383 protein-coding genes and 2 pseudogenes (1 of these 385 only partly in view) are annotated in these 461,373 nt (G+C 46.6%); 113 read left to right on the plus strand and 272 right to left on the minus strand.

All coding sequences use genetic code 11. The annotated features are described in order from the left end of the window. The 4 genes from tsaB to MHH93_RS09085 form a co-directional block, all read right to left on the minus strand. Window positions 1-590: tRNA (adenosine(37)-N6)-threonylcarbamoyltransferase complex dimerization subunit type 1 TsaB (gene tsaB, locus MHH93_RS09070; RefSeq protein ID WP_500053772.1), on the minus strand; the 590-nt coding region annotated here is incomplete at its 3' end. Then, window positions 587-1,069, minus strand: a complete 483-nt coding sequence (gene tsaE / locus MHH93_RS09075) for a tRNA (adenosine(37)-N6)-threonylcarbamoyltransferase complex ATPase subunit type 1 TsaE (protein ID WP_339303617.1) — start codon at window positions 1,067-1,069, stop codon at window positions 587-589. The genes tsaB and tsaE, both read right to left, overlap by 4 nt. 188 nt (window positions 1,070-1,257) lie before the next feature. Continuing rightward, the gene (locus tag MHH93_RS09080; RefSeq protein ID WP_026081228.1) at window positions 1,258-1,434 is read right to left on the minus strand and encodes an H-type small acid-soluble spore protein; all 177 of its coding nucleotides are present in this window, start codon (window positions 1,432-1,434) and stop codon (window positions 1,258-1,260) included. A 4-nt stretch (window positions 1,435-1,438) separates the two neighbouring features. Beyond that, window positions 1,439-1,735, minus strand: a complete 297-nt coding sequence (locus MHH93_RS09085) for a hypothetical protein (protein WP_500053773.1) — start codon at window positions 1,733-1,735, stop codon at window positions 1,439-1,441. 207 nt (window positions 1,736-1,942) lie between these two features. Here MHH93_RS09085 and ku point away from each other — a divergent pair, with 207 nt between their 5' ends. The 5 genes from ku (at window position 1,943) to ligD (ending at window position 7,256) form a co-directional block, all read left to right on the plus strand. Further along, window positions 1,943-2,854, plus strand: a complete 912-nt coding sequence (gene ku, locus MHH93_RS09090; RefSeq protein WP_500053774.1) for a non-homologous end joining protein Ku — start codon at window positions 1,943-1,945, stop codon at window positions 2,852-2,854. Between the two features lie 321 nt (window positions 2,855-3,175). Next, window positions 3,176-4,045: a VOC family protein gene (locus tag MHH93_RS09095; protein ID WP_500053775.1), complete on the plus strand. Its 870-nt coding sequence runs from the start codon at window positions 3,176-3,178 to the stop codon at window positions 4,043-4,045. Between the two features lie 178 nt (window positions 4,046-4,223). Continuing rightward, complete coding sequence (locus MHH93_RS09100; protein WP_500053776.1) at window positions 4,224-5,321, plus strand: GerAB/ArcD/ProY family transporter; 1,098 nt, start codon at window positions 4,224-4,226, stop codon at window positions 5,319-5,321. Window positions 5,322-5,376: 55 nt separating this feature from the next. Beyond that, window positions 5,377-6,327, plus strand: coding sequence for an ATP-dependent DNA ligase (locus MHH93_RS09105; protein WP_500053777.1), 951 nt, complete (start codon window positions 5,377-5,379; stop codon window positions 6,325-6,327). A gap of 38 nt (window positions 6,328-6,365) precedes the next feature. After that, window positions 6,366-7,256: a non-homologous end-joining DNA ligase gene (gene ligD, locus MHH93_RS09110; protein ID WP_500053778.1), complete on the plus strand. Its 891-nt coding sequence runs from the start codon at window positions 6,366-6,368 to the stop codon at window positions 7,254-7,256. A gap of 55 nt (window positions 7,257-7,311) precedes the next feature. Here the strand turns inward: ligD and MHH93_RS09115 are convergent, their stop codons facing one another. Both MHH93_RS09115 and cls read right to left on the minus strand, forming a co-directional pair. After that, window positions 7,312-8,223 (minus strand): YitT family protein, encoded by a 912-nt coding sequence (locus MHH93_RS09115; RefSeq protein WP_278296378.1) that lies wholly within the window; start codon window positions 8,221-8,223, stop codon window positions 7,312-7,314. Window positions 8,224-8,570: 347 nt separating this feature from the next. Then, window positions 8,571-10,010: a cardiolipin synthase gene (cls, locus tag MHH93_RS09120; protein WP_500053779.1), complete on the minus strand. Its 1,440-nt coding sequence runs from the start codon at window positions 10,008-10,010 to the stop codon at window positions 8,571-8,573. A 367-nt stretch (window positions 10,011-10,377) separates the two neighbouring features. Between cls and MHH93_RS09125 the strand changes: the two genes are divergently transcribed. Beyond that, the gene (locus MHH93_RS09125; RefSeq protein WP_500053780.1) at window positions 10,378-11,736 is read left to right on the plus strand and encodes a hemolysin family protein; all 1,359 of its coding nucleotides are present in this window, start codon (window positions 10,378-10,380) and stop codon (window positions 11,734-11,736) included. Between the two features lie 92 nt (window positions 11,737-11,828). Here the strand turns inward: MHH93_RS09125 and MHH93_RS09130 are convergent, their stop codons facing one another. The 28 genes from MHH93_RS09130 to MHH93_RS09265 all read right to left on the minus strand — a co-directional run bounded on the left by MHH93_RS09130 (window position 11,829) and on the right by MHH93_RS09265 (window position 39,055). Continuing rightward, window positions 11,829-13,412 carry an alpha/beta hydrolase family protein gene (locus MHH93_RS09130; protein ID WP_500053781.1) on the minus strand — a complete coding sequence of 528 codons (1,584 nt, stop codon included), beginning with the start codon at window positions 13,410-13,412 and terminating at the stop codon, window positions 11,829-11,831. A 50-nt stretch (window positions 13,413-13,462) separates the two neighbouring features. Further along, on the minus strand, window positions 13,463-14,563 hold the full coding sequence (locus tag MHH93_RS09135) for a DUF1648 domain-containing protein (RefSeq protein ID WP_500053782.1): 1,101 nt from the start codon (window positions 14,561-14,563) through the stop codon (window positions 13,463-13,465). Between the two features lie 23 nt (window positions 14,564-14,586). Next, window positions 14,587-14,982 (minus strand): GntR family transcriptional regulator, encoded by a 396-nt coding sequence (locus MHH93_RS09140; protein WP_500053783.1) that lies wholly within the window; start codon window positions 14,980-14,982, stop codon window positions 14,587-14,589. Window positions 14,983-15,190: 208 nt separating this feature from the next. Beyond that, window positions 15,191-16,264 (minus strand): AI-2E family transporter, encoded by a 1,074-nt coding sequence (locus MHH93_RS09145; RefSeq protein ID WP_500053784.1) that lies wholly within the window; start codon window positions 16,262-16,264, stop codon window positions 15,191-15,193. A gap of 175 nt (window positions 16,265-16,439) precedes the next feature. Then, the gene (locus tag MHH93_RS09150) at window positions 16,440-17,219 is read right to left on the minus strand and encodes an ABC transporter permease (protein WP_500053786.1); all 780 of its coding nucleotides are present in this window, start codon (window positions 17,217-17,219) and stop codon (window positions 16,440-16,442) included. After that, window positions 17,212-18,120, minus strand: coding sequence for an ABC transporter ATP-binding protein (locus MHH93_RS09155; protein ID WP_500053787.1), 909 nt, complete (start codon window positions 18,118-18,120; stop codon window positions 17,212-17,214). Before MHH93_RS09155 ends, MHH93_RS09150 begins: the two co-directional genes overlap by 8 nt. 32 nt (window positions 18,121-18,152) lie before the next feature. Continuing rightward, complete coding sequence (locus MHH93_RS09160) at window positions 18,153-18,404, minus strand: hypothetical protein (protein WP_143023589.1); 252 nt, start codon at window positions 18,402-18,404, stop codon at window positions 18,153-18,155. Window positions 18,405-18,695: 291 nt separating this feature from the next. Next, the gene (locus tag MHH93_RS09165) at window positions 18,696-19,217 is read right to left on the minus strand and encodes a hypothetical protein (protein WP_500053788.1); all 522 of its coding nucleotides are present in this window, start codon (window positions 19,215-19,217) and stop codon (window positions 18,696-18,698) included. Between the two features lie 86 nt (window positions 19,218-19,303). After that, window positions 19,304-19,888: a VanZ family protein gene (locus tag MHH93_RS09170; protein WP_500053789.1), complete on the minus strand. Its 585-nt coding sequence runs from the start codon at window positions 19,886-19,888 to the stop codon at window positions 19,304-19,306. 10 nt (window positions 19,889-19,898) lie between these two features. Then, window positions 19,899-22,058, minus strand: a complete 2,160-nt coding sequence (locus MHH93_RS09175; protein WP_500053790.1) for a WD40/YVTN/BNR-like repeat-containing protein — start codon at window positions 22,056-22,058, stop codon at window positions 19,899-19,901. 22 nt (window positions 22,059-22,080) lie between these two features. After that, entirely contained in the window at window positions 22,081-23,001 is a 921-nt protein-coding gene (locus MHH93_RS09180) for an LCP family glycopolymer transferase (RefSeq protein WP_500053791.1), read from the minus strand. Window positions 23,002-23,015: 14 nt separating this feature from the next. After that, the gene (locus MHH93_RS09185) at window positions 23,016-24,347 is read right to left on the minus strand and encodes a UDP-glucose dehydrogenase family protein (protein ID WP_500053792.1); all 1,332 of its coding nucleotides are present in this window, start codon (window positions 24,345-24,347) and stop codon (window positions 23,016-23,018) included. Window positions 24,348-24,379: 32 nt separating this feature from the next. After that, window positions 24,380-25,762: a sugar phosphate nucleotidyltransferase gene (locus MHH93_RS09190; protein ID WP_500053793.1), complete on the minus strand. Its 1,383-nt coding sequence runs from the start codon at window positions 25,760-25,762 to the stop codon at window positions 24,380-24,382. Beyond that, window positions 25,759-26,787, minus strand: coding sequence for a polysaccharide pyruvyl transferase family protein (locus tag MHH93_RS09195; protein WP_500053794.1), 1,029 nt, complete (start codon window positions 26,785-26,787; stop codon window positions 25,759-25,761). Before MHH93_RS09195 ends, MHH93_RS09190 begins: the two co-directional genes overlap by 4 nt. After that, entirely contained in the window at window positions 26,774-28,150 is a 1,377-nt protein-coding gene (locus MHH93_RS09200) for a lipopolysaccharide biosynthesis protein (RefSeq protein WP_500053795.1), read from the minus strand. Before MHH93_RS09200 ends, MHH93_RS09195 begins: the two co-directional genes overlap by 14 nt. 8 nt (window positions 28,151-28,158) lie before the next feature. Beyond that, window positions 28,159-29,061, minus strand: a complete 903-nt coding sequence (locus MHH93_RS09205) for a glycosyltransferase (protein WP_500053796.1) — start codon at window positions 29,059-29,061, stop codon at window positions 28,159-28,161. Between the two features lie 44 nt (window positions 29,062-29,105). Continuing rightward, entirely contained in the window at window positions 29,106-30,128 is a 1,023-nt protein-coding gene (locus MHH93_RS09210) for a glycosyltransferase (protein ID WP_500053797.1), read from the minus strand. 11 nt (window positions 30,129-30,139) lie between these two features. Then, window positions 30,140-31,084, minus strand: coding sequence for a glycosyltransferase family 2 protein (locus tag MHH93_RS09215; protein ID WP_500053798.1), 945 nt, complete (start codon window positions 31,082-31,084; stop codon window positions 30,140-30,142). Between the two features lie 21 nt (window positions 31,085-31,105). Continuing rightward, entirely contained in the window at window positions 31,106-32,173 is a 1,068-nt protein-coding gene (locus tag MHH93_RS09220; RefSeq protein WP_500053799.1) for a glycosyltransferase family 4 protein, read from the minus strand. Window positions 32,174-32,210: 37 nt separating this feature from the next. Then, window positions 32,211-32,690: a PssE/Cps14G family polysaccharide biosynthesis glycosyltransferase gene (gene pssE, locus MHH93_RS09225; protein ID WP_500053800.1), complete on the minus strand. Its 480-nt coding sequence runs from the start codon at window positions 32,688-32,690 to the stop codon at window positions 32,211-32,213. Then, a complete protein-coding gene (pssD, locus tag MHH93_RS09230; RefSeq protein WP_500053801.1) occupies window positions 32,687-33,145 on the minus strand; it encodes a PssD/Cps14F family polysaccharide biosynthesis glycosyltransferase in 459 nt (152 codons plus the stop codon). Before pssD ends, pssE begins: the two co-directional genes overlap by 4 nt. Then, complete coding sequence (locus MHH93_RS09235; protein ID WP_500053802.1) at window positions 33,142-34,518, minus strand: O-antigen ligase family protein; 1,377 nt, start codon at window positions 34,516-34,518, stop codon at window positions 33,142-33,144. The genes pssD and MHH93_RS09235 overlap by 4 nt, the downstream gene beginning before the upstream one ends. Before the next feature lie 34 nt (window positions 34,519-34,552). Next, window positions 34,553-35,251 (minus strand): sugar transferase, encoded by a 699-nt coding sequence (locus MHH93_RS09240; protein WP_500053803.1) that lies wholly within the window; start codon window positions 35,249-35,251, stop codon window positions 34,553-34,555. Then, window positions 35,248-36,150: a UTP--glucose-1-phosphate uridylyltransferase GalU gene (gene galU, locus MHH93_RS09245; protein WP_440387376.1), complete on the minus strand. Its 903-nt coding sequence runs from the start codon at window positions 36,148-36,150 to the stop codon at window positions 35,248-35,250. The genes MHH93_RS09240 and galU overlap by 4 nt, the downstream gene beginning before the upstream one ends. Window positions 36,151-36,335: 185 nt before the next feature. Next, complete coding sequence (locus MHH93_RS09250; RefSeq protein WP_500053804.1) at window positions 36,336-37,013, minus strand: CpsD/CapB family tyrosine-protein kinase; 678 nt, start codon at window positions 37,011-37,013, stop codon at window positions 36,336-36,338. Then, window positions 36,994-37,743: a YveK family protein gene (locus tag MHH93_RS09255; protein ID WP_500053805.1), complete on the minus strand. Its 750-nt coding sequence runs from the start codon at window positions 37,741-37,743 to the stop codon at window positions 36,994-36,996. The genes MHH93_RS09250 and MHH93_RS09255 overlap by 20 nt, the downstream gene beginning before the upstream one ends. Window positions 37,744-37,781: 38 nt before the next feature. Continuing rightward, window positions 37,782-38,540 carry a tyrosine-protein phosphatase gene (locus tag MHH93_RS09260; protein WP_500053806.1) on the minus strand — a complete coding sequence of 253 codons (759 nt, stop codon included), beginning with the start codon at window positions 38,538-38,540 and terminating at the stop codon, window positions 37,782-37,784. Window positions 38,541-38,695: 155 nt separating this feature from the next. Next, window positions 38,696-39,055, minus strand: coding sequence for a hypothetical protein (locus MHH93_RS09265; protein ID WP_500053807.1), 360 nt, complete (start codon window positions 39,053-39,055; stop codon window positions 38,696-38,698). Window positions 39,056-39,479: 424 nt separating this feature from the next. Between MHH93_RS09265 and MHH93_RS09270 the strand changes: the two genes are divergently transcribed. Further along, entirely contained in the window at window positions 39,480-39,848 is a 369-nt protein-coding gene (locus MHH93_RS09270) for a helix-turn-helix domain-containing protein (protein ID WP_047841965.1), read from the plus strand. A 97-nt stretch (window positions 39,849-39,945) separates the two neighbouring features. Here MHH93_RS09270 and MHH93_RS09275 read toward each other — a convergent pair whose 3' ends face one another. The 4 genes from MHH93_RS09275 to MHH93_RS09290 all read right to left on the minus strand — a co-directional run bounded on the left by MHH93_RS09275 (window position 39,946) and on the right by MHH93_RS09290 (window position 48,673). Then, the gene (locus MHH93_RS09275) at window positions 39,946-40,101 is read right to left on the minus strand and encodes a hypothetical protein (RefSeq protein ID WP_500053808.1); all 156 of its coding nucleotides are present in this window, start codon (window positions 40,099-40,101) and stop codon (window positions 39,946-39,948) included. A gap of 230 nt (window positions 40,102-40,331) precedes the next feature. After that, window positions 40,332-44,930 (minus strand): glutamate synthase large subunit, encoded by a 4,599-nt coding sequence (gene gltB / locus MHH93_RS09280; protein ID WP_500053809.1) that lies wholly within the window; start codon window positions 44,928-44,930, stop codon window positions 40,332-40,334. 672 nt (window positions 44,931-45,602) lie between these two features. Continuing rightward, a complete protein-coding gene (locus MHH93_RS09285; protein ID WP_500053810.1) occupies window positions 45,603-47,885 on the minus strand; it encodes a YhgE/Pip family protein in 2,283 nt (760 codons plus the stop codon). Between the two features lie 206 nt (window positions 47,886-48,091). Next, on the minus strand, window positions 48,092-48,673 hold the full coding sequence (locus MHH93_RS09290; protein ID WP_340016048.1) for a TetR/AcrR family transcriptional regulator: 582 nt from the start codon (window positions 48,671-48,673) through the stop codon (window positions 48,092-48,094). Between the two features lie 388 nt (window positions 48,674-49,061). Here MHH93_RS09290 and MHH93_RS09295 point away from each other — a divergent pair, with 388 nt between their 5' ends. Further along, on the plus strand, window positions 49,062-50,276 hold the full coding sequence (locus MHH93_RS09295) for an MGDG synthase family glycosyltransferase (RefSeq protein ID WP_500053811.1): 1,215 nt from the start codon (window positions 49,062-49,064) through the stop codon (window positions 50,274-50,276). A gap of 274 nt (window positions 50,277-50,550) precedes the next feature. Here the strand turns inward: MHH93_RS09295 and MHH93_RS09300 are convergent, their stop codons facing one another. Both MHH93_RS09300 and thpR read right to left on the minus strand, forming a co-directional pair. Further along, window positions 50,551-51,408 carry a cell wall hydrolase gene (locus tag MHH93_RS09300; RefSeq protein ID WP_500053812.1) on the minus strand — a complete coding sequence of 286 codons (858 nt, stop codon included), beginning with the start codon at window positions 51,406-51,408 and terminating at the stop codon, window positions 50,551-50,553. Between the two features lie 131 nt (window positions 51,409-51,539). Next, window positions 51,540-52,142 carry an RNA 2',3'-cyclic phosphodiesterase gene (gene thpR / locus MHH93_RS09305; protein ID WP_500053813.1) on the minus strand — a complete coding sequence of 201 codons (603 nt, stop codon included), beginning with the start codon at window positions 52,140-52,142 and terminating at the stop codon, window positions 51,540-51,542. Between the two features lie 206 nt (window positions 52,143-52,348). On the opposite strand from thpR, the gene MHH93_RS09310 reads away from it, so the two are divergent. Further along, window positions 52,349-53,305, plus strand: coding sequence for a D-2-hydroxyacid dehydrogenase (locus MHH93_RS09310; protein WP_500053814.1), 957 nt, complete (start codon window positions 52,349-52,351; stop codon window positions 53,303-53,305). 167 nt (window positions 53,306-53,472) lie between these two features. On the opposite strand, the gene MHH93_RS09315 is transcribed toward MHH93_RS09310, so the two are convergent. From MHH93_RS09315 to MHH93_RS09435, 25 genes are all read right to left on the minus strand, one after another. Further along, a complete protein-coding gene (locus MHH93_RS09315; RefSeq protein ID WP_500053816.1) occupies window positions 53,473-54,450 on the minus strand; it encodes a TRM11 family SAM-dependent methyltransferase in 978 nt (325 codons plus the stop codon). A 267-nt stretch (window positions 54,451-54,717) separates the two neighbouring features. Then, window positions 54,718-56,430, minus strand: coding sequence for a methyl-accepting chemotaxis protein (locus tag MHH93_RS09320; RefSeq protein ID WP_500053817.1), 1,713 nt, complete (start codon window positions 56,428-56,430; stop codon window positions 54,718-54,720). 285 nt (window positions 56,431-56,715) lie between these two features. Then, on the minus strand, window positions 56,716-57,741 hold the full coding sequence (locus tag MHH93_RS09325; RefSeq protein ID WP_500053818.1) for an MsnO8 family LLM class oxidoreductase: 1,026 nt from the start codon (window positions 57,739-57,741) through the stop codon (window positions 56,716-56,718). 21 nt (window positions 57,742-57,762) lie between these two features. Next, window positions 57,763-59,178: a deoxyguanosinetriphosphate triphosphohydrolase family protein gene (locus MHH93_RS09330; protein WP_440387359.1), complete on the minus strand. Its 1,416-nt coding sequence runs from the start codon at window positions 59,176-59,178 to the stop codon at window positions 57,763-57,765. Window positions 59,179-59,869: 691 nt separating this feature from the next. Further along, the gene (gene htpG / locus MHH93_RS09335; RefSeq protein WP_500053819.1) at window positions 59,870-61,750 is read right to left on the minus strand and encodes a molecular chaperone HtpG; all 1,881 of its coding nucleotides are present in this window, start codon (window positions 61,748-61,750) and stop codon (window positions 59,870-59,872) included. 730 nt (window positions 61,751-62,480) lie between these two features. Then, a complete protein-coding gene (gene nikC, locus MHH93_RS09340) occupies window positions 62,481-63,380 on the minus strand; it encodes a nickel transporter permease (RefSeq protein ID WP_339240247.1) in 900 nt (299 codons plus the stop codon). Between the two features lie 41 nt (window positions 63,381-63,421). Next, a complete protein-coding gene (locus MHH93_RS09345; RefSeq protein ID WP_339240246.1) occupies window positions 63,422-64,426 on the minus strand; it encodes an ABC transporter permease in 1,005 nt (334 codons plus the stop codon). 222 nt (window positions 64,427-64,648) lie between these two features. Next, a complete protein-coding gene (locus tag MHH93_RS09350; RefSeq protein ID WP_500054093.1) occupies window positions 64,649-66,295 on the minus strand; it encodes an ABC transporter substrate-binding protein in 1,647 nt (548 codons plus the stop codon). Window positions 66,296-67,239: 944 nt separating this feature from the next. Further along, window positions 67,240-68,187 (minus strand): glycoside hydrolase family 25 protein, encoded by a 948-nt coding sequence (locus tag MHH93_RS09355; protein ID WP_500053820.1) that lies wholly within the window; start codon window positions 68,185-68,187, stop codon window positions 67,240-67,242. 425 nt (window positions 68,188-68,612) lie between these two features. Continuing rightward, window positions 68,613-69,116 (minus strand): phage holin family protein, encoded by a 504-nt coding sequence (locus MHH93_RS09360; protein ID WP_500053821.1) that lies wholly within the window; start codon window positions 69,114-69,116, stop codon window positions 68,613-68,615. A gap of 50 nt (window positions 69,117-69,166) precedes the next feature. Next, window positions 69,167-69,733 (minus strand): hypothetical protein, encoded by a 567-nt coding sequence (locus tag MHH93_RS09365; protein WP_500053822.1) that lies wholly within the window; start codon window positions 69,731-69,733, stop codon window positions 69,167-69,169. Then, on the minus strand, window positions 69,733-70,047 hold the full coding sequence (locus MHH93_RS09370; protein WP_500053823.1) for a hypothetical protein: 315 nt from the start codon (window positions 70,045-70,047) through the stop codon (window positions 69,733-69,735). The genes MHH93_RS09365 and MHH93_RS09370 overlap by 1 nt, the downstream gene beginning before the upstream one ends. After that, on the minus strand, window positions 70,048-70,620 hold the full coding sequence (locus MHH93_RS09375) for a tail fiber protein (protein WP_500053824.1): 573 nt from the start codon (window positions 70,618-70,620) through the stop codon (window positions 70,048-70,050). It lies immediately after the preceding gene. Beyond that, a complete protein-coding gene (locus MHH93_RS09380) occupies window positions 70,620-71,210 on the minus strand; it encodes a YmfQ family protein (RefSeq protein WP_500053825.1) in 591 nt (196 codons plus the stop codon). Before MHH93_RS09380 ends, MHH93_RS09375 begins: the two co-directional genes overlap by 1 nt. A gap of 137 nt (window positions 71,211-71,347) precedes the next feature. Then, on the minus strand, window positions 71,348-72,487 hold the full coding sequence (locus MHH93_RS09385) for a baseplate J/gp47 family protein (protein WP_500053826.1): 1,140 nt from the start codon (window positions 72,485-72,487) through the stop codon (window positions 71,348-71,350). Window positions 72,488-72,491: 4 nt separating this feature from the next. After that, window positions 72,492-72,947: a DUF2634 domain-containing protein gene (locus MHH93_RS09390; protein WP_500053827.1), complete on the minus strand. Its 456-nt coding sequence runs from the start codon at window positions 72,945-72,947 to the stop codon at window positions 72,492-72,494. Beyond that, complete coding sequence (locus MHH93_RS09395) at window positions 72,940-73,350, minus strand: hypothetical protein (protein ID WP_500053828.1); 411 nt, start codon at window positions 73,348-73,350, stop codon at window positions 72,940-72,942. The genes MHH93_RS09390 and MHH93_RS09395 overlap by 8 nt, the downstream gene beginning before the upstream one ends. Continuing rightward, on the minus strand, window positions 73,343-74,329 hold the full coding sequence (locus tag MHH93_RS09400) for an XkdQ/YqbQ family protein (RefSeq protein WP_500053829.1): 987 nt from the start codon (window positions 74,327-74,329) through the stop codon (window positions 73,343-73,345). The genes MHH93_RS09395 and MHH93_RS09400 overlap by 8 nt, the downstream gene beginning before the upstream one ends. Then, a complete protein-coding gene (locus MHH93_RS09405) occupies window positions 74,326-74,958 on the minus strand; it encodes a LysM peptidoglycan-binding domain-containing protein (protein ID WP_500054094.1) in 633 nt (210 codons plus the stop codon). Before MHH93_RS09405 ends, MHH93_RS09400 begins: the two co-directional genes overlap by 4 nt. 54 nt (window positions 74,959-75,012) lie before the next feature. After that, complete coding sequence (locus tag MHH93_RS09410) at window positions 75,013-76,746, minus strand: hypothetical protein (protein ID WP_500053830.1); 1,734 nt, start codon at window positions 76,744-76,746, stop codon at window positions 75,013-75,015. A 182-nt stretch (window positions 76,747-76,928) separates the two neighbouring features. Then, entirely contained in the window at window positions 76,929-77,363 is a 435-nt protein-coding gene (locus tag MHH93_RS09415) for a phage tail assembly chaperone (protein ID WP_017690174.1), read from the minus strand. Window positions 77,364-77,537: 174 nt separating this feature from the next. Next, window positions 77,538-77,945: a phage tail tube protein gene (locus MHH93_RS09420; RefSeq protein WP_124117078.1), complete on the minus strand. Its 408-nt coding sequence runs from the start codon at window positions 77,943-77,945 to the stop codon at window positions 77,538-77,540. A 95-nt stretch (window positions 77,946-78,040) separates the two neighbouring features. Further along, window positions 78,041-79,504, minus strand: coding sequence for a phage tail sheath subtilisin-like domain-containing protein (locus MHH93_RS09425; protein WP_500053831.1), 1,464 nt, complete (start codon window positions 79,502-79,504; stop codon window positions 78,041-78,043). Next, window positions 79,504-79,704 (minus strand): YqzN/YkzM domain-containing protein, encoded by a 201-nt coding sequence (locus tag MHH93_RS09430; protein ID WP_500053832.1) that lies wholly within the window; start codon window positions 79,702-79,704, stop codon window positions 79,504-79,506. The genes MHH93_RS09425 and MHH93_RS09430 overlap by 1 nt, the downstream gene beginning before the upstream one ends. A gap of 222 nt (window positions 79,705-79,926) precedes the next feature. Beyond that, a complete protein-coding gene (locus MHH93_RS09435; protein ID WP_500053833.1) occupies window positions 79,927-80,850 on the minus strand; it encodes a hypothetical protein in 924 nt (307 codons plus the stop codon). A 434-nt stretch (window positions 80,851-81,284) separates the two neighbouring features. Here MHH93_RS09435 and MHH93_RS09440 point away from each other — a divergent pair, with 434 nt between their 5' ends. Next, complete coding sequence (locus tag MHH93_RS09440; protein WP_500053834.1) at window positions 81,285-81,629, plus strand: DUF3139 domain-containing protein; 345 nt, start codon at window positions 81,285-81,287, stop codon at window positions 81,627-81,629. Between the two features lie 4 nt (window positions 81,630-81,633). Here MHH93_RS09440 and MHH93_RS09445 read toward each other — a convergent pair whose 3' ends face one another. The 9 genes from MHH93_RS09445 to MHH93_RS09485 form a co-directional block, all read right to left on the minus strand. After that, window positions 81,634-83,484 (minus strand): DUF4127 family protein, encoded by a 1,851-nt coding sequence (locus MHH93_RS09445; RefSeq protein ID WP_500053835.1) that lies wholly within the window; start codon window positions 83,482-83,484, stop codon window positions 81,634-81,636. An 826-nt stretch (window positions 83,485-84,310) separates the two neighbouring features. Then, window positions 84,311-85,270, minus strand: a complete 960-nt coding sequence (locus MHH93_RS09450) for a hypothetical protein (RefSeq protein WP_500053836.1) — start codon at window positions 85,268-85,270, stop codon at window positions 84,311-84,313. Between the two features lie 121 nt (window positions 85,271-85,391). Then, complete coding sequence (locus MHH93_RS09455) at window positions 85,392-85,607, minus strand: hypothetical protein (RefSeq protein WP_500053837.1); 216 nt, start codon at window positions 85,605-85,607, stop codon at window positions 85,392-85,394. A gap of 43 nt (window positions 85,608-85,650) precedes the next feature. Next, window positions 85,651-86,025, minus strand: a complete 375-nt coding sequence (locus tag MHH93_RS09460) for a VOC family protein (RefSeq protein ID WP_500053838.1) — start codon at window positions 86,023-86,025, stop codon at window positions 85,651-85,653. Further along, window positions 86,022-86,480, minus strand: coding sequence for a VOC family protein (locus tag MHH93_RS09465; RefSeq protein WP_500053839.1), 459 nt, complete (start codon window positions 86,478-86,480; stop codon window positions 86,022-86,024). The genes MHH93_RS09460 and MHH93_RS09465 overlap by 4 nt, the downstream gene beginning before the upstream one ends. Window positions 86,481-86,530: 50 nt before the next feature. After that, window positions 86,531-87,106 (minus strand): NADPH-dependent FMN reductase, encoded by a 576-nt coding sequence (locus tag MHH93_RS09470; RefSeq protein WP_500053840.1) that lies wholly within the window; start codon window positions 87,104-87,106, stop codon window positions 86,531-86,533. A 189-nt stretch (window positions 87,107-87,295) separates the two neighbouring features. Beyond that, the gene (locus MHH93_RS09475; protein WP_500053841.1) at window positions 87,296-88,030 is read right to left on the minus strand and encodes a response regulator; all 735 of its coding nucleotides are present in this window, start codon (window positions 88,028-88,030) and stop codon (window positions 87,296-87,298) included. 18 nt (window positions 88,031-88,048) lie between these two features. Continuing rightward, window positions 88,049-89,716 (minus strand): GAF domain-containing sensor histidine kinase, encoded by a 1,668-nt coding sequence (locus tag MHH93_RS09480; protein ID WP_500053842.1) that lies wholly within the window; start codon window positions 89,714-89,716, stop codon window positions 88,049-88,051. A gap of 104 nt (window positions 89,717-89,820) precedes the next feature. After that, on the minus strand, window positions 89,821-90,303 hold the full coding sequence (locus tag MHH93_RS09485) for an ArpU family phage packaging/lysis transcriptional regulator (protein WP_076209562.1): 483 nt from the start codon (window positions 90,301-90,303) through the stop codon (window positions 89,821-89,823). A gap of 831 nt (window positions 90,304-91,134) precedes the next feature. Here MHH93_RS09485 and MHH93_RS09490 point away from each other — a divergent pair. From MHH93_RS09490 to MHH93_RS09500, 3 genes are all read left to right on the plus strand, one after another. Then, entirely contained in the window at window positions 91,135-91,578 is a 444-nt protein-coding gene (locus MHH93_RS09490; RefSeq protein ID WP_500054095.1) for a helix-turn-helix domain-containing protein, read from the plus strand. Window positions 91,579-91,620: 42 nt separating this feature from the next. Next, window positions 91,621-92,037, plus strand: a complete 417-nt coding sequence (locus MHH93_RS09495; RefSeq protein WP_440387329.1) for an ImmA/IrrE family metallo-endopeptidase — start codon at window positions 91,621-91,623, stop codon at window positions 92,035-92,037. A 180-nt stretch (window positions 92,038-92,217) separates the two neighbouring features. Beyond that, complete coding sequence (locus tag MHH93_RS09500) at window positions 92,218-94,017, plus strand: 5'-nucleotidase C-terminal domain-containing protein (protein WP_500053843.1); 1,800 nt, start codon at window positions 92,218-92,220, stop codon at window positions 94,015-94,017. Window positions 94,018-94,603: 586 nt separating this feature from the next. Here the strand turns inward: MHH93_RS09500 and MHH93_RS09505 are convergent. After that, entirely contained in the window at window positions 94,604-96,388 is a 1,785-nt protein-coding gene (locus MHH93_RS09505) for a proline--tRNA ligase (RefSeq protein ID WP_500053844.1), read from the minus strand. Between the two features lie 368 nt (window positions 96,389-96,756). Beyond that, window positions 96,757-98,703, minus strand: a complete 1,947-nt coding sequence (locus tag MHH93_RS09510) for an FAD-dependent oxidoreductase (protein WP_500053845.1) — start codon at window positions 98,701-98,703, stop codon at window positions 96,757-96,759. 377 nt (window positions 98,704-99,080) lie between these two features. Between MHH93_RS09510 and MHH93_RS09515 the strand changes: the two genes are divergently transcribed. Next, window positions 99,081-99,752: a 3'-5' exonuclease gene (locus tag MHH93_RS09515; RefSeq protein ID WP_500053846.1), complete on the plus strand. Its 672-nt coding sequence runs from the start codon at window positions 99,081-99,083 to the stop codon at window positions 99,750-99,752. 63 nt (window positions 99,753-99,815) lie between these two features. Here MHH93_RS09515 and MHH93_RS09520 read toward each other — a convergent pair whose 3' ends face one another. The 3 genes from MHH93_RS09520 to MHH93_RS09530 form a co-directional block, all read right to left on the minus strand. Next, a complete protein-coding gene (locus tag MHH93_RS09520; protein WP_500053847.1) occupies window positions 99,816-100,781 on the minus strand; it encodes a helix-turn-helix transcriptional regulator in 966 nt (321 codons plus the stop codon). 157 nt (window positions 100,782-100,938) lie between these two features. Continuing rightward, window positions 100,939-101,643 (minus strand): hypothetical protein, encoded by a 705-nt coding sequence (locus MHH93_RS09525; protein WP_500053848.1) that lies wholly within the window; start codon window positions 101,641-101,643, stop codon window positions 100,939-100,941. Between the two features lie 207 nt (window positions 101,644-101,850). Next, window positions 101,851-102,018: a hypothetical protein gene (locus MHH93_RS09530; protein ID WP_500053849.1), complete on the minus strand. Its 168-nt coding sequence runs from the start codon at window positions 102,016-102,018 to the stop codon at window positions 101,851-101,853. 331 nt (window positions 102,019-102,349) lie between these two features. Here MHH93_RS09530 and MHH93_RS09535 point away from each other — a divergent pair, with 331 nt between their 5' ends. From MHH93_RS09535 to queF, 6 genes are all read left to right on the plus strand, one after another. Beyond that, window positions 102,350-102,805, plus strand: a complete 456-nt coding sequence (locus MHH93_RS09535; protein ID WP_253431362.1) for a hypothetical protein — start codon at window positions 102,350-102,352, stop codon at window positions 102,803-102,805. An 18-nt stretch (window positions 102,806-102,823) separates the two neighbouring features. Then, window positions 102,824-103,528, plus strand: a complete 705-nt coding sequence (locus MHH93_RS09540; RefSeq protein ID WP_105600752.1) for an AIM24 family protein — start codon at window positions 102,824-102,826, stop codon at window positions 103,526-103,528. 387 nt (window positions 103,529-103,915) lie between these two features. Beyond that, complete coding sequence (gene queC / locus MHH93_RS09545) at window positions 103,916-104,596, plus strand: 7-cyano-7-deazaguanine synthase QueC (protein WP_500054096.1); 681 nt, start codon at window positions 103,916-103,918, stop codon at window positions 104,594-104,596. Continuing rightward, a complete protein-coding gene (gene queD / locus MHH93_RS09550; protein WP_036611465.1) occupies window positions 104,593-105,084 on the plus strand; it encodes a 6-carboxytetrahydropterin synthase QueD in 492 nt (163 codons plus the stop codon). Before queC ends, queD begins: the two co-directional genes overlap by 4 nt. Before the next feature lie 127 nt (window positions 105,085-105,211). Then, window positions 105,212-105,922 (plus strand): 7-carboxy-7-deazaguanine synthase QueE, encoded by a 711-nt coding sequence (queE, locus tag MHH93_RS09555; RefSeq protein ID WP_500054097.1) that lies wholly within the window; start codon window positions 105,212-105,214, stop codon window positions 105,920-105,922. Window positions 105,923-106,075: 153 nt separating this feature from the next. Next, a complete protein-coding gene (gene queF / locus MHH93_RS09560; protein WP_017690202.1) occupies window positions 106,076-106,567 on the plus strand; it encodes a preQ(1) synthase in 492 nt (163 codons plus the stop codon). Window positions 106,568-106,710: 143 nt separating this feature from the next. On the opposite strand, the gene MHH93_RS09565 is transcribed toward queF, so the two are convergent. The 3 genes from MHH93_RS09565 to MHH93_RS09575 all read right to left on the minus strand — a co-directional run bounded on the left by MHH93_RS09565 (window position 106,711) and on the right by MHH93_RS09575 (window position 108,987). Continuing rightward, entirely contained in the window at window positions 106,711-106,923 is a 213-nt protein-coding gene (locus MHH93_RS09565) for a hypothetical protein (RefSeq protein WP_076209553.1), read from the minus strand. Between the two features lie 13 nt (window positions 106,924-106,936). Then, window positions 106,937-107,821: a hypothetical protein gene (locus MHH93_RS09570; RefSeq protein WP_500053850.1), complete on the minus strand. Its 885-nt coding sequence runs from the start codon at window positions 107,819-107,821 to the stop codon at window positions 106,937-106,939. A 986-nt stretch (window positions 107,822-108,807) separates the two neighbouring features. Beyond that, window positions 108,808-108,987 (minus strand): hypothetical protein, encoded by a 180-nt coding sequence (locus MHH93_RS09575; RefSeq protein ID WP_500053851.1) that lies wholly within the window; start codon window positions 108,985-108,987, stop codon window positions 108,808-108,810. Window positions 108,988-109,424: 437 nt separating this feature from the next. On the opposite strand from MHH93_RS09575, the gene MHH93_RS09580 reads away from it, so the two are divergent. Continuing rightward, window positions 109,425-110,699: an MFS transporter gene (locus tag MHH93_RS09580; RefSeq protein ID WP_500053852.1), complete on the plus strand. Its 1,275-nt coding sequence runs from the start codon at window positions 109,425-109,427 to the stop codon at window positions 110,697-110,699. A 245-nt stretch (window positions 110,700-110,944) separates the two neighbouring features. Here MHH93_RS09580 and MHH93_RS09585 read toward each other — a convergent pair whose 3' ends face one another. The 8 genes from MHH93_RS09585 to abnA all read right to left on the minus strand — a co-directional run bounded on the left by MHH93_RS09585 (window position 110,945) and on the right by abnA (window position 120,072). Continuing rightward, on the minus strand, window positions 110,945-111,433 hold the full coding sequence (locus MHH93_RS09585) for a prolyl-tRNA synthetase associated domain-containing protein (RefSeq protein ID WP_500053853.1): 489 nt from the start codon (window positions 111,431-111,433) through the stop codon (window positions 110,945-110,947). Between the two features lie 77 nt (window positions 111,434-111,510). Continuing rightward, on the minus strand, window positions 111,511-112,356 hold the full coding sequence (locus MHH93_RS09590; protein WP_500053854.1) for an EcsC family protein: 846 nt from the start codon (window positions 112,354-112,356) through the stop codon (window positions 111,511-111,513). A gap of 196 nt (window positions 112,357-112,552) precedes the next feature. Continuing rightward, complete coding sequence (locus MHH93_RS09595) at window positions 112,553-113,533, minus strand: glycoside hydrolase family 43 protein (RefSeq protein ID WP_500053855.1); 981 nt, start codon at window positions 113,531-113,533, stop codon at window positions 112,553-112,555. A gap of 756 nt (window positions 113,534-114,289) precedes the next feature. Beyond that, the gene (locus tag MHH93_RS09600; protein WP_500054098.1) at window positions 114,290-115,711 is read right to left on the minus strand and encodes an arabinan endo-1,5-alpha-L-arabinosidase; all 1,422 of its coding nucleotides are present in this window, start codon (window positions 115,709-115,711) and stop codon (window positions 114,290-114,292) included. A 56-nt stretch (window positions 115,712-115,767) separates the two neighbouring features. After that, entirely contained in the window at window positions 115,768-116,610 is an 843-nt protein-coding gene (locus tag MHH93_RS09605; protein ID WP_278296469.1) for a carbohydrate ABC transporter permease, read from the minus strand. A gap of 26 nt (window positions 116,611-116,636) precedes the next feature. Next, a complete protein-coding gene (locus MHH93_RS09610) occupies window positions 116,637-117,527 on the minus strand; it encodes a carbohydrate ABC transporter permease (RefSeq protein ID WP_339303686.1) in 891 nt (296 codons plus the stop codon). Between the two features lie 157 nt (window positions 117,528-117,684). Then, on the minus strand, window positions 117,685-119,028 hold the full coding sequence (locus tag MHH93_RS09615; RefSeq protein ID WP_500053856.1) for an ABC transporter substrate-binding protein: 1,344 nt from the start codon (window positions 119,026-119,028) through the stop codon (window positions 117,685-117,687). 132 nt (window positions 119,029-119,160) lie between these two features. Beyond that, a complete protein-coding gene (gene abnA, locus MHH93_RS09620) occupies window positions 119,161-120,072 on the minus strand; it encodes an arabinan endo-1,5-alpha-L-arabinosidase AbnA (RefSeq protein WP_500054099.1) in 912 nt (303 codons plus the stop codon). A gap of 399 nt (window positions 120,073-120,471) precedes the next feature. Between abnA and MHH93_RS09625 the strand changes: the two genes are divergently transcribed. From MHH93_RS09625 to MHH93_RS09640, 4 genes are all read left to right on the plus strand, one after another. Continuing rightward, window positions 120,472-121,389, plus strand: coding sequence for an ArsR/SmtB family transcription factor (locus tag MHH93_RS09625; RefSeq protein WP_500053857.1), 918 nt, complete (start codon window positions 120,472-120,474; stop codon window positions 121,387-121,389). Window positions 121,390-121,605: 216 nt separating this feature from the next. Continuing rightward, window positions 121,606-122,523 (plus strand): helix-turn-helix transcriptional regulator, encoded by a 918-nt coding sequence (locus MHH93_RS09630; RefSeq protein WP_500053858.1) that lies wholly within the window; start codon window positions 121,606-121,608, stop codon window positions 122,521-122,523. Window positions 122,524-122,605: 82 nt separating this feature from the next. After that, window positions 122,606-123,115, plus strand: coding sequence for a DinB family protein (locus tag MHH93_RS09635; protein WP_500053859.1), 510 nt, complete (start codon window positions 122,606-122,608; stop codon window positions 123,113-123,115). An 11-nt stretch (window positions 123,116-123,126) separates the two neighbouring features. After that, window positions 123,127-123,696 carry a YdeI/OmpD-associated family protein gene (locus MHH93_RS09640; RefSeq protein WP_500053860.1) on the plus strand — a complete coding sequence of 190 codons (570 nt, stop codon included), beginning with the start codon at window positions 123,127-123,129 and terminating at the stop codon, window positions 123,694-123,696. Window positions 123,697-123,833: 137 nt separating this feature from the next. Here the strand turns inward: MHH93_RS09640 and MHH93_RS09645 are convergent, their stop codons facing one another. After that, window positions 123,834-124,700 (minus strand): helix-turn-helix domain-containing protein, encoded by an 867-nt coding sequence (locus MHH93_RS09645; protein WP_500053861.1) that lies wholly within the window; start codon window positions 124,698-124,700, stop codon window positions 123,834-123,836. A 173-nt stretch (window positions 124,701-124,873) separates the two neighbouring features. On the opposite strand from MHH93_RS09645, the gene MHH93_RS09650 reads away from it, so the two are divergent. Together MHH93_RS09650 and MHH93_RS09655 are read left to right on the plus strand one after the other, a co-directional pair. Then, window positions 124,874-126,388 (plus strand): glycoside hydrolase family 43 protein, encoded by a 1,515-nt coding sequence (locus tag MHH93_RS09650; RefSeq protein WP_500054100.1) that lies wholly within the window; start codon window positions 124,874-124,876, stop codon window positions 126,386-126,388. Between the two features lie 314 nt (window positions 126,389-126,702). Next, entirely contained in the window at window positions 126,703-129,003 is a 2,301-nt protein-coding gene (locus MHH93_RS09655) for an AraC family transcriptional regulator (protein ID WP_500053862.1), read from the plus strand. Between the two features lie 161 nt (window positions 129,004-129,164). Here MHH93_RS09655 and MHH93_RS09660 read toward each other — a convergent pair whose 3' ends face one another. The 8 genes from MHH93_RS09660 to MHH93_RS09695 all read right to left on the minus strand — a co-directional run bounded on the left by MHH93_RS09660 (window position 129,165) and on the right by MHH93_RS09695 (window position 140,588). Further along, window positions 129,165-130,211 (minus strand): glycoside hydrolase family 18 protein, encoded by a 1,047-nt coding sequence (locus tag MHH93_RS09660; RefSeq protein WP_500053863.1) that lies wholly within the window; start codon window positions 130,209-130,211, stop codon window positions 129,165-129,167. A 5-nt stretch (window positions 130,212-130,216) separates the two neighbouring features. Then, entirely contained in the window at window positions 130,217-132,850 is a 2,634-nt protein-coding gene (locus MHH93_RS09665; protein WP_500053864.1) for a transglutaminase family protein, read from the minus strand. 7 nt (window positions 132,851-132,857) lie between these two features. Beyond that, the gene (locus MHH93_RS09670) at window positions 132,858-133,880 is read right to left on the minus strand and encodes a carbohydrate-binding family 9-like protein (protein WP_500053865.1); all 1,023 of its coding nucleotides are present in this window, start codon (window positions 133,878-133,880) and stop codon (window positions 132,858-132,860) included. A gap of 63 nt (window positions 133,881-133,943) precedes the next feature. Next, window positions 133,944-135,230, minus strand: coding sequence for an alpha-L-fucosidase (locus MHH93_RS09675; RefSeq protein ID WP_500053866.1), 1,287 nt, complete (start codon window positions 135,228-135,230; stop codon window positions 133,944-133,946). A gap of 112 nt (window positions 135,231-135,342) precedes the next feature. Continuing rightward, complete coding sequence (locus MHH93_RS09680; RefSeq protein ID WP_253431291.1) at window positions 135,343-136,938, minus strand: extracellular solute-binding protein; 1,596 nt, start codon at window positions 136,936-136,938, stop codon at window positions 135,343-135,345. Window positions 136,939-136,979: 41 nt separating this feature from the next. Continuing rightward, window positions 136,980-137,888, minus strand: a complete 909-nt coding sequence (locus MHH93_RS09685; RefSeq protein ID WP_442031458.1) for a carbohydrate ABC transporter permease — start codon at window positions 137,886-137,888, stop codon at window positions 136,980-136,982. Between the two features lie 15 nt (window positions 137,889-137,903). Beyond that, window positions 137,904-138,875, minus strand: coding sequence for an ABC transporter permease (locus MHH93_RS09690; protein ID WP_500053867.1), 972 nt, complete (start codon window positions 138,873-138,875; stop codon window positions 137,904-137,906). Between the two features lie 789 nt (window positions 138,876-139,664). Continuing rightward, the gene (locus MHH93_RS09695; RefSeq protein ID WP_500053868.1) at window positions 139,665-140,588 is read right to left on the minus strand and encodes an S-layer homology domain-containing protein; all 924 of its coding nucleotides are present in this window, start codon (window positions 140,586-140,588) and stop codon (window positions 139,665-139,667) included. Between the two features lie 361 nt (window positions 140,589-140,949). On the opposite strand from MHH93_RS09695, the gene MHH93_RS09700 reads away from it, so the two are divergent. The 3 genes from MHH93_RS09700 to MHH93_RS09710 all read left to right on the plus strand — a co-directional run bounded on the left by MHH93_RS09700 (window position 140,950) and on the right by MHH93_RS09710 (window position 145,155). Continuing rightward, window positions 140,950-142,692: an ABC transporter ATP-binding protein gene (locus tag MHH93_RS09700; protein ID WP_500053869.1), complete on the plus strand. Its 1,743-nt coding sequence runs from the start codon at window positions 140,950-140,952 to the stop codon at window positions 142,690-142,692. Then, on the plus strand, window positions 142,685-144,496 hold the full coding sequence (locus MHH93_RS09705; RefSeq protein WP_500053870.1) for an ABC transporter ATP-binding protein: 1,812 nt from the start codon (window positions 142,685-142,687) through the stop codon (window positions 144,494-144,496). The genes MHH93_RS09700 and MHH93_RS09705 overlap by 8 nt, the downstream gene beginning before the upstream one ends. Window positions 144,497-144,654: 158 nt before the next feature. Next, entirely contained in the window at window positions 144,655-145,155 is a 501-nt protein-coding gene (locus MHH93_RS09710; protein ID WP_500053871.1) for a DUF5381 family protein, read from the plus strand. A gap of 33 nt (window positions 145,156-145,188) precedes the next feature. On the opposite strand, the gene MHH93_RS09715 is transcribed toward MHH93_RS09710, so the two are convergent. Next, a complete protein-coding gene (locus MHH93_RS09715; RefSeq protein ID WP_339240158.1) occupies window positions 145,189-145,620 on the minus strand; it encodes an Lrp/AsnC family transcriptional regulator in 432 nt (143 codons plus the stop codon). Window positions 145,621-145,751: 131 nt separating this feature from the next. On the opposite strand from MHH93_RS09715, the gene MHH93_RS09720 reads away from it, so the two are divergent. Beyond that, entirely contained in the window at window positions 145,752-146,504 is a 753-nt protein-coding gene (locus MHH93_RS09720) for an MBL fold metallo-hydrolase (RefSeq protein WP_500053872.1), read from the plus strand. A 114-nt stretch (window positions 146,505-146,618) separates the two neighbouring features. On the opposite strand, the gene arfA is transcribed toward MHH93_RS09720, so the two are convergent. Beyond that, window positions 146,619-148,124 carry an arabinosylfuranosidase ArfA gene (gene arfA / locus MHH93_RS09725; RefSeq protein WP_421887544.1) on the minus strand — a complete coding sequence of 502 codons (1,506 nt, stop codon included), beginning with the start codon at window positions 148,122-148,124 and terminating at the stop codon, window positions 146,619-146,621. Between the two features lie 178 nt (window positions 148,125-148,302). Between arfA and MHH93_RS09730 the strand changes: the two genes are divergently transcribed. Beyond that, complete coding sequence (locus MHH93_RS09730) at window positions 148,303-149,211, plus strand: ArsR/SmtB family transcription factor (RefSeq protein ID WP_500053873.1); 909 nt, start codon at window positions 148,303-148,305, stop codon at window positions 149,209-149,211. A 129-nt stretch (window positions 149,212-149,340) separates the two neighbouring features. Here the strand turns inward: MHH93_RS09730 and MHH93_RS09735 are convergent, their stop codons facing one another. From MHH93_RS09735 to MHH93_RS09755, 5 genes are all read right to left on the minus strand, one after another. After that, window positions 149,341-150,135 (minus strand): C40 family peptidase, encoded by a 795-nt coding sequence (locus tag MHH93_RS09735; protein WP_500053874.1) that lies wholly within the window; start codon window positions 150,133-150,135, stop codon window positions 149,341-149,343. A 471-nt stretch (window positions 150,136-150,606) separates the two neighbouring features. Beyond that, the gene (locus MHH93_RS09740) at window positions 150,607-153,882 is read right to left on the minus strand and encodes a glycoside hydrolase family 48 protein (protein ID WP_500053875.1); all 3,276 of its coding nucleotides are present in this window, start codon (window positions 153,880-153,882) and stop codon (window positions 150,607-150,609) included. 255 nt (window positions 153,883-154,137) lie between these two features. Continuing rightward, complete coding sequence (locus MHH93_RS09745) at window positions 154,138-157,059, minus strand: glycoside hydrolase family 9 protein (RefSeq protein WP_500054101.1); 2,922 nt, start codon at window positions 157,057-157,059, stop codon at window positions 154,138-154,140. A gap of 411 nt (window positions 157,060-157,470) precedes the next feature. Continuing rightward, window positions 157,471-159,207 (minus strand): methyl-accepting chemotaxis protein, encoded by a 1,737-nt coding sequence (locus tag MHH93_RS09750; protein ID WP_500053876.1) that lies wholly within the window; start codon window positions 159,205-159,207, stop codon window positions 157,471-157,473. A 206-nt stretch (window positions 159,208-159,413) separates the two neighbouring features. Then, the gene (locus tag MHH93_RS09755) at window positions 159,414-159,965 is read right to left on the minus strand and encodes an undecaprenyl-diphosphatase (protein WP_500053877.1); all 552 of its coding nucleotides are present in this window, start codon (window positions 159,963-159,965) and stop codon (window positions 159,414-159,416) included. Window positions 159,966-160,149: 184 nt separating this feature from the next. On the opposite strand from MHH93_RS09755, the gene MHH93_RS09760 reads away from it, so the two are divergent. Further along, window positions 160,150-161,151, plus strand: a complete 1,002-nt coding sequence (locus tag MHH93_RS09760; protein WP_500053878.1) for an LCP family protein — start codon at window positions 160,150-160,152, stop codon at window positions 161,149-161,151. Between the two features lie 170 nt (window positions 161,152-161,321). Then, window positions 161,322-162,575: an acyltransferase gene (locus MHH93_RS09765; RefSeq protein WP_500053879.1), complete on the plus strand. Its 1,254-nt coding sequence runs from the start codon at window positions 161,322-161,324 to the stop codon at window positions 162,573-162,575. Window positions 162,576-162,611: 36 nt separating this feature from the next. Here the strand turns inward: MHH93_RS09765 and MHH93_RS09770 are convergent, their stop codons facing one another. Further along, on the minus strand, window positions 162,612-163,349 hold the full coding sequence (locus tag MHH93_RS09770; RefSeq protein ID WP_500053880.1) for a hypothetical protein: 738 nt from the start codon (window positions 163,347-163,349) through the stop codon (window positions 162,612-162,614). Between the two features lie 219 nt (window positions 163,350-163,568). On the opposite strand from MHH93_RS09770, the gene MHH93_RS09775 reads away from it, so the two are divergent. Continuing rightward, entirely contained in the window at window positions 163,569-164,516 is a 948-nt protein-coding gene (locus MHH93_RS09775) for a hypothetical protein (protein WP_500053881.1), read from the plus strand. Between the two features lie 54 nt (window positions 164,517-164,570). Beyond that, window positions 164,571-164,813, plus strand: coding sequence for an NHLP leader peptide family RiPP precursor (locus MHH93_RS09780; RefSeq protein ID WP_017690236.1), 243 nt, complete (start codon window positions 164,571-164,573; stop codon window positions 164,811-164,813). A 76-nt stretch (window positions 164,814-164,889) separates the two neighbouring features. Here MHH93_RS09780 and MHH93_RS09785 read toward each other — a convergent pair whose 3' ends face one another. Then, entirely contained in the window at window positions 164,890-166,788 is a 1,899-nt protein-coding gene (locus MHH93_RS09785) for an ATP-binding protein (protein WP_500053882.1), read from the minus strand. A gap of 153 nt (window positions 166,789-166,941) precedes the next feature. Further along, window positions 166,942-167,223 (minus strand): hypothetical protein, encoded by a 282-nt coding sequence (locus tag MHH93_RS09790; RefSeq protein WP_017690238.1) that lies wholly within the window; start codon window positions 167,221-167,223, stop codon window positions 166,942-166,944. A 146-nt stretch (window positions 167,224-167,369) separates the two neighbouring features. Here MHH93_RS09790 and MHH93_RS09795 point away from each other — a divergent pair, with 146 nt between their 5' ends. From MHH93_RS09795 to MHH93_RS09805, 3 genes are all read left to right on the plus strand, one after another. Continuing rightward, the gene (locus tag MHH93_RS09795; RefSeq protein ID WP_500053883.1) at window positions 167,370-167,531 is read left to right on the plus strand and encodes a hypothetical protein; all 162 of its coding nucleotides are present in this window, start codon (window positions 167,370-167,372) and stop codon (window positions 167,529-167,531) included. 121 nt (window positions 167,532-167,652) lie between these two features. Continuing rightward, window positions 167,653-168,024, plus strand: coding sequence for a hypothetical protein (locus MHH93_RS09800; RefSeq protein ID WP_500053884.1), 372 nt, complete (start codon window positions 167,653-167,655; stop codon window positions 168,022-168,024). 39 nt (window positions 168,025-168,063) lie between these two features. Then, a complete protein-coding gene (locus MHH93_RS09805; protein WP_500053885.1) occupies window positions 168,064-168,258 on the plus strand; it encodes a hypothetical protein in 195 nt (64 codons plus the stop codon). Window positions 168,259-168,559: 301 nt separating this feature from the next. On the opposite strand, the gene MHH93_RS09810 is transcribed toward MHH93_RS09805, so the two are convergent. Continuing rightward, complete coding sequence (locus MHH93_RS09810) at window positions 168,560-169,774, minus strand: MFS transporter (RefSeq protein ID WP_500054102.1); 1,215 nt, start codon at window positions 169,772-169,774, stop codon at window positions 168,560-168,562. Between the two features lie 256 nt (window positions 169,775-170,030). Here MHH93_RS09810 and MHH93_RS09815 point away from each other — a divergent pair, with 256 nt between their 5' ends. The 3 genes from MHH93_RS09815 to MHH93_RS09825 all read left to right on the plus strand — a co-directional run bounded on the left by MHH93_RS09815 (window position 170,031) and on the right by MHH93_RS09825 (window position 172,384). Continuing rightward, window positions 170,031-170,681, plus strand: a complete 651-nt coding sequence (locus MHH93_RS09815) for a peptidylprolyl isomerase (RefSeq protein WP_500053886.1) — start codon at window positions 170,031-170,033, stop codon at window positions 170,679-170,681. A gap of 435 nt (window positions 170,682-171,116) precedes the next feature. Continuing rightward, on the plus strand, window positions 171,117-171,380 hold the full coding sequence (locus MHH93_RS09820; protein ID WP_500053887.1) for a YqkE family protein: 264 nt from the start codon (window positions 171,117-171,119) through the stop codon (window positions 171,378-171,380). A 209-nt stretch (window positions 171,381-171,589) separates the two neighbouring features. Further along, on the plus strand, window positions 171,590-172,384 hold the full coding sequence (locus MHH93_RS09825) for an SDR family oxidoreductase (RefSeq protein ID WP_500053888.1): 795 nt from the start codon (window positions 171,590-171,592) through the stop codon (window positions 172,382-172,384). Between the two features lie 140 nt (window positions 172,385-172,524). On the opposite strand, the gene MHH93_RS09830 is transcribed toward MHH93_RS09825, so the two are convergent. After that, window positions 172,525-173,286, minus strand: a complete 762-nt coding sequence (locus MHH93_RS09830) for a YwaF family protein (RefSeq protein WP_500053889.1) — start codon at window positions 173,284-173,286, stop codon at window positions 172,525-172,527. A 235-nt stretch (window positions 173,287-173,521) separates the two neighbouring features. Between MHH93_RS09830 and MHH93_RS09835 the strand changes: the two genes are divergently transcribed. Continuing rightward, window positions 173,522-174,496, plus strand: a complete 975-nt coding sequence (locus tag MHH93_RS09835; protein ID WP_500053890.1) for a ring-cleaving dioxygenase — start codon at window positions 173,522-173,524, stop codon at window positions 174,494-174,496. A gap of 83 nt (window positions 174,497-174,579) precedes the next feature. Here the strand turns inward: MHH93_RS09835 and MHH93_RS09840 are convergent, their stop codons facing one another. The 3 genes from MHH93_RS09840 to MHH93_RS09850 form a co-directional block, all read right to left on the minus strand. Beyond that, a complete protein-coding gene (locus MHH93_RS09840; protein WP_500053891.1) occupies window positions 174,580-175,287 on the minus strand; it encodes a stalk domain-containing protein in 708 nt (235 codons plus the stop codon). Window positions 175,288-175,561: 274 nt separating this feature from the next. Continuing rightward, window positions 175,562-176,407 carry a hypothetical protein gene (locus tag MHH93_RS09845; protein WP_500053892.1) on the minus strand — a complete coding sequence of 282 codons (846 nt, stop codon included), beginning with the start codon at window positions 176,405-176,407 and terminating at the stop codon, window positions 175,562-175,564. 199 nt (window positions 176,408-176,606) lie between these two features. Further along, complete coding sequence (locus MHH93_RS09850) at window positions 176,607-177,884, minus strand: methyl-accepting chemotaxis protein (RefSeq protein WP_500053893.1); 1,278 nt, start codon at window positions 177,882-177,884, stop codon at window positions 176,607-176,609. A gap of 335 nt (window positions 177,885-178,219) precedes the next feature. Between MHH93_RS09850 and MHH93_RS09855 the strand changes: the two genes are divergently transcribed. Continuing rightward, entirely contained in the window at window positions 178,220-179,653 is a 1,434-nt protein-coding gene (locus MHH93_RS09855; protein WP_500053894.1) for an aspartate ammonia-lyase, read from the plus strand. Between the two features lie 121 nt (window positions 179,654-179,774). Here MHH93_RS09855 and rpoN read toward each other — a convergent pair whose 3' ends face one another. Then, the gene (gene rpoN, locus MHH93_RS09860; RefSeq protein ID WP_500053895.1) at window positions 179,775-181,079 is read right to left on the minus strand and encodes an RNA polymerase factor sigma-54; all 1,305 of its coding nucleotides are present in this window, start codon (window positions 181,077-181,079) and stop codon (window positions 179,775-179,777) included. 86 nt (window positions 181,080-181,165) lie between these two features. Next, window positions 181,166-182,713, minus strand: a complete 1,548-nt coding sequence (gene pruA / locus MHH93_RS09865; protein WP_500053896.1) for an L-glutamate gamma-semialdehyde dehydrogenase — start codon at window positions 182,711-182,713, stop codon at window positions 181,166-181,168. Between the two features lie 448 nt (window positions 182,714-183,161). Here pruA and MHH93_RS09870 point away from each other — a divergent pair, with 448 nt between their 5' ends. Further along, window positions 183,162-184,085, plus strand: a complete 924-nt coding sequence (locus tag MHH93_RS09870) for a proline dehydrogenase family protein (RefSeq protein WP_500053897.1) — start codon at window positions 183,162-183,164, stop codon at window positions 184,083-184,085. Between the two features lie 470 nt (window positions 184,086-184,555). After that, window positions 184,556-186,355 carry a sigma-54 interaction domain-containing protein gene (locus tag MHH93_RS09875; protein WP_500053898.1) on the plus strand — a complete coding sequence of 600 codons (1,800 nt, stop codon included), beginning with the start codon at window positions 184,556-184,558 and terminating at the stop codon, window positions 186,353-186,355. Window positions 186,356-186,402: 47 nt separating this feature from the next. On the opposite strand, the gene MHH93_RS09880 is transcribed toward MHH93_RS09875, so the two are convergent. Beyond that, on the minus strand, window positions 186,403-188,472 hold the full coding sequence (locus MHH93_RS09880) for an nSTAND1 domain-containing NTPase (RefSeq protein WP_500053899.1): 2,070 nt from the start codon (window positions 188,470-188,472) through the stop codon (window positions 186,403-186,405). Window positions 188,473-188,784: 312 nt separating this feature from the next. On the opposite strand from MHH93_RS09880, the gene MHH93_RS09885 reads away from it, so the two are divergent. Continuing rightward, the gene (locus MHH93_RS09885; RefSeq protein ID WP_500053900.1) at window positions 188,785-189,075 is read left to right on the plus strand and encodes a hypothetical protein; all 291 of its coding nucleotides are present in this window, start codon (window positions 188,785-188,787) and stop codon (window positions 189,073-189,075) included. 56 nt (window positions 189,076-189,131) lie between these two features. Here the strand turns inward: MHH93_RS09885 and MHH93_RS09890 are convergent, their stop codons facing one another. Then, window positions 189,132-190,805, minus strand: a complete 1,674-nt coding sequence (locus MHH93_RS09890) for a PucR family transcriptional regulator (RefSeq protein WP_500053901.1) — start codon at window positions 190,803-190,805, stop codon at window positions 189,132-189,134. Window positions 190,806-190,994: 189 nt separating this feature from the next. Between MHH93_RS09890 and ald the strand changes: the two genes are divergently transcribed. Next, window positions 190,995-192,128, plus strand: coding sequence for an alanine dehydrogenase (gene ald, locus MHH93_RS09895; protein WP_500053902.1), 1,134 nt, complete (start codon window positions 190,995-190,997; stop codon window positions 192,126-192,128). 167 nt (window positions 192,129-192,295) lie between these two features. On the opposite strand, the gene MHH93_RS09900 is transcribed toward ald, so the two are convergent. Continuing rightward, complete coding sequence (locus MHH93_RS09900; RefSeq protein ID WP_339240108.1) at window positions 192,296-193,213, minus strand: PD-(D/E)XK nuclease family protein; 918 nt, start codon at window positions 193,211-193,213, stop codon at window positions 192,296-192,298. A gap of 703 nt (window positions 193,214-193,916) precedes the next feature. Here MHH93_RS09900 and MHH93_RS09905 point away from each other — a divergent pair. Continuing rightward, the gene (locus MHH93_RS09905; RefSeq protein ID WP_192132923.1) at window positions 193,917-194,600 is read left to right on the plus strand and encodes a serine/threonine protein kinase; all 684 of its coding nucleotides are present in this window, start codon (window positions 193,917-193,919) and stop codon (window positions 194,598-194,600) included. Window positions 194,601-194,875: 275 nt separating this feature from the next. Here the strand turns inward: MHH93_RS09905 and MHH93_RS09910 are convergent, their stop codons facing one another. Beyond that, window positions 194,876-195,772 (minus strand): helix-turn-helix transcriptional regulator, encoded by an 897-nt coding sequence (locus MHH93_RS09910; protein WP_500053903.1) that lies wholly within the window; start codon window positions 195,770-195,772, stop codon window positions 194,876-194,878. Window positions 195,773-195,901: 129 nt separating this feature from the next. Here MHH93_RS09910 and MHH93_RS09915 point away from each other — a divergent pair, with 129 nt between their 5' ends. Both MHH93_RS09915 and MHH93_RS09920 read left to right on the plus strand, forming a co-directional pair. After that, window positions 195,902-196,789 carry a sugar phosphate isomerase/epimerase family protein gene (locus MHH93_RS09915; protein ID WP_076214488.1) on the plus strand — a complete coding sequence of 296 codons (888 nt, stop codon included), beginning with the start codon at window positions 195,902-195,904 and terminating at the stop codon, window positions 196,787-196,789. Between the two features lie 134 nt (window positions 196,790-196,923). Then, window positions 196,924-197,979 carry a Gfo/Idh/MocA family protein gene (locus tag MHH93_RS09920; protein ID WP_500053904.1) on the plus strand — a complete coding sequence of 352 codons (1,056 nt, stop codon included), beginning with the start codon at window positions 196,924-196,926 and terminating at the stop codon, window positions 197,977-197,979. 339 nt (window positions 197,980-198,318) lie between these two features. Here the strand turns inward: MHH93_RS09920 and MHH93_RS09925 are convergent, their stop codons facing one another. Continuing rightward, a complete protein-coding gene (locus tag MHH93_RS09925) occupies window positions 198,319-199,638 on the minus strand; it encodes a glycoside hydrolase family 125 protein (RefSeq protein ID WP_500053905.1) in 1,320 nt (439 codons plus the stop codon). 229 nt (window positions 199,639-199,867) lie between these two features. Here MHH93_RS09925 and MHH93_RS09930 point away from each other — a divergent pair, with 229 nt between their 5' ends. Beyond that, complete coding sequence (locus MHH93_RS09930) at window positions 199,868-200,929, plus strand: LacI family DNA-binding transcriptional regulator (protein ID WP_500053906.1); 1,062 nt, start codon at window positions 199,868-199,870, stop codon at window positions 200,927-200,929. Window positions 200,930-201,163: 234 nt separating this feature from the next. Here MHH93_RS09930 and MHH93_RS09935 read toward each other — a convergent pair whose 3' ends face one another. From MHH93_RS09935 to MHH93_RS09945, 3 genes are all read right to left on the minus strand, one after another. Further along, window positions 201,164-202,762 (minus strand): hypothetical protein, encoded by a 1,599-nt coding sequence (locus MHH93_RS09935; protein WP_500053907.1) that lies wholly within the window; start codon window positions 202,760-202,762, stop codon window positions 201,164-201,166. Then, the gene (locus tag MHH93_RS09940; protein ID WP_500053908.1) at window positions 202,740-203,315 is read right to left on the minus strand and encodes an RNA polymerase sigma factor; all 576 of its coding nucleotides are present in this window, start codon (window positions 203,313-203,315) and stop codon (window positions 202,740-202,742) included. The genes MHH93_RS09935 and MHH93_RS09940 overlap by 23 nt, the downstream gene beginning before the upstream one ends. 223 nt (window positions 203,316-203,538) lie before the next feature. Then, a complete protein-coding gene (locus MHH93_RS09945) occupies window positions 203,539-204,057 on the minus strand; it encodes a mismatch-specific DNA-glycosylase (RefSeq protein WP_500053909.1) in 519 nt (172 codons plus the stop codon). A 119-nt stretch (window positions 204,058-204,176) separates the two neighbouring features. On the opposite strand from MHH93_RS09945, the gene MHH93_RS09950 reads away from it, so the two are divergent. The 4 genes from MHH93_RS09950 to MHH93_RS09965 all read left to right on the plus strand — a co-directional run bounded on the left by MHH93_RS09950 (window position 204,177) and on the right by MHH93_RS09965 (window position 207,848). Continuing rightward, on the plus strand, window positions 204,177-205,097 hold the full coding sequence (locus MHH93_RS09950) for an AEC family transporter (protein ID WP_315938154.1): 921 nt from the start codon (window positions 204,177-204,179) through the stop codon (window positions 205,095-205,097). 312 nt (window positions 205,098-205,409) lie between these two features. Beyond that, complete coding sequence (locus MHH93_RS09955; RefSeq protein WP_500053910.1) at window positions 205,410-206,477, plus strand: WXG100 family type VII secretion target; 1,068 nt, start codon at window positions 205,410-205,412, stop codon at window positions 206,475-206,477. A 16-nt stretch (window positions 206,478-206,493) separates the two neighbouring features. Then, window positions 206,494-206,952: a hypothetical protein gene (locus MHH93_RS09960; RefSeq protein ID WP_500053911.1), complete on the plus strand. Its 459-nt coding sequence runs from the start codon at window positions 206,494-206,496 to the stop codon at window positions 206,950-206,952. Between the two features lie 59 nt (window positions 206,953-207,011). After that, complete coding sequence (locus tag MHH93_RS09965) at window positions 207,012-207,848, plus strand: YfjC family protein (RefSeq protein WP_500053912.1); 837 nt, start codon at window positions 207,012-207,014, stop codon at window positions 207,846-207,848. A 125-nt stretch (window positions 207,849-207,973) separates the two neighbouring features. Here the strand turns inward: MHH93_RS09965 and MHH93_RS09970 are convergent, their stop codons facing one another. Further along, window positions 207,974-208,225, minus strand: coding sequence for an RNA-binding protein (locus tag MHH93_RS09970; protein WP_442031498.1), 252 nt, complete (start codon window positions 208,223-208,225; stop codon window positions 207,974-207,976). Between the two features lie 275 nt (window positions 208,226-208,500). On the opposite strand from MHH93_RS09970, the gene MHH93_RS09975 reads away from it, so the two are divergent. Continuing rightward, entirely contained in the window at window positions 208,501-208,893 is a 393-nt protein-coding gene (locus MHH93_RS09975; protein WP_500053913.1) for a RidA family protein, read from the plus strand. Between the two features lie 134 nt (window positions 208,894-209,027). Here MHH93_RS09975 and MHH93_RS09980 read toward each other — a convergent pair whose 3' ends face one another. The 3 genes from MHH93_RS09980 to MHH93_RS09990 all read right to left on the minus strand — a co-directional run bounded on the left by MHH93_RS09980 (window position 209,028) and on the right by MHH93_RS09990 (window position 212,146). Then, a complete protein-coding gene (locus MHH93_RS09980; RefSeq protein WP_500053914.1) occupies window positions 209,028-209,657 on the minus strand; it encodes a copper amine oxidase N-terminal domain-containing protein in 630 nt (209 codons plus the stop codon). 165 nt (window positions 209,658-209,822) lie between these two features. After that, window positions 209,823-210,626, minus strand: coding sequence for a nucleotidyltransferase domain-containing protein (locus tag MHH93_RS09985; protein WP_500053915.1), 804 nt, complete (start codon window positions 210,624-210,626; stop codon window positions 209,823-209,825). A 26-nt stretch (window positions 210,627-210,652) separates the two neighbouring features. Beyond that, window positions 210,653-212,146, minus strand: coding sequence for a TROVE domain-containing protein (locus MHH93_RS09990; protein ID WP_500053916.1), 1,494 nt, complete (start codon window positions 212,144-212,146; stop codon window positions 210,653-210,655). 459 nt (window positions 212,147-212,605) lie between these two features. Here MHH93_RS09990 and MHH93_RS09995 point away from each other — a divergent pair, with 459 nt between their 5' ends. Then, complete coding sequence (locus tag MHH93_RS09995) at window positions 212,606-213,961, plus strand: helix-turn-helix transcriptional regulator (protein WP_500053917.1); 1,356 nt, start codon at window positions 212,606-212,608, stop codon at window positions 213,959-213,961. Next, entirely contained in the window at window positions 213,909-214,793 is an 885-nt protein-coding gene (locus MHH93_RS10000) for a WYL domain-containing protein (protein WP_500053918.1), read from the plus strand. Before MHH93_RS09995 ends, MHH93_RS10000 begins: the two co-directional genes overlap by 53 nt. Window positions 214,794-214,898: 105 nt before the next feature. On the opposite strand, the gene MHH93_RS10005 is transcribed toward MHH93_RS10000, so the two are convergent. The 6 genes from MHH93_RS10005 to MHH93_RS10030 all read right to left on the minus strand — a co-directional run bounded on the left by MHH93_RS10005 (window position 214,899) and on the right by MHH93_RS10030 (window position 219,084). Further along, complete coding sequence (locus MHH93_RS10005; RefSeq protein WP_500053919.1) at window positions 214,899-215,399, minus strand: LURP-one-related/scramblase family protein; 501 nt, start codon at window positions 215,397-215,399, stop codon at window positions 214,899-214,901. Between the two features lie 180 nt (window positions 215,400-215,579). Continuing rightward, window positions 215,580-216,320, minus strand: a complete 741-nt coding sequence (locus MHH93_RS10010; protein ID WP_500053920.1) for a hypothetical protein — start codon at window positions 216,318-216,320, stop codon at window positions 215,580-215,582. Further along, a complete protein-coding gene (locus tag MHH93_RS10015) occupies window positions 216,317-217,015 on the minus strand; it encodes an ABC transporter ATP-binding protein (protein WP_500053921.1) in 699 nt (232 codons plus the stop codon). Before MHH93_RS10015 ends, MHH93_RS10010 begins: the two co-directional genes overlap by 4 nt. Beyond that, window positions 217,008-217,394 (minus strand): GntR family transcriptional regulator, encoded by a 387-nt coding sequence (locus tag MHH93_RS10020; protein WP_026081254.1) that lies wholly within the window; start codon window positions 217,392-217,394, stop codon window positions 217,008-217,010. Before MHH93_RS10020 ends, MHH93_RS10015 begins: the two co-directional genes overlap by 8 nt. Before the next feature lie 222 nt (window positions 217,395-217,616). Further along, window positions 217,617-218,483, minus strand: a complete 867-nt coding sequence (locus MHH93_RS10025; RefSeq protein ID WP_500053922.1) for an aldo/keto reductase — start codon at window positions 218,481-218,483, stop codon at window positions 217,617-217,619. A gap of 43 nt (window positions 218,484-218,526) precedes the next feature. Then, window positions 218,527-219,084, minus strand: a complete 558-nt coding sequence (locus MHH93_RS10030; RefSeq protein WP_500053923.1) for an STM3941 family protein — start codon at window positions 219,082-219,084, stop codon at window positions 218,527-218,529. A gap of 362 nt (window positions 219,085-219,446) precedes the next feature. Between MHH93_RS10030 and MHH93_RS10035 the strand changes: the two genes are divergently transcribed. Further along, a complete protein-coding gene (locus MHH93_RS10035) occupies window positions 219,447-221,456 on the plus strand; it encodes a S9 family peptidase (protein ID WP_500053924.1) in 2,010 nt (669 codons plus the stop codon). Between the two features lie 188 nt (window positions 221,457-221,644). On the opposite strand, the gene MHH93_RS10040 is transcribed toward MHH93_RS10035, so the two are convergent. Continuing rightward, window positions 221,645-222,334, minus strand: coding sequence for a stalk domain-containing protein (locus MHH93_RS10040; RefSeq protein ID WP_150366171.1), 690 nt, complete (start codon window positions 222,332-222,334; stop codon window positions 221,645-221,647). 408 nt (window positions 222,335-222,742) lie between these two features. On the opposite strand from MHH93_RS10040, the gene MHH93_RS10045 reads away from it, so the two are divergent. Further along, a complete protein-coding gene (locus MHH93_RS10045) occupies window positions 222,743-223,933 on the plus strand; it encodes a MalY/PatB family protein (protein WP_500053925.1) in 1,191 nt (396 codons plus the stop codon). 210 nt (window positions 223,934-224,143) lie between these two features. On the opposite strand, the gene MHH93_RS10050 is transcribed toward MHH93_RS10045, so the two are convergent. From MHH93_RS10050 to MHH93_RS10100, 11 genes are all read right to left on the minus strand, one after another. Continuing rightward, window positions 224,144-224,749 (minus strand): ABC transporter ATP-binding protein, encoded by a 606-nt coding sequence (locus MHH93_RS10050; protein ID WP_500053926.1) that lies wholly within the window; start codon window positions 224,747-224,749, stop codon window positions 224,144-224,146. Then, a complete protein-coding gene (locus MHH93_RS10055) occupies window positions 224,739-225,695 on the minus strand; it encodes an ABC transporter ATP-binding protein (RefSeq protein ID WP_500053927.1) in 957 nt (318 codons plus the stop codon). The genes MHH93_RS10050 and MHH93_RS10055 overlap by 11 nt, the downstream gene beginning before the upstream one ends. 2 nt (window positions 225,696-225,697) lie before the next feature. Then, the gene (locus tag MHH93_RS10060; RefSeq protein ID WP_500053928.1) at window positions 225,698-226,696 is read right to left on the minus strand and encodes an ABC transporter permease; all 999 of its coding nucleotides are present in this window, start codon (window positions 226,694-226,696) and stop codon (window positions 225,698-225,700) included. After that, on the minus strand, window positions 226,693-227,688 hold the full coding sequence (locus MHH93_RS10065) for an ABC transporter permease (RefSeq protein WP_500053929.1): 996 nt from the start codon (window positions 227,686-227,688) through the stop codon (window positions 226,693-226,695). Before MHH93_RS10065 ends, MHH93_RS10060 begins: the two co-directional genes overlap by 4 nt. A 42-nt stretch (window positions 227,689-227,730) precedes the next feature. Further along, on the minus strand, window positions 227,731-229,389 hold the full coding sequence (locus tag MHH93_RS10070) for an ABC transporter substrate-binding protein (protein WP_500053930.1): 1,659 nt from the start codon (window positions 229,387-229,389) through the stop codon (window positions 227,731-227,733). A 289-nt stretch (window positions 229,390-229,678) separates the two neighbouring features. Then, on the minus strand, window positions 229,679-230,215 hold the full coding sequence (nikR, locus tag MHH93_RS10075; RefSeq protein ID WP_500053932.1) for a nickel-responsive transcriptional regulator NikR: 537 nt from the start codon (window positions 230,213-230,215) through the stop codon (window positions 229,679-229,681). Between the two features lie 52 nt (window positions 230,216-230,267). Beyond that, window positions 230,268-231,293: an alpha/beta hydrolase gene (locus tag MHH93_RS10080; RefSeq protein ID WP_500053933.1), complete on the minus strand. Its 1,026-nt coding sequence runs from the start codon at window positions 231,291-231,293 to the stop codon at window positions 230,268-230,270. A gap of 80 nt (window positions 231,294-231,373) precedes the next feature. After that, window positions 231,374-232,255 carry a hypothetical protein gene (locus MHH93_RS10085; protein WP_500053934.1) on the minus strand — a complete coding sequence of 294 codons (882 nt, stop codon included), beginning with the start codon at window positions 232,253-232,255 and terminating at the stop codon, window positions 231,374-231,376. A gap of 524 nt (window positions 232,256-232,779) precedes the next feature. Next, entirely contained in the window at window positions 232,780-234,807 is a 2,028-nt protein-coding gene (locus MHH93_RS10090) for a hypothetical protein (RefSeq protein ID WP_500053935.1), read from the minus strand. Beyond that, window positions 234,782-235,684, minus strand: coding sequence for an ABC transporter ATP-binding protein (locus tag MHH93_RS10095; protein ID WP_500053936.1), 903 nt, complete (start codon window positions 235,682-235,684; stop codon window positions 234,782-234,784). The genes MHH93_RS10090 and MHH93_RS10095 overlap by 26 nt, the downstream gene beginning before the upstream one ends. After that, the gene (locus tag MHH93_RS10100; RefSeq protein WP_105600873.1) at window positions 235,677-236,066 is read right to left on the minus strand and encodes a GntR family transcriptional regulator; all 390 of its coding nucleotides are present in this window, start codon (window positions 236,064-236,066) and stop codon (window positions 235,677-235,679) included. The genes MHH93_RS10095 and MHH93_RS10100 overlap by 8 nt, the downstream gene beginning before the upstream one ends. A 965-nt stretch (window positions 236,067-237,031) precedes the next feature. On the opposite strand from MHH93_RS10100, the gene MHH93_RS10105 reads away from it, so the two are divergent. Both MHH93_RS10105 and MHH93_RS10110 read left to right on the plus strand, forming a co-directional pair. Beyond that, window positions 237,032-237,937: a futalosine hydrolase gene (locus MHH93_RS10105; protein ID WP_500053937.1), complete on the plus strand. Its 906-nt coding sequence runs from the start codon at window positions 237,032-237,034 to the stop codon at window positions 237,935-237,937. Further along, window positions 237,934-238,776 (plus strand): 1,4-dihydroxy-6-naphtoate synthase, encoded by an 843-nt coding sequence (locus MHH93_RS10110; protein WP_062837375.1) that lies wholly within the window; start codon window positions 237,934-237,936, stop codon window positions 238,774-238,776. Before MHH93_RS10105 ends, MHH93_RS10110 begins: the two co-directional genes overlap by 4 nt. A 453-nt stretch (window positions 238,777-239,229) precedes the next feature. On the opposite strand, the gene pcp is transcribed toward MHH93_RS10110, so the two are convergent. Continuing rightward, window positions 239,230-239,853, minus strand: a complete 624-nt coding sequence (gene pcp / locus MHH93_RS10115; RefSeq protein WP_500053938.1) for a pyroglutamyl-peptidase I — start codon at window positions 239,851-239,853, stop codon at window positions 239,230-239,232. A gap of 21 nt (window positions 239,854-239,874) precedes the next feature. Continuing rightward, a complete protein-coding gene (locus MHH93_RS10120) occupies window positions 239,875-240,876 on the minus strand; it encodes a Gfo/Idh/MocA family protein (protein ID WP_500053939.1) in 1,002 nt (333 codons plus the stop codon). A 362-nt stretch (window positions 240,877-241,238) separates the two neighbouring features. On the opposite strand from MHH93_RS10120, the gene MHH93_RS10125 reads away from it, so the two are divergent. The 4 genes from MHH93_RS10125 to MHH93_RS10140 all read left to right on the plus strand — a co-directional run bounded on the left by MHH93_RS10125 (window position 241,239) and on the right by MHH93_RS10140 (window position 246,181). After that, window positions 241,239-242,969 (plus strand): helix-turn-helix domain-containing protein, encoded by a 1,731-nt coding sequence (locus tag MHH93_RS10125; RefSeq protein ID WP_500053940.1) that lies wholly within the window; start codon window positions 241,239-241,241, stop codon window positions 242,967-242,969. A 99-nt stretch (window positions 242,970-243,068) separates the two neighbouring features. After that, entirely contained in the window at window positions 243,069-244,142 is a 1,074-nt protein-coding gene (locus tag MHH93_RS10130; protein ID WP_500053941.1) for a FecCD family ABC transporter permease, read from the plus strand. A 2-nt stretch (window positions 244,143-244,144) separates the two neighbouring features. Beyond that, window positions 244,145-245,167: a FecCD family ABC transporter permease gene (locus MHH93_RS10135; protein WP_500053942.1), complete on the plus strand. Its 1,023-nt coding sequence runs from the start codon at window positions 244,145-244,147 to the stop codon at window positions 245,165-245,167. 66 nt (window positions 245,168-245,233) lie between these two features. Further along, window positions 245,234-246,181, plus strand: coding sequence for an iron-hydroxamate ABC transporter substrate-binding protein (locus tag MHH93_RS10140; RefSeq protein ID WP_500053943.1), 948 nt, complete (start codon window positions 245,234-245,236; stop codon window positions 246,179-246,181). A gap of 134 nt (window positions 246,182-246,315) precedes the next feature. Here MHH93_RS10140 and MHH93_RS10145 read toward each other — a convergent pair whose 3' ends face one another. The 4 genes from MHH93_RS10145 to MHH93_RS10160 form a co-directional block, all read right to left on the minus strand. Next, window positions 246,316-246,738, minus strand: a complete 423-nt coding sequence (locus MHH93_RS10145; RefSeq protein WP_500053944.1) for a macro domain-containing protein — start codon at window positions 246,736-246,738, stop codon at window positions 246,316-246,318. Window positions 246,739-246,797: 59 nt separating this feature from the next. Continuing rightward, complete coding sequence (locus tag MHH93_RS10150) at window positions 246,798-247,721, minus strand: TIGR02452 family protein (RefSeq protein WP_500053945.1); 924 nt, start codon at window positions 247,719-247,721, stop codon at window positions 246,798-246,800. After that, the gene (gene ybiA / locus MHH93_RS10155; protein ID WP_500053946.1) at window positions 247,714-248,199 is read right to left on the minus strand and encodes a riboflavin biosynthesis intermediates N-glycosidase; all 486 of its coding nucleotides are present in this window, start codon (window positions 248,197-248,199) and stop codon (window positions 247,714-247,716) included. The genes MHH93_RS10150 and ybiA overlap by 8 nt, the downstream gene beginning before the upstream one ends. A 91-nt stretch (window positions 248,200-248,290) precedes the next feature. Continuing rightward, window positions 248,291-249,229, minus strand: coding sequence for an NUDIX domain-containing protein (locus MHH93_RS10160; RefSeq protein WP_500053947.1), 939 nt, complete (start codon window positions 249,227-249,229; stop codon window positions 248,291-248,293). A gap of 239 nt (window positions 249,230-249,468) precedes the next feature. On the opposite strand from MHH93_RS10160, the gene MHH93_RS10165 reads away from it, so the two are divergent. The 3 genes from MHH93_RS10165 to MHH93_RS10175 all read left to right on the plus strand — a co-directional run bounded on the left by MHH93_RS10165 (window position 249,469) and on the right by MHH93_RS10175 (window position 253,616). After that, the gene (locus tag MHH93_RS10165; RefSeq protein ID WP_500053948.1) at window positions 249,469-249,903 is read left to right on the plus strand and encodes a MarR family winged helix-turn-helix transcriptional regulator; all 435 of its coding nucleotides are present in this window, start codon (window positions 249,469-249,471) and stop codon (window positions 249,901-249,903) included. 103 nt (window positions 249,904-250,006) lie between these two features. Next, window positions 250,007-251,791, plus strand: coding sequence for an ABC transporter ATP-binding protein (locus MHH93_RS10170; RefSeq protein WP_500053949.1), 1,785 nt, complete (start codon window positions 250,007-250,009; stop codon window positions 251,789-251,791). Continuing rightward, window positions 251,775-253,616 carry an ABC transporter ATP-binding protein gene (locus tag MHH93_RS10175; RefSeq protein WP_500053950.1) on the plus strand — a complete coding sequence of 614 codons (1,842 nt, stop codon included), beginning with the start codon at window positions 251,775-251,777 and terminating at the stop codon, window positions 253,614-253,616. The genes MHH93_RS10170 and MHH93_RS10175 overlap by 17 nt, the downstream gene beginning before the upstream one ends. A 321-nt stretch (window positions 253,617-253,937) precedes the next feature. Here MHH93_RS10175 and MHH93_RS10180 read toward each other — a convergent pair whose 3' ends face one another. Beyond that, window positions 253,938-255,509 (minus strand): ATP-binding protein, encoded by a 1,572-nt coding sequence (locus tag MHH93_RS10180; RefSeq protein WP_500053951.1) that lies wholly within the window; start codon window positions 255,507-255,509, stop codon window positions 253,938-253,940. A gap of 257 nt (window positions 255,510-255,766) precedes the next feature. Between MHH93_RS10180 and MHH93_RS10185 the strand changes: the two genes are divergently transcribed. Next, the gene (locus MHH93_RS10185) at window positions 255,767-256,102 is read left to right on the plus strand and encodes a hypothetical protein (protein ID WP_500053952.1); all 336 of its coding nucleotides are present in this window, start codon (window positions 255,767-255,769) and stop codon (window positions 256,100-256,102) included. Between the two features lie 239 nt (window positions 256,103-256,341). Here the strand turns inward: MHH93_RS10185 and mglC are convergent, their stop codons facing one another. From mglC to MHH93_RS10220, 7 genes are all read right to left on the minus strand, one after another. Next, window positions 256,342-257,361 carry a galactose/methyl galactoside ABC transporter permease MglC gene (mglC, locus tag MHH93_RS10190; RefSeq protein ID WP_500053953.1) on the minus strand — a complete coding sequence of 340 codons (1,020 nt, stop codon included), beginning with the start codon at window positions 257,359-257,361 and terminating at the stop codon, window positions 256,342-256,344. 15 nt (window positions 257,362-257,376) lie between these two features. After that, a complete protein-coding gene (locus MHH93_RS10195) occupies window positions 257,377-258,882 on the minus strand; it encodes a sugar ABC transporter ATP-binding protein (RefSeq protein WP_500053954.1) in 1,506 nt (501 codons plus the stop codon). A 73-nt stretch (window positions 258,883-258,955) separates the two neighbouring features. Continuing rightward, the gene (locus MHH93_RS10200) at window positions 258,956-260,017 is read right to left on the minus strand and encodes a galactose ABC transporter substrate-binding protein (RefSeq protein WP_036606548.1); all 1,062 of its coding nucleotides are present in this window, start codon (window positions 260,015-260,017) and stop codon (window positions 258,956-258,958) included. A gap of 164 nt (window positions 260,018-260,181) precedes the next feature. Next, window positions 260,182-261,360, minus strand: a complete 1,179-nt coding sequence (locus MHH93_RS10205) for a substrate-binding domain-containing protein (protein WP_500053955.1) — start codon at window positions 261,358-261,360, stop codon at window positions 260,182-260,184. Next, on the minus strand, window positions 261,338-263,164 hold the full coding sequence (locus MHH93_RS10210) for a cache domain-containing sensor histidine kinase (protein WP_500053956.1): 1,827 nt from the start codon (window positions 263,162-263,164) through the stop codon (window positions 261,338-261,340). Before MHH93_RS10210 ends, MHH93_RS10205 begins: the two co-directional genes overlap by 23 nt. Further along, window positions 263,161-264,900, minus strand: coding sequence for a response regulator (locus MHH93_RS10215; protein ID WP_500053957.1), 1,740 nt, complete (start codon window positions 264,898-264,900; stop codon window positions 263,161-263,163). The genes MHH93_RS10210 and MHH93_RS10215 overlap by 4 nt, the downstream gene beginning before the upstream one ends. 317 nt (window positions 264,901-265,217) lie before the next feature. Continuing rightward, window positions 265,218-266,108 carry a tyrosine-type recombinase/integrase gene (locus MHH93_RS10220; protein WP_500053958.1) on the minus strand — a complete coding sequence of 297 codons (891 nt, stop codon included), beginning with the start codon at window positions 266,106-266,108 and terminating at the stop codon, window positions 265,218-265,220. Window positions 266,109-266,277: 169 nt separating this feature from the next. Here MHH93_RS10220 and MHH93_RS10225 point away from each other — a divergent pair, with 169 nt between their 5' ends. Both MHH93_RS10225 and MHH93_RS10230 read left to right on the plus strand, forming a co-directional pair. Continuing rightward, window positions 266,278-266,478, plus strand: coding sequence for a cold-shock protein (locus MHH93_RS10225; RefSeq protein WP_017690333.1), 201 nt, complete (start codon window positions 266,278-266,280; stop codon window positions 266,476-266,478). Between the two features lie 98 nt (window positions 266,479-266,576). Further along, complete coding sequence (locus MHH93_RS10230; RefSeq protein WP_036606368.1) at window positions 266,577-266,849, plus strand: HU family DNA-binding protein; 273 nt, start codon at window positions 266,577-266,579, stop codon at window positions 266,847-266,849. A gap of 336 nt (window positions 266,850-267,185) precedes the next feature. On the opposite strand, the pseudogene MHH93_RS10235 reads toward MHH93_RS10230, so the two are convergent. The 3 genes and pseudogenes from MHH93_RS10235 to MHH93_RS10245 all read right to left on the minus strand — a co-directional run. Beyond that, window positions 267,186-267,380: pseudogene (locus MHH93_RS10235) on the minus strand (acetyltransferase); the annotation flags it as partial. Between the two features lie 105 nt (window positions 267,381-267,485). Next, window positions 267,486-269,174, minus strand: coding sequence for a methyl-accepting chemotaxis protein (locus MHH93_RS10240; RefSeq protein ID WP_500053959.1), 1,689 nt, complete (start codon window positions 269,172-269,174; stop codon window positions 267,486-267,488). A 349-nt stretch (window positions 269,175-269,523) separates the two neighbouring features. Further along, entirely contained in the window at window positions 269,524-271,506 is a 1,983-nt protein-coding gene (locus tag MHH93_RS10245; RefSeq protein ID WP_500053960.1) for a CotH kinase family protein, read from the minus strand. 435 nt (window positions 271,507-271,941) lie between these two features. On the opposite strand from MHH93_RS10245, the gene MHH93_RS10250 reads away from it, so the two are divergent. Further along, complete coding sequence (locus MHH93_RS10250) at window positions 271,942-273,678, plus strand: methyl-accepting chemotaxis protein (protein ID WP_500054103.1); 1,737 nt, start codon at window positions 271,942-271,944, stop codon at window positions 273,676-273,678. A 130-nt stretch (window positions 273,679-273,808) separates the two neighbouring features. On the opposite strand, the gene MHH93_RS10255 is transcribed toward MHH93_RS10250, so the two are convergent. Then, window positions 273,809-274,171 carry a hypothetical protein gene (locus MHH93_RS10255; protein WP_500053961.1) on the minus strand — a complete coding sequence of 121 codons (363 nt, stop codon included), beginning with the start codon at window positions 274,169-274,171 and terminating at the stop codon, window positions 273,809-273,811. A gap of 307 nt (window positions 274,172-274,478) precedes the next feature. Here MHH93_RS10255 and MHH93_RS10260 point away from each other — a divergent pair, with 307 nt between their 5' ends. Together MHH93_RS10260 and MHH93_RS10265 are read left to right on the plus strand one after the other, a co-directional pair. Continuing rightward, window positions 274,479-275,057: a TetR/AcrR family transcriptional regulator gene (locus MHH93_RS10260; protein ID WP_500053962.1), complete on the plus strand. Its 579-nt coding sequence runs from the start codon at window positions 274,479-274,481 to the stop codon at window positions 275,055-275,057. A gap of 77 nt (window positions 275,058-275,134) precedes the next feature. Then, window positions 275,135-277,321 (plus strand): YhgE/Pip family protein, encoded by a 2,187-nt coding sequence (locus MHH93_RS10265; RefSeq protein WP_500054104.1) that lies wholly within the window; start codon window positions 275,135-275,137, stop codon window positions 277,319-277,321. 102 nt (window positions 277,322-277,423) lie between these two features. Here the strand turns inward: MHH93_RS10265 and MHH93_RS10270 are convergent, their stop codons facing one another. The 10 genes from MHH93_RS10270 to MHH93_RS10315 all read right to left on the minus strand — a co-directional run bounded on the left by MHH93_RS10270 (window position 277,424) and on the right by MHH93_RS10315 (window position 285,921). Then, window positions 277,424-277,819 (minus strand): hypothetical protein, encoded by a 396-nt coding sequence (locus MHH93_RS10270; RefSeq protein WP_500053963.1) that lies wholly within the window; start codon window positions 277,817-277,819, stop codon window positions 277,424-277,426. A 29-nt stretch (window positions 277,820-277,848) separates the two neighbouring features. Beyond that, the gene (locus MHH93_RS10275; protein WP_500053964.1) at window positions 277,849-278,184 is read right to left on the minus strand and encodes a DUF4190 domain-containing protein; all 336 of its coding nucleotides are present in this window, start codon (window positions 278,182-278,184) and stop codon (window positions 277,849-277,851) included. Between the two features lie 561 nt (window positions 278,185-278,745). Then, the gene (locus MHH93_RS10280) at window positions 278,746-279,501 is read right to left on the minus strand and encodes an amino acid ABC transporter ATP-binding protein (RefSeq protein WP_500053965.1); all 756 of its coding nucleotides are present in this window, start codon (window positions 279,499-279,501) and stop codon (window positions 278,746-278,748) included. A 33-nt stretch (window positions 279,502-279,534) separates the two neighbouring features. Next, the gene (locus tag MHH93_RS10285) at window positions 279,535-280,194 is read right to left on the minus strand and encodes an amino acid ABC transporter permease (protein WP_253430947.1); all 660 of its coding nucleotides are present in this window, start codon (window positions 280,192-280,194) and stop codon (window positions 279,535-279,537) included. A gap of 112 nt (window positions 280,195-280,306) precedes the next feature. Beyond that, window positions 280,307-281,077: an amino acid ABC transporter substrate-binding protein gene (locus MHH93_RS10290; RefSeq protein WP_036672520.1), complete on the minus strand. Its 771-nt coding sequence runs from the start codon at window positions 281,075-281,077 to the stop codon at window positions 280,307-280,309. A 132-nt stretch (window positions 281,078-281,209) separates the two neighbouring features. Beyond that, window positions 281,210-281,767 (minus strand): DUF4825 domain-containing protein, encoded by a 558-nt coding sequence (locus MHH93_RS10295; RefSeq protein WP_500053966.1) that lies wholly within the window; start codon window positions 281,765-281,767, stop codon window positions 281,210-281,212. Next, window positions 281,764-282,459: a permease prefix domain 1-containing protein gene (locus MHH93_RS10300; RefSeq protein WP_500053967.1), complete on the minus strand. Its 696-nt coding sequence runs from the start codon at window positions 282,457-282,459 to the stop codon at window positions 281,764-281,766. The genes MHH93_RS10295 and MHH93_RS10300 overlap by 4 nt, the downstream gene beginning before the upstream one ends. Then, window positions 282,456-282,815: a PadR family transcriptional regulator gene (locus tag MHH93_RS10305; RefSeq protein WP_149846329.1), complete on the minus strand. Its 360-nt coding sequence runs from the start codon at window positions 282,813-282,815 to the stop codon at window positions 282,456-282,458. The genes MHH93_RS10300 and MHH93_RS10305 overlap by 4 nt, the downstream gene beginning before the upstream one ends. Window positions 282,816-283,213: 398 nt before the next feature. Beyond that, window positions 283,214-284,719, minus strand: a complete 1,506-nt coding sequence (locus tag MHH93_RS10310) for an alpha-glucosidase/alpha-galactosidase (protein WP_500053968.1) — start codon at window positions 284,717-284,719, stop codon at window positions 283,214-283,216. A 188-nt stretch (window positions 284,720-284,907) separates the two neighbouring features. Further along, the gene (locus MHH93_RS10315) at window positions 284,908-285,921 is read right to left on the minus strand and encodes an AraC family transcriptional regulator (protein WP_500053969.1); all 1,014 of its coding nucleotides are present in this window, start codon (window positions 285,919-285,921) and stop codon (window positions 284,908-284,910) included. Window positions 285,922-286,102: 181 nt separating this feature from the next. Between MHH93_RS10315 and MHH93_RS10320 the strand changes: the two genes are divergently transcribed. After that, a complete protein-coding gene (locus MHH93_RS10320; RefSeq protein WP_500053970.1) occupies window positions 286,103-286,729 on the plus strand; it encodes a histidine phosphatase family protein in 627 nt (208 codons plus the stop codon). 221 nt (window positions 286,730-286,950) lie between these two features. On the opposite strand, the gene MHH93_RS10325 is transcribed toward MHH93_RS10320, so the two are convergent. From MHH93_RS10325 to MHH93_RS10360, 8 genes are all read right to left on the minus strand, one after another. Further along, window positions 286,951-289,287 (minus strand): rhamnogalacturonan lyase, encoded by a 2,337-nt coding sequence (locus MHH93_RS10325; RefSeq protein WP_500054105.1) that lies wholly within the window; start codon window positions 289,285-289,287, stop codon window positions 286,951-286,953. Between the two features lie 695 nt (window positions 289,288-289,982). After that, window positions 289,983-292,424: a glycoside hydrolase family 6 protein gene (locus MHH93_RS10330; protein ID WP_500053971.1), complete on the minus strand. Its 2,442-nt coding sequence runs from the start codon at window positions 292,422-292,424 to the stop codon at window positions 289,983-289,985. A 514-nt stretch (window positions 292,425-292,938) separates the two neighbouring features. Beyond that, entirely contained in the window at window positions 292,939-294,015 is a 1,077-nt protein-coding gene (locus MHH93_RS10335; RefSeq protein ID WP_500053972.1) for an efflux RND transporter periplasmic adaptor subunit, read from the minus strand. A gap of 28 nt (window positions 294,016-294,043) precedes the next feature. Beyond that, complete coding sequence (locus MHH93_RS10340; protein ID WP_500053973.1) at window positions 294,044-295,414, minus strand: ABC transporter permease; 1,371 nt, start codon at window positions 295,412-295,414, stop codon at window positions 294,044-294,046. A gap of 18 nt (window positions 295,415-295,432) precedes the next feature. Continuing rightward, a complete protein-coding gene (locus tag MHH93_RS10345; protein ID WP_500053974.1) occupies window positions 295,433-296,119 on the minus strand; it encodes an ABC transporter ATP-binding protein in 687 nt (228 codons plus the stop codon). Between the two features lie 229 nt (window positions 296,120-296,348). Then, complete coding sequence (locus tag MHH93_RS10350; RefSeq protein WP_500053975.1) at window positions 296,349-297,512, minus strand: hypothetical protein; 1,164 nt, start codon at window positions 297,510-297,512, stop codon at window positions 296,349-296,351. Then, on the minus strand, window positions 297,509-298,975 hold the full coding sequence (locus MHH93_RS10355) for a sensor histidine kinase (RefSeq protein ID WP_500053976.1): 1,467 nt from the start codon (window positions 298,973-298,975) through the stop codon (window positions 297,509-297,511). The genes MHH93_RS10350 and MHH93_RS10355 overlap by 4 nt, the downstream gene beginning before the upstream one ends. Beyond that, window positions 298,972-299,685, minus strand: a complete 714-nt coding sequence (locus MHH93_RS10360; RefSeq protein ID WP_500053977.1) for a response regulator transcription factor — start codon at window positions 299,683-299,685, stop codon at window positions 298,972-298,974. The genes MHH93_RS10355 and MHH93_RS10360 overlap by 4 nt, the downstream gene beginning before the upstream one ends. A 211-nt stretch (window positions 299,686-299,896) precedes the next feature. Between MHH93_RS10360 and MHH93_RS10365 the strand changes: the two genes are divergently transcribed. Both MHH93_RS10365 and MHH93_RS10370 read left to right on the plus strand, forming a co-directional pair. Further along, window positions 299,897-300,373 (plus strand): RNA polymerase sigma factor, encoded by a 477-nt coding sequence (locus tag MHH93_RS10365; protein WP_500053978.1) that lies wholly within the window; start codon window positions 299,897-299,899, stop codon window positions 300,371-300,373. A 219-nt stretch (window positions 300,374-300,592) separates the two neighbouring features. Then, the gene (locus MHH93_RS10370; protein WP_500054106.1) at window positions 300,593-303,379 is read left to right on the plus strand and encodes a DUF5689 domain-containing protein; all 2,787 of its coding nucleotides are present in this window, start codon (window positions 300,593-300,595) and stop codon (window positions 303,377-303,379) included. Between the two features lie 920 nt (window positions 303,380-304,299). Here MHH93_RS10370 and phnE (MHH93_RS10375) read toward each other — a convergent pair. The 4 genes from phnE (MHH93_RS10375) to MHH93_RS10390 all read right to left on the minus strand — a co-directional run bounded on the left by phnE (MHH93_RS10375) (window position 304,300) and on the right by MHH93_RS10390 (window position 307,925). Continuing rightward, entirely contained in the window at window positions 304,300-305,106 is an 807-nt protein-coding gene (gene phnE, locus MHH93_RS10375) for a phosphonate ABC transporter, permease protein PhnE (protein WP_500053979.1), read from the minus strand. After that, on the minus strand, window positions 305,103-305,954 hold the full coding sequence (gene phnE, locus MHH93_RS10380; protein ID WP_419891247.1) for a phosphonate ABC transporter, permease protein PhnE: 852 nt from the start codon (window positions 305,952-305,954) through the stop codon (window positions 305,103-305,105). Before phnE (MHH93_RS10380) ends, phnE (MHH93_RS10375) begins: the two co-directional genes overlap by 4 nt. Continuing rightward, on the minus strand, window positions 305,951-306,748 hold the full coding sequence (phnC, locus tag MHH93_RS10385; protein WP_062837418.1) for a phosphonate ABC transporter ATP-binding protein: 798 nt from the start codon (window positions 306,746-306,748) through the stop codon (window positions 305,951-305,953). Before phnC ends, phnE (MHH93_RS10380) begins: the two co-directional genes overlap by 4 nt. Before the next feature lie 178 nt (window positions 306,749-306,926). Continuing rightward, window positions 306,927-307,925, minus strand: coding sequence for a phosphate/phosphite/phosphonate ABC transporter substrate-binding protein (locus MHH93_RS10390; protein WP_500053980.1), 999 nt, complete (start codon window positions 307,923-307,925; stop codon window positions 306,927-306,929). A 258-nt stretch (window positions 307,926-308,183) separates the two neighbouring features. Between MHH93_RS10390 and MHH93_RS10395 the strand changes: the two genes are divergently transcribed. Further along, window positions 308,184-309,836, plus strand: a complete 1,653-nt coding sequence (locus MHH93_RS10395; protein ID WP_500053981.1) for a bifunctional metallophosphatase/5'-nucleotidase — start codon at window positions 308,184-308,186, stop codon at window positions 309,834-309,836. Between the two features lie 97 nt (window positions 309,837-309,933). Here MHH93_RS10395 and MHH93_RS10400 read toward each other — a convergent pair whose 3' ends face one another. From MHH93_RS10400 to MHH93_RS10425, 6 genes are all read right to left on the minus strand, one after another. Then, the gene (locus MHH93_RS10400) at window positions 309,934-310,269 is read right to left on the minus strand and encodes a hypothetical protein (protein WP_500053982.1); all 336 of its coding nucleotides are present in this window, start codon (window positions 310,267-310,269) and stop codon (window positions 309,934-309,936) included. Window positions 310,270-310,513: 244 nt separating this feature from the next. Beyond that, window positions 310,514-312,352: an ABC transporter ATP-binding protein gene (locus MHH93_RS10405; protein ID WP_500053983.1), complete on the minus strand. Its 1,839-nt coding sequence runs from the start codon at window positions 312,350-312,352 to the stop codon at window positions 310,514-310,516. Beyond that, on the minus strand, window positions 312,333-314,141 hold the full coding sequence (locus tag MHH93_RS10410; protein WP_500053984.1) for an ABC transporter ATP-binding protein: 1,809 nt from the start codon (window positions 314,139-314,141) through the stop codon (window positions 312,333-312,335). The genes MHH93_RS10405 and MHH93_RS10410 overlap by 20 nt, the downstream gene beginning before the upstream one ends. A gap of 325 nt (window positions 314,142-314,466) precedes the next feature. Next, on the minus strand, window positions 314,467-315,366 hold the full coding sequence (locus tag MHH93_RS10415) for a hypothetical protein (RefSeq protein ID WP_500053985.1): 900 nt from the start codon (window positions 315,364-315,366) through the stop codon (window positions 314,467-314,469). 261 nt (window positions 315,367-315,627) lie between these two features. After that, a complete protein-coding gene (locus MHH93_RS10420; protein ID WP_278296611.1) occupies window positions 315,628-316,359 on the minus strand; it encodes a nuclease-related domain-containing protein in 732 nt (243 codons plus the stop codon). 276 nt (window positions 316,360-316,635) lie between these two features. Further along, window positions 316,636-317,529 (minus strand): NAD(P)-dependent oxidoreductase, encoded by an 894-nt coding sequence (locus tag MHH93_RS10425; RefSeq protein WP_500053986.1) that lies wholly within the window; start codon window positions 317,527-317,529, stop codon window positions 316,636-316,638. Window positions 317,530-317,733: 204 nt separating this feature from the next. Between MHH93_RS10425 and MHH93_RS10430 the strand changes: the two genes are divergently transcribed. From MHH93_RS10430 to MHH93_RS10440, 3 genes are read left to right on the plus strand one after another with little or no spacing between them, the layout of a single operon-like run. After that, on the plus strand, window positions 317,734-318,855 hold the full coding sequence (locus tag MHH93_RS10430; protein ID WP_500053987.1) for a GerAB/ArcD/ProY family transporter: 1,122 nt from the start codon (window positions 317,734-317,736) through the stop codon (window positions 318,853-318,855). Continuing rightward, window positions 318,827-320,329 (plus strand): spore germination protein, encoded by a 1,503-nt coding sequence (locus tag MHH93_RS10435; RefSeq protein WP_500053988.1) that lies wholly within the window; start codon window positions 318,827-318,829, stop codon window positions 320,327-320,329. The genes MHH93_RS10430 and MHH93_RS10435 overlap by 29 nt, the downstream gene beginning before the upstream one ends. Next, window positions 320,326-321,489, plus strand: a complete 1,164-nt coding sequence (locus MHH93_RS10440; protein ID WP_440387140.1) for a Ger(x)C family spore germination protein — start codon at window positions 320,326-320,328, stop codon at window positions 321,487-321,489. Before MHH93_RS10435 ends, MHH93_RS10440 begins: the two co-directional genes overlap by 4 nt. A 91-nt stretch (window positions 321,490-321,580) precedes the next feature. On the opposite strand, the gene MHH93_RS10445 is transcribed toward MHH93_RS10440, so the two are convergent. From MHH93_RS10445 to MHH93_RS10465, 5 genes are all read right to left on the minus strand, one after another. Beyond that, window positions 321,581-322,087 (minus strand): hypothetical protein, encoded by a 507-nt coding sequence (locus MHH93_RS10445; protein ID WP_278296624.1) that lies wholly within the window; start codon window positions 322,085-322,087, stop codon window positions 321,581-321,583. 10 nt (window positions 322,088-322,097) lie between these two features. Beyond that, on the minus strand, window positions 322,098-322,640 hold the full coding sequence (locus MHH93_RS10450; RefSeq protein WP_440387138.1) for a hypothetical protein: 543 nt from the start codon (window positions 322,638-322,640) through the stop codon (window positions 322,098-322,100). 111 nt (window positions 322,641-322,751) lie between these two features. After that, window positions 322,752-323,117 carry a hypothetical protein gene (locus MHH93_RS10455; RefSeq protein WP_500053989.1) on the minus strand — a complete coding sequence of 122 codons (366 nt, stop codon included), beginning with the start codon at window positions 323,115-323,117 and terminating at the stop codon, window positions 322,752-322,754. A gap of 27 nt (window positions 323,118-323,144) precedes the next feature. Continuing rightward, window positions 323,145-323,438, minus strand: a complete 294-nt coding sequence (locus MHH93_RS10460; protein ID WP_124117265.1) for a hypothetical protein — start codon at window positions 323,436-323,438, stop codon at window positions 323,145-323,147. A gap of 32 nt (window positions 323,439-323,470) precedes the next feature. Further along, window positions 323,471-324,916 carry a lipase family protein gene (locus MHH93_RS10465; protein WP_500053990.1) on the minus strand — a complete coding sequence of 482 codons (1,446 nt, stop codon included), beginning with the start codon at window positions 324,914-324,916 and terminating at the stop codon, window positions 323,471-323,473. A gap of 146 nt (window positions 324,917-325,062) precedes the next feature. Between MHH93_RS10465 and MHH93_RS10470 the strand changes: the two genes are divergently transcribed. Both MHH93_RS10470 and MHH93_RS10475 read left to right on the plus strand, forming a co-directional pair. Further along, complete coding sequence (locus tag MHH93_RS10470) at window positions 325,063-325,341, plus strand: hypothetical protein (RefSeq protein WP_240662205.1); 279 nt, start codon at window positions 325,063-325,065, stop codon at window positions 325,339-325,341. A 357-nt stretch (window positions 325,342-325,698) separates the two neighbouring features. Then, window positions 325,699-326,232, plus strand: a complete 534-nt coding sequence (locus MHH93_RS10475; protein WP_124117268.1) for a hypothetical protein — start codon at window positions 325,699-325,701, stop codon at window positions 326,230-326,232. A 149-nt stretch (window positions 326,233-326,381) separates the two neighbouring features. On the opposite strand, the gene MHH93_RS10480 is transcribed toward MHH93_RS10475, so the two are convergent. From MHH93_RS10480 to MHH93_RS10490, 3 genes are all read right to left on the minus strand, one after another. Next, window positions 326,382-326,660: a hypothetical protein gene (locus MHH93_RS10480; RefSeq protein WP_500053991.1), complete on the minus strand. Its 279-nt coding sequence runs from the start codon at window positions 326,658-326,660 to the stop codon at window positions 326,382-326,384. A 104-nt stretch (window positions 326,661-326,764) separates the two neighbouring features. Continuing rightward, entirely contained in the window at window positions 326,765-326,977 is a 213-nt protein-coding gene (locus tag MHH93_RS10485) for a hypothetical protein (RefSeq protein ID WP_500053992.1), read from the minus strand. Window positions 326,978-327,155: 178 nt separating this feature from the next. Continuing rightward, window positions 327,156-328,445 carry a galactokinase gene (locus tag MHH93_RS10490; RefSeq protein WP_500053993.1) on the minus strand — a complete coding sequence of 430 codons (1,290 nt, stop codon included), beginning with the start codon at window positions 328,443-328,445 and terminating at the stop codon, window positions 327,156-327,158. A gap of 276 nt (window positions 328,446-328,721) precedes the next feature. Between MHH93_RS10490 and MHH93_RS10495 the strand changes: the two genes are divergently transcribed. The 5 genes from MHH93_RS10495 (at window position 328,722) to MHH93_RS10515 (ending at window position 333,247) form a co-directional block, all read left to right on the plus strand. Further along, window positions 328,722-329,978 (plus strand): MFS transporter, encoded by a 1,257-nt coding sequence (locus tag MHH93_RS10495; protein WP_339239930.1) that lies wholly within the window; start codon window positions 328,722-328,724, stop codon window positions 329,976-329,978. A 59-nt stretch (window positions 329,979-330,037) separates the two neighbouring features. Then, complete coding sequence (locus MHH93_RS10500; protein WP_500053994.1) at window positions 330,038-330,964, plus strand: DUF2268 domain-containing putative Zn-dependent protease; 927 nt, start codon at window positions 330,038-330,040, stop codon at window positions 330,962-330,964. Continuing rightward, the gene (locus MHH93_RS10505) at window positions 330,939-331,709 is read left to right on the plus strand and encodes a MerR family transcriptional regulator (RefSeq protein ID WP_500053995.1); all 771 of its coding nucleotides are present in this window, start codon (window positions 330,939-330,941) and stop codon (window positions 331,707-331,709) included. The genes MHH93_RS10500 and MHH93_RS10505 overlap by 26 nt, the downstream gene beginning before the upstream one ends. Before the next feature lie 329 nt (window positions 331,710-332,038). Next, window positions 332,039-332,764: a hypothetical protein gene (locus MHH93_RS10510; protein ID WP_124117275.1), complete on the plus strand. Its 726-nt coding sequence runs from the start codon at window positions 332,039-332,041 to the stop codon at window positions 332,762-332,764. 39 nt (window positions 332,765-332,803) lie between these two features. Continuing rightward, on the plus strand, window positions 332,804-333,247 hold the full coding sequence (locus MHH93_RS10515) for a hypothetical protein (protein WP_494352802.1): 444 nt from the start codon (window positions 332,804-332,806) through the stop codon (window positions 333,245-333,247). Between the two features lie 46 nt (window positions 333,248-333,293). Here MHH93_RS10515 and MHH93_RS10520 read toward each other — a convergent pair whose 3' ends face one another. The 8 genes from MHH93_RS10520 to MHH93_RS10555 form a co-directional block, all read right to left on the minus strand. Next, window positions 333,294-335,738, minus strand: coding sequence for a DEAD/DEAH box helicase family protein (locus tag MHH93_RS10520; RefSeq protein ID WP_500053996.1), 2,445 nt, complete (start codon window positions 335,736-335,738; stop codon window positions 333,294-333,296). Continuing rightward, a complete protein-coding gene (locus MHH93_RS10525) occupies window positions 335,722-336,048 on the minus strand; it encodes a nucleoside triphosphate pyrophosphohydrolase (RefSeq protein ID WP_342571971.1) in 327 nt (108 codons plus the stop codon). Before MHH93_RS10525 ends, MHH93_RS10520 begins: the two co-directional genes overlap by 17 nt. A 264-nt stretch (window positions 336,049-336,312) precedes the next feature. Then, on the minus strand, window positions 336,313-339,468 hold the full coding sequence (locus tag MHH93_RS10530) for a type I restriction endonuclease subunit R (RefSeq protein ID WP_500053997.1): 3,156 nt from the start codon (window positions 339,466-339,468) through the stop codon (window positions 336,313-336,315). 23 nt (window positions 339,469-339,491) lie between these two features. Continuing rightward, window positions 339,492-340,742 (minus strand): restriction endonuclease subunit S, encoded by a 1,251-nt coding sequence (locus MHH93_RS10535; RefSeq protein ID WP_500053998.1) that lies wholly within the window; start codon window positions 340,740-340,742, stop codon window positions 339,492-339,494. Next, window positions 340,732-342,324 (minus strand): type I restriction-modification system subunit M, encoded by a 1,593-nt coding sequence (locus MHH93_RS10540; protein WP_500053999.1) that lies wholly within the window; start codon window positions 342,322-342,324, stop codon window positions 340,732-340,734. Before MHH93_RS10540 ends, MHH93_RS10535 begins: the two co-directional genes overlap by 11 nt. Window positions 342,325-342,342: 18 nt before the next feature. Then, window positions 342,343-342,906, minus strand: coding sequence for a restriction endonuclease subunit S (locus MHH93_RS10545; RefSeq protein WP_500054000.1), 564 nt, complete (start codon window positions 342,904-342,906; stop codon window positions 342,343-342,345). Between the two features lie 1,333 nt (window positions 342,907-344,239). After that, a complete protein-coding gene (locus MHH93_RS10550; protein ID WP_500054001.1) occupies window positions 344,240-344,827 on the minus strand; it encodes a DUF4062 domain-containing protein in 588 nt (195 codons plus the stop codon). A gap of 1,333 nt (window positions 344,828-346,160) precedes the next feature. Beyond that, window positions 346,161-346,655, minus strand: a complete 495-nt coding sequence (locus tag MHH93_RS10555) for a hypothetical protein (protein ID WP_500054002.1) — start codon at window positions 346,653-346,655, stop codon at window positions 346,161-346,163. 141 nt (window positions 346,656-346,796) lie between these two features. Between MHH93_RS10555 and MHH93_RS10560 the strand changes: the two genes are divergently transcribed. Further along, entirely contained in the window at window positions 346,797-347,138 is a 342-nt protein-coding gene (locus MHH93_RS10560) for a helix-turn-helix domain-containing protein (protein WP_500054003.1), read from the plus strand. 83 nt (window positions 347,139-347,221) lie between these two features. Here MHH93_RS10560 and MHH93_RS10565 read toward each other — a convergent pair whose 3' ends face one another. The 4 genes and pseudogenes from MHH93_RS10565 to MHH93_RS10580 form a co-directional block, all read right to left on the minus strand. Next, window positions 347,222-347,956, minus strand: coding sequence for a restriction endonuclease (locus MHH93_RS10565; protein WP_500054004.1), 735 nt, complete (start codon window positions 347,954-347,956; stop codon window positions 347,222-347,224). An 11-nt stretch (window positions 347,957-347,967) separates the two neighbouring features. Continuing rightward, window positions 347,968-348,438, minus strand: coding sequence for a hypothetical protein (locus MHH93_RS10570; RefSeq protein ID WP_430213748.1), 471 nt, complete (start codon window positions 348,436-348,438; stop codon window positions 347,968-347,970). A gap of 19 nt (window positions 348,439-348,457) precedes the next feature. Next, on the minus strand, window positions 348,458-351,025 hold the full coding sequence (locus MHH93_RS10575; RefSeq protein ID WP_500054005.1) for a hypothetical protein: 2,568 nt from the start codon (window positions 351,023-351,025) through the stop codon (window positions 348,458-348,460). Window positions 351,026-351,187: 162 nt separating this feature from the next. Continuing rightward, window positions 351,188-351,657: pseudogene (locus MHH93_RS10580) on the minus strand (DUF3427 domain-containing protein); the annotation flags it as partial. Between the two features lie 226 nt (window positions 351,658-351,883). On the opposite strand from MHH93_RS10580, the gene MHH93_RS10585 reads away from it, so the two are divergent. Then, window positions 351,884-352,882: a hypothetical protein gene (locus MHH93_RS10585; protein ID WP_500054006.1), complete on the plus strand. Its 999-nt coding sequence runs from the start codon at window positions 351,884-351,886 to the stop codon at window positions 352,880-352,882. 299 nt (window positions 352,883-353,181) lie between these two features. Here the strand turns inward: MHH93_RS10585 and MHH93_RS10590 are convergent, their stop codons facing one another. The 21 genes from MHH93_RS10590 to MHH93_RS10690 all read right to left on the minus strand — a co-directional run bounded on the left by MHH93_RS10590 (window position 353,182) and on the right by MHH93_RS10690 (window position 381,756). Next, the gene (locus MHH93_RS10590) at window positions 353,182-356,319 is read right to left on the minus strand and encodes a DUF3427 domain-containing protein (protein ID WP_500054007.1); all 3,138 of its coding nucleotides are present in this window, start codon (window positions 356,317-356,319) and stop codon (window positions 353,182-353,184) included. A gap of 405 nt (window positions 356,320-356,724) precedes the next feature. After that, entirely contained in the window at window positions 356,725-357,195 is a 471-nt protein-coding gene (locus MHH93_RS10595; protein ID WP_342573274.1) for a hypothetical protein, read from the minus strand. Between the two features lie 172 nt (window positions 357,196-357,367). Further along, window positions 357,368-357,850 carry a hypothetical protein gene (locus MHH93_RS10600; RefSeq protein ID WP_500054008.1) on the minus strand — a complete coding sequence of 161 codons (483 nt, stop codon included), beginning with the start codon at window positions 357,848-357,850 and terminating at the stop codon, window positions 357,368-357,370. Beyond that, window positions 357,847-358,323, minus strand: coding sequence for a hypothetical protein (locus MHH93_RS10605; protein WP_500054009.1), 477 nt, complete (start codon window positions 358,321-358,323; stop codon window positions 357,847-357,849). The genes MHH93_RS10600 and MHH93_RS10605 overlap by 4 nt, the downstream gene beginning before the upstream one ends. Before the next feature lie 20 nt (window positions 358,324-358,343). Next, on the minus strand, window positions 358,344-359,030 hold the full coding sequence (locus MHH93_RS10610) for a WXG100 family type VII secretion target (protein WP_500054010.1): 687 nt from the start codon (window positions 359,028-359,030) through the stop codon (window positions 358,344-358,346). A 170-nt stretch (window positions 359,031-359,200) separates the two neighbouring features. Further along, on the minus strand, window positions 359,201-359,584 hold the full coding sequence (locus MHH93_RS10615) for a hypothetical protein (RefSeq protein WP_500054011.1): 384 nt from the start codon (window positions 359,582-359,584) through the stop codon (window positions 359,201-359,203). A gap of 129 nt (window positions 359,585-359,713) precedes the next feature. Beyond that, window positions 359,714-361,195: a DUF2207 domain-containing protein gene (locus tag MHH93_RS10620; protein WP_500054012.1), complete on the minus strand. Its 1,482-nt coding sequence runs from the start codon at window positions 361,193-361,195 to the stop codon at window positions 359,714-359,716. 77 nt (window positions 361,196-361,272) lie between these two features. Beyond that, window positions 361,273-361,587 carry a DUF4362 domain-containing protein gene (locus tag MHH93_RS10625; protein ID WP_500054013.1) on the minus strand — a complete coding sequence of 105 codons (315 nt, stop codon included), beginning with the start codon at window positions 361,585-361,587 and terminating at the stop codon, window positions 361,273-361,275. Window positions 361,588-361,942: 355 nt separating this feature from the next. Next, window positions 361,943-365,431 carry a glycoside hydrolase family 2 TIM barrel-domain containing protein gene (locus MHH93_RS10630; protein WP_500054014.1) on the minus strand — a complete coding sequence of 1,163 codons (3,489 nt, stop codon included), beginning with the start codon at window positions 365,429-365,431 and terminating at the stop codon, window positions 361,943-361,945. Between the two features lie 264 nt (window positions 365,432-365,695). Further along, window positions 365,696-367,543: an IucA/IucC family protein gene (locus tag MHH93_RS10635; protein ID WP_500054015.1), complete on the minus strand. Its 1,848-nt coding sequence runs from the start codon at window positions 367,541-367,543 to the stop codon at window positions 365,696-365,698. Further along, window positions 367,503-368,906 (minus strand): type III PLP-dependent enzyme, encoded by a 1,404-nt coding sequence (locus MHH93_RS10640; RefSeq protein WP_500054016.1) that lies wholly within the window; start codon window positions 368,904-368,906, stop codon window positions 367,503-367,505. The genes MHH93_RS10635 and MHH93_RS10640 overlap by 41 nt, the downstream gene beginning before the upstream one ends. Next, complete coding sequence (locus tag MHH93_RS10645; RefSeq protein ID WP_500054017.1) at window positions 368,903-369,679, minus strand: HpcH/HpaI aldolase family protein; 777 nt, start codon at window positions 369,677-369,679, stop codon at window positions 368,903-368,905. Before MHH93_RS10645 ends, MHH93_RS10640 begins: the two co-directional genes overlap by 4 nt. Further along, window positions 369,676-371,511: an IucA/IucC family protein gene (locus MHH93_RS10650; RefSeq protein ID WP_500054018.1), complete on the minus strand. Its 1,836-nt coding sequence runs from the start codon at window positions 371,509-371,511 to the stop codon at window positions 369,676-369,678. Before MHH93_RS10650 ends, MHH93_RS10645 begins: the two co-directional genes overlap by 4 nt. Then, on the minus strand, window positions 371,486-373,273 hold the full coding sequence (locus MHH93_RS10655; RefSeq protein WP_500054107.1) for an IucA/IucC family protein: 1,788 nt from the start codon (window positions 373,271-373,273) through the stop codon (window positions 371,486-371,488). The genes MHH93_RS10650 and MHH93_RS10655 overlap by 26 nt, the downstream gene beginning before the upstream one ends. Then, the gene (locus tag MHH93_RS10660; protein WP_500054019.1) at window positions 373,251-374,684 is read right to left on the minus strand and encodes an MFS transporter; all 1,434 of its coding nucleotides are present in this window, start codon (window positions 374,682-374,684) and stop codon (window positions 373,251-373,253) included. The genes MHH93_RS10655 and MHH93_RS10660 overlap by 23 nt, the downstream gene beginning before the upstream one ends. Beyond that, window positions 374,678-376,033 carry a diaminobutyrate--2-oxoglutarate transaminase gene (locus MHH93_RS10665; RefSeq protein WP_500054020.1) on the minus strand — a complete coding sequence of 452 codons (1,356 nt, stop codon included), beginning with the start codon at window positions 376,031-376,033 and terminating at the stop codon, window positions 374,678-374,680. The genes MHH93_RS10660 and MHH93_RS10665 overlap by 7 nt, the downstream gene beginning before the upstream one ends. Before the next feature lie 168 nt (window positions 376,034-376,201). Then, window positions 376,202-377,224 (minus strand): ATP-grasp domain-containing protein, encoded by a 1,023-nt coding sequence (locus MHH93_RS10670; protein ID WP_500054021.1) that lies wholly within the window; start codon window positions 377,222-377,224, stop codon window positions 376,202-376,204. A gap of 525 nt (window positions 377,225-377,749) precedes the next feature. After that, window positions 377,750-378,577, minus strand: a complete 828-nt coding sequence (locus tag MHH93_RS10675; protein ID WP_500054022.1) for an ABC transporter ATP-binding protein — start codon at window positions 378,575-378,577, stop codon at window positions 377,750-377,752. 13 nt (window positions 378,578-378,590) lie between these two features. Then, window positions 378,591-379,634, minus strand: coding sequence for a FecCD family ABC transporter permease (locus MHH93_RS10680; RefSeq protein ID WP_500054023.1), 1,044 nt, complete (start codon window positions 379,632-379,634; stop codon window positions 378,591-378,593). Beyond that, window positions 379,631-380,644: a FecCD family ABC transporter permease gene (locus tag MHH93_RS10685; RefSeq protein ID WP_500054024.1), complete on the minus strand. Its 1,014-nt coding sequence runs from the start codon at window positions 380,642-380,644 to the stop codon at window positions 379,631-379,633. The genes MHH93_RS10680 and MHH93_RS10685 overlap by 4 nt, the downstream gene beginning before the upstream one ends. A gap of 98 nt (window positions 380,645-380,742) precedes the next feature. After that, the gene (locus MHH93_RS10690) at window positions 380,743-381,756 is read right to left on the minus strand and encodes an ABC transporter substrate-binding protein (protein ID WP_500054025.1); all 1,014 of its coding nucleotides are present in this window, start codon (window positions 381,754-381,756) and stop codon (window positions 380,743-380,745) included. 426 nt (window positions 381,757-382,182) lie between these two features. Between MHH93_RS10690 and MHH93_RS10695 the strand changes: the two genes are divergently transcribed. After that, complete coding sequence (locus tag MHH93_RS10695) at window positions 382,183-382,761, plus strand: hypothetical protein (RefSeq protein ID WP_500054026.1); 579 nt, start codon at window positions 382,183-382,185, stop codon at window positions 382,759-382,761. A 184-nt stretch (window positions 382,762-382,945) separates the two neighbouring features. Continuing rightward, a complete protein-coding gene (locus tag MHH93_RS10700; RefSeq protein WP_500054027.1) occupies window positions 382,946-384,718 on the plus strand; it encodes an alpha-glycosidase in 1,773 nt (590 codons plus the stop codon). 470 nt (window positions 384,719-385,188) lie between these two features. Here the strand turns inward: MHH93_RS10700 and MHH93_RS10705 are convergent, their stop codons facing one another. From MHH93_RS10705 to MHH93_RS10715, 3 genes are read right to left on the minus strand one after another with little or no spacing between them, the layout of a single operon-like run. Next, on the minus strand, window positions 385,189-386,568 hold the full coding sequence (locus tag MHH93_RS10705; protein WP_500054028.1) for an ANL family adenylate-forming protein: 1,380 nt from the start codon (window positions 386,566-386,568) through the stop codon (window positions 385,189-385,191). Next, complete coding sequence (locus MHH93_RS10710; RefSeq protein ID WP_500054029.1) at window positions 386,562-387,980, minus strand: cysteine peptidase family C39 domain-containing protein; 1,419 nt, start codon at window positions 387,978-387,980, stop codon at window positions 386,562-386,564. The genes MHH93_RS10705 and MHH93_RS10710 overlap by 7 nt, the downstream gene beginning before the upstream one ends. Then, window positions 387,977-389,356 (minus strand): alpha/beta hydrolase, encoded by a 1,380-nt coding sequence (locus MHH93_RS10715; protein ID WP_500054030.1) that lies wholly within the window; start codon window positions 389,354-389,356, stop codon window positions 387,977-387,979. The genes MHH93_RS10710 and MHH93_RS10715 overlap by 4 nt, the downstream gene beginning before the upstream one ends. 445 nt (window positions 389,357-389,801) lie before the next feature. On the opposite strand from MHH93_RS10715, the gene MHH93_RS10720 reads away from it, so the two are divergent. After that, on the plus strand, window positions 389,802-391,958 hold the full coding sequence (locus MHH93_RS10720; protein WP_500054031.1) for an alpha-amylase family glycosyl hydrolase: 2,157 nt from the start codon (window positions 389,802-389,804) through the stop codon (window positions 391,956-391,958). Between the two features lie 194 nt (window positions 391,959-392,152). Here the strand turns inward: MHH93_RS10720 and MHH93_RS10725 are convergent, their stop codons facing one another. The 4 genes from MHH93_RS10725 to MHH93_RS10740 form a co-directional block, all read right to left on the minus strand. Next, entirely contained in the window at window positions 392,153-393,439 is a 1,287-nt protein-coding gene (locus MHH93_RS10725) for an MFS transporter (protein WP_500054032.1), read from the minus strand. Window positions 393,440-393,638: 199 nt separating this feature from the next. After that, window positions 393,639-394,475, minus strand: coding sequence for a sugar ABC transporter permease (locus MHH93_RS10730; protein ID WP_339259029.1), 837 nt, complete (start codon window positions 394,473-394,475; stop codon window positions 393,639-393,641). Beyond that, window positions 394,472-395,827, minus strand: coding sequence for a sugar ABC transporter permease (locus MHH93_RS10735; RefSeq protein ID WP_210109698.1), 1,356 nt, complete (start codon window positions 395,825-395,827; stop codon window positions 394,472-394,474). The genes MHH93_RS10730 and MHH93_RS10735 overlap by 4 nt, the downstream gene beginning before the upstream one ends. A 43-nt stretch (window positions 395,828-395,870) precedes the next feature. Next, window positions 395,871-397,157 (minus strand): sugar ABC transporter substrate-binding protein, encoded by a 1,287-nt coding sequence (locus MHH93_RS10740; RefSeq protein ID WP_500054033.1) that lies wholly within the window; start codon window positions 397,155-397,157, stop codon window positions 395,871-395,873. Window positions 397,158-397,601: 444 nt separating this feature from the next. Here MHH93_RS10740 and MHH93_RS10745 point away from each other — a divergent pair, with 444 nt between their 5' ends. Continuing rightward, window positions 397,602-398,636, plus strand: a complete 1,035-nt coding sequence (locus MHH93_RS10745; protein WP_500054034.1) for a LacI family DNA-binding transcriptional regulator — start codon at window positions 397,602-397,604, stop codon at window positions 398,634-398,636. A gap of 168 nt (window positions 398,637-398,804) precedes the next feature. Here MHH93_RS10745 and MHH93_RS10750 read toward each other — a convergent pair whose 3' ends face one another. After that, window positions 398,805-399,563 carry an SDR family oxidoreductase gene (locus MHH93_RS10750; protein WP_500054035.1) on the minus strand — a complete coding sequence of 253 codons (759 nt, stop codon included), beginning with the start codon at window positions 399,561-399,563 and terminating at the stop codon, window positions 398,805-398,807. A 192-nt stretch (window positions 399,564-399,755) separates the two neighbouring features. Between MHH93_RS10750 and MHH93_RS10755 the strand changes: the two genes are divergently transcribed. Together MHH93_RS10755 and MHH93_RS10760 are read left to right on the plus strand one after the other, a co-directional pair. Then, window positions 399,756-400,355: a TetR/AcrR family transcriptional regulator gene (locus MHH93_RS10755; RefSeq protein ID WP_500054036.1), complete on the plus strand. Its 600-nt coding sequence runs from the start codon at window positions 399,756-399,758 to the stop codon at window positions 400,353-400,355. Window positions 400,356-400,985: 630 nt separating this feature from the next. After that, complete coding sequence (locus tag MHH93_RS10760; protein WP_500054037.1) at window positions 400,986-401,738, plus strand: SDR family oxidoreductase; 753 nt, start codon at window positions 400,986-400,988, stop codon at window positions 401,736-401,738. Between the two features lie 336 nt (window positions 401,739-402,074). Here MHH93_RS10760 and MHH93_RS10765 read toward each other — a convergent pair whose 3' ends face one another. From MHH93_RS10765 to MHH93_RS10790, 6 genes are all read right to left on the minus strand, one after another. After that, window positions 402,075-402,464, minus strand: a complete 390-nt coding sequence (locus tag MHH93_RS10765; protein ID WP_500054038.1) for a hypothetical protein — start codon at window positions 402,462-402,464, stop codon at window positions 402,075-402,077. A gap of 643 nt (window positions 402,465-403,107) precedes the next feature. Then, the gene (locus MHH93_RS10770; protein WP_105405611.1) at window positions 403,108-404,247 is read right to left on the minus strand and encodes a toxic anion resistance protein; all 1,140 of its coding nucleotides are present in this window, start codon (window positions 404,245-404,247) and stop codon (window positions 403,108-403,110) included. 19 nt (window positions 404,248-404,266) lie between these two features. Continuing rightward, window positions 404,267-405,955, minus strand: a complete 1,689-nt coding sequence (locus MHH93_RS10775) for a vWA domain-containing protein (protein ID WP_500054039.1) — start codon at window positions 405,953-405,955, stop codon at window positions 404,267-404,269. A 12-nt stretch (window positions 405,956-405,967) separates the two neighbouring features. Continuing rightward, the gene (locus MHH93_RS10780) at window positions 405,968-406,699 is read right to left on the minus strand and encodes a hypothetical protein (protein ID WP_500054108.1); all 732 of its coding nucleotides are present in this window, start codon (window positions 406,697-406,699) and stop codon (window positions 405,968-405,970) included. 397 nt (window positions 406,700-407,096) lie between these two features. Beyond that, window positions 407,097-407,663 carry a Uma2 family endonuclease gene (locus tag MHH93_RS10785; RefSeq protein ID WP_500054040.1) on the minus strand — a complete coding sequence of 189 codons (567 nt, stop codon included), beginning with the start codon at window positions 407,661-407,663 and terminating at the stop codon, window positions 407,097-407,099. Between the two features lie 82 nt (window positions 407,664-407,745). Further along, entirely contained in the window at window positions 407,746-410,067 is a 2,322-nt protein-coding gene (locus MHH93_RS10790; protein WP_500054041.1) for a beta-L-arabinofuranosidase domain-containing protein, read from the minus strand. Between the two features lie 201 nt (window positions 410,068-410,268). Between MHH93_RS10790 and MHH93_RS10795 the strand changes: the two genes are divergently transcribed. Both MHH93_RS10795 and MHH93_RS10800 read left to right on the plus strand, forming a co-directional pair. Further along, window positions 410,269-411,033 (plus strand): helix-turn-helix transcriptional regulator, encoded by a 765-nt coding sequence (locus MHH93_RS10795; RefSeq protein WP_500054042.1) that lies wholly within the window; start codon window positions 410,269-410,271, stop codon window positions 411,031-411,033. Between the two features lie 129 nt (window positions 411,034-411,162). After that, complete coding sequence (locus tag MHH93_RS10800) at window positions 411,163-411,675, plus strand: GNAT family N-acetyltransferase (RefSeq protein ID WP_421888160.1); 513 nt, start codon at window positions 411,163-411,165, stop codon at window positions 411,673-411,675. A gap of 190 nt (window positions 411,676-411,865) precedes the next feature. On the opposite strand, the gene MHH93_RS10805 is transcribed toward MHH93_RS10800, so the two are convergent. Next, complete coding sequence (locus MHH93_RS10805; protein WP_500054043.1) at window positions 411,866-412,909, minus strand: 2,3-butanediol dehydrogenase; 1,044 nt, start codon at window positions 412,907-412,909, stop codon at window positions 411,866-411,868. 116 nt (window positions 412,910-413,025) lie between these two features. On the opposite strand from MHH93_RS10805, the gene MHH93_RS10810 reads away from it, so the two are divergent. Beyond that, a complete protein-coding gene (locus MHH93_RS10810; RefSeq protein ID WP_500054044.1) occupies window positions 413,026-413,931 on the plus strand; it encodes a LysR family transcriptional regulator in 906 nt (301 codons plus the stop codon). A gap of 178 nt (window positions 413,932-414,109) precedes the next feature. Here the strand turns inward: MHH93_RS10810 and MHH93_RS10815 are convergent, their stop codons facing one another. The 3 genes from MHH93_RS10815 to MHH93_RS10825 form a co-directional block, all read right to left on the minus strand. Then, the gene (locus MHH93_RS10815; protein WP_500054045.1) at window positions 414,110-415,864 is read right to left on the minus strand and encodes a methyl-accepting chemotaxis protein; all 1,755 of its coding nucleotides are present in this window, start codon (window positions 415,862-415,864) and stop codon (window positions 414,110-414,112) included. Between the two features lie 300 nt (window positions 415,865-416,164). Then, window positions 416,165-417,517, minus strand: a complete 1,353-nt coding sequence (locus MHH93_RS10820) for an amino acid permease (protein WP_440387049.1) — start codon at window positions 417,515-417,517, stop codon at window positions 416,165-416,167. A gap of 421 nt (window positions 417,518-417,938) precedes the next feature. Then, window positions 417,939-418,394 carry a GNAT family N-acetyltransferase gene (locus tag MHH93_RS10825; RefSeq protein WP_500054046.1) on the minus strand — a complete coding sequence of 152 codons (456 nt, stop codon included), beginning with the start codon at window positions 418,392-418,394 and terminating at the stop codon, window positions 417,939-417,941. Between the two features lie 181 nt (window positions 418,395-418,575). Here MHH93_RS10825 and MHH93_RS10830 point away from each other — a divergent pair, with 181 nt between their 5' ends. Together MHH93_RS10830 and MHH93_RS10835 are read left to right on the plus strand one after the other, a co-directional pair. Then, window positions 418,576-419,151: a GNAT family N-acetyltransferase gene (locus MHH93_RS10830; RefSeq protein WP_500054047.1), complete on the plus strand. Its 576-nt coding sequence runs from the start codon at window positions 418,576-418,578 to the stop codon at window positions 419,149-419,151. Beyond that, on the plus strand, window positions 419,148-419,495 hold the full coding sequence (locus MHH93_RS10835; protein WP_500054048.1) for a DUF1801 domain-containing protein: 348 nt from the start codon (window positions 419,148-419,150) through the stop codon (window positions 419,493-419,495). The genes MHH93_RS10830 and MHH93_RS10835 overlap by 4 nt, the downstream gene beginning before the upstream one ends. 191 nt (window positions 419,496-419,686) lie before the next feature. Here the strand turns inward: MHH93_RS10835 and MHH93_RS10840 are convergent, their stop codons facing one another. The 6 genes from MHH93_RS10840 to MHH93_RS10865 form a co-directional block, all read right to left on the minus strand. After that, the gene (locus MHH93_RS10840) at window positions 419,687-420,991 is read right to left on the minus strand and encodes a DUF1963 domain-containing protein (RefSeq protein ID WP_500054049.1); all 1,305 of its coding nucleotides are present in this window, start codon (window positions 420,989-420,991) and stop codon (window positions 419,687-419,689) included. A 112-nt stretch (window positions 420,992-421,103) separates the two neighbouring features. Continuing rightward, a complete protein-coding gene (locus MHH93_RS10845; RefSeq protein ID WP_500054050.1) occupies window positions 421,104-422,282 on the minus strand; it encodes an alanyl-tRNA editing protein in 1,179 nt (392 codons plus the stop codon). 259 nt (window positions 422,283-422,541) lie between these two features. Then, window positions 422,542-423,294 carry an iron ABC transporter ATP-binding protein gene (locus MHH93_RS10850; protein ID WP_500054051.1) on the minus strand — a complete coding sequence of 251 codons (753 nt, stop codon included), beginning with the start codon at window positions 423,292-423,294 and terminating at the stop codon, window positions 422,542-422,544. Then, complete coding sequence (locus MHH93_RS10855) at window positions 423,291-424,355, minus strand: iron chelate uptake ABC transporter family permease subunit (protein ID WP_500054052.1); 1,065 nt, start codon at window positions 424,353-424,355, stop codon at window positions 423,291-423,293. The genes MHH93_RS10850 and MHH93_RS10855 overlap by 4 nt, the downstream gene beginning before the upstream one ends. Beyond that, window positions 424,352-425,362 carry an ABC transporter permease gene (locus MHH93_RS10860; protein ID WP_500054109.1) on the minus strand — a complete coding sequence of 337 codons (1,011 nt, stop codon included), beginning with the start codon at window positions 425,360-425,362 and terminating at the stop codon, window positions 424,352-424,354. The genes MHH93_RS10855 and MHH93_RS10860 overlap by 4 nt, the downstream gene beginning before the upstream one ends. A 31-nt stretch (window positions 425,363-425,393) precedes the next feature. Further along, a complete protein-coding gene (locus MHH93_RS10865; RefSeq protein WP_500054053.1) occupies window positions 425,394-426,431 on the minus strand; it encodes a siderophore ABC transporter substrate-binding protein in 1,038 nt (345 codons plus the stop codon). Window positions 426,432-426,871: 440 nt separating this feature from the next. On the opposite strand from MHH93_RS10865, the gene MHH93_RS10870 reads away from it, so the two are divergent. After that, a complete protein-coding gene (locus MHH93_RS10870; protein WP_500054054.1) occupies window positions 426,872-427,504 on the plus strand; it encodes a LysE family transporter in 633 nt (210 codons plus the stop codon). 115 nt (window positions 427,505-427,619) lie between these two features. On the opposite strand, the gene MHH93_RS10875 is transcribed toward MHH93_RS10870, so the two are convergent. From MHH93_RS10875 to MHH93_RS10890, 4 genes are all read right to left on the minus strand, one after another. Next, entirely contained in the window at window positions 427,620-428,258 is a 639-nt protein-coding gene (locus tag MHH93_RS10875) for a DsbA family protein (protein WP_500054055.1), read from the minus strand. 92 nt (window positions 428,259-428,350) lie between these two features. Beyond that, a complete protein-coding gene (locus tag MHH93_RS10880; RefSeq protein WP_500054056.1) occupies window positions 428,351-428,989 on the minus strand; it encodes an FMN-dependent NADH-azoreductase in 639 nt (212 codons plus the stop codon). 254 nt (window positions 428,990-429,243) lie between these two features. Next, window positions 429,244-431,010: a dihydroxyacetone kinase subunit DhaK gene (gene dhaK / locus MHH93_RS10885; protein ID WP_500054057.1), complete on the minus strand. Its 1,767-nt coding sequence runs from the start codon at window positions 431,008-431,010 to the stop codon at window positions 429,244-429,246. After that, window positions 431,010-432,152 (minus strand): glycerol dehydrogenase, encoded by a 1,143-nt coding sequence (locus MHH93_RS10890; RefSeq protein WP_500054058.1) that lies wholly within the window; start codon window positions 432,150-432,152, stop codon window positions 431,010-431,012. The genes dhaK and MHH93_RS10890 overlap by 1 nt, the downstream gene beginning before the upstream one ends. A gap of 305 nt (window positions 432,153-432,457) precedes the next feature. Between MHH93_RS10890 and MHH93_RS10895 the strand changes: the two genes are divergently transcribed. Both MHH93_RS10895 and MHH93_RS10900 read left to right on the plus strand, forming a co-directional pair. Continuing rightward, the gene (locus MHH93_RS10895) at window positions 432,458-433,495 is read left to right on the plus strand and encodes a PocR ligand-binding domain-containing protein (RefSeq protein ID WP_500054059.1); all 1,038 of its coding nucleotides are present in this window, start codon (window positions 432,458-432,460) and stop codon (window positions 433,493-433,495) included. A 96-nt stretch (window positions 433,496-433,591) separates the two neighbouring features. After that, window positions 433,592-434,581, plus strand: coding sequence for an aldo/keto reductase family protein (locus tag MHH93_RS10900; RefSeq protein ID WP_500054060.1), 990 nt, complete (start codon window positions 433,592-433,594; stop codon window positions 434,579-434,581). 236 nt (window positions 434,582-434,817) lie between these two features. Here MHH93_RS10900 and MHH93_RS10905 read toward each other — a convergent pair whose 3' ends face one another. Genes MHH93_RS10905 through MHH93_RS10920 form a run of 4 tightly spaced genes read right to left on the minus strand, consistent with a single transcriptional unit; the run spans window position 434,818 to window position 438,255 of the window. After that, entirely contained in the window at window positions 434,818-435,705 is an 888-nt protein-coding gene (locus tag MHH93_RS10905) for a LysR substrate-binding domain-containing protein (protein ID WP_500054061.1), read from the minus strand. 30 nt (window positions 435,706-435,735) lie between these two features. Further along, window positions 435,736-436,206: an SMI1/KNR4 family protein gene (locus MHH93_RS10910; RefSeq protein ID WP_500054062.1), complete on the minus strand. Its 471-nt coding sequence runs from the start codon at window positions 436,204-436,206 to the stop codon at window positions 435,736-435,738. 33 nt (window positions 436,207-436,239) lie between these two features. Next, window positions 436,240-437,340: a threonine aldolase family protein gene (locus tag MHH93_RS10915; protein ID WP_500054063.1), complete on the minus strand. Its 1,101-nt coding sequence runs from the start codon at window positions 437,338-437,340 to the stop codon at window positions 436,240-436,242. 54 nt (window positions 437,341-437,394) lie between these two features. After that, on the minus strand, window positions 437,395-438,255 hold the full coding sequence (locus MHH93_RS10920; RefSeq protein WP_500054064.1) for a LysR family transcriptional regulator: 861 nt from the start codon (window positions 438,253-438,255) through the stop codon (window positions 437,395-437,397). Window positions 438,256-438,436: 181 nt separating this feature from the next. On the opposite strand from MHH93_RS10920, the gene MHH93_RS10925 reads away from it, so the two are divergent. The 5 genes from MHH93_RS10925 (at window position 438,437) to MHH93_RS10945 (ending at window position 441,952) form a co-directional block, all read left to right on the plus strand. Continuing rightward, complete coding sequence (locus tag MHH93_RS10925) at window positions 438,437-439,426, plus strand: quinone oxidoreductase family protein (protein WP_500054065.1); 990 nt, start codon at window positions 438,437-438,439, stop codon at window positions 439,424-439,426. Between the two features lie 487 nt (window positions 439,427-439,913). Further along, the gene (locus MHH93_RS10930) at window positions 439,914-440,153 is read left to right on the plus strand and encodes a bacteriocin immunity protein (protein ID WP_500054066.1); all 240 of its coding nucleotides are present in this window, start codon (window positions 439,914-439,916) and stop codon (window positions 440,151-440,153) included. Between the two features lie 6 nt (window positions 440,154-440,159). Next, window positions 440,160-440,684: a hypothetical protein gene (locus tag MHH93_RS10935; RefSeq protein ID WP_500054067.1), complete on the plus strand. Its 525-nt coding sequence runs from the start codon at window positions 440,160-440,162 to the stop codon at window positions 440,682-440,684. After that, complete coding sequence (locus MHH93_RS10940) at window positions 440,681-441,082, plus strand: hypothetical protein (protein ID WP_500054068.1); 402 nt, start codon at window positions 440,681-440,683, stop codon at window positions 441,080-441,082. The genes MHH93_RS10935 and MHH93_RS10940 overlap by 4 nt, the downstream gene beginning before the upstream one ends. A gap of 81 nt (window positions 441,083-441,163) precedes the next feature. Then, window positions 441,164-441,952 (plus strand): formate/nitrite transporter family protein, encoded by a 789-nt coding sequence (locus MHH93_RS10945; RefSeq protein WP_017690511.1) that lies wholly within the window; start codon window positions 441,164-441,166, stop codon window positions 441,950-441,952. A 245-nt stretch (window positions 441,953-442,197) separates the two neighbouring features. Here the strand turns inward: MHH93_RS10945 and MHH93_RS10950 are convergent, their stop codons facing one another. From MHH93_RS10950 to nirB, 6 genes are all read right to left on the minus strand, one after another. After that, window positions 442,198-443,766 (minus strand): glycoside hydrolase family 30 protein, encoded by a 1,569-nt coding sequence (locus tag MHH93_RS10950; RefSeq protein WP_500054069.1) that lies wholly within the window; start codon window positions 443,764-443,766, stop codon window positions 442,198-442,200. 145 nt (window positions 443,767-443,911) lie between these two features. Then, window positions 443,912-446,623, minus strand: a complete 2,712-nt coding sequence (locus tag MHH93_RS10955; RefSeq protein ID WP_500054070.1) for a glycoside hydrolase family 3 C-terminal domain-containing protein — start codon at window positions 446,621-446,623, stop codon at window positions 443,912-443,914. Between the two features lie 548 nt (window positions 446,624-447,171). Then, on the minus strand, window positions 447,172-452,142 hold the full coding sequence (locus tag MHH93_RS10960; RefSeq protein ID WP_500054071.1) for a DUF4132 domain-containing protein: 4,971 nt from the start codon (window positions 452,140-452,142) through the stop codon (window positions 447,172-447,174). Window positions 452,143-452,166: 24 nt separating this feature from the next. Further along, window positions 452,167-452,586, minus strand: a complete 420-nt coding sequence (locus MHH93_RS10965; protein WP_500054072.1) for a hypothetical protein — start codon at window positions 452,584-452,586, stop codon at window positions 452,167-452,169. Window positions 452,587-452,927: 341 nt separating this feature from the next. Next, entirely contained in the window at window positions 452,928-455,066 is a 2,139-nt protein-coding gene (gene nasC / locus MHH93_RS10970) for an assimilatory nitrate reductase catalytic subunit NasC (RefSeq protein ID WP_500054073.1), read from the minus strand. Between the two features lie 33 nt (window positions 455,067-455,099). Continuing rightward, window positions 455,100-457,337, minus strand: coding sequence for a nitrite reductase large subunit NirB (nirB, locus tag MHH93_RS10975; protein WP_500054074.1), 2,238 nt, complete (start codon window positions 457,335-457,337; stop codon window positions 455,100-455,102). A gap of 427 nt (window positions 457,338-457,764) precedes the next feature. Here nirB and MHH93_RS10980 point away from each other — a divergent pair, with 427 nt between their 5' ends. Further along, complete coding sequence (locus MHH93_RS10980; protein WP_500054110.1) at window positions 457,765-458,994, plus strand: nitrate/nitrite transporter; 1,230 nt, start codon at window positions 457,765-457,767, stop codon at window positions 458,992-458,994. 144 nt (window positions 458,995-459,138) lie between these two features. Here the strand turns inward: MHH93_RS10980 and fabF are convergent, their stop codons facing one another. Then, window positions 459,139-460,377 carry a beta-ketoacyl-ACP synthase II gene (fabF, locus tag MHH93_RS10985; protein WP_500054075.1) on the minus strand — a complete coding sequence of 413 codons (1,239 nt, stop codon included), beginning with the start codon at window positions 460,375-460,377 and terminating at the stop codon, window positions 459,139-459,141. 138 nt (window positions 460,378-460,515) lie between these two features. Between fabF and MHH93_RS10990 the strand changes: the two genes are divergently transcribed. After that, window positions 460,516-461,373 carry the 5' portion of a helix-turn-helix transcriptional regulator gene (locus MHH93_RS10990; RefSeq protein ID WP_500054111.1) on the plus strand. Its footprint extends 6 nt past the window's final position, so only the first 858 of its 864 coding nucleotides appear in the window; it begins with the start codon at window positions 460,516-460,518; its stop codon lies off the right edge, out of view.

A 461,373-nucleotide genomic window follows, 5' to 3' on the forward strand; every position in this document is an offset into this window, starting at 1 on the left:
GCGGCGAGGGCTTCCAGCCATCCGTCCATCTTGCGGATGGCATCAGGCGCCAGACGCCGGGGCGCATCGCTCCCGGCGGAGGCAAACAGCGCGGTGCACGCTTGACCGCGCCGTGCATCCACAAGCGGAACGATCCAGTGGACAGGGGCAGCACCTGTGCTGCCCTGGTCCGCGGATGGCGTTCCGCCAGCCCCTGCTGCGGCATCCTCTGCCGCAGCTTCCGCCTTGGCGGCAAGGCCGCTGTGCCAGCCGCCCCAGGCGAGGGCCTGAAGGCTGGACACCCCGGCTACGGGGATGTCCCACGCCCAGGCCAGTGTCTTCGCCGCGGTCACCGCAATGCGGATGCCCGTGTACGAGCCTGGGCCAACGCCCACGGCGATGCCGTCCAGTTGTCCAGGCTGTGTGTTGCTGGCGGCCAGCAACTGCTCCATCACCGGTACGACGTGTACCGAATGGTTGCGCTCAGCCCGTTCATTGCGTTCTTCCAGAAGCGCATGACCTTCCATCATCGCCGCTGCCATTACTGCGGTGGATGTATCCAACGCCAAAAACCGCTGACGCGGCTCCTTTTGTAAATCTTCCATCATCATTTGACCCCATTCTGTCTGAACTGTCGGCACAGGGCTGCATAAGTCTCGCCGTACCCATCCAGTGTAATCGTTCGATCCTCCAGGCCCGTTGTTTCAATCTGCACATGCAAGTGCTCTTGCGGCAGTAATTCGGGAATGATACTCGACCACTCCACCAGACTGACTCCGGCTCCATAGAAATATTCATCAAGTCCAAGCTCATCCGCTTCTTCCAGCGATATGCGATATACATCCATGTGATATAAGGGCAGGCGCCCTTCGTACTCCTTGATTAGCGTGAATGTGGGACTGCTCACCACATCACGTACACCCAAATGCCAGGCAAATTTCTGTGAAAATGCCGTTTTTCCCGCGCCCAGATCACCATCCAGAGCAATCACCATGCCGGCGTTTGCCTGTCTGGCGAGTGCGGAAGCGAGTGCTTCTGTATCTGCAATGCCATGGGATTGATACACCCACTGCTCGTGCGTCTGATTCAATATTCGCCCCACCTTTGGCGGTCCAGCCGCCTGAGTTCACTTTGAACCTTATTATATCGGTCCCTTTCTTCCCCCGCAACAACCCTAGCAAAAACAAAAACCGGCACCTCTCGGTACCGGCCGTGCCATGCATATATTTCATCTTGTATTCATTCTCGAATTCCTCAATAACGATATGCTGCCTGGATCTACTCCTCCAAGCGATCCACACGTACCGTCTGGGTATTTCCCGGTCTGCTGCCAACCTGAACCGTTGCCATACCATTGGCTTCATCCACATTCTCGATCCAGACCGGATCTCCTTCCAGCGTGACAGCAATGGTATCCTTGGAATCATATATCGCTTTGGCGCGCTTCGCATCCATCATCTTATTCATACTCCCCTTCCGGATCATCATGTGATTCTCGAACCATGCTATCTGTTGTACTTTCACCAATATAACCGTTATCTTCCGTAACCTGTCCCCCGCCTAACCCTTCATTCACCATCCGATCAATGTCAAGCATGAACGACTCCCGATCAAGGGGCAACTCTTCAGAAGTGACTGCTTCCCAATTCACCGCAGTAGCGGGTGTATAGAATTCTTCAGCGCTTTCGGCTTGTGCCAGAGGATACGGAGAAAATGCATGCTTGTGTGCTTCTTCCTCATCACGTCTATTCTTCAATATTGCACCTCCCGGATATGTGCTGCGAGAATAACCACCTATCCATGCCCATCTTCCTGTCGGAATTCAAGCATGTTTCTGTTATCATCCCCGAGTCTCGCCGAACCATACGAATTCGTTCGTGCATAAGACGATTATCCCTTGCGGCAGATGCCCATACTAATCAAAAGCGGAATTTTTGAAAAACCTTCCGAAAGGAGCCAACCTATGCATACCGTCTGGAAAGGTGCAATCAGTTTTGGCCTTGTGCATGTCCCTGTCAAAATGTTCTCGGCTACCGAAGACAAAGACATCTCCATGCGCTATATCCACAAAGTCTGCGGCAGCCCGCTCGCTTATGTTCGTCAATGTCCCTCCTGTGAAGTGGACGTGAAGTGGGAAGAGATCACCAAAGGCTACGAATATGAAAAGGGAAAGTTCGTACTCTTTGAGAAAGATGAATTGGAAGCGTTAAATGATTCCACCGGCAAAACCATTACCATACTGGATTTTGTCGACTTGACTGAGATTGACCCGATTTATTTTCAAAAAACGTATTACCTCTCGCCCGATCAGGCTGGGGGAAATGCCTACCAATTGTTGATGAACGCGATGCGGGATACCGGCAAAATTGGCATCGCCAAAATCTCCATCCGCTCCAAGAGCAGCCTGGCTGCCATTCGCGTGCTGGAAGATTGCCTCTCCATGGAGACTATTTTCTATCCGGACGAGATTCGTCCTGTCTCCCAGGTGCCCAACTTGCCGGAAGTGCAGAACGTGAATGAGAAGGAACTCACGATGGCAAAACTGCTGATCGATCAATTGTCCACGCCTTTTGAACCGGGTAAATACACTGATGACTATCGCAGCAAACTATTGGATTTGATCCAGCACAAAGTGGCAGGCGAAGAAATCAAGATTGCTCCAGCCAAACCTGAAGCCAATGTCATGGATTTGATGGCTGCCTTGCAGGCAAGCATCGAGGCCGTGAAGCCTATTCCGGCTGACCCTGGGACAACAACGGCCAAGCCTAAGAAACGTGCACCGCGTAAAGTGCCCGCTCAAGCGGTTGCCGGAGGCGAATCCGATACACCTGCACCAGCCAAAAGAAAAAAGGCAACGCCCAAAACAAAAGCTTGAATGCGCTAAGGCTACGGCAAGACCGTTCCATTATATCCCCATGTTACGATGGGTACTCCGAATCCGGCTTCACAGTCGGATTTTTTGTTTTACAGAACTTTGGGAACAGTTCTTCTCAACAAAACTCCATCTATAATTGCAAAATGAGATTGACGAAAGTTGATTTATATTTTATATTCACTTATGAAAAGTAACTTATTTATGAATATACAGTCACTCTGTAATTCTGCTTCAACAGCATGCCATTTAATAATCCGTTTTCATTGCATATACACAATCAAACGAGAACCCCTATTATCTATAATCAAGGAGGAAACAATCATGAATACGACCTATCAGATCCCTGCCACAACCCATCTGGGTGAAGTGAGTCTCCGAATTATGAACCTTGACCGTTCGATTAAGTTTTATACCGAAGTGGTAGGATTGAAATTACTGGAGCGGAGTGGCAAAGTAGCTACGTTGACAGCTGACGGGAAACAGTCCCTGCTGCGATTGGAAGAACTGACGAATGGGATTACCCTACCGGAACGCTCACACGCTGGCTTGTACCATTTTGCAATCCTGCTGCCTGACCGTAAGTCTCTGGGTCTTGCTCTTCGTAATCTGGCTGCCTCCGGTATTGATATCGGCCAAGGCGATCACTTGGTCAGCGAAGCCTTCTATATCTCCGATCCCGATCAGAACGGAATTGAGATCTATGCCGACCGTGCACGTGATACCTGGAAACGCGATAGCGACAATAACTACGTGATGGCAAGCGATCCGGTTGATGTGGAAAGCCTGTTCGCCATATCGGAGAATGAATCTTGGCAGGGTCTGCCTGCTGGCACCGTTATTGGTCACGTACATTTACACGTACGCAGCTTGGAAGAAGCTCGCAACTTCTACACCGGCATACTCGGTTTTGATATTGTGGGTAACTTCGCCAACATGTCCGCACTATTTGTATCGGCAGGCGGCTATCATCACCATCTGGGACTCAATATCTGGGCAGGAGTGAATGCACCAGTCAATCCGGAGAACGCTACAGGAATTGATTACTTCACCATTGTGTACGCCACAAAGGAACAATTGGAGCAGGCACTTGAACAATTGCGTCAATCCGGCGCAGTCGTTACACAAGTCGAGGGTACCTGGTTTACGGTAGACCCACAAAATATTCGTATACGTCTGACAACTGCGAACTGATTTGGTTTAGGCGTTACAATATGTTTGCTTAGCCTTATTTTATTAAGCCCGGGTAACTGATTTCTCTACATCACAGAGAGATCGGTTGCACGGGCTTTTTGAGTTGGCTTTTATAAAACTGGAACAATTGGTGCATTCTAACCAATACATAGACAAGATACGTTTAAGGAGATAATTCATGATCGAAAAGGGACGTTTGACCGTTAGACAGCTCGCTTCACTCATGTTCCTATGCACAATCGGGGAGCAGATTCTGGTCTTCCCTTCCATGATTACATCTTACGCTCATCAGGATGCCTGGTTATCAGCCTTATTGGGAGTCGCAGGGGGCCTCGGCATACTTTTCATTATGCTTGTTGCCTACAAACTGCATCCACGGTTGAATCTAATTCAGAATGCCCTTCGCATATTGGGACCCTGGATCGGGACCTTGTTTGGTTCTTTTTATATTTTTTATTTCCTAATCAGCACCTCAACGTTCATTAGGGAAATTGGCGATTTTATGTCTACCCAGATCTTGCCGGAATCTCCATTAATGCTTCTGCATCTGGCTTTTGTGTGTGCACTTGTCTGGGGGCTTCTGTCGGGTCTGGAGAGCATTGGTAAAAGTGCTGAGGTTTTTCTTCCTTTGATCGTGTTGTTTCTGTTAATCCTGACGGTGTGTTTACTCCCTCATGCACGTTTGACCAACATCCAACCTGTGCTTGCACAAGGCTTTCTTGATCCACTCAAAGGTTTTGTCGCCGTACTCACGTATCCTTATTGCGAGCTGTGCATTTTCATGATGCTCTTTCCCTACACAAAAAAGGAACCTCATCTGGAGAAGGACATCCTACTATCAGGGATGATTGGTGGATTGTTACTTACACTGACGCTGAGTATGTGTCTGCTAGTCATGGGAACATTTATGACGGAGCATCACTGGTTCGCCTCCTTCACCCTTTCACAGAAGATCAATATCGGGAACTTTTTGCAACGGATTGAAGCGTTTATGGCATCCGTCTGGATTATTGCCGTTTTCTTCAAAGCCGCGCTGTTTTTCTATAGTTTTGTCCTTGGCGTCGCTCACCTGTGCCGCTTGTCCAGTTATCGTCCATTAATCCTGCCCGGTGCCATGCTGATTATCGCCATGTCCATTCTGATCTCTCCAAACGAGAATTTTTATCTCAAAGTTATTATTCCCTATTGGATCGATTGGGATCTGACCTGTGGTATAGCACTTCCGTTACTGCTCATCCTGGTGCATCATATGAAGTCCCGCTTTCAGAAAATATAACAAAATTCCGAATGAACCTGCGCAGACTGGTTGGTTACGAGAAAGGAGTTCCCCCATGTTCAAACCGCTGATTCCGTTCGAACCTATCTCCAGAGATACCTTGCCCACAGGACCGCAATGGATTGCCCAGGTCAAGTGGGATGGAGTTCGTATGCTTGCCTATGAGGATGGGCATGAGCTGCGCCTGGTGAATCGCAGATTACATGATCGAACCGCCCAGTATCCCGAGTTGGTGACACCACGCAATTTATGTTCAGGCTCCTCCTATATCTTGGATGGAGAAGTTATTGCGCTGGACCCCGACACCGGAAAACCTTCGTTTTATCATGTTCTGCGGCGGGATCGCATGAGCAGACCCGAAGGCATCGCCCAAGCCATACATCAGATTCCGGTCACGTATATGGTATTTGATATCCTTTTCTATGAGGGACAATGGGTGACGGATCAGCGTTTGGCAGATCGACAGCGCCTGTTACACGAGGTTCTTAACACCGCTCCCCATGTTCAGGAGGTCACCAATACACTTGATGCCGCATCCCTGCTTACCGTGATGAGACAGCATCAGATGGAAGGCATCGTCTGCAAGGATCTCACCAGCACTTATGGCATACAGGGTAAGGACCCGCGCTGGCAGAAGGTCAAGATCATGCATGATGTATATGCCATGATCGGGGGAGTCACATACCGGAGCGGTATTGTGAATGCTGTTGCGATTGGTGTATATGATGGACCCAACTTTGTCTATATTGGTCATGTCGGGACTGGCAGGCTGAACTCCGATACTTGGCGTGAACTCACCCATCAAGTTGAGCCTCTGATTAGGCAGGACAGACCGTTCCATAATGTACCCGAACGAAGTGCAGAGACCACCTGGGTGGAACCACGAATAGGTGTCAAAGTGCAATATATGGAATTGACACATCATCGCACACTACGCCATCCCAGTATTCAGACCTTTGCGGATGTAACCCGTGAGGATTGCCCGGCGAACCAGCTTCTTCAATAGGTCAGTACATTATTAATTACGTATAGGAGGTGATCTGTATGGCCCCCAAGATCCAGGGAACCATCGTAATAGAAGGCATAGAGCTCACGGTCACGAACCCGGACAAGCTGTTATGGCCGGATGCGGGTGTCACCAAAGCCATCTATCTGCAAAAACTGGCTGCCCTGGCACCATATCTGCTCACATATACAAACAATCGATTGCTAACCACCATCAGATATCCCCACGGCGCTGGTGGAGCATTTTTCTATCAAAAAAATGCCCCTGAGCCTGTACCAGATTATGTGCGAACTGAAGTCCACGACGGCATTCGCTATGTAATCATGAATGGACTTCCCGAATTGTTGTGGCTTGGCAATCTGGCTGCACTTGAATTTCACCCTTCTCTTCACGCCGTGGGAAGCCATCTGCCCTGTGAATGGATGATCGATCTGGACCCCTCTCAGGAACATGAACCCCGGATTATGCAAGCTGCGCTCATCGTTGGCGAAACCTTGACTTCGCTTGGTTTGAGGTCCATTCCCAAAACTTCAGGGGCAACAGGAGTACAGATCATCGTTCCGATTATTCAAGGTGTAACCTTTGATGAACTGCGAGATATTGGCTATTTTGTTGGCAAGTATGTCACTCAGAATCACCCGGATCTATTCACACTGGAACGACTTAAAAAGGATCGTGGAGACCGCATTTATTTTGACTATCTCCAGCATTATGGAGGCAAAACCCTGGCCGCACCCTATACACCACGTGCCAAATCAGGGGCCACTGTCTCGACTCCACTTACCTGGGATGAGGTTAGAAGCAACGTTTCCATTCAGGATTACCATCTGATGAACATTATTGAACGCTTGAACCAAACCGGTGATTTAATTGCAACTGTTGAACCCCAACCGGTAGAGCTCATTCTCAAGCATTTGAAGAAAAAATAGCCGACTCCCTCATCACAAGGGTGTCGGCTATTTTCATTCGTGCTTATATACATCGCTAATGGATACCTTTTTTCTTGAAACGTCCGCCCTTCACGTCATGGATGTTACCGATCGCTACAAAGGCTTGCGGGTCCCAATCTTCAACGATGGACTTAAGTTTGGCTTCTTCCAAGCGAGTGATGACAACAAAGATGATCTTTTTCTCGTCCCCGCTGAATCCGCCCTCTCCATCCAGAAAAGTTACACCACGACCAAGACGGTCTGTCAGGGCTGAACCGATATCACGATACTTTTCACTAATGATCCATACCGATTTGGACTGATCCAGTCCTTCATTCACGATATCAATCATCTTCATCGCAATATAGTATGCAATCATGGAATACAGGGCATTCGGCCAGCCGAATACAAATCCTGCACCTGCGAAAATAAATACGTTAATGAACAATACAATCTGTCCTACAGACAATGGTGACTTCTCACTAAGCAGGATAGCCACAATCTCCGTACCGTCCAGTGAACCGCCAGACCGAATGACGAGTCCAACACCCACACCCAGGATCAACCCGCCAAATACAGCTCCGAGCAAAGGCTCCCCTGGTGTTAATGCAGGAACATGGTGCAATAACGAAGTCCCGATGGACATGACCACGATCCCCAGCAACGTGGATAACGCAAATGTTTTACCAATCTGCTTGTAACCCAGAATCAGGAAAGGCAAGTTGAGCAAGGTCAGGAATACACCGAGTGGCAGATGTGTAAGTTCCGACACCATAATTGAAATCCCCGTAATCCCACCATCAATAACACCATTCGGTACGAGAAACACTTCAAGCGATACAGCCATTAGTGCAGCACCGATCAGGATCATCACAATACGTTGCAGCAGCTTTAATGTAAACACCGAGCTTTTGACCCCGCGGTCAGCTTGCTTGGCTGTTAGTTCTTTCACCGTTACATTGGACATGGTATCCCCCCCGTTAAATCAGTGTGTGAATCCATTTTATAAATCATTTAAATACTCAGGGTGAATCTACATATGAAAACAGCAAACTGCGTTCGATATGTACCCTGGCTATACAGCGCAAGCATCTAAAGGCGATATAAAATGGATTCAAAATGTTATTCATCCCGGTTTGTACTTTCAAAAGAGAGCAAAAGGGAGCCTGTTTTCCCGCAGACTCCCCTCCTTCGCCAAGACATGATTTATATATCTATTATATCATAAAAGATCAAATTTGCACAAAATACTTAGCAAAAAGAAGATAAATTCACAAAAAGTGAACTTATCTTCAGAAATCTGCCCTAAATCGGCTAAAGAAGCGGAGAAAGCATCCGAGAAAGCATTTCTGCGCCTTTTTGCCATCGTGAACGCATCTGAAATACCTTCCCATCGATCTGACTACATTCCCCGAGATCACGTTCAAAGTCATTGATTAAACGCTGGATCGCAGAGGATTCGAACAGAACAGCCGTCAACTCAAAATTGCAGAAAAAACTGCGCATATCCATGTTCGCTGTTCCAACTGTAGCGAGCAACTCATCTACAATCATCACTTTGGCATGTACAAAACCTTTGCGATATTGAAAGAACTTCACACCCGCTCGCAACAGTTCCTCTACATATGAGAGTGACGCCAGGTGCACGAGTTTTGAATCGGATTGATACGGAATGATAATTCTCACATCCACGCCACTGACAGCCGCTGTTTTGAGTGCCTCATACAGTGCAGGATCAGGAATAAAATAAGGTGTGGTAATGTAGATCCGTTCACAAGCTACCGAAATGGCCCCAAAACACATCTCCTGAATGGCATCCCAGTCCTGATCCGGTCCACTAGCCAATATCTGAATTCGCTCTTCCCCGCTACAGATATGCGGAGGAAATAACTCTGCAAGCTGGGGTTCAGTAATTCGCTCACCAGCAGCCAGTTTCCAGTCGTTTAGGAACGTACTTTGCAGAAAGTACACAGCGTCTCCCTCAATCTGCACATGTGTATCCCGCCAGAAACCCACCTCTGGATATTGACCAAGATAATCATCACCTACATTGATGCCACCCACAAAACCAACCTGTCCATCTACAACAACAATTTTGCGGTGATTCCGGTAGTTTACTCTGCGGTCAATCGTAGCGATCAGCGGTGGGAGAAAATAATGGAATTCCACACCTGCATCCTGAAGTTTGCGGATAAAGCTTCCGCTCATCTTGTGGCTGCCGAGACCGTCGCAGATAAACCGAACCTTCACACCCTCTTGCGCTTTACGAATCATAACATCCTGAAACATGGTGCTGATGACATCATCTCGGAAAATGTAAAATTCCACATGAAGATGGTGCTTTGCTTTTTTCATTTCTCTCAGCATTGCTGCAAATGCCTCTTCCCCATTGGTGAGTACCGTACTGTGGTTACAACCCGTGATCGGGCTCTCCGACAGATGGGTTAACAGGTTAAACAATCGATGCTGATGGCTAAAACGATCGCCAGGCATCTGTTCGACATCTCCAATGATGTGGGCTTGTTCCCAGATCGTTTCCTTCATTTCACGGAAGATGCGCGATCCACCCTTGCGGAGTTTTTTTCGTTTGTTATAATCCTGGGCCACGAAATAATACACGACAAAACCGATCAAAGGTACGCAGAACAAAATAAACAGCCAAGCCACCGCTTTAGCCGGATTCCGAAATTCCAGCAAAAGAATTGTGGCTGCCTGAAAAATAAATACAATTAATATAATGACCAGCCAGAACATTCGGCTTCCTCCTCAGGCGGCAAGCTTCATGACCTTGCCGTTCTCTAGCTTTGACGTTTATGTATACAGCTAATCATAGATACCCAATAAAGGCCCCGTTCGTAACGTTCGCTTAGATAAAACTTTACATAAGCAGACGGAATAGTTGATTCTGGTAATTGAGATCTCTACTTCAATTACTGTATATTCTGACTGTGTACCCTTCTACATATCCGTTTAATCATGAAGCAGAACCGCATTGTGACGCCAATCTGCTTCATCCACCTTCCAGACTCTTCCTCTTTTCTTCATGATAAGGTGGTCTTCTTACGTAAAATTAGATATAATACTCGTTAAAAACTTATTACTTAAAGGAGAACAGTAGTGAATGGACAGTGAGAGGTATGCGTTAAATTTAATATTGGTTGCGTTTTTGATAGGACTTTCGGCGTTTTTTGTTGCAGTGGAGTTCGCTCTGGTACGGGTTCGTCCGAGCCGAATTGACCAAATGATTGCAGAAGGAAACAAGCGTGCGCTGGCTGTGAAACAAGCCGTTGCCAATCTGGATGGATATTTGTCCGCCTGCCAGCTTGGGATCACGATCACATCTCTGGGACTAGGTTGGCTGGGGGAACCGACGGTAGAGAAGATTCTCCACCCTGTGTTCGAAAGCTTGCAAATTCCTGAGGCGGTTTCTTCATTCTTATCGTTTGTCATTGCGTTTGCTTCCATCACGTATCTGCATGTTGTGGTTGGTGAACTTGCTCCCAAAACGATTGCAATCCGCAAAGCGGAGACTGTTGCGCTGCTGACGTCTACACCTATCATCTGGTTTAACCGAATTATGTATCCTTTTATCTGGCTGTTAAACGGCTCAGCGAACCAACTGGTGAAACTGTTCGGAATCAAACCTGCTTCCGAGCACGAAGATGCGCACTCTGAAGAAGAGCTGCAGATCATTATTAATGAGAGTTTTGAAAATGGTAAAATCAACCAAGCCGAGTTCGGTTATGTTAGCCGGATCTTTGCTTTTGATGAGATGTTAGCGAAAGAAATCATGGTACCCCGGACCGATATGGTCTGCCTTTATGTGAATAGAACAAACGAGGAAAACCTGGAGATTATTCGGGAAGAGCAATATACCCGTTTTCCAGTAGTTAATGAGAGTAAAGACGATATTATCGGTATTATTAATACGAAACAATTCTTCCTGGAACTATACGGAAATGACGAGCCTGTCGATCTGTCTTCTCTGATTCAGCCTGTATCCGCTGTTCACGAAACAACTCCTGTGAAGGACTTGCTCAAGAAAATGCAGAAGGATGGCGTACACATCGCCGTGCTGGTGGATGAATATGGAGGAACATCCGGAATTGTAACCATCGAGGATGTGCTTGAACAGATTGTCGGCGAGATCCGCGACGAGTTCGACGCAGACGAAGTGGAGGATATTCAGGTCATCAATGAGAACTATGTCATTATGGATGGCAAGGTTTCCTTATCGAAGGTAAACGACATGTTTATGTCCAGCCTGGATGCGGATGAGTGGGACACCATTGGTGGATGGCTCTATAGCCATCGCCCCGAGATGAACGAACAGGAAGAATATGAGTTCGAGAATCTAACCTTTGTTCTGCTGGAAAAAGACAAAAATCGGTTCTACAAAGTGGCCGTTGTTCCCAAGGAACCACTGACCATGTCTGATTATACCGATGAAGACGAGAAAGAGTCCAATTGGTCTAAATAAAGCAAATTTATTAATAAAAAGAGGAGCTCTTGCCTATTGGTAAGTGCTCCTTTTCTGATTATTGCTGGCTCAATGTGTTACTCTTCTCCATGTTATTTTAATACCCACTCCGCAATATCATCGATAATGGCTTTGGAGACATTGGATGGCTCAGCGTACTCTTGACCAATTGAAAGTCCATCATAACTGGATAAAAGATGATTTACCTTTGGATAGCTATTGTACGTTACATTGGAATGACCTTGAAGAGACGATTTCCAGGTTTGGAATTGATTCATAGATACTTGCACATCATTTTCGCCTTGTATAATGAGCATAGGGGTATTTTGTGATTTTGCCAGTTCCGCAGGCACATAATCTCTCTGCTCAAACCACCAATAAGCAGGTTGAAGCGGAAACGCCTCAGGAAGATGATCTGCAGAATAGTTAGGATCTTTGACGATCTTAGCAACATTTTTATAAAAATCAGCCTGTCCTTGAATGATCTCCGTGTCCAAACCAAGCTGCTTCATCCGATCGACCAATTCGTCCTGCTGCTCGGTAAGCACATCCACAAAGCTGCTACTTGGTGCAGCCAGCAGAATACTTCCTGCAATATCATGTTGATCATCCTCAGCCATGATTAAAGGCATTGCAAACCCGCCTTGACTATGTCCAGCTACAAAAATGGCTGTAGGATCAATATTTGGATTCTTTTTAAGCACATCTACTGCATCGGCTACCTGATCTACACTTTCTTGTTTTAACGTGAATTTAGGCTGTGAAGCGACCTTATAGGTATGCTCATACGTGACCTTATCGTATCTTAATACAGCAACGCCTTGTGAAGCTAAACCTACCGCAAGATCACGGAATGGCTTCGCCCCACCAATGGCAGCATCTCGATTGCTAGGCCCAGAACCGTGTACCAGAATGACAACCGGAAAAGGTCCCTCTCCTTTGGGCAATGTTAATGTTCCTGGTAAAGCTAAATCGCCCTGACCAACGGTAATGTCTTGTTCTGTATAAGCAGATGGATCGTCATAGCTTGGTTTTTGATACACATCTGGCGTAGCGGCGGCAATATGCAAGTCATCCACAAGTCGATTATCATTCATTCTGACCGTAATATTAATACGAGTAAGCTCTGTCTTAAAAGTATAGGTAACATTGCGATGCACGGTGTTATTTTCTTCATGTTTAGCTATGGCTTCACTTGTAATTTTGCCATTTTGTCCTTCTAAAGCTCCCCATAGCTGACTCAACAACGTCGGTGACAATACTCCACTTACCGAGGTATGAACATACTTGGCAGCTTCTTTGCCGTCACCCTCACTTAAAAGTGAAATGAACCTATCCTCAGGTGCTGCCTTCAGTATCTCGGTAAGAAATCCTTCATCCATATAGGTAACCCCTTTCGTTAACTGAACAGGATTGTCTAAGGGGATGACTTGCCCATTCACCATCGCCTGTTTCTCTCCTACCTTAACTACAATTGTAAGCTCGCTTTTTCGTATTGTGATTTGTCCTGTTTGTTGTTGCCAAGATACCTCTGCCCCATTCTTTGCTGCAATCTCACGAACAGGAACCAGATTTTCATGACCAGAAGGTTTCTCAGCAGCTGCTAAGATGGATGTTACCGGCAGGATAAGACATACGACAGTAAGAGAACATAATAGCTTTTTCCAATTGTTCATCGTCATAACTCCTCCAAATCATTTTTATAATATGCATAGTCTATGAGCTTTTATTGGCTCAGAACTCTGCTTAAAACAAGAATAGCAATAATGAATAATACTAGGACCCAAGATAATGGACGAGCGAAGTTAATCGTCCAACCTATTCCATGACGTTTTTCTACGGTAAAAGAAGGATCATTGGCATTGAAGTAAATAAAACCAAGTTTCCAATAAACATCGTCATTCACAGGCTGCTCCTTGGACCGTTCGCGATCTTCCAGATGATGCCTAATTTTTCCACCGCCTTGTCTGCCTGTGAGAGACAGCACTATAGCGCCTAATAAGATCGCCACTGAGGTGATCAGACTAATTGCTGTTAACAAGACCTGATTAGGAACGAACATATTTATCTGAATGAAGGCAAATAAGATGGTAAGAAGCAAGCCTGTAATGATCGTAAATAAGGACCACTTACGGCGAAATCGGATATGTTCAGCAGCAAATTGGGCAGTATTAGACGGTGTAAGCTGTTGTTTGCTTGTTTTAATACTCCAGTTCACCAGAATCATAAGTGCAATGATTCCTAGCTGTACAAGGTTAATAGCCAGTACCGAGAGATAGGTTTTGGGCGCACTGGAAGTGACATTGCCCTGAAAATCATATTTCATTGGAATGACGTTAGGCAGGTCGTTATAATTCAAAATCGAAATAATGGCAATAGCTACATTAATAGCAATATGAATGAGAAACCAATAGTTGGAATAGGTGAGTTTATTTTGGCGGAAGGTGGTATCAATCTTAACCCTTGGAGGTGATTCTACAGTTGTAAGTGTCACTTTTATCTTTTTCATCTTGAAATGAAATAATATGTGTAGTGCTGACCAATACACAATGAATATCACTGTGCACACACCAGTTGTCATTGCGGTAGACTCTTCATTAGCAGATCGGGATACATACAGACAGGCAAGAATAATCAACCCGTTTCCGATCAGACTTACTGTAGCAAACTTACGGCGTAGCTTACGTAAGATGGGTGCGTGGTAATTATATTCACTTACCGTGACTCCAAAGCTGATTGTTTCTCTTGTCACATAGGGTGCAAAGGATAGAAGTAGGGCTAATGGAGCAAAGATTAAAATGATAGGCAATATACTAAATAGTTGCATACATAACACACTCCCTTGATTCTTTATTCTTTGTTGTGACCCATCTTCACATCATCATACATCTGGTCTATCACCGCAGATAGTTCCTCTTTGGTCATTCCGCGACAGATCGCTTCGGCAATAATCGGTCTTAATTCGCTTCTCTGCTTTTCCAAGAAATCATCTGTTAAATCTGGCATTCCATCAGGGTTTACTACAACTCCCTTTTGTCTATGAACCAGAATGTACCCGTCTTGCTTGAGTATTGTATAAGCCTTGTTGACTGTATGAAGATTGACACCAATATCTGCTGCCAAATTCCGAACCGAAGGTAGCGCTTCACCTAGCTGTAACTCACCACTAGCAATGCCCTCGATAATTTGATAAACAAGTTGCGAATAGATGGGGAGTTCGGATTGCATATCCAATTGAATAATCAAATGTTCACCTTCTTGTTTGTTGTCTGTTATATATCAAGTATAACAGCTATAACATGCGTGAGCAATAAGGTTGAAAATAAAAAAAAGCCGCATATCCATCGCGAGGGCAAATTCACCTAGACCCTTCACCATTGATATGCAGCTTAACTATGCGATTCGAGAAAACGTTAGTGGAATCATTTTAACAAAGTGGTATTTCAATTGAGATTCAAAGTTCAGCCTTATCTTCGACAATCCGATAATGGATTTTGCGAACGATAATTTTAAGAATCATGTACAGTGGAATAACGATAATCATCCCCAAGATATTTCCCAGGTCAGCGCCCACCAGCAACAAGATAACAGTAGTGAGTGGATGTATATCAAGCTGCTTGCCATAAACGTAAGGTGATATCAGGTTATCCTGAATTTGCTGTGCGATCACAATGATCACCAGTGACCAGATCGCCATCGAAGGAGATTCGATAAACGCGACAATGACCACCGGAATAGCTGCCAGCAAAGCACCCACATAAGGGATGAAGTTCAGAATAATGGATACGACAGTCAGCAGCAATGCATAAGGCAAACCTAAGATAAGAAAACCGATGTACATCAGAATCCCCAGAGCAACATTAACAATGACTCGGCCAACAATATAGCTGCTCAGTGCTTCATCGATCTCATGGACGGTTTCTTCCCCGTCCTTTCGATAACGCCTTGGCAACAACAAGGTCAGATTTGTTCCAAACTTGCTGCCTTCCTTGAGCATGTAATACAGCATGATTGGGAACGTCGCCAGAATAATAACCAGATTCGATACCACGGAGAATAACCCGGAGACATAATCGGTTACCTGCGTGATCCCTTGGCTGAGAACATCGGATAATCGTGAGAAAAGATTGGAATCGTCAGGCAGGTATCTGGATACAAAATTGCTCTTTTCAAGTGCACTCAACTGATCACTGAGCGAAGTAACCAACGCTGGAGCATTCTCCACAAAATTCAACAATTGTTCTCTCAATGAAGGCCATACCAGTACACTGAAACCTGCAATCATTAATGCAGTCACGACATAAATAATCAGAACTGACAATGCACGCTTGATCTTATGTCTTTCCATATAATCGACGAGCGGTCGCAGCAGATAATAGAAGAAACCAGCAATAAGCAGCGGAATGATGATGATGTGAATGAGTGAGGTCAGGGGACTGAAAATAAAGTTTACTTTATCCCCCAGATACACAATGAGCAGCAACAGAATAATTGCTGTACATATGCGGTAGAACTTGTTGTTAATCAAGAAACGTGATCCCTCCATGCGCTGCTCTGCCAAAGTGACTGCGGCGTTCATATGTATATCTAGTCATTACCTATGATACTAATTACCCTTAAATGACAGTCATGCCACAGGTGATGCTGAATATACACTGTTTTCTTCCCAAAACAGCATTGGAGCAAAAAAAAAGAAGCAGGCGTTAGCCTGCCACATCTCTTTTACTGAATACAACCCAGGAAATCACCATGAAAATAACGTAATACACCGCCAGGACTGCAATGGAGAAACCTAGTGTCATTCCTGCACTTGGACCACCCATGAGCGCAAAGTCCGCTCCTGAGTTCATGTATTTGCTAAGGTCCATGTTGTTGAATAGAACATACTTGGCCCATTCATAACGGACCGGATTGAATATGAGGGAGAAAATACTTTGCGAGAACATAATGAACAGGGATAATCCAATTGCAAGTGCGCCTGAACGGAATACGGACGATACCATGAAGGCAATCGCAAGCGTAATGAACAGATCAACGTATAAATATCCCCATAACGTTAGTGCACGACCACTCCCCGAAGGACCATCATGCGAGAACAGCAGATAGGACATTCCTGTTGCCATGATAATGACAACCAGAGTACTCAAAATGCTGAAGATGATCACGGTGAGGTACTTGGAAGCCAGAATTTTGCTTCGTGACCATGGACGAATAAGCAGCAGTTTGATTGTTCCCCAAGTAAATTCTCCAGCTACCGCTTCCGCTGCAATTACAACACAGAAGATTGTATTCAGAAAGAATACAATTTGCACCGTTGTTACCGCCGCTTCCCAGAATGGAACACCATCGGACCCCATTCCTTCTCGCAGTAAAACTGGCATTAACAGTGAGATCAGAACCAGAATCGATAACATGATCCAGGTACGTGGACGACGGAATATTTTCATATTTTCATTCAATATCAGATTACCGAAACTACCCAATGCCTCCACCCCCAGTGACTTGCAAGAATTGTTCTTCCAGGGTATGAGTCACGTTACGAATACCATATACCTGAACCCCTTCGCTAACCAGCTTGGCGTTGATATCCGGAATCTGCTCACGAGACACCCGTGCCACCAGGACATTGCCTTGTACAGTAGCACCCTGAATCAGATCCGCAGCGCGCCCTGCATCATTCACTTCAAAAGCTACTTCAATTAATGCGTCCGCACCCGTTTCCGCTCGAAGATTCCTTACATCAATCAACTTGCCGTTCTGGATTATAGCCACCGTATCACACATCAGTTCCATCTCCGACAGCAAATGGCTGGAGACGAAGACCGTAATGCCTTCCTCTTGCGTGAGCTCACGCAAATAGTCTCGCAGTTCCCGTATACCCTGTGGATCCAGTCCATTGGTTGGCTCATCCAGTACAAGCAGCTTCGGTTTATGTAATATCGCCTGTGCGACACCCAGACGCTGGCGCATACCCAGTGAGTAGGTTTTGACCTTATCGTGTATACGGGCAGTAAGTCCCACACGCTCAATCGTTTCCGCAATTCGTTCTTTGGTAACTCCAGGTGACATGCGAGCAAAGTGTACGAGATTCTGGTACCCGGTCAGAAACTTGTACATTTCCGGATTCTCCACAATGGCTCCTACCTGCGCTACCGCCTGTTCAAACTCATTCTTCACACTGTGTCCCGAGATCAAAATGTCACCTTTACTGATCGACATCAGTCCAACCATCATTCGAATTGTCGTTGTTTTCCCCGCGCCATTAGGTCCTAAAAAACCAAAAACCTGCCCCGGAGAAATATCCAGAGTCAGGTCGCTGACCAATGATCGGGAGGATATGATTTTGCTGACGCCCTGAATCCGGACGACCGGCTCCTGCTGCATTCAATCCCATCCTTCATGGACGAGCATATACCTCATGCCCGTTTCTCATATGCACATAGTGTATCATAATCTTTAGTATATTGTCCCGCAAACTGGGATTTCCCCTGACGTTTCGCTTCAACTACACACGCTTCACAGCATCCAAGCGGCATTTCACTCCGATAGAATCCGGTGCGAAATACGTGATTGCCTCCATTGCCCTCTTCCTTCATTTCGACAGAGCTTCTAGCGACCGACACAATCATCCCACAACTGACACAGTAAAAGCGGCCCGTTTCGATCAATGATATTCCTTCCCCTCACAAGGAGCTTAGAAGTCCTTGTTATTTGTCGTTAGACGCTGAAAATTGATACATTTTGTATCTATCTCGTAATTTACTTGACACCGCGCCTAATGTCAAGGCTTTAGAGCCATAAAAACAAGTGAAATACAAAAAAAGCTCCATAAATGCGACAAAAGTCTCGCATTTATGAAGCTTCATGTTAGGTAAATGATACAATCCGGTGCAAAGTATGGGTAAATATCATCATGACGGAGTCCCAGTCTCTTTAACAACGATGCCCACGATGTCTGATCATTCACTGTCGTTTTCCCTTGAGGTATCCTCATGCTTCGAGTCTGGATAATACCACAGTAAGGTCCAGTCATCGCCATCCTCTACCAGATAACAGTTCTGCACAATATCGAACTGCCCAAACGTACCTGAGTACGTTTGAGTAACCCGAATCTTGTAGGCTTCCGAGAATGGCTTCACGCCATCGATCACCGTTACATCGAATTCGCGTTCCGGCTCTTCCATCTCCAGTTCAAAGCTCTCCACTCCGAAATGCTGCATGAATATATGTGCTCGATTCTGTACATATGCGCTCTTCGGAAACCGCTCTTTCATCAGGGGATGAAAGAGTTCCCACGAACTGCCGAAGTCACCTGTCTGTTCATATTTGTAAAACTCTTCGGCAACAGCTGCAGCTTCATCCGGTGTGTCTGCACGAAATAAATACGGAATGGTTCTGACGATTAACCATAGTAATATTAGAATGATCGCAATGAGGCCAATCTTCTTGAGCATAACATTCCTGTTCCTTCTTCGCAGCATGTCTCCGCCCTCCTTGTCCTACTCCATACTTATGATGGTTCGAAGACAAGTAGAAGCAGGTTCTGAAGACAGCATTTCCTGGGAAATCACTTATCGTGAATTGAAGCACGCCTTTTCTTTATAATCCTGCGGATAATGGAATGACATCCTGCATATATGGCAATTCCACAACAACCGCCAAGCAAGTCCACACCAACATCACGTATCGTGCTTGTCCGGTTCGGGCTGAACTGCTGAATATACTCATCTATGGATGCGATGATAAGTACCACAGCCAGAGCAGCAACAATACAAGTCATGAAGCGAATTCTCCTGTATCGCAGCCCGCCATACACAAGCATGGCGAGCACAGCGTATACAAATAAGTGCGCACTCTTGCGAAAGATGAACTCTGCAAAATCATACGGTCGCTGCTTCAGAGAATACTCGTACTCCCCATATGTGAATTGAATATCAGGTAGTACGAAGCCAATCTGCACTCTTTGGGACCATTTATGAAGCCAAGGCTGAATGTCCTGCTGCTGAGAAGATTGGGTAGACATCGACCAGATGACGATAATCCAGATCACAATCAGCAACAGAGCTATAAGAAATCCGTACGTTCTTCGTACATGCTTTTGTCTCGTGCGCCCGGAGCCCTCCTCCATCATTTTGATCTTCACCACTTTCATATCTCTCTCGTTATTCTATTGAACCTACATACATGCCTCTGCCATTCGTACCTACATATACCTGACCATAGTTTTGGCGGTCCGCCGCCATAATTTGCGGTTCATTACCTAGCCCGATTCCAGCACCTAAAGGACCTATATTGTTCCAGGTTGCCCCCATATCATCTGAACGGAAGAATCCATTCACGTTATTTACGGTTCCATATACATAGACAGCTGGAACAAAATTACCAGGCTTAGCTTTTCCAAAAGCAAATAATTTGGAATTCTGCACACCTTGGACCTTGGAAAATGTATTTCCCGAGTTCGTCGATGCATATAATCCATCGGTCCCCAAACTTACCCATACGGCATTTGCTACGCCAGGAGCAGCCTCCACTTTAATGAAGCTCGTATTGATATCCGTATTAAATGGAAGGCGAACCGCATTCGCTTTGAACCAGTTAGCCCCTGCATCGGTTGAGCGATATAGATAACCGGCAGCATACATATAAAACTTATATCCATTGATGCGATCGGCAGCCAGTGGATGATTATAAGAAAAGACCATATTTCCCCCAATAGCCTGAAAAGGGGCACCATTCATATTTTGCCAAGTCGCACCACGATTCGTGCTTCTGACCGGATTACCAGTCTGAGGGTAATAGACAATTACATTCGGATTAATGGCCGAGTATGCGACCCTTCCCAGGATGGAGCCTGCCGGAACATTCATTGGAGTTACGGTAACTCCGTTATTGGAAGAGACAAATAAGCGTGTGGTCGTACCATACCAGTCACTGCTTCCGAGAAATATCATATAATTCGGATTTGCCTCATGATAGTCAATACTCACAATTTCTCGCATACCTGCGAGCGGAATTTTATTAAGAGGAACATTATTTACATTGTCATGTCTAAATCCGACCTGATCCGTTAAACCACTAAAGAATGAAACACCCTGAGGTGGTGTGGACGCTGTAAGTGCGACAACTTCTTCATGACCATCGGTAATGGCTTCCCAAGTACTCGCCGTATTGCCAGTCAATCCATTGGTACCATTGATATTTTCCGTCTTGTACACGCCAAACCAGTCTGTAGCGTATACGGTGCCCGGGTTATGTGGATCGAACTTGATACTGGATGTTGCTGAGAAAAACATGTTGGGTGTCCACCATGACGGTTTGGATACCAGCGTTTTGTTCACTGTTGTCCAACTCTGTCCGCCATTAACGGAACGATACAGTGGCAGATTATCTCCGCCTGTTCGAACGGCTGCAAGGATGTGATTATCATTAGTGGGATCGATAGTGATCCCATAATAAGAAGAGTAACTGGAACTTGGGGTGATATTCGTCCACTGCACACCATTGAACTTGTAGACACCCTGATTATCAGTGGTGACATATAACGTTCCGTTCTTCGCGACAGTCATACGGGCAGGATATTCGGGACTTCTCCCGGTAAGCTGCCAAGTGGTCTGCCCATTACTTCTTGGCGCTTTGCTATAGACACCAATCCCACGAACCCCAGCATAGACAACCTGACCTTGCTTTGTGACGGGATTCAACCCATAGGCTACACTCCGTATACCCTCACCGGACAAACCGTTCGGCACATCCCACACCTTGCTCCACGTGGCTGCACCGTCACTGGAGGTGTACAATCCATCATATCGTGTACCGACATGCAGATAATTAGAGTTCGTTGGATTAACGGCGATGCTCTCTCCCATGGCTCGATGGATATTTCCATTCGATTCATTCCGAAGATTCAGTCCGGTTCGAATCCAGGTTTCTCCCCGGTCTGTGGATTTCAGAATATCGCTTGGCCCCACATTCCCATACTTCCCTGCCGCGATATACACGACATTGGGATTTTGCTGATCCAGCGCAATGCCATCCACACCGTACAGATTACTGTCCTCATCTCCAAAATGATCAAGTAGTGGGATCCAATCTCCCGAGGCTACATCCAACCGGTAGGCTCCTCCAACGTCAGTTCGAGCGTAAACCAGATCAGGCTCAGTCGGATGAATGACCACACCTGTAACGTACCCCCCACCACCAATAGGCATATTTTTCCATTGATAGTTCTGGGCTGATTGAACAACGTTTGTACTTGCGGGTATCATGAGCATATACATTAGTAGCACAATCAGGGATAATTTCAATAGCCTGGAGATACGCATCTGGTTCACCGCCCTATCTTAATCATTTTAAATGTTCTTCAATCAACTGATGTATCCTGTCTCGTTCCGATTGTTCCACGATATAGTAATACACTCCGTCTATTTTCTTGCCGGTGCCCTTGATCTCAACCGACTCAATATGATCCAGTACCGAGCGGTAATTAGAAAACATCTGCTTCATTTCATCAAAGGTAACGTCGGTTCTCACATGTGCACTGACTTCATCCAGCAATGTCTCCAGCTGCAACACGTTGGATACTTGAACCGTATTCTTGAGCACTTGTTTGATAATCTCCCGCTGACGGTCATTACGCCCGAGATCTCCCTTCGGATCATCATAACGCATTCGCGAAAATCCCAAAGCTGCTGCACCATCCAGATGAATATTCCCTTGCTCAAACTGATACCCCTCATAATCAAATGCGAACGGATTATTCACATCCACTCCACCCACCATGTCGATGACCTGTGCAAAGCCCTCCATATTCACTTTCATGTAGTAGTGTATGGGAACTCCAAGCAATTGTTCCACGGTTTGCACAGACATGTTAACGCCACCAAAAGCATAAGCGTGATTGATCTTATCCTCCGTACCATGCCCTACAATACTTGTTCTGGTATCCCGGGGGATGTTAAACATGAGGACAGCATGTTTCGCAGGGTTAACACTCAATACAATCATGGTGTCGGAGCGCCCCCGATCATTCGAACGCTCATCCACACCCAGAATCAAAGCATTGAAAGGTTCCTCATTCTCCATGTCCACAGGGAAATCTCCTCCGCCCCTCTGGTCAATAATAGATACCTGCTTGATGGGCTCCCGGGGTTCATACATTTGATCTGCCGCTGATTTAACATGCAGATACAGATACACAGAATATCCAATCATGACGACTGCAACAAGGGAAATGGCACCTAATGTTATTTTGATTCCGCGTCTCATGGTATAGGCCTCCGTCAGATGACTGCCGTTTTTCTTCCATCGATATTGGTTAAACCCGGACGACCAACAGAGTAGTATTGGAAGGACGTAGCTCGGATCTGATCTTCTCCGTAGATGTTTCTTCCATCAATCAGGATGGGTTGATTCATATGTGCTGCCAACTCAGTCAGATTAACCTCCATGAACTCTTTCCATTCGGTCAGAACACAGAGTGCATCTGCGCCTTCCGCCGCGTTCAAGGCACGCTCTTCCCACGTAATGGAAGGGGAATCCACCTCTTTGCGGAAGTTCTCGGTAGCGATGGGATCATACGCACGAATCACTGCCCCCTGCTCAAGCAAACGCTGAATGATCTCAATCGCCGGCGCATCACGAACATCATCGGTATCCGGCTTGAAGGCGAGCCCCCAGATCGCAATCTCCTTCCCTTCGAGTGAGCCCAACGCGTCTTCCAGTTTGCGAATGACGTTGAAGCGTTGATCCTTGTTCACTTCCACTACGGACTTCAACAGTTTGAAGTCATAATCCACATTACCTGCAATTTGAATCAGAGCTTGTGTATCCTTAGGGAAACAGGACCCTCCGTAACCAATGCCTGCCTTGAGGAAGGAAGCACCGATTCGTCTGTCATATCCCATCCCCTCAGCAACGCGGCTGACATCTGCGCCTACTTTTTCACAGATGTTAGAGATTTCGTTGATAAATGAGATCTTGGTTGCCAGGAACGCGTTGGATGCATATTTAATCATTTCTGCCGAGCGGATATCCGTAACGATAATCTGATCGGTTAATGGCTGGTGCAGCTCCTTCAGTGTGGCAACCGCCCGTTCGCTATGTGTACCAATGACTATCCGGTCAGGATACAGTGTGTCCTGCACAGCGGTACCTTCCCGCAGGAACTCAGGTACCGATGCCATATCGAACGGATGATTCGTCAAACTGCTGATCCATTCCTGAATGCGATCGTTGGTTCCGACAGGAACAGTGCTTTTAGTCATTATTATTTTATAATTATCCATATAAGAACCGATTTCTCGCGCGACAAGCTCAATATAGCTCAGATTCGCTTCGCCATTCGGCAGGGACGGCGTTCCGACCGCGATGATAATGATATCCGAACGGCTGATGGCATCCTGAATGTTGGTCGTAAAGGTTAGCCTTCCTGCCTTCATATTGGCATTCATAATGTCCTTCAGACCCGGTTCATAGATCGGAACATGACCGTCCGTCAGCATATTCACTTTTTCCACATTATTGTCGACACAGATCACGTTATTTCCCAGTTCCGAAAAACATACGCCTGAAACCAATCCTACATACCCTGTGCCAATCACCGTAATATTCATTCCATAATCTCCCCCATGTCCTAATGTGTTGGTTACGCGTGCTTCACATATGTCTGAACAATGTCCTGCCATTCGGTAGACACTCTAACGATGTCTTCCTCGATCAACTGGCTGCCGATCTGTACTTCAATGATGTCCAGTTCCGTAACGGCTCTGACGGAATGAAGCATACTCCGGTCAATGACCACCGTATCGCCCTGCCCGATCATTCGGCTCTGCCCATCCAGAATCAATTCCCCTGTTCCCGATACAACCGTCCATACCTCATTGCGGAGCAAATGATATTGATAACTCAGGTTTTTCCCGGCACTGATGCAGATTCGTTTGGTGAGCACCTCGCCGCCAGTTTCATTTCTTGTATAATCCAGAACTCGGTAGCAACCCCACCTCCGCTCCTCATACATGGGACGTTGATCCTCATTCTTCAAAATTTCCTTGATGCGTGGACTAGCCTCTTTGTCACTGACCAGAATGCCATCCGGACTTACAGCCACCACGACATCCGACAGGCCCAATATCGCGACCGGAATGTTCAATTCATTGACCAGGTGAGTATTCAGAGAATCTCCTGTGATCCACCCTTTTCCCACAACCGAGGTTCCCATCTCTTCCGTGAGTGTGTTCCATGTGCCCAGATCCTTCCAAAATCCATCATAAGGGATGGCAATAATCTGATTCGCCTTCTCGACGACCTGGTAATCAAAGCTGATCTTGTTCAATCTTCCATATTGCTTCAGCATCTCGTCATACTGGATCGGCAGTTCCATCTCAATCAGCAGATTGATCAAGTAACCCAGCTTAAAAGCAAAAACCCCGCAATTCCATAATGCGGCCTGCTTCATCATGAGGACCGCATCGGATTCGCAGGGTTTCTCCTGGAACTTCGCTACATTCACGTATTCATTGTTATTTTCACTGGAAGATAGGGATTGTGGAATGATGTATCCGTACTTCTCTGACGGATACGTCGGCACAACTCCCATTAGGGCCAGATCGGCACCTGACTTATCGAGCATCTCCGGCAAGGTTGCCAGAACCTCAAAGAATTCTTTTTCAACAAAAGGATCTACTGGCAACACTGCAATCGTCTCATTCAAACTCACACTCTCTACGGAATACAGATAGGAAGCTGCGAGTGCAATGGCAGGAAATGTGTCTCTGCGCTCAGGCTCCACGACCAGTCTCACATCGTCTCCCAGCTGAGAAGTCAGAATCTCGACCTGTGGCAAACTGGTTGCAATCAGCGCCTCTGATGCCAGGCCCGCATGATTCAGCTGTCGCCATACCCGCTGTACCATGGATTCGGGACTTCCTTCTGGTCCATGAAGCACTTTAAGAAACTGCTTGGATCTGGAATCATTGGATAACGGCCAGAGACGCTTGCCAGAACCACCGGATAACAGAATACTTCTCATAGGGCTGCACCATCCGACAATACAACCTTGCTTGCAGCCTTGCCGGTCTCCGTTTGCTTGTTATATGTGCTGGTCTGATTGGATTCAAGTCTGCCCACTGGATTGCTCTTGGTCCAGGCTGCATAATAATTCGAGTTCTTGCCATATGAATTATCCAGCAGGATGTTCGGTTGATCCAGGAGACAGGCCAGAATATGTCCATGCAGACGGGATGTCGTGATGGTTTGGTATTTATTGAATTCCTTAATGGCCGTATGTACCATCCGATCAGAGTATTTGTACCACAACCAGCGGGCGAAAGTGCTGCCTTTCCCTGACTTCAACCGGGATGTAATCATGCGAATGATCTTCCGGTCTACCCGGTTGTACAATGTCTCCCAGTCTTTAAACGTAGCCTTGGGTCCACTGACGGATTCGTAATGCACCTGATTCTGAGTCTTCTCAATGTCTTTACGGAAGAAATATAACATCTCTGCAGTAGGCTTGCTTTTGGACTTCAGTGGCCACAATTGATGCGCCATATCCGGGGATAGATACACATTGGTTTGTTGAAATTCTTTACTGGCTATTTCATAAGATAAGGTATCCCGGACAAAAAAGTGCACATCCTTATGACGGCTAAACACCTGGGCTGTCTTTTTCAATTCAATATCACTTTTATAGAACATCGTCTGAGGCAGAATCACAATCCGGTGATTTGGATGCTGGGCAATCATACGTTCTCTCAGTTTCTGATGGGCAGGGTACAGATCACCAAAGTTACCTCCCCCGTGCAACACAATTGTGATGCCATCCGGAACCTTGAGAGACAAAGGGCAATCCAGAATGCTGTATCTGGCACGTACTTGAATATCATTGTCCCGGAAGAAAGCCTCAGTACCTTTCATAATCAACAAGTCGCCACCATTGCTATGCACCGGGTAATCCAGATAATAGATCTCGGTACGCGGTGGAATGACCTTCAAAATCTGACGTAAATGTCCCTTCAACTCTTCCATTGGATGAATATTGTTAGTGCCCAGCATCTCCATCTCCTCCTTGGGTGACTCTTCTTCTTTTTTTGTTTAACCGTTCATAGAGGAACGGCAGATCTTCCTTGTCATAGAACATGGCTGCAAATTTCACCTTGAATACAATCTTCATCGCGGCCACAGTGACTACCATGCGTACAATGGAACCAATCAATAAGGCAATTGCAATTCCGTTGAGGCCCCACAACGGGGTAAATACAAAGAACAAAGCCACCGTCACTGATAAAGCAATCAACTGTCTGATCATCACAAGCCCTGGTCGACCAAGTGCATTGAATGCGGATGCCAGAATCCAAGATCCCCCACCGATGATGCATTCCACAGCCAAAATATAAAATGCAACACTCGCTTCCAGGAATTCGGAGCCAAACAGAAGACCCATCAGGTAGTTCCCCACAAACATGGTTGGTATCACAATGATCATCATGACCATGAGCGAGATACGGAAGGCTCTGCCAACTGTTCGAATAATCTGCTCTTGGGGCAATCCGGTCACTTTTGGAAAAACAACATTGCTAATCGCCGTCTGAACGGCATTGTAGATTCGGGATAACGCAAATACGACGGAATACAGTCCAAAATCACGCGGGGTGAGCAAAGCCAAAATAATGATTTTATCGAACTGGGTATACAGCGTTCCTAACAATTCAACGCCATACACCTTGCTGCCATAACCAAAAAGCTTCTTGGCTGAGCTCCGGTCCACCCGATCCTTGAACCATCTCAGTCTCAATTCATTACGGTTGGCATAGATGGCCCACGCCACCACGGAGAAGCTGGTTACAAAATAGATCGCAGCCGCGAGCTGAATGCTCAGCATGCCCAGGCCCCACAACACAAAAAGCCCGCCTACATTAAACAGGGGGATCATTAATCGAATGCCATTATAGACAGCGAATTTCTCCCGACTCTGCGAGAGGGCTGATATGAGATTGATGACGATAAGTACCGGAACGGTAGAAATCGTATACCATCTGGAGATCTGCACAACCTCTGGCGGAAAGCTGGAGAGCCAGAAGGGTAATCCAAACCAGGCCACAATACCAATGATGATGCACACTGGAACCTGAAATAGAAAGCTTAACCGAACATACTGCGCACTCTTCTCGGTTGCGCTCTGTTTGATGTTATAAATGATAGACGTGGGTAGTCCGAATCCCACCAATCCGGTTAATAGCGCAGGCCAGAACAGGATGGCCGAGAATGCGCCCTTTCCCTCTACACCGAACATGCGTGACGTCAAAATGGAAGACAGCATCGTCAGTGTCATGACCAGCAGATTGGTTCCACTTGTCTGAAATATGGCACTCATTAAGCCGTTTCCTCTGAATACTTTGCGAAGTGCAACTTGCGCCATAGCGATCCTCATCCCTTACTGTTTTGACGAAGCGACCCGACGATCATGCCGTTTCGGTAACATACTTTGGCAAGCTGACGTGTGAACCGATCTGCATTATAGATGTAGATCAGCGCCGTAGTGATCCCTTGCGCCAGCTTGATACCATGTTTGGCTGTACGCACAGCACCACGATCCTGATCACGAATGGCATCACTCACACCCTGCCAATAGATTCGGCGCAGAAACCAGTTCTTCGTCGTTCGCTCTTTGGCTACTTTGTGTTGTACCGCACCATACGGCGTGTAATATACCTTGAACTTTGTTCGGATTCTTGCAATTAACTCACTCTCTTCACTGGAGAGAAGATTGTTGCCCACTCGTCCAAGGTCTTCACGGAAGGGGGCCAATTGATCAAAGACGGACAAACGAAAAGCCACATTCGCACCAAATGGAATATAGGGACTTTTCATTTCAGTGACTTCATCTGCAAAATCCAGAATGGTGAACAGTGACCTGTTCTCGGGTGGAATCCACATCGGTTCCGGTACTTCCCAGATCGGATCAATCTTGCCACCGACACACCCGATATTTTCATTCATCTCAAATACGCTAACGATCTGGCGAATCCAGTCCCTGCAAGCAAAGGCATCATCGTCAAGAAACAGGATATACTCGCCGCGCGCCTCGTGAATGGCCCGGTTACGGGCTACAGACAAGCCTTGCTTTTCTTCCAGCACATACCTAATCGAATGATTCTCATGCTGCAAGATGGTTTGCAGTACAATTTCCCGTGTGTTGTCCTTCGAATTGTTATCAATGAGTATGATCTCATAGTCGCTGCTTGCATAATTCTGTTGTATTGCACTTCGTATGGCCTCAACCGCATCATGTGCACGGTTATACGTACAGATCGCCACGGTTACCTTCATTATTTCATCCCCATATTGTTCAATTAGGCCCACCCTAATCTGCACTAACTGGAGTACAGGGTAAGTGTCCTTTGGGCAATCACTGGCCAATCCAACCGCTCTAACGCTTTGACAAAACCACTGCCTTCCTGAAACTCCGATTGTTTTAAACGGATCATATTCATCGCTTTAAGCAATCCATCCGGGTCCGAAGGTTCATAGAGTACTGCACAATCTTCGGGCAGGTATTCCTCCAACAAGCCAATCCGTGGTGCCACCACCGGTTTGTTGAAGGTCAATGCCAGAATCGCACTGCCAGAAGTTGCAATCTGCTTGTATGGAAGAATGATCGAATCGACCGCATCAAAATAGTCCGAATATTCATCATCTTCAATAAAATGAAAATGGGTATGAATATGTCCGCTCTCGAGAAATTCTTCACCGAGATCGTAGTCCTTCACTTTCTTACCGGCAATCAACAGATGGGCCTGATCCGAATCCAGCTCCTTGAATGCCTCCAGCAAATCATCCACACCCTTGTACGGTGACACCTGACCAAAGAACGCATACACATAACTATCCTCCGGGATGCCAAACCGGGAACGGATATTCACGCCTTTTCCCTGATACACACCCTTGTAATGTCCATGCGGAATAACCTCGATCCGGCTGGAATCAACCCCAAACGTCGAACAGATCTCAGAGATCAGGGGTTTGCCCATAACAATCAGCTTGGAGCAGTTTCGGACCAGTATTTTTCTCATCCAATAATCGAAGCGCGTCTTGCCACTGTTGTGAGGCCAGATGTTGTGCACCGTCCAGAACAATTTGACACCGCGCAAACGTGCAAAACAAATCATCAATACATATAGAATGGATTTGATCACGGTTGACAGCACCGATGAACCTCTGTAATAGAAGCTGGGCCAGTGAAAATGCAGCACATCATTTTTTTTCAGTTTGATTAGATCTTTTTTGGTAAACTGCTTTACTTCCCATCCCTTGTTCTCAATGGAATCGGATAACAGCTCATTGAATTTATTGTTCTCAATCATCTTGGGCAGCATATACACCGTCGGATTTTCCATCCAGGCACCTCTTACTTTAGTTTCATTCGCACAGGTTCCTCTGTATATGTTCCAACTGCGCGTCTTGCATGAAATCTCATTAGAAATCCTTGCATCATAATTTTGGTATTCCGCTTGAGCAGCACCCAATCTTTCCACCAGGGATACAGCGACAGTGCTTTTTTCAGATAAACATTATTGCGCAGCGTATTTCTCGACCATTCGAGCATTCGATAATGATGTAATTGGCGGCGCTTCTGTTCCTTGGACATGTCGTTGTAGTATTTCAAAATAATCTTGCGTTGGCCTTTGTACTTGGCTGTTGTAGAGGTTGAAATGCGCGGTCCACTATGGATGTTGATATCCACCAGCGGTTCTTTCACATTCACGGCGATGTAGCCTCGTTTCAATATGCGCAGATAAAAGTCATAATCCTGGGCGGATGTCAGATTTTCATCAAATCGAACTTCACGGGCAAGAGAAGTAAGCACCATGATTTTGGACGTTTCCCCGATCCAGTTGAATGTAAGCAGATCCTCATACCGCACAACATCACGAGGCTCCACCGACAATTTCCGTTTGACCACTTGATGCTGCTCATTCGTATATGCGAGATACTTGCTGCAAAAGGTGAATGATTCCTTTGTTCTTTCCAGCACTTCCGCCTGGGTTTTGATTTTGTCGGCCATCCATTCATCGTCATCATCCAGGAATGCAATGTACTTGCCATTGGCATGGGATATCCCCACATTCCGTGCATGATTGGCTCCTTTCGGATATGGAACCCGGATGTACCTAATTCGCGAATCTTCCCGTGTCCAGGCCTGACAGATTTCTGGCGTCTGGTCTTCTGAACCATCATCCACAATGAAAATCTCCAGGTACGGATGTGTTTGCTCCCGTACACTTCTCAACGCATTTTTCAATAACTCGGCCCGGTTATGGGTCGTAATGATGCAAGATACCAAGGGGTTCATTTCATCACCTTTTCCTGTTCACTAGGATACCTTCACTTGAAGTGCATCATATATTCCTGATAATCTGCCCACGAGAAGATTCATATCGAATTTATCCGATATAATCGCTCTGTTATATGAACCCATTCTTGCTCTAACCTCTTCATCCATGATGAGATATTCCAGTGCTGATGTTAACCCGTGCACATCTCCCGGCTCGATTAACAGCCCATTATGACCGGATGTAATCACTTCGGGGATGCCTCCGACGGTGGTCGATATAATGGGCAAGCCACAATTCATTGCTTCAAGTATGGCCATAGGTAATCCCTCATGATAAGAAGGCAGGACCAATAGATCCGCTTCCCGCATCAGCTTTTCCTTTTGCTCTCCGTTAATCCAGCCGAGTACGTTGACACAATTCTCAATTCCATACTGCTGTACAAGTGCTTTGACTTCTTCGACTTCGCCATCCCCGGCCAGATTGAAGTTGGCTGTAACGCCCAGCGCCTTCAATTGCTGAATGGATTGAAGCAGATCGTAGACTCCTTTTCGCTCACCCAGTCTGCCCATAAAGAGAGCATTCACGGATGCCTGTTGTTCTCTGGCAAACGGTTCTTTGACAAAGACTCCGTTATAGAGCACCTCAATGGCTGTCTCCGGCACAATAGTAGCAAAGTATTCTTTCCACGTCTGGGATAAGACAATCAACTTGTCTGCCTGATTCAGAATGTAGTGACAATACTTGCGCTGCAGCGTGAATTGATTGTAGAACTCATCAAAGCTGGCCGCATGAATATGCAGAATAACTGACTTTCGAAACAACTTTCGTGCCGTTAGCAGAAATAGAGACTTCCGATAAAAGCTCCCGTTGTTCGCCATATGAATATGCACGATATCCGGCTTGAACGTGTACAGCTTCATCCAGAATTGAATGAATCCCCGTATAAAAATAAGCAGCCGTGAGAACACGCTGCCCGTAATATACGTTTCCACCCGTTGCATGGCATACATATCAGAGATGGAAGAATCCTCAATGTTTTTGATGACACTCACAATTCCGCCCATATCCTTCAAGGATGATCCAACAACCAATACTTTTGGTTTCATGATAGACTCCTTTTTTCATGGTTAATCTTCAGACCACTTACAGACTATTCACGTAATTTTTAATGGATGAGATCAGATCAGACTGTTTTCTCACATAAGGCTGGAACGTTAGCTCCTCTATGCAAGGAACCAGTTTTTGCAATTCAGCCTGACTCTCCGCAACAGCCACATAACCGTTGTCCTGAAATACCTTGGAAATTTCAAGCTGATGGTCGTCCACATGCTCGCCCCATTCTTGTCGGCGTGGAATGACGATCACCGGCTTGCCTCGTTCAAGACAGTTCGTGATGGAGCCGACACCCGCATGGGAGATAATGCATCTGCTGCGCTCCACATATTCATTCATCTCTTCCTGGGTAAGGAAAGGGATCGCAGTGAAATTTCGTGGCTGATAATCGGTATATCCGGATTGGGCGACAACCTCTTCTTCAATGATTCCCGCCTCAATCGCCTCATCAATCAGCTCAAACATTCGATTAAAGGGAAAACGCTGGGTTCCAACAATAGCAAATATCAAAATAAAGCCCCCCTATACTTCGCATTGGGATAGCTATCCTGCAACGTTTCCCATTGAATGAAGAACTCATCCGAGATCTTGTACATCAATCTCCCGGTTGCGCTGGAGGAATAGATTTTGGCATAACTTTCGATATAAATCAGCTTGGCACCGAAGATTTTACCGATGAGGCAAAATGGATATGTGGCCCCTGCCCCTGTCGTAATGATCACCTTTGGACGCTCGCGCAGATATAAAAAGAATGATTTGATAATGTTAGCCATAAAAATCAGCAAAAACATCGCATTCTTACGCTCTTGCTGCATTAAGAAGTATATTTTGCCTTGAGATGAATCTACTTTTCTGCTTTTGTTCGTCTCGGTAATCAGGAAATAATCATGCTCTTCAACCGCCGGAATAATCTTGGTCAATTCATCAAAGTGACCGCCTGTAGAACTGATCAAACAGACCTTCATGTTCTAATCTCCTTTGAAAAGGATGCGTCCTTGGCTCGCTGCACTTGTATATCCACTTCTGCTTCAGCCCTTGACTTGGAGTGTGCTCCTTTTCCCGTAGCATATAATGCGTTCAGGAAGATACAGAATGGAGCAATCAGATGAACGGTGGACAGGGTATTGTCAAAAAAGGAGTAGGTCAGGAAGCCGATAATCATACCGGCAAAATACAATCGGATCATGCCGCCCAATCGGAAGTACACAGACCGGAACACCAGAAGCAGCGATAGAAACAACAGGATAGCTCCAACTAATCCGCCATCGTAATAAAAACGAATGTATTCATTATGCGGAACGACGAATCCAGAAAAGATACTTCCATCATTAGCCACGAGAGTTGAGCCGAGCCCACGTCCAAATATCGGATACTCATTCGCTTTGCCAATGAAATAATTCCAGGCTACATCCCTTCCCGACAAGCCTTTGCTCTCTGACCTCATCTCATAATTGTCCCACTGCGCAATCACCATGTAGGCCACAGCCACAACGAACAGAATGAGAGGAATAACAGCACTGACTCTGCCTTTGACAAAGGCTTTCAGTTGATCAAACAGATAGACCAAAATAATCGGAATAAGCGCAATCAATGGTCCCCTTGTTCCTGTCTGGACCAGAATGACCAGATGTGTCAAGGTAAGCATGTAATACAGAACAACCTGATGGCCTTGCTTGATCTGAATCAGACAGACGCAGATCGAAATAAAACACAACATGGCCAGATGCGCGGCGATGTTGGCTCCCTGTAACCGGGTTACGCCCGACATCTCCAGGTTAGTAATGGACAATATGCCGGCCAGCTGAAAGATATAACCACCAGCAAGACTGAATAGCGGCAACCATGCAAGTACACGTATAATTCGTTGACTGATCTCTCTTGAAAAATGCGGCATCAGCAACAAAAAAGGAACAATGACTCCCAGAAAGGCCTTGAATGGATCCAGTGGACTAACCTTACTGGGCAGATCAGATAGAAAATAACTCTCTACAAATAAAAAAACAATCGCCAGAGCAGGATATATCAGATCTTTTCGAATACCAAAGCGTAAAAATAGAGAAATGACAAAACCCAGGATCGCCAGCTTGTAGAAAGACAGCGAATCCAGTCCTGCCAGATGAATGCTAAATATCTTATCAATCGACAATGAAAAACTTACAATGAGAATCATAAAGATCCAGCTGGGCTGTTTAATATAAACGCCCAGCAGAATCACAGCCATGAGTGCAACAACCGAAACTAGCGGAAGATAGATTGCTGCGAAGATAATTACCAGCGAAAAAAGTATGATATTAAACGACTTCATATTCCATGCAGCAAGTATACCGGTCTTTTGCATATCTGCTATGCCACCTCAAAGCCAGAATCGTGTTTCAAAACGCATCCTTGGAACCCACCAGCACCTTGAACGTTCTGAAGATAATTTTGATATCCACCATCATGCTGCGTTCACGGGCATACGTCAGATCCAGCTCTACCATTTCTTCAAACCCAACACTGTTTCGACCGCTCACTTGCCATAATCCCGTACATCCCGGGATCATCTGAAGACGTTGTCTGTCATAGGAAGTGTAGTTCTTCACTTCTCTGGGCAGAGCCGGTCTGGGTCCAACAAGACTCATCTCTCCTCTGAACACGTTCCACAACTGCGGCAGCTCATCCAGACTGGTTTTCCGAATGAACTTGCCTATGCGGGTAATGCGGGGATCGTTTTTCATTTTGAACATATTCCCATTCACTTCATTCTGATCAATCAGCTGTTCCAGCAGATCTTCAGCATTCGCAACCATGGACCTGAATTTGTACATATGAAACTCTTTCCCATTCTGACCGACCCGGACCTGACGAAAAAAAACAGACCCCTTCGGGGCCTCGATTTTGATCAATAATCCAATGACCGCAAACAAGGGGCACAAAATGATCAAACCTATGAAAGAACCCAGCAAATCGAGCATTCTTTTCATAAATAGATACACTTTATCCGCATTTTGCCCTGACATGGTTGATGCATTGTACCCCAGACTTGGGTCCATAACAATCTCCGCTTCCTTCGTTTGGGGAGATGGACTCATTCAAACTCCCCCCCGGCTGCATGTTCTACCGACTCTTTTTCCAGGATATGTTGCAGAGCTTGCAGCATTGGAATTCTAAGTTCCTGTTTTTGCAGAGCGAAGTCGATGGTTGTCAAAATGAATCCCAGTTTCTCGCCCACATCATACCGTACTCCCTCAAAATCGTAAGCATACACTCCTTGTGTCTCATTTAAACGCTGAATCGCATCTGTTAATTGAATCTCTCCCCCTTGACCAATCTCTTGTTGCTCCAGATGTTCGAAAATCTCTGGACTCAGTACGTATCTCCCCATAATCGCCAGGTTGGAAGGCGCTGTGCCTTGGGCAGGTTTCTCTACGAACCTGAGAACCTCTGTTAAACGGCCATCCGATTGAAGCGGGTCCACAATACCGTATCTGTCTGTTTGTTCAGCAAGTACGGTCTGTACGCCAACAATGGAATGTTGAACCTGATCATATTGATCAATCAATTGTTTGGTGCATGGCACTTCCGATACGACGATATCATCTCCGAGCAACACGGCAAAAGGTTCGTCACCGATAAAGTTACGTGCACACCAGACAGCATGACCAAGTCCTTTGGCCTCTTTTTGTCTTATGTAGTGGATATCCACGTTAGAGGATTTGCGAACCTCTTCAAGAAGGCCCAGCTTCCCTTTTTCCAGCAAGTTGTGTTCCAGTTCAAAAGCATTGTCGAAATGATCTTCAATCGCACGCTTCCCTTTACCGGTTACGATGATAATGTCTTCAATTCCAGAGGCAATGGCTTCCTCAACGATATACTGTATAGTTGGTTTGTCCACAATAGGGAGCATTTCTTTGGGCATCGCTTTCGTGGCTGGCAAAAAACGTGTACCCAGTCCAGCTGCAGGAATGATCGCTTTTCTCACTTTTTTCATAAATACCACCCTATCCTCTTTTTTTAGTTTGATAAAAGTTGAACCAGGGCATCTAACCCGTCCTCACGTCATACCTTCGACGATTAACGTCTAAGGTTCACAGAACCCACAGCATGACCGAGTGCCTACAGTGATAAAGGTGCAGTAGACATTACCTGTTAATCTGGGAACATTAGATGAAAGTTTTACTTCTCTCCGTAGCCCACCGGAACTGCAACGTTTTTGATATTGTTCAGGATGGCGCCCAAGACTCGTGCATTTACATGCTCCAGAGCTGCCTTGGTCTTCTTCACCAATTCCTTCTTGACCTTGCCTGAGTTCACGACGAGCAGGACACCATCACACAGCGAACTCACAATGAGCGCATCCGTTACTGCGAGCACCGGTGGTGTATCAAACATGATGACATCATATTGATCCTCTAATTTCTCAATCAGCCTTTTCATCCGATTGGAACCGATCATCTCGGAAGGGTTCGGCGGAATCGGGCCAGAAGTGAACAGTTGGAGATTATCGATATAACTCTCTCTGAGCACTTCTTCCACACTGTACTGATTAGAGAGCACACTGCTAAGACCGATATGATTGGGTACGGAAAACACCTTGTGCAAGGAAGGGTTACGCAGATCGGCATCAATCAGCAGAACTTTTTTGCCTTCCTGGGCATAGGTTACCGCCAGGTTGCTAATCGTGGTGGTCTTGCCTTCGCCAGCTTCGGCCGAAGCCACCATGATCTTTTTAATATGACTGTCGATCGAGGAGAACTGAATGTTCGTTCGTAATTTACGGTATCCCTCCGAAATTTGAGATTTGGAGTTAAAATAGGTCACCAGACTGTTATTTTCATTGGTTAGCCGTGACATATGTGCCATCCCCCACTTTCTGTTGAGATACATAATTTTTCGTATTTTTCAGATCATCTTTTTTCATTTTGGATATCACGGTAAGCACAGGCAGGCCCAGCTCTTTTTCAAGTTCGGTTTCGGATTTGAATGTGTCATCCAGGTAATCCAGCAGGAATACGAGTGCAATCGCGAGCACCAGACCTGCAAACAGGCTGACAATGATGCTTAATGTAGTTTTCATATTGATTGGAGATGCGTTACTATCCACTTTGGCTTCACTCAGGATAGCCACATTATCGATTTTCATGATTAGGGGGATTTGAGATTGGAACACATTGGAGATGGCATTGACCGTTTTTGCGGCTTTTTCGTAGGTAGTCCCTTGTACAGTTATGCTCATCACTTGGGATTCGCTGGCTGTAGAGACGGAGGTGCTATTCATGAGCTGAGCAGAGGTTAAGCCCAAGTCCGGATACGTGGTAGCGACTTTATCCATAATGGCGGAAGATTTAATAATCTCTCTGTACGAGTTAATGAGTTTGATGTTGGTTTGAATCATGCTGAAATCCATCATCGCCTGACCTTGAACGGTAGAAGTCTGGTTCACGATCAGTTTGGAACTTGCCTCATAGATGGGCTGGGTGAAAAATATGCTCTTAACCCCTGCACCTACACCCGCTATCAAAGCAATTGCAACAATCAACCACAGTTTCTTTTGTAAAAGTCGAATATATCCTTTCAGTTCCACTTTCATTCCTCCTATACGTTGTGATCTATCCTATGTAACTACCAGATGGACAGTAGCCATTTGCGAGGTTTCCAGCGTTCAGTGACCAGACACGAATTCGATAGGATGTGCGACGCGTTCTCAGCCAGCCTCTTCACGGCTTCAGCTCCAAAACGACGCTCAATGACCCGCTCTCCTTCACTTATGGCAAAAGTCCTTTTGCACGTATCATGTGCATCTGATGAAATGAAATGAAACCCGTTTTCTTTACAAAAATGAAAACACCACTGCCGAACTTTCCGTCCGAAAAGCCCAGTGAAAGATTGAGCAGTGAGCTGACATAGTCCGCCCTGACTCAAGTAATCAGCCAACAACTTTGGCTTCTTCAAAATGATACGATTGCGTTCCGGATGAGCAATAATAGGGGTAATTCCCGCTATTCGTAATTCATGCAGTATCCTGGGGAACTGTGAGGGAATATGACCAAAGGGCAGTTCCAGCAACATGTAACGACTTCCGGCGAGTGTGCAGCACTTTCCTGCATATAAGTCTCCAATCAGGTTGTCATGCACCCTGATCTCCTGTCCGGGACGGATCTCCAAGCGAATGTTACGTTTGCGAAGTTCTGCATGAAGCAGATTCACGGCTTGATTGACCACCATCGGTTCATTGTTGTATTGCCCGTTCAGGTGATGCGGAGTAGCAATAATGGAGGTAATTCCAGAGGCTGCCGCCTTCTCAGCCATCGCAACGGACTGCTCCATTCGAACAGGACCATCATCCAGACCGGATAATATGTGGCAGTGCATTTCAACCATATCCAAACTTCCTGAAATAGTATGAGCCCCCTCGCCCCTTTATTCATTGCGCAAATGCTTTTGGTGTTAAAGAACTAATGCATAACGCTATGAAATATAGTAAAATGGCGTTAAGTACATGTTTTGTTCAGAAAATGTTAAGAATCAACTTGGAATTATATGGTGAAATCAATGTAATGATAGGGTTCCTGCAGAGCCTTCTGTTCTGTTGCCTTTTCATACTGAAAACGGGAAACCGTGGGAAACTGAACTTCAGTAAGCATTGTGTTTAACTGTCCAGTTATATATAGTTTCTGTTCGTGCTGAATATGCAAGTTTGAATGATACATTGTGAGCTCTCCGAAGGGCTGTTTCCATTGCAACCTTGCTTGAAGTCTTACACATACATGATGATCTTCAACATCTAAACCAATCAGCATCTCTGATGATACTGGCAAGTTCAGGTCGCTCAGGAAGGTGATTGCTTGAGTGTCCATTCCAAGTAACAGAACAGGGCGTCTTTTGCGGTCTACCATTTTCCCATGAAACTCCTGAATGTACATATGGACATTTAATTTCATATCAGCCCATTCCTGAATTATTGAATACATGGTTTCATTCCTTTAGAATGGATTAGCCTACATGGACTGCATCTTCTTCCTTCTCACAGGTATATGGTCCAGGCAACAAGGAGATACTTAAAATATTCCAAATGATACATTTTGTAACTCCATACGTCCAATTTACGATACAATACGTATCATGTCAAGCGGTATTTGGACATGGTTCTTTTGATTTACGACAATATGAGATGTCCTTAGACAGACCTATTTACAAAATGGAATTGGAATAAAAGAAACGCATGAGGGGTTACTCATTTGCAGGAAAGCTGCCCTGATCAAAAACTTGGCTCAGGATTGTTTCAATATATATTTGATGTCGTTCAGGGGGAAATAGCTTATGAGCTACGGAAATCGCATTGCTGAATTACGGGAACAGCGGGGACTTACTCAAGAAGAACTTGCGAGCTCCATTCATATTACCAGAGCTGCTCTATCCCACTACGAGAAGAACCGACGTAAACCGGATTTCGAAGTGTTAACAAGACTTGCTGACATCTTTGATGTGTCTATTGATTATCTTATAGGACGTACGAAGCAAAGCGATGTCGTGATGGATGAAGACGTACGGGAGTTCGTTGATACATTGGAGTTATCGGACAAAGAAGTGTTGGAACGCTTCGATCTGATGATTGATGGAAAGTCCTTGACGGAAGAAGAGGCACGTCGTTTTATTGCATTTGTCCGCATGGAACGCAGCATGGACTAAACCCGAAAAAAGGACCCAGTTCCCGAGAGATGCTATCTCTGGCTTCTGGGCTTTTTTTTGTGACCTAATTCCCTCCATTCCATAGTTATCTATTGTGTCAAGGACGCTTGTTGTTGACGGAGGATATGAAATGGTTCCAACGCTCCGGGTCGATTCCGCATTGCAGTAAAACTTTCATGATGTCTATCTGGGTTGCTTCGACTTGTTTACCTGTCGGCCTACGATCGTCCCTGTTTGGATGCTTCATATTCATTCCGCTAACCTCTCTTATCTATATACTTTCCCTGCCCTCCAAAACTAGCCTTATTATACTTGAGAACGTTCCGTGATGTTGTCGTCTCATGACGATAACGTTTTTTGAAGGGGTTCTAATTTTGTCGAAAGCCAAATAGGAGCTATATGGTGCCAAAATGGCAACCATATAGCTCCTATTATTCTTCATACAACCTGTTCATGCACTTTCATCTTAGAACAAGGACGTTATTAGCCCCCAGCACGTGCAAGTTCACGCATATTCGCTTCAAACGCTGCAAGCAGTGCTGCTTCTCCAGTCAAGCCTGTCGCCTGAACGCGTTCAATCTGCTCTGTCATACGCTTGAAGTCTTTCGGAATAACCCGAACGAACTGGTTCACTGCATCTTGCCAGTTATCCAGAATACGCTGACCAACAGCACTTCCCGTATTGGCAACATGACGTTGAATCATGCCACGCAGATCTGCACTTTCGGACACATCTTCGATACGCTCCAAAAGAACCATTTCCAGATTACAACGTTGCAAGAATGTGCCTTCTGGATCATACACATAGGCAATACCTCCGGACATCCCTGCTGCAAAGTTACGACCTGTATCGCCCAGTACAACGACACGTCCACCTGTCATATACTCACAACCATGGTCGCCTACACCTTCAACGACGACTTTGGCGCCGGAGTTACGTACAGCAAATCGCTCACCCGCAATACCACGGATATACGCTTCACCACTTGTTGCGCCGTAGAGAGCCGTGTTACCGATAATGATGTTATCTTCGGCCTCAAACGTTGCTTTCGGAGAAGGCATCACGATCAGCTTACCTCCGGACAGTCCTTTACCTACGTAGTCATTGGAATCCCCTTCAACGGTCAAGGTCATGCCTTTAGGTACAAAGGCCCCAAAGCTTTGTCCGGCAGAGCCGACAAATTTGAATTTAACTGTATCTTCAGGCAATCCTGCGAGTCCGTATTTACGTGTGATCTCACTACCCAGAATGGTACCTACTGCACGGTTAACGTTCGTAATTGGAAGCACCGCTTCAACCGGTTGACCGGATTCAATAGCAGACTGTGCCAGTGGCAGCAATTGCTGCATATCCAGCGTTTCTTCCAATTGGTGGTTCTGATGCTGTGTACGGTAACGTGCAGAGCCTTCCGGCATTTCAGGCACGTGCAGCAATACAGACAGATCCACACCTTTTTTCTTCCAGTGATCTACGGCTTCTACCGTTTCGAGGCAATCTGTACGTCCGACCATCTCCTGAATCGTACGGAAACCAAGATCAGCCATGATCTCACGCACATCTTCTGCGACAAATCGCATGAAGTTAACCACATGAGCCGGATCACCCATATAATTTTTACGCAACTCCGGATTCTGTGTTGCTACACCAACCGGACAGGTATCCATTTGGCAAACACGCATCATGATACAGCCAAGTGCAACGAGTGGTGCTGTAGAGAAACCATACTCTTCAGCTCCAAGCAATGCTGCAATCACCAAGTCACGGCCGTTCAACATTTTGCCATCTGTTTCGAGTACGACGCGATCACGCAGATTGTTCAGCATCAACGTTTGATGTGTCTCAGCAAGCCCCAGTTCCCACGGCATACCCGCATGTCGGATCGAACCTTGCGGAGATGCACCTGTACCACCGTCATAACCGCTGACGAGGATAATATCGGCACGTCCTTTGGCTACACCTGCCGCAATGGTACCCACGCCCACTTCCGATACCAGCTTCACGTTGATCTCAGCACGCGGATTGGCATTTTTCAAGTCATAGATCAGCTCTGCCAGATCCTCGATCGAGTAGATATCGTGATGCGGCGGTGGCGAGATCAGACCTACACCTGGTGTTGAACCCCGGACTTCAGCAACCCAAGGATATACTTTGCGTCCTGGCAGTTGTCCGCCTTCACCCGGTTTTGCTCCCTGTGCCATTTTGATCTGAATCTCGTCGGCATTAACCAGGTAGTTCGAAGTAACACCGAAACGTCCGGATGCGACCTGTTTGATCGCACTGCGACGGGAATCCCCGTTACTATCTTTAATGAAGCGAGCCGGATCTTCCCCACCTTCACCCGTATTGGATTTACCTCCAACACGGTTCATTGCGATGGCAAGATCTTCATGCGCTTCTTTACTAATCGAACCGAAGGACATTGCACCCGTTTTGAAACGACGCATGATATCTTCTACGGATTCAACTTCTTCAAGTGGAATGGAAGCTCCAACCGGTTTCAGTTTCAGCATGGAGCGAATGGTCAACAGTTGATCATTCTCACCTTGCACAAGTTTGGAATATTTTTTATACAGCTTGTAATCCCCGGTACGAACTGCGTGTTGCAACGTATGAATGGTTTGCGGATTGAACAGATGCTCTTCTCCGTCGTTACGCCATTGATAATCGCCACCGGAATCCAATACTTTGTCGTTACCGTCTTTTTCCGTAAAGGCACGGTTATGATGTGTCAGCGCTTCGGCTGCCACTTCTTCCAACCCAATTCCACCGATACGGGAAGGTGTCCAGGTAAAGTAACGGTCAACGAAGTCTGATTTCAGACCCACCGCTTCGAAGATTTGAGCGCCACGATACGATTGAATCGTAGAAATCCCCATTTTGGACAAGACTTTAGTAACGCCTTTGGTAGCTGCTTTAATGTAGTTTTTCACTGCTTTCTCATGCGAGATACCACGCAGCAACCCTTGCTGAATCATGTCATCCAGCGTTTCAAAAGCCAGATAAGGATTCACGGCACTTACACCGTAACCCAGCAGCAACGCGTAGTGGTGAATATCACGCGGCTCTGCGGATTCGAGCATAATGCTGACTTTTGTTCTGGTTCCCTGACGAATCAGATGGTGATGCAGACCTGCTACTGCAAGCAATGCAGGAATCGCAGCATTCTCTGCGTCCACACCGCGGTCAGACAGGATCAGAATGTTATGACCTTTGTCGATGACACGGTCCGCAGCTTCGAAGAGCAAATCCATTGCTTTGCGAAGTCCTTCTGCTCCTTCCGCAGCGGTGAAGAAGATCGGAATCGTCATGGAGCGGAAGCCCGGGCGACGCACATGACGAATCTTCGCAAAGTCTTCATTGGACAATACCGGTGTATCCAGACGAATCTGGCGACAGCTCTCCGGTTCAGGGTTGAGCAAGTTACGCTCAGGACCAATCGTTGTTGCCGTAGACGTTACAATCTCTTCACGGATTGCATCGATTGGCGGGTTGGTTACCTGCGCAAACATCTGTTTAAAGTAGTTGTACAGACGCTGTGGACGATCCGACAGGACAGCCAGTGGTGCATCGTAACCCATCGAACCGGTAGCTTCCATACCTGTTGTTGCCATAGGCTCCAGGATTTTGCGCAGTTCTTCAAATGTATAACCATATGCCAGCTGAAGCTGGGTTACGTTATCATGTTTTGGATCAGGCAGTTCCGGTGCTTCCGGCAGCTCGCTCAGATCCATCAAATGCTCATCAAGCCAATCCTGATACGGATTCTCGGCTGCAATGATTGCTTTTACTTCCTCATCCGCAATGATGCGGCCTTGTTGTGTATCCACAAGCAACATCCGACCTGGACGCAGACGATCTTTGTACAGGATCTCTTCCGGTGCGATATCAAGTACCCCAACTTCTGAGGAGAGGATAATACGGTCATCTTTGGTTACATAATAACGAGCTGGACGCAATCCGTTACGGTCAAGTGTTGCACCAATTTGCAAACCATCTGTGAAAGCCATTGCTGCAGGTCCATCCCAAGGCTCCATCATCGTGCTGTGATATTCATAAAATGCTTTTTTGGCAGGGTCCATGCCCTCATCTGTGCTCCAAGGTTCAGGAACCATCATCATCGCCACGTGTGGCAAGGAACGACCGCTCAGATACAGGAACTCCAGCGTGTTATCGAACATCGCTGTATCGGAACCATCCGGGTTAATGACCGGTTTCACTTTGGCGATGTCGTCACCAAACAATTCACTCTCGAACAAAGATTGGCGTGCATGCATCCAGTTCACGTTACCACGCATCGTGTTGATCTCACCGTTGTGGATCATGAAGCGATACGGGTGGGCACGTTCCCAGCTTGGGAAGGTGTTCGTACTGAAACGGGAATGCACGAGTGCAATCGCAGATTCCACGAGATCTTGCTGTAGATCCAGATAGAATTCTCCCACCTGTTCCGTTGTCAGCATGCCTTTGTAAACAATTTTGCGACAAGACAAGCTTGACAGGTAGAATGAACCGCCTTCTGCTTCATCTGCCGAATATCGAATAGCCAGCTCAGCGCGTCTGCGAATAACATACAGTTTACGTTCGAATCCAAGCTCATCCTTCACTTCTGCTGATCTTCCAATGAACACCTGACGTACATAAGGTTTCGCTGCAAGTGCAGAACGGCCAAGCATTTCATCAAAAGTCGGAACATCCCGGAAACCAAGGAACGTCTGTCCTTCTTCTTCAATAATCTTCTTGAGGCTCTCTTCGTGCGCACTACGGATGGCAGGGTCTTGGGACATGAACAACATTCCTACACCATAGAAGCCCTGTTCAGGTAATGCAAAACCAAGACGTTCCGCTTCCTGTGCAAAATAACGATGTGGGATCTGAATCAGGATACCTGCTCCGTCACCGGAGTTCGGCTCACTTCCCTGTCCTCCACGGTGTTCCATGTTACTGAGCATGGTCAGTGCCTGACTAACGATATCGTGTGAAGGCACTCCTTTGATGTTGGCAACAAAACCCATTCCGCATGCGTCTTTTTCGAACTGCGGGTCATATAGACCCTGTTTTGGAGGTAATCCGATGTGTCTCATGGAACGCAACCTTTCTATAATGAAGTATTTCGGAAAGATCAAGAACATAGGCAACAGGCAACAATGAAACGGGAGGAGCTGGCCTTTCGCTTGCGATAGAGCCTGCTAGATAGAAGAGGTGACAGCATGAGACTGTCAAAAATAATGCCTGCTATTGGGCAGAAGCCATTAAATGAGATGAGCTGATCCGGACGATCCGGCAAACAGCATGTATAAATCAACACGCAGCCGCTGGCACGGCTACTGAAATGGAGCGACGTTTTTTTGATATAGTTCTATTATTTTAACACCGACCTAACATCCGCGCAATTTAAACTTTTTAATACCTCTGATAAGAAATGTTTTGCAGTACAGCTTTACAGCAGTGACGTTTAATTTCATCTCTTTTTCGAATAATTATACACTTTTTAAGGCAGAGTACAACTGAATTAAATTGCTGACGGAAGAAAATCGTTCCATATACAGCCTACGTTTATCCATAATCCCACCAAATTATCACTGCTAAAGCCAGCGAATCTTCACTTCTTTATGCACTTGTATACAAAATAGCCTGCAACCCTATTTTGGGGCTACAGGCTATTTGCACTATTTGACTACTATATTGCATAATTTCACTACAAGAAAATAAAGTTTTTATTCAAAAATATGATCCTGCTGAAGATCAGGTTCGACTTATGCCGTCACCACTTGACCGGAATCAGCCTGTTCGACTTCTTTTTTCGGACGTCTGCCTTTCCAAAGGAAGTAAGCAAGCGTCAGCAGAATGGATGCACCTGCATAGATACTAAGAATTCCTGCCTGATGCCACATCACATCCAGATTACCACTGGATACTACGGCTTTGAAGCCCATAATGCTGTGTGTCATTGGCAACCAAGGGCTAAATGCCTGAAGCCACGAAGGAATCAGTTCTACCGGGAAGGTACCTGCACTAGCCGCAAGTTGGAAGACCAGCAGCAGAATGACAACGTAACGTCCAGGCAGATCCAGCCAGGTTACAAGCGCCTGAACGATCAACATGAAGGTCAGCCCTGTAATAATGGTAAACAGATAGAACAACCCTACACTGTGCGTCTCCAGTCCAAGACCATATAACATGAAGCTTGCCACGATAACCGATTGGAAAATACTCACGGAGCCAAATACCAGTGTCCGGCTGACAAAACGATTCCAGCCTGTTGCACCAGGTACGGACGTTTCCCGCATTTTCAATACAATCGTGGAAATCAGCGATCCCACAAACAGACCGATCGACAGGAAGAACGGTGTCAAACCTGTACCATAATTGCTTACGTTCTCTGCTGTGTTCTCCGAGGAGTTCACCGGTTCAGCGAACATGTTCACCACATCATCCGTTTTCTTCACTTCGGATGTTTTCTGCGCAGCATCATTCAGCTTGGTTGCCAGTTCACTTGAGCCATCTTTCAACTCGGTAAGACCGTCAGCCAGTTTGCCCGCGCCATCACCCAGTTGCTTGGAACCATCGGTGAGGGAACTAACGCCACCACTGAGTTTACCTACACCCGTTTGCAACGCTGTCGTACCTGTACCCAGCTGCTTGGCACCATCTGCAAGCAATGTACCGCCACTTGCAGCATCGCCCAGTTTGCCACTGAACTGCTTCAGACCATCGGAAAGCTGTGCTCCCCCTTGACTGAGTTGCCCTGCACCAGCAAGCAATTGCTTCTGACCATCCACCAGCTGGTTCGCACCAGCAAGAAGTTGCTTCTGGCCTCCATGAAGTTCAGCTGCACCCGCAGCTAACTGCTGGTTGCCCTGATGAAGTTGATCTGCACCTTGTGCCAGCTTCTGTTCGCTGTCATGCAATTGCGCACTGCCATCGGCAACCGCTTCGCTTGCGGCAAGCAGTTTCTGTACATCCGCATTTTCAGCCAATTCCGGGTTCGATGCAGCAAGCTGCTTCAATCCGGCAGCTACGCCTTGTGCACCATCAGCTACCTTGCCACTGCCGTCTACGGCCGATTGCAATCCTGTTGCCAAAGTGCCGCTGCCCTGAACGGCACTTTGCAGACCATCAGACAGCTTCGCACTGCCCTGTTCTGACGATTTCAGACCAGCCTGCAACTTGCTTGTGCCATCCAGTGAAGACTGGAGTCCAGTTTCCAACTTGGCGCTACCATCCTTCAACTGATCTGCTCCGCTCTGAAGCTGACTTGAAGCCGCTGCCTGAAGCTGTTGCAGACCGGACACAAGATTCGTTGTTCCACTTTCAAGCTTGGTCGCGCCCGTATGCAACGCGTTAACGCCATCACTTAATGGAGAAAGTCCTTCTTGAAGTTCAAGCGTACCGGATGCGAGCTTGGCCAGGTTATCCTTGAGCTTCACCGCACCATCATCCAGTTTGCCTGCGCCCGTATTCAGTTCACCTGCTCCATCGCCTGCCTCAGCCAAGCCATCCGCTACCTCGGAGAACTTGTCGAGCAAAGTCTCTGCATAGGATTCTGTTACTTTGGCTGATACTTTTGCTTTCAGATCCTTAATCGCGGTCTTACCGATCTGTGCCCCGACAAAGCTGTAATTGCCATTCGGTTCGTAGATCAGGTCAGCCGGTGCCGGCTTGTCATCGAGCAACGTTGTTGCTTGAGATGAGAAGTTCTCCGGAATCGTAATTTGCATATAATATTTGTCATTACTCATGCCTTCTTTGGCTTGACTAGCACTGACAAAGTCCCATTTGAAATCTGCATTTTTCTTCAGCTCATCCACCAGATCATTACCTACATGAAGTGATTTCCCCTCCAGCTCAGCGCCTTTATCCAGATTGACAACGGCAACCGGCATCTCATCCACATGACCATACGGGTCCCAATAAGCTGCCAGGTAGATGCCACTATACAGGATCGGTATAAACATAATTGCAATAACAGGGATCAACACCTTCGGGTTTCTCACGGCCGATCCCACATCCTTGAAAAACACGGATAAAGATTTCATGTCATTTTCTCCCCTTAATCTCTCTGCTCTGTGAGCAGGAATAACCATAATGAAACACAATGTCACGTTCCAGAAAACATACTGAAACACGAAGTGACCACTTTCCTCAAACGGTCACTTTAGAGCAAAAAAACAACCTGTCTTCCGACAAGCCTCACTGCTTGATACGCGTAAAAACCCTTATATTATAGTAGAATAAATTCGGATTACGTTACAGCAGCAATTCCTTCCATTAAGAAAAGGCGAAAGTAAGTCTTAATTTCCTCTTTGCTCAGCGGTTGATGTTGTTTGCTCCAGTCTGAGGTGAGCGCAATGTACAGGCGAATCATCATAAAAGCGACAACTTGTGGATCACAATCCCGAATCTCTCCATGTTCTTTCGCTTTCTCAAGCTCCCGAGCCAGAAAATCGGAGATCACTTTCTCCACTTTGTCCAAACCTTCCTTGGCCTGCAGTGTACCAAAGTCCTTCAGTTCCTGAGATAGCTTAACAAGCAGATCGTGATCACGACGAAACTCCAACAATGCATCCAGTACACGAAACAGATTATCGAAAAATGCACTTTCCTGATGTACTTCACGATGCGCAATGTTCTTCATTTCCTGGATCACTTCTACCAAAATCTGATCAAACAATTGTTCCTTATTGGTAAAAAACGTATAGATCGTTCCTTTGCCAACATTCGCAATTTTGGCGACCTGATCCATCGTGGTTGCTTTGTATCCAAACATGGCAAACGACTGGGCTGCTGCATGAATAACCTGCTGTCTCCTGTCAATCGGAGCCATCTGATCCCTCCTTTAATCTCATTCAATGTTCATTCGTCCTATATAAATGACCAAAAATACAATTCAGTCATTCGGTCAAAATATACATTACCACCTTAGAAAACAGATTGCAACCCTAACAGTTTAAAAATTGTGTTAATTTTTTTTAACCGAAATGCAGTGGAAACTCCTTCTGTCGTCGTCTATAGTGTAAGATGACTCAGATAATACGTGTATATAATGAAGTTTAAGTTGTCTCATTGTAAGATATATGGTGTAAATATTCATAGAAGAAACATGATTCTGCACTTCAATGTATATTCATATTCATGTAGTAATGTAATCCATAGCTAGAATAAATGGTAACTATCTTAATCTTAAATTTAAACTTATGAATAAAGGTGAACTCATGCGAAAACCAAGAGTGCTCTTATTATCGGAAGGATTCGGTACCGGTCACACTCAGGCCGCTCATGCGCTGGCACATGGCATCAAAAAAGTCAGTCCACATGTTCACAGTCGTGTCATTGAACTAGGCAAATTTTTAAACCCGACGGTAGCTCCGCTAATCTTTTCTGCATATCGAAAGACATTGTCGGTTCAACCCAAACTGGTCAGCCTGTTGTACCGTACCCAGTACAACAAATCATTAAACGGCTTTACCAAACTGGCGTTACACCGAATTTTCTATACACAGACGGCGCAGGTTGTATCCCAGCTGAAACCGGATGCGGTGATCTGTACCCATCCTTTTCCAAATGCAGTGATCTCCCGGCTCAAGCGCCAGGGTCTGAATATTCCACTCTATACCGTCGTGACGGATTATGATGTGCATGGAACATGGATTAATCCGGAAGTAAACAAATATCTGGTCTCTACCCCTCAGGTCAAAGCATTGCTTGAGATCCGGGGTGTCGATCCCTCTCACATTCAGATCACAGGAATTCCTGTGCATCCAGACTTCTGGGAAGCAGAAGACAAGGTGAAGCTACGGGAAGAGATGGGGCTTCAGAACATGCCTACCGCCTTACTTATGGGTGGTGGATGGGGACTTTCTTTTGATGAGGATCATATGAAAGCTCTCACGTCTTGGGCAGATCGTGTTCAATTGATATTCTGTCTGGGAAGCAATGAAAAAATGATTGCTAAGATGAAAGAAATGCCTTGCTTCCAGCATCCTAATATTCGTATTCTCGGATATACACGTGAAGTCAGCAAACTGATGGATGTCTCCGATGTGCTGATCACAAAGCCTGGTGGCATGACATGCACCGAAGCGTTGGCTAAACGGTTACCCATGCTGTTCATACCACCGCTGGCGGGCCAAGAGGAAGAGAACTGTGAATACTTTGTACAAGCCGGATACGGCGAGGTCATTTACTCTGCCGACGTAATCACCAAACGTTTCAGACAATTATGTGATCAGACATCTACTCAAGCTGAAAGTTCGCTGAACGTAGACCTTAATTCAGGTAACCATTCGGTCTATGATCCGACGTGCTGTGCTCAAGCTGTTCATGACTTATTGTTCCCAACTACACCCGAAGTCACAACAACCTCCCTGGAACGCTTCTCAGCCGGAATTGCTGCCACGTCCTTGTCAGGTACCAGAATACCATTCTGACGTCTCTATGGGCCTATAGAATAGCTCTCACGAGGTGTTATAGAGGACAAGACAAGTTCTCTTTATATACAAAGAAGGTTCCCTTCCGAATTTTTGGAAGGGAACCTTCTTTTATTTTCATGGATTGCACCGTATGATTTGGCAGAAAAAAGGGTAATTTAAAGTATAACGATATTTTAAATACCGAAATAAAACTACGATTCAGGCTTTTTAAAGGGCTAAGTGATGCTCACATAGTTAACTACCCTGCCTGTTTGCAGAATTTACAGGTCGATTACTTGTAAAAAGTATGATGACCGATCGTTTTTACTTTTTTCTGCGAGCGGGCAACTGTCAGATCGTCGGCAAGTGTCAATGATAAAAAATAATACGTATCATCGGCAACTTCCTTCTTCCCGTTCAGTGCAGCATTCACTGCTTTGATACTGTCCTCGTTGGGAACCACACGTTTCAAACGTCCGTTCGCTACAGGACTGAACTGGGATTTCTGATAGATGACCTTGTAAATGGTATCGGGAAAATTGGCTGACCGCAGCCGGTTTAAGACAACATTGGCAACTGCCACTTTGCCTTCGTACGGTTCACCTTCCGCCTCTGCCATGACGATTTTTTGCAGCAGATGCAGTTCTTTATCGGACACACTGTATGACCAGGTTGCGAGTTTCGATTCATCCTGGCTCAAAAGTTTGGTCCGCGTAAAGTATAGTTTTTTGGGGGGAGTTGTTACAGCAGCGACTTCTTTGGCACGTTTCACTTTGGCCAATTTCAGTGCAGCTTCTTTTTTGGCTTTGGCCGCAGCTATTGCTCTAGCTTTGTTCTTGGCCTTGGCTTCTTGCAATTGCTGCTTTTCTTGAGCAGTCGTCAGCCAGTTCTTGGCTGGCAGAGATTCAGTCCACGCTACAGTATGGGCAGACAGATTAGAAGACAGACTTGTCCCATCTTCCATCATGCGCCTCTCATCTTGCGCAGATGTTTGTTTATTTTGCACAGAAGCCGCAAGCTCGGTCATCTGTTTACTATCACTAGCTTCATTCCACTTCCCCGTCGCCTGAACGACATTTACCCCCACTATACATACAAGCAGCACTGATAACATCGGTGCTACCCAACGATTCTTGCTTATAATGTTCATTCGAAGATTCCTCCTGTCGAAACAATTCCCTTATCTAAGTAACCCAAAAAAAAAGAATTTGAATAACGATGGCTAATATTACATAGGGATAAACGTAATGTCAATGTGATTTTATGGCATAAAAATGATTATCAGGAAAAAGAAAACGTATCCACTACCTCATACATTGGCGATTGTCCCAGCCTTGTCACATAAAGTACAATCTCCTCCACCATCCATGAATTAACTCCTGTGGAATGTTCCGGAAGGACCCCTGATATCCCTTTATTTTCATTACCTGGAATCTGTCCCAGATATTTTCTGGCAATGGTAATGTGGGGAGCATAAGGTCTTAGTTCAGCTTCAAATCCAAGGGTAGATGTAGCCTGTACGATTTTTTTTTGCAATGATATCAAACGATCTACCTCTCCGCTAACACCTTTCCATAGCACTTTTGGCGCTTCTTCAAGTCCAAACGTACCCCAATCTGAAAGCTGGAGTTCGAAAGCCTGACATTCAACAGCTACCGCGCGTAAGGCTTTACGAAGATGTCCAATGTCACTAACGAATGTATCCCCAAGAAATTGCAAGGTTATATGATAATCTCTATGATCTGTCCATTTACGAAAATCAAGCTTGTTCTGTACAAGCCTCGCATCCATCTGAAGAGACTGCTGTACAGCAACAGGAAGACGAATGGCTACAAACAATCTTTCCCGCCGGGATGCATGATCCTGATGCGATTGGTTATTCATTGCATACACCTCTCTAAAGTTCGCTCTATTATTTCATAACTATACATATCGTTTCAAGTTGGGTAAGTATAGAGTGACACAAAGTTAACCATTTGCAAATAAGGCTAGATTCCTGCATTTCCCACCTTATGCACATCCAACATCAAATCTGATACACTTTAATTATCAATTTGATCAAACTATTTATCTCAGGAGGACCACACATTATGGGTAAAATTGTATGTTTTCCATCTCTATCTGAAGCACAGCAACAACGCATTCAGAATGCTGCACCGGGATACACCCTAAAACTCGGAAAAGCCAAGGAATTGGACCCCGCAGCGTTGAAAGAGGCTGAAATTATTCTCGGCTGGTCCCCCCTTGTCACTGAACATGCTTTGAAACAGGACAGTCTGTTGAAGTGGGTTCAGGTCTGGTCCGCAGGTGTGGACAATCTTCCCTTCGGAGATTTGCAGCACAAAAACATTCAGGTCACCAGTGCAAATGGAGTTCACGCGATTCCGATCACCGAGATTATTCTTGGCATGATGTTGTCTCACAGTCGCTGGCTGAGACAAGCCATGTTGCATCAACAACAGTCCGAATGGAAAGCTCCCGCCAAACCACTGCCAGAACTGCACGGCAAAACAGCGGTCATCGTTGGTGTAGGTGAGATCGGAACCGAAACAGCCCGCATTCTCAAAGCACTCGGCATGCGTACGATCGGAGTTCGTCGCTCAGGTAAAGATGTCCCTAACGTGGATCAGATGTACGACATGACCGGGTTGCATGATGCCTTGAGCCAAGGTGATTATGTGATTAACATTTTACCGTTGACCGATGAAACCAAACATATATATGATCAAACTGCATTTGAGCATTTCAAATCAGGTGCCTGCTTCGTCAATGTAGGCCGGGGCCCAAGTGTGAAAACGGAAGCCTTGCTAGATGCACTCCAGAACGGCCAGATTGCATTCGCTGCACTGGACGTGTTCGAAGAAGAACCACTTCCGGCAGACCATCCGTTATGGGGCATGGATAACGTCTTAATGACGCCACATATTGCAGGAAGTACAGAGCAATACACGGATCGTGCCCTCGATATTTTCGTCAAAAATCTGGAAGCTTATGTAGCTGGCCAGACACTTCCGCTTAATCTGGTGGATTATAGTCATAAATATTAACACAAACATCCGTTCCCATGCAATATTGTGCAAATCAACTTTCTTCTTCAGGTTATTTCTGTCCTCTACGTTTCTCGTGTAAATCGTTAGTTCAATTAAAATGTACACAGTAAAAAAACTCTACCTCTGGAAATTTCCTTAGAGGTAGAGTTTTTGTTTTTTTACGCTTACATACAAAGCCAAATATGACGTATAAACGTTCCTTTGTTTACTGTTCGGTACTCTTTTACCATCCATCCTGCTTCCAACAAATGATCTTCTACCCACTCTGTGGAAACAACCACGGCCCGTTTGACCAATCTGCGCAAGCTCTCCAGCATGGCTCGTTGCTCAGCATCTGGAAGTACAGAACAGAGATTATAGGGCATGTCCAGAATTGCAGCATCATACCAATCTTGCAATGCATTCATATCCCCCAATGTGATTCGATCCGGATCATATCCATAATGCGGAAGATTGATACGTGCACCTCGGACAGCCAGCGGATTCAGATCGTTACCTTTCGTATCGATCCCCATGGATAAAGCCTCAATAACAACCGTACCCATACCGCAGCAAGGATCAAGCAACCGATGGTTTTCCACGTCTGGAACAGCAATATTAACCAGGGCTCTGGCAAGCGTGATGCCAAATCCAGTTGAGTAATTTTGTGGTTTCTGGCGATGAATCTGCCATGATCGGTCCGCTTCTGTCCACTGGCCCAAGATCCATTTTTGTCCTGTTCGAATTAGGCCGAAAGTCACCTTAGGTTGCTTCATCTGCGCTTTTCCTTTAATGCACATGCCGACTTCTTTTTCCAGTTGACGAGATTGTGCATAATCAGGAGCATGATCCCCTTCTTTCAGGCAAACTACCTTAAATGTCTCTTCTGGCAGCAGCAGGATCTCTTTGGCAAGAGGAAGCAGATCAGTCACCGTGTCCCCTTCACCGATCACATCTAATCTGCCATGGATAAAAGGACTGCGTCCAGGTGGTATACGTCGTTCAGAACGCACATACGCCCCCGTATCCATACGAATCTCCGAAGCCGGTTCAAGCAGCGTTTTCAGCTCCAGCATGCACAATTCGCGCTCGTTCTCGTGACAAGCAAAGGTATAGAGGTATTTCCTGGAAGTAGTATAAATGTCAAGTGTTTCATCAGGCAAAATTCCCCTCTCCTTCCTTCATTAATCATGTTCCTTCTATATAAATAGTAGCTCATTGTAGATCCATCCAATATCGGCTGTTACGTAAGCTTCAGGTAGTCATTGTATACAATGTTAGACCACTAGACAACTCTCCTTTTTTTGCACGGTTCTATTGAAAAGATAAAAATAAGACGTTCCCCTTATTGAGGAACGCCTTACTTTATTTTGAGATTCTCACCAATAGCCGCTTGTGTGATTCCAGCTTCTTCTATTATAAGAAGAAGGTTAGATTTTTAATTTTTCAATGGATGTAAGCAAATCTTCCGATAATTCTTTCAGACTTTGAATGTTGCCACTAATGGTCTCCATGGAACTTACCTGCTCTTCCGCCGATGCAGAAACTTCTTCCACACTCGCTGCCGATTCTTCCGAAACAGCAGAAATCTGCTGACTGAAATCATTCATTCGTCCGCTTGCTTCCTGCATACCTGCGAGACCATCTGTCATCGTACTGATGACACCAACCATGCCTTCCACCGATTCATTAATTGTACGGAAGAGTTGACCTGAAGCAAGTACATGTTCCTGACCCAGTTCGGTCTCCTGAACGCCAGTACGCAATTCCGCAACTACCCCTTGTGATTCCTGCTGAATATCCTCGGTAATCGCCGTGATCTCTTCGACCGAAGTCTGCACAGCTTCAGATAACTTCCGCACTTCGGATGCCACTACGGCGAATCCGCGTCCACTCTCTCCTGCACGGGCTGCCTCAATGGAGGCATTCAATGCCAGCAGATTGGTTTGGCGTGCAATGTCATGAATGACTTGAACCAGCTTGGAAATATCTTCATTTTTACGATTTAACCGTTCCATTTTGTCCATGGAAGCCGAGACCGAGCCGGAAATCTGTTGCATCTGCTGCACGGACTGTTCCATCGCTTTGCGACCATTCAGTCCTTGCTCCAGTACAAGATCCGACATAACGCGCAGCTGGCTGCCCTGCTCCGTATGATTCTGAATGTGATCATTCAATGCTTCAACCGTACGGGCTGATTCCACAGCTGTCTCTGCCTGGCTCTCCGCAGCCTTGGCTGACTCTTCCATGGTCACAGCAATTTGGCGACTACCAATCTTAACCTCTTCGGAGGAGATTGCCAATTCCCCACTCTGCTGATTGACAGCTTCCGCAATTCGTCTGACGCTTAGTACCATGGAAGTCAGGTTACCTTTCATATCATTCACTGCTTTGGCTAGAACGCCGACTTCATCCTCATGTTTAGTATGTATATCCTGAACATTCAATTGGCCTTCTGCAATCAGTTTCACCGCGCTAATCACACGTAGCAGTGGTTTCACAACCTGTGAACGAATAATCGGAATGCTGATCGCTGTAATGACAATCATGACCAGAACACCGATAATAATGATTAGTCTACCATCCTGCACCGATCTGATCGTTTGGGACGCCGCAATGTCAGACTGTTTCTGATTGTATTCCACGAGATAATCGAGATCGACTTGCATGGTGTCAAAGGAATCCGCACCCTTATCAGCAACTTCCTTCGCCAGCTGTGTCTGACCCTCATCACTCAGCTTGATCGCTTGCGTATTAATCTTGAGATACGCTTCCCATTTGTTCTTAAACGCATTCCAATGTTCGAGCTCTTCCGAAGACTTCTCCTGCTGATCATAGATTTTAATCGCCTGCGTCGTTTCACGAATATACTTGGTACGCTCTTCTGACAAGGATGCCTTGTCTGTTTCATCCGCGTCAAAATGACGATAACTTAATGACAGGACATGCTCTGTGGTATAGTTTAACCGATTAATTTGTTGAATAGAGGGCATCCAATTGTTCGTGATTTCATTTGTGTTGGATTCAATTGAATTCATCCGGGTGACAATCGTGACACTTAAAACAATCAAACAGAGGATTAACAAGTAAAACGCGATGCTGATACGCAGACCGATACTCTTGATCTTGAATCTGCTGAACATATGATCTCCCCCTTGACCCCTTCGGTCATCCCGAATTCAGGTGCTTTTGTCATTGTTTTTCCCCTTCTTTTGACCTCTTGTCAAAAGAACATATCTATATTATATAGATAGGAAAATAGACGTAAAGTAGTATAACATTATTTTGTTATTAAGATGCTTGATATTGTAAATAATTGTCGAAATTCTACAAAGTAAAACCGAAGAACTGCAGCATTCGGAATTTTCCTGATCTGTAGTTCTTCGGTTTATCCAAATTTCAACGGCTTGTATCTTAAACTAATCGGCCTACTTCAGGATGGCGGTCTTATGATCAGCCAGCAATCGATAAGAGTCCAGCCTGCGCTCATAATCTGGTCCTGCCGTAACCAGAAGCAACTTCTCCGTACCCAGCTTGCGACTTACCTGTTGCAATCGAGCCCATACCTGCTCGGCAGTACCTGCATAGTGACGCACCGACTCATTATGATCAGTACTGGTTGTATCATTCGTGTGGGAGACTCCGATACCACTCGAATTCAGCTCGCTTAAACGTTCTTTCCCATCTACCTTACGTCTCTCCGCCATGTCACGACTCCAGGCCAAGGCATCCTTTTCTGACTCCGCACACAATACGCTGACTGCCACCATAACCTCAGGCTCCTTCATCGTTGCACTGGGAATAAATCCTTCTCGGTATCGTCTGACAGCCTCTGTACCATCTGCATCACTCATGAATTGACCAAAGACATATCCCATACCAAACCGTGCCGCAAATTCTGCGCTCTTCACGTTAGTTCCCAGCATCCAGAGCGATAACGGGAGCTTGGGAATTGGCCTGGCCGTCACGGGATGATCTTCGTAGGAATATCGATCTTCCAGCAGTTCCGTCAGTGCTGTGAGTGATTCGGGCAGCTTGGACACATGTTGCAAGTAATTGCCACTAAGTGCCATCGTCGCATGAGGTCCACCGCCAGGAGCACGTCCGAGCCCAAGCTCGACGCGCCCAGGATAGAGCGTCGCCAGCAGACGGAATGACTCTGCAACTTTGAGCGGGCTGTAATGGGGCAACAGGACCGCGCCAGAGCCAAGTTGGATCGTTGACGTTCTTGCTCCGATGTGGGATAGCAGTACTTCGGGAGAGGCCGATGCCAGTTCAGCCATATCATGATGCTCGGATGTCCAGTATCGGGCGTATCCCCAAGCCTCGGCATGTTGCGCAAGTGTCACCGATTGTTGAAGTGCCTGTTCCGCTGAGGCATCGTTTAACCTTGGAACAAGGTCAAGTACGCCCAGACTGAACGTCTCACTCATTCTTGTAGCCAAGCGTCTCATCTCCCTATATATCGGTTAACTCTAATCCAAATCGTAGATGGAACCCACCTTCAGACCGTAGAGTTCATTATATATTTTCTCGGCAAATGCATCCGTCATTCCTGCAATATAATCAATCACCATGTGTTCCCAGGTCCAGATGGGTTGGGCTTTGGCTTGATCCTTCTCATAACGTTGCAGCCAGTCGGATGGAATAATGGATTTGGACGTTTCCGGATCGAGGAATGCATCCCATAACCGCTTAATCATCCACTCACTGCGCTTCTGCAGCCGCTGCACACGCAGATCGCGGATCATCGTCACCCAGGCAAAACTCTTGAGTACACTCACCGTACGCAGCATATCAAGATCTTCAGCCCCTTCACGGACAAAGGTTACCTTCTTCCAGTCACCGTCGTCAATAACGCCCAGGCTGCCCACAAAAAAGCTCACCCAGTACGCTTTCACTTCCCGGCGGGTACGCGAGTAATCATGCTCGCAGAATGGCATCTTCTCATTCCAGATGCGCAGGAACGAAGCAAGCACCTCTTCTACCTTTTGCCCAATGGCTTCTCGGGTCCATCCGTTCCAGAACAGATCCTCCAGCGTTGTAATCTTATCCACAATCAGTCGATTCACATGCGGATCTTGCAGGAAATGCTCATGTACTTCAATTTTGCCTGCTTTGATACCATCCTCCAGGTCATGTGAGGAGTACGCAATATCGTCGCAAAGGTCCATCAGCTGCGCTTCCAGTGTCTTCTTGCCTGTCGGCACGTTCCAGCGATCGCGAATTTCACGGATATATTGCCATTCATGATGGTACATGCCTTTCTTGCTCTCCGTGCCAGGGTACGGATACTTGTTGATTCCAAGCAATACCGCATCAGACAGATTCAGTCCGTCGATATCTTCACGCTTCTCCAAATGCATAATAAGGCGGAAATTATGTGCATTTCCTTCAAAATGCTCGTATTTCCGTTTTAACTCGGCACGGACTTCAGACTCTACCTTGGGAACTTTGGCACTGCGGCTTTTTTTCATGATTTTCTTAGCCTCGGTGTTAATGAGGTCATCCAGAATGCCGTCCAACACTTCTTCACCTTTATGTCCAAACGGCGGGTGGCCGAAATCATGTGCGATTGCAGCGCACTCCACCACTTCTGAATCAATAATAAGACCGGGGTTCTCGGCCCGATCCCAGTCCACTTCGGGGAAACGACGAATTAGGCTTCGGGCAGCCTCACGTGCAATCTGTGCCACCTCCAGGGAATGGGTCAACCGAGTACGATAATAATCACCCGTTCCTGCGCCAAACACCTGCGATTTGCCTTGTAACCGACGGAAGGTCGGTGAATGAATGAGTCTGGAATAGTCCCGTTCATATGCTGCACGAGATCCATCCAATTTGGTTAGTTCAGGATATTGTCTATGTTCTCTCAGATCGTTCCATTGCATGGGGATCACTCCTAGCCGACTGTCTCTATTTTGAGTGATTATACACAACATCTGTGGTTTCGAAAAGTAAAACCTGTCTGCGATTGTCATCTCTTCTTACATCATTTTGTAATAAACAGTCCTATTCTTTTATTATACCCTGTCAGACTATCATCCGTGCACCTAAATGATCATGATTCTATATTGAAATCCACTATCGTGACTAATGATGAAAAAAGTGACCTATGCCGTTTGCGTGGCCGTTTCGGTTACGGATCGTTCTTATGATCGCTGTTATTCCCAAATTTCTTTGATTCCCTTTAGAAAGGGAGAAATTCGGGAATAAAGGCGAACGCTTCGCTTCTTCAGAATCGATTCCGTCCCCTTCACTACTTTTGGCGGTTTGATTCACACCTGATCTAAATGACATTGCATTCCCTATAAAGGGGGAATTATTCAAAACTTTGAACGGCTAAGGAATCCATTAAGATGTTCATTCATCGCTGCAATGATAGTCTGCCTCCCCTGCACCCTCCCCGGTGTGGGTAAAAAAACAAAAACCGACAGGACGGAAATGCCCTGTCGGTTGATTATGGTGCATGCATCGAAGTAATTTAACTTCTAGCCTTAATGCTCACGCCGCCATTTAACTTCTTGAAGCGGTGTGAATGTTTGCATCAAGGATGTTATTACACCCTTGTAGGCCGGATTGTTACACCATAACTTTGCAGATATCGTTGGTGAACTCTACTGGGTCCTGAATTGGCAATCCCTCGATCAGCAATGCTTGATGGTACAGCAGACTTGTGTAGAGGTTCAGTTTCTCCTGATCCTGTGCGAAAGCGTCTTTCAGCGATTTGAATACATCGTGATTCACGTTGATTTCAAGCACTTTGTCGGCTTGTACGTTTTCACTGTTCGGCATAGCTTTCAGGATTTTCTCCATCTCAATCGTCAGCTCACCTTCAGTAGACAAACATACCGGGTGGCTTCTGAGACGTTTCGAAGCTTTAACGGCTTTGACTTTACCCGCCAATTGAGCTTGCATTGCTTCAAACAGCTCTTTGTTGTCGTTGTCCTGAGCGTCCGTTTCTTCTTGGTCCGCGCTATCTTCGATACCCAGGTCACCACTGGAGATGGATTTGAATTCTTTCTCCTTGTAGTTCATGATCATCTTGATTGCGAACTCGTCGATGTCATCGGTAAAGTACAGTACTTCGTACCCTTTCTCAAGGACACCCTCGATCTGTGGCAGCTTCTCAATACGGCTAATGGACTCACCGGATGCATAATAGATGTACTTCTGATCTTCCGGCATTCTGGAGACGTATTCGTCCAGGCTCACGAGTTTGCCCTCTTTGGAAGACGTGAATAACAGCAGATCCTGCAATGTATCCTTGTTCACACCATAGTCACTGTATACACCATATTTCAATTGACGACCAAACGCTTGGTAGAACTTCTCGTAGTTCTCACGCTCGTCTTTCAACAGGCTTTGCAATTGGCTCTTGATTTTGTTCTTAATGTTCTTCGCGATCAGGCTAAGCTGACGGTCATGTTGCAACATCTCACGGGAGATGTTCAGGGACAGGTCTTCCGAATCCACCATACCTTTGACAAATCCGAAGTAATCTGGCAACAGATCCCCGCATTTATCCATGATCAATACACCGTTAGAGTAGAGCTCAAGGCCTTTTTCATACTCTTTAGTATAGTAATCAAACGGCGTGTTCTCCGGGATAAACAGGATGGCATTGTACACCACTGCGCCATCTGCGCTGATGTGCAGGTGTTTGAGCGGTTTGTCAAAACCGTAGCGTTTTTCCATATAGAAGTTATTGTAATCTTCTTCGGTCAACTCGCTTTTATTTTTACGCCAGATCGGCACCATGCTGTTCACGGTTTGTTCTTCTTGGTATTCTTCGAACTCGTTCTCCGTGCCCTCTTTCGGACGTTGACCCGTTACATCCATCTTGATCGGATAGCGAATGAAGTCAGAGTATTTCTTAATGATGGATCTCAGGCGGTACTCTTCCAAAAATTCGTCATACGAATCTTCTTCGGTATTTTCTTTGATCGTCAGGACGATCTCTGTACCTACGGAATCTTTCTCAGCCGGTGTAATGGTGTATCCATCTGCGCCTTCGGACTCCCATTTCCAAGCCTCGTCGCTGCCCAGCGTTTTACTCGTTACGGTCAGCTTGTCCGCCACCATAAATGCCGAGTAGAAACCAACCCCGAATTGTCCGATGATGTTGTGGCCGTCTTTGGCTTCATTTTCCTTCTTGAACGCCAGGGAACCACTCTTCGCGATAACGCCCAGATTGTTCTCCAGCTCTTCCTGCGTCATCCCGATTCCGGTATCCGTCAGTGTGAGCGTGCGGTTTTCTTTGTCAATGGTGAGCTTGATGAAGTAGTCCTCTTTGTTGAAAACGAGTGAATCATCAGTAAGTGCTCTGTAATAAATTTTATCGATAGCGTCACTGGAGTTGGAGATCAATTCTCTCAAAAAGATTTCTCTTTGGGTGTAAATGGAGTTGATCATCATATCCAGCAAACGTTTGGATTCTGCCTGGAATTCTTTTTTAGCCATGAATGGTTGGACTCCTTTCAGATTGGATATCGAATGATTGGATTGAAAATAGAAAGCAAACCTTGAGTTTCTCATACAAAACTTACGAGTGACAGAAAATCATTCGAAGCTCAACACTTGATCATCAGATCCACTAGAATAGCCAATCTTCAAAATGCATGACGTTCAGCAATGTAGCCGTTCCGGTTACGAATCGTTTTTCGGATCGCTGTTATCCCCGAATTTCTTTGATTCCCTTTTGAAAAGGGAGAAACTCGGTGATAAAGGCGAACGCTTCGCTTCCTCCAAATCGATTTCGTCCCCTGCACTACTTCGCATTTGATCAGGAACTTGTTTGAGGATTAGAGCCTTCTATTAAATGGATTCTGTTGATAAGCAAACATTTTGCTTCTTCAGGTCTGTAGCGCCCGTTGGCTCTGCATGACCTCCTCAGGTTCAATATTTATTTTCAAAAACAGAATCATTCCATATGTAGGCGTGTAGTAAAAACTTCATTTGTTAGCACTCTAATGATCGGAGTGCTAAACCCTTCCTTTTATATAACATATGGGAAAATTGGGTGTCAATACGCAGGGGGTTATTTTAACAAAAAGATCGACTAACCCTTCACTTTTGCACATCACTAATCATTTTAACGTAATCCCGTAGGTAAAACAAAAGCCGCTCCGAACCAAAGTTCGAACCGGCAAGGTGAAAGATTGTAATGTGTCTGTTGGTATGGTAGAAAATTCTACTTTTTCGCCATTTTCGGATCAAGGGTATCGCGCAGTCCATCACCCATAAGGTTGAAGCCGAGAACGGTCAACATGATGGAAACGCCGGGGAAGATGAGTGTCCACGGTGCTTTTTGTATAAACTGACGGGAGTCTGACAGCATTTTACCCCATTCCGGGTCGGGTGGTTGCGCGCCCATGCCCAGAAATCCGAGTGCAGCAGCTTCGATAATCGCCGTTCCAATCCCTAGTGTACCCTGCACGATCAGTGGAGTAAGACTATTGGGCAAGATATGGCGAAACAAGATTCGCCCGTTGCCTGCTCCCAGTGTCCGCGCCGACGTAATGAATTCCTCCTGTCTCAAGCTGAGTACACGTGAACGCACCAACCTTCCGTAAGTCGGGATGTTCACGATAGCGATGGCGAGCAGCGCATTTTGCAATGACGGGCCCAGTATCGCCACAATGGCGATGGCGAGCAATATCCCCGGAAAGGCGAGCAAGATATCAAATAGACGCGAGATGAGCATGTCCGCCCATTTTCCATAAAATCCGGCAATCAGACCAAGCAGCGTGCCCGCGATAATGGAACCAATGACAGAGAAAAATCCCACCCACAATGAAATGCGCGCTCCATGCAGCACTCTGGAAAACACGTCGCGCCCCAGATCATCCGTACCAAACCAATGCTCTGCCGAAGGAGCCTGAAGCCGATCCACCAGCACCTGTTCCTTGTAATCGTAAGGTGCGATATATGGTGCGAGGAAGGCCAACAGGATAAAAAACACGATAATAATCAAGCCCGCAAGCGCAAGCCGATTCTTCCGAAACGTTCTCCACGCTTCCCGCCATGGACCGGCTGTGCTCGCCGATGCAGCTTCAATGGATGGTCCGGTATTGGTCGATAATTTGGCCATGCGGCGTCTCCTTTCTGGGATATGAATGATTAATGAATTCCCTATTTATAACTAATCCGAGGATCGAACACGGCGTAGAGTAAGTCCACAATCAGATTGATCACCACGAAAAAGAATGCCACGATCAGAATGCCACTCTGGATCACCGGGTAGTCCCGCGAACTAATCGCTTCATATATATAACGTCCCACGCCCGGCCAAGCAAAGATCGTTTCGGTCAACACCGCACCCCCGAGCAACGATCCGGTCTGGATGCCGATAACCGTAAGCACGGGAATAAACGCATTTTTAAGGGCATGTCCATATACGACAAAAAACGGACCCAGTCCCTTGGCTTTTGCAGTACGAATGTAATCGGAACTCATCACTTCCAGCATGCTGGAACGGGTCATCCGGGCAATAACGGCCATTGGAATGGTGCCCAGCGCTATACTCGGAAGCAACAAATGTTTCGTTACGGTCCACAACTGATTCCATTGTCCAGCGATCATCGTGTCCAGCACATACAAGCCCGTAATGGCTTCCACCGGATCACGTGCATTCATGCGCCCAATGGATGGCAGCCACTGCAATTTGTTTGCAAACAGCCATTGTTCCATCAAACCGAGCCAGAAGATCGGCATCGATACACCCACTAGAGCAATAACCATGCAGCAATAATCAAACCAGGAGTTGTGCTTCCATGCACTGATAATCCCGGCATTCACTCCGATAATGACAGCAAACAACATACTTGCCATCGTTAATTCAAGGGTTGCTGTCAGATAAGGCACAATTTCCTGGGCAATAGGCACCTTGGTGCGGATGGATGTTCCGAGGTCGCCTTTGATCAAATCGCCCAAGTAGGCGAAATATTGCTGGAACCAGGGTTTATCCAGACCGAGCTGGTCACGGAGGGCCTGCTTGGATTGTTCGGTTGCCTTTTGCCCAAGTATGGTCTCGGCCGGATCACCCGGAATGGCGTGGATGATGGAAAAGACAATCAGGGTCATGCCCAGCAGCACGGGCAGCAACACAAGCACACGTTTGACAATATAGCTGTTCAATCCTGTTCACCTGCCTTCGACATATCATGCAAAATAAAAAGCGCTGGCAGATACGCATGCTTTGGATAGTTACGTCCGGATGTGGGTTCTGCCAAGCATTGCGTCTCACCAGCGCTTTGATAGAAAGAAGTTACACTTCATTACTCTGAGTCCAGCGCCATCTTCAGAGTGATTCTGTACACTACGTTATCCTGAAATGGATAAGCTCAGTTTACGTCTGTATTATTCGAAGTAGGCACCAGCATAGGATTCACTGCCCAGCGGAGATGGTACAAAACCTTTCAGGTTCGATTTACCCGCCAGAATTGGCGTGGTGTGCACGAGTGGAATCCACGGTGCGTCTTCCTTGATAATCACCTGTGCTTGTTTGTACAGCTCGGCACGTTTCTCCTGATCCGTTTCTTTCTGCGCATCCGTCAGCAATACATGCAACTCCTCTTTGACATAGAAGCTGCGGTTGTTACCTGGAATGGCGTCTTTGTCCAGCAAGGTGTACAGGAAGTTATCCGGGTCCCCGTTGTCCCCCGTCCAGCCGAGCATGTAGATATCGTCTTTCTCCCCGGCTTTGGCATCATCCAGATACGTCGCCCATTCTGGGGATTCGATGTTGGTGGTCACACCAATTTTCTCAAAATCAGCCTGGATCGCTTCCGCTACTTTCTTGCCATCAGGCATATACGGGCGGGATACCGGCATGGCATAGAAGGTTACTGGTTCAGGCAATCCGTCTGGGAAGCCAGCTTCGGCCAGTAAAGCTTTTGCTTTTTCCAGATCATATGGGTAATCCTCAATGGTATCGTTGTATCCCCACAGTGTTGGCGGCATCGGGTTGACAGCAGGCTCAGCTTGTCCAGCAAAGAATGCATCAATAAGGGCCTGCTTGTTCACCGCATGGTTGAGGGCTTGTCTGACTTTGACATTATCAAATGGTTCCTTCTTGAAGTTGAAGCCGATATAAGCCACGTTAAACGGTGGACGCTCAATCTTCTGCAACTCGCTATTGCCTTCAAGGATGGACAGATCGTCCGGGTTCAAGTCTTCCATGACATCAATCTCACCGTTTTGCAAGGCATTGAAGCGAGCCGTATTGTCCGGAATCGAACGCACGATAACTTTATTCAGCTTCGGCAGTCCTTCTTTCCAATAATCCGCGTTTTTCTCCAGGGTGATGGAGTCGTTACGCTTCCACTCTTTGAATACAAATGGGCCCGTGCCCACAGGTTCGCTCTTAAAGTTTTCTTTTTTCTCCTGAACCGCGGTTGGACTGGCAATGCCAAATGGTGTCATCGCAATATTTTGCAGGAAAGGCGCTTGTGGCTGGTTCAATGTGAACTCCACCGTAGTCTCGTCCGTCGCCTTCACTTCCTTGATCACACGTCCGTCCTCTGGACCAAACATGGAGTCGTAATAATCGAAGGAATCTCCTTCGAATTTATATTCACTCGCCGGATCGCCCCAACGGTTGAAGTTGAACACAACAGCCTCCGCATTGAAGTCAGTTCCATCATGGAATTTCACACCGGACTTCAGCTTAAACACATACTTGAGTCCATCCGCCGAAATCTCCCAGCTCTCTGCCAGTCCAGGAACGACTTCTGTTCCGCCTTCCTTGTAATCCAGCAATGAATCAAACACCTGATGTCCAATCTTCAGCGACTCTCCATCGGTTACAATCGCCGGGTCGAGTGCAACGGAATCCCCACCACGGCCCATGATCATCGTATCCTGCGCTACCGCTTCGGTTGGAGGGTCGGTGCCTTCTGCCGGAGCAGGCGTATTCTCTCCACTCTCGTTACTGGAGCAACCGGACAACACCAATACGGTACTTAAGGCCATCGTTAGAACACCGGACATCCATTTTTTTCTCATTCGCATACGTACAACACCCTTCCCTGTCTCATAATGTGTGTGATGCTGGCATGAAAGATCTCCAATGTTGGCTATCGGTTTGGTGCTATGTATCATATAAAAGGCTTTAGATGCCTCTGATACCTGAATTAAGGTTCCGGGAAAAGTAAGGCATGTATATGAAACGTAAAAAAAGTATGGGAGAAATATGGATAATGGATATAAGTAAAGGTCAGTTCATCATGCACATGGATTACGGATATGGACGATGACTTTTATAGAAAAAGAAGACGTACAACAAAACAAAGTGCCTTGTGAGATGACTCTATGCAATAAAATGAATGAGATTGTTGCGATTTATTTGAACTAAGGTCAATAAGAAACAGCAAATGCTTACGGACCGGTAAGACCAAGTTCAAGTCACTAGATTAGAAATACAGATGGGCATATGGATACTACGCTGCTGGGTACCAATAATGTCTGTTCCTTGAGCGGGTCGCGGGTCGTCTTGAGTGTGCAGTGCGGGAGCTGGATTAGGTATCGTTTGCAATACGGACGAAAGAAACTCAACATAGGCTAGGATGTTTAGATCGTGTAAGTTTTTTAAAACAGTGGTTTTCTCTTGCAGATTGGATGTGTATAACGTATGAACGAGTCATCTTGAGATGTTGGATTGTACAACAGGGAGACATTACAATAACTTCATATGTTATGGTTTTGTCATGATGAGGAGGATTGTGTAAATAAACTGTGGTGAAAAACAATTTCGTGTAACTTACTTTACATCACATTAATCAATTAGACAAGAGATTTACAGACATAAGTCTTCAACTTTATTATATGCGTTAATATTACTTACACAAAGCACAAAAAAGGAACACAGTTCGACAAAAAGCGTCTCGTGTTCCTTCTCCACTTAATCCACATTTATATAAAATCAACATTTTAATTTGTTAAGAATCAGCTCACTTTTTAAACAAACCTCTGCGATGCATCACGGTAATAAAACGGTAAAAATCATAACTCGCCCCATTATCGATGCTGAACAATGGATTTTTGGTGTCATATGCCAGTGCTGCATCCACAGCTGCCTTTGCCCACACTGGAACTTCCATTTGCTGACGTGCCTGCAGTTTGTCGACCTGGGATTTAAGCGCGTCAAACGCTGCTTTCTCTTCAGCTGTCATCGGTTCGCCCCCTTTCGGTGGTTCAGTTGGTGGATTCGGATGACTTGGATTCGTTGGATTGGATGGCTCCGGAGGTTTCGGAGTGGCTGCTGCGTATCTTGCTCTGAGTTGTGCCGCTGTGCCCTCGAACTCATTCATATCCACGTTGCCACTAATGCCATTCACCTTGCCTGAATCCGTATACTGCCAGAACGTCCAACGTTTCCATGCCGCCTGGTCGTCCGGTACACGGGTGTTGCTGTAACGTGCGATCCACAGATCGTATGAGCTGAGTGATGTGTCAAAATTCCCGGCAAATGAATTGCCCGTGTATATGATCGGTTTTACACCTGTAAGACGTTGTAGTTCGGTTAAAAAAGCTTTGGCAACCGTATTCATCTGCGCTTTGCTCAGGTTGCCAGGATTGTTCTCGTAGTCCATGACAGGCGGAAGTTGTAAAGCTTTGGCGCCTCCAACTTTGTTAAGTGTATTAGCATAATGTGTTGCTTCTGCTTTGGCACCATCGGTAGATGTCGCGCGGAAGAAGTGATATGTTCCGACCAGCATACCCGCCGCCAGTGCGCCTGTTACATTTTTCTGGTAATTGGGATCGGTATACGTCTGTCCTTCGGTTGCCTTGATGAATACAAATGTCATGCCACTTGCCTTCACCTTGGCCCAGTCAATATTGCCCTGGTATCGGGAGACGTCAATGCCCTGTGTGTTGCCCGAACTTCTCGTTTGCATGTTTCTCACACCCTTTATGCGGCAAAATTGCCGTTTGTATATAGTTAATGCCGTTGGACCAGGAGTTGCTTGTGTGCGTGTCCCTTGATGTGTTGGAAATGAACTGAGCCTTGTTCACACGGACACTCCGATGACAGAATAACCTTCCAATCGCTGTTATCCCCGGATTTTTTTGATTCTCTTTATAAAGGGGAAAATCCGGGGGATAAAGGCGAGATTATGCTTACGAAGTAGCTTTCTTTCAGAAAGCTTTTAGCTTCGCTTTTTCAGTTTTTTTCTGTCCTCTCCGTTATTGTGTGAAAATGTTAAGTTCAATCTGTATAGATGTATAATATCTCATGAATTATTCAGATTAGTTTTGATTAATTTGCATTATTACTAATCAACAAATGTTTAACACAACTATACACTCGCAATATTAATCGCTACTTATCGTTATCTTTGGTTGTTCGTGATTCTGTGTCGTCGTCCGGATCAGCCTGTGAAAAAGAATCTTTGGCACTTGGGGAGAAGGTACCGGGGAGTTCCCCGGTTCCCCCTTTGCCCTTGAGCACTTCAATGGCCTGTCTAATCACAGGCGGAATCGGAGCGCCCAACTTACCCCCGTTTTCAATAATGGACAACAACTCATTTGCGATATAAAAAAAGGCGACCGCATCCCTGAACAAATGTCCGTCTCCCAGAACACCGTCCACCAGATGAGCCACCGATACCATTGCAAATATAAATACCTTTCTCGCGATGCCGAACATGCCGACATTACTTTCTAACTTGCCACTCATACCCGCCGCCGCGATGCCGGTTAGGTAATCAAGGATGACGAACACTAGTAATACGCCGAGAACACCTGACCAACCTCCGAAGAAGTAGGTTACTGAGCTACTCATGAGAGCAACTCCCCATTTCCATAGGGTATCCCATCGTTCCATGGTTTCACCTCCTTTAGTTTTTTCTCATCAACTACTATGCCTCTTCATAATTACACTGAAATAATCCTCCCATTTTGCATAAAATAATTAACCTGACCAGAAGATGAAGAATTAGCACGTAGAGCAACAACCAATGATAATGATCCACTTATATTAAATGTCGTTGGCTTATTAGTTTGGATTATATTCCAACTCACTGCAGAATTAGCATAGTACATGGAGTTAGATGTTAAACAAGAACAGATATTTTGGCCACTGACTAAATCAATTTGAAAATGTAAAAAATTCGTAATACCCTCGTTAGTTGTTGTACCATAGACCCTACTTCCAATTTGCCATAAAACACCGTTAGAGTCTCTTAAAGCAAGAATTGCGTCAATACTGTTTCCAGAGTTAAGTCGAATTCGGGATACGTAATCGTTACTTGATGTCGTCACCATGGATATTAATTTTGTTCCTGTGGGAAATGTAGCAAAAGTATGGTAGACTGTGCCAGCTAAACTTCCTGTATTCACCACGCTTCCTCCATTGATAATAGGTGTGACAAATTGATATTTTGCTAGACTAGGCGCGTCTAACTCATAGTTATCCAAAGTGAAACTATCTAGAGAGGGCATTAAGAGGTCACCTCTTTACCACTAATATAAAAATTAATTGATGATCCAGATGAATTAGAGGATACTTGGATGGTTTCTCCAGAATGTAATATTTGATCTATATATGGGATTGTTACTGTACTAGAACTTTTCAAAATGTAATTGCTAATTATCTTAGTACCGGCAAGTATCATATTGAATTCAGCCTCAGAAGCATTGGTATTACATAGAGTTAACGATTTAACAAAAGTTGTAGTCCCTGCGGGGACTGTATATATTACAATAGATGATGCAATAGTAAACCCTTTCGCTAATCTCTTGTTGATTTCTGCCACTTAAAAGGCCCCCCATCTATTATTTTGATCTGCATAGATTTTCATTTGTTCATATACTGCCCTAACCGCCTTCTCCGTAGCAGCTAAATCTTCACGGGTGCCATCAACTGCGTTGGACAGTTGGACGATACCCTTATCTGTTAAGGATGCATCATTAATAACGATTTCCTCGACTTTCTTATCGGTATATACCTTTACCTCTTCAATATCATCCCTTGTTGGTGCTTTTTCCCACGGACCCCATCCGACATAGTAGTTCCTCTGAAAAACTTGTAGGTTACTCGGTTCAAAGGTTGTTAGCGTTTGGACCACACCAGCATGTTTTTCTATTGTCAAATGAAAGGCTACTCCTACTGGGGAATTAGCTAAAGTTCCTACTGTGGCATTCGTTGGGCAATAATATTCCCCTTCTGTAATATAGCTATTAAGATCCGATTCCGCAGGTATAAGTATGGATTCACGTGTTGCAACGCCTGCGTCAATCTGCTCAAAAATCCTGTTAATACTCTCTCGGGTCACATTCTCGTTCCCCAAGGGAAGAGGCAATTTCAGTCGATCTGTTTCTTTTGGCATTACGCCCACACCTCCAGTTCATTCCACGTCAAAGACGCGGCATCAAGTTCGTCCCATGTCATCTGTTTGTCGTCCAGATCGTCCCAGACCATATAACGATACTCATACTCCACGGCCATATGGGCCGGTTTTAATTCCTCAATCGCCCGCTTCAGATCATCGATATTGGGCGGGGTGCCCATCGTATCCACAAAGCTCACCGTAAAACTCCACACTTCCGGCTGAAACGTTACATCCACCTTGCCCCCGGCATACGCCTCAGCCACATTCGCAACCAGCCTGCCTGAGAATTTACCGGCACCACGCAGCTTCGACTCCACCACGGCACGCCTTTGTTCCAAAGGTTTGAGACGATCCGTCTCAATGCCAAGCTCCTGCTCCCAGAAGTCCAGCCCCCACGTCGCCGTGCGGACAAAAAACTGCTCCAGCGTCTCATCCAGCGCCTGGTACAGCAGATCCATCTCGGTGCCTTTGGCCTGCATATCGGCCTGCATTACACGAGAAGTCTCATAGTAGCTTGGCAAATACGAGAACAATTCCCGCCCTTTCTCACTCGTCAGTCCAACATCTACAATAGAAGGAGCACTCATGCCCTGTCCCCTCCCTTCCTTGCATATCATCGTGGAGCGTCTCGCTCACCAGATCCAAACCAGATCGGCGTATTTCTCCCAATCTCCCTTGGTCTCCGCACTCCCTAACTACTTCCTCATCCACCATCTGCCCTACACTACTCATACACATCCACCGCCCCCAGCACAGCCACCTGACTCGCGGTCATCTCGATATTCTGGTCACTCACACCGTTCACGGTAAGCTCCGAGTAGTCGATAATCGGTGGAATGTCCAATAGAATCGCGGCAATACGGGTGTAACGAACGAGCGGATCGGCAAAAGCGAGCTGCTTCAGATAAGCGGTCACCCCACCCTCAATCAACGCCCTCACATCTGCCAGTGTCGCATCACTGGCCAGCGTCAGCTTCACCTGAATGTTCATCGGTACTTCCTCGGCTGGCATCACGGACACCACTGGCCCCGCGGGCGCAACACCTTCACCTTGTCCATCCTGCGTAGGATCGATGTACTTCTGCACCGTTGCCACAAGATCGGTACCCGCAGCACGTTTGTCCGTGTCCAGCAGATACAATCCCACCGTGCCTGGCCCCTGCCATAACGGAATAACACGCGTTGCACCAACACCTGGCACTTCACTGGCCCATTGCACATATTGCGACTTGTTGCCGCTTGTCCCTTGGTTGCGGACTTTGGCATAAAAGCGTGCCAGCAGCGCCGTATCGGCCTCAATATCTGCACCGCCTTTGATCACCTCAAGGTTCGTGACAGAGGTCACGCCACTTACAGGTGTAGACAGCACAGTTACCGTGCTAGCAGGCACATTGCTTTCTTTTCCGGCAACAAGCGCTCGCACACCTACCACCCCGGAGCCCTCTTGATCCAGTTCCAATCGTCCCACTGTCTCATATTCGAGCGAAGCTTCAGCAGATACTTCATCCGCGAGCGTAGCCACGACCGTTCCCGCAGGCACCACTTTCCCCGGCGTACCCATGAACCTCACTGCACCTTGTGCCGCCACCGCAGCTCGCCGCGTGATGCCGTGCTCTCCTGCCCGCAGATCCAGCTCTTCCGAACGAAAATTCGGATCACTGCTCGCCGCAGTACTTGCAAACCCCCGCCGTAGTAATTCCTGCGCCCACAAAGCCGCTTCAGACAACATAAACGCAACCGGAGCCTCCGCATCCCACAGGAACGAACCCTCCGACTTATCCAGATCCGCGGGCAGACGATCCAGCATACGCTGCATAATCTGTTCCTCTGTCTGGTCCTCCAAATAACGCGGAATCTCAGCCATCCCGTCAGATCACCTCACTTTCCAGAATAAACATTTCTTCCTGCACACTCGCCACCCGGCACGAGAACATGCACTGCTCCCGATTCCAATCAAACGTAAACTGGTCTACCGAATCCGTGCGTGGATCGGCCAGCAACGTCTCCGTCACCATCCGGGTAATCTCACTTTCCATCACACCACGACTGTCACCCTGACCCACCAGATCCTCAAGCTCCGAACCGTAGTTCCGGGAATAGATCACATGTCTGTAACGTGGCGTTTTCACAGCCTTAATGCACCACTGTACCCAGGCTTCGTGTGCACCCGCCGCAGCAACTTTGCCACTTGGGGTCAGCACAAAATCCCCTGCATCGTAATCGAATCGCCAGCTCCGTCCAAAGCGTACCTCTTCCGAAGTCGCCCCCGACAGGTCCTCCTCATCTCCCCAGACCACACCCGTTTCCGGGAACAAACTAGGCATGCGCACTCACCACCTTACACAGCACCACAATGTCGTTACCGCCATTCACCCGCATCGCCAGCACGCGATCTCCCGCTTTTAACCCCTTACCAAGAGACCACACCGCTTCTTCCACTTCCTCTTCTTGCAAAAGAAATCGTCCCGTGCCTGTCGTTCCGCCGTTTGCCACGTCAGGTATACCGGAAATCGCGCCAGCAGCCTCGCGCTCCGGCAATCCAAGCGTGCCCGGCAACTCGGCCACGAGATAATCCTGCACTTCGTGCTTGAAATCATCCAGCTTCACACCCGAAGAGGTCATCGTCCCCAATACCGCGCCCATGCCGCTCACGGCCTGACGGGAATGTGTGCTCATCGCGCCCCGCATGACATCGGCAAAATGCCCATATGGATCATCTTTATTCAAGGTAATACCTCCTTTTCACCAGCTCGGCTGTCCCCAGTTCCAACGTCATCGTTCCAGGTCCGGCAGACAGATCACGGCTAACCGACATGACGATCAGTTTCAGACCTTTGAGCAGCACGGCGTCTCCAGCGCGGATCGTATTCACATCCGGTGCGGAGATCGTAAAGGTCTCCTGAATCCCCGTCAGATGACTTTTCGCCAGTTTTTTCGCGGCAGTTGCCGTTTTAACCTGATCGTCCTCTACCAGCTTTTGTAATGTGCCGAGTTCTTCCACACCATTCTGCTCAATCGCGAGCACTTTGGAAGGAACTTCTTTGCCACTCGTAGACTCGGAAGCTGCCATCACTTTCACCTTGGTGACCGCCCCTTCGAGCGTACGCATCTGGGTCAGATCAATCAATCGATCCAGTTCGTGCACCTTCGCATTACTTCCGATCTGGAAGAGTTGCAACCCGCCGGGTGTCATCCGTGGATGATACATCTCCCCACCAGACTTGGCCGTTTCCTTCAGATCAGCAAACATCATCGAAAAGATCGTCTGTGACCGATACACGGCTTTGCCCAGCTTGGTCTTCGTATCCGGCAGCGTGCCGTATGGAATCTTCCACTCTTTGGCGTAGGTTTTGAGTCGTTGCGTAGCAGTCTGATCCTTCGGCAACAGGAACTCGTCCTCTGATTTTTCCAGATAGATCATCCGGTCGTACACCGTGAGAGATAGCCGCTTAGTGCCGCTGTTGGAACTCTCCACCTCCCAGATGACCGCAGGATGCAGCAAATGAACCATGGATTTTTCTCCAAAAGGAACCCCGCTAATCCGCACCGCCATGCCCGGTGAGATCGAAGGCAGACCCGAAGATGCAGATACGGCCAACCGAATGTTGGCCTGATACGCAATCTGGTCCAGCGAGTCCTTCAGCGTAATCGTCTCTACCAGCTTGGTGATGTCATATTTGTCGTCGACAATGACCTTGTAGGTCATGGCATCACCAGCTTTTGCCCGGGCTTGATTCGGTTCGGGTCACTGCCGATGATCTTCGCGTTGAGCTTGTAAATCTCGTTCCATTTAGAACTGCTGCCCAGCTCAAGCTTTGCTATTTTGGACAGGGAGTCGCCAGATTTGACGGTGTAGGTCTTGCTAGACTTTTTCAAATCGGTACGAGAACCTGACTTGCTACCTGATGCCGCAGAGCCCACCTTCTCCACCTTGGAATCCCGCCATGTGCGCAGGGTCAGGTCGAAGTAAATATCCCCTGTCTCCCCCCCACGAAAGCTCGAATTCAGCGAAACAATAAAAACAGGCACGTTCACTCCAGTTTCAGAGATGATGAAACGCAGCGGCTTTTTGGAGATCAGAAAGGTGTTCAGCACATTCATCGCCACACGTGGATCTAGAAAAGATTTTTCATCCATACAATAGGACGAATCAAATCTTTTGGGAAAAAAAGAAGAGAAGGTGATCTCCTTCACCTTCTCCCCCTGCGCAAAATCAAACTCGCCATGCTCCAACATATTGATCGTTTCATATCCCTTAGACCTGGAAATATTAACTTCTTCAGGGTTCACTGGGAATTGAAATGGAGTGTTGCCGTCCTTCAACGTAAATGACATTTTGTTAGGACCAACTTTATCTTCAAGTACAGACATACACGGCCTCCTTTCTGCTTAGGCCATAATCGTTTTTCGGTTTTCCATCGCACGGCGCACTTCCCCTACAATACGTTGTCCAACTTGACGTGACAGCCCATCGTAGTCAATGGCATTTTCACGAACGGTCACCTGCACCGCACCTGGTGGAACATTCACGGAGATCTGATTGGTAGTTTCGGTTTTGAAATCCTTCAAGTAACCGGACAGACTGCTCATCTGGTCTTCGGATATTTGTACCGTCATCGTGGACGATTTTCCATTCGTCTGCGCAGCACCGTTACCCAGCGCCATCGCTTGATTCTGCATCATGCTAGTTCCCATGAACCCAGCAGATGTAGGCTGACCGACCTTGCTGTTCATATATGCAATTGGGCCTGTCATGGTCAGTGCTGGTGGAATATAAGCAGGTGCCATCTGCGGCCCTGTTGGTACTTGCGACGGTGCAGCTACCGTTGCTGCCGAGACCGTCTTTTCTTCTTTTTTGGAACCAAAGCCGAAGAAGCTGGATATACCATCGGTGATTTTTTTGGTTTTCTCAGAGACATAGTCCGCTGCACCCGACAAAGCATCCCCCACACCCTCGGTAGCACTAGACATAAAGTTTCCAATATCCTTTGCTTTGTCTCCAATCCAGCCGCCTGCTGCACTTCCGGCCCAACCACCTACTGCACCACCAACCCATGTACCGATACCAGGCAAAAGAACACTACCGATGGCGCTACCAATCGCAGTACCTGCTGTGCCGCCAATCATGGAACCCACTGCTCGGCCACGTTCTTCCGGTGGTGCAGTTGCAACATTCGCTACATCAGCGAGCATGCTAATTGGACCAAGCAACCTTTTGGCTCCTTTGGCAAAGCCGCCACCCAATTTACCAAACATGCCATCACCTGAAAATAGATTCGACATTGCCATTGGTGAACTGGACATCAAACCTGATACTATATTCGACTTTTTGCCGCCACCAATTCTTCGATTTCTGTCCATTTTTTTAGCTTCCTGAAAAGAACGTTCAGATGTGTCTGTCTCAATTCGGGACATACTCGGCTTTGGTGCAGGAGCTGGAGTAGCCGCTCTGGAAGCATACCTTCCTCTTCCTCGTCCACCAGATACTTTCCGCACAGGCGGTTTGCTTGGAGAGTCGCTTCCCGCTCTAGAACTGGTTCGTGTCTGGCTCTTACCTTTTGATTTCTTATCCTTTTTAAAGATTTTATCCCAAGCGCCCTTACCTTTTTCAAATAAATCAGTTACATTATTCGCTGCATCCATAATGTCGTTAGCTATCTGAAGATATTCGAGCCACTTATTTTTGGACTCTTCTTTAGCTGTATTATTAATCGTCGTATTATTACTCCCGATCACAACGGACATGGAAGACCCACTTGCCGGATTCATCTTACCCATCGCCACTTCGATCTTCTGTCGAACCTCAAAAGATACTGTTCCCGAAGCCGTAACCATCTGGTCCCTGAAACTGTTCAGTTTAGCCAATGCGCGATCCAGTGCCGGACTCAGCTTATCAATCAACCCAATCGTCGGCGTAATACGCAGCCTGCTGATTCGCACAGCCATACTATAAATATGTTCCAACCTGCGTCCTGTCGTTCTCAGTTCATTGTTCAACTTAATCAGACTCTGATAACGAACTCTGCCCAGACGTTCCGTCGAGCGTTGGATCTGATCCAGGTATCGAAGGGTCGTCCGCATTTCCGCATTGGATTTGGATAAACCTACAATCATTTCTGCCATTTTTTCACCTCCTGCCCTATTTCGTTATCGATTCATTTGCGAAGTTATCGCTGACATTTCCTCTTCCGAGAACGCAATCAACAGCGAGCGCTCCCCGCGTGGCAAAGACCAGAACTCTCCGGGCCGGAGATGATGACGCACCCACATATGATACAGGAACGTGGTCATCCCGCCGGAGTGAATCAGTTTTTTAGGTCTTCAATCTCCACACCGAAGCCGGACAGCTCCAGCACTTTATCGCCTACAGCATCCAATTCACCCGCGAGTAGCATACGGCGAACCGCCTGTTCTCCACCAGACAGCTTCATGCGACCGGTAATACGGGTGTCTCCCCAGCCGGACAATTCCAGGCTACGGACTTTCAATTTCACCGTTGCTTCAGAAATAAGCAGCGCGTTAAACGTTTCGGTATCCACCTTTTCCTCGGTGCGGCCTTTGGTCGTTTTACGAATCGTACAGCGTTCGCGAATGTGATCCACTTTGGAAGACGTCAGTCCACGCAAGGTCAACAACAGATCCAGACGCTGAATGCGCACATTCTCCTCTGGCAAACGTTCTGCTGCTTCAAACAACTGATCCAAAATCTGTTCTTCGGACATATTTTCATTCATACTCATCTGGGGTTATCTCCTTCTTGTTTCACGAATGGGTTCATCTATGCCATCTTCCAAGCCTCGTAGAGACAACAAAGAGACCGAGATCATCTCGGCCCGCAATGTGTTCATACTATATGAAGTAACTATGCAATCATGATTGAGCAAACTAGCTCAATCACTCGCCTACTTCAAAGTTTAGTTCGCCACAATCGGATTCAACAATTCAAATCCTTCAAACGTAAAGCCCGTTTCCTCTGGTACTTCCTCACCCGCTGTCCAGTTGGCAAGCTGAATTTTGTCCACCATGCAACCTTTCAGCAGTACACTCTCATGTCCATATGATTCAGGGTCGTTCAGCTTCGAAATAATCTCGAATTTGGTAAATCCGCGCTGAATCATATCCGAAGTGACCTTGTAACCCGTCATCGTGCCCGTTCCTTTTTTTGCGCCGTTTTTGTGTACTTTCCAGTCGTTACCGACCAGGTTCAGCTCCCGCTTTTCGATCTCCACACTCGCTTCCAGCTTGTTAATGTTCGTCTGCCACACACCATCGATATGCAGCTGACCATGGGTACCGAGAATCACTCTTGACGCATCCAACATATATTTTCCTCCTTGAGATTAAAAAATATCGTGTAAACCATCAGCTCAACGTGTAGTAATTATTCTAGAACACGGTTCTTTCCTTCCATACAACCTTATTGCACGTAAAATGTACCAAACAACTGCTCCATCACATCCGTCAGCTTCACATTCCATTGCAGGAATACTTGATCTGCTTCCGGTTTGAGAACTGGTGCTGCGCCGTAATATGCCGGGTCGAGAATGACATCATAACCGTCAGCTTCAATCACATTGCTCTGTGCGAGCAACGCCAAATAGGCCTTCATGGCACTAATCAGTGCTTGACGACCCTCTTCGGTATTGTTTACTTTACCGATATACGTATCTTCCGCGGAGCGTTGCAGATCCGTGTTGATGGCGTCCAACACACGAATGGATCGGATTTTTTTCCACGCATTATTCTGGCCAGCGGCTGGAGTTACGAGTGTGTTTACACCGCGAAGTGCCTTCACCTGACGTCCATCATGGAAGAAAATAAATACGCCGTTCTGTACCGCCTGCTCCTGTTCTGCGCGCGTCCAGCGACGTGTCACATCATCGAACGGCGTAGCTGCATAAGTGGTAGATTGGTTCAGACGTTGTCCGGCGATCAGTCCTGCAACATAAGCGGACGTTTCTGCCGAGCTGTAGATTGCATCCCCAAGGCGCACGCCTGTACCAACGTTAATCACACCTTCATGGTTGAGCGCAAGCGAACGTGCTGCCGCTTTTTGTGCTGCTGTAGCAGAGGTATCATCCGCTGCGGAACCGCCAAATACAGCCACCACCGGTTTACCTTCACCACGCACACGTTTCACCCATGCTGCAAAACTCGCAAGCAGAGGTGCATCCGCCGCCTGATCCAAAGCCAAAACGTCGAATTGCTCCCCTTCCAGCGCACCCTGCACAGCAATGTACTCTGCATTGGTCAGGTCATCATTGCCACTTACGCCACCTTTGAATGCCGCACCCGCAACGGTAGCAACTACACCCGCGCCATCACCAATCGCCTGCGCCGTGACCCAGACATTTCGTTCATCCGCATTAATCTCTTTGGCCAAAGAAGCTGCTGAAATATCCGCTGTCAGGAGCGCATACAACATCCGGTTACCTTCAAAAATGCGCACTTCATGCTTCGTATTATCAATTACGCCCGGCTGGATGGTGACGTAGAATCCGTTCGCACGATCCCCCGGATACTTTGCATCCAGTTGCAGCACATTTACATCACCGGAGTCCTTCAGAGTAAGTGTGGCTGCTTTGGCAGCAGCACTTGCTACCCGATAAGCGAGCAACTTCTTCGGCCCACCCAACAGGGCGAGCTTCAGGGACGTATAAGCTGTACCGTTGTCCAGCACATTCGCCGCATACATGCGTTCAATCGCCGCTTCGCTTCCTACTTCAACAAAAGTTCCTACAGGACCCCAGTTGGCCTTGATCGGCACAACAACCGTTCCTCGCGTACCCGCTTGAATGGCCGAGGATGCTGCCGCCTGAAAATTCATATATAAGCCCGGAAGGACCGGACGATTCGTTTGTTCCCAAGTTCCACCTGCCATTATACCTTCACCTTCGCTTTCATAAATTGGTTAATTCGTTCCTGCGTTTCTTCAATGGAAAACGTCTCTTGCGCCGCTTCGTACAGCGCACCGTACAGCACCTCTGCCTTAACGGTAAAGAGGGCTTCTGCATGATTCATCAGTTCTGCCCTTGTATACCGCGGGGCTGTCTGTTTGCCTTTTTTCACTGAGCTTGCCATGGCCATCTCACCTCATTTGTTGGACTACTAATTTCGTGAAACCTTGATCTTATCGCTATGAATTACGAACTACGAGCTACAAACTTGAAGCTTTAAGTTTGACCTATGAATTTTTGATCCTATAAATCTATGAATTTGAAACTACAATGTTGAAGCTATATCAATCTACTCCAAGCTATAATCTGGAACCACTCTTAATAGAAGGTTCCTCTCGACTAACGTTTACTCCATACCTTTGCTATGGTGAATCTCACGAATGAAAGGTACATTCGTACCCGGACGACGAATCCGCTGTTGCAACGTCAGGCGAATCTGACCATTCAGATAAGCATCCGTCTGCAGATCTGCCGTGACCTCATCCACCGTCACATACCGTGTGTTACCTTCGTGCTCTGCGCTCCCCGTTTCAGTGACGGCAAGACGAGATTGCACTGCAAGTTGCGCCACCAACCGAGTAACGGTCTGGCGTGTTAGCACCGAATGATCGGTTAGCACATGCCCAATCCACTGTTGTCGAACCTCCAATGCCGAAGTGCCCGCCACAGACGTGCTGCATCCGGCCAATCGCCATAACACAGACGGCATCTCATATCCACCAGGCCAGGCATCACCATATACCGACCAGTTCGAGCCAAGTTCCTGCTGTGTCCAGCCTTGAAGCGTAGCTAACCATGCGTCCTCTGTTTCAACGAGAGCATTTCCCAAGTCTTCGGGAACATACACTCCGAATCGCAGACTACGCGTAAGCATGCCAGATCCTGCATCCACCCGGTCACAATCTGAAGAACCCAGATAGATGCAAGTGAATGCCCCACCTGCTTCATCCACCAGCCTTACCTGGTGCAACCCTTCGATTAGATGGGCTGACCAAGCTTCCACTTGTTCAGCACCACCATCTTCTGGACGAGTGTATGGTGAAATTTTAATAATCCTTCGATATCCCGCCCAAGCAGACTTCGGCACTTCTTCGGCAAACGCAACCACGGCACAAGGCCCAGCCAACACTTCGCCTGACGCAGGTACATCCAGCACACGACCATCCCAATCTGGAACAAGTACCGCGAGCTTCTGTTTCAGCGTTTTTTTAATGAGCGTACTCACTTTACTAGTACTCACGGCACTGCTAATTTCATTTCTCATAGACACATTCATTTCGCCCCCTTTGGCTGCAAGTTTGAGATCTGCCCACACGATGCAGCGACAGTGCAGCAGCAGTAGACTCCCCCTTTTAACTCAGAGTCTGTATGCTATCGAACCATTACAGGGACTACATTCACCGCATCAAAAAGACCGGCCATTTGGCCGGTCTGTACATTAGCGTATGTGCTTTCGGTGCGTCCCTTGCTAATTGATCCGATAATACAATCTTACTCCCTTTCATCCCTAGCGCGGATGGTGTTCCGTACGACTTCGGTGCGATTAAGGGAGTCGTTCGGGTGGAAAAAAGACGATTCTGGAATCATCCGTTTAACTAATACCTAAGTAAGCTTTAAGATCAAATAATTGATAAATTTATCCAAATACATTAATATTTCATTATCAAATTCGTTGTCGCTTACTTAAAACAGAGAGGAATGCCAATGAGTAAAACATTCAAGATCACTTCACTTGTCGTCTTATCATTTATACTCGAGATATCCTGCTGGGCTTATTTCGGACTGCTTGGTAATCCGCTCAAGAAAAATGATGCTGAACAACAGGTAACCACTTACCTGATCGAACAGAAAGGTTACTCCCCCGAACAGCTTATCGAAGTAAAAGGGACTTACTCCTCAAAAAGTTCTGAAGCACCTTACGGTGCCTCCGTAACATTCGCGGATGAACTCAAAGCGAAGTATCAATATATCATTTTTAACAACGGCGAGATTAAGCAGTACAGTCATACCAGTGATCACCCTAAACATGAGGAGCCCATGATGAGATAACAGTTTAGTTCAGCTTAACCTGCGGGTTCAACGTAATCTCAAACGCACGGCCCCAGATGAAATCGGGATTCGCATATTCCAGCAGCGCACTGCCATACGTGGCATAGGACAATTCGTCATTACAAATCTGCTTAATCGCCACATTGCCTGTCTGGAAGGCTGTTTTATTCGCAAGCGCCGTGGTATACGTCTGCATCAGATCACGGAGCAATGTTTGCAGCTGGGCATAGTCTTCCTCGGAGTTGAACAGCAACATATTTTGATCCGAAAGGGTAGCCACGTTGGTATACAGCGCATGGGCTCGGGAATATGTGCGGATCTCTGCAATCGCTACCGCTTTATAGTAGTAATCCTTCAGAAAACGTTTAAACAACAGGGAGCCATGTGCATTCATTGCATCACGCAACTTATGTTCATGCTTCTCTGTGGTGATCAACGCGTATCTGGACTGTCCCATACCTACGGCAATACCGATCTTGTTGCCCGGTGTATTCCACGCACTGTATCCCAACACCCGTCCGGTATATGGACTGCTCAGCAACGCTTCAGCAACATCAACATTCGCTGGACCTTTCCCCACAAAATCAATCAACACCGAAGGCAGGCCTTGCTCCCCATTCAGCGTCAATTGTTCCAACGCAGCCTGCACCTGATCCAGAGCGGTAATCGCAATAATCTCGATGTCGACGGCTGTGTTCTCTCCGGAATTTCCCGGGTGACCTTTCGTCATACGATCCAGTTCGGAAGCCATATCAAATGGAACAACTTGCTCGACTGATACAGCCACCAGCTGTTCATTATCCACACTAGTCATCGGATCCGTCACCACCTCCGGTTCAGGATATGCCGAATCCACCACAAGCACACCGCCCACAATATCCACGTGACGAACCACATTCTCGTGTACATCCATGTACTCATATGTGTTAATGATGGAGTTTCCGTGAGGACCAAAATATTTCACGCCGTAACGTGTCTTCGCCCCACCTCGGAACAACTGGTTAGCCATGCGAGCAACCAAAGCGTGCCCCAGACCATCCGCATCCGGCAGAATGATAGCACGATCCGGATTTTGCCCATTGGTTCCACCCAGCCATTCATTGATCCGCGCTTCTACATATTTGATTTCATTGATCTGAACCCCCTGGGTGTTAGCATCGTCGACGCCAACCGCGAGGAAATCGATATAACCTGTGCGAGCCAGCTGATCCAAAATGTACAGATTTGTTTTGAATTTATGCTGTCTTGTGTTGTAATACTGTTCTTTATCAAAATAGGTTGTTGTCCCATATTCCACTCCATCCGGAGACAGGTTATATCCTTGAATAATATCTTCAAATTCGGTGTATGTCTGACGCGGCTGCTGCATCAACGCACGGGATTCATTATATGCATCAAGCGCCAAGCCATCTGCAAACGAGGTTGTAGCCAAACGCATGATGGTATCCATTACGAAGACAGGTTTGCGTGGATATTTCTGCTTGATTACGCGGATCACATCCAGCAAACGCGTGGTTTCCTCATCGTATTCAGGATAGGTGCCGCCCCCATCTTCGCGGAGCTGACGACTACCAATCAGACCGCCATAAGCGAGCATATCGGATGAGATAATAAATCCGTCGACTTTGGCAGCATGTTTCAGAATAAAGTCATGAATCTTGGACGGTCTGCCATACACCGGTGTGGAGGTGCCGAGCAGCGTTGTGCCATCTACGGTTTTCTCCGAGTCCAGACGATTCTTAAGATCACTCAGGTTCGGTGTAACGATATGGATACCGGCTGCTTTCCCTTGCACAATCACATCATCCAGATTCGCTGGACGATCATCCAGTGGAACATACAATACTGTTTTCATATCACGTAGCCTCCTGTTATCTATATAAGTTGAACTACAGAATATTTACACTTGCCACTTCGATGACAGAACAACCTTCCGATCGCTGTTATCCCCGGATTTTCTTGATCCACATATAAAGGTAGAAATCCGTGGATAAAGGCGCACGCTCCGCTTCTTCAGGTTATTTCTGTCCTCTTCGTTCTCGTGTAAATCGTTAGTTCAACTTATATATCTAGTCTTTAATACCCGATCAGGGCAAGGATGCAATCACCGAATTCAAAAACCGGCCCCAAGGCCGGTCTGTACGTTAGCGTATGAACTGTCGGCGTGTCTTCCTTGCTGCTGATCCGATAATATCATTTTACTGCCTTTGCCCACTTATGCTGATGGTAATCGGGATGAATTACGCCTGAATGTGGTCGTCTCTATGGCGGCTAATTGTCGGTGATTTTCTAAGGAACACAGGACGTCTTATTTGGCATTCAAGTCCTCTTTTCAAAATGTAAGGAACATCAGACACTCTATTTTCTAAAAAAACCTGACATTAACGCTGAAAATGGCTAATTATTCGTATATAACGTGTCTGAGATTCCTTAGATTTGTATAGATGCTTCAAAACGGTGAATAAGACGTCTCAGATTCGTTAATGCCTCCATACATCTGCTTCGTCTTCCAGTAGCTTTAATGACACGCTCTCTCTCCAGAACCTTCAATATAAAAAAAGCACCTGCCAGCGTTGGCAAGTGCTCTTCATTTCAGTTACTTATGGTTAGTTCGGTAACATTGGTTCCATATGGTTCGGATCGTTAGCTTCATAGTGTTAGTTCCATCCCCTTAGTTCCATCTATGCGATGATATAACGAAAGTTCTCCCATGTTTCCGGTACAGGCTCTCCGTTCTTCGCATGATGATAGAAGCTGAACGGGAATTTGAATACATGACCTCCATTCCAGTCACGGGAACGTCTGTCTGTGAGCCAATACTCCAGCTCATGAGGAAGCGCCACCGACCTTTCCGCTCGTGCTAGTGGCAGTAGATCTACAGGGGATTGCAATGTCGGTATCGCCTGTTCAATATCCACATCTCGGCTTAAGCGCAGTGCCTTCACCATGGTAAGGAAAGGCGGGATACCTTTGTGGAATAATGCCGGATAACCCAGTTCATATAATATGTTAAGCGCATGTCCGTAAGTCAGCATATGACCAATCAGATCATGATGCGCTTCTGCGTGATAGATCGTCTGGAACGCACCAAGTTCATCCAGAATCAGGCGTGACAACTGAACGGGATCTTCAATCTCGGGGAAACCATCACTTTTCTCTGGCTTCAGACTGCGAATTTCTTTCATCGTTGTATTCATCCAGGATCTTCCCGGGATGGTTCGATCGAATGAATCGATCAGTTCAACCAGCCGACCAATCTCATCCGCAGTGCCCCATCCATCCAGTTCGCGAATGGCTTTCAGACTGATTGCCCCGTAGATGGCCTGATGTCCCACCCAGTGCAGCTCTCCAATCGTTCGATCCAACGCGTCCGTAATAAGCGCTTCGGCATCTTCCCTGGGCATCATTTCACCAATCGGAGAGGTCTGACCAGGGCCGATTCCATGCTGGCGAAGCATGGCTTTTGCTTCGGCGGTAACACTGCCGGCGGCAAGGGCAGTGAGACGATTTTCCCGTACCCAAAAATATGCCGCAATCGCACCCGCCCCATAATGGGCGTGCCACAGATCTCCTGTACGCTCCCGACTGGAAACGATAATCGATAGTCCCTCTTCCAACAAACGTCGATCCAAGCTTGCCACCACCCTTCATCATCTGTACACCCATCTGAGAAACAATCCTGGTTAATATAAATAAAGCGTTTACTTCTATAACATGATGGAAATGCTCCACATATGCCCGTTTTGCCCCGGAATGCAAAGTTTAGCCCATTCGAAGCTTGCCTACGTCACGAATGGATATTTCCAGCGGATAAATCTGTGCTTTTTGTTTAGAGAAAAACCATGTCCGATCCTTCTTCACCACAATAAATAAACCATGTACATCTCCTACAGGAGCAAAGGTCTCACTAACCTCATCCCAACGCGTGAGTCCAATCTGCTGAAGCTCATTCACCGTAGACAGAACATCATCCGACACTAATCCAACCTCACATACCTGTACAATGTCTTTAGTGGAGAAGTTATGATCTCTCGTTCTGAATACGATGATGAGCAATCAGCTCGATAATATTACCTCCCGGATCCTCGAAATAGAGAGAATGAGAGTTCCAATTCGTAGAGTACGTCTCATCCCGCTCCCCTTCCTTGCTTAAAACAACACGGGATGCAGCCCACTGTTTCGCTTCTTTGAATCGATTCGTCGGAATCATCCAGGCCACATGATAGAAGGGCTCATGATCCGTCTCACACTGTTTGAATATCATCCTAGTCGATCCAACCTGCAGGTGGAAGGCCTGATCCGTCGCGTTGGACACCTCCATGCCTAACGTAACACTATAAAAATGCTTGAGCTCCTCCAGCCGAGTTGTGTATAACTGTAATTCTTCGATCATCATACGCTTCGCCCCTGCATCTTCTCCCACTCACTCCATGGCACCATGCCAAGTTCAGGCTTCGCTTCATCCGGGAGCATGGCTATGAATTCAAGTGAATGACCATCCGGGTCGGTAAAATATACAGATACCGCAGGCATCCAGCCAAAGACGTACAGTTCACCGATATCATCATTCAGGAAGTTGTGTGTCTCAATCCCTTTGTTCTCCAAGTGAGCCACCGCATGTTTCATATCCTCGAGAGATACATGAAAAGCAAAGTGCTGACGCTGCACCTCGGAAGGTTCCCTTTGCCACAATCCCAGCATGGCATTGCCTTTCCCGCCTATCCAGTAGAAAGAGTTTCCGCGTTCTTTCTGCCCATAGGCATGAGGTAAACCTAGGACTGTTTCATAGAAATGATGGGATCTCTCCAGATCCGTCACGTTTAGATGTGTTTCAAATATACCTGTAATCATGATACTCAACCTCTTTTCCTTCTCCCATTTTCATCTTCGTTCGTTTGTTCTCAACTCATGGTTGAATTTCGCGCATTCGTTAACGTCTGGGCCAGATTCAAAAACGATCCAAGGACCCGCTGCACCCTGTCCTCTATATCCTGACTGCCTTCGTACTCTTCGTATCCGTCAAATGTCGCTTCGAATCGTCTACGCTGTGCACCCCCAATGGAGATCCATTCTTGGGCATTGATTCCATGCAGATTGCGAACAATCGCTTGCAGTTGTAAAAGCGAACTTACCCCTACGGCTCCGCCAGAGGAGCTGATGGACAGGACGGGCTTGCCACTGAAATGAGCCTGGCTCAGGTGATCCAGTGCATTTTTGAGCACACCGCTAATACTGCCGTGATACTCCGGTGTAGACAGGATGATCGCATCCGCAGCGAGCATACGTGTGTTCAGGTCTGCCAGATGTTCGTGATCCGCTTGTTTCTCATCTGGTGCATAGAATGGAAGGGGAGTCTGATACAGATCAAACAGGCTGGCCTGATGTCCCTGACCCCGAATAATCTCCACCGCATATTCCCCCAGACGTGTACTGGTTGCATTATTCCGATTGCTGCCTGCCAAAATAATGATATTCATTCATGTCACTCTCCTTGGTTTTATTGTTTCAAACGCTAACGTTCCTTCAACCGATCCGTCTTTGACTATCCTTATCTTACCTTTGTTCCGCGGCGAATTCGTCAGCAGATAGACTTAACTTGAAATGCAAAAAACTCAACCTTTAGGTTGAGTTTATACGACTTAAGTCTGAATATATGTCGGAATTGGTCAGACGACCCAACCGTTTCTCACGGCATGAAGAGCCGCTTGCGTCCGATCCGCCAGACCCAGTTTGTCGAGCAGATGACTGACATGGGTTTTGACCGTTTTTTCGGTGATGACCAATTGTACTGCAATTTCCTTGTTGCTCAGCCCTTGAGCAATCAGCCCCAAAACCTCTTGTTCACGGCGAGTAAGCACATCCAGACCACCAAGGGCTACTTCAGAGGATTTCACCACCTGCTTCAGCTCTTGAACTTGACTATCTGCTGACTGATCTGCCGTTATATGCGTTGATATCTGTCCGTTCATCGACCATTCGGATGAAGCCATCACATGCATCAATTGACCCGCTGCCGCAGGATGTAATTCCACTTGACCTGCATGCACATTGCGAATAGCGACGGCCAGATCCTCCGGTTCAATATCCTTAAGCAGATATCCTTTCACCCCGGCGCGCACAGCAGGAACCACATGATCCTGATCGGAAAACGAGGTGAGTACAATGATTCGTGTTGCTGGCATTAACGTACGTAGCCGTCTGGCTGTTTCAATTCCGTCCATGACTGGCATATGCAAATCCATTAATACCACGTCAGGTTTTAATGCTTCCGCCTGCGCCAGTGCTTCCTGCCCGTTCGATGCTTCACCCACAACCTGCATGTCTTTCTGTGTGGTCAAAAAAACGTGCAGCCCTCGTCTCACCATCGCATGATCATCTGCTAGCAAAATCGTAATCGGCATCTCTTCTTCCCCCTGACTTTATACAGATTCGAACGGAAGTGGAATGACTGCCGTTACTGTTGTTCCCTTGCGGGAAGAACTAACTATTTCTAACCTGCCTCCAAGCGATTCAGCCCGTTCCTTCATAATGGACAGGCCAAGTGAACTTCCAGACGATACTTTTGGCCTTTTGGCACCGCCTATTCCCTGATCTGTGACGGTGAACACCACTTCTTGATCACTTAACTTGAGAGTGACCTCAGCAGAAGGAACATCAGCATGTTTCCGTATATTATTCAGTGCTTCCTGCCCGATTCGCCACAAGGCTTCTTCTATATTACGGGGCAAAGATTGCATTCCAGTACGATCCACCACGACTTGAAGACCCTGGCTGAGCCCATATTCCTGTAGCGCATGGAGCAGCCCTGCTTCCAGTCCAGCGGGACGGAGCTGCATAATCAATGCGCGCATTTCCTTGAGAGCTTCCTGAGACAAAGCCCGAATATCCTTCATCGCTTCCGCTGCCGGGTGCAACTGTTCGGATGAGGACAACATACTTTCCGCACCTTTAGCAGTTAACGAGAGTGAAAATAGAATCTGATTAACCGAATCATGCAGATCGCGAGCCAACCGGTTTCTCTCTTCTAGTCGTGCCAGTTCACGGCGATTCTCCGCCAGCTTCAGACTCTCCCAGGAGGCCGCAATATGCTCGGCCACTGCCTCCAGCACTTCAAGGTCTGCCTGTACAGGATCTGCTGCTCCTATTCCGATCACCAGGATTCCCGCTTCACCTGGCGTAGGGTACGGAAGGCGAGCAGCAATCGCCGAGGCAATGGAATTTATAGTCTGGTCAGGCTCACACAGAGTAAATATCTCAGCAATCTCTACATTAGATAGAGATGTAGCACGGTGACTATGGATTACTCGATTCATGTGGTTTGCCCCTTCTGAAGATACCAGCGCACTGGATAACGTTCGAACCTTATCATCTGCGTAGACTGCCTGCAAAACGAATATTCCGTTTCTCTGCTGAATCATGGCGGCAAAAGGCCAATCATAATGCTGCCCAAGCAGCTGTACAACTTGTAACGAAAAGGCATCAGAATTGCTGCATTCGTTCACCGCAATACCCAAGGTCGTGCTGAAATCCCCCAACTTGGCATACAGATCAGCTCGTTGCTGCTCCGCACGATACAATCTCATCCGTTCCATCGCACTACCAATCTGGTACGCCACGCCCTGTAACAGTGCCAGTTCACTATCGCTAAAATGTTCCTTGGCTGGCGCAGCCACGTTGAGCAAGCCCAGCATTTTATCACCTGACCGCAGCGGAACGGTCGCATGGTGGGTAATATCGTGGGTATCTCCCCATTGGAATTCCACGGCATCCTCCAACCGTTTACAGTTAATGATGTTGACCGCATGATTCAGACGACCATCCCTGAAGCGGTTCACACACCAGCAGGTACCTGTGCGCATGGGCTCTTTTTCTTTACGTAGTAATGCCGGGGGCAGATTGTAATCCGAAACACAGGTATAGTCTCCACGCTCATTAATCAGAAACATCCAGCCTGCGGTTAATCCGGTCAACTCCAGCAATTTGCCGATCACGGTATCCAGCATGAAGTTCAGATCATTGGACGTATTGAGCGTTTCTGCGATTGTCTTGAGCGTGACCATTTCCTGCATTCCGACTTCTTCTGACATGGTGGACTTCTCTCCTTTGGCTAATGCCAACTGTGGTTTGTTCAACTATTGTAACCAATCCACCCTGGATATTAAAGGATCAACTTCTTCATTCGCTTACTCACTCAGCCCAGCTTCTGCCGCTCTTTGCGAGACACAGACAAAGGCTCCATATTAATCAGACCACGATCTGACAGAGCCAGCGCCATTTTGTAGAAAGCACGCGTACGAATCTTCGTATACGTATCCTTGCTGACAGGTGGATCAAACACATGGTTATACACTTTATAGTCAAACACATCATCGTCTTTCAGATATCGCTCACAGACGAGTACACGCTCCTTCTCACTCAGCCGGGACACAATAAAATCGATCGTATCGCAGTAGGCCTGACGCGCACGCTGCACGTCCACATTATAGATCGCCGTTCTGGCCGTGGAATCCCCCGTCACATTGGTTGCACCATGGAAGCGCTCGGCATAACTTGCCGTCACCATAACCTCTCGTTCTTCAAATGCAATCGTTTTATAGATTCGATATTTCTCCAGCGCAGCTTCGACAGCCGTTTGCGTTTTGCGTCGATCCAATTCGGGCAGCATCAATTCCATTTTTATCTTCCTCCTTCAGTATTCTCTATCAACTACATTTCTAATAGTTTCATATGATCACTGCGATGACAGAACAACTTAGTCAAACATCTAACGGTCTCATCTCCAGCATTTCTTCTCATCATTCAAATCCATCGATCGTTCACATCATATTGTTTTGCCATCGTTCTTTGCACGATCGCAAAATGCTCTTATTCATAGAGTTGTTCAATTTCCAAAAATAATAACGACATTTCATTAATTTCTTTCTGTTGCCTTTTGGAATAACTTCAAACCGCTATAATCCTGGGAATTTCATTATTCAGAAGGTCATCCCAACAATTCCACTGTATCTAAACGTTACATTTTGTTCGTATAGTGTTCGTATTTATATTTGAGGATACCACTTTCTGGAGATCGGAGTAAACCTTCATTTTGGTTCATTTTGACGATAAAATAAAACCTTCGCTCTCATTTCCTATGCCTTTTGGCATAATTGTTTCATATCTCTTTACCTAATGGTATATATACGTTATAGTACTGTTTAATTAATGAACTTCCGTATAAGTCATTTGATTTTTATAAAGAAGCCACCGAGATTTTTCGGGGACTTAGGTATGTATCACGCGCAAACATAGTGAAGGAGACGGAATCGATTCTGAAGAAGCAAAGCGTTCGCCTTTATCAACGGATTTCACCCTTTAGGAAAGGGAAACAGGAAATCCGGGGATAACAGCGATCAAAAGAACGATCCGAATCCGGAACGGCGCATAGAACGCACATCTACCTCCCCACATCCAACTATCTTCTTTATAATTCAAGCACTTGTACGAATCGAAGGAGTTGGCATACATTGTGGAGCACGCTTTTGGTCCTTATATGAAACAACTGCGCGAGCAACAAGGATACAGCATCAACCAGCTCGCCGAAGCAGCCGGAATAAGCAACTCACAGATCTCACGTATTGAAAATGGGGTCCGGGGTGTGCCCAAACCAGCGACCATCCGCAAGATTTCAGATGCACTCTCAGTGCCCTATACAGAGATGATGAAACATGCCGGTTATATTGAACCCGGGAGTGCCCCTGAACTTCAGGACGTACCGGAATGGGCTACATACAAAGACCGTCGCGATTTCAAAAAGATGCTGGAAGACGATGATGATCTGATGTTTGACGGCATTCCACTCGATGAAGATGACAAAAAACGAATTAAGGATGTGCTGACAGGTCTGTTCTGGGAAGCCAAACAGATGAATAAACGCAAAAAGACGGACGACTCGGACAATCGCCCATGAGGCATGACCAACTGAATTTAATGAGGCAGCAGGTGAGATCATATGGATGACATCGTAACAAAACTGATTCGAAAACACCGGACCAACTGCCCGTTCAGCATTGCCCGTGCGGTTGGCATACAGATTCGATTTACCAATTTGGGAAAATCCACCAAAGGACTGTACTTTCGGAAACTCCGGCGCAGGTTTATTGTCATACACAATGATTTGCCGCCGGAATGGCAGCGGTTCGTGTGCGCCCATGAGCTTGGCCATGATCGGCTTCATAAAGGAATCAATCGATTCTTTCTGGAGGAGCATTCCTATTTTGCACCAGGCAAGCTCGAACGACAGGCTAACCGTTTTGCCATTCAATTGCTAACCTCCGGCGTGATGCCCGAACCGGAAGAATCTTTGGAGAAATTTTGTTTACGTACCGGACTGCCGCGTGAAGCGCAGCATTTTTTTTACACCTTTTGAGAACATATGTTCCTTCATGGTGTTATTGCTTCTCTATTTTCCATTAGTAGATTTACATGTCACTTTCAGGTTACTTATTTTTACGTAATTCGCGAGATTTCCACATAATAGTCTGTTAAAATACTACATGAGCTATGTAAACGCTCAATTAGATTATGATTTGGGGAGGTTTCGGATGATATGAAAATCTGGAAGAATTACGTTTCACTTCTGCTAACGGTCTGTTTGCTGTTTGGCAGTGTAGGTATTGCCGCGGCTGCAACGGACACCACTCCGGGCACAGGCAAACACATTACCATTCTACATACGAATGATACGCATGCCCGTGCAGTTGAATCTTCACCTGCGATGGGTTTTGCCAAAGTAGCTGGAATCGCTGATAAATATCGTAGCGAAAATCCGAACACAATCCTGCTTGATGCTGGAGATGCTGTACACGGTACAACATTTGCCACCCTTGTGAATGGCGAGAGCATCGTGAAAGTCATGAATGAAATGGGATACCAAGCGATCGTACCGGGTAACCACGAATTCAACTATGGTTCAGATCGCCTGATTGAACTGGCAGACATGATGAATTTCCCCATGCTGAGTGCCAACGTGAAGAAAAAAGACGGAACACGTCTCTTCGATCCTTACCTCATTAAAGAGGTGGATGGTGTGAAGATTGGTATTATCGCTTTGACTACACCGGAAACGTTGTACAAAACGAATCCGAAAAACGTAGAAGGTCTTGATATTACAGATCCATCTGCGGAAGCCAAAGTTCTGGTAAACGAAATTCGCAGCAAAGTCGATGTTGTTGTTGTCTTGGGACACCTTGGACAAGACGCATCCAGCACGGATACTAGTTTCAAAGTCGTTAAAGAAGTTCCTGGCATCGATGTATTCATTGATGGTCACAGTCACACAGTACTGCAAGATGGCCTTGTATCTGACAATGGAACATTGATCGCAAGCGCAGGAGAATACACGAACTATGTAGGGGTTATCGATCTGTGGGTAGACGGTGGCAAAGTCACGAAGAAACAAGCAACATTAATTGATGAAACGGAAGCAAAAGACATCAAACCAAATGAAAAAGTTGCGACTCTTGTAAACTCCATTCAAAAAGAACAAGAGCCTATCTTGAAAGAAGAAGTAGCCAATACAGCTATTCTGCTGGATGGTAAACGTGAACAGGTACGTGCAGGTGAAACTAACCTGGGTGACCTGCTTGCAGATGCCATTCGTGATATCAGCAACGCTGATATCGCACTGACTAATGGTGGAGGTATCCGTGCTTCCATCGAAAAAGGGATCGTAACTAAAGGTGATGTTATCACCGTGCTTCCTTTTGGTAATCAAGTGGTAACCCTTGAAGTGAAAGGGTCCGATATTCTGGCAGCCCTTGAAGTCGGTGTAGCTTCCTACCCGGAGCCAAGCGGTGGATTCCCGCAAGTATCCGGAATCAAGTTCAAAATTGATGCTTCGGCTGCAGAAGGTAGTCGCGTACATTCCGTAACGGTCGGCGATAAAGCGATTGATCCGGAAGCAACCTATACACTTGCAACAAATGATTTCACAGCTGTTGGTGGTGACGAATACACCATGTTTGCCAAATACCCAACAACAGGTATGTATGGCGCGCTGGACGAAGCATTGATCAATTACATGCAGAAGCTTGGAGCTGTAGACATCAAAACAGATGGTCGAATCAGTGAAGCAAAAAAACCTGCAGTAGAGCCGGAAACTCCAGCAGTAGAAACACCAGCTCCAACTAAGCCACAACCAGAAACACCAAAACCGGAAAAGCCGATTAAACCAACACCAAGCAAACCAGCTCCAGCCAAACTGCATGTTGTGAAATCCGGTGATTCCCTGTACTCTATCTCCAAACAATACGGCACAACTTGGCAGACATTGCAAAAGCTGAACAATATCAAAAATCCACACTGGATCTATCCAGGTCAACAATTGAAATTGCCTGCTGCTTCTTAAGTTCAACAACATAACAAACCTATCTTGTTATAACCAAAAAGGTGTCCCCCAAGCCAGATTACTGGTTAACGGGGGACACCCTTTTTATGATCTCATTTCTTTTATTAACCTTCATACACGTTAGATACATGATCATTCCATATGGACATATCCTGCTAAAATTGACAATCATCTGAGGCAAAAATAAATCCCTGCCCAGCCTTTACGGACCAACTTTCTCATCTATCTTCGATACCGAACTATATAAAAACGCTCCGGAATCACCCTGTTCATGCGGTTCGTGTACAATTCATTTCGACATCTCTGTCTTCTCAAAATTGCATACTTGCACATTAATCCGCCCTGAGCATGATGATCTTGAAATCCTTAATCATAAAATCATTTGTATACTGAATACAGCGATCCCCATTTAGTTATTTCGTCTGATACAACAACTAAAATCTCGCCGATTTGTATGCCTATAGCCCTCTTTTTCAGGGTCGATTTGGAATTTCAGCAATCAAAATCATCTACCGCATCATATTCGGTACTACAATATGAACTTATATCATTAACGAATCCCCTTGAAATGATTAGCCAACTAGATCTAGGAAGTGAGCTGTTCCTTCACGTAAAGCACAGCTTCCTCAGCCGTTAACCCGATTCGTTTCGATTCACCTGATGCTGCAAGTGCATGTGATCCAAGTTCAACCTGCCCTTCTGCTGCCCCTCGGCCAATTACGATCTGCACAGGCAATCCGATCAGCTCCGCATCCTTAAATTTCACACCAGGACGTTCATCCCGTTCATCAACCAAAACCGTGTAACCACCATCGATTAATTGCTGTTCCAGGTCCAGGGTGAGTTGACGCTGCTGCTCATCCTTCCAGCTTACGGGAATCAGATGCACATCATATGGCGCCACAGCGGCAGGCCATCTTATGCCTTCATCTCCTGCATACTGCTCAGCTATAGCGGCCATCAGGCGAGATACGCCAATACCGTAACATCCCATGACTGGTGCGCACTGGCGACCATTACGATCCAGGAATGAAGCGCCCATGGCATCACTATATTTGGTTCCCAATTTGAAGATGTGTCCAACCTCAATGCCTTTGGTAAAACCAAGTGGTGATCCACATGACGGACAAGCATCCCCTTCAGCAGCAAAGCGAATTCGTTCTACTCGCTCCAATGCAAAATCAATGCCTGGGCGTACGCCGGAAACATGCATATCCACTTCATTGGCTCCTGTGATTGCACTCTTCATCACTGCCACGTCAGCGTCCACCACCATCGGCAGATTCAGTCCAATCGGACCCAGAAAACCGACCTTCAGACTCGGATGTGCCGCAATGGCTGCATCGTCTGCAAGGATCAGTTCCTCAGCACCCAACACCTGCTTCAATGCGATGTCATTCAATTCATGATCTCCACGTACAAGGGCAGCAACGAGCTGACCGTCTGCCAGATAAAGCAGTGTTTTGATCATATGATTAGCAGCTTCGCCCACAAAGGCGCTTAACTCTGCGATCGTACGAACGCCTGGTGTCGAGATACGTACTACGCTTTCCACCCCAGATTGCTCATCCGTTTGAACTGCGGAGTCTGCTTTCGAAGAGACATCAGGAACTTCCGATTTCCCTTTTAGTTCACCACTATCTCCTGAAGTCTGATAGTCAGCTTTCTCCAGATTCGCAGCATATCCGCAATGTTTGCAGGTGACAATCGTATCCTCACCCACATCAGCAAGAGCCATGAACTCGTGTGTTTCCCCTTGACCGCCAATCGTTCCTGCGTCCGCCTCGACCCGGATATAGTCCAGACCACAACGTTCCAAAATGCGACTGTAAGCTGTATTCATCGCCTGATAGGTACGATCAAGTTCTTCCCAATCGGAAGCAAAAGAGTACGCATCTTTCATGATAAATTCACGGCCGCGCAGCAATCCAAATCGAGGACGGCGTTCATCCCGGAATTTGGTTCCGATCTGGTACAGCGTGAATGGCAGCTTACGATATGAGTTCACCTCATCCCGCGCTAACGCAGTTACAACTTCCTCATGTGTTGGTCCAAGAGCAAATTCCCGTGCATGACGATCCTTCAGACGCATTAATTCAGGACCATATTGTGTGTACCTTCCGGACTCTTCCCACAGTTCGGCGGGCTGCATAATTGGCAGCAATACTTCCTGACACCCAGCACGATCCATCTCTTCTCGAACGATTCGTTCAACGTTCAACAATATACGGCGTCCAAGAGGCAGGTAACTGTAGATCCCTGCTGCCAGTTGGCGAATCATACCGGAACGCAGTAACCAGCGATGTCCCGCAGCATCTGCCTCCGCTGGCGCTTCACGTAATGTTGGAACAAGCATTTCACTTTGACGCATTTGGACCCACTCCCCATCTTCCTTTTTGTTATCAAAATACGGCGCATAAACAGCAAAAAGACACATCCGTCAAGGGACGAATGTGTCGTGGTACCACCCTTGTTTAACTGCACATTAATCCGTTCGCAACCTGTGCGACCTGTAGAATGCAGTCCTACGGGGCATAACGGGCCCTGCCGGCGGATGTTGCAACCCTGAATGGGTATTCTCTTCCGCAGCTCGCGAGGTAGGAATCATGAAGCAGCTACAGGAACCTTGCACCACACTGTCCCCTCTCTGTTGAAGCTGGCTTGCACAATCATGTCCTCGTTATAACGCTGTTCTCATTTTTGATCACATTAGTGCATTTACAAGTAATTGTCAACCGATTAGTTGAATACAACCCCAGAATAATATTCCACTACATCACGAATGAGCATAAAGGCATCCCCATTCGTAAGGCTGTTTTTGTCAGCGATGCCAGCAAGCGTATCCTCACTTATCCAGTTTTGCTTTTGCAATTGAGCGAGTGCCTGTTCAAGTGATGTCTCAGTTTCTGAAGATCCCATTACAAGACATAACATATACGCAGCTTGGTCCAACGTTAAAGGTAAGGTTGAGGCATTCTTCATACCAACTACATACGGGTCGGCACTGCCTGTGTAGGCTTCTGGAAACATGGCTTGCATTCTTTTCAATTTACTTAAAAATCGTTCTGGATTCATCACTTTATCCAGTTCCCAACCATCATTATTATAATTGCCTGAAGTCATGTACATACTCGCGGCAGCCAGCAATCCCTTATAATCCTTATGTTCCATATACTTAGGCTGTTCGAAGTGATGTACCTTTAGATCCATACCCTGTTTTTCAAGCATTTTGCGTAATTCAGATGCTCGCTCTTCAGAAGCTGAGATTTCTCGAAAGGACTCCTTATGGATGTAGGCCAGTTTGACCGCTGCTCCTGCTGCTTCTCCCTCTGCCATTCCCAGCGGCACAACTCTCGCACTGCCATGTGGGATTGTATCATAACTTGCTGCTCGTCCGACGACAAGCAGACCATCCACCTTTAGCGGAACAAGCGAACGAAAAGGTACACCATATTGAATCGGACTTAACATAATCGTACCGGCATTTCCAACACTCGTGCTCTGAATATCAATATCGTACGAACCGTACCCAATGGCATCCCAATGATCACGATTTTCCATGACATCCGCTAAAGTTAATCGATACTCGCCATAGATGTGACGTGACTCCCTCACATAAAGCTCATTCGCTGTTCCGGCATATTCCAGCCCTGCGAATTCATCATAGTTTTTCTTCAGAAAATCAACAATTCGTGGGGCTTCTTTATTCCCGATCTCCAAACCTTCTTTCACAGATATGGGATCTAACGGGTCTACCCCAAAGATCTGCATCGTGTTAACCAAGATTGTATCATCATTTTGTCTTCCAATATTCAGACTGCGAATCTTAATATGTTGTGGATTGGAGGATTCATATTTTCGAGCATCACCGTACCCCCAAGCACTCATCTTATCAACCCCGGTTCCCTCTCTTTCCCTAAACTTTTGCCATATCTCATCTGTAACACCGCTTAGCTTGAATACGAGCGTAGAGACCATTTTGGATTTACCATCTCCAATATCTTGCCTGCCTATGGAATATGGAACTCCTGCAGCGGCTGCAATATCCGCATCTTGGGTCGCATCAATGATGGAGCGGGTTGATATCTGAACCGTTGTTCCGTCTTGTTTCGTTATACTCATCCCCGTTATTGTCGTGTGATTTCCCGTAGATTGTTCAGTAAGGGGAACTAATTCCTTCGCGTTCATCAACAGGTCAATATTAGGTTCAGAACGAACCATCCGATAGAAAACGTTAGCTGCTGTATGGGTATCAAATGAACTGCCCTCGATCTGGTCAAACCATTCCTGGAAAATGCCCTTGTTCAAAAAGTCCGGCTGACGCAAACTACTCAATAACTGCGGTTGTTCAGGGGAATAGTTTAGATCCAGCGTATTAAGGCCTCCCTCGGTTAACAATCCGCCCAACATGTTGCGATCCCTTGCTTCCACAAGCAATACACGCATTCCATTACGAGCAGCTGATAAAGCAGCGGTGATACCCTCAGGATCTGTTCCAGCTACAATTACGTCATAGGAATCTTTCAAGGTTATTGCAGATTCTACGTTCTCCAAGGGCTGCCATACATAATTATTATTAAATTTATAATTCTTGTTCCAAATATAGAATGCACCATAGGCAGCGCTCATTAAAACAATAAACACACTGGCTGTAATCGCTGTTATTTTCAATTTTCTACTAATCAAAGAAACAAACCTCCATATGTATTTTAAATTCGAAAATATAATACATGAGTAAGCTATAAATAATAAAAAACTTCCCAACACTTCAAACGGTGTTAGGAAGTTTTGATTATTAAACGAAAACTCTACTTGTATGTTGTCATAGATACAGAAAAAAACATGGGACAGTTCCTAACTTTCCTCATTATAACGACCACTTTTTAAGAAGTAAAGACTTACCAAAACCGGAAATACATCAGAAAGATAATCAAACACTTAGACTGTTCATTCATCCAGATTACCATGAATTCGATAACGATGGCTGACATGACAGCACGTTCCCTGTAATATAGAGAAATAGAAATCTACCACAGGTATTAATCGATAAAGGAGCATGTCCTATGCCATATATCATATATGATCTTGAATTCACGGTAAGCCGCAATACTCGCTATTCTTCTGAAATTATTGATATCGGTGCTGTTAAAGTTACGGAAAATGCAGAGGGATTGACCGTTACGGATACGTTCCATACGTATGTTCGTCCTTCCAACAAGTCCGTTCTGTCCACTGACACGATTCAGTTTACAGGTATCACACAGAAAGATATTGATGCAGCCCCGCTTTTCCCAGAAGCATTGAACCAATTCATTGCCTGGATGGGAACTGATCCCTATTACATGTGTTCCTGGGGACCCGATGACCGCAGCAAACTGATCTCTCATTGTCGCACCCATCAACTGGATGTGGCCTGGATCACCAATCATAACGATCTCCAGCAACAATGGTCGCGCACCATGCGCAAAGAAGGCAAGTTCCGTCAACTCGGTCTCGCTCAGGCTCTTGAAATCTGCGGAATCGAATTCGATGGTACCCAACACCGTGCATTGGATGATGCCATCAATACAGTCAAGGTGTTCATGCATCAATTTGACCAATTCACGCTGGAAAACAACTGTGCAGCCGATGATGAGGGCATTACATCCAAGGTCGTTTATTCCAGCTCCACAGAAGATGAAGAGAAAGAATCTCCATTTGGCAATCTGGCAAGCCTTTTCAAAAGCAAAGAGTAACCGTCCACAGCACGGTACACTATCATGTCTTGCCTCAGCATAGATGGCCTTCTAATTTCAACTTCAATTGTACATTTGTTGCCAGTAGCTCAGGCGCTCTTTCATCTTGATGCGGCAGATCTCAGGTTCAAGGATTTCCGCATCAGGTCCATATTTGGATATCCATACGAGAAACTCCTCATCATCACTTAATATGGCTTCAAATAACAGGCTACCTTCCGGTTCTATAGTTAAAATGGGGCGTATATAGAATTGCTCCTGCATTACACGCTCTACAGCATGGGGTGCAAATCGAATTTTGAACGCAGTCCACTCCGTACTTCCCTCATATGCCCAAGGAATGCGAAAGTGTGATTGGATCAGATAATCCTCTTTGCGAAACGTGCGTGGCAATATTCGTATCTTTTGCAGCCGGCTCACCTGATATATTTGAAGTTTCTCCGACAGGTGGCAATACCCCAACAGCTCAAATCTGTATTCACGAGGGATAAGACAGTAAGGATCTATGCGTACGATCCCTTTTTTACCTTGAGACAGATACTCTCCTTCAATGGTGTTCTGTGAAATGCCAGCCTGAAGCAGGCTAATCAGGGATTGATTCTGTGAATCGTTGTTTTCATATTGCCATACAGGCAATCCCAATTTGAATAATCCACTAATTTGCTCAGACCATTCCACGCGTTCTGTTTTGTTTTTCTGACTCGAAGCAACCACTTTCTCATAGGCGCTCTCAAAAGCAGGTCTCAGCAAAGGACGAATATTCTCCATAACTTCAGCAAGATGCATGAAAGCTTGGGCTTCTTCATCAGACCAATTAAGCGGATACATCGCAAAATGGCTGATAAACATGTACCCTTGTCCGTGTCCCATATTGGCGATCGGGATATGCATTGCACTGAGGGCCTCCATGTCGCGGTATATCGTCCTTTCCGTCGTCTCGCATCGCTGGGCAAGCTCACGTGCCAGAATACCCGGCTTGGCTTGTACTAGCGTGATAATGCGCATTAATCGGATTAGTCGGTCTGTCATTTTGCCGGACCCTCCACGTTGTTGTTTCAATAAATTTGATACAACTCCATCCATAGTTTAATATGATATTGATACATACATTCGACCTTCTCCCAAACTTCACCTTCAAAACTATGTAGACTCGTTCTCTCTATACCGTTACCATCTCAAATCAACCCTATTCGCCTAATATCTTTTGTTCACGGTCATGATATCCGGTTGTAAACGTGATCTCATAGTGATAACGCAGCTTTTCAACAATCTCAGCTTCTGCGTAATAATCCAGATCCTGCTTACGTGCAGCTTCGATTAACAGCGCATCTGCATGACGACGCAACATATGACTTCCCTCTTGAACCCGGCCTCTTTCATAAGCACGTAAGGCTTGCTTGATCAGCGGTACGGTTTCATTTAACTTAATGGTCTTCTCTACCTTCGGATCTTCCGGTTGCCGCAGCATGCCCAGGTGACTGGTGTACTGAATATACAGCTGCTCTCTTCGTAACAGTACACGTTGACTTTGCTTTAATTTTCTGGTGCTCCAGTAGGCCGAACATACGGCTGCTTTTCCTGATACATGGGGTCCCATAACGAATTCAAGCAAAATTTGCTTACTCTCTCCCTTGTATACATCTCCAAGCCTTAGTAACCAACCAATATCCGTTTCTTTGGAACGACATCCATAAATCCCTTTAAGTTGTACTCCGAATTCCGGTTTGAGCAAAAGTTCCAAATCTCTTGATACAATTTTGGGTGCTATTTTCCTAAGTCTTTTGGCAGGGGCACCATTACGCCACTCTACCATCATATATACGGGGTCGGCTCCCCCTGTCGGTATGGCCTCTTTATTCCACGAATAAGATACTTCAAAGACTGAGTTCACTGGTAGTCTCTCCCCCGATTTATGTGTATTATCTTCTAAGTTATCAGGGTGAATGGACACTATATTGTCACGGAACACATGTTCCCATAAAATTTTTCCAATATATTAGTTTTCTATCCCTTAATCCGTCTCAATACGACAATAAACGACGAAAAAGCCTGGCGCTATGCCAAGCTTTTCAATCACTTATCTATGACAAGTCCCAAATTAAACAGTAGGATGATTCATTCCCATTTTGTGTAAAACTTGTGTGCCATCTGCTTCGATAACGGGAGCATAGGTTACACTGTCAATGACCAGCTTACGCCCTACTGGCTCTCCGTTAACAGTGATCATAATCGTTTTGGTTGAGGTGTTCTGATTGGCTGTATACATATGTTTCTACTCCTTCGTGTTCACGATCTTCTATTCAATCGGATATATTGGTATCGTTCATTAAATTGCGCATTTGTGAATAGCATGCACCCGGAACTGAAGTAAAAGATCTGTTAAAACGGTCCGGTGTGCTTGCCTATCGTTCTATTACCCAACAAACTTATAAGCTAAACAGCCCTTTTTCTAAATATTTTTGAAGATTTCGGGTAATAAAACGATATCATCTTGAACCCATTGTCCCGGTTTTGACGTATAATGTAAGAGCCGTGTTTCAACAATAGACGACGAATTCGGCGATCGACATACCTAACCGAAGAAAGAGGTGTTAACGATGCCAAAATCCATTCAGGGTTATTTCATTCGGGTGTTATTCACTACATGCATTCTATTTACCGTTTCCATAGCATCCACAGTAAGTGCAGCCAGTGCCAATATTTTTACGGATATATACAGCGGATGGGAGCGAGTCTCCGAACTGCCTGGAGAAGTGAACGCCTTGCAGGAAAGTTATAAGCAAACGATGGAGCAATTAAATCAAACGTCCGCTCAATTGGGACAAGCCCAGGCCAATGTCGAAGCATTTAAGACCCAGAACGAACAACTACTGGCTCAGAACCAGAAACTTACTGAAATGGTAAGTAAACTGCAAGATGATCAGAATGCCAAAGCGGCTGCCAGCAAACGAATTCAGACGATGATCATCACTGTCGTTTCTCTCATATTAGGTTATTTTGTTTTGATTCGTGTGATGCGCTGGGGAATGCGTCGCCGTTCGGGTCGAGTATAAAAGAACAGGAGCAACTGCATGAACATACACCTGAACAATGCTGAAGCCAGCGGAGCTGGACAAGTTGTTACGTTCTCGTTGATTAAAGATGACCGCCTTCATATCTTGCATCCACAGCAAATTGTGGCCTTCCGTGGTCCAAGTGGGAGCCGTAATGATAAATTCATGAATATCACGGGCATATATCGCAAAAAAAAGCTGATCAAGTCCGAAATTACAGGACCGTGTCAATTTGTGGCTGCCCTGCCTCCCGGATTCACCATGAAGGAAGTGGAGCTCACAGAGGACAGTGATCTGCTCTATGACTTCCGCCACCTGTTCTTCTACTCTGATGGTGTAACGATGCATACCAAAATTCAGAAAATCAAAAATATGCTGATCACCCGTGATGCAGTAAAAATGAAATTTTCCGGCAAAGGCAAAATCGGATTGCTCACTCAAGGCCAGGTCTGTCAACAGGAACTGCACCCGACAGCACCATTGTATGTGGATGCCGGCAGCATCATTGCCTATCCCGAGAATGCACATCTGGAACTCACGGTATACGGTAACAACCTTGCCAGTCAGCATATGAACTATCATTGGAAGATGACAGGACATGGCTCGGTACTCTTTCAGGCCGGACGTGAGAATCGTCGCTTGGAACAGGATCTCAACGATGAGGGACTGTTCAAACGAATTCTGAAAGAAGTGATCCCTTTCGGCAATGTATTGATCAAATAAACTGATTCAATGGGCTGTTAGTTGACGAAGCCGACCGATTAGCTTCCACTATGCTCCAGTGGGGTGGTCACCACGCCCTTTCATTGTTATAATGGTTCAGACAATTGAAGAAGAAAATCCATGCCGACGGCATGGGAGAGGTTCGCGAACTCCCTCTATAAGACTTGACCCTATGATGGTCAGTATAAGTCTTGCGTACACGTTGCAGTCATATGCAATCATGTACGTAAAAAACTAAGGACACTTACTCATCGTTGCTTTTTTTGAAGCAGTTATTGAGAAGGTGTGTTTTTTGATGGATGCCAGTTCATGAACTTCTCTGTTCTTCCGACACTCTATGCCTAGGTGCATGGTTTGATCTCAAGAAGATGGAGAGGTTTTTTTATGTTGAACGAAGAAAAAGCAGTCGTTGTATTCAGCGGTGGTCAGGATAGTACCACGTGTCTGTTCTGGGCCAAACAACAGTTTGCCGAAGTCGAGGTCGTTACGTTTGATTACGGTCAGCGCCACAAGTTGGAGATTGAATGTGCAGCCCAGATCGCTCGTGATCTGGGCGTGCAGCAAACGGTACTGGATATGAGCCTGTTAAACCAGCTTGCACCCAATGCACTCACTCGCACGGATGTGGAAATTACACATGAAGAAGGCGAACTACCCAGTACATTTGTAGATGGACGAAATCTGCTGTTCCTCAGTTTTGCAGCCATTATGGCAAAGCAAAAAGGAGCTCGTCACCTGGTTACAGGTGTATGCGAGACGGATTTCAGCGGATATCCGGATTGCCGGGATTCCTTTGTGAAATCGATGAATGTGACACTAAATCTGTCGATGGATTATCCATTTGTCATTCATACCCCACTCATGTGGCTGGACAAAGCGCAAACGTGGAAAATGGCGGATGATCTCGGTGCTTTTGATTATGTACGCGAGCGTACCCTGACTTGTTATAACGGCGTGATCGGCGATGGATGCGGAGAATGCCCTGCCTGCAAACTGCGCAAAGCCGGACTGGATCGCTATGTGGAGCAGCGTACTGCTGCTGAATCAGTGGGAGTGGATGTGCGATGAGAGAACCTGGAACATTCCGTATTGTGGAGCATCTGCAACGCATCGGAGAAGATATCCTCCCCACTCAGCTACGCTATCACCGCAAACGTGTGCTGGTCAGCAAAGAGTTTACCTTTGACGCGGCACATCATCTGCATTGTTATGAAGGCAAGTGTAAGAACCTTCACGGTCATACGTATAAAGTGATATTTGGCATCAGCGGTTATCCGGGGGAAACCGGGCTGACGGTTGATTTTGGACATATCAAAGATATATGGAAAACTCAGATTGAAGGTTATCTGGATCATCAGTACCTCAACGAAACACTGCCTTTAATGAATACAACGGCTGAAAATATGGTCGTTTGGCTGTTCGAGCAGATGGAACATGCGCTCCAGACGGAGCCCTATGCCGGGCTGACCGATGGCGGGCGGACGGAGTTTGTAAGGCTCTTCGAGACACCAACCAGTTACGCGGAAGCGAGACGGGAGTGGATGATTGATGAGTAGTGTGGAAAAGCAGGAGCTTACCTCCTCAAGCAGAGACGTCGGCATACTTTACCCCTCATCCGATGCATCCGTTGAGGAGCATGCGGTGAATGAGACGGAACCTCGCAAAGAATCTCGCATCCCTGTGATGGAGATTTTTGGTCCAACGGTTCAAGGCGAAGGCATGGTGATCGGGCAAAAAACGATGTTTGTTCGCACCGCGGGCTGCGATTATCGCTGCTCCTGGTGCGACTCGGCCTTTACCTGGGACGGCAGTGGCAAGGACCAGATTCGAATGATTACGCCGGAGGATGTATGGGAAGAATTGCGCCGCGTTGGCGGCACGCGTTTCTCCCATGTCACCATCTCTGGCGGTAATCCCGCCCTGCTCGCTTCGCTGGGCGGATTGGTTGCCCTGCTGCGGGAGAACGGCATCCGCACCGCGGTGGAGACGCAAGGCTCCCGCTGGCAGCCTTGGCTGGCGGACATTGACGAAGTCACGGTCTCGCCTAAGCCACCCAGCTCCGGCATGGACACGGATTGGTCCGTGCTGGATGATCTGATCGGACGGCTGGCCGCTGGCCCGGCAGAACGAAGCCATAGTCTGAAAATCGTGATCTTCGATGAGACAGACCTGGACTATGCCCGCCGTGTGCATGAACGGTATCCAGGCACGGATTTATTTTTACAAACCGGGAACCCGGATGTGACTTCCGCCGATACGCCAGATCTGGCGTCCTCGCTGCTTGCTCGTTATGAGTGGCTGATCGACCAAGTCAGTGCATCCGATGACCTGAATGATGTTCGTGTGCTTCCACAGCTTCATACGTTGGTATGGGGGAACAAACGCGGCGTTTGATGGGCAGTATGGGTGGAATGGGCGGCATGATGTACGGATGAGGATGAAAGATGAAACACCAAGATAATAAAGAGAATTAAACAGGCAAATCGCCTATTCATATATACCGCAAGGCTTCGGCCTTTAGCGGAAACAAGGAGCGTTTACGAACCGATGAGACAACCTGATGAGATGCAAGATGTGACGTTGCTGGGCAACCAGAATGTGAAATATACGTTTGAATATGATCCGGGAATTCTGGAGAGCTTCGATAACAAACATCCGTACCGTGATTATTTTGTGAAATTCAACTGCCCGGAGTTCACCAGCCTGTGCCCGATTACGGGTCAGCCGGACTTTGCGACGATCTATATCAGCTACATTCCGGATATCAAAATGGTGGAGAGCAAATCACTCAAGCTGTACCTGTTCAGCTTCCGTAACCATGGTGATTTCCACGAGGATTGTGTGAACATCATTATGAACGACCTAATTAAGCTGATGGACCCCCGCTACATCGAAGTATGGGGTAAATTCACACCGCGCGGCGGTATCTCCATTGACCCGTATACGAACTATGGTAAGCCGGGAACAAAGTACGAGCAGATGGCCGACCACCGCATGATGAATCATGATATGTACCCGGAGACGATTGATAATCGTTAAACTGGCGGGTAAATCAACTCTGCTATAACTAAAATAAATTATAGGACACAGAAAAGCCGAACTCTTCAAATCTGAAGGAGTTCGGCTTTTTAGTATAAAACTTTAGAACCTCAGTCTCTCAATACAATGGGATCGCAATGCGTTCAAGTAGACTGTTCTTCCTTTAGTTCTCTGACTTTTTTGACGTAATGTCTCAACATCAGCACACCAATCGATTGAACAACTACAAAAAATCCAATAGCAAAGTACACAGATGTAGATGCAACATAAATAGCCAGGAAAGTCATGACTGCCATGAATAAAATGGTCATCGCCAAGTTACGTTTGGCAAGAACATAGGGTGATAGCGATTTCATCTTCATCATTCCTTTATAATTTCTGAAGTACCACATTATATACGCCAATGTCAATTAACTCATCATAGGTTCTTTCGTCCCCAGTATCAATAATCTGCGCTGTTCTACCGTTAATATTCGCAGTGACAATGTATCTTTCTGATCTTAAACCAAGCAATCCTTGTGAATACACTTCAACTTGTGTCAAATGCTTTTTAGCATCCATTTGGCCAACAATTGTATCAACAATTACACCAGACGTCGAATAAAGTAATGTTCTAAACAGAGCTGTCACCTTACCTTTTGTTGCAAAAATGTCTATAATCGAAGCAATAGTAGATACGACGGTCCCAGCTGATATATTCAATCGGTAAACTTTTGTATCCACAAGTGACTGCTTTTGATAAATTGAACCATATTGATTCCAAGCTGTATTATATTTTGTCCTCACGAAATTATAGCCTGGGGATGCATTTAAAGCAAATTCCGTCATAGAATCAATTGCATTTTTTCCCATATCAGAATCAGATTCGGATTTTTCTTCCGAGAGAATTTCATGCTCAGGTAATTCCATAACAAGGTCACTAGCCTTTTGTATAATTTCATCACCATTAGCCAGCTTAGTTACCACTTGATCTTCAGCTTTATTATAAGTCGCTTCAGAAAAAAACTTATTGTCAACATAATGCTCTACTTTACGAATGTCACCCTCTTCAGTAATTTTAAGTTCCACATTTAGCCCCGTATCTTTTTCTTCATAAGATGTACTATATTCTAGCCTAGCACCATCTTTTGAAACATTATATTGAATTCCTTCATCTTGAGAACCCATAACTTTTTCGGCATAAATATTTGTAGAAAAGGATGATAATGTGGACAGCAACATTACAGCAGAAATAGTAACCGCTAATTTTTTCATAAACCCTCCTGATTTTCCCGTTATTTTACGCCACATATTAATCCGAGCGCATATACAATGTTACACGAACTATTCAATAAAATGGGCAATAAAAGGATAAAAGGTACTATTTACCTATAATTATTTATTAAAGAGGAAGTATTATAATTATCTTCAAGACCTTTGTCTCTGTAACTATTCATATAAGGTAAATTTAAATACATCAAACCTAAAAAGCATCCCAGAAATAGATGAAGAATCATCACGATTGGTGATCCACACTATTCTGTAGGTGTTTTCTCTTTTTTATTGATGTGTTATATAGTTAATTCCACTACTAAATTATTTAGTTACTTTTGGTTCACAATGCTGTCTGCTTTGTAGACCACACTAACTTTAATTGTGCTTGTCAGACCAGATACCTTCATAGTAAAAAATTCCTACACTTTCATCAAATGTTATAATATAACTTCCTTTGAAGTAAGATGAAATATGCTACCGATCGTTGCCGTTTTCGCGATACTCAACACATTGGTTTTACCAGAAACTAATGCAGACGCGTTTCAAGTAATATTTCTGCACCTTTTTGAAGATTCATTGGAGCTGTCATGGGACCGATTTGTTTAAAACCAAACATCAAAAGTTCCGTGTATGCCTTCTATTAGCAGCGTAGTCGCTGTACTCATCAGTTAACTATATGTTATCAGCCTCTTCATAAGTTGGTTGCTTAAGCTCAGAGTTGGCCGGGTCATTCAGATTAGCTGGCGACAGAGACGTTGCCAATACACAACCACCATTTACATCTAATCGGGCATGCATGCTGCAAAACGAGGCTCTCTCCAAGCTCAAATACATAAGCAAAAAAATAAACAGTAATAATTTCCACATTCGTGTGACTACTCGAGGATCCAGTCTCTCTCTGCATTCGCACTTTGCACTAGGAGCATTGTGTTCACAACATTCGAATTACCTACCCAGCAGAATGGTTAAGGGTACTGAGATTTGTTCTACGGATTGGTTGTGGAAAATTCACCATGCCCCGTGTTGACCATCGCTACTATTTTGCCCAGACTGAATTTAGAATCACCTCCGTTGTTACCTTCATCACTGTATTTGGTAGTCAAGGCATCTGCTGCAATATCTTCAATCGTAAGGACTGCTCCTGCTTTGGAACAATGTGTGTCCACATATGGACCAATCCATTACGCTGTAACTTTGGCTTCAGCGGCCATACAGATAAGCTACTTAAGATTCATATGCTGTACGAATTTTAGATTCCAAAGCGGTAGCTGTGTTTCAGATTTACCCAACTCTCCATAACTTTGAGAAACCGTATAATACGCTTACACGAAGGATTGGATTCCATGGTTCGGTTATCTGTTTTCTTTATCTAATAATTGCCTACAAAAAAACAATCTCAGGCTGTTGCCTGATTAACATCTATAGTAGCTACTGCATTTTTAAATTCTTAGAGGTCAGTTAGTAGTATTCTCTCACTACCGTTTTCCCTTGTTCCCCTTGTCGGTCCAATCAATCTATCCTATTATGTAACAATATGCTTACTTGCATAGAATACAACATCAGGCGCTGATCCCTCGTGACCGCGACCAAAGGAGAATTGTACATGTCTACACAAACCTCATTACCCAAGGACGCCGCAGCGCGTTCGAAAGCCCCACCCGGATTGGATGCCCAAAGCACCGTTTACCGGATACTCATTGCGATTAGTCTGGTTCATCTGTTCAATGATTCGATCCAGTCGGTCATTCCAGCCATTTTTCCGATTCTGAAAGACTCCATGCATCTCACGTATACTCAGATCGGATGGATTTCCTTTGCCATCAACTTTACCGCATCCATTATGCAGCCTGTCGTAGGCTGGTTTGCTGATAAAAAACCGACACCATCCATTCTGCCCATCGGTATGGGTTTTACATTTACCGGCATGTTGCTGTTGGCCTTTGCTGACAGTTATATGGCTGTCCTGATCTCCGTGATCTTTGTCGGTCTGGGTTCGGCAGCTTTCCATCCGGAAGGTTCACGAGTATCCCATATGGCTGCAGGTCAGCGCCGTGGGCTGGCACAATCCATCTTCCAGGTCGGTGGTAATGCCGGACAATCGCTTGCCCCATTGCTTACACGCTGGATCTTTATTCCGTTTGGATTATTCGGTGCGATTGGATTTACAGGCATTGCTGCCATGGGGATTGCCGTTCAGATCTACATCGCCCGTTGGTATGGTCGCATGCTGCAATCGGGTGGATATTTGCGTAGACAGGCTGCTGCCCGTCGTGCACCCAATCCAGCATTGCGCAAAAAGATTACTGCCGCCATTACACTATTGATCTTGCTCGTCTTTGTTCGTTCCTGGTATATCGCTTCCATCGGCAGCTTCTATGCCTTTAATCTGAAAGATACCTTTGGATTATCTACAGAGGACGCGCAGATCTATATCTTCCTGTTCCTGGCTGCGGGAGCACTTGGTACATTCTTCGGAGGGCCCTTGGCGGATCGATTCGGCAAACGTAATCTGATCTTCCTGTCCATGGCCGGAGCTGCTCCACTTGCTCTGTTGTTACCTTATGCGAATCTGTTCTGGACAGGTGTACTGCTAACCATTATTGGTTTTATCATGTTATCCAGCTTCTCGGTTACAGTGGTATATGCACAAATGCTGATTCCCGGCAAAATCGGAACGGTTTCCGGTCTGATCACAGGTCTGGCATTTGGAATGGGAGGTCTTGGTGCGCTCGTGCTGGGCAACTGGATTGACGTCTTCGGCGTATCACCCGTAATGCAGATGTGCAGCTTCCTGCCCCTGCTCGGGATCTTCACGTTCCTGCTTCCATCCGATAAATTACTGAATATCTGGGCGAAAGAAAACGGTAGTGAAGAGTAAGTAAGGCATCAATAGGTATCCACTTTTTATTCTACCTCCATGAGGTTCTTTAGAAATCGGGATGAGTAAAATATCACTAAATAGCGTCTGCTGAGTTCGTTAGATTTCACTTTAGTCACCTACACTCGCTACTTGAATAGTAAGTTTGAACACCCACAACAAAAGGGTTCCCGCCATCTGTATGCACAGACCAGCAGGAACCCTTTTTGTTATATTTGTTTTTCTCTCAATTAGCCTTGACCGCGTTACTCCACGTCACACATGACAACGTTGCTACCCTGAGCTGCAATCAGTTCCTTCACATCCTCAAACTCAAGGAACACCGTCGCTGTATTTTCCATAGGATGAATTCCGATTTTTTGACCGACTAGATCCTTGTCAAAGACGACAGTTACGTTTTTCTGAGTATTATTGAGAACCCCCATAGGGTTGACGTGCCCTTTTTCCAATCCGAGGCATTCCAACAAATCTTTTTCACTAGCAAAACTTAGTTTGCGGCTAGGTATCTTTTCGCTTAAACTTTTCAAATCAACTGACTTCGTTCCAGCAATGGTCACCAGATAATAGTTTCGTTTCTTGTCATCACGCAGGAATAGGTTCTTAACGATATGTTCTGTATGTGGAATTTGGTAAGAGAATATTTCCTCCATTGTATATACTGCGGGATGCTCAATACTCTCATAAACGATATTATTGCGATCCAAAAGATCATAGAAACCTTGTTTGTTTAACATGTTAAATTCATCTCGTCTCTTTCATTGATAATGAAGTATTCTTCTGCAATATTACGCAAATTACGTTTGCTCTAATATTACTTCAAACGCTGAAGGATCAGCCTTTTTTTGTACAGCATTTTGCCTGCTTCCGCTACATCCCGGATCGTATTTTTGTTGCTCACCGAACCAAACACCATGCCGGCAATTGGAATGAGCTGGAACAGCTTTTTCCATCCAAAGGATTCACTATAGGAATTAAAAACTTCCCGCCAGCCCTGCATCTGCGATACCACCTCAATGGGCTTGTCCGGGTCGTCGTAAGCGGCCAGTTCTTCGATAATCGCTTTCTTACCCACGATATCGGCGGATGAGAATTGCAGACATTTCACAATAAAGATGCGCTCCAGCGGTTCATCGGGATCATACCCGTAACATATTGCCATCTCCTGAAGCACCTTCAGGGAAAGTCCCATCACCATCGGAATATCTGCTGCAATGGTTACAATACCCCCAAATCCTGTAGCTGCGCCCTGAGCCGCAGCAAACTTCGTTCGACTCTCGGTAATGTTATCAGCCACCTGGTCCAGCACCTGAAGTGGCAACTTTTCCACACTATGAATCTTCGTAGTGCCCTCGGTTTCAGCTTCCTGTTCTAGCGTATGGGTCGTATCCATCATGGAATAACCGGACTTCTCGGCTTCCTCTTGCAGTAGCTTGGCTACTTTTTTCTTCTGTACGAGGAACTTGCCTCCATGTTGGACATACTGCCCGACGTCATTCAGGGAATCTCCGATTTTCTGTTTCAGCGCTTTAGGCATCACTTTATCCAACATCGCAAAGGGCAACCGCCCGATTTTATCCCATATAAACAAGTCCTTCTGTTGTTTTTCCCATTTCAAAATCTGTTCAAGTTCCTGGTCCAATGTTTCGCGTGAATCCATATATAATCCTCCTAATAGGTTGTGCATCGTAATCTGTATCTTTCTCATACGCAGAAATCATCGTTGTGGTTGCTTTGTTTTATATCCAACACATCGATACCCATACCGCTCTTTCCTATCGTTTACATACAAAAGAGCCCTTAATCAGCTTCACTCGCTAACCAAGGGCTCTCGTATTGGAAAGTCATATTACATCTTATTTCGTTTCTGCTACTGCTTTTCCATCTGGTACTGGAATACCGAAATCAGGCGTACCATCTTCACGCCAATGAATCACTTGCGCTCTGGCATGGCGGTTCGGATCGTACAAGGGATCTCCCTCGATTTCTTTGTAATTACGTGCATGATAGATTAGAATATCGGTCTTGCCATCCGGTGATACGGTAAAGCTGTTATGCCCCGGACCATATTGACCGTTCGCTTCACAGGTCTGGAACACCGGCTTGGGTGATTTCACCCAACTCGCCGGATCAAGCAAGTCGGCATTTTCATCTGCGGTGAGCAGACCCATACAATAGTTGTAATCGGTCGCGCTCGCTGAGTATCCAATGAACAACCTGCCATTTCGGTGCATCACCGCTGCACCTTCATTGACCTTAAAGCCAATGATTTCCCAATCGTACTCTGGGGTAGAGATCATAACCTGTTCGCCGCGCAGCGTCCACGGGTTTTCCATTTCAGCAATGTACAGATTCGAGTTGCCCACAATATCAGGATCTTTCTGTGCCCAGACCAGATAGCGGATTCCCTTATGTTCAAAGGTCGTTGCATCCAGCGCAAATGTTTCCCACTTTGTATAAATCTGCCCTTTCTCTACCCACTCCCCTTCGAGTGGATTAGCAGAATCGTTCTCCAGCACATACATCCGGTGATCGAACAAGCCTTCGTTGGTCTCACTGGTATGAGCCGCAGCGTAATGTATGTACCATTTTCCATCGATAAAATGAATCTCCGGAGCCCAGATGTTCGCACTCATCGGCCCCGTGTCACGCTTGGTCCAAGCCGTTACCGGCTCAGCATTTCTTAACTCTTCTATAGTCTCTACTCGCCGAATCTCAATCCGATCGAAGGCTGGCACGGAAGCTGAAAAATAATAGTAACCGTCTGTATGACGGTACACCCACGGATCAGCACGCTGCTCCAGAATGGGATTAGTAAAGGTAATGGAATCAGTCATGGGAATGTTCCCCTTTCAAATGTTGTTTGGCTCGAAGTTGGGGAATGTAACCCAATTGCGAAAAAAGCGAAAACCTTTTTGGGTGGTGCACAGCGGACGTTCGGGGGTGGCAGGGCCTTGGTGCTCTCTTGTCCTCCGATTTCTTTTTCCACCGCTCTTGGCGGTTGAAATCGGATGCCAAACTCGCTCCTGCGGCTCCTTCCTCCCCCTCACTGCTCGTGCACCTTTGGTTCAGCAGCTCGCTCTTACCGCGCTCGCTGGGTTACAACCTCACTTCGAGCCATTGTGTGGCTCGGTCTAATGGGGTTGACCGCTTCGCAGGGTCAACTCTCCCATCTAATGCAGTGCTGGCCGCCGAGCTATAGGCCAGTATAAATGCAGTTTGACTGTTTAATTACTGCAAAGTCTTGTGCGCTAGCGCACCTTAACAGCACAGCCTGCATGCACAGCGGACATTCGGGGGTGGTAGGGCCTTGGTGCTCTCTTGTCCTCCGATTTCTTTTATCACCGCTCTTGGCGGTTGAAATCGGATGCCAAACTCGCTCCTGCGGCTCCTTCCTCCCCCTCACTGCTTGTGCACCTTTGGTTCAGCAGCTCGCTCTTTTCGCGCTCGCTGGGTTACAACCTCACTTCGAGCCTTATCTTGGCTCGGCTCGGTCTTATGGGGTTGACCGCTTCACAGGGTCAACTCTCCCCACCAAGTGCATGGCTGGCCGCAAAGTTATGAGCCAGCTGTGCAACCTCGCTGCTTACGCCTTATTCCTCAGCTGCGCTAATTTGCTTGCCCCAGACCGCTACACCTCGGTCATTAAGTCCTGTTACCACCAGCGCAGGCTGGCTTCGCTCCCAGTCCCAGGACGGGAGCAGGTTCAGCTCTTCCGTGGAAGCTCCGCCCCATGGGCTTTCTTTCCACTTCAGTGTCAGTGTTTGTTTGCCATCAAACGTCCAGGTTCCTGAACCTTTTTCGCTATTGATTTTACCTTTGTCCGTTAAGGTATAAGGCACGGCTTGTATTTGCCCGTCCACGGACGGATCAAGTGCCATGCCTTCCCACGCCCCGGCAATCATGGATTTCGGAATATCCTGTGCTGTCTCACCGGCATACCGTTCTGGTGAAACCACAGGCCAGCCGTCCTTCGTCCATACCATTTTGCGTATATGCAGATATGGCCAGTTTTTATCCGTCTCGCCCCGTGCATGATGCACGATGTAATAATCGTCTCCGTCCTTCAGAACGGAGTTATGTCCAGGCGCAACCCAGCCCTCACCTTCCGTGAAGCGATAACCGCCGAGAATTTTGGTGCCGATCTCATATTGCGGCAGATACTCCGTCTCCAGCATGTTATTGCCGTTGATGTCCGTATACGGTCCTGTGATTGAATCAGCACGCGCAACTCGCACGTTATAGTCCTCGAATAGGGAATCATAGGAGACAAACAGATAATACTTTTTGAACTCCGGGTTATACACAATGTATGGACCTTCGACTGCGCCCTCTTCGGTTGCACGATCCCGTGCAGCAATGCGGGTACCATAACCCTCGTCCTTGAATTTCCCGGTATCCGGATCGAGTGGGGCAATATAGATGCCGTCAAAGAATGAACCATATACCATCCACGAATTGCCCTCGGCATCCACAATGGGATTGGCATCAATGGCGTTCAGTTTGTCCTGTTCATTCGCAGACGTTTTCACAACCAGCCCTTCATCTGTCCATGGGCCTTCCGGGGACTTAGCTGTCTGCAAACCAATGGCCGACTGGGTACTGCCGAAACTGGATGCTGAATAATACATCCGATAGGTATCACCAGTCTGAATTACATCCGGTGCCCACAGATTGACTGCACCTGTCCAGTCCAGCGCTTCCTGCGGAATGCCCGGCAGAGCCTGACCTACCCATGTCCAGTGGATCAGATCATCCGATTTGCGAACCATGACGCCGGGTTTCGCTTCTCCTGCTACACGAACGTCTGTGGAATAGACGTAGTATCCCTGGTCTGTTTTGATAATGGCTGGATCATGCGCATTGTTCACCGTCCAACGAGATTCATCATCCAGTATGGAGGTATCATACAGCTGGGTATCTTGAGGAGCTTCAGGGAAGACCGGACGGGACACCGTTTCTCCGGCCCCTTCTCCAGCACATCCCGTAGCCCCAGTAATCAACAACAGCAACATGGAAGCAACAACCCCTCTCTTCGAAAATGTCCACCCTCGGAAGTTCTTCCGCTGATTCATCCCTTCACTCCCGAAATGGCAACCGATTCAATAATCTGTTTCTGGAAGATCAGGAAGATGATCAACACTGGTAACAGGGCTACAATCGATGCCGCCATAATGAGTGGGTAATCGGTCTGGATTGCATAGGTAGCATTAAAGTTTGCAATAACGAGCTGTAACGTCTGCTTCTCCGGTGAATTCAGATAGATAATTGGTGCCAGATAATCGTTCCAGATGCCCATGAACCAGAGAATCAACTGCGCAGCTACCGCCGGTTTGATGAGCGGGAACGTAATGCTGGAGTACAGCCGGAAATAGGAACTTCCATCGATTTTGGCCGCCTCAATAATCGCATCAGGCACACTAAGCAGGTATTGGCGCAAGAAGAAAATCATGATGACATTACCGAACAGGCCTGGAACGATCAGTGGAAGCAGCGTATCCACCCAGCCCAGCTTCGCAAACATGATGAATTGCGGGATCATGACTGTCGGATAAGGAATCATCATGGATGCCAGCAACGCAAGGAACAGTTTATTTTTGTGCGGGAATCTTAATTTGGCAAAAGCAAAGGCAGCGATACTTGACGTAAACGTACCCACCACCGTTACACTCACTGCCACGATGAGGCTGTTTTTGATCCCGCTGAGCAAAGGTCCAGCTTCCCAGATTTCTTTATACTTTCCAAATTGGAACACCTCAGGTATCCACACAGGCGGAAGCGCGAACACATCCTGCTTCTCCTTCAATGACGTGGACAACATCCAGATCAGTGGTGCAATCATCGCAATCGCACCAATCGCGAGCACGATAAAGATGATCGAATTCGTTAATTTCCTCTTTTGACTGTAAGACATCTCCGGTTCACTCCTTTCCTTGACAATTAATCCCCATCATAGGCTGATTTTTCGTTCATTTTGAATTGCACCAGGGTAATGACAAAAATGAAAATACCCAGAATCATGGCCATCGCCGAGGCATAACCCATCTGCAAGTTACTGAAGGCTTTCTGCCAGATGTAGAAGACGATTGATGCCGAAGAATATTCAGGACCCCCGGTAGGTGTCATAATGTTCATCTCGGTGAAGATCTGGGAACCGCCAATGATATTCGTAACGATGAGGAAGAAGGTAACCGGCTTCACCATCGGCCAAGTGATATTGCGGAAGATTTGGAAGCTATTCGCTCCATCCAGCTCAGCAGCCTCATAATATGTACGTGATACACTTTGCAGGGCGGCCAGATACAATAACATGGTGTATCCCAGACCTTTCCACACCGTCATAATAATCAGAGCCGGTTTGACCGTGTCTTTGTTCGCGAGCCAGTTAGGACCCTTAATCCCAAACAGGTCAAGGAACTGGTTTACCAGACCATAATCTCCGTTGTACGCCCAGTTCCACATAATGGACACCGCCGCGAGGGAAGAAATGACCGGAATGTAATAGATCACTCGGAATGTTGTGGTTCCGGGAATTTTACGATTCAGACCCATGGCCAGCAACAATGCAAGCAACAAACCAATCGGGATCCCGAGCATCAGGAAAAATGTATTAAACATCGCTTTATAAAAGAGGTCATCCGTGAGCAGATCCTTGAAGTTGGCCAAACCAATAAAGTTCATCTGTCCCAATCCATCCCAATCGGTAAAAGAACCATAAAGGGAATAGAGGAACGGGAACATGACAAAGATCAGCAACCCAAGAATCGGAGGTAAAATAAACAGATATCCGTACAGCATCTCTTTGCGATACAAACTCGATTTCGTAATCACGGCGTTCACCCCTGTTTCTAGTATCAGCATGTGGCATTCTTCGATTGAATCTTGTCCATCAACGAATGCCACATGCCCGTATGGAATCCCACAATTTCCAACACGAATGATGCCAGCAGCATGATTGCACTCTGCCGGCATCGCTCTTTCCTATCTACTATTTCTGAGATTTCTTTTCCTGTTCAACCGCTTTGTCGAGCAGCTTCTGCATTTTTGGCTGTTGCTGCTTCACATAGTCTGCGGCTGTAATCTTGCCATCCAATACCGGCTGGATGTCTGTGAAGAACAGGTCATACCACTCCGCATTGTATGTGTAGTTACCTGGCAGAGCCCGACCGTAATCCTCAACGATATCAATGAATTCCTGTTTGTTGGCTGGTTTCGTGGATGTATCTTTGGCCCACTCGTCTGCCATATCCAGCAAGTTTGGAATCTGTACCTTGGCATCCACCAGTTGCTGCATACCTTCCTTCGAAGCCGTAAGGTAGTTCACCAATGCCGCAGCTTCTTCCGGATGCTTCGTTTTCGCCGATACACCGATACCCAGAGATCCGATCCATGTTGCCGATTTGCCAGTCGATCCCGCAGGGAAAGGTAGCAAATCATAATCGAAAGGCAGTTTCTCAAATGTACTCATGTCCCATGGTCCTACAGGGAAGAAAGCCATTTCACCTTTCATCCAGCGTTGATATGTATCCAATGTTTGCGCTTCCTCAATGGACGGTGTGATTTTGTATACGTTTTGCATATCCGCGAAGAATTGTAGCGCTTCCGCGAATTTCGGATCATCAATCGTCACCTTTGTTTTGGTCTCATCCAGCCAATCCCCACCATTACTCCATACAAAGGATTGCAGTGCCCATTGCACGTTGAATCCGGTACCGTACACATCGGGTTTACCGTCCCCATTGGTATCTTTGGTCGCTTGCTGGTTCACCTTAATGAACTCTTCCCATGTATATGGTTTATCCTTGTCAGGGAATGGAATGCCCTCTTTCTCAAACAAAGTCTTGTTGTAGCCCAGTGCAAATGGCCCCAGATCCTTCGGCATACCGTAGATGTCACCTTGTCCTGCCATTTGGCCATCATAACGGTACAAATCCACGCCGTATTTCCAGATATTATCGAGATCAACATCCGGGTTATTTTCAATATACGATGTGAGATTCATCAGCACATTGCTGTTTACATACGCCTTCACATCGCCAGGATTAATGTAGAATACATCAGGCAAGCTGTTGCCTGTAATTGCCGCTCTCAGCTTGGTTGCATATTGATCCGCAGCCGTTACAATGATTTTGACTTTCACACCCGGATGATCTTCTTCGAATTTCTTGACCACCGCCTGGTATGCCTTTTGCTCATCTGTACCGCCCCGGAACATAAACGTTAACTCCTTGTCCCCATTTGAACCGCTACTTCCTCCTCCGCAGCCCGCAAGTACCAATGCACTTACCAGCATTAGAAGCATAAATGTGACCCAATTCTTTTTCTTTACCATCTGAACCCCTCCTGATCTGGATTTGTAACCGTATTCAATTGGATGAAATAGGATTTCTGTTGTTAAATTTATCAAATCCAGATCACTTTAGTCAATACTTTTATAAAACAATTTATATTTATCTAAAATAAATCAATATTTCGGCCATCCATTCGCGTCCCATAACAAGTCATTAATCAGCAATTTCGGATTGCCATTATCCTCTGCATCATAGGCGTGTCGTGCAATGACATTGCCGTTGTACACATCCTGACCACCTGGGCCCTTCCATTTCACATTGCCTGTATCCAGTATCGTTCCGCCACCATTCAGCATATTGACTCCGTTTTTGTCCACATAAGGACCTGTTATGCTGGTCGAACGTCCATAGACCATTTTATAGGTACTGTTCACCCCTTGGCAGCAAGAATCAATGGAAGCAAACAGGTAATAATAGCCGCCACGATATACAACACTTGGTCCTTCAATAGCACCTCCGTTATTCGGCCGCGCAGCAATGGATGTTATACTTCCCGTAGGTTTCATCGTATTTTTGTCCAGCTTGACAATCTTTAGACCGCTCCAGAACGAACCAAAGGCCAGCCATGGATTGCCTGAAGCATCAATGACCAGATTGGGATCAATGGCATTATAGTTATTGGCGGTCGTAGTCTGAAGCACCAATCCTTCGTCCTTCCACTGCCCTGCTCCAATGCTGTTCGCAGACGCAAGACCAATCGCAGACCGATTGGAACCAAAGGTGGAGATCGAATAATAGAGCCATACTTTTCCGTTATACTGCTCCACGTCCGGTGCCCATACATCCAATCCACTCTGCCCCGGAACAGCAGAAGCCCACCAGGATAGCTTGCTCAAGAAAATTTGTGGAACACGATACCAGGACGATCCATTATCCGATTTCAATACTTGAATGCCCGGGCCGGTTGAAAAAGTGTACCAGGAACTTCCCTCTTTGATAATTGACGGATCATGAACAGCGGTATCTCCTGTCAGATTCCAGAACGCCGCCAGAGCTTTGGACTGACCTGCCAGAAGCAATACCATCACTAGTAATGCCGGTAACGCCAAACGTTTCCACTTAAACCTCTTCACAGTACTTACCTTTTCCAAACCGAACTCCACCTTTCCTGATCAAATGGTTAATTAGGTTCATGAAGTAATGAATCAATTTAGGTATAATAGGATTATAAAAGCGGTTACATGACATTTCAATGGTATATTTCAAATATATGTGAACTGATTAACATTTATTTTAACCGGAATCGTGAACGCAAAATAGGATTTACGTTCATATTTGCGCTATTTACAGCGGTTTTGGCTTCTAATTCTCTACCCTTCCCTTCCATGAAGGAATGATTTATAATTATCTGAAATAAAACATATAAATGTGCAAATGTCTGATTCGAAGAGACTTTGTTCAGAACGGGGAAAGGAAATCCACCTATGATTTATATTAAAGATCTAATGTCGGGTGTGAATATCTTCAAAGCGCTCAGTTCGGAGATTCGGATTCAGATCATTGAACTGCTCGCCAAGAACCAAAGTCTTAATCTCAATGATCTTGCAACCAAACTTGGACTCAGCAATGGTGCCATCACGATGCATATCAAGAAGCTCGAAGAGAGCGGATTGATCGAGATCAACACCGCCGTTGGCAAACATGGAATTCAGAAGATATGTTATCTCAATGAGGAAAAATTGATGGTTGATCTGCGGTCACAGGAGATTAACAATCGGTATGAGGTAGAGATTCAGGTAGGCCATTACAGCGATTATCAGGCTGTACCTACATGTGGTCTCGCTACCCGGGACAGCATTGTTGGAGAGTTCGATGATCCGCGTTACTTTGCTGATCCACTGCGAATTGATGCGGAGATGATCTGGCTGGCTGAGGGTTATCTGGAGTATCGGATTCCCAATTATCTCAAGCCTAATCAGTCGTTTAGTGAAATTCAGTTGTCGATGGAACTGGGGTCGGAGGCACCTGGCTTTTGCGACAATTACCCTTCAGATATCTACTTCTATGTCAACGGTATTGAGATTGGTTGCTGGACGAGTCCAGGGGATTTCGGTAAAACACGCGGTACCTTCAACCCGGAATGGTGGCCTCCCCATCTCAATCAGTACGGCATGCTGAAGCTGATTCGAATTACGCAGGAAGGCAGCTATATTGACGGATGCCGTATCTCGGATGTAACGCTGGACCAGATTGGACTGGATTACAAAAGCGATATTCACTTCCGCATTGCAGTTACGGACGGACCTTTGAACAAACGAGGTTTAACGATCTTTGGCAAAAACTTCGGAAACTATGGACAAAATCTGCTCGCTCGGGTTCTCTATAACGTGCAAGAAGAGTAGCACCTGCTCTGGCCAAACGCCCGAGATAAAAGAGCTCAACAGAACTGCCAGAATACCTAAGATGCCTGTTACTCTGCACAACAGTATGGTGTCTTCTAAAGAGTGCGATCCGGCACTCTTTTTTTGTTGTTTCGTCCCGTTCCCATTTTTTGTTCGCTATGTCGTGCTATACTAATGGCCTGAATGACAAAATGGAATAACGGGCGGGGATGTCTTTTGAAATTGGAACGATTAATCTCTATCATATACAAGCTGTTGAACCATGAAGTATTGTCTGCTTCCACCTTGGCGGAAGAGTTTCAGGTGTCCCCAAGAACGATCTATCGGGATATTGATGTGATCTGTGCAGCCGGCTTCCCGGTCGTCTCCCATCAGGGACTCAAAGGCGGCTACGGCATGATGGACGGATACAAGATGGATAAGAGCTTGCTCGGTTCTTATGATGTGGATTCCCTGATCACGGTGCTGAGCAGTCTCTCCACGGTCTTCGAGGATGCACGTGCACAAGGCACAATTGAACGTCTGCAAACGATTGGCCCGGAGCATCAGACCTCAAGTCTATCTGTGGATCTGGAGACTCGCCGAACGGAGCCAGATGCCCTTCCTCATCTGCGTACAGGGATTACGAAGCATCAGGTTGTGCATTTTGACTACATCAATACAAAAAATGAACATACCCCTCGTCATCTGGAACCGATAAGACTGCATTTTAAATATCGTAATTGGTATGTGTATGGATTTTGTCAGACAAGGCAGGACTATCGGGAGTTCCGACTGTCCCGGATGATGAATGTGACCCTGACATCGGAACACTTTCAACCACATCTTGAACTTCCTCAGGCGGAGGTTGTGTCCGATCCATCCTGGCAAGATCAAGTAAGTGATGTGGTATTTCGAGTGAACCCGGAAGCGCTAGCGGAAGCCATGGATCATTTTCAACAGGCAGATAAGCAATTTCACGAGGATGGAAGTATGACAATGCGCATCCCGGTTCATCAACCGTTACAGGCCAGATGGCTTTGGTCTTTTCTGCTTAGTTTGGGTAGTGGCGCTGAGGTGCTTGAACCGATTGAATTACGTGGCATCCTGAAAGAACAACTTCAAAACGCACTTAAGCTCTATGAAGAAGTATGACACGCTGTTGTCATACTTCTTTTTTTATAATCATTTTAGTAAGTAACCACATTCCTCGCCAAATTAAAGGAGACGATCATTCATGAATCATCCGGAACAAATGTATAACTACAATGCATGGGCTAATCAAACCATCCTGAACAGAATCAAAGAACTCCCCTCTTCTGTGCTGAGTCAGGAAGTGAACAGTTCATTTCCAACCATCGCCCATGCCCTCAGCCATATCTATGCAGTGGATAAGATGTGGTATCTGGTATTAACGGGCACCAGTATGCCCGAGGCACTCCAAGCATGCATGCCTCTCAATGGTGAAATTCACGGTTCAATAGATGAGTACATCCAAATGTTTGCCGATCTGTCGGCACAATACAGCGAATGGCTCCAAGGCCAAACTAATCTGGAACAAACCGTGCTGCTCGATAATCCTTTTGCCGGCGTCCGCGAAACCAGCTTATCGGAAATGGTATTTCATCTGGTCAATCACGGGACCTACCACCGAGGCAATGTGTCTACCATGCTCCGTCAGTTGGGGCATGCTTCCGTCATGAACGACTATTCTCTCTTCTGGTATCAAGAACCGGCTCAAGTTTAGACAACGATTCGATGGAGAATGTACACTGTATTCCCGTGACATCGAGGGAAGAATTGAGAAGTTGGTTGCAGGAACATGGAAAAGTCCAGAAATCTTGCTGGGTCATCATAAGCATAAAACCATTGCCGAACACCCTGTTGTATTTGGATGTAGTTGAGGAGTCCCTGTGCTTTGGCTGGATCGATGGAGTCAAAAAGAAAATATCCGACACTCAATTGGCACAGAGATTATCTCCCCGAAGCAAACGTAGCTCATGGACTGAACTGAACAAGGAACGTGTCCGTCGTCTTGAAAAGTTAGGCCTCATGCATGATGAGGGAAGAGAGGTACTACCTGTCATGGACCCGAATGCTTTCAGTATTGATGGTGTGATCGAACAAAGGTTGAAAGAGAACCCGCAGGTTTATGCCAATTTCACGGCATTCCCTGCCCTGTATCAGAAGGTCAGGATTGATACGATCCAAAGTGTTAAACATCAGAACGCCTTATTCCAGAGCAGATTGGATAAATTCATAAGTAACACAAAGGAAAATAAAATGTACGGTCAGTGGCATGACAACGGACGGCTTCTGGATTATTAAGATGCCTTGAAAATACGAAAGCAGGGCCTCCTCATAGGATGGTCCTGCTTGTTTTTTTTGATTTATACGTTGGCGAATCTCGGCCCAGACTTTCTGTTCACACCTCTCCCCGCTCACACATCATTTTTATTCGGGTGTTAATGATTCTGCCTGTATGTTTTTGGGGACTTACCAAAGGCTTTCTTGAACTGGCGAGTGAAATAATTACTGTCGTTGAATCCACATTCATACGAGATTTCCGTGATGGACAGATTCCCGTTTTTCAACAAATGACATGCCTTCTCCAGACGCAACTTCTGCAGATAAGACATCGGGGTCATCTGATAATAGGAACGAAAAATCCGATTCAGATGCCTTATGGAGATGTTCGACTTCCCCGCAATATCCTCCAACGACAGCGGCTCCAGATAATGATCTTCAATAAATGAAATGGCATTGGCCAGATGCATCAGATTATTACCCTCGATCCCTTTCTCCTGCGTATCATATTGTCTCGACAAATAAACAACCATCTCCGTCAGGCGTGAGATCAACATGGTCTGATACCCTTGCTGTTTACTCTGATACTCCTCAATCATGAACGATATCAGTGATTCCACATACTCCAGACTGGAAATGGATAACGAAAGTTTACTCGGAAATGAATGAATATTTCGATAAAACGGTTCCAAAACAAACAGCGCCTGAAAGCCGTTCGATTTTCTTAGATCGGGCCCAGCCGAAGCAAGCATCTCGGGACTGAACATAATGTTACAGATCCTAAAATCATGAGGGTCTTTATACGCATGATGGGTGTCACCATTAATCACAAATGCGTTCCCTTTTTTAATAAAAAATTCTTCGGTGTTCACCACATGGGTTGCATGACCATTCAGAACAATCACAAGTTCCGTAAAATCCATATGATTATGGAGCTCCATGTCCTCAGCATGTGCACCGTACTGAATAAAAAACGGAAATTGTTGATGATCCGAGGTAAACCATCTCAAATATGCATTACTCAAAAGCATTCCCCTCCGCAAACCATCTTGGGTTGAATGTCTATATCATGCTATTCGAGGACCGAAAAATCAAGGTTGGAAATGATTGAAGACGATATAATGCCCCTTGTAGCAAGGATATCTCTCATACGTCCAGGACCATATTAAACTCTCACAATGAATAGGAGCATCACATGATAAAATATACCAATCCGGTGATTCCGGGGTTTTATCCAGATCCAAGTATCTGCCGTGTAGATGAAGACTATTATCTGGTAACCAGTACTTTTGAATATTTCCCTGGTGTGCCTATGTTCCACAGCAAAGACCTTGTGAACTGGCGACAAATCGGTCATGTCCTCACATCAACGGAGCAACTGCCTCTAGCGAATGCAGGCAGCTCTGGCGGCATCTATGCCCCTACTCTCCGGTACCATGATGGCTGGTTCTATATGACAACAACCAATGTCAGCGGCGGCGGGAATTTTTATGTATGTAGTGCTAAGCCCCAGGGACCATGGTCTGCTCCGATTTTTGTCGATCAGGGCGGCATTGATCCCTCTTTTCTCTTCGATGAAGACGGACATGTGTATTTTCAAACGGCCTGTAATGGCGATGAGGGCGAGGGCATCTATCAGTGCGAGATAGACCTTGGGACCGGAGCCAGACTAACGGATAGCCGATTAATCTGGACCGGAACTGGAGGCGCAGCCCCCGAAGCTCCCCACATGTATAAAATAAACGGCCTCTACTATCTGATGATTGCCGAAGGTGGAACCGAGTATGGTCATATGGAGACCATTGCTCGGAGCACAGAGCCATACGGACCATTTGAGCCGTGTCCACATAATCCGATTCTGTCCAATCGAAGTATGAAATCCAGCATCCACGCAACCGGTCATGCAGACCTTGTCCAGATCCAGGATGGAAGCTGGTGGGCGGTATGTCTTGGCCTTCGTCCAGCAGGTTACCCCATGCGGCACCATCTGGGACGTGAAACGTTCCTGGCACCCGTTACATGGACGGAAAACGGTTGGCCGACAATCGGTGTGGATGGACATATCGAGCAGGAGATGACAGGGCCTGTGTTGGCTGAGCACCCTTGGTCACCTCAGGCTACCCGGGATCATTTTGACGAACCAACCTTGGACATGAACTGGATGTTCTTGCGGAATCCGGCTCCGAATAGTTGGACAATCACAGAAAATCCCGGGCAACTCATCCTGCGGGGGAATTCGGTTTCACTCGATGATGGCAGAAATCCAGCCTTTGTTGGGCGTCGATTAAGACATTTCTTATGCAAGTTGGGGACCGAGCTAAATTATGAGCCGCGTGTGAACGGTGAGGAAGCCGGATTAACCTTATTTATGAATCATAAATATCATTACGATTGGGCTGTCACACAGATCGATGACCAGAAAAAAATCGTATTGCGGCGAACCGTCGGCTCTCTAAGAACCGAACAGGTCTTTGACTGCGACGACGGGCCGGTTGTATTACAAATCAAGGCTGACCGGAATCACTTCACGTTCCTCTATCAGCAAGGTTCATCCGATACCATTGAAGTCGGTTCAGGAGAAACTCATCTGTTATCTACCGAAGTGGCGAGTGGTTTCACAGGTGTGATGATAGCCATGTACGCTTATGCTCCATCAGAGGAGTGTACACCTGCAAGTTTCGATTGGTTTGACTATGAACCGCTGGAAGAATAATCGTTTAACTCCTATATTCAGTAATAGAAAATATAATATATGATCAGCTAGAATTATCCCCTTAAAGTAGATACTCTTACAAAAGCCTTGTGTGGTAGCATAAGGAAATGAGTGTACTTTGAGGGGATTTTGCTATAGCTATATCTTTCTTACGGATTGCACTGGAATTTATAAAAGAACCATTGCTTTATTAGAGAAGTTCTCCTAGTATTTTCAGAAGGAACACCCCAGCAGCTCCCATCTTGGCAATATACTTACTGCCCATATGAGAGCGCTATCGCTGCAGCACGAAAGAAAAACGGGAGGTTGCAGATATGAAATGGAATCACTTCAAGTCCAAGCTTCTGCTTAAGTACACACTATCCTATATCTCCATCTTCCTTATCCCTCTTGTTATATTAACCATCATTATTTATCACAATGCTGTGGACACGCTCCGTTCAGAGATTGAACAGACCAATGTTAATCAGCTCACTCAAGCCAAAACGGTCATTGATGATCGCATGAAGGAATTACAGGACATCGCGTTTCGTATCGCTTATGATGAGCAGTTAACGAGATATTGGACCCACCATCCCTACTATAGCCGGGAATCCATTAACGCATTAGTCAAATACAAAGCCACCAGTTCCATTATCGATGAGTTATTCCTGTTCTTCCGCGGAGATGATAACATCTACTCTTCTCAAGGCTCGGAGAATCTGGATGTATTCACGGCCCGCTACAAATTTAATACCTGGAACCAAACGGACATGATCCGGGATTTGAATAACGTCCCGTTTCCCACGATACGACCAGCAGAGCAGGTCGTTCAAGGAACCCGAATCCCCAATTCCATGCTGGCCTACCTTGTACCGATTGCACCTAATAATACGCCCGCCCACGGAACCGTGATGTACCTGATCCACGAGTCTAATCTGACTGGCTTGATTGATTCTATCCTCAGTGACTATCACGGGATGACTTACATTTTCGATAATTACGGGCAAGTACTGGCAGCCAACTATAAGGGAGAAGTCATATCCGAACAGGAGGTCAGCGCACTGTTTGCCCTTGAACCCGGAACGCACAGCATCTCCTTGAATCAAGAACCACATTCGGTTGTATCCGTTAAATCGGATACGGGTTGGACTTATGTAACCGCTATGCCAAGCAACCAGTTTTTCAGCCGAATTGTCCATATCCGAACCTTTATTATCCTTGTATTTTCCTTTGTGGTAACGATGGGCACCATTCTTGCCATCATGTTGGCCCGAAGACAATACCATCCCATTTCAGACTTAATGGAGTTCATTCGGTTGAAGAATGATCCTGATCCATCCTCATCCACCAATGAGCTGGAATGGATCAAGAAAACACTTCATGATTATAGTCAGCGTGTGGATCTTCAGGAACCCTATGCGCGCAATCATATTTTACTCATGTTGCTGAAGCACGGTCACACCGGAGATTTCCCCGCTGAGTTTACAGATAAGCTTGGCATACGCTTCAACCGATCTCATTATTTTGTCATGATCATGGGCTGGGAAATGCACGCTTTTCCCATCGGTAATAACCCCGAGCAACCTACTGTCGTACAGCTGATGAATGATGTGGAGCTGCCGGATTTAACTGCATATGCTTACGGCGTCGAGCTTCCACAGGCAGATCAATTGGCCCTTATTGTAGGATTCGATGCCGAAATAGGACATGAAGGTAGTCTCAATGTCCGCATGGAACCTATTGTTGAAAAACTGCAATGGATGGTGGTAGAACACACCGGGGTCGCTCCCGCAATCGGGATAGGCAATCGGTACACTTATCCGAAACAGCTGAATCAGTCCTTCATTGAGGCCTCGACTGCTCTGGAAGCATCAATGCTGCACGGACAGGGCAATAGTACATACTTTAAGGACCTTTCCGGTTCCGGTGTACAGGATTCTTCCTTCTGGGTCCCTAAAGATGTGTTATTAAAGCTGGTCCAGAGCTTGAAACAGGGCAGCTATGACGTGGCAGTTCAGATGGTTTCGACCGCGTTGAACAATTTGAAAGATGAAATGCCATCTGTACCGCTGCTGCGTTGCATCTGCTTTGATATTCTGAACACCATGCTCAAAACCGCCTCGGAACTTGGAATCCATCATGTGGTTGATCAACTTCCAAGGATCACGTCCTATGACTCGCTGGAGGATCTGGAGAAGAAACTAACAGGCCTTGTCGCCGAAATCTGCGCCCATGTCGAGGCGAAGAGTGAGACGGAAGAAAGCTCCCTGATGGATGAAATCGTTGCTTATATTGATGTCAATTTCTCGGATTATGACCTCAGTCTAGGTACGATTTCATCGAAATTTACGATCTCTTCTTCCTATTTCAGTCGTTCCTTCAAAGAAAAGATCGGTATGAATTTCACCCAATATATCTGGCAGAAACGGGTGGATGAGGTCATTCGGCTACTGCTGCATACAACCGATCCGTTAAAAGATATCATCACCCGCGTCGGTTATCTGGACACACCAAACTTCATCCGCAAATTTAAGAAAGAAACGGGTTATACCCCAGGACAATACCGTAAGATGCACCGTCCCAACGGCTCCGCCGATTCCCCGGATGATGATGACGAGGAGTGCATTGGATAAAAGGAGATATCGCCTCTGTGATGCAGTGCCTGATTCATTAGACCAAAATAACGCAAACAAGGGGCCGTTCCATAAGTCATGCTCATGACTTATGGAACGGCCCCTTCGTATGTTTTTAGTCCATATACATCATCTGATCCGCCTGCTCCGACTTGCTTATCCTATTTTCCAGCCGGAAACTGATGAAGTCCTTGATGCACTGCATCCAGCAAACGGCCCGTCTGATCACAGCTGTACTCCCAGAACATGATCCCGGCCAGACCTTGCTCCTTTACGTAATCACATTTGCATCGGATCGATTCTTCATCGTCATACGATATGAGGCTGGACCCATTAAACAGAAACGGTGCAGAGGCTTCTTCATCCCAATAACGGGTGTAACCATTCTTGTTGATGTACTTCGCTTCCAGTTCGGCAAATGACGGACCATAGCCGCCTGTACTGCCAGCCATTTGATGGAGCCCATGGTTTCGGTCAGGAACCTCAGTCCAGATTCGGGAATAGAAGGCGGAGCCGATCACAATCTTCTCCCTCGGAACCCCGGCGCGAACAAACAGGGTCACGGAAGCATCCGCACTCATTCGAAACAAATCTCCGATTGGCGTGTACAGATTCGTATGATGTCCGGTCAGAACCTGAAAACCGCCGCGCATATCATAGGTCATCAACTGGATGTAGTCCAAATATTGTTGCACCTCAGCCATCTCTGTACCGTCTACATAGTATTGATCAGCCCCTGCCGCAATGGTGAGCAGATAATGACGACCATCCTCTGCCCCCTTGGCATTCAGTGTCTCCCGGATCGTTTTGAGAAGCAAGGTGAAATTCCGTTTATCATCAGGGCTGGATGCAATACCAGCTTCACCGTAACAAGGATATTCCCAATCCAGATCGATCCCGTCAAAAGGATATTCTTCCAGCACCCTAACTGCCGATGCTGCCATGCTCTCCCTTCCTGACTGGGTTGAGGCAGCTTCGGAAAAACCGCCTGCACTCCATCCGCCTACAGACAACAGCACCGTAAGATTCCGATGATCCCGCTTCATGTTTGCGATCACATGGCCATTTTTTAAATGCTCGGTGGTGATCATATCATTCTTAACATGTCCGAAGGCTACGTTCAGATGTGTTAACTTCAATAGATCCTCGTGTGTCATGTCAGGAAGAACAGAATCCACGGCATAACCTGCAGCAATATAATTCGTCACCCTCTTCACTCCGATCCATTCGATGATTGTGTTATCGCAGCAGCAATCTGCAAGGCTTCCTTCCCGGTACCAATCTTGTACCCGGAAGCCGAATAACGAACTTGATGCTGAGTATCCAGCACGAACAGATGCGGATAACCCGCTTCGTGATCTGCAGGTTTCGAAATGAAACCAGACAAGGAAGCATAATTGGAGTCCCGTGCAAAAACTGTGCGTATTGGCAGCTTAGGATAACCAACAGGGTCAAAGGAAGCGTTCCATTCCATGTCTCCGATCATAAGCACGATGGGTATGCCCAGCTTATCCAGCGGTTCTGCCAGCTCGCATAGTTCACGAATCAGATGTTTCGTCGGTTCACGCTCCGGTTCAATCCAGGCAGCTATGGCGCCCTCCGATCCCAGAAGTTCCTCCAGCTCCACCTCTGAACCATTCAGATGGGTCAGTATACTTCCTGGTGCAAGTTTACCGAGTACAGGAATATCAATATCAGTCTCACGATAAGACAATACAATCTCAGTTGTATCTCCGGCATTCACGGTAAAGTATATGAAGCGTACGTTTACCGTTCCATCTTTCAGACGAATGCCTGTCGTTAAACGGTAAGCACCTGGTTCAACCTCATATGGCTTGCTATAAACATCCGTACTGCCATAAGGATATATCAGTGTCTTGTAGACGCCATCTTCCAGACGTGCAAACGAGAAGTTCTCGAAATAGGATGCTGCAGGAGTATCCTGCGGAGCTTTTATATCCCTATGAAGTTGGAGCTTTCCCCAGCTTGTACTTACCTGAGTTCGAGGTGAGGTGAGACTAAACACCGTGTCCTCCCATCCTCTGTCGCTTAGATACTGTGGTTTCTGAGCGCTCGGATGTAATCGGGCAGGGATACCCAAACTGCGACATACAGCCACAAACAAAATATCCAGCGACTGAGCGTCCCCCTTCATTAGACTAAACGTCCCTGTGGGATTCCCTTTGCCTTTTAGATTAGGAAGATCGTCATAGTATTCATATTGCTGTTCCAGCATTTGGGCAAGTGTCGAGGGATTCTCCCTGAACGCTGCTGCCTCATCTGCCGAAAATGCATTCTGGAATACACTTCGATAAGGGACCAGCATCTCATAAGAGATCCGCGGACACAGGATGTATCTCACAAACGTATCTTCCGCCCATGATCCTTGCTGCGAGAGCGCACCAATTAGATGATCGTGCAGCGTCTGGCGAGAGGTATCAATTAAATCTTTTTCATTCAATGATTCAAGTAACCGAAGCGGCCACTCACCGTATGAACTGGAGCACTCTTCCAGGAAAGCTGCAATTTCACGACTGTTCCCTCGTGCCTTCTGGAGAATCTCCCATACACGCACCTGGGGCAGTCCAACCGAATGAGCCAGTGAGACAGCCTCCTCTTGACTCAGGAAAGTGTCCTCATACTCGCTTCGGGTCTGTGCTCCTTCCTCCAGACGACGATTGTGAATCTGAATCTGCTCTTCCGATAACGCAACCGCGCTCTCTCCTTCCCCTTCTGGCGGAGGGACCATATCAAAGTCCACGCTCTCTGACGGCTGCTCTGACAAGTCCAATACAAGCTCTACAAGATCACTTTCCTGAGCCTTGAATAGGATTTCACTCCACTTGCCGCCGCTTACCGCACGAATCAAAAGGTCACCATAACCTGTCTTAAAAGCAGCTTCCCCTTGTGCGTTCGTGCTAATTTCGGCAATCGGATAGAATTCTGCCGAATTGTACAACTCAAAGCGGACACTCGCTCCGGGTACAGGCTCTCCCTGCTCATTGTTCACTTTCACACGAATGGTGCGCGTTGGCGCATAGTTCTCAAGCAGATTAATTTCCGTAAATCCCTTTTCGGAGAGCGTTATATCCTCCGGTCCAGGATAGTCGGCATAGATCCTCGTATTAATCAGCATCGCCCTTCGGGCTGGCGGGCTGAACCACCCTTGGTTCAGGCGAGCTTCAGGCTCGCATGCCCCGATGTAATACCACTGACCATCTGCCCAAGCTTCTACCCAGGCGTGATTACTGTCACAGTGAGCCCAGCGCGGTGTGTACACCTGACGGGCAGGGATGCCGATGCTGCGAAGAGCAGCCACCGCCAGCGTGGATTCCTCGCCGCATCGACCCCGAGCATTCCGGATCATCGTCAGCGGTGATATCGTACGCAGATCACTGCCAATATAGGTCGCTTTCTCATGACACCAGTAATTCGTCTCCAGAATGGCATCTGCCATGGATAACTTCGCTGTCCGCTCGGCTAATTCGTCATAGATCAAGCCGCGGAAATCTTCAATATTTTCCGTATTTATCCGATAAGGTAGCACAAAATGAAGGAACAGGTGATCCGGAACGCGATCTCCCCAAGGCACACGTATGCGGGTGTCCAAAGCCCGCCGTACATGACTCAAGAACAAGTCCCCGTTATAGTCAGCCATGTCGTTTACCGGCATATAGGCATAGACAACCTTCAACGCCCATGTCTCTTCTTCCGTTAGCTCCTGCTGAAAAATATCAAACAACTCCGATTTGCGAGCCGCCGCAAAACGTACCTTCTCCTGGAACTTCTGCTCGATCCTCTCCAATGACTGTGCATCAAGGGAAAATACCAAGGTTTGGCTGGTCATTATGTTCTCACTCCTTCCACAGCTTTCCGTCTTCCCGAATACAGATCAAGGCCGTGCCGTCCGAAGAAGGCGCAGTAATCTGGAACAGGCTGCGAGTTGTTTCAATTACAGGCTCACAACTCCACGAATCCTCACCCATAAGCAACTTCATATCCTGGGTAAATTCGCCATGGGTTTCATAATAATTGCGTTCACGGTAATAGAGCTTGCGAAGCTCCCATTTAATTCGTTCGTCTTCCGGCAACTCAAACGACTCATCCGTTCCTTCATCCGAGAATACAACATAACCCCATAACTCCGGGTAGTGCATGTTAATAATGCCCATAGGTGACCACACCCAGTTGTCCTCCGGATAAGGTTTTCCGGTCTCCGGATTCAGCACCTTGCGGTACTCACCGCCCTGTACCTCGGTCTGCCACTCCACACGTGAGAAGTTGACACGCCAGAACTCACCTGGTGCAGGCGGACGGTTTTCTTCGGCACATTCCTTTAGACTGTTCCAGGGAATCGCGACTTCTACACTCCATTTCCGGTTATCAGCTCCAGGTCTGTTCAGTTCTCCATCGATATATACGGCCGTCTTGAGACCGCTGATATCCCAACCGTTAACCGGAGGCCCACCATCCCGATAAGGCTTCACTAATAACAGATCCCATACCGTATTGAGCGCATTGATCTCGAACTCATAATATTGATGGGAATCCCCGTCAGGATCGATAAAAATCTCAAAGTCATTGTCATAGAAAATAACGGAATCACGCTCAGTTAACGTAGCCCATATCTGATCTTCCATCAGCTCGGCAGCAAAGTAGAAATAGTCGTCATCCCATAGCATTTTTACCCGTGTCTGTTTCTCTGGCTTCGGACGAAGATCACCTTCGATATCAACGAAATTATCCGTCCAAGGGGCCGCATCCCAAAAAGCCTTATCCACACGGCCGTCTAACACCAGCGTTTCTTGCGCTCGCTTGCATACATAATGTTTGGGAGCATACTCAATCCTGGGTTCTGGCACTCCACTTCTGTTCATGTCACTCTCTCCAATTCGTAAGGGAGGGCATGCATCTATCGGCACACGCCCTCCCTGTAATAGTTAGTTATGGGTGACAACGGCTCCAGCGCCGCCATACATTTCCAGCTCCTCATCGAATTCGATCTTAAGAACGGTCACCTGTTCATGTGCGTCCTCCGGGGTCATCTTAATCCACGTTGTTCCCGGGATATTGAACCATGGCACGCCTCCATGAATCTCATGATCAAGTTCTCTGCCTGAATGCAGCACGGTAATCTTTTTGATCGGATTGCAGAGACCTTTGATGCATACATTCTCTTTGGGATCATCATACACAAACAGATACAGTGTCTTTCGATCCTCGGATACCGTGCTTCCTCCTAGATAATAGCGGGACATAATGCCTTCACCCGTTCCGAAGACAGCCTCTTCATGGGTTCGGATCCAAGCTCCCAGCCCAAGCAGAATATCCTCCTGCCTCTGATCGATGGTGCCATCTTCACGCGGACCTATATCCAGCAACATATTACCGCCCATTGATATACAATCACAGAACATCCGAATGATCTGATTCAGGGATTTATATTTATGATCAGTTGGTACATAACCCCATGATGTATTGATCGTGGTGCAGAATTCCCAGGGTCCCTCCGGTCTTGTAATCGGAATGCCCTGCTCAGGCGTTTTGTAATCTCCATACCCTTGAAGGCGGGAGTTGATGATGATATCCGGGTTGAAGGAGTGCAGGTAATGCTTGAACTCCGGCAGATTCCACTGCTGGGCACTCCGTTCCCAATCCCCATCAAACCATAGCAGATCCACCTTTCCGTAATTCGTTAAAATCTCTCCCAGTTGATGGTTATTGAATTGCAGGAACTTCTGCCACTTTTCCTGATCCTGAACACCGTCCACAGGACTTGAATACGGGTTGGCATCGCCGAGATCGTCCGGCACTTTTCCACCTTCAAATACACTAGGATAGTCCGGGTGTGACCAATCAATAAGTGAGTAATACATCCCCAGATGAATCCCCTTCTCACGGATCGCTTCCGCATACTCCCTCACGATGTCCCGATTCGCCGGTGTCTGTTTGACGACATTCAGGTCACTATATTGCGTATCCCATAACGCAACGCCATCATGATGCTTCGTTGTCAGCACGGCATACCGGGCTCCAGACTTTTCAATCAGGTCCGCCCACTTCTCCGCGTTGAATTCCGAAGCCGTAAACCCATTCAGTTGCTTCATATATTCGTTGTAGGACATCCTGCCATTATAGAAGGACCAAGACTCCGCAACCCCGTCTACCGCATAGATGCCGTAGTGGATGAATATCCCCAGCTTGGCTTCTTCAAACCATTTTTGCATATCTGATCACACCTCCCCCGAGCATTGTTATATACGAAAAATATGAAAATCAATGAAGCTTGCGGTTATCTTGCTTCCTCCCTGGGAAATATGTTGAATCGACAGACTTTTTTTATTGCCCGGAATTCCAGCGGTCGTATGCTCCCTGATACAGTTCGATGATACGGTCACTGCCCATTTTCTTCATCTGTGCAATGTACTTATCCCAGTTCTCAAGAGGTTCCTGACCCGTCACAAACTTTGCTTCCATCTGCTTGACGTACGTATCCAGGTCAGACAATAGAGCGGTGGCTTCGCTTTGCTCTTCATTCGTCAGATAAACGTTGGGAAATGGTGCTTTTCCGATAGGTACCAACTTCTCTTGATTTTGCTGGTCAATCCACTCATCAAATTCGGTGCGAAGACCCTTCGCTACTTCCGGATCATTAATCCCCGGTGTCAAGATACCAAAGTTCGGCGTGATTTTACCGCGGTATTCCTCACGATCCCCACCCCCAGGAACGGGCAGCCACTCTTTTACGTGATTTTCCTTGTCTTTGAATTGCCATAACACACCTTCCGGACCTTGATTGAACAGAGTCGCACCTTCATAGCTGTACAAGTAATCGATCCATCGCATCGTCGCCTCAGGCGACGGGTTGCTGCTCGTAATCGCAAAGGTACCGCGAGCCGACATACCCGGGTGTTTGCCGTATACCGGAGAGTCTGCCACTTCGCTCTTCACTGGTGTCATCAGCGGGTGATCCGTGCTGGGTTCACCGCCGAGTGTGAAGTATGGATGGTAATCGTTGAAGAGTGCAAGTTTGTTGCTTTCACCTTTTGCTTTTTTCTGATCGCCTGTTTGAGAGAAGGTCTCATGATCCAGCAAGTCTTCCTTCCACAAGCGATTCATGAATGTCAGATACCCTTTGTAACCTTCTTCTTGATAAGGGTAGTGAACTTTTCCGTCCTTATCGGAATAGATGCCTTCGTTGTACATTCCCCAGAAGCCGAAGAAAAACATGCGAAGATCATCGAGTTTTACAGAAGTCAGCGGAATTTCATCTTGCTGGCCATTGCCATTCGGATCTTCTTCTTTGACACGCTTGAGATACGTATACAATTCTTCCGTGGTCTTAGGCTCTTCAACATTAAGCGCCTTTAGGAATTCACCGTTGTACCACATTGGACCTCTATACCATACAGCCGCTTTATCAATGAATGGGAGTGCATACATATGCCCATCAGGTGTTGTAAATGATTTGCGGACATCCGGGTTCTCATCGAGAATCTTTTTGATATTCGGGGCGTAACCTTCGTCAATGTATTTTTCCAACGGAATCAATATGCCCTGACTGCCATATGTCACCTGCTCGGCTGGCTTGAGGTCCGCAGCATAGAACATATCCGGCAAGTCTCCGCTGGCAAATACCAGATTTTTTTTCGTTTCAAAGCTGTCGATTGGTGATAGTTGGTATTCCAACTTGATGCCCGACAGTTTCTCCATTTCTTGCAGCACAGGCATTGTGCTCCAGTCGGCTACACCCGCATCCTGAGACATGACCTTCAGCGTTAGTGTTTTGTCTACAATGGGGAAACCTTCTTTTTTGACCCCCTCAATTGTGGAGGTCGCACTTCCTTCTTCATTGGTTGAACCACAGGCTGCAAGCAATGTTGCGAATAAGGTGAGACAGAGTGTAATGGATGAAGCCTTGCGAAGCTTTTTCATGACAACAACTCCCCTTGTTTAATGTGGTATATGGATTAAGATCATCCCTTAACGGAACCGATCATAACACCCTGGACAAAGTAACGCTGAAGGAATGGATACACTGCAATGACCGGTAGGGTCGCAACAATAATGACAGCATATTTAACCAGCGCAGCAATCTCCGCTTTGGTATTCATCGCCGTTGCTGAAGATGTATCGATAGCGCCTCCCCCCTGTGCCGCCATTTCCTGAAGCACCAGAATCTGGCGCAGAAAGAGCTGCAACGGGTACTTGGAGGAATCATTCAAATAGATCATCGCACTAAAATAGCTGTTCCAGTGTCCGACTCCGTAAAAGAGTGCCATCACTGCAATGATTGGCATGGAGAGCGGAAGCACGATTTTGACGAACAACCGTGTGTTGGTACAGCCATCTATATGCGCCGCTTCCTGCAACTCCTTGGGGATGGTCGATTGGAAGAACGTACGGCATACGATAATATTCCAGATGGATGCAGCTCCAGGCAGAATAAGTGCCCACATGCTATTCACCATACCAAGATCCTTGACCAGCAGGTAACTCGGGACAAGCCCTCCGCCGAAGAACATCGTTACCATAAACATCGCCATGAAGAATCCGCGTCCCACAAAGTCCGAGCGGCTGAGCGCATAGGCTGCTGGTAAAGTGACAATCAGGTTAACGATGGTACCTACGACGGTATAGATAATTGTATTTTTGTACCCGATCCAGATGTTGGTGTTCTCAAACACCCGGGCATAGCCCTCAAATGTAATTCCTTTCGGAAGTAACCACATCTCCCCGGAGCTTACGTATTTGGGATCACTAATTGAGGCACTGATGATATATAGCAGCGGATACAACACAATCACGAGCGCTACCGTCAGATAGATGTAATTGCACACTAAGAACACCTTATCGCTTCTGCTTTCTTTCACTGCGGATGACATGTGTATTCCCTCCTTTTACCACAGGCTGTTTTCACTGGTACGACGTGCGATCTGATTCACGGTAATGAGCAGAATCGCATTAACTACGGAGTTGAACAATCCCACCGCCGTAGAGAAACTGTATTGCGCATCAACCAGACCGGACCGATAGACGAAGGTGGAGATGACATCGGACGAGCCCATATTCAGCGGATTTTGCAGCAGGAGGATTTTCTCGAATCCGACGCCCAGAATACTGCCCATATTCAGAATTAACAAGATGGTGATCGTAGGGATGATGGCTGGTATGTTAATATGTAAAATCCGTTTAAACCGGCTCGCACCATCCACCACAGCCGCTTCATGCAGTTGCGGGTCTACGCCAGATAGGGCCGCAAGGTATATGATCGTGCCCCAACCTGCGCTTTGCCAGACTCCGGACAATACGTACACTGTTTTGAACCACGCAGGGTCCGTCAGGAATTGAGGTGCCTGAAATCCAAGGGCTTCCACCAAATTGACAATCATGCCTGATGAGGGAGACAAAAAGGTAATGATCATACCCGACATCACAACGACCGAAATAAAATGCGGTGCATACGTGACGGTCTGCACAGTACGCTTGAAGAAAGAATCCTTCACTTCATTGAACGCTAGTGCAAGAATGATCGGCAGCGGAAAACCTATAGCCAACTCATACAAGCTGATGCTAAGGGTATTCCATAGCAAATCCCAGAAATAATAAGAATTGAAGAAACGGATGAAATGATCGAATCCGACCCATGGGCTTCCCGTGACACCAAGCGTTGGAATAAAATTTTTGAATGCAATTTGTATGCCGTACATCGGACCGTAATGGAAGATCAGAAAATATAGAAAGGCTGGCGCGATAAACAGATACAACTCCCAGTTTCGAATCATCCTTCTCCCTAATTTATTTTTCTTACTGCTCGGATTGGTGTATACCGATAGGTTTTGCGACAAGGTGTGCTTCCCATCTGGTTGCATCAGTTGTTTCCTCCTTTTTGGTAACGCTTACATACCGAGTTTATGGTTCATTTCCCGATCCGTAAATATGCCATTTCAACCTTTCCATCTAAAATCACTGAATATCCTGTTACAACGGGGGTTTACACTTCGGTTGCCAGCTTGTCATTGTCATTTCGGGGAGTAAAACATGTAGAATTTGACTCATTACCCTCCTATAGTTGTCATTGAGCGTTTCATCACATGAAACTGAAAGAAGTTATATCTGAACCCAACTTAGGAAACAGACCTCAAAAGTCAAAACCCACATATACTCATCGAACACGGTATTCATGTCTCAAGCATCCTACTGGATTCTAATGTTTAGAGGACTTAAGGTTTTACTGCTGTGTACAATGTAATATTATCTATCACATATATATCGCATATTACAAGCCCGTAATTGCTTGCCTTTATTCTATATTTCTTCTCCTTCTTTCGTATATATGTTGTTTTTAACTTTACCTTCAGATGCATAAACCCTTATAAATACTGGAAATCTGAAATCACATGTGTAGATTTTGCACAAAGGTGTGGAATCTGATATCCACAGATATATGGGAAAAAAGAATCAAAAAAAGCCCATTCAGTAACACGAATTAACTTTATAATCTAAGAAAATACCTATTTTACTATCTTTATATGTAATAATTATTATCTCTTTATGTAAAATAACTTACAACATACAAAACATGTTTATAGCTTCGTCTCAAATAAAAAAACCACTCTCCACATATGAATGGAGAATGGTTTATAGGGTTTGCAGGAAATTTACTTGCCAGAAGGTTGAGCTTCTGCCGTATATCCTGTTGGGATATCCGTTTCTGCAGTCACATTTGTGATAACCATCGGATACATCATGTCCGGGTCAGGTTGAATAATGGAATAGAGCACGATCGCGCGTCCATCCTTCTCCAATTTCACATCATCAATCTTCAATCCATAACCAGGGTGTGGCATTTCAGCACTGAGTTTAACTTTGGTTGTTTTGTCATCAACCTTCGTTGTTGTCACTTCAGGTACGATCGCTTGCTGGCCTTCACCTGGATTGGTTGGAGCCGGCTCTGCTGAGCCGCCATTGCCGTGTTTATCCACGAATTCGAGTGCATTGAAGATCATGCTTGCAGCCTCCATACGGGTAAGCGACTGATCTGGACGGAAGTTACCGTCCTTATCCAGTTCAATGATGTTCATGTTCAGCAAGTTCTGGACCGCAGATATGGCGTCCTTACCGATTTTATTTTCGTCCTTAACAAGATTATACTTCATGATGACCGGATAATTCCCGGTTGTGTTAATACCTTCATGAAGCAAAATAACAAATTGCTCGCGTGTCATTTTACCCTGCGGGTTTACTTCTACCGGAATAGACAATCCATTTTGGGTTGCGGCCTGTACAGCATCCGCATACCATGTGTCCGGACTAATTTTATCCTGAGCGGCAGACGCCGCGTATGCATTTTTCAGACCAAATGCATTCACAATCAGTTGAACACCCTGTGGCTCGGACAATGCGAGATCTGGACGGAACAGATCTGCTGTTACTCCGTTAATAATACCTTTTGTTTTCAATGAATCCACAATCGACTTCTGACCTTCATCCTTCACATCTGAGAAAGCGAATACCGATGCACCTCCTGCTGTCAAAGAAACGCAGAGTGCAAGCGTTGCAGCCAATCCTTTTTTATGTTTCATTTCCTGGCACCTCCATATAATTAGTAAAGCCTATTTTTTACCTCTTCATTCCTACAGACGGGGTATGCGTTGAAAATGTTTCAGTAATTTCGACATCTGGTGAATACAACACGGGAACACTGCATAGAACTCATCTCCGCGGTCACGAGTCCAAGCCACCAGTTTTTGCTAACTGGCTTCGTTGACATTGATTCGGATTAGCGCAAAAATAAGCATAGAGAATTCTATCGGATGACGGATAAACAACGAACTAGATCGCATACAGTAAGAGGGCACGACGCGCTAATAACAGGTGTCGGCCCTTTTCTTGACTCCACCTGCCTGAACTGACTTCACCTATAACAAAAGGAGAACAATGCTTATGTCCAAGAAAGGATTACTTCGCGGTTATGTTGTATCGAACTGGCCTATCTATCTGTTTGCTGTTCTTCTGATTATTGCCTCTAATGTGGGGCAAGCATCCTTGCCCCGAATACTTGGCAGTTTCACGGATCAATTGATGCAGAACACGCTCCAGATGCAGACAATCGTAAGGTACAGCCTGTCCCTTCTAGCTATTGCCATCGGCTATAATCTACTGTTCGGTACCGGGCAGTTCATGATTATGAAGCTCGGTCGACGCTTCGAATTCATGACGCGTGAGCGTATATTCAGTAAATTTTCCGAACTTAGCGAACATTATTTCTCCAAACAGGGGAACGGAAAACTGCTCAGTTATGTCATGAATGACGTTACTTCCGTACGTGAAGCGATATCCAATGGCGTGACGCTCATGACCAATGCCACCTTCCTGCTGTTGTCCTGCATTGTCATGATGCTGCTTAGCGGGATTCCGTTGACACTCATTCTAATTAGCGTTGTCCCTTTGCTGGCGATTCCATTTCTGGTCGTGTTTTTTGGTCCACGGATTCGCAAGCGCTCTCGCGACGTGCAGGAAGCTCTTGCCACCATGACGGAATCCGCAGAAGAGCAGCTGGGCGGCATTCGCGTAACCAAAACGTTTGCCATCGAAGACAGTGCTCGTGCACGCTTTGGAACTACCGTCGATGAGATCAAGAGCAAACAGCTTCGGCTCGTTCGTCTGTCTTCCTTGTTTCAAGCTTTGCTCCCGCTGCTGGGAGCCATCTCATTGGTCGTTTCTTTGCTTGTCGGAGGTATGATGACCATGCAGAATTCCATTACACTCGGAAGTTTTGTCGCCTTGACGTTATATCTGCGCATGATCATGGGACCACTTCAACAGATCGGTAATGTCATTAATACCGTTCAGCGCTCAGGCGCATCACTGGAACGAGTAAATGACCTACTTAGCGAAATAGCGGATGTCCGTGAACTTCCCGAAGCCACAGCGCTCCATACCGTACAAGATATCACCATGGAGAACCTAACCTTCTCCTATCCTGGCAGTTCATCTCCTGCTCTCAAAAACATTCAACTCAATATCCGTGCCGGGCGAACGGTGGGTATTGTAGGCAAGACCGGCTCAGGTAAAAGTACCCTCGTTAAGCTGTTGCTGCGTACATATGAACCACCTGAAGGAACGATTCGCATCAATGGTACCGATATTCGGCAGCTGTCACTGGAAAGTCTAAGATCACGCATCGCCTACGTCCCTCAGGATGGCTTCCTGTTTAGCACTACCATCCGGGATAACATCGCATTCAGTGACCGGGAAGTATCGCTGGATACAGTGGAACATAGTGCACGGCAAGCTATGATCTATGACAATATTGTCCGTTTTCCTGATCGCTTCGATACACGGCTTGGCGAACGTGGACTCACCCTGTCTGGTGGACAACGTCAGCGAACCAGCCTTGCAAGAGGACTGATCAAGCAAGCACAGTTACTTATTCTGGATGACAGCATGAGCGCGGTTGATGCCGTCACCGAGAGTGGTATTCTCCGCAGTTTGCGCGAGATCGGCAAGGGCAAAACCACATTGATCATCTCTCATCGCATCAGCGCGGTCCGTCATGCGGACGATATTATCGTTCTGGATGAAGGGCGAGTCGCTGAACAGGGAACACATGCGCAGTTGATGGCTGCCAAGGGGTTATATGCGGCCACCTACCGTTTGCAGGAGGAGGGATTACATCATGTCTAACGCTGAACTTCGACCAGATGCAGAAGAAGATCAGAGTAAACGAACTTCGTTCAAAGCGATGATGGCATACGCCAAACCGCATAAATGGGCTTTTGCCGGTATTTTCTTCTGCTCACTGCTTGGCATATCGGCAGATCTGTTGCAACCCTATCTAGTGAAGATCGCCATCGATGATCATCTGGCCATTGGCCAGACCAGTGTAGGCTTTCTCGTACAGCTTGCAGCCGTCTTTCTCGGGCTGGCTGTTATTAGTTTTATTTTTACCTATATTCAGAATAATCTGTTGCAGCATGTGGGACAGAACATTGTATCCCGGATCAGAAAGGACCTGTTCAAGCATATCTCCAAGATGTCCATGTCCTTCTTTGACCGTTTCCATATCGGCAGTCTGGTTACAAACGTATCAAGTGATACGGAGACCATCAGCAGCTTTTTCACTCAAGTCCTGCTCAGTCTGATTCGGGATGGTATGATGCTGGTGCTCATTATCGTCTTTATGTTCCAACTTGATCCTGTGCTGGCAAGTTACTCCCTGATCGTCCTGCCTGTCATTGCGGTGGTTGCGGTATTATTCCGTAGTCGACTGATGAAGGCTTATCAGAATGCCCGTACGCGTCTTTCCCGTCTGATCGCATTTACGGCGGAAAACTTGTCCGGCATGTTCCTGATTCAGGCTTTTCACCAGGAAGAAGAACAGAAGAAACGTTTCTCGGAACAAAATGCGCTCCATCTGAAGGCCAACATTGCGCAAGCCCGCTCCAATGTTATCTTCAACCGAACGTTTGATATCCTTGGCAATGCGGCACTGGTCATGATGGTCTGGCTTGGAGGTCGCGCCGTACTGGGTGAGTCCCTGCAAGTCGGGGTATTGTATGCGTTTATCAGCTATATTCGTCAGTTCTTCCAACCAATCAACCAGATTACGATGCAATGGAATACATTCCAGTCCACCACCGTATCCATGGATCGCATCTGGAACATCCTGAATACGCGGCCTGAAGTTGCCGACCCTGAGCCTAGGATGGCCTCTTCGCTGGAACCGCGGAACGTGATGGGCCAGATTGATTTTAACAATGTGTCGTTTGGTTATCGGGCAGATCGGCCCCTGATCCAGCATATGAACCTGCACCTCTATCCGGGTGAAATGGTAGGGATCGTGGGCACAACAGGCGCTGGAAAAAGCACCCTGATCTCCCTGCTCAATCGCTTCTATGATGTAGACAAGGGCAGTATCGAAATTGATGGCACCGATATTCGGCAGTTGCCGCAGGCCAAACTTCATCGGATTGTGGGTCTGATTCAACAGGAACCCTTCCTGTTCTCCGGTTCCATCATTGATAATGTGAGAATGTTTCGTGAGGATATTACGCGAGAGCAGGCAATTGAAGCCTGCCGTTTTGTCGGAGCACATGCCATGATCTCACGTTTGTCACAAGGATATGATACACATCTGTCTGAACGCGGAAGCGGGCTGTCTGCCGGGGAGCGGCAGTTGATATCGTTTGCCCGAATTGTTGTGTTCCAGCCCCGAGTGCTCATCCTGGATGAGGCAACGGCCAATCTGGATTCACACACGGAACAGCTCGTGCAGCAGGCGCTCGAATCGGTATCCCAGGGACGCACCACCATTGTTATTGCCCATCGTCTGTCCACAGTGATGCATGCGGATCGAATTCTGGTGATGGAGAATGGCGAGATTGTGGAGGAAGGATCGCATCAGGAACTGATTGAAGCCCAAGGCGTGTATGCCGATCTGTACACGCATGCGCGTGATGCAGGTAAAAATTCAGCGATATCAGGATAATGGACGTGAATGAAGTTCGTGTTAAACTATAGATCGGGCTAACGAACTCATCTGGGTCTGTCATCTGTATTATAGCCAGTAACGTTGAACATGCCGCTCTGCTCATGCAGGCGGCACGTTTGGCATATCGATCAGCATTGTTATTAGGAGGCACATCTATGCAGCAACCTGAAATCCCCAAGCATGATCATCAGCAGATATATTACCGACGCAGCACTGCTCTATGGAAAGCAAGTCTATGCTTCCTTTTCCTCCTCTTGTGTGTGAGCCTATTATGGATCATTGTGGACGGACAAGCCGAAAGACTGGAGACGATATACTATTCCATCGCTGCTGTGCTGGGTATGTGGTTGATCGGCCCCCTATTCTTCATGTTTGTGTCACGACTAATCAGAACGCCTGCCGTGTTGTTATCCTGGGATGATGATGCGTTGAACACGGGGAAGCGGAAGATTCCATGGAGCCGGATTCGCAAAGTCGAACTTGCCTCACCTGCCCGTAGCAAGTGGCTCCTGTCCGCTTCTCCCATGATCGTTCTGTTCCTGAAGGACGGCACCCGATCTCATATTCAGACCGATCATCTACTCAGCAAAAAAGAGCTGAACCAAGCGGTGTCTTTGCTTCAGGAGACTTTGCATGATCGGCAGCAAGATCATTGACTATCGTGATGGATGAGACGAGGCACACACACATCACTGTGATTTCTCCACACCTATGGACAGGCTGACTCTGTAATTGCCGTAAGGCAGCAAGGCTTCCAACAGTTGGCCAAGCTGCTCTGTGGTGCTGGTCTGCACCCGCATCAGATAACAGCCTTCTCCGCTGACGCGATGGACTTCAACGATGTCCTTACGATCAGCAATGAATGTACGAAAGGCAGCATGTCTGTCACCGGAGTTCAAGAAAACCGTGACAAAAGCCTGTAGGCCGAGGCCAAGGCGTTCCGGGTTCCATTTTACCGTGTACCCTTCGATTACCCCCAGGTCTTGCAGCTTGCGCACTCTTGCACCGACGGCCTGTCCCGTGAGATGAACCTCTTCACCGATCTCTTTGTGAGAACGTTTGGCATCCTGAATCAGGATCTGCAAAATACGGATATCTGTGTCATCTATCATTTCATTCATCTTGCTTCAGCAATCCTTTCACAGTGAAATTAGCTTAGCCTAATTCCATTCAACATGTTATGTACGCCGTTAAACGGGTTGTATACCATATAGGGTAATACTATTCAACAACCCGAAGGAGTGCAAATATCATGAAAATTCAATTGATTCGCAATGCTACACTGTGGCTGGAATACGGAGGGCTGAACATTCTCGTTGATCCGATGCTGATGGACGCCGAAGTCATGCCTGCATTCCCCAATACACCCAATGAGTTACGAAATCCAAGAGTAGCTCTGCCTGAAACCGAAACGGATTATCTGAATCCAGATCTGTTGATTGTGACACATACCCATCCCGATCACTGGGATGAAGCAGCGGCGAAACAACTCGGTAAAGACATTCCTCTGATCTGCCAGCCTGGGGATGAGCATGTATTTTTGGGCGCCGGTTTCACGAATGTAACAGCTCTAGATGAAAAGCATGAGCATCATTCTGTTCGATTGGCCCGTACTTCCGGCCATCATGGTACAGGACAAATCGGCGAACGTATGGGCAACGTGTCCGGTTTCGTACTTGAAGCAGACGGAGAACCCGTCACCTATATCGCTGGGGATACCATCTGGTGCGAAGAACCTGCTGAGGCCATTCGTCAATACACGCCTGAAGTCATTGTTGTGAATGCCGGCGGCGCATGCTTCGTGGAGGGTGATCCCATTACAATGGACGGGCCTGACGTTGTAGCCGTGAAGCGCCATGCGCCGTCTGCACATGTCATCGCCGTGCACATGGATGCGATTAATCATTGTATGATGTCTCGTACGGATCTTGCCACTTATCTGGCATCTGAGCAGTTGGACGGTCAGGTACTCATTCCGCGTGATGGCGAGAGTTTTGAGTTTTAAAGCGAAAGCGCGTACGCACCTCCGATGCATACCTTTCCCTATAAATACAACGAAAAAAGCTGGATGCGATGAACTCGCACTCAGCTTTTTTTGATTCAAGAAACACTCTGACTATTACTGGACTTTCAAACGGATCACGTTCCATGATGCTTTTGCCAAACTCGCTGTAATCAGGGTCTCGGATACAACTGCACCACCGCGATTATGAGGAGCAACGCGGTTCGGTTGTGCGGCCGTATTCGATGCTTTGAGGTCATCGCTTTCCAGCACGATATGCTCAATCAAGCTGCATTTCCCGAAACTGCGCAGATCCACTTCGAGCGGAAGCGATTCTTCCAGATGACGATTGACTGCAAATACAGTCACTTCACCCTGCTCTTCGTTATGAACTGCAATACCCTCCAGATAAGGAACATCCGTGATTTGTTTAGTATCGTATTTCGGAGATTGGATCAATGGCACCAATGCCGTTCCACGTCCGAACAAAGATGTATGCATGAATGGATAGAAGATCGTCTGTCTCCACGAACCACCGCCCGTCTCTGTCATGATTGGTGCAATAACGTTAACGAGTTGTGCCAGACATGCCATTTTAACCCGATCTGCATGTTTAAGCATACTGATCAACATACAACCGACAAGCAGTGCATCCTCGTGGTTATAGATATCCTCAAGCTGTGGCGGAGCAATCTGCCACGGGTCCATTTTGGAGTCACTTTCATGAGAGTGATACCATACATTCCACTCGTCAAAGGACAGGAACATCGTCTTCTTGCTGCGCTTCTTCGCTTTGATATAATCACAGGTCGCCTTCACGGTATCGATAAAACGATCCATTTCAAGCGAACGTGCCAGGAAGGTTGGCGTATCCTGCTCCTGATTGCCGTAGTACTGATGCAGGGACAGATACTCCACATGGTCATACGTATGATCCAGCACGGTTGCTTCCCAATCCGGGAATGATGGCATATTCAGGTTCGAACTTCCGCAAGCTACCAGTTCAATGGTCGGGTCCGTCCACTTCATGACTTTTGCCGCTTCAACAGCTGCACGTCCATACTCTTCTGCCGTTTTGTGACCGATCTGCCAAGGACCATCCATCTCGTTGCCCAGACACCATGTTTTGATCGCATGCGGCTGCTTGTATCCATGCTTGATGCGAAGATCACTATAATACGAACCTTCCGGATGGTTGCTGTATTCTACAATATTGCGTGCTGCATCGGCGCCCCGTGTTCCCAGATTGACGGCCATCATGACTTCCGAATTCGCCTGTTTCGCCCAGTCCACGAATTCGTTGAAGCCAAATTCATTGGTCTCAATCGTTCTCCAGGCCAGTTCCAGTCTGCGTTTGCGTTCAGACACCGGCCCAACCGAATCTTCCCAATTGTAACCGGATACAAAATTACCGCCTGGATAACGCACAATCGGTACATTTAACTCTTTGACCATCTCCAGCACATCCGTGCGGAAACCCTGTTCGTTCGCTGATGGATGCCCTGGCTCGTAAATCCCGCCATATACGGCACGTCCGAGATGCTCAATAAATGATCCGTACAAGCGCTTATCCACTACACCAATAGTAAAATCTTTATCTACCGTCATTTTTGCTTTTTCCATAATGGATTTCAACTCCCTTAGATTAATATAAAAATTAATTTATATTCTATGGATCAACGTTCATATTTATATTAAAATCGATTATAGCCTTAATTTCAACCTGAATTTTGCAAAATGTTATTCTTTTTACTGAATTTATGTTTAACTTAATTCTATAAAGACAAATGGAGGAACAACTGTGATCAGAGCAAATACCGATGCCGAATGGCTCCCCCTATATGAAGCACTTGCCAGTGAAGTACGTTTACAGATTATCCGCCTTGTTGCAGAGACACCCATGAATGTGAAAGACCTCGCTGCTTCATTGGGTCTGAGTAGTGCCATCGTGACCATGCATGTCCGCAAACTTCAGGATGTGGGCATTATTCAGTCCAAAATGATACGCAAAGACGGTGGCACACATAAAATGAACAGCCTGGCTGTAGACTGGATTGGCATTTCCATGCCGCAGGATAGCGGGACAGCCCGCAAGTTGCACGAGGTGTCCGTACCTGTGGGACACTACACCCATTTTGACGTCTATCCGACATGTGGTCTCGCTACGTCCACTCAGGTGATTGGACAGTACGATGACCCTCGCTATTTCCTCGACCCCGAGCGAATGCATGCCCATATTCTGTGGTTTGGCCGTGGTTTTGTGGAGTACAAAATTCCAAACTATATTTTATCCGGACAACAGATCAACGCCATTGAATTGTCCCTGGAGATTGGATCAGAAGCCCCATCCGTTAATCCGAACTGGCCCTCGGATATTACATTCATGCTTAATGGCATCCGATTAGGAGAATGGACAAGCCCTGGAGATTCAGGCAACGGACGCGGCATGTTCACCCCGGAATGGTGGAGTGACAGTGTTAATCAATATGGCATGCTCAAGGTACTGCGAATTACGAATGAAGGTACATTTATTGACGGACAACATCTATCCGAGATCACTCTTGCGGATATTCCCGTGGAACGCAATCAGTGGACCCTTCGTCTTTCGGTGGAGGAAGATGCCCGGCATGTAGGCGGGCTTACCTTGTATGGTGAGGGGTTCGGAAACTATAATCAGGACATCCTGTTCCGATTGTACTATCAGGATTGATTTCTTCTGTTCAATAGAAAACACAAAAACACCTCCCACTCGCCCTGAAAGGCAAAATGGAAGGTGTTTAATATACATATGAACATCCGAAAAATATCTTAGAAGTTCTAAGAAGGTTCTTGTTCTGACTTACAGTGCACTGCCACCAAACAGGAAGCGGTACTCCCAATGTTTGCCGGAGATATCACTAATCGTTACACCACCGCCGGCGTTGGAGTACGTATGCAATACCTTGCCATCGCCCAGGTAAATGCCTGTGTGCGTAATGGTTGCGCTGGATTTATTCACGCCCGAATACGATGATGCAGAACTGCCTTTATAAGACATGAAATACATCAGGTCACCGCGCTTCAGGTTTTTCCAGTTGGTCTGAACCGCACCCTTCTCTTTCACATAGGCTCCCTGTTTACGAGAATCAGCTGGAAGCTTGATGCCAAGTGCATCGATAAAAGCCTGACGTATAAAGCTGGAACAGTCAAACGTAGCTGTGCTATTACGACTCGCTCCGAATTCATACGGTGTACCCCAATATTTCATTCCCGCTGCAATGACTTTTTCTATAGACGCATTGCCGGTTTCCGATGTGGAGCTGTTCGAACCCGAACCGCTTGTACCACCACTTACAGCTTGTGTGTATTTGGATGAAGAAGATATGTAGCCTGTCCGATTCGCAGAATCCTTAACTTTATACCAATCCGAACCGGATTGTTGAAGCACCGTTACCGTTTCCCCTTTAGCGACCAAGCGAACAATCTTCGCAGAAGAAGAAGGTGTTGTGCGTAGGTTTACGCCCCAAATTACTTTTACTTGTGAATTCTCAACAGCAGCTGCCGATACCTGTGCCGTTAGTGCTCCTGTCGTCAGACTTCCCATCAGCATCGATGCTGTGACACTTGCTGTAATAATCGTTTTCTTCCAATTCATGATGTCGAGTTCCCCCTGATGTTACAGAATTTTAACCTGGCTTGCTTCTCCCCGGCTTGCCCCATTGTAAACGGGCTATCCATAACGTTCATCAGTCAAAAGTCCTGTATTGATGCAGGCGCACTTGAGCACTAAGTATCAGGGGCTGTCCATCCTATATTGGCAAAAAGCACTGCTGATTCCTTCTTTTACAAAGGTTAAATTATTGTAACTATTTGATATGCTTCATTTTTCAACGATAAAAGAGTTAGGTCAATTCTCATCCAGAGAATGAGTCATATGAACTATATTTTAATGTTTAAAATCGCAAATATGGTAAACATTACTATGGTTCATTTTCTAATTACCGTTCCCTGTGTTCACATTTTGCTTCTGATTGTTCATATTCGAAGGGTTTCCTTAACCAAAAAGAAAAGCCAGGGACTTCTCCCCGGCTTAACCTGTAGATCTACAGCTGGTCTACCAGCTCATTTAAGGTTCGATTCCCCATACCTTGACGCCGTCCTGATAAGCTGTCACTTTCGTCCAGGCACTGAAGGACGTTTGGGTGGAATCAAAGGAATAATCATTCGTTAGATCAAAATTCGTCCAGTTGTTTTTCGAGAAACGTACCTGGATAATTCCAGTCTCGGCACCCGCAGCCAAGCTGCCCGCACCCGATTTGAACCCAATTTCCAGATAGGTATCTGCCGTGCCCTTGGCTGGATCTATCGAAACAAAATGCCCTTCCACGTTACTGCTGCCAATCTGTGCATAATCACACCAGAAACTCAGATCAGCGGCACTGTCCTTCGTGAAATAATACCGGACCTTCACTTTGCTCAAGTCCACAGCAGTTGTACCTGTATTCTTCACATTGAACTGTGGAGTGATCGCATTGCCAGAAGTTCCTGAACCACCATTGCGATATTGCACTTCAAGTGTTCCCGTTGTGACCGGAGGGGCTAATGGTGTCAACACCAAGACATTCGAATTCGTCTGACCACTCGTATTCACGGCTACAATTCGGTAATTATATGCCGTACCATTCACCGCTGTAGCATCGGTATACGTCAGTGCAGTCAACCCCGTTGCCAGATCAGCATATGCTCCGCTGCCTACCGAACGCTGCACCTTATAACTTGCTGCTCCAGTCGACGCTGTCCATGTCAGTACCGCCTTAGCATTGCCAGCCGTTCCAGTAAGGTTGAATGCGCCTGGCACAACGACACCTGAGAGTGGTGTTGCAGATGCCTGTGTCGACGGTGCAGACTCACCTACGGCATTTACCGCAGTGATGACATAATAATACGTTGTACCGTTGGTCAAGCCCGTATCCGTGAATGTTGATCCTGTGACCCCTGTCGCTACAGATGTATAAGGACCACCATTCACCTCTGCACGTTTCACAGTATACGAGGCTGCACCAGCGGCTGCGTTCCAATTCAGAACCACTTGCTCATTTCCTCCGGTTGCTGTTACGCCAGCAGGAACAGCGGGCACTTCCACTTCCGGACTATCGGAATCTCCGAGGAGACGATCATACTCTCCATACGCTGTAGCCATATCCACCTGTGACCAGAAGCGGTGGTACGTAAAGGTAGGGGCTCCGTTTTCCCACTGCTTCGTGGTCGGGTTATACGACGTTTTGTACAGATTATCCAGGTAAGCCCACGCCGGATCTTGCTTGATGGCCGGACGCAGATCGGAGTATCCGATGTATACTCCATTACCGCCTTTCGCCGGATCGGATGGTACACCTGCTGTACCTGGAATCGTGTTGCCTTGACCAAAGGTTCCAGACCAGTTCGCCGGGATATAGATCTCTTTGGCAAAGAAGCGGAAATAGTCTTTACGCTCCTCTTCCGTTACAATCCCCACGCCATCATTGTAATCCCAAGCGGTATCCAACAGGGCCTCAGCCAGATCCTTGGCTTCTTGGCCTTTCGCGCTAAGTGTGCCGTTCTCCGCCTGTGTTCCTGCCGCAAAGAAAGTCAGAGCTTTAACGTAACTTCCCAGAACTCCTGTGTCCTGCACGGGATCTTTGGTCGTTACACGGAAGTTCGGATTTTCCGTAAACGAACTGAATCCGTTCCATTTGTCCGGTTGACCCTGCCATTCCTGACCACCCGGAATCCAGAACTCTCCCGGAGCTGGCGTTGTCGCTACCTGAACATTCGTTCCACCCAAAATGCGCTCTCCAGCTGCATTCAGATAATAACCTTGCGCATCCGTCACCGGACGTTCACCTACAAACACATAATCCTTACTCCAGTCGATCCACTTCGTGATCACTTTTTTGGCCATCTGGAAGTTCTCAGAGGTCAGATCACCGCTCTCCGCGAGAATATAGTACATCTCGGCTACACGCTCCAGCGGCCATGCCTGGAATCCAAACCAGGTGTTGGAATCCGGATCACGATACACGGGTGCTTCTTGATAGGCCATGTCATAGAATGTACTAACTCCTGCCGGATAAGCCGCATAGGAACCGCCAATACTGTTGGTTGCTCCCCCGCCAATGGCTCCTTCATGGGCTTGTAGCCAAGTGTAGAATTCCAGCTGACGTTTCAGCGTAGCATTCCAATCTGCCTTCGCTGTTGCTGATTCCGGAATCAAGCCGCCAGCTGGGTCAGACAAGGCATAGGCTGCAACCGGATTTTGATAAGCCTGATGGGTATGGCTCGCGCCAATACGCCAAGCCCAATCCCCACCTTGGCCCAGGCCACCGCCCCAAGACGTGTACCAAGCCATGAGATACATGTTGGAATCCTTGCCTGTGCCCGGAGTAGGCGTACCGTTCTTTGCACTTCCAATTTTCTGGAAGTATTTATCATACATCCCATAGCGCAGATAGTCTCCCATCTTCTTCGCTTTATCCAGATATTCCGGATTGTTATACCCCATCTCCTTCGCCCAATACAGCACCTGTACAGCACGTGCATCGGCATCCGTTGCGTTGGTATAACGCCATTGCGCTGACGGTGTCTGATTTTCCTTGGTGAACAAGCTCATGAAGCCCTCGTTGGCCTTACCAAAGGATTTGTCATCCTGGGATGGATGCGGAATGGCTTCCCACACAGACTCCTGCTCCCCTCGCTGGAACGTGTTCACATAAGTAGCTGTATGCGATGGATTCAACAGGTTGCCGTATCCATACCAGTCATCCACATCGACCAACCAGTGCATGAGATAGGTCTGATTGTCACCATAGGTCGCCTTCAGTTCAGCATCAATCGGGTCTTTACCCGCTGCATATTGACCATTAAGTTGCGATGGATATTGATCAGGGAAAGGTTTTTCTCCTGCATACGTAGCAGGGCTGTTCGGATTGTATGAGCTCATCGTAGGCTGCTCTTCCTTGCCATCACCTTCGTTGACCGGGATAATGAATTTTTCCATACTATCCCAAGCTGCTTCCAGTTGGGACCAATCTCCGGTGTAGTGACCATACATGGTCTCCAACCATAGCCAGTAACTGTATGCCTCGGACGTCGTCATATGACCATAATCCGGAGCCTCACTGAGCAGGGTCTCAATGGAATGATAAGGCAGACCCTCTGGTGAAAAATATCCGTTCGCCGGATCTTTCAACTGATCATACAATTGCAAAAACCGGGCTTCATTGATGCTGTCGGACTGAATCTCGATGGCCTGATCTGCGGCGTGTGCCGTCTGCGGCCCAGCCCAGAGTCCGGTGTATCCGGTCAACATGACGGTTCCCGCCAGCATGGCTGTTAAACTTTTTTTCGCAGCTGATTTCAACATTGATATATACCTCCCTGGAATATTGGAATATAAGTGCGTGTTCAAAAAGAGCGGTTTTCAGTACCGAGAAGATGGGATGAAGCTAGAAATGGAGTAGCACAGCGTAGGGAAAACTACGTGAGCAACTACAATGTTTCCGAAGGAAACATACTTCGTAAGCCTCCCACTTATTTCGGGTGAATTCCATATTCGATGCTGATGATGCCATCAGGCATCTTTCGTAATCAAAAGCGAACTTTTTGAACAACCTCTATGTTACGGCTCCAAGCCCCATACTTTGGTGCTTCCCTGATACCCGGTTACCTTGTTCCAAGCCGCAAAAGCCGTTTTGGTAGCATCATAGGAATAGTCATTACTTTGATCGAAATTGCTCCAGTTATTTTTGGAAAAGCGTGTCTGAATCACGCCGGTCTCTGCTCCAGCGGCCAAACTGCCTGCTCCGGACTTGAAGCTGATCTCCAGATACGTATCCGCGGTCCCCTTCGCCGGATCCACTGCGACAAATGTACCTTCAACATTGGCCGTGCCCATCTGGGCATAATCACACCAGAAGGTCATATTCTCCGTACCATCCTTGGTGAAATAATATCGGATCTTCACACTGCTGAGATCAATCGCCTGTGTTCCGGTATTTTTCACATTGAACTGCGGGGTCACGGCATTGCTCGAATTCCCGGACCCTCCGCTGCGGTACTGCACCTCGAGTGTACCGGTCGTCACCGGAGGTGCAGTAGGCGTCAGTGCCAGGACATTGGACAGCGTCTGTCCGTTCGCATTCACGGCTGCAATCCGGTAATTGTACGTGGTGCCATTCAGCGCTGTCGTATCGGTGTAAGTCAATACGGACAATCCGGTTGCCACATCCGCATATGTTCCTCCTGCCACCGAACGCTGTACCTTATAGCTGGTAGCGCCCGAGGCTGCTGTCCAGGTCAGAACCGACTGTGCATTGCCTGCTATCCCACTTAAAGTCAGTGCTCCCGGCACCGTCGAAGCTGCTTGCGGTGTAGCCGACACCTGTATGGAACCCGATGATTCCCCTGCTGAATTCACAGCAGTCACTACATAATAATAAGTGGTCCCGTTGAGCAGCCCCGTGTTCGTATAGGTCAGACCATTAACACCTGTCGCAACAGTTGTATAAGGTCCTCCACTTGCCTCAGAACGTTTCACCGTATACGATTCAGCTCCAGATACAGCAGCCCAAGTCAGATTAACCTGACTGCTTCCCGCCACAGCCTGCACGCCAGCAGGTGCGCCTGGAACCGTACCTGGTGTCACACCAGGTTCCTGTCCGTACACCTTCACCCCTGCATCATAGACTGGAAGGTATATGCTCTTCACAGGGGTGCCTGTGGCCAGCGTCTGAAACGAATGATCATTGCTTGCATTCCATGCGCCCTGTGGGCCTGTAATGCGGAACTGGACTTCTTTGCGATAATTCCCCTCCCCACCTGGATAGATCTTCGTGTTACTGAAGTTTGCCGTAATGGCGTAGATATGCTGGGCTGCATTCACCACAACGGGTTGGGATACCGTCGCTCCCTCCGTATAGGTGGTTGTCACTTGAACGTCCGATACCGTACGTCCAGCAGCATACACTTCACTCAAATCCAGGAAATATTTAAAAGACAGCTGATCTCCCATACGAGCAGGCCAAGCGGAACGATTATTCAGCTGTGCCCGAATTTCCGTATAATTGCTACCTGATGATTTGATGGCAGCTTCCACAAAGAACTCATCTCCCTTCACCTCAGGTGCAGGAAAGTTCGCAAGCGGTTGATGATTCTGACCAAAAAGCAAATTCATCTTGGCCAGCGCACCGGTAAAACCGGCATTGTAATCGGTCGCAACCTCATTACTCACGTAATCCCCAATATCATCGGTATATCCATCCGCTGCATCCGGGCCACCGACCATGGCGCCGTACAGAATGTGGCGATGGTTAGCCGGGATATCTTCGTTATTCATCCATGAACCGTGAGCGGTCCGATGATGCGGATGTTGAGGTGCATTTTGCCCATATCCGACCACATAACTGCTCTGACGCGGATTATCGCCCAGAATATAATTCATCTGCGAGACAGCGAAATTCTGATATCTTGCTTTTTTCACAGGGTCACTGACCCAGTCGGAGTATACAAATGAAATAAAGGATGCATTCGCTGCATATCGGAGTGAGCCCCACTGATCCAACCACGCCAGACCTCCTGGCGTATACTTGACTCGTGTCCCATTAACTCCAACCGTCCAATAATCCAGATTGCGTTCTGTTGATTGAATAAATCTCGTCGCTTCCGGCATGTTCAAACTGGACGTAATCCGAGCAAGCAGGATCTGGGCACCATAATGTTTACTGTCCCAACCTTGAGTCCAGGTATATGGCCAGTTGGCTGAGCCACCGCTAGAAGACCACCGATCCGTAGCTGCAATGGCTTTGGACAAGTAAGCGCTATCATTAGTGGCTAAATAAAGCCAAGCTCCACCCCATGCCAGCTCGTCTTCGTACCCTGTCCACGAGTTGTAGAATGCTGCGGCATCTGTGATACAATCGGTGTATTCCCCACGATACGTATCTGCGAAGTTGTACAGTTCTTTCGCATGTTGGAGCAGTCTGGCCGAATATGCCGGATCATCCTCTGCAAATACAATCGATGACGCTGCAAGCGCTGCAGCCGTTTCTGCCGCCAGATCGCTGCCTGGGCATGAAGCATCAATCTTGAACGAAGGACGGTTCATCTGCATGACCTCTGCCGGTCCCCACCAGGCATGATCAGTATTACCTGCTCCGACTTGTCCCCATAGTTCATTTGGTTTCGTATGCGCTTTCATAAAGTAGTCGGTCGCCCATCGAATGTTATCCTTGATCTCCTCCAGTTGTCCGGCCTGTTCATATCCGTCGCCGTATTCCACGACAGACCAGGCGAGCATCGTAGCGGAAGCAGCCATCGGAAAGCCGAATTTCACATGATCCCCGGCATCATACCACCCTCCGGTCAGATCAACGCCTACATCAGACCCATCCTGCATGCCTGAATTACCACGCCATTCGACCCGATTATTTGCTGGTAATGGCCCCGAACGCTGGGCTTCATAGAAGTAAATGGCTTTTTGCAGTGCTTCAGCATAGTTCTGATCTCCGGCGGCCGCATCCGCCTTACGAAGTCCTGTGTTCATCGAGAAACTCCCTGCCAATAATCCTGCCGATAACGCGATCATGGCGACTCGTCTCCACCAGCTCCCCTTCATGTTCAACTATTCATCTCCTCTGCATGATTGTTTCGTATGCCTTCCTCTGACTGAATTGAATCCGCTCCTCCCCATGGTGTAACTCCGTGTTATTTCCACCATTAATTACCATTATAGTCTTTTGTTTAACTTGCTATATAAGCGTTGGTGACTTCTAAAATAACATTGTTGTGACCTTCCCGGCATCATGCGACAAAAAAAGCTGTTGCTCTGACGCATATGCGCGTTAGAACAACAGCTTTTCGATGTTACTGTAATCAACACCACAGATCGAGTAGCATCTCTGACCATCCCATCTGTATGCTCCTATACACCTGAAGTATCAGAACATCTCATTGATTACACTTTGAACTTGTTAATCTGCTCCTGCAGTTCTTCGGCCATTTTGGATAATGAACCTGCGGATGATGCGATCTCTTCCATGGAAGCCAACTGCTGTTGAGTTGCGGCAGATACATTATGAACCCCGCCCGCTGCCTCTCCGGCGATGTTGGAGATCTGGCTTACATAGCCTACAACCTCAGTCGTACTCGCCGACATTTCCTCTGAACCAGCGGATACTTCTTGAATTTCACCCGCTACTTTGTTAACCGCATCCGAGATCTGCTCGAACGCTTGTCCTGCCGCAGTGACCATCTCGATTCCTGCTTCCGTCTCACTGCTGTTCACTTTGACTGCCTGAACAGCATGATCGGTATCTTTCTGAATCAATTGAACGAGATCCGTAATCCGTTGCGCTGATGTGGAAGATTCCTCAGCAAGCTTACGCACTTCTCCTGCAACTACCGCGAAACCTCGTCCATGCTCTCCTGCTCGTGCGGCTTCAATGGCTGCATTCAGTGCAAGCAGATTGGTCTGCCGGGCAATGTTGTTGATCACCTCGGTAATCGTGCCAATCTCTGCTGAACGTTCCCCCAGCCCTGTAACCAGTTCTGTCAACGAAGCAATGGAATTGCGAACAGAACCCATCTGTTCGACAGCTTGTTGAATGATCATGTTTCCTTCAGAAGATTGATTCGCCGCATCTACAGCAGATACGGATACACTTTGAGCAAGCTCGGCAATCTGTTCCGATCCGAGAGCCATCTCATTCATCGCCTGTGAAGAACGCTTCACAATATCAACCTGGTCTGACGTCCCTACAGCCAATTCCTCAACCGTTTCAGAAATCTGTTCTGATGCTTGAGTATTCTGCTCTGCACTCGCGAGAAGTTCCTCCGATGAAGCCGCTACCTGTTCAGAAGTTACGGATACCGATTCAATCATTGAGCGTAAATTACCACTCATGGTATTGAAGGAAGTCGCCAGCGTTCCCAATTCGTCCTTATTCTTGAGTACAATCGTCTCACCCGTCAAATCCCCATTGGCGATAGCCATGGCTGCTTCATTCATTTTTTTGATTGGACGTGAGATGATGCTTGCAATAAAGAATGCAATGAACACGGCAACCAGGAATGCAAAAATCGTCACTGCCAGAATCACATTAAATGTATTTTCAGCCAACAAGACAGATTCATTTGTTGCCGCGTCTGATCCTTTATTCCCAGATTCGATCAGCTTGGCAATCGTGTCGTTAGCTGTATACCACAATGGATAGGCTTCCGTGTGCAGTCTACTTGCTTCTTCATAGTTATTTGCAATACCGAATTCTATGAATGCAGGCATTTTCTCCACATAAGCATCATAATTCGTACTGAAATCATTGTAGAGTTTCATCGCTTCATCATTGCTCTCAATGTATGTAAGCAACTGTTTACGCTCATCCTCAATCTTCGTGAGGAGCAACTTTAACGCTTCATTCACCTTGACGTTTTCATCTTCGTTCTGTTCAACGATGATGGCCAGCGCCAACCTTTCAACATCCGAAACATCGCCGTTCATCATGCCCAACAAGCTTACACTTGGCATCCAGGTCTGATCCACATCATTAGCTTTGCCGGACATTTCATGAATCTGGATTAAAGCATAGCCACTTACAAAAACAAGCAAAATTACAACCGCCAGAAAGCCAGTCAGTAACTTGCCTCGAATCGTTAACTTCAATTTCCCCAACTTGTTCCCCCGCGTGTCTTCCATGTGTCCCACTCCTCAAAATAATACATATTTATAGTATATCGTCACCTATCGTCACGAATTGTAGATGTTAGAATTCAATTTCTATAAATTTCATGTAACTTCGAAAATAGCGCAAAAGAAGTCTCCCATCACTGGCAGATCCAGAGATAAGAGACTTCTTGAATTGAACGAAACCAGGCAACTTCCCCACATATTGCTATCAATCGCTATCGAAAAACACGTCGGTGCATGTTAATGAAGAAGTCGGGAATCGACTTGGTATAATTGCGGGTTGTAATCAGCACCACGCTGAGTAGACTACCGAGAAGGAATCCCCCCAGGATATCTCCTGGATAATGCACACCAACATATATACGAGACACTCCAATCAACGCAGCAAGTAACAGCATCCATAACCCAAAGCGACGTCCAATAAAGAATGAAGCAGCAGCTAGAGCAAATACGAAGGAAGCATGCTTACTTGGAAAAGATGGATCAGGTACATGAGCAACCAGCTGATGTACGTTTCCCTCCACAAAAGGTCTTGGATGTCCTACTGCTGGTGATATGCCCCATTTGGCCAGAACTAGCGCTACAATGGAAGCCACGCAGGCATAGAAGACGATTCGCTGTTTTGATGGATCACCGAGAAACCATACAATAATGAGCAGTGCAATCATAACCCAGACCGCATACTCCGATGATGTAATCATAAACCAGTCCAGAAATGGAATCCGGTCTGCAAACTGATTAATCCAATGAAATACGGATTGATTCATAACTAGCTTTTAATACCTCCATTACACAAAACAAGATTATTTTTCACATACTAAATATACACTAACTATTTGTCAAACAATCCTCCCATTGACCGAAGTTACGAAATCAAAGAGGACTTTTTGCTTTCTTTTTGTTAAACTAGTTTGGGTTACATATCAGTTCAATCATAGAAAGGTGAAGATTATGCTTAAAAGATGGTTATGGGGTACAGCCCTGACCTTGGCACTTGCGGTTACAGGTGTCATTGTATATTACGGATATTCGATTGTTCATTTTGCCAATAGCATCTCAACTGCTTCCGGAACTTCATCCAACTCCTCCTCTTCAGGTACCAACAGCGATTCGGACACTCCAACGACAACGATTCCCAGGTGGGAGGGCCAGGAACGGGTAAACATTCTGCTGCTTGGCGGGGATTCCAGAGGAGAAGATGCTGGGCGTTCAGACTCGGTTATGGTCGCTTCCATTGATCCGGTAACCAAGAAAGCCCATCTGTTCTCCGTACTGCGAGATACCTATGTTGCTATCCCCGGACATGGCAAAAGCAGGCTTAATGCCGCCTTCTCCTACGGAGGTGCTGAGCTGACCAAACAAACTGTCAGTGATCTGCTAGGCATTCCCATTCAGCACTATGTCTACACGGACTTTACAGGCTTCATGGCACTCGTAGATGCGGTAGGCGGTATTGAGATTGATGTGGAGAAAGACATGTATTACACCAGTAAAGCGGATAAACATATGTACGATATTGATTTAAAAAAGGGATTGCAGCATATGGATGGCAAAACTGCCCTTCAATATGTCCGTTTCCGGCATGATGCCACCTCGGATTTCACCCGTACCGAACGGCAGCGAATCTTCATGACGGAACTGGCCAAGAAGATGCAGAGCACCACTTCGCTCTTCAAAATCCCGGATATCCTGGAAGCGATCGCTCCCTATATCGAGACAGATCTTAGTCCAACTCAGATGTTGAAACTCGCATCACTTGGCTTCGATATCCATGCGAACGAAATAGACCAGCAGCAGATTCCACCGAACAAACTGCTTACCAATGAACTCGTGGGTTCTGCTCAGGTGTTAGGTGTCGACGTAACCAAACTCCAGTCCTATATTCAGAAACTGTTTGAAGAAGATGCTGCGTCCTCAGAGTCTCCGTCATCAGACGAACAGAACGGAGAATAACAGGCATGAAAATAAAGCGGTATTGAACAACGCATATTTAAGTTTGATACCCACACAAAAGACGGCCAAAGCCGTCTTTTTTTGTACCTATTTTCTCCATTTAATGCAGCCTTAATGTTTAACAGGTACCCTTATATGATGAACTCCGATTACTGGAGGGAGGATTTCATGTGAAAAAGCTGCGAATAGCGGAATGGACCGAACTGCGGGGATTGGCCTTTCTGGCGATTGTCATGCAGCATAATATCGCTGAGTATATCTATCGCGCCGATATTGAGCAACCGGATTCCATTATGCTGACAATGATTTATCATCTGACCCGGTTCGGTACACCAACGTTTGTATTTCTATCGGGTGTTATGTTGTTCTACCATCACCGTAACGCCAAACCGGATTATCCTCGCTTCATCCGAAAGCGATTTGGTGATATTTATATGCCGTTTGTAGTATGGACACTCATCTATTGGCTTGCTGTCCGGATTTTCACCCCCACGTTCTGGGTCAGTGGCATACCGGATATGCGCAGTCTTGTTCGTGAACTGTTTCTACCACAGACGGGATATCATCTTTGGTTTGTCATTATGGTGTTTCAGTTCTATATCCTGTTCCCTTTGTTGCTCACTGGTGCAAAAGCCGTTCAGAGACGTATCCAGAACGCCTCGCGTTTCACACCCATGCAAGTCATTATGGCACTAATTCTCTTTGCAGCAGCATTCTACGCTCTGCTTATGAAATGGTCCTACTATAATATGGGGGGCTGGACAGAATCACTCTCTGAGCCCTGGTCTACGTTACTCCAATATCGATCCTATTCATGGATCATGTACTGGTTCTACTTTTTACTGGGTGCCGTATGTGCCTGGTCAGTGGATAGCTGGAGGAGTTGGACCACGAAGGTACTGCCCTGGACGATCTGTCTGTTCGTAGGGATGTATATATGGCTTGGTTACGATGTGCTGCGTGATTCCGGGGATGTTGTTAATCTGAATATCTCCACCTATCTGAAACCAACCACCTTCCTGATCATTATGGCTCAGATGCTTATGATGTATGGTTTCCTTGTACTGATGCGGGGCAAAGATACACGGTTTCAGCGCCTGTTAGCCTGGATTGGCCGCTATTCGTTTGGTGGATATCTGGTTCATGCATTGGTTATATACGCGATCGCTTACGTAACCAGACCGCTGCAACTCAGTGGATGGCATCTGCCTGTAACGTTGCTATCGTTCCTTGTAACAGTTGGCATCGCCCTTGCAATAAGCTGGGCACTTTCCAAACTTCCCGGCTCACGTTTCACCGTAGGGTTAATGCGCAAACCACGTTTAACCCCCAACCCATCCACTGCTGTGGACCAAAGAAATTCAACGGAGCGAACTCCGTCACCCGGGGCAACACGTAGTCCGGGAACGAGTGAACCGGTTTAAATAAAGAAGAGCGTCCCCTCACGGAGACGCCCTTCTTTATTTTACTTCGCTTGAAGTTGATCTTCCAGGAACAGGTTCCTGGGGACCTGGGGCTGGATGCACCTTGCCTTTCTGATTCACAAACCTCTTCAGATCACCCGTTAATTGTTCCTTGAGCTTGTCCACCAGCTGTGATTCGCTAATGCCTTTTGCCTGAGCTATCTCAGCCAGGGATTTCCCTCCCTGAAGCTGCTCGTGCAGTTGAGCAGGGGTAATTCCAATAAACCGGGCAATTTCGCCCTTATCTACCATGGAACGTTTGCCATGGTGGGCAAATTCACGCCGCAAATCCCGCAGCGGGGTATTGATGACCTTTTTTAACTTGGTATCCATGTCAGCCTTCGTGGCTGCAGCTTGTTCCTTGGTGAGACAACCTTCTTCTACAGCTTGATCCAGACGCTGTGCCAGTGTAGGCTTCAACTTCTGCAATAACTGATCTTCACTAAGTCCCTTACGCTCTTTGGCTATCTGGGACAACGTCTTGCCAAGTTCCATCTGTTCCTTAAGATCCCGAAGTCCAATCCCAAGCAAATCTGCCGTTTCACCAATCATGAACAGACCATGTCCCGCCTGCATGCATGGCTTCGCTGGTTTGCCGGAGGAAGAGGCTTGTGACGTACCGTCATGTTCCTCAACCCGGACCGTTGAATCAGCGAATGCTACATGTCCTGTTGCTGCTGTTATGACTACGGCTGCCAATCCGGCTGCCATCCATGTTTTCCATTTCAGATTCATTTTTCTGCCGCCTTTCCGATGTCGAAATCCTGTGCCTTCCTAGTTTGAGCCTAAAATCCACTTTTTTATGCCATAAAATACAAAAAGTCATCATATTTCTCACAATTGATCACAAAAAATCCTATTTTTTTCATTTTATTTCCGCTATACTAGATGTAACTTCATGATAAAGTCGAACAGTCCTGAATCACCTTATCGCAGGAAGGACGATATGTAATAATGCGGAGAGATTGGTTAGATCCGTTTAGATCCGATCTGGAGGTCGTGTTTGCTTCAGCGGAACAACTCGTACGGAAATATCCCGAACCCTTGTCAGGACATGCATTGGAGCAACTTCATTCGGTTAACCCCCTGTTACGGGATTCGGGACACAGCTATATCGGGTACATCACTCCACTCTGGATGCAACACTCAGATCAACTCCCTCAAGAGAAAGCACACCAATTAAGTACAGGCTGTCTTATTCACATGTTATATTTTCTGAATCAGGACGACGTGATGGATGAACAACCAGAGAATGCCACACTGAAGTTATCCCTGGGTAATCTCTACTACATGGATGCACTTCAATCTTACTCCGATTTATTCGACCCTTCCTCCACGTTCTGGATCTACTTCAGACAATATGTAGTGGATTGGGCCGTGAGTGTTACAGGTGAGCATTCCATTGATTATTTCCAACAGCATCCCTTGTTGATTGCGCAAAAGGCTGCCCCACTGCTCATTGGAGCCACGGGAGCACTCCTTCTGCTGAATCAGTCTAACCGTATAATCCCGGTATGCTCTGCCATCAACATCACACTTATGACACTTCAGATGACCGATGACTTCACAGACACGCAACAAGATGCTGTGCATGGAAACTACAACAGCTACCTCTCCCACGTATCCGCAGCACTGAAGCATAACTATCCCACTCATCCTCTTAGCGAACGTGTACATGACAATGTATACAACACACAACTCATGAACTCTTACGTTGACATTGCTTATCACTATAATCGTACATTAACATCGTCTAACTTAGGAATATCGCATCTCGAGGCGTTTGATTCTTATTTATGCAGCACTTTAGTACAAGCTGTTCAGGACATCACACAACGGAAAAAACGGCTCCTCCAAGGCGGGTTTCATCACTGGATCAGCGAACAACAGTTGGAATTCTGAACATCAGGACTACACTGATTCAGTTTAATTTCAAATATGAAGGGAATGTTGACGATGATGGTATCAGAGAAAACGTTGCATGAGGATATTATTGAAAAGGCTTGGACTGACGAGCACTTCAGACAACAATTGCACTCCAATCCGAAGCAGGCGCTTCGTGAAGCTTTCGGTATCATAATCCCGGAACACATTCAGGTACGTACCGTTGAGGAGCAGCAGAATGACTATGTGCTTGTCATACCTCCCAATCCTTCCAAAGTAAATTATGATGTGAATTGCGGACCTTGGAGAAGTTAATTCGGGTGAGTTAATTGGTAAAGTAAGAAATCAGGGGTAGGAACAAAAAAAGCCGCTGTATGCTTCTGTGAGTTCGTCATTCGACGAACTCGACAAAAGATACAACCGCTTCTGTTCCTACCCCTTTGGTGCTTGTAAAGTTGATCTGTCCTTGCATCGCTTCAACAATTCGGAATGTCACCATCATGCCGAGACCTGTGCCTTTGATTTTATTGGAGAAATAAGGCTCGCCCAACCGGGAGAGTGCTTCCTCGTCCATTCCTTCTCCGTTATCCCTGACATGCACCTTAATCATTCCATCCTGTTTGTACGCCCATATATCAATCTGGCCTTGTCCTTGCAGTGCTTCAATACTGTTCTTGATGATGTTGATAAAAGCCTGCTTGAACTTCGAAGAATTGCCCCGAATATATAAATCTGGCGGAATGTCGGTTGTGATTTTGCCACCTTCCAGATTAGCCATCGGTACAAGAATACCTTCAATATGATTGAACTCATCCGAGATATTGAGCGAGATAATATGATCAAACTCAGGTTTGGCAAAGGTAAGAAAGTCCGTTATGATCCCCGAGGCCCGATCAAGTTCCTCCAGGGCAATACGTACATACCCCTTATTTTTGTTGTCTTCCTGTTCTGTCATTAGTTGCAGGAACCCTCTTGTCACTTGAAGCGGATTACGTACTTCATGAGCAACGGAAGCGGCCAATTCGCTAATAATCTCCATCTTCTCCGATCGCTGCAACTCATTGTTGAACAGCTCCAGTTCCTTCGAATACTCTAGAACTTTGGTATGTTTTTCGGCGAAACGACTTCCGAGAATCGCAATCAGTGAGATCACAAATGCAACCATGGACCATTTCCACCATAACAGATGATACGTCCCACTCCGCTGATAATACCACAACAGTTCGGCCACACTGATCAAGGCAAATGTACCGAATCCTGTCGCAAGCAGCATGGCTTCCCGATTTCGTTGCAGTGCTTTGGCGATAGTCCCCACCAACAGGATGGTCAGCAAGATGACCAGTACAATACCAACCACACGCTGTACGATCAGATTGTATAACATATCCCATTGTCCGCCTGAAATAACGTAAATAAATAGAGAAAACACAGCGACAGCTGAATATATAAATAGTATTTTCCGAAGTTTCGTGAAGATTCCATGTAACCCTGGCCCGATAATCTGCTCAAAGAAATAACAGAGCGCTGGCATACCGAGCAACATCGCGAGATCAAAAACTACGGAATACAGGTCACCATACACCTGATAGAACGTATACAAAAATTGCGAGTAAGTGATGATCATCGTGCCGATGGAACCCATCACCATACAGAGTGAGATCCATAATCCCTTATGGAATTTGCCAAGGAAGAATGTACAACTCAGCATCGTAATCGCGGTGAAGACAAAGGTCGCACCCAAAATGACATCAATAAGCCCGTTATGGATATATTTCTCCTGTAACGCGGCATAAGGTCCAACCTGAACAGTACCCTGTATGCCCAGACGACCTTTCTCATTTTGCGACCATACATAGAGCGTGTCACCCGAATTTTCAATGGATAAGGGCAGCAACACAGCATTATTATCATAATTGTAATGGTAGTTCTCGTAGACCTTGCGGTCCTCCAGATAGATCACAATATGGTTGCCTTTAATGTTCTCAAATCGAATGGCTGAACTTTCCTCAGTCAATTCAGGGATGGTCAGGCGAGTCCATAAGGAACTTGATTGGTCCTTGTTGCTATACTCCAACTTATCAATACCCTGCTTTTCCCATATCTCGTCAGCTCGCTTAACTTCACTTATGAACCCTTGATCGTCAACGTTCCCCCATTTTACTTCCCATCCTGTAATGGATACAGGCTGCTGAATCGCTCCTGTAGTCGCAAAGACTATTCCATGTGGCATACCTAGAATAATCAATACACTCATCCATAAGATGACGATAGCTTTGGGCACATTTTTCATTCACAGCACCTCAAAGTTCTAATTTTACCTATCTTAGATTCTCTCATTTATCATTCGCCACCGTTTGTCACGTCACCTTCTTGAGATAAAATGAAATTTCACATTTAAGTCGATTTATAGTCTTATTTCCATTTTATTGTTAAAGATATCCGATTAATCACGCAAGTCTTCAAACTGATTTACTATCATTTCTCGTTCTTTCTGTTCAACTTGACTGCGGAATTCAAGCCACTGCTCTGTCTCCTCATCATCATAGATGGTCCATATGTCGGAAAAAAGGAAATCCCGCAACTGGACAACTTGTCCGGACCATATACCGCCTACCCAAAACAAACCATCCGGACGACGGATGACGGTGCGGGAGAACCCGGGTGTGGATGCCTTTTGTCCGATACGGATGCGTGTGATCATATTGCCCAGTGTGAACCAGTCCACTTGAGATCCCTCCCTTACATATTCACGCTTTATCATAACATAGGCAAAACAGGAAAAGCTGTAAAAACGGTGACCGCGATTCAATCCTTTGCTTCAGGTGTAATGGTTTCTCAAAGCAAACCAAATATGCTAAGGAGATGATTGCAATGAATGAGCAACATCGTACGGTTGAAGTGGAACATAAGGATGTTCAGCATAAATCGGATTCAAGTATGGTCGCTTCCACATTTATTAAATATGCTGCTTATGTGATAATCTTTTTCGGATTCTTATACTTCTTGGTCAAGTATGTATTCCCCAAATTCTAAGGCATTCATATCGTAGCGAACACCCGGGGATAATAAGCTCTGCAAGATTACATCACGAGCGCTTTGGGTAACTACGGGGTAAGAAGCTTTGGACAACCGATAATGAAAGGAAGTGTTACTCATGTCTGACAAGCCAATTAGTAACGAAGAGAGCGACCGCTATTATGACCGTTATCAAAGGTCACGCGATATTCCAGCAGAGACGGAAGTACCAGAAGGCGATATGGATACCTTTGATGAAGTTTCCGGCAGACGGATTGTAACGGAAGATGCGGATCTGGCACCCGTAGCCGCAACGGCAGTGGACGAGCCGGAATTGGATTCACGTTTGGCTGAGACACCGCTGGAATCTGTACCGGATGCAGACCTGCTGCAACCAAACAGTCCAGTTGATCCTGCTGCCCCCGATCCGGATGCACTGCATGGTACCGATCTGCTCAATGGTGCTGGTGCAGATGCCAAACCAGAGAACGACATTCCACCCCGACGTTAACGGCTGTTAAGACATCCTGAATGAGGAGGTGCATACACGATGAAGAAAGACCAACACGAGCATATGAATGAACCGGATAATCTTGTGACCGAACGGGACATTGACCCGGACTTCGGACTGTTCACTGAGGACTCCTTCCCCGAAGCACTTGAGGACGAAGATCAACGTGATGCGGTCGAGCATGCCATTCCCAAAGAGAAGGCTACTCGCAAGCCCTCTTCGGATGAACAATAAAGCCTCCCTATAAAAATTGAACTATAACGTATTTACACTTGCCACTCCGATGACAGAATAACCTTCTGATCGCTGTTATCCCCAGATTTTTTGATTCACTTTTTAAAGGTAATAATCTGGGGATAAAGGCGAGCACTCCGTTTCTTCAGATTATTTCTGCCCTCTACGTTCTCGTGTAAAAGATTAGTTCAACTTATACAGATCCGTATTAGACTTAAAAAAGATGACGTCTGTAATTCCACAGCGTCATCTTTTTTCGTTTCGTTACCTGTAAGTTCAATTTCTCTTTGCACTGCCATCTTCACGGCTTAGCGGAAACCTTGCCTGTTCCAGGCAGTTTGTGATCCAATCCCGACCACTTCGCTACAATTGCAGTGATGATCAGTGCAAGTCCATTAATGATAAAAATCCAGCGTATCGGCAGCCAGCCACCGAGAACCCCACCAATAATTGGTCCCGCCATCGTCCCGATCTGGGCAGCCGACTGATTCAGGCTAAAGGCTCTTCCCCTAAAACTCGATGCGGTAGCCTGTACAATCATGGCGTTAATTGCCGGAAATACAGCCGCAAAGAATAACCCATACACAAATCGTAAAATGCCAAAAGCGATATAACCGGTTGTAAAGAATTGCAGAAGATTCCCTACAGCCCCACCGACCAGTCCAATGATCAGCACTTTACCGTATCCGATCCTTGAACCAATCTTGCCCCAACGTGGTGCCATGATTACTGTTGCTACCCCCACCGCCGAGAAAATAATCCCCGAGCTGAGTGAGGCACGATCAGGCTGAACACCCATTTCCATCACATAGACCGTCAGAAGTGGCTCTAGAATCATAACGGAGAATGTACATATGCCCATCATGCCAAGCACCGTCATAAACAAACGATTCGCTCTCGCTTCACGAATGTCATCCATGACGTGGGAACGAGCTTTATTTCGGTTGAAGTTCTCTTCTTTTACCCAAAAGGTTGCGATGATCGCTGAGACTAATACAACAATAGCCGAAAACAAAAATGCATTCCGGTTGCCATAATAATGACTCACCACACCACCAATTAACGGTCCAATAATTCCACCAGTGGCTCCTGCAGTGGACATAATCCCCAGTGCATAACCGGTCTTCTCTTCAGGTGTATTCGTGCCTACCAGGGCAATCGCTGCTGGAACAAACCCGGCAAGCAGTCCCTGAAACAATCGAACAACAATGAGCGAATAGGGATCCTGCACGAAATAATTGATGAAATACAAGACGGCAAGGCTGTATCCCGACCGGATCAGCATGGGCTTGCGACCGTATTTATCAGCCAGTGATCCCCAGAACGGAGACACGAGCGCACTCGCGAGAAATGTAATGCCGAAGGCAAGTCCCGACCATAACTCCAGGTGATCACGAACCCCCAAGTCGGCACTTAGAAACAGGGGCAAAAATGGGATCGAGATGGAATACGCCGTGCTGCAAAAAAATACACCAATCCACAATATGACCAAATTTCGCTTCCACGAGAAGTCCATATACCCGCACGCCCTTTCCGTTACTGACGCCGGGACTGCCGTGTATTGGAGCGGACGGAACAGACCCGTACGTCCCCGATGCGGAAGCATTTTCCTTATTTTACACCCATCATTCCATGAAGGCCATCCCTTGTTCACCATAACCACACGTATTACATTGCCATTCTGTCCACAAAAACGGTATGATAGTTGGGTAAATATCCAAATATGATTTGGAGAAAATATATAATGCAGAGATGCAAGGAGGAACGTTTTCATGTCTTTACGGTGGAAAAAAACAACCGCAGTATCGCTTGTTCTTGCGATGTTGCTTATCGTCATTAGTGGTTGCGGACGCCCTGCGTCGAGTGCCGAGCAAACGCCGGTTCCTGCCGCACCTGAAGGTCCAAACCCTGTGGCAACCATTGAGATGCAGGATGGTCAAAAGATCATTATTGAGCTTTATCCCGAGATCGCGCCCAACACGGTGTATAATTTCATCTCCCTTGCGAATAAAGGGTTCTATGACGGCCTGATCTTTCACCGGGTCATTCCCGGCTTTATGATTCAGGGTGGTGATCCAGATGGAAACGGTTCGGGCGGCCCTGGTTATACGATCAAAGGAGAATTTACTTCCAATGGTCACAAAAATCACCTGAATCATACGCGGGGAATCATTTCGATGGCACGTAAATCGGATAATCTTGATTCCGCAGGCTCCCAATTTTTCATCATGTTAGCGGATGCGGATTACCTGGATAATTCATATGCCACTTTTGGTAAAGTGACCGAAGGTATGGAAGTGGTTGATGGCATTGCTGCTCAAAAAATAGGTGAAGCTGACAAACCCGTTACGGATCAAGTCATGAAAAAAGTCACGGTGGATACTCGTGGTCTGGAATATCCAGAACCAGTAAAAATGCCTTAATGACTTGCTAAACAAACAAAAGCTCTGTCCTGTGCGAAAACGCAAGGCAGAGCTTATTTATTGATTTTAATGATAACGGTTACATATATGACTTTATAAAAAATGACCTCTTCCGGCATCATCCTCAATACATCCATCCCATCAAACGTAACCAGCCGATAATCGCAATCCATAACGGGCAGCTAAAGGCAACACCCCATGCAAGCCCTTTCAGTAAACCACGGTTTACTTCCACGAACAACGACTCCTTTCTCCAGGGAATAGTCGCAGTATCGGTAATAGTATATGATTTTATACCCGAATTCATTCGCCACGCAACTCTCGTTTTCCTGCTTTTGTACCGCAGTTTCATGGAATGCATTACGGGAACCTGATATACTATGACTACTGTACGATAAATGGAACCTGATTCATGTTTGGAAAGGAGATTTTCCTATGGCTAAATTCAAGAAACGTACTCCTGCTCCCAGAGCAGCAGTAGCACAGGATAAACCCACAACACTGAAGGATCTGCTTAGCAGTGATGTGTTGGAGAAGTTGAAAGCTCAGGCGGATGAAGCCAAGGCTGCCGAAGCGGCACTTAAAGAGCAGGAGCGCCAGCAAGCAGAAGAAGCTCGCCGAGCAGAACAGAAGCGCCGGGATAACGACTTCGAATATCTGCTGAATAACAGCGCTATGGACTGGAAGAAACATAAGTAAGCCCGGGCATGATCTGAGGGTGCCTCCTACCTTCTACCTGGCAAAATAATATTGTAAACAGACGGATCATGAAGCTGATCTGCTCACAGAACAGGGCCACAATGCGGTCCTGTTCTTTTTGATATAGACACATATGATTCACCAGTCTTGAGCCGGGTATGTAGAAGTAGAGCGTACAACGATAATCTAACCATACGGAGGGATCAGAGATGACAGAACAACGTTTGGAAGGCAAAGTCGCGATTGTAACTGGAGGTGGATCGGGTATTGGTCAGGCTACCGCTATTCGTTTCGCCGAACATGGAGCCAAAGTGTACATGCTGGATCGTACACCCGAAAATGCGGAAGAAACCAAGCAGACGATTGAAAAGGCTGGCGGAGAAGCGTATGTGATCGAATGTGATATCTCCAAACCTGACCAAGTGCAGAAGGCGATCAATCAGACTGCGGCTGAAGCGGGCAAGCTGGATATCATTTTTGCCAATGCCGGCATCAACGGAACGATGGCTCCGATTGAAACGATGGAAATGGAGGACTGGGACCAGACGATGGAGATCAACATGCGCGGAACCTTTGCAACCGTCAAATATGCCATCCCCCATCTGAAAGAACATGGTGGCAGCATCATAATCACCAGTTCCATCAACGGTAACCGGGTCTTCTCAGGGATCGGATTCTCTGCATACGCTTCCAGCAAGGCAGGACAAACTGCGTTTACGAAGATGGCTGCACTGGAGCTGGCTCGTTATAAAATCCGTGTAAACGCCGTCTGCCCAGGTGCCATCGATACCAACATTGATGATAACACCTACCCGTCCGATGATCTAAAAGAAGTACAGATTCCTGTTGAATTCCCTGAGGGTCATGAACATCCGCTTAAGGGCGAACCCGGAACGTCGAAACAAGTGGCGAATCTTGTGCTGTTCCTCGCTTCCGATGAGGCCTCTCATGTTACAGGTACACGAATTTACGTGGATGGTGCGGAATCTCTGCTCCGTGGATAAAACATATCCATATAAGTTGGCCCAATTCAGGGACAACGCCCAAACATCCCGCAAGCGATCTGATCCGTTCAGATTACTGCGGGATGTTTTATTTATAGGAAGTTTATAATTCGGCGCAGTGGCAATGACAGGAATTATCGCTATACCGCAGAGCTTTTACCTTTTTTCACACGATGGTTAAACCAGTCTGGAAGGGCAAAGAGCAAAACGTACATTAGCGAGAACAAGACTAGCGCAAGTATCTCTTCCCCAAGAATATACATGGGATACGGACCTAGCATATCAAGCACCGAGGGTGTACTTGGTTTATATCTTAGAAACATGTAATTCGCGTCAAGCATGACATCTACAACATATACGACTAGTGCCGCCACATTCACAAATATCATCGAACCTGCTACAGATCTCCAGCTAGGTCGCAGCTGTTCCACCCAGGTCATGTAGAGTAAAGCCAGAATGATACAGGCATGAGCGACGAAAAATTGAATGAATCGAAAATGTGCGTATCCATAACCCAGATTAGGAGTCAGGATGGCCATTAGAGCTCCAGCAATGCCTGCAAACAGCAGTGCAGAATGTAACAGTCGACTGCGTGTCAGCAGTAACAACGCCGATAATAACAAAGACAGACTGCATAGTTCGAGTGGCAGTGACGTCTGTAGGCTCCATACGCCGCCATATATGTACCAGAGCTGCAACACGATTTCACAGCCGAACATGACACAAGCGAGAACAATCCGCAGTGTAAGGCGTGCCCTCTCTGACCAGGATCGAAGATGATGGCGAAGCAAAAACATCAGTACAATTAATGCTGTAATTAAGCTAATGGTTACGATATGTGAAGTGGAGAACAGAATAAAAGGCTCTGCTTCATAAGGGTCCAGCCATGGTGGATACGCCATACCTCTCTTCTCTCCTTTGCGGTCATCTCACCAACAGTATCTCTCTTTACTGTTAACTTTTTCATTTTGCCATTGAATGAAATTGCTGTCCAGTTGGAATTCTAAATAAGCATTGTAATTTAAATATCTTTATGTTAAGATAAATCCAGAACCAAAACAAACGAAAAGTTAGTAACTTTCATAATTGAATATTATATACAGCACACATAATATAATTTAACTAGGAGGAATAATTATGCAAATCAAAGGACTTCACCACGTATCCGCTCTAACAGCACATGCCGATCAGAACTATCGTTTCTACACCAATGTCATGGGTCTGCGCCTGATTAAAAAAACAGTTAACCAGGATGACGTGTCCGTCTACCATCTCTTCTATGGCGATGAGAAAGGTAATCCTGGAACAGAACTTACCTTCTTCGAGATTCCAATGGCTGGACAGACTCGTGAAGGTGTGAACAGTATCTCGGCTACGTCACTGCGTGTTCCAACTGATGCGGCACTTACGTACTGGCAGCAACGTTTTGACGAATTCGAGGTCCCACATGGAGAGATTGTTGAACGCGGCGGTCGTGCCACGCTCTCGTTCTCAGACTTTGAAGGACAACGTCTGATTCTGGTCTCGGATGAAAACAATACAGGTGTTGCGGGTGGTAAACCATGGGATCAGAGCCCGGTGCCTGCCGAATATGGCATTGTAGGCCTTGGCCCCATCCATCTTACGGTAAAAGATGCTTCACTTACCGCTCCGGTTCTTACCGAACTGCTTGGTTTCAGAGCGAAAGGAAGTTACCCTGCCTTTACTCCCGGGCAGCCTGATGTGCTCGTTTTTGAATCCGGTGAGGGTGGTAGCGGCTCCGAGGTGCATGTTGAGGAACGTAATGACCTTGCCCAGGAACGTCCTGGACGTGGCAGCGTACACCATGTTGCGTTCCGCGTGGATAACGAGGAAGAACTGAAACAATGGGTGGAACGGGTCCATAACTTCCAATTCCCTAACTCCGGTTTTGTAGATCGTTTCTACTTCCGCTCCCTGTATTTCCGTGAAGCGAACGGTATTCTGTTCGAACTTGCAACGGATGGGCCGGGATTTGATACAGACGAAGAAATGGAGCATCTGGGAGAATCGCTTGCCTTGCCTCCATTCCTCGAAGGTCGCCGCGCCGAGATTGAAGCCAATCTCAAACCGCTGGATACCGTCATTCGTTAAACCAAAAACGATTATCACCATGTGTATTCTGGACTTGATCCAGCTACATCATTGTTGATAATCGTTTTTTTATTACGTCTATTTTATTTAACCAAGTAAGATGTGGTAAGAGGCACAAACAGCGATGAACCTGGATCTTCCGATACAATCTCGACATAGACAGCGTCTGTACCTTTAACATCCACATCCAGACTCATCATACCGCTTTCTGGAGTGATATTGAACTTTTTGAGTGTCGCGAGATCCTGATCATAGATATGAATCTCCTGATTTCCTGTTAGTGCGGCAAGTTCCAAGTGCAGAGAAGAATACTTTTTATCCGTATTAATCTGGATATCATCCCCCTGTTTCGTAGGATCATTATGCAGATAAACATCCTTGTAATCCTTGCCTTTATATGTGGTATCCTTAGGATCTTTGGTGTGCCAAGCGGTAGAACCCAGTACGGATGTTCCAAGTGCACTCAGCGTTACCTTTCCGTTGGTTACGGGCGCAGATCCATTCGTTTCACCAATCAGGACGGAAGAAGTTGCACCGTCATAATTGATTTCAGTTCCAAGCAGTGTTCCAACCGCACGAACTGGCAAATACGTTGTTCCGTTATACGTGATCGGCAATACGGTCTTGCCGTTAGCATCCTTCGCTGTCACGGTCTCGCCATTCAGTTTCAACGTAATTTTGCTATTCAAATACGCTTTGATCTGCTCCAACCCCGTTGCTGCAAGTGCACCTGTCCCGATCCCAAGCGTTAGTGTGCCTACCATCAAACCCAGAACAACTTTCTTCTTCATCAAAATCCCTCCTGAACGTAAAATGATTTGTCCTTTATACATTTAAACGACTAAAGTGATAATGTCAATTGTTTACTGCATTTTTAGGACATAGTTCCTATCTGTGGGCAGCACAAAACGAGGCTGTATGTCCCATTTTTTTCAGCCTCGTCCTATTCCCTGCTCCCCGTCACGGTAGAAAGGTACATATTTTTTGCACATACTTATCTGGCAGAACTTCACTTGCACCAGGAGAACTTCCCACCCTCGTCACCCCAGTGGGGCTATACGACGATCAATCAAAGGATTCATAATATTCTTCTTCATACACTTCCATGCTGTATTTCACATTCACGGCTTTCCACTCGCCATCTTGATATTCATAAGCGTATGTTAAATCACCAGCATATAAAGCCGCACCGTAAGATCCTGCTGCGGATACGACGAGTTGGCCATTCTCCACGCTGTAATAGGTTACTCCACCGAATACCAACTCTTTGTTATATACGCCGCCTTTCGTATCTTCTTCAATCCGTAAAGGTTCTGCTTGAACACCATCAACAGCGACATCCACATCCACACGGTCTGAGCTAACCGTAACTTTCGATTTCACATGCTGTTTCGCAATCTCATCCAGAGATTGCATCTTCATCTCTTCCAGCGTTACCGGATTAATGATACGTGCTTGTCCCAAATAAATACCTGTTCCATGACCTTCCGTGTACAAAACAATAATTTCTTTCTGGCCGTCGCCATTCAGATCCAGCTCGTGCACTTCGGGTTTGTACGACCCGCCTTCTCCCTGCCAATCACTAAATTCTCTTGTCTTGCCGTTCACTTCCAAAATCATTCCGTTGTATATATATCCTGAACCCTCAACTTTCATAGGGTATAATCTGACGTTCTCATTCTCTGGAGCTACCGAAACGTATTCCTCTTTCACGGGGATCGATTCCTGTGTTGTCTTTGCTGCGTCATGCAGTTTATCTATATTGGAAGCCTCGACCGCTGCGGTCTGGCTGGATGGATCATCTATATTAAGCTGTTTTTGCGATTCATTCATGGTTCTGGCAGCCGAAGTTGTACTTATCGTAGCCACCGCCAAAATAATCATCAGCAGGATACCTGTCCAAGTTTTCAATATACTGGGCTCCTTTATCTGTTGTGATAATCCTATTATATCTTCATTTATCGCCCGCAAGTTGCTAATTTGTTAATCTTTCATAAAATAATCTTTACAAATTTCCGTTTTCACGAAAGAACGTTCGGCTTTAACCAGAATAAGCAAATTTTCATGCCAAAACGGTTCTTAAAAAAGCAAAAAAAATCCCGAACACAGCTTAAGGCTGCATCCGGAATGCTTTGGTTTTGTCCAATAACCGATCGGTTAATTGTCTCAGTTCTTCAGCCGAAGATGAAATCTCCTCCATAATGGCTGTCTCTTCGTGTGCGGCATCCATGATTCGTTTCGCCTCATCCGAGAACGATCCGGCTTTCCCCTGGATCTTCTTCACATGACCATGTGTTTGTTCTACACGTCCAGTCTGTTCTGCAATTTTGGAACCGATATCATGCGCACCCTTCATAAATACTTCCACCGTGCCTGTCAGTTCATGCAATGTCTGATCCACAGAGATGGTCCGCTCCGATTCATTAACCACGAGACCATGCTGCTCATGAGACAGTTGTGCCGTCTCCCTGATCCGCTGCTGCACACGACTAATCAGTTCATTAATACGATGTACCGATTCCTTACTCTCGTCTGCCAGCTTGCGGATCTGCTGCGCCACGACTGCAAAACCAGAACCTTCTTCGCCAGCTCGTGCAGCCTCAATCGAAGCATTCAGGGCAAGTAACCCTGTTTCCTCAGCAATATTTTTGACAGACTGGGTAATTACCTCAATATCAGAAGCTTCCTTCTCCAGTAACAGCATAATGTCGCGTGAACGGTTGTGCGACTCGGCCAGCTCGTCCATGCCTTTCATCAGCGATGAGAAAGTCTGTTTGGTATGATCGACCGATCGTTCCATCTGACCGGACATCTCCGTCATGTCCATGGACTGGCCATGCATACGCTGGAAATCATTCAGCATCTCATCCGCAGTGATCAGAGATTGATGGGAAGTGACCTTCTGCTCTTCTACTCCTACCGCAATATGATCCACCGCTTCTGACATCATCTCGATCTGCTCCGCAGCTTGGGTAATCGCTTCACTAAGCGACTGTGCGTTCTGCGATGTGGTTCGTGTACTATCCGCGATATCGTTTACAATACTTCTAAGATTAGAAACCATTACACGAAAAGCATCATATAATACCGTAAGTTCATCCTGTGTACGCCGCTGCGGAATCTCCGTTGTCAGATCGCCAGATGAAACCTGTTGCGCCGCACGAGACAGATGAACAATCGGACGAGTCAGCCAGCGTGAGGCAAACCACCCGAGAATTCCATTCCAGCATACCCCCATGATCAGGATAATCGATATGTATACCCAATTTGGGATATCTAACGTAATCCAGTCTTTGACAAAAAATATAAAAAAGCCGCTAGTTCCGTACGTAATAATCGAAATCAGTACCAGACCTGCAACAGTCTTTGCTCCTAAAGTCCATTTCATGTGCACACCTCGTAGTCCTTTTTTCCTATTTTACCAATCAAGTACCAAATTTCATGTGATATACATCACTGAAAACGTTCTATCCGCCCCATATTTGCCGTTCACGCATGACTTCTCTACCATGAAGCGCATAATATATAAGACAAGCTTAGCCGCCCCTCCTTATCTTAATAAAATTGAATAATATCCCATTTAATATCCCTAATTTTATTTATTATCGGCACAAGAGGCCAAATGATTTAGATTGGCATCCATTTTGCTTAAATGATATACTGAGTGCGCTTCGGCAATGCCGGAGCTGACCTATTTATTGGATGCCACTGGAGGCGAACGAAATGTCTACTATGTCCACAAGGACGGAGAAAGATTTTATCGGCGAAAAAGAAATTCCGGCTTATGCCTATTACGGCATTCAGACGGTGCGGGCCGTGGAGAACTTCCCGATTACCGGCGTTCCGGTACACCGGGAGCTGATCACAGCTCTGGCTGCGGTGAAAAAAGCAGCGGCAATTACGAATATGGAACTGAAAATGCTACCAAGCAAAATTGGCGAAGTGATTGTCATGGCAGCTGAAGAAATGATGAAAGGCCATCATCTGGATCATTTTATTGTAGACTCCATTCAGGGCGGTGCAGGCACCTCCATGAATATGAATATGAACGAAATTTTGGCCAACCGCGGGCTGGAACTGTTAACCAAAAGCAAAGGAGACTACTTCCATTGCAATCCTAATAATCATGTAAACATGTCCCAGTCTACCAATGACGTGGTACCTACAGCATTGCGCATTGCGGCGTACCAACTGTCGGAGACGTTACTCGCTACCATGAAAAGACTACAGGATGCGTTCCATAAAAAAGAAGAGGAATTCAACGATGTAGTCAAGGTTGGCCGTACCCATCTTCAAGATGCTGTGCCTATTCGTCTTGGACAAGAATTCGGTGCTTATGCCCGCGTCATTGGACGTGATATCGAACGTCTTGAATTCGCCAATCGCCGCTTGCTTACCATCAACATGGGTGCAACTGCGGTAGGTACAGGACTTAATGCGAAACCCGAATATATCGTCAAGGTTACGGAGCACCTGTCTGATGTTACCGGTCTCCCTCTACAAACAGCCGAGGATCTCGTGGATGCAACGCAGAACACGGATGCCTATCTGGAACTTTCAGCGGCGCTGAAGGTATGTGCGGTCAGTCTGTCCAAAATCTGTAATGATATTCGCATGATGGCTTCAGGTCCCCGTGCAGGATTCAATGAACTGCGCCTGCCACCGCGTCAGCCAGGTTCGTCCATTATGCCCGGCAAAGTCAACCCTGTTATGGCGGAAGTCATTAACCAGGTATCCTTCCAGGTGATGGGGAACGACCATACGATCTGTATGGCGTGTGAGGCCGGTCAATTCGAGCTGAATGTCATGGGCCCGGTTATAGCGTTCAACTTGCTGCAATCCCTGAAAATCATGAATAATGGCATCGATGTTTTCACGCGTTATGCAGTTGAAGAGATGGAAGCTAACCGTGAGCGCTGCGAATTAATCATGAAGCAAAGTTTCAGTGTGGTTACGGCATTGAACCCGCATTTAGGTTACAATGTGGCAGCTTCCATCGTGAAGGAAGCGCTCAAAACTGGACTTTCCTTGCAAGAGATTATTCTCGAACGTGGATTGCTGACACCGGAAGAGCTGGAAGAGATTCTTCATCCGGAGCAGATGACCACGCCAGGAATTGCCGGAGAACACTTCCTGCGTAATATGGAACGTTTGTAGGAACTCAGGAAATCTAACGCAGGAACCTATACACCCATAATGCAACAAGAACCCCCGCAGACCGTTCATCCGGTTCGCGGGGGTTTTTGTGTTCAGAGATGATAAGACATCAGCTATTTGATTAAGCCCATCGTTTACGTTCAAGGGAAGGCAGAATCTGAAGTTCCTCCCTGTACTTGGCAACCGTTCTGCGGGAGATGACAATTCCCTCCTCGGCAAGCAGTGTGGTTAAGTGACTATCCGAGTATGGCCGCTGCGTCTGTTCCGTGCGAATGATTTCTTTTAATCTTCGTTTCACCGCTGATGCTGATGTTTTATCCCCTGACGTTGTACGGATTCCCGAGGCAAAAAAAGCCCTGAGTTCATATACACCATATGGCGTGTGAATGTACTTACCACTGACTGCACGACTTACCGTTGATTCATGCATGCCAATCTTCTCTGCAATAACAGCAAGATTAAGCGGTTTTAGCGCGGATGGGCCTTTGACCAAAAAGGGCTTTTGCTCTTCCATCACGGCCGCCAGCACACGCACTAAAGTCCTGCGCCGCAAGTGTACACTCCGAATGATCGCCCTCGCTTCTGCTGCGCGGGTAGCCCAGATGTCGTCAGGCGCCGCTTCCCTGATCCAGCGGATGCACGCTTCATTCATCGATACACGAGGGTTACCTGCCACATGCAGGCTAAAATGGGCCTCACCGTTACGCAACCCTACAATGGCATCTGGAATAATGTAATGCGGTCGTTCCGTACATCCGATGGATCGACAGGGCTTGGGGTCCAGACGTGTAATATAGTCGTAGGCAACCTGAGCTTCCCGTGAAGTCATACCTAATCGACTCCCTGTTCTACCTGGGTGAAAAGGAACCAGTGCTTCCAATCCCGCTTCCACCATCCGCTCCGCATACAGCTCAGCCGATGAATCACGTCTAATCTGGAGCAACAGACATTCCTGCAAATTCCTCGCCCCTACACCAGCAGGGTCCAGCGATTGGAGAAGCTCCAGTCCCGCTGCAATCTTGCTCATCGGCTGCTCAATTACTGCTTGCACCTCTGCCAGTTCAACGGTCAGATAACCATCATCATTGACGCACCCTGCCAAATATACCCCTATATTTTCCACTTCAACTGGAAGTGTCATCACTCGAATTTGGGCAATCAGCAACTGTTCCAGTGTAGGTTCTGCATCTCTGACCTGAAGCAGCGGATCGTAGGAATCATACCCGCGCTGATCCGTTCGCCGTGGAATCCGGGCGAGGGGCGCAGCTTGTTCATCCAGTTCAAGAACCGGATTTTCCTCCGCCGCATCCAGCAAGTAACGAGTCAGATCCTGTCCGGACATGGTTAGCAAATGAAAGGATTGTTTCATCTCCGGCGTGATGGACAGCCGAATACGTTGTTCCTGCACCAACTGAACACCTAACATCCGTTTCCCTCCTTATGCGTTGCAGGGATAATAGCATACTATTCACGCGATTGTAAGCGGAATTTCGTCCGATTATGAGTTTCTGTCTAGTATTTCTCCGATACCAGCTTCGCCTGTGTAAACAGCAGCAGATAGTCTCTTCCACCTGCCTTGGAATCCGTGCCTGACATGTTAAATCCGCCAAATGGATGCGTGCCTACCAGTGCTCCGGTACATTTCCGGTTGAAATACAGGTTACCCGCGAAGTACTCGCGTCTTGCCTGTTCCAGATGTTCACGATTACGTGAGATCACCGCGCCGGTCAGTCCATAGTCGGTATTATTGGCGATATCCAATGCGTCCTGGAAAGATTCGGCTTTGATGAATGCAAGCACGGGTCCAAAAATCTCATCCTGAGCAATCCGGGCTTTGGGGTCCACATCGGCAATTATGGTTGGTTCAATGAAATAACCTTCAACATTCCCTGTACCGCCACCGTGCACAAGACGCCCCTCACCCTTGCCGATCTCAATATATTCCGTGATCTTTGCATATGCCTTGTCATCGATAACGGGCCCGACTTGACTACCTACTTCAAGCGGACTGCCCATCGTCAGCTTCTGTGTCCGTTCAATCACCTTTTGCAATACTTCATCATATACATCCTTATGAATAATGGCACGGGAACACGCTGAACATTTCTGTCCCGAGAAACCAAATGCCGAAGCGGTAATGGACTCTGCCGCGAGTTCCAGATCACTGTCACTGTCTACCACGATGGAATCCTTGCCACCCATCTCTGCAATGACCCGTTTGATCCACTTCTGACCTGGAGCTGTACGTGCTGCACGTTCATTAATTCGCAGTCCTACATCCCTGGAACCAGTGAAACTGATAAACCGGGTGAGCGCATGATCCACCAGATAATCGCCCACTTCACTGCCTGGTCCTGGTAAAAAGTTCACCACGCCATCCGGCAGGCCAACTTCTGCGAGCAGTTCCATAAACTTCGCTGCAATCACCGGAGTTGTGCTGGCGGGCTTTAATACCACCGTGTTGCCGGCAACCAGTGCAGCCGAAGTCATACCTGCCATAATGGCCAGTGGGAAGTTCCAAGGTGGAATAACAATGCCAACGCCCAGCGGTATATAACTCAGTTCGTTATCTTCACCTGCAATCCTAACGAGGGGTTGCGGTTCACTCAGTCGCTGCATATCCCGTGCATAGAACTCCATAAAATCAATGGCTTCCGCTGTATCCGCATCGGCTTCAGGCCAGGTCTTGCCGGCTTCATAGACCATCCATGCGGAGAATTCATGCTTGTGACGGCGCATAATGGCAGCTGCTTTGTACAGATATCGAGCCCGTTCATTCGGATCGGTATGTTTCCAAGTGTGGAATGTCTCCGCCGCTGTCTGAATGGCCTTTTCGGCCAATTCCTGATCTGCCTGATGGATCGTACCGACAACTTGATTCTTGGCCGCCGGGTTCACGGACGTTAACGTGCGGCTGCTTGTTATTTTTTGCCCACCAATAATAATCGGGTATTCCTGCCCAAGTTCAGCTTCTACCTGACGAAGTGCGTCTTCAAATGCTTCCTGGTTCGCCTGGACCGCAAAGGGTGTGAATGGTTCGTTAACAAAAGGGATACTCATGAATGATTCCTCCTTCAGGATGTGGGGTTCGCTGGCTGCTCGCCTGAATTGTTTGGCATGGTACTCATCACCAAATATATGTAGCAAAATCCGTGCCAACTCCGGTTGGAACTGAAATATTTTTCTTGTTAAATTTAACTAATAAAATTCACACTGCCCACTCCGATGACAGAACAACCTTCCGATCGCTGTTATCCCCAGATTTTTTGATTCCTTTTTATAGTGGGAAAATCCGGGGATAAAGGCGAGCGCTCCGCTTCTTCAGGTTCTTTCTGTCCTCTCCGTTTTGTGTAAATGTTTAGTTCAATTTAAATAGATAATTTTCATGAAAAAAAATAGTAGAGCCTCGCCAAATCTGGCACACTTCTTGCTTCTATAAAGGGATACAAAAGCATAATTCAACCGAGCCTGAATCGAATCATGCACAATGCTGAAGGAGGAAACGAAAATGAGTGTGGGAACGGAAATATATCGCAAAACCTTATTGACCGTGGCAGGCAACAAAGCCGTAGAGAACCTGTCCATCAAATATGGCAAGAAGCTTGCAGGCAAGTTTATTGCAGGAAACACTTTGGAAGAAGCGCTTGAAGAAATCCGCATACTCAATAATAAAGGCATCATGGCAACGCTTGATCATCTGGGGGAAGGCATCACCCGCCTAAGCGAAGCGGCATTATACAGGGATGAGTATGTACGATTGGTGGAGGGCATTGCACGTGAAGGGGCAGACTCCAACGTCTCGCTGAAACCAACCCAGATGGGCCTCGCCCTGGACCGGGAGGAAGGCTATCGAAATATCCGTACAGTTGCTGCGCAAGCCAAATTGCATAATCTATTTGTCCGAATTGATATGGAGGATAGCCCATTTACCCAAGCGACGCTGGATCTCGTACGAAGACTGCACGTTGAAGGATTGAACAATACAGGCACCGTATTGCAAGCTTACCTTCATCGTACGGAAGAAGATACGCGTGATATGATTCGGGAAGGCATTCGGCTTCGTCTGGTGAAAGGTGCATATAAAGAACCCGGTTCAGTCGCCTATCAGAATGCTTCTGAAGTCATTCATCAATTCAAAACGATGATTCGCAATCACCTCGATCAGGGTGTATACACTGCCGTGGCCTCGCATGATGATCTCATCATCAACTGGACAAAACAATATGCCAAGGATCGCGGAATTTCGCCAGATGCCTTTGAATTTCAGATGTTATATGGACTGCGCATGAGTGAACAGGAACGTCTCGCCAAAGAAGGCTATCGCATTCGCTGTTACGTCCCTTATGGCACCATGTGGTATCCATACTATACCCGCCGTTTGGCCGAAAAACCGGCTAATCTCTGGATGGTTGTTAAGAACATGTTCCGTTAAACGATAACCATGCTCTCCTGTTTTTTCCGGGAAAGCATGGTTATTTGAGCTGTAAACTGAATCCTCATTGTTTAACACGAGATCCATGCACATGTCTAAAATTTAAGAAACCTCGAATTGAAATGTCTAATATAATGGACACTCCTGCACCTGTTCAACCTCGTTCAATCCCCCAAGCTCCTCTTTCTTCTGGTCTGAGAGCTCTATTTAGCAAAAAAATAAACGTCAGGTTTATTAACATCAAATCCACTCAGAACCTCTAAATTCCAGCAACAGGCAACACTTTTCATCACTTCAATCTACTGTAATCGCATACATCAAAAAGCGAAATCTTATTTATAGAGTTCAACAGCCCAACCTGCCCAATTGATGTCAAAAAATATATACACAACTACAACAGAACGTTATAATATACATAATTTCACATTATTCATTTTGCCTGAGTATATGCTGCAACCGAGGTGATTCTGATGAGACATTTACTACCTGAGCTAAATGCTCTGTTACGAACCAATATGTGTATTCTAGATGAAGCCCTGTATGACGAACACCCACTTCAGTCTATACCATCCGAACTCCATATAGGTACGGACAGACCTGTCTTTATGCGCTGTAATACAGAATACACCTGGTTGTATAGCCAACCTAATAAAACAGTACCATACGGCCGTCTTCCTGTGCCTGTCGTCTCTGCTTCGACCGAACTTGCGGAAGTGATTCCCTTATTTGCTACGAGCCCTCTTCTATTAATAAAGAATGATCAGGGCGAATATGAGGGATATATCTCCGTATCCGATGTTATGCATGCCATGATGCATGCGCATCGCCTAATAGAAGCTTATTTTGAGACCACACTGGAGACAGCGGGTTCAGCTCTGACATTAATTAATGAAGACGCCAAGGTGGCCTACTGGACAAGTGGTGCGGAGCATGTTTTTTCGATTAGCAAAAAAGACATCATCGGACAACCCGCAGCGGACTTTTTTCCCCCAGATCGGCTACAGTCTCTCAAGACGTTGTATACCGGCGAAACCGTCTATCGCAAACAACACCAGCCCCGGCCCGACCTGTTCGCCCTGATTAATGCTCGTCCAGTCCAACTGGATGGACATATTGTAGGTGCAGTTGCGGCAGAAGTGGATATAACAACCGAAATCAGATTACACCAGGAACTCTTACATATGACTTCCAAAGTCCAGCATCTGGAGAAAGCCGTTGCCCGGCTGCGGCCCGAATCAGATCCATTTGCCAGAATTAAGGGCAGCAGCACGGTCATCAAACAATGCATGGAGACCATCCGCAAGATCAGTACCACCTCAGCAACCGTACTGATCCTCGGAGAGAGCGGCACAGGCAAGGAGTTATTCGCCAAAGCCATTCATGATCTTCGTGAATTGCAGACTGCACCATTTATCGCTATTAACTGCGGGGCAATCCCTGCTTCATTGTTTGAAAGTGAATTATTTGGCTACGAGAAAGGTGCATTCTCTGGAGCAGATCCCAAAGGCAAAAAAGGCAAGATTGAGCTTGCCGAAGGGGGCACTCTTTTTCTGGATGAGATCGGTGAGATGCCATTGGAACTGCAAGTGAAGTTGCTTCGGGTGTTGCAGGAGAAGAGTTACTTTCCTGTGGGGGGAACACGTATGAAACAGGCCGACTGCCGGATTATCGCTGCGACCAATCAGAATCTACAGCATATGATTGCCCGCAACCAATTCCGAGAAGATCTCTACTACCGACTGAATGTCATTAACCTTGTTATCCCTCCTTTGCGCTTGCGCAAGGAAGATATATATGAATTAACCCAGACGTTCCTTCAAGAATTCTCATTGCTCTATAACCGTCATATTGAATTGGTTCCACCCGAGGTGTTCAAGTTACTGTTCCTGTATGATTGGCCAGGCAATGTACGTGAACTGCGAAATGTGATCGAACGCCTGACCATTCTGACGACAGATGGTGAGGTGAAGCAGGAATACCTGCCTGATACCCTCACCTCCCTCACCATGCATGAACAGTCCGAAGTTCAACTGACTGGAATTCATTCACATGCCAACAGCGAACATCAACAACGTCAGGACGAATTAGATCACCCGGATGATTCCGAACTGGTCTCTAACGTTACCTTCCAGCAAAAATTGGACACCTATGAGGCGCAACTCCTAATTCAATATCTGAAAGCAGCAGGTGGTAACAAACGAACACTTGCCAAACAACTCGGCATCTCCAGAGCAACGCTCTATAATCGAATGAAGAGGCTTGGTCTATGACCAGCCTCTTCTTGTCGTTATTATCGGTATGGATGAACGAATGGAACCTACAAAATCCGTGCCAAACGGGTCAATGCTGTTCTGAGATGGCGATAGAACGTCGCCCGACTCATGGAACATGTGTGGGCTGCGGCAGTTGGATTGCCAGCATGCGTCCAGTAAGCCGCATATAAGAGGATCTGATCCTGCGGAGATAGGCCATGGACTCTGCCTTCCAACAAATCCATGACATACAGCTGTAACTGGATTCCATCCCTTACTCCTGTAACCCTGCCCACATATTTCTGCAATTCTCCCGGAGATCGAAGATCCCCCAACATCTTGCGAACATCCTGTTCAGTCCAGACTACGTCATCTGCTTCCGTTGTTTCCGGCTGTATCCGATTCTCTGTTGATTCCGGATCAAGCAGAGACATGACCCACTCTCCGAATTGTCCACTACGCAAATCCAAATCAAGTACGTCCGCTTGGTCTTCATATCTGTCACAGACACGAGTGCGGGTTCTTCGCATCCGGAATCCAATACTTTGCAAAAATAGTTTCAGGTGAGGGTTGGTTGCAACGAGCATGGCTCGCGCACCATCACCCAGCAGAGACAGCCGGTCTAGTGCCATGTATCCTACCAGTTCTTCTCGTGAATAACCTGGCACATCTTCTCTTGCCGCAGCCAGCAAAGCAAAGTGCGTATCACTCTGATCCGGATCACTCTCAAGCTCCTGTGGTGTGAAGCATTCATGTATCTCATTTGGAAAATATTTCAGGAGTAACTCACTGCTATCCCTATGTACAAGTACTGTGATAAACATGGCAATCGTCTCGCCGAGCTTGTCACGCATCAATACGATCCCTTCGGGATAACGTTGTGCCAGTTCATCCAGGAAGGGGCCATAGGATAATGCCTGCCATGGTTCCACGCTGTAATCGCACCATTGCTGTAACAAACGCTGTAGAACTGGCAGGTCCTCGCTTCTCATCGGTTCAAGAGGCGAGAACAAGGAATCACGAGACACATCCGCGTATTTACGGTGTTGAAGCATCGATTCCTGACAGAGCAACAGCATCTTACGGGCGATTTGCCTACGCTCATGGCACCCTGCCTGTTCATGCAGCGGTTTCAGTAACTTCGCAATTTTGATACGCATGCTCTGCAACCGATGTGGCTCACGTTGACGGAAATCCCGTAACAGATGCACCCTGGCCATATCATGCAGGGCAAGACCATCCGGGCCGGAACGGATAAACGACATCTGTCTCAGCATATGGTACTCTTCTTTCGTCACGGTCATATCCAATACGGATGATAATAATTCCTGATTGGCTGTCTCAAGCAATGTTAGTACCTCCACCATGGGATGCAGACGAGATGTAGTCAGTTCCAATAATAATCGCGCACTGATCATATGCGACAATTCAGCCCATTCAGATTGCGGAAGATTCCTTCTCTGATCCGCAGCTTCTACAGCTAAGGCCAGCCCCAGTGGATGCCCATCGGTCATTCTCGTAATGGTGCCTGCCATGCCCTGATTCAGAAACCCAGCCACAGTGATATATTCCGCAATCTCATCAACTGTGAAATGTTGAAGCCGCATCTGTATAAATCTCTGATGCAATCGCGGATGTGTTCGCCATGCAGATGCCATTTCCGGGCGTGATGCAAGAATGACAAGTATGCCTCTTAACGGAAGTTTGGATATAAAGACTTCCATGAACCAACTTTCCAGCAGTGCGAGTTCTTCATAATTATCCACTGCCAGGACCAATCGTTTATCGACCGAAGTGTCTTTCAGCAAGCTCAGTGGTCGCGGGTACCCTTCACTATCCAGTGTTTCCAACCCCAATGTCGAGGACAAATAATCCATAAAAACGGAAGGTGTGGCCCCACATGATCGGCCATCCATCCAGATGGCTGTCGCACCTCGATCCCGAGAGACAGATAACATCTCTGAAAGCAAGGAAGATTTACCAATGCCCCCCATGCCCGTAATTGAGAATATAGTCAATGGGGCTTCCGGATGATTGAACCACCGCTCCAGTGCCGTCAGTTCCTTCGTTCGACCAACGAAACGTTTGCCATCCTCAACATATTTGTCGTATTGTGCCTCACTACTGTTTCCCATATATGTCCTCCGTACTAGATACTGGTACTTTTAATATATAATATACCCTCTCAAAAATGAGACTATATTGAGACGCGCAATCGCATGTGAAGTGATAAAATCTTGTTAAAAGCCAATTTATTGGAAATATTCAATACAGCGGACATGGAAACGCATAACAAGGTACATACACGCCTCCGCGCTACTTCTCGTAATGGGTCATTCCGCCGATCAAGCACATCCAACATGTACATGAGCATTTACTGATCTCGAATTCATGCTTCCCTTTCAAACCCTACTACCAGCCCGATATTCCAGGAAAGGCGGATTTGTGTGAGAATAAACCTCGATATCTGTAATCTGAGCGGACAACTTGGAATCAATCCCAAAAGACTTCATGAGTGGCTTCACCAAAGTGGTATTTCAATGACAGCCAATGATGCAGAACCGGAAGGAGGCACCGACCGGTCATCACCCCCGTATCGACTGGCTGCTCCCTCTTCATTATCACTGGCACCATCCTCTGGTCAAACGAAGCTCTATAGGGGCCGACGCTCCGCTTCCAACCTTCAACGCCTGCCTGCTACATTACAACCTACCCGGCGGATTAGTAAAAACTGCTAGACTGTGCACAAGGTAATGTAAGATCGATGCACAGTCTGTCTTGCATGCCTTTCACCTCATCCAGAGGAGTGCAACTGTCCATTCTCGATCATCGCGTGCGCAAGTAACGCCATCTCCAGACAGATTCTTCTCCCTTGCTCCATGTAATCAGGTCCCATCAGTTCTTCCAGCTTCTCCAGTCTGTTGTACAACGTTTGCCGATGAATAAATAGCTGGGCGGCTGCATCCCGTTTGGAACCAAAGTTCTGCAGGTAAGCTTCCAACGTCTCTACCAATCTCAAGTGATGTGTCTGGTCATGTTCAATCAACACACCCAGATGATCCTGGACAAAGGGTTGCAGGAAGGATTGGGGTAACGCCTTTAACATTTGATATATACCCATACGTTCGTAAAAGTGAACATGTTCCATCCGATCTACCGATCTCGAAACTTCGATCACCTGATAGGCCTCCTGAAGGCTCTCCGGCAGACTGGTCAGACGACTGCGTAACTTGCCGAATCCGACATGAATCATAACCTGCTTCAAGTTACGACTCGCAAACCGTTTTACATCCAGGGCGATCCCTTCCAGTAATCGCAGTAGTTGATGCCGCGCCGCCGCCGATAACGCTTCCTTCGCACAGCACAGAAATACCTGGTTGTTCTTTAGCATAATCAGGCTGGGCAGATTGTTCTTCTTAAGCAGGGATCGAAGCAGCACAAGAACGTCCTGATGATTCGCTTCCATTCGCTCCCGGCCTGTACCTTTCAATCGATGCTCAATCTCGATGACCCCTCCTGCAAACCAGTACTGCCCCTTCACCAGCAAACGAAGTCCCATTCGAGTCTGAGCCTGTTCCTCCTGATGGATGTTGCCATTCATCAGGTCCTGGATCAGTTCATTCTGATTGCGGACCATCTTCTCTTCAAGAAACTGGGAACGAAGCGTGAGCGCTGCCGCTGCCTTTGCCGTATAATCAAGCATCAGCTTGAGATACTCCACAGGAGCAGACGGATGTACGATCATGCCTACAGCTGAAAACACCTGACCGAAGCAGACGACAGGATGACACAGCAGAACTTTCTCTTCATCCATATGGAACCATAATTCGGTATCTGAATCATTCAAATCCAGATGTTCTACCTCTTGCTCATACCAGGTATAGATGGCCTGTTCCATCTCCGGAGCCAGTTCAGGTACAAAACTGCCCGGCTCCATAGATGAAATGTACACCACCGGTTTTGCAGCGTACTCATGCAGCAGGTTCAGCACAGCAGACATATCTGTACTCTGTAATGTTCGTTGCTGAAGCTGACGGGAGTAAGCTTCCAGACTCTTCAGCAGCTGGTGTTGATGATTAATGAGCAGAGAGTGAATATCCTGTGTGATCTCGACAAAACGGACCGGTTGCTCAAATACGATCAATGGAAACTGGTGTCTGTCCGCCAGTTCAATCAGTTCTTCCGGAATTCCGTATATGCTGGTACCAAACTCCACACATAACCCCGCTGCCTCACTGCCAATGAGCTGGAGCAGATACTCCTCACGCCCTTCTTCCGATTGAAGCCACAGTCCAGTGGATAAAATAAGATCATGGGGGCTTACAAATGGAGTTACATTCGTAATCTCGAGCACATGAACCCAGCCAACCTGACGGTTCACTCCATCCTTTCCTGCCGCAAGTCGTGCACGGCCAAATACCGGACGTGCAAGGATATCTTTAATCGTAAACACGCGGTCATTTCGCAATGGCAATCCCTCTTCGTGTTATTTTTTCTTACATTATAATCCATGGACAAATGTCCTGAACAGTCTTTTTCGACAATATGTTGAGTACTATTTCTAAACATTAGACATCAAGTAAGGTGCAAAACGAATATCCAAGTCATAAACTTGTAGTATAAGCTGACAACCAATAAATGGACGAGGTGCATGGTGATGAGAATCGGAATTCCCAAAGAAATCAAAAACAATGAGAATCGTGTAGCAATGACTCCGGCCGGGGCTGCTGATTTCGTCAGAGCCGGTCACCAGGTGATGATTGAACAAGGCGCAGGGATCGGCAGTGGATTCACGGATCATGAATATCAAGCTGCGGGCGCAGAGATTCGAAAGGATGCCAAGTCAGTATGGAACGAGGCCGATATGATCATCAAAGTGAAAGAACCACTTGCCAGTGAATATGGATATTTTCGGCCGGGGCTAATTCTGTTCACTTACCTGCACCTCGCGGCGGAACCTGAGCTTGCCAAAGCGCTTATCGCAAGTCGGGTAACAGCCATTGCCTATGAGACGCTGGAGGTCAACAGTACTCTACCCCTGCTGACACCTATGAGTGAAGTTGCGGGCCGCATGGCATCTCAGATTGGAGCACAGCTGTTGGAGAAGACCGAAGGTGGCAAAGGCATTCTGTTGTCCGGTGTACCCGGTGTCAGTCGGGGGAAAGTGGTCATCATTGGCGGCGGCACGGTGGGGACGAATGCAGCCAAAATCGCCATTGGTCTTGGAGCGGATGTGACTATCCTCGATCTGAATCTGAATCGTCTGCGCCAGCTGGATGATATCTTCGGCAATCAGATCCACACGCTGGTATCCAGCCCATCCAACATTGCAGCGGCTGTTGCTGCGGCAGATCTATTGATCTGTGCGGTGCTGATTCCGGGCGCCAAGGCGCCAACGCTTGTCAGCGAGCAGGTGGTGAAGACCATGGCACCGGGTTCGGTCATTGTGGATGTGGCGATTGATCAAGGTGGGATTGTTGAGACCATTGATCATATCACCACCCACGATGAACCGACCTATGTGAAACATGGTGTCGTGCATTACGCGGTGGCGAACATGCCGGGCGCCGTGCCGCGTACGTCCACGGTGGCGCTGACTAACGCCACCATGCCTTATGCGCTGCAGCTGGCCAACCACGGTGCAGCCGCCGCGATTCGCGGTAGTTCGTCCATTCGCAGCGCGGTCAATGCGCTGAATGGACATATCACGTATGAGGCGGTTGCCCGGGATCTCGGGCATGCCTATGTTCCTGCGGGTCAGGTGCTGGAGAATACCGCCGCTGTCCAATAATCTGGATAGGATCGTTCCACCCGGCGCCTTGTCGCTAGGCCTGTGGAACGCAATAGAAGCGCAAGTCGGGCAGATGATGTGCCCGGCTTGCGCTTCTTGATTTTTTTCACATATGAAATAGCTCGTTAGTTTGGTATAAGGCCTGATGTTACTCCGGTTTTGGCGCTTTAGACTGCTCGCTCACTGCATACTTCGCGGAAGTTGCAATCCCGACAGGATCGGTGCGAAGGCATCGCTGTGAAATAGCTGACGTCCTTTGGACGGTTATAGTATTCATCCTCCACACAAGATCGCATCTCCTCGATGTAACGACCCACGTTCTCCTCCACCTTGCGGATATCCTCTTCCGTTGCCGTAAACTCTCGGTGCTTCCCGGTTAACAGGTACTCCACTCGCAGCTCAATCTGCTCCAAGGGGACCCGGTAGTGCTCTCTTACATAGGATGCGTACAGCATTAGCTGATCGGAGAAGTCATCTTCCTTTCCCGTCTTCCAGTCCACAATGACAATATTGCCGTTACTGCGCCGATACAACAAGTCCATCTTCACATACACGCGTGTATCGTGCAGCATCATGGTATCCCATTTCTCGATCTCCAGAATGTCCGTGCTTGCCCGGGACAAGTCCTCCCACGTAAGCGTCTGGTACAGGTTACTGACACAGGCCGAGGCCCGCTCCTTAATCGTTGCGATCCGGTCATTCAACGTGTCATCCCCATAATAGATCTCCGACAGCATCGTGCGATTCTTCGGGTTCAACCGCCACTGATCCGCGTCCATCGACTCCACATACGCCTGATTCAGCAGCTTGCGTATCGTCTGTTCCAGAAAGTGTTCACGTGGTTTATCCTTGCCCTCTTCCCTGCTACGTACCGCCGACTCACACATCCGATGCGCGAGGTCCCCGAAGACAAGGTATAGATTGCTGAGCTGCTTCAAACGGTACAGACGAACCTGCATCTCATCCGCAGAGTCTGTCTTCCAGCCGTTATGGGCACCGTAATAATGATAATAATATTTGCGCAGGCACTCATCGAACATACTCGCCCGCGACTGCGAATAAGACCATTGCGGGTATTGTGCCATAAGATTTTCTGCCTTTCTGTATGCCGGATCTGCCTAAGATCCCTTAATGCTCACAGTATAAAGCCATGGGAACATTGCCGCAAGCGCGCTTCCGTTATTTTCTTCTAACGCAACCGTTTCCGATTCAATCCGTATCGTTTATATAGTAACATCACCAAAAGATGAAATTGCGGAGCAGAACGCTTAATATACTCCATAGAGGCAGAGAAACTGAAATGCAGAGCTACAACTTTTTGTGAAAAAGCTAAAGCTTCCGAAGTTTATTTTAAGCCTCAGCACCGTTAATAAAGAAGCCATCTCGGAGTGGAAGCATACGTCATGGCAGATTTCCCGCTAATAAGGGAACCCGGTGATACTGTGACTTGAAGATTAACGAAGCTAATGTGATCAAACGCTAACGAACCTGATACACCTTATTGCTTGGATAATACAGCTTTATACAATCTAACGCACTCCAGACACGTTATATAGTCTCATTTCGGCTGGATCACGTGTTTACAGCGTGCAAACGAGCCCATAGCGTGCCTCTGATTCGTTACATTTTCAGATCTGCCGATTTCAGCGAAATAAGGCTTATACGGTTCGTTAGAAAATTTCTTATCTTCATATGGCCGCGCACGGAGTGGCTCAGCGTACCATTTATCCACGATTTTAACTTCTGCGTAAATTCTGTACAGGCATATCCAAAAAGGAGGCACCACCCATGAATCGACCGGATTGGTTCCAGGCGGAAGAAGCATTACAACAGATCCAAGTCATCGGAAGCGACCGGAATGAGCTCGTGAACATCATCGGCGATGTAGAAGGATTGAATTGCATTGGCACAGGTACGGATGCGGCTGTATTTACGTATGACGGCTTGCCGCAGTATGCCTTCAAGATGTACTCGGATCATGCCTTGGACAAACTCGAAAATGAAAAACAGGTATACGAACAGCTCAAAGGTCTGCCATACTTCCCTACCTATTACGGCAGCGGCCGAAATGTTCTCGTGATCAGTTTTGAACCCGGAGATACGTTGCTGGAATGTTTGGAAAAAGGAATCCCCGTCCCCGAGCAGGTGATGCTCGATGTGGACGCAGCGCGAGAAGCCGTTCGTAGCCGCGGGCTGAACCCCCGTGATATTCATTTGAAAAATGTAATTCTTCAGAACGGGCGCGGCAAAGTGATTGACGTATCCGAGTATATTCAGGACGGCAATGACAATCGCTGGGAACATCTCGTCTGGGCCTATCACAACATCTATCCGCGGATCAAAGGAACGCCCATATCTCCACGCATGCTGCAGACCATCAAATGGGGGTACAATCAGCTCGATCATGCCAATGTCAAAATGGACGATCTCTCCAAGAAAGCCAATCGCCTGTTCTCCAGATTTATGAAATGAGTACGTTCTACACATTATAGGACTGTCTTTTTATTCTGATTCTGCAATCCAAACAACCCGGATGAACGCCTTGAGTTGGCCTTGATCCGGGTTATTCTTCATGGATGTAAATCCAAATGGATGTAAGTCCAAGTATGGAGTATGGTGATTAGTACAGTAATTACTGCCGTACGCTCTGCTTCTGCTCATAATCGTGACTGCGAGTTGTAGAGGATTACAAACACCACGATGACTTTTTATCCGAGACTGCCATAATGATTGCATACTGATTGCGCTTAACCTTCTTTTCTCCCCCGCCCCTGCGAAGGGGTCATGCCCTTGTACTGTTTGTATAACTTCGTAAAATAGTTGGCGTTGTCGCAGCCTACTCTGGCGGCGATCTCCGTAATGGTCAGACTGCTGCCTTGCAACAGTTGTTCGGCCTCACTCATCCTGCACCCGTTCACGTATTCCACGAAGGTACGTCCGGTCAGCTTTTTGAACATTTTGCAGAAGTGATACGCATTCAGTCCCACATGGCTTGCCGCTTCCGTAACAGACATCTTACCTGTAGGGTCGGCTTCAATCTGTGCAATTAACTGCTTGAAGCGTTCGCGGTTTGGAAAATACGATCCCATCGATCGATCCGGCAACTGCTGCGGCATAAAGGTTCGCGCAAGCAGGGTGAATAAGGCATGAAGCTTGGACTTCACCACGAGCTGATAAGCCGGGGGCTGTAACGCCATTTCCTCCACGGCTTCATTCAGCAAAGAATAATAGCCTGTGCAGGCTATGTTTTCCTCTGCCGGTTTGACCGGAAATCTCACTCTTCCTTCCAGATACGGCGCGACATATTGCTCATGCACAGGATCATGAGTGAAATCATGAAATAGCGCACGGTTGACTACAACGGAATCATAATCCACATCCCCCTCTTCCAGAGCATATCCGACATGCAACGTACCTCCAGGAATGATGATGACCTCACCTGCTCGAACCACATAGGGTTTGCTATCAATATGAAAAAGCGCACTGCCCTTACGCATGACAATCAGCTCAAAATGTTCATGCCAATGCAAATACAGAATGCATTCTTCCGCTTTCATATCTGAACATCGATTTCGGAACAACTGAAATGGATGTGATTTATGGTCAATTCGGGTATTTTCGTGAAGCGCTTTCAGATCCAGCATGACTTCTTCCCCCTCTTCACAAGATCCGACTACTATTACACAAGATTGTGTAGAGCCATCCCGTTAATCCACGGCTATAATGAGTGTGTCACGAAGTACTATAAGCCAATATTGGAGTGAAATACAACCATGAATAAATCATTACGCATCGGTACCCTTGTAGGCGGGCAGGACGCCGTCCGCGTTATCCCGCAGATTATGCAACACGGCTTTGAATCATTTAACCTGACCTTCTGGCAAACAACTGGCGACCTGGACTTGGCAGAGACAGCCAAACGTGTCCGTGAAATCGTGGACGAACAAGGTATCGTCATCTCCGCGGTGAGTGTATTTGGTAATCCGCTCACAGGAGCCGGAGACAACGCCGATACACTGGCAAGCTGGGAGCGAGTGATTGATCACGCACAGCTCTTCGGTGCAGATATCGTCTCCGGGTTCACTGGACGATTGACCGATCAACCCATTAACGAGTCCATCCCCCGGTTCAAGGAAGTATTTGGTGAACTGGCACGACGGGCAGCAGATCGGGGTGTACGCATTGCTTTTGAAAACTGTGATATGGGTGGAACCTGGCAGACAGGCGACTGGAACATTGCCCATAACCCGACGGCCTGGGAGATGATGTTCGATGCTGTTCCAGATGAAAATGTTGGTCTGGAGTGGGAGCCTTGCCACCAAATGTCCAGCCTGATCGATCCGATACCACAGCTGCGCAAATGGGCTCACAAAGTGTTCCACGTACATGGCAAAGATGCCACGATTGCCTGGGATATTGTCAAGGAATACGGCGTACACGGCCCACGTGAATTTGTCTGGCACCGCACCCCCGGCTTCGGGGATAACAACTGGGCAGACATCATCACCATTCTGCGTCAGAACGGTTATCAGGGCACGATTGATATTGAAGGCTGGCATGACCCCGTGTACAAAGACGAACTCGAAATGACCGGACAGGTACATGCTTTGCGGTACTTGAAACAATGCCGCGGCGGCGATTTTGTGCCCAACCCGGTTTAAATAATCAACCTCCACTGAAACTTAACCTAAGTAGCTGCTGGCCTAAGGGTGAGTGCAAACCATAATTTAATCTATTTCTCATTTCTCGAAAACCATGCGAGCTAAAACACAATCCATACGAAGGAGATGAGCGGATGAGTCATCCTTATCAGGTAATTATCGCTGGCTGCGGTGCCATGGCAAACACGTGGGCGGACTATGCCTTGCAAAGGCCGGATACAGAAATCGTGGGACTGGTCGATCTGTATGAACAGACAGCCCTTGCTTTTGCTACAAGACACGGCCTCACCTGCCCTACGTTCACTGATATCCGTGAGGCCATTCAAGCAACTGGCGCAAATATCGTATTCGATGTCACAATTCCGGCGAGTCATTACAACATTGCCATGACAGCGCTGAAGGAAGGATGTCATGTATTTGGCGAGAAACCCCTCGCAGAATCCTTCTCCGACTGCACAGATATTGTGCAAACCTCTCGCAGTACAGGACACATTCAAGCCGTGATGCAGAATCGTCGGTTCGATCCGCGGATCCGCGCCTATCAGCACCTCATTTCGGGCGGGGCTATAGGGCAGGTAGGTTACGCGGGAGCCGACTTCTTCCTCGGGCCACACTTTGGCGGATTCCGGGATCTGATGGATAGTCCACTACTTCTCGATATGGCAATACATACGTTTGATCAGGCACGCTATATTCTCGGAGCCAACCCGGTATCGGTGTACTGCCATGAGTTCAACCCTCCAGGGTCTTGGTATCAGGGCAATGCGATGGCGTTATGTATATTTGAGATGTCCGACGGGTCCGTATTCAACTATCGCGGTTCCTGGTGCGCGGAGGGTGTACCCACATCATGGGAAGCAAGCTGGCGCGTAATCGGTGAAAAAGGAACTGCGATCTGGGATGGTCATGATGACATCTATGCTGAGGTGGTCGCTGCGCAAAGTCTGGATGCTGATGGCAAACCATCCTTTTTCCAGCCAAGTGAGCGGATCGAAGCGGAACTGCCTGTCATGGACAAAACAGGTCATCATGGCTGCCTCGAAGACATGTTCGCTGCACTGGAATCAGGCCGATTGCCTGAAACGGATTGCAGTGATAACCAGTTCAGCATGGCTATGGTCCTCGCTTCCCTGGAAAGCGCACGCACAGGCCAGAAAGTATTCATCGCCGATCTGCTGAAAAACACATAGAAAAGCGCCTGAGTTTATCAATTAAATAAAGCCCAAACTGCAATAGTTTAGCAGTTTGGGCTTTGTTGTTTTTTTACCTACTCTCCTATTCTAGAAATGATGTCAAAAAAAGGTCATGCCAAATAGCAGAAGTAGTGTAGGGGACGAAATCGATTCTGAAGAAACGAAGTGTTCGCCTAAAAGCTTTCTGAAAGAAAGCTACATCGGAAGCATACGCTTATCCCCGGATTTCGACTTTACAAGAGTCGATCAAGAAATCCGGGGATAACAGCGATCGAAAGAACGATTCGTAACCGGAACGGCCACTTTGCAGGCAGTTACTTTTTTGAACTAAATCATTTATAAAATCCCTTTCTTCATTGCCTTGTACACCAACTGCGAGAACAGGCTGTTGGACCAGGCGAACCATGGTCTCGTGAACGTGTTGGGGTCATCAGCGTGGAAACCCTCATGCATATATCCGGTACCCGCATCCGTGTTCTCCAGCAATTCAATCATGGCCAGTATTTCCTCATCATTGTCTGCCGTGAGACCCTGCATGGATAGCGCCATGTGCCAGATGTATCCCGGCGGTGTGTGCGGGCTACCGATCCCTTTGGCTAGCTTCCCTTCATAGTAGAACGGATTCTCCTTACTCAGAATGAATCGGCGTGTGTTCTGATATACAGCATCCTCAACCGAAGCATACTCCATATACGGGATGGACATCAGCCCAGGCGTACCCGCATCATCCATCAGACAAAAGTTGCCGTAACCGTCTGTCTCATAGGCATATATTTGCCCATACTCTGGATGACGATAAGTACCGTACAGGGAGATGCCATGTCGTATCTCCTCTTCCAAATGAGTCATTCGGCTTACCAGTTGTTCATCCCGGAACACCCACTTCGCAATCTCCCCCATCTGGCGCAAGGTTACCGCAGCGAACATGTTCGCCGGAATATTATAATGAAAATCACAGGCATCATCACTCGGACGAAATCCGGACCAGATCATCCCCGTATAATTCACGGGCATCCCCAACCCCTCATTACGCAGCGTATCATGGGCTGGACAGTTGCGACGCATGAACCGATAAGATGAACGCTCTCCGTGATGCTGTTCTGTCTCCCACAGGTCTATAACATTCTCCATCACTTTCTTGAAGCGCTCGTCAAATATATCTGTCAGTTCCGTCTCCCGCCAATAGGTATAAGCCAGCTTCATGGAGAAGCACAGAGAATCCAGTTCAAACTTCCGTTCCCACACCCACGGTGACATCTCCGTCTCATCATTGGCATCCCAATGCCATCCATTCGCCGTTTCATTGAACGCATTGGCATAGATATCCTTATCAGCGTAGAACGTATGCCGTCTGATCAGCCCTCCAATGATACGCTGCAACTTCTCGTCATCCTTGGCAAGCGGAACATAATGCATGACCTGCTCTACCGAATCCCTTAACCACATGGCGGGAATATCCCCTGTTATTACAAAGGTTGTCCCATCCTCCAATAGCTTTGTGGTCGTTTCCAGCGTATTGGGAAAACAATTGCGAAACTGATCCAGCAATCTCGGTCGATGTTGCAAACGCTCGTCCGCCTCATTCAGAATATCCTGCACAGCTTGCGGCAATTCCAGATGCGGCATAGGGATTTTCGGTAATCTAAACTGTTCCATGGATGTTGTCTCCTTTGAATTGAAGTCTCGCAAATTAGTATAAATGAACCCAAACACTAACTCTCATACTATTGTTATTTTTGTTATGATAATTTATAATAACACTATTAGTTGTAAGTGTACTGTTTCAGAAGATGCTCGTCAATTCATAAAGGTCATCTCAATTCACTTTTCAATCATTTTCACATATGCAAATTAACAAATTGCTTACATACGAAGGAGTAATGATATGTCACGCAAAGTATCCATTCAGACGCTGGCTGACCAGCTCGGATTATCCAAATATGCCGTCTCCCGCGCACTCAGTGGCAAGACGGGCGTTAGTGATGCAACACGTGCACGGGTACTGGAACTCGCTCGAGCTTTGGGATATCGTCAAAGTACTCCGGGGGCTACTAACAGTTCTACTGCCGCAAACCATGCAGATCCGTCCGATCCCCCGTTTGTTCTCATATGCATGAATCAGCTTAATCGCGGTGAGCCCCACTACTGGCAACGTGTTCTGTCAGGCATGATCTCCGCTTGTAATGAGCGTGGTTGGCATCATGCCATTGTATCTCCCTCACTCGGAGTGACGGACGAGAACACTTCTCCCGAAAAAGCTATTGCTCCTCATTTGGACTGGGAACATTGTGCAGGGATTATTGTCATGGGCGCTTTTCCTCATACGGTACTGCAAAGACTATCTCAGACGGGTCGTCCTATTATTCTCGTAGATCATCAGGAGCCATTGTTGAATTGTGATACAATCAGCCATGATAATCTGGAAGCAGGTATCACGGTGGCGAGATATTTGATGTCGATGAATTGTCAACGGATTGGCCTTATCACAGATGATGGTCGTGCTGCCAGCTTCGCACAGCGGAAGATCGGAATTGAACTGGCTCTGAACCATTTCCATGTAGATACCAGTCATACGACCAGCTTCAGGGAGTGGAATATCCCTTATGAAAATGGGGAATGGGTTAACCAATTGGCTACCACCATTCAAAACATGCCAGATGATGAACGTCCCGATGCCTGGATTGGTGTAAATGATGATATTGCCTTACAATGGATGCACAAACTACAGGAGATGGGCATCTCCACGCCTAAAGATTGCCTTGTCATCGGTATCGACAATGTGCACTCTGCGGTTACGTCCTCCCCGCCCCTGACCACGGTCAATCTGTGTAAAGAGGAGCTTGGACAGCGTGCTGTCGAGGCTTTGCAACGACGGATCGAACGACCGGGAACACCGAAAGAGACGGTTATGTTATCAACTACGTTGATTCCAAGGGAATCGGCGTAATTTGGAACGGGTAACCGCTCTCTTCTGAAGATGGATTCGTTATGTACTTGCTGTCTCCGTAAATCTGGTGCATACGAAAAAGGCCCCGCACATTATGCAGGGCCTTTTTCGTATATTAGGCTTATATCCTTATATTCCTGTACATTCACACTTAAATCTACTGATTCATCCACCCATCCTTATATCATCCATTCGAAGCTTCAGTTACTTCATGTCTAAAGAATGTACTACTGGTTATTTGAGCCAAGGCAGTCTACTGTACGATGGAAGATCCACTTCCCAATTCACATCACGGAATTCACGGTGAACCACCGTTCGTTTCAAGGTGAACTTGGTAGCAGAATTCTTATAGAGGCCATGAACCATTAATTTGAGATCACTTGTAACATATTTTTCGTCATTATTTATCTCTTTAATCGAATTTAGAATTGAAACGGGATATTCGATTCCTTCACGATCAACTGCCACCCATTTGTCCCCGGCAATTTCGTTGGAGAACTCTGCACTTCCCAACAATACAAGAGAGTGCTGGTCATCGGTTCCACTACCCGATGGAATATAACCCCCTCTTTCTGGATCAAAGTTATACCCATTCAAAACGACTCTGTCACCCGATTGCTCAAATATTGTGCTCGTGAGAGGGAGTTGTTCAAGATCAATTTCGATAGACTTTTCTTCCTTTACCGGTAAGGTGTAGCCATCTAATACAAAGCGAGTATTCTTCGCGTCCACCGTCACAAATGCGGGGTCCCACGTCTCGGATAGTTTCAACCAACCGCCATTTTCGTTCGCTTCACTCAGATCACGGAGCCGGAACTTCGCCTGTCGAGCGTAAGGCCTGCTTCCGTTAAATATTCTATACTCATTGGTTTCAGGAATTTCGATGTGATACAGGATATCCATCTGTTCCTTCCAATCCTCACTCACTTTAGCCTGCAGTTGATCATTCAAACTGACATTCACATCAAGACGGGTTCCGCTTGGCGTTCTTACAAGTTGTGTCATGTCTAGCTTTAACCCCTCCGGCGTGGTATACGTATTATTCATAGGAGTCATAGTAGCCATTGCTTTTGCTTTTGTCATGTCGATGTTGAATTGGAAACTCCAATCTACTGTTGTATTATTTTTTACCGTTGTGTTAGTACCCGCATCATAATAATCAGGTATTTTTAGAAAGTTTAATTCTCCGCGTACGACAATCTGATCTGGAATAACATCATTTAATTGAAATACGAATTTTCGATAATTTATACCACTAGGCTGGGAATTCACTACAGGAACAGCAACCAAATTACCATGTACATCTGTAATATGAATCTTCCCTGCTTCTGGAGTAACGACTGGTATCCTGATGTCGTCCGGGCTAGTTTGCTCCGTTAAAAACACAATTTGTGAACGATCGACAAGCACATCTTTGATCTCGAATGTGTATCCCTGATCTTCAATCTGAATGTTCGGATTAACCACAAGCCCTGGTGGCTTCAATCGCTTATAATCTTCAGTGAGGAATGCTTCCCTTATTTCTGTAGGTACTGGTATATCGGGTAAACGAGGAATATTTACAGCGCTCACTACCGGCTGCTCGGGTGCACCTGTCTGATCCCAAACCAGCCATGCACCTCCAAAAAGGAGCACAGCCGCAGCCACAATCCCCGTACGGTATATCCATCTTGTCTCAGTTACCTTTCTCGACCATGGACTTTCAGCTTCTCCACTTTCCATGGACACGCCATCCAGCTTCTGCATGACCTTAAGCGTGAAATCCGCATCCGGCTCCTCTCGATACAAATGCTCCTCCCACAACCAATCCTCATCCCTTGAAATAGGCTTCATACGTAGCTAAACCTCCTTTGCGTTCCATTTGCTTCCTCAGCGTCTTTTTCCCGCGATAAAGGGCGTTACGCACTTTGGTTGAACTCATGCCTGTAATATCTGCAATCTCTTCATAGCTCAACTCGTTTGTGTACTTTAGTAGTAACACCAGGCGATACAATTCCGGTAACTGTTCAAGTTGGCGGTATATTTCACGCTGCATCTCCTTATGCAGCACACGTTTCTCCGGTGTTTCATTACTGACAGGTTCGATCCCTTGATCAACCGGAGACATGACGGGTTTCTTTTCCCGCATAAAATCCCGCATTCGATTCACCGCAATGGTGTACACCCACGACGAGAAACGACTTCCCTCCCGCCTCGACGGGAGATAACGATAGATGCGAATAAACGTATCCTGAGCGAGATCCTGTGCATCCGGATGACTCGCGCCCATTCCGCGCATGATGCCGTAGACTTTATTTTTATATCGATCCACAAGCACAGAGAACAACTGCTTATCCCCTGCAATAATGCGCTCAATAAGCTCCTCCTCCGGTATCTGTTGAGTCATGTAATCCCCCTTCTCTACAGCTTCCATGCATGGTTCTGTACTATATAGACGGAAGCCGTTCCCGAAACCTCTCACTTGATCCAAAAAAAAGAATTCGCCCTGATCGGCGAAGCCGACAGGGTGAACTCTGCGTACCAACATTCTGTGATTGTCGCTGCACATTCTCTATAAGTTTCGTGGTAGCCTATTATTTCTGCTATCTTACCTCTCCTGTCTTTCTTACCTATTCATTTTCCCCGTTCTTCTCCGCAACAAAATCAGCAAGCTGTGAATAGATCGCCACAATCTCATCCATCGACATGCGCACGAGTCCACTGGACGACGGAGCGACGAATTCCTGAATTTCCTTGACGACCGGGTCGTCCTGAAATCCCCATTGCACTTTGGCACGTTTGCTGTACTGGGTGTATACACCTTTTCCAACAAAACAGGCAATGTCCGGTCGGTAGTTCTCCAGCTTTTGCCGCAAAATCTGGCGTCCTTCTGCGTACTCTTCCTTTGTAATATCTTCCATTCCTCTGGTGGGCCGAGCCACGATATTCGTGAATCCGTACCCCAGCTTCAGCAACTCTCCATCCTCTTGTGCATCGTATAAACGCGGAGTTAATCCCGACCGTTCAAGAATGCGCCAGAACCGGTTACCTTTGTAAGCATAATGATGACCCGTCTCACCAGACGTAATGCTAGGATTGAAGCCAATAAACAATATCGATAAACCAACATCCAGATGATCTGGAATCATGATGCAACACCTCCTGATCTTTTTTAGCCTATTCCACATTTGGTTGTGTATAAAATGATATAATAAGCAAAGCATTTTCGAAATCGGATGAAATTTTCATGAAAAAGGAAGTTGAACTAATGATTGCAGACATCATGCTTGAAGTCGTCCTACCCGTCTTTCTCCTGATTGCCGTTGGATCCTGGATGCAAAAGGTGTTCAAGCTAGACTTGTACACCCTCGCCAAAATCAATTTCTATTGTATTACCCCCGCAGCCGTCTTTATGAGCATGTATCACTCGGATATGTCGGGCGAATTGCTCGGGACTGTGACATTATTTTACGCAATCTATGTATTGATTCTCTATATTATAGGGTCAGTCGTTTCCCGTTCTCTTCGGATGAATAAAGGCATGAAGGCTGCCTTCAACAACAGCATTATGCTGGATAACGCAGGCAACTATGGACTGCCCATCAATGCACTGGTATTCCGCGGTGATCCACTCGCCTCTTCCATTCAAGCCCTCGTCATGTCTTTACAGGCATTACTGACATTCACCTATGGCGTGTTGTCCATTCAGGGTGCGAAGCTTAAAGGTAATTACCGTGCGGTGATTATTGGATTCCTTAAAATGCCTGTTCCTTATGCGCTCTTGTTAGGGATTCTGTTCCACATGTGGAAGGTTCCCCTCCCGACGTTTCTATCCATGCCGCTGACCTATGCGCAGCAAAGTATGGTTGCCGTAGCGCTATTGACACTAGGGGCGCAGATCGTAAAATATCCAATTCGGCTGTACCGCCTTGATGTGTATATTAGCACATTTTTACGTCTCCTGATTGGCCCCGCTATCGGAATTTCGATTGTGCTCATGTTGGGGTTGGAAGGCATTGCTGCACAGGCACTCATTATCGCTTCGGGTATGCCGACAGGTGTCAACGCATCCATCCTGGCGGAAGAATACGATAACGAACCGGATTTTGCAGCCCAGACAGTACTAATATCAACGCTCTTGAACATCATTACAATTACGGCACTGATCTCTTATGCCAAAACGTTCTAGATGAGGAATGCTCGTAAGTACATCCCTCCGTTAAGACCAAATTCAAATTTACAAGTCCACGCCCCTATAGGAGGTTGTGGGCTTCTTTGTTTATACTGTTCGTCTAAGTCCCACTTGGCAGGAACAAAGTCTTACGAAGAGCACTTATCTAACCCAACCAAAGGACTATTTTGCGCGTCAATTGCTTATTATCCGTTGCGAATAAACGTTTCGACCTTTAAACTTAGTGGGTAAATATTTCACAGCATTGCATTTTTGATCTATACATAATCTGTAGAAATTCTTAATTTCAACTTCCACGAGGTGAATGTCGTGACCAGGATTATTGTACCGCCTGAGCAGCTTCAGGCAATCTCCAACCAATTTGCTCAAGCTTCGGAACATAGTCGTAGCATGATTAACAATTTAAGCAGACATATAAGTACGTTACAGGGCCAGTGGTCAGGAATCACACAGGAACGTTTCTTTCAGAACTTTCAGGTGGCACATCGACAAATGGAGAGATTTTCTAGCTCAGTCTCTGCGATTGGCACGGAACTACATACCATCGCAACTCGTTTCTCACAAGCGGATCAATCTCAGGGGCATGGGGTACAGACCAATTCAAGCCAATCCACTTCTGGGAAAGATGCAAAAACGACGCTATCGGATATATATGATCAAGGAAGTAAGTCTTGGAATATAATTAATGGGATTCACGGGAATGTAGGCCTGATTGGAACAGGACTATATTCTGCTATGGCTACGTCCATGGTACTCTCCAAAACGGTTCATTTCAAAGTAGATCCCCGGAACTCCAGCCGTGCCAAAGTCCATAATGCTCCTTGGGTGAAGGGAAAGGGGAATTCCTTTCTAAGTAACTTGGCACGGAAACTGGATAAACAATTCCGCAGCCCGGGTCTGGTCATGAAAGGACTGAAGGGCTTCGATCGACTTGCAGGTAAATTAAAAGTAGGTGATATCGGGCTTGGTTTCAACAAAGCCAACAGCTTCGGTCAATGGACCCGCAATGTTATTGCTGGTGTGAATAAAGGTCAATACGGTATGAAGATTTCCAAAATACCTACAATGATAAGCAAAAAACTGTTCCCTATCAACGTAGGACTTAATGTTTGGGATGAAGGGGTTAAAACGGTTTCCAAGTATAAGGAAGGAACATTAACCAAAACAGATCTCGCCGTGTCCACATCGAATATCGTGATCAAGTCTGCCTCTGCAGGAGCCGGGGCTATTGTTGGCGGGACCCTATTATCGTTTGCCGGGCCTGCAGGAACAGCAGTTGGAGCTTATGTAGGTGGAGCTATAGGTAGTTACGCAGGAAAACATATAGCATCAGCCGCTGAAAAAGGAATTAGATGGGTTAGTAAACTCTTCAAGTAACACTTAGGAGGTATCCATGCAGCTCGTTACATACCAACGCAAATATGCAATTCGTCATACGTTGATATCTGCTCTTTTTATCATTGCTGGACTTGTCTTGATTGGAGATGTTATCTATGGTGACAATAGCGTACTTCAAACCTTGTACTTTACTAGTGCGGCATTCTTAAGCTTTTGGTTTGTGGGACGTCTGTTTATCTGGAACATCACGAGAGTATTTGGAACAAACATCTTATTTTCCTTCGATCTGTCTGGTATTAAGACAAATACAGGAATACAGTTATCTTGGAAGGATATACGCACCATTGATTTCGTAGCACCGGGACTAAACAAATGGATTCAACCTACTCCATCCTTTTACTTATTCAAAATGGTTGATGGAAAGAGCTATAAAGTATATACGTATAGTCTACTGAAACATCAGGAAAACGATATTCTTAAATTACTTCGGAAAACCTGGAATGAGCACAAATGACCTTCCAAAAAAAGTAACCTATATCTATCAATCTACATGGAAAGTAGGCAGTTAAGCTCATGAATAAACCACTTGTCACCTTATCCATTGAAGAATTCGGATTTGCGCTGGCCACACTTGGCGCGGAGGACATTGCAGCCGGTCTCCTAAAACCGATGTATGGCGAGTTATCTGAACAACACTGGGAACTCGTTCTAAGGGCTGCCTCTCACGGACTTTTATCCAAGGGGCTCATCTTGCATATGGAAGATACCAAGATAGAGATCGAGCCGGAGTTCCTGAAGATGCTTATGCATTTTGCCCAAAGCCGCAGCATGATTAGAGCATACTCAGACAGCCTTGAACAAGAAAAGGTATTAACCATTCACAAAAGTACGGATAACAACGATACATATCTCTATCATTTGGCAGTGGATCAACGTGTACATTTGTTCACCTGGACAGAACCTGAGGAATGGGAAGAGGAATTGTTCCGATTTTACATAGGGCAACATAAACCATTCATTGATCAACCTACTCAGTTCACGATAACGGAGGAACAATGGGCTACCCTGACGAACGAGGGAAACCATATGTTGTTAGATAGATTCATGGATGATTGGGAGCTACCTCTGGAAACACGCGAGTTATTGAAGGTATGGCATAACTCTTTTGAAACCTCTGGTCGTAGTGTGGATAACCTCAGTATCATTAATTATGCCGAAGATGTAATTCCTCTGCCTGATCAAGCTCTCCTGCTGCTTCATACCGAACAAGGTATCTGGAGCATGACTAGCAGAGATTCCACCAGCGAAAATGATTCTTACATCGAGATTGACCAGCATACCAATTCCTCCTTTCGTAAACAATTGCGAGAATGGATCGATCACTTCGCGGTCCCTGTCTCCCATACTTAAATGTGCAGCACACGCAAAAAAAGTCCAAGAGCCACTACCTTTGGTCTCTTGGACTTCTTCCATTATTTAACCCATGAACTCCCAACTGCCTGCTGAGCCTACTTGTCAAGCAGCCTGCCATAGAACTATGATTCAAACGTCGTTCGTTCCGGGAATTTGCCGCCTTCCCTGAATAAACATCGTACCAGTCGCTGCGCGGCTCGGTTAAAGAAAAAGCTCGGACTTACCCCATCCACCTCGACAGGTTCCAGTTCCCTCACACTTTCCTTGATCTTATTCATCTCAATGAGCCCCATCTTTCGCTCATTCGGTCCGAATCGATAAATAACCTTCTCATCGTCCTCCGTCTGTTTCACCAGCAGAATCACGGATGCCATACAGGTTACCCCCTATCGTTACGTTATGAGATTCCATTAATCACTTGCCTATTATAATTATTACCCAGATTCTAGTGGAAGGATATAGGACTTAAGTTAGTTATACCTAAATTAAATATCCTGATTTAAAGATTCTCTCAAGTGAGCCGTTAGGCTCACAAACACCGTGTTAACACTATCCTTTTGGATAGTCACTGTCATGAAAGTGCGTACTGCCCAAGTCGTTTTTCTCCGTTTATACTCATCTTATCTTGAATTCCAAAGGAGAGATTCATATGGCTACAACTCAAATCTATAGCCACGGTGTACCGTGGGAAGAAGCATTCAGTGTCGCTCAGGGATACAGCGTTAACGGTATGATCTACATTGCAGGGCAATTTTCGCATGATATGCAGGGGACGTTCATTGGTGTGGATGATATTGAAGCACAAGTTCGCCAGACACTGGATAACCTGGATCGCGTACTCGCAGGATTCAACGTGACCAAATCGAACATTGCTGAACTGGAGATTTTCTTGGTTCACCCGCAGGAGCATCTTGAGCCATGTGTTGCCGTGTACAAAGAATACATTGGTACGTATCGTCCGGCGGTTACGATGGTCGGCACATCAGGTCTGGCTTTCCCTCATCAACTGATTGAGATTCGTGCCGTTGCACATACCAACTGATCCAGGTCATGTAAAAAGTTGCAGCTCCAAGTAAAATGGCCTGATGAGGTTTCGCTTTAACAAAGTTCATATACAAAACAAAGAAGCAGGGCCGGATGACTCCTAACCTGCTTCTTTATGATTTCTTATTCTTATTATTTTACTTTCACCGTCAGCGTATTACCCGACGAAGTAAGGGATGCTCCAAGTCCTTCTACCAGGGCTCTAAGCGGAATGTATGTTGTTCCCTTAATTTCTTTGGGCGCTGCCTGTAAGGTGACATCTTTTCCGTTCACCTTTACCTTTTTACTGCCCAAGGTAAAGACTAGCTTGTACTTGTCTTTGGTAACGGTAATGGTTTGAGTCTCACTGTCCCAAGATGTTTTGGCTTCCATCGCTTTGGCCATCTCTCGCAGAGGTACAAGATTCGTGTTATTCATTACAATAGGAGAATCAGTGAAAATAACCTTCGAACCATTCACCTTCACCTGAACAGAAGACTTGATATATTCTGGTTTGGGAGCAGCTTGCTTTTTGGTTGCCGTTGAAGATTTGTTACTTTTCTTGGTACTTCCTGAACTGGATGAACTTGAAGATGAAGATTTGGAACTCGAAGAGGAACCTCCGTTGTGATAGTGATACTCCCCTTGTTTCAGCCCCCATTTTGCACAATTGGTGCGACAGGTGTGCCCTCCACTCGCATCTGTTCTTCCCGGATGGGCAGACGCAACCGTAGCAAAAATCATGAAAATGGCAAGCAAACTGCTTATTACTTTGATACGCATATGAATAACCCCCAGCAATTAGTTTGGCCAGAGTATCATACCATAATTACCCATACAATATAGGTTAATAATAAAATTTATTTTCATATAACAATTTACAAACGCAGGTCCACTCGCTTCGGCTTCAACGATAGCGTTTCCCACCCACATGCCACTTTCGCTCTCTTATTCACCTTCGCCCCACACCTCTTGCAATGCCAAACGGAAAATTCGATCCAATTCTTCATATTGAATCACCTGCTCATTCTCCATTTGGCTAGCCAGTCTGTCAAAATGCTCGATCTTCTCCGCCAAAAAAAACTGTATGGCTGGCAGCTGCGGCTCCAGATCCAGTTCCTCACCTGCCTTTTTCCGGCGCAGCAATTCATGAATTTCCGTATATAGCGGTGTAGTCGCAGGGACAAGTTCATGCACCAGCTCTTCGAATTCCATCGGAGGCATCGCATCATAACGTTCGATCCAGCCACAAGCGAGTAAGGGACGCAGCACATAGAAATACTTTTTAATCTTGACTCGCTCCCCTTGTAAATAATCCCGAAAATTGCCCTTCGCCATATTCAGATAATGATACATGCAGGACTTGGGCGAGAAGGTCAACGGTGACAGTTCACGGACATGCTGTGCCACGCTGTACTGTTCATCATACTGAATGGGGGATTGCAGCCACTCCAGTAGTGGCGGGTTCGATTTGCGAAACAGCTTCAACGCCTTGCGCAGATCCCAACCATTGATATCAAGCTGATCACTGATTGGGCGTTCAATAACATCCCTTCGATCCTCAATCGATAGATACCATTCAAGCGGTCTCACATACAGAAAACGCACATCGTAATCACTATCCTGGGAAGGAAATCCCCAGGCCCGACTGCCTGATTCACAGGCGTAGATGATCCGTACCTGCTCCTCCTGTTCAATCTGTCTCAGCTGTTGTCTGATCGTATCTTTCATTTCTTCATGAACATAGGTCATGCCCAGTCGCCTCCAATTTCCCCAAATTAAATATCCATCGCTCTAACCCGGTCCGCGAGTGTATCATATCCGGCCACAGTCTCGGCAATATACGTCAATACCGTCTCACTCCAGCCGTAGATGTAAAAGGTCTTGCCATCTCGTGGCGGTACCATTGCCTGCTGATAAGGTGCTATATCCACAATAAATGCCTTCAGCTCCGGATTCATCATCCGGCGGTATCGCTCAAGCTCGGCATATAACGGGCTGCCTTCATTCTGCTGTTCATCGGTAATCATTATGATCTGATCCACTTTCTCTCCAATATCCCGTAGTTCACGCACGGGTCGACCCGTGTCTGTTCCACCTTGTGCGCGAATCCGATGAGCCTGGGAAAGAATGCTCTCATTCATCTTCGGCCGAGCATCCTCAACCAAATGGTCGAATAACCAGAACAGTGCGTTACCTCTTGTTTGTTTATAAAGTGCCAGCGCCAGCACCGAACCAATGCGTAAATAATCCCCTTGCATGGAACCGGAACGATCCAGGAAAATAGCGGTCCTTCCCGGCAGCATTGGCAGGCTGCCAATGGATAGCTCCACCGCCTGCCGCAAAGCATCCCGCAGCTCTTCCCTCTCAATCATTTCATACGCACTGGCAAATCGGAAAGGCATTATGCGCGATTTGCGCAAAGCTTCCGCATCCGTTAGACGACGTCTAACAAAATCGATATTTTTCGATTTTTCAAAAACACCTGCCCGATCCATTGCGTTCAGATGGCGCAGCAACGCAAAGGTCGGCATCTGTGACATTAATGCCTCCCACACCGTACGTGTCGGTTGCATAATCGAGGTAACTACTGAATACGGAAGTTTACCTTTCTCGATCAGATGCATCCGGCTTGCCGGGTTGCGCGTAGCTTTCAGTTTCTCCAGCGCTTGCAACTGCGGCAGTTCCGTGAGGTCCACCTCATGCCCGCACAAATAACGAAACAAGGCTTGCTGCTTCAGATCGATCGGCTTGGGGTGTGCTGTAGCGATCATATCGCCCAGACTGTATCCACGCCCGCGTCCGTTGTATTTGATCGCCCAGTATTCGCTGATCCCGTTCAAAAAGAGACTCACCTGACGCTTCACCGCTCGGCCGCCCTGCCCCCGCCCCAATCCTCTCAGAATGGTCAGAAAATCAGCCAAATCAGCCGGTGTCTGTACCACTTTGGAGAACACCTTGGCAAATTGATCCACATTCACTTTGGACAATAGTGCCAGACCATATAAAGACTGTAACCGCATCAACCCTTCATTACGAGCATAGATCAGAGCCCGCGCCATAAACCCTGCATCCACCTCAGCCATCTCCTGATGACTGGCCTTCGCATCGTGCATCAGTTGCTGGGTATCTGCATAGAACGTATTGTTCAATGTATTAGTCATCAACATCTGTATATATTGTTCCTCCACCAATCGCTCATAGGCTCCGTAGCCCCCATGATTACGTGTCGTTGGCTGAGGTTGATTGAATAATTGTTTCGCTCTGCTCATCCCTCATGACCTCCCGGTGTGAGTCTAAGTACTGTTCTTTCATAATAAAATGTTCCGAGGAAAAAGGTGGGAAGGTGTATTACCCGCTCTACCGCTGAGCTACACCGCCATGAACGGCGGCGATTGGATTCGAACCAACGACCTGGTCGATTAACAGTCGAAGTAACCCTCCCTAGCGCCTCGGAACCTTGATCCACAGTGCTTGTTGCCGCCCCGCTTCACAACCTCATTATGCCTCACACATCTGTGCGCGAACATGGCGAAAGTATGACGACGACTGAATTTCTGCGATGGAGTCAACCTTCATAAGATTAAAATGAAACCTGACACTCTTCCTGCTACAATAAAGGGATATCGTACATGGGAAGTTCACGAATGTTTCTGTACCGCAGAATTGTTCTGCCAACATCGTTGTCCATTATATCCGCCTGACTCCAGGCCACCAAGGAGTGAATACTCATGGCTAAAGAGAGTTTTGACAAAGAAATTCAGTTCTTACGCATGTTATCCCTGACAAGTGGCGCATATACCCGCAAACAGTACGCCGAGCGGCTTGGCATATCCGTACATACCTTTGATAAAACCAATCGCAGGTTAAAAGAAATCATGCAGACCGTCGCTGATCAACGTTTAGGTGCCGAAGCAAGCCGGGAAATGGCAGACCTCGTTCGTTTTCAGTACGGAGAATCTGCAGAGCCCATGCTGCTCTTCCTCTTCCGCGCCAAGTCGATGAAAGAGACTGAAGTTCAGCGTCTTTCTGTTCTTTTGCATACCCTACAAGATACAGCCCTGACCGCAATGGAACTGCTCGACGCCTGCTGTGCTGATCTGCCGGAAGATCTGGCGTTACCTGACGAGAAAACCATTCGCTCCGATCTGAAGTATCTGGAAGAGGTTGGGGTTATTCGAAAAGAGCCGGGTGGCAGACCGTATCGCTATGCCTTGCAACAGGATGTCCTTACCGAATTAAACGTTGAAGAACAGCTGGAGTTGTATGATTTTGTGGATATGATGGCGAACACCCAGGTTCCTTCTGTCCAAGGTTACTTGTTGCGGGACAGTCTGAAGAAAGCCATTACAGCAAGTTTTCCACAAGAAGAAGCGACCGAACCCTATATCTACAAGTATCACTATTATTCTCGTATCCTGGACGAAGCTCACCTCTACACGCTGCTTAGTGCGATTCGTCAGCGCAAGCGTGTGCAGTTCCTATACTATTCACCGAAAAAACCATCCAGCTACAGTTCACAGAATACGAATCCGCGCTTCGAACGTGAAGCAGGTGGTCGATCCAACCGGATCGTGCCTCTTGAAGTGGTCTATGATCATCAGTATGGTCGTTGGTATGTCATTGGATATCAGGGCCGGCGCGGCTTTGTGAAATTCCGCATGGAAGGCATAACTCAACTGGAGGAAGAGGATTCAGTCGAAGAAGAATACATGCTCGAGTTGAAGCAGCAGTGGACTGACATCAGTCGCTACAGTTGGCTCGTAGACACAGGGAATACCGTGACGGTTCAAGCTCGCTTTTTCCACCCGGGACGTGGTCAGCGCAATTTCATTCTGGATCGAGTTCGTCTGCAAGGTCAATGGGGCAAGATCATACCCGAAACGGACCATACCTTTCTCTACGAAATCCAGGTCAACGGTACCACCGAGATCAAACCGTGGTTGCGGAGTTTTGGCTCAAGCTGCGAAATTATTGAACCGCAGAAGCTACGCCAGGAGATGATCCAGGAATGGAAGGAGATTGCCGAATATTATGAACCTGTTCGAGAAGATGTTCAATTACCAGATGATGACCCGACTGAATGAAACCGGACTGTTCACCTGGACCTCACAGGAACGGGCCTGGCTTCGCATGATGCTGAATCACCCTGCCGCAAGAGAAGCCCTGAGCGCGGTAACATTGGATAAAATGCACAACATGCTGAACGGTGAGCAGGATCTGAATCTTCAGGATTATCTGACCGAAAAAGCCAAAAGTGAGGAGAACAGTGTCTCTCATCCACTGCTTAGACGGTTACGATTAATCATTCTTCATCACCAGGGATTTCGGCTGATCGGTCGCGTCCGTAATGGACGCACAAGCCAGGATGAATTGGGGTTCCCGTATAAACTGGAGTATTCCATGGTCAAAAAAGAATGGTACGTGCTCTGGTACGCGCCTCGCATCGACATGCTCATGTCTACCAAGCTGCACAGCATCGTTACCGTGGAAGCTCAACCGATTGAGCCGGATGCCGCTTCGGGCTACATTGCCCGAATTGCTGCAATTACGGAGAAGCGCAAAACGACGATCACCATCGAAGTATTGCCAGAGTTCAATCAGGAGTTATCCCGAATCCTCTATGCCTTCTCCTGCTTCGAGAAACAAGTCGAGTACATGGAACCCAAGCAGACCTATCGGATCGAGCTGACCGTTCCGCGGAATGAGATCGATTATGTCTTATCCAAAATGCGTTTTCTCGGCAAACGGGTTCGAATCGCTGACCATCCAATGCTGCGGGAGCGAATGTCCGAGACAGCCGCCAAGGCATTGGCCCGTTATGCAGCAAAAGACCCTGATATACATTCCGAATACTCCAATGAAGTTCAGCACCGTCAACCCGAGGAAAAACCGTTTGCAAAAGCAGATGGTCATTGAATCCGTAAAAGCAGGTTCCCCCTAACCTATTGCTCAAAATAAACTATACAAAATAAAAGGTCTGGATGATCTCATCCAAACCTTTTTTCTATACATGTTCCTAAACTAGGTTCCCCCACTGCTGGCAGCCGAATTCCGTCTTTTATTAATCACGTGCACGCCCATGACCACAGCAATTAATTCATAGGTGTCGAGTTGTTCCGACTGGTTATCCAATACAAATGCCCCTGAACTAAACCAGCCGCTGGTGCGACGGAAACTTGCCACGATGCGTCCACCACTTCCACTGATATCATATTCCTGCGAAAATGCCGGAGCAGACACATCGTACGTACCACGCGACCCGGCATCATACTCATACTTTTTGCTAAAGAAACTGAACCTCGCTCGCAATACTCCCAGATGTCTCCCATCAGCTGCAGTAACATCCCAACGATTGGATAACATGCGGAATTTGCCGCTGCAGACCAATCCTGAGTGATCAGATACATCGAGCGATGAGCCAAAAACGCTTTTCAAATCCAGATGTCCAGCCTGTTCCTGGTTCGGGTTCATAATTTCGGTATAACCTGCGTTAAAAAAATTGTCCCTAAAATATAGTTCCATAACGCATTCTCCTTTCCCTTATATATCCTTTGGTTCTCTTTAACCTAATCTCGCATCGAGCACACAATATACCTATATATACGTATAATTAATGGTAATGGATTTAAAAAGTGGAATATTTCTGGATGTAAAAAAACGAGCAACCCTGGTTGCTCGCATCACGCTCAAGTTATCCTATCATCAGACTTCAACTTTTTTGTTATTCAGGTATATGGTAGCCCACACCAGAATGACCGCTACGATCATTTCGAATATAGTACTTCCCCACATACCGTCCGACCATAATACGCCATTGGCTGTGATTGCAATACCTGTACTTTCTTCGGTGTAACGGAACATTTCACTTGGACTGAAGCGTCCTGTCATAAGCATATTCTCCAACCAGCCAATCAGATTAACGAGGACCAAGAATGCAACGATTCCGATCCATGGTCCCGTTTTCCAGCGGAAGCTGCCTGCAATCGAGATCGAAAGGAAGATAATGACGGTCATGAATACCATAACCCATGCGCTAAACAGCAACAAACTAATATAATCCGAAACATGCAGACCCGAAAGATCAATATTGCTAGCCATGTTCATTCTGAGCTTCATTGAAATATAGATGTAGGCATGAGTCGTAAATATAATAACTAACCCCAACCCGCAAAGAGCTCCAAAAATCAAAGGAGACAACACATGGGATAGGCCCGTTACGGGCAAAAGACGGCGATTATAAGAGCGGATATTGGACATGTATGTTTTGATCACTTTCACATAAATAGACACGCCTACCCCAACATAACCCATAATGCCAAGCACAATCCCTGCGATCTCAGACATAAAAAGGGAAAGTCCCACTTGAGCAATAATCAAGATAACTAGCCCAGCCAGCAGAGTATTCCAGTTCCTTCTAAAGTCATACTTCAATAAAGTCATCATTCCGCATAGACCTCCTTGAACATCTCATCCACACTTTTCCCATATTTCAGACGGAGCGTTTCCACTTCTTCCCGCATCACCAGTTGACCTTCACGAATGAAGACGACTTCATCAAAAATCCGTTCGATATCATTCACCAGATGTGTGGAGATGATCAGACTACTGTCTTCATCATAGAATTTGACGATCGCATCCAGAATCTTGCCACGTGCAACCGGATCTACTCCACCAATCGGTTCATCCAACAGATATAGACGAGCCTTGCGGGATAGCGCCATGGTTAGTTGCAGTCTCTCATTCATACCTTTGGATAGATGCCGCACCCGATCACTCTCAACAAGGTTCATGAAATCGAGCATCTCCCGTGCCTTCTCCTCGTCAAAATCAGCATAGAAATCACGGTAGTACGCAATTGCATCCCGCACTCTCATCCACTTCTCGGTTAATGGACGATCCGGCATAAATGAAACCAGTGACTTCGTCTCCAACCCAACAGGCTTACCTGTCACTTGAATCGTTCCGCTGCTCGGATGCAGCAAACCTGCAACCAGTTTCATGAGCGTGCTTTTGCCACTGCCATTGCTACCCAGCAGGCCAACAATTCGGCCAGGAGCAATATCCAATGTAATATTACTGAGTGCTCTCTTATTGCCGTATGTCTTGTTAATCTGGTTCAGTTCAAGGATGCTACTCATGTGTTGTTCCTCCCTTTCCTTCCGCAACGGCATCGGCTACGATCGATAAGATATCCTGCTCTTCAATCCCCAGTTCCTGCATTCCGGTCAGAAAGCGTTCCAGCAACTCACCAGCCATCTCTTTTTTGATCGTCATAATCTTCCGCTCCTCACTTGTCACGTATCTGCCCAAACCCCGTTTGGTTTCGACCACTTCTTCTCGCTCAAGTTCCTGAAATGTCCGTTGTACTGTATTGGGATTGATCTGTAATTCAGCCGCCAGTTCACGAACCGAAGGGATTTTGTCACCTGCCTGAAGTGTCCCGGTTACAATCTGTCTCTTGATGTACTGCATAATCTGCAGATATATTGGTAAGTTGTTATCAAATTCCATCGTCACAAAGCACTCGCTCCTCTCTGTACTGGTGTGTTAGTTACATAGTACACTAGTGAAATAGTGTTGTAAAGCCCATTTGTGATAAATATATATTTGCTCCGTTGATGGGCAAGCTTCAGTTATCTAAATACATACAAAAAAGAGCAGGTCATAAAGATCTGCTCTAAATAGTTTAATATTCGCATTTTCACCTTCTTCATATGCTCATCCGTTCAAAGATACCCTCTACACGATGTCTAAAGGTACCTTGCCCTTAGGTGCAGGGAAAGCTTCATCCAACCGGGTCCGTTCTTCTGGTGTCAAAACGATGTTCACTGCTGCCGCATTGTCTGCCACATGACTCAGCTGTACCGCCTTGGGAATCGCCAGTACATCTCCATCCCTGATCACCCAGGCTAATGCAATCTGCGAAGTTGTCACTCCTCGATCCTGTGCAATCTTCTGAATGACCGGATGTTCCAACAATTCACTTCGAAGTTTGCCGCCCTGAGCCAGGGGACAATATGCCATGACTGGAACATGCCGTTCCCGCATCCAGGGAAGCAGATCATGTTCAATACCACGTGAAGCTGCATGGTAAAGCACCTGATTCACCATACACTGCGAGCCCTCCGGCAGGCTCCATAATTCCTGCATATCCCTAGTGTCCAGATTCGAGACACCCCATCGCAGAATTTTACCGGATTGTTTCAATTGTTCCAAAGCCTGAACCGTCTCTTCGAGCGGTACTCCTCCACGCCAGTGGAGCAAATACAGATCCAGACGATCTGTTCCCAATCGCTTGAGACTGCGCTCACAGGCCTTAATCATCTGCTTGCGATCCGCATGGTGGGGATATACTTTCGATACGAGAAAGACTTCATCACGAAGGCCTGAGATAGCCTTTCCTGTAACGACTTCTGCCCCACCTTCCGCATACATCTCCGCCGTATCAATTACAGTCATTCCCCGTTCAATACCGGAACGCAGCGCCCGTACTTCTTCTTCCTGGCTGGATGGCTTCTCTCCCATGTACCACGTGCCTTGTCCTATCGCGGGCAGGGCAGTTCCATCTGGAAGCAGAATCGTGCGTGTCTGATCACCATGCATCATCTATGTTCCTCCATTCTGAAGACTTTATGGACATTGCACCTCTCTAGCGACGACTACACGAATCATAAATCATGCCATCACTTACATGTCTCCAGTGCCTCATCATCAAGATATACAACTGATCCAGTGGCATGGTGAGGCTACTCTGTGCAACGCTGATGGTCGCATCAACCATAGTGCTGTTGACCGTCATCAATTTGCGTTTCATCCCGTTCTGGCGATCCAGAAAGGCTTTCTCATCCCGCAATTTAACGCCGATCATTCTCTGTCCCATCAATTCATACATAAAAATATTCTCAACGTCTTTCCAGGCCACTGCTCCTCCTGCGGTATACGAAGATGCATCCACAAACCCATCCTCATTGATGACAAAAGAAGGTTCCTTTTTAATCATCTTTACCAGACTGTAGCAGAAACATAGCCCAAAAAACAAAATGGATAGAATTCCAATCACACTCGAAAGGATGGAATCATTCGTATCGGAAGAACGATCAAAAATCAGAAAAAATCCGGCGGCTACAAAAAGCGCTGCCCCTGCCGTAAGCCACGCCATTCGTTTCCGGTTTGGATATTCTACATGCTGTTCATAGGATGTGCTCAACGTGACGTTCCTCCTTGATTACGACTGAATCATACAAGTTCTATATAAACGAATGGCTATGAACCAAATAACCGAATGTAGAACAAGAATTGCATTGTACATTAAACCAAATTCACCCATGTTAAACATTAAATTATGACCACTTCTCGTCATTTCTGCGCTTATTCCACATTAGGATTCGTCATCTTTCGAGCAATTCCTTTTACACACCTATATGAATTGAATAAAGAATGTTTGCACACTGGCCACTCCGATGACAGAACAACCTTCATTCCCTTATTGTCCTGTACTTGGCTTTCCGTTAATATAAATGGAAAGGTTAGGAAATTAACCAATTCTAATTCATGGTGGGAGGACAAGAAATGATGAGTCAGCGCGGCATCACATCGGAAGATCTCTATCAGATTACATGGGTTAACGATCCGACTCCGTCTCCTCAAGGCGGACAACTGGTATATGTAAGCCGGAAAACAAATGAAGCACGTGACGGTTATTGTTCTCACCTGAGACTGCTGCATCTGGGGAGTCAGAAGGACAGGCCCTTTACCTCCGGAGAGAAGGATCATTCCCCGGCCTGGTCGCCAGATGGGTCCCAGCTTGGCTTTTTACGAGAGGTTGATGGGAAATCCCAAGTGTGGATTATCGCAACAGATGGCGGAGAAGCACAGCAGATCAGTCACCTGAAACATGGCGTCAGTTCCTTTCTTTGGTCACCAGATGGCCATACCCTACTTGTGAGATCATCCGTGGATATGAGCGGAGAAAACGAATTAAAACATACAGATTCCAAAGACGATGACCCTAAACTGCCGCAAGAACATGTCGTGGACCGAATTCGCATGAAATCAGATGCAGGCGGATTATGGGACGGAAGACGTTCCCATCTCTTCATCATCGCGCCGATCGATGCAGAAGCTATTCCTGTAACTACAGGTCATTATGACGTTGGCGACTACGCCTGGTCACCGGATGGGTCATTCATCACATGGATCACGCAAATGCCTGAAGAAGGCGAGGAGCATAACGATTACACCCTGACCAATCATGTGTACCTTGCCAAGGCAGACGGATCAGATGTGCAGCAGTTAACTCCGGACGGATATACGTTCAGCCGACTGACATTTGCACCGGATGGACAATCCCTGGCCCTGCTCGCCAGTGACCGCTCTTATGGAAATGCAACACTTGTGAAGTTATATACCCTGCCTGTATCAGGTGGTGAACCCGTATGTCTGAGCACGGATTGGGACGTACAGTTGAATCACAGCATTGTTGGTGACATGCGGTCACACCTGACAACCACGGGGCCTGTATTCAGTCGGGATGGTTCATCCATCCTCTGCCTAGCGACCATTCATGGTAGTGTACGCATCGCCAAATTCGCAATAGACGGCAGCAGTGCGGAGTATATATTGCCTGATGAACAGGAGATTTATCAATTTGCCGAATTGGAAAACGGACAGATCGTTGCTGCTGTTGCCAATACACGAAATCCTGGTGACCTCTATATGTATGAACAACCGGAAGATTCCGGTGTAGAACCGATTCAGCTTACCCACTGCAATCCACAGCTTGAGGATGAGATCCATCTTAGTGCACCCGAGACCTTCTGGTTCAACGCCTCGGATGGCCTGCGATTGCAAGGGTGGATCATGAAACCTCCTGGCATGGTTGACGGGGTCAAAATCCCGACTATCCTGGAGATTCATGGCGGCCCGCACATGATGTATGGCTTTACATTCATGCACGAGTTCCAGATTCTTGCCGCACAAGGCTATGCTGTGGTGTACATTAATCCACGCGGAGGGCTCGGATACGGGCAACAGTTTGTAGATGCCTGTCGTGGCGATTACGGCGGTGGCGACTATCGCGATCTCATGGAAAGTGTGGATTATGCCCTGTCCCAGTATGAATTTATTGATGAATCCAGACTGGGCGTAACCGGTGGCAGTTATGGTGGCTTCATGACCAACTGGATTGTTGGGCACACGGATCGTTTCAAAGCCGCTGTGACCCAACGTTCCATCTCCAACTGGTTATCTTTCTACGGTGTCAGTGACATTGGCTATTTCTTCACCGAAGATCAGATTGGTGGGAACGCGTGGGATGACACGGAAAAACTGTGGAAACATTCCCCGCTCGCTTATGTCGGCAACGTGAGTACTCCGCTGCTCATTTTGCATGGCGAACAGGATCTGAGGTGTCCGATTGAACAGGCTGAGCAATTATACATTGCGCTGAAACGCCGTAAGCAGACTACTCGTCTTGTTCGTTTCCCAGGGGCCAACCATGAATTGTCTCGTGGAGGTCATCCTCACTTACGGGTACGCCGTCTGGAGCATATTGCGGGTTGGTTTAACGAGTACCTGTAAATAACATCAAGTTCCCGAGAAGAATAGAACCAGATATGAATTCAAGCATAAAAGCCGCCCGTTGAAATCTGTTACGACTTCAACGGGCGGCTTTTGGCGTTACCTTTTGAATAATAGAAGAATACGGATCACTATACTTTGAACAACTCAGGCAGGATAGTATTAGGACGTGTAATTATAATCGTCCCTTACTCTTCGCCCCACACTACGGTAACTTCATTCAGGTCCTTGTTGGTCGCAGACACAGAACCCGTGATCGTTACGGCATATTTACCATCTTCACGACCCACGATACTGAAGCCGTCTGCCTCTATATCCTGAGTATTTTGAGTCAAGTTTTTGGTCTGATAGTAGTCCTTATAGGATGTTCCAACGGTTAACAACGTTTCTTTTGTTGTGTACGTGAGGACAACTTTTTTGTTGCCATCCATGATGTTCTCAACGAGACTTGTCGCCTTCGCATCCTTTGGTAATGGGAAATCTGCTGGCAGATACTTGGACTTCACGCCTGCTGCCTGTGTGTTAGTCCCTGTTGAGGGTGATGTTGATCCGCTGTTGCCTGTGGATGTGGACCCACCGGAGGAGCTTGAGGAGCCGATGCTCACTTTATTGTTCTGGGAGTCATACTTCACTTCGGTCTTCAGTGCATCCGCGATCGAACGAACGGGAAGATATGTACTGCCCTGATATGTAATTGGCGCAAGCTTTTTGCCCTGGTCACCTGTCGGTGTGAATTTCTGTCCGTTCACTTCAATGGCGAGTCCATGGTTCAAATAAGCTTTGATCGTCTCCAGTTGTGTACCTGCATATACGCCTGCCGATCCGGTCAACACCATGCCGAACACACTCGCAGTAATCAACCACTTTTTGCTTTTCATCTCTAAACGCCTCCTGAGTTCAAATGTCAGCCTTATGCATAATACGATACAAGACAATCGCTCGATTTACGCAAAATGCCCATGTCGTTATGCTCATCATGTATGGGTACGAGCTTATTCGGATAACAGCCCGTTGTTCCATCAAATGTTAGCAATATAATAGCATCTGACAAGAGGTTGTAAACAAAAAATGAAAAAAACAGGACCAAGGGCGTACATAAATAGTCTTTGTCGTATGCCTGCCGTTCTCTGACTCGTTAAGCTGTTCTTATATGAATAAAGTCCTGAATTCCAGACCATACCTATGAAGCTCCGCTCGCACGTCAAGAGTTGCGAAATAAACCGATATAGTTGATAATTATTTGTCGATTGTAATCGAGGGAACGGAATTTAAGGGGGATTTTTACGATGAACAATAACAGTACATTTGATCAGTCTATTAACCGGATCTCTACTGGATCAGAGAAATGGGATGCACTTGAGGAGATCTTCGGTGTTGCAGATGCGCTTCCGATGTGGGTAGCCGATATGGATTTTGCTGCTCCACCATCCGTCATTGAGGCTTTGCAAACACGAATGGAACACGGCATATTTGGGTATACGGTGCGTACCGAAGCCTATCATGCAGCCGTTGCAGGGTGGATGGAACGCCGCCACAACTGGAAAATTAACGATGACTGGATCGTGTTCACGCCAGGGATAGTGCCCGCACTCAGCATTGCTGTACAACGATTTACGGATCCGGGAGATGCAGTGGTCATTCAGACTCCGGTGTATGCTCCCTTCTATGAGGTGGTACGTGGTCAAGGCCGTGAACTGATCACCAATCCTTTGGCAGAGAATAATGGCCATTACACGATGGATCTGGAACAACTGGAATCCAGCTTGCAGACCGGTCGAGTCAAAATGCTCATTCTGTGCAGTCCTCATAATCCGGTTGGACGTGTATGGACTCGCGAGGAGCTTGAAAAGCTTGCGTCGCTGTGTGTTCAATATAACGTACTGATGGTTTCAGATGAAATTCATGCCGATCTTGTTCACCAGCGCGGAGCTCATACACCGCTGACCCTGATCTCGGAGGCTGTCTCCGATCTGAGTATCATCTGTACGGCTCCAAGCAAAACGTTCAATATCCCCGGCCTCTGCACTTCCAATATCATCATCCCTAATGAAAAATTGCGTGAATCCTTCGCGCAAGGTGTCAAAACGATGGGACTTGCCGGTATCAGCACACTGGGGGCTGTTGCAACCGAAGCTGCGTATAATGATGCAGAGGAATGGCTGGAGGAGTGCCTTGTATATATCCGCGGGAATATGGCGTATGTACAGCAATATGTTGCGGAACATATGCCAAAGATCAAAATGCATCTACCCGAAGCAACCTATCTGTTATGGATGGATTTCCGGGAATTGAATATCCCACATGCACAACTATGCAATATGCTGCTTCATGAAGCAGGACTTGCCTTCAATGACGGGAGCTCCTTTGGAACCGAGGGTACAGGGTTCATGCGTATTAATGTAGCCTGTCCACGTTCCACAGTGGAAGAGGCGATGCGCAGATTATCTGTGTTACTAAGCAATGCGTCGGACAAATAAGCCTTCAGTCACATTGATTAACATTGCAATTGGAATGTGTACTATTCCTTAAATGACGAATACTTGTCAAAATGGAAAAAGGGGGTCCCCCAGTCATGTCCATGACTCACATTCATGGTCAGTGACAGTACTAGGGGCACCCCTTTTCGTTTTCTTTTCTATTCTCTTCTTTTCTATTCAATCCATATATTTATAAACATATAATTAAAATCACAGTGACATCGGCATCGGTGTAATTCTGTCGCACAACCTGTTCAGCAGATCCCGATCATGGCTTATGATCAGTAATCCCAGATCACGCTGGCGAGCCACGTCCATCACGGTATGCCAGATCTGTGCCTGCGTGATCGCATCCAGCATCGTTGTCATTTCATCTGCGATCACATAACGTGTCGACGTACCAAGTGCGCGTGCCACACAGAATCGTTGCAGTTCTCCACCCGATAATTCACCCGGTCTGCGGTCCAGCCAAGCTTGCTGAATCCCCAAAGCTTCGAGCAACTGTTCATCCTGTACAGCCGCCTCCTGAAGTACACGACGCATCCGCCAACGTGGATTCACAGCTTTCTCCGGGTGCTGGAACACCAGCTGAACCGGACATACGCCTGTACGAGGGAGTGGTTCACCCTCCAGAAGTACTTGTCCTGCCACGGGTTCCGCATATCCTGCAAGGATGCGCCCAAGGCTTGTTTTCCCACAGCCACTCGGTCCCCACAAGCCAACAACTTCGCCTTGTTGTACCTGCATATTCATCTGCTGGAACACCCACGATGTCTGATTATAACGATAACTTACCTCCTGCGCTTCAAGTGACATGGAAACACCTCACTTCTCCGCCTCGTATCCGACGAAGCGGAGGACGTTCGCGGGTACATGCTGCGGTTGCTACGCTACATCGGGGAGCAAATGAACATCCTGTAATGATCCCTTGACTTGCCAACGGCTGGGAGCCTGGGAGTGGCTGAAATCCATTCTGAGGTAACGCATTCCAGAGGGCTTTCGTATACGGGTGGCGCAGATGTTCTCCAATTCTCGCAAAATCATCCACTTTCGCTGTCTCCACATTGGTACCCGCATAAAATACAGCGATGCGATCGGCGGCCGTCAGGGCAGTCGTAACATCATGCGTAATCCATAGGATGCCTACGCCTTGATCTGCGAGTTCGCGAAATTGCTTCATCGTCTCGGCCAACACTTCGGGATGAATGCCTGGTGTCGGCTCATCGGCAATGATCAGCTTGGGCTGGCCAGAGGTCGCTGTCGCCATCAACACCCGCCTTGCCATACCTCCGGACAACTCAAACGGGTATTTCCCACCAGTTCCCCGTGGGAGCTGATATCGCTCTATCAGCTCCTGCTCCGTCTTTTTCATCTGAGATCGATTCATGAATCTGCGCTTCCGTCCCCCATCCCGGCTTACCGGTTGAACTTGTCTCCCCACCTTCATCAGCGGGTCCAAATAACTGACGGATTGTGGAATTAACACCAGTTCGTCTCCACGCAGATGAAGCTGCCGCTCTGGGGTCAAGGGCTCGCCATTGTAGCTCATTCGACCTTCCAACTTGGCATTGGCAGGCAGAATGCCCATGATGGCCTGCGCCAGCACACTTTTACCCGATCCACTTGCGCCTACAACAGCTACAATCTCGCCCTCGTTTATGGAAAGATCCAGATTCTGAATGACATCAGTCCGTTCATGTCCAAACCAGCCACGAGCGCGCCGAAATGACACCGATACTCCCTGAATATCAAGAAGAGCCATATCTACCTCACCTCCCTTGAACTACCTGTACCCGTCAATGTCTTCAGACTGTTGCCCAATACATCAAACGCACGAACAACCAGCAATAATGCCAGTCCCGGGAAAAAGGCGAGCCACCACAGGCCAGCAGATAAATATCTCATCGACTCTGACAAAATAATGCCAATTGCCGGTTGCTGCGGGGACAACCCCAGCCCCAGAAACGTAATGGCTGCCTCATGCAGAATCGCATGGGGAAAGATTAGCAGTACGCCCACGAACAGTTGCGGGACCAGATGTGGCAGCATATGCTGCACCGCAATTCGTAACCGCGATTGACCCAACTTGTGTGAAATCTGAATGTATTCTGCGGATTTCAGTTGAATCATCTCTGCTCGTACAATCCGGGCCAGATTCGGCCAGTGCGTCAGCGCGATGGCTGCCGCCACTCCTGCCAAACCTCCCCCGAAGACAAAGGCCAGCATAACAAGCGATACCAGATGAGGCACACTCAGGAACAGGTCGATGATCCAGGAGATGACCCGGTCAGCAACTCGGCTGGAAGCCGCCCCCAAACCCAGCAGTAGTGCGATCAATCCGCCACCACATGCAGCAAGCAATCCCACTTGAATGCTGGTTGCCAATCCTTTTAACGTACGCATGAACATATCTCTGCCGAGCCAATCCGTGCCGAATGGATGCGCCCAGGTTGGGGCCAGATTCCGATCCATTAATGAGGTAAGGGTAGAACCGGCGGGTAGCAGCCTGCCCGTCGACCATACGAGGATAATCCAGATCACTGCAAGGCTTCCCCAGATCACCGCCCTTTGGCGAGGATTGCGGAAATGTCGGTCTCTGGGACGCGCATATCCTTTTCTAGTCTGGCTTGTTTCTCGTGCAGCCCCCGTGTGCAACAACTCCGGAGTAGTGTTGTACGGTACCTCTTGATTCGCCATCTTTACTTTCTGTACATCGGTTGTTTCATCCGTCTGCTCGGAGGAGCGTTCGATCGTCTGTTTCATGACATTAACTCCTCCTTCATCCGCGGGTCGATCAAGCGATACAGGATGTCAGCCACCATATTACCTGTAAAAACAAATATTGCACTGCACATCACAAGTCCGAGCAGCAGTGGAACATCACCACGTAACCCGGCCTGAACCGTTGCCTGACCCAGGCCGGGGTATGAAAATACCTGCTCCGCCAGCACAGCCCCGCCGAACAGCTCACTGAACGAAGCAAACTGCAACGTAATCGCTGGCAAAACAACATGTCTGAACCCATGTCGACGGAACAGCTGAAATCCACGCTCACCCCGCGCTCTCGCAAACAGAATATAATCTGACTCCAGCACATCCATGAGCTTCTGCCGGGTATGCAGCGCGATGGAAGCTACCCCGGTAAGACTGAGAGTCAAGGCTGGCAGAATCATATGAACAACCCGATCTCCCCAGGTCACCTGATCAGCCGACATCCCTGCGGGTACCCCAAGACCAACTGGAAGCCATCCGAGCCACACCCCAATTATCATCAGCAGCAACAGCGCAATCCAGAATACCGGCGTGGAGGCCAGCGTATAGCAATACCAGCAGATCAGGCGATCCAGCCTTGAATCCCTTCTCATGGCAGCAACTACACCAAGAGCGAACCCGAAGATACCAGACAGTAGCCAGGCTACAGCCATAAGCGCGACAGAATTCATGAATCGTTCTTGGATAATATCCGCTACAGGCTGCCTGTAGATCATCGACGTTCCCAAATCTCCCTGAATCAGTGCTTGTCCCCAGGTCAGCAATCGTTCCATTGGAGATTCATTCAATCCCCAACGCTCTTCGATTAAACTGCGCTGTTCCGCACTTACCCTGATCATGTCTCCACCAATGTAAGCTTCGATCGGGTCCACAGGGGAGAATTGCATTAATATAAAAGACACCACACTGACTCCAACCAATAGAGATACAAGTCGCAACACTTTATTACCAACAAATCTGGCCCATCCATTCCTGCCCGTCATCCAATCTCTCCCCAATTCAGGCTAAAGCTACCGCTATGTTTCTTATTTCGCGCTGTTATCCCAGGACCATTCCTCCAGATTGGATGTCACTGGCCAGCCGTGACCATGGGGGTGAATCTGCTGCTCGCCAATGTTTAATCCATTCGTAACCAGATACAGATGGTCTATATTTACGAGCCACGCCCAAGGTGCGTCCCCCTGAAAACTGAAACCTGTTGTCCCATCCCACTCCGCTTTCTGCCAGAAGGGCAATGCCTCTTCCTCACTCGTTGCCTGTAGGGCCTTGTCCATCCATGAATCCACGACAGGATTACTGTACAGTCCTACATTGTAATATCCTTCTCCCTTGTGGGTACTGCTATAGAGGTTATAGGTTTCCAGTGGATCATGACTGCCCCAGCCAAATAATACAGCATTGGAGTAAGCCATCTTTTTCGTCTCTTCACGGCTTTTACCTTCAACATTGATTTTAATCCCCGCCTGGGCAACCATATCCGCAGCAGCTAACGCCAGAGATTGTCTTGTTAAATCACCTGCAAAATAAAGCAGATTGAACTCGGCCTTCATGCCGTTTTTCTCGACGACACCATCACCATCTGCATCCACCCAGCCACCAGACGCCAGTATGCGCTTCGCTTCTTCGAGATTGGCATCCGTAAATACAGCTTCTGCATTGCTCCAAGGCAGATCATCACTGACGGAATATGCTGGACGACCATGCCCTTCCAGTACACCCTCAACCAAAGCCTTACGATCAATCACAACATTCACCGCTTGGCGAATTGCCAGATCGGATGTCACATCATTCCCTGCGGGAAGACCATCGCCCGACTTGGCACCAGCAGGCTGCATGGGGAACATGATGCCCCGGTTATCTACCGTTTTTACGGCCTCTAATGTCATGCCATTCACCTGTTGTTTGCTAAATACTGCCGGGATCGCAGCGATATCCACTGTACCTGCCTGTGCAGCGGCGTAGGCCGCATCTTCATCCAGATAGAGGAAGGTAAGTTTGTGGAATGCAGACTTGTTACCGTAATACTCTTCATTCGCTTCAACGATGGCCTGTTGTCCCTTGTCCCACTGAACCAGCTTGTACGGTCCTGATCCGACCGGATGCTCTGCGTAACCAGCGCCATAGGCGTGTTCAGGCACAATACCAAGTGTCGTCAACAGGCTGATGAATGTAGACTGCGGCGATTTCAATGTAAATACGACCGTGCTATCGCCTTTTGCCTGCACATCAGCCATATTGGTCAGATCAATCACGGACCCACTCTTGGCAGCTGTTTCAAACGTAAATTTGACATCCTCGGCCGTTAGAGGCTCCCCATCCGAAAACTTCACATCGTCCCGAAGCGTAACTGTCCAGGTCAGACCATCTTCGCTAACGGAGTATTCAGTAGCCAGATCGTTAACCAGTTGCAGCTTGGCATCCCGCTTCAGCAAGGTACTCTGGAAAAGCGGCGAACCATACTGCCCCCATCCGGTTGTCGGATCAAATCCACCTTCCGGCTCGGTACCCACAGCCAGCACCAATTCGTCTTTAGTTGGGGTAGTCCCCGGTTGTCCATTTTCTGCTGATGAAGCTGTTAGCGCTACGTCCTGTGCACAACCCGATAATCCAATAGAACATACAAGCAGGATCCCTAATCCTGTTCTAACTTTTCGTTTTCCCCATCTCCATGAAAATCTGCCCATTCTGGTCGTTCCCCCTCTATAGTTGTGCAAAACGGATTCATTTCGTGTTACTTTTTACGGAAATTGTAGCACAAAACACAAAACTTATGTCAATAAAGTTAACTCATAAATCCAAATATTTTCATATTAGAAATAAAATATAGGGTACACTCCATAATCGAGCCTCTGGATTGTTTTTATAAAGTCAGGTATTATAACAAACAACAAAAAAACAGACGGTTGGCATCTAACCAATGGTCTGTTTTTTAAATTCGCTATATTTTCATAGAAATTAAACTCACACTTCATCTTAATCGGCAGAACGATGATGATGACTGTGACCATGCTGACTCACACTGTGACTGTGATCCTGACTTTGACCCGGATTGTGATCCTGACCGCTACTCTGAGCATGAGCCAGTTTATTGAGTTCATCTACATAAGTCACAGACAGCTCCGCATACAGTACCCCTTTTTGCACCTGGATCTGTTGATGCAGATGACGCAATCGTCCCAGGTTACCCCGTACCGCAATAACCTCCAGACATTGGTCATGGTTCAGGTGTACATGCATATTGGAGATGATGTCATGATGCGCCTCATGCTGCAGCTCCATCAAACGAATGGGAAGATCACTGATATGGTGATCATAGACCATCACAATGGTGCCAGCCACATCCTGATCCGACTGCAGTGCAGAGGGTTGCAGTAATGTTTTGCGAACAAGATCACGGAAAGCTTCAGATCGGTTTTTGTATCCCTGTTCCTCAATATACTGGTCAAACTGCTCAATCAGAGGTGTAGGAAACGCCACCCCGAACCGGGTCAAATCTTCTTTGTCTGCCATGCTTCTCCTCCTGCGCCCTCATTTGCTTCGAGTGTACCACAGACTTGGCTGCTCATCGACTATACTGTTGCATAAATCGTACTGCTGAATGTATCGCCTGTTGACCAGCCTCACTCTTCAGATCAAATTGATAATCATGTCCCAGCTTCTCTGATGAGTTAGAGAAAAATAATGTTTCCGTATCAACATCAAGTCGCTTTAAGACTTGTGCTAGCTCAATCGATTGACTGGTCAGCGGGTCATCATTGCCTGAGGTAATAAATGCAGGAGGGTACGCTTCGGTAGTCTGTAGAACGGTCGACATTTCATTCAGTCTTGGGTAGTCTTCAAAAGTTTTGACTCCCGTATATGACCAGAGAAATGTACGTATGAGTGGAAACCCTGTTTCCGCTACTGTACTCAGATTGTAAGGACCACAGAATAGAAGAACCCCACGTAACCCTTCCGGCTGAACGGATGGTGTTATATTCATGAGCTTGGCAAGGGATGGATTCGTCACCACTGCCGCAGTCTGACTTGCAATCTGGGCACCTGCCGAATTGCCTGCGAGAAATATGTTTTCCGGGTCACCCTGATACTCACTGACATGGTTCTTCACGTAAGTTAAAGCCTGATTCGTCTGGATCACGGGAGTGGGATATGTCGTATCTGGTGCGAGCGCATAATTCATACTGACGACAACATAACCCTGTTTGGCTAATTGTACGGCATAATCTGCGATGTCCGCTTTGTCTCCCAAGACCCATCCACCGCCATGAACCCACAGCACGACAGGCAAAGGTTCCGATGTTACGGAAGGATAATAGATATCCAGTGTACTGTCATTACGACCTTCGTCTGCATAGGGCACGTCAGCAACACGAGTTACGCCTTCGGAGATCATACGATCCTTACTATTCGTATCTAGATTAGCAGCCTCAATAAATGATTTTAATAAAAATACCGTTATTTTTGGTGTGAATTGAGCACCAATTCCAACAAAACCTATGATGAAAATGAGTACAACGCTGGGAATCCAGTACCGTTTACGTTTAAACCCTCTTGCCCCCGTACGTTTTGTTTCCAACTTGGACTGCAATAGTTTCACCTCGTTCCATCATCATCGAAGCGTCTTTACATCTAAATTGGTGTACGTAGCAGGGAGAATCAGGTTTCCTCTTATTTGGAACTCTTGGCGAGTTCCTGTCTGACTTTCACGTATGTAGTGGATACTTTTTGCTCCAGTGTATAGATATGTTGTTTCGATCCTGCCCATTTTTCCGCTGCAGAAGCCAACGCGTTCAACGAGCTGAGTACACGTGTTGTTTGGCCTTGCTTTGTACTCTGTTTGAAGTGTTGCAATGCACCCGAATATCGTTCTTTCGCCAGACTCACCTGTTTTTTCCCCGTTTGAATCTGTTTCTTTACGGAGTCGGCCCCTGTTATCATAGCTCGTAAACGTTTTATTTCGACGCTCTTCCGTTTACGTGCTTCGGCTAGTTCCTTTTTCTTGATCCGAATATCTTCTCTGGCAAGCTGAACAACGGGTCTCAACGTCTCTGCCTGCGTACGGATTGCTGCACTCCATTCCTTATTTTTGATTGCTTTGGCTGCATCCAGCTGTCGATTGACTGAACTATAGAGGGCGAATAACGGTTCATATCGAGCTTGGGTTTGCTTTAACTTTTCAGTTAGAGCCGCGATCTTCGCGTCATCGGTTTGTCTTATTTCTAAACGTAATCGCTCCAAGTCCGCGGTATTTGCGGCATGAAGTGTCTTTGTTTTTTGTTCCCAAGTCTGCTCTTGAGCCTTCCAGTTCCCTACTTTCTCATATGTTTGCTTCAACGTTAACTTGGTTGGGGCATCGGCTTTGTTCAAAACGGAATCCCAGGCCTTCTGCGCGGTTACGCCAAGATCTATGCCGGCAGCCTCCGCAGAAGAAGCAAAATAGAGCATGCCTGCACTGAACCAAATCACAAGCCCTATAAGTAGGCGTGATCTGAAAAAAAGATGAGTGAACGATGGCCATTGAGAGCGTTGGACTTTACTGAGATTCATCATGTGATTATGGCTTCCTTTTGTTAGAGAAAAGCTAGGGTTTTCACTCGTCTCCATTGGAGATAAATCTTCTAAAGCTAAACCTTCGATATGCTGTGGACCCTTCTTTCCTTCTACCAAGCCATGATGTTCCATGAAGTGATGCGAGCTTGATCGTTCCAATGGGGAACAACCACATACCATCGCTAACATGGCCTCCTGATCGTTTATCGTTCCCTTCCACACTTCTGTTTGCATGCGTCTCTACACCCTTTCTTCTAAAATATGTAGCAGGATCGCCAACGAAATCTGCGAACGACAAAAAAAGCACCCGCAAGACAGGCATTTGCCTGCTCTTACGGGTGCTTCCCTCATAAGCCGTTTCATATGAGATTCGATTGGACGAATCGCTCGAACCTTTCCTTTTTCTAATATATTCCATTCACTGTATCTGGTCAAGTCGTGTCTGGTTTTCCTGATCTAATATTAACCCTTCAATTAGCGGGAGAACCCTTCCCGCTAATGGTTAACAACTCATACAACTCAGCTTATTGATTGACCAGAATAGCTTTCATCGCCTCGGTCAGATCTTCTTCTTTCAACATCATGTAGATGTTCTCGCCACGAGTTACATTCAACTTGATCTGATAAATGGTATCTTTCTCTGTTAGGTAACCAGACCGTTGACGTTTGAGCAAATCGCTAATGATTTCTTTGTTTTGAGTCGCGACCTGCTTCTTGATGCTTAGACTCCCATCGATATATTCGGGCTCCGGGTTCGCCCACTGAAGCGAACCCGGACTGTTGATCTCCTGCTTCACAAACTGTGCGGAGACAATCTCGTCTGCCTGGACAAGCAACTGGTCGTATAAGTTGTTCTCCTTCAACCAGGCCAATACCCGATCATAGCTAGGTTTGATCTCAAAATTCCACATCTCCCTCGGTTGAGTTGGATCTTTCGAAGACGAATCCTGGTTCATCTCCGCGTAAGCAAACGACTGCCACGGGGAGCGCTGTTCTTCATAGGTCTGATCCAAAATGTCCTGTCTCAAGAGTTCCTTGAATTCACGGACTTGCTCCGGATTGCTGATGTACACCTTTCGGTATGAACTAGTGGAAGAACGAATGCCAAAACTTAGTGCTTCTTCTTCCAGTTTATACGTTTCGAAGGCAACTCTTTTGTAATCCTGGGATTGTTTCAGAGCCATTAATTCCTGATGGAATTCGGCTTCTGGAATATAGTATTTACGTTTCATCACTTTGCCGTTAGCCAGCTTGTAATTAATAAATACATACTCATCATTACGCATACCTGGATTGATTGGATCATTCAGTATAGGAAGATCGGAATCTACAATTTTTTGATGAAGAGCGATAACTGCCCCCATATATTCCGGATCATTGGAATAGAGGTGACCGTCATCCATCTTCTGATTGACACCGTTGCTATAGATGTAACGATCCCCGCCAAGCTTGATGCTTGTAACCTTGTTCAGTTCAGGTACTCGGGCAGCGTATCCATTCCAGTCGGCAATAGGTACGTACAGTACCAGACCAGCGATGATACCATATAGAATCATCTTGGGTAGTAACCTGCTGCTCCAGATCAGCCATGTTTTGCGAATAATCATCTCGGCAACGATATAACCAACAATGCCACCAAGAACATATCCGAAGATTCCCCATCCAGCTGATCCCCTTGGAGCAATAATCGTGAAGTAAGCTCCGCCAATCAGAACCAACGTAAACATTAAACCAAATCGGAATATAGGTTTCACAAGAGTAAACGTAACTGCTTGCGTAGCAGATTCAACCTGTCTTCTCGCATAGAGCACATAAGTCAGAGGAATAAACAGGATTGCGAATATCGAATAGATTATAAGTTCTCCATTAGTGATAGGAGCATAACTGATTGAAGCCATGCGAAGAACAAGTGACATTTCTTCCGCATTACGTCCCAATTCATCGTACGGATATCCAAGCAAATAATGCTGGAGGTGAAGTGACATAATGAACCATACGACAACAGGTAACAAGAGGAGCGCGTATACCGTAAGCCCCTGCAACACAGATTGCCCGATGCACATGCCAACCGCCACAGTAAGCATGAACATAAATAGCGAGTAGATGCTCATGCTCAAGCCCCACATCCAGATCGTACTGCCATCGAACAGAAAAGCAGATTGATCCAGTACTGCCCATACCCAGCCGGTAATTGCAGTTGTAATCCAGATCGGAAGCAAAATCATGGCATATCCGGTCAACAGATTTACCGTTAATAGATGCTTACGACGTAACGGCAAACTATGGAACAGATCAGACGGTGCACCGGACTGAATATACCGAAACAGAAAGATGCCAGCCGCTACGGGCAATGTAATGGCGAACAGAATCTGCACTTCACCATTGGCTTGAAACAGACTTGTAATCTGCTGTGGCGCGTCCCTGTATTCGGTAGCGATATATAGCGGAAGTGAGAACAACAATGTGATCAGGTACAAAATGCCGATCCATCCATGCTGTCTGAAATTTTGGATCAGGATGCCCCGGTTACAGAACAATCGGTTGAATATCATACCCTGCGTCCTCCATTTCATAGATAAAGATTTCTTCCAGTGTTAGTGGCAATACATCCAGCAGATACGGATCATGTACACGGAATTGATCAGTTACCTGTTGTCGGTTGCCTTTAACAATGTACAGGGATACGCTTCCCCGCTTCTCTTCATGTAAAATATCAACTTGCTCATCCATGGCTTTGGCATGGTCTGGGTGGCGGAATGCAACCTGGATTTTATGCGTATCAGCCTTCAGATCATCGAGATCCTTCTCTACAATAATTCGGCCTTTGTGCATAATTGCCACATGGTCACACAGATCTTCGATCTCACGCAAATTGTGTGACGAGATGACAATGGTTACTTGACGCTCAGCTGCTTCCTGGAACAGCAGGTTTTTAATCTGCTGGCGCATGACCGGGTCGAGACCGTCAATCGGCTCATCCATCAGCAGCACTTCAGGCATACAGCTGAGTCCCAGCCATACGGCTGCCTGACGGCGCATGCCTTTGGACATACGATGCAACTTGCGTTTGACATCCAGTTTGAACACGGTGGCCAGTTGCTTGAACCGCTCCTCATTCCAGCGCGGATATACTGAACGATAAAATGCAGCCATCTGAGTAATTGAAGATTGCGGAAAAAAATAGGGCGAATCTGCCATGAAAATTATGCGGCCTTTGAGATCGAGATTTTCATAAATTTCAGCATCCTCGATACGAACAGTCCCGCTATCCTGACGGTAAATGCCAGCCAACATTTTGAGCAGTGATGTCTTGCCTGCCCCGTTGGAACCGAGCAAACCATAGATCGACCCCTTATGTATGTGCATCGTTACGCCATCTACTGCCTTTTCCTGTTCAAACGCTTTGACGACTTGATTCAGCTCAATCATGAGGCTCCTCCTTCTCTATACGGGCCATCGCTTCCTCAAACAAAAGCGTCATATCCGCTCTGGTCAAACCGGAATACGAAGCTTCTGCAATCAACTTCACCAGAGACTCTCTGATCTCATCTCTCATGGCTTCATTCGGATGTTCCACTGACGATGATACGAAGCTTCCTTTTCCCTGCAAAGAATAGATGTAACCTTCACGTTCAAGCTCGCGATACGCTTTTTGAATCGTATTCGGATTCACAGTCAGCTGCGTGGATAACGCACGAACGGAAGGAAGCTGCTCGTCGGGCTTTAGAATACCGTATACGATCATCTCTTTGACTTTGTCTACCAGTTGCTCGTAGATCGCCTTACGGCTGCGTACATCTAATTCGAACATCCCGCACCTCCTTTCGGTAAATGTGTGAAATAACCTATCGGTTTATATGACTTTATCTTAGGTGTATTAACTGTACTACTATTATTAATACAGTTAAATCAGATTGTCAACCGTTAACTTTGACTTCTTGTTCTATTCGGAGTACGTTAAGAAAGATAGGTTATATGGTTTAAATGACATATATAATTTAGGGAAGCAGGTTCATTCTGGCTTATGACGGGGCTCGATCAGGGTGGCGTTCACATAAGGTAGGTAAAACGGCTATCTAAAGCGATGTGGCTAGATGTAGCTACTCGAAGTAATTCGGCTACCCCAAATAATTGCTTGTCCGCTTTTGACAGAATTACATGCAAAGGTTGTTCAGGTCTTTCCCCTTCCGTTATGATGGAGATGAAGTGTTCGACAATCACTGTATGCACAAATGAGCTACTATTTAGGGATCGAGTGTAAACCCGTCCAGTTATTCATTTGGTTTGTGGTAAATAATCCGATGGCCCGATATATAATTAGCGTTGAATGGGTCGGGGCAGTCTTAACCTTTTCAATCGTTTAATTGTTCGTTTGGAGTGTCAACTTGTGCTGTCCGCTCTGAGCATACATATTGCATATTTGTCTTTCAAAGGGTGGACACGGACATGAGAAAGCACTTAGGAATTGATATTCTACATATAGATCATTTTTAATTTTATTTCTGAATTCATCTATATGTAGTGTTTCATTTTTCTGAATGGATATAGTATCTTTTTAGAAAAAGTGTCCACTCTTTGAAAGACAAAATTAAGATAAATGTCCTTTTGTAGTGGACAAATATATGCACGAATTCAACTTATATAAGTGAACTATACATTTACACGGAAATATAGAAGTAAGTCATAACCCTAAGAAGTGTAGCTAAAAGCTTACTGTGAGAAAGATACTATGGAGGCATAGGCTACGCTTCTAATACCTCACAAGGAGAATTCGCAATGAATGAACATAGGCAGGATGAATATCAGAATAATGAACCAAACGCATCATTCGTAAGTAGTGGACACCACGGGGATTTAACTGGAGAAAGAAACACTTCAGATATAAGTTCGGTCCAAGCAAATTCATTACAACGTGTGTTAATTGTAACCGCGGTGGATGCAGAGAAAGACGCAGTCCTCCGCGGTTTGGGAGACACGGCCGCAGAACGATTTGACGTCATCGCTGCTGGCGTTGGCCCAGCCTCGGCCGCAGCGGGAACAGCAGCTACATTGGCATATGCCGTAGCGGCTGCAAGCACAAGTGCGTTGGCGCAGGGTTCCACCGCGCCAGGCACACCCGATGTGGCACAGACATCTGCCACATCTTCAAGGCCGGGGCCCCTTACCGGGACCGGCTCTTCACCGGCCTACAGGCTGGTGATCAGTGCCGGCATCGGCGGCGGGTTCCCCGGCCGGGCAGACGTCGGCTCCCTCGTGGTAGCCGACGCCATGGTTGCCGCCGATCTGGGCTCGCAGACGCCAGACGGCTTCCTTAGTGTGGACGAGCTCGGATTCGGCTCGTCCATTGTGGCGGCGGACGCGGAGCTTGCCGCTCGCCTACGCCATGAGCTGCAGCGGGCCGGGCTCGCTGTCAGCGGAGGCACTGCGGTCACCGTGTCCACGGCGACCGGAACAGCGGAGACGGCCGCGGAGCTATTGCGCCGCGTGCCGGATGCCGCCGCCGAAGGCATGGAAGGCTTCGGCGTGGCAACAGCTGCGCAGCAGTTCGGCGTGCCAGCACTCGAACTGCGGGCTATATCCAACGCGGTCGGTCCACGCGACCGCGACGCTTGGCGCATCAAGGATGCCCTCGATGCGCTCCAGGCTGCAAGTTCCATTCTACGGGAGGTTATTACATCATGAAAATTGCATTTTCCCCTTGTCCAAATGATACATTTATCTTTCACGCGTGGGTGCATGGGTTGATCCCGGGCGCACCTGAGCTGGATGTCCGTTATGCTGATATTGATATTACAAATGGTCTGGCGGCAAATCCCGATGGACCCGATACACCTGAAGTGATGAAAATATCTTATGCAGCACTGCCATACGTGCTATCTGACTATGCTCTGCTTCCTGCTGGTGGCGCACTCGGCAGAGGATGCGGCCCGCTGGTTCTGACTGCAAATGGCACGACCGATCCTGGCTATCTGTCTGGACGACGAGTTGCTGTACCAAGCGAGCGCTCGACAGCATATCTGTTGTTCCGTCTGTGGGCAGCGCAAAATGTTCCTGGCGGCGTAGGCGAAATTGTCGTCATGCCATTCGACCAGATTATGCCTGCTGTTCGTGACGGCAAAATCGATGCCGGACTTGTCATCCATGAAGCACGCTTCACGTACCAGAACTACGATCTCAAACTGATGACGGATCTCGGTAACTGGTGGGAAAGTGATACAGGTCTGCCAATCCCGCTTGGAGCAATCATCGCACGTCGCAACATGGATGCTCACGCCCTCGCTGGATGGGCACGCGCCTCCGTTGAATATGCATGGGCGCACCCGGATGAGTCAAAAGCATACGTGATGGAACACGCCCAAGAAATGGACCCTGACGTAGCTGCACAGCATATCGGCCTTTACGTTAACGAGTTCAGCGCCAATCTGGGCGATGATGGTTACGGTGCAATCACTGCACTGCTTGGCCGTGCCATGAAAGAAGGACTCGTTCCCGAGTTCGACCTTGATCTGTTGCGAATCTAATATTTATTGTTTTTTCAACTATATCTGTACGCTCTAAATCTAACGAACTTAGCTAGCCAGGGTGATGGTGGTGTCCTAGGTTCTTGTTTCTATAAGGGCTTTGGTAGCATCAAGATACTTGCTGCAAACGAGTGGCCTCACTAACGATTTCGGCTAAACATGAGACAAGACATAGAAAGAGCTGTCCCCTAACGTCAGACTCACGACGATGGGACAGCTCTTTTTTCACTTTATATCTAACTTCATATTTATACTCATATCTATCACCCTACTCAACTCAAGATTGAAGCAGAAAGAAACCCATGCATCTCCACGCTCTGCACGTCATCTTGAACCCTACTGTATTCCATCATCCCAGCCTACTGCTCTCCCATTCACAACTGCGGTCTACGATACGAATAAACCATCGCCTACGCTCTGCTGCAACCGCAGCCGAACGACCGCAACCATCCCCTATGATTTCGCCACAACCGTGCGGATCATCATCCGCAGCGCATCCAGCATCATGGGAATAGTTAGCGACGGAACGGAAGGCTGCAACACAGCCATCTCTGTCGAGGCCGGAAAGTGTACAAATCCTGCACGGATCGGAAGTTGACCTACTCGAATGTGATCCAGCACCCGGTACATCGTGTTGTTGCAGATATACGTGCCTGCTGTATTGGATACGGAAGCCGGAATGCCTGCTGCCGACATATCATTCACCATGGCACGTATGGGCAACGTAGAGAACAAACCGTCCGGGCTTCCTTCTACAATCGGCTCGTCCACAGGACGCTGCCCCTGGTTATCCGCATAGGAGCCAGGCGGAATGTCTTTGACATTAACGGCAATCCGCTCCGGTGTGATGCACGTCCTGCCCTTGGCCAGCCCACAGGCGATGACAACATCCGGCCGATAGGCTTCCATCTCTGCGATGAGCAGGTCTGCACATTCGTCGAAGTGCACGGGCAACAGTACTGTTTTTAGCTCAGCACCCTCCACCACTTCGTTCGCAAGGGCTTCCATTAACGCTCCCGTCGGATTCACCGTATCCCCGCCAAAAGGTTCAAACCCGGATATCAGAATTTTCACCATCACACGTCAGCTCCTGTCTGTTTACTCCGATTTGTAACGCAATCCCCACTGACCTCGAATCGTGTCCATCAGCTTCATGATTTCCAGGGATTCGTCCAGTTTAATGGTGTGGCTCTCCGTCCGGCCTTCAAGGATACAGCGTCCCGCTTCTTCTGCCTCAAATGCATAACCAATACATGTTCGATCATCCGTGAACTTCTCGGGCTCGTCCTGACCATTCACATGCAGATAGGCTTCTTTGCCCGCCAGGAATAAAGGCAGACGAATCTTGCCCTCCGTACCGTATATGACTGCTTCATTGCTGAGGTTCAGACGAATGGCAGCACTCAGAGATGCAGAACGCCCCTCGGAATAAGACAACAATACGGAAAACTGCTCATCCACACCCGTCTCACCGATATTGGCCGTACTCCATACATGCTGCGGCTGTTCGCCAAAGATCATCGAAGCAAAGGAGATCGGGTACACCCCTGCATCAAGTAACGCACCTCCACCCAGGTCCGGATTAAGCAACCTTCCTTCGGGCTCCCAGCCGACACGGAATCCAAAGTCTGCCTGGAGTAAACGCACTTCACCGATTCGACCTTCTGCGATCCATGCTCTGGCTTGAGCGATCGGCGGCAAAAAGCGTGTCCACATCCCTTCCATCAGGAAGAGGTTGCGCTCCCGTGCCTTCTCCACCAATTGCTCCAGTTGACGCGCATTCATTGTAAACGGCTTTTCACAGAGCACCGCTTTGCCTGCCTCCAGACAAGCCATTACATTTTCCTTATGAACCGGATGAGGTGTTGCCACATAGATAATATCTACCTCAGGATCTTGCAGCATCTCATCATACGAGCCGTAAGCGCGTGCAAAACCATATTCAGCTGCAAACTTCTCCGCGCTTCCCGCCGTCCGTGAACCTACAGCTGCTTTCACCGCGTTCCCGGCATGCTCCAAATCCTTTGCGAACTGGGATGCAATCCATCCCGTGCCCATAATGCCCCAACGTACTTTATCCCGTCCCACTACTTCTGTCATATTAAAGCCTCCCTACTGCAATTTGAGTTAAAAAGGTTCATGATTCAGATCAGGCCAACATGGTATCCCCTTTATTTTACCAAAAAGAAACGCTTACGTCAGAAAACGTTTTCGATTATTTGCTTTTATTTACGTCCATTATAATCTACCTCATCCACACCTCGAACATATCTGTGTACATTTCAATTCTACAATAGATTTGCTAAGATTATCAGCAGACTAGGGCCAAGAGGTCTTATCCCTATGCATGCCACGCGCAACCATAGATGTTCCAGAAAGACGTTTAGGCCTGAGAAATATTCTGCGTTCCCGATTCAATCATTACCTAATAACTGTTCAAAAGAGAGGAGGTCGCAAGCACCATGACTACCATCCCTGGTACCGCCCACAATGGCATGAATCCACACCTGTTGCATCAGCAGACAAATCCCCATTCAGTAAAGGAACCCTTAAACCGGGCAGATCTGGATGCATTCCTGAATGATACCCTGATCGAACTTCGTCAGGCAAAACATATCATAACCCGTGGAAAATGGCGCTGGTCCACTACTGAGCTTGCTCATCATACCTTTATATATATGCACAAATTCACAGGCGAACTAATCATGAATGGGTCCGAATCCCACGTGGCTCGCAAATCAGCTTGTCTGTGCACACCAGGAACTGCAATCGAACTGATTAGTGATGAAAACCATGATATTGAACTATATATCATTCATTTCGATCTATATCGGGCTATCGAGAAGACAAAAGCCAGACGAATCTACGAACGTGAGCTCAGTTCACCGGTTACAGGCTGGATTCAGGGCCCATTTTACGGTATACAGCGCATTGCCGCGCAGCTTACACAATTAACCAACGAAGGTTTGGAAACAGGCTTGAAAGCACAGCTCTTCCTGACGGAACTTTTACATATGCTCTGGCCTCAAGAAGCCCCCACTGACGAAGCGGCTGGACAGGATGAACCCGAACAGTGGCTCAGGTCCACCCTGCAATACATGCGCGAAAACTACATGCACGAGATCAAGCTGGAAAAGCTGGCCGAACTGGCTGACATGCATCCGTCCTATTACTCGCAGCTATTCAAGAGCCGCATGCAGAAGAATCCGATTGAGTACATCACTCATCTGCGTATGAACCGAGCCAAGGAATTGCTGCTTACTTCCGATCTGCGTATCCGTGATGTGGCTCGTGAAGTGGGTTACCGTGACGAATTCTACTTCAGCCGACGTTTCCGGAACCATGCTGGCTATGCGCCCACTTCCTATGCGAAGCAGGTCCACCGGAATATCGTGTCGCTCTCCTATCCATACACGGATCACCTGATGACACTTGGTATCACGCCATGCGCAGCTCAGATCCAGGGGCACCTGCCTCATCTGCCCAAATCGCTGGCACTGCCCTTCCATGCTTATGAACCATGGGAACAGGGACGTCAGGCTTTCCTCGATGTGAATCCTGATTTGATTCTGACCAAGGACAATGCCACTGCAAAAGCCATGGAGCATATTGGCGATGTCGCCCCCATCATCACCATTCCCTGGAACCAGACAGACGTCTTCGGTCATCTGCATCAGATCGCATCCATTGTGGATCGTACCCAAGCCGCGACAGATTGGCTCGATCGACATGAGCGCAAAGCGGAGCGTGCACGCAAAAAAATGAAGGAACTCATCGGAGATATTACCGTTGCCGTTGGCACGTTAACGCCTAAAGGTCCACGGATGTACAGCCATCGTAACTTCGGACATGTCTTCTATCGCAGTCTGCAATTGGCCGCTCCTCAGCGCATTCAGACCGAACTGGCTGGCAAACCTCCCGGCGTCGGATTCAACTGGCTGCCCTTCACACCAGGAGAGTGGGATGGTTTGGAGGCAGATGTGTTGGTACTGGCGATTAATTCTATGCATGAAAAGGCAACACTGTTGAAAGAGTTGGCTTTGAATCCACTATGGAACAGCCATCCTGCGGTAAAAAACGGACGTGTACATCTCATCGACTGGAACTCGTGGGTCGTATATGCTCCTTATTCCATCAACATCCAGCTTGATGAAGCGCTCTCTATGTTGACGAACAAACCTTCACTTTTGTAATCTAAAAAATGTCCATCTCCAAAATCTTAATTTATGCCATGTACGGGCCTGAATTAAGATTCTATAATGATCACTAATTGATAATGATAATCAATAACAATGAAATGCGTTGTTGGTACCAAAGGAGTGACCCGTATTCAACATCCGGGACTGCCACATCGTCCGTCTAATTCCAAAAAATCTGCAGTGACCGTTGGGCTGACGTTTTTGTCTGCCATAGCCATACTGCTGCTAAGTATGTTTGTCGCCATCTCGTTAGGTGCCAAAGGGCTCACGCTCGAAACCGTATGGGCTGCCATATTTCAGTACAACCCGGCTTTGACACCACATCAGATTATTCATGAACTGCGGCTGCCTCGTGTGCTTGCAGCGGTTATCATCGGCGCTGCCTTTGCTGTTGCAGGAGCTTTAATGCAAGGCATTACACGTAATCCGCTAGCAGACACGGGCATTCTGGGCATCAATGCTGGAGCCACTTTTGTGGTAGCACTGAGTTTTGCCTTTTGGCCCGGACTGCCATACGGCTGGATCATGGTTTTATCATTCGTGGGGGCTGTTCTGGGCACACTGCTTATCTTCCTGCTTGGCATGGCAGCACCTGGTGGTCTGAATTCCATCAGACTGACCGTTGCCGGGGCTGTTATTGCAGCCATGTTAACCTCCCTCAGCACAGGCGTTGCCATTTATTTTGACCTGAGTCAGGATCTGGCCTTCTGGTATGCGGGAGGTTTTGGCGGAATAGAATGGCGGCATCTGAAGCTGATTCTTCCCCTGCTGCTCGCCACACTCGTGCTGATTATGCCACTCGCCCGGCGTGTATCCCTTATGTCACTCGGAGAAGAAGTCGCGATTAATCTCGGGATCAACCTGCGCTGGACGAGGTTTCTCGCCCTCGCAGCGGTTGTTGTACTGGCTGGTGTGTCCGTGTCGGCAGTAGGCTCGATTGGATTTGTCGGACTCGTCATCCCCCATATATCTCGCAAACTGGTAGGCGTCGATTATCGACTCATCATTCCGATGTCTTCTCTGCTTGGAGCGATATTACTGGTGCTCGCCGATCTGGGCTCACGCATCGTGAACCCACCCGAAGAGCTCGCCGTAGGCATTATGGTTGCCTTTGTCGGTGTACCGTTCTTCCTCTATCTGGCCCGTAAAGAAAGGAGGGCCTTGTAGCGATGAATTTCAATACACCTTCACGATCACGAGGTAAACGTTCGTTAGTCGTCAGCATCACGCTGCTCTGCATCGCCATTGCCGTTATTGTAATCAGCCTGAACACAGGAACCATTCGTCTCTCCCCAGCGGCTGTGCTACAGACTTTGCTTGGTCATGGCAGTTCGGATGATCAGATTGTACTGTTTGATTACCGACTGCCTCGCATCTTGGTCACTGTGCTGGCCGGAGCAGGACTTGGTATTGCCGGAGCGGCCTTGCAAGGAATTACACGCAATCCTCTAGCGGACCCGGGCATTCTGGGCTTACATGCGGGGGCAGCGTTTGGACTCATGGTGTTTGTTAGCCTGTCCTTTACAATGGATGGCTCTGTAGCCTTATTAATTCCGTTGTTTGCTTTTGCAGGCAGTATTGCCGCCGCCCTGATCATCATGCTGTTATCTTATGATCGCCATAACGGCGTATCACCCATTAAGCTGATTCTGGTGGGAATCGCGGTAGCGGCCGGGTTCCATGCGTTGACCCTCTACTTATCCCTGCGTTTGGATGAAGACACCTATTCCTTTGCCGCTCGCTGGTTGGCAGGTAGCGTCTGGGGCCGGGATTGGGTTCATGTGCAAGCGTTGCTTCCCTGGGTGGTGTTATGTATCTCGTACATTTGGAGTCGATCCAAAACGCTTGATGCCTTCAATCTTGGAGATGCTGCCGCCACTAGTATCGGGACACCTGTTCGATCCCAGCGTGTTATTTTGCTGCTCTGTGCTGTGGCTTTGTCTGCCGTAAGTGTATCGATGGCTGGGGGGATTGGCTTTATCGGTCTGGCGGCACCACATCTGGCGCGCAGACTTGTTGGTCCGATGCATCGGCATCTGATCCCTGCTGCCGGGCTCATCGGCATGGTTATTCTGGTGAGCGCTGATACGATTGGGCGAACCATCTTTCAGCCTAACGCCATTCCGGCAGGTGTAGTGGTTGCCGCGATTGGTGCACCTTACTTTTTGTACCTGTTAGTACGAAGCAAGTGATCTTTTTTTTCAAAAAACAAAACAATAAAGACATCCAAGAGATGTTCAAGGAGAATGTGACTACCCATGTTAAAGAAAAACCTTATGCTTGTCATGAGTATCTGTCTGGTGCTTGTACTCGCAGCCTGTGGAACGGCCAACAATTCATCATCTGCTCCAGGCGGTTCATCCACGAATACTTCAACCGAAAATCAGGACAACAGCGCAAGTTCGGGAGAGCCACGTATTGCCTCCATGTCGATCCATCTGACCAATGATCTGCTATCTCTCGGGATTACGCCGGTTGGTTCTGTTATCGGTGGCGAGGCCAAAGGCTTCCTGTCCCATGTTGCTGATCGTCTTCAAAATACAACGCCACTTGGGCCGGTTAAAGACCCGGATATGGAAGCTTTGCTTGCTCTGAAACCCGATGTAATCTATCTGGACGAAGAATTCTCCGGTGATGATATTGCCAAATTCGAGAAAATTGCTCCAGTGCATGTCTTCAACCTCGATGACGGTACATGGCGCGACCACCTGAAGGACATTGGCAAACTCGTGAATCGTGAGAAGGAAGCCGAGCAGTACATTCAGGACTACGCGACCGAAACGGAAGAAGTGAAATCTCTGATTCATGATACGATTGGTGATGGTACCGTAATGGCGATTCGTGTTACTGCCAAAGAGTTGCGTGTGTTCAGTACACGCCGTCCCATGGGTCCCATTCTGTATGATGATCTCGGTCTGACGCCTGCCAAAGGGATTACGGATATCGATTCAACTAAACCGTACCAGGTCGTCTCTCGTGAAATATTGCCGGACTATAATGCAGATGCGATCTTTGTGGTTGTGAATTCAGATGATGAAGCCCAAACCATGTTTAAGGAGCTGCAAAACAATCCGATCTGGCAAGGTCTGAAAGCCGTCAAAGCTGGCCATGTCTACCCGATTGGGGCACAACCTTGGCTCGATTACTCATCGATCGGTAATAAAATGGCCATGGATGAAGCCAAAGAAATGTTCTCCAAAAAATAATCAAAAAAACCTCACTTTGAAATCGGAACAGCGTTCGTATGAATCATACTGACGCTATATTCCTCTCAAAGCTGAGGTTTTTTTGCTTTGTCCCTGTCAGCAAGCTGTAATCTATCCTTTTCCACCAAGCATGCTCACACTGTACAGACAATAATCTCAACATCCGTATCGGCAAAGGTTGCCTGAATAATTGAACTGACCTTCTCCCATTTCAGTCTGTCCAACCCGCACCCTATCCGGGGCATCGCCAGTTTCGTAATACCCTTCATCACACATACGTCCCGCATGGATTCTACCGCATTCGTCAACGATTGGTACGTCGGTTTATTGGAGAACTTTGCCTTGGTGACCAGATTCAGCGTCCTTCCCACCGGATAACATCGTCCAATCTCAAGCGGCTCTTGTCCCGCCTGTTCTTGAAGAGTTTCCAAACCGAATCGCTCCCGGAACTGTACCGCAATGCCCTTGCCCATCCTTGCATCAGCTGATATGCAGTGCGCAAGCGAATAATCATCTCCGAGATCAAATAAATCCTGTTGTCTCTCATGAAACTGCATGCCATCCCTCTCCTTTCTCCTGCTTCCTTCTTCAAGCTACATCCTTTGTTCTACTTAATTTAAGCCTCTGCCAAAAAACGTTGAAATGCCTTTAATGTTCTCTGACCTGCTGATCGATCATATACAGCAAATACAATGCGTTCAAAGGCATCCTTATATGCTTCTCCCACTAACACATCATGAAAATACTTCGCCACTACTGCCGGTTCATTACGAAATACGCCGCAACCGTACGCACCCAGAACAATCGTGCGGTGACCATTCGCAGCAGCCACGTCCAGAATATAACGGATGCGTTCCTTCATCACCGATTCAATCTGTAGATCATCCGCTTCTCCACGCTCTTTCACCACACCCGCATTCACCGCCGGCGCAGTAATGAATGATGATACATAATACTTGTCCAGCAGCCTGTCTTCATCATCACGGATCACCGGAACATCCGGTGAATAGATCATATAATTCGAATATAGACCCGATCGCTGTTTGCGATTGTAATCGTACATTTCATCCATTTGTGCGATGCACGGATACAGCCCCGTGGCTCGGGCCAGACTCTCTTCCTGTGCCTGACTTCCGCCTAGGAAGCCGCCACCCGGATTTTTTGCTGATGCAAAGTTTAGACAGACCACATCTTCTCTTCCTTCTGCTACCGTCAAACGTGATGCAACTCCAAGTGTAGTCTCGCCAGTAACTTCAATGCGACCCGACGCACCTTCAACTCGAGCGGATGGGTCCGCGGGTTGAATTCCAACGTGAACTTCAGTACGACGCTTTTCTCCGAGCGCGGACAATGCTGCTGGACGGTATAAGACCGAATTTTGGATGGCTTGCTGCACATCGGTACCTATCTCAACCTTGCGATCATAACCATTTACATATTGCCCTTCATCCAAAATAGTCAACGTCTGCTTTGCGATATTAGCCCGCTTGGAACGTGAATTGGAGCCACTATTGCCAGTTGATCTACTAGAATCACTCATCTGAATCACTTCCTATATCTTCTCTTAGACGGGTCAGAATCTCACCCAGCCAGTTGGTTCCCCGCCATGTTCTTCGATTCCGAATACGCGGGTCTTCCTCCGCCAGTCCCACACCCCAGATGCGATCATCCGGGCTTGCTTCCACAAGGGTCGTTCCACGAGTGGCACGCAGCGCGGTTAGCAGTTCTTCATTTTGTGTAAATTTGGCCCAATTCCCCTCGTAAACAATGCGCTGGCACTCAGCTTCCCATAACGTCTGGTCGAAACCTGCGACCTGTCTGCCCAGCTTTTTTTGTACCGAAGCAGAGCTTGCCTTCAGAATCTTGTCTGCCATGGTATGATCGCCAAACAGCAGTGCTTTCTGGTGCATCATGTATTGCTCCGCACTCGTGTAGTGAACCCCGTTCACGGTAAAGTCCGCCGGGTGCCACTGTGAGAACGGCGATGCTGTCCGCCAGAAAAACGTAAACTTTTCCATCCATATCCCCTCTTTACTTAATCCTCATGTATGCAATCATCCCGCAAAAATCTTGAATGACTCATTCGATTTCAGTGGTGCATACCACCTTCTATATGTTCTGCCTCTCTGGATTCAATCTGTATAAACGTGATGGTCGATGACCGGCACTGCTCGCATACTCTCCCGTCTCAATGACCCAATCAGCGATTTTGCGACGGAAAGCGGCAGCCAGCAGCTTTTTGCCACTAATGATCTCATGTACTTTCTGAAGTGCAGTCAGTGTGAATGTCTCGGGCATCAGATTGAATGCAATATCCGTGTATTCGATCTTGGATCGCAGACGCTCAAGTGCATAATGAATGATTTTGGCGTGATCAAATGCAATCCCCTGAACCTCACCCAACGTCACATGATGGCTCCGCACTTTTCCTTCTATCGTTTCTTTCGTCTCAACAATGGCCGACAACTCTTCTGTTTCATTGGTCAAAATCAACTGCAGCCTGCGTTCTGTCACACGTCCACGCTCATGGATATGGCGCTTCTCTTCCAGAAGACGCTGCTCCACCCGAAACCAACTGGCCTCACTGGCATCATCACCGGCCTGAAGCTCCAGCTCGCTGCTATCGACCAGCGCCATATAGGAACAGCTGATAACCCGTGTACGTGGATCTCGCTCCACATCTCCCCAGGTGTACAGTTGCTCCAGATAAATATCATCAAGCCCCGTCTCCGTCAACAATTCCCGCCGAGCAGCATCTTCCAATGATTCCTGCATGGAGACAAATCCGCCCGGTAACGCCCACTTTCCCAGATAGGGATGGCCGCCCCGCCGAATCAGCAGCAACTGGAGTTCAGGTTCCGCGAGCTTGCGATAATTCTCCTGAGCTTCACTGCGAATTGTAAATACCAACATGTCCACGGTAACGGAAGGACGTTCGTAATCACCCGCATCATACGTTTCCAGAAACTGTTGTTCACTGAGATGTGCCTGATCCTGATGCTCCTGGTAATCGGGAGCATTTCCTCCAGAGGAACCTTCGTTAGTCATACGATATAAACCCCATTCTGTTATTAACGTTTTGTTATTAACAATTAGATAATATCAATTTATCATATCATTTTGTCTCAGGTCAATATTTCCAATCCAAAATAAATGATCTGTATTCACTTGACGATATGTCAAATCAAACTTAAAATTTAGTTAGTCGACTAACTAAATGATGTATTCAAAAAGTCTAGTTTTCAGTACCAAGAAGATGGAATGAAGATAGAAATGGAGCGGATGATATGAACCAAGTCCACAATGAGCGTTTGATGGGACAGCTGTCCGAGCTCGTGAAACTGAAACGCTACAATGTTCATGAGAAACTTGTGAATCACCCCGAGTTATACCCGGGGCAGCCCCCTTTGTTGTTCCAGCTTGAACGGGAAGATGGCCAATCCCAGAAAAAACTGGCCGAACAACTTCAGCGCAGCCCCGCAACGGTAACCGTCATGCTCAAGCGCATGGAAACATCGGGTTATGTAAGACGCGAGGCAGACCCGAAGGATCTGCGCAGTCTGCGGGTATACCTGACCGATCAGGGCCGCTCCGCGCTGCAAGAATTGAGGATCGTCATTCAGGAGTTGGAACAGCAGGCTCAGAAAGATTTTACCCCGGAAGAATCCCGGATCATGTCTCTGCTTGCACAGCGTATGCTCCAAAACCTGCGTGAATCCTGAGGTGATGCAAACTCTCGACATCGCTAACAACAACTGGCTTGAAGCAGCTAGAGGTATGATGAAATTGATTCATCTATGCAATTAAAACTGAGGTGATTTCCTATTGTGGACGTTAAAACGATTCTTGACCCCGTATAAGTCGGCGGCGATCATCGCCCCGCTGCTCATGGTACTTGAGGTTGCCATGGACCTGCTCCAGCCCAAGCTGATGTCCAGCATCGTGGATGACGGTGTACTTGCAGGGAACCTACCCCATATTGTGACTACAGGTCTGATCATGCTGCTTGTTGCGTTAATCGGCTGGGTTGGCGGCGCAGGCTGTACACTCTATTCAAGTAAAGCTGCGGTGGGATACGGCACGGATCTGCGCCAGGAACTGTTTGACCATATTCAGACCTTCTCCTACCGTAATCTGGATACGTTTCAGGAAGGATCTCTGATCACTCGTCTGACCAGTGATATTACCCAGATGCAGACCTTTGTACAGATGCTGCTGCGGATGTTCATCCGTTCGCCGATGCTGATCATCGGTAGTATCATCATGGCATTTACGATTAGTGTGAAGCTGGCTTTGATTCTTATTGCCACTGTGCCCGTACTGTTTGTTATTTTATTTATTCTGATCAAAGCTTCCTATCCGCTGTTCGCCAGTGTTCAGAGCAAACTTGATCAGGTCAACGCCGTGCTCCAGGAGAATCTTGCAGGCATCCGTGTCGTCAAGGCGTTTGCACGTGCACGTCTGGAGAAAAAGCGGTTCAAGCAATCCAACGAAGATTATACTTCAACCGCCGTCAAAGCCTGGCGTATAGTCACGCTGAATGCACCCGTGCTCAGCTTGATGCTGAACGCGACCATTGTAGCGGTGCTGTGGTTCGGAGGCTTCCAGGTAGTTGGAGACGATATTGCTGCCGGAGATCTGATTGCTTTTATCAACTATGTCACAGTTGTACTCTCATCCCTCACGTCGATCGGCATGATGATGATGAGCTTCTCTCGCGCCAAGGTGTCTGCTGCCCGGCTCAACGAGGTGTTACATACACAGCCAGATATCCAATCGGGAACCGATAACTTCTGGAAAGTAAAGTCACTGTCTTCTATCCATGACCAGAACTCATACCAATCGTCTCCCTTTCCCACGCACACAGGCGGTCAAGTGGAGTTCAGAGACGTATCCTTCCGTTATGACGGAGAACATGCACTTACCGGCATTAATCTGATGGCTCGCCCGGGTGAGAAAGTGGCCCTGATCGGTTCAACAGGTTCAGGCAAAACATCGCTGGTGCAGCTAATTCCCCGTCTATATGATGCTTCGCAAGGTGAGGTGCTCGTGAATGGAGTGAACGTTCGTCACTGGGATCTTCAGGATCTTCGTAGCCGTGTGTCCATTGTACTCCAGGAATCCATTCTGTTCAGCGGCAGCATCCGGGATAATATATGCTTCGGCCGGCCCGGTGCAACAGATGCTGAATTGCGTGTTGCGGCACAGGCTGCGGCAGCGGATGATTTTATTATGAAATTGAAAAACGGGTATGACACGGAACTGGGTCAGCGCGGGGTCAATCTGTCTGGTGGGCAGAAACAACGTATATCCATTGCACGCGCCCTGCTTATGCGACCGGAAGTGCTGATTCTGGATGATAGCACCAGTGCTGTGGATCTGCGCACGGAAGCAAGTATTCAGAAGGCATTGCATTCCTTGATGAAAGACAGCACGACCTTTTTGATTGCACAGCGGATTTCCTCCGTCAAGGATGCAGACTGTATATATGTCATTGATGAAGGACAGATCGTTGCCAGGGGTACACATGATGATCTTATGGCTCATTCATCACACTACCAAGCCATCTATTATTCGCAGCAGCGGAAGGAGGATGTTCAATTTGGCTAAACCTGCCTCTTCCTCCATACAACAAACGGTCGTGCCTCCCATCGGAAGACCCGGACCAGCGGGCAGAGGACCTGTTCCCAAAGTCAGAGCCAAGAATGCTCGCCACGCCCTGATTAGGGTATGGTCATACATGGGACGTCATCGCAAAGGCGTCATTGCTGCATTAGTGCTGACTGCTCTCGGAACACTGCTGAATCTGGCAGGACCATATCTTCTCGGCCGCGCTGTTAACGAACATATCGTTCCCAAAGTAACAGCGGGTTTACTGAAGGAATGCCTCCTCTTGCTGAGTGTTTATGTCCTTGGCTCACTTCTGATGTGGGCTCAATCCTATGTCATGATTGGTGTGTCACAGTTGACCGTAAAGGATCTGCGACATGCGTTGTTCTCCCGACTACAAGAGCTGCCTGTCCAGTTTTTTGATAAAAATCAAAGCGGGGATCTGATGAGCCGGGCCACCAATGATATTGATAACGTATCTACAACGCTGAATCAAAGCGTAACCCAATTGATGTCCAGTGCCATTCTGCTCGTTGGCTCCTTGTCGATCATGTTTGCACTCGATGTTCGGCTTACACTGCTCAGTCTGATAACGGTACCCTTAATAACCATTGCTACTCGTCTTATCGCTTCAAGAACTCGCAAACACTTCACGGCCCAGCAGAAGTTACTTGGTGAGCTTAATGGTTATGCACAGGAAACCATTGCTGGACAAAAAGTCGTAGCGGCTTATAACCGTCAGGATCAGGCACATCAACATTTCAAGAACCTGAACGAGAAACTGCGTACCTCCAGCACACAGGCCCAGACGGTTTCAGGTTTGGTTGGCCCTACGATGAACGTGATGAACAATATTGGGTTTGCCATACTGGCTTCTGTGGGTGGATGGATGGCTTATCATGATCTGACATCCATCGGACTCATCGTCAGTTTTCTCGCATACTCCCGTCAGATTGAGCGACCGCTGAACGATCTGGCCAATCAGTACAATCTGATTCAGGCTGCTATTGCAGGTGCTGAACGTGTGTTCCAGATCATGGACACGCCTGGTGAATATGTGGAGGGACAGAAGAAACAGCTGGAACAGATTCAAGGTAAAGTTGTATTTGAAGACGTCTCCTTCGGATACAGTGCGGAGCGAGACATTCTGAAGAAGGTTAGCTTTACCGCAAAACCGGGTGAGATGATTGCACTCGTTGGACCGACTGGCGCAGGTAAAACGACCATTATCAACCTGTTACCCCGTTTCTACGAGATTACAGGCGGCCGGATCACCATCGATGGATGTGACATCTCGGAACTGGAGAAGGATCAACTCCGTCGGCAACTCGGCATTGTACTTCAGGATGCCTACCTGTTCTCGGGTACCATTCGCGACAATCTCGCTTATGGCAAGCCAGACGCAACCGATGAACAGATCAGGCAAGCAGCTATGCTTGCGAATGCACACTCATTCATCCGCAAACTGTCGCAGGGCTACGATACGCCCATCATTTCAGGGGGAAGCAATCTAAGCCAAGGACAACGACAGCTGCTGACCATTGCCCGGGCAATTCTGGCTGATCCAGCCATTCTTATTCTGGATGAGGCAACGAGCAGCATCGATACGCGTACAGAGATGCAGATCCAGGAAGCAATGCGCACGTTAATGAAAGACCGTACCAGCTTTGTCATCGCCCACAGGCTGAGCACGATACGTGAAGCCGATCAGATTCTCGTCATTGATGATGGACAGATCGCTGAACGGGGAAATCATGATGAGTTGATGCAGCAACAAGGATTCTACTATCAGTTACATCAGGGACAGCTCAATAAGTCGAACTAATGATTATTTACACAGACACTACGATGACAGAATAACCTTCCAATCGCTGTTATCCCCAGATTTTATCGATTCCCTTTTCACAAGGGGAAAATCCGGTGATAAAGGCGAACGCTCCGCTTTTTCAGGTTTTTTCTGTCTTCTCCGTTACGTGTAAATGATTAGTTCAACCCAATATAGTCTGATCTGAACCGATGTGGACTACACACATCAACGTATTAATCGAAATGCTAAACGCCGCATGGGTTCTTCAGGACCCATGCGGCGTTTTTATGTTTTTGTCTAATGACTATTTAATTGCTATCTCTGGGTAAGTTATATGATTTACGTCTCCATTGGCAGATGAAGCGTGAAGGTAGAACCAACCCCCATTTCGCTATGGACGGTAATTTTACCATTGTGATCCTGAACGATTTTCTGGCAGAGTGCAAGTCCCAGTCCTGTACCTTCTTCTTTGGTTGTATAAAAGGGATTAAAGATTGTGGATAGCGAATTTTCCGGAATGCCGCTACCTGTATCTGTAATGGAGATGAGTACCGCGTCTCCGTCCTGCAACAGATCCATATGAACCTCACCAGGGTCTGCCATCGCTTCAAAAGCGTTGCGGATCAGATTAATCAATACCTGCACAATCTTATCTCGATCCATGTTGATCACGACTGGCTCATTAGTCATTTCAAGCGTAATTCGATGCCCTCGGGATGCCGCATCTGACTCGGTCAGAGACATCACCCGCTCAAGGCAGTGGCCCAATTGTTCCGGCTTCATATGGTTGGCATGTGGTTTGGAAAACTGTAAAAATTCAGCCGTCAGATCGGTCACTCTCGTCACCTCACCCATAATTACTTCATACCATGGCGCGATATTAAATGCTTGTCCACGTGACAACTGCAAGAATCCCCGAATTGCCGTAAGCGGGTTCCGGATCTCGTGAGCCATACCCGCAGCCAGTTCACCTACGGCCCTTAGTCTTTCGGAACGAAAGACTTCTTCTTCATTTTTCAGCCATTTGCTGCGCTGTTGTTGAAGCAGTCTATCCTCGGCTACCGTCATAAAGTGCTGCAACGAATCCGACATCTCCGGATACAAAGAAATGCTGTAGCTTACCTGAAGTCCTTGAAGCTGAGCGGATAGCAATGACGACATTCGTTCTTCCACATCCTGGATCTCCGGTAAAACGACTGCGAATCGGTCTCCTGCATACCGGGATATGCCATAGGCCTCGGTGAAATGGCTGCTAATCATCTGGCCTGTACCTGTGATTACTGTACACCAGGGATCTTCTGAATCTTTTCTAAAGCCGCTAAAGTTGTTGACATTCAGAAGGACAAGCAGAAAAGAGCGACGTTCTTCCACCCTCTTATGCAACACCTCCATGTAACCTTCGTAATTCAACAATCCGGTAAGTGGATCATGCAGGGTCAGGAACCGATTCTTTTCCCGAAGCTTTCGCTTTTCGACCTCACTGTTAATCAAGGTGTGATACAAAAAAATGATAACAACCGAGGTTAACAGGTCAAACAACGAAACGAGCAAAGTATATGTATCTACAGGTACATACGAAAGCCGAATCACCGTATATTGCAGCATAAGCAGCAACGAAATCGGCAAGGTCTGCACCAACCGCTGTTTGTCCTGGATCATTGAAATAATGAGCATATAATACAGCATGTTGCACCAGTTCAGTTGACTGTAATAATGGAATATCCCGAGAAAAACCCACTGAAACTTCCGCAGTACAGGATATCGTCGCTCCCCATAAATACTTGCTACCAATAATATCGCTGAAAGAGACATTATTGCCATATGAGGGGTAAGCCCTAGAACATAAGAGGACAGCATGACAAGCAGACAGCCCAACGGGAATATCACCATTTTCATCGTGTAACTTAGCAAACAGCCTCGCCCCCTTTGACATAAAACTCACATCAAACAACTTATGTACATGTATTATATCGATTATGATTAGCTGATGTTGTCGATTAGTGGAGGCTCGTCAAATTCGCATGAATGTATAAGTTATGAAGGCAATAGGACATATGATGTAATTGTAATCGACAAAAATGAAACAATTCCTCTACGATGGTCTAAATTATGTTACAATCCATTAATGGATTAATTTAGGTTATACTCTTGGTTATGGAGGATGTTATATGACAACACAGCAAAAACCACTTGGCTTTGGAACGCTATCTCTGCTCGTACTGACGATGGGATTTGCTTTTAACTTTCCATGGGGCAAAGCCGATTTTATGATCAGTCATTACCTTTTTAACTTAATAAACATGCCAATCTATAGTAACGGAAATCAAGGACTTCACATTCCTTTTGTAGTAGCGGCCCTCTTCTGGATTCCAACCTTCTTGATGGCGAAAAAGTATCGTGCGCATTATGGCACAAGTATTGCCCGTAATGTGGCCGCATTTATGCTGGTATTTTGTATTATTGGCCCTATAATTACTGTTGTAGATTGGTTTGTAAATGCATAACGCTTAAAGCCAGCCCTCTATTATCCCGAGGGCTGGCTTCTTTGCTACTTTTTCCATATAAGATGAACAAATTGTTTACACGATAACGTAGAGGACAGAAATAACCTGAAGAAGCGGAGCGTTCGCCTTTATCCCCGGATTTTCACTTCTTTAGAAGGGAATCAAAAAATCCGGGGATAACAGCGATCGGAAGGTTGTTCTGTCATCGGAGTGACTGGTGTAACCTCTTGAGGCTCATCTTATTTCTTCGCCATATACTTACGAATATCAAAAGCCACGGCAGCAACAATGATCAATCCTTTGATAATCAACTGCCAGTATGGACTTACACCGATAAACGTCAGACCATAGTTAATGACCCCGAAGATTAGCACCCCGGCCATAACACCCGGCACCGTACCAATACCACCCGCCGTTGATACACCACCTACCACACACGCGGCTATGGCATCCAGCTCATACATGTTACCGTAATTGTTCGTCGCCCCACCTGTCCGAGCCGCTTCAAGCACGCCACCCAGACCATACAACGCACCCGCAATGGCATACAGCGCAACCAGATTACGTGCTACATGAATTCCGGATACATGTGCTGCCTGAATGTTGCCACCGATGGCGTACATGTTTTTGCCGAGCCGGGTTTTGTTAAAGATCACCCAGCAGATTAACGCCACCGCAATGGCAATCAGGACAATATATGGAATGGAGTAACCGCCACCCAGATCAATGTATCCAGAACCAATGACGGTGAAATCGGGTCTCAATCCTCCAATTGGCTGTGACTGGTTGGGTTCCGTATCAAAATAAATGGAGTTCAGTCCATACACGGCAACCATTGTACCCAGCGTTGCGATAAAAGGGGGAACATGTAACTTGGCGATAATAAGGCCATTCACCAAGCCCACGAACAGGCCCACCGTGATTCCAACCAGAATCGGCAATAACACTGGCAATTGTGGCAGATCAGGGAAGAAACGGTTCGCATACTCGTCAATCTGAAGCATTGATGCGGATACGACAGCCGTCAGCCCCACAACCCGACCAGCGGAGAGATCGACCCCTCCTGTAACCAGGATGAAGGCTGCACCGAGTGCTATAATGGCCCTTGTGGAGGACTGCTGTAATATATCACGCAGGGTGGAAAAAGCAAGGAAGTTCGGATCGGCGATAGCAATGCCAATAATAAGCAGAATCAGTACGATAAAGATGGCGCGCTGTGTTACATATTGCTTCACTTGATTGATCATCTGTGGGTTCATCGGTTTCCCTCCTGTCTAAGCCATCCGCTGCTGCGCGGCCAGCCTCATAATATCCTGCTCTGTAGCCTCAGCTCCGTCCACGATTCCGGTGAGACGCCCTTCGCTCATCACCATAATACGATCCGACATCCCCAGAAGCTCAGGCATCTCTGAGCTAATCATAATAATGCTTCTACCCTGACGAGCCAGTTCCGTAATGATGGTGTATATCTCGAACTTGGCCCCTACATCGATTCCACGCGTGGGTTCATCCAGCAGCAGAATCTCCGGATCGGTTAGCAACCAGCGGGCCAGCAAAACCTTCTGTTGATTACCACCCGAAAGGTTGCGAATCAGCGTGTTAACTGAAGGCGTTTTGGTTCTGAATTTCTGTGTCTGCTCCCGTGCTTCCTCGCGGCCTTTTTTCTCATTCAACAAACCTATGCGGTTTTTGTAACGGCCAAGACTTGCGATGATTGTGTTCTCATACACCGACAAGACGGGGAATATCCCAGTAACCCGTCGTTCTTCCGTGAGCAACGCTATGTTGTAACGCTTTGCGGCAGCGGGAGAATGAATTCTTACTTTGCGTCCATGGATCGAAATCTGACCTGAAGCGAGGCCTCGCAGCCCGAACAAGGACTCAATCAATTCTGTTCGCTGTGCGCCAACCAGGCCCCCTATGCCGAGCACCTCACCTTTACGCAGCTCAAAGGATACATCACGAAACGAGTTGGGCTGATTCGATGTCAGACCTTCCGCCTTCAAAATGACTTCACCAGGTACGTTCGTCCGTTCCGGGAATCGTTCGTCCATGTCACGCCCCACCATGCGTGTGATGATCAGATCTGTTGTTAGATCCGCAGCATCCCAAGTCCCAACTACGAAGCCATCACGCATGATCGTGACTTCATCCGAGATCGTCAGGATCTCCTCCATCTTGTGGGAAATGTAGATAATGGACACGCCGCGACTACGCAGTTCATTAATAATGGCGAAGAGCTGATCCACTTCCTTGCCTGTCAGGGAAGAAGTGGGCTCATCCATAACGATAACTTTGGACTGAAATGAGACTGCCTTCGCGATTTCCATCGATTGAATCTTGGACACGGACAGTGTGCCGGCCTGAGCCTTCGGATCAATATCCAGATTCAGGTCCTTGAACAGAGCCAGTGTGTCGGTATACATCCGTTTTTCGTCGACCAGTATTCCCTTCATCGGAAAACGTCCCAGCCAGATATTCTCCATCACCGGACGATGCGGGACCGGGTTCAGCTCCTGATGAATCATGGATATGCCTTGCTGAAGTGCAGCCTTGGAATTCGGAATATCCACAGCCTTTCCTTCAATGTGTATCGTTCCTTCATCTGGTCGATACATGCCAAACAGACATTTCATAAGTGTGGATTTGCCTGCTCCATTCTCTCCCATCAAGGCGTGAACCGTTCCCGGCTTCACCTTCAAGGTGACCTGACTTAGTGCCTGCACACCCGGAAATGCTTTGGAAACTCCATTCATCTCCAGCAGGTAAGATGACTCCATTTTGGTTCCTCCCTTCCATATGACCGGCAAAAAGGGACGCTACCCGAATGTCGGACGTCCCTGTCTCGTGCTGTTATTGGGCGTCGGCAATGTTGTCTTTTGTGATCTTTTTGTATGCAATCCAGACGTATTTCCCATCTGTAATGTCGTATTTGGTATTTTCCTTCGTTGGTGTCTCACCTTTGGCAAGTACGGAAGCCAATGCCACTGTAGCTGCCCCCTGATTCTTGGCATCATTAAGCACCGTGCCCAGCATCGTACCATCCTGTAGAGCCTGAATGGCTGGAGCTGTGGCATCCACACCTACCACCGGCATTGATTTGCCATCCTTGAAGTATCCGGCTGCTTTCAATGCCTCAATGGCCCCCAGGGCCATGTCATCATTGTTCGCGAGAACCGCTTCAATCTTGTCGCCATGGGATGCCAGGAACGCCTGCATTTTCTCCTGCCCCTTCACGCGGTCCCACATCGCCGTGTCTTCCGCCAGTGCTTCCACTTCAATACCGGCATCCTGGATCGCCTGAACTGAATATTTGGTCCGAAGCTCTGCATCCTGGTGACCCGGTTCCCCTTTCAGCATGACGTATTGCAGTTTGCCATCGCCGTTTTTGTCTGCTTCCGGATGTGCTTTCCAGTAATCCACAATCAGCTGTCCGGAGATCGTACCGGACTCCTCCGCTTTTGCTCCGACGTAATAGACCTTATCCCACTTGTTCATATCTTCAGCCACAGGCTCCCGATTAAGAAATACCACCGGAATGTTCGCTGCCTTGGCCTTGTCAATGATGACACCCGCCGCCGTCCGGTCTACCGGGTTCACGGCCATGGCATTATATTTCTTGGATACAAACAGATCGACCTTCTCGTTCTGGGTTGGCTGTGCATTCTGGCTATCCACAATATCCAGAGTCGCAACACCTTCCGCTGCTGCGGTCATCGCATTACGCACACCCGTCATGAATGTATCATCGAATTTGTAGATGGCGACACCAATCTTGGGCGTTTCCGTCCCGGCTGCTGTCTGGCCTCCTGTATCTGTTCCCGTACTTCCACCTGCGCTGTCTCCGCCGCTGCTACATCCCGCCGCCACAACCATACATGCCGTAATCAACAGTGTCATCCATGTTTTCTTCATATCCTAATGACCTCCCCCAAGTTCATTCGGCTTTACCGATATCTTTATTATGAAAGGGTTTACATTAAATTCGAATACAATATCTTCACCTGTTCTATTGAAATCTTCCTCAAGTTAAGAAATTGGATTAATTTCATCATTCTGCAATTCGTTCCGGCACTCGTTCATTGTACAAAAGGAAACAGCAGCTTCTGGTTATCCATCCAGAACATGTTGTCCGTACTAACCAGCTTCGTTTCAAGGAGAACTCTCGCTTGCACCTGTTGATTGTTCAGCCGAGCAACGGCTTGATTCAACCCCAGATAACCTGCACTGTATCCATTCTGGACGATGAGATGATCCAAGACCCCTTCCTGTAATTGCTCCAGTTGCTGTTGTTCACTGCCGAATCCAACAATCCTTACCTTGTCCGCAGCGTTGCGTCGATTCAGTTCATCGGCTGCTCCCAGTGAAGCCGGTTCCTGAAGCGCAATGAAGCCGTTCACGTGCACCTCAGGCTGATCCAGCAGTTGCTTCGCAGTCTGCCAGCACCCATCCCGTGTATTACATATCGATTTGGGTTCCACTTGGATGTCAGGATACTGTTCCAGAACCTCCATAACCCCTTGCTCTCTTTGAACCAGGCCGGAATTAACGGGATCTGGGCCCAATAAGGCGATATGCCCTTTCCCTTCCAAAAGCTCCGCCATCGCTTGACCCGCCTGTCTCCCCGCCTCCATGTTATCCATGGAGATAATGCTGGTGATGCCTTTCACAGGAAATTCATCATTAAGCACGATGACAGGAACGATGGTTCCATCGGAATTCGTTGTCTGCGCCTCCTGAATGATATCGCTAAGTGCCTTCTCACTCAGGGGATCGACCAATAGAGCAGATGCTCCCTGCTTCAGTGCCAATGCCGCGGCATCCACCTGAGCCTGCTCCCGGGCACTGCGAGACATGGTTGGGCGGTCCGTAGCCGCCCGCTTAACCTGCATCTGACTACCCACGGAATTCGGAATGTTAGGCGTGTACACATGACCGTCGGAAGGATATGCCTCCACAGTCATCAGCTCCGCCCCACTCTCTTTGGCAGCCGCTTCGGCACCCAGCCGGATAGCATCCGCAAGTTCGCCCGTGCCAGCTGGTGTGATCAGCGCAATGCGTGGAGGTACTGCCGTAACATCGGTATTCGATATGTCACATGCACTGCATATTAGAAGAAGGCAGCTTATGGCTGTCTGAGTAACTAACCGACGTTTCCGATATCCCGAGAAACTCGCAACCATCTTTTTCAGAAACACACGCATGTTCAATCCTTCAACGCTATGAGCGTCGCTTTTATTCAACTTGTTGTCCATCATCTGGCTCGCCCTCCTTCTGCTGCAATTGAATGGGGATTCGAACCCAAACCGTGGTGCCTTCTTCCAGCTCACTTGCAAATTCAAGACCATAGCCCTCCCCGTAATAGAGCCGGATTCGGTCATGTACATTGCGTACTGCGACACCTGATCCTGCACCGCTTTTGACAACTGGACTGCCACCTAACAATCCCGACATCTGTTCTTCCGTCATGCCGACCCCATTATCTGTAATGCGAAACACCAGCTTGTTGTCCTCACAATAAACATCGACCTCAATACTTCCTTCGTCCATGTGGTACTCGATGCCATGAACAATGGCGTTCTCAATCAGGGGTTGAAGCACCAGCTTTAAGGTCAGGCATTCCAGAAGCGTATCATCTGCATGGATGTTAAAATTGAATTTGCGCTTGAATCTCATCTGCTGGATCGTCAAATAATGCTGTGCATGCTCCAGCTCTTCCCTGATCGTTATGATCGTTTTACCTTGACTGAGACTGATGCGGAACAGGCGCGAAAGAGACGTGATCATCGTGATCACTTCTTCATTGCGACTCATGCCTACCATGCGCACCACGGAATTCAGTGTGTTGTATAGAAAATGCGGATTGATCTGGGCCTGCAGGGCTTCAAGCTCCAGACGCCGCTTCTGTTCCTGTTCATGGATGATCTCATCCATCAGGGTTCGAATTTTATTGACCATCAGGTTGAAGCGATGGGATAATCGTTCCACCTCGAGCGGTCCTTCAATAGGCAACTCCACGTTGAAATCCCCGCGCTCCACGGCCTTCATCTTACGCTCCATTCGCCGGATTGGACGAGTCAGACTGGAGGAAAGAAACAACGATACGAGAATGACCAGTATCAGCACAACCACCAATACACGAATCAGATATGCGTTCACTTCCTGACGCGTTGTCATAATCTCATCCAAATAGGCCACACCGACAATTTTCCACCCAATATTGGCAACCGACTTCACGGTATTCAGCCTTTTCTGTCCATCTGCCTCATCTTCGTAACTGCCGGAAGCCACCAAAGCCTGTTCGATATTTTCGCTTTTGAGTCCCATATACATCAATTGCTGCTGCGGATGGTACACGATATTGCCCGCACTCTCATCAATGATGTAGACGTATCCCCGTTGCCCCAGACTGACCCGGCGGCTCAATTCATCCATCTGTTTGAAATTGATATCGACCAGCAGGATAACCTGTCGATCCTGACCATTTTGACGTATGGTCATACCTTTGCTCATGGAAACGACCCATTTATATGGGCCTGTGTACATGTTCTGAATATGAGGTAACGAGAAACTCAGGTGATCCGGCACACGAAGCGCAGACTGAAACCACCCTTGCTGTGTCACATGGGCACTCGGTTTTAAGTCGGCTGTGGGTCGGTTCTTGAGCAATTGACCCGTGGAATCGAGCAGAGTAATCGAGATGATATCTTCACGACTGCTGAGCAGTGTGTCGAGCTGTTTGTCCACCAATTCCCCTTCCCATGTCCCGTCACGCAGCATATGTTCCTCAATGGCACGGTACAGATGAGACATACTTCGGACGTAGTCCTCCAGGTTATAACTGACCTGATCCACAATCTGTCTCGTCGTCAGTTCCGCACTTCGCTCGGCAGCCTGCGTGAACTTGTCATGCAGAAGCATCGCCATGATGGTCAGCACCAGAACGATGAAGACAGAGAAGGACCATGTGATAATAAACCGGATACTGCTGACTCTGGACGAACGTAGACGAGAACGCGCATGAACTCCCATGGACTTCACCCATCCGGCAAAAAATCTCATCGAAGTGAACCTTCATTTGCTGCCTGGGAAGCCTGTTTACGATATTCTTTGGGCGAGACGCCAATATGTTTTTTGAAACAAAAACTGAAGTAGTTCGGTTCAGCAAAACCAACCTGCTCCGCAATCTGAAAGGACTTCAGCTCTGTCGAGCGAAGCAGTTCACGTGCTGCCTCCATCCGGATCTGCATCAGGTATTGCAGGAAGGTAAGCTGCACTTCTTTTTTGAAAATGCCACAAAAATAACCGGAGCTGATATGCAAATGTCCGCACACCTTCTGAATGGACAGGTCAGGGTCGGCATAATGCTCTTTGGTGAAGACCAACGCCTGCTCGACAATATCCTTGTATACATGCTGGCGACCACTGGCAATGCGATGTTGTACGAGTAGACAGACCTCACGTACCTTCTTCTGTGCCTCAATAAGACCCGGCAGTCGGAACAGATCTGTATACAACTGGAACCCTGCACCAAAGATGTCCTCCATCTCTTCTCCGGATGCCTGTGCTGCCTTCCATACGGTTGTTAAGACTTCAATCAGATAGAGCTGAATATCACTTCGCCCATGTTCCACTGTAATTTCACGGAAAATGAGTGCAAGTGCCTCCTCTAGCTCCACTTGTGTACCCGCCTTCAAACAACGTGTCAGCGTCTGCTGCTTCAACTCGTCGAACCGCAGCTTGCCCGCTGTCTGTCGCTCCACATCCGCGATGTATATGATTGAATCCGTCCCGGGCACAAGCCGATAATCCAAGGCGAGCAGGGCATCTTCATAGGCCTGATTCACATCCGCAAGTGTATCTACAATCTGACCAGATCCCACCGTAGCCGGGATACGCAAGTAGTGGTGGATGCTGCGCATCACATTTTCCAAGGCCTTCTGTTGCCGCTTCGCTCCGTCAGTACCGCCCGAACGATCCACATAGAGCAGGACAATCGTCTCCTGATGCATAAAGGCATGACCAGCCCCATGCTCCGACCAGACTTCTGCCGCAATGTTAAGTGCAGCAAAGCGTTTCAGTTCAGCATCCTCCGATTGATGCAAGGAACCTCCCGGCACAAGTATCTCAGACTCAGACTGATCCGCTTCCCTAGATGTTGCTTGGTTATGTCGCTGTGGAGGCTCGTTGAATGCTCCCTCAGGCCTCTCCTTCTGCGCATCTCCTTCCATGTGCAGTGTCAATACGGACACCCCATAGCGTTCTCCTGTTAGATCCAATCCGCATTGTTTGGCTTTAGTATGAATATATGTCGCGGATTTCTGCCGATGGAGCAAGGTCGCCATCAGATCTGCCTGTAATAATGGCAAGCTGGTATGATAGTGTTTACGGAGTTGCTGAACATCTTCACGCTCAGCCACTTCAGCTGCCATCTGGGCGCGTAATCTTGTGAGCAGTTCAGTAAGATGTGCTGCCGAGAACGGCTTCAGCAGATATTCATCCACGCTTAACGAGATGGCCTGCCTCGCATAATCAAATTCATCATATCCAGTCAAAATGACCACCTTCACGAGTGGATTACGCTTCCTCAATCTTTGCGCGAGTTCCAGACCGTTCATGAATGGCATGCTGATATCGGTCACTACAATATCTGGCTCTACCCGCTCCGCCATCTCCAATGCTTCCCGTCCATTCTCAGCCAAACCGACAATCCGCAGATCGAGCGCTTCCCAATCGACCTCTACAACAAGCCCTTCACGTACATCTTCTTCATCATCCACCAGCAGTACCCGATACACGTTCGGATTCCTCCTTTATATGACGGGCCTTATGCCCTAACAACTAATATATATGTGCCATTGTGAATCATTTGATTTCGATTGCTCACCAAACTTATGCCAAAATGCAAACGGTGCATACTGGTCAGTTCCAGGGTTGCCATCATAATATACAATATTATAAGGGATATGTAATCGCTTTCTTCATTGAAGGTAAGGCAACCCTGTCGGGCAGTGCCTAAGTGAAATGGGAAGGATAGTATATGAATGCTACGGGTGGGTTAAAGTAATACAAACACGAAAAATTTCGAGGTACTTTTCATAGGAGGTTCTTGTATTCATTGATGACTCGTACTTAATGCTTTGACATAAATCATTGTTGTATCCGGATTGGTGTGTCCCATCATCTCCGCCAAACGGTGCAGTGGCGTATGCTCTGCCATGGCATAGCCAAAACGATGACGCAGGTCGTGTGAGCTCAGTCCCTCCAGCCCTGCTGCAATCATTACTTTTTTAATCAGGTGGCGCAGTGCTCTCTCCGTTAAACGATCATTTGTTTTCTCTGAAGGAAAAAGGTACGCACTTTCGGTAGCAAGATTAGATAAGTACTGATTCAACATGACAATACATTGCATATTCAAAGGGATCTTACGCTGCACATTTCGTTTATCGGCTCTCACTGTCAGGTAAGCACTTCGTCTACCAAGTTCGATATCATGAGGCATGAGATTGCATACCTCCATCGTTCGCAAGCCGGTGTGATACATAAGGGTCAAGATCGTCTGATCACGAAGGGAGTTACCGAGCTCCACTGCGGCGAGGAATGCCTGCTCTTCTTCGGATGTCATTCGGCGTGGACTGACTTTGTCTTCCGGAATGAATTTTAATGCTTTGGAAGGGTCATGACTGAGTCTGGATTCCAGAACAGCCCATTTGAAAAAACGCTTCAGCGTAATCAACCTCCGGTTGATGGTGGCTGGCTTCAATTGCATAACCTGGTGTGAATCTTCGCGATATTGAACTAAAGTGGATGTATCTACGTCTTCGATTCGCAATGTAAACTTCCTGCCGAGCACGGCGCTTTCCTTATACCATTCGATAAAGTGCTTCAGATCACTTGCATATTCCTTCACAGTTTTGGCATGCAATTCATCCTCATTGGCCAGCATATGAATAAATTCTTCTATCGTCGGTTCCCGCTGCACCAAACTCCCTGATGACTGACTCATTAGAAAATACCTCCAAATCTTGACTTATATTAGCGGACATGGTATTATCATATTAATCGATACATTAGCGGACATCAAGTCTGTGGTTTAAATGCACCAGGTGAGTGTCAATTTCAAAATTATACTCGTCATAATGATCGGCTAAAAACTTATTTTTTGGAGGAATCACATGCAAACAGGTACAGTGAAATGGTTTAACGCGGATAAAGGATTTGGCTTTATCGAAACTGAAGAAGGAACAGACGTATTCGTTCATTTCAGTGCAATTCAAGGTGAAGGTTACAAATCTTTGGACGAAGGTCAACGCGTTCAATTTGAAGTAACTCAAGGCAACCGTGGACCACAAGCTGAGAACGTTACTAAACTTTAATTATATGAAAGCTGCCTTATTAATAAGGCAGCTTTTTATTTACACATATTTTGCACAGTACAGATTCACATCCCAAGAATGAAAGCGAGGTATTCCCCATGGATAAAGAACAATTGATCACAGAAGTAGCTAAGGCTGGTGGATTCTCCAAGAAGAATGCTGAAAAAGCTGTAACCGTTGTACTGGATTCGATTCTTGAAGCTCTCAAAGAAGGTAAAGAAGTTCAACTGGTTGGATTCGGGAAGTTTGAAGTTCAAAAGCGTGAGGCAAGAACGGGAAGAAGCCGGAAAACAGGCAAAGAAATTCAACTACCCGCAGGTAAAGTTCCTGTGTTCACAGCAGGCTTAAGCATGAAAGAAGCTTTAAATTAAAACATGTATTAAACGTAACAATCATTGAAAAGAGGTTTTTATTCAAACACACAATAATAATACCGATGTAAATGTCGTCTTTACTACCGTTGATGATATCCTTAACTTCTACTCAGGTAAGCAGACGCACCCGGATCATACAGAAGATCACACTCATTCTACCCCCCCATCATCAGCAAAGTCCGATTGTACCCTACGACCACCCACCCGCTAAACTAACATTTCATCTTGGACAACAAGAGGCCCTGATCCGCTCAAAACGGTCCAGGGCCTGATTTGCGTGGAAAATAGTTCTGTCAGCAAACAGACATTTTCATGTATTCTTTCGCACCTATCCTACTTGCTGTTCAGAAGTACGCGCAGTGTCTGTGAATCATAGGTAGAAACAAGACGTTCCAGATGCGTATCCAGCCACTCCTCATCCTGATCCCACCACTTTAATTCCAGCAGCAGCGCAATCGTTTCTTCATCGAAGCGTTTTTTGACGGTCTTGGCTGGATTACCACCAACAATGGTATAAGGTTCAACATCCTAGGTTTTGAATGTAACACACCGTACGGATATTCTCATTTGGGAAAAGTTTTGTTTTATCAGGGGACATATTGTAGTCCCTTCTTTTCCCTATTATATCAGATATTATATCTTAAACGGACTAAGTGAAGTCTGCAACTCTGTCGATACATCGGACAAGATGGCCGCAGATGCCTTAATCTGCTCGACCGACTTGAGCTGTTCGTGAACAGATCCGGCAGCCTGCTGTGAGTTGGTACTGGCCGTCTGGGCATGGCGAGCGATCTCATGTACGGAAGCCACAATCTGCTCCACACCTGCAGACATCTCTTCACTCGTCGCAGCCATGTCCTCAATCTCTGTAGCCATACGTAAGTTCGTATCCCGGATCAAGCTGAAGTTTTGTTCCGTTTCCCGGGTCAAGCGCAGTCCTTCTTGCACTTCATCCTTCACTCTCGACATGGCCGATAGCGATTGCTGCATATCTTGTTCCATGGCTTTGACCAGTTCTTCAATACGATCTGAAGAGTCTCCAGCTTGTTCAGCCAGTTTACGAACCTCGGTAGATACTACTGCAAATCCTCTGCCATGCTCTCCGGCTCTTGCCGCCTCAATGGATGCATTGAGCGCAAGCAGATTCGTTTGATTCGCAATCTCATGAATGGTGGAAACCATCTGGCTAATCTGTGCCGACTTCCCTTCCAGCATACGAATGACTTCATCCGTGCTGGTAACGGAGGATTCAATCGTAGACATCTGCTGAACGGTAAGTTGCACCGCTTCACCTCCGGTCTCTGCCTGTTTGCGTGAATACATAGCAGAGTCCGAGATGCTGAAGGCCTTGTCTGCCATACGTTGTACGCCTATAGCCACTTCTTCCATCGCCTGCAGATTTTCTTCCGTACTGATCGTCTGACTCTCGGCTCCATGGGCCACTTGTTCAACGGAGGATGCAATCTGAGCCGATTCTTTGGCTGTTTGATCCGCAATCTTCAGTAGCAGCCCGGTCGAATGCTCCGCCTTCTCCGCAGCCTGAAGTCCCCCCTGAATGATGACCTGCAGATTGCCTCTCATCTCATTGTATCCCGTGCCCAACATACCAATCTCGTCTTGAACGTTGTCTACAACAGGCTGTGTGAAATCGCCCGTACCCGCGCGCTTAATCGCCACGGATACCCGTTCGATTCGAACTCTCACCCTGCGAACGTACAACAGGATCAAGGTAATTGCGACCACCATTGCAAGCAAGAATACGATCAGGAATGTCTTGAGGAACGAGGAGATAATCACATCGATTAATGATTGAGAAGCACCAACATAGAAAATTCCGATAATCTCTCCGGATGCGTTCTTGATTGGTTCATAAGCCGTTTGATATTTCTGACCCACAACTACGGCTTCACCGAAGTATTTTTCCCCTTGCTGCAAAACGGTCTGAGCGACCGCCTCCGATACCTTCGTGCCAACGGCACGCTCCCCGTCTACCATGACGTTTGTAGCGACACGTTCATCACCTCGGAAGATCGTCACCGTGTCCCCGGAAGCTTGTCCAATCTCATCCACGAGTTCGAAGTTACCTTCCAGCGCGATATCTCCTTTGAACAATTGTCCATCTTTAATGGCCCAATCTCCTGGATACTTATATGTAATGATACTATTCGCCATCTCCAGATCTCGCTTCGCCTTCTCTGTAGCGAATGTCGTAATCCCCTGTCTCATCTCCATGATTACACTTATCGCCACAGCTGAGGAGAAGACGATAAATATACTGATAACGATCAAACTGATTTTGGTACCGATGCTCATGCTTCGCATGTGTGTGAGCCACCCTTTTCCTCTATATAATTATGGGGATATTCAAGCCGATTTCGATTTCGTTTCGAATATCACTATAGTCTTATCGGTAGGTATGATCACATTCTTTATAATGTTTCAGTGACATTTATCACAGTCATGACAATTAAAAATCAAACTTTTCCCTCTTTCTCCGTAATTATGTGAGAATGGTCTGTTGGTTGGAAATTTAAAAAGATCTGTAAAGATAAATTGGATATGTCTTCGTTCCGTCTAATCTACAAAAGCAGAACAAAAAGGGATTCGATCTGACCATCGAATCCCTTTTCTCGTTCTCCGTACAAGGAAATTGCTCTTCAGGAGATATTTCTTATTTGGATGTAAGGCTTACTTGTGCAGCGGTTTGATTCCATTCCACGGTCAATCCCAATCCTTCGGAGATGAAGCGAACAGGCACGAGTGTGCGACTGTTTTGAATTATCGCTGGTGCATCAATTTCGAAATTCTCTCCATTTACGGTTGCTGTGCTGCTTCCGATCTTGAGCACAAGAGTCTGGTCATTCAGAACGGTTGTTACTGTTTTCGCCATTTTGTCCCAAGTCACCTCTGCACCAAGGGCTTCGAGGATTGCATTCACAGGCACCATCACTCTGCCACTTTGCTGCAAGGGGTCCTGATCCGGGAAGGTGATTGATTTACCATCGAGTGTTACGGTAATGGTTTTGTCGGTTGTTCCGGATGAAGTATTCGAACCTGTCTCTTCCGAAGTCTCGGGCAGTGGCGTTACTTCACGTCCAAGTTGCTCTTGCAGATTCGCAAGGCGGTTCAGTGCAAATGTCGTTAGTGATCCAGCCGCCATGGAGCCCATACCTCCGCCTCCTCCGCCAAAGTTACCGCCAGGACGTGTCTGCGTATTGCCTGTGCTATCTGTTGTTCCTGTTCCCGTCGTGCCATCCGGAGGTGTTGCTCCATCTGGAGGTGTCATTCCTTCGAAACCTTCAGGCGGCGTCATGCCTTCCATGCCCTCAGGTGGTGTCATGCCTTCAAATCCTTCTGGTGGTGTGCCGCCCATACCACCTGCTGCTTCTGCATTTGCAGAATAAGCAATGTTGGATTCAAACTGTTCGGTCGTATAGAATTTCGTTGGATCTGCTTCTACATAAGGACGAATCTCATCGGCAAGTCCAGTAATACGATCCTGAATGCCTTCCATATAGTCCGTCAGTTCATTGACGTAGCTCATATATTTTTCCTTATACTCCGGCACAGCAAGCAGATTATTAATCATCGGTACATTTTCCATGCTAATGCCCAGTACAGGCTCGTCCACAGATACGTTCGTTGCGTTGGTGTTGGTTGTGGTTGATCCGGTTGTTGCGCCACGTCCGCCTCCACCCGAGTATCCGTTGAAGGACATGTTAAAGTCCCAAGGTACAACGGTGAACTTGCCATCAGCATCACTATAGAGCATGTAGTTGTGTCCTTTGTCGCCGTTATAACTGTCATAGTTGCCAAAAACCATGTTGCCTGCAATATATTGAAGCGCCGAATCTACGTCCAGCACACTTTCAATATCGCCTTTTTCACCTTCTGGCATCTCGTTCAGCGTTTGGATGAAGGTTTTTAATTTGGCTTTGTCCTCATCCGTACCCAAGTCTTTGGTAATTGTGCTATAGTCACTGCCCTCTTCATATTGAAGATAACTCTTCTCATCCGTATCATAGAGAACGCCTTCTTCATAATCCTCACCGTAGTTGCGCTCCAGATAACTGTCATCCACCGCTTCAACGCCAGTGTAGAAACCAACTAGCTCGCCGTTAACGTACAGATTGACATAGTTCGTCATCGGCACATCCATACCAATACTGCGAAGCGCTTCATAGTGGAGAACTTCGCGCATGTATGATGGATCGGCGTAGTTGTTATTCAGCACCATTTTGTCCAGTCCAAGCAAGGTTTGCGTTTTATCGTATTTGTCGAACTTCAGTCTGAAGCTGTATCGATCCGAATCCTCCATTGAGGCTACGGCTTTCAAGGTCAGATTGCCCTTGGTGGAGAAACCAACATTGTCCAGCTTGTTGCCGTCCACTTCCACACTCACATTCTTGTAATCCTTATCAAGCGGGCTTTCGAGCATACTCTTCCAGTCCGCATCATCAATCGTTACATTCACGTCGATGACGTTATCCGTCTGGAACAATGATTCATACGCTTGCGTCACGCCTGCGCTCGTCGTTGTCGCTGTACTCTCAGCAGCATATGCCGCATTTGGACTTGCAATCAGGCCAAAGGATGACGTTACCATGGTGACGGACAATGCCGTTACTGCAGCTTTTCGTAATAAAATATTCAAATGATGAATCCTCCTTCTTGGTAACTGTTAAGCAACTGAGGCTTATGTAACCATGGTAGAGGACCAACCTTTAGTGAATCTTAAATGGATATACATCGTCAATATAACCCGTGATTCAGGGTAAAAAAGAAGAATTAATCGACATACATGAAGTCATGTAAAAGTGCAATTTAATTCTATAGAACCGGTTCATAAGACCTATTTTACTTGAAATATCTAACATTAATATGTCGAAATAACGATATAACAGAGGAGTAGAACTTACCTGGAGTTCATATACGTGAATATTAAATCAGTACGAAGATTATTTTAAAGAAACAAAAAAAGAATTAAGTAGATCTAAACTTACATAGCGTGTACAACGCCAGGATAAGTCCTTCGTCACAATCATAGAAGGAGTGAACAATTTTGTTTAATAAGCTTCGCTGGAGTACCATGCCATTCTTCATCAAAAATTTGGTGATTTCGTTCGGTAGCATCACATTGATTGGTGTAATCCTGATTACTGCTGCGTATCAATTACAGAAAAACATCTTGGTTGAACAGTTGCACGACCAGGCCACCGTCATCACCCAGAAATGGTACGACGATCTCGACACTGCCAAAGTGGCAGAAGCAGCTAAGGAAAAAAGCTACACCGGTCCTGTACAGCAGGAAATGAAAGCTTATCTCGATTCCATCCATGAGTTCTATCCAAATATCGCACAGGCGTACATTTTCGGTTCAGAACTTGAGGATGGAAACGGAACGTCCATCATCGCCATTCCAACGAACCTGTTGCAACCATTCGAGGAAGGCAATCTGCCCGCAGGTGCCATGTATCCGCTACCTCAAAATAACGTCGTGGTGCTGGAACAGATGAAAAAAGACGGTAAGCCTGCATTCAGTGATTTCTACACGGACGAGTACGGAACCTGGACCACTCTGATCTACCCTATTAATAACGCAGATGGCTCGATGTACGCTGCTCTTTACTTCGATGTAGATGCAAGTGCCGTTCCAAAAGGGCTTAATGAATTGCTTACGTACGGATTGATGTTCCTTGTCGGCTTCCTGATCCTGTTCATGGTGTTGCAATTCATTTTGCTGAAAAGAACATTGCTTCCGATTCGCAACCTGATGAAAGGTATCGAAGAAGTCAGCACGGGTAATCTGGATGTAACCATCGATACCGGGCGAGATGATCTTGGTGTGATCAACGAGAAGTTCAATGCGATGATCCATCGCTTCAATACAACCATCTACAAAGTACAGAATACTTCACATCACCTCTCGGAATCTTCCAAACAACTACTGGGCATTTCCGAGAAAAATAATGTGAACATTCAATCCATCAGCACCAATATCCGGGAGATATCCACCGGTCTGGTGTCTCAGGACAAAGCAACGGTAGAGAATGCACGCGCCATGACAGAGATGTCAACGGTCGTACAGACCATCGCCAGCAGTTCAGCTGATGTGGCAGACGAAGCACTCAGCATGGAGCAGCGCTCCAGCACAGGTAATGTGGTGATGCAGCAAGTTATTGAGCAAATGCGCTTGATCTCCGGTGCAGTGCAAAATACGTCAAACTCGATTCAGTCGCTGGAAAACAACTCAAATGAGATTAGCAACATTGTTAATCTCATTACGGAGATTGCTGGACAAACCAACTTGCTGGCACTCAATGCTTCCATAGAGGCAGCACGCGCGGGTGAAGAAGGACGAGGATTTGCCGTGGTTGCAGGCGAGGTACGTAACCTGGCGGAACAATCTCAGGAATCAGCCAAACAAATTCGACAGTTAATCGAAGAGATCCAGCGGGATATCACTCAGTCTTCCGAGGCGATGCAGTTGGGTTCCAAGGAAGTAACGAAAGGCTTGGAAGTTACCCAAGAGACAGGTGTATTCTTCGAGAATATTCTGACTGCTACGAACAAAGTTGCAAACCAGATTCAGGATATCTCCAGTTCTACCGAAGAAATCTCGGCAAGTACACAAGAAATGTCTGCTACAGCGGATGAACTCTCTGCCAATGTCAGCAAGGCAGCGAATAGCAGTAAACAAATTGAACAGTCCATTGAAGAGCAGGAAGCCTCCATGGCTGCCATTGTGAGTGCCTCCGATGAACTCTCGGTTGTATCCGAGCAACTTCAAGAACTGATCTCATTCTTTAAAGTACGCGCAGAATAGAATTAAGTAGGACACAGATAACAAGAATACGACACAGATTAAAGTAATACGGAACAGTAAAAACCAAGGCTCATGAGTGACTATACTCGAAGCCTTGGTTTTTTTGTTGTTACCAGGGTAGGTTCTACCCCTAAGAGAAAGCATATCTAAACAGTCCATAGTATAGAGGTCCAATCGCGACAACTAATGTTATCAACATCCAGACTCTCCTCGTCATCATCGGTAATCCATCCAGGATTTCTTCCCCTTCGTTATCTTTTAAAAGCATCGCGAATAATACATCCCATAACAGCGCAACCACAGTAATTACTTTCCACCAAGAAGGATTTAAAATAGCCGTTTCCGTAACATATCCTAGTAAGCCTATCCATGTCATAACGGATACGACAAAATCTACCTTGCTGAGTTTTGACTTGTACTTTCCTTTAATAAGATACGAGAGTGACGCTGTGCCCAGCAACCCAAGATAGATCGTCCATAAAACGTGCTCCATACACACTCCTCATTCTTTGCTGTATTTTATATCTCACTGTTTCATCGCCATCCCTTAGCTATTATAGCTATTCACCTCTATAACGGATATATCAGACCACTTTCCATATTATGAAAATCCATGCTCCGGACATTTCACCACTCTCTCCTGTTGTCATTTCCAAGCCTGCACTATGACAATAATCACATCCACCTGCCTTGTCCAAGTGCTACATTTATTAACGACCAACTGACCATAATAGTAAATTGGTCATTCGATAAGTTATCTTCCCCATTATCCTTTCAACCTACAAGGAGGTGAATATGCCATGAAAACGATAGATCGAAGGCAGCAAGTGATGGACTCTGCCGAGAAATCCTTTGCCTTGTTTGGCTACAAGGCCACAACGATGGAGCAGGTGGCGAGACTTGCCAATGTGGGCAAGGGAACGATCTATACTTTTTTCGAAAATAAAGAAGAACTGTTCAGCGAGATTCTGCGGTCGATCATTGCGGATATGAGACAGATTACAGAGCAGACCGTGAAAGAAGAGAACTCCTTTCTGGATAACGTGCATATGAGCATGGATTCTTTACTGGAGTACCGGGAGGAACATGAGCTGTTGATCAAGCTCTTTCAGGAGGTTAACGAGTTCGGTACACTGCAAGCCAAGGAAGGTTTGCAAAAAGTGGAAACAGCCATACTCGAATATCTGGAGCGTCAGGTCAGCCGTGCCATGGAGTTGGAGCAGATTCGCAGGGATGATCCCAAGCTGGTTTCTTTTGTCCTGCTGAAGCTGTATGTCACCTTAACCTCGGATTGGAACAAAGCGCATCCTACACTGCATAAGGATCAGATCAAGGATTTTGTGGGCCTCTTTCTCAAGAGTGGCTTATCCCCCACCTAGAGAAAGGCATGCCACCAGATTCAACACATAATAGAGATAGAACAAACGGATGAGCGTAAGGATAGGGAGAGAACATGATGAAATCATTCCACGTATTTGGGCAGGATCTGAAGTCCGCCTTCAAGAAACCAAAAGTATGTATTCCGATTCTCGTTGTACTGTTCATTCCGGTGCTGTATAGCGGCCTGTTCCTGAACGCATTCTGGGACCCCTATGGCAAAATGAATGAGTTACCTGTGGCCGTGGTCAATACGGATCAGGGTGCAGTCTACAACGAAAAATCACTGGAGGTCGGTCAGAATCTGGTCGATGAATTAAAGAAAAGCGATGATTTCAACTGGCAATTCGTGACTCGTGAACAAGCAGAACAAGGTATGCAAGACAATACGTACTATATGACGATTGTGATCCCAGAGGACTTTTCCACCAAAGCAACGACCCTGATGGATGAGCACCCTGAGCCAGCAGACCTGATCTATGAACCGAATGAAGGATATAACTTCCTTGCAGGTCAGATCGGTGGCACGGCGGTTAAACAAATTCGCTCCAAAGTCGCTGCCAAAGTCACTGAATCCTATACGGAAACGCTAATGGATCAGGTCGAAAAAATCTCTGGCGGTTTGGCGGATGCCGGGGATGGCGCAGGTCAGATTCATGATGGTGCGATCAAACTGGATGAAGGGGCTGCTACATTAAAAGAGAACCTCTCCAAACTGGCCGCTGGCACCGACAAGCTCGAAACGGGCGTAGTTTCGTTAAAAGAAGGTACGTCCACTCTCGCCCAAGGCACAGGTGATCTTCATACTGGCGCAAGTACCCTTTCCAGTGGGCTATCCCAACTCGCAGCAGCAGGCACGAAGCTGAGTGATGGAGCAACCCAGGCTGAAGCTGGCGGCAAACAGTTACAGGCTGGCCTTCAATCTGCTCAGGAAGGCGCGGCTAAGCTCGATGCAGGACTGGCGGCTTCCGAGGAAGGCAGTGCGAAGCTGACGGCTGGGCTGCAAAGCTCTGTTGAGGGCAGCGGCAAAGTTAGCGAGGGTGCCAAAGCGGTTGCACAAGGACTCGCCCAATTGGCTGAATCCAGTCCGGAACTGGCAGCAAGTCCTGCTGTCCAGCAGCTCCTGGCAGCCAGTCAGGCCGTAGCCGCTGGCAGTGAACAAGTGTATCAGGGCGGACAGCAGTTGGTCGCAGGCAGCCAAAACCTGTACGCTGCACAGCAGCAACTGCATCAAGGCAGCAGCCAGTTGGTACAGGGTGAACAACAACTCGTACAAGGTGCTACGCATTTGTCCGCCGGACATGAAAAGCTTGCGACGGGACTACAGCAATTCAATTCCAAATTATCCGAAGCAGCGTCTGGAGGAGCCAAACTTGCGGACGGTTCAGGTCAATTAAATGCGGGTGCAGGCAAGTTGGTTGCGGGTGTAAGCCAACTTACAGACGGCATCACAACCCTTGCAGATGGCTCACATAAGCTGGATGACGGTGCTGGTCAGTTGAAAGAAGGTACGCTGAAGTTAACGGACGGCTCTGACGAACTTGCCACCAAGTTGAATGAAGCGGCTGAGCAGACGGGGAGTGTGAAAAAGACCGATGAACTGGTAACGATGTATGCAGAGCCTGTTCAGGTCGATGAGCATAAATATAATGAGGTACCCAATTATGGTACAGGATTCTCGCCATACTTCCTGTCACTCGGGCTGTTTGTCGGGGCATTGATTGCGACATTGGTTGTGCCAACACGCGGCAGCACGGTTAGCGAGGCAAGTGGCTGGAATCGTTTTGTGAGCAAAACGCTGGCTTTCACGCTTATGAGTGCTGTGCAATCCCTACTTGCTTCGTGGCTCGTATTGTACGGCTTGGGTCTGGAAGTTCAGAGCGTTCCGTTGTTCCTCTTGTTCAGCTTTGTGACCAGTCTAAGTTTCATGTACATCATTCAGGCACTGGTGACTTGGTTGGAAAATCCGGGACGATTCCTCGCAATTCTGATGTTAATCTTCCAGCTTACGACCAGCGCGGGCACCTTCCCGCTCGAACTGATTCCTAATTGGCTGAAAGGTTTCAACCCATGGTTGCCTATGACCTATTCGGTAACAGGTTATAAAGCAGTCATCTCAAGTGGACAGTTCGGCGTGGCTTGGGATCAGATCGGCATTCTGTGCATCTTCGCCGTGATTGGTCTCGGAGGAACCTTAACGTATTTCCTGATGCATCGCACCACAGAGCACGAAAACGTGAGCAGTGAAGTTGCACTTCACACGTAAGATGGCGAAAGCGAATTTATAATAGGCAAAGGCATATCCCCCTGTCCTGACTCGCTGGATGATCGCAAGCCGGGTCTAAAGGGATATGCCTTTGTCTTTTTGTTAGTTGCTATTCTCAGTGTAGCCAAGATCCTTCCAAATGTGTTGGTTCAGAAAACTCAGAAAATCACCTTGCATCGAGCCAAGGGTAAGCATTTTCTTGATCATGCTAAATCGCCATTGGGTACCGTTGAGTTGGAACGACCATATAGCGGAGAGCCGCATTCCAGATTTTAATTTTTGATGCTGCAGATCATCCAAAGCAAAATCAACCGTTTCTACAACTTTGGAGGAAAATACATTGAGAAAGAGAACTCTTAATCGCTCTCTATTAATTAGTAAAATCGCTTTGCTCGTCGGTGATGAAATCGTCTGTGAAATGGCGTAACAAGCCAGCATATCAGGCTCTCTGTATGGTTCAGTTAACCGGTCTATAGATTTTCTAGTGATGAATAGCATCGATATTATTCCTTTTCCTAGTATGTAGACTACACATTAGAACTCGAGACAGCAAAAGAAAATAACAGCACGAGCGTAATCAGTAATACATATAAAGCTACACTGATGATTCCACAGACTAGGCCAGCAATGGCTAATCCTCTGCCCTGTTCCATGCGGTTCTTCATTTCTTTGAGTGATATGGAGGCAATGATGATGGCAACAATACCAATCAATAATCCCACATATGGAATCACGATGGACAATATACCCAAGACAAGAGCTGCAATCGATTTACTATTGGTTTTTGGTATTACATAAGGTGGTGGTGGAAGTGTGTCGTTATAATAACGATTCACATCATTTTCACGATCTCGATGTTCCAAGGTAAATCCTCCCTTTTTATTTAAGTATTACGATTATAATCGATTAACAGGAAAAACAATATCCATATTGTGCTAATTATAATTACTATTAGATTTATTTTTATTCCCACCATACCCGGACACATACCTAATTCCATAAGCTTATAGATTGTACTTTCAGGATATGAATGTAAGAGCCGATTATCAGCGTGATGATACAAATCAAGAATACCTCTAACATATAAATATTATAGTCATGATACTTATCTAAATATCTTTGGAGGATCACTTGGATGAAAATAGAGAAATTCATGAATATACTCATGATTTTGATGCTTCTTCTTATTGCTTTTTATCAAAATAATGTCGCTGTTTTATGTTTTAGCATTGTATTGTTTGGAATCATGAGTTATACGACATTTAAAAATCGCACCCATTGGAATGTAGCAACTTATATCTTGTTGACCCTTGTATTGATGATCTGGAATATATACCTGTGGACATAAACTTTTATTAAAAAAAGAACGCAATCCCTCATGACTCATAGGATTGCGTTCTTTCCACATTTTTTAGATGCAATGTCTATCCTTCCACTTCCACCCGCTGCAAAAAGGTACGGGTACGTGCAAGCTTCGGATTGCCGAAGATCTGTTCTGGTGGGCCCGCCTCTGCAATCTCGCCGTTATCCATGAAGAATACGCGATCCGCAACATCACGGGCGAAGCCCATCTCATGCGTGACAATCATCATCGTCATATTTTCCTGCGCCAGCTGTTTGATGACACGAAGCACTTCCCCGGTCAGCTCCGGATCGAGTGCCGATGTCGGCTCATCAAACAGGAGAATGTCGGGCTTCATCATGAGTGCGCGGGCAATAGCTACACGTTGTTTCTGTCCACCCGACAGATTGGCTGGATAAGCGTCGGCCTTGTCCGACAGTCCAACTTTTCCGAGTAATTCCAGACTGCGATGCCTAATGACGCTTGGGCTTTCTTTTTTCAAAGTTTTCGGTGCGAGTTCCAGATTAGCTTGTACGGTCAGATGTGGGAACAGGTTGAAATGTTGGAATACCATGCCCATACGATCCGTCATCTTGCGAATATCTGCGGCACCCACGTAACGACCATTATCAACCAATGTCTGATCCTGAATGCGAATCGTTCCACCCGAAATATCCTCCAGATGGATCAGGCTGCGCAGCATCGTACTTTTCCCCGAACCCGAAGGCCCAATCACGGCAATCACTTCGCCTGGTTCCACGTTGAAGGATACCTGCTTCAGCACATCAAGTGTGCCGAATGATTTTCTCAACTCTTTAACTTCTATTATATGTGTCATATGCAGACAGTCCTTTGATTAATCAGATTTAATTTATTCAAATGAAAACCGCTTCTCCAGCGCCTTGAACAGCAAAGTAAGCACGAGAGTCATGAGCAGATACATAATCGCTGCCACGAAGAAAGGGATCAATTGCAAGTCGCGATTCACCGCCGCTTGGGCGTAATACAACAGTTCAGGTACAGCCACGGCATAGAGCAGTGCCGTATCCTTGATCAGCGTAATGGACTCATTGGCCGTTGCAGGCAACACTACACGAATCATCTGAGGAATGATGACTTTGGTCATTGTCTGCCATTTCGTTAATCCAAGTACCTTTGCCGCCTCATGTTGCCCTTTATCAATGGACAGCAGTCCGCCTCTGAAGATTTCAGCAAAGTACGCCGCATAGTTCAGGATGAATGCAATCCCGGCGGCTACAAAGCGATCAAACACCAAATACTCTCCAATTACCGGAAGCAACGGTAAACCGAAGCAGAAGAATAGAATTTGGAGCAGCAGTGGTGTTCCTCGCATCACATATACGTAGGTATGAGCAATCCACGCCAGTGGTTTAATCTGGCTTCTCATCGCGAGCGTGACCGCAAATCCAAGCGGCACAGATAACACGATCGCCAGCAAGAACATGAAAATGGTGGTCTGCGCGCCCTCTAGCATCGGTTTTAAAATGGTCGATAGATAATCCCAACTCATTATTTTGTCTCCTCTAATCTGTTAACCCCGCATTCCTCTGGGGCATGAATCGCTCCAGCGTGGAATACGGGGTCCGTTTTGTTTCAAACTATATATCAGGTGTGTAACCTGCCTATTTCAGAACCTTGTCTTCACCCAACCATTGGGTGGAGATTTTAGCTGCTGTTCCGTCTGCATTGAGCTCATCCAGCGCTTTTTGCAGTTGATTCAAGAGCTCTTCATTGCCTTTTTTGATACCAATTCCGTATTGTTCCGGTGCAAGAGATTCATCCAGCAGTTTGAATGTTCCCTCTTCTTTGGACATGTAGTATCTCGCGACCACTTCATCAATGATGACCGCATCCAGACGTTTTGTTTTCAAGTCAGTAAGCGCAAGCACGTTATCTTTGAATTCGGAAGCTTTTACTTTATCCTTCAAAGGACTTGCTGCCAATGCATCTGCCGCGGAGGACAGTGCCTGCAATCCCACATTTTTACCATCGAGTTCATCCAGCTTCGTAATTGGTGAGTCTGCCAAGGTAATGGCTACCTGACTATTTTCCAAATACGGCTTCGTGAAAAGCACTTTCTCTTTGCGCTCATCCGTAATGGTGTACCCGTTCCAGATCATGTCGATCCGGCCACTGTTCAGCTCTGACTCTTTGGAAGACCAGTCGATCGGCTGGAATGTGATTTCTTTACCCATTTTCTCCGCTGCAGCTCTTGCGTAATCAATATCGAAACCAACAATTTCATTCTGCTCGTCCCGGAAACCCATTGGAGCAAACTTATCGTCGATGCCTACAACAATCGTGTTATCGTCTTTGCTTGCGGAACTGGAACAACCAGCCACAATCAATACACATATACTAATGAATAATAGTAAAATCGCTTTTTTTCTCATCTCTCGAACCCCTCCATGTCTATAACCAAAACCCAAACGCTTTAGTTCGTTACCACGTTATCAGAGATTTATAATAACATAGCATGGAAGAAGAGTCGAGTCTCTTGCCTATTTCCTTCTATTTCATGCAACTTAATTGTCAACAATTTGTGAAAAAGCTTCTTTCACTTGCGCCGGTTCCACCAGCTTGTCGCGTACAATCGAATTCCATAATTCCGGGTTCTGAAGTTCCTTTAATTCCGTACCTGTCCATTGTTGGGCGGCTTCACGACGTAAGGTATGGCTGGTATTCCCTAACTGGTAGACGACCTGCTCCAGATTATCGATCATCACAAAGTTCGCAACCGCATTATATACCAGTATTCGCTCAAGTTCCTCTGCTTCCATCTCATGCGTATCCAAGCTGTAATTCACTTGAGCCGTGAACGTCTCCGGGTACAGTTGGTAACCATTCAATCTTTCATGTAAAGGTAAAGCCTGATTCAGATGGCTAAGATTTGAATTATCACCCATGTAGGAACTGCGATATTTCGCTAAAGCGGCAAAATCATGCGTCAATGGATTACTCTGCTCTGCTTCATACCGATCCTGTTTTGCCTCGTTCCTGGGATTAACGAAACCCTCAACGAACACAAGGCCAGCCACACCGAGAACAACGAGTGCAATAATCCATATATTTTTCCCTCTCATGACACATCACTCACTTCATATTTGCTAATGATCCGATACGCACGATGCACTACCAAAGGAATAATAACGCTCAGTAGCGGGACGGCAAAAGCAATGACGATCACAGCAAACTGGTAGGGTCCATCCACCTGAATGGGTCGATTAAACCAGATGTTACTGCCGAATCGCAACGCAGCCTGCGTCCCCCATAGGACGAGTACGAATGCCACCCACAACCACCATATTCTTCGATTCCACTGTACCAGGTCTAGGATTCGAATCACTGTAGTTTTCACCGAAGTTGCCGGATCATTCGTCCTGTTGGTCAACATATACAATACATATGCTCCCCCAACAAGGAAGCTCACGAGCATAAGCAGGTTGTTTATGGCGGTGCCTTGCATCAGCACTCTCATTGGAATGTTAATGATCCAGGCTATGAGGCTGTATATCAGAGCAGACTGCAACAACGCTGTCCAGTAAGGAACACGTTGTACCCTTCGATGGTCACTCATCACTTCATCCATACCATTGATATGCTGAATGGCAGTCTGGAACGCCCTCTCTTCATTCATCCCCTGCGAGATATAGTCGTCAATCCGCGCAGCGAGATTACTGTGAATCTCTTCTTGTAATTCTCGATTGTCCAATGTATCTGGTGCGTGAGCGAACAGACGATTCACATGACGGGTGATGCGAGATTCCAATCTCATAGGTCTTCATCTCCTTTTTCTCCAGTGACAATCATACAATCAATCAATGCCTTGGCAGCCTGCCAAGCTTGAACCTGCTCTCTATAGGCTTCGAGGCCTTGCACTGTAATTCGGTAATATTTCCGTCGTCCTCCCTGTGTCTCTCCCCCCCAGTAGGACTCCACATATCCACTCTTCTCCAGCCTCTTCAAACTGGAATAAAGCGTGGGTTCCTTCAATTCAAACTGCTCTCCGCTCTTGCGATAGATCTCCTTAATGATGCTGTAGCCATAGTTATCTGCGGGTATAAGTACACTCAGAATGATGGGGTCAATATTGCCCCGAATCAGATCACTGTTAATCACTTGCACATCCATCTGCGAGCTTCACCGACTTTCTTCCATCCTGCGTATACTATAAGACATATTACTATGTCTGTAAAGGTAATATGCAACGCATGGTAAATATGCTTCGTACCGAGCACATTAGCAACATTCCTCTTTTGCTATCTCTCTGGATATGAATGTACCACCTGACAAGTTCGCTCTGGTCGAATATGTGAATGGGAAGGCACATCGCAGCTCTTTGCGAGAAAATTCATTCCAGTTGGCACAGGAAAAAGGAACTCATTATGATGGAGCCTGCCCGGTGGATACCCCCTCAAAATTCGCAGGTTTCCTTGGGTAATACTTCTTTTGTCTTTGTTATCCGTGGTGTCGAGAAAAATAAAAACAAACAGGGCCCCTCCATTCGGAGAGGCCCTACGCATTTTCACTTACTGCTGTACTTTCTCACGATCTTTGCCTTTATCGGATTCACCCGCGTTTTTGTTGGCAGCATCCCGATCCTGTTGCATTTCTTCAACAGTTTTAACCTTGAGACGAGCAGCACCTTCATATTCCTTCGTCGGAATCAGGTCGCCCCCAGCGAGTCTTGCTTCTGCGGCTGCAATAGCGGCACCATACTGCGGCAACCACTGAGCCTGTGCAACCAGCATCTCGTCAACCATCTGCCAGATCTCTTTTGGGTTACATACGGCACCCACGAGCGGGTCCATCATGAACGCCTGACGAAGTAATTGGTCGTCTCCGTTCACCGCTGCTTCAACCGCAAGACGTTGCACGGAAATACTCACATTACATACCGCCGCCGGGCCAAGGGGCAGATCCCCTACATGCGGCATGGAGATGCCGTTGCGATCCACATATCCCGGTGCCTCAATAATCGCATCATCTGGCAGGTTCGAGATGACTCCATGATTAACGGTATTGAAATGTCCGCGATAGACACGTCCCGTCTCTAGCCCTTCGATAATATAGGAACCATGCTCCTCGCCCCGTTTTTCCGAAGTGAATTGCATCGGTTCATCCTTCATCCAGTTAGGAAAATCAGTCTCGAACCAGTTGCGTCCCTCCGTACATACCCGCAGATACCCACCTGTCTCCCCGTTAATCCAGTTGCCCAGGTCGATCCATTCGTTGATCTCTTCCGGACGTTTGCGGTACCACGGCACATATTCACTCAGGTGACCATTCGATTCTGTACTGTAGTATCCGAAGCGTCGCAGCATATCGATCCGCACTTTTTCGGTACGACTGTACTCGGGATGTTTCTCAAAAGCTTCGAGCAGATCACCTGTAAGATCTTTACCTTCATGAGAAGCCTGAATATACCAAGTCTGATGGTTGATGCCGGCACAGACAATATCCACTTCACTCTTTTTCAAACCAAAAGCTTCCGCAATCTGATGATGACCATGTTGTACCCCATGACACAGTCCGATCGTCCGCACACCACCATACTTATTGCAAGCCCATGTGAGCATCGCCATCGGATTGGAATAGTTCAAGAGAAGTACATCCGGTGCGCTCTGTTCACGAATATCTTTACAGATATCCAGCATCTCAGCAATACCCCGTTGTCCATACATAATGCCGCCTGCACACAGCGTATCGCCGACACATTGGTCTACCCCATATTTCAGTGGAATATCCACATCGGTTGCAAATGCCTCCAGTCCCCCGACACGAATCGTACACAGTACGTACTTGGCATCTTTCAATGCTTCTTTCCGATCCGTTGTCGGCTGAATCTGAATATTCAATCCATTCTCCCGGATATCCCGCTGACATAGCTCAGTCACCATATCCAGATTGTGCTGGCTAATATCGCAGAACGCAATTTCAATGTTGTTAAACTCCGGTACCGTGAGTAAATCCCTCAACAATCCTCTTGTAAATCCGATACTCCCAGCCCCGATAAACGCCACTTTGAACGACATGCATGTATCCTCCCCTGATCCGAATCTTTCACTTCGGTTAATGACCCTCTTCATGAAATCATTGTACCAACGGCAATTGGGGAAGCGTTATCAAAATCATGACCTGTTCAAGTTCTTATTGTCAAAAATCCTAACTTTTACGCGCCAGATCCACTAACCCGTTGTATTCGAAAATTACTGTAAACGACTCATTCATCCATCGGATATTGACTCACATGCCGTTCCATCGAGGAGCGAAATTCAACCGGCGTACGGCCTGTATATTTTTTGAATAACATATGAAAATACTGACGACTGCCTACTCCAACATAGTCGGAGATCTCCGATATTGGAATATTCGTCTGCTGAAGCAGCATCTTGGCCTTCTCCATGCGAAGCATCGTCAGGTAGTCAGTCGGTGTCCGCTGCGTGTGCTGGCGAAAAATGCGATGCAAATAGCCCGGATGCAGATTGACGGCTTCCGCGATATCCTTCATCTGAATGTTACGATCCATATTGTGATGCATGAATTCAATCGTTCGTTTGACATACATTTCCGCCTGATCTGGCGCACTTCGGTTCATTTCCCCACGCAGACGTGCCACACGGACCAGCAACTGGATGAACAGCGTACGCACCAGCATGCCCTGTTCCGGGGACGAGAGATTCCGGGCTTCGCGATGATGCGACCGTTCCTCTGGTGGAATAATCCTCATCGGCGCAGTCGTTCTTTCTTGCTCCAACAGACCGCGCTGATCGAGTTCCAGCACCAGACTCTTCATAATGTGATACACCTCTTCCGGATCAGGCAGTACAAGATATGGCGAAGCATTAGTGAGTAGCGTATGAACTTCCTCTTCTTCCAGCGCGAGCTGACGGATGGATAGTTGTCCGGGAGGTGAACCGGAGAATGCAAACTCCACATTAAGCATCCGGCAAGGGACCCCATCTTCCACGAGCAAACGATGTGGGACACCAGCGTCGAGCATAATAAACTGTCCTTTCTTCAAAACGGTCTGCTCCGATCTCCCATCTGGCATCTGCACATCCACCCGGCATATTCCCGAGATAATATACATGATTTCCGTCGAATCATGATGGTGATAGGACATACGGTAGTTGTCCCACTGCTTGTAATAATACGCGTAGAAACGCGGCCCGCAGTCCTCTGTTCGCAATGCCTCCTGGTACAGACTTCCTGTCCAGCGTTTCGCGATGCTCATATTCATGCCTCCGTTCCTGCGACGATCGATCCTCACTTTTCTCCATTGTAGCAATTCTCTAGGTCGAATATAAACTATCTTGCTTAAAAGCTTCATTGCATTATTAAATTAGACGAATATATAATTAGTATAATATCTAATCAATTATGTAAACAGTCTGAAACTAAGGAGGTTTCCAACCATGAGTACCACTTTTCATCTGGTAAGACATGGACTCAAAGAACGACGCATTGGGGATGTCCCCCTCACGTCCGAAGGGGTTTTACAAGCCGAAGCCACTGCACTTCATTTTGCCAGAGCAGCCTTTACTGTTACTAAAATCCTGACCAGTCCACTTCGACGTGCCCAAGAAACCGCCGGATCAATTGCCCGCCTTACCCATGCCCCTATAACCGAAGAGCCTCGCCTGCGTGAACGTGCCAATTGGGGAGATTGCCCAGATCAGTCATTCGAAGAATTCATTGCGATGTGGGATCGATGCACATTTGATCCCGATTACATTCCACCGGTCGGTGACTCGGCCAAACAGGCCGGTGAACGCCTGGCCTCCCTCTTAACCGAATTGGCTAATGAAGAGCCGGAGAACCATAACATCATTGTGGTCGCACATGGTGGACTCATTACGGATTTTCTCGTACAGACTTTTACCGAGCGCGAGCTTAACGTCTGGCATTCCGACTTTATAGCTATGCAGAATCAGCTTATTCCCGAGTGCTCCATCACCACCTTGATCCATGATCAAGGTAAATACACCATACAAGCGTTCGCTTCAACCGAACATCTAGAATTAACGGATGCACAAGAATGACGTAACATGATTGCCGGGAACATATCAGGCTCTATCCCCAACTCCTCAGATCCTCATGTAAAAAGCTCTGAAGCCTCCATGTGCCAAGACACATGGGAGACTCCAGAGCTATAGAGTACTTCAAAATGCTTCAGTGCCTAATCGTAAGCATTGACGTCGCTTCTTTACGTTACAAATCTGATCGAGTTTTACGCTATCTTACTATTGCTCATCCGGTCTGTTTATTTTCCGCCCTTACCTGGCGTGTAAAACTTAGGCAGCGTTACTTTTGACCAGTCGATATCCGATGCCATATAGAAGGACGGATAGGAAGGCTGATTGTATCCACTATTCTGACCGGCAATGCCCACGCGATACATCGCATCATGCATCAACGTGTACAGCTTGCGGTCTGTCTTCTCGGTACTCAGATAGATGCGGATTGCTGAGCTGTCGGTGGTTCTCACCAACATCTCTTCTCGCCAATCCCCGAAGATATCAGCTACAAGAGAAGGTGTACCTTTGGTATGATTGTTGGTCAATGTGCCTGTTGCCGTCAGCAACGTGCCACGATTCCAATCCTTGATGGTTGGAGTAACATCAATGGCACCATCTACGATCTGTGTTGTCATATCACCAGACCAACGGATATTCATATTCGTACCAGGTGCTTGATCACTGATTTTCTGACCCTGTGCCGTCCACAAGCCTACAGCCCATGTCTCCAGTCCACGACGTGTTGGATCAATATCTCCCACCATGCCGCGTCCCGTATCTTTTCCTGTATACCCGCCATAGATTACTTCACCGGTCTTGGCATCACGTAGGGAATAGCCATATGGCGCCCAAGGACCACCTTCATGAACCATGAAGATCTCCAGTCCCGGACGATCCGGATCAATATCTGCTACATGAAGAGCATCCCCATGACCCAGACGGGCAATCGTTCCCGGAGCAGCACTCTCCGCAGGCATTAGGTCTGTTGAGCTGTACAACACGCTGCCGTCATGATCAATCGTGGCTGAGCCATAGATGATCTCTTGTTTACCGTCTCCATCCACATCCGCCACACTGAAATAGTGCGCACCTTGAGTAGTGATAGAGCCATACTCCGAATCTGTGCCATCCACGCCATGCGGCCCGTCATTGAACGGGTTCTTCATCGGTGTCCAGCCGCTGTCCACTTTCCATTCCTTTTTCAGCTTCTTGCCATCCCAATTGTAGGCAACCATCGTTGAACGTGTATAATATCCGCGTGCAAAGATTGCAGACGGTTTCTTGCCGTCCAGATACGCCACGCCTGCCAGGAAACGGTCCACCCGATTGCCCGGTTCAATCCGTGCCATGGCATAATCGCCCCACATCAGGCCATCATCATGACGCTCGGGTTCATATGGAATGGTCTCCAGCTCTTTGCCTGATTTGCCTTCAAATACGGTGACATACTCCGGTCCATCCACGATGAAACCTTCGAACTTGCGCAGCTCATTTCGATTACTGCGTTCTACCGCATATACATCAATGAAGTAGTCGGCCAAGCTCTCGGCATCCTGCTGAGATAATGGGTAATTATATTTTTTCTCGATTCCAAAAGCCTCTTCCAACGTTGCAGGCCAGTTCCCCTTCACAACCTCTTCGTGTTTATGCCAGTTTTTGAACATATTCACCACGTGATCGTAATACCCATCAGCACTTAAACGATAATCATCCTCGTTCTTCACACCTGCCTTGCGATCTTCCTTCGGTAACGTAATGTACTTCTCGGATGTCACTTTTCCTTTTTTGTTATATTGGATAATCTTCGTTCCCGGAGCGGTCTTGAACATCATCTCAGCCTTGCCATCCCCGTCAAAATCATAAACGAGCATCTGTGTATAGTGAGCACCTGCACGAATGTTAACCCCAAGATCGATTCGGTACAACAACTGTCCGTCCAGGGTGTACGCATCAATGTAGGTTTTACCGGTGTATCCTTTTTGCGATACGTCCTTGGCGTTGGAAGGGTCCCATTTGACGAAAAACTCATATTGCCCATCCCCGTCCACATCCCCAACACTCATGTCATTGGCCGAATACGTATAAGCTTCTCCCGCAGGTGTCACACCATCGGCCGGTTTTTGTAATGGAATATCCACGTAACCGTTCGCCCAAGGTTTGACGGAGGCACTGCGTTTGCTTTCCTTGCCCTTCTTGTTCACCGCTGCTACTTCATAACGGGAAGACGATTTGCCTGCGGTATCAACATAGTTGGTGCTGTCGGTGACCGTAGCGATCTTTTTGCCATCACGGTAGACGTTAAAGTCCGTCCCTGTCAGCCCTTTGTCGCTATATCCTGTGGCCTCGTCACCAAGCAATCTCCAACTGAGAAACACTCCTTCAGATGTCGAAGCAGCTACAAGACCACGATCCAGATATTCCAGTTGAATCTCTTTCACGTGACCGCCTCCCTTATGTGATTGCAGGCCTGCCTCCGTCGTACTATTTCCATTTGCAGCTTCTGCTCCAGTGATTCCTGCTGTTCCCCCAACAAGCAAAGCTACGCTGAGTGCCGAAGAGAGCACCTTGGCTGCAAGTGGCATACGTGCCTTCCTACGGCCGGATTGCTGACCTGAAGCCGATCCTTTATGTACCGGCGCTGTTGTTTCTGAGTTCATCCACCTTCACGCTCCTTGAGACAGAATAGGTGATGCTTATACACTTCGATGTTGTTTGAACATTCATTCACCCGTGCATACTTTTTTCGACGGATGTTCCTTCACAATATTGATTGCGCTTACAATTTTAAAAAAGAGAAATCAGCTTGCCCGACTACCAGAGTACGGTCCCCCTTCCATTCTCTTTCCAATCCGAGCGAGGCCATCTCGCCCATCGGGTTCTATTATAGACATCCTGCCTGCCAGACCCTAGGCAAATATCCGTCCAAAACGATCAATAATCAGTGTTTATTAGGAGTTATTTTGGAAAAAAGTACTTGCAGATGTGAGGGATAGCCGCTCCGGTTACGAATCGTTCTTATGATCGCTGTTATCCCCAGATTTTCTTCTATCCCTTTTCCAAGGGAAAAATCCGAGGATAAAGGCGAGATGATGCTTACGAAGTAGCTTTCTTGCAGAAAGCTTTCAGCTTCGCTTCTCCAGAATCGATTTCGTCCCCTCCACTACACCTCTCAGTTGGTCAAGAACTTCATTTCAAGAATGCCTCATGTAATGCATAGCAAAAAACCGCAATCCTCTAACACACGGAGGATTGCGGTTATGACAATTACCAATAAATTTTAAGGCTCAATGCCCCATACCAGGTTTCCGCCTTGGTAGAGCGTTACCTTATTCCAATCCTGATAGGATGTTTTCGTTGGATCGAAAGAATAGTCATTCGTCTCATCAAAGTTGGACCAGTCTGTTTTGTACATGCGGAGCTGGATGTCTCCAGTCTGTCCACCAGCCTGAATGCTGCCAGCGCCAGTTGTGAAGCTCAGCTCTACATACGAGTCTGTGAAGGTACGCTGGATATTGGCTCCGCCAACTTGAGCGTAATCGATGGCAGAATCCATCGCAGCGGATCCTTCTTTGGAGAAGTAATAACGAATCTTCAGGTCACTCAGATTAACAGCAGTAGTGCCCAGGTTCTTGATGTTAAAATACGGTTTGATCTGGCTATCCAGCGCATTGGTATCTCCAGCGCGATATTGCAGAACAAGATCACTGGTCGGTACAACGACACTTTGAGGTGTCGCGGAAGCAACAGCGGAATTAGCACTTTGCCCTGCTGTGTTCACTGCACTTACCACATAATGATACGTTGTGCCGTTCGTCAGGGAAGTGTTCGTGTAGGATGTCCCACTCACATTCGCCGCGATGGTTGTAAATGGACCCGATGCACTCAGCGCCCGTTTCACATTGTAGCTTGTCGCACCTGTAGAAGCGGTCCACGTCAAGCTCACCTGAGCATTGCCCGGGGTTGCTGTTAAAGCAGTCGGTGCTGCTGGCGCCGTTGCCCCTGCAACTGGTGTAGCTGTTGCTGTTGCAGAGTTAACACTCTCACCTACCACATTGGTAGCCGTAACCACATAATAATAAGTTGTGCCATTGATCAGGCCAGTGTTGCTATAAGATGTTCCACTCACATTGGCTGCGATCGTTGTGAATGGACCTGATGCACTCAGCGCCCGCTTCACGCTATAACTCGTTGCACCTGCAGAAGCAGTCCACGTCAAGGAGACCTGAGCGTTACCGGCAGTAGCCGTCAATGCTGCTGGTGCTGCCGGAGCGGTATTACCGCCCGGAGGATTGCCACCGTTACTTGCAGACAGCACAGGGAATGAATTCTTCACCAATGCAACGAATTGATCGTGGAACCAGTGACCGGATACCGGAGCATTAGGCAATGCACCTGTTAATACGCCATCCCGAGTAGTGAAGGTCGGATCACACATCCGGTCGAAACCTTTACCTTCATTATTCGGAATTTCAGAACTGGAGCCATCGGATTCACCCGGAGGTTTCACCCATACATAAGCATCCAGATGTGCGGGTCCCGGTGCAGCCTTAGGGACTTCCCCTATACCCGCTCCACTGGCATTACACCAGTTACCCCGATGCTCCCGGCGGTCTACACGTCCGGAATTCACATAATCGTTGATGTTGCTGCCTGTAGCCGATGCCGGACGGTTTACCCCGCCCCAGCCATTCCGGCTAGTATCAATCAGGAAACCTGTGCTGCTTGGCCAGCCGGCTTGTACGAAATCGGTATACAGCGCAGCGGTGAAATCGGTTTCGTCAAAATACGGATTCCACTCATAAAACTTGGCAGATTTAATGGGTTGTCCACCGATATTGAGGTCGGGGTTGGACAGGTTCGGCTCTCCCAGCGGTGTGGTATTCGCTGTATTAGTAATGAAGCCATCTGCACTCTGCAGACCTGCCGCTGTATCACTTACTACGTCCGTATACAGCGCAACTGCTGCGGAACGGTTGTTATCCCATCCAAGCCAGCCGGAGTGACCGATATCCAGATAGTTGTACACATTCGGAATGGCATGCAGCTTGTCCAGTGCATACTTCACACCCGCCTCATAGATACCTGTGGAACTGGCTTGACCACAAGCTGGTGTACTCAGGTTGGTCACAAGGTTAGGCAGACTGTCGGGTTCAATGACAGCAATAATGCGAATATCCTGATATTTCGGATCTGCGAAGATATCTGCAATCACATCAATATAATCCGTTTTATACGTCTGCAATGCAGCCTGTGTTAGTGGAAGTTCACCATTCGAAGCAAGGGCATGACAATCCCGACCTGGCAAGTTATAGATAACAAATGAAGCGGTTATTGGTGTCCCAGGTTTCTTTTGGGCGAGAACAGCATCGAGATGTTCCTCTACACTTTTGCGACCAGCATTGTCCGTACCGCCATAGATCGCAGCAATCCGGTCAATCCACACTGCGGTTGGATATGATTTGACCGTCTCCATCTGGGCCTTCAGCGATGTGTCATTGGTCAGCGCAATGGACGTATCCACAAGAGCCGAATAGTCCTGGTTCAGATATGACGTGGCTCCCACAAATGGATTATCCACATGTGCTTCAGCCGCCTGAGTCAGGCCTGGAGACATCCCCGGAAAAATCCCCGCCGCGAGTAGTGTTGCTGCCAGCATTTGCTTTACACCTTTGCGCAGGATCTTCTTACCTCTCGATTTAGTTTTCAATTTAGTCTTCATAGTTCCACCTTTCCTTTAGTTAGATTGGGTTGTACTCATGTCTGATCCTCTGTGTCATTAAGATGCTTAGCACGAAGAGAACGTATGGATGAGTTGGTTGTATCACCTCCGTTGTAGAACTGGAATCTTGAGCAAAAAAAATAGTGTGTGAGGGTGAATCATATGAATGAGTATAATGTGGTGGGTGTGGTTGAACGTGTGTTAGACATGAAGAAGTGTGAAGAAGGATTACGCGATATCTGGCTTCTGATCATGGTAAGCGCTTCCCATAATGGGATTTAAAAAAGGCCTTCGCCTACCATCTACAATCATGACGTTCGGTGTCACCTCCTTATGTTCTGATTATACGACATGTAAATATTACTGTAAATTGAATTATATAAATTTAATTATATTTTTTTCCATTATTCAGGCAGGAATCTAAACTTCCCTTGCCCCAACGACATAAAAGGCTCATTGTGGCGGTAGGCCACAATAAACCTCCTATTGATCAAGGTTGAATCAACCGCTCTCCCTAAGGCAGAACGACGACATCTCCCGGTTTTAAGCCGCTAACCACTTCTGTCTTGTCGCCCGATTCCATTCCAGCCTGGATGGTCAGTGGTTCTGTCTGGCCGTTCCCTTTGTCTAACAATACATAAGGTTCTGTCTGATTCCGCATGATTGCAAGGCTGGACACTACCGTCACTTTATCCTTACGCATCGTCTCGATATCCCCTTCCAGACTCACGCCCCCGTACATTCTGGCATCCGGTTTCAGATCGATTACAACATCAAACTGCGAAGCCTGCTTAAGGTCCGTATCCGTACTCTTGCGGGCGAATTTGGATACCTTGCTCACCTTCCCGGTGAATTGCAGGTCTTTCTGTGCTGTCATTCGCACCTTAACCGGCATGCCCACCTTGAGCCTGAACATTTCTTCTTCACCAACAATCGTCATGAATTTCAGTTTGCTGATATTGGTAATGGACCCGATTAGCTGCCCTTCCGTCACTGCACGTGTCTTGCTGTCCTCTTCATTCATCTGAAATATGCCGGAGGCGGAAGCATACACAATAGACTTGCTCATCACAGCCTGCTTTTTCTGTATCTCCTTCTCCTTGAGGACCAGCGCTTTTTGATTCAATTCATTCGTCAGGCGCTTGCCTTCCCGGTCCGCAAATGCCTTCTTGCGTTCCTCTTCCGTCACGCCAAGCGACTCACTCATATTCGCCTGATCCAGGCTAACCTGATTCATCTTATTTTCCAGCTGGGCTTTTTCCAGATCGCTCTGCAGCTGCTCTACTTCCGTTTGTAACGTGGAAGTGTCGAGCGTAAACAGGATATCTCCCTTGCTCACCTGCTCACCACTTTTCACGTGCCACTGCTTGATGTTGGAAGCATATGGGGCGAAGATATCGGTCTGATCGGTGTATACAGATTTCCCCTTCACTTGTATCGTTTGCGTCATCGTTTCCTGTGTGACGTCAAAGGTAATCGGGGGCGGAATCTCTATAGGTGCCTCCGGTTGTGGCTTATACTTTTCATACAGCCAATACCCTACACCTGCCAAAAGTACAACGGTGATGATGATTTTAATCCATTTCTTCATGTGCCCATTTTCCCTTTCGCTGATAAAGTTACATCGATTTGATCACAGTTAATGCATTGGTTCGGGATGCGCTGATTGCCGGGTATATTCCCGATACAATGCCAACCAGAACAGCAAACACGATGCCCAGCGGCAGAGCGGACTGTTGAATAACCACGGTCATCGGGCCATTGACCTGATCTGCCATCTGACTCGCCAGCAGACTGTTCACCCCGCCGAGGGCAGTAAAGGCAATCCCGACACCAACCACGCCACCCATCAATCCAAGCATCGCTGCTTCTGTAATAAACATCTGACGGATCTGCCACAGATTCGCACCCAGCACCTTCATGACACCAATCTGTTTACGCCGCTGATGCGTAGACATGATCATTGCCACAATAATGGACAGTGAGGCCAGCAGCATGATAAAACCACCGATTCCCAATGCTGCTTTTTGGTACATCGCCAATTGGCCTGTCATCGCTTCCTCCTGGAACAGATTACTCTGTGTGTTTAACGTCAGCTTTTGGATCTGTTCTTCCACTTGGGATACATAGCGTTTATCTTCAACCTTGACCAAAGCCGAGTTCAGATGCTTGGCTGCACTGCTGTCGACCTGTTGTAGTCCAAGCTCATCCTGCAATGCACGAGCTGCATCAAGCGGCAGATATACCTTTTTATCGTTTTGAGCACTCATTTCATCCATGTTGGAAGGCTTCGTCAGTTCTCCAGACACACGGATAGAGCCACTCATTTTGGTTTTGTTCGCATTCGCATAATCTTCATATCGAAACTGAATACTCTGCTGAACCAGTTGATCCTGCTTCGCTGACATTTCCGTAAACTGCTGCAAAAGCTCATTGTTATATGGATCAGCATTCAACTGCTCAAATAACTTCTGCGTGACTTTGGGATCTATGAGTCCGAATGCAGCTCCATAACTGGTCACCGCCATACGGCCATCCTCTGCGCCACGCCCCTCAGCGTATCTGTATCCAAACCCGCCTAGTGTCTCCAGCTCAGTACCAATCACTTCAACGTAAGTACTGCGGCCATCCGGAAGCACCATTTCCAGTGAATCCAGCTTTAACATGGGGGCCACGGCAACGACATGAGGAAGTCTTTGGATAATCTGAATTTTCTCCAAGGTTAGTGCACCTCGTTCAAACTTCGATGTCTGGCCATTCCCCTTGCCGTTACCGGTACGGATGCCTTCATTGGGTGTAATCGTAATCTCATCCATCTTGTAATTGTCGTTCAATGTTTTCTCGCTATAGGTCTGTACGGACTGCCCCACACTAAGTGCAATAATCATGGCGGCAGAACCGATGGACAGCCCCATCATGCACAGCAGTGTGACCATTTTTCTGCGAATGATCTGTCCCCAGGCCATACGTGCTACATCCCGTATTCTCACATGCCCTCTCCTTTTGCCTCAAACTTCCCTTACAACAGCCTCTTCGACGAGTATTCCATGTTGCAGGGTAAGCACGACCTGCATCTGCTCGGCGACCTCTGCTTCATGTGTCACAATGACAAAGGTCGTATTCAATTCCCGGTTCAGCTGCTGCAAAATCGCAATAATCTCTTCTTCCGTCTCGGTATCCAAATTTCCCGTTGGCTCATCCGCAAAGATCACCGAGGGTTCGGTAATGAGCGAGCGTGCAATACTGACCCGTTGTTGTTGACCGCCCGACAATTGGGACGGGAACAAGTTTGCTTTTTCACCCAGTCCAACCTGTTCCAGCAGCTTCAATGCTTTTGCTTTGCGTTTCGAAGGGCTTATGCCCATAAACACCAAGGGTAACTCTACATTTTCCCGGATCGTAAGGTTAGACAGCAGCTCATACGACTGGAAAATAAACCCGATGTGACTGCGTCTGAACTCAGCCAAGCGATTTTCGCTGAAACGTACAATATCTTGTCCCGCAATGAGAATCTTGCCCTGATCGGGTTTCATTAGCCCCGCCATCAGATTCAGCAACGTAGACTTGCCTGAACCTGAACTGCCCAGCAGAGCCACCATCTGGCCTTCTGGAATCGTCAGATTGATATCTTGAAGCACCGGCACGGTTCCCTGGCTATTACGGAACGAGTGGGATAATTGTTCAACTTGAAGCATGACTCCATGTCTTCCTTTCTACTTGCTGCATATGTACAGGTCTTTTTGAACTTGCATGTATAGATTCGCTTAGCACATTCCCTTTAATTATAGGGTGGAGATGTATCCGAGCTGACCGGAGTTGTATCCAACTTGTAAAATGTGAGAACAAAAAGACCTTGTCCGCAGAGCAACTTTCACCAGCTCCATCCAGACCAAGGTCTTTTATTCTTATGCGATGCCACTCAGCTTACCAGGCTCTGAAGCTAAAGCGGTACATCTCACTTTTATCCATCGTGCTGCCCACTGCAAATAGCTCATCGTCGTTCCATTTCAGATTAATGAAGCTGTCAATATTACGGTAGATGACCGTATCTGACGAAAGTTTGTTTTCATTCAGGTAAGCGATGTGCAGCTCATTCTTCAGATTCTGGTTATCCATGGGATAAAAGTAAGCGATTCGAGATTCATCTGAATCCAGTTCGAAGTTCCAGATGGAACCTTCTAATATTAGATCATACTGCTCCTGCGCAGCACGATATCGGTATAACCCCTGTACCTTATTCATCGTGCCCTGGATGAGCATGTCCCCATTTTTCAGCAACTTGAATTGTTGAATGTCTTCCATTGCCGCATATGCCTTCACTTCATGCGCCCCCTCAAGCGATGCACGATAGATGGCATAATTGTCTTTCAGCATCACCAGCATATAGAACTGCTTCAGATCTTCACTGACCTGCAACACATCCGTAAAGATAAACGTATCTTTCGAATCTTTCCCTTGGGTTGATCCTGTGAATATGCCCATCAGCTCTTCATGCGTGTAGATGACATGACTCGTATCCTGGCTCAGATCAACGTGTTTGAATAAAAGATCATCCTGACCGATGTAGGACTGGTTGCCTGTAAACACTCTATAATACGAGTTATCGTTTGGAAGCTTGCGACGTTCCCCGCTCTCAATCACATACTCATATGTCGTCTTCTGCACTTGCCCCGGTCGGTACTGAGAGTAGATGATTTTCTTGTGATCCGGGCTGATCGCAACTCCGTAATCCGTATTACTCGCAATGCTCTTTACTGCGTTATCATCCAGATGCAGAAGAGATAGCTGAAGTCGTGAATAGGAGGGTTCCAAATGATTGATGATGATCGTGTTTCGATCAACCACTTCAAAATCAAAGATCGCAAAATCATTCGGAATCTTGGTAGCCGACTCAATCTGAATTGTACTGCTCGGCGGGGGTGCCAAACGGTTATTGAATTGCTGACTTGGCAAAATCACCGTTCTAGGCTTGAGATTTGCAATACTGAACAGACTTCCAATCCCGAAAATTCCGCCGACAAATGCGATTAATAGCCCAGACAGCATCAATCTGTCACGGTTTTTACGCCAAAATCCGGGATGTCTCATGCGTTCATTTCCCCCGGAAGACTGATATTCACTTGTGTACCTTTCCCCATGATGCTCTTCATCTCCACTGTTCCTCCATGACGCTCAACGATGTTCTTCACAATAGACAAGCCCAGACCGGCGCTGCCTTTCTCGGCCCTCTTGATTTCTTTATCCTGGTAAAAGGGTTCAAATACATACTGTAGCGCTTCAGCACCGATCCCCTCCCCCTGATCACGAATCACAATAGCGATGGAATCACCTAATCGGAAGGATTGTACTTCGATAATGGAGTTCACATCACTGTACTTGACCGAATTATCCAGAACGTTGAGGAAGACCTCCTTCAGCTTGTCACGATCTCCTTGCAGATACTGGTGTTCCTCCAGCTCGTAGTGGATGCCTATATTGTATTTGCTTGCTTTAATCGACATGTCCTCACAAGCTTCCCGAATAATATCGGATACATCGACACGTTCGAATCGGTACGCCTGAATAACCGCAGACGAGACAGAGACTTTCAGAATATCAGCAACCATTGTGTTAAGACGCTGGCTTTCCTTAATAATATAATTCATGCCTTTGTCAAAAAAGTCCTGATCGGTAAATCCGTTATCCCGCAAAATCTGAGCGTACCCCAGGATCGTCGTTAAGGGTGTCTTCAATTCATGTGTCACATTGTCAAAAAAGATTTTGCTTCGCGCCTGCACTTGTTTCACTTCATCCCGCTCCCGCTCAATCACATCAATCTGCTCCCGAACCCGATTAATCATGACGGTGAAGCTTGAAGCCAATTCACCAATCTCATCCTTGGTGGTAATCTGAATGTCTGCATTCAGACTTCCCTGGGCTACTTCCGCAGAACGTTTCGTAAGTACACGGATGGGTTGTGTAATTTTCCGGGAAATAAAGATCGATGCGATAAATACAAATACAAAAATAACCGCTGCAAACAGCTTGATCGTATTCTGGAAGCGGAGATTGCGTTTGTACAAATCGGTGTAATCCTTCTCCAACTGTACAATTCCAATCAATTGTTGATCCATCTGAACGGGGAAAGATAGACTGGAGGTGACCTGACCTTTATCGACAACTGTGGTGTAAGCGATCCGGGATTGTATGGCTTCCTCTACATCAGGATCATCGGAACGCTTAGCAACGTTAACCTCGCTGCCAGCAGATCCGTAAGGCGAAGCATCGGGACGATATACGGTAATCTCCCCGCCAACGGCTGAGCCAATCTGTTCCGCAAGCTCGCGACTTCCTGCTTCGAGAGAGTCTCTGCTCATGCGTTTGTTATGAATCAGGAAGTACTGATTCAGCGCGATGTCCAGATTTCTTTTCGATTGCACCATATCCTCATGCACTTCACGGTACATATTCTCCTGTGCCACCTTATTGGATAGAATTAGCAGAGCGGAGAATCCGATGAAGACGATGACCGAAAAAAGCACTACCATTTTGAACTGGATCGTCCACTTCATGTCTGCACCTGAATATTCAGCTTATACCCTACACCGAATACCGTTTCAATCATCGAAATGCCCTGCACACCACTATCCAACTTCTTGCGAATCCGTTGTACATGAATATCCACGGTTCGGGTATCCCCTGCAAAATCAAATCCCCATACCTTGTCCAGCAGTTCAGAACGTGTATGTACCTTCCGATGATGGGTCACGAGAAATAACAACAGATCATATTCCTTATTCGTGAGTCCTGCGCGTTCCCCATCCTTCCACACTTCCCGTTCATCCTTGCGAATCTCAATATGCTTGCCCAGCCTGACCACCTCATAGGAGTGATTCTCCAGTGTCTCGCTGATCAGATCAATCCGGCGAAAGATCGCCCGAATGCGTGCAACCACCTCGCGGATATCAAAAGGCTTCGTGATATAATCATCCGCCCCCAGCTCCATGCCAAGCACCTTGTCCAGCATGTCCGACTTGGCGGTAATCATGATGACGGGTATCTTGGAATTCACGGATAGTTGCCTGCACACATCAAAACCACTCATGTCTGGAAGCATTAGATCCAGCAGGATCAGATCCGGCTTCGAATCCCGAAGCAGATTCAGCCCCTCTCTCCCCGTAGCTGCTTGCATGATCTCGAAGCCTTCCTTACGTAACGAATAGGATAAAATATCGCGAATGGACTCCTCGTCCTCAATAATTAAAATCTCTTTAGGTCTCATGATACCCTCGTAATCTCCCTGCTCTATGAATTTCATCTGCCTATATTTTGTATCCCAAGCCGTCTGCTTGAATAGAGGGAAGTACGAAATGTTACAACTTCGATACAACTCTGAACCTTTTGGAAACAACCTCTCGATATACTTAGATCAGAAGAGACTCATACCAGACCGGACCCAAGCCTGATCTGTATCCAAGGGGGATTCACATCATATGAACAAGACACAAATTAACGATGCTTATATCAACTATAAATCAGATATCACAAGGTATCTATCCCATATTGTCAAACAACCGCAAGACGCAGAAGATCTGGCTCAGGAATGTTTCATTCGATTGATGAACGTGACCGTGGAAATTCCTGAAGATCGGCTTCTCTATTATCTCAAACGCATTGCCCGAAACTTGGCCATGGACAGCTTCCGCAGGCGGACCCGCACACTCCGACGCGATAGTCGTCTGGATGTACCCACCCATCATCTCGATACACCACAGCTTGAAATTAATGAAGGCGTTCATGATCTTGTCTGCCATATCAACAACACGGAACACCGTAAAATATTAGAGCTTCGCCTCATCCACGGATACTCCATTAAGGAAACGGCAGAGCTGGTGAATCGCAGTGAAGGCATGATTAAATCCTCTGTCTTCCATGCCGTCAATCGAATTCGGGCCAAAGTCATCTCATAAGAGATGGCTTTTTTTATGCAAAATCAACAGTGACGCCGAATGGGAGTGTTAAGACAGGATCGAAATACCTATGGATATGTCAAAAGACCCAATTTTACAAATATCGAGTTAATTTTTACAAATTGTTATGACTATGTGAGATTTTCATGTGGTAGAATATGGACGAACTCATGAATCAACTAATATTTGGGAGGGATTTGGTTGGGTAAATTAACAGGTATGCGAGGAGTGTTTCTAAAATCACTCTTGGCATTGTCCATGGCTTTGCCGCTTCAGATCGGATTATGGAACGGAGATGCATCGGTTCATGCGGAAGGACCGACAGACCCGGCACCGTTCATCCAGGCGAAGATTGTGAACCAAAATGCAGGTAAGAAAGTATTGTTCGACAATTCCCATGGCCAGACGGCTGGAGCGGCAGACTGGGTCATTGATGGAGGTTTCTCCGACTTCGGAAATGCACTCGCGAATGATGGTTACTATGTCAAAGAACTTCGCAAAACGACTCCATTTACCTATGATGATCTGAAAGAGTACAACGTATTCGTTATTGCAGAGCCTCAAATTCCTTTCAAAACATCCGAACAAGCAGCACTGAAACAATATGTTGAAACAGGCGGCAGCATCTTCTTCGTTGGAGATCACTATAATGCCGACCGTAATAAAAACCGCTGGGATGGCTCAGAAGTCATCAACGGTTATCGTCGGGGAGCATTTGAAGATCCGGCGAAAGGTATGAGCACAGATGAGCGCAACTCGGAAGCCATGCAAAATATCAACAGCTCGGACTGGTTGTCCGATAACTTCGGCGTACGATTCCGCTATAACGCACTTGGCGATATCAATGCCAATATCGTTGTACCGGCAGATCAAGCCTTCGGCATCACAGAAGGCGTGTCGGCGGTAGCCATGCATGCCGGCTCAACCCTCGCAATCACTGATCCGGAAAAAGCAAAAGGCATCGTATACCTGCCAAAAACCAACGCCAAATGGAACAACGCGGTGGACCAAGGCGTATACAACGGCGGGGGGATCGAAGAAGGTCCTTACGTAGCCGTATCCAAGCTGGGCGCAGGTAAGGCTGCCTTCATCGGTGACTCCTCTCCAGTGGAAGATGCATCGCCTAAATACTTGCGTGAAGAGACTGGAACACGCAAAACAACTTATGACGGTTTTAAAGAAGCCGATGATGCCGTGTTGCTCGTGAACACCGTGAACTGGCTTGCTACACAAGAGAACTACACGGACTTCACTCAAGTAAACGGACTTGATCTGGATACAGCTACAGCGCTGTTGCCATTCGAAGAGCCGGCTGCTTCCACAGAACCACAGGCTGAACCTTGGGCTGCACCTGCTGCCGGATACAAGTGGTATGATCGTTCCACGTTCAAGGCTGGTTCTTATGGTGGCCCTGCATCCAGTGCGAATGCTGCTTACAGCTTCGTGAAACAGGATACGCTTCCGAATGCAGAAGACTTCCAGATTCGTGTCGTTGTGGAGAACATGGCTCCAAACACAACCGTATCCGGTTATAGCGCGGGTATCTATCTGACTGGTGGAACACAGGTCGCCATGATTCAGAATGAAAGTGGTACTTGGCCGACTTCGTACGGATATAGCTCCACCTTCAGTGTAACCTCGGACAGCCAAGGTCGCGGGATCAAAGATCTGAATGTACGTATCAAACCGGGTACAACTGGCGCTGCGAGCTTGCGTCTGCGTCTGAACGGCAGTAACCTGATCACCAATGCAGTAACCGTTGGTAATGTGCCGGCTGAACAGCTTCCGGAAGAAGAAGGACCGATTCCAGCAGCAATTACCGTTGCCGAAGCACGTACCAAAGCTGTTGGTACGACCGTAACCATCGAAGGTGTCGTAACGACAGAGCCAGGTGCGTTCGGTGGACAAGCCTTCTATCTTCAGGATGAAACTGCCGGAATCTACGTGTTCCAGCACACTAGCGGCTTCCATGCTGGTGACAAGGTTAAGGTAACGGCAGCAACAACCATCTATAACAGCGAGTTCGAGCTTACCGACATTGTTGCGATTGAGAAAACAGGTACGGCTTCCGTACCTGCTCCAATCGAAGTTACAGCCATTACAGATGCGAACCAAGGACAACTGGTTCAACTGAAAGATGTAACGATCGAGAATATCATCAGTGCTACACCGGTTGGATCATTTGAGTTCGACGCGGTAGCAGCAGATGGAACGAGTACACATATTCGTGTCGATACACGTACAGGTGTGACAGATACTTCCTTCCCTTATGCTGCTGGTGACAAAATTGATATTACAGGCGTTTCTGCTATTTTCAAAGATGTATATCAATTGAAACCAAGAAACTTGAATGATTTTGCACCTGCTGAAGAGCAAGGTGGAGGCGAACAACCTTCCACTCCAGCTGCAGGAGCACCGGGTAAACCGGTGCTTTCTTCTGATAATGGATATACGACTGGCCTGTTCGGAGGTTCGTATAACGTAAGCATGAACCTCTGGTGGGGCGAAAATGGTTCCGAGTACAAACTGTACGAGAACGGTGTTCTGATCGATACACAAAAGTTGACTGCGACAACACCTTCTTCACAGTTTGCTAAAACGGCCATTACAGGCAAAACGAATGGCACGTATACTTACGTTGCCGAGCTAACCAATGACAAAGGAACCACACGCAGTGACGAGCTGACGGTACAAGTAACGAACGCCTCCCCTGGCAAAGCTACATTGTCCCAAAATAACTGGGATGGTGACGGCAACTACAACGTATCCATGAACCTCTGGTGGGGTACGAACGCAACGGAGTACCGTCTCTATGAGAATGATGTATTGATTGATACACAAGCATTGAATGCCGCAACACCAGCTTCTCAAAGTGCGGTTACGGAATTGTCCGGTCGTGCCAACGGAACGTATACGTACCGTGCTGAGCTGATCAACGCCGCAGGCGTAACCAGCACAGAGACGATTACGGTTCAAGTGACCAAAGCATTACCTTTGGCTAGCTAAGAAGATTGTAAAAAAGCCTAACGTTTAACCAAACAACCAAAAAACCGAAACCAATATTGCCTGATTCACAGGGCAACATGGTTTCGGTTTTTTTATATGAGCAGAGAAACATCGGAATACTTTGACTCTTACGGTACCAATCCACTTATGATGCTTAAGGAACTTGTTTACTTATGAATCTCAGGGGCTGACGGCTCTTGGGATCGCGAGCTTCTTGGCTCATTGGTTCGTGCGCTCATGTACTGCGAATTTCACGTGATATCCTTCTCCCTTAACGCCGCTAACGAACCTGACAGGCCTTATTCGGCCATTTTGACCAAATTTTAAGGTTCATTTCAAACGTTCTGGCTCATTCCATTTCTTCCAACCTATAATACTGTTCCATACAGCAGCATAAACAGCCACGGCGATAACACTGATGACAAAAATTCAGTTTATGTGGGGATACGGATAACTTCTTCCCGTGAAAACGATCAGGATTGCACTGAGTCCAATATTCTCTATGTTATGCTTTTTAAACTTCTGAAAGAACATTCTGTAGAGTAACAGGAGCACGATAAATACAATCCATATAAAATAAAATATTTCCATAGGTCACCTTCCTTTTGAAAACTGTTTACTTGTATTGGTATCTATGAGGAATATTAATTAATATCCTTAATTTCCTTTATATAGGAACCCGTTAATATTACATGTAATTGGAAAATAATTCAATCATCATTATACATATCCTTGGACTCCCTTCCTTCCTCGACGGTTAGCTGACCAACATGAACGCACCGTTGTTTATTTGCAGATACAAAAAAAAGACTATCCCTGGCCATATTTCTGGCAGCGAATAGCCCTCTCTTCTTACTTTCTTCTTACTCTATGATCCAATCTTAATCTATCATCTAATATCCTCACAGCTCCACATTAACTTACACCAGCTTCTTACGAATATACCCTGAGATCAAGTCGATGATCGTGATCATCACAATAATACCCAACAGGATTATACCTACTCGCGGCCAGTTCCGAGTGCTCAACGCGAAGATCAGCGGTGTACCAATGCCTCCTGCTCCAATTACGCCCAGTATGGTCGCGGAACGTACATTAATCTCAAAACGATACAACGTGTAGTTTAGGAATCCAGGCATAACTTGCGGCAGAATCGCGAACCACAACTGCTGCATGCGATTGGCTCCGGAAGCAAGCAGCGCCTCGGATGGGCCATAGTCGATATTCTCGACTTCATCCGCGTACAATTTGCCCAACATGCCGATGGAGTGTAATCCCAGGGCGAGTACCCCTGCAAACGATCCGGGACCCACTGCCTTGATGAACAACAAGGCCATGATAATCTCAGGGAACGTGCGGATAAAGCTGAGTACCATTTTACCTGCACCCGAGATGGAACGATGCCCACTCATATTGCGGGCAGACCAGAAAGCAAATGGGATACAGAGTACGGCCGAGATTACGGTACCCAACACAGAGATCGCCAGTGTATCCAACAGTCCGCGCAGCAGATCTTCTCCCTCAGGCAGATATACAAAATCCCAATCCGGTGAGAGAATGCCGGCTACAATAGCCTTCATAATCTGAGCGGCAGTTTCCTTGAAACCAGTAAACGGTACACCGGCAAGCGCCCAAACATACACAAGGATCAGCAGTAACACAATGACCCAGCGTAGCGGGTTCTTCCCTGGTTTAGGCCGGATGCGGCTTGTTTCATTTTTCATCATAGCAATTTCTCCCGCAGCTTAGTACTTACATAATCAATGACCAGAACAATGACAAGGGTAAACAGAATGATTACGCTGGTCTTGTCATACTCCAGGAATCCAAGTGTAGCCTCATAGTAGAGTCCAATTCCTCCGGCTCCCACCAGTCCGAGAATGGCAGCGGCACGTATATTAATTTCAAAGGCATACAGTACATAAGATGTGAACTGGGCAGCCAGTTGCGGCACCACGCCATATACAATGAGCTGAATCCGGTTCATACCCACAGCCGTCATCGCTTCCAACGGTCCCTGATCAATCGTTTCCAGCGTCTCATACGTCAGCTTCGCGATCAGACCTACCGAGAACACAGCCAGCGCCAAGATTCCGGGGATTGGACCCAGACCAAATACGGCTACAAATAGAGCAGCAAGCAGCAGATCCGGAACTGTCCGAATCAGGTTCAGCAGAAAGCGCGCCGGATAATAGATCCAGCGGCTTGGCATCAGGTTACCGGCGCAGATGATTGAGATCGGGATCGCAATAATCGCACCTATGGTAGTTCCAATCAGGGCCATTCGGATCGTTTCCAGCATGCCTTGCACGATATTATCAAAGTAACTCCACCGGGGTGGGAACATCTCCTTCAGCAGATCCAGCATGTTGGGAAAACCTTCAAACAACTCTGTGAAGCTGGCATCCGTCTGCTTGGCACTGGCCCACAGAAGGAGCAGAATGATCACTAAGGTGAGCAAATGTTTCGTACGCCCAGGCGGTTTCGGGCGATTTACAACCTGAGCCGGGCTGGAACCAGGTTCCTTCCCCACTCCGCCTGAATTCTGAAGTGGAACGTTGGACTGCCCCTTCATACCACAACTTCTCCCTGCTCATGCACAGCCTGCTTGTCCAGCAATTCGTCAGCAAGAATCGGTCTGCCGTATATTTCTGCAAAGCGCTCATCTGTTGCCTCTTCCACCGGACCGTCAAATACCACCTCACCTGCTCGCAATCCGACAATACGGGTCGCATACTCTCTGGCAAGATCAATAAAGTGAAGGTTGACGATGGTGGTAATCCCTAGGTCTTGATTGATGCGTTTCAGGTCATCCATGACCTGCTTCGTTGTAAGCGGGTCGAGTGAAGCAACCGGTTCGTCGGCCAGAATAATTTTTGCTTCCTGTGCCAGTACACGGGCAATAGCCACACGCTGTTGTTGTCCACCCGATAGCTGATCTGCACGGGAATAGGCTTTCTCCGAGATATTTACACGATCCAGCGCCGTAAATGCAAGTTCAATATCCTCTTTGGGAAAACGACCCAGAATGGTACGCATGGTGGAATGATATCCAACCCGTCCAGCGAGTACGTTACGCAGTACACTGGACCGTTTCACCAGATTGAAACTCTGGAAGATCATGCCGATGTCACGTCTGATCATACGTAGCCGTTTGCCTTGTGCCTTCGTGATGGAACTTCCGTTAATCAGAATCTCTCCCTCACTAATGTCGTGCAGTCGGTTAATGGAGCGTAAAAGCGTTGATTTACCCGCACCGGACAGACCCACTACAGCAATGAATTCACCCTGCTCAAATTTCAGATTAATATTATCCAGGCCTTTGGTGCCGTTAGCGTAAGTTTTGGTAACGTTATGAAGCTCAATCATGGCAATAATCCTTCTTTCATTCTTAATGATCAACCATATCTAGTTCCTTGCTATAATGGCACAAGCCAGCGCAGCGTAGATCACGCTGAACTGGCCTGTCCATTGCTACAATTAAGCTGTTCTCATCCAAGAGAGCGACTACAGAGTGAACAGATCCTGAACTACTTTTGGATCCACATTATTCACCTTTCACTTTTTCGCCATACTGACGAACGATCTCAAACTTGCTATCATCGGACTCTACATAACCTTCATGCGTATAGATTTCTTTGATGATCTGGTGGCCTTCTGTATCTTTACCAATATCGATGAAGGCTTGTTTGATCTTCGCAGTCCAATCAGCATTCATGTCTGTACGAACGGCAATGGTATCGTTAGGAATAGGCTCAGTGAACGCCAGTACACGTGTATCTTCAAATACAGTCGGATAGTCTTTGGCTACCGTGTTGCGGGCATCTTGGAAAATAGCTGCTGCATCAACATCGCCGTTCAATACAGCGATAACACCTTGGTCATGACCTTTCAACGTTACAGGTGTTACATCTTTCAATGGATCAATGCCTCTGTCGAGCAACAGACCTGCTGGCCATACATAACCTGCGGAAGACGTTACGTTTTGGTAAGCAACTTTTTTACCTTTAAGGTCTTCGATGGATTGAATCGGTGAGTCTTTTTTCACGATAAACATGGATTTATAGGAATCCGCCAACTCTTCGGTTGGAGCACCTGTCTCATCATTTACACCAAAACGTTGTGCTTGCAAAATGACTTGTGCAGCGCCTTTTTCTTTTGCCAGTACATAAGCTGTCGGAGGCAAGAAACCTACGTCTACTTTGTTGGAAGCCATTGCTTCAATAATCGTGTTGTAGTCCGTGGATACGCTGACTTTTACCGGAATGCCCAGTTTGTCACCCAGCAACTTTTCGAGCGGTTTTGCTTTGGCTTCAAGCGTGTCTGCATTCTGGGAAGGAACGAATTGAACCGTCAGTTCCGTTGGCACATAACCTTCGACAGGCTTCTCTGTCTCTGCCGTCGCCGTACCGGATGCATTGGAACTCGCATTATCCCCGTTAGCCGAACCTGTTGTACTACTACTAGACCCACAAGCACTCAGAAACAGAACCAAAATCAACAATGGTAAAAATAAAGCAGACTTCTTCAAACGAACACCCTCCAAAGAGTTTCTATTTTTCAGTACTTGTCTACTATAATTGCCAAATATTTGCGTGATGTGAAACGAAATTTGGAGTTTTGTAAAGTTTCTTGTCAGGCTGTCAGCGCGTCTTGTATCTGTTAGAATAGGCTCATTATGGTTGAAGATATAGGAAGAACATCGGAGATAACGGCATAACCTTCGGTTCTTCAGGCTAATCGGTCTTCTCCGTATTATAGTAATTCCATATATCTGAACTTATATATTAGAGGAGATTGTAAAATGACATCCACAACCACCCATACGGCAAGCTTCGATATCCTGTTCACCAGTGATCTGCACGGGGCCATCCGTCCCATTCATTACAATACCAATGCATACCGCCCGGCAGGACTTGCCCTGCTCGCTTCCCTGATTCGTCAGAAACGCGAACGTTCACCTGAACTGATGCTGGTGGATAACGGAGATTTACTGCAAGGATCACCTTTGGCCTCATACGCCGCTTCACAGATTTCCACAAACGAAGTGCATCCATTCATTACAGTATTGAATGAACTCGGTTATGATGCTGCGGTGATGGGTAACCACGAGTTCAACTATGGTCAGAATCTGTTGCGCCGAGCAGTCGAAGCTTCCAACTTCCCTTGGCTGTCAGCCAACATTGTGCATGGTGAGCATGCAAGAGCCAATGGAACAGAATCTTCGATAGATCTTCCAACAGGTGCAGTTCTGCCAGCTTTCGGTCCTCCCTATCTAATCAAGACACTCTCCTCCGGTGTCCGAATTGCACTACTTGGTGCAACCACGCACTACATACCGCACTGGGAGCATCCAAAACATATCGAGGGTTTACAGTTCCTTGATGCTTTGGAGACCATTCGTACATGGGTTAACTATATACGCGAGCATGAACAACCTGATGTTATGGTTGTGAGCTATCACGGCGGATTTGAGAGTGATCTGGAGACAGGCGAGCCAACTGAACGGTTAACTGGAGAAAATCAAGGCTATGCCATCTGCCGGGACATTGAAGGCATCGATGTGTTGCTTACCGGACATCAGCATCGTCAGCTTACCGCTACTATTCATGGCGTAACCGTCATTCAACCGGGATTCAGTGGAAATGGTGCGGGGCATGTATCCGTTCAGTTGGAACAATCATCGGGCGGGAAGTGGCAGATTACAGACAAGAAGGCTGGGTTGTTACTTCTGGATGAACAGCATGAAGTTAAACCTGATACAACCGTCATGAAACTGACGGATGAGCTGGAAACTCAGGCACAAGCCTGGCTTGATCAACCCATTGGCGAGGTGGCTGGGGATTTATCCATTACAAACGCTACGGCTCTGCGCCTCAAGGCACACCCCTTCATTGCTTTTGTACATCAAGTGCAGATGGAAGCGACTGGAGCGCAGCTCTCCAATACCGCCATGCTGAGTGAAGAAGCTCGCGGGTTCGGGAGTCACATCACCGTTCGGGACGTATTATCCAACTTCATCTACCCTAACACACTGACCGTATTGGAACTGAGTGGTCAGGATATCCGGGAAGCATTGGAACAAACGGCACGTTACTTTGAAGTGAATGATTCCGGCGAGGTGGCAGTCAATCCGGCTTATATGGAACCCAAACCTCAGCATTATAATTACGATATGTGGGCTGGCATTGAATACGAGCTGGATATCTCCCAGCCTGTGGGTAGTCGAGTTGTGAAATTGGAACGTGAGGGCAAACCAGTAGACCTGAATGGCATGTACTCTGTAGTGATGAACAGCTACCGCGCTGCTGGCGGTGGGGATTATGCGATGTATCCAGGTAAAAAAGTGCTGCACGAAGGAGCCACGGATATGGCCGCACTGGTAGAGGATTACATCCGCAGACATCAGCCACTTACAGTGGAGCAGGCGAACAACTGGAAAGTTATTGGAAGTTAATTGCGAAAGAGCAGGTCCTGTGACTAGGACCTGCTCTTTTGTTTTCAACCTATTGCTTACTTGTTCTTATTTGAATAATCCTATCCTGTCCTGTCCGTTATCCGATATATTTAAGAATCAACTGATATATTGCTAGGGAAAACCCTAGAATACTCGCTTTCATTTTAGATGGATGATTTCTTTCGCTGCGAATCAAATATAAGAAAACCACAATAAATCCTAAAGGAATCCATAGTTCAAAAACACCTTTTGTTGTACTTTGAGAATAAATTGGAGTAATGAACGTGCCAATCAAAAAATAAAAGAAAACCGTAAAACGTCTTGTTTCTAATTGCTTGCTCCACCTTACTAAAATGAAAATAATAATGATTGCGATAATCGTAATGTGTAAAGGGGGAAAAAGAAGAGCGCCATTCCCAATTCTGAATTCCATTTCGCATCGCACTCCTCTCTTTTAAGGCATCACTTGACTGACCATAGGCGTATGTCTACCAACCTTCCAAAAACGAACACATTCCACTATATCCATATTTTAACACACATTCACGATTATATTTCCCAAGCTTATTCAATAAAATATGCAAAAAGAGCAGAGATGAGGAGCATCGTGCCCTCATCCCTGCTCTTTTTACATACTTACAAGTTTTCTAATACATCTCACATAATATCCAAAATGACTACTGTGCCTTCTTGCGCAACTGACTATAATACAACTCACTGTAGAATCCGCCTTGTTCCAGAAGCGCATCATGCGAACCTTGCTCCAGCAGATGCCCATCCTTCAGCACCAGAATTCGATCGGCCTGGCGAATCGTGTTCAGCCTGTGGGCAATGACAAAGCTGGTGCGGCCTTGCATCAGACGTTGCAGCCCTTCCTGGATTTTGATCTCTGTGACGGTATCAATACTGCTCGTCGCTTCGTCCAGTACGAGTATGGAAGGGTCAGCCAGAATTGCCCGGGCAATGGCGAGCAGCTGCTTCTGTCCCTGACTAATACCACTTCCGTCGGCCTGAAGCACTTTGTCGTACCCGTCCTTCATTCGCATAATGAAGGAATGGGCATTCGCCAGCCGGGAGGCTGCTTCCACTTCTTCATCTGTCGCGTCGAGACGTCCAAATCGAATATTTTCCCGAATCGTGCCCTGAAACAGAAATGAATCCTGTAGTACAAATGCCATATGTGACCGCAGATTCTCACGCCGAATGGTGGTCATATCGCGACCATCTACCGTTAATGTACCACCTGTCGGATCATAGAAACGGGATAACAGCTGGATCAGAGTTGTTTTCCCCGCTCCGGTCGGACCTACAAGGGCAATCATCTCACCCGGTTTGGCTTCAAAGCTGATGTCATGCAAAATGTTACGTCCTTCATCGTATCCAAAGGATACCTTGTCGAAGCGAACGGCTCCCTCCACCTTGTCCAGAGATACCGCCGCCCCTTCGTCCTTTGCTTCCTCATCTTCGTCCAACACCTCGAATACACGCTCAGCCCCCGCAATCGCGGACAATAACGTATTCCACTGGTTCGCCAGATCATTCAGCGGACGTGTGAATTGACGGGCATATTCCACAAAGATAATAATTACCCCAACCGTTACGGAACCCTGAATCGCCAGAATACCGCCGATGCCCGCAACAATTGCAAAGCTCAGGTTATTCAATCCATTCATCAGTTTCGGAATAAAACCGGAGATGGTCTGTGCCCAGAAACCGGAAATCCGGATGCGGGTATTCCGTTCCTCAAAACCGCGAATCACCCGCTCCTCTTGCGAGAATGCTTTAATGATCCGCTGCCCGGATAAGGTCTCTTCGATGTAACCGTTAAGTTCGCCGAGATTGCGCTGCCGCTCCTTGAAGAGTGGTCCCGTTCTGCGTGTAATCCAACGCATGCCAATCGCCATCAAAGGCACAACAATAAAGGTAAGCAGGGTCAGTAGCGGACTGAGCCAGAGCATAACCCCAAACGTTCCGAGCAGCGTTAATACACTTGAGAAAATCTGGATGGCCGAGCTGTTCAACGTACCGCTGACATTCTCGATATCATTGGTCACCCGACTCATAATCTCCCCCTGCTGACGTTTACCGAAGAATGGAATCGGCAGCTTGTGCAGATGGGAGAACAGATCATATCGCATACGGAACACGGTTTCCTGTGCAATCTCGATCATCCATATATTTTGTAACCAGGATGTAAGAGAGAACAAGACGTACACAGCGGTTAATCCAATCAGAAACCGTGTCCAGCTTGAGCCAGCTTCACCTGCGATAAAATCATCTACGGCCACCCCTACCATGTAGGGGCCAAGCAAAGCAAGTGCAGAGCTGGCCAATACCATCAACAGTACCATGGACAGCTTGACTTTACGCCGTGCCAGATAGGTCCAGATGCGACCTAGCGTACCGGACCAGTTCTTCGCCCTTGCCTTGGGTTTGCGACCACCACCTGATCGTAACGTCTCCGGATCAATCGGCGGTGGCGGCTGACGGAAAGGCTCAATGAATGCTTTGAACATGCTGTGCACCCTCCCCGTATTGTGATTCATGGATTCGACGATACAGCTCAGACGATTCCATCAGGTCTTCATGTTTTCCCTGTCCAATGAGTTGTCCATCATCAAGCAGCAGAATCAGATCCGCCGATGTCGTCGAACTGATCTTCTGGGTGATGATAAACGTAGTACACGACAACTCTTCCAGTGCATCCAGCAGTCTGCCTTCTGTGGCTACATCCAGTGCGCTCGTGCTATCGTCCAGAATCAGAATTCTTGGCCTACGCACCAGTGCTCTTGCAATGGAAAGTCGCTGCTTCTGTCCACCGGAGAGATTAACTCCCCGTTGACCCAGCAAGGTATCATAACCGTTTGGCAAATTCTCAATAGTCTCATGAATCTGGGCACGCTTCGCCGCTTCCACGATCTCTTCCAAGCTGGCATCTTCCTGACCCCAGGCAATATTCTCCCGTATGGAACCGGTAAACAGGACAACCTCCTGAGGCACATAACCAATTGCACCACGCAGCATGGACAGATCCAGTTCTGTTGCATCCGTACCATCGATTCGTACCTTACCTTGATCCTCCGTGTATAACCGTGGAATTAGCTGCACCAGTGAAGACTTGCCTGAGCCTGTGGCTCCCATAATGGCAATACGTTCCCCCGCTTTTGCAGTGAATGTGATGTTATCCAATACTGTAATTTCACTATTCGGATAACTGAAACCTACGCTGCGGAATTCAACCGCTCCTTGCACAGCACGCTGTTTCTTCGCTGAGTATACAGATTGCGAGAAATGCGATGATTTCACAGATCCAGCAGATGGTGCAGACGTTGCTACCGCCTTATTCTGTTCCGTCTCGGACGTATCCTCCGTATTAAACACTTCATTCAGACGCTGCGCTGAAGCGCTTGCTCTCGAGAAGGTTACCAGAATCCATGACAATGCAGACATGGCACCAATGGTGCGAAGCAGATAGTTAATGACGGCAACCACTTCACCCACGGTTGCATTACCAGCGGCGATGTCCACTCGTCCGAACCAGAGCACGGCGATGATACAGACATTCATCATCAGCAGCATGAATGGCATCGTGGTCTCCGTCAGGCGCAGCGCGGATATTGTGCCTTTCATCAGCTTGCCGCTGAATCCGGCAAAGCGTTCAATCTCATGGCCCATCCGTACGAAGACACGGATCAGCCGAATGCCTGTCAGATTCTCCTGGATGACTCCGTTGACGGCATCCAGTCTGCGCTGTACATTGCGGAACAGCAGCGCTGCCTTTTTAATCATCCACACCACAACGACGAGCAGTACAGGAACCATGACAACCAGCAGCAGACCCAACCTCGGATTCACGATGACTGCCATAATCATGCTACCCATAACTACCAGCGGCACACGTGTCATGAATCGCAGACTCATGAAGACCGTATCCTGAACCTGGGTCACATCCCCCGTTAATCGGGTAATCAGGGACGATGTCGCGAACCGGTTGAAGACGGCATAAGAGAACGTTTGCACTTTCTCATACAGCTTCTCCCGCAGATCGTATCCAAATCCCAGACTCGCATGAGACGCAAAGAACGAACTGGCAATTCCGGCAGCAAAAGCTACCACAGCACTGCCAACCAGCACGCCGCCCCATAACCAGACGACAGATAAATCCCCCTGTTGAATCCCGTTATCAATGATCTTGGAGATCAAGTAAGGCTGAGCCAACTCCACCGTTAGCTCAATCAACATCATGACCAAGGCTGCAATGGCAGCAACTCGGTACTTCTTCAAGTAGTACAACAGCTTGATCATAAGCATTCCTCCGGCTCGGAGCACCCTAAACCGATAACACGTTCCAGCTCAGAGCCTCCATTAGACATGTTGTTTTCTCCACTTCGTCCAATATGTAATCATTTCTATGTACACATATGGTTATTATAGCGTATTTTACAATGCCGCTTCTATTCTTATTACCCTACTTTTCCCATTACAATAAACTTCTCATCATTTTGGCAGCAAAAAAAGGAAGGTCTCCCTTCCATACAACGCATAGAACCCTAACCACCGATCGTTCCGGCAGTCAGGGTTCTATGTAAGAACTCAGCTATATAACTCGTTCAAATTATATTCAGTAAGACTATTCCTTTCCGTAAATCTCCTCTATACGTTCTTCCTCATTGGTAGACAACAGAATATTAAGCAATCCCATCGCATTATTGGCATCTGTTCTCGCCGTCTTGTACATCTCGGCAAACGCCGCTTCATCCTGCTTCGGGTCCATTGCAGCAAGCTTGCCCCACGAGGTACGGGCTTTGTCGTATAGCGTATTGAGCGTGATGTCACGCGGATGCTGTGCCACAGGTGCCATGGATTCAAATTTTGCTGTCACACGAAAGAAATCCATAGAGTCCTGGAATGATGTACTGCTGTAATCCTTATTTTTCATCGCATCATCCGTAATCAACAGACCTTCACGGGCGATAAATAACGTTTTCACCATGGCACGTTCCAGATTGGTTGCTTCTTCCCAGGTTACATAAGATTCGTCAGGTGCTTGTACAGTTGTGAAATAAGGAAAGGCATCATCAATCAACCGCTGCGAATCGGAGTGAATCGGCACCCCGGCGTTCATGTCCACAACAGCATCGCTATAATTGGCAACATTAATGTTTTTGGAATCCTTCTCACTGACCCGGCGTACTGGATGATCATTAAGCGGGATACGGATATAACCGAGTTGATCCGCATAATCCTGCTTCAACTCTTCCAATGTGGAATCCTTTCCGATCTTGCCTTCTTCGGCAGAAGAGGATTCTTTGGCGACTGAACCTGTTTCTTCACCAGCAGTCGAGCCATTTGCTGTGGTTTCTGTTACAGCAGCATTCGAGCTATTGGTTTCGGATGAGGCAGCTTCTGTACCGGAAGCAGATTCCGGTGATGATGATGTCTCTTTCACTCCGCCACCACAAGCTGTCAGCATCGCTGCCAAACTGAATATGACCGTAAACGTCTTTATCGTATCATTCCATTTCATCATATGATCTTCCCCTATCGTATGTATATTCCTGAGAAACATTAACCTCTACTCCAACCCTTGAACAACTTATTTACAAAAATATCCTTTCAGATAACATAATCGATTCACAACTGAACACGTTCTACATTGTATCATAAGTCAAAAATGGGGTGTATACGACGATATACCTGTGTCTAAAGCCTTTTACCATGCGCGCATTAACTACCAACGCAACACAAAAACACTGCCATCCATATGGATAGCAGTGTTCGTGAGGCGTGACTACTTAATGCCTTTAGCCTTCTCCATATGCTCTGACCGAATCTGAGGATCGGTCGAGTTCACCGATGCTAACAGGGCGTGAATCGCCTGAATATCCTTCTCTTGAAATACGGTCTCCGGAACTTCAGTCTCAAGTCGCTCCGTCTTGCGCTGAATCGTCTCAACCAATTCATGGTCATAGATGATGAGTTCATCCGAATTCACATACCTTACAGCCGGATCAACACTGATGCGGCAACGGTTCGTGAAGGTCACCATGGACACGAGACGGACTCTTTTGTAGTCCCCCAGGTGTGCATGGATGGCTTCCACATGTGCACGATGCTGCATGAGCGGATTGTACATTTTGACTCGGCTGCTGCTGACCGACCAATTGGCCTCTCTTCGACCGCCGCGAATCTCACCTGTCGTCAGATTGCGGGTTTCGATCACGAAGATTGCCCGGGGACCGATGACGACATGATCAATCTGCGAATAACCGGAGCGCGACTTCGGATTGGTAACGAGTAAATCGTTCAGCACTTTGTATTCACTCGGAAGACCCATCAGCTGATCTGCTGTACTAGGCTCCTCCGGCTGACGTGTCCAATCCCCTTCCGCTTTTTTCTTGCGCTTACTGCGTACCATACGCGGAGGAATGGTTGTCGTCGATGGCAAAGCTGAAGCGGAGGCTGTAATCTGGTTCGCAAGCTCTGGCTGTGTCTTGAACAGAGACAGGATTTTCTTGAACATGGGCAAGCTCCGTTCTATTATAGTGTGGGTTACGGGTGACCATTACAGGAGGAATAACATCCTTTGACACATTCATTATGTAAACTTCTATTACTTATGTCGGATAAAGAGGGGTTAAAATAAAGGGTTAGCGACCAAAATCTCTCCAATACGCAAAGTACATATGAACATTTAACCAATTCCATGACTTTAGACGCATAAACAAGCCGCAAAATCAAAAAAAACAGCGCAACCTTTCCTGAATCGAAAAAGAATGCGCTGCTGTTCTCTTGGTTGTTAAGCCTGAAGATAATAAGTGTAGAGCACCTGCGTCCCCTTCTCTTCCAGACCATTATTTGCTATTTCCTGATACAGGGATTCGGCCAGAGCGAGCCCAGGCGTTTTCATGCCCATCGCTTTTGCAGACTCCAGTGCAATACCCATGTCTTTGATAAAATGTTTCACATAGAATCCAGGCTCATAATCGCCTGCGATCATACGCGGACCGAGATTGCTGAGCGACCAGCTTCCGGCTGCCCCGGTAGCAATACTCTTCAGCACGGTCTCCGCGTCCAGACCAGACGTCTTGGCATAGGCGAGTGCTTCGCATACGCCCATCATGCCAGAGGCAATGGCAATCTGGTTGCACATTTTGGTATGCTGCCCGGCTCCCGCCTTGCCTTGCAGCACAATGTTGCTGCCCATCTGCTCAAACAGCGGACGCACGGCTTCAAAGGCCTCCGAGCTGCCGCCAACCATAATGGACAGCTTGGCATTCTGCGCTCCGATATCGCCGCCCGACACAGGTGCGTCCAGTGCATGCAGCCCTTTGGCTTCTGCAGCTTCAAAGATTCGTGCAGCCAGTAGCGGACTTGAGGTCGTCATATCAATCAGATATGACCCCGGTTTGGCATTGGCCACGAGACCATCCTCCCCGAGATAAATCTCCTCGACATCCTTTGGATACCCTACCATCGTGATGATGACATCACACGCGGCAGCCAGTTTGCCTGGTGTATCATGCCATACGGCACCTTCTTTCACCAACGCTTCCGCCTTGGCAGCAGTTCGCGTGTACACATGCAGCGGATATCCCGCTTGCTGGATGTGCCCAGCCATGCTTTTACCCATTACGCCTGTACCAATAAAGCCAACTTTCGTCTCTCCAGATGCCTTCGTTATATTTGTCATCGCAGGTTTCCTCCCTATTTTCCCTATTTCTCTAGGCTTCGCTCAGTGCTTGTCTTCGACATTGCTATATCTGTATGTTATAGCTTTCTCGTTAGTCCGTCCATCTCGTTTGCAGCTTTCTGTAAAAAAATCTGAAAAAGGAATCAACTTCCTGTATGCTGTACAACCTAACGGAAACTTCCTTCATTGGAAAGGAGGATTTCCATGAGTCGTGAAAAAGGTCAAATTACCATTTGGTTGTCCTTTTCCATCCTTTTATTAAGTGCAGGGCTCGTCTGCCATGTCTTGTCTGTTCCAGCGATACTCGAAGCTGGCGGCAGAGATGGATGGTTGTCTGTCGTAGCCGCCGCTCCACTGTTCATGTTGTTTCTGTGTATGATGTATATCATCATTCGACGTGTACGTGGTCAGCGATTAACGGATTGGATCACACGCGAGTTCGGAGCCATTCCTTCCTGGATCTTCCGGATCTCTGCTTCCATTCTGCTGTTCACACTTGGCACACATACGTTGTACGAGACAACTAACTGGACCGTATCCACATATCTTCAATTCACGCCTCCCTATGTTCTGGCTGGTGGCGGAGCACTGGTTGCTGCGTGGGCAGCGGCTAAAGGCATACGCTCCATTGCGATGACTTCCAGTCTTCTACTGCCTTTTGTAGTTCTGCTCGGTTATTTTGTAATGTCCGCCAATATGAAATATAAGGACTACAGCCTATTGTTCCCGATCATGGAGAACGGCATGGGCCCCGTGTGGCGGGGCATGATCTACTCCCTTGCCGGGCTTATGGAAATCTGGATTCTCATGCTGTTCCAACATGAAGTCAAAGGCAAAATTCGGTGGTGGTATGTTCTGATCCTCGGCTTGTTCATGCTTAGTATGGCGATTGGACCAACGATTGGAGCCATTGTGGAATTCGGCCCAGAGGAGGCAGCGAAACAACGGAATAGTCCCTATGAGCAATGGAAACTTGTGAATATCGGCAAGTTGCTGCAACACGTTGATTTTCTGTCCATCTATCAGTGGCTTAGTGGTTCTTTCGCAAGAGTGGCCATATCTTTGTATCTCATCGTCGATCTGCTGAATTTCCGCAGGCCGAAGAAACGATATATCGCCATTCTTACCATCACCGTCATCATGAGCTTCATGGCGATGCAATGGTGGCGCATTGATTATGTGGATTACTATGTAGACCATATTCAGTTTCCGGTCATGCTCGCTTATGTCTCAATCGTTACAGTGATACTAACCATTGCATCATTAATCCACAAAAAGGACAAGGAGGTTCCCGCTCATGCCGATCTCAACTCAGCCCAAGAATAATCCTGCCGTTGAACCCTTTCGAATGAACGAGCATAACCTCAACACCTTTTTTGCCGGCTCTGATGATGTCATTATCAATAGTCATATGTTCGGAGAACCTCCGATGCAAGTCCTTATGACCTATTGCAGCGGTATGGTGGATAGTGAAGCGATCTACGATATTATTCTCCCGGAACTCAAACGAACATATGAAAATACACACTTTATCCGTACATCCGACATAGAAAAGTGTATCAGCCTGGATTGGACCCGAATGGATCTGCAAGATCCGGCATTTGGAACTGAACTGATGTCTCTCCGTGTTTTTGAAGGCCACATGTTGATCTGTATTCCTTCCCTGCAAACCATGTGGAGTATTGATATATCTAACATCCCTACTCGGACACCGGAGGAATCGACCACGGAAGTTTCGATCCGCGGGGCAAGAGATGGATTCATTGAACCTCTTGCCGTCAATGTTGCCCTGATTCGTACACGCCTGCGTACGAACCAGCTGGCCTGTAATATCGAACTGATCGGTTCACGTTCTGCAACCAAGGTGGCACTGATGTATATCAAAAATATCGCCAATCCGGAGCTGATCGAAGACGTCCAGGATCGGTTGCGCAAGATTAAGACTGAACGCATCCTGACTGCCAATGAGCTGGAAGAATTGTTGTCCCCTTCAAAGATTACGTTGTTTCCCGTCACCCATTATACGGGCAGGCCTGACTTTGCTGCAGAATGTCTCCTGAATGGACGTTTTATCCTGATTGTTGACGGCAATCCCAGCGCCATTATTGGGCCAGTCAATCTGTTTCTTTTGCTCAAATCACCGGAGGATGCCAGCTTTCCCTTCTTGCCTGTCAACGTAGGGCGGATGCTGCGCTTTCTGGGTCTCATGATCACGGTGTTTTTGCCTGGCTTCTACATTGCACTGACATCTTTTCATATGGATCAAATTCCCTTTCCCTTGGTCGCCACAATATCGGTGGGTCGTATGGGATTACCCATGGAATCGGGGGTCGAGATGTTTCTCATTATGCTGTTAATGGAGCTGTTCCGAGAGGCGGGGGTACGTTTGCCAAGTGCCATCGGCCAGACACTGACTGTCGTTGGCGGTTTGATCATCGGAGATTCCGCCATTCGAGCGGGCATGGTCTCTCCCCTCATGATTGTCATCATCGCAGTCACTGTTGTAGCGGGAGCAACCATTGTGAACCAGGTTATGACCAGTTCTGTGCTGATCCTGCGCTTCCTTTGTTTTGTCCTGGGAGCATCTCTCGGCATCTATGGATTCATCCTGTCGTTGATTCTGTTCCTCATCTACCTGACGGATCTCAAATCCTTTGGCATCCCATATCTCACGCCACTTACGCCGCTTCACTTCAAACAGGCGATAGCTTCATTATTCAAACTGCCGAAAGGGTTGGGTAAACGCAGACCCGTCTATCTGGAGACTCAAGAACCGCGCAAGAAAGGAAATAGACGATGAAACACTTGTTACAGCGATGTTTGCTGGGTCTGTTAAGCCTGATGATGTGCGTGATGACCAGTGGATGCTGGAGTGCTTTTGAGATTCAACAGGTGGACTACGCCAAAGCCTTTGGCATTGATTATAAAGAGGGCATGTATCACCTGTATGTGCAAACACTGGATTTTGCAAGTGTCGCCAAAAGTGAAAGTTCTGCCAAAAGTGCAGATACGCCGCCTGTATGGGTCGGTCATGCTGAAGGAAAAACGATGAGCCTGGCGCTGAACGAACTGTTTCGTACGGCCCAATTACACATGGCCTGGGGGCATGTGACCGCGATCGTTATGGCCGAAGGTGTGCTCACCAGCAAACATATCAAAGAAGTGTTTGATATGCTGGGACGTTTTCCGGAATCCCGCTATACGACCTGGGTGTACGGAACACGCGAGCCACTGGAGAAAATTCTGAGTGCGACGTCCATCTATAATATGTCACCGCTGGATAGCATTCTTCATAATCCGCTCCCGACTTATATGGAAGAATCATTGTATCCGCCCGTGCTTAGCTTCAAGCTCATTGCAACGCATAATGATCCGGCTACCACGACGTATCTGCCCAGTATTGCATTGAACAATTCCCAATGGGCCGAGAACGAGAAGAAAAAGGATTTATTTCTGATCGAAGGAGCCTTTTTCGAAAAGACAGGCGTTGCCTTTGAATACCTCCCACGCAGTCAGCTTCCCGGTTATCACTGGCTAATCAAGGATATGCGAAGGGCTCCCTTACTTGTCCAGAAGGATGGAACGATCTACGGGGCACTTAGTGTAGGATTGCCCAAGATCAAAATCAAACCTGTCATTCAGGGTGAAGAGGTCAAGTTCAATATAGACGCCCAATACCTAACCGCCCTGTACGAATATCTGGTGCCTACCTCTTATGAAGAGATGATTCAGATCAGTGAAGTGAAGTTGAGGGAGCAGATTATGCAGACCTATCGCCATGGCCTTGAGCGTGGTGTGGACATCTATGGTCTGCAAGAGAAGCTGTATCGCAAAAATCCGAAGCTCTGGCGCAAGTTATCCGACAATGGTACCAAGATGATGCTTACCGAAGACTCAATTCAGGATCTGAAAATCCACCTCACCATCCCCTATACAGGGAAATATAAAAGGAAAGTGTAGCAAAAACGCGAAAGGCCCCTTGCCCGTCTGGTACGACGGATAAGGGGTCTTTGTGTATATGATTTTGATTGGTATGCAGCTTGGATTTGGATTATGTGGATCTCCTATGACTGCGAAGTTTCCTCTCCATAACCCAACCTATCCCAATTGAGAAAGACAGGCCGAACAGCAGGATCGGAACATTGTAAAACAGGGTGTTCGTATACTGGTTCAACCAGCCAAACCGATACACTGCAGAGTTCGGATCATTCGTATATCCATTGAGTTGCATACGTAGATCATTGATGATGTGTATTTCCAGAAAGACGGACAACACACACACTAGGAGAGCGATTACGGGTACCGCGGTATGCATCTTCCCTCCCCATTGCTGACGCTGATCATACAACCACCATTTGGATAGATACACTGTCCAGATACATAGAATCAGAAAGGTCAGAAGAGATGGGGCTAACACCAGCAGGCCCAGGTTGCCATTACCAGAAACCCCTCTACCCGGTTCATGCTGGAAGGTTAGCCCACGTACAGCGCCAATCATGAGTACGTTCCAGATGAGGAAGATGAGGTATCGCTTGTTGATCCTTCTTAGGTAATTCATATGTTACCTCCTAAGCCTCGCTATCGAGAGATGAGTAGATGATGTGACCTTGGTCGTCCAATCCTTTGATATCCCATATCATCTCATGAATCGGCTGCTGGATTACCGCATACCACAACCTGCGGCTGGATTGATCAGAAAATTCAACGATTGCCGCTTCCACCTGTGCAGATGCCGGATTTGGATCGTAACGAATATGTACCTGGGTAATGTCAGCATCGTGGAGATAACCGTATAGAATATAGATCATTTTGCCTTTAGACTTCTGGTATCCTGATATCTGAGAAGAAAGCGGCTCGGATGGATTATCATGCAGACCACCGCCTATGTTGGTCAGTTCGGAGTACCACATTTTTTGCTGGATCAAAGCAGGAGTCACGTTATTCGTAGTGAGATCTTGATATAAGACCACTTGTGTTCGCGGTTCAAAAGTTGTAATTAGCTTCACCTGTTCTGGGAGAATACCTTTTTCACTTAAGATGGTATCGATGTCCTGCGGACCACAAGCGCGTATCAAAAACAACATTCCAGCGAGCAATACAAAGAACCTCACGAACGTTCTCCTTTTCCAATTACGAGTCATACGCATATCTCTCTGTACACCTTCTTTACTACAATCAATTCATAAAATAACGGCAATGGCCGGCCTACGCTCAACTAGCTTTTACTTCTTATAATAATCCATTACCCGCAACCGCGTAGTCAGGATCAACGTCTGAGGAATAAGCACGAAGATAATGTACATCAGTACAATCAACCATAGATGTGCCGCAAAATTTTCTGCGCCGAACGATGGTTTCGGAAGTTCAATCCAATACCACCATGACGGGATGGCAATTAACCATGTCAGTCCCGTCGAGAGGAACATATCTTTCACACTGCTCCACAGAAAGCAGAACAACGCGACGAACAAAATGGGACCTGTCCAAGAATCCAATATCGGGCCCCAGCTCTGAAAGACAAAGATAATGGCAGGATATAGAAGGTTGATGGTCCAGCGCCAGGTCGAATTGTTATAGATATACATCATTCCTCCCATCTCGGAAAATACGGACAATTAATAAGGGTTCCGAGCTTTGCGTCGATCTTCGCGGTCGGCCTCTTCCATCTTCCTTATATATTGTTTTAATTGTTCTTTGTGTGCTTCTAGCTCTGCCAATTTGGATGAAGTTCCTTCAAGAAACGCTGACATTTTTGTAGACAACTGTACTGCAGACTCTCCCTTCCAATCTTGCAGTCTTCCATATATGTTTCGCATCTGCTGTTCCTGTTGAATCAAGCGTTGCTGCAACTGTTCACACTGCTGGATCGCTCTTCTCAAATCCGACAGAGAGACAGATATTCTTCCCATATGTACACCTCCTGTAGTTCCTTGCAGCTAAACTATTCTCGATCTGCCAAAACAAAATCCTGTCTTTTCCGTTCGATATAATCTGCGATCTCTGTAATGGATTCTTGGTACCACCGATTAATCCGCTCCAACGTTGCTGTAGCATCATAGGCAATGGGTGTAAAGGACTGGCTCTCACTTGTTGATATATGCGCTTGGAACATCTGGATTGAAGAGCACGCATCATTGGCAAAGCCATGCAGACTTTCCCGCATCTGTCTGGAAGCATGTCCAAGCTCCTCAGGTGTTAGTTGAATAGTGCTCCCATGTTGGTCGCCAACATAGTATGCCGAGTTCTGTCTATTCATAGCGACTGAGCTGATTCCTAGTACTGTTGCAGCAAGTTGGCCGAAACCTCCCATAGCAGAACCATGCTTCTCAACAAACGTATTCATCGCTTCCTTAAACTCTTCTCTTGCCTTCATCATCTCTGAATAATTCTCTACTCTAGGCTGACCGTCCACACGTTGACCATCTATCGTATACAATGTATTACTTATGTTCCCTTTCGCATCGAATGTAAAATGATCCATACTATGTGTTCTCTGTCCGACTAGCATGGAATCCAAAAACTTAGATAGTACACTCTGTTCTCCGGATATAGATGGGACACGAATAAATTCAAACGACCACTTGTTACCGAACAATCTTTGTTCCCACCACGTCTCCCGAGGTATCGGTAAGAACATGGGGATGGTTTCGTAGCGATTAGCATCTTCAAAAGTCGAATTGATATAATAAGTTGCACCGACATGCTGCTCAGCATTCTTCACACCAGAACCTACAGAATCCCCTGGATGGACATAGGCCACATTCGTTTTCAGATAATCTCCGTTCCGCACCTTCTCTTGCAAATCATCAGGAAGTAAATGTACAATACTTGGCGGATTATAACTCGCTGACGATACTCCATTACGAATCGCGACATATTCAGCCTGAGCACCTCCCAACGAGTGTCCAGTCGTTGAGATATCAGCTTCCGGGTACTCTTCCTTCACTTTATCAAAGAGGTTCAGTGCCTGAATAAATTGATTATTCTGATACCTAGATTCAGCTTCAATGAAAGGCATCTGTTTATGCAGAGGTAGCGACGCAATCTCTTCCTTATACTGCTCCATATAATTGTGAGTTTCCTCCAAATTCTTGGTTCGGTTACCCACAACATCATTTAAATCAGTCTCCCAATCTGTTATTACACTCCATTTGGGACGATCAGGGGGTTCAGTTCCCCGATAACCAATAATAACTTGATTATTATCCTCATTGTAAAACACTGTAGCATCAAATCCTGAACCATTTGTATCGTGAAGCATGGCGCCCCTCGGTTCAACTATTGTCCAACCTGGAAGATTTTCATTTTTATATCCGGATGATGGTAAATCTCGTTTGTATACCTCATCAGCAATGGTCCAATAGGTCTTATCATTTATGTATGTCATGATACCCCACCTTGTCTATTACATTAATTTATATTAAAGTGTGCTTAGAGTTTATTTCCATAAAAGGAGAATTAACGCTTATGCGAATAAAACCTGCAGCTCTGACCTTACTTATTTTTCTATTCTTATTAGGAGGATGTTCAAGTATGTCTACCTCAGATAAACAAAATATTGTAGAAACAGCTACACCAATAAGTGTTGAGTACATAAAGAAATACTATAATGCCGACTTTATTGTAACGAGTCACGATATTGATGATCCTTCCATTCATTCACGACTATATCTATACGGTCATATAACGGGACATGAGGATGAACGTATCACCGTTTCCTATAACTACGACTCACAGGAAGTTATCAGTGTAGAAGGACCTGGCTGGTTTATCGATAGTCGAAACCCGAAAAAGGAAGTACCTTCCTCCTGAGAAAAAACTGCAAAGTAATACATCAATTTTTATGTTTCATTAGGAATGACTTGGACCAAATGTCCAGGTCTCTTTTTTTTCAGTTGTTAGGCGTAGTTTATTTGTAACAATTTACCTGTATTTATATCCATTCATTATAAATCAATATCTGTACACCCGAAAACAGATGCCTGCAAAAATAAGCAGAAAGTCTGTAATTTCAGTTTGAATAGCTAAACAATATTGAATCCATCTAGGCCGTTTTGACCAGATAAACCACTGATATACTTAATTATGGCAGAGAAATGAAGAAAATAAGCATGATTTTGGATATTATTGCTCATACTACCTTCAGGAAATTATTGAAGGAGTGACAGTATGAGTTTAAAAAGGTTCATCGCCGTTGGAACCGTGTTAACCTGCTCAACTCTGTTATGGGGCTGTGGCAATGGCACTGCGAATAATGCTTCCCAGCAACAGAATGATACCGTTCGCTCGGAGAGTTGGAGCGATCCCAAACGTCTGGAAGCTTCCCATCTGGAGGCGCTTGAGCGTATGGAGAAAGATCATATCCACCGGATGGTTTCTCTTAGTGCAAGTACAGATGGAGATAAAGTCATGACCACGCTTGAACGGTCGAGCCAAAAGCTGGAGGAGATGAGACCGCTCGCCGAAATGCTCCAGCATGAAGGGCATCCCGCATTATTACAACAAATTCAGGAGATGTCCCGTGATATTCAAGGTTCCAAAACGGTCATTGCCGAGATGAAGAATTTGCCTCAGGATGGTAAGATTAAGATTCAATCCGAGAATTCCGATTCCTTGCATCACATCAGCAGCTTCCGCGATTACCACCAGTATATTCAGGAAAACTTACAATCTTTGAACAGGAATACTTCTGATTCACGCTAAACAACACCAATACTGTTTACCTAATGACTCATCCTTGCGAAAAAGCATGGCCCTTTTGTCAGACCCGTTGCAATTCGTTACATGCCAAAGGTTAGACAGTGACGAGTAATCCTGACCAACTCCTCTCACTGGCTAACCTCACCTCTCTGCTACTCACTCGCACCCAGATACGTCAGTAACGCCGCGAGCGTCGTCACAATAAAGATGTGCATCCATACATTGGCCGCTCCATACGACATGTTGAAAAACCCCAAATAGCTAAAAGAATCGCCTCCGTAACTACCCATTTGGAATATGAGCAGCATACACAGCAAAATACTGAACACGACCACGGTCAGCGCTCCGGCTTTCAACCTTCTATCCTCATCCATTCGAAAAATCAACAAAACACCAAATACGATCGCAATAAAAAACACAATAAATAACATACGGGATTGATCTCTCCTTATCTCTCTAGTTGTCCACTACTCTACCCATAGAGATACCCAGATGAACATCGTAAATAACAAGACGGGCACAAGAGCACCTGTGGTTAAGATAATCCATAATGTCGTGGGCTTGATCCTTTGGCAGTATGCATCATCTTACGCATCCGATCTTTGCGCCACTTGGCGAACCTGAGCTGTCTGATCATTCGATTTAGAACGTTCTGCCGCTCCTCTCCCTCTTCGAATTCCTCGATCGCACGCCGCAACTCGTCATATAATTGAGCTTCTTCCGGCCCAGACTCTGTAGGTGTAGCCATCTGATCCTTCCTCCCATGAGAACATTATTGAGATACAACCACTACTTAAATAACACATTACGTCCCTTCAAAGTTTGAAGTTTTTCCAAAAATGGAATAACCCAAAAAAGCCCGGGCATCGCCCGGACTTCCTTGAATTACAACTATAACTATTTATCTGAGTACTGTTTAGCCAGCATTAGGCGATCAATGCATTCAGGCATACCGCACCCTGTGCACGCACATTAACAACAATAATTGGCGTGTCCAACATGTCGTGCATCCAAGACATATACTCTTCCACTTTTTCGTTCGGAAGAATTGTAAGGATAACCCCTGCGAATCCACCGCCATGAATCCGACAAGCGCCGTCACCCAGGTTTTGCAGATAATTCTCAGTCAGTGCCAGCGCGATGCCAATCTCTTGCTCCTTCACAGCACCACTCTGATATACATTCTGCAGCCACTTCCATGACGAGTTACCGGATGCGGTAATCAGTTTCAGGAAATCAGCAAAACGTCCATCACGCAACGCCTGAACCTCACCATCGACACGATTATTTTCCTCCAGGAAATGAAGCGCACGCAGCACGGCACGATCTCCAGCCGCTTCACGAACCTTCTTGAGGTTGGCGTAGATTGCGTCTGCCGTAATTTCCCGAACATACTCACTGCCCAGCGCCTGAGCAACCGCTCTCATCTCATTGGGCACAGCCGCGTAATCTTCCGTTAGATCGGCGTGATTCCCGCCCGTATTTACAATGACCAATGAGTAACCGTTCTGTTGGAAATTCCATTGAACAGGCTCGATAACAGGCTGTGCAGGATTTTCAAAATCAATGGCAATCAGTCCTCCGTACGCACAAGCCATCTGATCCAGCAGACCGGAAGGTTTGTTCCAATAATGGTTCTCCGCATACTGACCGATTTTGGCCAAAGTGACAACATCCATTGCTCCATCATTATAGAAGTGATTCAAAATCGTACAGATCAACATCTCGAATGACGCCGAAGAACTCACTCCAGATGCCGAGAACACGTTACTGGAGAGGTACGCTTGGAAGCCGCCTACCTTATATCCGAATTCTCCAAATCCCGCAGCCATACCGCGAATCAATGCTGTTGTGCCATCGTCTTCCGTATTTGGCGTGAGGTCAGTGAGATCGATTACATATTTCTTGTCATAGCCTTCTGAGTAAAAGGTAATAACCGACTCCGCAGTTGGTGCTGCCACTGCAATCGTATCCAGCGTAATGCTGCCCGCCAGCACCTTACCATGGTTATGATCGGTGTGATTGCCGCCAATCTCACTGCGTCCTGACGCGCTGAACAGCTTGCTTCCTTCTTGTGCGCCAAAGTACTCTTCGAACGTTGCGTTCAACTTCGTGTAACGTGCAGTCTGTTCCGCTACTTGTGATTGTCCATACATTTGGGCAAGCAAAGCTTGGCCCTCCGTGGATTGGATCAGATTCAATGGTTGTGTCGTCATTAATAATCCTCCTATGGATGTGCAGCTTTTATTTTTGGGCTGTTGGTGAACATGGTTGTCGCATCTGTTTCATGCCTTATTCCTCTCCCATTATCTCAGCTTCACAGCGGAAAAGGTAGGGTAGAATTGAAAGTTTGTAAGCGTTTTGTGAAGTTATTTAATGTAAAAATAGGATTGAAAACCATTTTTCAATAACTTACATTGTTATTAAGTGAAAACACATTATTTCCCAATCTTCTTGTAGCTATGCTTTACATCTTATTGGTGGAGGGAACGATGAAAATTAAGTCGAACTATACCAAGTTATTCGGTGCATTTTCACTGACATTTTTGGGTGATGGACTCACGCTTGCTGCGGTTCCTTGGCTCATATCCACACTTACAAGCGATACGCTGTATGCCTCTGTCACCATGACGGCACTTCGTTTACCATGGCTTCTCTTCAGTCTGCCCGTGGGTGTTCTCATCGACCGTTACTCACGCAAACATATGCTGATTGGGGCTGGCTTTACACGAATGATTCTTCTGCTCGCTCTGACGTTATGTATCTGGGGAGGATGGGTGAGCATTCCGATTCTGGCTCTGTTCATGTTCGGGATCGGGCTTAGCCGGGTCGTATTCGACTGTACGGTGCAGACGGTCATCCCTCAACTGGTAGATGAGACTAAGTTGGAAAAAGCCAATGGGCAGTTCACCGCCGGACAGTTAATCACAAGTGATATTCTGGGCGTTGCTCTGGGAGGGTTCATCATCACCCTGCATATTGTTTTCCCTTTTGCCATAGACGCGGTAACGGCTGTTATTGCTCTGCTCTTTTTGATCAGTATGAAGGGAAACTTCTACCCAGGAGATACGGAAACAACCAAGAAGCAAGTTCGCCCGATGAAGAATTGGAAACGCGAGATGTGGTCCGGTATTCAATATGTCTATCATGATCGTTTTCTCCGCGGATTAGCCGTTCTGTCCGTCACCATTACGCTGATGTATTCCATCATTCTGGCTACTCAGATCTTCTTTGTACGAGATGTGCTTCAGTTGGATGCTTTTGCATTCGGTATGCTCATCTCCATCGCAACCATCGGCAGCATTGTGGGGAGCCAAGCTGTTGCATATATGCGCAAGAAATGGAGTACAAAACAATTGATTATCTCCTCCATTCTGTGCATGGGAATCATCTACGGTGTCGTGGGACTAACCACGAATGCATATATGGTAGGTGGCCTATATTTCTGTGCTGCATTTTTCATTATTGTCTACAATGTTACCCGTTCCTCCATCCTGCAACGTTCCGTTCCTAATGAGATGCTTGGCCGGGTTGGAAGTGTGTTTCGCTTTCTTTCCTTTGGCATTAGTGCCATTGGTACGCTTCTCGGCGGATTATTGGTGCGGGTTAGTGAAACGACGTTCGATCGCGTATTCTCGCTGCAACTCCCTTATCTCTTGCTAAGCTTGATCTATATCCTGTCTGGTCTGGTATTCACGATGAAAATGAAGAATCATGCAGAGAGCCAGCAGCCTAACATCAACGCTTGACTGTTACGTTAGGTCATACTTGATAATGATCTCAAGCGAATAAGAAGGAGAGATCAAGAATGAAGATTACCGCGTTACGTTCAGATCTAATTTATGAGGAGATCATTCAGGCTGCACCCGATGAGAAATTGGAGTTATACCGCGAGCGTATGATGGGTCCCTTTATGAACAAATGGAACATACAACAGATCCCGTTTCGATCTCAGGAGCCTAACGGCTTCGATGTGATCACGATGAATAACTTGTTGAATATCGCTCCCGCAGATATCACACTTGAGATTAACGAATCGTTAGCTGCGATCTCGTCTGAATCATTTTGGCAACAGTGTCATGAAGCTGTTCATACGAGTCTATCCACCTTTATAGAGCACGGGATTGAGCTATCGGTCTCCGAATATCTATATACCATTTTATTGGGTGATAAGAATAGCCCTTCACTGACCATGAACGAAGGTATCAGCGGAGACGGTGGAATCCCCGGTTACATTATTGCGAACCTGATTCCAAATAGATATACTCTACCTCGTATGCAATCCGTGTTAGCCCATGAATGCAATCATAATGTGAGGTACCAATATATCCAGTGGAATCCACAGATTACGCTTGGCGAGATGCTTGTTAGCGAGGGGTTGGCTGAGAGCTTTGCGACATCCCTGTATGGAGAAGAGTTGCTGGGCCCCTGGGTAGCCAAAACGGATATGGAGACTTTGAACAACGTTATCAAACCGAAGATGAAAGATCAGTTGCATGTCACTGGTTTTGACCAGATTAATCCGTATCTATACGGCGATGAACTTGCCACAATGCAAAATTTCACGCCCGTAGGTATGCCCTATGCGGCTGGCTATGCCTGCGGTTATCACCTAATTCAATACTACTTGAACAAAACAGGTACACCGATCACCGAAGCAACTATTACTCCGGCAAGTGTTATCCTTGCTGAAACAAAGGACTTTTGGAATGAAGACACCCTATTTCACCGTTAAAGATATTATTCAAATCACAGGCATCACCAAACGCGCATTACACTATTACGATAAAACGGATCTCCTAAAACCGAGCAAAGTCGAGGACAATGGCTATCGGTATTACGATCAAAAGGCACTGGGGGATCTGCAAATGATCCTCTTGTTCAAAGAAATGAATTTCTCCTTGAAAGACATTGCCGCCATGATGCAACTTTCGAAAGGTGAACAAAAAGATATTCTAAAAGAGCACCGCAGTACACTCGTTCAACGCAAACAAAAACTCAAAACCATCATCGACCAGTTGGACGAGTATGTGGATGGGACAGATATCTCTCATCTTCATCTGTTTGACGACTCTTCCATTCTGTCCATTCAAGAGCAATACGAATCCGAGGCGAAGTTCATCTACGGAAATACCGAGAAATATCAGGAATTCGAAGCGAACGTGAGTCAGCTGTCTGCGGGAGAGCAAGAACAAGCCTACCAGCAGTTTTCGATCAACATGGAGCAGGTATTTCGGGAGTTGGCGAAACATCAGGATCAATCTCCTGCTTCTGGTGAGGTACAAGCGTTAGTGGGTGAATGGAAGAGTTGTCTGGAGCAGTTTATGGTCTGTGATACTGAGATTCTGAGATGTATTGCGGAGGCCTATACGACGGATCGTCGCTATGCAGGTTATTTCGATCAGTTTGGCGATGAGGAATTTTTGAGGTTTTTGTATCAAGCGATTATGGTTTATGTGGAGGGTGGGGAAGAACTTTGAGTCCCGTTTCCTAGTATTAGTATGGTTTCAAAAGTAGACTCCACAGTAAATGTCTCCCCTGCGTATTGTGCACAACGTCCATTTATCCCGATTCGCCTGATGTAGCGTTTGCTATAGCTTCATTATCCACTTATAAACCACAACTCTCCAAATTTAAAATTCACAGTTACGAAAGAAATTAAGAAGTCCTCCTTTTTTCCTGGTCCATTTGTATTAATGTATATAAATCCCACATAATAGGTACCATTTGGAAATTATATATGTTAGGGTTATTAATGTTGGCCAACACAAATAAACCAACTCAAGGTATATTAGGGAGAGATCATTAATTGAAGAAATTTTTAAGTTTAGTGATAACATTGACCTTAGTATTGTCGTGTACTACTATAAGTTCAGCTTCTGCTAATGCGAGTGTGGAAAGCAATGAGAACTCTGAAATCAGTAGTCTATTTACCAATTTTATAGATACTGCATTTGAGAATACCGAAGATTTTACAGTTAAGGATCTTGAAGGTTCAGTTGTTACAGATCGTTTTATTGAAGTTACTAAAGAACATCATGAAGCAGCAGATTATCGGACAATACAAAATATAATTATAGAAAACAACTGGTTTTTATCATATAGAGAACATTCTCCAATAGACAACTTAAAAGAATCAGGCTTAGAAGTTAATGCTCTAAGTAACATCAGGGGAGAGAATGTCTCGGAGAGATTCTATCACATTGCCAAAGATACAAGAGACAAATTCACAAAAGAGTGGGTCGTTACTCTTTCAGGTAATTTCTCTTATAATACAAGTACATTTAAAGTAACAGCAGTTAGTGGACCTAAAATCAGCCTTACCACAGCAAACTTCGGAGCTATGTTCTCCCCGGCGCTAGAAGACATCTATACCTATAATTCTTCTTCTGGATCTACGGCTACCTTCAATGCAAGATATAAAATGAGAGCTGTACTCGGATTATCTATAGGAGATCTTCCATTAGGAGTCAATCTCGATTTCGGAACTCATACGGATACTATGAACGCATATCCTTCCGTATTACAGCCTTAGATAGAAATGTCAGTTTATTAAGTAAAGAGGTGATCATACATGAAAACAAAAAGTGAAAAGCTACCAACTCTCTTTTTACTTATATACGCTGTCCTAATGCTTGTAATTTACAGTATCTATCTATTTTTAGAGAATACCCGATTAAGTCACTCTCAACAATGGCTATCTGAAGGTATCTTAACTCAAGATGATGTTAATTCCATAAGCCAAACCGGAAGATGGACAACCATCTCAGAATCTGCGTTCCTCATTCTATTCGTGATTGCATTCATTTTTGTAATGTATCAATTTCAGAAAAAACCTTTAAAACATTTTCTCATCTTCAATGCAGCATTATTCATTGGGATTGCAGTAATTAGTTATGTGGTTTCACTTGCTAGCTCCATGCCGATAGGTAATTCAGTTCAACCCGTTATTATCCCTGCGTTTTTACTTGTTGCCCTGTGTATCTATACGTTATGGAAAACAAGAAATGGAAAATAGAAACCAGACTACATACCATAAAACGGTGTGTAGTCTGGTTTTTCGTTTAACTAGGGTTCCCCCGCTCAAAATACACATGCAACCGATACAGACAAATCTCCTTCGTCCAGCGATACAGCAACGCCCGTTCCTCCGCATCCTGCACCTGCACATTCAGTGAGAACAGGCCATCCTCGAATCGTGTCATGCTGCCCTTTGCCCCGCTCCACATCGACATTGGCATATCAATAATCAGTTTCTCAATCCGTGTTGCCGTCCTCTCGTTCCATTCCCAGAGCGCCAGCTTGTCCTTGTCTGAAAAGTCTTTCCGTTTCCGGTATTCCTTCTCCGTCAGATACGTATGGAAAAATCCAGCCATCTCCCCCGGCGTGATCGGGTCCATCCAATGCGCTTCGCCTCGCTCCAGCATGTACAGTAGCACGATCATCTTGTAGCTTTTGTTCATGATCGTCTTCTCTACATCGCGCAGCCACGCCTCATGCCGGACGTACATTTCTCCCTCGGTCGGGGACAGCAACTCCGCCCAATACAGAAATCCAACATAGGAACCGAATTCGCTCCGATACCCGATACTCTTCGAACGCCCCATCAGGTGCAACTCCAGATACGTCGGAATACGCCCCAGTTCTCGCTTCACATCCAGAAAATCCTGATGCAGCTTCTCGCGGCGCGGTAGCCGTTTGCGGCTCAGCTCCTGAAGCAGGTTAACCACCCGGGTCTCCAGATGAATCCCACAGTTAGCCGGAACCTCAGGCACTGCCGAATCCATCGCTTTTCCGCTTCGTTCCTCATCTCCGCGCACATCCAGAAGGCTCAGCTTCACATCCGCATTCCGGTAGTTTCCGATCAGGTCGATAATGACACAATGCGATTTTCCCTCCGCTAGCCGCAGACCTCGCCCCACCTGTTGGGTGAACACCGTGAGCGACTCGGTTGGACGCACGAACAATAGCGTATCCACACGTGGAATATCCGTCCCTTCGTTGAACAGATCCACCGTTAGAACAACCTCCAGCTCACCCGTATCAAGCTGTCGAATGGCTTCCTCCCGCGATATCTCCGATGTACGCGAATGCAGACTAAGTAGCTTCACGCCCTGACTTCGGAAATACGCAGCTACAAAGTCTGCCTGCCGGATCGACGAGCAAAAGCCAATCGTTCTCGTCTGTTTGTGCCGGGCCCAGGCTGCATAGATTGTCTCTACGTACTCCTCTTGCAACTGAACGGCCATGAGCTGTTCTTCATCATACTTTGTCCCGATCCAGCGAATCTGCGAATAATCTGTATCGTCGAATACTCCATAATATTGAAATGGCGCCAGCCAACCTCGCCGGATCGCTTCAATAAAATGCATCTGGTACGCCACATTCCCATCACAGAGTGCATACACATCCTTGCCATCCAGTCGATCCGGGGTCGCCGTAATGCCCAGCAGGAACTTCGGCTGAAAATGCTCAATCACCGACATATACGTCTTCGCAGCCGCATGATGGAATTCGTCCACCACGATCAGATCAAATGCATCCATCGCAAAACCATCCCGGTGCTTCTGCATACTCAGCGTAAAGATCGAAGCATACACACAATCCGCCGCCCCATCCTTATACTGACCGTTATATATCCCATGACTGCGCTCCGGCATGATCCGTTGAAAAGACCTCTTCGCCTGAAACAGAATCTCTTCCCGATGCGCCACAAACAACACCCGCTGGAACCGCTCGGCGAAGAAACCCGCCAGATACGTTTTGCCAAGCCCGGTCGCCATAACGACCATCGCCTTGTCGTACTGCTCCTCCATCGTGCCATGAAGTGCTTCGAGGGCATCCAACTGAGCAAAGCGCGGTTGAATCGGCACCAGTGACAGCTCGGCGGTTTCTTCCTCTTTGTCCTCTGGCAGACCTGTGCCAAATTCCGCTTCTTCCATCTCCATGATGCGCTGGATCATCTCCGGGTTCTTCTGGTGATATTTGCGATACTCTTCCTCATACAGTTCAATTGAATCCGGGTTCACCGGCAAGGTTGTCTCGTGGTAGAAGCTCTGCATGAACTTATCCAAAGCCATCTGGAACGTATATGGCTCCGCCTCCGCATTCATCGCAAGATTCCACTCATATCCCGTCTTCAGCGCCGTGAACGAAAAGTTCGACGAGCCAACGATCAGTAGTCCTTCGCCGTTGTCATGATCAAACAAATACGCTTTCGGGTGAAAAGAAGTCCCCATACTTCGCCACAGCCGTGCTTCAATTCGTGGATCGACCTCACAGAGCGCCCGAAGTCCTTCCGGCTGCGTAATATACAGATAGTCTCCCGCGAGCATTCGTACTTCTGCCCCACGCTCTGCCGCCCGCTTTAAATGCGGCGCAAGCAGCTTCACACCAGACTGCATGATAAAGGACGTCATAATATAAATCCCGGACGCATGCTGCATCCGGGAAATGAGTTCGTCTGCCAGGTTATCTGTAATGAGTTTAACGTTAAGCTTCGTCGACATCGATCAGATACACTCTCTCCTGGAATCCACCACGTGCCTCAGCCTTGTCCGCCCTTAGCTTATCCAACTGCGCCGCATTCGCTCCATGCACCTCTGCCAGCGCCCGGATCACTTCGAGCATGTCGGCTAGTTCTTCCAACGCTTCCTGATCACTTCCTGCACTCATGTATTCTTCCGATTCTTCTTGCAGCTTTGTTCTTAGTTCTTGCTTATACTCCTCCGGGTCCAGAATGCTTGTGCGACATTCCTTACCACTGGATGTGATAATATGCGGAATCTTGTCCCGTACCAATTTGTTGTATGTAGGCATGTGGTATAACATCCTTTCTGCTGTGAGAGCCTTCAAGCCTCGCGCCAGAATCTCCCTTTTTGCCATTATACCATTTGCCATGGGGAGGGATCGGTTGATTTTGTAAAGTAGTGAGAGCGAATTGAGGAGAATAAAAAAACCATTTCAACTCGTATACAAGTTGAAATGGGCGATATGAGTAAAGTATTTTCATTTTATTTCATCATTTCTTTTTTTGATATTATCAGGCAGTGAAAAAAATTTCACAACAGTAGATGAGTGACTCTAGCGCAACTCATCATCCAACGGCAAAATGATCTCGTCTAAAACAATTTTCCATTGGCGTTTCATCTCGGGTGCATATTTTAATGGCTTAGCATCTGGATGTATGGCTTTATACTTATCAAACTGCTTGCTATTAATGATACCTCCGATATTGGGGATCGGATCCATCCCAATAGTATATTGAACCGCAGATAAATAGAGCTCATTTTCCTCCACAAACCACGTTTGTGCAAATTCTTGAATTGCCGTGTTACGAGCGTTCTTGAAAAATCTCCGCTTCACAACAAGAATATCTTCCTCCGTATCTACCTCTTTGGTGTCAATTGCGTTTAAAATGGCCCGGTATACGTCTTTAACCATTTCTGATTTTTTCAGTTTTTGGAGTGCTTTTTCGATCTCGTCACGGATATTTTGATTATTGGCCAAGTATGATTCTAATAATCGGTCAATATAGGTTGAGTCAATATCATAGATCTTAATGGTGTTATCCCCATAAAATTCAATGTCCGAAAAGTTGGGACGGGATCCCCCGTTGTCATCACCCTCAACGATTAATGACCCCTTAACTGTATTATAAACGCCGATATATTCTTCTAACGTCTTCGTCTGTTCTTGAAGTGCCGTTGATTTCTCCATTTCATCGTTGTAGTCATCGTATGTTACCAAAGCTTCAAAGGCGTTGTTCAACTCCTGAAATGACTTCACAAATTCAATCCGGGTTTCTAGGGATGAGTTTTCGTTGATGTCACTTGGATCTGGAACTAATTTTGTTAGCTTTTTGTGAGCCTTCTGGAAGCGTTTCTTGGATTCGTCATAAGTTGGATAAACAAGAGTAGATTCCTCTTGTGCATGTGAATACAACTTTGTGGCATCCTTCACATTTTGCTCCATTAACGTAGGCTTTCGAAAAGTGACAATCAACCCTTTTTTCTTGTTCGGGTAAGTACGATTTGTTCGAGAAAAGGCTTGTATTAGATTAGCGTAACTCAAATTCCGATCTACAAATAACGTTTGGATCGTTGGAGCATCAAATCCAGTCAACAGGCGATCAACAACTATGACTAGATCAATTTGTTTTCCAAATTGCTTAAATTCTGCTTTCTTACGGGCTAACCGATTATTGATATCGCCATTATATCGTTCGATATCCTCTATAGACCAAGCTGTACGATAGTAATCGTTATAATCCTTTATGATTCCCTTCATCTCATCTTGAATTTGTTTGGAATTCTCTTCATTTTCCTGCATCGAATAGGTGATCGCAATTCGAGGGAAGTCTGGATCCTCAATGGTACGGCCTGTTCGTATTGGATGTCCGGCAAATTCTCTCAGTAGCCACTCCGGATCTTGAGTCATTTCTTTAATCGCTTGATAATATCGTTTAGCCATATCAATAGAACTTGTGGTTAAGATCGCAGACTTTTGTGGCCGTCCGTTTTGGAAATCGAATTTGATGTAAGCATTATCGGGTCGGAAGATCTTATGGATCACCTTCTGGATATGTTCACCACTTTCAAATGTAGAAGGATCCAGATAAGATTCCTTTTCTACTCCTTCCATTTGATCGATCCTATCATTAATATGATCATCACTGTCACCAGGGAACTTTACACGAAGTTGATTAAAAATATAATTATTTAATGAAGTAGGCTCAATCGTATCCTCATGCTCTACCTGGAAGCCCAATACAGCACCGTCATCCAAAGCATTCTTGATCGTATAAGTATGTAAGACTTCTCCATACTGATCATGTGTGGTACGAGCTAGTTGTCCTTTGGCCTGCTTTTTATTTTCCTTAAATATCGGTGTGCCTGTGAAACCAAACCATGTTGAATTGGGGAAGAATTCCTTAATCGATTCCATCCCTTCTGCACTTAGCGCTCGGTGGCATTCATCGACCACAAACACAATGTGCTGCCCGAGAAGCTTCTTGAAACGCTGGGTGCCTTTTTGTTCTTCTTGCTTCTCAGCATAACGTAAGGCTGCCTCTAATTTTTGACGAGTCGTGATGATTACAATATTGGAATTGGCATCCGATAGTAATGTTTGGCTCAAATCCTTCGCACTTCCGGTTCCAACAATTAAACTGTTTGCCCTCGCATGACCTGAAGAAATACCTGTATTAAATTCAGAAGCAAATTTAGTAAACTCCGTCGTGGTTTGGCTATCTAAGTCTTTTCGGTCAATAAGCATTATGGTACGATCCACACCCGGTTTGCGAGCCAATAACTTCGTCGAAACAAAACTGGTCAAGGTTTTCCCTGAACCGGTCGCATGCCATATGTGGCCAGATTGATGCTTCATGGCAGCAGTAAATAAAGCTTCAATGGCATGGATTTGATACGGCTGCAACACCATTAAGGCTTTGTTGTCCTGATCCTCGCTCACAATGGTATAGTTGGCAATTAAGCGATGCGCATCCGGAATATTTAAAACCTGTTTTACAAATTCATAGAGATTTTCTACTTTTCGATTGTCCGTTGTCCGCCAGCCAAAGATAAACTTTTTATGCATATATTTAGGTAATGCATTGGCAAAATAGCGAGTGGTTTGTTCATTAGATATGACAAATATTTGCAGAGTGGAGAAGATATTATTTCGAAAGATCCCTTCCTCTGCATATTTTTTAATTTGATTGTAGGCTTGAAACACACCGTCTTTGGCACTGGCTTGTTTGAGTTCAATTTGAACAATGGGGAGACCATTAATTAATAGAGTTACATCAAACCGACGATCACGGTCATCAACGTTGGCCTTTTTTTTCGCAATCTGATGAACAACTTCATATGTAGAGATTCCACCGCCAATGTCTTGATTGGAATACAGCACTAAAGACATTGACCCTAGGGATACATCTTCACGTTCAATCGTGATCCGAGCAATTCCATTCTCCCCTTTGAGCCACTTAGCAGCGTCAAAGGGGGTTTGGGTTTTTAGTAGTAATTCGGTTTTGATTGTGTCAAATTCCTTATCAGAAATGGGGTGTTCCCTAATTTCTGATAAGTTGTTTTGCGTAATCTTTTGACGTAAGTTTTTCCATAAATCTTCTTCTGATCTTAGATCTGGTCGATAATTCCACTGATTTCTTCCTTCGCCAAGTACTTCAATGAGGCGCCGTTCGATTTCAGCTTCATCATTATGCGGTATCTTCGACATAGGTTTTCCTCTCTTCTGGTTGTTTAGACAAACATTTTTTGAAGGAATGCTTTTTTGGTTTCTCTTAGAGCATCTAGTTCGCGTTTATAAAGGGTGATGAAATTTCCCAATTTCTTGAATGTATCACCGATTTTTTGTTGCTCCTGAATAGTTGGAATCGAAATAATTAGCTTTTCAAAGTCTGGCATACTAACCGATTGTACGGTTGTCCCTGTCTTAACTATTGAAGTGAGAATCGTATTCTCATTCATTTCAAGTTGGCTGACTAAGAAGTCTGTGTCTAATATTTCGCTATCGAATAAGAGCGCCTTGATGTCTTGGTTTATTGCAACATCAACAGTTGGAAGGGTAATTGGGAACATTCGCGCGAGAATGCCGCTTCTTGAAACTATTAGCGGAGTGAATGCCCGAACAATTTTTGTAGCCGATTCTCGCACAGCCTTCTCGGTTATCGTATAAGTCCCCACTGAAACATATCTCTCTTTGATTTCCTGTGAAGAAAGCCAAACAATATCACCATCCCAGTATGCCTTATTTGCCTTTGAAGGGGTGGCTCCACCGATCATTTTCACAACATCTCCCAACCTACGTTGTTCCCAAGCGTCAGTGAATCCAGGGAAGCGAATTTCAGGAGAATTTTTACCGTTTTTCGGAAACATTTTTTGGAGGAACCCAGCCTTCATTTTTTTCACGTTCTCTAACTTACGCTGTTGAAGAGTAATGAGGTTGTCGAGATTTTTGAAAAAGATCCCTATTTTCTTCTGTTCTTCTATACTTGGTCTAGAAACATCGAATTGTTCCAACTGTCTCATACTTAGATTCGGTTGAGTTCCATGAGAACATTTATCAAAAACTTGGGTCTGTAGTGATCTTGTTTGCAACATGTAATATAAAAAATATGCTTCCGATTTGTCTCCACTTCTCATCGCAGCAAGTGGTGACCAAATATTGAATCTTTCATGTGTCTCAACTATAGCTGTTTTTCCAACAGTAGAACCGGATTTCACAAGATAAACATCATGAAATTGCGGTTTATATTTCTTACAACATTGGTCATTATATTTTTCTGTAATAAAGCCTCTTTTTCTTGCAAAGTCAATTCTATTATCAACAATAGCATCAACTGATATAAACGGTATTCCCTCTTCTGCAAGTTCAGGGGTTTCGTGTGGCCCATCTGTAATAGGTTGAGCCAGCATTTCAATTAATTTACGTTGTTCCCAAGAATCAGTGAATCCTTCATATCTAATTTCGGGTGCCAACTTATTTCCCACGGTTAAACACCTCTAATGCTCCCTTAATCCATTCTGCATTTTCCTCATCATGTTGCAGTGAAGAAATCATTTCATATAGACTGGATTCGAGTTTCTCTTTTTCTTTACGGATATCTTGAATAGTTGAACCGATCTTCGACATATCAATAAGCTCTTCTTCTTCAAAGGTATCAACGTAGCGAGGAATGTTTAGATTGAAATCATTTTCTTTGATTTCATCGAAAGTAGCAACATAGGCATATTTATCCACATTTTTACGCTCTTTATAGGTTTCAATGATCTTATCAATATGTTCTTTGGAAAGATTGTTTTGGTTCTTCATTTTTGTAAATTCATGACTTGCATCAATTAATAACACGTCACGAGTCGTGCGGTTTTTCTTCAAAATGATGACAGTTGTTGGAATGGAGGTTCCATAGAATAGATTTGCCGGCATTCCTATCACCGCAAATATACTTCCATCTTCTAATAGCTTCTTCCGAATTACACCTTCTGCAGCTCCGCGGAACAGTACGCCATGGGGCAAAACAATGGCCATAGTTCCAGAATCCTTCAGATGGTAGAACCCATGTAAAAGAAAAGCAAAGTCTGCTTTGGATTTAGGCGCTAATTTCCCGTACCGGTTAAAGCGCGAATCATCGAGGAAAGTATCATCCGAAGACCAATTAGCGGAGTACGGTGGATTCATAAGAACAGAATCAAAAGTATATGGCTCATCTGTCGGCCAGTCTTTGTTCAAGGTGTCACCATTACGTAGACGCATGTCTTCTTTATCTACACCATGCAAGATCAAATTCATCTTTGCTAGGTTATAGGTCGTTGTATTGAGCTCTTGACCATGATACTTGACATTATCCGGATGGTTAAGATAATTTCGGACATTCAGCATCAAGGAACCTGAGCCCATGGTCGGGTCAAATACGCTAAACAATTTTTTATCTTCTTGGCCGAGAACAGCTATACGAGCCATCATGTCAGAAACCTCATGAGGAGTATAGAATTCACCAGCCTTTTTACCCGCCTCTGATGCAAATTGACTAATCAAAAACTCATAGGCATCTCCAATGATGTCGCCGTTATGACCGATCACATCAATATCATTTAACTTTTTTAAAACTTCGGTAATGGTAATGTTTCGTTGTTGGTCATCGGATCCTAGTTTTTTTGATGTCAGATCTACATCATCAAATAATCCATTAAATTGGTCATACTTCGTAGATAGGTCAATGAAAGCTTTATTCAAGTCATTTAACTGAAAAATGTTTTGTTTAGCCTGATTGGTCAAAACATTGAATAAATAATTTGGTCCAATGTCATAGCCCAATGTATCGACTAAGGTATCAACAAGATCCTTTTCTACGTCTTTATCGGCCAATAGTCTTCTGTACAATTGGGTTTGTTTTTCTTGTGTGTTGTACTCTTCTTGAGACTCATCAGCAATTTCAACCACTTTTTCTAACAACTTATCGGATAAATACTTGTAAAATATCAATCCTAGTAAGTAATTTTTGTATTCTGATGCGTCCATTTTGCTACGCAGGTTGTCTGCAGCACTAAATAATTTGGAGTTTAATACAGTCATGTTAGAGTCCTCACTTGTCTATTGTTGTTGGTCTAATTGATTCAATATTTCTAAATAAAGCTTCTCTTCAAGTTCTGCTTGTTTCTTAACTAAAGCGTGGTGCTTTTTATAAGTGAAATAAACATTTCCGATAGTCCTTTGTTTCTCAATGGTTGGCAATTTGATTTCAAACTCTTTTAGAATTGCTGGAGTTAATTTAGGTACAAAACTACCTTGCATGGAAATCGCCATTTGCCTTTTCGCGGAATGGGATTCATTCAATACATAGCATAAATAGCAGGGATCAAGAATCTTATGATCAAAAAAGAGTTTTGCAAAGTTTTGATTGATGATTTTCCCTTGGTTTAAATCACTTACGATCCCTGCCTTGGAACTCACAAAACTGAAAACAACATCCCCAGTACTGCTCAAATAGCTGTCTGTTTGTTCTTCATAAAGATTAGCCTGGGAGTCGAGAAATGCCCCCTCTAAATCATTTAATAAATCCTCATAGGAATAGGTAACGAACGTAAGATCATTTTTCTCATTTCTTCTGGAAAGGTTTTTTCCTATTCTAACCGTTACAACATCTTCAAGCTTCATATTCCACCCTCGTCCAAAAAGAGTATTTCTTTAGAATTACAAAGTGTCGATTACATTCTAAATCATAATACTTTCATATCATCTCGTCAATTTTTTTGTAATTTTTGTGAATTACTTAGTTGATTAACGATAATCTTACTTAAGATCTTTAAAATTCACACTGGAGTATCGACAACATTAAAGCGACAATGCCCTAGACTTATTGACGTCAAGCAGGCACTTAAGATTTTCCAGATTACCGTAAATGGAAAGCTGGCATCACTTTTTTAGTCCGTAAAGGTACACAAAAAGGATCGTTAGCATTTCTGCAACGATCCCCGTAAACTAACTCTGCTTCCTGATGGAACTGCTGTCCTCGTTACTTTTACGTAAATAGACGAGCTTCCTGTCGTATTTGGTGTATTTTCAGATACTTGGGACTGTTGAATTAATCCAGTAGCTCTAGTAGCACTAGCAACGCCGAAAAGAAGCAGACTGTAATATAGATTGTTCCTTTTTTTTGAAATACCGTTTCTCTTTAGCTCTAATAATCTAAATTGTGTTTCCATGTTTGATTGTATTTATTTTGACACTGTTGAGAATCTCGATGTAATTGCTTCATGTTGTAAGCAATTACATCGCTGTTATCAAACTCGTAGAATTACATAGCAAGATATCGAATTCAACTTTGAACGATCGATAATGACGCCAATTTCTCATCATTTTCTCTTCATATAACTCAAGTCTCGAAAGAACCCGGAAAGGAATTGAGATACCACTGGACGATCATCATAATCGGAAATAAACGGAGAACGACAGATATATATGGGATCAGAGAGTCCCATTCCCATCTCGATTACCTCATCGCCAGGTTTAAGCAATTGACTAAGCTAACATAGACATCCTTTCAAAAAACAATTTGATGTCAACGTCTTCGTCGAACTTTGTACCTTTGTTGCTAAGTCAACGAAATACTTATTGTCCAATTCCTTTTTATCACCTGTTCCGCTAAGCTCAGGTGCTTCATTACCTAAAGGAAGTTAAAAACAACTTTCTGTCGCTTTAATTTCTCTGGTATGGAATATCCTATCGTCATACGACAACGCTTCTTTATCCATAAAGTTAATTATTGTGGATCTATACCGTTTTAGGAATTATCACGTTTTCCAACATAGATATACTACTTGCGAGATTAAACGCTATAATACTATATACACTAGGGTCAGTTCCAATGGCTCCTCCTTCTCCACACGAGGGGGTATGTACGTCATTTATTTGTTCGGGGCATTTCCTTCGCACTGTGACGAATATCTTCCAGATTCTGAGGCTGGAGATCTTTTATGCTGAGCTTATCTCAAAATTCATCGTTAACTACCCCAATGATAGAAAGAGAACTGATTTCATTTTTAGATTTAATCGCATTCTTATCATCTTTTAAAACACTCAAAAAATGCATTGAGAGGTGGTCATATAGCATGGTTTCGAATTCTTCGTGTTTTGAGTACGTCGAATAAATTGCCCTTTCTTGATATCTTCCTCTAAATTCCATTACCTTATCGTACTCGTCTCGGTTTAATCGGGATGGTGATATTGCTACATCACTGAAGTAGAGAAACACTTGTTTGTCCATTTTCAACAACTCTTCAATTTCCTCTTCTGTTCCTGAACCATAATTATCAGTAGGAGTTCCAAATTTTGTCCAAAATACACCTATTGCCAAATCACATTCAAGCACAAATTGTTTGTTGAGCAGTACTTGAGGCTTGCCACCTGATTCGGGATAAGAATGGGTAGACCAGTGCTTAGAATTTAATATAATACCTTTATCCGAACCTATGGTTCGATTAAATCGCTCGATACATTTTTTGATAATATCTATTTCATCAGAGACTTCCGTTGTACAAGTAATCAATATGTCATATTGCAATAATTTTTTTGGCATTTCAAGCATCCCTTATCTTATGGTTTAATGGAAACAGATACGACACGGATCATACTACCCTCCTGAGTTACGCTGCACCTGCAGCACACCTAACACAGTGATTTGGCCATGTGATTCATTCAAGACATAACACAATTATGAGGGCTCTATAGTCATATGAATAAAATAAGCTTCTCAAAGATTTTTTATTGTTTAGTTCAATTACAATCCTTACTTTGGAACTTACCAAACTTAAAACACAAGACTCAGTAATACTCAAATCCCCAATGTGTTTAGCCTGGGAGTCCAGCAATGAATCATCTAAATTATTTAGTAAACCCTCTTATAGCAACTATAATCAGATCGTTGTTCTAGTTGTCTCTAGAATTTTCTTCTATTTATGGTTAAAACATATTTAAGATTTCTATCCCACCTTTATCTCGTAAAGTATTTCCTTAGAATTACTATCATTATCAATCATAATAAACTGAAAGAATTTATTTTGCAATATATTTTTGAGTAATTCAACCGAAATACCATAATGAATGACGTGTGCTATTTGCTATCTATGAAGTTTTCGCTAAAGTATCGGGCAAACTCTAAGTAATATATCTTAAACTTATTGATGTTAACTTGGTACTTCACTTCACGTTTAGTTAAATTCAAGTTTTGCCTGGGCACAAAAGAATAAAATAGTTAGACCACCAAAGAAAATCACGGATTTTGATTTTTACCAGAGGTATTAAATATACTCACTATGGGAATGAATTCAAAGTATTCTCCCAAAATAGACTATTTCTAATCAATTATTTCAAAAAATTATCAATGTGTGCTTCAGACTAGACAATAAAGAAACATAGTTGTATTGAATAAAATTATCCACGTTTCATTTAAGGACCGGTTTGAAAAATTATTGATTTCCCATAAAGCACAATTATAACCTATACGGAATGGCCTATACTTAATGTGAATATTGATTTTGATGTAAAAACAGAGTTAAAAAGCTGCTTCAATTCAGTCTATCTGAATCTCAAGCAGCTTTTTATTTTCCATGACTCAGCCAGACTTTACAAACAGACTCCTCATGAAACTGAATAGTCATGAGCTCATCTTCATCAAACTTTGTCCCGATCCATTTTAATTACGAATAATCGTACTCATCGAATACATCGTAATATTGAAATGGTACTAGCCAATCTATCCGCATCGGTATCGTTATAAGATTATCAAATGACTTGACCATCCTCTACAGTGTATACTCATTATTCCCTCTTGCTCATAAGTACTACCTTTCAGTACATACAATTCCTAAGATCGAAATGCTCTAGATTGCCTTAAACCAAGGTAACTCTGATCAATTATTCATCAGCCAACTGGATAACTCGTCTAAAATTTCTTCTGTTCTTTGAAGAAGCATTTCGACATGATTCAGTTCTAGTGGCTGATCATGTGGACAATCCTCTAAAGATGACATATGTTGCATCGTGCCGATAAATAAGGCAATATCTAATCCGGGTTCAGTGTCAGTATGCACTAGAGGCAAGATTTCGTTCATGGTGAGTTCCTTGGGTGGATGCGTTGAATGATACTTATAAATATAGAGCGCCTTAATCATTGAAGCTAGAGCCCAATCGCAAAGAACAAGGCAGGCTTTGAACTGATTGTGATTACCCATTATGGCAGCAAGTTTGATGTGATACTGGGCATGTTGGTGATAGTCCATGATTGTAGTATGTAGCATGCGGTAAGTAGGAATATGTTTTATAGAGATATCATGGTCTTGCAAACGTGGGGTAAAATCTACTTGGTGATTACAATGTGCTTCGGTTATGGACCAATTTTTTGCCATTGTCATCCCTCCAAAGAGTTAATACCAGTATTATACAATAAAATGATACATATAGTAATCAAATATGTTATTTGTATTCTTCGTTTGGTGTTTACCTTGAGAAAACTTGTCTACACTTTTGAACATAGAGAGGTGAATACCATGAACGAGGACAGAGAAGTTCTGAAGCTGGTCGGAGCCAGAATTCGCGCACTACGTAAAGAAAGAGGGTATTCACAGGAATCCCTCGGAGAAAAAGGCGGATTTCATTTTTCATACATAGGACAGATCGAACGTGGAGAAAAGAATGTTTCTTTGGTGAACTTGGCGAAGATCGCTGAGTCACTTGAAGTGAACTTAATACAGCTTTTCGCTTATGTAGACGAGGACTTTCATTTCACAGAGTCAGAAATAGTTATACAGGAGATTGTAGACATGTTAAGAGACGCCTCCCCTGACAGTATTCAACTAACCAAAAATGTGATACGTGAAATATTAAAGTAGTGATCTTGAACATAAAAAAAAACAAATGCAAGGCAGCTTACAAGCTGCTTTGCATTTGTTGCTCCGTCATTTATTGAGATCACTCAGATAGCTTTCGTTTTTCTACAAGTAGGGTAGCTGCTACATCCCCAAAATTCCGCCCCAGCTTTATTCTTACGTTTAACCATTACAGCACCACAACTGCACTTGATATTAGATACGGTTTTAGATAAAGATTGTTCTTTATTGGTCGTAGTAGTTTTTACTTTTCTATTGGAAGGCGTCCATTTCCCCCAACTGCGCAGCTTGCTGTCTACTAAACCTCCATGCCAGTAATCTACTTTGAATTGATCAGCTTCTTTTCTTGCTGGACCCGTAAGATCAGATGTCGTCACGATCAGAGACAAAATACAGTCATGATTCCTTTTCGCACCTACCAGCTCACGAACAGTCATTACATGCACCTTATTATGATCAGCATAGCATTTTGCCTGAACCGCTGTTTTTTCGCCACGCTTATCAGTGATAACCAAATCTACTCCACCATCTCTACCTCCAACACCAACTTCTTTTACCGTATACCCATTGTCTCTAAAATATAGTGTCAGTAGTCGCTCAAACTCTGCTCCCGTCATTTTATCTAATGGTAGAGATAGAATTATTTCGTCAGATCTGCACGTAGAGGAGGCACGATTAAATCCTGGATTCGCAGATTTCTTGATAGATGAAATCTTAGTTGTTTTAGATCTTCTAGTTTTTTTCTTTTTAGAAGGTTGTAGTAACCCTGCAATAACTGCTAGACAGAATATTCCTACAATAAAAAATATTATTGAATTCATGTATGTTGTTTCTACTCCTTCTGAAGTAACTGTAGTGAATCACCTATCACAAATTCTATTCCATAATCTAACCATAAAGCTGTGCACGTTTTTTCGTTTTGCTGTATCCTTTGATACATCAAATTGTCTTTAATTTCATTTCTAAATCTCTCATGTCCAAGTTTTTTTAAACGCTCCAGCCTGACTGGTAAATTTTTTAGTTCCTTGAAATTCTCAAATAATATTATAGGTATGAAATCATTATAATTAGTAATGCTTATATTTGTAATATTACCACTGTTATTCTCTAAAATGATAATATTTGCATCATGAAATACATAACTATAATAAGTATCATATTTAAAGATTTCGAATTCAGGGTTATATAAGCTTAAAATATTTCTCTTTAGATCATTCATAAAAATATCAACATAAGAGCTGACTGCACTATTTTCAACTGTATTTAATGATTCGGAAGATTCGGAGTAACTCCTATTAAACATAAGCTCCTCCCTCACAATCTTAGATATCTAGAATTTCCTCTTTAACTAAATCCGTTGACAAAACATCTATTTCAGCTTGTTCTGGTCTTACTATCTTCTTAAAACTTTTGTTTATATCATTTATCGTTATAAGACAATTGTCAGAAGTAAATAGTTTAAACAGATTTGCTTTAAAAACATTAGGAGAATTACGTATTACTTCAAAGTTTTCTAAATACAGTTTATACATGTGTACAAAAGTTTCTGAATCTAAAAAGATAGGTCTTGTATCATAGTCATCTCCAAGCATTTTATAAAAATGCTCTTGCATCGTATTAAAGTTATTTGCGTCAAATCTATTCGAAATAAAAATATGAGCTGATAACTGATTCTTTCTACTAAAACGATTAACAAACATATTTCTATTTAAATCTACAACATAATCTAGAGCTTTTCTTTGCTCATCCTTCCCTAAATCGTAGCCCTTCTCTTTTTTAGTTAATTTACAATCGTAGGAGAAAACATAACTTTCAACATCAGTATTATTACCATTCTTTTTGGTCCAGGACATTGCAAAAATCCCTTCCGGAACCGCCTTTCCACTCATCTCTTTTCCCCATTTTTCACAGTTTGAGAACATATCTTTAAGGATAGCAAATACATCATCTTCAAACTCTTTATCCTTATACTTTTTGTCTATATCAACTGTTCCTGCTGTCTTCACAATAGATTCAAGGGCTTTATTTGCAGCATCAGATAGAAAAGTCTTTGTTCTACGATCTAACGAATTATGAATTTCATTAACTAAAAAAGAGAACTCACGTTCCTGTTTTATATATATATTACCAAATGTTACTGGATAAATGCAATTAGTATTATAATTTTCGATATTTTTTTCTTGTTCCCCTATAAAAATAATCATAGTAGGAGTAAGCATTTTTTCGATTCTACGAATGACCCGACTAGGTAAACTATTTTCTGCAACAATCACTTGGAGCTTCTTATCATTCGTTTGATTAGAAAGGTTTATAAACTTATATTTTTCGTCATAAAGACTGAGTTCACTATCTTGAAGTACACTCCAATCAGTTAAAGATTTCAAAGTCCTCTTTATATAACTGTAGACCTCTTTCTTATTGACATAATAGTTCTCTAACATTTTTTCTCTCAAGGCAGTGCCACAATCATCAGGACATTCTGTTGGGATACTGCTCGATTGTTCAAAAACCTCTTTATACCCACATGTCCCACATGTAATCTCTCTTCTGTTGACTGAATTTAAAATGTTTTCTTCTATGAGCAGCCTGTATAACTGTTTTGTTTCATCGGTATAAAAATCATCTGTACTAATCTTACTCATGATTAAATCAACTTTATCTACTTTCCCATCGTCAAACTTCTCATTAGAGATTATCGTATTAAGTAGAAAGCCAAATCTATTCTTAAATTCTGAATCAATGGACAATTTTGTATGCTTAGCAATTCCGCTATCATCCATTAAAAAAATGATATTTCCATCATCTTTCATTACGGTTCTAATCGTTCTATTAACATCGCCATACGTTAGATGCAGAGAAGAAATGTCTTTCAAGCTCTCCATCTCAATTATTCCTTTCTCATAAGCATGCTGTACAGAAGGCCATATTTCGATATTTTTTAAACCTAACGTCAAATTCGGAGAATTTTTTAATTGACTCCCTCGAAAACTTATTCTATGAATCTTTATGATAGAATCTACATTAGAAACAGAAGTACCGTGAATCATTGCTGCCTTAATCTTCTCAGGGCAATACTCAGTAAATATTTCGCTAGAAACTAATGTAAGTTTACAATTTAATGCATCTGACACAAACTCTTTTATTGCTTCCTTTTCCAACTTAGTACTTGATTTAACCTGAATAGTCTCATCTGAAATATTAATTGTAAATAGAACTGGTGCCACTTCTTTGTTCCGAATAGCTTCCTCAAAATCTGGTCTTGGTGCATCATTTATTTGCCTATACAGAACTACTAATAAATTTTCATTTCGTAGCGTTGCGTAAGAATGCACCTTGTAATTATTTTTCCGACCAGTTTTTTTATACAATGAATCAACTAATTTATCATTCCCCTCTCTAGGTACCTTGAGAGCTTGCTCCATTGTTATCTTTTCACTCATTGTAAATTGTTCATCTGATCCTTTGTTGTCCCATAAATGCCATGCTAAAACTTCAATAAGATTAGTATGACTCTCATTAAAAAGATGAATAACTTGAGAAATTGTATGAATGAATTTAGTTTCCGACTTATGGAACCTATCATCATAAAAGTTTCTTAATGTTTTCTTTTTTCTCAACTGAAAATCTCGGCATAATAATATTTGCAACTTCTGTTCTTTAGTAAGAGATTTAAAAGAATCTTGAATTTCACCCTTCCCATTTAAACTATTATCTATTTTGAAAAGCGTACCAAGCTCAATTAAAGCCTCTAAACTTAACGAGCTCAGAATCAATAATAATTCGTTATCTAATCTAGCATCAGTCAGCTCATTAAAAGCATCAATTTTCACTCCAATCTCACGCCAAAATTTTGAATCTGTCTTATCTATGTATTCGCTATTTAAAGTCATAAAGATCACTCCTTCTAAAATCAGTAGTTCAAATTGATTATTTCATACTATAAAAATAGGCTTATAGAATCATTATCCAATAAAAAACCACTTAATTCCACAATTAAATACATAATTAAACAAATAAACCTGCTTTACATAGCAGGTCCATTCATTTCAAACTCATACTATACACTTATTCGCCACTGCCACCATCTTCGCAGGCATCCCTTCCCGTAACCGCCATACAAAGCTCATTGGCTTGTTCCCCTCATGACTCACATAATCTGCTTCGCCCAGGAAAACAAATGGAGACGTATAGTTATGCTCCTCCTTATACTCACGCACGAACAGCACGATCCGGTGGCCTGTCTCGCGGTGATGAATGTACCTCTGTGCGGTAGCCGTTTGCTCCGACACCCGGCTCTGTGTCTGCCAGTGGAATATCGCTCGTTGATCGCATAATCCTCATACAGCGTAGATGGAGAGAAATCTTTATCCGATTTGTTCAATGTAATGAAGAAAATATCAGTCTGTTCGTCTGCAAAATATTTCACGCCTTCGCGGAAGGCGGGTGATTGCTGGGCATTCCAGTAACCGAAGGGGGCGAGCACTTGGTCCAAGGAGTACATACAGTGGATATCCAGCGAGCAAGTCAAGAAGCCATTCTCAACGTAGTACGAGATGGAAATATTTCTAATATTTAATTCATATATATTTAAATAATAATTATAACATTCACAATATTTCATAACATATCTTGGAACTAAGAGTTTTACTACGTTCACACATTTGTAACATTAATTCTCAAAATAACCCATCTAAACCATACTAAAGTTGTTATAATGTGATTTACAACATTAATGGGAGGATTTAACAATGAAAAAAGTTTCAATAGCTCTTTTGGCATTTTTGCTCTGTCTTTCGTCAGTATCCATTACAAAGATTTATGGAGAAGAAGTAGATTCAAACTTAAACGATGAACTACTAGAAATAATTGGTTACTCACATGAAGATCCATCAATTCGAATTAACACTGATACGACAAAATATGCTCAGTTAGGATATTCTCCAGAAGAAGTAAGTGAACTTACAGACGGAACAATCGCTTATCTTAATAATATAGAAGGTGAATTAATTGGCGCTGATCGAAGGTATATGGAATTCAAACCCAATGGAGATGTTGCAGAAATTTCAGAGCAAGAATATGAGCAACGTGAAGCCGAAAAAAATTTGCAACAACAAGTAGAGAGCTACTTTTCAGCTAGTAGCATATGTACTATTACTCAATCAGGTTGTCCTGATACTGAAATCACAAGCAATTGGATGCAGCTAACAACGACTATTTCAAAAATAAATAATACCAGTCCTCAAGAATATATAATTAAACATGATTTTAGATGGCTAAAAAAACCTTTTTACAAATATAAGGATGCCGTCGGAGTAGCTCATCATACTAGTTTAACCCCCATTCAAAATAGTGAATACTTGACCTATTCAATGGACTCGTATTATTCTAGAAATATTGTTATTGGTGCTGGACCTTGGACTTCTGAAGGAATTAAGAATATTAATTATGGTTCCGCAAATGATAAGACCGGTGGTATTGGATTTGAATTCCCTTTACGAAACGATTCTGCTAGTCTAACTAATGGTAAACAATATAAATATGAAAATCACAGAGGCACTGTCCTTTATCGTGCCATAAGAAACAACAGTTCATTTACTCATGGCGACCTTTCAGGACACTATATTCATACAGAGTCTGGAATTTCCGGATCTTTAGGGGTCGACGCCAAAGGTACTGGATCGTTCTCAATAACACCAACGGTCAAACAAGATGCTGCGATTCAAACGGGTGTTTCATTCAAATATTAAAGAGGTGAGATTTAATTGCAGATAGTTATAATTGCTCTCCTAATCGTAATTATTATCTTTTTATTTGTGATCAATGAAAAACTGCCATCAAGAAACTACGTAGAGGAAGCAGTTCGAAGAGATGAACAATTAAAAAAGGAACGTAAATAAATTAATATAGACTTATCGCTTAAGACCTAAAGTCAACATCTTGACTTTAGGTCTTTCATTGTTTTTATATATCCACAAATTCACCTGATAGATTAAATTGCTTTAAATCACACTTCCACTACTAGCAAAGTTGTATTCTGTCCTTTACTTCAAACAATACACTTATTCGCCACCGCCACCATCTTCGCAGGCATCTCTTCCCGGAGTCGCCATACAAAGCTCATAGGTTTGTTCCCCTCATGACTCACATAATCGGCTTCCCCCAAGAAGACAAACGGAGACGTATAGCCATGCTCCTCCTTATACTCTCGTACAAACAACACAATCCGGTTGCCCGTCTCCCGATGATGAATATACCGCTGCGCCGTAGCCGTATGCTCCGATACCCGGCTCTGAGTCTGCCAATGGAATAAACGCTCATTAATCGCATAATCCTCGTACAGCGTTGAGGGTGAGAAATCTTTGTCCGATTTGTTCAACGTTATAAAGAAGATATCCGTCTGTTCATCGGCAAAATACTTCACGCCTTCACGGAAGGCGGGCGATTGCTGGGCATTCCAGTAGCCGAAGGCGGCGAGAACTTGGTCGATGGAGTACTTACAGTGGATATCCAGTGGACAAGTGTACGGCAAGGAATTGCTTTTATCCACAAATCGCAAATGAGCCAGATTATATTTGAAAATATCCACAAGCTCTGCTCGGAATGCTTCACAAGACAGCACACGCTGCACACCCTCTTCGATGCTGCTCAACCCTAGTCTCTCAGGCGCGGCACGGTGGAAAGTGTAATAGAACATAATCAACATGCGCTGTTCATCAGTGTTGGTCGGTTCATCGCCTTTTTCAATGTAGTTAATCAGGAACGTTAGCCAGCTTCGGGAGTTAATCGTCAGCACAGACGGCAGTCTGCGGATGTACTCATCCTTCTCACTCTCGATTGGCTCTGTCAGTCCGGCTTCGGCCAACATACCCCGGAAATACCTTTTGCCCGTACGTCCACCATACAATTCAACTAGTGTCATCCCGTGATGCTCTACAAAATGAGCCAAGGTCAGCGGCAGTCCGGTATCTTGCTGGAACGTTAGAAGCTTCTGGATCAACGCTTTGCGATTACGACTCATCTGCTTGAGGTTGCGCATAATGTAATCTTTCGCTTGCTTTTCCAATTGAATGAACGTGCCGCGTGGTAGGTTCGAAAAGCCGTTCTCGACGTAGTACGAGATGGAATGTTTAGTAGCGCCGATCAGAGCGCGGAATTTATCCTGGAACCTGTACTCCTGATGCGCTTGTCCGATGAAGTCGAGCACGGTCAGGCACTCTTTGCCATCCGCCATCCGTAGTCCACGTCCCAACTGTTGCAGGAATACGGTCAGACTTTCGGTAGGACGCAGGAACAGAATGGTGTTCACCTCAGGGATATCCACGCCCTCATTGTACAGATCCACGACAAAGATCATGCGCAGTTCCCCGTTCACCAGCTGTCCTTTCGCAGAATGACGTTCCTGTTCGCTCGACCCGCCATGCAGGGCTATGGATAGAATGCCGACTTCGTTAAATATTTTTGACATATACATCGCATGATCCACCCCTACGCAGAACCCAAGCCCCTTCACATCGTCCAGATCGGTTACGTATTTGTTCAGACTTTGGATGATCTGGTTGGCACGGATTTTGTTATGAGTATAGAGCTTCTCCAGTTCGTTCAGATCGTAGCCTTTGCGCGACCACTTTACCTGGGATAGATCGACAGTATCGGTGACGCCAAAATACTGGAAAGGACTAAGCAGTTTCCGGTCAATGGCATCGGTTAGACGGATCTCGGCGGCAATCGTATGATCGAAGTAGGCGGTAATGTCTTTGCCATCCATCCGTTCTGGTGTTGCAGTAAGTCCTAGCAAAATCTTCGGTTCGTAGTGGGACAACAACTTCTGGTACGAAGGAGCCGCCGCATGATGGAATTCATCCACAATGATGTAATCGTAATTGTCTGGGCTGGTGATCTCCGTCAGCTTCATAGCGTTAAGGCTCTGAATGCTAACAAACAAGTGGTCCAGCGCCTCTGCTCGGTGATTCCCGACATGCAGCTCGCCAAAGTTCATATCCTTCAGGATATACCGGAACGTGTCCCGGCTTTGCTTCAAGATTTCTTCCCGATGGGCGACAAAAAGCAGCTTGGCTCCCGCATGGCTTGCACGGAATCGCTTGTAGTCGAAGGCTGAAATGACCGTTTTGCCGACGCCTGTGGCGGCGACGATTAGATTACGGGTTCGTCCGTACAGCGTACGCTCGGCGTGCAGCTGCTCCAGCACTTCCTTTTGATAATCGTAAGGCTGAATGTCGAGGTGAAAGTGGTTAGATTGATCTTTTTTACGACTCAAAGCCGCCTTCAACTGTGCCTCATGTCCTTCATCCTCGGCCACATATCGCGTGAATTCGCGGTCATTCCAGTAGCTCTCGAAGGTCGCTTCAATCTTGCGCAGCACATCGAGTGAATCCTTCTCGGTCACCTTGAGGTTCCACTCCATGCCACTGGTCAGCGCCGGGTTGGACAGGTTGGAAGAGCCGACATAAGCGGTGGTGAATCCAGTATCACGGTGGAAAATGTACGTTTTGGCGTGCAGTCGGGTCACTTTGGTATCATACGAAATCTGGATCTCTGTGTTAGGTAATTTGCTAAGTTCAGTTATAGCCTTGAGGTCGGTCGCTTCCATATAGGTGGTCGTGATGATCCGTAATTTCCCACCGCCTGCCGTGAATTGTTGAAGCTGTTCCAGCAGCAGGCGAAGCCCGCTGAATTTGATAAATGACACCAGCCAATCGATCCGATCGGCGGTCACGATCTCCTTTTGTAACTCCAATAACATACTCGGTTCGGACTTCGCACCTGTGAATAAAGAGCTTTGGGCGATAGGTGTGTCTGGACGAACGATTTTGGTATCCCGGACCGCACGAATGCTGTTCAGCTTGGAATACACATGGGTCAACACTTCCCCCTGCTCATCCAGTTGCAATTCGTTGTACTCTTCTTCCCCCATTGTGCCTTTGAGCGTAGCAATAATCTCATTACATGTTCGGATCTGTGCCAACACTGCTGTCTTATCTTCCGTTTGTTCCCGCACAATCTTGAGCGCTCGCCGGGTCACTGCCGCCAAATACGTGGACAGCAGTTTACGTGCTTCCTCTGCATCCAGCTTCTCGGTTCCAATGTTATACACATCCGGGTCCAGCGCTGAAATCTCCTGTCTGGTGATGGTGTTGATAAGCTGTTCATATATGCCTTGTTTCATGAATGTACCTCGTGTGGGTGTAGGATGGTTGTGGATATTTCTCTATGTATATGGTGAGCTGCAAGTTGTTTCTTCTATATTATCGACCAATCTGTGGAAGATTTCATTAGTTGTTTGATTTCATAGGAAAAAGCACCTCTACGTTTGTCTGGTAGAAGTGCCTGAATCTTAATTTTTTTGTGCTTCATTTAAATGTTGTTTTTGGGGTTGATATAACACCAATCATTATTGTAGGATGCCTTTATCTATTTCATATCTTCTAGATTGTAAAACCAATCTTCTTCAATCCATACTCTTGCATCGGGGAATTCATTCAGAAAAGCAAAAAGGAATTTAAATAATAAATCCTCATTATCATCAAAGTCATCAGATACATTTTGAAATTTCGAAATGAACTTAAAGCAGTTATTGCATAGACTCATTTTCTATATTTTCAACTTCTAACATCTTCTGTTCAACCCATTTCATAACCATTTCTGCCTCCTCTAGAGCAATCACTCCCCTTTTGCTTTTAAATTTGTAAGTTTCATAAGCCCATAGTAATATAATTTTCACAAATTCAACCGTCTCTAACTTACAGATCGGTTCAACTTCATCTTCTTCCTCGTCGTAAAATGGATCTTCAATTATTGTATAGTCTTTATGTGATATAACGCTGGATGCATTTCCTCCATGTCTATATTCGGGTATCTCCCCCCTTAACAAATCAAGATAATTCTCAATATCTTTCTTCAAATCTTCATATCTCCAAGGTATATCAGATCCTAAGGGATCACTTATCATACTGGCGAATTCTAGTGTTTTTTCCTCGTCAAAATCCAATACAACCATATTAAATTCATCCATATATTTCAGTTTATAATTATATTTTATCATCACGAATTTAGCTCCAATTCAGTATATGAGTATATTCGCAAATCAAAGGAATTATTTCAATATATATCCACATAGTGGTCTTGATTTTATAGAAAAAACACCTCTACCTCTGATCTGGTAGAAGTACCTATTCTCTTTCAATTGAATTATTATTCATAGAGATGCCTAAAACTCATATAACCTTTTCACTGCACCAATTCGGATCATATGGCATCTGACTTAATTTTAAAATATCATCAGCTGTGTAATACCACTCGGCATCATCAAACCATAAATAATCCTCGCCATTATCTTTAAAATACTCTACAACAAATCTAAAAATAAAATTGTACTCATGATTTATATTTTCAATATCTAAAGCCCAGAAGTAATTTTCGTCTTGAGTAAGCCAAGTGAAACTATCAACTGAGTCTTCTTCTACTTGGTTAACATTAAATGTGAAGTACTTTAATTTGTCCTTATTATCCATGTTTTTAAAAGTAAATTCATCAACTTCTGATAGTGTCCCTTCAGCAGATATAAAGAGATCATCAAGGTATTTATCTTTTATCAAGATGCAAAACATATTCGCTTTTTGCGCTGCTTTCTTAAAATCCTCAATGGCTTTTTCAGGAACGTAATTTTCTATCTTTTTCAAAAAAATTAAAGAACTCACTTCTTCAAGACCTCCTCTAATTCGTTAGTAGAACTTATTATTTTTATTCCTTTATTCTGAATCATTTTAACTAGATTTTCCTGCGTTCGATTATTTACAGTAATATCTTCAATATAATATATGATTTCCTTGTTATCGTAGTTAAAGTATTTCTCATTTAAAGGGTCAGTCAATTTATCAAATTGTTTTTTACTTACTGCACTTAAAGACTTCTTCACTTCAATAAGATGTGAATCTGTTAACACATCAATATCCCCTGCTATTGTATCATCTTGCAATTTCAACTGTATTCCAGTCCCCTGCAATCTTCCTGTACCTTTTACAGTCTGCGCGACTTCACCTTCTAAAACATCACCAGCTTTTGAGCTTTTTAAATTCTTCTCAATAATAGCATCTATATCTTTAGAACCTTGTTTGGTCCAAGATATCTCATTACCGAATTGATTAGGGTATATAGTTTTATTTCCTTCCATTCTTAACCTTGAGTCATTAGTTAAACCGCTACCTTTCCCCCACCCGATCCACCCAGATCGGTATGCTTATCATCCATCGTACGAAAAGCTTTGCCGAACAAAACATACGCCAGGGCCTGTCCTGTCATCGCGCCACCGTAATATCCTGCTCCACTCTCATCAATTTGCTTCTTCTGGTCTTCTACAAATTGCTCTATGTCAGACCTCGCCGTTCCCGTGCCCCAGGCGGTATCCCATGCGAACTGAATACCACGCCCAACGTCTACAACTTTCCCCACTGTCATCGCATATGCCACACTGCCTAATGTACTGAATGGGTTAGCGAAGAATGCTTCTGCCGTCTGGCCCATTCCCGTTATTGTATCTCCTATGGATTTATCAAGCAGCCCTACAGCGAAATTTCGCTGTAGTTCTTCGGGAATGTACAGCGCAACCTCGCCTGAGCCGTCCGTTGTTCTGAAGTTCCTCGCGATAAACGTAAACTCATTCTGGATTTTATCCAACAGCCCGATTGTGTTCGGGAACACTTCTTTCACCTGCATAAAATCCCAGAAGAATCGTTCTCCTGTCACACCCGACCAATCGGATTGCAACATATAGATGGATTTCTCCAGTTCCCGGACCATTCGCTCCAGTTCCTGTTTCTTCTGCTGGACCAATCGAGCTTTCTCGTCCAACACATCGGGGTGTACCTGAATACGTTGCATGCTATCCTCACCGCCAACCTGACTGTAGTAGTTATACCTAAATTTTAACAAGTAAAGAGTTTGATTGGAATCAAACGGAGGATTCATTTTCTCGTTAAAGACGCAGTAGGCGGGAAACATTCATTAGCCAGATATTTTGCATATTCGTGCACATTTTTTCATTAAAATTTCTACTTCTTTTGTTTAAAATACTGAACGATCTCTTCCGGTTCCTGCGTCTCCAATGTGATCTGGCCTTTCTCGAACAGGATCATGTATGGATATGATTTTAGACCAAAAATCTTCTCATAATTAAACTTGTTTTCCTCTTGCACATTATAAAAGGTTACGTTAGTAATTGGGCCTTCTGCCCTCAAATTCTCGTTATTCACTTCATTTAATTTCTCCTGTAAATCCACAATAAATGGCCGCTCCGCAGTACGGTCAGTAAATACAATCAAAGAAGCATCGTTCCTCTGAAACTGAGTTAATTGTTCAATGGCCTTTTCTCTATTATTTTCACCACAGCCTGTCAATACGAATATCAACATACATAACAACCAGAACCTCTTCATTAAACTCCTCCTCCAAAAAATAATAATTGTTACTACTTATTATTTTTTGCATAACACGATATCGTCATTCCATTTGAGTTGGAACTACAAAGAGTTCATTCATGAGCACCATGAATAAACTCTTCTGTGTTAATCCCCACCTCCACCTGAGTCGCCTCCACCAGAATCCCCAGAATCTCCATGATCCGACCCATGATGGTGTCCACCAGAACTGTCGTGATGGTGATCGTGATGATGTGAATGCCCGCTGTCATGCCCTGCTGAGCTGCCGCTATATACCGTGCTGCTACCGGGTGACCCCGTTTCCAACGTTCCAGTCACATAATTCAAACGCTCATAAGGATACTCCGCAGCTAACATGGGACGAAATACTCCACGTAGATGCAATGCTAGCGCTAATAATGGTGCGTGTGTAAGCGTGGAAGAAACAGGCACATTATCTACTTGTTCCACTTCCAGTTGCACCAAACGTCTGAGTTCGGAATCGACATGATTCTGGAGTGGGCTCCAATCGGTCTTACGTGCACAACGTGATCCAATCCCGAGCACCAGTGCCGTTTGTAAAATGCGTTCCATACTCTCCGCGGAATCATCCAGACGATCTACTGGAACTCCTTTCTTATAGCGTCTACGCCAGCGGCGCATGGAGACAGCCCAATCCCGTGCAGAGGAACCCACTACGCGAACAGGCAGGATTAGACGCAGTAACAGCGACAAAATAATTACGCCAATGAACAGACTGATCTCGGCTGATTCCCCCGTAGCGGACAGTGTTATTGTGACCAGCAATCCTACACTAGCCAGCTGATAAGGCCAGCGCACACGAATTCGTTTTACAGCCAACAACCAGAGCACCAACGTAATAGCAAGAGCGATACCCTCCTGAATCCCAGCCCCATTGGTGAAGCACAATGCGCAGGTCAGGATAAACAATACAGGAAATACGAGCATCACAAGCAGTCGGAGCAGAAGCGGCGTTCGGATCAGACTGTTCCAATCCAGCCGTGTCTCAAGAACGCTATTCTTCCATGCCTCCAATCCCTGCCCTATTACTTTTTCCTTACGACGATAATGCTGCATCTCTTCGGACTGTGAACTTTGCTGCGAGCTTGGTCCTGCCAGCGCATCCAGCCGGAATCGCTGTTGACCGAAGCTATACTCTTTCAGCATCCATTGCAACAGTACGCGTTCGTCTGCATTTATCGCAGCATCAGGCTGCTCACTACGATACTCCAGTGTGGTATTTGGCCCATATTTGTCGTCCCGATATCTCTTTTTGGCTTGCACGATGCGCAGGGATAACACCCGAGAACGGGTTAACTGAAACAGCGACGCCTGAGTATCCCTTAACTTCAATCGTCCCTTACTACGTAAATAAGCCAGAAACAGAGGGTCCGCCTGCTCCACTTCTTCGTCCGAGTATGTACCTTTGCTTAAGTAATTCCGAATCCAGATTAGACATTGCAGAATGAACATGGCGAACAGCACCCACATCAATGACTCAATAATGCGAAGAATCCAATCATCCTGCAATACTACTGCTTGTCCCTGTGCGAGGGCTGGTACCTGATTGTTTGTTGAAGCGATGGATGTCGATAACACGTAATTCACCTCATTGATCTCCTTCCATAATATGACGATTCAATCTACTTTCTATAAACCTATTTATATGAGGAAAGAATCGAAGATTACTTCGGAATAGAGAAGATATTTTCCTTTTCGCAATCGGTTAACACATGGAACGTACGCCCCTGTTCACTTTTGATCGTACCGATGCCTTTACACGTATTCGTAGTTTCACCCTGCCCTGAGCCATACATATCTCTTGAATCATCATATGTGGTTTGAATCACCTTGCCGTCATATACCAGTTCGTGGATCACGGGCCCACCTTCAATCGTGTACTGGGTTACCCGGACTTGACCCGGTTGCTCTTTACTCACGTGCTTCAGGAATGTCCTCCACTTGTCGCCGTTTCGCATGCCGTTCATGAGTACAACCACATCTCCGCTCTGCTCTGCTTGTTCAGGTTATGTGGTTCGATAATGTCAGGAAAAGAAGTCATGACTTCCCCGGAATCAATGGTCTGCTGATGAATTGGATTACAACCTGTTAACAACCCAATCCATATACATAGAGTGAGTAGGCACTTTCTCATTGGATCACCTCATATGTACAACGTTAAAAGCATTGTATTGGTTATGTTCTCTCTTTATGTTCTGTCTGTTCTGTCTCTAAAATAGCATGAGTACCCAGCCTTCTTCATTCCGGCTCGTAATGACTATAAAAAAAATCCCCCTCAAGTAACTCCATGTTCAAACAGAACATCGGTTACTTGAAGAGGATTGATCGGCTACTCTACTTCTCGAACCGGAACCAGTCGAAGTCAAACTGACTTCCCGGCAAGAAGATAAAGATTACCTTCTGCATACCTGTCACGCGTTCAAGCTCAAACACCCGCTCTTCATATCCTTCGGATTGTGTGAACTCAACCAGTTGGTTGCTCTGTCCGTCCGCACCTGCGAAGCGGATATGAATCGTATTGATATCAATCGGTGAATGGCCATGAATGACGAGCTTCGACGTGCCTTCACTCGTAAAGTCCATATTTTCAAACTCCAGCGACACATTGTTCCCGATGCCTTCTACTCGATCAGCTTCAATGTTGAACGTATCTCCATAGAGATGGTCACAGGATGCCGCCGCATTCTGTTCAAAAGCACGACTCTGGCGTTCAAACGAGAACCCTTTAATATGAATCTTCTGCTTCAATACAAAACAGATCGACGTAATCCCGCTCAAGCGTTTGGACAGCTTATACGTCTCTTCCTGGTACACATTCCACTTGGATTCCTTGTCATACACCACATCCGCAATCATCGTGCTGCCTTCTTCATCCGGCATGCCTTCCCAGATCTGAATGAAGTACTCTTCACTCGACAAGGCAAAGATCGGAATGGTGATCGTATCGGAACCATAGGGTCCAAAGTCGATATTGCGGAAGCCAACATGTGTCTCCCCGTCCCGACTTGTGGCTACCCCGCGTTCATTCCCGTTGCCAACCTCGCCTTTGGTGTAATCATATAATCCGCCTGTGATGAAGCCATATGGATCTTTGTAGGCAGTGCCAAGACCATCTGCTTTGAATTCCAACTGGGAGATGAGTTTTGTTTTGTCCGTACCATTTGTACTGGTAGCGCGAAGTCGGAACGCCCCGTCACCAATCGCTGATACTCTCACCGTATGTTGATTCTCTCCATTGCCATTCTTTCCCGCAGGAATGACTTCCACCTTGGCAATGTTGGATTCGATGCCGCCATCATTCACAGCAGCCCACTCGATGTCCCGATAAGACGTATTCTCCGGATACAGCTTGACGGTTACGACCAGCTCCGGGTTGGACGGATCGAGCAACTGTCCTGATTCGCTGATGATCTCGATTTTCCGCAAAGGAATCTCCTGAGCGTTACCTGTCAGCACCGGACGTTCTTCATTGACCATGAAGACGGAATGCACTTCTTTTATATCACTATCGACATCCGTCGCACCCACAACCTGCACTTCATACTCAGCTGCGGCACCTTCCAACCCTTCCGAAGATACTTCGATCCGTACCGTTCCAGCCTCATCCGTTGCCCCGATAATGGCCATCAGTTTGCCGCTAAACAACCTTCTGCTGAGCCCTTTGTATGGATCATAGTCCGTGCTGTCTCCATTATCCAGACCCAGTAATCGCCCTGCACCGGACACCTGAACCTGGACGCGGTTATTGGCATTGTGTACCGGATGACCCGCTTCGTCTTCCACCGTAATTTCCACGAAAATGAGATCAGTACCACTCGCCTGTAACTGCTCCCGGTCCGCTTGCAGACGAACCTTCTTCGCATCCGTAAAGGAACGCTGTACATCCGTGGCAATCACAACACCATTCTCATCATACGCGATCGCCTTCAGCTCACCCTCTTCATAAGGGACTTTCCACCAGCCGGATAGCTGTGTTCCATGGGCGTGATCGATGTCGTAGGTGCCAATCGTCTTACCGTTGAGTTGCAGCTCAATCTTCGGTGCGTTGCTGCACACACGTACATCAATGATCTGACCCGGGTTGAAATCCCAATAAGGGAACAGGTGAACCATCGGATTTTTCTTATAATCCGTCCATGCCGCCTGGTAGATATAATAAGCGTCTTTCGGGAACGTTGCCGTGTCCAGCTGTCCAAAATACGAATTCTTCGTATGATACGGTGTCGGTTCACCAATATAGTCGAATCCGGTCCACAGGAACTGCCCCAATGAATACGGACGATCCCGCTCAGCCAGAATGCAATATTCAGCCGACTTTGCGCCCCAGCTTGTCGTGCTGTTCCCAAGCGCCGAGCACTGCTCGTCATCATCGGCCAGAATCGACTGTTCGAACGGGAAGTGATAGATGCCACGACTTTGCACCACTGATGAAGTCTCACTGCCATAGATAATCCAGTCCGGATGTTCTGCATGATGCTGATCATAATATTTTTCCGCGTAGTTGTAGCCTGCCAGCTTCACGATATCCGCACATTTTTGTGCATTTTCCCATGGCATATAGTTCGAACCGATGGTCACGCCCGCATTGCCTTTTGGATCAAATTCCAGTACATAATCCATCAGCATCCGAGTCACTTCCTGTCCGCGCTCATCTGCATGGGTATCATAGATTTCGTTCCCGATACTCCACATGATCAGACTGACATGGTTGCGGTCGCGTTTCACCCAGCTCTTCACGTCTGTATGTGCCCATTCCGGGAAGAACCTCGCATAGTCATACGGTGTCTTAGCCCGTTCCCACATATCGAATGCTTCGGACACAATCAGCATGCCCATCTCATCCGCGAGTTCCATGAATTCTTTGGCCGGCATATTATGCGCGGTGCGGATGGCGTTGACACCCATCTCTTTCAACAAAACGAATCTTCTACGCAGTGCCGTCAGGTTAAAAGCAGCCCCCAATGCCCCGAGATCATGATGTTCACACACACCATTCATCTTCGTGTGGACCCCATTCAGATAGAAACCTTCGCTCGGATCAAGCTTAACGTCCTTGAATCCAATACGTTGGGATACAGTCTCAATGATCTTCTTGCTCTGATCTTCCGAGATCAGTCTCAGTTCGGTGACCAGCTCATATAGATGTGGCACATCCGGGCTCCACAGGTTAGGATTCACAACAATGATCTGTTGGCTATCTGTCCATACAACCGCGTTCTCACCCACTGAAGCCGTAACATTCGCTTGGCTGGATGCCACCACTTGACCTTCATACCGGATCGTATGCACCAGCTCTGACTGCTGATTCTGCTCCAGGTTCAGCTCCGTATCCACTTCCACCTGCCAGCCATCCGGCTGCTTCTGAATCGATACATACGTTCCATCCGTCACAATATGGTTGCGGTCCCTTGTCTTCAGCCACACGTTGCGATAGATTCCGGCCCCGGAATACCATCTGCTGTTCGGGCTCTGATGCACCACTTTGACCACAATCTCATTTTCGCCTTCCACCAGTGCATTCGTGATCTCATGTTCAAACGCGGAATAGCCATACTTCCACTCCCCAACCAGCTGCCCGTTCACATACACCGAAGAATCCATGTATACGCCATCAAAACAGAGTAATAGCTGCTGCTCATCCTTCGTGTAATGGAACGTCTTGCGGTACCATCCAATGCTGTCCTCGTACAGTTCGAGCGTATTATATATTAGCCAATCATGGGGAAGCTCCACAGGTTCATACACCAGACCCACAGGCTCCGTAACGTCCAGCTTACTTTTTGCAAATTGCCATCCATCATTAAAAAGCCTCTTCTGATTCATCGTAGATTCTCACTTTCTTGAAGTAAATTATGATTGCGGTTACAACAGTTGATATTGATTTTTACGAAAACCTTTTCGGAAATACACAAGTATGACTATAACACATAACCTGATTATACCATCAGTCTCTCTCCTGTAACTCCATTTCACAAGATTTTTTAGCCAGATTGATGAACGTATTATTCCACGCCAAGTATTTCAACTTCCAATGACAACAAGCCAAAAAGGCAACCCGTCAACCGGGTCACCCTCTCTGTTCCAGATCTATCCCTTGTAAAAAGGGTTCCACCCTATGCCTTTGCCCGATGGCATCGCGCCAGGCACCCCATCCGCTTCAAGCAGCGGACGGACAACCAACTTCACGGGCCACGCCTTGCTCTCGAATACCGCATGAGCAAGCGCGACCCGGTCACCCTCGGGAAGCTGCACCTGTGCCAGCGCTTCCTTCCAAGCCTGCTCCGTGATCTCCCACAACTTCATTTCCGGGATGTGATACACCTCGCTCAGTGCCTCCATGATCGCAGCCAGATTCACCTGCGTCCCGAGCGACTGAACATAAAAGATCAGCTTCTGGATCGTCTCGTTATACAGGCTGTTCGAGTATCCCGGGCGAATATGATAGACAGGGTCTGCAATACCATGCTGATCCAGATAAGGCTGATGCAGACGCACGGAATCATGGTCGCGGAACAAGAGACCCTTTACCTGATTATCCTTTAACACCAGACAGCAGTTCTGACCATGCATCTCAGGTACAACGCCCACCTTGAACAGACGCATCACGATATCATAGAACGTCGTAGCTATGCTTGTATAGAAGTAGAGAACACCATCGCTGCTAAGGTTATCCCCCAGAATCTCCGTTAACAGATGAAGTCCATCCAAATTCACACCCAGTGCTGCCATAGGGATGACTTTGTAGGCTTCACCCAGCAATTCAGCGGGATACACACGAATCTGTGCAGCCAGATGCCGGGGATGATCGTCGAACAATCCCATGGATTCGGGCATGAACCCCCACCAATTCTGCTCTTCGCACATATATACCTTGTCCTTCAATGTCTCGTCACAAGCCACGGCCTGTCTTAACATCTGTTCTCCAGCAAGACCATTCAGCAATTTGACTACCGGAAGATAACGAGCAGCACCCAGAGACAGCACACTAACCGGTAGCTTCAGCATCAGATTAGATTCGGTTGACGGAGCCATCGAGCGCAGAGAGGATGTGGCCTGTACGTCGCCCACTTCTACATCCAATACAATGATACTTGCTGCTTTGATCTCTCCCGTGAAGCGAGGCAGAATCACATGTTGCAATTGCCACGGATGAACAGGCATCGGCAGATATTCGCCCAAGGTGATTCCTTTTCGGTCAAACTCAGCTTCCACCATCCCGCGCTGAACATCGTCTAACACGTTCAAAATGGACAACCCCTCTTTACAACCTTGCTGCATGCTATCCAACCGTATAGCCACCCAGCGCAGCGAAATCGCCTTCCCGAATTCTGCTGCATACCGTGTTACATCTTCTGCGTTGAATCCCACCTTGGCTTTGGACGATGGGTGAAATGGACGATCCCGCAATGCAGCAACACGTTCACCTTTGATAAACCACTCATAAGCAGACACCGGAACGTTGGCGGACAGGTACTGGACTTGTTCCCAGCCCAGAGCATACTGCTCTACAGCAATATCCAGACTAGTCAGGAATTCCGTCACTCCGGGCTGCCTATATTCCTCATCTGACAAAGCCCTCTGTAACACCGCACGTCCAACCTCTGCCGGAGAATCAAGGAGAATCCAGCTTCCATCTGGATTCTCTTCGTAGATCGGTGAACCCTGAACCCATTGAATCCCCTGTCTTACTCCTGTTTCAATCAGACACAGTACACCTTGCGTATGCAATCTGATGTTAGAAGCATCATTCTGTCTCTGCTCCTCGCCGTCATATTCCTTATACAATCGTCTGAACGGTGCAGGTGCTGTGGCAAAATCAATGAATGGGTGATCCTCCAGTGGGAGTAATTGCTCGGCCAAAAATGAATTCATCAGATCCGCCATAATCCGGCGTTCAGCGGCTTGCAGACTGGAACGCTTCATCAGTGTTGACATGATTATTGTCCTCCGTTAGATAATGGAATGCCGGGTGCGGATGCCCCAGAAAATCATGATGCGAGATGGTCCAGCAATAAGCTCCAGACTTTTCAAACAAAACAATGTCTCCCACCCGCAGCAGTGCTACCTCCGCATCAGAATGCATGCGATCCTTGGGTGTACACAGCTCACCTACGATATGGACTCGAGCATCCCTTACCTCTGGACGGGCAAACGAATGCTTCCAGCGCTCCGTCGTCATAATCTGAAACGGATGGTTGTGCCCCCATGAAGCAGGCAGACGATGATGGTGCGTACCTCCCCTTAACACGGCAAAATGCTGATCATGAGAAGTTTTGATATCCGTAACCTCTGCTGCGTAATACCCGTGGTCTGCCACCAATAGTCGGCCCGATTCGAAATATAACTCGCCTCCACGTGAAGCAAGGCGCTGTCTCCGTTCACTTTGCTCCAGAAGGGAAGTGAATAATGGCCAGTCGAATCCGGGACTTCCATCATACGTCACCCCGAATCCACCTCCAGCATTCACTAATTCGACAGGTAGATCATACTTGTGCTGCCACTGCTCTACCTTTTGCAAATACAGCTCAATCATCTCGGCGTGCAGCCTGGCATCCATATTGTTGGACAAAGAGTGAAAATGGAACCCGCTCAACCGAATCACACCCGCGCCTTCCACACGAATGAGCTCGATCGCTTCTTCCACCGCCTCTTCGTCGATTCCAAAAGGACTTGGCCCACCGCCCATGACAATCTTCGTCCGGGGTAACGTACTGCTTCGCAGATTAATTCGGAGCAGAATGCGTACTTCCTGAGCTTGACCGTCGTAATGCTCATGGTTATGCTCATGCTTGTCCTCTTGTACCTGCCCCTGCCCTCGCATGTGCTTGCCCTCGTACGCCTGCTCCCATTCTTGCTTCTGCCTGCTCCCCTGCACATGCTCTTGCTCTTGCTCTTGATCCATCGCTCGCTCTTTCGCAATCGCAATGATGCGCCGCAGCTCCAGCAGACTCTCCACATGGATATAACTCACGTTATTCTCGATTGCTAACCGCAGCTCGCTCTCCTTTTTACCCGGACCTCCAAACAGAATTGGAACCTCTCGACTTACGGCTCTAACTTTGAGCAACTCTCCAATGGAAGCCACTTCAAAACCCTTTACTAATGGAAGCAACGCCTCAATGATGCGTGTATCTGGATTCGCCTTGATCGCGTAGAACAACTGTGTGTTTCCAGGCATGCTGCCCAGCATCTGACGTACCTGTTCCTGAATGCCCGCCAGATCATAGATATACGCACATACTGGGTCTTCCATCCCTCGTTGAAGTTCATCGATCGCCTGCCATACACTTGGTTTCATATCTGCCCACCCGCATTCCTGTAGTCATTCCGTTTTTGGGCATATGCCCGAAAAGCCGTATTCCGATCATCACCCAGCACGTATATATGTACTCCCCGCTCAGCCCAGAGCGCCATGTCTTCCACGCCTCTCGTGACCGTAGCATAAGGTACTTCGCACTCCTGCGCGGTAGCATGCAATTCATCCAGCGCACGTCTCACATCCGGGTGCTCGGTCTGCCATGGCACGCCGAGGGATTGCGACAGATCCGCCGCCCCTTCCAATACAAAACTCACCTGAGGATGAGACAGAATCTGTGCACTTTGCCGAACGCCCTCTGCACTTTCAATCATGGTGACAATCATCACTTGTTCGTTCGCTTCCCCAATGTATCCCGTGAGCGGATATTTTCCGAATACACCAGGACGACCACTATTCAGACTCCGCATTCCGACCGGATGATAGTAGGCGTATCGAACCGCTTCTTCCACCTGCTCCAGTTGCTCGACATGAGGAATAACGATGCCCTGTGCACCACAGTCCAGCACTTTAAGAATCTCCGCTCGCTCCACCTTCGAGATACGCACCAACGGAGTTAGGCCGACCAGTTCCGCCGCCCGGATCAGCTCTTCCACCGACTCCATGGATGTTGTGGCATGTTCCAGATCAATAATGATAAAATCATATTCCGCATGCCCGATCATCTCAATGATGACCGGGTGTGGTATGGATACAAAAAGGCCATAGACTGGCTGTTTCCGTGCAATCTTTTCCCTCAGCGTGTTAATCCTCATTCGACGATTCCCTTTAATTCGGGTGTTCCCTGTGATTCCAGTGCATCCTTCGATACCTTGAGTGGATTGCTCGCCTTACGGAAATACAACTCCCCATCCCCATACAGACGGCGCTTGGTCATCTCTTCGATCAGTGCATCTTCGGCAAAAAGGTCAAAGGCAACGAACCGCTCTGCGTATTCCGGGTGCTGCTTCTGATAATCCACAATTACACCTGCGCACAGTTGCCAGAATGACTGCTCTGACAATCCAAACTTCTCAAAGGCCAACGCAATATCCGTCATGCAGATAAAAAAGAAAGCGTCATACGTATAGTCACGGACTTCCGACACATCTCCCGCATAGATGAAGGAGTACCGATTGAACTTGCGATGAGTTTCCGGCTCGGGGTTCAGCTTCGGTGCCTGTTGCGGGTGTGACAGTTGATCCGGTACGTAGCGAACACCATCATGCAGATCCTTGATTATGATTCGTTTCGGCAGATCATCTTCCAGTACCAAAATGATATTCTGAGCATGAGACTCCAGCGCAATCCCATGAGCGTAGAGCAGATGGATAATCGGCAGTGTAACCGTGCGAACAAGGGCCTCGCTCCACTTCTCCACGCCATGTCGTTCTACAGCATCCTGGATAAATGGAACACCATCCGGCTGTACCAACATCAGCGCGTTCAGCGGCCAAGCCGTCTCACCCTGCTTCAGGTGAACCGATACATTCTCCCGCCAGATGGCTCCGAGTGTACCGTAGGCCCGCCCATACTGCGTTGCAGGCAACTGCTCATAACGGAACGACAGTCCCATGATTTCTTTTAAAATAACAAACTGCGCCCGCTGCAACAGCTCATCTTCACGAACGAGATTATCCAGCCAATCGCTGATTAACGGAGCGTTCTGGGTTGTATGCTGTGCCAGTATACGTGTGCTCGACGTGTTGGTAATGCTGAGGGACAGCTTGATGTAAGGGGCTTCCGGATTAATCCGGTTCGACAGTGAACGGATCGACTGCTGCGCACGATAGGGCGAAGACGATGGACCGAGATACACCATATCTCCATCCATCAGTTGACGGGCATATACCGATTCCAACTGATGCTCCCACTGCCATGGATGAACAGGAATGAATACATATCGATCATCCGCGTCAGAACCTGTCTTCCCGTCACCCTCCAGAACCTCTTGAAATCGCTCTACGTCCTCCGCAGTCAGATGCTGCCTTACCAATCCTTCAGAGGTAAACCCCGTGGATACAGCGGTCTGAGCCAATTCTTTTTTCACAGCAACCCAGACTAATGCAACCTCCGTGTTAAACTCAGGACCATAGGCCTTATTGTCTTTCAAAGAAAATCCCAACCTCGACTTATAACTCGGATGGTACAGATGACCGTCGGTCATGTGACTTTCGAGCGCATCATAATGCCGATCTTCTAGCGGAATGTTTAAAGGCAATATCGCCTGGCACTGGCTGTCCTTTGCCATCGTTTCGAGCAGCTCCTGAATAAAAGCCGTCACATTTGCACCCTTCAATGAATTCAGCACGATTTCCTCCAAAAACAGATCCAGATCGGTGCATGGCACACCTTCCCTTTGAATCGAACCCTTCTTCACCTTCACCCGGCCAAATGAAAACTTCCGCTCCGCTTCACACGTGTACCCTACAGAATCGCCAGAAGATGTAAGGCCACTGGTTCGCCATTCACTCCCACGTACATCACTGTCCAAGATACCTTCGAACCACATGGCCTCCAATGTCTGTCGCATGATTCGTTCCTGTACACCCACGTAGACTGCTTCTGTCCTAGCGCCTGCTTCAGCCCTGTATCCCACAACTCCCACGTACTTCACTCCCTATTCGTTTCATTGGATTGCTCACCGGCACATAAACCGGAGTCTGGCTGATACCCCTTAGACAACTCACCAAATTTTGCTTGGCCAGGAATGCTTCCGTTGTCAGCAGATGTCGCACATACGCATTGCCCGTTCGTTCCAGTTCCTCCACAAGTACCTCACGTACCTGTATCCAGAAATGCTCCTCTGGGACGTTCACATCTCGCGCCATCGCATGAATCAGAGACCCCAGATGATTGACGATAAAGTAGTACGATGTCCTCGCCCAGGCGTTCTCTCGCGAATAAAATAATAAATCGGACGAAGCACGATCCTGCTCACGGATAAGTTCCTCATCCACACTGACCCCTTCCAGATCGCGGACGATAAATTCCACAGGCAACCCATCCTTCAAGGTCACAAGGGTATTCTGCAGATGCGCTTCAAAATGAATGCCTTTCTCATCCGCCGCCCGTACAATCGGAAGCAGAGAACATTGCAGATAATGATCCAACCAACGCTCAGCATTGATAAGACCACCACCGAGCATCGTCATCAACCTGGAACGCCTCCCCGGAAGTGGTGCCTCAACCAGACTGGATAAGACATACGTATTGACAGGGTCAAACTCAATGGGTCGATAAGCTATCGTAAACAGACTCGTTAACTCTTCATCTTCAAAAGCACAAGTCGCTACACCTGTTTCATACGCGATATGGGTATTCGGCTCACCACCGAAGCAGTCATGCTGCCTGACGTATCTGGAAGCATCCAGTGTCCTGCGCATCTGCTCAGCACTATTGGTGCGAATCATGTTGGTAATCTGCATGTTCAGTGACAGCTTGATATTACAGTTCCATGCCGGAACATAGACCGTACGGACCGAAGAGGTTGGATAGACAATAGGCCCCGCACTGCCAAGCAGAATTAATTTTCCATCTCGAAAATAATGCTGTATCTCGGTCAACCGTGATATGTATTCGTATTGCCATGGATGGACAGGCAGCAGCCCATACATTTCACTCTGCTCTTTTAAAATCGGCTGCACATGGCTCCGCAGGAGTTCTTGCAAATCCATTACCGCCTCGTCATCCACCCATTCCTGCACGTAGACGTCCTGCCTCACCGCGATATAACAGAGCTGAAACGATGTGCGTAGCTCCGGACTGTACTTCCGAACATCCTGCTCGCTGAAGCCTTTGGAGTTCTTCGGAAACGGATGGAACGGATGACCATACAACAGTGACTGTTCCGATGTCCGATAGTCGTGGATGTCGAGACCGGCCGCTTGTTCGATATACAACGTGAGGTTACCTACACTGTTATCTACCTTTTGTACAAAATCTCTGGCATACGCCACCTCGACACGATTCGTATTCTCAACCAATGGATGTACATTCTCCAACTCAAGTGAACTCTTCATTTCCACTGCACTCTTCAACATTCCATGTTGGTCCGAACTTGCTCCCTGTTCCCCATCTCCAATTAGCTCAGATGTGATCCAGCGAACCAGATCGCGATAATGCACCGTTTCCCCGCCAGATTCCATGCTGTGGTATTCATGCTCCCCCATCGCAGAGTAATAGGATAGTTCTCCTGTCACCGTCACCCCGCTGGCTTGAAAAGCAACCGCGTACGTCAGCGTATTCGGATTGATTCGAATATCGTTTGCCTTCTCTAACGCAAGCTCACGAATGTAACAGTTCAGCAGCAGCTTGCACGAATGTTCATGGGCCTGCTGCTCTGCCTCAGACCGGAGCTTGTTTTCCATCTCGAACAATGATGCCAACCTTCTTTCGGGTTATAAGTAAGACCAGGGGAAGTGTAAGCAGTATGGCGCAACCAAGGCCGATACAGATCTCTTTGAGCGCTTCCCATTTTGCCATCTCCATAGACGTTCCTGCCCCGGCTAGCCATTGCCAGCGCATATCGTAGTACAGGGTCATACCCATCACCGCAAACGAAGAAGCCAGCCGCTCAATCGTGGTTGATAACACCGACCCTTCGTGCATGTCTTCGTCCGGTAATGCTTGCAGACCAATCGCAGAGATACTCATGCCTGACAGACCAACGCCAACTCCACGGCACGCCATGAGCATGCCGATGATCCAGATCGATGCTCCCATGGGCAGAACGGCAAACGACAAGATTGATATCGATACCAGCAACGTGCCCCATGCGATAAAATGCATGGATCGACCGCGATCCAGCAGACTGCCTCCGATCCACATGAACAGACTTGTGCAGATCGACAAGGGTATGAACAGCGCACCGGACAAGGCCGGCGACAGGTGGAAGACATCCTGGAACAATAATGGCAATGCAAAGATCACGCCAAACATGACACAATCCTGAATGGTCGAGATCAGCACGGTCAGCGGAAAGACCGCATTACGCCGCAGCAACTGGTAACGTATCAGTGGTTCCTTGCGACCGTTCTCGGTCTGGACAAAACGAATAAGTAACACCACACCGAGCGCAATCAGCAGCCAAGGTACCCATACCGCTGCGACAGGACTCGCATACAACTGTACGCCCAGACTAAGGGCACCTACCGAACAGATCAGCAGCATGATACTGGTTGGATGCCATCGTTTCCTACGGGCGGGAATATAAGTCTGAATGACTCGACCGCACCCGATGAACGAAAATACAGCCAGCGGCACATTCAGCCAGAACAGCATTTCAAGCCGTCCATACTGAATGATGAAGCCACCCAGCGTTGGCCCAGCCGCAGGAGCCAGCATAAGCAGCAACCCCCACGCTCCTGTAATTCGTCCCCTTACCTCCGGTCCATATACATCAAACAACAACACCAGCGATAACGGAATCATCAGCCCGGCGGCAACCCCATGCATGAAACGCACAAGCAACAGTACCTCAATCGAGTGATAAAACAGTGCACCTGTCACTGAGAACACGCCATAGATGGTGATACCCAGCATATACGTCTGCTTCCGGCCCAGTCGGTCTACGATCAGGGAAGCCAGCGGCATCGTTAACGTCATGGCCAGCATGTAGAGGGCGATGATCCATCCGCCTGCTGTCGTAGAGATCTGATAATATTGCACAAAATAAGGCAGCAGCAGGTTAAAGGCACTGTTGGTCAGTACCAGCGAAAAAGCACCGAGCAGAATCGCGAGTAATACGGCATGCCTCTTCATCAGGGACAGCTTCAGCATGCAGCCGTTGCTAAGGCAATTGCTGAAGCTACTGATTTCTCAAAGATCGCAAGGATCGCGCTCGATTCTTGCTCCGTAATATTCAGCGGCGGCAGGAAACGAACAACCGCTGAATGACGCCCGCCCAGTTCCACAATTAATCCATTCTTGAAACATTCACGTTGAATTGACTCTGCCAGCGTACCATTAGGGAGATAGTGTCCCAAACGATCCTTGCGTCCTGCCGGATCAACCACCTCAACGCCAATCATCAATCCTCTTCCACGCACATCACCAATCTCTTCATATCGCTCTCTCAATGCATTCAGTTGACTCATGAACTGCTCACTGCGTAGCTGCACGTTGTGCAGAACATTCTGTTCCCGAATATAGCGAAGTGTCGCAAGTCCCGCAGCCATGGCCAGCTGATTGCCACGGAACGTTCCTGTGTGTGCACCAGGCTGCCATTGGTCCAGCTCTTCCTTATAGATGACGACAGACATGGGCAGACTTCCGCCAACCGCTTTGGAGCAGATAATTACATCGGGTACAATTCCGGCATGTTCAAATGAAAACATACGGCCTGTGCGTCCGATGCCTGTCTGCACTTCGTCGATAATGAGCGGAATGCTTCGCTCTGCTGTGATTCGGCGCAACTCCTTCAGCCATTCAATGTCTGCCGGAATCGCTCCGCCTTCGCCCTGCACCGTCTCCACAATGACTCCGCATGGTGCAGCAATACCGCTCTCGCAATCATCGAGCAAGTTCTCGATATACTGTGCACTTAACCGGGCCGTCATGCCCTCACCAACACCAAATGGGCAGCGGTATTCATAAGGAAACGGCAGGAAATGTACATCTGGCAGCAGGCTTTGCAGATGCTGTTTCTTGCTCAGGTTGCCACTCATCGACATGGTTGCTTGGGTCGAACCGTGATAACCGCCCTGAAAGGCGAGAATGGATTTACCACCTGTTGCATGTTTGACCAGCTTAATGGCTGCTTCTACAGCATCCGCTCCAGTTGGACCACAGAACTGGATTTTGGCTTTATCTCGCATCTCTGCTGGAAGAATGGAGAACAATTCTTGCATATATGAAAGCTTCAACGGCGTTGCCAAATCCAGGGTATGTAGCGGAATCTGCTGATCCAGGACATCGCGAATGGCATTGATTACCGTGTCATGGTTATGCCCCAGCGCCAATGTTCCTGCACCTGCCAGGCAATCGAAGAATACACGGCCTTCCGTATCGGTAATCTTCACCCCCTGGGCCTTGCTAATGACAAGCGGGAAATGTCTGGGGTACGATCTTGCATTGGATTCCTTCTCATTTTGCATCTTCAGATATTCCGTCTGCACTTCTACTGACATAGCCCTTTAACGCTCCTTATCATCGATTCAGGCTTAACTGCTGCCTGTGATTTCTTGTTCTGCATTTTGCATATGACATGGAATTTGATTCAAAATCAGGTAAGGTCCGAATTATAAATAAGAGTATTCGTCATCTAATACCCCTTATATATTGTCATCTATACGTTGTTATAAGTTGCATGACTTATATTCAAGTTGTTCCTGACACAAGTATTCCAGGTATAACCGAACCACATCACGAGTTGTTCCCCCATGGGGGAAGACGTGGTGTGTCAGATCTGGCAAGGCGTTCACTTCCAGAATGCCCCCCTCTTCTCTGGAGATCGGCGTGCGGATATCTCGACATCGAACATCGACACCTGCTACATCGATCTGAAGAGTCTTTGCCGCCTCAATGATCATTCGCGCATTCTCGGGATGAATGATCCCGGTACAATCCTTGTAGAATTCACTGATTTTTCCGGCGGCAGAGTTACGAAGATCATACAGCTCGATTTCTTTACCAGCGGCAGGTACTTCGTCCAGTGTTATCCCTTGTGCACGCAACACCTCCAAGAGACGTTCAGCCTCCGCATCCACCTGGGGAAAAGCTTCATACTCGCCAATGAACGTCATCTCGATTCGTTCCTGATTCAACTGCTCAATTAACGCTCGAACGGTTGAAGTTCCGTCTCCCTCGACATAGACAGGTCGATACTCATTCACAGCCGCCACTTCACCGTTAATGATCAGCACTCTGTAATCAATTCCGGTCACATATTGCTGCAACATAATGCTGCTGCCGTGGACACTCGCAAGATGGATAGCTGCCTCCAGTTCATCTTGGGTACGCACATCCAGCGTCACGCCCATGCTGCTGCTTGCATCCAACGGTTTCACGACAATGGAGCCATGCCTTTGCAGAAAATCCGTTGCTTCGCTTCCCATCTCCGGGATTACGATAAATGACGGTACAGGCATACCCTGTTCATGCAACAACCTATTACATGCCTGCTTGTTCTTCGCGAGCAATCCAGCGATTAACGGCAGACGATGAGATCTGGTTTTGTTAATGATGATCTGCTCGTTCCCTACTGCCAGCTTCAGAAAATCCTCGCATCCCTCAAGAAGTGGCTCACACGTGATGCCCATTTCTCTCGCTTTGCTTATAATGAGTCGGTTTTGCAGATTATGAATCCCTTTCGGAAACACTGAAATCCTCCTCGATCGAATGAAAGTACTTGCTCCCATATAAGTTGAATACTGTTTTTCCACGAAACCACTGCGTGGTCAGAACCATCTTCCGATCGCTGTTATCCCCAGATTTTTTTGATTTCCTTTTCTCAAGGGAAAATCCGGGGATAAAGGCGCACGCTGCGCTTCTTCAGATCTGTTCTGCCCCCTCCGTTGAATTAAACTTATATTGCTCATACTTACATCAATTTTTATTGTTATTGAATATTGATAATGATTATCACTATCACACAAAATCTATTTTATGGCAATTCGAGTTATATTGTCAATAATAAACTTTTAAGGAAAAATAAGATTTATTTTGATGTGGGTTTGATTAGGTGCAGATATGCTTTTATTGAATAATAGGCACAACAAACCGGGCAAGCATTGGACATGGTTTTACCATCAGCTTGCCTAATTTGTTATCTGCATGCTCATGAACTGGAGTTCGTGTGGATGGTTTAATGATTATTGAAGTAATCAATACGGACTTTTTGATCCTCAAGCCAGTTGTGTATAGGTATAACGCTGTTCCCCATTCAGCTTCCTCCCTCTTCCATGTGGGATACATGTTGGTGTGCCGAACAGTGGATCGACTGCAATCTCACACTCCATCTGGAAGACCTTACGGACCATCTCCTGCGTAACGATGTCTTCCGGTTTACCTTCCGCGTAGATGGACTTGTTGTGAACAGCCACAATGTGATGCGCATAGCGACATGCCAGATTCAGATCATGAAGTACCATGACAATCGTGCGTCCTTCCCGCTCATTCAGCTCAAACAACAGATCAAGGATATCAATCTGATGTGTCAGATCCAGATAGGTTGTTGGTTCATCCAGCAGCAGCGTTTCGGTGCCCTGCGCGAGTGTCATCGCAATCCAGGCACGCTGACGTTGTCCACCGGACAGGGCATCTACAGGACGATCCGCAAGTTCAGTCAGATGCGTGGACTCAAGTGCCAGCTTGACCATACGCTCATCCTCCCGTGACCATTGCTTCAGCCACGTTTGATGCGGATAACGCCCTTGCTTAACCAGTTGATTCACCGTCAGGCCCTCCGGAGCAGTTGGACCCTGTGGCAGGATGGACATGCGTCTTGAAATCTCCTTGGTCGGCAGCTTCGCAATCTCTTCACCATCCAGCAGCACCGAACCGGAGCTGGATTTCAGCAACCGGGCCATCGTACGCAGCAGCGTAGATTTGCCACAGCCGTTGCTGCCAATCAGGACGGTAATCTGTCCCTTGGGAATGGTGAGGTTCAAATTTTCAATAACAGGATCTGCTCCATAGGAGATTGTAAGCTCCTTGGCTTCCAGAATACTCACGGCTCTCTCCTCCTCAAAACTGATTTCGATTCTTGAACAACAAATATAAGAAGAATGGTGCGCCTACGCCTGCGGTGAATACCCCTGCGGGAACGTCAAGCGGTAGAAAGGCCGTGCGGGCAATCATATCTGCCGCAAATACAAGCAGAGCACCAACCAGTCCAGAAACGATCAGCATACTGCCAAACATCCGGCCGACCAGCTTCCGGGCAATATGTGGAGCGATCAGACCAACAAAACCAATGGTTCCGGCTACCGCAACTGCGATTCCCGCCAGCAGTACACTGCATAACAACAACGCTGAACGATGCCGCTGGACAGTTACCCCTAGCCCTGTGGCAAGATCATCCCCGAACTCCTGTGCATTCAGGCTGCGGGCGAACCAGATTGCCAGCGGTACAACAATCACAATAACCGGCAGTATGGTTCGAACATCGGTCCACGATGCTCCGTACACGCTTCCTGTCAGCCAGATATAGGCTTGACCTGCTGTGTAGAACGGACTCAGAATCAGCATAAAGGTCGTTCCGGCCCCGGTAATGGCTGACACTCCAATACCGATTAATACCAAACGGATCGGACTAACGCCCTTTTTCCAGGCAAGTACGTAGATGATCAATGCCGTCAGAAGTGCACCAACAATGGCAAACAGCGGCAACAACTTGATACTTACCACTCCACCCAGCAACGTAACAAAACCTACAGCCGCAACAGCTGCACCGCCAGTGATACCGATGACATCCGGTGAGGCCAGCGGATTACGGATAATGCCTTGCAGCAGTGCGCCTGACATGCCGAGCGCTGCACCAACAAGCAGGGATAATAACACTCGTGGAAGTCTCAGGGTCAGCACGACGAAGTCATGTTCCCCTTCATTCAGACCCAATATCGTTCTGATCACATCGAGCGGAGAGATAAAGTCACTGCCCACACTGGTACCAACCACCCCGGCTATCAGGAACAGGAGAAAACATATACCAATGACAGCCAATGATTTTCGTTCCATTTGCACCGAGATGGTGTCTTTTTTGTTGCGGAAAGTCAACATCTTCCTCATATCTTCGTCACCCCCTTGCGGGCGATGTACACGAAGAATGGTCCGCCAATAAGTGCAGTCATGACACCGAGTGGAACTTCCTGCGGCATGATTACCAGTCTAGCCACCACATCTGCGGACAGCAGCAGAATAGCTCCCCCTACAATAGAGTAAGGAACGAGCCACCGGTAATCATTGCCCACCAGTGCACGCATGATATGGGGAACAACCAGACCGACAAGACCAATCGAACCGGCTACGGCAACCGACCCACCCGCTAGCAATACGATAACAACGCCCATAAGCACCTTGACCAGAAGTACGTTCTGTCCCATGCCTTTGGCGATATCGTCACCCGTCAACAGCAGATTGATGGCTCTCCCCATGAACAGAGAGATAATCGCTGCGGCTGTCATGTACGGCAGAACGGGATATAACATATCCAATGTCCGCCCGCTAACCGAACCGGCAAGCCAGAAGAGTACATCCTGCAATCCGGTTCCATCCAGTACGAGAATGGCCTGTGTGAACGAGGCAAACAATGCTGAGATTGCCGTTCCCGCCAGTACAATTTTGATCGGTGTCAGGCCATCACGACCGAGGGAACCCAGCGCATACACAATCGCCGCGGCAACCGCAGCTCCGGCAAAACCAAACCACATCATGGTGGTGAGCGAAGATACGGACAATACAACAATGGCAATAACAATAAAAAAGATCGCACCTGCATTGATCCCGAACACACTTGGAGATGCCAGCGGATTACGTGTTAATGCCTGCATCAGTCCACCCGCCACAGCCAAACTTGCACCAACGACAGCAGCAATAATGGTACGTGGCAATCGCTCCGTGAGGAGCACCACATGTTCAACGGAACTATCGTCATAGAATTGCAGCGCATCCCATGCCATCTGAAATGTGATATGTGTGCGACCCAGAATCATACTGGCTGTGCAAGCAAGTAGAAGTAATATGAATAAACCAGCCAGTCCATAGGTCTTGGCGCTTGCCTTCGTAAAAAGGGGAAACATATTCTCACTCTTTCATTTGTAAAATGAAAAAGGACCTGCCTGCCCATACACTTCGTTAACGAATGTCCTGGTGCACGGCAGGTCCTGCTCCTGTTTAATTAGTTCAGGTTGAACTGCTTATATAGATCGTCCAGCATCATGTTCGCCGATGTGTATCCACCTGCCATGTTCCAGGCCACTTCATCAACCTGAACCAGTTGGTTGTTCTTGACTGCATCAAGATTCTTCCACAGCGGACTGCTGGTCCAATCATCATAATTTTTCTGAATCGCATCGGTTTCGGTGCCTGAATTGAAGTTGAAGATCATGTCCGCATTCATATCCGGAATGTTCTCTTTGGAAGTCAATTCTACACCCCATGTATCTGCATCATGTCCTTCGGGTCTGGTGAATCCAAGCTCTTTCAGAATTTTACCTGCATAACCCATGTAGAAAATACGAACCTGATCGGCTCTGAAGTTCGTAATGGTTGCTTCAATTGGCAGACGATCACCCATCTTTTCTTTGAAATCAGCTACACGGGCATCCCAATCAGACAACAGTTTATCCGATTGTTCAACCATATTCATCGCTTCACCAGCTATTTTCACCGTCTCTTTCCAGTCAAACAGGGTCTCTGTCACTACCGTTGGTGCGATCTGGGACAATTGTTCATAGATCTCTTCATGTCTGATCTTCGTAGCAATAATCAAGTCCGGTTTCAACTTATTGATCTCTTCCAGATTGGGCTGGGATTCCTGTCCTACTTGTGGAACTCCATCCAGATCCGCTCTCAGATATTCATAGACTGGCTGCTGAACCCATGATTCAACCACGCCTGACGGTTTCACGCCCAGTGCAACAACTACATCATTCGCACCCTGAAACAGGGTAACAATCTTTTGCGGAGTTCCCTTTATTGTCGTTTCGCCCATGGCATGTTTGATCACTCTGCTCTGATCTTCAGTCGCACTAGTAGTGGTATCACTTTCATTATTGCTATCATTACTGCTTGCAGCTTGGCTGGACGTATTCGTTGTCTCGGCATTTCCACTCGAAGCGCAACCAGCAAGTAGCGAAATCATCAGAATAAGTGCTGCATAAATGTATAGCTTTTTCTTTACTTTATACATGTAACCCGTCTCCCCTTTTTCTTCTAAATGATATTGAATCTCATTATCAATTGTATTGTAATGGAGAAGAAACCATTATACAAGCATTTTATTTGGAAAAACTTCTCACGATTTGTCGTATGACATCACTTCTTAAAACAACATTAGATACATATAAATAAGCTGAACCTATATAATATACATCAATACAATCCACTTTTCCGAAAACCATATATGTAAATTTATTCTTATTATCTAAACATGTAACAATCTCCTCTTACTTTCAGCTTCATCTAATACATCTCCATAACCACTGGTGAATTATTATTCATTCATGTGTATTCAACTCATAGTGTTACTGTAAAACAATTCCTGTAATTTCTTGTCGTACTATGTTAGATTATCCATTGGAATAAAATCACATCTATAGATAGGGGATATTAACACGTGAAGAAATCATGGGTATTATCAATCATTATGAGCTTTGTTTTGCTCGGTGGAGTGTTCGCGCCTGCAGGGTCTTATGCCGCTGCTGCGGATGACTCAACCACTACATATTCGGAAGACGAATACATTGAAGTTGACACATCAGAACAAGAACCGATCCCTACAGTTGAAGAAGAAGATTTTCTGAACTACCTGGATCAGTTGGATCTCGCAGCAGTATATGAGGAGAAAGCTTTCAATGCACTGGGAGGTGGATTTTACATTACATCTTCCAATCGCAAGTCCGTGTTCCTGAAACTGACCAACACTGCGATTCCTAACTACACCAAATATGTATCCAAGCTGAAACTGATTAAGCCGCAAACTGCAGAGTTGAAAAAAATCCATGCCAGCCTGATTAAAGGTAGCTATACACAGCTGGAAGGATTCCAACTCGCCAAAAAAGCGGTCTCCAAAACAACGGTAAACAGCGCTGTCCTGAAACAAGCCAATGCCAAAATTGCTGCCGGCAAGAAAAGTATCGAGAAGTATCAAAAAGAACTTTCCGCCTACGCCAATAATCTTGGATATGATTTCTAAACAACAATTTTGAAATTTAAGGAAAAAAAGTGTTTTCTTTTGCTGATTTACTTCGTATAATAGCACTATAATCAAAAGGCTATGCTGCCGAAAGGTACAACCTCGTGAACAATAGAGGTTGTGCCTTTTTTGCGTTTATAGCCGGAATGATCTGAATTTCATCATCTAACGAGGAGTGATTCACATGATTCTTGAAGCCATTTATCATCGTCCCAAACTCAATTGGTCCTATGCTTATGACCGCTCGACCATGCATTTGCGTCTTCGTTCCAAACGCGGTGATCTGGATGCGGTGATTGCGATCACCGGGGACAAATATGCCTGGGATCGAACGATCACACACATCCCCATGCGCATCTTTGCGCGGGATGAAATGTTCGATTATTGGGAAGCCGAGACTTCACCTCCCTATCGCAGATTACGTTATGGCTTCCAACTGATTCAGGGAGAGGAATCGGTCTGGATGACGGAGCGCGGATTCGAGCAGGCGCTGCCTGATCATCCACTTGAATTTTTTGATTTTCCATTTATGAATCCGGTCGACATTTTTGAACCCCCTGCCTGGGTGAAGGACGCCGTGTTTTATCAGATTTTCCCGGAACGTTATGCGAATGGTGATCCCTCCATCAGTCCCAGCAATGCAGAACCCTGGGGAGGAGAACCCACACCGGTGAACTTCTTCGGCGGCGATCTGCAAGGTGTACTTGATCATCTGGATCACATCAGCCAACTGGGCATCAATGCCATCTACTTTTGTCCGCTATTCGAGGCCACTACGAATCACAAATACAATACAGGCGATTACATGAAGGTTGATCCTCACTTTGGAACCAATGAACAGTTCAAGGCGTTCGTGGAGGCCTGTCATCAGCGCGGCATACGAGTCGTTCTGGATGCGGTGTTCAATCATTCCGGCAGAGAGTTCCCTCCTTTTGTCGATGTCATGAAGAATGGAGCCGATTCCCCCTACGCAGACTGGTTCTATATCAAAGACTGGCCGCCACGTGTGGAGGATGGCATACCCACATATGATACCTTTGCCTTTGAACCGCTTATGCCAAAGCTGAACACGGAACACCCTGACGTGAAGGCATACCTGCTGGAGGTCGGACGGTTCTGGATCGAGGAGATGGACATTGACGGATGGAGGCTCGATGTGGCCAACGAGGTGGATCATCAGTTCTGGCGCGAATTCCGTCAGACGGTAAAAGCCATCAAACCTGATGCGTATCTACTCGGTGAGATCTGGCATGATTCGCTCATGTGGCTTCAGGGAGACCAATTCGATGCTGTGATGAATTATCCGTTTACCAATTCGGTATTGGACTACACCGTGAACGGAAAACTCGATGGACTCGGATTTGCCAATGAGATCGGCAAACTACTTGCAGCTTATTCACAAACGGTTACTGAAGCCGCCTTCAATCTGCTCGGAAGTCATGATACACCCAGACTGCTGACCTTGTGTGATGGAGACGAGCGCAAGATGAAACTTGCCGTTACGTTGCTGCTTACGTATCCAGGTGTGCCATGTATTTATTATGGAGACGAAGTGGGGCTTGACGGGGGATATGATCCGGGTTGCCGCAAGTGTATGGAATGGGATGAGACCAAGCAGAACCGTGAACTTCTGGAATTCTTCACCCATTCGATTGCCCTTCGCAAACAGCACCCTGCGCTGCGCAGCACGGAACTGAAGATTGTATATGCAAAAGCCGGAGACCCTTGTCTTGCCATCGAACGATCGGATTCGCATACGGGGGAGCGCATGCTTCTTGTGCTGAATGCAGGTGATGAGCCATGCACCCTTGAACTCCCTTTGGCAGATCGTAACGTTTGGCGGAATCTGTACACATCAAACGAAGTGGAATCCCGGCAAAATAAACTGACCCTCGATCTGGAAGCATACGGCTTCTCCTTACTGCAAATGGAGGTCAAACAACCTGCGGAAGCCTGATATAAATACAGCTAACAAGGGAAAATAACTTCAAAGAGGCTGTCCTCCAGGTGATATTCTCCCCATAAAGTAGACAGGTGAAATAATGAAATCCTGTTACTGTATGGGGAGCATATCAGACCAAGGACAGCCTCTTCTGTATCTTATACGTCATATTCTAACGAACCCAGCACACGTTATTCGCTTCATTATACATGGGCTAAATGCCTAACGAATCAGAGAGACGTTATTTCGTCCAATACGTCGATTTTCGAGACCAGAAGCCGTATTTTTGAAGCAATAACGTTACTGAGATTCGTTAGGTTTTACTTTTCTTGATCATCCCCTCAATACGATGTTTGAGGTTCGTTAGCGATAGCGATTCAAGCAAGGTGAAACTTTTCGAGGCAGCACCTTATCTGTTCCCTTTTGTGTTTCCAGATAGGTTAAGATTCACTACTCTACCGCCTGATACTAATGATGGCAGCGACCTATTTCCCAGCCGAGGCGACTGGCATCAAAGAAGCGGGTTTACGGATTTTCTTCATTCTCGAACTGACGAGTTCTCCTTGTGTAATTACAATTTTCTGCGGAATCTTGTATGAAGGCAGCTTGTCCCGACAATATTCCCAGATGGACCGCCGCAGATCGGTAAGAGTACATTCTGTAGCCAGCCGGATAGTCACTTTCACTCTCTGACCCGTGATACCACTCGGTTCTCCCGAAACTACCGCCGCTTCAATACATTCCATCTCTTCCAGAACACCCTCAACCTCAGCAGGATATACCTTACGTCCCCCTATGTTAATAATCTCCGAACGGCGGCCCAAAATGCGAATGTATCCCTGCTCCAATACGGCTTCATCTCCGGTACACAGCCATCCATCTTCCGTAAAGGGTGATGGTGCATTCAGATATCCGATCATCGCTGTTGCTGTACGAATCTGTAATTCTCCTTCCACCACCCGGTACTTGACCTCTTCATCTTGAATGGAGAACAGCAGAGAACCTGGTTCTTTGGAACGGGTTGGCAGAATGCCCAATTCAGACATGCCATAGGCTTGTATCGTCCTGATCTGTGGAAATCTGCGGTTCCAGGCTGCCAGTACGGACTCAGGCATCACTTCCGAACCGTATGATACAACCTCGAGACTGGACAGGTCATACCCTTCATCGTTTCTGCCCAACAGCAACAGATTCATGAATGTTGGGGAGACGGGTAACGCCTGCACACGAAACTTCTCAATGGTCCGGCACACTTCTTCAGGAGATCGATCCGCAATGATACACAGACATCCCCCACTGGACAGGGATTGCAGCATTGTATTCACACCGCCGATATGATCAAACATCATGAATGGAATCGTTCGCAAGGGCCGAACCTGCCGCCGATAACGATGTAACAGCCGATCTGCACGATGCACAGTCGCTTTACTTACTCCGGTTGATCCGGATGAAAAGAGTACCAGTCCTCCTACACCCTCCTGTGCTAGCGTAGCTAACAACACAGGAACCTCTCCAGAAGTTTCACACGTTTGGCGAATGCATAGCTTGCCTTCTTCAACGCCCAACCGCCATTTCACCTGTGCCAGCTTCATATATTCCTGTCGTTTGGCTTCAACCAGGTACCGATCCATGGGGAGCACGATACACCCTTGTCCGAGCAAAGCAATCAATGCTGCCGCGGCATAAGGGGAATAGTCTTCTTCCAGCGTTACGAGCTGTCCAATCAGCCCTTCTGCTATAATCCACTCACTCATGATCTCAACCTGTTCCAGTAGCCAACGGTAGCTGTACTCCCGATCCTTCCAGATCAGTGCAGGATGCTGTCCCTGCTCCGCGAATCGTTCAAGCAAGAATTGGTTCAACATTTTGCTTCCTCCTCACCGGCAGGCGAATATTGCTGTGCAAGATAATCGACAAGTGAGCCTACTGTCTGATAGGGACTTTCCGGCATGGAAGCAGCAGCTATCTCCGCCAGAGCAGCTCCCATTCCCGTACCCCATCGATCTTCAATTCCCTGCTCCACCACAGCAAGCAATGACACGAGTTCCAGCGAATTCAGTTGCCCATTTCGTCCGTATAGCGGAGCGTTACCGCCCTCACCAAGCGGAATCGATGTATTATGGTATGCATTTAACTCCCGGCAACTATCCAGCACAATACGAAGCAAGGCCTCCCTGTGTTCTTGTTCAATCATTGGCACGGTCTGACGTTGAAAGCAATTTGCCTGAGGTATGGACTGTCGAAGCGACTCATACCAGTGCCATTCATCCGTGACCAACATTTTAATGACACCTGTTAGCTGTACTTTCCACTGCTCACGATGCTTCATCCGGCTGACCTGCAGCATATTGTATGCCTTCTCCCACCGCACGATGATGTCGCTGAATTCTCTCGCATATTGATCAAGTGGAGAACCTAGCCATAAGGCAGACTCCTGAAGAAGATCTCGAAGAAAATATCGACTCCATCGCATATCAAACAGCAGACCCGATATTAACATTTCATTGGCCTGATTCCCTTCATTCGCCCCATGCAGTGCATCTAAGAGTTGCAGAGACACCGCATGTCCAAAATGATAATTCCGCTCTCCTTGTGTAATCGTCCTGCCTGTCAGAAATTCTTCAATCTGCGTTGTCAGCGCTTGGGTCAACATTTCGCGGTAACCCGCAGAGTCAAGTTTCACAGTCGCCCGGATGTCCATGGTGCCATACGTTCGGAGTTCTTCTTTGCGCTTGGCCTGAGCAAGCTCGGGGATACTCTGGTTTCCTTTCCAAAAGTCATGAAAGGCCGCTTGAGCAACCTTCCCCTTATACTTGGACGGAACAGGATCATAAACATGAACATGCTCATCTTCAATACCATACACGGCAATCCAATGGTCCACCAGATGCAGTCGGGAGCCTTGTTTCACGTGTTTGCGAATGTACTCCGGATTCTGATAATCCTCACAGTAAGGCAGATAATAACTGGTTCCTGTAGCCAAAAAAAGCCCACCTTCGCTGATATGCTGCCGAATCTGCGTCTTGCCCTCCTCGAAGCTACCCAGCTCTCGGTGACCATACATCTCCCAGATGGGCTCTACATAATTCAGTTTGTGAAAGTAAGGCTTCACCAGTCCGTTATCCCCGCACGAAGGAAGGCTGTACAACCGACTTGCCGCCAGCAATGCAAGACTTGTGATGGATCCTTGTCGATGGAGCACTTCATGAATCAGAGGAAAATTGCAGGGAAAATAATAGGGAACGTCCAGCACTGGAGCGAATGAAGGAATGATCATTTTGGGCCTCCTGTTCCCGTTTTGGCTGAAGTACTGCCCCAGGATTGAATTAGGTAATGCACAGACATATCATCTGTCGCTCGAAATACCCGATTGGCAATAGGTTTGCCATCCACATCGGTCTCGAAACGACGGAAACCACGTGTAAACCGGAAGGAGAACCCACTATCACGCGGGACTCGGTAACAACCTTCATATCGACCTTTACCGGAACGGTCAAGCTTCATTCCCATGCCACCATATATCGTTTCCTCCGAATCTTCGTCGGGAGCTACCTCTGCATGAATGCAGACCTCTACGTGCGTAGACAATTCAGGAATGACCGTATAGATGCGTGTAGTTGACAGTTCACCCACAGTCAGCGTGATGGATGCACTCCCAATACCGACAGGCACCAGTTCTCCACTCGAACGAACCTGGATTACATCCGGGTCACTTGAAGAATAATTTCCATGCAGCAGACTCTGAACCCATCCGCTCTCATAGTGCATTTGTGCATTGATACATACGGTCATTCCACCCAGTAGTCCGATGACATCCCTTCCGAGCAGTTGGAGCGAGATGGGTTTACCAACATGGCCGAACATGTATTGTAACGGGAGATGAACGCGTGCTCCCCAGTCAGCCTCCTGATGACAGGCACCCTGCTGTTCCAGAAATGCCAATTCATCATCCGATCCTACTCCGCGTTCAAGCAATTGATGAGCTACACTTCTGACCTGGGAAGGCAGAAATAGGCCTTCCGTGTCTCCAATATCCATCCATATCCGAACGTCGGGTACCTCTTCTGGCAAGCGATACATGTTTTCTTCCAACAGCCCGCTTTCCGATGTTTCGTCCAGCTGCACATCCACATAGAATGGCGACATCATGATCAATTTTCCGAAAACATCCGGATGTCGCATACCCATGTGCAATGTACAAAGTGCCGCAGCTGATGAGCCCAATAGCCCGGTATTTTCCTTGTCCGGCAACGTCCGGTAACGAAGATCAATGATCGGCTTGAGTTCATGAATGATGAAATGCTCATAGGCCATGCCTGAGCACCCCACACTCACGGCCTCCCTCTCAGGTGCGATGAAGTGATAGAATTCGTTGTGCGTGACTGGACGGACATGCGCAATGCCGACAATAATCAGTGATTCAATCTGCCCGGAAGAAATAAGACCGTCTGTCGCCTGATCGATATTCCATGTTTCATTGCCTTTCCCGGACGGACCAAAAGCCCGCTGCCCTGCATGAACGTACAGAACCGGATAACGCCGGGCTGTATGCTCATGGTAACCGGGCGGGAGATACACATAAATGTTGCGGATATTGCCCAGCCGTGACGCCTGAATGCCTTCCAAACATTCGATGACAGAATGGGTACTCAACGATCATCAACCGCCTCTCTTCTCCCGATTCGACTGCATAATACAAATAACCCCGCCTCAGAAGAGACGGGGTTGTCCCAAAACACACGTACGTGTCCCGGGATACATAGCCCTTATATTGTGAATCTGCGAATAGTTTAATGCGCAAACGTGCTTTTGTAAACATAAAAATAGAAAATAAATGCTCTCAAAAAAGTTATTGACATAAGATCCAATATTTCTTACGATAACGTTGTGATCATAACTCGAGGGCCATGCTTTTAAACCAGAGCGGTTTAGGACAACCCCGGTAACTCCCGAAGGAGATGCCGGGGTTGTTGGCGTGTCAAAAGGAGGGAAGTCTCAATCCACTGCGTATCATTCCATTGTATTGAAAGCGCTATTATTCATGAGCCAGGTTGGTTGTTTATCTAAACTACTACATTCACGAGAAGGGTGGATTACTATGTTTCAAATGGCCAAACGCGTACTCCTCAGCACAACACTGACACTCAGTTTACTTGCAGGGGGCGCACTTCCCTATCTGCCTGCTTCTGCGATCTATGCCGATGCGGATACCGCAGTTACCAACAAGCAGAACTTTAGTACAGACGTCATCTATCAGATCTTTACGGACCGCTTCCTGGACGGCAATCCTTCCAACAATCCCACCGGAGCTGCCTACGATGCCACATGCAGCAACCTGAAGTTGTATTGCGGAGGCGACTGGCAGGGTCTGATCAACAAAATCAACGATAACTATTTCAGCGATCTGGGTGTTACAGCATTGTGGATCTCCCAGCCGGTTGAAAATATCTTCGCCACGATCAACTATGGTGGTGTAATCAACACAGCGTATCATGGGTACTGGGCACGTGATTTCAAGAAGACCAATCCGTATTTCGGAACGATGGCTGACTTTCAGAATCTGATTACAACCGCTCATGCCAAAGGCATCAAGATTGTCATTGACTTTGCACCGAACCATACGTCTCCTGCCATGGAAACCGATACGTCCTTCGCTGAGAACGGCAAGTTGTACGATAACGGTAATCTGGTTGGCGGATACACAAATGATACAAATGGATATTTCCATCACAACGGCGGCTCCGATTTTTCCTCCCTGGAGAATGGTATCTACAAAAACCTCTATGACCTGGCTGACCTGAATCACAATAACAGTACCATTGACCAATATTTCAAAGATGCAATCAAGCTATGGCTTGATATGGGCGTGGACGGGATTCGTGTTGATGCGGTGAAACATATGCCTCTCGGCTGGCAAAAGAGCTGGATGTCCTCCATCTATGCACATAAACCTGTATTCACATTCGGTGAATGGTTCCTGGGATCTGCTGCATCCGATGCGGATAACACGGAATTTGCCAATGAATCCGGGATGAGCCTGCTTGATTTCCGCTTTAACTCTGCCGTACGTAACGTCTTCCGGGATAACACATCCAACATGTATGCCCTCGATTCGATGATTACAGGTACAGCAGCAGATTACAATCAGGTGAATGATCAAGTTACGTTTATCGACAACCATGATATGGATCGCTTCAAAACAAGTGCCGTCAATAACCGTCGTCTGGAACAGGCGCTGGCCTTCACACTGACTTCACGCGGCGTACCTGCCATCTATTATGGTACCGAACAGTATCTGACAGGTAACGGAGACCCGGATAATCGGGCCAAAATGCCTTCTTTCTCCAAAACAACAACAGCCTTCAACGTCATCAGCAAGCTCGCTCCTCTTCGCAAATCCAATCCAGCGATCGCCTACGGCTCCACACAGCAACGCTGGATCAATAATGATGTGTATATCTATGAGCGCAAATTCGGCAAAAGTGTAGCTGTTGTTGCGGTGAACCGTAATCTCTCCACACCAGCAAGCATTGCGAATCTAAGCACTTCACTGCCAACAGGCAACTACACCGATGTACTGGGCGGCGCACTTAACGGTAATAACATCACTTCCACCAATGGTACCGTCTCTTCATTCACGCTTGCTGCCGGAGCAACCGCGGTATGGCAATATACGACGAGCGAAACGACACCAACCATCGGACACGTGGGTCCTGTCATGGGCAAACCAGGTAATGTTGTTACGATTAGTGGACGCGGATTCGGTTCCACCAAAGGTACCGTATACTTCGGTACAACAGCCGTTACCGGGGCTGCCATTACATCCTGGGAAGATACGCAAATCAAAGTGACGATCCCAGCTGTTGCCGCAGGCAATTATGCTGTGAAAGTAGCTGCGAATGGTGTCAACAGCAATGCTTATAACAACTTCACCATCCTTACGGGTGATCAGGTTACTGTACGATTCGTCATTAACAACGCTTCCACCACACTGGGGCAGAACATCTATCTGACAGGTAATGTGGCAGAACTCGGCAACTGGAGTACGGGTACAACAGCTATTGGACCTGCATTCAATCAGGTTATCCACGCCTACCCAACTTGGTACTATGATGTGAGCGTTCCTGCCGGTAAACAACTAGAGTTCAAATTCTTCAAGAAAAATGGGGCAACCATTACGTGGGAAGGTGGTTCCAACCATACGTTTACCACACCAACCAGCGGAACAGCGACTGTAAATGTAAACTGGCAATAGAATATTCTGTCCACAAGTTAACCCGGAGTAGTTACGCTAACACAGCGTGTGCTCCGGGTTTTGTTTTATTTTGTTTTGTTTAGCTTAGCCAGAATGCTTAGGTTCTTCATAAGCTGCTAAGATTACCTCTATCCCACGCTCTGCTGATGTGTACATGTGGTTCAATCCATATCATGGATACTCCCTAATACATTTTATTGATAAGTTCGGATCGACTTCAAGGTTGTAGCGGCCAGAATACCTGTCGCCAGTAGTAGTATGCCCACGCCTTGCAGCACAGAAGCTGCCCCCCATTGATCTGCCAATATGGAGACAACAGTCAATCCCAGAATAGGCGCTGTACTGGTGATTGTTCCAACCACCCCGTAGACTCTTCCTTGCAGCTCGTCCGGTACGGCTGTCCTAAGCATAATCTGGGTGAGCATCGTACAGCAGGCGAACATCGCTCCACCACCCACAATGAATGGTAATGCCATGATCGGCGAGGAGACATTCGCCAAAAAAATATAGAGTGGGCCTAATACAATCAGACCGATAAATACCCATCTCCCTCTTCGCTTCAATCGTTTCCCCGAAGCAATCAGCAGTGCAGAGCCAATCATATAACCAAGTGGAATACAGGTCTCAATTAATCCAAACTGTACCGGATTCGCCTCCCACACCTTGACTGCCATCACTTGAACCAGCATCATCGCCGACATGAAAAATAAAATCAGCACCGGATTGAGCAATACAATGGATCGAATCAGACGATTCCGATAAATGTAGCCGAACGAACTGCGCCATTCCTGAACAAACGTAGTCTGCTGACTAATGGATCGCTGTACCTCTGGAAAGCGGCCTGCCATCAGCACACAGACTGCGGACAACAGAAAGGTTGCCCCTGTAATTAATATGGCGACGAATCCGCCAAATGCAGCAACAGCAACGCCCGCCGCGGCTAGCCCGCTGATTCGGGCAAGATTATCCACCATGTGGATGGTCCCGGTTGCTTGTTGAATATGCTCCCTGCCTACCATACTTGCCACAGAGGCGTGGAATGCAGGTGCCTGAAACAGACTTGAAAACATGGAGAGTGAGAGCAACAGCAGCACCACCGGGAATGGCGCATGCCAGCCGAATAAACTGACCGCAATCAGTACAGCCATTACGCACCGAAATACATCCGAGGCCAGCATCAGCTTCCTGCGATCCAATCGGTCTGCTACAGTCCCCGCCACCGATCCAAACAGGAAGCTGACGGCCATATTACAGATCTGTACGGCCGCCATGCTCTTCGCACTCCCTGTGGTCTGTAACACCCACAGACTGATCGCAATCCCATTGAAGCAATCCCCGAATACGGAGATACCATAGCCGTACAAGATCCTCCTAAAGGTAACGTTACGCCAAAGCGTTCGCGGCGTCTTGGCATTTTGCAATGCAGCTTGTCCTCCTTGATATCCCATAATCTCGGGCTCACTGGACGGGTTTATGCCCATACATCACGTTCCTCCCTAATCAAGATTCGAGCCCATATAGAACCAGGCACTTCCGCAGCAATGGCTGTCGACAAAGACAGGACATTACGGAAGTGCCTGAGTTAACTGAGTGTTTAGCTATCGTGGCTATTCATGCGGTCATTAGTTTAGCTGATGATATAGTCCCTGGTCCTATCATATTTCTTCCTAGCGTATTCGTTTACCCTTTGGAAGCTCCTGCCGTCAGCCCTTGAACAAGGAATCGCTGCAGGAACACAAACAGCAGGGTAATTGGAATGGCGATCAGAACTGCACCCGCGGCAAACATCGTAAAGTTACTGTCCTGATAACGGTTGACCAGATCCCACATCCCCACCGCCAGCGTCCAGTTTTCCTTCGTCCGCAGCACCAGCCGGGCGAAGATAAAGTCCATCCACGCACCGGTAAAGCTGGTCAAAGCCACATAGGTCAGCATCGGCTTGGATAAGGGCAGGATGATGCTGGTAAATACTCGCAGATGACTTGCACCATCCATGCGGGCAGCTTCGTCCAGACTGCGAGGAATCGTATCAAAGAAACCTTTGACGATAAAGCCACCCAGTACAGCTCCGGATGAATAAACCAGGATGAGCGCAGCGTGGGTATCGAGCAATTTAACTTGCAGCAAAATGATATAGATCGCAATCATGCTCATGAAGCTTGGGAACATGCCAAGGATCAGCATGGTGGATAGAATGGTTTTACGTCCACGGAAGCGGAAGCGGGACAGTGCGTACATCCCGAGTGTCACCATCAACGTGGAGAAAATCATTGTGAAGAAGGCGATTTTTAATGTATTCATATACCATCTGCCGTACATAAAGGACGGGTTATTGAACAGTTCACCGTAATGGGTAAGCGTGAAAGCTTCGGGCCATAACCGCTCACTGAACAATGCCGCACCGGGTCTCAGGGAAGAAAGAAAGATCCAGAGTACCGGATAGATGGAGACAACGGCGATAATCACCAATAACACATAACTCAGGGCCAGACGCAGCGGATTATTACGTGTCTTCATTGAATCATGTCCTCCTCCTTGAATGATTTGGAGCGGCGGAAGTTCCAGATGGAGAATGATGCGATGATGAGGAAGATAATAATCCCTACCGCTGAAGCCATGTTGAATTTGTTATTGTCGAGCGTGAGCTTGTAGAGCCAGGTTACCAAGAGGTCCGTCGCCCCCGCGTACTGATAATCTCCGCGTAACGGATTTCCGTTCGTCAGCAGGAAGATGACATTGAAGTTGTTGAAATTTCCGGCGAACTGCATGATGAGTACCGGAGTTGTGGCAAACAAAATGAACGGCATCGTAATAATTCGGAATTTCTGAAATGCGGATGCTCCATCCACTTCGGCAGCCTCGTAGAGATCACGAGGGATGGCCGTCAATACACCCAAAATGAGCACCATACTGACGGGAATACCGATCCACATGTTGACTACAATGACGGTGACTTTCGCCCAGAACGGATCTGTCAGCCAGGGCAATCCCTCCAGCCCAAACGCTCGCATGTACGTATTAATTGGTCCAAACTGGCCATTGAACAGATTACGCATGAGCAGCAAAGAAATGATCTGCGGGATGGCATAAGGCAAAATAAAGATCGTTCGCCACAGCTTCTTGAAGCGTATGCCCCGCTGTTCAATCAACAGCGCTACAAGCACGCCGCCAAAATAGGTGGTGACTGTCGCCAGGATAGCCCAGATGACCGTCCAGGTTAGTACACCATAGAATGTCTGACTCCAGGATTTCAGCTGAATCAGATCGCTGAACGTCTTGAAACCCACCCAGTCCACGAGTTTGGCTGGCGGAATGTGGTCCGGCGCCGAGTAGTTGGTAAATGCAATCGTGATCGTAAACAGAATCGGCATAACGGTGAAGAAAAGGATGCCCAGTGCCGGGATGGACAGAAACAGGTAGGGAAAGTTTTTGTCCATCATGTTCCGAAGCGAAGCCGCTGCACCCAGAGTCTGCTTCCCTTCCTCCCTGGCGACTCCCGTAACGTAAGCATCCCGGATATTGAGAATATAGATCAAAATAAACACAAAAAACACCAATAGTACGATAATGCCATCCAACAGCAAAAAGATGGAATGGTCTCCCCTTTGAAGTACGGTGGACCCATTCACTTTGACAAAACGCTGTGTATTTTCCCCCAGTGTCCATATGCCCCATACGGCTTGTGACAGGCGAGGAAGCAGGTACGCAAGCCCTGCTCCCTCCAGTAACAGCAGACAAATTCCCTTAATCCATTGTCGATTGTACAGCTGTCCAAGACCTTGCAGTATGATGGAACATATAGCCGCTGTCATCCGGTGTTGCCTTTCCCTGTTCGGTCCAACGGGCACCGGGACATGCTGCTGTTGCATTTGCTCTCTCCTCCCCGCCTCTTGCTAACCTGGTCGTTCGTCCTTATTGGACGGTTGCAAGGCTCTCCTGGATTTGTTTCACGGCGTTATCCAGCGATGCCTTCACGTCCTTATCGGTATCCCATATATCCGTAATGGCCGAAGTGATCGGTCCCCATACGCTGTCCATGGCAGGCAATGAAGGCATTGGTGTGGAGTTGTTGAACTGCTCCAGGAACGCCTTATTGATCGGGTCCTCCTGCAATTTCGGATCATTAGCTACATTTTTGTTCGCAGGAAGTGTACCGTTTAGATCAAAGTTCTCCATCTGAGCCTCTTCATTGGAAAGGAACGCTGCCAAGAGCTTCGACGCATTCGGATATTGCGTAAATGCATTTACATAATAGGCTTTAACGCCTGAGAAGGAGGTCATCGGTTTGCCATCAATCTCAGGAAGCGGAGCAACCCCAAAATCAATACCTGCATTGCGATAATCGGCAATGGTCCACGGGCCGTTAATGTCCATGGCGAGTTTGCCGCTGGAGAATAATCCTTTTTTGATATCATAGTTCACGTCACCCATCTTGAGCGGCAGCACTTCCGACTTCAACGTCTGCAAGAACTGTCCTCCCTTCTGGGCTCCTTCGTTATTCAGACCGAGATCGGCGCTATCCATCCCGTTGTCCCCGAAAATATAACCGCCCTGGGAAGCCAGGAAAGCATAGTTATAGTAAAATTGCTGCAATTCCCACATCAGCGCATACTCATTGGACTTCACGTTATTGAACGTCTTGGCGAAGCTGATAATCTCATCAAAATTTTTCGGAGCTTCTGGATACAATGCTTTGTTGTAAAAGAGAGCATAGGTCTCCACGCTGTACGGATAGCCGTACAGGATATCCTTGAACGTTACCGCCTTCAGTGCGTTGTCGCTGGTGTTCTCTGCGGTCTCTGCTTCGAATATGTCATTGGGCAGAATAAGTCCCGCCTCTGAAGCGCTACCAATCTTATCATGTGGGAAAACGACGACATCTGCCGCGAGACCCGCCGGGCCATCCGTCGTTAGTTTGGTTACCTGATCGGTTGGAGGTAATTCCTCCATTTTGACCGTTACCCCATATTTTTCTTCGAATTTTTTGGCTCTTTGCTCAATAAAACTGCTTTGATTTTTGTCCTCCCAGATCACCAGGGTAGCCCCTTCTTCCGGTTGAAGGTTCTCGGCTGTCAGCTCTACCACTTCCTCCGGATTCTCACCTGCCGTAGTTGGAGATGGACTTCCGCCTCCAGCCCCGCACGCAGCCAGTGTAAAAGCCATCATGACGGACAATGTTGCCCCTTGCCATTTTCTCATCTAAATGTCCCCTTCCCTCTGCTTGGTCCAACAATGTTCGCGCTTTTCACCCTTTTGTCTGCGTATGTTGTCAGGTTTTGCATTCCATGTTCACTTTTGTACAAACGTTTGCTCAAATGGAAGACAAGATGACTCCTCCGTTCAATATATAGGGGGAAACTAATCAAGAAGTATGTAAAACCACAGATGTAAGCGCTACAATAACAATCACATCATACAATACTGCACTTTCTTTGCACAAACGTTTGCACAAGCCATATTTGCTCAATTTTAACCAATTTACCTCTTCTACCTACAGTAATTTCCTGTTTCCTTGTTCAGACTCTTTCTTCCTTAATTTTACTTCCTGTGCATCTCATACTTGGCAGTTAGTAATTGATTTATCGTATCCTTTGGATTACCATAGGAGGATATTTATACGATTGTTCAGAAGGGATTTTTTACATGATTACGATCAAGGATATTGCCAAATTGGCGGGTGTTTCCCCTTCTACAGTGTCACGGGTGATTTCCAACCATCCCAGAATCAGCACCAAGACGTCTCTCAAAGTGAAGCAAATCATGAAAGAATTGAACTACCATCCCAACATCATGGCGAAGAGCCTGGTTTCCAAAACGACACATACCCTTGGCATTATGCTTCCGCGTCCTGCAGAAGAGTTGTTTCAGAATTACTTTTTCGGGGAATTGTTGCGAGGTATTATTACACACGCCACCCGTATGAATTATGAATTGCTGCTAACAACCGAAACTTCATCAGACCATGAACTGCACGCGATATCCCGCCTTGTTCATGGTCGTAGAGTGGATGGCATTCTGTTGCTTGGGTCCAAACGAGACGATCCCATCATCACATTTTTGGAAGCGGAAAAGTTTCCTTTTGTGTTAATTGGTCGCAGTGAAGCTCATCCCAATGCCCCCATGGTGGATAACGATAACGTGCAGACTGCTTATGATGCGACTCACCATCTGATCGCTCAAGGGCATACGCGAATTGGATTTGTCAGTGGCCCACCGGACATCACGTTATCCCACGATCGCATGTTAGGATATCAAAAAGCGCTTGCACACGCCGGGTTGGATGCCGATAGTGACTGGATTGTGGAAGGCGAATTTCTACAGGAAAGTGGATTCAGGGCGATGTCGCTGTTCATGTCCTTGCCGAACAGACCCACCGCGATCGTTGTCATTGATGACAATGTGGCCTTCGGGGTACTGAGAGCCCTTGCCGAGCTTCATTATCTAGTGCCTGAGGATATCAGTGTGGTCAGTTTTAACAATATTGCTTTATCGGAGCTGGCTTCACCACCATTAAGCTCTATAGACATCGGAACCTATCAACTTGGTTATACAGCCGTTCAGGTGTTGTTGAAAATTCTAAGCGGGGAACCACAGCCTCATAATCCGGTCATTATCCCCCATCGTCTGATCGTGCGTGAATCCTCACTCTTTTCCAAACCAAAGCCACCCTCAAACTGATTCATTTCGAGCATCCGTGCAGTAATGCAAACGTTTGTCCTATACGGGATATGGCGCTGTGGTCCACCGTTTCTGGAATAATACAAAAAAAGAAGCCGCATATGGTTATGCGGCTTCCTGACTGTTCGCACTATTTCGGTACTCCATGCTCAACTGCGCTTGAATGGATTAATAAGAGCTCCAGCCTGCATCAGCTGTAACGACGGTTCCGTTCACGAAGCTGGACTCGTCCGATCCGAGGAACAGGGCCACCTTGGCGATCTCTTCACTCGTCCCAATGCGTGGGTTGATCGCCATGCCCAGCTGTTGTCGCCCTGCACCATATGGGCTAATGCCAGCCATGGATGCGCTGATGTTGGTTGCCACGGCACCTGGAGCGATCGCATTACAACGAATGCCTTGCTCAGCATACATATACCCTGTATTTTTAGTGAAGCCCACGACCGCATGTTTGGAAGCCGTATAGGCTGCTCCTGCACGTCCGCCGTGCAATCCACCTGCCGAAGCAATGTTCACGATGACGCCTTTTTGTTTTTCCAGGAAGATTGGCAATACTTTTCGTGTTGTCCGCATCACACTGGTTGTGTTTACAGCGAACAATCTCTCCCACTTCTCATCCGTTATATCCGCTGCCGGCTCCATGCCATCCATAATGCCCGCGTTGTTAATCAGAATATCTACTGTACCGTAGGTGCTCACCGTCGTATCAATCAGATTCTGCACATCTTCTTCTTTGGCTACATTGGCCAGAACCACAATTGCTTCCCCGCCCTGTGCCTTAATATCATTCACAACCGCCTGTGCGGATTCCTCGTTAATATCCGATACGACTACTTTCGCACCCTCTTGGGCGTACAACGTCGCAATCGCTTTCCCCATACCTGAAGCAGCACCTGTAACAACTGCCACTTTATCTTGAAGTTTCATTACATGTATCCTCCTTTGTGTATTCGTTTACAATAAGTTAACAAACAAATGTTCATTAACTCTTATCCTTAGTATAATAAGTCATAGCGTTTCACTTCAATCAGTAAAAGCTTGTCCAGTTGTACGTTAAACAACACTTATCATTCCAAATGTACTTTAACTAATAAACTGAACTCGCGAGGAGGAAATTTGATGTCTGAAACTCCGAATTCGATGGACCGAAGAATCAAGAAATCAAAAGCTGCGCTGAAGGATGCTCTCATCCAGTTGATGCAAAAACATCCCTTTAAGGAAATATCGATTACGGATATTGTGGAGCGTGCCGATCTGAATCGAGGTACTTTCTACAGGCATTATCAGTACAAGGAAGACCTGTTCAATGAAGTCATCGATGATGTGATTCAGGATCTGGTGACTTCTTTTCGCAAACCCTATCAAGGGTTAAAAGAGTTCGAGGTCGGTCTGATGCCCTCTTCGGCCATCACGATATTTGAACATGTGCACCAGCATGCACAATTCTACACACTGGTTGTACAGTCCGAGGCTTCCTCCAACTTCCAGCGCATGATCTGTGATGTTCTTCGCGATCTCTCCTTACAGGATCTGAACCACATCTTCCCGCAGCACATTAACCCTGAACTGCTGGCAAGTTACCAGTCTCATGCGATATTTGGCATGATCATGGAGTGGATTAGACAGGATTTCAAGCATAGCCCCGCCTACATGGCAGAGGAGTTATTCAAGATCATTCATTACAAGCCTGACAACGTCGTGTTAAAAGATGATTATTGATTTTGAAAAAGACCTGTGCGTTGTCATAATTAGTGAGAAAAATGAACAAACTCAATTTGTATATTCATACATAACGGAGTATTTGTCTTACTTTCCCCCTCGGCAGCTACTATCTTTTTTTGCCCCTTTTGCTAAATAGGTACGATACCATGTTCCCTGTCCTTCCACACTAATATCCTCGCTTTAAAAGCGACCATAAAATATTTTCTTTTTGAAAATATAAAATTATCAGTTTCATATTCTCTACACCAAACAACCGTCTATTCACACATTAGTGTACAAGGGACGGTTGTTTTATTAGCGCTCTGGATCAAAACAGAAAGAAAAGTAATCTTAAAAAGGATACTTTACCGATCGTTCTCAATATGATAATATGAATTTGCGACAGGAGGTAGGACAGCAAAAGGCGTGTGAATAATCATGGCGAGAAGTACGAAGTTTGAATTCAACGTGGTATTAGATAAGGCAATGGACTTATTCAAGTGTCAAGGCTGTTTTTTTAACCTAATTAGAATGACCATTCTTAATTCAAGACGAAAGCGGCATTAATTTTAGTGTGATACCAATCTTAAAATCATCAAGGCTAAGTCAAAGAACTGTATAAAATAAATCTCAAAGGAGAGTTTAAAAATGACTATAAATATGGACGGTAAAGTTGCTTTGGTAACTGGAGGAAATCGTGGCATTGGATTGGAAACGGCACGTCAATTAGGTAACCTCGGCGCCACGGTCGTTATTGGGTCACGCGATTTGGAGAAAGGAAAGGTTGCTGCGAATACACTTCGTTCGGAAGGAATTCAAGCAGAGAATATCAAATTGGACGTCAATCTAGCCGAAGACCATCAAGCTGCTTACAATTTTTTTGAACAGCGGTACGGTAAGCTTGATATATTGATTAATAATGCTGGAATACAGATAGAGATTGAAGATCTTGCACCAATTAATGAAACAAGTACCGTTTCGCCGGCCATTTTGCGCGAAACCTTCGATGCCAATTTTTTCAGTATGATTGAATTAACCCAGATACTGCTGCCGTTGATTCGCAAAGCACCAGCTGGAAGAATTGTTAATGTATCCAGTGCGCTTGGATCGAATACACTCCATTCAGATCCTGCTGCTCCAAGTTATGATGTCAAGCTTCTTGCTTACAATGCCTCTAAGGCAGCAATGAATACCTTTACGACCCATCTTGCACATGAGCTGAAAGATACACCAATCAAAGTGAATTCTGCTCACCCTGGTTGGGTGAAGACTCCACTGGGCGGAAAATACGCTGATATGGATCTTGAAGATGGCGGTAAGACAAGTGTAATACTTGCCACGTTGCCTTCGGACGGACCGACAGGCAAGTTCTATCATATGGACACAGAGCTACCTTGGTAATACGGTAGTTAATAGAAAGATGTGTTAACACGGCGAGCGCTCTCACAATGTAACGGGAGAGCGCTCGCCGTGTTAAATGATGATACTCTCTTGTTTTAATTCAAAATCGTAGTAGTTAAGAATTCCACCTTTGTCCTAGCCCTTACAATCCTATGGAATCGTTAAAGTCGTAGTAGATATCGTAATGAAGCTTATAGCTTGACAAAAAAAATCCGCCAAACATGGCGGATTAATGGTAGATACTTATAAATAATAAATGGTTGAAAATATATTATTCTCCTCTTCGATATCCGTTTAAAACATTAGGCTGACTCCCTTTATTGAGTTATTAGATTATTATGCAATACCACCGTAAAATACGATAATTGCTACTCCTAATAAACCGATCCAAGCCGGATGCTTCGCCTTCGTACCGATCAATATGAGAATTGAACCTATGAACATTGAAATTGCAATATAATTTCCAAGTGTGACGAATGCTTCGTTGAGGGTAGAGTTCCGCGCAAGCAAGAGTAAAATTAAAGACATACCCCATCCAAAAGCCGTCAGCGAATGCCAGGTAGACCAAATAATACGAACAAAAGATTCGCTGAGCACATTTCCACCATTTGTCGGTATAAATCCATTTTCTCTCATTCGTCGGAATACCTGAACCTCACCTAATATAGAGTGAACAAGTCCAACTACAAACATGAGAATTGAAGCGATTAAATAATACCAGTTCATATATTAAACCTCCAATTATATATCCAATCCTGCTTTAATTGATCTGGGACTCCAATCTTGAGTAACCCATGCTTGGTCATCTGGCGAAATAACGGCTAGTCGTAATGTGTTCAGCATTCGTAACTTCAAGTTGTACTCCAATAGATTGAACTCCTTCAGCCTGTAATTTGATTGCCGCTTCGTCTGCTTTTGATTTCTTTCGTATACCTCCTAAAGTATTGATTATTTAAGAATAATCATTCTTGAATTATCACAAATAACATAACTCACAGTGAATACAAGATACTAATCATCTACACACTCGTCCTTGTATTCTTCTATTTCTGCTACGTCAACAATATAGCATATGTAGAACGATTGGTAAAGAATAAAAAACTATCCGTTACAAGGTGCTTCAAATTCGTTCAGCTCCCCAATCCAGCAAAATTAAAGTTCCGAAAAATGGTTGATTAATTTTACGATATTTGCAACAGACTTTCCAGATAGGCGAAGATTTCTATGTTGTCCATGTTTATTAATCGGTTCATAGAAACCCAAAAAGCGACCATTCCCCATGCTTAATGGAGAACGATCACTTTTTTTCTAATTATAGAAATAAGGACAACACTCAAATTCGTCAAAATCCCAATTTTTATCTTCTGACTTACAGCCCCAGCTTCTGCCCTTTCTCCAAACGCTGAATCTGTTGCTCTCCAGTATCTGCAAGTTCACGGAACTGGTTAATCGTCTCACGCATTCTTGGCAGGGCTTCCTGCTTATACAGACTAATTGAATCGAGTGCGGACAACACATCGGTGAACGCCTGTTTCATCGTATCCACGGAGATGCTGGCTTCATACGCCTGCTTCTGAATCGCAATCCCCTGATCCTTGAGCATTTTGGATGTACCCGCAATCAGATCATTGGTTGTCTGGTTCAGTAATTCAATCTTCTGCAATACAATCTTCTGGTTATAGAGAGCACTCGCTACCGTAACGGCAATTTTCAGTGCCGAGATCGTTACATTCTTGGCCCGGTCTACCCCGCGAATCAGTTCTTTGTTGTTACGAATGACGACTTCAATCGCCATGATTCCCTGTTGATTCACGACCAACATCTGCTGCAGATCCATGACCCGCTGACGGAGCGGAAACAATACTTCTTCTGTAATAAAACGGACTTTCTCGGGGTCCTCATTGCGGACTTTGGCCGCTTCAATCTGGCCATCGATGGACTCATCCATGAGCACGCCAAGCTGGATTTCCTTTTGCAGACGCTTGGTGAGTTCTCTCAGGTTCTGTTGTTCAATCTCCAGCGTCGTATTATCGTTACGCAGGGTGGATCTGCCTTTATCCAAGGAGGTTACGATGTCAGCGATGACTGCGTCAGCCTTCTGGTATTTCAGGAAATAGGCGCGAAGCGGATTGAACAATTTCCCGAGGAAACCGGTCTTGGCAAAGTCGACCACGCTCGGGTCGAGATCCTTCAGTTGCATATGCAGCTCGGTCAAACCTTTGGCGACCTGACCGCCCTCGTCTCCCGTCTTGGACAGATGTCCAACGGAGACTTGAAGCAAGGCGTTTTTCTCGGAAGAGGATCTCATCGTATTCATGCCAAAGCCGTCAATGGATTGCAGAATTTCTTTGCGCTTCTCCAAGGATTCGAGATCCAGTGTCATGATCATCTCTACGTTGGCATTGGCCACTTGTTGAAGCTCCGCGACCTCGGCGGGTACGGGTTTCACCTCTTCTTCAATCACCTTCTGAATTTCCTTCTGGCTCGGTATTTCCATTGAAAATGACATCTATAGTTCCCCCTTTAGATTACATCTGTACGTTAAACAGGTTCCCGATCTTGTACACGACATCGTCGGTATCGGCATTGATGCTTGCCGCTTCGTTAATGCTGGAGATGCTCTCCAAAGCCTTGATATCCGCGTTGTATCCAATCGTATAGATCGGCACTTGGTACGTCTCGACCAGATCCCGGATATCCTTCAGGGTATGACCTTCATTGGTCTCGCCATCACTCAGGACAAAGATCAAAGGCTTCACATTCGGATTAGCAGCCTTATAATCTTCCAGCATCTTCATCGCCACCACAATCCCGTCAAACGTCGCCGTACCACCACCAGCTTGCAGACTATCCACTGTTCCGACAAACATGGACTGCTGGTTCGTATCATACTTGGCAATCGGCAGATTCACAGTTACCCCACTGGAGTATGAAACCAAGCCAATACTGTTGTCTGTACCCAGGTACTTCTGACCTTTGCGCAGGGACTCCTTCAGTCGGTTAAGCGGCTCTCCGTCCATGCTTCCGGATACATCCGTCACGAACACAGCGGCAATCGGTTTACTGCCGTTTTTCTTCTCTTTCCATACTTTCTGTGCAGACAACAACGTGCCGCCATCCACGGTAGCCAGTTCGGATTTGTAATCCTGCAACCCGTTGAAGCCAAACTCTTCTGCCGATTGTTGATACTTCGCCTGAGTGACGAATTCCGCAAACTTCTGGATAATCTCCTGTTTGTTCTGCGGCAATTGTCCCAATGCATACAGCGGGCTGTCATGTCTCACGCCAAAAGGTGTAAAGACATAACCACTCTTCAGATCAGCGGTATTCACATACGTCTGGTATTCGAGTACAAAGGCATCCAGTCTGCCTGACTTAGCAGCTTCCCGCATCTGGATCGTTGTTGACGCTGTAAACGGTACATTCGTCTGGAATTTCTCGAATCCCTCAATAGCCTTCTCCCCAAGCGGGTTGGCGCTATCATACGTATTCAATGCAGTCACCAGGAAGTTCAGTCCTGTGGAGCTAGCAAATGGATCGGTATAACCCATCGCGAGTTCATTGTTGGCAATGGCTTCGGTTACGGTTTTTACATTCACGGAGCCGTACGTATCAACCAGTGCATCGTATTTGGCTTTGGAGATGACAATCCCCGGAACGTTCCCGACCAGTCGTTCGGAAACCATCTGTGTCTTCACTCCACTAGCTTCAACCATCTCGCCCCACAGTTCATTGGAAGGTGTGAATGCATCCGGTATATACTTGCCCGACTTGATATAATCGGTAGCTGTTCCGGAGGCAATGTTGCGGATTTTGACCGATACCTGTTTCCCACCAACAGTAATATTCGCTTTGTTGAACTGCTCACCCACCTCAGTTAACCAGCCGTCTACCCCGCTGCCCGATTTCTCCGTGGAAGAGAAGATTTCGACGTAATCATTTGTTGTATTCTCTACAGCAATTGCGAATTTGGAGATATCCGGCAGTGATTCCGCCACGTCGACCGGATCAAGATCAATCTGTCCTTTGACCGGTTCCGCCGTCGCTGGCGCAATGTCCGCGTAAAGTTTCCCCAGTTCCTTACCTGCATTCTCTGTGCTTACCTGTGTGGTCGACTTGCCAAAGTTCGATGTTAGTGTTATTCCTGCATACACCAGACCGAATACAAGTACCAGCATTACAATCGATATAAAAAAAAACTTTCCCTTCTTGGCCATACGAGCAACCCCTCACTGTCTGTATAATTTGGTGTGCTTGATTAACTGATCAATCTCCTGCATACAAGGCATCTGTTCAATATCTCCGGCTTCGAAGCTGTCTAGGCGTGAAATCTCCAGTAACAACTGATCCAGCTTGAGCAAAATTTCCTCATTGGTGTGTAGTGCATTCTTCACATAAGACAGATAATCGTTGTATACCTTGGTTTTTTCCTGAAAAAGTTTCTGGGGAAGATTTGAGGATTTGGATTTCATCATGTTGGCATAGTCGGCTTCATCAAATACATTCAACCGGTTCAGCACACTGCGAATGTTCAGGTATAACAACTTCTCCACTTCCAGCGTGACCGAAGCGAATTTCTTGTAGCTCAGTTCCCCGGGATCAAACCTTTGATGAAGCACATTCAGGAGTGTTTCTTTCTTCTTTTTCATCCGGCTTAGTTGGGACAGCCCTAGCGTAATATCTTCTTCGAGGACTTTGATGCGTCTATAAAAAGATAAAGCTTCCACATAATCGTCATGCGTCTCGATGTGCTTCACGGGCAGGACTATCGGCTGTCTGAACAGCAAGGTGTAACTGCCATACAAGAGTCCCATTGCACTACCGAACAACAGGGTAACGGATAATGAGGTTGTGAATGCACCCTCCCCGAAATTCAGCCCGATAAAGCCGGGTGAGAATGCCAGAACATTCACAGCCACAATACCGAGGATTAATCCCAATAATTTTATGTACTTGATCATGTTCAATCATCCGACCTCCTTTCATGTTATATATTGGTGCCTCATGTCGTAATTTTCCTGATCAACTTCTTCTTATTGTACATGATGTTAACGCTCTCAGGTGGATAACATTGGATATTTGGATACTCATACTATACGTGGTTTGGGCTCATCCCATTTCATATTTTCAGGGACAACGTGGAACTTGGCAGGAAATGTTGTGGTCAATCCATACAAAGTGAGTTTTACGAGACAGCAGATGGTGGATAAGAAATGTTATCAGGTAATACGTGGAAAATAGCTAGGCGTGTCATTTTTTATATAAGACTTGTCTAAAAAGTAGTAATGCAAAAAGGACGAATCGGAGTTCATCCGGTTTCGTCCTTTTTACGTTGATTCATTATTTTTCGTGTTTCCTCTACCTGAACTTGAACAGCGAATCCATCGGGATTACCAGTTCGGGATATATAACCGATTGAATCATTTGCTGCTCTGTGTACAGATGACGGGTCTGGTAACTGCCATCCTCCAGCGTGTACACATGGACGGTTTGATTGCCAGGGTCAACAATCCAGTATTCGTTCACACCATATTTCTGATACAAGTTAAATTTTTCGTTAAAATCCTTTAGCGCAGTCGAAGGCGATAACACCTCGATAATTAAAGAAGGTGCGCCGTGGCAGCCACTTTTGGATATCTGGTCTTTGGAGCACACCACCGATAAATCAGGCTGTACAACTTGATCTGGCAGGTCATATTGTTCATTTTCGCTAAAATACACATCAAAAGGGGCAACAAACACGAAACATTTCCGATTCTGAAAAAAAGTCCGCAAAGAGAAGTGCAGCTCACCCACAATAAACTGGTGCAATGAAGTGGGTGCTGGAGACATATTAAAAGCTTTGCCGTTAATTAATTCCCATGCCCCCTCCCAAGTTAACCAATCCTGAAAGGTATAAGTACCTTTATTATCGGGTTTTGCCACACTTCCAACCTCCTCTTTCACCTAACCGTAATTTATTTTCATTATAACATTGTGTTTGCGCCTTTTCACACCATGCCTCTTATTACGAAAAGATGGATTCCGGTTTGCTTCGTGTAGTACGTACCTCTACGACTTTCCCGGCACAGCCATTGTCGCCCTTCGCCTGGAACATTACCGTAACGCTGTCTTTTCCTGATGTAACCGCCTCAGGAATATCATAGGTCATATAGAACACTTCGCCGATTTTGTTCATATGAATTCGCTGCTCGCCAATGATTGCCCCATCCACGGTAATGGTGAATTGTCTCTCATATAACGTACCTTCCCGCTCAAACGGGGAATGATCTCCACCCCAATAGGCCACACATAAATAATTGGTTGCGGCGTGGTCCACTGCCAGTTGATAACTGAAATAAGCTCCACTGATGCCAAAAGCCTCTCGCCACATATGCAACTTCTTACGGCCATCTGTGGTTGAACCGTTGTGATGCTCCCCACGGCAGTTGCTATCCAGTTGATGTCCAATCTCATCCTGCTGACCGTCAGCCTGAACCCTGTCGATGGTGATATCGTTCAACTCTTTCTCCAGCGCATCACCTTCATCGTTAAACGGCCAATATACGGTATAAAATTCATGATGCACATCATAGAACGGAATGAGTTTCACGGCTTCGCCTGTGGAAGTGACATCCTTGCTAAGTTCGAATGTTAACGTGTCTGCATCTACAACCTTGATCCACTCTTGTACATCCTCCTGCTCCGTCCAGATCACAGGTACGGGTGCAGTCTTGGGATTCAGTGCTGTTTCATCCACAATCGTGTCCTCTGGAAGACCCTCGCTTCCCAGTGCACCAGCGAGTACAATCGGGCCGTACAGAAAGGCTACTTTGTGCGCATCATCCCGGGCAGTGTACTGGTGAAGCGACATCGGCAGAGTGATTGTGATGACATCGCCCGCTGTCCATTTGCGGTCGATGGAAAGATAGCCGGGTTCCATCCGTGTATACGGATGTTCCGTCTCCCCATTGATGGTTGCTGTCATTGGCTGTTGCAGCCATGAGGGCACGCGTAATCTTAGATGTGCCGAGGCGCTGCCTCCGGTGATCGTCAGGGTTACCTTTTCCGAATAAGGGAAGGCGGTTTCGAGCTTCAGGGATATTCCCTGAGACGTCCAATCCAGCTGGGAAGCGATATACAGGTTGACGTACAGGTCCTGTTCATCCTCAAAATAAATCGCCTCGGCATATTTGCCCGGGTTCTCCATGCCAGATCCTGTGCAGCACCACCAGGCGGTATCGTGTGTTCCATAGATTTTGTAGTGGCCTTGCAGCGTTGATGCAAAATACGTTTTGTTCCCCGTATCGGGGTCCTGCGTGCCGAGGATGTGATTATAGATGGCGTTTTCATAATAGTCCATGTAGGCGCTATCAGGATTCCAGGCGAAGAGTTGTTTCGTCAGATGCATCATGTTGTGAGTACAGCAGCTCTCTCCTGTTTTGATACCAAGACTCTCCATGCCCTTCGCTTCGTAATGCTCCGAAATGCTCGTCGCTCCAAATACGTAAGAACGATGATGCACCGTAGTGTCCCAGAAAAATTCTGCTGCTGTCCGATAACTCTCACGGGTATGGTCCTGATTGTAAATTTCAGCAGCACCGATTACTTTGGGAATCTGAGTATTGGCGTGTTTGCCTTGAAGATCGTCCTGCTTGTGTTCCAAGGGTCTCAGGATCAATTGATGGGTAAACTTATTGGCGATCTCAAGGTATCGGGCTGTCCCTGTCATCCCATACAGTTGTGCAAAAACCTCATTCATGCCCCCGTGCTCACTCTGTAGCATCGTCTGGATCTGTTCTTCCGTCATGGTCTTCAGACCTTCTACTGCCCAGTCCGCGAACCGTGTTACCACCTCTAGTGCCTGTCCGTTGCCAGTGAGTCTGTAGGCGTCAATCAGACCACGATAGATTTTGTGCACACTATACCAGGGAACCCAGTACTCCCCGATGTTAAATCCACCAATATGTTCGGCGCGGAATGCGATGCGGAACGCTTCTTCGGACAAACCGCCGATGTACCCACTTCCGGTGGTCTGCTGGATTCTCGCAAGTTCGGTGACAGCATAATCCAGTGTTTCTTTTAACGTCTTATTCCCGGTTGCCTGATACGTCACAGCTAGGGCCGACAGATAATGTCCGAGGGAATGTCCGCTGATGGTACGTGCCTCCCAACCCGCGTAGCGTTCTTTTCGGGCAGGTAAACCATGAGCTTCGAAGCATGGAGCCAGGAATCGATCCATATCCAGCGATAACAGGTAACGCTCCCCCACTTCTTGTGATGTTTGGAACACACCGTTTAACAGCTCTACATGTTCCGGTCCCAGAAATCCTTTTTTTGTATCAATCATGACACTCACTCCTTCACCAGATGTAATAGACAGATATCCACTTGTGTTTTCATTGATTTATCCAGAGGGGTAAAATCCGTGTTCTTTTCCTTATATCCTATACTCATAAAACTACTCCATCGCTTGAATATCCCCATATTATCAAATAAAATGTAATAACATCAGACTCATAACCCAAGAAAAGGTGGATAAATCCGTCCTATGCAAAAGCCACTGGAACATTACCTGTGCGGCAAGTTCATATCCGACGGCAACTGGAGCCATATGAGACGCAGCATGCCTGTTCACGAGATCATTTTGATGCTGGAAGGTGAGATGTACATCGCGGAGGACAACGAAAAGTACGTGGTTCGTGCCAATGATCTGTTGTTTCTGCACGCCGGTCGTACCCATTACGGCTACCAGATCAGCGACACACCCGTCAGCTTCTACTGGGTTCACTATGATGCCAAGTCGGCAGAATTCAATCGGTTTAGGACACATGCCACCATTCAGGTGCCATCCATGGCCAATCAGTTATTCAAGCAATTGCTGCATGTGTCCTCCTTCTCTCCCGAGGAAGCCGACGCCGCTTTGCTACTGTTGTTCAGAGAACTGGAACGCAATATAGAAGCCGATTATCGCCCGCATAATGCGATTGTGGACCATATCTGCAAGTGGGTCGATATTCATCTGCACACGAACATCACCGTGAGTCAGATTGCAGAGAATTTTAATTTTAACAAAGACTATATCTCCAAGATGGTGAAGCGCGAGAAAGGTACCGGACTCAAAGCCTATATCCTCACAGAACGTATTCGCCGGGCGAAGCAGCTGCTGCTCAACACCAATGCCAGTGTTAAAGAAATTGCCGGACAGTGTGGCTTCTCCGACTACAAGCTGTTCCTGCGCATGTTCAAGCAATACGAGGGCAATACGCCAACCGAATATCGCAATCATCTGTATTCCACACAACTCAATCGCTAACGCGCTTTGATCTATAGAAATGACTGAGTGAACTATAGAAAATTTGAATGAATCGAATTGAATTCGTTATGGTAAAATGCAAGAAAACTTGATTTCATACTTAACCCATAAGAGAAGAGGAATTATAAGATGACAACGGCTGCCGTTACCATTCTTCCTGCCACAGAAACAGATCATCCAGAGATCGTAGATATCCTTGTAGCAAGTTATGCCGAGTATCGGGAGACATTTGAGCAAAATGAACGTTGGGAGGCCTACTTAAAAGACATCAGAGAGTCTGTGGTTAATCCGTACCTGACACAATTGTGGGTCGCCAAGATTGATGATCAGATTGTCGGTACCGTCCAATTGTTCGAAACAGCGCACAAGGCCTATCCAAACTTTGAATTGCCCATTGATTATCCATTTATTCGACTATTGGGTGTTGATCCAAGATGGAGAGGCCACGGGATCGCCAGAGCATTGCTCCAGCAATGTGTGGAATCTGCCAAAGAGATGGGCAAAAATACGGTGTATTTATATACGGGCGGTCAGATGGTCAATGCCATCCGTTTATATGAGCGTTTTGGATTCTATGAGGATAAGGAATTCAGCTCCGAGAGTAGCGGGGGTAAGGCGATCTGCTACCGCTATGATTCCTAGCATTGGTTATTAGCGAACCGCGACCGCGATCAGCGGAATATGATTCATGAAGATAGCCAGTGAAGGATGCGTGTTCTATTTAAATAACGCGAAAAAAACCATTCATGCGAATGAACGGTCTTTTTCCCGATCTAAAATTTATATTTCAATTCCGTTGATATGAAAATCTATCCTCGTTAGTGACGAGCCTTTAGCCGCCAATCTCCACCAAAATCTTCGCATGGCTCTTGTCGCTCATCAACAGCTCAAGCCCTTCCTGCACGATGTCATCCAGTTTGATTTTCTTGGTGATGACCTGTTTCACATCGAGAGATCCTTCCGCAATCAATGAGATTACTTCAGGGAAAATGTGACGATAGGCCAGCGTCGCTGTCAGATTCGCTTCCTTCACCAGAAGATCAAAGAAGTTCACTTGGAGCGGATTAGGAATTGCGGCGATCACAACAACTTCTCCGCCTTTTTTGACAACCGCAACGGCACTGTCCATTGTTGGTTGTACTCCCGCTGCTTCATAAGCCACATCGATGCCGCCCGATTGTTGCAAAATCACTTCGGTTGCATTGACTTTGGCACTGTTCACCGGGATCGCTCCCAGCTTGGTTGCCAAGTCCAAACGTTCCTCAAATACATCGACTGCATAGATTTCAGATGCTCCTGCTGCTTTGGCAGACAGAATGGTCAATAATCCGATTGGACCAGCTCCGTACACAGCTATCTTGTTGCCCACTTTCAGTTTGCTGTGTCGAACCGCATGAAACGCTACTGCCGTAGGCTCTACGAGGGCACCTTCTTCGAAAGTTACGTTATCCGGGATGGGATGAACCATGTAGGCTTCAACAACAACATACTCCGCAAAACCACCATCACCATTCAGTCCAACGAATCCAAATTGAGTACATTGATTGTAGCGACCCTGGATACAGTACTCACATTTTCCACAGTGGTACAATGGCTCTACCACAACTCGCTGCCCCACACTGATACCGCTTACATTACTACCCAATTCACTCACGGTTCCTGCAAATTCATGACCCAATGTGAGCGGCGCTTTCTGTCCTGAGAGCGGATGATTCTCGCCTTCCTGAATCCCCACACCATGATGATAGGCATGCAAGTCACTGCCGCAGATCCCCGCATATTCCACTTTGATTTGGACTTGTCCTGCTTGAGCAACCGGAACCTCGCGATCTTCAACACGAACATCTTTATGGGCATACCATACTGCTGCTTTCATGAAGTTCATCCCCTTTATATGATTGTCTATATATTATATCGCTGTTCAAGTATTATTCATATTTATAGATACTAATGTTAACATTAGTTGTATTAATGCTAAATGGAGATGAACTCATGAATCTGGAACAGCTCGAATATGTCGTTGAAATTGCGAAGACACAATCATTCTCCGCCGCCTCGGAGCATCTGCATGTCACACAATCGGCGATCAGCCAATCGGTTCACCGTCTGGAGAAAGAACTGGGCTTGATCCTGTTCGAACGCTCGCGGCAGGGAACTCATCCCACTCCCGAAGGCAAACAATTCATTGCTAAGGCACTGGACATTTTGCAGCGGATTGATGAATTGAAATCCCTGAACGCAGAAGCCTCCTCTCTTAGCGGGGAGCTTCATGTGGCTACTTTTCCAAGTGTCATGCCCTATCTTGTTCAGTCTGCTGCAGATATGAAGCGTGAGCACCCGCTACTTAACATCTCCATTGAAGAGAAAGGGTCCATGGAAATTATCGAGGATATTCGCAATAACAAGACCCATCTGGGCTTTATCGCGATCTATGCCAAACAATTGCGGGAATTCGATGGACTTCACTTCAGTCCCATGTACTCGGGTAAGCTGGTAGTCGGTACACATCACCTGTCTGAACTTGCCAAGCACAGCCGTGTTTCACCTGATCAATTAAAAGAACACAAGCTGGCACTCTATCGAGATGGTTTCATCGAAGACTTCATCAAGGAATTCACCTATGATCATGGATCTCTGTCCATTCTGTTCAAAACAAATAATTCAGAAGCCATCAACATGGTGTTAAGAAACGATATTGCCGCCACCATTGGTCACGACTTTTCCTTTCACCAAAATCCATTATGGAAAGAAGGCATGGTGAAGATGGTGGAGATCGCCGGAATTGATCAACCCAAAATGCAAATTGGCTTCGTGCAGACGGAATCCAAGGAGGCTGCCGTAGCCGCGGAACGATTCGCCAGGCGCTTCAAACAGGCGATAGAGCTGGATCATCTATAAAAGTGATATGAAAAGCAAAAAGTGCCCCACGCCTCTGAAGGAAGTTTGGGGTACACACCAACTTCTCCAAGAACGGAGCACTTTTTTTGCATCACATCGTTACACTGGATATATAAACCAGGTTCTATTCTGCTGCCTCTTGTGTGACTATGGCTACAGCTTACTCCAGCTATAGAATCTATACTTTAACTTTGCGTACGGCTTCACTCATCTCGTTGGTCTGCTTCTCCAGCATAGTGGAAGTCTGCGCCACCCTGTCGAACATAGCCGACTGTTCACGCATCAAACGATAGATTTCATCCGAATGATCCGAGACCCCGGCTGAGATCTGCGAGATCGTATTGACGGAGGCTGCGGCCTCTTCCGATCCTGCCGAGATTTCCTCTGCCGCAGCGGAAACTTCTTGAATGCGACGAGTCACCAGTTGGAACGCATCAACCACATGGGCGAAAGCTTGCTCTGCTTCTGCGGTAATTGTAACCCCTTGTCCAATCTCGGTTGCGGTAACCCCCATTTGTGAGCCAATCTGTTGTGATTCTTGTTGGATGCGCAGTAGCAGATCCGAGATCAATTCCATCGATGTGCTTGAGGCCTCGGCAAGCTTCCGGACTTCATCCGCCACAACCGCAAAACCTTTGCCGTGTTCACCTGCATGTGCTGCCTCAATGGATGCATTGAGCGCAAGCAGCTTCGTCTGACTCGCAAAATCACGAACCGTGTGCAAGGCACCACCAATTTCCTGGGAGTAGTTGTTCAACACCTGAACCATCGCTACAACTTCTCCTGAAACATTCGATATGCTCTCCATCTGTGTTTTCATCAATGTCATGCTCTGTTTGCCCGACTCCGCCGTAGTCAGTGCACTTGTGGCCGCATCTGACACTACCATCGAGGATTCGGAAATATCCGTTATGCCTTTTGCAATCTCTTCCATCGCATGTGCGCTATCGCTCGCACCCTGCTTCTGCGTATGGGCACCCTGTCTAATCTGTTCGACAGACTGATCAACCGTCTTGCTCATCTGGAGCATCTCTTCGGTACTGACATTAAATTCCTTGGTTGATTCCGATAAAATATTGGTGGTTACTGCTACGCCTTCAACCATGTTACTCACGATCTCATTCAAATTCCCAGACATATGTATCATGGATTGGTATGTGTTTCCAATCTCATCTTCACTCCGCAAACGATACGACGTCAGAATTCGGTTGGCTTCTGCAAGCTCACCCTGTGCCATTTTTTCCACACTCGCCTTAAGTGGTTGAAGTGGCCGCAGCCCCCTCACGATAAACCACATGACAACGGCAATGCCTATAAGTGTAATTAAAAGCAGCAAAGCATAAAAAGGAATACTCGACTTCATAATATCTGACTCAATGCTTCCGATCACCGATACCGCCGTATCGATACCAATGACACCTGTTACAGCGCCATTCCTATCGAGCATAGGAGCATAAGAGGAAATATAGTCGCCATACTCCTCGTTGTTAATGATTGAAGAGCTGGCTGTTTGCCCCTGCAACAGCTTCTGTACAGCCTCCTGAGGGACATCCGTCACTTCATTAATCGGTGAGGCTTTATCTGCATCTTTCATGCCGTCCACCATAATAAGTGGCGTACCTTTGTCATCTATTTTGACGAAATAGACATACATGGCCCCGATACTTACGCGAAAATCATCCAGTTCATCACGAATCTTCAAGAACGCGTCATTCTCCTTGGGATCCTTGGCAAACTCGGCATAAGATGCGGTATCCAGTTGATTCACATAACTCTGAGCAATCTGGATATTGTAACTCGATATGGCCTCCTGCGCAGCCAGCTTCATATTAGCCACCTGTAACAGCATACTGCCAACGGCTATAATCATAATGACCAGTGTAACGACTGCAACAATGCGTACAACCAAACGTTTTCTAAAAAAACCGACCATCCGCTCCTCTTCCTCTCCCGTGAACCCAAGCCTTTTTGACTAGGCGTTACCCAAAAAACGCATGCTTGAAGCACTATGTATGGGAAAATAGTAAACGAATATGTCGAATTAGGCAAGAAAATATTGGGTTATCATAAAAACGCTATCATGGCTGTGGTAGCTTTGAAGAATGGAACGGTATTTTAACTTCATTTCGGAGGATTCGTATCGGTTCCTTACAGGGAAAAAAGATAGAAAAAACACCTCGGCACAAGCGCCGAGATGTTATATTGTTCTACATTTGTACACTATCCACTCATGCTAAACTGTTCGTCCATTCGTCTTTCTGAATCGAATCAGGGACCAGATCACCAGCAATGCGAGCACGGCCAGACAGATGCTAATGCTGAACCGATTGCCTGCATCAAACACAAACATCACTGCAATGACACTGAGACACAGCACCACAACTCCGGTTATATAAGGAAATCCCCAGACTTTGAAGGTTGGTTGAACCGGATATTTCTTCCGCAGCTTCAACTGTGATGAGGCAATACAGATCCACACCAGGATGACCACAAATCCCGGAACGGCAAGCAATACGCGGAACAGTTGATCCTGCGCGAACAGGCCAAGCATGGAACCTCCGAGCAATACAACGGCGCATACCAGCAAAGTATTAACCGGGCTGCCGTTACGATTCGTCTGTGACAATGCTTTCGGTGCTTCCCCACCCACTGCCATGGAGTGCATCATCCGGGATGCACCATAGATCCCTGAATTCGCAGCCGACAGAACTGCCGTTACCAAAATAAAGTTCATAATGTGCGCTGCTCCAGGCAGTCCCGTGGAGGCAAGTACCTGTACAAACGGACTGCTCTCCGGCCCGATCTCATTCCAGGGAATGAGACCACAGATGATGAGAATCGGCAAGGTGAAGAACAGAATAATTCTCAGCATGAAATTGCCCACGATTTTGGGCATTACTTTTTCGGCATTTTCCGTCTCCGTCAAAGTCAGACCAATGAGCTCCGATCCCCCATAAGAGAACATGACTACAAGCAGTGCCGAGAAGATCGAGGACCATCCGTTCGGGAGGAACCCGCCTGCTTGCGTATAATTTTGCAGATAAGGAGTGTTATCACTCGGGATAATGCCAAAGATCAACCCTGCACCCAGGAAGATAAAAATGATGATCATGGCAATTTTGATCCCCGCCAGCCAGAACTCAAATTCACCGAACACACCTACACTGAGCAGGTTAACCAGTATAATGAACGCCGCACAAGCCAGACTTAGCATCCACAGCGGTACTTCTGTGAACCAATACTGCAAAAAGCTCCCGGCGGCGATTACCTCAATGACACACACTGATAACCACAGAAAGCAGTACATCCATCCCATAACAAAGGAAACTCTGCTACCGAATGCTTCCTGCACGAAGTCTTTCATATTTTTGTTCTTATACACCGTAGCCATCTCCGCCATCGCGGCCATAACCACCAGCAGCAATAATCCTGCAAAAATGTACGTGACAATCACGCCTGGACCTGCGAGTCCAATCGTCTCTGCACTTCCTTTGAAAATTCCGGTTCCAATGACACCACCCATAGCCATAAAACTGATGTGTCTTGGTTTAAGCTTCTTCTGTAGTGTTCCTTCTGTCTGAGCCAATTCAAATCCTCCTGATGTAAAAAACGTCTGTACTGCTGTCTTGTTTCATAGACATAATGTCCAGTATACCCTATTGTTCATCAATCAGCCCAGTAGTTCCTTATGGCCAATTCATCCCAAGCATATACGGACATAACCTATGTTTTATACCCCACAATGGCATGGAGCAATCTGTATCCAATCCAGGTAAGCACCACAGCAATGACGGGACATCACACCAAGACAGCAAACAGCGGATTCATATGATCCAACCACCAGTAAATCATGCTTGTCTCCCTCCACCCTCTTCATAGCAAGGTTCAAGTTGCATCATTGCGTGTATTCTACACTTCTTCCAACTTAAAAAATGTACGATATGTTGCACAATAAAAAACCAGTGTCCTGTAAAAAAACAGAATACTGGTTTCTCATGCAAATCCATTTAGATTGTTTTTGTCATAAACGTACTGTTTGGATCCAATATATAATCCGCGAAAGGTTCGCAGTACTCGAATCCGAAATCCTCATACAACTTCCGTGCCGGGATAAATGAATCCATTGAACCCGTCTCCAGACTAATTCGCTTATAGCCACGCTCTGTGGCAACCTCCAGAATGTGATCCAAAATTTTTCTCGCTACGCCTTTTCTCAAGTGGGCTGAAGCCGTGCGCATCGACTTCAACTCTGTATGCTCTGGATCAAGTTCTTTGATAGCCCCGCAACCGAGCAAGTCTTCCCCTTCCCACGCACACCAGAATGTAATTTCAGGTTTCTTAAGCCCATCCAGATTCAACGCATGAATACTCTCCGGAGGCGAATCCGCTGCCATCCCTTGCAAGTGCTCCGCGATCAATGCCTTCACTTGTACTCCACTCAAATCATCCACTTTGATCTCCAAAACGTACCACTCCCGCCGACATTATTATTGGTTCTATCACTGAATGTATATCGATGATTTCATCTTACTACCGTGTTAGGTTTCATGACAAGAGCATACTTACATGCACTGAAATGTTCTATTGTGATCCACCTATAATTTCCAGTATGATGAGGCTATCAGATGCCAAAAGGTGACCCCTATGACACTCACAACGGACAACCTGTTTTATAGCAAACGATTGAAAATGACGCCGCCACGTCCTGAGGACGTGCAGATGATGCTGCAATGGAACGAAGACCCGGAGTACCTTCGGAATGTGGATACTGATCTTGCCATTCCCTATTCAGAGAAACAGTTGGAAGATGAGGGCGAGACAAAGAACAAGGAAGTGTACTTCAGACTTCGCACGCATGAAGAGGATACGCTGATTGGTTTTGTCGTCATTCATAGCATTGAATGGAACAACCGCTGCGGACAACTTGCCATTGGCATCGGACTTGCGGAACATCGCAATAAGGGATATGGCACGGAAGCGTTGAATCTTATTTTACGATATGCGTTCCATGAGATGAATCTGGACCGGGTTGGTCTCGATGTCATCGCCTACAATGCCAAAGCAATCCGTTCCTATGAGAAGGCTGGTTTTCAGTTGGAAGGTCGGGCACGCTCAGCTGTATTTCGTGATGGTAAACGTTACGACCGCTTAATGATGGGAATCCTAAGACCAGAATGGGAAACACACAATCAGTTCCATACGGAGGGTGAACAAGCATGACCAAGAATGTAGAAGTTACTGCGTTTATTGAACAGATTCAGATCCCCTGGCAAGTACAAATCGCTGAACAATTACGACAAATGGTACATGATACCATCCCAGACATACAGGAACGTGTACAATACAAGAAACCTCATTTTTTGAAAAATGGAAGTTACGCTGCGGTCATCTCTCCATCCAAACAAGCCGTGTCCTTCACCATCTTTCATGCAACTGGACTTGATCTACCCGATGGGATATTTGAAGGCCCGGAAGAACGCAAAACGATCAAGCTCAAGGAAAAAGATACACCGGATTATGAGTGGCTGGCTGGACTGCTGAAGCAGGCATCTGCGGAATTGTAGACGGATGTAGCACAGATAGCCCCTTCCATCCTGCGCAAGGCAAAATAAAGGGGCTTCCCATGAAGTCCAAGAACTTACGGGAGGCCCCTCTGTTATTGTTTGTCTGCGACTGTCATTTCAACCGATATAGCCTGTTATATTACTAGTTAAAATGACTGTTTATAATGGCTTATAATTATAGCTTTTCACCATCAGGATTGCTGGTATGATACGGCGGTCATCTGACACGGCTCACATATGAACATGTAGTACATACCCTCACCGTATTCCTCAACCTCGCCCCAATCCAGTTGTGCGACGGCCTTCATTCTCGTGGAACAGCTCGGACATGTTGGATACTCCGCATCCTGAACCCATCCCGGATGTCCGCCGACCTGAGATAGCGATGGCTCCATCGCCCATTCACTGGCATGGAATGCATGACGCGATGCATTCGCAATCCGAAACTGCTGGCCAACATCCGGTGCAAGTTTACCATAGTCGTCCAGGTCAATCTCGTCCATTCCCATAGGCATAACATTATGTGAGCTCCATAACGGTTCCCCTGCTCCCTCCACCTCCATGTAAACCACACCGTAACTGCTGCATATCACGCAGGTCTGGATTTGAAGTTGCTGAGTATGCCAAGAAACGTCCTTCAGAGCTGGATGCTTAATATCCAGACTAATTAAGGTGGTTAACGCACTACCACACCATGGACAGCAATTGGCACTAGGGGTCAGCAACGAGAATGAATCTCCGAATGATTCCACGTTAGTTCCTTCATTATCTTTTACTTTATAGAGTGAATAACTTGGGGTGATGAATAATTCCCTGCGCTGCCCGTCTTTCGTGAGCTCCCACCCCGCTTCAGTGGCGTAATGCTCTGGTGCAACGTACAACTCACTCGCCCACGATGGGTGAGACTGTCTCCACTGCCGGAACTGCTGCACAACAACATCATCCCCGATATGGGCCAGCATGAGCAATATGTGGTTCCGATTCTCATCATCGGTATTAACCTGCTGCAAGAGATGATCTCGCACTGCTGCCGAGGCGCTTTTATACAAAATGGCAGGATAATAGATCTCCTGTTCCAGCAGCTCAGGAATTTCGGCAGTCAACGATATATCATGGTAGCAGACCAGATATACCAGAATGTCTTTGCCCGTATCTTCATCACCTGTCCGAATCCGTTGCATCGCATAATCCTTCATCTGATCTTGTTGCTCTACAGACAAGGACAGATATACTTGTTCCTTAGATTGTTCATGTGGCACATAACGAATTAGCGGATCGCGAACCTGAGGTTCATGCATGATTTTCAAAATTTTGACCGGGTCTGTGATGTCTGCATATAAGTTCACGTCACGTCGATTCGCTTCAATGTATCTCTGGCGCTCCTCGCGTTCCATCTCCTGCTTGCAAGGCATGCAATAACCACCCGTTTTCGCCGCTGTTGCTGGTAAAATGGTATTTGCACACCCTTCCCGTATACACGGAATCCGTTCTGTCATTTTTCCACCTCCTCAAAATCCATGGAAAACACGCCACAATGTGACGTGTCTATTCCTTACTCCATATGTCTTCAATGCTGCTTGTCTCGTATACGTATCTGCAAAATACAGATCAGTGATGTCCCAACTGGTCCCTGGTGAATTCGTAAAAGGCTAGCGCATCTTCACTGCTGGCAAAGCCTGCCTGAGCCATTTTTTCACTGCCTCCACCTTTACCCTGGTATGCTCCAAGATTGCCTTTGAAGAAAGGTCCACAAGCCCATTCGGGCGGCTGTCCGTTCTGTGCCAGTACAACTTTGGCCTCTGATATACTGACAAAGAGCACAAGACCTTCATGATCTGCCGTCAGCTTGGTAGCCAGGCTCTGCATATCCTTGAGCGATTTGTCTTCAAAGACCTGAGCAATCACCAGCCCTTCGCGAGCAGCTAGAAGTTCCTCCGCATAATAGGCATCATTGGTTGTTTTCACTGCATTCAGCTCGGTTTGCAGCTGCTTTTGCTCCAGTTCCATTTTCTCAATGCGCTCTAATAACTCGTCCTTACTGGTCTTTAATTTAACCATGATGCTATTGAGCACGTTTTGTGTGGATGTGAATTCATTCAGCGCTCTTGTTCCACATTTGAAATAAATGCGGGTGCCGCCTTTCACTTTTTCGGTTTTCAACAGTTTGATAATGCCGATCTCACCTGTCGCCGATACATGTGTTCCGCCGCAGGCGTTATACTCCACACCCTCGATCTCGACGATGCGAATGTCTTCGGTTACCGTAGGTTGCTTCACCAGTGGCAATTGTGCAGCCTCTTCCGCTGTAACCCATGAAGTGTTGATGCGAGCGTTACGATAGATCTGGCGATTCACTTCTTGTTCAATGGCGGTCAATTGATCCGCACCCAGTTCAGCCGCAGCCACATCAATCGTGTCAACCTCCGTGCCAAGATGGAAACTGAGCGTCATCGCTTCAGTCAGCTTTAGCGTGATTGCCGATAACAAATGCTGACCCGTATGCTGCTGCATATGATCGAATCTGCGCTCCCAGTCAATCTCACAATGTACCTCAGTCTGTTCAGGGGCGCGTTCCAGCTTATGCCATACTTCACCATCTTCGATGTTCACATCCAGAACAGCGATGCCACCAATCTGTCCCAGATCACAAGGTTGTCCACCCCCATGCGGGTAAAAAGCTGTCTCTGCCAGCGTGACATATACACCGTCTTCCTTGTCTACTTTGCCTGTAATTGTTGTATGCCACTCTCTGGTATAAGCAGAGTCATAATAGATTTTTTGTGTCATTGAATCATCCCGATCCCTTCTCGTTCAAATGGGTTTTCATAATCTCCAGATTACACTATCTGGAACCGTCAAGCCAATTTATGGCATACAAAATCGCTTTCCATATCCAAAATAACGCTCTGTGAGCGAAATACCTTTTGAACAAGAAAGAAAATTTTGCAGGAGGATTCTCGGCATTGAATAAAAAAAAGCAGAGTGAATAATCACTCTACTTTCTGAAAGCCATCTAAACAAACAAATTTTCATTAAAAACTTGTAGCTAATAGATCGCTATCGGTCCATAAGGACCCTCAATAATTTCAATTTTCGTGTCAAAAATATCTGTTAAAATTTCGGGGTCCATCACTTCTTGTACGGTTCCAAAAGCGGCGATTTGACCATCTTTCATCGCACATATTCGATCCGAGTATTTGGCGGCAAAATTGATATCATGCATAACCGTCAGAATGGTTCTTCCGAATTCATTAGCAGCATATCTCAAATGCTCCATCATCCGCACAGAACGGGCAACATCCAGATTATTCAGAGGCTCGTCCAAAAGTACATATTCCGTCTCCTGACACAAAACCATTGCGACATAGGCTCTTTGCCTCTGACCACCAGAAAGCTCATCCAAATATCTATTTTCCAGATCAGTTAAGTCTAAAAAATCAATATATTTAGAAATAATAGCTTCATCCTCATTCGTTAATCTTCCCTTGGAATATGGAAACCGTCCAAACCCGGCAAGTTGTCTAACGGTAAGCCTTGTGACAAAGTGATTCTCTTGTCGTAAAACCGTTACAATCTTGGCCAGGTCCTTTGATTTGGATGTGGAAACATCCATATTGGCCACCTTAATCTGACCTTCATCCAAATCCAAAAGTCTTCCGATCATCAGCAGTGTCGTCGACTTCCCCGCACCGTTTGGTCCGATTAAAGAAGTAAGACCAGCTTTGGGTATATGAATATTCAAAGGGCCGATCTCTACCTCGGCTGCATAGGACTTTTTGACATTATTGATCTGTATCATAAAGAACCCTTCCTTAATATCACAATTAAAAATGTTAGTCCACCAACCAATTCTATAATGATGGAGACAACACCTTGGGCATTGAAAACATGATTCATAATAAAGTATGCACCGGTTAAGATCACAAACCCTATCGCAAGAGCCATTGGGAAAACATATCTGTGATCATAGGTTTGCGCAGCCTGATAACTCAAAATCGCAACTAAAAATCCATAGAAAGTAAGGGGTCCAACCAAAGCCGTCGAAATGGCCATCAAAATGGAAACCAGGACCAGCGTATAAATCACACCACGTTGATGTTTAGTTCCTAAGGAAGTCGAGACATCCTTACCCAGTGACAGTACATTTAACCTCTTGGCATTAGCAAGCAGCAGGATCGCTGCAATGATGACGATAGGAATCGCAATCGGGAAGTAGGCCGAGTCCGCATTATTCACAGAAGCAAACATTCTTGCCTGCAAAATATCAAACTCGGACGGTGCAAGAAGTCTTCTCATAAAAGAAGATACGGACCTCAGCCCGGTCCCAATGATAATACCGACCAGAAGCAAAAGTTGTAGATTGCCGTATTTTCCGGAGAGCAACCATCCATAAAGGATCAGACACATGATGACCATAGCAGCAATCTGATATAAAAAGGAATCAACACCGCTAAAATTCACAAATACCGTCGCACCAAGGAAAAATATGGTACTCGTATGAATAGTTGAATAAATAGCATCAAATCCTAAAAGGGACGGAGTGATAATTTTGTTATTCGTAATCGATTGAAAAGCAACTGTTGATAAACTTTGGCAAATTGCAGCGATCAGCATGGAAACCACAGCAACTACCCTTCTTGTAACGACAGGTATAAAAGAAGGCGAAGACACCGGCACCGGATTGTTGTAAACCAGTAATCCCACTGATGCAGAAACGCCCAGAACAATCAATGTTATCAGCAAAATCCAATAACGCTTTTCTTCCTTCTTGGTACGGAAGGCTCTAGCTGATCTTTTTTTAGGACGACGGCTAGAATCGATTTCGATATTTAGTGGATTTCTACTTGCTAAGTCGCTCATCTTATCCTCCTTGTTGACCGCCTTTGTCTTAATAAAATGACAATGAATACGACGGCTCCCACTGTTCCAAGGATCATCGAGACAGGTATTTCAAACGGCATGATAATGACACGAGACAGGATATCACACACAATGATGCTGCCCATCCCTAATAAGCACACCCAAGGCAGATTACTCCTGAGATCGTCACCCCTAAACATGGAAACAATATTGGGGACAATTAACCCTAGAAAAGGCAAATTCCCAATGACAGCTGCAACGATTCCAACGGCTAGTGAAATAAGCGCAGTACCCAAAAGAATGATCCTGTCATAATTTACGCCAAGACTGGTAGCGACATCCTCCCCTAGTCCGGCTAATGTTAGCCGATCAGCAAAAACAAAAATAAGAATAGTCACCAATACAATAAGCCATAAATATTCATACCTGCCAATTTGCACAGATGAAAAGGAGCCCACAAACCAGCTTTCAATATTTTGAGTCATCTGGAATACAAGTCCCACGAAAGTTGAAAATGCAGAAATGACCGCTCCAAGCATCATCCCAATAATGGGGACAACCAGAGATGAACGGAGTTTAACTTTCTTTAAAAACATAAAAAAAATCATCGTTCCTATAAAAGAAAAAATGATTGCGCCAGTCATTCTTAGCGTTAAACTCGGGGCAGGAAAGACCAAATAAATAAACATGATCCCCAGACCTGACCATTCCATCGTTCCTGTTGTCGTAGGTTCCACCAAGCGATTCTGTGTAATAAGCTGCATGACCAGTCCGGCCATTGCCATGGCGGCACCGGTAAGCATTAATGCAACAGTTCTTGGGACACGCGTAATGAAGAACATCTCCATTCCATCCGCTTGTCCTCGTATGTCATAGACTCCAATAAGCAGAGATGTAATGCCTAAAATAATAGTGGCTATAATCGCAATGATAAAAGGTATGGTCCATAGCTTTTTGGGATTATGACGCTGGGGTTGAGAATTCTCAACCCCAGCTATTTTGGGTATTAAATTTTTCTGCACTGCAGCATGCTCCTTTTTACTGTTTAGCTAAAGCTTTCGTAAGGTTGTTAATCAACTCCATGAAAGTTTCGATGGATTCATTGGTGTACGTGTCGTTTGGAGCATAAACGATTTGTTTTTGAGTAATAGCAGTGGTGTTTTTCAGAGCAGGTGAGTTATCAATAACGTCCTGAGCTGGAACGGCACCTTCTTCAGCAGATACAGCTGCATCCCGATCCAGTACGAAAATCCAATCCGGATTGCTTTGGGCGATCGCTTCAACAGAAATATCATCACCTTGATGATCAGAAGAAGATTTGTCCACTTCTAGAGCCGGAACCCAGCCGAAAATATCATACAAAGGTCCCCACACACGTCCAGTAAGAGGAGCCGAGAAACCAATGTTTCCACCAGAAACGACAACACTCATAATCTTATCTTCTCCGTTATAAGCGGCCTTGGCTTCTTCAATAGCGTTATCAAAATCAGCAATCAGTTGGGCAGCTTCTTCTTGCTTCTCAAAAATTTTCCCCAAATTGGTTGTTGCATCTTTAAGGCCATTAACAAAGTTCTCTCCAGGCGATGCCGTTTCTTCAAGCTCAATGTTAAGATCAATCACTGCTGCATTAGGCACCAATTTTTTGATGTCTTCATAGTAGCCAGCGAATCGTTGACCAACAATGACAAGGTCAGGCTGAATAGATGCCAATAGTTCAAGATTCGGTTCGCGATGATTCCCAATATTTTGTACCGATTCATCCGCCACATATGGTGAATCCGCAGGCATTACATCCTTGGGTGCTGCTGCCAATTTGACGCCCCAAGTGGACAGCGTCTCAAATGTTCTGTTATCCAGTGCAACGACCTTCGTTGGGTTTACAGGCACAGTTACCGTTCCATGAGCATCCGTAATTTCAACTGTTGTTGCAGTTGCTGTAGTTGCAGCGTCGGAAGTTGCAGCATCTGTATTCGCAGTATCCGTCGTAGCAGGTTCATTACTTGAACATGCTGCCAACACCATAGTTAAAGCTGCAACCATGATAAACATTAATTTTGAAGAAATAGACTTTCTCATTTAATTGATATCCCCCTAGATTTAGAAAATTTGGATTCCAACGCAGCGTACTGCGTTGGATAAATTCAGTGTCATTTACCTCCTCAGACATAAATTTAGAAAATAATCTTATCCTCTATTCACTGTAGTGATGAGTGACAATAAACAATAAATGATATTGATTATCAATATCAATAAGTTATATTATAGCAAGTTAGCAGGCATTTTCAACAACCTATTTGTTTTAAATCATGACGAAATGATAACCAAATATAATATTCTATGTATTTATATTCATAAAGATCGACATTTTATAATGATGTACATTGAACAACATGCACTCATTTGAATACCATTTATTGAGTAACCACTTGATATTACCAAATGTATATTGTAAATTAAAAAATACATTTAATTGGTATACAGTAAAAATGAATCGTAGATGTGGAAGGAAATAGTCAATGGATATTTATATTAAGTATTTTTTAATTGGTCTTGCCATAGCCATGCCTGTTGGAGCAATTACAGTAGAAATGACAAAGCAGGGATTGAAAAATGGGTTTATTCACGGATGGGCAGTCGGTATTGGTGGCATGACGATCGATATTTTACTTATTCTCGCTTTGTACTTCGGCTTTGCATCCGTACTGGCATTGCCGTATGTTCAAACGCCTCTCTGGATCGTAGGTGCAGGATTCCTCGCATATCTGGGTTACGATTCAATTAAGAATGCCGATAAAGATATTACCCCGGCAGATGAGAAGACTCAGAAATCATTTTTTAGTACATATCGAAACGGTCTGCTTGTTGCGGTATCACCTGGTAATTTGGTATTTTGGGTTTCCGTATTTGGTGCAGTTCTTTCACAATCCTATAGTTCTTCCCACTCAGGAAGCTTTGCCATTGCAGCATTTGGAGTCATGAGTGGTATTTTAATTCATGACTTAGGGTTGAAGTCCATTGTTTCAGTAACAAGAAAAGTAATGAGTCGCCAAATGATACGATGGGTTTCGGTCATTGCTGGTATCATGTTGCTCGGATTCGCTCTATATTTTGTGTATGAATTCGTAGTTGGCCTCATTCAATTCTTTTGAGGATTAGACTCTACACCATAGCTTTAGTCTTTTTAAATTTAAAACAGCCAGTCGCCCAAGTTTAATTGGGGACTGGCTGTTTGAGGCGACTTGGTTTATCCCAGTGGTACAAAAATTATTGAGTCAACAATACGAATGCAGCATAATTTTCTTCTAATTTAGAAGCTGTCATAGCGCCGCCGCCTAGTTGATACAAATTATCACCTTTTTTCAAGAAAAGCGTTGGGTAACTTCTCGCTCCAAGATTGCCGGCAGTTACGAATTCTTGCTTAACAAGATCTCGTGTCTCTGGATTTATTATCCCTTCGACCACTTTCTCCTCATCCAGATCAAATTGTTTTGCAATATCTTGATACGTATCTATATCACTGAGACTTTTACCCTCGTAGTAGAATGCTCGCTGTATTTCTGATGCTAAGTACACTGCTTGTTCTGGTGCCAAGGCACGTAAAGCGGAAAATCCAATCGCTGCTGCCTCACTATCCATAATAAACGTACCGCCATTTAAAAGTTTATTGTAAGGGACACCAAACTCCGCGCCAGTAAGTTGGCCAATCCGTTGGTTGGCTTCTGGAATATGTGGATATGCCTCCATTGCTTGGCTTCGATCACCTATAAAAAGACCACCCGACAACACGTTGATCGGTAATTCTAAATGGTTTTGATGGAATTCCCGTAAGCTTTTCGAGAATCCATAACACCAACCACAGTATGCATCCCACACATAAATAAGAGAAATATCCTTGTCATTCATGCTTTACAACTCCTTTTAACCTACTTAAGGTCTGAGATACGAATCCGTGAGTGTTCAACGTTACTCGCTCTCCAACCTTTTGTATCCATATTTTAGAATGTTTTTGCAAGATCTTTCGCTCTCTCGATGGCTTGTTCTTTAATCTCTTGTGCCTTGTCCGCAGCTTTATTATGTCCTTCTACAAACAGCCCTTCAAATGAAGGTACTCCGAAGAATTTCATAATGACTTGAAGGTGACGATGTCCCATTTCAAGTTCATCCGCAGGACTATCAGAGTAAAAACCACCCCGTGCCTGAATATGAATCGCCTTTTTATCAGTCAGTAAGCCAATAGGTTGACCCTGTTCAGAGTAACGGAAGGATTTACCGGCTACAGAAACAGCATCAATATAAGCTTTCATCACTGGGGGATATGAGAAGTTCCAGAAAGGGGTAACGAACACATACTTATCTGCCGCGATAAATTGATCGGATAATTCAGCTAAACGTTTTACTTTCTCTTGTTCATCGCTTGAGAGTTGCCCAAATTCAGTTCCTGAGCGCAATTTTCCCCAACCACTAAAAACATGTGCATCAATCTGAGGAATATATTCTTTGTACAAATCAATATTCACAATCTCATCTTCAGGATTAGCGTCCTTATACGAATTAATAAATGCTTTACCTACAGTCAGGCTATATGATACGGACTCATCAAGAGGGTGTGCCGTAATAGAGAGTACTTTGGTCATTGTTATCCATCCTTTTTTTTTGATTTTATTAGTTGTAACAACAACTGTTACAACTAATAAATGTAATAATAAATGTTACAACTTAACTTGTCAACGCCTAATTGTAAATCTTGTCTAATTCACGTAATGATAATTTCATCATGTTATGTGAACCTCGGTGAATGAAACTTAATCAACAACAAAAAAGGCATTGATTGGAATACCAATCAATGCCTTTTTAAATCGTCAAGATAACCCTACTCTTACAACATTCCTTATTTCATCGACTCGGACAACTCTGTGAAAATAACCCCCAGCGCATACGCGCCAGCATCAGGGTAGCCCAGACTGCGATCGCCGACGGTACCCGCACGACCCATACGTGCCACGATGTCTTCCGTTTTCTTCGCACCTTCAACGGCTGCTGCTGCACCTTTGGCAAATGCGGTTTTGAAGTCCTCTCCAGACTCTGCGCTTTGTGTCCAGGAATCAGCACACGGAACGAGTGCATCGATCAAGGTTTTGTCGCCTACAACGGCACCACGTCCAAAGGAACGTTCTCCTGTAGACTGAATCCCTTGCACAGCTGCATGGATCATTTCGGCAAATTCAGCAACGTTCAACTGCTGTTTATCCCCTACTGCTTTGCCAGCCGCACGGAATGCCGAACCCCAGATCGGGCCGGATGCGCCGCCACAATATTCCATGATGACTAAGGAGCATGCATCCAGGAACGATCCGATGTCTTTTTTATCTTCGTTAATGATGTGATTCCATTCGCGTTTCAACTGGCGGAAGCCTTTTGCCACACTCATACCGAAATCGCCATCACCGGCATGGGAATCCAGTTCACAGAACGGTACTTCGTTCTTGATGATGATCTCACCCATTTTATCGATCAGATAGATGACATTATCCAGTGAAAATTGATTGCCTTCGATTACCGCAGCTGATGCATCCGTCTCCACTTCGTAAGATACGGGAGCGTCTTCACCCACAACGGCTTCCAGAGCCTCGGAATACGCCACTTGTGCTACTGGAGGGCCAGATACTTTAAATGCAGGGGTGTCACTTTCCTTGAACAACAATGACTTCAGTTCATCATCCAGTTTCAGGATCGTAACCGATGCACCCGCCATATCAATACTTGTCATGTAGTTGCCTACAAACGTAGTAGCCACCTTCAGACCTGCATGTCCTGACAGTTCACGCTGAACTGAGTTGTTGAGCAGATACAATTCTTGCAAAGGTGTTGCGCCAAAACCATTTACAAGCACGGCAATCTCAGCAGAAGCCGTATCCAGCTTCATATCGGCAAGCAATGCTTCAACCATACGTCCTGCCAATTCATCAGCCGATACAATTTTTTCCCGACGGATCCCTGGCTCACCATGAATCCCTACGCCGAATTCCATCTCATCTTCAGCAATTTCGAATGTAGGCGTACCTTTGGCTGGCACGGTACAGGATGTGAATCCAAAACCAATACTGCGAACATTCTGAGCTGCTTTCTCAGCAACGGCTTTCACATCTGCCAGACTGCGGCCTTCTTCGGCTGCGGCTCCGGCAATCTTGTGAACCAGTACAGTTCCGGCAACGCCGCGACGTCCAACGGTATACAGGCTGTCTTGTACAGCAATGTCATCCTCAACACGCACATACTGTACGTCGATGCCATCCTCTTCTGCCAGATGCGCTGCATTTTTGAAGTTCATCATGTCGCCGCTGTAGTTCTTGATGATCAGGAGTGTACCTTTGTTGCTGGCTGTTGCCTTGATTGCTTGGTACACCTGGATTTGGGAAGGAGATGCGAACACATCTCCACATACCGCTGCATCCAGCATACCTTTACCCACATAACCTGCGTGAGCCGGTTCATGTCCGCTACCGCCACCACTGATCAGGCTGACTTTATCGGCCTGAATCTCTCTGCGTTTGATGACTTTATATTTTTTCAAAAATTCAAGCTCCGGATGCGCAAGCGCAATCCCGTTACACATTTCCATAACAACATGTTCAGCTTGGTTAATAATTTTTTTCATTATTTTGCCTCCCGGCGTGCTGCTTTGTACTCACGGCCCATTCGGTCAGCCGCAGCAATGGCAGCAGCCACTTCAGGAACGGTGATTGGGAATGGCATCGCATGAATGGATTCTTCCGGAATACAAGCGATCTCTGCCACTTTCAACAGCTCTTCCTGACTAATCGTATCTACACCGATATCCGCCAAGCTGATCGGCAGTCCCACTTCGAGACAGAAGTCCATGACTTCATGCAGCTCATCGGTTGGTGCATTTTCAAGCACGAGTTGTGCAATTGTACCGAAGGATACTTTTTCACCGTGGAAGAAATGATGTGTTCCCTCCAGAACAGTCAAACCATTGTGGATCGCATGTGCTGCAGCCAGACCGCCACTTTCAAATCCAAGGCCAGACAACAAAATATTCGTCTCAACAATGTTTTCCAGCGCTTGGGTCACGACGTTGCTGTCACTTGCTACCTTGGCTTTTGCACCATCAGTCAGCAGCATTTCATAACACAGTTTTGCCAAGGCAAGTGCCGCATTGGTACCTACTGCGGATGGCGTATACCCTTCACGAGATCCCATTGGCAAACTTGCGTTTACACGGGAATAGGATTTCGCTGTTGCTCTTGCTTCGAAGTATGTAGAGAGCGCATCTCCCATACCGGATACGAGGAAACGTGTTGGTGCATTGGCAATTACGGTTGTATCCACGAGAACGACACTTGGGCTTTGTTTGAAGTAAGCATAGTCATCGAAAGAACCATCCGGTGTGTACAATACAGCGGAGTGACTTGTCGGTGCGTCTGTTGCCGCAATCGTTGGGCAGATGATCAATGCTTCGCCTTCAGCTACACATTTGGCCGCATCAATGGCTTTACCGCCACCAAGACCGATCGTAGAGTCACATCCTTTTTCCTTCGCGATCGCTTGCAGACGCGCAACTTCCTCACGGGAACATTCCCCTTTAAAACCGCTTTCAACAAACGTGATATTAAATTTCTCAGCTGTTGCATCAAGCTTTGCTTTGACACGTTGTACATCATCCGGATGTGCGATCAGCAAGGCAGATTCTCCAAAGGATTTAACAAAGTATCCCAGGTTCAACAATTCGTCTTCGCCTTGTACATATTTGGTTGGGCTGATAAATGCTTTTCTCATATTAATATATGCCTCCTAAGGATATGGAATGGTGTAGTGAATACATTAAATTTTAATTTCTTGCAATTGACCTTAATATAACGCATAGCCAGAAAGTTTACAGTGGACTTTGATAACAAATTATTATAATTTACAATCGTAATTTTTTGCTTTTTGGTGCAATCATGGTATGTTATTGTCATGAGATGGTTGAATTTTGACCTCCCATTATACATTACCCGTCATCATTACATCTTAATATGTACAACTTGCTAACTTTTAACGGCGTAAATTATGAATCAGGTTAGCTATGGAGGTTTCATCTTATGATTAAAGAATATTTGCATATCAATAAAATACTCGACCTCAATAAATGGAAGCGTCTACAAGACTCTCTAGCCACAGTAACGAAACTGGCGATCCTCACCGTGGATTATAAAGGCATTCCCGTAACCAGTCACAGCAGCTGTCAGGCCTTCTGCCAGAATGTACGCAAAGACCCCGAGCTTCTCCCCTACTGCCAAAAATGTGATTCGCGCGGCGGTCTGGAGGCCGTTCGGTTGAATGAGCCCTATGTCTATCTATGCCATTTCAACATTATTGATATCGCGATTCCGATCACGATCGATGGCAAATATATCGGCGCCGTGATGGCAGGACAAGTGAAACTCGCCGACCCGGATAAAGGTAGTGATCTGGAGCAGATTGTCACATCCAAGAACGTGCCCATGCATGCAGCGAAGCTGGAGGAATTAAAGGACGATTACGCCCAGTTGCCTGTAATGACCTATGAAGAGATTGTGAAAATCTCCAACATGTTATCCCTGCTCTGCAACTACATTGTGGAAGAAGCGCTCAACAAAAATCTGTTAGTGGAAATGTTCGAGAAAGCGTCAGGCAATCAGGAGTCTCTGAACCTCTCCACCATTCTGCCTGGGTACTCCATTCGCAATATCGAGTCGATCAAGAAAGAGATGACCAATGCGATTGCGGATGCCTATCTCAAGAACAGCCCAAGTGATATGGAAAGTTCCAGCCCGGTGCTCCAGCCTGCGTTTGAATACATTCACAGTCACAAAAGCGAACAGGTTTCGCTCAAACAAATGGCCGATCTGTGCCACCTGAGTCCAAGTTATTTCAGCAGGCTCTTTGCCAAGGAAACCGGTGAGAACTTCACAACCTACCTGGCTAAACTCAAAATTAAGTGGGCCAAGCAATTGCTGGAGGTCACGGACATGCCTGTCTCACAGATCAGTGATGAGCTGGGGTTCAATGAATCGGGATATTTTATCAAAATATTCAAAAAATTTGAGGAGATTACACCTGCTCTCTATCGTAAATACATCCAGGAGAAAATCCACTGATATCTTTTTCGTATCAAAGTTGGGGTTAAAAGATATTTCACCTATTAATCTGCCATTGCTACAATGGAGTCCAGATTACTTAGGGAGGCGGCATGGATGGAGTATCGCAAATTAGGAAACAGTGGATTAACCGTCAGTGAGATTTCACTCGGCAACTGGATTACGCATGGAGCGCAAGTCAAGGATGGAATAGCAGAAGCTTGTGTTCAAGCCGCATTGGAGGCAGGTATTACCACATTTGATACCGCAGACGTGTACTCCAATACCAAGGCAGAAACCGTACTGGGACAGGCTCTTAAGGATATACGAAGAGAAAGTATTGAACTATGCACCAAAGTCTGTCACCCCACCGGCACAGGTTATAATGACCGCGGACTTTCACGTAAACACATCATGGAAGCCTGCAAAGGTTCATTACGGCGGCTACAGACTGATTATATCGATGTCTATTACGCTCACCGTTATGATTACAACACTCCGCTGGAAGAGACGTTTCTGGCATTCTCCGATTTGGTGCGTCAGGGCAAAGTCCATTACATTGGCGTAAGTGAATGGAACGCAGATCAGATTGCAAGAGGAGCCGCTTTGGCGCGGGAACTTCATGTCCCCTTCATTGCAAGTCAGCCGCAATATTCAATGTTATGGCGTGTGATTGAGCAAGAAGTGGTGCCTGCAAGCGACCAAGCAGGACTTGGACAGATTACATGGTCTCCTCTGGCTCAGGGTATACTATCAGGTAAATATGCGCCTAACGCAGCGTTGCCCACCGGATCACGTGCAGCTGCTGAGGCAGGAGCACCCTTTTTCAATAAACTGGCTGGTCAGTGGTTACGTGAAGATGTTCTTACCGCTGTGCAACAGCTTGTTCCGCTCGCTAAAGAGATTGGTCTAACTCTTCCTCAACTCGCTGTGGCGTGGGTTCTTCAGCACTCGTATGTCAGTTCCGTCATTATCGGTGCATCCCGACCGGAGCAGGTATTGGAAAATGTAAAAGCCTCCGGTGTAAAACTGGACCCTGAGATCATGTCTCGTATTGATGAAATACTGAATCCGTGGATTGAGCGTGATCCAGCCAAGACGGGATAGTTTCTTTTTTTACTACTCACAACATACTAAGTTGAACTAATCATTTACACGAAAACGGAGAGGACAGAAAAAACCTGAAAAAGCGGAGCTAAAAGCTTTCTGCAAGAAAGCTACTTCGGAAGCATACACTTCGCCTTTAGCACCAGATTTCCCCTTGAGAAAAGGGATCGAAAAAATCTGGGGATAACAGCGATTGGAAGGTTGTTCTGTCATCGCAGTGTAAGTGTAAATAACCTTTAGTGCAACTCATATTCCCCCTCAACAAAGTTCATAAAACGGGATACCACTTCCTGATTCATATCCGTCCGCCATGCCGTATACAACGGTACGGAGGGCGGATTTTCTTGTAATGGAAGGAACACCACACCCTTCCGCTGGAACACATCAACCGAGGAGGGAACAATGGAAATCCCCATGCCCGCTGCAACGAGATTCACAATCGTATACATCTGGATCACTTCCTGCGTAATTCGAGGGTCTACGCCATGTGCTCTACAGTAATCCAGAACCAGTCGATGAAATGGCGAACCCAGATGCCGTGGGAATAAAATAAAATCTTCATCCACCAGTTCTCGAATCGAAACTTGAGTCTGAGAAGCCATCGGGTGATGATCTGGCAACACCACAATCAACGTTTCCATCTGACAGGGACGGAACGAGACATGCCGGGTATCTTCCTGATACCGCAGAAATCCAATATGGATCTGTCCGTCTTCCAGTGCCTGCAATTGCTGGGACGAAGTCATCTCACGTAATGTCAATTCAATCTGCGGGTACGCAGCGCGAAATTTCCTGAGCACATCCACCATAATGCTCCCCGAAGCCGAATCCACAAACGCCACAGTTATATGCCCGATCATGCCCTGATCTGCCTTTTGCGTAAGCTGGATGGAACGTTCGAGCTGCGCTATGATCAGTCTGGCCTGTTCCAGAAATACGGCTCCTGCCGGGGTGAGACGGACCATTTTTCTCGTACGTTCCAACAGCCTCACACCTAGCTCTTCTTCCAGATTCTGAATCTGCTGGCTCAGCGGAGGCTGTGTCATATTTAATTTTTCCGCTGCACGGTGAAAATGAAGTTCTTCCGCCACGGTTATAAAATATCTTAATTTACGAATATCCATAGGTCTGTTGCGCTTCCTTCCGTCTCCCTGTTAATTCATCTGTTCCTGAACCCAGATCGCGGACTCCGTCAGCATCGTCATCAATTCATTAAAGTCCACAGCGATCTCCTCCAGAGGAGTCTCTCCTGCATCGTGAATTAACATCCATATTTTGCCCGAGGTCTGATCCAGCATAGCCACGCTTCCTTCACCAAACCCACCAATGGGAAACGGTTGGATATCCGCTGGAAGCTCGTATTCCTTCTTAACTTCACGGTAGACTTCCAGAAACTCGGGATAAGCCCAGCTCAGTTCTTTCACCGAATACAAGGCAGGATCACCGAAGTTACAAGCACCGAATTCGAGTAAAAGCGCACGATATGCTGCGGGCAGTTTTACGTTATGCTTTTGCTCAAAATCCTCAATGCTCTGTTGTGTCTCAGGAGTACACCCTTCTCCCATTGTCGTATCGTAAGCCTTCACCAAAAGATCACGAATCGGTTCCAATTCTATCGACTTCATTTTTAACTCCTCCTTTACATTAGAATCCGCTTGTTATCTTACCTGCTTACGCAACTCTTGATCCAGCCATTCCAGTGCTGCACGCAGCTTATCCTGGGGAAGTTTCTCATAACGATCGCCCGTAGACAATTCAAAGGCACAGCTGTTTCCACTTATCTTGTTCAGATATGAAGTCATACCAATACCATACCGCTGAGCCATTTGCACAAGAATCGGTTCAACTTCGTCAGAGGCGAGCGCAAAGTGCACATGGAACATATTCGATACTGGCACCTCAGGCAAAGTATGTATCCCATGACAGGCATTCAATAAGGAGGCGAGTTCTTGGGCCTGCTCGTAATAACGCTCCATTTTGCCAATCCGTTCATTGAAGTAATACTGGGAACTCAGAATATACGGATACAGGCCGATCAGATCACCACCGTGCCGACGTTTCCATACTTTCGATTCCTGCATCACATCTGTGTCTCCAGCCAATATGGCCCCAGCAATACCTCCGATTCCTTTGTAAAAGGACACATACACGCTATCAAAGAGACTGCAGATCTCCGCAGGTGTCTTCTTATAATAGGGAATAATCTCGAACAGACGCGCTCCGTCCAGATGCAGCTTAATCCCGCGCTCACGGCAATAGGCCGAGATCGCTTCCAGCTCTTCATACGCCGGCAATTGCCCACCAATCTCGCGTTGAGGCAGTTCCAATAACAGACAGGCAATGTCCTGATCAAGCGCTTGTACATCTTTCAAACGAATCAACCGCTCCTTGTCCGCCAGCAGAATCGATTCAATCTGATGCAACTCTTTCAATCCATCTTCTTCATGGATTTCCAAATGGCATAGAGGGTGATAGGCTACTCGTTTTATCCCTTTGCGATCACACCAGATCCGTAATGCAATCTGCTGCGCCATCGTTCCACTTGGGAAAAACACTGCCGATTCCTTGCCGAGAACAGCAGCCATCTGTTGCTGAAATTCTTCGATGATGGGGCCGTTGCCGTAGTGATCACTGAAAGTCTCCCCATCGACTTGCTGTAATACCTCTTGAAGCACCTTGACTTGGCGACTACCATGACCACCAATAATAAAGTCTGCCTGATTAAATGCATCAGCCAATGTTAACTTCGTATCCTCCAAGATCAATCACTCCTTGTATAGTGCGTGTTCTAAAGCGATCTTTTGAACAACCTCTTATAGTTCCGGTTCTGTCATGATCTGTACCAGAGCGCTCAGCGCACTAGATATATGTTCACCACGGGAATACACAAATCCTACTTCCAACCGGCAATAGGGATCTGGCAAAGACATCACTGAGATTTCGCCTCTTAATTCTGCTTTGGTAACCGAAGACCGTGGTAGCAATGATACACCGAGCCCGGCAGATACTCCATTCAGGATCGTGTCCAGTGTTCCATATTCCATAACGCTCAGTGAAGGGATACCCTGATCTTTCAAAAAGGATTCCGCCTGAGTGCGATGTGTGCATCCGATCTCAAAAAACAACATCGGCCTGGACAACAACGCGTGTATCTCATGCACTCCAGGTTCAGCGATCAACACCAATTCCTCGTCATACATCTTCATATAGTTCAGCTCAGGATGATCGATTGGGCCATATATTAAAGCGCCATGTAATTCATGTTGAATGACCTTCTGATTCAGCTCATGGGTCCCACCCGTGACAAGCGAATGGTGTACCTCAGGGTAGCATGAACTGTATTCAGCCAAGAGCGGCGTGAGGAAAGTGGAAGCTGCTGTCTCAATGGCACCCAGACGAAGCAGGCCGGACGGCGGGTTACCGACTTGTGTGGCCTGCTCTGCTTCATATAATAATTGCAATATTCGATCCGCATACACAAGCAGATTCTCACCCGCTGGTGTAAGAGACATCCCCCGATTGGAACGATGAAACAGCGGTACCTGTAGCTGTGTCTCCAACTGTTTGATTCGCGTGGTTACATTGGATTGTACATAATTAAGTGCAAGTGCAGCTTTACTGATACTACCTTCGCGGGCAACTGCCTGAAATATTTTCAAATCACCTGCATCCATACCCTGATCACCTGCTCGTCGTTATATCGGCATTCTGCAACATTCGATTCATGCAAAATGCTTATCTATTATTTTCATTGATACTGACCATCATTTTTGTTCATTTTACGTGAATCTGCACCATCTGTACAATGAGGCTCAGTAGTGAAATCCGATTATATCGACAGGAGGAATATTGAATATGAAAGCTATCGTACATTCAGGCCAGAGCGGCCTTGCAGGTCTTCAATATACAGAGTCAACATCTCGGGTACCAGAAGCCGGGGAAGTGCAGATTCAATTAAAATCAGCTGGTATCAACCATCGGGATCTATTCATCATGGCAGGACGCGGTACTCAGGACACCCCGCTCATTCCTGGTTCCGATGGGGCAGGTATTATTGTCGGGATTGGCGAAGGTGTAAGAGGGTTCGCGATAGGAGATGAAGTCATTATCCATCCTACACTCGGTTGGGAATTTGCGAATAACGTACCCATCGTGCCCGATATTGTTGGTGGTCCTACGGATGGAACGCTGGCTCAATATATCACGTTACCTGCTGAAAATGCCCTGCCTAAGCCAGCCCACCTATCTTGGGAGGAAGCAGGCGTGCTGTCCCTTTCGGCGTTGACGGCCTACCGTGCTTTGTTCACTCGCGGTGAACTCAAACAAGGTGAACATATCCTCATTCCCGGTATTGGTGGTGGTGTAGCAACTTATGCCCTGCTCATGGCAGTAGCGGCTGGTGCCAAGGTGACTGTCACCTCCAGAAGTGAAGCCAAAAGAAATGAGGCACTGCGCTTGGGTGCTACCCATGCACTGGATAGTCATGGCGATTGGCGTTTGCAGAACGATCTGGAACCTGTGGACATGATCCTGGATAGCATCGGACAAGCCATGTTCCCGAAATATTTTGATATAATCAGACCAGGTGGGCGTATCGTGATGTATGGTGCGAGCTCAGGGGATGATCTGACTGTTCCTATTCGCTCTATCTTCTTCCCGCAGATCAGTCTGATCGGCACCTCAATGGGCAGCCGTGAGGAGTTCGTCCAGATGCTACAATGGGTGGAGCAACATGACATACATCCTGTGATCGATAGTGTATATCCGTTGCAAGATGTAGCGAAGGCGTTCGAACGCATGGAAAAGGGCGAGCAGTTTGGTAATCTGGCTATACGAATTGAATGATGTTATATAAATTGAACTAAAGAATATTTACACTCTACACACTCCGATGACAGAACAACCTTCCGATCACTGTTAGGGTGTGTCTTCAAACTCAGGCATGGTATGCGATGATGGGTTTCAGCATCTAAAAAGTATTGAAGTTCGAGCTGATTGCTCCTGGCGAATGGATCGGCGATTTTCTTTTCTAAAGAACTCAGGACGTCTTATTTGACCTGTATGCCCGCTTTCTAAATTGTAAGGAACTTCAGACACGTTATTCCCAAAAATCACAGGTTATAACGCTGCAAACGGCTGTTTATTCGAATATAACGTGTCTCAGGTTCCTTAGATTTCCGTGGGCGCTCCCCAGCCTTGAATAAGACGTCTCAGATTCGTTAGCGTTCGTTGGCATTCGTTAGCTCGTTAGCCTCTTCAACGCTCTCTAGCGCTCTTGAACGCTAGCTCTAGTTGGTTCACGATATTAATCATTCAGGAGGTGCACATACATATGGATAATCGATTGCATTTGGTAGAATTGGTTCGCAGACTAATGGACGCCGAAGGAACGGAAGCCGAATTGGATGACATGCTGACGGAGCTACAACAGCAAGTGCCTCACGCAGAGATCAGTAATCTGATTTACTGGGATGATCGAGACCTTACGCCGGAACAGATTGTCGAGGAAGCATTGGCAGCTCGTCCGATCATTCTTCCGCCCCCATCTTCATATTCTTCAGGAGGTGAATAATAGCCAATGTCTGATATGAATCATTTCAATCATAACAACAATGAACACCCAGATTTTAATGCAATTAGTGGTGAAGAGAAACTACAGGCACTTCGTGATCTGATTGAGCTGACCGATAGCCACCTTACTCACCAAGTTCTCGCGATTGGCATGGATTCAGCTGAAGAAGATCTCATCCGTATTGAAGCATGGCGAGCTTTAGGCATGGCAGGGTCTTCCCCTCTTTTGGATGAGATTCGTCATGCTGCCGCACAACTTGTTCGTGACTCGGAAGAAGATGAGGATGTACAGATTTATGTTTTACAGACTCTGGCCTTGTTACCTGCTACGGAAGCTGAGATTACGTTGGCCCAGGATGTATTGTCGGGGAATGCCTACATTTTAATTCAAGGTGCCGCTTTTGCTATTCTTACTGCTCACAAACATATCCCAAGGGCTATCCTTGCGCTGGAATCGCTTCAATCTCATCCGCATTTCGGCGCTTCCGCCAAACGAGAACTGAATTCCATATCAGGAAGTGATGATCTATGAATCAGGACAATGAACCATTTTCACCAGAAGCATCAAAAGCATCAGGAACATCAGAAACAACCGGAGAGCATGCTACGAAAGCTGTTTATTTAACTCAAGGTGAGATGCAAGCCATCCAGAAGGCGCTTCTTTTTCTCAAATTTGAATCTGAAGAGACAGCTTCCTTGCTCTATGCGGGCAGTCCGCTACTGAACAGTGTGTTGGAAAAGGTACGGGATGTCAGCACATTTGGTGAGTACGCCAAAGAACTTCACTCTCGTCCAAACGAATATGCGGAGCGTTTCATGCGCACCAAGCTGGAGCGTTCATATGCAGAAGAATTGGCACCACGTGAACGAACAGAGGAACAAAAGATTGAGATTCTCAGATCCTGTATGTACCCATATCCGGTTAAATAATCAGTAATCCAAGTTCCCCCTCCCCAATTTCCATAATTTCGTTATAATGGTAAGCAAACATCATGCTATTGGAGGAGAATTATGGAAACAGAAGCTCTACGGAACGTGGAACAACTAGCTCTGAAGAAACACAAGATTTACAAACAAAGCTTAATCAGGTACCTTGCACGCTCCATGCTGGCCAGTATGTTTATCGGATTCGGCGTCATCGTGGCGTTTAAGACAGGTAACTTCTTTTATATGGAGCAGTCCCCGTTTACCTATCCGATGGCGGCCATTACGTTTGGCGCAGCCATCATCCTGATCGCCTATGGCGGGGGTGACCTGTTCACGGGCAATACGTTCTATTACACGTATGCGGCGCTGCGCAAGAAGCTGCGCTGGTTCGAAGTGATCAAGCTGTGGATTGCGAGTTATAGCGGTAACCTGATGGGTGCAGCCGTGTTTGCCCTGTTAATCTACCTGACCGGATTGTTCGACTCGTCCCAGGTGAATGGGTTTCTGTTAAGCGTGGTAGAACACAAAATGGAAGTTCCGACCATGCAGCTCTTTTTCCGGGGGATTTTGTGTAACTGGCTCGTATGTATGGCGTTCTTTGTGCCGATGTTCATGAAGGAGAATGGAGCCAAAATGTTCGCCATGATGCTCTTTGTGTTCTGCTTCTTCATCTCGGGATATGAGCACAGCATCGCCAATATGTGTACGTTCGCGATTGCGCTTGTGCTGAATCACCCGGGAACCATCTCATTTGAAGGTGTGCTTCACAACCTGGTTCCCGTGACCTTGGGTAATCTGGTGGGTGGTGTGCTGCTCATGGGCTTTATGTATTATGCGGTGAACAAACCGTTTCTGGATGAAGAGACACATTAATCTCTGGTAAAAAAAATACTTCCGTTCAGCCCGGTCCATCGACCATGTGAATCGGTAAGGTGAACCCAAAACACCCCGGCAACCTTCCCATCTCAGGGAAGAGGTCGCCGGGGTGTTTCTCTATGGGCAGGCTCACGGATAAGCCACCTGCCCCTTATCTCTTAACAACCTATTCGAAATAACTCTAGCTACATGTATTCACCATGCCATCCTTCAAATCTGTACTCATAGTTGCCAAGCTTGAATCAACGCTCTACCCCCGTTTTGGGGTTCCAGCGGGAGGTTGCTGCCGATTGGGAAGGCAATACATACCGAAACGAATCTCCGTCCATGACTACATCTAAGGAAACTTCTGCCTCACCCGTATTAGCTGCAACCAGCACCATCGTCCCATCCGGATTGCGGAAGGCTACGTTCTTGATCTGGCCCTGTTCTTGTGTGGAATCAACTCTTACAGCTCCCGGGCGTACATAACGGCTGATGTGGCCCAAGGCATAATACTCGACATTTCTGGTGATTTCACCATGCTCCGGATCAATCGTCACAACCCCACGGCAGTTCTCACAGCCACCGTTCGTGGGACCTCCTTGCGGATCAAGCGCAATGTTCCAGAGCAGTACAGTCTTCGCCCAGTTGCGAGGTGCACCAATGATGAGATTGGACATCTGCCAGCTCAGATTCTCGCCAAAATCAGGACTCCACTCCCCACCACTGCATTCCGTAAAATAGATATGTTTGTCCGGGAAGCGCTCATGCACTTCTGACATGGCAGATGGATCACCTGCATAACAGTGGAAAGCAGATCCATCAACATAGGCAGCAGCCTGCTCATCACCGAGCACCTTGCCGGTATATTCGACCGCCTGATCCCAGTTATGATCATAAGCAATGATCCGCGTGTCCAGTCCCGCATTCTGTAGCGCCGGGCCGAGATAATCCCGAATGAACATGGCTTGTTCTTCGGCTCCCATACTCATACTCGGATAATTATCCGAGGTGAACTCCGGTTCATTTTGCAACGTGATCGCGTAAATAGGAACGCCCTTCGCTTGATAAGCTTCGATATATTTCACAAAATATTGTGCGTACGCTTCATATATCCTGGGATTGTTATAATCCAGATACCAGCCGTTAGTGGTCTTCTCTTCCCCATACTTCATCCAGGCCGGGGCCGTCCACGGTGTGCCCAGTACTTTAAGACCCGGTTTCAACCCAACTGCACGCTCCAACATATTCACAACTTCCTGATCCTTATTGATCGTAAAGTGTTCCATATCATAATCCGCGCCGGACTCAATATCATCATAGGTATAACTTGAAGCACCGCCTGATTCATCCACCGAATAATCGGAAGCACCGATCGTATGACGCACCATATCCATGTTCAAACCTTCCGTTGTAAATAGCTCCTTTAGCAATTGTTCTTGTTGTTCCTCGGAAAGCTGATTGATCAGATGTACCGACGAACCCGTCATCGCTGCGCCAAATCCATCCATGGTCTGATACGTCTTGTCCGGGTCAATCTGTATGGTAAACTCTGAAGAAGAAGTACCTGACTCCTCCGTTGAAGAAACGAAAGAGCTTGTATCCGTATCATGGTGCTCTGTCACGGGAATAGGCTTCTGAGGGGTAAGCAGATTTTGCTGATCACCCGTCGTTAACCAGACTTCGGCCGTTCTCTGCTTGTCCGCAACCGGTGGAGGAACGGATGGCTCAATTCGGTGGAGAATAAGCCAGACTCCTGCACCGACACAACAAACAGCGATGAACAGGATGATCCATCGTTTGGGCTGCTCTCGCCAACCTGTATTCATCACACCTTACTCTCCTTCCATTGTGGAAAAAGCCGCGGCCATTCGGCCACGACTCCATTTCCTATATATATGAATTAGAACACAATGCATTTGATGCAACTAACTTTACCGGGAGAACAATCTTTCGATCTCCCTTATTCCACTTTTATTTACCGGACTTGCTTCCGATATTCACACTGCCTGTCAGACGGATATCATCCGATGCACTGCCGACATACACTTGAACCTTACCCTTAGGCATTACCCATTCATGGGATGCTTCGTCCCAGTAGGACAATGCGCTGCGATCGAGTTGAATGTTGACCCGTTGCTGCTTGCCTGCCTTCAGATCGACCTTCGCCCATCCAGCAAGCTGCTTCTCTGGCGTCTCCACTTTGGTTGGCAGATTGCCAACATAGACCTGAACGACTTCTGCACCGGAAACTTTACCCGTATTACGCAGATTCAGGGATACTTCTACGGTTTCCTTATCACCTTTGCCAGTGTTTTTCACATGCAGATTACGATAATTAAAATCGGTATAAGACAGCCCGTGTCCAAAGGCGAACGCCGGGGTCATGCCTTCTTTGTCATATCCTTTGTACCCTACAAAGATACCTTCGGAGTAGTTACCCACCCCATTCACACCCGGGAATTGTTCCGCAGTGGATACCGGGGTCTGGGAATCATCTGATGGGAACGTCACTGGTAACTTACCGGATGGATTCACATCTCCGAACAGAACACGTGCCACGGCGTTACCTTGTTCCTGACCTGCATACCAAGCCTGAACGATGGATGGTACTTCTTTTTGCCAGGAATCCATTTCTACAGCACGACCACTCATCTGCACCACGATCGTTTTCGGATTGGCTGCCGCTACCTTGCGAATCAGCTGCTCCTGGTTATTCGGCAGTTCCAGGTCGGAACGGTCTACGTAACCTTCACTGTCATACGTGCGAGTTACCACAACGGCAACATCGGATTTTTTCGCCAGATCAACTGCTTTTTGCATTTTGATATCAACAGCATCCTCTGGAGCTTCCCAGCCAAAACGAACCTGCGCACCCATATCGTGATTGGACTGTACCGGGAAATCGGTACGATACTCAATCCGAATGTCGTGGGACTCGCCTTCTTTGAACGTGATTTCCTTCTTCGTTGTACTCAATGTTTCACCTTGATTGTCTACGAGTAACTCATCATCCACATACAGTTTCGCAGAACCGAGACTGGTCAGGGACAGTTTATATTCACCCGTTTGAGGGGCTGTGATTGCCCCTGTCCAACGAGCAGACATTTTGGCATTGAATTTCGTTGGTGTCACCGGAAGCTTGGAAGATTGTGCGTTAAAACCTTCATAGTTGTAGAATCCAAGATTCATGTTGACCTGATTATCTGTACGGACCAGAGATGGGTTACCCTCCATATCTTTATTCGTCCAGTATTCCGCACGCAGACCGTATTCCGCACGATCTGTACCATAGTCTCTTTCACTTTGCTGAGCATCTGCTGGTGATAAAAGAGTGGAAGGTACGGCAGATGGTCCATTAAATGCATCTCCTGCCGAGATAGGATCCGTCCCGGCAGCATATTTTACATCCACACCGTTACCAGCACGGTTACGAATTCCTTGAAGCGGACTTACAGTATACGTCGGATTAACCAGACTGCTACCTCCACCAGCAGCCGATGCGTTATCTGCATCCGGTCCGATGACCGCGATGGATTTCACGTTTTTCTTGGAAAGTGGCAGCGTATTATCGTTGTTTTGCAAAAGAACCATGCTCTCTTCTGCAATTTCACGTGCTTGCTTGCCATCTTTCTTGGCATTGATTTGTGTGTTCGTTACAGGATTATCGAACAGCCCCTTATCGAACATTTGAAGTAAAATGCGTCTAACCTTCTCATCAATGGTTTGCTCGCTGACTTCGCCATTGTTCACGGCTTCAAGCAACTTGCTTCCCCATTTGCCATAAGGCTCTCCAGGTGTCTCCAGATCCAGACCCGCATTGGCGGATTTGGCTGTGCTGAAGTTTGCGCCGTAATCACTCATGACGAACCCTTCGAAGCCAAACTGATCCCGAAGGACATCCGTCAGCATCTCCTTGTTCTCACAAGCATATGTACCGTTCACCTGGTTAAATGAACACATGGCGGAACCAAGATCCGCTTTTTCAACCATCGCTTGGAACGGACGTGCATAAACTTCCTGAATGGCACGTTCGCTGGCTGTTGCATTGGTCGTGAAACGCTCCGTCTCCTGGTTGTTCAGGATGTAGTGTTTCGCTGTAGCGATTACCGGATTGCTTTGAATCCCGTTCACATACGCTGCCCCCATACCGGAAGCCAGCAATGGATCTTCCCCGAGCGATTCAAAATTCCGGGAGCCCCATGGTGTACGTGCAATATCCAGCCCAGGGCCAAGGACTACATTATGTGTTGTATCATGTGCTTCCTGACCGATCAGATCACCATATTTCTTGGCCAGATTGGTATCCCAGGAAGCAGCAAGCGCGATTGGTGCTGGAAGTGCCGTAGACTTTTTGTCCTGCACATCCGGGTTGGCCACACGTACCCCTGCAGGTCCATCTGCCATCTGTAATGCCGGAATGCCGAGGCGCTCCAATCCATCATTATAGAAACCATAATAGTTATTGACTTTACCGGTTACGAATCCAACTTTCTCCTCCAGCGTCATCTCTTTGAGCAGCAGCTCGGTGCGTTCCTCCGCAGATAGAGATTTGTTCATCCAAGGCCGATCTGCCCCAGATTCCGCCTCCGCGGCGAAGGCGTGTAACGGCATAGCCGCAACCGCCACGATGATTAATAACATAAACCATCGTTTGAGGAAAATCAGATTGAGTCTTCTGTTCATGTTGTAAGTTCTCCTTCTCTCTTGATCATTTTTCTTGTGCACATATTGAATACATGTATACAAGGGAATGCAAACTGGCTTGATCCCAGTCTTTCAAGCATTCAGGTCGTCCTGCACATGGCTTCGGAAAACTGCAGCCTGCAAGCAAGACAGCAGATTTCGCTTCCTAACGATAGCCGACCTGATTCCGAATTGCATCCCCTTAAATTTGGTAAAAGACTAATTGAAACTTGCCTAGTTCTTTGGCATCACCTCTCCTTGAATTCAGATAACATGACAAGAAAACGAATTATTTACATTTCCGTAACTACTTTCGAACAAATTCTTTACTTTTAAAAACAGTCGGTTTGACCCACTCCCGATCAACCAGTTAATGCAATTAATTATCAGATTAAGGAATATGTTGAGACACTTTGGGTCCAAGGTCTATTTGAAACCGGAACCAATCCGGCCCATTGTAGTATCCAAAAATATAAAAGCAACTGAAGTCCCTTTTATCAGGTTCCTCAGTTGCCTTTATGATTTATATAGAGCGGTTCAATCGCTTACTAGTTCTGTAACTGTGCAAGAATCTGCGGGTCCTTAATCTTCTTATCTTCGGCAAGCAACATCACCTTGGACAGAATCTCAGCCGCTCTCGGATCTTCATCCAGGAATGGCAGGAAGATTCGGCCTCGATGCTGACTGTGCACCGGCACGATATGAAGGGCACCTGTGGCCTGTTTGAACACATTACCACTACCCAGATGAACAGCATACTCACCCAATTCACCATCAATCCGGGCGTAGTTCCCGTCCAGACGCACATTGTCGATCTTCAGCAGGCGCAATGACTCTTTCACAATGACGTGACGCATCTCGATGGTGGTCAGGCTGGCTTCTGGATCTACGCCTCCCACATGAGCAACACTAACCACCAGATCAATATCACGCATGACTTCCGAGAAGAACATCAGCGGCACATCTTGCAGCGCTACAGGCTTGTAGGTCTTGCGATCGTAGAATTGCACCGTCTCCAGCGTTGGTGCCTCGGTATCTGCTGGTGAGAACCAATCTGCCATGGCATAGAGATTCGCGATCAGGTTGTGCTCGTAGCTTACCTTCTGCAGACCCTCTTCATAGCTAACCGTCCATTGACGTCCTTTGAGCAGAGCTACTGCTTTTTTCGGTTGAATCTGATACCCGGCATATCGGCGGGATACTGTGCCATTAGCCAATTCATCTTCGTTAGGAAGATACAGTTCACGGAATACCTGCTTGAACGGCTGACGCTCCTGGCGGGTGAACAGATCCCGCTGGAATTCACTCCAGCTTCCGCTCTGATACAGATGAAGCGGATGAGCAATCAACAGTTGATCCTGTTCCGATAGTGCATGGATCGTACCCTCTGGCCCTGGAGCAACCAACCCGCTGGATGATACATCGAATCTACCCGTTTTGTCACCTGACTGGAATACAAGCGTTCTTACCAACGGATGGATAACCGGATTTTGCATCAGACTGGCAATTTCCTGACGTGTAAAGGATGTTCCGGCAGTCATCGAACGTTCCAGTTCCTGCCTTGCTCGGCGATACTGATCCACCAGATCCGATTTGAGTTCTTTCAGTTCAGCGATATATCCGTCTTTTTTGAACCGGGCAGGTACAGACTTGAGTGTCTTTCCTTTGCTAACGATAACCATCTCGGGCTGGCCTTCCTCATCGATGACCAATTGTGCTGTCGTGTCAGCATCCAATGCATGTGGTTCAAAGAAAGATTTCATCTCATCGAGCTTACGGGCTTCCATGTCCCACATCAGCCGCGTAACATCGGCATAACCTGCATTACGGGCAAGGTTGCCCAGTGCAATCTGCGAAGCCACACCTTCACTGGCACGACGTTGTGCGCCGAATTGCTTGCTCTGCATCAGGAATTTCTGAATGAAGTCGTATCGCTCACGCAGATCCTGTTCCCGATTTACAGCGAATGGAATCAGACTGTAAGTTAACAAATGATCTTTGTTTCGCTTGTCTGACACGGAATCACGCATATCCTCCAGTCGAAGCTTACCCAGTGCAGCATCCGCGAACAATTGGGATCTGCGATGATTGGCTCCCCCGGAAATATACTTGGCACAATCGTATAACAGATTGAACCGTTCCTCCCCGACAGCGGCATAGGCCTCTTCGAACCACGCGATATCAAACGCACCTTCATTGAAGTCTTGTGGTGAGATTGGCGAATAGTGAGCCACGATGGTTTCTTTCTCCGCAGTAAAGCGTTCATTGATATGGGCATGGAAGTACCAGGCTGCACTGCGGAGTCCTTCCCATCCCAAATGTTTCGCAACAATCTCCATCCACTGTGGTGCATACATGGCGGCTTCCAGCAATTTCTTCTCATTCACCGGATACTTCTGGAGCAGTTCTCCAAGCCGCTTCTCATCTTCTCCATCCCGTGGATGACAATTCTGAATCAGATAGCTGAACGTCTCTTTGCGTATTGTATTGTCTCCATAGCTGTAAATATATCCACGGACAAAAGTATCCTGATCCATCGCCGAGACCAGATGTACCCAGTGTTCCATACCTTCAATTCGTTCCAGTTTCATGGCAAGTGTACTTACTTCTGTAGAGAGTTCTCCCCGGGTCAGCTCGATTTCCAGAATCCGATTAACGACTGTATCCCGTAAATGAATCAGTTTTGGATCACTTGCGATCATTTCTGTACGAGTGGATGTTAAGTCCCGAATAAACATCAGACGATTCCCACCGACCAGAACCTGTCGATATATCTCCTGTTCATCAATCAGGTTCAGCTGGTACGCGCGCAGGAAATCTTCAAGTGACAGCAAGGACAACGGTTGACTATTCTCTACAAGACTGGTGAACTGGTAGGCTGTCTGGAAGAAACGTTTAAAGCTGTTATCGTCATGAATTTTGCCACGAACCACATAATTCCAAGGTCCAGTCAGAATATGAAGCATGCCTGACTCTTTCTCGAGTCGATCAGCAGGCATACTCGCGATGATGTAGGCCCAGGTTTTCTCAGCTATCTCAAACGTGTCGATCGGATCGCTATCCAGAAATGCCGCCGATATCAGTGCTACTACCTGATCCTTATACGTTAAGGAATCCAGCATCTGCTGTAGCTTTTCGATGTCATCCAGGGGATAGATCTGTTCGGCAAACGACTTGCGCCAGCCTTCCAATAACGGAATCTTCTGCAGTTCTTCATAGTCATACTGATCATGGAAGTAGCTGTAATGGTCACTCAATTTGCCATTGAACTCCCGGAGCTGTATACCCATATACAACTGCATCAGTTCCACACTGCTAAACCCGGCATGTTGAATAAAGTTTTCCCATACGTCATGTAGCGGGAACTGTTCCATCTGCTTCATTTCATTCCGCTCTCCATACGGAACCTTGGAGCGAAGACTCGCTCCGACTAACAACGTGTCTTTGTAGCCAGCATAGTACTCCACTTCATACTCATGATCCCTGTGTTCATGCACTAATTCATCGAGCCCCTGCAGGAATGGTCTGGTCTTATCCAGAGAAAGTGTCAAGATATCCTTCGGATTATGGCCCCTGAGGTCACGCTTCTCATCCAGCAATGGCTCACGTCGCTTCGGATCGAATAAACCAAACCCATTAGCGGCTGTATAGCGACTCCCCTGATCCGTCAGCTTGTCGAGCAACTTCTGTTCCTTCGCGGTTGGTTTCTCAATTAGCTGCGCCAATGGCTGCAATGCCTCCTGCTGATCTGTTCGTTCTGGATCTGCCGCAATCTCGGTCAACAATTCGAGCGCACCCAGACGCTGCAGTTCACTCTTGGCCTGCAGAAGTCGCTTCAGTGAGACCGTCAATTGGTCTATGGGTTGCAGTAACAAGACATGGATGACCTTCTGACGAAGTGAGCCTGTCTTGAGCTTCATCAACGCCTCCATCTGTTGCATCTCTTCAACCGTCAACGTGAGCTGCTTCGCCTTGGAGAGCGCACTTTCCCGATTACTGATGCTTTTATCAGACAAACTCTCAAACACAAACTGTCTTTGCACCTCATTGTCAGGATGCTGAACAAACTGGGACAACAGTTCTCCGCGCAGTTCCGGGCTTAAACGGTCCTTGATTGCAATGACTTCTCCGATCCACGCCGGATCCATATCATAAGCAGCCAGATATAACATTTTCTTCACTACATCATCTATATCAATCCGGTAATGAACATATTCAAGTACACCCGACGGTCCGCCTGACCCGCCTTTGGGAATGGCAGCCAACATCTGCTTGAACCGATCAAAGTCCTGACGTCTCAAGGTCTTATCTTCAAGCGCAGGCAATGGCCACACGTAGACGCTACGCTGATTCTCTCCATTCTCGAAACTCCAGTTGTACATATACATCGCATCATAGTTGGTCACAATCCAGTGCATCAACTCGGTATCCTGTGCCTCCAGATAACGACGTGCAATATGCAATCGAAGCTCTCGGTTCTGGCTGTTAGCCAGTACATATTGGGCAACGATCTTCTGATATAATTGGCCTTGATCCATAATTCCGATGATCTTGCTCTTCAAATCATTCTCTTCAATGACTGCTGTCGCCCACAGGCTGATAAAGAGCTTGTTCGCGTTCGCTTCCTGCTGCCAGGCTTCGCGTGCTTCTGGTTGCACCAGCGCCTCATGGGCCTGTTCTATGAGCTGTGCGGCAACACGTTGATTGGCTGCTTCTATGCCGATTCCAGTCCATACAGCGAGTGCTCTTACCACCGAACTGAAACGGATCAGGTTGTTGTCGATGATGATTTTTAATATGTAAATATAGGCTTCCAACGTTCCTTCATCCATCCGCTCCACAATGCTTTGGCGCAGACCTTCCTGCAACCTTGCTGCAACGAGCAGCTCACCCACCATCTGATAGGCATCAACCTGATCGCTCATGAATATGCCTTTAATCATTTCATGGGTTAACAATGCGGTCTGATTGTCACCATAGATAATATCGTGCAATGCCTGCTTCATATCTCCGCCCTGATAATCCAGTTCATATGCGATACAATCCGCCAGGACCCAACGGATCTCATGCAGATAATCCAGCTTGTACTCACGAAGTGACACATATTCTTCCAGGGAGAAATTCTTCATTTCCATCCGGAACAATCCCATCAGTTTGCGGATGACTTGTGCTACATGCTGCTCCGGATCGGACGTGCGGAAGGGCCTGCGTTCATAATTGTTACTGTATGGGAAACGAGTCGCACGCTCAGCGATATAACGGAATCTTGCAACCAATGACTCGCTCGCCAAATGATGGAGCACATCCAATAGTGGCTGGAATAATGGCTTCTGCGTTTCTGCAGCCAGCCTTCCAAGCAACTTTTCTGTATTCAAAAACATCTTTTCGTCTCCACGCAAATACGTCGACCCGGCGATCTCCACAACATAGTTTGCCAACTCAAGCTGTACCCCTGTTAACGACTTGGCTCTTTCCTGTAATGCATCCATATACAACTGCACTTGATCTTCCTGATTCATCCTGTTCTCCTCCTTCATCACTCTCTACCACAGACGTCCGGCAAGCATTGTAAATCGGATAAACACCACGTTGTCGCCGTCCTGTATCAACATGGATTGATCCAGTTCCTGCAATTCTTCATCGTTGAGAAACACTTTGTACAATCCATCCTCATAGGCAGTTATAGCTGTCTCCATCGCAACACTAACATCAGGAACACCCTCATTGTTTACTGCGCCAAACCCGACTTTCCCCGCCGCTCCCTGCGCCTCAATATCATCCGGCATCAGGTAGGCGAGTAATTCTGTCTGTTGCTTTTTGTCTTGAAGAGCTTTCACTTGTAGAGCCACCATGTTCTCAATGAGTTGCCTTAGCGTATGAGTTGTTTCCGGAAGTTCGGCAGCTTGCTTGGCAAGTACCGGCTTGCGCTTACCCAGACTTTTTACCGTTATCCATATATTCACTGTCATGCCCCCTCTGTCCTGCCCTATTTGAAGAAGCTTCCATAAGCCCCGATATCTATACCACGATGCGTAATAACCTAAACTCGCAATGACGATCTATCTCAAAATAAAATCAAAAATGCGTACATATGTACCCCTAATGAACATCATAACTAAAATTCAGTCCATATTCATGAGCCAATCCTCATGTTTACGTGGAACCACGGAACTATGACCTACTTGCGTACATATACGCAAAAAAAGCCGCCCAGTCTCATATAACTATGGGACTGGCAGCCGCTTAACTACCATAAGAGCAACTTATGACACCTGGTAACCTGTAATCTGAAACCCTGTATGAATCATCTGACCAATCGTAACGGTCGAATGGTTACAGCTGCTGTCTTGAATCCAGGCATCCGGCAGATCGGGTCCAATTCCGGTCTGGTCGCCCGGTTCACATTCTGAACGCCGCCCCAATGCATCGGCACAAACAAGGTATCCTCCCGAATCGAATCTTTGATGCGCGAACGAACTGTGAAACTTCCATACACCGATTGAATCTCTACCCACTCTCCATCGTGAATTCGATGACGGGCAGCGGTTACCGGATGAAGTTCAACGAAGTTCTCCAGTTCACGGGATGCCAACGCTGGACTGCGATGTGTCTGCACCCCTGTAAGATAATGAGGGAGCACACGCCCATTGGTAAGAATTAAGGGGAATTCCGGCGATATATCATTCCAGCCCGGACTTGATTCGAATGTGAATGCCGCTTTACCATCCGGGTGGGCAAATCGTTCACCGAACAGTAGTCCTTCTCCCTGCTCCTCCGGGGCAGAACACGGCCAGTATACCCCTTTCTCGTTACGTAACCGCTCATAGGTAATGCCATAGTAATTAGCGACTCCACGACGACTCGCCACCCGAAGCTCATTAAAGATATCCTCAGCACTGTCATATTCAAAATAAGAATCTTTGCCCAGTTGCGCAGCAATCCGGCATAATATATCCCAATCATCGAGCGTTTCTCCTGGTGCAGGTCGCCCCTGTTCGCGGAGCAGAACACGCCCCTCCAGATTGGTCAGTGTACCTTCATTCTCCATATAAGATGTAACCGGCAGAACCAGATCAGCCATTCGTGCTGTCTCGGACAGGAACATGTCTGCCACGATTAGAAAATCCAGCTTGCGCAGACCTTCTTCCACCAGACGCACATTGGGATTGGATACAACCGGGTTGGAGCCCATCACGAGTAATGCCCGAATCTCCTGATCATGAATCTTCTCCATCATCTCGTAGGCCGAGACCCCTTTACCTGGCAGACTTGCGGGGTCCACGCCCCAGACGGATGCCACATAGGCACGATCAGCTTCATTTTCAATCGATCGATAACCCGGTAGCTGGTCAGCCTTCTGCCCATGCTCCCGTCCACCCTGCCCGTTTCCCTGACCGGTGATGGCACCATATCCACAGCCTTCTCGGCCAATTTTGCCAGTCGCTAATACCAGGTTGAGAAAATGCCTGACGGCCATATGCCCATCCGTCTGCTGCTCCACACCACGTGCTGTCATGATCATACCCGTCTTTGCCTCACCATAAGCCATCGCCGCCTGACGAATTAAGGCTATATCCACCCCACACGCTTGTGCCGCCTGTTCAAGTTCCACTTCAGCCAATGCTTGTATCAATTGCTCGTAACCATGTGTTCGTTCGCCTATAAAGTGAGGGTTTATCAATCCGGCATCCATAATGACCTTCAACATGGTATCCGCCAGCAGTGCATCCATGCCCGGCTTCACCTGCAAGTGAAGATCGGCAATGGCCGCGGTTGCCGTCTTGCGTGGATCAATAACGATAATGAAGGCTCCATTCTCCTTCGCCTGATTAAAGTACGGCAAAAGAGTAGGTTGGCATTCTGCAATATTCGTACCTGCGAGTACGATGCAGCCTGCCTTGGGAATATCGGACAGGCGGAACGTCAGTCCTCGGTCCATCCCGAATACTTTACTTCCGGCCGAAGCGGCAGCTGACATACAGAACCGTCCATTATAGTCGATATATTTCGTCCCCAAAGCAACCCTGGCGAACTTGCCGAGCAGATAGGCTGTCTCATTGGTTAAAGATCCGCCTCCGTATACTCCGACCGTATCCGCTCCATATGAATCTTTCAAGTTCTGAAACCGCTGTGCGATGGTCTGAATGGCCTCTTCCCAGGAACAGGATTCCAGCTCGCCATTGCGACGAATCAGCGGGTGCATTAATCGAAGTCCACTGAGCGCATGCTGATGGGCATTCATGCCCTTCACACACAGCCTGCCCTGAGAGGCTTCATTCGGAACGCCCTGTACCGTATATTCCGCTCGGCTGTTGCCTGCAACAGGCCCAGACAGCTCCTCGACTTTCATCTTGCATTGCACACTGCAATATGGACATTGTGTTTCTTTCACATACAGCTTGGATGCCGCCATTTCCGAAGTTATCGATATTCCCATTTTCATCCCTGCCTTTCAGCTATAATCGACTGACCCGTTTCAGACGGTGCCCTGCACCGCGGATGATTCAAGAGATTGCTTCATGCTGAATGTTAAAGCTGAATCCCGCTCTTGATAATGAATCGCAACAAGTTCCTTCAGTAATTGGTCATCCAGCAACGTTTCTCTAATCGACATGAATCCCATTCGCTCAGTCCATGCCCATAATGGCTCATCATACCAAGCCGTTTGGCGATACCACTGAAGACAGGCTGTTGCAAGCATGACCGCTTGCTGTTCTGTTTCTGCAACCCCGAGCAAGCCACCTTCCTTCACAGGGTGCTCTGCATGACCACCTGCGTAGATCTCCCATCCAGCTGGTGAAGCCAATAAGCCGATATCCTGAACCAGTGCGCTCACCCATGATCCTGGCCCTGGTGCGACCCCTAGATTCACAGACGATGGCATCGCTGTACCGTTCCAAATTGTACGAAGCTTTGCTGCCAAGCCACTCGCATCCTTCGCATAGGATGAAAGCTTGGTCTGATCATCCCAACGCACCTGAATCTCCAAGTGACCCTCTATCTCATCATCACTTGAAAGCTCAACCTGATTTCCATTTCGTACAACTGTCCAATATTCAGCAAGCATGCTCTCTCTGTCATTGATCAATCGATTGGATATCTGTAAGTAGTAATGAATCACTGGGCGACATACCACGCAGCCATGCTCCGACCTCCAACCCAGCTTCAGAAGGAACACGGTTGGATCTGTCTCCCCAACTATAATATTAGCCAGCAATTCCTTCAGTTCTGCATGCCCAAGCTCCGTACAACTGCATATCGGCATTGGAGCAGGTTTATCCGGTGCGGCTTCCACTCCAGTACCCCCGTTATTTTTCAGATTATGCGTATGTTTCAACAGTGCAGCCACCATCGGGCGACAGCCACCGCATGAACCCGATGCCTTAGTCTGCTCCTTCACCTGATCTGCAGTTTCCAGCCCCTGTTCTTGAATCGCCTTCATAATGACAGCCTTGGTCACATTGTTGCAGGCACATACAGTCTCCTGAGACGGTAATGCGGCAGCAGCCCTCTCAGCCAGGTCTGGGGCCCCATCACGCGGAGTCAATTCCGCCACATCCGCACCTCGTTGCACCAGTCCAAGCAATGCCGTTCCTTCGGTTGTATCTCCAAATAAAATGGCTCCACGCACTTTGCCAGCCTTCATCAGTACCTTTTTGTATATGCCTTGAATGCCATCCAGATGTTGAATTGCAGTCTGCATGCCTTCCCCACTAATCTCACCCGCCGAGAAAACATCAACCCCCGATACCTTCAACTGTGAGTAAGGTATAGATCCTTTGTATTCAGACGTTTCCTGTCCACAGAGCGTACGGGCGAGCACCTTCCCCTGTTCGTATAAAGGGGCTACCAGACCGTAGCTAATTCCCCGATGTTCGGCACATTCCCCCACTGCATATATATCCGGTACACTGGTTCGCATGTAGTCATCTACCATAATTGCCCGATTGGTGGCGATCCCGCTGCGTCTAGCCAGATCCACATTGGGCCTAATCCCTACAGCGACAATGACAACCTGAGCTTCAAGCTTGGAACCATCGGTGAACAGCAGCCCCTGCGCCTGCGATCGTCCGGTAATTTTCTGCGTATTTTTGGACAAAAGAAAGGACATGCCCTGGTCTTCAAGCTCCTGCTGAAGCATCGCGGCGGCTGTCTGATCCAACTGCCGGTTCATAATGTAAGGTGCATTATGCACCACAACAGCTTCCATACCCAGATGCAACAACCCGCGTGCAGCCTCCAGTCCAAGCAATCCACCACCAATGACGGCGGCTTTGCGATATGCTTTGGAATAATCAGACATACGCGCACAGTCATCGATAGTCCGGAAGGACATGACCCGCTCTTTATCCATTCCTGGAATCGGTGGGATAAACGGTGAAGACCCTGTCGCCAGAATCAGGACATCATAGGTTTCTCTTAAGCCGGATTCAGTCTCGATATATTTTCCTCGGGTATCAATTCGGTGCACCGTTTCACCTGCGCATAACCGGATATGACGCTCGGCATACCAGCTCCAATCATTGATTATGATATCTTGTAATGAATGTTCACCCTGCAATACTTTAGATAACATGATCCGGTTGTAATTGGGACGGGGTTCATTGCCGTAGATGACAATCTCATACGTATCAGGCTCCAGTGCGATGATCTCTTCAACACACTTCACGCCAGCCATGCCATTCCCGATAATCACCAGTTTGCTTCTGCTCATCGGCTACCCCCTATCTCTCTCAATCCTGAAAATAAACAGAAAAATCCCTTCTCCATCATTCGGAAAAGGGCACCGTTGCCTCCGGAATCCACACGCCATTGTGTGGATTCATATTAGATTCAGATTAAGGGAATCTTAATCTGGTGTCAACTAAATTAACACCAAATATCCGGAAAAAGATAAAAAAATGAATTATTTAAAATTACATGTAATTTTTGTTGACATACACATTTTCTCTTGCTTATAATTTGAATCAAAATCACAGTGCTGTGATCAACTCAGATGCGGGAACACAATGACGTGTACCGCCTGTCGGCAACGGGGCCGCAAATCGTTCTGATCTGGACGAATTGCGGCCTTTTTCTGCCTTAACAAGCACATAGACAAATGACGAAGATCTCAATTGGATGAGGAGCGATGATGGATGATGGAGAGCAAAAGTTTTTGGAAAAGCGGGCATAAGCCTACCCTCTTCGGGGCGTTTATGTATTTTGACATCAGTTTTATGATATGGGGAATGCTTGGTCCACTCGCAGTTGTGATTGCACTGGATTATCCGATGACTCCGCTCGAAAAGGCCAATCTGGTCGCATTGCCTATCCTTGGCGGCTCCATCCTGCGCCTTGTGCTCGGCTTCATGTCTGATTATATTGGTCCGAAACTGACCGCACAGATCGGGATGCTTGTCACCTTAGTTCCTTTATTACTCGGCTGGTTATGGGTCGACTCTTTAAGCCAATTGTACGTGGTGGCACTCTTGCTCGGTGTCGCAGGCGCCTCCTTTGCTGCTGCGCTACCTCTAGCAGGCCAATGGTATGGCAAAGAGCATCAGGGTCTGGCGATGGGTATTGCCGGGGCGGGTAACAGCGGAACCGTACTTGCAACGTTGTTTGCCAATCGCTTGGCTACGCATTTTGGCAGCTGGGAAGTTGTGTTTGGACTTGCTATTATACCGATCGCTATTGTATTCATCCTCTTTTCTATCTTTGCCAAGAATAGCCCTAACCGGCCTGAACCCAAGAAATTGTCCCAATACGGAAGTCTGCTTAAACAAAAGGATGCTTGGGTATTCTGTGCCTTCTATTGTGTAACCTTTGGTGGCTTTGTTGGATTATGCAACTATCTCACCATCTTCTTCAACACCCAATATGGACTCTCTCCTGTTCGTGCCGCAGATATTACCACCTTCTGTGTCATCGCAGGCAGTTTCTTCCGACCTGTCGGGGGGTACTTGGCGGACAAAATTGGCGGAACACGCATGCTAACCTTCCTGTACACAGGAGCCTGTATCATGTTGGTCGGTGTATCCTTCATGCCACCACTTCCTGTTGTAGTCGTCATGTTGTTCCTTGGCATGATGTGTCTGGGGGCCGGAAATGGCTCGGTATTCCAACTGGTTCCTCAACGCTTCGGCAACGAAATTGGTCTGATGACAGGTATTGTCGGTGCCGCCGGCGGATTGGGCGGGTATGCGCTGCCGCTGATTCTCGGTCAACTGTATAGCAGCTATCAATCCTACACACCAGGCTTTGTCATTCTTAGCCTGATTGCAGCAGCTTCCCTGTTCCTTGTTCTCTTCATGCAATCCCGCTGGCGTGTGAGCTGGTTGAACCGAGGCAGCAAAGGCATGGCAGAATCGACGTCTCTCTCTTCGTAAGGCGTGCAATCACTCGCCCGTTAATCATGGTAGAGTTGTACGAATGATCCATAATAGCCCAAGGAACAGCGTAGCCCCATCAGGCTGCGCTGTTCCTTGGGCTAGGGCTGTTCTTTCTGCTAAAAGCTGCTTTTTCTTTTTGGCTTAAGATGAATATTTTTGAAGAACAATAACCGCATTATGACCGCCAAAACCAAATGAATTAGACATCCCAATCCGCAGCTCCGCTTTTCTTGCCTCGTTCGGTACATAATCCAGATCACATTCAGGGTCACTCTGCTCCTGATTGATAGTTGGAGGGATGATGCCATGCCGCAAACTTTGAATAAGTGAGATCGCCTCCGCACCACCTGCTGCACCAAGCATATGTCCCGTCATTGATTTATTCGCCGTAACCGGAACGTCATAGGCGGCTGTTCCGAAAAGTTGCTTAATCGCTCTGGTTTCCGAGAGGTCACCCGCCTCCGTACTGGTGGCATGAGCATTAATTACATCAATGTCTTCAGGTCCAATCTGAGCTTCTTTCAATGCTGCTCTCATCGCCAGATAGGCTCCCCGTCCTTCCGGGTGGGTAGCTACCATGTGATATGCATCTGAGCTGGCACCATACCCAATCACTTCGGCAAGAATATTCGCCCCTCTTCCCAATGCATGAGACAGTGATTCCACAACCAGGATTCCAGCACCCTCTGCCATGACAAAACCGTCTCTCCCCGCATCAAATGGACGACTTGCTGCTTGGGACGCTTCATTTCTGGTTGACAACGCTGTCGCATTACCGAAACTTGCCAGTGACACTTCGGTTACAGCCGCTTCTGTCCCTCCAGCAATAATGACATCAGCTCCACCGTGACGAATGACCCGAAAAGCCTCTCCAATAGCTGTATTGCCTATGGAACAAGCGGTTACCGGCGACAAGGTCGGCCCCCAGCAACCAAACCTCATACTGACCATAGCCGCAGCCATATTGGATATCATCATCGGTACCAATGTCGGGCTGACGCGCGCAGGTCCCCGATCAGACAGGACCTTGCCTTGTTCCATCAATGTCTGGATTCCGCCTATGCCTGAACCGATATATACACCTACCCTTTCACGGTCCAGTTCATCCATGACAAGACCCGATTGCGATACAGCTTCTTCCGCAGCAGCAACAGCAAATTGCACGAATCGATCCATACGCCTTGCTTCCTTGCGTCCAAAACGCTCTTCACCATCAAAATCATGGACCACGCCAGCGATTCTGGTTTTGTACAAAGCTGCATCGAAATGCTCTATAGGCGATACACCTGATCTACCCTCAATTAATCCATTCCAGAATGTATCTACATCATTTCCCAAAGGGGAGATAACTCCCATACCTGTAATCACGACTCGTTCCATGTTCATTCTCCTTCAGCACGTTTGTCTACCTTAATCTTACGCTCTGCCACTAATAGTGCACTTTTGAATATCCTATTACAAGTTGTCAATTATAATAGTATAATGACTACCATGATAACGAGAATTGAAGGTGATGAATTGAACTACGATGTCAGGTTACAGGCATTGTCCACTTTTCTGAAAACACAGCGTTCCAAAATTTCTCCCGAATCGGTCGGTTTACCCACTGGAGGTCGGAGAAGAACACCTGGGCTGAGGAGAGAAGAGGTTTCCCAACTGGCAGGAGTGAGTACAACATGGTATACCTGGCTTGAACAAGGTCGGGATATTCAGGTATCCCATTCCGTGTTGGATAACATTGCTTCAGCACTAAGGCTTACTGCAGATGAACGAAAGTATCTGTTTTCGCTCGCCATGGAGCATCATACGGAGTTGCCCACACTGGAGGAAGAACCTGTTCAACTTCACCCTTCCTTGCAGAAAATTTTACAAGAACTTCACCACTGCCCTACCGTGATCTCGGATCGGCGTTGTTATATTGTCGGCTGGAATGATGCAGCCCGTCATGTTTTTATGGATTTTGAACAGATCCCCCCTGAACAGCGGAATATGATCAGTCTGTTATTTGATCGAAAGGAATTTCGCAGGCTTGCTGTGAACTGGGAGGATTTTGTTAGCGGATTTCTGGCGATTTTTCGTGCTTATTATGGTCAGTATGTGGATGATGAATGGTATAATTTATTTCTGGATGACATGATGAGCAGACATTCCGATTTTCAGACGCTTTGGAAACAAAGCAGTGTCAGCAGTGCACCGGATGTGTTAATCGAATTCAGGCATTCCAAAGCAGGCAAAATGCTTTTTGATCTGACCTCATTGCAGGTTAAGGGCAGCTCTGATCTGCGTTGCAGTGTGTATACCCCAGCTCCAGACACCGCTACCGAACGTAAACTGATGCGCTTGATCGAGCGTGAAGCGGACTCATATCTTGGCAAG

Source organism: Priestia sp. FSL H7-0729 (assembly GCF_038005685.1).
Taxonomy (GTDB): Bacteria; Bacillota; Bacilli; order Paenibacillales; family Paenibacillaceae; genus Paenibacillus.

Bases quoted from the DNA above. Each gene is read 5' to 3' on its own strand.
- MHH93_RS09460 (WP_500053838.1), bottom strand. From the start codon at position 86,025: ATGATGATCGAAGAATTACAGTTATACACAACTCGGCTGGAGGAGCTC.
- MHH93_RS09375 (WP_500053824.1), bottom strand. From the start codon at position 70,620: ATGCCAAAAGAAACAGATCGACTGAAATTGCCTCTTCCCTTGGGGAAC.
- MHH93_RS10070 (WP_500053930.1), bottom strand. From the start codon at position 229,389: ATGGGCAGATTTTCATGGAGATGGGGAAAACGAAAAGTTAGAACAGGA.
- MHH93_RS09445 (WP_500053835.1), bottom strand. From the start codon at position 83,484: ATGAAAACAGTATTGTATGTTCCACTGGATGATCGTCCAGCGAATCTG.
- MHH93_RS10360 (WP_500053977.1), bottom strand. From the start codon at position 299,685: ATGAGACCTAAAGAGATTTTAATTATTGAGGACGAGGAGTCCATTCGC.
- MHH93_RS09530 (WP_500053849.1), bottom strand. From the start codon at position 102,018: ATGTATACAGCCAATCAGAACACCTCAACCAAAACGATTATGATCACT.
- MHH93_RS10905 (WP_500054061.1), bottom strand. From the start codon at position 435,705: ATGGATATTCGTAAATTAAGATATTTTATAACCGTGGCGGAAGAACTT.
- MHH93_RS09855 (WP_500053894.1), top strand. From the start codon at position 178,220: ATGTCTACTATGTCCACAAGGACGGAGAAAGATTTTATCGGCGAAAAA.
- galU (WP_440387376.1), bottom strand. From the start codon at position 36,150: ATGAAAAAAGTGAGAAAAGCGATCATTCCTGCAGCTGGACTGGGTACA.
- MHH93_RS09820 (WP_500053887.1), top strand. From the start codon at position 171,117: ATGGCTAAATTCAAGAAACGTACTCCTGCTCCCAGAGCAGCAGTAGCA.
- MHH93_RS10505 (WP_500053995.1), top strand. From the start codon at position 330,939: ATGAAGACACCCTATTTCACCGTTAAAGATATTATTCAAATCACAGGC.
- MHH93_RS10730 (WP_339259029.1), bottom strand. From the start codon at position 394,475: ATGAAGACACGTAATAATCCGCTGCGTCTGGCCCTGAGTTATGTGTTA.
- MHH93_RS09925 (WP_500053905.1), bottom strand. From the start codon at position 199,638: ATGGAACAGTTTAGATTACCGAAAATCCCTATGCCGCATCTGGAATTG.
- MHH93_RS10405 (WP_500053983.1), bottom strand. From the start codon at position 312,352: ATGTTCAAAGCATTCATTGAGCCTTTCCGTCAGCCGCCACCGCCGATT.
- MHH93_RS10890 (WP_500054058.1), bottom strand. From the start codon at position 432,152: ATGAGAAAAGCATTTATCAGCCCAACCAAATATGTACAAGGCGAAGAC.
- MHH93_RS09365 (WP_500053822.1), bottom strand. From the start codon at position 69,733: ATGCCCTCTCTAGATAGTTTCACTTTGGATAACTATGAGTTAGACGCG.
- MHH93_RS09590 (WP_500053854.1), bottom strand. From the start codon at position 112,356: ATGGATTCACGCGAAACATTGGACCAGGAACTTGAACAGATTTTGAAA.
- MHH93_RS09990 (WP_500053916.1), bottom strand. From the start codon at position 212,146: ATGAGCAGAGCGAAACAATTATTCAATCAACCTCAGCCAACGACACGT.
- MHH93_RS09995 (WP_500053917.1), top strand. From the start codon at position 212,606: ATGGCTAAAGAGAGTTTTGACAAAGAAATTCAGTTCTTACGCATGTTA.
- MHH93_RS09260 (WP_500053806.1), bottom strand. From the start codon at position 38,540: ATGGTTGAAATGCACTGCCACATATTATCCGGTCTGGATGATGGTCCT.
- MHH93_RS09690 (WP_500053867.1), bottom strand. From the start codon at position 138,875: ATGCAACCAGATGGGAAGCACACCTTGTCGCAAAACCTATCGGTATAC.
- MHH93_RS09290 (WP_340016048.1), bottom strand. From the start codon at position 48,673: ATGGCTCCGATTGACAGGAGACAGCAGGTTATTCATGCAGCAGCCCAG.
- MHH93_RS10940 (WP_500054068.1), top strand. From the start codon at position 440,681: ATGAATCAGGACAATGAACCATTTTCACCAGAAGCATCAAAAGCATCA.
- MHH93_RS09100 (WP_500053776.1), top strand. From the start codon at position 4,224: ATGATCGAAAAGGGACGTTTGACCGTTAGACAGCTCGCTTCACTCATG.
- MHH93_RS09680 (WP_253431291.1), bottom strand. From the start codon at position 136,938: ATGAAAAAGCTTCGCAAGGCTTCATCCATTACACTCTGTCTCACCTTA.
- MHH93_RS09770 (WP_500053880.1), bottom strand. From the start codon at position 163,349: ATGAATCTGAAATGGAAAACATGGATGGCAGCCGGATTGGCAGCCGTA.
- MHH93_RS10760 (WP_500054037.1), top strand. From the start codon at position 400,986: ATGACTATAAATATGGACGGTAAAGTTGCTTTGGTAACTGGAGGAAAT.
- MHH93_RS09185 (WP_500053792.1), bottom strand. From the start codon at position 24,347: ATGAATATTACGGTGATTGGCACAGGGTATGTAGGATTGGTTTCAGGC.
- MHH93_RS10555 (WP_500054002.1), bottom strand. From the start codon at position 346,655: ATGGCAAAAAATTGGTCCATAACCGAAGCACATTGTAATCACCAAGTA.
- MHH93_RS09080 (WP_026081228.1), bottom strand. From the start codon at position 1,434: ATGGATGCGAAGCGCGCCAAAGCGATATATGATTCCAAGGATACCATT.
- MHH93_RS10750 (WP_500054035.1), bottom strand. From the start codon at position 399,563: ATGAAACTTCAAGATAAAGTGGCAGTTGTTACAGGTGCTGCTTCAGGT.
- MHH93_RS09635 (WP_500053859.1), top strand. From the start codon at position 122,606: ATGAATCATCCGGAACAAATGTATAACTACAATGCATGGGCTAATCAA.
- MHH93_RS09880 (WP_500053899.1), bottom strand. From the start codon at position 188,472: ATGGGAAACAGTAGTGAGGCACAATACGACAAATATGTTGAGGATGGC.
- MHH93_RS09465 (WP_500053839.1), bottom strand. From the start codon at position 86,480: ATGATTACAGGTATATTTGAAACACATCTAAACGTGACGGATCTGGAG.
- MHH93_RS10515 (WP_494352802.1), top strand. From the start codon at position 332,804: ATGAAAACAAAAAGTGAAAAGCTACCAACTCTCTTTTTACTTATATAC.
- MHH93_RS10105 (WP_500053937.1), top strand. From the start codon at position 237,032: ATGAATGAACATAGGCAGGATGAATATCAGAATAATGAACCAAACGCA.
- MHH93_RS09125 (WP_500053780.1), top strand. From the start codon at position 10,378: ATGGACAGTGAGAGGTATGCGTTAAATTTAATATTGGTTGCGTTTTTG.
- ald (WP_500053902.1), top strand. From the start codon at position 190,995: ATGAGAATCGGAATTCCCAAAGAAATCAAAAACAATGAGAATCGTGTA.
- MHH93_RS09350 (WP_500054093.1), bottom strand. From the start codon at position 66,295: ATGAGAAAAAAATGGATGTCCGGTGTTCTAACGATGGCCTTAAGTACC.
- MHH93_RS09710 (WP_500053871.1), top strand. From the start codon at position 144,655: ATGCAGCAACCTGAAATCCCCAAGCATGATCATCAGCAGATATATTAC.
- MHH93_RS09945 (WP_500053909.1), bottom strand. From the start codon at position 204,057: ATGATTCCAGATCATCTGGATGTTGGTTTATCGATATTGTTTATTGGC.
- MHH93_RS10925 (WP_500054065.1), top strand. From the start codon at position 438,437: ATGAAAGCTATCGTACATTCAGGCCAGAGCGGCCTTGCAGGTCTTCAA.
- MHH93_RS10605 (WP_500054009.1), bottom strand. From the start codon at position 358,323: ATGGAAGGAAATAAAACTATATACCCTAATCAATTCGGTAATGAGATA.
- MHH93_RS10945 (WP_017690511.1), top strand. From the start codon at position 441,164: ATGGAAACAGAAGCTCTACGGAACGTGGAACAACTAGCTCTGAAGAAA.
- MHH93_RS09235 (WP_500053802.1), bottom strand. From the start codon at position 34,518: ATGCAAAAGACCGGTATACTTGCTGCATGGAATATGAAGTCGTTTAAT.
- MHH93_RS10285 (WP_253430947.1), bottom strand. From the start codon at position 280,194: ATGAGTTGGGATTATCTATCGACCATTTTAAAACCGATGCTAGAGGGC.
- MHH93_RS10570 (WP_430213748.1), bottom strand. From the start codon at position 348,438: ATGTTTAATAGGAGTTACTCCGAATCTTCCGAATCATTAAATACAGTT.
- MHH93_RS09360 (WP_500053821.1), bottom strand. From the start codon at position 69,116: ATGGAACGATGGGATACCCTATGGAAATGGGGAGTTGCTCTCATGAGT.
- MHH93_RS09200 (WP_500053795.1), bottom strand. From the start codon at position 28,150: ATGGCGCAAGTTGCACTTCGCAAAGTATTCAGAGGAAACGGCTTAATG.
- MHH93_RS09705 (WP_500053870.1), top strand. From the start codon at position 142,685: ATGTCTAACGCTGAACTTCGACCAGATGCAGAAGAAGATCAGAGTAAA.
- MHH93_RS09320 (WP_500053817.1), bottom strand. From the start codon at position 56,430: ATGTTCAGCAGATTCAAGATCAAGAGTATCGGTCTGCGTATCAGCATC.
- MHH93_RS10035 (WP_500053924.1), top strand. From the start codon at position 219,447: ATGATGAGTCAGCGCGGCATCACATCGGAAGATCTCTATCAGATTACA.
- MHH93_RS10460 (WP_124117265.1), bottom strand. From the start codon at position 323,438: ATGGGAAGAATATCTGTCTCTCTGTCGGATTTGAGAAGAGCGATCCAG.
- MHH93_RS10810 (WP_500054044.1), top strand. From the start codon at position 413,026: ATGAATCTGGAACAGCTCGAATATGTCGTTGAAATTGCGAAGACACAA.
- MHH93_RS10550 (WP_500054001.1), bottom strand. From the start codon at position 344,827: ATGCCAAAAAAATTATTGCAATATGACATATTGATTACTTGTACAACG.
- mglC (WP_500053953.1), bottom strand. From the start codon at position 257,361: ATGAACCCACAGATGATCAATCAAGTGAAGCAATATGTAACACAGCGC.
- MHH93_RS09165 (WP_500053788.1), bottom strand. From the start codon at position 19,217: ATGCTGCGAAGAAGGAACAGGAATGTTATGCTCAAGAAGATTGGCCTC.
- MHH93_RS10705 (WP_500054028.1), bottom strand. From the start codon at position 386,568: ATGTTGAACCAATTCTTGCTTGAACGATTCGCGGAGCAGGGACAGCAT.
- MHH93_RS10615 (WP_500054011.1), bottom strand. From the start codon at position 359,584: ATGAAGAGGTTCTGGTTGTTATGTATGTTGATATTCGTATTGACAGGC.
- MHH93_RS10410 (WP_500053984.1), bottom strand. From the start codon at position 314,141: ATGATCAAGCTGTTGTACTACTTGAAGAAGTACCGAGTTGCTGCCATT.
- MHH93_RS09220 (WP_500053799.1), bottom strand. From the start codon at position 32,173: ATGAAACCAAAAGTATTGGTTGTTGGATCATCCTTGAAGGATATGGGC.
- MHH93_RS09355 (WP_500053820.1), bottom strand. From the start codon at position 68,187: ATGCAAACGAGAAGTTCGGGCAACACACAGGGCATTGACGTCTCCCGA.
- fabF (WP_500054075.1), bottom strand. From the start codon at position 460,377: ATGGAACGAGTCGTGATTACAGGTATGGGAGTTATCTCCCCTTTGGGA.
- MHH93_RS10960 (WP_500054071.1), bottom strand. From the start codon at position 452,142: ATGAATCAGGAAGATCAAGTGCAGTTGTATATGGATGCATTACAGGAA.
- MHH93_RS09535 (WP_253431362.1), top strand. From the start codon at position 102,350: ATGCCAAAATCCATTCAGGGTTATTTCATTCGGGTGTTATTCACTACA.
- MHH93_RS09570 (WP_500053850.1), bottom strand. From the start codon at position 107,821: ATGAAAAAATTAGCGGTTACTATTTCTGCTGTAATGTTGCTGTCCACA.
- MHH93_RS10445 (WP_278296624.1), bottom strand. From the start codon at position 322,087: ATGAATTACCTAAGAAGGATCAACAAGCGATACCTCATCTTCCTCATC.
- MHH93_RS10335 (WP_500053972.1), bottom strand. From the start codon at position 294,015: ATGAAGAAATGGATTAAAATCATCATCACCGTTGTACTTTTGGCAGGT.
- nikC (WP_339240247.1), bottom strand. From the start codon at position 63,380: ATGGCCAAATTATCGACCAATACCGGACCATCCATTGAAGCTGCATCG.
- MHH93_RS09665 (WP_500053864.1), bottom strand. From the start codon at position 132,850: ATGACCAGCCAAACCTTGGTATTTTCCCTTGATGCACAGTCATTGGAG.
- MHH93_RS09480 (WP_500053842.1), bottom strand. From the start codon at position 89,716: ATGTCAGAAGAAGTCGGAATGCAGGAAATGGTCACGCTCAAGACAATC.
- ku (WP_500053774.1), top strand. From the start codon at position 1,943: ATGCATACCGTCTGGAAAGGTGCAATCAGTTTTGGCCTTGTGCATGTC.
- MHH93_RS10685 (WP_500054024.1), bottom strand. From the start codon at position 380,644: ATGTTTCCCCTTTTTACGAAGGCAAGCGCCAAGACCTATGGACTGGCT.
- MHH93_RS09440 (WP_500053834.1), top strand. From the start codon at position 81,285: ATGAGTAAAACATTCAAGATCACTTCACTTGTCGTCTTATCATTTATA.
- MHH93_RS10770 (WP_105405611.1), bottom strand. From the start codon at position 404,247: ATGTCATTTTCAATGGAAATACCGAGCCAGAAGGAAATTCAGAAGGTG.
- MHH93_RS10210 (WP_500053956.1), bottom strand. From the start codon at position 263,164: ATGAGATTTTTTGCCGGATGGGTGAAGTCCATGGGAGTTCATGCGCGT.
- MHH93_RS10300 (WP_500053967.1), bottom strand. From the start codon at position 282,459: ATGAGATTGGAATCTCGCATCACCCGTCATGTGAATCGTCTGTTCGCT.
- MHH93_RS10690 (WP_500054025.1), bottom strand. From the start codon at position 381,756: ATGTATAAAGTAAAGAAAAAGCTATACATTTATGCAGCACTTATTCTG.
- MHH93_RS10365 (WP_500053978.1), top strand. From the start codon at position 299,897: ATGAACAAGACACAAATTAACGATGCTTATATCAACTATAAATCAGAT.
- MHH93_RS10520 (WP_500053996.1), bottom strand. From the start codon at position 335,738: ATGTCGACGAAGCTTAACGTTAAACTCATTACAGATAACCTGGCAGAC.
- MHH93_RS10295 (WP_500053966.1), bottom strand. From the start codon at position 281,767: ATGAGAGGGAAAAATATATGGATTATTGCACTCGTTGTTCTCGGTGTG.
- MHH93_RS09520 (WP_500053847.1), bottom strand. From the start codon at position 100,781: ATGACAGACCGACTAATCCGATTAATGCGCATTATCACGCTAGTACAA.
- MHH93_RS10870 (WP_500054054.1), top strand. From the start codon at position 426,872: ATGGATATTTATATTAAGTATTTTTTAATTGGTCTTGCCATAGCCATG.
- MHH93_RS10830 (WP_500054047.1), top strand. From the start codon at position 418,576: ATGACACTCACAACGGACAACCTGTTTTATAGCAAACGATTGAAAATG.
- MHH93_RS09745 (WP_500054101.1), bottom strand. From the start codon at position 157,059: ATGAACACAGGACTTCGTAAGGCGGATGCGGCCGCCGGAGATCAGAAC.
- MHH93_RS10575 (WP_500054005.1), bottom strand. From the start codon at position 351,025: ATGACTTTAAATAGCGAATACATAGATAAGACAGATTCAAAATTTTGG.
- MHH93_RS10495 (WP_339239930.1), top strand. From the start codon at position 328,722: ATGAAAATTAAGTCGAACTATACCAAGTTATTCGGTGCATTTTCACTG.
- MHH93_RS09540 (WP_105600752.1), top strand. From the start codon at position 102,824: ATGAACATACACCTGAACAATGCTGAAGCCAGCGGAGCTGGACAAGTT.
- MHH93_RS10255 (WP_500053961.1), bottom strand. From the start codon at position 274,171: ATGGAGCACGTTTTATGGACGATCTATCTTGGGTTGCTGGGCACAGCG.
- MHH93_RS10665 (WP_500054020.1), bottom strand. From the start codon at position 376,033: ATGTCAGTAGAAGTGCAGACGGAATATCTGAAGATGCAAAATGAGAAG.
- MHH93_RS09470 (WP_500053840.1), bottom strand. From the start codon at position 87,106: ATGAATATCATTATTTTGGCAGGCAGCAATCGGAATAATGCAACCAGT.
- ligD (WP_500053778.1), top strand. From the start codon at position 6,366: ATGGCCCCCAAGATCCAGGGAACCATCGTAATAGAAGGCATAGAGCTC.
- MHH93_RS10140 (WP_500053943.1), top strand. From the start codon at position 245,234: ATGTTAAAGAAAAACCTTATGCTTGTCATGAGTATCTGTCTGGTGCTT.
- MHH93_RS09720 (WP_500053872.1), top strand. From the start codon at position 145,752: ATGAAAATTCAATTGATTCGCAATGCTACACTGTGGCTGGAATACGGA.
- MHH93_RS10470 (WP_240662205.1), top strand. From the start codon at position 325,063: ATGTCTACCTCAGATAAACAAAATATTGTAGAAACAGCTACACCAATA.
- MHH93_RS09475 (WP_500053841.1), bottom strand. From the start codon at position 88,030: ATGCCGATTACGATTTTGCTAGCAGATGATCATGCGATGGTGAGACGA.
- MHH93_RS10655 (WP_500054107.1), bottom strand. From the start codon at position 373,273: ATGGAAAACAAGCTCCGGTCTGAGGCAGAGCAGCAGGCCCATGAACAT.
- MHH93_RS09935 (WP_500053907.1), bottom strand. From the start codon at position 202,762: ATGAAGCCTATTTCAAGGGATGAGGATTGGTTGTGGGAGGAGCATTTG.
- MHH93_RS10060 (WP_500053928.1), bottom strand. From the start codon at position 226,696: ATGAAACAGACGATCGAACGCTCCTCCGAGCAGACGGATGAAACAACC.
- MHH93_RS10195 (WP_500053954.1), bottom strand. From the start codon at position 258,882: ATGGAGTCATCTTACCTGCTGGAGATGAATGGAGTTTCCAAAGCATTT.
- MHH93_RS09240 (WP_500053803.1), bottom strand. From the start codon at position 35,251: ATGAGTCCATCTCCCCAAACGAAGGAAGCGGAGATTGTTATGGACCCA.
- pruA (WP_500053896.1), bottom strand. From the start codon at position 182,713: ATGAGTATCCCTTTTGTTAACGAACCATTCACACCCTTTGCGGTCCAG.
- MHH93_RS10980 (WP_500054110.1), top strand. From the start codon at position 457,765: ATGGAGAGCAAAAGTTTTTGGAAAAGCGGGCATAAGCCTACCCTCTTC.
- MHH93_RS10780 (WP_500054108.1), bottom strand. From the start codon at position 406,699: ATGATCAAGTACATAAAATTATTGGGATTAATCCTCGGTATTGTGGCT.
- MHH93_RS09810 (WP_500054102.1), bottom strand. From the start codon at position 169,774: ATGGACTTCTCGTGGAAGCGAAATTTGGTCATATTGTGGATTGGTGTA.
- MHH93_RS09980 (WP_500053914.1), bottom strand. From the start codon at position 209,657: ATGCGTATCAAAGTAATAAGCAGTTTGCTTGCCATTTTCATGATTTTT.
- MHH93_RS10270 (WP_500053963.1), bottom strand. From the start codon at position 277,819: ATGCTATTCATCACTAGAAAATCTATAGACCGGTTAACTGAACCATAC.
- MHH93_RS10635 (WP_500054015.1), bottom strand. From the start codon at position 367,543: ATGTCAACACTGATGAAGCGTTCCAGTCTGCAAGCCGCTGAACGCCGG.
- MHH93_RS09295 (WP_500053811.1), top strand. From the start codon at position 49,062: ATGCGAAAACCAAGAGTGCTCTTATTATCGGAAGGATTCGGTACCGGT.
- MHH93_RS10120 (WP_500053939.1), bottom strand. From the start codon at position 240,876: ATGACAGAAGTAGTGGGACGGGATAAAGTACGTTGGGGCATTATGGGC.
- MHH93_RS10100 (WP_105600873.1), bottom strand. From the start codon at position 236,066: ATGTTCGAATTAGATGTACGCAGCCGTAAGGCGATCTACGAGCAACTG.
- MHH93_RS10800 (WP_421888160.1), top strand. From the start codon at position 411,163: ATGACAACGGCTGCCGTTACCATTCTTCCTGCCACAGAAACAGATCAT.
- MHH93_RS10175 (WP_500053950.1), top strand. From the start codon at position 251,775: ATGTTCAATTTGGCTAAACCTGCCTCTTCCTCCATACAACAAACGGTC.
- MHH93_RS10415 (WP_500053985.1), bottom strand. From the start codon at position 315,366: ATGATGAAATGGAATGATACGATAAAGACGTTTACGGTCATATTCAGT.
- MHH93_RS10525 (WP_342571971.1), bottom strand. From the start codon at position 336,048: ATGCCTACATACAACAAATTGGTACGGGACAAGATTCCGCATATTATC.
- MHH93_RS09310 (WP_500053814.1), top strand. From the start codon at position 52,349: ATGGGTAAAATTGTATGTTTTCCATCTCTATCTGAAGCACAGCAACAA.
- phnE (WP_419891247.1), bottom strand. From the start codon at position 305,954: ATGAAGGGGCAGTCCAACGTTCCACTTCAGAATTCAGGCGGAGTGGGG.
- MHH93_RS09105 (WP_500053777.1), top strand. From the start codon at position 5,377: ATGTTCAAACCGCTGATTCCGTTCGAACCTATCTCCAGAGATACCTTG.
- MHH93_RS09595 (WP_500053855.1), bottom strand. From the start codon at position 113,533: ATGACTGATTCCATTACCTTTACTAATCCCATTCTGGAGCAGCGTGCT.
- MHH93_RS10910 (WP_500054062.1), bottom strand. From the start codon at position 436,206: ATGAAGTCGATAGAATTGGAACCGATTCGTGATCTTTTGGTGAAGGCT.
- MHH93_RS09400 (WP_500053829.1), bottom strand. From the start codon at position 74,329: ATGACCTACAAGGTCATTGTCGACGACAAATATGACATCACCAAGCTG.
- MHH93_RS09380 (WP_500053825.1), bottom strand. From the start codon at position 71,210: ATGAGTGCTCCTTCTATTGTAGATGTTGGACTGACGAGTGAGAAAGGG.
- MHH93_RS10025 (WP_500053922.1), bottom strand. From the start codon at position 218,483: ATGATGCATGGTGATCAGACACGCACGATTCTGCTTCCAGATGGAACT.
- MHH93_RS09565 (WP_076209553.1), bottom strand. From the start codon at position 106,923: ATGAAATCGCTATCACCCTATGTTCTTGCCAAACGTAACTTGGCGATG.
- MHH93_RS09420 (WP_124117078.1), bottom strand. From the start codon at position 77,945: ATGTTGGATGCGTCAAGAGTGATTCTCGGTACCCATGGTCAGCTGCAT.
- queF (WP_017690202.1), top strand. From the start codon at position 106,076: ATGAGACAACCTGATGAGATGCAAGATGTGACGTTGCTGGGCAACCAG.
- MHH93_RS09285 (WP_500053810.1), bottom strand. From the start codon at position 47,885: ATGAAATCTTTATCCGTGTTTTTCAAGGATGTGGGATCGGCCGTGAGA.
- MHH93_RS10250 (WP_500054103.1), top strand. From the start codon at position 271,942: ATGCCATTCTTCATCAAAAATTTGGTGATTTCGTTCGGTAGCATCACA.
- MHH93_RS09985 (WP_500053915.1), bottom strand. From the start codon at position 210,626: ATGACCTATGTTCATGAAGAAATGAAAGATACGATCAGACAACAGCTG.
- MHH93_RS09410 (WP_500053830.1), bottom strand. From the start codon at position 76,746: ATGGCAGAAATGATTGTAGGTTTATCCAAATCCAATGCGGAAATGCGG.
- MHH93_RS10745 (WP_500054034.1), top strand. From the start codon at position 397,602: ATGATTACGATCAAGGATATTGCCAAATTGGCGGGTGTTTCCCCTTCT.
- MHH93_RS09675 (WP_500053866.1), bottom strand. From the start codon at position 135,230: ATGCAAAAATGGTTTGAAGAAGCCAAGCTGGGGATATTCATCCACTAC.
- MHH93_RS10420 (WP_278296611.1), bottom strand. From the start codon at position 316,359: ATGTTCAAGAAAATCCTGTCTCTGTTCAAGACACAGCCAGAGCTTGCG.
- MHH93_RS09500 (WP_500053843.1), top strand. From the start codon at position 92,218: ATGAAAATCTGGAAGAATTACGTTTCACTTCTGCTAACGGTCTGTTTG.
- MHH93_RS09715 (WP_339240158.1), bottom strand. From the start codon at position 145,620: ATGAATGAAATGATAGATGACACAGATATCCGTATTTTGCAGATCCTG.
- MHH93_RS10305 (WP_149846329.1), bottom strand. From the start codon at position 282,815: ATGGATGTGCAAGTGATTAACAGTGATCTGATTCGGGGCAATATTGAC.
- MHH93_RS09875 (WP_500053898.1), top strand. From the start codon at position 184,556: ATGAGACATTTACTACCTGAGCTAAATGCTCTGTTACGAACCAATATG.
- MHH93_RS09795 (WP_500053883.1), top strand. From the start codon at position 167,370: ATGAATGAGCAACATCGTACGGTTGAAGTGGAACATAAGGATGTTCAG.
- gltB (WP_500053809.1), bottom strand. From the start codon at position 44,930: ATGAGACACATCGGATTACCTCCAAAACAGGGTCTATATGACCCGCAG.
- MHH93_RS10585 (WP_500054006.1), top strand. From the start codon at position 351,884: ATGAAAAAAGTTTCAATAGCTCTTTTGGCATTTTTGCTCTGTCTTTCG.
- MHH93_RS10045 (WP_500053925.1), top strand. From the start codon at position 222,743: ATGAACAATAACAGTACATTTGATCAGTCTATTAACCGGATCTCTACT.
- MHH93_RS10095 (WP_500053936.1), bottom strand. From the start codon at position 235,684: ATGATTGAGCTGAATCAAGTCGTCAAAGCGTTTGAACAGGAAAAGGCA.
- MHH93_RS10700 (WP_500054027.1), top strand. From the start codon at position 382,946: ATGATTCTTGAAGCCATTTATCATCGTCCCAAACTCAATTGGTCCTAT.
- MHH93_RS10790 (WP_500054041.1), bottom strand. From the start codon at position 410,067: ATGATTGATACAAAAAAAGGATTTCTGGGACCGGAACATGTAGAGCTG.
- MHH93_RS10610 (WP_500054010.1), bottom strand. From the start codon at position 359,030: ATGCAACGTATTCAGGTACACCCCGATGTGTTGGACGAGAAAGCTCGA.
- MHH93_RS09835 (WP_500053890.1), top strand. From the start codon at position 173,522: ATGCAAATCAAAGGACTTCACCACGTATCCGCTCTAACAGCACATGCC.
- MHH93_RS10855 (WP_500054052.1), bottom strand. From the start codon at position 424,355: ATGAGCGACTTAGCAAGTAGAAATCCACTAAATATCGAAATCGATTCT.
- MHH93_RS09775 (WP_500053881.1), top strand. From the start codon at position 163,569: ATGCGGAGAGATTGGTTAGATCCGTTTAGATCCGATCTGGAGGTCGTG.
- MHH93_RS10015 (WP_500053921.1), bottom strand. From the start codon at position 217,015: ATGAGTAGCATCCTTGAACTGAACCAGATTAACAAGACATACGGCAAT.
- MHH93_RS09175 (WP_500053790.1), bottom strand. From the start codon at position 22,058: ATGCGTATCTCCAGGCTATTGAAATTATCCCTGATTGTGCTACTAATG.
- MHH93_RS10545 (WP_500054000.1), bottom strand. From the start codon at position 342,906: ATGAAGCTTGAAGATGTTGTAACGGTTAGAATAGGAAAAAACCTTTCC.
- MHH93_RS10680 (WP_500054023.1), bottom strand. From the start codon at position 379,634: ATGAGGAAGATGTTGACTTTCCGCAACAAAAAAGACACCATCTCGGTG.
- MHH93_RS10050 (WP_500053926.1), bottom strand. From the start codon at position 224,749: ATGTCACTTGAAGCGCAGGAGGTAAGTTATCGTTATAATCAGACATCG.
- ybiA (WP_500053946.1), bottom strand. From the start codon at position 248,199: ATGGAAAAGTTTACGTTTTTCTGGCGGACAGCATCGCCGTTCTCACAG.
- MHH93_RS10955 (WP_500054070.1), bottom strand. From the start codon at position 446,623: ATGAACAGAAGACTCAATCTGATTTTCCTCAAACGATGGTTTATGTTA.
- MHH93_RS10590 (WP_500054007.1), bottom strand. From the start codon at position 356,319: ATGAAACAAGGCATATATGAACAGCTTATCAACACCATCACCAGACAG.
- MHH93_RS10280 (WP_500053965.1), bottom strand. From the start codon at position 279,501: ATGACACATATAATAGAAGTTAAAGAGTTGAGAAAATCATTCGGCACA.
- MHH93_RS10850 (WP_500054051.1), bottom strand. From the start codon at position 423,294: ATGATACAGATCAATAATGTCAAAAAGTCCTATGCAGCCGAGGTAGAG.
- MHH93_RS09910 (WP_500053903.1), bottom strand. From the start codon at position 195,772: ATGCTGGATCTGAAAGCGCTTCACGAAAATACCCGAATTGACCATAAA.
- rpoN (WP_500053895.1), bottom strand. From the start codon at position 181,079: ATGTTAGGTGTTCAGTTGGTGCAGGAACAACGTATTCGGCTGTCCATC.
- MHH93_RS10795 (WP_500054042.1), top strand. From the start codon at position 410,269: ATGCAAAAGCCACTGGAACATTACCTGTGCGGCAAGTTCATATCCGAC.
- MHH93_RS10630 (WP_500054014.1), bottom strand. From the start codon at position 365,431: ATGAATCAGAAGAGGCTTTTTAATGATGGATGGCAATTTGCAAAAAGT.
- MHH93_RS10465 (WP_500053990.1), bottom strand. From the start codon at position 324,916: ATGACATACATAAATGATAAGACCTATTGGACCATTGCTGATGAGGTA.
- MHH93_RS09580 (WP_500053852.1), top strand. From the start codon at position 109,425: ATGTCTACACAAACCTCATTACCCAAGGACGCCGCAGCGCGTTCGAAA.
- MHH93_RS09195 (WP_500053794.1), bottom strand. From the start codon at position 26,787: ATGCTGGGCACTAACAATATTCATCCAATGGAAGAGTTGAAGGGACAT.
- MHH93_RS10130 (WP_500053941.1), top strand. From the start codon at position 243,069: ATGAAATGCGTTGTTGGTACCAAAGGAGTGACCCGTATTCAACATCCG.
- MHH93_RS09780 (WP_017690236.1), top strand. From the start codon at position 164,571: ATGATGGTATCAGAGAAAACGTTGCATGAGGATATTATTGAAAAGGCT.
- MHH93_RS10895 (WP_500054059.1), top strand. From the start codon at position 432,458: ATGATTAAAGAATATTTGCATATCAATAAAATACTCGACCTCAATAAA.
- htpG (WP_500053819.1), bottom strand. From the start codon at position 61,750: ATGGCTAAAAAAGAATTCCAGGCAGAATCCAAACGTTTGCTGGATATG.
- MHH93_RS09300 (WP_500053812.1), bottom strand. From the start codon at position 51,408: ATGAACATTATAAGCAAGAATCGTTGGGTAGCACCGATGTTATCAGTG.
- MHH93_RS09915 (WP_076214488.1), top strand. From the start codon at position 195,902: ATGAATAAATCATTACGCATCGGTACCCTTGTAGGCGGGCAGGACGCC.
- MHH93_RS09515 (WP_500053846.1), top strand. From the start codon at position 99,081: ATGCCATATATCATATATGATCTTGAATTCACGGTAAGCCGCAATACT.
- MHH93_RS10645 (WP_500054017.1), bottom strand. From the start codon at position 369,679: ATGAGGATTAACACGCTGAGGGAAAAGATTGCACGGAAACAGCCAGTC.
- nirB (WP_500054074.1), bottom strand. From the start codon at position 457,337: ATGAGCAGAAGCAAACTGGTGATTATCGGGAATGGCATGGCTGGCGTG.
- MHH93_RS10135 (WP_500053942.1), top strand. From the start codon at position 244,145: ATGAATTTCAATACACCTTCACGATCACGAGGTAAACGTTCGTTAGTC.
- MHH93_RS09800 (WP_500053884.1), top strand. From the start codon at position 167,653: ATGTCTGACAAGCCAATTAGTAACGAAGAGAGCGACCGCTATTATGAC.
- MHH93_RS10485 (WP_500053992.1), bottom strand. From the start codon at position 326,977: ATGGCTACACCTACAGAGTCTGGGCCGGAAGAAGCTCAATTATATGAC.
- MHH93_RS09430 (WP_500053832.1), bottom strand. From the start codon at position 79,704: ATGGCAAGCTCAGTGAAAAAAGGCAAACAGACAGCCCCGCGGTATACA.
- MHH93_RS10325 (WP_500054105.1), bottom strand. From the start codon at position 289,287: ATGCCACTTGCAGCCAAGGTGCTCTCTTCGGCACTCAGCGTAGCTTTG.
- MHH93_RS09485 (WP_076209562.1), bottom strand. From the start codon at position 90,303: ATGGAATTGATGCTGCCCGAATTGGATCGACGCAAAACGCAAACGGCT.
- MHH93_RS10755 (WP_500054036.1), top strand. From the start codon at position 399,756: ATGTCTGAAACTCCGAATTCGATGGACCGAAGAATCAAGAAATCAAAA.
- MHH93_RS09265 (WP_500053807.1), bottom strand. From the start codon at position 39,055: ATGGTAGACCGCAAAAGACGCCCTGTTCTGTTACTTGGAATGGACACT.
- MHH93_RS10950 (WP_500054069.1), bottom strand. From the start codon at position 443,766: ATGAATACAGGTTGGCGAGAGCAGCCCAAACGATGGATCATCCTGTTC.
- MHH93_RS09825 (WP_500053888.1), top strand. From the start codon at position 171,590: ATGACAGAACAACGTTTGGAAGGCAAAGTCGCGATTGTAACTGGAGGT.
- MHH93_RS09840 (WP_500053891.1), bottom strand. From the start codon at position 175,287: ATGAAGAAGAAAGTTGTTCTGGGTTTGATGGTAGGCACACTAACGCTT.
- MHH93_RS10865 (WP_500054053.1), bottom strand. From the start codon at position 426,431: ATGAGAAAGTCTATTTCTTCAAAATTAATGTTTATCATGGTTGCAGCT.
- MHH93_RS10200 (WP_036606548.1), bottom strand. From the start codon at position 260,017: ATGAAGAAAACATGGATGACACTGTTGATTACGGCATGTATGGTTGTG.
- MHH93_RS09605 (WP_278296469.1), bottom strand. From the start codon at position 116,610: ATGTCTTACAGTCAAAAGAGGAAATTAACGAATTCGATCATCTTTATC.
- MHH93_RS10920 (WP_500054064.1), bottom strand. From the start codon at position 438,255: ATGGATGCAGGTGATTTGAAAATATTTCAGGCAGTTGCCCGCGAAGGT.
- MHH93_RS10205 (WP_500053955.1), bottom strand. From the start codon at position 261,360: ATGATGGACAACAAGTTGAATAAAAGCGACGCTCATAGCGTTGAAGGA.
- MHH93_RS09695 (WP_500053868.1), bottom strand. From the start codon at position 140,588: ATGAAACATAAAAAAGGATTGGCTGCAACGCTTGCACTCTGCGTTTCT.
- MHH93_RS09830 (WP_500053889.1), bottom strand. From the start codon at position 173,286: ATGGCGTATCCACCATGGCTGGACCCTTATGAAGCAGAGCCTTTTATT.
- MHH93_RS10880 (WP_500054056.1), bottom strand. From the start codon at position 428,989: ATGACCAAAGTACTCTCTATTACGGCACACCCTCTTGATGAGTCCGTA.
- MHH93_RS09700 (WP_500053869.1), top strand. From the start codon at position 140,950: ATGTCCAAGAAAGGATTACTTCGCGGTTATGTTGTATCGAACTGGCCT.
- MHH93_RS09600 (WP_500054098.1), bottom strand. From the start codon at position 115,711: ATGTTGCTGTTGTTGATTACTGGGGCTACGGGATGTGCTGGAGAAGGG.
- MHH93_RS09920 (WP_500053904.1), top strand. From the start codon at position 196,924: ATGAGTCATCCTTATCAGGTAATTATCGCTGGCTGCGGTGCCATGGCA.
- MHH93_RS10725 (WP_500054032.1), bottom strand. From the start codon at position 393,439: ATGGGCATAAACCCGTCCAGTGAGCCCGAGATTATGGGATATCAAGGA.
- MHH93_RS10315 (WP_500053969.1), bottom strand. From the start codon at position 285,921: ATGAGCATCGCGAAACGCTGGACAGGAAGTCTGTACCAGGAGGCATTG.
- MHH93_RS10265 (WP_500054104.1), top strand. From the start codon at position 275,135: ATGAAATCATTCCACGTATTTGGGCAGGATCTGAAGTCCGCCTTCAAG.
- MHH93_RS09155 (WP_500053787.1), bottom strand. From the start codon at position 18,120: ATGCAGCAGGAGCCGGTCGTCCGGATTCAGGGCGTCAGCAAAATCATA.
- MHH93_RS10435 (WP_500053988.1), top strand. From the start codon at position 318,827: ATGCCGATCTCAACTCAGCCCAAGAATAATCCTGCCGTTGAACCCTTT.
- MHH93_RS09205 (WP_500053796.1), bottom strand. From the start codon at position 29,061: ATGAAGGTAACCGTGGCGATCTGTACGTATAACCGTGCACATGATGCG.
- MHH93_RS10835 (WP_500054048.1), top strand. From the start codon at position 419,148: ATGACCAAGAATGTAGAAGTTACTGCGTTTATTGAACAGATTCAGATC.
- MHH93_RS09215 (WP_500053798.1), bottom strand. From the start codon at position 31,084: ATGAACCCCTTGGTATCTTGCATCATTACGACCCATAACCGGGCCGAG.
- MHH93_RS10490 (WP_500053993.1), bottom strand. From the start codon at position 328,445: ATGACGACACAACCATTGAATCTGATCCAATCCACGGAGGGCCAAGCT.
- MHH93_RS09750 (WP_500053876.1), bottom strand. From the start codon at position 159,207: ATGGAAGACACGCGGGGGAACAAGTTGGGGAAATTGAAGTTAACGATT.
- MHH93_RS09615 (WP_500053856.1), bottom strand. From the start codon at position 119,028: ATGGTAAAGAAAAAGAATTGGGTCACATTTATGCTTCTAATGCTGGTA.
- MHH93_RS09130 (WP_500053781.1), bottom strand. From the start codon at position 13,412: ATGAACAATTGGAAAAAGCTATTATGTTCTCTTACTGTCGTATGTCTT.
- MHH93_RS09170 (WP_500053789.1), bottom strand. From the start codon at position 19,888: ATGAAAGTGGTGAAGATCAAAATGATGGAGGAGGGCTCCGGGCGCACG.
- MHH93_RS09190 (WP_500053793.1), bottom strand. From the start codon at position 25,762: ATGAGAAGTATTCTGTTATCCGGTGGTTCTGGCAAGCGTCTCTGGCCG.
- MHH93_RS09670 (WP_500053865.1), bottom strand. From the start codon at position 133,880: ATGAACAGAAGTGGAGTGCCAGAACCCAGGATTGAGTATGCTCCCAAA.
- MHH93_RS09385 (WP_500053826.1), bottom strand. From the start codon at position 72,487: ATGGCTGAGATTCCGCGTTATTTGGAGGACCAGACAGAGGAACAGATT.
- MHH93_RS10160 (WP_500053947.1), bottom strand. From the start codon at position 249,229: ATGACTAACGAAGGTTCCTCTGGAGGAAATGCTCCCGATTACCAGGAG.
- MHH93_RS10560 (WP_500054003.1), top strand. From the start codon at position 346,797: ATGAACGAGGACAGAGAAGTTCTGAAGCTGGTCGGAGCCAGAATTCGC.
- MHH93_RS09625 (WP_500053857.1), top strand. From the start codon at position 120,472: ATGATTTATATTAAAGATCTAATGTCGGGTGTGAATATCTTCAAAGCG.
- pcp (WP_500053938.1), bottom strand. From the start codon at position 239,853: ATGGTGAAAATTCTGATATCCGGGTTTGAACCTTTTGGCGGGGATACG.
- MHH93_RS10740 (WP_500054033.1), bottom strand. From the start codon at position 397,157: ATGAGAAAATGGCAAGGGGCAACATTGTCCGTCATGATGGCTTTTACA.
- MHH93_RS09330 (WP_440387359.1), bottom strand. From the start codon at position 59,178: ATGCAATGGAACGATCTGAGAGAACATAGACAATATCCTGAACTAACC.
- MHH93_RS10660 (WP_500054019.1), bottom strand. From the start codon at position 374,684: ATGCTGAAGCTGTCCCTGATGAAGAGGCATGCCGTATTACTCGCGATT.
- MHH93_RS10150 (WP_500053945.1), bottom strand. From the start codon at position 247,721: ATGAGTGATTCTAGTAGATCAACTGGCAATAGTGGCTCCAATTCACGT.
- MHH93_RS10260 (WP_500053962.1), top strand. From the start codon at position 274,479: ATGAAAACGATAGATCGAAGGCAGCAAGTGATGGACTCTGCCGAGAAA.
- MHH93_RS10055 (WP_500053927.1), bottom strand. From the start codon at position 225,695: ATGGCTCTTCTTGATATTCAGGGAGTATCGGTGTCATTTCGGCGCGCT.
- MHH93_RS10595 (WP_342573274.1), bottom strand. From the start codon at position 357,195: ATGATAAAATATAATTATAAACTGAAATATATGGATGAATTTAATATG.
- MHH93_RS09585 (WP_500053853.1), bottom strand. From the start codon at position 111,433: ATGTTAAACAAACAAGGTTTCTATGATCTTTTGGATCGCAATAATATC.
- MHH93_RS09415 (WP_017690174.1), bottom strand. From the start codon at position 77,363: ATGAGTATGAATGAAAATATGTCCGAAGAACAGATTTTGGATCAGTTG.
- MHH93_RS10875 (WP_500054055.1), bottom strand. From the start codon at position 428,258: ATGAATGACAAGGATATTTCTCTTATTTATGTGTGGGATGCATACTGT.
- MHH93_RS10010 (WP_500053920.1), bottom strand. From the start codon at position 216,320: ATGATGACTTTATTGAAGTATGACTTTAGAAGGAACTGGAATACTCTG.
- MHH93_RS09970 (WP_442031498.1), bottom strand. From the start codon at position 208,225: ATGGCATCCGTGATTCTGCTGGTGAAACAGACGGAGGACGATGAGAAG.
- MHH93_RS10145 (WP_500053944.1), bottom strand. From the start codon at position 246,738: ATGCAGTTTCATGAGAGACAACAGGATTTATTTGATCTCGGAGATGAT.
- MHH93_RS10320 (WP_500053970.1), top strand. From the start codon at position 286,103: ATGAGTACCACTTTTCATCTGGTAAGACATGGACTCAAAGAACGACGC.
- MHH93_RS10480 (WP_500053991.1), bottom strand. From the start codon at position 326,660: ATGTTATTTATTGTGTTTTTTATTGCGATCGTATTTGGTGTTTTGTTG.
- MHH93_RS10345 (WP_500053974.1), bottom strand. From the start codon at position 296,119: ATGCTTCAAGTTGAACAATTATCCCACTCGTTCCGTAATAGCCAGGGA.
- MHH93_RS09965 (WP_500053912.1), top strand. From the start codon at position 207,012: ATGAATAAACCACTTGTCACCTTATCCATTGAAGAATTCGGATTTGCG.
- MHH93_RS10765 (WP_500054038.1), bottom strand. From the start codon at position 402,464: ATGAACTGGTATTATTTAATCGCTTCAATTCTCATGTTTGTAGTTGGA.
- MHH93_RS10185 (WP_500053952.1), top strand. From the start codon at position 255,767: ATGACAACACAGCAAAAACCACTTGGCTTTGGAACGCTATCTCTGCTC.
- MHH93_RS10425 (WP_500053986.1), bottom strand. From the start codon at position 317,529: ATGACAAATATAACGAAGGCATCTGGAGAGACGAAAGTTGGCTTTATT.
- MHH93_RS10040 (WP_150366171.1), bottom strand. From the start codon at position 222,334: ATGAAAAGCAAAAAGTGGTTGATTACTGCGAGTGTGTTCGGCATGGTG.
- MHH93_RS10840 (WP_500054049.1), bottom strand. From the start codon at position 420,991: ATGACAGAACGGATTCCGTGTATACGGGAAGGGTGTGCAAATACCATT.
- MHH93_RS10430 (WP_500053987.1), top strand. From the start codon at position 317,734: ATGAGTCGTGAAAAAGGTCAAATTACCATTTGGTTGTCCTTTTCCATC.
- MHH93_RS10065 (WP_500053929.1), bottom strand. From the start codon at position 227,688: ATGACGGGCAGGAATGGATGGGCCAGATTTGTTGGTAATAAAGTGTTG.
- MHH93_RS09850 (WP_500053893.1), bottom strand. From the start codon at position 177,884: ATGAAATGGACTTTAGGAGCAAAGACTGTTGCAGGTCTGGTACTGATT.
- dhaK (WP_500054057.1), bottom strand. From the start codon at position 431,010: ATGAAAAAAATTATTAACCAAGCTGAACATGTTGTTATGGAAATGTGT.
- MHH93_RS09325 (WP_500053818.1), bottom strand. From the start codon at position 57,741: ATGAGACGCTTGGCTACAAGAATGAGTGAGACGTTCAGTCTGGGCGTA.
- MHH93_RS10735 (WP_210109698.1), bottom strand. From the start codon at position 395,827: ATGCAACAGCAGCATGTCCCGGTGCCCGTTGGACCGAACAGGGAAAGG.
- queD (WP_036611465.1), top strand. From the start codon at position 104,593: ATGAGAGAACCTGGAACATTCCGTATTGTGGAGCATCTGCAACGCATC.
- MHH93_RS09760 (WP_500053878.1), top strand. From the start codon at position 160,150: ATGCTTAAAAGATGGTTATGGGGTACAGCCCTGACCTTGGCACTTGCG.
- MHH93_RS10720 (WP_500054031.1), top strand. From the start codon at position 389,802: ATGTTTCAAATGGCCAAACGCGTACTCCTCAGCACAACACTGACACTC.
- MHH93_RS10370 (WP_500054106.1), top strand. From the start codon at position 300,593: ATGCGAGGAGTGTTTCTAAAATCACTCTTGGCATTGTCCATGGCTTTG.
- MHH93_RS09250 (WP_500053804.1), bottom strand. From the start codon at position 37,013: ATGTCACGGCTAACCAATGAAAATAACAGTCTGGTGACCTATTTTAAC.
- MHH93_RS10530 (WP_500053997.1), bottom strand. From the start codon at position 339,468: ATGTCGAAGATACCGCATAATGATGAAGCTGAAATCGAACGGCGCCTC.
- MHH93_RS10110 (WP_062837375.1), top strand. From the start codon at position 237,934: ATGAAAATTGCATTTTCCCCTTGTCCAAATGATACATTTATCTTTCAC.
- MHH93_RS09115 (WP_278296378.1), bottom strand. From the start codon at position 8,223: ATGTCCAATGTAACGGTGAAAGAACTAACAGCCAAGCAAGCTGACCGC.
- MHH93_RS10930 (WP_500054066.1), top strand. From the start codon at position 439,914: ATGGATAATCGATTGCATTTGGTAGAATTGGTTCGCAGACTAATGGAC.
- MHH93_RS10005 (WP_500053919.1), bottom strand. From the start codon at position 215,399: ATGGAACTATATTTTAGGGACAATTTTTTTAACGCAGGTTATACCGAA.
- MHH93_RS09095 (WP_500053775.1), top strand. From the start codon at position 3,176: ATGAATACGACCTATCAGATCCCTGCCACAACCCATCTGGGTGAAGTG.
- MHH93_RS09180 (WP_500053791.1), bottom strand. From the start codon at position 23,001: ATGAGACGCGGAATCAAAATAACATTAGGTGCCATTTCCCTTGTTGCA.
- MHH93_RS10440 (WP_440387140.1), top strand. From the start codon at position 320,326: ATGAAACACTTGTTACAGCGATGTTTGCTGGGTCTGTTAAGCCTGATG.
- MHH93_RS10290 (WP_036672520.1), bottom strand. From the start codon at position 281,077: ATGAGAAAAAAAGCGATTTTACTATTATTCATTAGTATATGTGTATTG.
- MHH93_RS09805 (WP_500053885.1), top strand. From the start codon at position 168,064: ATGAAGAAAGACCAACACGAGCATATGAATGAACCGGATAATCTTGTG.
- arfA (WP_421887544.1), bottom strand. From the start codon at position 148,124: ATGGAAAAAGCAAAAATGACGGTAGATAAAGATTTTACTATTGGTGTA.
- MHH93_RS09425 (WP_500053831.1), bottom strand. From the start codon at position 79,504: ATGGCAGGTGGAACTTGGGAACAAACGAATCGTCCGGTCCTTCCGGGC.
- MHH93_RS10900 (WP_500054060.1), top strand. From the start codon at position 433,592: ATGGAGTATCGCAAATTAGGAAACAGTGGATTAACCGTCAGTGAGATT.
- MHH93_RS09640 (WP_500053860.1), top strand. From the start codon at position 123,127: ATGGAGAATGTACACTGTATTCCCGTGACATCGAGGGAAGAATTGAGA.
- MHH93_RS10395 (WP_500053981.1), top strand. From the start codon at position 308,184: ATGACATCCACAACCACCCATACGGCAAGCTTCGATATCCTGTTCACC.
- MHH93_RS09275 (WP_500053808.1), bottom strand. From the start codon at position 40,101: ATGAATATGAAGCATCCAAACAGGGACGATCGTAGGCCGACAGGTAAA.
- MHH93_RS10815 (WP_500054045.1), bottom strand. From the start codon at position 415,864: ATGGTCGGTTTTTTTAGAAAACGTTTGGTTGTACGCATTGTTGCAGTC.
- MHH93_RS10775 (WP_500054039.1), bottom strand. From the start codon at position 405,955: ATGGCCAAGAAGGGAAAGTTTTTTTTTATATCGATTGTAATGCTGGTA.
- MHH93_RS10935 (WP_500054067.1), top strand. From the start codon at position 440,160: ATGTCTGATATGAATCATTTCAATCATAACAACAATGAACACCCAGAT.
- MHH93_RS10085 (WP_500053934.1), bottom strand. From the start codon at position 232,255: ATGATGAATCTCAGTAAAGTCCAACGCTCTCAATGGCCATCGTTCACT.
- MHH93_RS10500 (WP_500053994.1), top strand. From the start codon at position 330,038: ATGAAGATTACCGCGTTACGTTCAGATCTAATTTATGAGGAGATCATT.
- MHH93_RS09390 (WP_500053827.1), bottom strand. From the start codon at position 72,947: ATGCCTAGTTTGTTCCCGGAAACGGGTGTGGTCTGGGGAGATGAGGAG.
- MHH93_RS09960 (WP_500053911.1), top strand. From the start codon at position 206,494: ATGCAGCTCGTTACATACCAACGCAAATATGCAATTCGTCATACGTTG.
- MHH93_RS09135 (WP_500053782.1), bottom strand. From the start codon at position 14,563: ATGCAACTATTTAGTATATTGCCTATCATTTTAATCTTTGCTCCATTA.
- MHH93_RS09900 (WP_339240108.1), bottom strand. From the start codon at position 193,213: ATGGCACAATACCCGCAATGGTCTTATTCGCAGTCGCGGGCGAGTATG.
- MHH93_RS10350 (WP_500053975.1), bottom strand. From the start codon at position 297,512: ATGAGACATCCCGGATTTTGGCGTAAAAACCGTGACAGATTGATGCTG.
- MHH93_RS09270 (WP_047841965.1), top strand. From the start codon at position 39,480: ATGAGCTACGGAAATCGCATTGCTGAATTACGGGAACAGCGGGGACTT.
- MHH93_RS09785 (WP_500053882.1), bottom strand. From the start codon at position 166,788: ATGAAAAATGTGCCCAAAGCTATCGTCATCTTATGGATGAGTGTATTG.
- MHH93_RS09755 (WP_500053877.1), bottom strand. From the start codon at position 159,965: ATGAATCAATCCGTATTTCATTGGATTAATCAGTTTGCAGACCGGATT.
- MHH93_RS10220 (WP_500053958.1), bottom strand. From the start codon at position 266,108: ATGAGTCAGTCATCAGGGAGTTTGGTGCAGCGGGAACCGACGATAGAA.
- MHH93_RS09735 (WP_500053874.1), bottom strand. From the start codon at position 150,135: ATGAATTGGAAGAAAACGATTATTACAGCAAGTGTCACAGCATCGATG.
- MHH93_RS10090 (WP_500053935.1), bottom strand. From the start codon at position 234,807: ATGATATTCAACCGATTGTTCTGTAACCGGGGCATCCTGATCCAAAAT.
- MHH93_RS10710 (WP_500054029.1), bottom strand. From the start codon at position 387,980: ATGATCATTCCTTCATTCGCTCCAGTGCTGGACGTTCCCTATTATTTT.
- MHH93_RS09655 (WP_500053862.1), top strand. From the start codon at position 126,703: ATGAAATGGAATCACTTCAAGTCCAAGCTTCTGCTTAAGTACACACTA.
- MHH93_RS09940 (WP_500053908.1), bottom strand. From the start codon at position 203,315: ATGACTCAACAGATACCGGAGGAGGAGCTTATTGAGCGCATTATTGCA.
- MHH93_RS09740 (WP_500053875.1), bottom strand. From the start codon at position 153,882: ATGTTGAAATCAGCTGCGAAAAAAAGTTTAACAGCCATGCTGGCGGGA.
- thpR (WP_500053813.1), bottom strand. From the start codon at position 52,142: ATGAATAACCAATCGCATCAGGATCATGCATCCCGGCGGGAAAGATTG.
- MHH93_RS10475 (WP_124117268.1), top strand. From the start codon at position 325,699: ATGAGTTTAAAAAGGTTCATCGCCGTTGGAACCGTGTTAACCTGCTCA.
- MHH93_RS10310 (WP_500053968.1), bottom strand. From the start codon at position 284,719: ATGTCGTTCAAAGTGGCGTTTATCGGGGCTGGGAGTATCGGATTTACA.
- MHH93_RS09950 (WP_315938154.1), top strand. From the start codon at position 204,177: ATGATTGCAGACATCATGCTTGAAGTCGTCCTACCCGTCTTTCTCCTG.
- MHH93_RS10125 (WP_500053940.1), top strand. From the start codon at position 241,239: ATGACTACCATCCCTGGTACCGCCCACAATGGCATGAATCCACACCTG.
- MHH93_RS10330 (WP_500053971.1), bottom strand. From the start codon at position 292,424: ATGAAGACTAAATTGAAAACTAAATCGAGAGGTAAGAAGATCCTGCGC.
- nikR (WP_500053932.1), bottom strand. From the start codon at position 230,215: ATGGCAGACAAAGAAGATTTGACCCGGTTCGGGGTGGCGTTTCCTACA.
- MHH93_RS09930 (WP_500053906.1), top strand. From the start codon at position 199,868: ATGTCACGCAAAGTATCCATTCAGACGCTGGCTGACCAGCTCGGATTA.
- MHH93_RS09210 (WP_500053797.1), bottom strand. From the start codon at position 30,128: ATGGAAAATCCGACGGTGTATATGCTGCCCAAGATGATTGAGAACAAT.
- MHH93_RS10640 (WP_500054016.1), bottom strand. From the start codon at position 368,906: ATGAAACCAAGTGTATGGCAGGCGATCGATGAACTTCAACGAGGGATG.
- MHH93_RS09815 (WP_500053886.1), top strand. From the start codon at position 170,031: ATGTCTTTACGGTGGAAAAAAACAACCGCAGTATCGCTTGTTCTTGCG.
- MHH93_RS10000 (WP_500053918.1), top strand. From the start codon at position 213,909: ATGAACCTGTTCGAGAAGATGTTCAATTACCAGATGATGACCCGACTG.
- MHH93_RS10845 (WP_500054050.1), bottom strand. From the start codon at position 422,282: ATGACACAAAAAATCTATTATGACTCTGCTTATACCAGAGAGTGGCAT.
- MHH93_RS09870 (WP_500053897.1), top strand. From the start codon at position 183,162: ATGAGTGTGGGAACGGAAATATATCGCAAAACCTTATTGACCGTGGCA.
- MHH93_RS09405 (WP_500054094.1), bottom strand. From the start codon at position 74,958: ATGTCATTTACGTTGAAGGACGGCAACACTCCATTTCAATTCCCAGTG.
- MHH93_RS10565 (WP_500054004.1), bottom strand. From the start codon at position 347,956: ATGAATTCAATAATATTTTTTATTGTAGGAATATTCTGTCTAGCAGTT.
- MHH93_RS10400 (WP_500053982.1), bottom strand. From the start codon at position 310,269: ATGGAATTCAGAATTGGGAATGGCGCTCTTCTTTTTCCCCCTTTACAC.
- cls (WP_500053779.1), bottom strand. From the start codon at position 10,010: ATGTTCTGGCTGGTCATTATATTAATTGTATTTATTTTTCAGGCAGCC.
- pssD (WP_500053801.1), bottom strand. From the start codon at position 33,145: ATGAAGGTCTGTTTGATCAGTTCTACAGGCGGTCACTTTGATGAATTG.
- MHH93_RS10805 (WP_500054043.1), bottom strand. From the start codon at position 412,909: ATGAAAGCAGCAGTATGGTATGCCCATAAAGATGTTCGTGTTGAAGAT.
- MHH93_RS09495 (WP_440387329.1), top strand. From the start codon at position 91,621: ATGGATGACATCGTAACAAAACTGATTCGAAAACACCGGACCAACTGC.
- MHH93_RS10355 (WP_500053976.1), bottom strand. From the start codon at position 298,975: ATGAAGTGGACGATCCAGTTCAAAATGGTAGTGCTTTTTTCGGTCATC.
- abnA (WP_500054099.1), bottom strand. From the start codon at position 120,072: ATGGTATTGCTTCTGGCAGGTCAGTCCAAAGCTCTGGCGGCGTTCTGG.
- phnE (WP_500053979.1), bottom strand. From the start codon at position 305,106: ATGATGAAAAATGAAACAAGCCGCATCCGGCCTAAACCAGGGAAGAAC.
- MHH93_RS10230 (WP_036606368.1), top strand. From the start codon at position 266,577: ATGGATAAAGAACAATTGATCACAGAAGTAGCTAAGGCTGGTGGATTC.
- MHH93_RS09505 (WP_500053844.1), bottom strand. From the start codon at position 96,388: ATGCGTCAAAGTGAAATGCTTGTTCCAACATTACGTGAAGCGCCAGCG.
- MHH93_RS10225 (WP_017690333.1), top strand. From the start codon at position 266,278: ATGCAAACAGGTACAGTGAAATGGTTTAACGCGGATAAAGGATTTGGC.
- MHH93_RS09685 (WP_442031458.1), bottom strand. From the start codon at position 137,888: ATGTCATCCGCAGTGAAAGAAAGCAGAAGCGATAAGGTGTTCTTAGTG.
- phnC (WP_062837418.1), bottom strand. From the start codon at position 306,748: ATGATTGAGCTTCATAACGTTACCAAAACTTACGCTAACGGCACCAAA.
- MHH93_RS10165 (WP_500053948.1), top strand. From the start codon at position 249,469: ATGAACCAAGTCCACAATGAGCGTTTGATGGGACAGCTGTCCGAGCTC.
- nasC (WP_500054073.1), bottom strand. From the start codon at position 455,066: ATGAAAATGGGAATATCGATAACTTCGGAAATGGCGGCATCCAAGCTG.
- queE (WP_500054097.1), top strand. From the start codon at position 105,212: ATGGAGATTTTTGGTCCAACGGTTCAAGGCGAAGGCATGGTGATCGGG.
- MHH93_RS10455 (WP_500053989.1), bottom strand. From the start codon at position 323,117: ATGATGTATATCTATAACAATTCGACCTGGCGCTGGACCATCAACCTT.
- MHH93_RS09975 (WP_500053913.1), top strand. From the start codon at position 208,501: ATGGCTACAACTCAAATCTATAGCCACGGTGTACCGTGGGAAGAAGCA.
- MHH93_RS10540 (WP_500053999.1), bottom strand. From the start codon at position 342,324: ATGACTGTATTAAACTCCAAATTATTTAGTGCTGCAGACAACCTGCGT.
- MHH93_RS09905 (WP_192132923.1), top strand. From the start codon at position 193,917: ATGAATCGACCGGATTGGTTCCAGGCGGAAGAAGCATTACAACAGATC.
- MHH93_RS10240 (WP_500053959.1), bottom strand. From the start codon at position 269,174: ATGCGAAGCATGAGCATCGGTACCAAAATCAGTTTGATCGTTATCAGT.